The organism is Streptomyces xylophagus (assembly GCF_000716435.1).
GTDB lineage: Bacteria > Actinomycetota > Actinomycetes > Streptomycetales > Streptomycetaceae > Streptomyces > Streptomyces xylophagus.
This window is the reverse complement of sequence record NZ_JNWO01000001.1, coordinates 1-461,373: the sequence shown is the minus strand read 5'-3', so window position 1 is coordinate 461,373 and position 461,373 is coordinate 1. Positions and strand designations below refer to the sequence as shown.

Annotated in this window: 405 protein-coding genes, 8 pseudogenes and 1 riboswitch (1 of these 414 only partly in view); of the genes and pseudogenes, 205 read left to right on the top strand and 208 right to left on the bottom strand. The window is 70.2% G+C overall.

The genetic code is table 11. The features are described 5' to 3' along the window. The 5 genes from OO70_RS02060 to OO70_RS02040 form a co-directional block, all read left to right on the top strand. A protein-coding gene (locus OO70_RS02060; protein WP_043662866.1) for a carboxymuconolactone decarboxylase family protein crosses the window boundary here: on the top strand, positions 1-561 show its 3' portion. It extends 18 nt beyond the left edge of the window; 561 of the gene's 579 nt are visible here — the last part of the coding sequence; the start codon falls outside the window, past its left edge; the stop codon is at positions 559-561. Beyond that, positions 558-1,424 carry an RNA polymerase sigma-70 factor gene (locus OO70_RS02055; protein WP_043662865.1) on the top strand — a complete coding sequence of 289 codons (867 nt, stop codon included), beginning with the start codon at positions 558-560 and terminating at the stop codon, positions 1,422-1,424. Before OO70_RS02060 ends, OO70_RS02055 begins: the two co-directional genes overlap by 4 nt. A gap of 191 nt (positions 1,425-1,615) precedes the next feature. Beyond that, complete coding sequence (locus OO70_RS02050) at positions 1,616-2,455, top strand: hypothetical protein (RefSeq protein ID WP_158711394.1); 840 nt, start codon at positions 1,616-1,618, stop codon at positions 2,453-2,455. Further along, positions 2,455-4,602, top strand: coding sequence for a bifunctional serine/threonine-protein kinase/ABC transporter substrate-binding protein (locus OO70_RS02045; RefSeq protein ID WP_043662861.1), 2,148 nt, complete (start codon positions 2,455-2,457; stop codon positions 4,600-4,602). Before OO70_RS02050 ends, OO70_RS02045 begins: the two co-directional genes overlap by 1 nt. Positions 4,603-4,666: 64 nt before the next feature. Then, positions 4,667-6,952 (top strand): bifunctional serine/threonine-protein kinase/ABC transporter substrate-binding protein, encoded by a 2,286-nt coding sequence (locus OO70_RS02040; RefSeq protein WP_063749667.1) that lies wholly within the window; start codon positions 4,667-4,669, stop codon positions 6,950-6,952. Here OO70_RS02040 and OO70_RS51990 read toward each other — a convergent pair. From OO70_RS51990 to OO70_RS02010, 6 genes are all read right to left on the bottom strand, one after another. Then, positions 6,850-7,863, bottom strand: coding sequence for an ABC transporter substrate-binding protein (locus tag OO70_RS51990; protein WP_043662857.1), 1,014 nt, complete (start codon positions 7,861-7,863; stop codon positions 6,850-6,852). The two genes, OO70_RS02040 and OO70_RS51990, sit on opposite strands and share 103 nt — an antisense overlap. Positions 7,864-7,877: 14 nt before the next feature. After that, a complete protein-coding gene (locus tag OO70_RS02030) occupies positions 7,878-8,645 on the bottom strand; it encodes an ABC transporter ATP-binding protein (RefSeq protein ID WP_043662854.1) in 768 nt (255 codons plus the stop codon). Next, the gene (locus OO70_RS02025; RefSeq protein ID WP_043662852.1) at positions 8,645-9,682 is read right to left on the bottom strand and encodes a FecCD family ABC transporter permease; all 1,038 of its coding nucleotides are present in this window, start codon (positions 9,680-9,682) and stop codon (positions 8,645-8,647) included. The genes OO70_RS02030 and OO70_RS02025 overlap by 1 nt, the downstream gene beginning before the upstream one ends. A gap of 400 nt (positions 9,683-10,082) precedes the next feature. Then, positions 10,083-10,751: a dihydrofolate reductase family protein gene (locus OO70_RS02020; protein WP_043662851.1), complete on the bottom strand. Its 669-nt coding sequence runs from the start codon at positions 10,749-10,751 to the stop codon at positions 10,083-10,085. Continuing rightward, a complete protein-coding gene (locus OO70_RS02015) occupies positions 10,751-11,257 on the bottom strand; it encodes an SRPBCC family protein (RefSeq protein WP_043662849.1) in 507 nt (168 codons plus the stop codon). Before OO70_RS02015 ends, OO70_RS02020 begins: the two co-directional genes overlap by 1 nt. A gap of 3 nt (positions 11,258-11,260) precedes the next feature. Beyond that, a complete protein-coding gene (locus OO70_RS02010; RefSeq protein ID WP_043662847.1) occupies positions 11,261-11,602 on the bottom strand; it encodes an ArsR/SmtB family transcription factor in 342 nt (113 codons plus the stop codon). 105 nt (positions 11,603-11,707) lie between these two features. On the opposite strand from OO70_RS02010, the gene OO70_RS02005 reads away from it, so the two are divergent. After that, entirely contained in the window at positions 11,708-12,541 is an 834-nt protein-coding gene (locus OO70_RS02005; protein ID WP_078651196.1) for an aminoglycoside phosphotransferase family protein, read from the top strand. Here OO70_RS02005 and OO70_RS02000 read toward each other — a convergent pair. From OO70_RS02000 to OO70_RS01985, 4 genes are all read right to left on the bottom strand, one after another. Next, positions 12,492-13,535 carry a hypothetical protein gene (locus OO70_RS02000; protein ID WP_043662845.1) on the bottom strand — a complete coding sequence of 348 codons (1,044 nt, stop codon included), beginning with the start codon at positions 13,533-13,535 and terminating at the stop codon, positions 12,492-12,494. The genes OO70_RS02005 and OO70_RS02000 overlap by 50 nt on opposite strands. Positions 13,536-13,602: 67 nt before the next feature. Next, a complete protein-coding gene (locus OO70_RS01995) occupies positions 13,603-14,508 on the bottom strand; it encodes a helix-turn-helix transcriptional regulator (protein WP_043663568.1) in 906 nt (301 codons plus the stop codon). 100 nt (positions 14,509-14,608) lie between these two features. Beyond that, positions 14,609-15,553, bottom strand: coding sequence for an alpha/beta hydrolase (locus OO70_RS01990; RefSeq protein ID WP_043662844.1), 945 nt, complete (start codon positions 15,551-15,553; stop codon positions 14,609-14,611). Positions 15,554-15,617: 64 nt separating this feature from the next. Beyond that, positions 15,618-16,085 (bottom strand): cupin domain-containing protein, encoded by a 468-nt coding sequence (locus tag OO70_RS01985; protein WP_043662842.1) that lies wholly within the window; start codon positions 16,083-16,085, stop codon positions 15,618-15,620. Between the two features lie 236 nt (positions 16,086-16,321). Between OO70_RS01985 and OO70_RS01980 the strand changes: the two genes are divergently transcribed. Beyond that, complete coding sequence (locus OO70_RS01980) at positions 16,322-16,984, top strand: TMEM175 family protein (RefSeq protein ID WP_078651194.1); 663 nt, start codon at positions 16,322-16,324, stop codon at positions 16,982-16,984. Between the two features lie 118 nt (positions 16,985-17,102). Here OO70_RS01980 and OO70_RS01975 read toward each other — a convergent pair whose 3' ends face one another. Further along, positions 17,103-17,765, bottom strand: coding sequence for a ScbR family autoregulator-binding transcription factor (locus OO70_RS01975; RefSeq protein ID WP_043662841.1), 663 nt, complete (start codon positions 17,763-17,765; stop codon positions 17,103-17,105). Between the two features lie 109 nt (positions 17,766-17,874). Between OO70_RS01975 and OO70_RS01970 the strand changes: the two genes are divergently transcribed. After that, positions 17,875-18,810 carry a ScbA/BarX family gamma-butyrolactone biosynthesis protein gene (locus OO70_RS01970; protein WP_234336665.1) on the top strand — a complete coding sequence of 312 codons (936 nt, stop codon included), beginning with the start codon at positions 17,875-17,877 and terminating at the stop codon, positions 18,808-18,810. Between the two features lie 123 nt (positions 18,811-18,933). Here OO70_RS01970 and OO70_RS01965 read toward each other — a convergent pair whose 3' ends face one another. The 9 genes from OO70_RS01965 to OO70_RS01925 all read right to left on the bottom strand — a co-directional run bounded on the left by OO70_RS01965 (position 18,934) and on the right by OO70_RS01925 (position 29,039). Next, positions 18,934-20,193: a hypothetical protein gene (locus tag OO70_RS01965; protein WP_043662839.1), complete on the bottom strand. Its 1,260-nt coding sequence runs from the start codon at positions 20,191-20,193 to the stop codon at positions 18,934-18,936. A 170-nt stretch (positions 20,194-20,363) separates the two neighbouring features. Beyond that, the gene (locus OO70_RS01960; RefSeq protein WP_234336664.1) at positions 20,364-21,599 is read right to left on the bottom strand and encodes a beta-ketoacyl-[acyl-carrier-protein] synthase family protein; all 1,236 of its coding nucleotides are present in this window, start codon (positions 21,597-21,599) and stop codon (positions 20,364-20,366) included. Further along, the gene (locus OO70_RS01955; RefSeq protein ID WP_043662838.1) at positions 21,596-21,835 is read right to left on the bottom strand and encodes an acyl carrier protein; all 240 of its coding nucleotides are present in this window, start codon (positions 21,833-21,835) and stop codon (positions 21,596-21,598) included. The genes OO70_RS01960 and OO70_RS01955 overlap by 4 nt, the downstream gene beginning before the upstream one ends. Beyond that, positions 21,808-22,881, bottom strand: a complete 1,074-nt coding sequence (locus OO70_RS01950) for a beta-ketoacyl-ACP synthase III (RefSeq protein WP_043662836.1) — start codon at positions 22,879-22,881, stop codon at positions 21,808-21,810. The genes OO70_RS01955 and OO70_RS01950 overlap by 28 nt, the downstream gene beginning before the upstream one ends. Next, the gene (locus OO70_RS01945; RefSeq protein WP_043662834.1) at positions 22,878-24,749 is read right to left on the bottom strand and encodes an acyl-CoA dehydrogenase; all 1,872 of its coding nucleotides are present in this window, start codon (positions 24,747-24,749) and stop codon (positions 22,878-22,880) included. The genes OO70_RS01950 and OO70_RS01945 overlap by 4 nt, the downstream gene beginning before the upstream one ends. Beyond that, a complete protein-coding gene (locus tag OO70_RS01940; protein ID WP_043662832.1) occupies positions 24,746-25,519 on the bottom strand; it encodes an AfsA-related hotdog domain-containing protein in 774 nt (257 codons plus the stop codon). The genes OO70_RS01945 and OO70_RS01940 overlap by 4 nt, the downstream gene beginning before the upstream one ends. A gap of 52 nt (positions 25,520-25,571) precedes the next feature. Further along, the gene (locus OO70_RS01935; protein WP_043662830.1) at positions 25,572-26,450 is read right to left on the bottom strand and encodes an SDR family NAD(P)-dependent oxidoreductase; all 879 of its coding nucleotides are present in this window, start codon (positions 26,448-26,450) and stop codon (positions 25,572-25,574) included. Then, positions 26,447-27,523: a 3-oxoacyl-ACP synthase III family protein gene (locus OO70_RS01930; protein ID WP_043662829.1), complete on the bottom strand. Its 1,077-nt coding sequence runs from the start codon at positions 27,521-27,523 to the stop codon at positions 26,447-26,449. Before OO70_RS01930 ends, OO70_RS01935 begins: the two co-directional genes overlap by 4 nt. Before the next feature lie 397 nt (positions 27,524-27,920). After that, the gene (locus OO70_RS01925) at positions 27,921-29,039 is read right to left on the bottom strand and encodes an FAD-dependent oxidoreductase (RefSeq protein ID WP_043662827.1); all 1,119 of its coding nucleotides are present in this window, start codon (positions 29,037-29,039) and stop codon (positions 27,921-27,923) included. Between the two features lie 148 nt (positions 29,040-29,187). Between OO70_RS01925 and OO70_RS01920 the strand changes: the two genes are divergently transcribed. Both OO70_RS01920 and OO70_RS01915 read left to right on the top strand, forming a co-directional pair. Then, positions 29,188-29,886: a TetR/AcrR family transcriptional regulator gene (locus OO70_RS01920; protein ID WP_043662826.1), complete on the top strand. Its 699-nt coding sequence runs from the start codon at positions 29,188-29,190 to the stop codon at positions 29,884-29,886. 149 nt (positions 29,887-30,035) lie between these two features. After that, complete coding sequence (locus OO70_RS01915) at positions 30,036-30,476, top strand: DUF6086 family protein (protein ID WP_051740478.1); 441 nt, start codon at positions 30,036-30,038, stop codon at positions 30,474-30,476. Positions 30,477-30,750: 274 nt separating this feature from the next. On the opposite strand, the gene OO70_RS01910 is transcribed toward OO70_RS01915, so the two are convergent. Further along, positions 30,751-31,275, bottom strand: coding sequence for an OsmC family peroxiredoxin (locus OO70_RS01910; protein WP_199827225.1), 525 nt, complete (start codon positions 31,273-31,275; stop codon positions 30,751-30,753). Between the two features lie 100 nt (positions 31,276-31,375). Here OO70_RS01910 and OO70_RS01905 point away from each other — a divergent pair, with 100 nt between their 5' ends. From OO70_RS01905 to OO70_RS01895, 3 genes are all read left to right on the top strand, one after another. Beyond that, positions 31,376-32,788 (top strand): family 2B encapsulin nanocompartment shell protein, encoded by a 1,413-nt coding sequence (locus tag OO70_RS01905; protein WP_051740476.1) that lies wholly within the window; start codon positions 31,376-31,378, stop codon positions 32,786-32,788. After that, entirely contained in the window at positions 32,785-34,065 is a 1,281-nt protein-coding gene (locus OO70_RS01900; RefSeq protein WP_043662822.1) for a cysteine desulfurase, read from the top strand. The genes OO70_RS01905 and OO70_RS01900 overlap by 4 nt, the downstream gene beginning before the upstream one ends. A 249-nt stretch (positions 34,066-34,314) precedes the next feature. Continuing rightward, entirely contained in the window at positions 34,315-35,520 is a 1,206-nt protein-coding gene (locus OO70_RS01895) for a serine hydrolase domain-containing protein (protein ID WP_051740474.1), read from the top strand. Here OO70_RS01895 and OO70_RS51985 read toward each other — a convergent pair. Then, positions 35,507-35,632: pseudogene (locus OO70_RS51985) on the bottom strand (MerR family transcriptional regulator); the annotation flags it as partial. The gene OO70_RS01895 and the pseudogene OO70_RS51985 sit on opposite strands and share 14 nt — an antisense overlap. Before the next feature lie 296 nt (positions 35,633-35,928). Here OO70_RS51985 and OO70_RS01885 point away from each other — a divergent pair. Further along, the gene (locus tag OO70_RS01885; protein ID WP_043662818.1) at positions 35,929-37,329 is read left to right on the top strand and encodes a glutamate decarboxylase; all 1,401 of its coding nucleotides are present in this window, start codon (positions 35,929-35,931) and stop codon (positions 37,327-37,329) included. 47 nt (positions 37,330-37,376) lie between these two features. On the opposite strand, the gene OO70_RS01880 is transcribed toward OO70_RS01885, so the two are convergent. The 3 genes from OO70_RS01880 to OO70_RS01870 are packed head-to-tail and all read right to left on the bottom strand — an operon-like array spanning position 37,377 to position 39,794. After that, positions 37,377-38,441, bottom strand: coding sequence for a threonine aldolase family protein (locus OO70_RS01880; RefSeq protein ID WP_043662816.1), 1,065 nt, complete (start codon positions 38,439-38,441; stop codon positions 37,377-37,379). 55 nt (positions 38,442-38,496) lie between these two features. Continuing rightward, positions 38,497-39,072, bottom strand: a complete 576-nt coding sequence (locus OO70_RS01875; protein ID WP_043662814.1) for a helix-turn-helix domain-containing protein — start codon at positions 39,070-39,072, stop codon at positions 38,497-38,499. Then, on the bottom strand, positions 39,072-39,794 hold the full coding sequence (locus OO70_RS01870) for an alanyl-tRNA editing protein (protein ID WP_051740455.1): 723 nt from the start codon (positions 39,792-39,794) through the stop codon (positions 39,072-39,074). The genes OO70_RS01875 and OO70_RS01870 overlap by 1 nt, the downstream gene beginning before the upstream one ends. 402 nt (positions 39,795-40,196) lie before the next feature. Between OO70_RS01870 and OO70_RS01865 the strand changes: the two genes are divergently transcribed. Continuing rightward, positions 40,197-40,700, top strand: coding sequence for a hypothetical protein (locus OO70_RS01865; RefSeq protein WP_078651191.1), 504 nt, complete (start codon positions 40,197-40,199; stop codon positions 40,698-40,700). A 69-nt stretch (positions 40,701-40,769) separates the two neighbouring features. Here OO70_RS01865 and OO70_RS01860 read toward each other — a convergent pair whose 3' ends face one another. Beyond that, positions 40,770-41,807, bottom strand: coding sequence for a LacI family DNA-binding transcriptional regulator (locus tag OO70_RS01860; protein WP_043662811.1), 1,038 nt, complete (start codon positions 41,805-41,807; stop codon positions 40,770-40,772). Between the two features lie 196 nt (positions 41,808-42,003). Between OO70_RS01860 and OO70_RS01855 the strand changes: the two genes are divergently transcribed. The 14 genes from OO70_RS01855 (at position 42,004) to OO70_RS01790 (ending at position 53,705) form a co-directional block, all read left to right on the top strand. Further along, a complete protein-coding gene (locus OO70_RS01855) occupies positions 42,004-42,954 on the top strand; it encodes a dihydrodipicolinate synthase family protein (protein ID WP_043662808.1) in 951 nt (316 codons plus the stop codon). A 7-nt stretch (positions 42,955-42,961) separates the two neighbouring features. Next, complete coding sequence (locus OO70_RS01850; RefSeq protein WP_043662806.1) at positions 42,962-43,834, top strand: ABC transporter substrate-binding protein; 873 nt, start codon at positions 42,962-42,964, stop codon at positions 43,832-43,834. A gap of 19 nt (positions 43,835-43,853) precedes the next feature. Continuing rightward, positions 43,854-44,582 (top strand): amino acid ABC transporter permease, encoded by a 729-nt coding sequence (locus OO70_RS01845; protein WP_043662804.1) that lies wholly within the window; start codon positions 43,854-43,856, stop codon positions 44,580-44,582. Then, positions 44,579-45,334 carry an amino acid ABC transporter ATP-binding protein gene (locus OO70_RS01840; RefSeq protein ID WP_043662802.1) on the top strand — a complete coding sequence of 252 codons (756 nt, stop codon included), beginning with the start codon at positions 44,579-44,581 and terminating at the stop codon, positions 45,332-45,334. The genes OO70_RS01845 and OO70_RS01840 overlap by 4 nt, the downstream gene beginning before the upstream one ends. Before the next feature lie 35 nt (positions 45,335-45,369). Beyond that, positions 45,370-45,663, top strand: a complete 294-nt coding sequence (locus tag OO70_RS01835) for a (2Fe-2S)-binding protein (protein ID WP_043662801.1) — start codon at positions 45,370-45,372, stop codon at positions 45,661-45,663. Positions 45,664-45,667: 4 nt separating this feature from the next. Then, positions 45,668-47,032 carry an FAD-dependent oxidoreductase gene (locus OO70_RS01830; RefSeq protein WP_043663540.1) on the top strand — a complete coding sequence of 455 codons (1,365 nt, stop codon included), beginning with the start codon at positions 45,668-45,670 and terminating at the stop codon, positions 47,030-47,032. After that, positions 47,029-48,192 carry an NAD(P)/FAD-dependent oxidoreductase gene (locus OO70_RS01825; RefSeq protein ID WP_043662800.1) on the top strand — a complete coding sequence of 388 codons (1,164 nt, stop codon included), beginning with the start codon at positions 47,029-47,031 and terminating at the stop codon, positions 48,190-48,192. Before OO70_RS01830 ends, OO70_RS01825 begins: the two co-directional genes overlap by 4 nt. Before the next feature lie 13 nt (positions 48,193-48,205). Beyond that, on the top strand, positions 48,206-48,586 hold the full coding sequence (locus OO70_RS01820; RefSeq protein WP_043662798.1) for an allophanate hydrolase-related protein: 381 nt from the start codon (positions 48,206-48,208) through the stop codon (positions 48,584-48,586). Between the two features lie 26 nt (positions 48,587-48,612). Beyond that, entirely contained in the window at positions 48,613-50,055 is a 1,443-nt protein-coding gene (gene hydA / locus OO70_RS01815; RefSeq protein WP_051740452.1) for a dihydropyrimidinase, read from the top strand. Between the two features lie 121 nt (positions 50,056-50,176). Next, complete coding sequence (locus OO70_RS01810) at positions 50,177-50,581, top strand: nuclear transport factor 2 family protein (protein ID WP_043662795.1); 405 nt, start codon at positions 50,177-50,179, stop codon at positions 50,579-50,581. A 129-nt stretch (positions 50,582-50,710) separates the two neighbouring features. Beyond that, a complete protein-coding gene (locus OO70_RS01805; RefSeq protein ID WP_043662793.1) occupies positions 50,711-51,121 on the top strand; it encodes a winged helix-turn-helix transcriptional regulator in 411 nt (136 codons plus the stop codon). Between the two features lie 127 nt (positions 51,122-51,248). Continuing rightward, positions 51,249-52,172: a zinc-binding dehydrogenase gene (locus tag OO70_RS01800; RefSeq protein WP_043662792.1), complete on the top strand. Its 924-nt coding sequence runs from the start codon at positions 51,249-51,251 to the stop codon at positions 52,170-52,172. A gap of 35 nt (positions 52,173-52,207) precedes the next feature. After that, entirely contained in the window at positions 52,208-52,657 is a 450-nt protein-coding gene (locus tag OO70_RS01795) for an SRPBCC domain-containing protein (RefSeq protein WP_158711393.1), read from the top strand. 232 nt (positions 52,658-52,889) lie between these two features. Continuing rightward, positions 52,890-53,705, top strand: a complete 816-nt coding sequence (locus OO70_RS01790; RefSeq protein ID WP_043662789.1) for an inositol monophosphatase family protein — start codon at positions 52,890-52,892, stop codon at positions 53,703-53,705. A gap of 37 nt (positions 53,706-53,742) precedes the next feature. On the opposite strand, the gene OO70_RS01785 is transcribed toward OO70_RS01790, so the two are convergent. The 11 genes from OO70_RS01785 to OO70_RS01735 form a co-directional block, all read right to left on the bottom strand. Further along, entirely contained in the window at positions 53,743-54,156 is a 414-nt protein-coding gene (locus OO70_RS01785) for a DUF6069 family protein (RefSeq protein ID WP_043662787.1), read from the bottom strand. Positions 54,157-54,280: 124 nt separating this feature from the next. Further along, complete coding sequence (locus OO70_RS01780) at positions 54,281-56,914, bottom strand: alpha-L-rhamnosidase (protein WP_051740450.1); 2,634 nt, start codon at positions 56,912-56,914, stop codon at positions 54,281-54,283. 5 nt (positions 56,915-56,919) lie between these two features. Beyond that, positions 56,920-58,479 carry an apiosidase-like domain-containing protein gene (locus OO70_RS01775; protein ID WP_043662786.1) on the bottom strand — a complete coding sequence of 520 codons (1,560 nt, stop codon included), beginning with the start codon at positions 58,477-58,479 and terminating at the stop codon, positions 56,920-56,922. After that, positions 58,476-60,995 carry a beta-glucosidase family protein gene (locus tag OO70_RS01770; protein WP_043662784.1) on the bottom strand — a complete coding sequence of 840 codons (2,520 nt, stop codon included), beginning with the start codon at positions 60,993-60,995 and terminating at the stop codon, positions 58,476-58,478. Before OO70_RS01770 ends, OO70_RS01775 begins: the two co-directional genes overlap by 4 nt. Beyond that, positions 60,992-63,154 carry a beta-galactosidase gene (locus tag OO70_RS01765; protein ID WP_043662783.1) on the bottom strand — a complete coding sequence of 721 codons (2,163 nt, stop codon included), beginning with the start codon at positions 63,152-63,154 and terminating at the stop codon, positions 60,992-60,994. The genes OO70_RS01770 and OO70_RS01765 overlap by 4 nt, the downstream gene beginning before the upstream one ends. Before the next feature lie 56 nt (positions 63,155-63,210). Then, entirely contained in the window at positions 63,211-64,722 is a 1,512-nt protein-coding gene (locus tag OO70_RS01760) for a glycoside hydrolase family 43 protein (RefSeq protein ID WP_043662782.1), read from the bottom strand. Then, the gene (locus OO70_RS01755) at positions 64,719-65,645 is read right to left on the bottom strand and encodes an ATP-binding cassette domain-containing protein (RefSeq protein WP_051740449.1); all 927 of its coding nucleotides are present in this window, start codon (positions 65,643-65,645) and stop codon (positions 64,719-64,721) included. Before OO70_RS01755 ends, OO70_RS01760 begins: the two co-directional genes overlap by 4 nt. Then, positions 65,642-67,483 carry a dipeptide/oligopeptide/nickel ABC transporter permease/ATP-binding protein gene (locus tag OO70_RS01750; protein ID WP_043662781.1) on the bottom strand — a complete coding sequence of 614 codons (1,842 nt, stop codon included), beginning with the start codon at positions 67,481-67,483 and terminating at the stop codon, positions 65,642-65,644. Before OO70_RS01750 ends, OO70_RS01755 begins: the two co-directional genes overlap by 4 nt. After that, positions 67,480-68,421 carry an ABC transporter permease gene (locus tag OO70_RS01745; RefSeq protein ID WP_043662780.1) on the bottom strand — a complete coding sequence of 314 codons (942 nt, stop codon included), beginning with the start codon at positions 68,419-68,421 and terminating at the stop codon, positions 67,480-67,482. Before OO70_RS01745 ends, OO70_RS01750 begins: the two co-directional genes overlap by 4 nt. An 87-nt stretch (positions 68,422-68,508) precedes the next feature. Then, entirely contained in the window at positions 68,509-70,038 is a 1,530-nt protein-coding gene (locus OO70_RS01740) for an ABC transporter substrate-binding protein (RefSeq protein ID WP_043662779.1), read from the bottom strand. A gap of 346 nt (positions 70,039-70,384) precedes the next feature. Continuing rightward, entirely contained in the window at positions 70,385-71,380 is a 996-nt protein-coding gene (locus OO70_RS01735) for a LacI family DNA-binding transcriptional regulator (protein ID WP_043662778.1), read from the bottom strand. Positions 71,381-71,643: 263 nt separating this feature from the next. On the opposite strand from OO70_RS01735, the gene OO70_RS01730 reads away from it, so the two are divergent. After that, positions 71,644-72,420 carry an SDR family oxidoreductase gene (locus tag OO70_RS01730; RefSeq protein WP_043662777.1) on the top strand — a complete coding sequence of 259 codons (777 nt, stop codon included), beginning with the start codon at positions 71,644-71,646 and terminating at the stop codon, positions 72,418-72,420. A 187-nt stretch (positions 72,421-72,607) separates the two neighbouring features. On the opposite strand, the gene OO70_RS01725 is transcribed toward OO70_RS01730, so the two are convergent. After that, positions 72,608-74,008, bottom strand: a complete 1,401-nt coding sequence (locus OO70_RS01725) for a nucleobase:cation symporter-2 family protein (RefSeq protein ID WP_234336663.1) — start codon at positions 74,006-74,008, stop codon at positions 72,608-72,610. A 192-nt stretch (positions 74,009-74,200) separates the two neighbouring features. Continuing rightward, positions 74,201-75,067 carry a winged helix-turn-helix transcriptional regulator gene (locus OO70_RS01720; protein WP_043662776.1) on the bottom strand — a complete coding sequence of 289 codons (867 nt, stop codon included), beginning with the start codon at positions 75,065-75,067 and terminating at the stop codon, positions 74,201-74,203. Positions 75,068-75,167: 100 nt separating this feature from the next. Here OO70_RS01720 and eno point away from each other — a divergent pair, with 100 nt between their 5' ends. Then, positions 75,168-76,451 (top strand): phosphopyruvate hydratase, encoded by a 1,284-nt coding sequence (eno, locus tag OO70_RS01715; RefSeq protein WP_043662775.1) that lies wholly within the window; start codon positions 75,168-75,170, stop codon positions 76,449-76,451. 24 nt (positions 76,452-76,475) lie between these two features. On the opposite strand, the gene OO70_RS01710 is transcribed toward eno, so the two are convergent. From OO70_RS01710 to OO70_RS01700, 3 genes are all read right to left on the bottom strand, one after another. Beyond that, entirely contained in the window at positions 76,476-77,504 is a 1,029-nt protein-coding gene (locus OO70_RS01710) for a methyltransferase (RefSeq protein ID WP_043662774.1), read from the bottom strand. Positions 77,505-77,567: 63 nt separating this feature from the next. Beyond that, the gene (locus OO70_RS01705; protein WP_043663522.1) at positions 77,568-77,984 is read right to left on the bottom strand and encodes an organic hydroperoxide resistance protein; all 417 of its coding nucleotides are present in this window, start codon (positions 77,982-77,984) and stop codon (positions 77,568-77,570) included. 68 nt (positions 77,985-78,052) lie between these two features. Next, positions 78,053-78,349 carry a putative quinol monooxygenase gene (locus OO70_RS01700; protein ID WP_043662773.1) on the bottom strand — a complete coding sequence of 99 codons (297 nt, stop codon included), beginning with the start codon at positions 78,347-78,349 and terminating at the stop codon, positions 78,053-78,055. 112 nt (positions 78,350-78,461) lie between these two features. Between OO70_RS01700 and OO70_RS01695 the strand changes: the two genes are divergently transcribed. Continuing rightward, the gene (locus tag OO70_RS01695) at positions 78,462-79,424 is read left to right on the top strand and encodes a GlxA family transcriptional regulator (RefSeq protein WP_043662772.1); all 963 of its coding nucleotides are present in this window, start codon (positions 78,462-78,464) and stop codon (positions 79,422-79,424) included. Between the two features lie 18 nt (positions 79,425-79,442). Here the strand turns inward: OO70_RS01695 and OO70_RS01690 are convergent, their stop codons facing one another. From OO70_RS01690 to OO70_RS01680, 3 genes are read right to left on the bottom strand one after another with little or no spacing between them, the layout of a single operon-like run. Then, positions 79,443-80,375 (bottom strand): NADP-dependent oxidoreductase, encoded by a 933-nt coding sequence (locus OO70_RS01690; protein WP_043662771.1) that lies wholly within the window; start codon positions 80,373-80,375, stop codon positions 79,443-79,445. Positions 80,376-80,388: 13 nt separating this feature from the next. Then, positions 80,389-80,838, bottom strand: a complete 450-nt coding sequence (locus OO70_RS01685; protein WP_234336662.1) for a MarR family winged helix-turn-helix transcriptional regulator — start codon at positions 80,836-80,838, stop codon at positions 80,389-80,391. 47 nt (positions 80,839-80,885) lie between these two features. Then, a complete protein-coding gene (locus OO70_RS01680; RefSeq protein ID WP_043662769.1) occupies positions 80,886-83,099 on the bottom strand; it encodes an MMPL family transporter in 2,214 nt (737 codons plus the stop codon). A gap of 184 nt (positions 83,100-83,283) precedes the next feature. On the opposite strand from OO70_RS01680, the gene OO70_RS01675 reads away from it, so the two are divergent. Then, positions 83,284-84,009 (top strand): TetR/AcrR family transcriptional regulator, encoded by a 726-nt coding sequence (locus OO70_RS01675; protein ID WP_043662767.1) that lies wholly within the window; start codon positions 83,284-83,286, stop codon positions 84,007-84,009. A 62-nt stretch (positions 84,010-84,071) separates the two neighbouring features. Continuing rightward, on the top strand, positions 84,072-84,728 hold the full coding sequence (locus OO70_RS01670) for a maleylpyruvate isomerase N-terminal domain-containing protein (RefSeq protein ID WP_043662765.1): 657 nt from the start codon (positions 84,072-84,074) through the stop codon (positions 84,726-84,728). A gap of 55 nt (positions 84,729-84,783) precedes the next feature. Here OO70_RS01670 and OO70_RS01665 read toward each other — a convergent pair whose 3' ends face one another. Next, the gene (locus OO70_RS01665; RefSeq protein WP_043662764.1) at positions 84,784-86,565 is read right to left on the bottom strand and encodes an FAD-binding dehydrogenase; all 1,782 of its coding nucleotides are present in this window, start codon (positions 86,563-86,565) and stop codon (positions 84,784-84,786) included. Between the two features lie 137 nt (positions 86,566-86,702). After that, entirely contained in the window at positions 86,703-87,401 is a 699-nt protein-coding gene (locus OO70_RS01660; protein ID WP_043662762.1) for an SDR family NAD(P)-dependent oxidoreductase, read from the bottom strand. Between the two features lie 88 nt (positions 87,402-87,489). Between OO70_RS01660 and OO70_RS01655 the strand changes: the two genes are divergently transcribed. After that, complete coding sequence (locus OO70_RS01655) at positions 87,490-88,374, top strand: helix-turn-helix transcriptional regulator (RefSeq protein WP_043662760.1); 885 nt, start codon at positions 87,490-87,492, stop codon at positions 88,372-88,374. Between the two features lie 17 nt (positions 88,375-88,391). Here the strand turns inward: OO70_RS01655 and OO70_RS01650 are convergent, their stop codons facing one another. The 4 genes from OO70_RS01650 to OO70_RS01635 form a co-directional block, all read right to left on the bottom strand. Then, on the bottom strand, positions 88,392-89,315 hold the full coding sequence (locus OO70_RS01650) for an expansin EXLX1 family cellulose-binding protein (protein ID WP_043662758.1): 924 nt from the start codon (positions 89,313-89,315) through the stop codon (positions 88,392-88,394). 207 nt (positions 89,316-89,522) lie between these two features. Next, the gene (locus OO70_RS01645) at positions 89,523-90,131 is read right to left on the bottom strand and encodes a hypothetical protein (protein WP_234336661.1); all 609 of its coding nucleotides are present in this window, start codon (positions 90,129-90,131) and stop codon (positions 89,523-89,525) included. 94 nt (positions 90,132-90,225) lie between these two features. Next, positions 90,226-91,662: a carboxylesterase/lipase family protein gene (locus tag OO70_RS01640; protein ID WP_043662756.1), complete on the bottom strand. Its 1,437-nt coding sequence runs from the start codon at positions 91,660-91,662 to the stop codon at positions 90,226-90,228. A 63-nt stretch (positions 91,663-91,725) separates the two neighbouring features. Then, complete coding sequence (locus OO70_RS01635) at positions 91,726-93,012, bottom strand: MFS transporter (protein WP_234336660.1); 1,287 nt, start codon at positions 93,010-93,012, stop codon at positions 91,726-91,728. Positions 93,013-93,151: 139 nt separating this feature from the next. Here OO70_RS01635 and OO70_RS01630 point away from each other — a divergent pair, with 139 nt between their 5' ends. The 11 genes from OO70_RS01630 to OO70_RS01580 all read left to right on the top strand — a co-directional run bounded on the left by OO70_RS01630 (position 93,152) and on the right by OO70_RS01580 (position 108,224). Then, positions 93,152-94,405, top strand: coding sequence for an ROK family transcriptional regulator (locus tag OO70_RS01630; protein WP_043662752.1), 1,254 nt, complete (start codon positions 93,152-93,154; stop codon positions 94,403-94,405). A 131-nt stretch (positions 94,406-94,536) separates the two neighbouring features. After that, positions 94,537-95,544, top strand: a complete 1,008-nt coding sequence (locus tag OO70_RS01625) for a LacI family DNA-binding transcriptional regulator (RefSeq protein WP_106971591.1) — start codon at positions 94,537-94,539, stop codon at positions 95,542-95,544. Between the two features lie 258 nt (positions 95,545-95,802). Further along, positions 95,803-97,137, top strand: coding sequence for an ABC transporter substrate-binding protein (locus tag OO70_RS01620; RefSeq protein WP_043662751.1), 1,335 nt, complete (start codon positions 95,803-95,805; stop codon positions 97,135-97,137). Between the two features lie 7 nt (positions 97,138-97,144). Then, the gene (locus tag OO70_RS01615) at positions 97,145-98,092 is read left to right on the top strand and encodes a carbohydrate ABC transporter permease (protein ID WP_043662750.1); all 948 of its coding nucleotides are present in this window, start codon (positions 97,145-97,147) and stop codon (positions 98,090-98,092) included. 47 nt (positions 98,093-98,139) lie between these two features. Next, on the top strand, positions 98,140-98,946 hold the full coding sequence (locus OO70_RS01610; RefSeq protein WP_407702735.1) for a carbohydrate ABC transporter permease: 807 nt from the start codon (positions 98,140-98,142) through the stop codon (positions 98,944-98,946). A 29-nt stretch (positions 98,947-98,975) separates the two neighbouring features. Next, positions 98,976-101,708 carry a glycoside hydrolase family 38 N-terminal domain-containing protein gene (locus tag OO70_RS01605; RefSeq protein WP_043662746.1) on the top strand — a complete coding sequence of 911 codons (2,733 nt, stop codon included), beginning with the start codon at positions 98,976-98,978 and terminating at the stop codon, positions 101,706-101,708. A 57-nt stretch (positions 101,709-101,765) separates the two neighbouring features. Then, complete coding sequence (locus OO70_RS01600; RefSeq protein WP_043662744.1) at positions 101,766-104,747, top strand: glycoside hydrolase family 2 TIM barrel-domain containing protein; 2,982 nt, start codon at positions 101,766-101,768, stop codon at positions 104,745-104,747. A 132-nt stretch (positions 104,748-104,879) separates the two neighbouring features. After that, positions 104,880-106,598 (top strand): MOSC and FAD-binding oxidoreductase domain-containing protein, encoded by a 1,719-nt coding sequence (locus tag OO70_RS01595; RefSeq protein ID WP_043662742.1) that lies wholly within the window; start codon positions 104,880-104,882, stop codon positions 106,596-106,598. A 166-nt stretch (positions 106,599-106,764) separates the two neighbouring features. Then, complete coding sequence (locus OO70_RS01590) at positions 106,765-107,097, top strand: hypothetical protein (protein ID WP_043662741.1); 333 nt, start codon at positions 106,765-106,767, stop codon at positions 107,095-107,097. A gap of 102 nt (positions 107,098-107,199) precedes the next feature. Continuing rightward, positions 107,200-107,877, top strand: a complete 678-nt coding sequence (locus OO70_RS01585; RefSeq protein ID WP_043662739.1) for a SigE family RNA polymerase sigma factor — start codon at positions 107,200-107,202, stop codon at positions 107,875-107,877. Next, positions 107,874-108,224 carry a hypothetical protein gene (locus tag OO70_RS01580; RefSeq protein ID WP_043662737.1) on the top strand — a complete coding sequence of 117 codons (351 nt, stop codon included), beginning with the start codon at positions 107,874-107,876 and terminating at the stop codon, positions 108,222-108,224. The genes OO70_RS01585 and OO70_RS01580 overlap by 4 nt, the downstream gene beginning before the upstream one ends. 1 nt (position 108,225) lies before the next feature. On the opposite strand, the gene OO70_RS01575 is transcribed toward OO70_RS01580, so the two are convergent. The 11 genes from OO70_RS01575 to OO70_RS01525 form a co-directional block, all read right to left on the bottom strand. Beyond that, positions 108,226-109,218, bottom strand: a complete 993-nt coding sequence (locus OO70_RS01575) for a sugar kinase (RefSeq protein ID WP_043662735.1) — start codon at positions 109,216-109,218, stop codon at positions 108,226-108,228. After that, on the bottom strand, positions 109,215-109,862 hold the full coding sequence (locus OO70_RS01570; RefSeq protein ID WP_043662733.1) for a bifunctional 4-hydroxy-2-oxoglutarate aldolase/2-dehydro-3-deoxy-phosphogluconate aldolase: 648 nt from the start codon (positions 109,860-109,862) through the stop codon (positions 109,215-109,217). The genes OO70_RS01575 and OO70_RS01570 overlap by 4 nt, the downstream gene beginning before the upstream one ends. Before the next feature lie 30 nt (positions 109,863-109,892). Beyond that, positions 109,893-110,711, bottom strand: a complete 819-nt coding sequence (locus OO70_RS01565) for a hypothetical protein (protein ID WP_043662732.1) — start codon at positions 110,709-110,711, stop codon at positions 109,893-109,895. Then, entirely contained in the window at positions 110,708-111,853 is a 1,146-nt protein-coding gene (dgoD, locus tag OO70_RS01560; RefSeq protein ID WP_043662730.1) for a galactonate dehydratase, read from the bottom strand. Before dgoD ends, OO70_RS01565 begins: the two co-directional genes overlap by 4 nt. Further along, entirely contained in the window at positions 111,850-112,611 is a 762-nt protein-coding gene (locus tag OO70_RS01555; RefSeq protein WP_043662729.1) for a FadR/GntR family transcriptional regulator, read from the bottom strand. The genes dgoD and OO70_RS01555 overlap by 4 nt, the downstream gene beginning before the upstream one ends. Positions 112,612-112,645: 34 nt before the next feature. Then, positions 112,646-113,419 (bottom strand): SDR family NAD(P)-dependent oxidoreductase, encoded by a 774-nt coding sequence (locus OO70_RS01550; RefSeq protein WP_043662727.1) that lies wholly within the window; start codon positions 113,417-113,419, stop codon positions 112,646-112,648. A gap of 85 nt (positions 113,420-113,504) precedes the next feature. Beyond that, complete coding sequence (locus OO70_RS01545) at positions 113,505-115,568, bottom strand: alpha-galactosidase (RefSeq protein WP_043662726.1); 2,064 nt, start codon at positions 115,566-115,568, stop codon at positions 113,505-113,507. Next, positions 115,565-116,413 (bottom strand): carbohydrate ABC transporter permease, encoded by an 849-nt coding sequence (locus tag OO70_RS01540; protein WP_043662724.1) that lies wholly within the window; start codon positions 116,411-116,413, stop codon positions 115,565-115,567. The genes OO70_RS01545 and OO70_RS01540 overlap by 4 nt, the downstream gene beginning before the upstream one ends. Then, positions 116,413-117,348 (bottom strand): carbohydrate ABC transporter permease, encoded by a 936-nt coding sequence (locus tag OO70_RS01535; RefSeq protein WP_043662722.1) that lies wholly within the window; start codon positions 117,346-117,348, stop codon positions 116,413-116,415. The genes OO70_RS01540 and OO70_RS01535 overlap by 1 nt, the downstream gene beginning before the upstream one ends. Position 117,349: 1 nt before the next feature. Beyond that, complete coding sequence (locus OO70_RS01530; RefSeq protein WP_043662719.1) at positions 117,350-118,642, bottom strand: ABC transporter substrate-binding protein; 1,293 nt, start codon at positions 118,640-118,642, stop codon at positions 117,350-117,352. Positions 118,643-118,716: 74 nt separating this feature from the next. Next, on the bottom strand, positions 118,717-120,846 hold the full coding sequence (locus tag OO70_RS01525; RefSeq protein WP_043662717.1) for a glycoside hydrolase family 27 protein: 2,130 nt from the start codon (positions 120,844-120,846) through the stop codon (positions 118,717-118,719). Positions 120,847-121,069: 223 nt separating this feature from the next. On the opposite strand from OO70_RS01525, the gene OO70_RS01520 reads away from it, so the two are divergent. Further along, a complete protein-coding gene (locus tag OO70_RS01520; protein ID WP_043662715.1) occupies positions 121,070-125,122 on the top strand; it encodes a discoidin domain-containing protein in 4,053 nt (1,350 codons plus the stop codon). Between the two features lie 27 nt (positions 125,123-125,149). On the opposite strand, the gene OO70_RS01515 is transcribed toward OO70_RS01520, so the two are convergent. Next, on the bottom strand, positions 125,150-125,596 hold the full coding sequence (locus tag OO70_RS01515; RefSeq protein ID WP_043662713.1) for an SRPBCC family protein: 447 nt from the start codon (positions 125,594-125,596) through the stop codon (positions 125,150-125,152). A 92-nt stretch (positions 125,597-125,688) separates the two neighbouring features. Further along, a complete protein-coding gene (locus tag OO70_RS01510) occupies positions 125,689-126,717 on the bottom strand; it encodes an alpha/beta hydrolase family esterase (protein WP_051740445.1) in 1,029 nt (342 codons plus the stop codon). A gap of 110 nt (positions 126,718-126,827) precedes the next feature. Between OO70_RS01510 and OO70_RS01505 the strand changes: the two genes are divergently transcribed. The 3 genes from OO70_RS01505 (at position 126,828) to OO70_RS01495 (ending at position 129,507) form a co-directional block, all read left to right on the top strand. After that, the gene (locus tag OO70_RS01505; protein ID WP_043663510.1) at positions 126,828-127,673 is read left to right on the top strand and encodes a helix-turn-helix transcriptional regulator; all 846 of its coding nucleotides are present in this window, start codon (positions 126,828-126,830) and stop codon (positions 127,671-127,673) included. 83 nt (positions 127,674-127,756) lie between these two features. Then, positions 127,757-128,725: an ATP-binding cassette domain-containing protein gene (locus OO70_RS01500; protein ID WP_043662711.1), complete on the top strand. Its 969-nt coding sequence runs from the start codon at positions 127,757-127,759 to the stop codon at positions 128,723-128,725. Then, positions 128,722-129,507, top strand: coding sequence for an ABC transporter permease (locus tag OO70_RS01495; RefSeq protein ID WP_043662709.1), 786 nt, complete (start codon positions 128,722-128,724; stop codon positions 129,505-129,507). Before OO70_RS01500 ends, OO70_RS01495 begins: the two co-directional genes overlap by 4 nt. Here the strand turns inward: OO70_RS01495 and OO70_RS01490 are convergent. Both OO70_RS01490 and OO70_RS01485 read right to left on the bottom strand, forming a co-directional pair. Further along, a complete protein-coding gene (locus OO70_RS01490) occupies positions 129,488-132,610 on the bottom strand; it encodes an ATP-binding protein (protein WP_043662707.1) in 3,123 nt (1,040 codons plus the stop codon). The two genes, OO70_RS01495 and OO70_RS01490, sit on opposite strands and share 20 nt — an antisense overlap. A gap of 9 nt (positions 132,611-132,619) precedes the next feature. After that, complete coding sequence (locus OO70_RS01485) at positions 132,620-133,846, bottom strand: MFS transporter (protein ID WP_078651188.1); 1,227 nt, start codon at positions 133,844-133,846, stop codon at positions 132,620-132,622. A 326-nt stretch (positions 133,847-134,172) separates the two neighbouring features. Here OO70_RS01485 and OO70_RS01480 point away from each other — a divergent pair, with 326 nt between their 5' ends. The 4 genes from OO70_RS01480 (at position 134,173) to OO70_RS01465 (ending at position 137,602) form a co-directional block, all read left to right on the top strand. After that, positions 134,173-134,613 (top strand): MarR family winged helix-turn-helix transcriptional regulator, encoded by a 441-nt coding sequence (locus OO70_RS01480; RefSeq protein WP_043662702.1) that lies wholly within the window; start codon positions 134,173-134,175, stop codon positions 134,611-134,613. A gap of 29 nt (positions 134,614-134,642) precedes the next feature. Further along, positions 134,643-136,400 carry an MFS transporter gene (locus OO70_RS01475; RefSeq protein ID WP_043662700.1) on the top strand — a complete coding sequence of 586 codons (1,758 nt, stop codon included), beginning with the start codon at positions 134,643-134,645 and terminating at the stop codon, positions 136,398-136,400. Positions 136,401-136,466: 66 nt separating this feature from the next. Continuing rightward, positions 136,467-137,033, top strand: coding sequence for an isochorismatase family cysteine hydrolase (locus tag OO70_RS01470; protein ID WP_043662698.1), 567 nt, complete (start codon positions 136,467-136,469; stop codon positions 137,031-137,033). Further along, complete coding sequence (locus OO70_RS01465) at positions 137,030-137,602, top strand: YbhB/YbcL family Raf kinase inhibitor-like protein (RefSeq protein ID WP_043662696.1); 573 nt, start codon at positions 137,030-137,032, stop codon at positions 137,600-137,602. Before OO70_RS01470 ends, OO70_RS01465 begins: the two co-directional genes overlap by 4 nt. A 28-nt stretch (positions 137,603-137,630) precedes the next feature. Here the strand turns inward: OO70_RS01465 and OO70_RS01460 are convergent, their stop codons facing one another. Further along, the gene (locus tag OO70_RS01460) at positions 137,631-138,677 is read right to left on the bottom strand and encodes a LacI family DNA-binding transcriptional regulator (protein WP_043662694.1); all 1,047 of its coding nucleotides are present in this window, start codon (positions 138,675-138,677) and stop codon (positions 137,631-137,633) included. Positions 138,678-138,785: 108 nt separating this feature from the next. Between OO70_RS01460 and OO70_RS01455 the strand changes: the two genes are divergently transcribed. The 4 genes and pseudogenes from OO70_RS01455 to OO70_RS01440 all read left to right on the top strand — a co-directional run bounded on the left by OO70_RS01455 (position 138,786) and on the right by OO70_RS01440 (position 141,964). After that, on the top strand, positions 138,786-139,964 hold the full coding sequence (locus OO70_RS01455) for a phytanoyl-CoA dioxygenase family protein (RefSeq protein ID WP_043662692.1): 1,179 nt from the start codon (positions 138,786-138,788) through the stop codon (positions 139,962-139,964). 18 nt (positions 139,965-139,982) lie between these two features. Continuing rightward, positions 139,983-140,744: an SDR family oxidoreductase gene (locus OO70_RS01450; protein ID WP_043662691.1), complete on the top strand. Its 762-nt coding sequence runs from the start codon at positions 139,983-139,985 to the stop codon at positions 140,742-140,744. 103 nt (positions 140,745-140,847) lie between these two features. After that, positions 140,848-141,033, top strand: a pseudogene (locus OO70_RS01445) (dehydrogenase); the annotation flags it as partial. Beyond that, positions 141,030-141,964 (top strand): annotated as a pseudogene (locus OO70_RS01440) (Gfo/Idh/MocA family protein). The pseudogenes OO70_RS01445 and OO70_RS01440, both read left to right, overlap by 4 nt. 30 nt (positions 141,965-141,994) lie before the next feature. On the opposite strand, the pseudogene OO70_RS01435 reads toward OO70_RS01440, so the two are convergent. The 4 genes and pseudogenes from OO70_RS01435 to OO70_RS01420 all read right to left on the bottom strand — a co-directional run. Continuing rightward, positions 141,995-142,312 (bottom strand): annotated as a pseudogene (locus OO70_RS01435) (ABC transporter permease subunit); the annotation flags it as partial. A 5-nt stretch (positions 142,313-142,317) separates the two neighbouring features. Beyond that, complete coding sequence (locus OO70_RS01430; RefSeq protein ID WP_043662685.1) at positions 142,318-143,337, bottom strand: sugar ABC transporter substrate-binding protein; 1,020 nt, start codon at positions 143,335-143,337, stop codon at positions 142,318-142,320. Between the two features lie 281 nt (positions 143,338-143,618). Then, positions 143,619-144,467 carry a sugar phosphate isomerase/epimerase family protein gene (locus OO70_RS01425; RefSeq protein ID WP_043662683.1) on the bottom strand — a complete coding sequence of 283 codons (849 nt, stop codon included), beginning with the start codon at positions 144,465-144,467 and terminating at the stop codon, positions 143,619-143,621. 127 nt (positions 144,468-144,594) lie between these two features. Next, positions 144,595-145,482: a sugar phosphate isomerase/epimerase family protein gene (locus OO70_RS01420; protein WP_043662682.1), complete on the bottom strand. Its 888-nt coding sequence runs from the start codon at positions 145,480-145,482 to the stop codon at positions 144,595-144,597. Between the two features lie 350 nt (positions 145,483-145,832). Here OO70_RS01420 and OO70_RS01415 point away from each other — a divergent pair, with 350 nt between their 5' ends. Next, positions 145,833-146,408, top strand: a complete 576-nt coding sequence (locus tag OO70_RS01415) for an O-methyltransferase (protein WP_043662680.1) — start codon at positions 145,833-145,835, stop codon at positions 146,406-146,408. Here OO70_RS01415 and OO70_RS01410 read toward each other — a convergent pair. The 3 genes from OO70_RS01410 to OO70_RS01400 form a co-directional block, all read right to left on the bottom strand. Then, entirely contained in the window at positions 146,399-147,628 is a 1,230-nt protein-coding gene (locus tag OO70_RS01410; protein WP_043663504.1) for a cysteine desulfurase-like protein, read from the bottom strand. The two genes, OO70_RS01415 and OO70_RS01410, sit on opposite strands and share 10 nt — an antisense overlap. A 192-nt stretch (positions 147,629-147,820) precedes the next feature. Then, complete coding sequence (locus OO70_RS01405; RefSeq protein ID WP_043662678.1) at positions 147,821-148,624, bottom strand: helix-turn-helix transcriptional regulator; 804 nt, start codon at positions 148,622-148,624, stop codon at positions 147,821-147,823. A 191-nt stretch (positions 148,625-148,815) separates the two neighbouring features. Next, positions 148,816-149,310, bottom strand: a complete 495-nt coding sequence (locus OO70_RS01400) for a PaaI family thioesterase (RefSeq protein WP_043662677.1) — start codon at positions 149,308-149,310, stop codon at positions 148,816-148,818. Positions 149,311-149,402: 92 nt separating this feature from the next. Between OO70_RS01400 and OO70_RS01395 the strand changes: the two genes are divergently transcribed. Next, positions 149,403-149,885, top strand: a complete 483-nt coding sequence (locus OO70_RS01395) for a winged helix-turn-helix transcriptional regulator (RefSeq protein ID WP_043662675.1) — start codon at positions 149,403-149,405, stop codon at positions 149,883-149,885. Here the strand turns inward: OO70_RS01395 and OO70_RS01390 are convergent. After that, positions 149,874-151,931: a GH92 family glycosyl hydrolase gene (locus OO70_RS01390; protein WP_043662674.1), complete on the bottom strand. Its 2,058-nt coding sequence runs from the start codon at positions 151,929-151,931 to the stop codon at positions 149,874-149,876. The two genes, OO70_RS01395 and OO70_RS01390, sit on opposite strands and share 12 nt — an antisense overlap. Positions 151,932-152,151: 220 nt before the next feature. Here OO70_RS01390 and OO70_RS01385 point away from each other — a divergent pair, with 220 nt between their 5' ends. Next, positions 152,152-153,114 carry a phosphotransferase family protein gene (locus tag OO70_RS01385; RefSeq protein WP_043662672.1) on the top strand — a complete coding sequence of 321 codons (963 nt, stop codon included), beginning with the start codon at positions 152,152-152,154 and terminating at the stop codon, positions 153,112-153,114. A 343-nt stretch (positions 153,115-153,457) separates the two neighbouring features. After that, positions 153,458-154,042, top strand: a complete 585-nt coding sequence (locus OO70_RS01380; RefSeq protein ID WP_043662670.1) for a hypothetical protein — start codon at positions 153,458-153,460, stop codon at positions 154,040-154,042. Between the two features lie 20 nt (positions 154,043-154,062). On the opposite strand, the gene OO70_RS01375 is transcribed toward OO70_RS01380, so the two are convergent. After that, on the bottom strand, positions 154,063-154,710 hold the full coding sequence (locus tag OO70_RS01375; RefSeq protein WP_043662668.1) for a TetR/AcrR family transcriptional regulator: 648 nt from the start codon (positions 154,708-154,710) through the stop codon (positions 154,063-154,065). Positions 154,711-154,871: 161 nt separating this feature from the next. On the opposite strand from OO70_RS01375, the gene OO70_RS01370 reads away from it, so the two are divergent. Both OO70_RS01370 and OO70_RS01365 read left to right on the top strand, forming a co-directional pair. After that, positions 154,872-155,927: a medium chain dehydrogenase/reductase family protein gene (locus OO70_RS01370; protein WP_051740443.1), complete on the top strand. Its 1,056-nt coding sequence runs from the start codon at positions 154,872-154,874 to the stop codon at positions 155,925-155,927. A gap of 49 nt (positions 155,928-155,976) precedes the next feature. After that, positions 155,977-156,555 carry an ester cyclase gene (locus tag OO70_RS01365; protein WP_199827224.1) on the top strand — a complete coding sequence of 193 codons (579 nt, stop codon included), beginning with the start codon at positions 155,977-155,979 and terminating at the stop codon, positions 156,553-156,555. Positions 156,556-156,569: 14 nt separating this feature from the next. Here the strand turns inward: OO70_RS01365 and OO70_RS01360 are convergent, their stop codons facing one another. The 7 genes from OO70_RS01360 to OO70_RS01330 all read right to left on the bottom strand — a co-directional run bounded on the left by OO70_RS01360 (position 156,570) and on the right by OO70_RS01330 (position 165,467). Next, positions 156,570-157,004 (bottom strand): NUDIX domain-containing protein, encoded by a 435-nt coding sequence (locus OO70_RS01360; RefSeq protein WP_043662666.1) that lies wholly within the window; start codon positions 157,002-157,004, stop codon positions 156,570-156,572. A 10-nt stretch (positions 157,005-157,014) separates the two neighbouring features. Then, a complete protein-coding gene (locus OO70_RS01355) occupies positions 157,015-158,805 on the bottom strand; it encodes an RICIN domain-containing protein (RefSeq protein ID WP_043662664.1) in 1,791 nt (596 codons plus the stop codon). Between the two features lie 20 nt (positions 158,806-158,825). Then, positions 158,826-160,982, bottom strand: coding sequence for a beta-galactosidase (locus tag OO70_RS01350; RefSeq protein WP_043662662.1), 2,157 nt, complete (start codon positions 160,980-160,982; stop codon positions 158,826-158,828). Between the two features lie 49 nt (positions 160,983-161,031). Further along, the gene (locus tag OO70_RS01345; protein WP_043662660.1) at positions 161,032-161,967 is read right to left on the bottom strand and encodes a carbohydrate ABC transporter permease; all 936 of its coding nucleotides are present in this window, start codon (positions 161,965-161,967) and stop codon (positions 161,032-161,034) included. After that, on the bottom strand, positions 161,964-162,881 hold the full coding sequence (locus tag OO70_RS01340; protein ID WP_043662658.1) for a carbohydrate ABC transporter permease: 918 nt from the start codon (positions 162,879-162,881) through the stop codon (positions 161,964-161,966). Before OO70_RS01340 ends, OO70_RS01345 begins: the two co-directional genes overlap by 4 nt. Before the next feature lie 2 nt (positions 162,882-162,883). Then, a complete protein-coding gene (locus tag OO70_RS01335) occupies positions 162,884-164,275 on the bottom strand; it encodes an ABC transporter substrate-binding protein (RefSeq protein ID WP_043662656.1) in 1,392 nt (463 codons plus the stop codon). Positions 164,276-164,429: 154 nt separating this feature from the next. Then, complete coding sequence (locus OO70_RS01330; RefSeq protein WP_051740441.1) at positions 164,430-165,467, bottom strand: LacI family DNA-binding transcriptional regulator; 1,038 nt, start codon at positions 165,465-165,467, stop codon at positions 164,430-164,432. A gap of 339 nt (positions 165,468-165,806) precedes the next feature. On the opposite strand from OO70_RS01330, the gene OO70_RS01325 reads away from it, so the two are divergent. Together OO70_RS01325 and OO70_RS01320 are read left to right on the top strand one after the other, a co-directional pair. Further along, the gene (locus OO70_RS01325) at positions 165,807-166,661 is read left to right on the top strand and encodes a chitosanase (RefSeq protein WP_043662652.1); all 855 of its coding nucleotides are present in this window, start codon (positions 165,807-165,809) and stop codon (positions 166,659-166,661) included. 224 nt (positions 166,662-166,885) lie between these two features. After that, the gene (locus OO70_RS01320) at positions 166,886-167,809 is read left to right on the top strand and encodes an SDR family oxidoreductase (protein ID WP_043662650.1); all 924 of its coding nucleotides are present in this window, start codon (positions 166,886-166,888) and stop codon (positions 167,807-167,809) included. Between the two features lie 34 nt (positions 167,810-167,843). Here OO70_RS01320 and OO70_RS01315 read toward each other — a convergent pair whose 3' ends face one another. From OO70_RS01315 to OO70_RS01305, 3 genes are all read right to left on the bottom strand, one after another. Next, the gene (locus tag OO70_RS01315; protein ID WP_324604826.1) at positions 167,844-168,485 is read right to left on the bottom strand and encodes an RNA polymerase sigma factor; all 642 of its coding nucleotides are present in this window, start codon (positions 168,483-168,485) and stop codon (positions 167,844-167,846) included. A 164-nt stretch (positions 168,486-168,649) separates the two neighbouring features. Beyond that, the gene (locus OO70_RS01310) at positions 168,650-170,017 is read right to left on the bottom strand and encodes a carotenoid oxygenase family protein (protein ID WP_043662648.1); all 1,368 of its coding nucleotides are present in this window, start codon (positions 170,015-170,017) and stop codon (positions 168,650-168,652) included. Between the two features lie 23 nt (positions 170,018-170,040). Further along, on the bottom strand, positions 170,041-170,631 hold the full coding sequence (locus OO70_RS01305; protein WP_234336659.1) for a hypothetical protein: 591 nt from the start codon (positions 170,629-170,631) through the stop codon (positions 170,041-170,043). A 240-nt stretch (positions 170,632-170,871) separates the two neighbouring features. Between OO70_RS01305 and OO70_RS01300 the strand changes: the two genes are divergently transcribed. Then, positions 170,872-171,489, top strand: a complete 618-nt coding sequence (locus OO70_RS01300) for a PadR family transcriptional regulator (protein WP_043662646.1) — start codon at positions 170,872-170,874, stop codon at positions 171,487-171,489. Here OO70_RS01300 and OO70_RS55700 read toward each other — a convergent pair whose 3' ends face one another. Further along, complete coding sequence (locus OO70_RS55700; RefSeq protein WP_051740438.1) at positions 171,490-171,723, bottom strand: TetR/AcrR family transcriptional regulator C-terminal domain-containing protein; 234 nt, start codon at positions 171,721-171,723, stop codon at positions 171,490-171,492. A gap of 318 nt (positions 171,724-172,041) precedes the next feature. Here OO70_RS55700 and OO70_RS54380 point away from each other — a divergent pair, with 318 nt between their 5' ends. The 7 genes and pseudogenes from OO70_RS54380 (at position 172,042) to OO70_RS01265 (ending at position 178,976) form a co-directional block, all read left to right on the top strand. Beyond that, positions 172,042-172,290 carry a hypothetical protein gene (locus OO70_RS54380; RefSeq protein WP_158711392.1) on the top strand — a complete coding sequence of 83 codons (249 nt, stop codon included), beginning with the start codon at positions 172,042-172,044 and terminating at the stop codon, positions 172,288-172,290. Positions 172,291-172,403: 113 nt separating this feature from the next. Beyond that, positions 172,404-173,615, top strand: coding sequence for an FAD-dependent monooxygenase (locus OO70_RS01290; protein ID WP_051740436.1), 1,212 nt, complete (start codon positions 172,404-172,406; stop codon positions 173,613-173,615). 74 nt (positions 173,616-173,689) lie between these two features. Continuing rightward, the gene (locus OO70_RS01285) at positions 173,690-174,091 is read left to right on the top strand and encodes a RidA family protein (RefSeq protein WP_043662644.1); all 402 of its coding nucleotides are present in this window, start codon (positions 173,690-173,692) and stop codon (positions 174,089-174,091) included. A gap of 131 nt (positions 174,092-174,222) precedes the next feature. After that, positions 174,223-175,207, top strand: a pseudogene (locus OO70_RS01280) (alpha/beta hydrolase). A 129-nt stretch (positions 175,208-175,336) separates the two neighbouring features. Next, the gene (locus OO70_RS01275; protein ID WP_234336658.1) at positions 175,337-176,008 is read left to right on the top strand and encodes a TetR/AcrR family transcriptional regulator C-terminal domain-containing protein; all 672 of its coding nucleotides are present in this window, start codon (positions 175,337-175,339) and stop codon (positions 176,006-176,008) included. 410 nt (positions 176,009-176,418) lie between these two features. Continuing rightward, complete coding sequence (locus OO70_RS01270) at positions 176,419-177,150, top strand: acetate uptake transporter (RefSeq protein WP_043662640.1); 732 nt, start codon at positions 176,419-176,421, stop codon at positions 177,148-177,150. Positions 177,151-177,182: 32 nt separating this feature from the next. Beyond that, the gene (locus tag OO70_RS01265; RefSeq protein ID WP_043662638.1) at positions 177,183-178,976 is read left to right on the top strand and encodes a CocE/NonD family hydrolase; all 1,794 of its coding nucleotides are present in this window, start codon (positions 177,183-177,185) and stop codon (positions 178,974-178,976) included. 36 nt (positions 178,977-179,012) lie between these two features. Here the strand turns inward: OO70_RS01265 and OO70_RS01260 are convergent, their stop codons facing one another. Continuing rightward, positions 179,013-179,699 (bottom strand): TetR/AcrR family transcriptional regulator, encoded by a 687-nt coding sequence (locus tag OO70_RS01260; RefSeq protein WP_043662637.1) that lies wholly within the window; start codon positions 179,697-179,699, stop codon positions 179,013-179,015. A gap of 158 nt (positions 179,700-179,857) precedes the next feature. On the opposite strand from OO70_RS01260, the gene OO70_RS01255 reads away from it, so the two are divergent. After that, complete coding sequence (locus OO70_RS01255) at positions 179,858-180,883, top strand: LacI family DNA-binding transcriptional regulator (RefSeq protein ID WP_043662635.1); 1,026 nt, start codon at positions 179,858-179,860, stop codon at positions 180,881-180,883. Here OO70_RS01255 and OO70_RS01250 read toward each other — a convergent pair. Beyond that, the gene (locus OO70_RS01250) at positions 180,866-184,804 is read right to left on the bottom strand and encodes a glycosyl hydrolase (protein WP_043662632.1); all 3,939 of its coding nucleotides are present in this window, start codon (positions 184,802-184,804) and stop codon (positions 180,866-180,868) included. The two genes, OO70_RS01255 and OO70_RS01250, sit on opposite strands and share 18 nt — an antisense overlap. A gap of 230 nt (positions 184,805-185,034) precedes the next feature. Here OO70_RS01250 and OO70_RS01245 point away from each other — a divergent pair, with 230 nt between their 5' ends. Continuing rightward, the gene (locus OO70_RS01245; protein ID WP_043662631.1) at positions 185,035-186,324 is read left to right on the top strand and encodes an MFS transporter; all 1,290 of its coding nucleotides are present in this window, start codon (positions 185,035-185,037) and stop codon (positions 186,322-186,324) included. 45 nt (positions 186,325-186,369) lie between these two features. After that, the gene (locus OO70_RS01240) at positions 186,370-187,860 is read left to right on the top strand and encodes an L-fucose/L-arabinose isomerase family protein (RefSeq protein ID WP_043662629.1); all 1,491 of its coding nucleotides are present in this window, start codon (positions 186,370-186,372) and stop codon (positions 187,858-187,860) included. Between the two features lie 69 nt (positions 187,861-187,929). On the opposite strand, the gene OO70_RS01235 is transcribed toward OO70_RS01240, so the two are convergent. From OO70_RS01235 to OO70_RS01225, 3 genes are all read right to left on the bottom strand, one after another. Continuing rightward, the gene (locus OO70_RS01235; RefSeq protein ID WP_043662627.1) at positions 187,930-188,946 is read right to left on the bottom strand and encodes a carbon-nitrogen hydrolase family protein; all 1,017 of its coding nucleotides are present in this window, start codon (positions 188,944-188,946) and stop codon (positions 187,930-187,932) included. Positions 188,947-189,184: 238 nt separating this feature from the next. Next, positions 189,185-189,451 (bottom strand): DUF6959 family protein, encoded by a 267-nt coding sequence (locus tag OO70_RS01230; RefSeq protein WP_043662625.1) that lies wholly within the window; start codon positions 189,449-189,451, stop codon positions 189,185-189,187. 106 nt (positions 189,452-189,557) lie between these two features. Then, complete coding sequence (locus OO70_RS01225) at positions 189,558-190,220, bottom strand: DUF6629 family protein (RefSeq protein WP_043662623.1); 663 nt, start codon at positions 190,218-190,220, stop codon at positions 189,558-189,560. Positions 190,221-190,494: 274 nt separating this feature from the next. Here OO70_RS01225 and OO70_RS01220 point away from each other — a divergent pair, with 274 nt between their 5' ends. After that, positions 190,495-190,710: a DUF4177 domain-containing protein gene (locus OO70_RS01220; RefSeq protein ID WP_019056094.1), complete on the top strand. Its 216-nt coding sequence runs from the start codon at positions 190,495-190,497 to the stop codon at positions 190,708-190,710. A 37-nt stretch (positions 190,711-190,747) separates the two neighbouring features. Here OO70_RS01220 and OO70_RS01215 read toward each other — a convergent pair whose 3' ends face one another. Then, positions 190,748-191,773 (bottom strand): LacI family DNA-binding transcriptional regulator, encoded by a 1,026-nt coding sequence (locus OO70_RS01215; RefSeq protein ID WP_324604825.1) that lies wholly within the window; start codon positions 191,771-191,773, stop codon positions 190,748-190,750. 163 nt (positions 191,774-191,936) lie between these two features. Between OO70_RS01215 and OO70_RS01210 the strand changes: the two genes are divergently transcribed. The 6 genes from OO70_RS01210 to OO70_RS01185 all read left to right on the top strand — a co-directional run bounded on the left by OO70_RS01210 (position 191,937) and on the right by OO70_RS01185 (position 198,360). Further along, the gene (locus OO70_RS01210) at positions 191,937-192,755 is read left to right on the top strand and encodes an ATP-binding cassette domain-containing protein (protein ID WP_051740435.1); all 819 of its coding nucleotides are present in this window, start codon (positions 191,937-191,939) and stop codon (positions 192,753-192,755) included. Then, on the top strand, positions 192,752-193,813 hold the full coding sequence (locus OO70_RS01205) for an ABC transporter permease (RefSeq protein WP_043662618.1): 1,062 nt from the start codon (positions 192,752-192,754) through the stop codon (positions 193,811-193,813). Before OO70_RS01210 ends, OO70_RS01205 begins: the two co-directional genes overlap by 4 nt. Before the next feature lie 76 nt (positions 193,814-193,889). Next, complete coding sequence (locus OO70_RS01200; protein WP_043662616.1) at positions 193,890-194,891, top strand: ABC transporter substrate-binding protein; 1,002 nt, start codon at positions 193,890-193,892, stop codon at positions 194,889-194,891. 145 nt (positions 194,892-195,036) lie between these two features. Beyond that, positions 195,037-196,482 (top strand): argininosuccinate synthase, encoded by a 1,446-nt coding sequence (argG, locus tag OO70_RS01195; protein ID WP_019056089.1) that lies wholly within the window; start codon positions 195,037-195,039, stop codon positions 196,480-196,482. Positions 196,483-196,657: 175 nt separating this feature from the next. After that, positions 196,658-197,719, top strand: a complete 1,062-nt coding sequence (locus tag OO70_RS01190) for a M20 family metallopeptidase (RefSeq protein WP_106971606.1) — start codon at positions 196,658-196,660, stop codon at positions 197,717-197,719. A 107-nt stretch (positions 197,720-197,826) separates the two neighbouring features. Further along, complete coding sequence (locus OO70_RS01185) at positions 197,827-198,360, top strand: TerD family protein (RefSeq protein WP_043662612.1); 534 nt, start codon at positions 197,827-197,829, stop codon at positions 198,358-198,360. Here the strand turns inward: OO70_RS01185 and OO70_RS01180 are convergent. Next, positions 198,326-199,054, bottom strand: coding sequence for a hypothetical protein (locus tag OO70_RS01180; protein WP_043662610.1), 729 nt, complete (start codon positions 199,052-199,054; stop codon positions 198,326-198,328). The genes OO70_RS01185 and OO70_RS01180 overlap by 35 nt on opposite strands. Before the next feature lie 188 nt (positions 199,055-199,242). Here OO70_RS01180 and OO70_RS01175 point away from each other — a divergent pair, with 188 nt between their 5' ends. Next, entirely contained in the window at positions 199,243-200,379 is a 1,137-nt protein-coding gene (locus OO70_RS01175; protein WP_043662608.1) for a PP2C family protein-serine/threonine phosphatase, read from the top strand. A 4-nt stretch (positions 200,380-200,383) separates the two neighbouring features. On the opposite strand, the gene OO70_RS01170 is transcribed toward OO70_RS01175, so the two are convergent. From OO70_RS01170 to OO70_RS01135, 8 genes are all read right to left on the bottom strand, one after another. Further along, positions 200,384-201,349: an MASE1 domain-containing protein gene (locus tag OO70_RS01170; protein WP_043663489.1), complete on the bottom strand. Its 966-nt coding sequence runs from the start codon at positions 201,347-201,349 to the stop codon at positions 200,384-200,386. 218 nt (positions 201,350-201,567) lie between these two features. Then, the gene (locus tag OO70_RS01165; protein ID WP_043662606.1) at positions 201,568-202,398 is read right to left on the bottom strand and encodes a PP2C family protein-serine/threonine phosphatase; all 831 of its coding nucleotides are present in this window, start codon (positions 202,396-202,398) and stop codon (positions 201,568-201,570) included. Between the two features lie 131 nt (positions 202,399-202,529). After that, positions 202,530-202,652, bottom strand: coding sequence for a type B 50S ribosomal protein L36 (ykgO, locus tag OO70_RS01160; protein WP_043662604.1), 123 nt, complete (start codon positions 202,650-202,652; stop codon positions 202,530-202,532). Next, positions 202,649-202,897 carry a type B 50S ribosomal protein L31 gene (locus OO70_RS01155; protein WP_043662602.1) on the bottom strand — a complete coding sequence of 83 codons (249 nt, stop codon included), beginning with the start codon at positions 202,895-202,897 and terminating at the stop codon, positions 202,649-202,651. The genes ykgO and OO70_RS01155 overlap by 4 nt, the downstream gene beginning before the upstream one ends. Positions 202,898-202,972: 75 nt before the next feature. Beyond that, positions 202,973-203,137 (bottom strand): 50S ribosomal protein L33, encoded by a 165-nt coding sequence (gene rpmG, locus OO70_RS01150; protein ID WP_043662600.1) that lies wholly within the window; start codon positions 203,135-203,137, stop codon positions 202,973-202,975. 94 nt (positions 203,138-203,231) lie between these two features. Continuing rightward, positions 203,232-205,115 carry a Na+/H+ antiporter NhaA gene (nhaA, locus tag OO70_RS01145; RefSeq protein WP_043662598.1) on the bottom strand — a complete coding sequence of 628 codons (1,884 nt, stop codon included), beginning with the start codon at positions 205,113-205,115 and terminating at the stop codon, positions 203,232-203,234. Between the two features lie 99 nt (positions 205,116-205,214). Further along, positions 205,215-206,855 (bottom strand): phosphoglucomutase (alpha-D-glucose-1,6-bisphosphate-dependent), encoded by a 1,641-nt coding sequence (pgm, locus tag OO70_RS01140; RefSeq protein ID WP_043663486.1) that lies wholly within the window; start codon positions 206,853-206,855, stop codon positions 205,215-205,217. A gap of 117 nt (positions 206,856-206,972) precedes the next feature. Next, entirely contained in the window at positions 206,973-207,899 is a 927-nt protein-coding gene (locus tag OO70_RS01135) for an SGNH/GDSL hydrolase family protein (protein ID WP_051740433.1), read from the bottom strand. A gap of 266 nt (positions 207,900-208,165) precedes the next feature. Between OO70_RS01135 and OO70_RS01130 the strand changes: the two genes are divergently transcribed. Continuing rightward, positions 208,166-208,840, top strand: a complete 675-nt coding sequence (locus OO70_RS01130) for a hypothetical protein (RefSeq protein ID WP_043662596.1) — start codon at positions 208,166-208,168, stop codon at positions 208,838-208,840. Between the two features lie 69 nt (positions 208,841-208,909). Here OO70_RS01130 and OO70_RS01125 read toward each other — a convergent pair whose 3' ends face one another. The 8 genes from OO70_RS01125 to OO70_RS01090 form a co-directional block, all read right to left on the bottom strand. After that, the gene (locus OO70_RS01125) at positions 208,910-209,140 is read right to left on the bottom strand and encodes a chaplin (protein ID WP_043662595.1); all 231 of its coding nucleotides are present in this window, start codon (positions 209,138-209,140) and stop codon (positions 208,910-208,912) included. Between the two features lie 100 nt (positions 209,141-209,240). Then, positions 209,241-209,693, bottom strand: a complete 453-nt coding sequence (locus tag OO70_RS01120; protein WP_043662593.1) for a flavodoxin family protein — start codon at positions 209,691-209,693, stop codon at positions 209,241-209,243. Positions 209,694-209,702: 9 nt separating this feature from the next. After that, the gene (locus OO70_RS01115; protein ID WP_043662591.1) at positions 209,703-211,304 is read right to left on the bottom strand and encodes a serine/threonine-protein kinase; all 1,602 of its coding nucleotides are present in this window, start codon (positions 211,302-211,304) and stop codon (positions 209,703-209,705) included. A gap of 122 nt (positions 211,305-211,426) precedes the next feature. Further along, positions 211,427-213,637: a catalase/peroxidase HPI gene (gene katG / locus OO70_RS01110; RefSeq protein ID WP_043662589.1), complete on the bottom strand. Its 2,211-nt coding sequence runs from the start codon at positions 213,635-213,637 to the stop codon at positions 211,427-211,429. Positions 213,638-213,671: 34 nt separating this feature from the next. Then, on the bottom strand, positions 213,672-214,109 hold the full coding sequence (locus OO70_RS01105) for a Fur family transcriptional regulator (RefSeq protein ID WP_043662587.1): 438 nt from the start codon (positions 214,107-214,109) through the stop codon (positions 213,672-213,674). Positions 214,110-214,159: 50 nt separating this feature from the next. Then, entirely contained in the window at positions 214,160-215,677 is a 1,518-nt protein-coding gene (locus tag OO70_RS01100) for a crotonobetainyl-CoA--carnitine CoA-transferase (protein WP_043662586.1), read from the bottom strand. Next, positions 215,674-218,001, bottom strand: a complete 2,328-nt coding sequence (locus OO70_RS01095; protein WP_043662585.1) for a CaiB/BaiF CoA-transferase family protein — start codon at positions 217,999-218,001, stop codon at positions 215,674-215,676. Before OO70_RS01095 ends, OO70_RS01100 begins: the two co-directional genes overlap by 4 nt. A gap of 31 nt (positions 218,002-218,032) precedes the next feature. Next, positions 218,033-218,911, bottom strand: coding sequence for an alpha/beta fold hydrolase (locus OO70_RS01090; protein ID WP_199827223.1), 879 nt, complete (start codon positions 218,909-218,911; stop codon positions 218,033-218,035). Positions 218,912-219,041: 130 nt separating this feature from the next. On the opposite strand from OO70_RS01090, the gene OO70_RS01085 reads away from it, so the two are divergent. Both OO70_RS01085 and OO70_RS01080 read left to right on the top strand, forming a co-directional pair. Beyond that, the gene (locus OO70_RS01085; protein ID WP_078651187.1) at positions 219,042-219,527 is read left to right on the top strand and encodes an FAS1-like dehydratase domain-containing protein; all 486 of its coding nucleotides are present in this window, start codon (positions 219,042-219,044) and stop codon (positions 219,525-219,527) included. Further along, on the top strand, positions 219,524-219,937 hold the full coding sequence (locus OO70_RS01080) for a hotdog family protein (RefSeq protein ID WP_078651186.1): 414 nt from the start codon (positions 219,524-219,526) through the stop codon (positions 219,935-219,937). The genes OO70_RS01085 and OO70_RS01080 overlap by 4 nt, the downstream gene beginning before the upstream one ends. Here the strand turns inward: OO70_RS01080 and OO70_RS01075 are convergent. Both OO70_RS01075 and OO70_RS01070 read right to left on the bottom strand, forming a co-directional pair. Then, complete coding sequence (locus OO70_RS01075) at positions 219,924-220,562, bottom strand: HAD family hydrolase (protein ID WP_043662583.1); 639 nt, start codon at positions 220,560-220,562, stop codon at positions 219,924-219,926. The genes OO70_RS01080 and OO70_RS01075 overlap by 14 nt on opposite strands. Before the next feature lie 81 nt (positions 220,563-220,643). Further along, positions 220,644-221,834 (bottom strand): MFS transporter, encoded by a 1,191-nt coding sequence (locus tag OO70_RS01070; RefSeq protein WP_043663472.1) that lies wholly within the window; start codon positions 221,832-221,834, stop codon positions 220,644-220,646. An 89-nt stretch (positions 221,835-221,923) separates the two neighbouring features. On the opposite strand from OO70_RS01070, the gene OO70_RS01065 reads away from it, so the two are divergent. After that, on the top strand, positions 221,924-222,685 hold the full coding sequence (locus tag OO70_RS01065) for a DeoR/GlpR family DNA-binding transcription regulator (protein ID WP_043662582.1): 762 nt from the start codon (positions 221,924-221,926) through the stop codon (positions 222,683-222,685). A 102-nt stretch (positions 222,686-222,787) separates the two neighbouring features. On the opposite strand, the gene OO70_RS01060 is transcribed toward OO70_RS01065, so the two are convergent. Genes OO70_RS01060 through OO70_RS01045 form a run of 4 tightly spaced genes read right to left on the bottom strand, consistent with a single transcriptional unit; the run spans position 222,788 to position 226,429 of the window. Then, positions 222,788-223,741 carry a quinone oxidoreductase family protein gene (locus tag OO70_RS01060; RefSeq protein ID WP_051740428.1) on the bottom strand — a complete coding sequence of 318 codons (954 nt, stop codon included), beginning with the start codon at positions 223,739-223,741 and terminating at the stop codon, positions 222,788-222,790. Beyond that, on the bottom strand, positions 223,738-224,559 hold the full coding sequence (locus tag OO70_RS01055) for an ABC transporter permease (RefSeq protein WP_043662581.1): 822 nt from the start codon (positions 224,557-224,559) through the stop codon (positions 223,738-223,740). The genes OO70_RS01060 and OO70_RS01055 overlap by 4 nt, the downstream gene beginning before the upstream one ends. Beyond that, complete coding sequence (locus tag OO70_RS01050) at positions 224,556-225,425, bottom strand: ABC transporter ATP-binding protein (protein WP_051740427.1); 870 nt, start codon at positions 225,423-225,425, stop codon at positions 224,556-224,558. Before OO70_RS01050 ends, OO70_RS01055 begins: the two co-directional genes overlap by 4 nt. Beyond that, positions 225,422-226,429 (bottom strand): ABC transporter substrate-binding protein, encoded by a 1,008-nt coding sequence (locus OO70_RS01045; RefSeq protein ID WP_043662579.1) that lies wholly within the window; start codon positions 226,427-226,429, stop codon positions 225,422-225,424. Before OO70_RS01045 ends, OO70_RS01050 begins: the two co-directional genes overlap by 4 nt. Before the next feature lie 279 nt (positions 226,430-226,708). Between OO70_RS01045 and OO70_RS01040 the strand changes: the two genes are divergently transcribed. The 17 genes from OO70_RS01040 (at position 226,709) to OO70_RS00960 (ending at position 242,991) form a co-directional block, all read left to right on the top strand. Beyond that, positions 226,709-227,917, top strand: a complete 1,209-nt coding sequence (locus OO70_RS01040; RefSeq protein WP_043662577.1) for an aromatic ring-hydroxylating oxygenase subunit alpha — start codon at positions 226,709-226,711, stop codon at positions 227,915-227,917. Between the two features lie 115 nt (positions 227,918-228,032). Then, a complete protein-coding gene (locus OO70_RS01035) occupies positions 228,033-229,379 on the top strand; it encodes a M20 family metallopeptidase (protein WP_043662575.1) in 1,347 nt (448 codons plus the stop codon). Further along, the gene (locus tag OO70_RS01030) at positions 229,376-230,335 is read left to right on the top strand and encodes a DODA-type extradiol aromatic ring-opening family dioxygenase (RefSeq protein WP_043662573.1); all 960 of its coding nucleotides are present in this window, start codon (positions 229,376-229,378) and stop codon (positions 230,333-230,335) included. Before OO70_RS01035 ends, OO70_RS01030 begins: the two co-directional genes overlap by 4 nt. Beyond that, the gene (locus OO70_RS01025) at positions 230,332-231,201 is read left to right on the top strand and encodes an alpha/beta fold hydrolase (protein WP_043662571.1); all 870 of its coding nucleotides are present in this window, start codon (positions 230,332-230,334) and stop codon (positions 231,199-231,201) included. The genes OO70_RS01030 and OO70_RS01025 overlap by 4 nt, the downstream gene beginning before the upstream one ends. 57 nt (positions 231,202-231,258) lie before the next feature. Continuing rightward, the gene (locus OO70_RS01020) at positions 231,259-232,080 is read left to right on the top strand and encodes an IclR family transcriptional regulator (RefSeq protein ID WP_043662569.1); all 822 of its coding nucleotides are present in this window, start codon (positions 231,259-231,261) and stop codon (positions 232,078-232,080) included. Then, the gene (locus tag OO70_RS01015) at positions 232,077-232,598 is read left to right on the top strand and encodes an FAS1-like dehydratase domain-containing protein (RefSeq protein ID WP_043662567.1); all 522 of its coding nucleotides are present in this window, start codon (positions 232,077-232,079) and stop codon (positions 232,596-232,598) included. The genes OO70_RS01020 and OO70_RS01015 overlap by 4 nt, the downstream gene beginning before the upstream one ends. Continuing rightward, positions 232,595-232,987: a hotdog family protein gene (locus OO70_RS01010; protein WP_043662566.1), complete on the top strand. Its 393-nt coding sequence runs from the start codon at positions 232,595-232,597 to the stop codon at positions 232,985-232,987. The genes OO70_RS01015 and OO70_RS01010 overlap by 4 nt, the downstream gene beginning before the upstream one ends. Positions 232,988-233,053: 66 nt before the next feature. After that, a complete protein-coding gene (locus OO70_RS01005; RefSeq protein ID WP_043662564.1) occupies positions 233,054-234,067 on the top strand; it encodes an NAD(P)/FAD-dependent oxidoreductase in 1,014 nt (337 codons plus the stop codon). A 1-nt stretch (position 234,068) separates the two neighbouring features. Beyond that, positions 234,069-234,389 carry a ferredoxin gene (fdxA, locus tag OO70_RS01000; protein ID WP_043662562.1) on the top strand — a complete coding sequence of 107 codons (321 nt, stop codon included), beginning with the start codon at positions 234,069-234,071 and terminating at the stop codon, positions 234,387-234,389. Between the two features lie 157 nt (positions 234,390-234,546). Next, entirely contained in the window at positions 234,547-235,881 is a 1,335-nt protein-coding gene (locus tag OO70_RS00995) for a metal-dependent hydrolase family protein (protein WP_234336657.1), read from the top strand. A 13-nt stretch (positions 235,882-235,894) separates the two neighbouring features. Next, positions 235,895-236,857, top strand: coding sequence for an ABC transporter permease (locus tag OO70_RS00990; RefSeq protein WP_043662560.1), 963 nt, complete (start codon positions 235,895-235,897; stop codon positions 236,855-236,857). Next, positions 236,847-237,725 (top strand): ABC transporter permease, encoded by an 879-nt coding sequence (locus tag OO70_RS00985; protein ID WP_043662558.1) that lies wholly within the window; start codon positions 236,847-236,849, stop codon positions 237,723-237,725. Before OO70_RS00990 ends, OO70_RS00985 begins: the two co-directional genes overlap by 11 nt. 54 nt (positions 237,726-237,779) lie before the next feature. Beyond that, on the top strand, positions 237,780-239,363 hold the full coding sequence (locus OO70_RS00980; RefSeq protein WP_043662556.1) for an ABC transporter substrate-binding protein: 1,584 nt from the start codon (positions 237,780-237,782) through the stop codon (positions 239,361-239,363). After that, on the top strand, positions 239,348-240,397 hold the full coding sequence (locus OO70_RS00975; protein WP_234336656.1) for an ABC transporter ATP-binding protein: 1,050 nt from the start codon (positions 239,348-239,350) through the stop codon (positions 240,395-240,397). The genes OO70_RS00980 and OO70_RS00975 overlap by 16 nt, the downstream gene beginning before the upstream one ends. Then, on the top strand, positions 240,390-241,418 hold the full coding sequence (locus tag OO70_RS00970; protein WP_078651185.1) for an ABC transporter ATP-binding protein: 1,029 nt from the start codon (positions 240,390-240,392) through the stop codon (positions 241,416-241,418). Before OO70_RS00975 ends, OO70_RS00970 begins: the two co-directional genes overlap by 8 nt. Continuing rightward, the gene (locus OO70_RS00965; RefSeq protein WP_043662554.1) at positions 241,415-242,206 is read left to right on the top strand and encodes an alpha/beta fold hydrolase; all 792 of its coding nucleotides are present in this window, start codon (positions 241,415-241,417) and stop codon (positions 242,204-242,206) included. Before OO70_RS00970 ends, OO70_RS00965 begins: the two co-directional genes overlap by 4 nt. Then, entirely contained in the window at positions 242,203-242,991 is a 789-nt protein-coding gene (locus OO70_RS00960; protein ID WP_043663456.1) for an IclR family transcriptional regulator, read from the top strand. The genes OO70_RS00965 and OO70_RS00960 overlap by 4 nt, the downstream gene beginning before the upstream one ends. Here OO70_RS00960 and OO70_RS00955 read toward each other — a convergent pair. Beyond that, positions 242,945-243,751: an alpha/beta fold hydrolase gene (locus OO70_RS00955; RefSeq protein ID WP_043662552.1), complete on the bottom strand. Its 807-nt coding sequence runs from the start codon at positions 243,749-243,751 to the stop codon at positions 242,945-242,947. The two genes, OO70_RS00960 and OO70_RS00955, sit on opposite strands and share 47 nt — an antisense overlap. Before the next feature lie 50 nt (positions 243,752-243,801). Next, positions 243,802-244,977 carry an Lrp/AsnC family transcriptional regulator gene (locus tag OO70_RS00950; protein WP_043662551.1) on the bottom strand — a complete coding sequence of 392 codons (1,176 nt, stop codon included), beginning with the start codon at positions 244,975-244,977 and terminating at the stop codon, positions 243,802-243,804. An 83-nt stretch (positions 244,978-245,060) separates the two neighbouring features. Between OO70_RS00950 and OO70_RS00945 the strand changes: the two genes are divergently transcribed. Beyond that, complete coding sequence (locus OO70_RS00945) at positions 245,061-246,341, top strand: metal-dependent hydrolase family protein (RefSeq protein ID WP_199827222.1); 1,281 nt, start codon at positions 245,061-245,063, stop codon at positions 246,339-246,341. Between the two features lie 5 nt (positions 246,342-246,346). Here the strand turns inward: OO70_RS00945 and OO70_RS00940 are convergent, their stop codons facing one another. After that, positions 246,347-247,402 (bottom strand): LLM class flavin-dependent oxidoreductase, encoded by a 1,056-nt coding sequence (locus OO70_RS00940; RefSeq protein ID WP_043663453.1) that lies wholly within the window; start codon positions 247,400-247,402, stop codon positions 246,347-246,349. 137 nt (positions 247,403-247,539) lie between these two features. Then, the gene (locus OO70_RS00935; protein ID WP_234336655.1) at positions 247,540-248,931 is read right to left on the bottom strand and encodes a cytochrome P450; all 1,392 of its coding nucleotides are present in this window, start codon (positions 248,929-248,931) and stop codon (positions 247,540-247,542) included. Positions 248,932-249,172: 241 nt separating this feature from the next. Here OO70_RS00935 and mgrA point away from each other — a divergent pair, with 241 nt between their 5' ends. The 9 genes from mgrA (at position 249,173) to OO70_RS00890 (ending at position 258,874) form a co-directional block, all read left to right on the top strand. Further along, positions 249,173-250,216 (top strand): L-glyceraldehyde 3-phosphate reductase, encoded by a 1,044-nt coding sequence (mgrA, locus tag OO70_RS00930; RefSeq protein ID WP_043662548.1) that lies wholly within the window; start codon positions 249,173-249,175, stop codon positions 250,214-250,216. Between the two features lie 61 nt (positions 250,217-250,277). Further along, on the top strand, positions 250,278-251,273 hold the full coding sequence (locus OO70_RS00925; RefSeq protein WP_407702734.1) for a Dyp-type peroxidase: 996 nt from the start codon (positions 250,278-250,280) through the stop codon (positions 251,271-251,273). Between the two features lie 110 nt (positions 251,274-251,383). After that, entirely contained in the window at positions 251,384-252,265 is an 882-nt protein-coding gene (locus OO70_RS00920; RefSeq protein ID WP_043662546.1) for an FAD binding domain-containing protein, read from the top strand. Then, positions 252,262-252,777, top strand: coding sequence for a (2Fe-2S)-binding protein (locus tag OO70_RS00915; protein WP_407702721.1), 516 nt, complete (start codon positions 252,262-252,264; stop codon positions 252,775-252,777). The genes OO70_RS00920 and OO70_RS00915 overlap by 4 nt, the downstream gene beginning before the upstream one ends. Continuing rightward, the gene (locus OO70_RS00910; RefSeq protein ID WP_043662544.1) at positions 252,774-255,170 is read left to right on the top strand and encodes an aerobic carbon-monoxide dehydrogenase large subunit; all 2,397 of its coding nucleotides are present in this window, start codon (positions 252,774-252,776) and stop codon (positions 255,168-255,170) included. Before OO70_RS00915 ends, OO70_RS00910 begins: the two co-directional genes overlap by 4 nt. Positions 255,171-255,181: 11 nt before the next feature. Beyond that, complete coding sequence (locus OO70_RS00905; protein WP_043662542.1) at positions 255,182-256,063, top strand: XdhC family protein; 882 nt, start codon at positions 255,182-255,184, stop codon at positions 256,061-256,063. Then, the gene (locus OO70_RS00900) at positions 256,060-256,953 is read left to right on the top strand and encodes an AAA family ATPase (protein WP_043662540.1); all 894 of its coding nucleotides are present in this window, start codon (positions 256,060-256,062) and stop codon (positions 256,951-256,953) included. The genes OO70_RS00905 and OO70_RS00900 overlap by 4 nt, the downstream gene beginning before the upstream one ends. Continuing rightward, positions 256,950-257,573: an SRPBCC family protein gene (locus OO70_RS00895; protein WP_043662538.1), complete on the top strand. Its 624-nt coding sequence runs from the start codon at positions 256,950-256,952 to the stop codon at positions 257,571-257,573. Before OO70_RS00900 ends, OO70_RS00895 begins: the two co-directional genes overlap by 4 nt. Beyond that, complete coding sequence (locus OO70_RS00890) at positions 257,570-258,874, top strand: vWA domain-containing protein (protein WP_043662536.1); 1,305 nt, start codon at positions 257,570-257,572, stop codon at positions 258,872-258,874. Before OO70_RS00895 ends, OO70_RS00890 begins: the two co-directional genes overlap by 4 nt. Here OO70_RS00890 and OO70_RS00885 read toward each other — a convergent pair. After that, positions 258,849-259,814, bottom strand: a complete 966-nt coding sequence (locus OO70_RS00885) for a LysR family transcriptional regulator (protein WP_043662534.1) — start codon at positions 259,812-259,814, stop codon at positions 258,849-258,851. The genes OO70_RS00890 and OO70_RS00885 overlap by 26 nt on opposite strands. Positions 259,815-260,125: 311 nt before the next feature. Here OO70_RS00885 and OO70_RS00880 point away from each other — a divergent pair, with 311 nt between their 5' ends. After that, complete coding sequence (locus OO70_RS00880; RefSeq protein ID WP_043663445.1) at positions 260,126-260,878, top strand: NPP1 family protein; 753 nt, start codon at positions 260,126-260,128, stop codon at positions 260,876-260,878. A gap of 25 nt (positions 260,879-260,903) precedes the next feature. Here OO70_RS00880 and OO70_RS00875 read toward each other — a convergent pair whose 3' ends face one another. After that, positions 260,904-262,319: an FAD-binding oxidoreductase gene (locus tag OO70_RS00875; protein ID WP_043662532.1), complete on the bottom strand. Its 1,416-nt coding sequence runs from the start codon at positions 262,317-262,319 to the stop codon at positions 260,904-260,906. Positions 262,320-262,421: 102 nt separating this feature from the next. Next, entirely contained in the window at positions 262,422-265,022 is a 2,601-nt protein-coding gene (locus tag OO70_RS00870; RefSeq protein ID WP_043662531.1) for an ATP-binding protein, read from the bottom strand. A gap of 95 nt (positions 265,023-265,117) precedes the next feature. On the opposite strand from OO70_RS00870, the gene OO70_RS54375 reads away from it, so the two are divergent. Further along, on the top strand, positions 265,118-265,255 hold the full coding sequence (locus OO70_RS54375; protein WP_158711391.1) for a hypothetical protein: 138 nt from the start codon (positions 265,118-265,120) through the stop codon (positions 265,253-265,255). Here the strand turns inward: OO70_RS54375 and OO70_RS00865 are convergent. After that, the gene (locus OO70_RS00865) at positions 265,209-265,718 is read right to left on the bottom strand and encodes a hypothetical protein (RefSeq protein ID WP_043662529.1); all 510 of its coding nucleotides are present in this window, start codon (positions 265,716-265,718) and stop codon (positions 265,209-265,211) included. The two genes, OO70_RS54375 and OO70_RS00865, sit on opposite strands and share 47 nt — an antisense overlap. A 307-nt stretch (positions 265,719-266,025) precedes the next feature. Here OO70_RS00865 and OO70_RS00860 point away from each other — a divergent pair, with 307 nt between their 5' ends. The 7 genes from OO70_RS00860 to OO70_RS00830 all read left to right on the top strand — a co-directional run bounded on the left by OO70_RS00860 (position 266,026) and on the right by OO70_RS00830 (position 274,408). Beyond that, a complete protein-coding gene (locus OO70_RS00860) occupies positions 266,026-267,396 on the top strand; it encodes a chitinase (protein ID WP_043662527.1) in 1,371 nt (456 codons plus the stop codon). 53 nt (positions 267,397-267,449) lie between these two features. Further along, on the top strand, positions 267,450-269,675 hold the full coding sequence (locus OO70_RS00855) for an RICIN domain-containing protein (protein ID WP_407702720.1): 2,226 nt from the start codon (positions 267,450-267,452) through the stop codon (positions 269,673-269,675). A 27-nt stretch (positions 269,676-269,702) separates the two neighbouring features. Continuing rightward, entirely contained in the window at positions 269,703-271,001 is a 1,299-nt protein-coding gene (locus tag OO70_RS00850) for a ThuA domain-containing protein (RefSeq protein ID WP_043662525.1), read from the top strand. A 120-nt stretch (positions 271,002-271,121) separates the two neighbouring features. Beyond that, positions 271,122-271,829: a TetR/AcrR family transcriptional regulator gene (locus OO70_RS00845; RefSeq protein ID WP_043662521.1), complete on the top strand. Its 708-nt coding sequence runs from the start codon at positions 271,122-271,124 to the stop codon at positions 271,827-271,829. Beyond that, on the top strand, positions 271,822-272,565 hold the full coding sequence (locus tag OO70_RS00840; protein WP_043662519.1) for an SDR family oxidoreductase: 744 nt from the start codon (positions 271,822-271,824) through the stop codon (positions 272,563-272,565). The genes OO70_RS00845 and OO70_RS00840 overlap by 8 nt, the downstream gene beginning before the upstream one ends. A gap of 27 nt (positions 272,566-272,592) precedes the next feature. Further along, a complete protein-coding gene (locus OO70_RS00835; RefSeq protein ID WP_043662517.1) occupies positions 272,593-273,492 on the top strand; it encodes an SDR family oxidoreductase in 900 nt (299 codons plus the stop codon). A 94-nt stretch (positions 273,493-273,586) separates the two neighbouring features. Then, positions 273,587-274,408, top strand: a complete 822-nt coding sequence (locus OO70_RS00830; RefSeq protein WP_051740422.1) for an SDR family NAD(P)-dependent oxidoreductase — start codon at positions 273,587-273,589, stop codon at positions 274,406-274,408. A 17-nt stretch (positions 274,409-274,425) separates the two neighbouring features. Here OO70_RS00830 and OO70_RS00825 read toward each other — a convergent pair whose 3' ends face one another. Continuing rightward, on the bottom strand, positions 274,426-275,169 hold the full coding sequence (locus OO70_RS00825) for a GntR family transcriptional regulator (RefSeq protein ID WP_051740421.1): 744 nt from the start codon (positions 275,167-275,169) through the stop codon (positions 274,426-274,428). Positions 275,170-275,318: 149 nt separating this feature from the next. Here OO70_RS00825 and OO70_RS00820 point away from each other — a divergent pair, with 149 nt between their 5' ends. Then, positions 275,319-276,272 carry an alpha/beta fold hydrolase gene (locus OO70_RS00820; protein WP_063749666.1) on the top strand — a complete coding sequence of 318 codons (954 nt, stop codon included), beginning with the start codon at positions 275,319-275,321 and terminating at the stop codon, positions 276,270-276,272. On the opposite strand, the gene OO70_RS00815 is transcribed toward OO70_RS00820, so the two are convergent. Genes OO70_RS00815 through OO70_RS00795 form a run of 5 tightly spaced genes read right to left on the bottom strand, consistent with a single transcriptional unit; the run spans position 276,216 to position 281,186 of the window. Beyond that, on the bottom strand, positions 276,216-276,770 hold the full coding sequence (locus tag OO70_RS00815) for a carboxymuconolactone decarboxylase family protein (RefSeq protein WP_043662515.1): 555 nt from the start codon (positions 276,768-276,770) through the stop codon (positions 276,216-276,218). The genes OO70_RS00820 and OO70_RS00815 overlap by 57 nt on opposite strands. A gap of 29 nt (positions 276,771-276,799) precedes the next feature. Next, a complete protein-coding gene (locus OO70_RS00810) occupies positions 276,800-278,263 on the bottom strand; it encodes a carboxylesterase/lipase family protein (RefSeq protein ID WP_051740420.1) in 1,464 nt (487 codons plus the stop codon). Further along, positions 278,260-279,480, bottom strand: coding sequence for an amidohydrolase family protein (locus OO70_RS00805; RefSeq protein WP_043662513.1), 1,221 nt, complete (start codon positions 279,478-279,480; stop codon positions 278,260-278,262). Before OO70_RS00805 ends, OO70_RS00810 begins: the two co-directional genes overlap by 4 nt. After that, positions 279,477-280,295: a fumarylacetoacetate hydrolase family protein gene (locus OO70_RS00800; protein ID WP_043662511.1), complete on the bottom strand. Its 819-nt coding sequence runs from the start codon at positions 280,293-280,295 to the stop codon at positions 279,477-279,479. The genes OO70_RS00805 and OO70_RS00800 overlap by 4 nt, the downstream gene beginning before the upstream one ends. 6 nt (positions 280,296-280,301) lie before the next feature. After that, positions 280,302-281,186 (bottom strand): fumarylacetoacetate hydrolase family protein, encoded by an 885-nt coding sequence (locus OO70_RS00795; protein ID WP_043662509.1) that lies wholly within the window; start codon positions 281,184-281,186, stop codon positions 280,302-280,304. A gap of 106 nt (positions 281,187-281,292) precedes the next feature. Here OO70_RS00795 and OO70_RS00790 point away from each other — a divergent pair, with 106 nt between their 5' ends. Together OO70_RS00790 and OO70_RS00785 are read left to right on the top strand one after the other, a co-directional pair. After that, complete coding sequence (locus tag OO70_RS00790) at positions 281,293-282,039, top strand: SDR family NAD(P)-dependent oxidoreductase (RefSeq protein WP_043662507.1); 747 nt, start codon at positions 281,293-281,295, stop codon at positions 282,037-282,039. A gap of 80 nt (positions 282,040-282,119) precedes the next feature. Continuing rightward, positions 282,120-282,899, top strand: a complete 780-nt coding sequence (locus OO70_RS00785; RefSeq protein ID WP_043662505.1) for an SDR family NAD(P)-dependent oxidoreductase — start codon at positions 282,120-282,122, stop codon at positions 282,897-282,899. A 152-nt stretch (positions 282,900-283,051) separates the two neighbouring features. Here the strand turns inward: OO70_RS00785 and OO70_RS00780 are convergent, their stop codons facing one another. From OO70_RS00780 to OO70_RS00740, 9 genes are all read right to left on the bottom strand, one after another. Continuing rightward, positions 283,052-285,025 carry a hypothetical protein gene (locus OO70_RS00780; RefSeq protein ID WP_043662504.1) on the bottom strand — a complete coding sequence of 658 codons (1,974 nt, stop codon included), beginning with the start codon at positions 285,023-285,025 and terminating at the stop codon, positions 283,052-283,054. A 113-nt stretch (positions 285,026-285,138) separates the two neighbouring features. Beyond that, positions 285,139-285,552 (bottom strand): VOC family protein, encoded by a 414-nt coding sequence (locus tag OO70_RS00775; protein ID WP_043662502.1) that lies wholly within the window; start codon positions 285,550-285,552, stop codon positions 285,139-285,141. After that, complete coding sequence (locus tag OO70_RS00770) at positions 285,549-286,355, bottom strand: ABC transporter ATP-binding protein (RefSeq protein WP_043662500.1); 807 nt, start codon at positions 286,353-286,355, stop codon at positions 285,549-285,551. The genes OO70_RS00775 and OO70_RS00770 overlap by 4 nt, the downstream gene beginning before the upstream one ends. Continuing rightward, positions 286,352-287,176 (bottom strand): ABC transporter permease, encoded by an 825-nt coding sequence (locus tag OO70_RS00765; protein ID WP_043662498.1) that lies wholly within the window; start codon positions 287,174-287,176, stop codon positions 286,352-286,354. Before OO70_RS00765 ends, OO70_RS00770 begins: the two co-directional genes overlap by 4 nt. Positions 287,177-287,180: 4 nt before the next feature. Then, positions 287,181-287,948, bottom strand: a complete 768-nt coding sequence (locus OO70_RS00760; protein ID WP_051740418.1) for an ABC transporter permease — start codon at positions 287,946-287,948, stop codon at positions 287,181-287,183. Between the two features lie 2 nt (positions 287,949-287,950). Beyond that, a complete protein-coding gene (locus OO70_RS00755; RefSeq protein ID WP_043662495.1) occupies positions 287,951-288,961 on the bottom strand; it encodes an ABC transporter substrate-binding protein in 1,011 nt (336 codons plus the stop codon). Positions 288,962-288,987: 26 nt separating this feature from the next. Next, positions 288,988-290,355: an FAD-binding oxidoreductase gene (locus tag OO70_RS00750; RefSeq protein WP_051740417.1), complete on the bottom strand. Its 1,368-nt coding sequence runs from the start codon at positions 290,353-290,355 to the stop codon at positions 288,988-288,990. Positions 290,356-290,454: 99 nt separating this feature from the next. Next, positions 290,455-291,402, bottom strand: coding sequence for an amidohydrolase family protein (locus OO70_RS00745; RefSeq protein ID WP_078651183.1), 948 nt, complete (start codon positions 291,400-291,402; stop codon positions 290,455-290,457). Further along, the gene (locus OO70_RS00740; protein ID WP_078651182.1) at positions 291,395-292,219 is read right to left on the bottom strand and encodes an SDR family NAD(P)-dependent oxidoreductase; all 825 of its coding nucleotides are present in this window, start codon (positions 292,217-292,219) and stop codon (positions 291,395-291,397) included. The genes OO70_RS00745 and OO70_RS00740 overlap by 8 nt, the downstream gene beginning before the upstream one ends. Before the next feature lie 127 nt (positions 292,220-292,346). Here OO70_RS00740 and OO70_RS00735 point away from each other — a divergent pair, with 127 nt between their 5' ends. Beyond that, positions 292,347-293,672, top strand: coding sequence for a hypothetical protein (locus OO70_RS00735; RefSeq protein ID WP_158711390.1), 1,326 nt, complete (start codon positions 292,347-292,349; stop codon positions 293,670-293,672). Next, on the top strand, positions 293,669-294,244 hold the full coding sequence (locus tag OO70_RS00730; protein ID WP_043662492.1) for a carboxymuconolactone decarboxylase family protein: 576 nt from the start codon (positions 293,669-293,671) through the stop codon (positions 294,242-294,244). Before OO70_RS00735 ends, OO70_RS00730 begins: the two co-directional genes overlap by 4 nt. Positions 294,245-294,264: 20 nt before the next feature. On the opposite strand, the gene OO70_RS00725 is transcribed toward OO70_RS00730, so the two are convergent. From OO70_RS00725 to OO70_RS00715, 3 genes are all read right to left on the bottom strand, one after another. Then, positions 294,265-294,774: a DoxX family membrane protein gene (locus OO70_RS00725; RefSeq protein WP_043662491.1), complete on the bottom strand. Its 510-nt coding sequence runs from the start codon at positions 294,772-294,774 to the stop codon at positions 294,265-294,267. Then, entirely contained in the window at positions 294,771-295,103 is a 333-nt protein-coding gene (locus OO70_RS00720) for a DM13 domain-containing protein (RefSeq protein ID WP_234336654.1), read from the bottom strand. Before OO70_RS00720 ends, OO70_RS00725 begins: the two co-directional genes overlap by 4 nt. 240 nt (positions 295,104-295,343) lie before the next feature. Then, positions 295,344-296,030, bottom strand: coding sequence for a TetR/AcrR family transcriptional regulator (locus tag OO70_RS00715; protein WP_234336653.1), 687 nt, complete (start codon positions 296,028-296,030; stop codon positions 295,344-295,346). A 205-nt stretch (positions 296,031-296,235) separates the two neighbouring features. On the opposite strand from OO70_RS00715, the gene OO70_RS00710 reads away from it, so the two are divergent. Then, positions 296,236-297,441 carry an alpha/beta hydrolase gene (locus OO70_RS00710; protein WP_234336652.1) on the top strand — a complete coding sequence of 402 codons (1,206 nt, stop codon included), beginning with the start codon at positions 296,236-296,238 and terminating at the stop codon, positions 297,439-297,441. A 142-nt stretch (positions 297,442-297,583) separates the two neighbouring features. Then, on the top strand, positions 297,584-298,276 hold the full coding sequence (locus OO70_RS00700; protein ID WP_407702717.1) for a PASTA domain-containing protein: 693 nt from the start codon (positions 297,584-297,586) through the stop codon (positions 298,274-298,276). A 79-nt stretch (positions 298,277-298,355) separates the two neighbouring features. Here the strand turns inward: OO70_RS00700 and OO70_RS00695 are convergent, their stop codons facing one another. Next, positions 298,356-299,756 carry a hypothetical protein gene (locus tag OO70_RS00695; protein WP_043662487.1) on the bottom strand — a complete coding sequence of 467 codons (1,401 nt, stop codon included), beginning with the start codon at positions 299,754-299,756 and terminating at the stop codon, positions 298,356-298,358. Positions 299,757-299,968: 212 nt separating this feature from the next. After that, the gene (locus tag OO70_RS00690; protein WP_043662486.1) at positions 299,969-300,394 is read right to left on the bottom strand and encodes a hypothetical protein; all 426 of its coding nucleotides are present in this window, start codon (positions 300,392-300,394) and stop codon (positions 299,969-299,971) included. Positions 300,395-300,518: 124 nt separating this feature from the next. Between OO70_RS00690 and OO70_RS00685 the strand changes: the two genes are divergently transcribed. The 3 genes from OO70_RS00685 to OO70_RS51975 are packed head-to-tail and all read left to right on the top strand — an operon-like array spanning position 300,519 to position 306,070. Next, complete coding sequence (locus OO70_RS00685) at positions 300,519-301,910, top strand: hypothetical protein (RefSeq protein ID WP_051740415.1); 1,392 nt, start codon at positions 300,519-300,521, stop codon at positions 301,908-301,910. Next, the gene (locus OO70_RS00680) at positions 301,910-303,160 is read left to right on the top strand and encodes a hypothetical protein (protein WP_043662484.1); all 1,251 of its coding nucleotides are present in this window, start codon (positions 301,910-301,912) and stop codon (positions 303,158-303,160) included. Before OO70_RS00685 ends, OO70_RS00680 begins: the two co-directional genes overlap by 1 nt. Positions 303,161-303,163: 3 nt before the next feature. Then, a complete protein-coding gene (locus OO70_RS51975; RefSeq protein ID WP_078651180.1) occupies positions 303,164-306,070 on the top strand; it encodes a CHAT domain-containing protein in 2,907 nt (968 codons plus the stop codon). A 4-nt stretch (positions 306,071-306,074) separates the two neighbouring features. Here the strand turns inward: OO70_RS51975 and OO70_RS00665 are convergent, their stop codons facing one another. After that, complete coding sequence (locus tag OO70_RS00665; protein ID WP_043662483.1) at positions 306,075-307,307, bottom strand: PP2C family protein-serine/threonine phosphatase; 1,233 nt, start codon at positions 307,305-307,307, stop codon at positions 306,075-306,077. 124 nt (positions 307,308-307,431) lie between these two features. Between OO70_RS00665 and OO70_RS00660 the strand changes: the two genes are divergently transcribed. Then, positions 307,432-307,965, top strand: a complete 534-nt coding sequence (locus OO70_RS00660; RefSeq protein WP_043662482.1) for an AAA family ATPase — start codon at positions 307,432-307,434, stop codon at positions 307,963-307,965. A 19-nt stretch (positions 307,966-307,984) separates the two neighbouring features. Next, positions 307,985-308,848, top strand: a complete 864-nt coding sequence (locus OO70_RS00655) for a fructosamine kinase family protein (protein WP_043662481.1) — start codon at positions 307,985-307,987, stop codon at positions 308,846-308,848. A 384-nt stretch (positions 308,849-309,232) separates the two neighbouring features. On the opposite strand, the gene OO70_RS00650 is transcribed toward OO70_RS00655, so the two are convergent. The 4 genes from OO70_RS00650 to OO70_RS00635 all read right to left on the bottom strand — a co-directional run bounded on the left by OO70_RS00650 (position 309,233) and on the right by OO70_RS00635 (position 313,961). Next, positions 309,233-310,660 (bottom strand): alkaline phosphatase family protein, encoded by a 1,428-nt coding sequence (locus OO70_RS00650; protein ID WP_043662480.1) that lies wholly within the window; start codon positions 310,658-310,660, stop codon positions 309,233-309,235. Positions 310,661-310,855: 195 nt separating this feature from the next. Continuing rightward, positions 310,856-311,770 carry a LysR family transcriptional regulator gene (locus OO70_RS00645; protein WP_043662479.1) on the bottom strand — a complete coding sequence of 305 codons (915 nt, stop codon included), beginning with the start codon at positions 311,768-311,770 and terminating at the stop codon, positions 310,856-310,858. Next, on the bottom strand, positions 311,763-312,677 hold the full coding sequence (locus tag OO70_RS00640; protein WP_051740414.1) for a DMT family transporter: 915 nt from the start codon (positions 312,675-312,677) through the stop codon (positions 311,763-311,765). The genes OO70_RS00645 and OO70_RS00640 overlap by 8 nt, the downstream gene beginning before the upstream one ends. A gap of 57 nt (positions 312,678-312,734) precedes the next feature. Continuing rightward, a complete protein-coding gene (locus tag OO70_RS00635; protein ID WP_407702715.1) occupies positions 312,735-313,961 on the bottom strand; it encodes a PP2C family protein-serine/threonine phosphatase in 1,227 nt (408 codons plus the stop codon). Positions 313,962-314,147: 186 nt separating this feature from the next. Between OO70_RS00635 and OO70_RS00630 the strand changes: the two genes are divergently transcribed. Beyond that, complete coding sequence (locus OO70_RS00630) at positions 314,148-314,501, top strand: hypothetical protein (protein ID WP_043662477.1); 354 nt, start codon at positions 314,148-314,150, stop codon at positions 314,499-314,501. A gap of 536 nt (positions 314,502-315,037) precedes the next feature. Here OO70_RS00630 and OO70_RS00625 read toward each other — a convergent pair. The 3 genes from OO70_RS00625 to OO70_RS00615 form a co-directional block, all read right to left on the bottom strand. Beyond that, on the bottom strand, positions 315,038-317,170 hold the full coding sequence (locus tag OO70_RS00625; protein ID WP_324604822.1) for an RICIN domain-containing protein: 2,133 nt from the start codon (positions 317,168-317,170) through the stop codon (positions 315,038-315,040). Between the two features lie 162 nt (positions 317,171-317,332). Beyond that, positions 317,333-318,418, bottom strand: coding sequence for a substrate-binding domain-containing protein (locus OO70_RS00620; protein WP_234336651.1), 1,086 nt, complete (start codon positions 318,416-318,418; stop codon positions 317,333-317,335). 108 nt (positions 318,419-318,526) lie between these two features. Continuing rightward, complete coding sequence (locus OO70_RS00615; RefSeq protein ID WP_043662474.1) at positions 318,527-319,411, bottom strand: LysR family transcriptional regulator; 885 nt, start codon at positions 319,409-319,411, stop codon at positions 318,527-318,529. A gap of 115 nt (positions 319,412-319,526) precedes the next feature. Here OO70_RS00615 and OO70_RS00610 point away from each other — a divergent pair, with 115 nt between their 5' ends. Then, positions 319,527-320,420, top strand: a complete 894-nt coding sequence (locus tag OO70_RS00610) for an MBL fold metallo-hydrolase (RefSeq protein ID WP_043662472.1) — start codon at positions 319,527-319,529, stop codon at positions 320,418-320,420. Between the two features lie 41 nt (positions 320,421-320,461). Here the strand turns inward: OO70_RS00610 and OO70_RS00605 are convergent, their stop codons facing one another. Then, the gene (locus OO70_RS00605) at positions 320,462-321,055 is read right to left on the bottom strand and encodes a hypothetical protein (protein WP_043662470.1); all 594 of its coding nucleotides are present in this window, start codon (positions 321,053-321,055) and stop codon (positions 320,462-320,464) included. After that, positions 321,045-321,557, bottom strand: coding sequence for a SigE family RNA polymerase sigma factor (locus OO70_RS00600; protein ID WP_043662468.1), 513 nt, complete (start codon positions 321,555-321,557; stop codon positions 321,045-321,047). The genes OO70_RS00605 and OO70_RS00600 overlap by 11 nt, the downstream gene beginning before the upstream one ends. Before the next feature lie 230 nt (positions 321,558-321,787). Between OO70_RS00600 and OO70_RS00595 the strand changes: the two genes are divergently transcribed. Then, positions 321,788-322,120 (top strand): hypothetical protein, encoded by a 333-nt coding sequence (locus OO70_RS00595; protein ID WP_043662466.1) that lies wholly within the window; start codon positions 321,788-321,790, stop codon positions 322,118-322,120. 146 nt (positions 322,121-322,266) lie between these two features. On the opposite strand, the gene OO70_RS00590 is transcribed toward OO70_RS00595, so the two are convergent. Beyond that, on the bottom strand, positions 322,267-323,766 hold the full coding sequence (locus tag OO70_RS00590) for a serine/threonine-protein kinase (protein WP_043662463.1): 1,500 nt from the start codon (positions 323,764-323,766) through the stop codon (positions 322,267-322,269). A gap of 271 nt (positions 323,767-324,037) precedes the next feature. Here OO70_RS00590 and OO70_RS00585 point away from each other — a divergent pair, with 271 nt between their 5' ends. The 3 genes from OO70_RS00585 to OO70_RS00575 all read left to right on the top strand — a co-directional run bounded on the left by OO70_RS00585 (position 324,038) and on the right by OO70_RS00575 (position 328,388). Further along, complete coding sequence (locus OO70_RS00585) at positions 324,038-326,275, top strand: MMPL family transporter (RefSeq protein ID WP_043662461.1); 2,238 nt, start codon at positions 324,038-324,040, stop codon at positions 326,273-326,275. Between the two features lie 158 nt (positions 326,276-326,433). Then, positions 326,434-327,735: a sensor histidine kinase gene (locus OO70_RS00580; RefSeq protein WP_051740412.1), complete on the top strand. Its 1,302-nt coding sequence runs from the start codon at positions 326,434-326,436 to the stop codon at positions 327,733-327,735. Then, the gene (locus tag OO70_RS00575; protein WP_043662459.1) at positions 327,732-328,388 is read left to right on the top strand and encodes a response regulator; all 657 of its coding nucleotides are present in this window, start codon (positions 327,732-327,734) and stop codon (positions 328,386-328,388) included. Before OO70_RS00580 ends, OO70_RS00575 begins: the two co-directional genes overlap by 4 nt. 11 nt (positions 328,389-328,399) lie before the next feature. Here the strand turns inward: OO70_RS00575 and OO70_RS00570 are convergent, their stop codons facing one another. Continuing rightward, a complete protein-coding gene (locus OO70_RS00570; RefSeq protein WP_043662457.1) occupies positions 328,400-329,182 on the bottom strand; it encodes an alpha/beta fold hydrolase in 783 nt (260 codons plus the stop codon). Positions 329,183-329,303: 121 nt separating this feature from the next. Here OO70_RS00570 and OO70_RS00565 point away from each other — a divergent pair, with 121 nt between their 5' ends. After that, a complete protein-coding gene (locus tag OO70_RS00565; protein WP_234336649.1) occupies positions 329,304-330,209 on the top strand; it encodes an aminoglycoside phosphotransferase family protein in 906 nt (301 codons plus the stop codon). 9 nt (positions 330,210-330,218) lie between these two features. Here OO70_RS00565 and OO70_RS00560 read toward each other — a convergent pair whose 3' ends face one another. After that, complete coding sequence (locus tag OO70_RS00560) at positions 330,219-330,986, bottom strand: maleylpyruvate isomerase family mycothiol-dependent enzyme (protein WP_043662455.1); 768 nt, start codon at positions 330,984-330,986, stop codon at positions 330,219-330,221. Between the two features lie 76 nt (positions 330,987-331,062). Further along, complete coding sequence (locus OO70_RS00555) at positions 331,063-332,340, bottom strand: multidrug effflux MFS transporter (RefSeq protein ID WP_043663395.1); 1,278 nt, start codon at positions 332,338-332,340, stop codon at positions 331,063-331,065. Positions 332,341-332,456: 116 nt separating this feature from the next. Between OO70_RS00555 and OO70_RS00550 the strand changes: the two genes are divergently transcribed. Next, entirely contained in the window at positions 332,457-332,951 is a 495-nt protein-coding gene (locus OO70_RS00550) for a MarR family winged helix-turn-helix transcriptional regulator (RefSeq protein WP_043662453.1), read from the top strand. Between the two features lie 60 nt (positions 332,952-333,011). Here OO70_RS00550 and OO70_RS00545 read toward each other — a convergent pair whose 3' ends face one another. Next, a complete protein-coding gene (locus OO70_RS00545; RefSeq protein WP_043662451.1) occupies positions 333,012-334,196 on the bottom strand; it encodes a cytochrome P450 in 1,185 nt (394 codons plus the stop codon). A gap of 501 nt (positions 334,197-334,697) precedes the next feature. Here OO70_RS00545 and OO70_RS51030 point away from each other — a divergent pair. From OO70_RS51030 to OO70_RS00525, 4 genes are all read left to right on the top strand, one after another. Then, on the top strand, positions 334,698-335,189 hold the full coding sequence (locus OO70_RS51030) for a hypothetical protein (protein WP_199827221.1): 492 nt from the start codon (positions 334,698-334,700) through the stop codon (positions 335,187-335,189). A 115-nt stretch (positions 335,190-335,304) separates the two neighbouring features. Further along, positions 335,305-336,234 carry an N-acetylmuramoyl-L-alanine amidase gene (locus tag OO70_RS00535; protein ID WP_043662449.1) on the top strand — a complete coding sequence of 310 codons (930 nt, stop codon included), beginning with the start codon at positions 335,305-335,307 and terminating at the stop codon, positions 336,232-336,234. Between the two features lie 242 nt (positions 336,235-336,476). Next, the gene (locus OO70_RS00530; protein ID WP_043662447.1) at positions 336,477-339,020 is read left to right on the top strand and encodes a SpoIIE family protein phosphatase; all 2,544 of its coding nucleotides are present in this window, start codon (positions 336,477-336,479) and stop codon (positions 339,018-339,020) included. Positions 339,021-339,096: 76 nt separating this feature from the next. Beyond that, entirely contained in the window at positions 339,097-341,835 is a 2,739-nt protein-coding gene (locus tag OO70_RS00525) for a SpoIIE family protein phosphatase (RefSeq protein WP_078651178.1), read from the top strand. A gap of 48 nt (positions 341,836-341,883) precedes the next feature. Here OO70_RS00525 and OO70_RS00520 read toward each other — a convergent pair whose 3' ends face one another. Together OO70_RS00520 and OO70_RS00515 are read right to left on the bottom strand one after the other, a co-directional pair. Next, positions 341,884-343,371 carry an FG-GAP-like repeat-containing protein gene (locus OO70_RS00520; protein WP_043662445.1) on the bottom strand — a complete coding sequence of 496 codons (1,488 nt, stop codon included), beginning with the start codon at positions 343,369-343,371 and terminating at the stop codon, positions 341,884-341,886. Between the two features lie 137 nt (positions 343,372-343,508). Beyond that, positions 343,509-345,344: a glycoside hydrolase family 15 protein gene (locus OO70_RS00515; protein ID WP_051740406.1), complete on the bottom strand. Its 1,836-nt coding sequence runs from the start codon at positions 345,342-345,344 to the stop codon at positions 343,509-343,511. A gap of 154 nt (positions 345,345-345,498) precedes the next feature. On the opposite strand from OO70_RS00515, the gene OO70_RS00510 reads away from it, so the two are divergent. The 4 genes from OO70_RS00510 to OO70_RS00495 all read left to right on the top strand — a co-directional run bounded on the left by OO70_RS00510 (position 345,499) and on the right by OO70_RS00495 (position 349,840). Continuing rightward, positions 345,499-345,696 (top strand): hypothetical protein, encoded by a 198-nt coding sequence (locus OO70_RS00510; protein ID WP_043662443.1) that lies wholly within the window; start codon positions 345,499-345,501, stop codon positions 345,694-345,696. A gap of 69 nt (positions 345,697-345,765) precedes the next feature. Further along, positions 345,766-347,169 carry a Si-specific NAD(P)(+) transhydrogenase gene (gene sthA, locus OO70_RS00505; RefSeq protein WP_043662440.1) on the top strand — a complete coding sequence of 468 codons (1,404 nt, stop codon included), beginning with the start codon at positions 345,766-345,768 and terminating at the stop codon, positions 347,167-347,169. A 224-nt stretch (positions 347,170-347,393) separates the two neighbouring features. Then, positions 347,394-348,866 (top strand): APC family permease, encoded by a 1,473-nt coding sequence (locus tag OO70_RS00500; RefSeq protein WP_043662437.1) that lies wholly within the window; start codon positions 347,394-347,396, stop codon positions 348,864-348,866. 14 nt (positions 348,867-348,880) lie between these two features. Continuing rightward, positions 348,881-349,840 (top strand): hypothetical protein, encoded by a 960-nt coding sequence (locus OO70_RS00495; RefSeq protein ID WP_043662435.1) that lies wholly within the window; start codon positions 348,881-348,883, stop codon positions 349,838-349,840. 5 nt (positions 349,841-349,845) lie between these two features. Here OO70_RS00495 and nicT read toward each other — a convergent pair whose 3' ends face one another. The 3 genes from nicT to efeU all read right to left on the bottom strand — a co-directional run bounded on the left by nicT (position 349,846) and on the right by efeU (position 354,488). Beyond that, entirely contained in the window at positions 349,846-351,006 is a 1,161-nt protein-coding gene (nicT, locus tag OO70_RS00490) for a Nickel transporter NicT (RefSeq protein ID WP_199827220.1), read from the bottom strand. 135 nt (positions 351,007-351,141) lie between these two features. Next, positions 351,142-352,413 carry an iron uptake transporter deferrochelatase/peroxidase subunit gene (efeB, locus tag OO70_RS00485; protein ID WP_043662434.1) on the bottom strand — a complete coding sequence of 424 codons (1,272 nt, stop codon included), beginning with the start codon at positions 352,411-352,413 and terminating at the stop codon, positions 351,142-351,144. Positions 352,414-352,463: 50 nt separating this feature from the next. Beyond that, a complete protein-coding gene (efeU, locus tag OO70_RS00480) occupies positions 352,464-354,488 on the bottom strand; it encodes an iron uptake transporter permease EfeU (RefSeq protein WP_043662432.1) in 2,025 nt (674 codons plus the stop codon). Positions 354,489-354,710: 222 nt separating this feature from the next. On the opposite strand from efeU, the gene OO70_RS00475 reads away from it, so the two are divergent. From OO70_RS00475 to OO70_RS00465, 3 genes are read left to right on the top strand one after another with little or no spacing between them, the layout of a single operon-like run. Then, complete coding sequence (locus tag OO70_RS00475) at positions 354,711-355,388, top strand: DedA family protein (RefSeq protein ID WP_043662429.1); 678 nt, start codon at positions 354,711-354,713, stop codon at positions 355,386-355,388. Next, positions 355,385-355,990, top strand: coding sequence for a phosphatase PAP2 family protein (locus OO70_RS00470; RefSeq protein ID WP_106971588.1), 606 nt, complete (start codon positions 355,385-355,387; stop codon positions 355,988-355,990). Before OO70_RS00475 ends, OO70_RS00470 begins: the two co-directional genes overlap by 4 nt. After that, positions 355,987-356,697, top strand: a complete 711-nt coding sequence (locus OO70_RS00465) for a phosphatase PAP2 family protein (RefSeq protein WP_043662427.1) — start codon at positions 355,987-355,989, stop codon at positions 356,695-356,697. The genes OO70_RS00470 and OO70_RS00465 overlap by 4 nt, the downstream gene beginning before the upstream one ends. A gap of 212 nt (positions 356,698-356,909) precedes the next feature. On the opposite strand, the pseudogene OO70_RS51970 reads toward OO70_RS00465, so the two are convergent. From OO70_RS51970 to OO70_RS00450, 4 genes and pseudogenes are all read right to left on the bottom strand, one after another. Continuing rightward, positions 356,910-357,323, bottom strand: a pseudogene (locus OO70_RS51970) (ATP-binding protein); the annotation flags it as partial. 143 nt (positions 357,324-357,466) lie between these two features. Then, positions 357,467-358,435: an MEDS domain-containing protein gene (locus OO70_RS00460; protein WP_051740404.1), complete on the bottom strand. Its 969-nt coding sequence runs from the start codon at positions 358,433-358,435 to the stop codon at positions 357,467-357,469. Positions 358,436-358,496: 61 nt separating this feature from the next. Continuing rightward, positions 358,497-360,821 (bottom strand): ATP-binding protein, encoded by a 2,325-nt coding sequence (locus tag OO70_RS00455; protein WP_043662425.1) that lies wholly within the window; start codon positions 360,819-360,821, stop codon positions 358,497-358,499. Positions 360,822-361,045: 224 nt separating this feature from the next. Continuing rightward, positions 361,046-363,163, bottom strand: a complete 2,118-nt coding sequence (locus OO70_RS00450; protein WP_043662422.1) for an alpha-galactosidase — start codon at positions 363,161-363,163, stop codon at positions 361,046-361,048. 169 nt (positions 363,164-363,332) lie between these two features. Here OO70_RS00450 and OO70_RS00445 point away from each other — a divergent pair, with 169 nt between their 5' ends. From OO70_RS00445 to OO70_RS51025, 11 genes are all read left to right on the top strand, one after another. Continuing rightward, on the top strand, positions 363,333-364,403 hold the full coding sequence (locus OO70_RS00445) for a LacI family DNA-binding transcriptional regulator (RefSeq protein ID WP_063749665.1): 1,071 nt from the start codon (positions 363,333-363,335) through the stop codon (positions 364,401-364,403). A gap of 142 nt (positions 364,404-364,545) precedes the next feature. Beyond that, entirely contained in the window at positions 364,546-365,859 is a 1,314-nt protein-coding gene (locus OO70_RS00440; RefSeq protein WP_043662416.1) for an ABC transporter substrate-binding protein, read from the top strand. Between the two features lie 76 nt (positions 365,860-365,935). After that, positions 365,936-366,901, top strand: a complete 966-nt coding sequence (locus OO70_RS00435; protein ID WP_199827219.1) for a carbohydrate ABC transporter permease — start codon at positions 365,936-365,938, stop codon at positions 366,899-366,901. Continuing rightward, the gene (locus tag OO70_RS00430) at positions 366,898-367,752 is read left to right on the top strand and encodes a carbohydrate ABC transporter permease (RefSeq protein ID WP_043662415.1); all 855 of its coding nucleotides are present in this window, start codon (positions 366,898-366,900) and stop codon (positions 367,750-367,752) included. Before OO70_RS00435 ends, OO70_RS00430 begins: the two co-directional genes overlap by 4 nt. A gap of 97 nt (positions 367,753-367,849) precedes the next feature. After that, a complete protein-coding gene (locus OO70_RS00425) occupies positions 367,850-370,414 on the top strand; it encodes a CBM35 domain-containing protein (protein ID WP_234336648.1) in 2,565 nt (854 codons plus the stop codon). A 129-nt stretch (positions 370,415-370,543) separates the two neighbouring features. After that, positions 370,544-372,226, top strand: a complete 1,683-nt coding sequence (araB, locus tag OO70_RS00420; protein WP_106971587.1) for a ribulokinase — start codon at positions 370,544-370,546, stop codon at positions 372,224-372,226. 45 nt (positions 372,227-372,271) lie between these two features. Beyond that, positions 372,272-373,789 carry an L-arabinose isomerase gene (gene araA / locus OO70_RS00415; protein WP_043662413.1) on the top strand — a complete coding sequence of 506 codons (1,518 nt, stop codon included), beginning with the start codon at positions 372,272-372,274 and terminating at the stop codon, positions 373,787-373,789. A 37-nt stretch (positions 373,790-373,826) separates the two neighbouring features. Then, complete coding sequence (araD, locus tag OO70_RS00410) at positions 373,827-374,546, top strand: L-ribulose-5-phosphate 4-epimerase AraD (RefSeq protein ID WP_043662411.1); 720 nt, start codon at positions 373,827-373,829, stop codon at positions 374,544-374,546. A 508-nt stretch (positions 374,547-375,054) separates the two neighbouring features. Continuing rightward, positions 375,055-375,555, top strand: a complete 501-nt coding sequence (locus OO70_RS00405; protein ID WP_234336647.1) for a hypothetical protein — start codon at positions 375,055-375,057, stop codon at positions 375,553-375,555. 405 nt (positions 375,556-375,960) lie between these two features. Next, entirely contained in the window at positions 375,961-376,632 is a 672-nt protein-coding gene (locus tag OO70_RS55245) for a hypothetical protein (RefSeq protein ID WP_199827218.1), read from the top strand. Further along, on the top strand, positions 376,629-378,308 hold the full coding sequence (locus OO70_RS51025; RefSeq protein ID WP_051740401.1) for a hypothetical protein: 1,680 nt from the start codon (positions 376,629-376,631) through the stop codon (positions 378,306-378,308). Before OO70_RS55245 ends, OO70_RS51025 begins: the two co-directional genes overlap by 4 nt. A gap of 53 nt (positions 378,309-378,361) precedes the next feature. On the opposite strand, the gene OO70_RS51020 is transcribed toward OO70_RS51025, so the two are convergent. The 6 genes from OO70_RS51020 to OO70_RS00365 all read right to left on the bottom strand — a co-directional run bounded on the left by OO70_RS51020 (position 378,362) and on the right by OO70_RS00365 (position 384,203). Beyond that, a complete protein-coding gene (locus OO70_RS51020; RefSeq protein ID WP_158711389.1) occupies positions 378,362-378,943 on the bottom strand; it encodes an SMI1/KNR4 family protein in 582 nt (193 codons plus the stop codon). Positions 378,944-378,961: 18 nt separating this feature from the next. Beyond that, positions 378,962-379,816, bottom strand: a complete 855-nt coding sequence (gene prcB, locus OO70_RS00385; RefSeq protein WP_043662405.1) for a proteasome subunit beta — start codon at positions 379,814-379,816, stop codon at positions 378,962-378,964. 73 nt (positions 379,817-379,889) lie between these two features. After that, positions 379,890-380,849, bottom strand: coding sequence for a lysylphosphatidylglycerol synthase transmembrane domain-containing protein (locus OO70_RS00380; RefSeq protein WP_043663357.1), 960 nt, complete (start codon positions 380,847-380,849; stop codon positions 379,890-379,892). Between the two features lie 85 nt (positions 380,850-380,934). Next, complete coding sequence (locus tag OO70_RS00375; protein ID WP_043662403.1) at positions 380,935-382,416, bottom strand: hypothetical protein; 1,482 nt, start codon at positions 382,414-382,416, stop codon at positions 380,935-380,937. Positions 382,417-382,540: 124 nt separating this feature from the next. Beyond that, positions 382,541-382,975: an NlpC/P60 family protein gene (locus tag OO70_RS00370; RefSeq protein WP_043662401.1), complete on the bottom strand. Its 435-nt coding sequence runs from the start codon at positions 382,973-382,975 to the stop codon at positions 382,541-382,543. Between the two features lie 64 nt (positions 382,976-383,039). Next, the gene (locus OO70_RS00365) at positions 383,040-384,203 is read right to left on the bottom strand and encodes a hypothetical protein (protein WP_234336646.1); all 1,164 of its coding nucleotides are present in this window, start codon (positions 384,201-384,203) and stop codon (positions 383,040-383,042) included. Positions 384,204-384,553: 350 nt separating this feature from the next. Between OO70_RS00365 and OO70_RS00360 the strand changes: the two genes are divergently transcribed. The 4 genes and pseudogenes from OO70_RS00360 to OO70_RS00345 all read left to right on the top strand — a co-directional run bounded on the left by OO70_RS00360 (position 384,554) and on the right by OO70_RS00345 (position 390,386). Continuing rightward, positions 384,554-385,993 (top strand): hypothetical protein, encoded by a 1,440-nt coding sequence (locus OO70_RS00360; RefSeq protein WP_043662398.1) that lies wholly within the window; start codon positions 384,554-384,556, stop codon positions 385,991-385,993. Next, positions 385,990-387,132 carry an ARPP-2 domain-containing protein gene (locus OO70_RS00355; RefSeq protein ID WP_043662396.1) on the top strand — a complete coding sequence of 381 codons (1,143 nt, stop codon included), beginning with the start codon at positions 385,990-385,992 and terminating at the stop codon, positions 387,130-387,132. The genes OO70_RS00360 and OO70_RS00355 overlap by 4 nt, the downstream gene beginning before the upstream one ends. Before the next feature lie 147 nt (positions 387,133-387,279). Beyond that, a pseudogene (locus OO70_RS00350) lies at positions 387,280-387,806 on the top strand (glycoside hydrolase family 3 N-terminal domain-containing protein); the annotation flags it as partial. A 279-nt stretch (positions 387,807-388,085) separates the two neighbouring features. Further along, the gene (locus tag OO70_RS00345) at positions 388,086-390,386 is read left to right on the top strand and encodes a glycoside hydrolase family 3 N-terminal domain-containing protein (RefSeq protein ID WP_078651176.1); all 2,301 of its coding nucleotides are present in this window, start codon (positions 388,086-388,088) and stop codon (positions 390,384-390,386) included. Positions 390,387-390,486: 100 nt separating this feature from the next. Here OO70_RS00345 and OO70_RS00340 read toward each other — a convergent pair whose 3' ends face one another. The 5 genes from OO70_RS00340 to OO70_RS00320 form a co-directional block, all read right to left on the bottom strand. Then, the gene (locus OO70_RS00340) at positions 390,487-391,383 is read right to left on the bottom strand and encodes an aminoglycoside phosphotransferase family protein (RefSeq protein WP_043662391.1); all 897 of its coding nucleotides are present in this window, start codon (positions 391,381-391,383) and stop codon (positions 390,487-390,489) included. A gap of 461 nt (positions 391,384-391,844) precedes the next feature. Beyond that, entirely contained in the window at positions 391,845-393,494 is a 1,650-nt protein-coding gene (locus OO70_RS00335) for an alkaline phosphatase family protein (RefSeq protein ID WP_043662389.1), read from the bottom strand. Between the two features lie 309 nt (positions 393,495-393,803). Then, positions 393,804-394,685: a COG4705 family protein gene (locus tag OO70_RS00330; RefSeq protein ID WP_043662387.1), complete on the bottom strand. Its 882-nt coding sequence runs from the start codon at positions 394,683-394,685 to the stop codon at positions 393,804-393,806. Between the two features lie 164 nt (positions 394,686-394,849). Then, entirely contained in the window at positions 394,850-395,689 is an 840-nt protein-coding gene (locus tag OO70_RS00325) for a COG4705 family protein (RefSeq protein ID WP_043662385.1), read from the bottom strand. A gap of 80 nt (positions 395,690-395,769) precedes the next feature. Beyond that, positions 395,770-397,092 (bottom strand): sensor histidine kinase, encoded by a 1,323-nt coding sequence (locus OO70_RS00320; protein WP_043662383.1) that lies wholly within the window; start codon positions 397,090-397,092, stop codon positions 395,770-395,772. Positions 397,093-397,246: 154 nt separating this feature from the next. Between OO70_RS00320 and OO70_RS00315 the strand changes: the two genes are divergently transcribed. The 6 genes from OO70_RS00315 to OO70_RS00290 are packed head-to-tail and all read left to right on the top strand — an operon-like array spanning position 397,247 to position 402,987. Continuing rightward, entirely contained in the window at positions 397,247-397,909 is a 663-nt protein-coding gene (locus tag OO70_RS00315) for a hypothetical protein (RefSeq protein ID WP_043662380.1), read from the top strand. 5 nt (positions 397,910-397,914) lie between these two features. After that, complete coding sequence (locus tag OO70_RS00310; RefSeq protein ID WP_043663351.1) at positions 397,915-398,619, top strand: ABC transporter ATP-binding protein; 705 nt, start codon at positions 397,915-397,917, stop codon at positions 398,617-398,619. After that, a complete protein-coding gene (locus OO70_RS55240) occupies positions 398,606-398,908 on the top strand; it encodes an ATP-binding cassette domain-containing protein (RefSeq protein WP_199827217.1) in 303 nt (100 codons plus the stop codon). Before OO70_RS00310 ends, OO70_RS55240 begins: the two co-directional genes overlap by 14 nt. Next, positions 398,895-399,557, top strand: coding sequence for an ABC transporter ATP-binding protein (locus OO70_RS00300; RefSeq protein ID WP_043662376.1), 663 nt, complete (start codon positions 398,895-398,897; stop codon positions 399,555-399,557). Before OO70_RS55240 ends, OO70_RS00300 begins: the two co-directional genes overlap by 14 nt. Then, positions 399,554-402,202, top strand: coding sequence for an ABC transporter permease (locus OO70_RS00295; RefSeq protein WP_043662374.1), 2,649 nt, complete (start codon positions 399,554-399,556; stop codon positions 402,200-402,202). Before OO70_RS00300 ends, OO70_RS00295 begins: the two co-directional genes overlap by 4 nt. Before the next feature lie 56 nt (positions 402,203-402,258). Further along, positions 402,259-402,987: a response regulator transcription factor gene (locus OO70_RS00290; protein WP_043662372.1), complete on the top strand. Its 729-nt coding sequence runs from the start codon at positions 402,259-402,261 to the stop codon at positions 402,985-402,987. Positions 402,988-402,994: 7 nt separating this feature from the next. Here OO70_RS00290 and OO70_RS00285 read toward each other — a convergent pair whose 3' ends face one another. After that, entirely contained in the window at positions 402,995-403,795 is an 801-nt protein-coding gene (locus tag OO70_RS00285) for a COG4705 family protein (protein WP_043662371.1), read from the bottom strand. Positions 403,796-403,912: 117 nt separating this feature from the next. Between OO70_RS00285 and OO70_RS00280 the strand changes: the two genes are divergently transcribed. The 4 genes from OO70_RS00280 (at position 403,913) to OO70_RS00265 (ending at position 407,297) form a co-directional block, all read left to right on the top strand. After that, positions 403,913-405,076 (top strand): sensor histidine kinase, encoded by a 1,164-nt coding sequence (locus OO70_RS00280; RefSeq protein ID WP_051740399.1) that lies wholly within the window; start codon positions 403,913-403,915, stop codon positions 405,074-405,076. After that, positions 405,073-405,732, top strand: coding sequence for a response regulator (locus tag OO70_RS00275; protein WP_043662369.1), 660 nt, complete (start codon positions 405,073-405,075; stop codon positions 405,730-405,732). The genes OO70_RS00280 and OO70_RS00275 overlap by 4 nt, the downstream gene beginning before the upstream one ends. A gap of 291 nt (positions 405,733-406,023) precedes the next feature. Then, entirely contained in the window at positions 406,024-406,407 is a 384-nt protein-coding gene (locus OO70_RS00270) for a BlaI/MecI/CopY family transcriptional regulator (protein ID WP_043662368.1), read from the top strand. After that, positions 406,404-407,297 carry a M56 family metallopeptidase gene (locus OO70_RS00265; RefSeq protein WP_043662366.1) on the top strand — a complete coding sequence of 298 codons (894 nt, stop codon included), beginning with the start codon at positions 406,404-406,406 and terminating at the stop codon, positions 407,295-407,297. The genes OO70_RS00270 and OO70_RS00265 overlap by 4 nt, the downstream gene beginning before the upstream one ends. Before the next feature lie 41 nt (positions 407,298-407,338). On the opposite strand, the gene OO70_RS00260 is transcribed toward OO70_RS00265, so the two are convergent. After that, positions 407,339-408,118: a LysR family transcriptional regulator substrate-binding protein gene (locus OO70_RS00260; RefSeq protein WP_043662364.1), complete on the bottom strand. Its 780-nt coding sequence runs from the start codon at positions 408,116-408,118 to the stop codon at positions 407,339-407,341. Between the two features lie 58 nt (positions 408,119-408,176). Here OO70_RS00260 and OO70_RS00255 point away from each other — a divergent pair, with 58 nt between their 5' ends. Both OO70_RS00255 and OO70_RS00250 read left to right on the top strand, forming a co-directional pair. Then, entirely contained in the window at positions 408,177-408,563 is a 387-nt protein-coding gene (locus OO70_RS00255; protein ID WP_043662362.1) for a DUF5997 family protein, read from the top strand. A gap of 29 nt (positions 408,564-408,592) precedes the next feature. Then, entirely contained in the window at positions 408,593-409,366 is a 774-nt protein-coding gene (locus OO70_RS00250; protein ID WP_234336645.1) for a GntR family transcriptional regulator, read from the top strand. A gap of 25 nt (positions 409,367-409,391) precedes the next feature. Here OO70_RS00250 and tmpA read toward each other — a convergent pair whose 3' ends face one another. Next, complete coding sequence (gene tmpA, locus OO70_RS00245; RefSeq protein ID WP_234336644.1) at positions 409,392-411,029, bottom strand: 2-trimethylaminoethylphosphonate dioxygenase; 1,638 nt, start codon at positions 411,027-411,029, stop codon at positions 409,392-409,394. A gap of 114 nt (positions 411,030-411,143) precedes the next feature. Further along, complete coding sequence (locus tag OO70_RS00240; RefSeq protein ID WP_043662356.1) at positions 411,144-411,728, bottom strand: TetR/AcrR family transcriptional regulator; 585 nt, start codon at positions 411,726-411,728, stop codon at positions 411,144-411,146. A gap of 152 nt (positions 411,729-411,880) precedes the next feature. Here OO70_RS00240 and OO70_RS00235 point away from each other — a divergent pair, with 152 nt between their 5' ends. Beyond that, positions 411,881-412,756, top strand: coding sequence for an LLM class flavin-dependent oxidoreductase (locus OO70_RS00235; RefSeq protein ID WP_043662354.1), 876 nt, complete (start codon positions 411,881-411,883; stop codon positions 412,754-412,756). Between the two features lie 14 nt (positions 412,757-412,770). Here OO70_RS00235 and OO70_RS00230 read toward each other — a convergent pair whose 3' ends face one another. Further along, positions 412,771-413,166 (bottom strand): YybH family protein, encoded by a 396-nt coding sequence (locus OO70_RS00230; protein ID WP_043662353.1) that lies wholly within the window; start codon positions 413,164-413,166, stop codon positions 412,771-412,773. A 114-nt stretch (positions 413,167-413,280) separates the two neighbouring features. Here OO70_RS00230 and OO70_RS00225 point away from each other — a divergent pair, with 114 nt between their 5' ends. Further along, the gene (locus OO70_RS00225) at positions 413,281-413,946 is read left to right on the top strand and encodes a nucleoside/nucleotide kinase family protein (RefSeq protein WP_043662351.1); all 666 of its coding nucleotides are present in this window, start codon (positions 413,281-413,283) and stop codon (positions 413,944-413,946) included. Between the two features lie 4 nt (positions 413,947-413,950). Here OO70_RS00225 and OO70_RS00220 read toward each other — a convergent pair whose 3' ends face one another. The 6 genes from OO70_RS00220 to OO70_RS00195 form a co-directional block, all read right to left on the bottom strand. Then, a complete protein-coding gene (locus OO70_RS00220) occupies positions 413,951-415,786 on the bottom strand; it encodes a hypothetical protein (RefSeq protein ID WP_043662349.1) in 1,836 nt (611 codons plus the stop codon). 51 nt (positions 415,787-415,837) lie between these two features. Beyond that, positions 415,838-417,556 (bottom strand): hypothetical protein, encoded by a 1,719-nt coding sequence (locus OO70_RS00215; protein WP_043662347.1) that lies wholly within the window; start codon positions 417,554-417,556, stop codon positions 415,838-415,840. A 2-nt stretch (positions 417,557-417,558) separates the two neighbouring features. After that, complete coding sequence (locus OO70_RS00210) at positions 417,559-418,461, bottom strand: carbohydrate ABC transporter permease (RefSeq protein WP_043662344.1); 903 nt, start codon at positions 418,459-418,461, stop codon at positions 417,559-417,561. Further along, the gene (locus OO70_RS00205; protein WP_043662342.1) at positions 418,458-419,372 is read right to left on the bottom strand and encodes a carbohydrate ABC transporter permease; all 915 of its coding nucleotides are present in this window, start codon (positions 419,370-419,372) and stop codon (positions 418,458-418,460) included. The genes OO70_RS00210 and OO70_RS00205 overlap by 4 nt, the downstream gene beginning before the upstream one ends. A gap of 122 nt (positions 419,373-419,494) precedes the next feature. Further along, positions 419,495-420,817, bottom strand: coding sequence for an ABC transporter substrate-binding protein (locus OO70_RS00200; RefSeq protein ID WP_043662340.1), 1,323 nt, complete (start codon positions 420,815-420,817; stop codon positions 419,495-419,497). A 276-nt stretch (positions 420,818-421,093) separates the two neighbouring features. Continuing rightward, positions 421,094-422,236 carry an ROK family protein gene (locus OO70_RS00195; protein WP_234336643.1) on the bottom strand — a complete coding sequence of 381 codons (1,143 nt, stop codon included), beginning with the start codon at positions 422,234-422,236 and terminating at the stop codon, positions 421,094-421,096. A gap of 293 nt (positions 422,237-422,529) precedes the next feature. On the opposite strand from OO70_RS00195, the gene OO70_RS00190 reads away from it, so the two are divergent. The 5 genes from OO70_RS00190 (at position 422,530) to OO70_RS00170 (ending at position 429,155) form a co-directional block, all read left to right on the top strand. Next, positions 422,530-423,429, top strand: a complete 900-nt coding sequence (locus OO70_RS00190; RefSeq protein WP_043662335.1) for an N-acetylglucosamine kinase — start codon at positions 422,530-422,532, stop codon at positions 423,427-423,429. A 202-nt stretch (positions 423,430-423,631) separates the two neighbouring features. After that, positions 423,632-425,560: a phosphatase PAP2 family protein gene (locus tag OO70_RS00185; protein WP_043662333.1), complete on the top strand. Its 1,929-nt coding sequence runs from the start codon at positions 423,632-423,634 to the stop codon at positions 425,558-425,560. A 93-nt stretch (positions 425,561-425,653) separates the two neighbouring features. Continuing rightward, the gene (locus tag OO70_RS00180; protein ID WP_043662331.1) at positions 425,654-427,378 is read left to right on the top strand and encodes an ArnT family glycosyltransferase; all 1,725 of its coding nucleotides are present in this window, start codon (positions 425,654-425,656) and stop codon (positions 427,376-427,378) included. Between the two features lie 67 nt (positions 427,379-427,445). Further along, positions 427,446-428,366, top strand: a complete 921-nt coding sequence (locus OO70_RS00175) for a MurR/RpiR family transcriptional regulator (RefSeq protein WP_043662329.1) — start codon at positions 427,446-427,448, stop codon at positions 428,364-428,366. Between the two features lie 414 nt (positions 428,367-428,780). Further along, on the top strand, positions 428,781-429,155 hold the full coding sequence (locus tag OO70_RS00170) for a hypothetical protein (protein WP_019064417.1): 375 nt from the start codon (positions 428,781-428,783) through the stop codon (positions 429,153-429,155). Between the two features lie 30 nt (positions 429,156-429,185). Here OO70_RS00170 and OO70_RS00165 read toward each other — a convergent pair whose 3' ends face one another. The 3 genes from OO70_RS00165 to OO70_RS00155 all read right to left on the bottom strand — a co-directional run bounded on the left by OO70_RS00165 (position 429,186) and on the right by OO70_RS00155 (position 431,922). Next, positions 429,186-429,839, bottom strand: a complete 654-nt coding sequence (locus tag OO70_RS00165) for a peptidoglycan-binding domain-containing protein (protein ID WP_043663342.1) — start codon at positions 429,837-429,839, stop codon at positions 429,186-429,188. An 87-nt stretch (positions 429,840-429,926) separates the two neighbouring features. Beyond that, positions 429,927-430,763, bottom strand: a complete 837-nt coding sequence (locus OO70_RS00160; protein ID WP_043662323.1) for an ATP-grasp domain-containing protein — start codon at positions 430,761-430,763, stop codon at positions 429,927-429,929. Between the two features lie 67 nt (positions 430,764-430,830). After that, complete coding sequence (locus OO70_RS00155) at positions 430,831-431,922, bottom strand: substrate-binding domain-containing protein (protein WP_043662321.1); 1,092 nt, start codon at positions 431,920-431,922, stop codon at positions 430,831-430,833. A gap of 224 nt (positions 431,923-432,146) precedes the next feature. Here OO70_RS00155 and OO70_RS00150 point away from each other — a divergent pair, with 224 nt between their 5' ends. The 3 genes from OO70_RS00150 (at position 432,147) to OO70_RS00140 (ending at position 436,418) form a co-directional block, all read left to right on the top strand. Next, the gene (locus OO70_RS00150; protein WP_051740398.1) at positions 432,147-432,824 is read left to right on the top strand and encodes a TetR family transcriptional regulator; all 678 of its coding nucleotides are present in this window, start codon (positions 432,147-432,149) and stop codon (positions 432,822-432,824) included. 196 nt (positions 432,825-433,020) lie between these two features. Then, positions 433,021-433,434: a Zn-ribbon domain-containing OB-fold protein gene (locus tag OO70_RS00145; RefSeq protein ID WP_043662318.1), complete on the top strand. Its 414-nt coding sequence runs from the start codon at positions 433,021-433,023 to the stop codon at positions 433,432-433,434. 257 nt (positions 433,435-433,691) lie between these two features. Further along, positions 433,692-436,418 carry an alpha/beta hydrolase family protein gene (locus OO70_RS00140; protein ID WP_407702733.1) on the top strand — a complete coding sequence of 909 codons (2,727 nt, stop codon included), beginning with the start codon at positions 433,692-433,694 and terminating at the stop codon, positions 436,416-436,418. A gap of 69 nt (positions 436,419-436,487) precedes the next feature. Here the strand turns inward: OO70_RS00140 and OO70_RS00135 are convergent, their stop codons facing one another. The 4 genes from OO70_RS00135 to OO70_RS00120 all read right to left on the bottom strand — a co-directional run bounded on the left by OO70_RS00135 (position 436,488) and on the right by OO70_RS00120 (position 440,045). Beyond that, on the bottom strand, positions 436,488-436,958 hold the full coding sequence (locus OO70_RS00135) for a DUF1003 domain-containing protein (RefSeq protein WP_043662314.1): 471 nt from the start codon (positions 436,956-436,958) through the stop codon (positions 436,488-436,490). Between the two features lie 38 nt (positions 436,959-436,996). Continuing rightward, positions 436,997-437,383, bottom strand: coding sequence for a PPOX class F420-dependent oxidoreductase (locus tag OO70_RS00130; protein ID WP_043662310.1), 387 nt, complete (start codon positions 437,381-437,383; stop codon positions 436,997-436,999). A gap of 10 nt (positions 437,384-437,393) precedes the next feature. Next, complete coding sequence (locus OO70_RS00125) at positions 437,394-438,152, bottom strand: type 1 glutamine amidotransferase domain-containing protein (RefSeq protein ID WP_043662308.1); 759 nt, start codon at positions 438,150-438,152, stop codon at positions 437,394-437,396. 714 nt (positions 438,153-438,866) lie between these two features. After that, a complete protein-coding gene (locus OO70_RS00120) occupies positions 438,867-440,045 on the bottom strand; it encodes a MalY/PatB family protein (protein ID WP_043662307.1) in 1,179 nt (392 codons plus the stop codon). A 237-nt stretch (positions 440,046-440,282) separates the two neighbouring features. On the opposite strand from OO70_RS00120, the gene OO70_RS00115 reads away from it, so the two are divergent. Then, the gene (locus OO70_RS00115; protein ID WP_043662306.1) at positions 440,283-441,650 is read left to right on the top strand and encodes a S1 family peptidase; all 1,368 of its coding nucleotides are present in this window, start codon (positions 440,283-440,285) and stop codon (positions 441,648-441,650) included. A 141-nt stretch (positions 441,651-441,791) separates the two neighbouring features. Here the strand turns inward: OO70_RS00115 and OO70_RS00110 are convergent, their stop codons facing one another. Continuing rightward, positions 441,792-441,977 (bottom strand): hypothetical protein, encoded by a 186-nt coding sequence (locus OO70_RS00110; protein ID WP_043662304.1) that lies wholly within the window; start codon positions 441,975-441,977, stop codon positions 441,792-441,794. 100 nt (positions 441,978-442,077) lie between these two features. Then, complete coding sequence (locus OO70_RS00105) at positions 442,078-443,238, bottom strand: ROK family transcriptional regulator (RefSeq protein ID WP_043662302.1); 1,161 nt, start codon at positions 443,236-443,238, stop codon at positions 442,078-442,080. A 170-nt stretch (positions 443,239-443,408) separates the two neighbouring features. Here OO70_RS00105 and OO70_RS00100 point away from each other — a divergent pair, with 170 nt between their 5' ends. From OO70_RS00100 to OO70_RS00085, 4 genes are read left to right on the top strand one after another with little or no spacing between them, the layout of a single operon-like run. Further along, complete coding sequence (locus OO70_RS00100) at positions 443,409-444,326, top strand: carbohydrate ABC transporter permease (RefSeq protein WP_043662300.1); 918 nt, start codon at positions 443,409-443,411, stop codon at positions 444,324-444,326. Between the two features lie 15 nt (positions 444,327-444,341). Beyond that, complete coding sequence (locus tag OO70_RS00095; protein WP_051740397.1) at positions 444,342-445,298, top strand: carbohydrate ABC transporter permease; 957 nt, start codon at positions 444,342-444,344, stop codon at positions 445,296-445,298. 10 nt (positions 445,299-445,308) lie between these two features. Further along, positions 445,309-446,652: an ABC transporter substrate-binding protein gene (locus OO70_RS00090; protein ID WP_234336642.1), complete on the top strand. Its 1,344-nt coding sequence runs from the start codon at positions 445,309-445,311 to the stop codon at positions 446,650-446,652. Between the two features lie 58 nt (positions 446,653-446,710). After that, positions 446,711-447,910, top strand: a complete 1,200-nt coding sequence (locus tag OO70_RS00085) for a Gfo/Idh/MocA family protein (protein WP_043662296.1) — start codon at positions 446,711-446,713, stop codon at positions 447,908-447,910. A 32-nt stretch (positions 447,911-447,942) separates the two neighbouring features. Here OO70_RS00085 and OO70_RS00080 read toward each other — a convergent pair whose 3' ends face one another. Beyond that, complete coding sequence (locus tag OO70_RS00080) at positions 447,943-448,638, bottom strand: L,D-transpeptidase (RefSeq protein WP_043662294.1); 696 nt, start codon at positions 448,636-448,638, stop codon at positions 447,943-447,945. Between the two features lie 213 nt (positions 448,639-448,851). Here OO70_RS00080 and OO70_RS00075 point away from each other — a divergent pair, with 213 nt between their 5' ends. Then, complete coding sequence (locus OO70_RS00075; protein WP_043662293.1) at positions 448,852-450,252, top strand: pyridoxal phosphate-dependent decarboxylase family protein; 1,401 nt, start codon at positions 448,852-448,854, stop codon at positions 450,250-450,252. Here the strand turns inward: OO70_RS00075 and OO70_RS00070 are convergent. Further along, complete coding sequence (locus OO70_RS00070; protein WP_043662292.1) at positions 450,226-451,029, bottom strand: SDR family NAD(P)-dependent oxidoreductase; 804 nt, start codon at positions 451,027-451,029, stop codon at positions 450,226-450,228. The two genes, OO70_RS00075 and OO70_RS00070, sit on opposite strands and share 27 nt — an antisense overlap. A gap of 50 nt (positions 451,030-451,079) precedes the next feature. On the opposite strand from OO70_RS00070, the gene OO70_RS00065 reads away from it, so the two are divergent. Further along, on the top strand, positions 451,080-451,607 hold the full coding sequence (locus tag OO70_RS00065) for a hypothetical protein (RefSeq protein ID WP_043662291.1): 528 nt from the start codon (positions 451,080-451,082) through the stop codon (positions 451,605-451,607). 9 nt (positions 451,608-451,616) lie between these two features. Here OO70_RS00065 and OO70_RS00060 read toward each other — a convergent pair whose 3' ends face one another. The 3 genes and pseudogenes from OO70_RS00060 to OO70_RS00050 form a co-directional block, all read right to left on the bottom strand. After that, on the bottom strand, positions 451,617-452,531 hold the full coding sequence (locus OO70_RS00060; protein ID WP_043662288.1) for an SDR family oxidoreductase: 915 nt from the start codon (positions 452,529-452,531) through the stop codon (positions 451,617-451,619). Positions 452,532-452,617: 86 nt separating this feature from the next. Beyond that, positions 452,618-453,022 (bottom strand): annotated as a pseudogene (locus OO70_RS00055) (MBL fold metallo-hydrolase); the annotation flags it as partial. Between the two features lie 49 nt (positions 453,023-453,071). After that, complete coding sequence (locus tag OO70_RS00050) at positions 453,072-454,160, bottom strand: S-(hydroxymethyl)mycothiol dehydrogenase (RefSeq protein ID WP_043662286.1); 1,089 nt, start codon at positions 454,158-454,160, stop codon at positions 453,072-453,074. A 146-nt stretch (positions 454,161-454,306) separates the two neighbouring features. On the opposite strand from OO70_RS00050, the gene OO70_RS00045 reads away from it, so the two are divergent. Then, entirely contained in the window at positions 454,307-456,061 is a 1,755-nt protein-coding gene (locus OO70_RS00045) for an ABC transporter ATP-binding protein (RefSeq protein ID WP_043662284.1), read from the top strand. A 78-nt stretch (positions 456,062-456,139) separates the two neighbouring features. Here OO70_RS00045 and OO70_RS00040 read toward each other — a convergent pair whose 3' ends face one another. Then, entirely contained in the window at positions 456,140-456,436 is a 297-nt protein-coding gene (locus OO70_RS00040; protein WP_043662282.1) for a hypothetical protein, read from the bottom strand. Between the two features lie 170 nt (positions 456,437-456,606). Between OO70_RS00040 and OO70_RS00035 the strand changes: the two genes are divergently transcribed. Then, on the top strand, positions 456,607-456,972 hold the full coding sequence (locus tag OO70_RS00035; protein WP_043662281.1) for a nuclear transport factor 2 family protein: 366 nt from the start codon (positions 456,607-456,609) through the stop codon (positions 456,970-456,972). 78 nt (positions 456,973-457,050) lie between these two features. Here OO70_RS00035 and OO70_RS00030 read toward each other — a convergent pair whose 3' ends face one another. Next, positions 457,051-457,539, bottom strand: coding sequence for a MarR family winged helix-turn-helix transcriptional regulator (locus OO70_RS00030; RefSeq protein ID WP_043662280.1), 489 nt, complete (start codon positions 457,537-457,539; stop codon positions 457,051-457,053). Between the two features lie 59 nt (positions 457,540-457,598). On the opposite strand from OO70_RS00030, the gene OO70_RS00025 reads away from it, so the two are divergent. Together OO70_RS00025 and OO70_RS00020 are read left to right on the top strand one after the other, a co-directional pair. Further along, complete coding sequence (locus OO70_RS00025; RefSeq protein WP_043662278.1) at positions 457,599-458,438, top strand: hypothetical protein; 840 nt, start codon at positions 457,599-457,601, stop codon at positions 458,436-458,438. A 27-nt stretch (positions 458,439-458,465) separates the two neighbouring features. Next, positions 458,466-458,550: riboswitch (ZMP/ZTP riboswitch) on the top strand. A 21-nt stretch (positions 458,551-458,571) separates the two neighbouring features. After that, the gene (locus OO70_RS00020; protein WP_043662276.1) at positions 458,572-459,420 is read left to right on the top strand and encodes a bifunctional 5,10-methylenetetrahydrofolate dehydrogenase/5,10-methenyltetrahydrofolate cyclohydrolase; all 849 of its coding nucleotides are present in this window, start codon (positions 458,572-458,574) and stop codon (positions 459,418-459,420) included. Here OO70_RS00020 and OO70_RS00015 read toward each other — a convergent pair whose 3' ends face one another. Further along, entirely contained in the window at positions 459,421-460,311 is an 891-nt protein-coding gene (locus OO70_RS00015) for a CU044_5270 family protein (RefSeq protein ID WP_043662274.1), read from the bottom strand. It abuts the gene before it with no gap. Between the two features lie 117 nt (positions 460,312-460,428). Further along, positions 460,429-460,947, bottom strand: coding sequence for an RNA polymerase sigma factor (locus OO70_RS00010; protein ID WP_043662272.1), 519 nt, complete (start codon positions 460,945-460,947; stop codon positions 460,429-460,431). A gap of 9 nt (positions 460,948-460,956) precedes the next feature. Here OO70_RS00010 and OO70_RS00005 point away from each other — a divergent pair. Then, on the top strand, positions 460,957-461,373 hold a 417-nt coding region (locus OO70_RS00005; RefSeq protein ID WP_043662270.1), incomplete at its 3' end, for a cbb3-type cytochrome c oxidase subunit I.

Here is a 461,373-nt window from a genome sequence, read left to right as displayed (position 1 = left end):
AAGGCCGAGCTTCCCGCCGAGCTCCGCGAGAACATGATGAAGCAGCTCGGGGTCGTGCCCGAGCCCGTCGAGGTGCTGTGGAACAATCCCGAACTCGCCGCGGCCAACCAGGAGTTCACGGCGAGGGTGAGCACGTGGGACGCGGTCGACGCGAGTCTGAAGACGTTCGCGCACATGGCTGTCGCGGCGCAGGTCGGGTGCAGTTGGTGCCTCGACATCAACTACTTCCTCGCGCTGAACCAGAACCTGGACCTGTCGAAGGCGAGCCAGGTGCCGCGCTGGCGGCAGGCGGAGGTGTTCACGCCGCTGGAGCGGGACGTGCTCGAGTACGCCGAGGCCATGACGAACACGCCGCCGACCGTCACCGACGCGTTGTCGAAGAGCCTGCTCGACCGGCTCGGCCCGGCCGCGCTGGTCGAACTCACCGTGTTCATCGGCTTCGCCAACATGGCGGCCAGGTGCAACACCGCGCACGGGATCACCTCACAGGGCTACTCCGATTCCTGCGCGGTGCCCCTGGCCGCACGCCCGGCGGACTCCGACGTAGCGTCGACCGTATGACCCAGGACCCCTTCGTCGCCCACCGCAGCCTGCTGTTCACGGTCGCCTACGAGATGCTCGGGTCGGCCGCCGACGCGGAGGACGTGGTGCAGGAGTCCTGGCTGCGGTGGGCCGACGTGGACCGGTCACTGGTGCGGGACCCGCGGTCGTACCTCATCCGGATCGTCACCCGGCAGGCGCTCAACCGGCTGCGCACGTTGTCCCGCCGCCGTGAGGAGTACGTGGGCGAGTGGCTGCCGGAACCGTTGCTGACCAGTCCGGATGTCGCCGAGGACGTCGAGCTGGCGGAGAGCGTCTCGCTCGCGATGCTGACCGTGCTGGAGACGCTCGGGCCCACCGAGCGGGCGGTGTTCGTGCTCCGCGAGGTCTTCGAGATGCCGTACGGCGAGATCGCCGAGGTCGTCGGGAAGCCCGCGGCGACGGTGCGGCAGGTCGCGCGGCGGGCGCGGGAGCATGTGGCGGCCCGGCGCCCGCGGGTGCGGGTGAGCCGGTCGGAGCAGCAGGCCGTGGTGGAACGGTTCCTGAGCGCCCTGCGCACCGGGCAGTTGCAGGAGTTGATGGAGGTGATGGCGCCGGACGTGGTCCTGGTGACCGACGGCGGAGGTGTCGTCGCCGCCGCGCTCGCGCCGATCCACGGGGTCGACCTGGTGGCGCCGATCCTCGCCCGCGCGCACCGGTTGGTGGCCGCGTTCGACACCACGCCCGTGTGGCTCAACGGCGAGTCCGCGGGCCGGATCGAGATCGACGGCGAACCGTCCGCGATCAGCTTCGTGGTGGAGGACGGCCGGGTCACCCGCATCCACGTGGTGCGCTATCCGCGGAAGCTGACGCAGTTGGACGAGCCGACGGAACTTGTCAGGTGAGTCCGTCGATGCTCCGAACTTCCCTCTCCACAAGGTGAGTTGAGGAAGCCGAACACTACGATCGTCTCGACTGTACGCATCCTGTGCGAAGCCGGAAACAGAAGCGGAGGGCGGGGAACCGTCCCCGTGACCGAGCGCATCGGTACTGGCATGGGGTCGGCCACGCGGCAGGCCGTAGAGGGGGCGACGTCGTGGCGTATGCCGGAGCACTGCGTGTCAGCGAGGTGGTGGCGGTCTGCGGGGCGCTGGTGTTGGGGTGCACGGGCGGCGACGGAGGTTCCGCGTCGGCTCCCACCCCGTCCGGGGCGACCCGGAGCGGTACCGCCACCACCGACGCGCAGCCGGCCGCGTCCGCGACCCCCGAGACGGACCCCGGCAAGGAGCCGAAGACGACGACACAGGCTCAGGGACTCGTCCAACAGGTCATCTCTGGACCGGAATTGTTCGGGACTGGGGTGGTGCGGGCGACGCCGTACGAGAGTGATCCCGGGCAGTGGGCGGTGCTGGGTGACGACTGTCTGTGGCGGCTGGAGCCGTTGCCCGAGGACGCGCTGGCCACCCTGACCCGGCACTTCGAGGTGCCCGCGGCCGGCGGGAAGGGCGCCGTGCGGCTGTCGGCCACGGTCACCGTGCACCGCACGGCGCTGGACGCGTCGTGGGAGCAGGCACGGATGCTGGAGGAGGACCTCGACTGCACCGAGCAGACCCAACGCCCGGGTGAACGCCTCACGGGGCTGCAGTCGTTGTCGTTCGCTCGCGGCGAGGGCGGCAACACCAGCGGCGACGATCTGCTCCTGGAGACCGGACAGTGCGTCAGCGACACGCGCGGGGGCCCGTATCCGTACTGGTGGCAACAGGCCGTGCTGGGCTCGGTGGTGGCCGGCACGTCCGTGTGCGGAGGGCGGGGGCGTACCGAGCAGGAGCTCAACTCCCTTGTGGCGGAGGTGCTTCCGAGGATGCTGCTGCGGGTGGAGCAGGAGATCGGACGCTCCGGCGGGTCGGCGTCGGGCACGAAGGGTGGTGGGTCGTGATGGAGCGGCTGCTTCCCTCGGATCCGTCCCGGCTCGGCGGATACCGGCTGTTGGGCCGTCTGGGCGCGGGCGGTATGGGCGTCGTCTACCTGGCGCGTGGTGAGGCCGGGGAACTCGCCGCGGTGAAGGTGATCCAGCCCGAGTTCGCCGAACAGGCGGAGTTCCGGGCGCGGTTCAGACGCGAGGCGGACTCCGCGCGCGGGGTGGACAGCCCGTGGGTGGTGCCGGTGCTGGGCGCGGACACGGAGGGCACGGCGCCGTGGCTCGCGACCGCGTTCGTGCCGGGGCCGTCGCTGGCCGAGGCCCTGGCGGAGTGCGGGCCGTTGCCTGCGCGGGTGGTGCGGGTGCTGGGCAAGGTGTTGGCGCGGGCGCTGGATGCCGTACACCGAGCGGGACTTGTGCACCGGGATGTCAAACCGGGCAACGTGCTCCTCGCATTGGACGGACCCCGGCTGATCGACTTCGGTATCGCCCGGCCAACGGCGGCCGAGGAGACGGAGTTGACCTCGGATACCATGGTGGTGGGGACGCCCGGGTTCCTCTCTCCGGAACAGGCGCGGGCGTTGCCGGTGGGTCCGGCGAGCGATGTGTTCTCGCTGGGCTGTGTGCTGGCGTACACGGCGACCGGGCGGTTGCCGTTCGGCAGCGGTACGGCGGACGCGTTGCTGTACCGGACCGTGCACGACACGCCGGATCTGGACGGGGTCGAGGACGTCGAGCTGCGGGACCTATTGGAGCGCTGCCTCGCCAAGGAGCCCGAGGATCGGCCCCAAGTCGCCGAGGTGGACGCGGAGTTGGTGGAGGACGCTCCAGCCGGTTCCATCGGCTGGCTGCCGGACCCGGTGGTCCGGATGGTCGCCGACCGGTCGGCGCAGATGCTGGCGCTGCCCGGTATCGAGCCGACCGAGGTCTCCGGCGAGCCCGATGCCCCGGGGCCGGGCCGTCGTCGGGTGCTGGCCCTCGCGGGCGGTACGGCGCTGCTCGCGGCCGGTGGCGGTGCTGCGCTGTGGGCGGTGCTGCGGAGCAACGACCAGAAGACACCGGCGAGTTCGGCCGCCGACCGTGCCTGGATCATCGGTGTCCAGGCCGACTTGAGCGGCCCGCTGAAGGCGGCGGGAACCGCACAGGAGCGGGCCGCGCGGCTGGCCGTGGAGCAGTTCAACGCGAACGAGGACAAGCCGTTCCCGCTCACCCTGAAGGTGATGGACGACCGGGGCGACCCGGCCCGGGCCCAGGCCGTGGCCCGTCAACTGACCGGCGACCGCGACGTGTTCGCCGTGCTCGGCCCCACCGGTTACGCCTCGGCGCAGAGCGCCGTGGAGGTGTACGAGAGCGCCGGGCTGCCCTTGGTCACCGTGTCCGAACTCTCGGTCTCCGCCGTCCAGTCGGCCCTCCTGACCAAGCCCCGACGATACTTCCGGGCCGCTCCGCTGGCCGCGTACTCCGCGTTCGCCACCGTCACCGCGACCACGGCACAGGGCTCCCGCCGCCCGGGGCTGCTGGTCGACCGGGCGGGCGGGATCACCGGCATGGAGTCCGTCAACGTCGTCCACAGCGCGACCCGCGCGGGCGGCGTGGCCCTGTACGCCCGTGTCGTGCCCGCCCTGGCACCCGATGTGTCGACCGTCGTCGCCGACATGCTCGCCCACGGCATCGACAGCGTCTACTACACCGGCACCGCCGAACGTGCCGCCCCGCTGGCCCGCGCCCTGGCCACACGGGACTTCACCGGACCGCGTTTCCTCGACATTCTGTCGGCCACGCCCGCGTTCATCGAGGCGGCGGGCCCGGCGAGCGAGGGCTGGCAGGTCCTGGCGCCGTACATCGACCCGGGCGCAGCGGCCGTACGACCGTTCGCCACCGCTTACCGCAATCGATACGGCGATGCGCCGGGCGACTGGGCGGCCGAGGCGTACGACGTCACCCGCCTGCTGGCCGACCGGCTCACCGCACTCGCCGGCACCGGCAAGCGGCGCCCCAGCCGCACCCAGGTCGCCGACGCGCTCGCCAAGGCCAAGTACAAGGGGCTGGTCACCACGTACGCGTTCGACGCCGACCACCAGCTCGTCACCGCTCAGGTCCAGCACTACCAGGTCAAGGACGGCCGCTTCGCCTACACCGGCCCGGTGGGAGTGTCCGCCGCCTGACCGGCGACGGGAGCATCGCCGACCGACGACGGGGACATCCCCGAGCAGCAATGGGAGCCGCAGGATGCAGGCATTGCGGGCCGAGGACCCGGAGAACCTCGGCGGGCACCGGCTGCTCGCCCGGCTCGGCGCGGGCGGCATGGGCGTGGTGTACCTGGCCCGCACCGCCGACGGGACGCCGGTCGCGCTGAAGGTGATCCGGGCCGAGTACGCGGCCGCCCCCGCGTTCCGTGCCCGGTTCCGGCGCGAGGTGCGGCTGGCCACCGGGCTCACCGGCCGCTGGGTGGTCGCGGTAACGGCCGCGGACACCGAGGCGCGTGAGCCGTGGCTGGCCACCGCGTTCGTCCCCGGCCCGTCGCTGGCCGAGGCGGTGGACGGACTCGGACCGCTTCCCTCGGACACCGTCGTCTCGCTCGGTGCCCGACTGGCCGAAGCTCTGGGCGAGTTGCACGCGGTGGACCTGGTCCACCGGGACGTCAAGCCCGGCAACATCCTCCTGGTCCCCGACGGCCCCCGACTCATCGACTTCGGCATCGCCAAGGGCGCGGGCGCGACCGCGCTCACCGCTCCCGACGCGGTCATCGGCACCCCCGGCTACCTCTCCCCCGAGCAGACCCGGACCCGCGGCGGCGAGGTCGGTCCGGCCAGCGACCTGTTCTCTCTGGGCTGCGTCCTGTCCTACGCGGCCACCGGCCGCCGCCCGTTCGGCACCGGCGAGGCGCCTGCGGTCCTGTACCGCACCGTCCACGAACCCGCCGACCGCACCGGCCTCGACCAACTCCCGCCCCCGCTACGCTCGGTGATCGACGGCTGCCTCGCCAAGAACCCCGCGCTACGGCCGACGGCTGCGGCGGTCCACTCCGCACTGACGGACGACAAGCACAGGGACAACACCCTGTCCACAGGGACCGATTGGCTACCGCCCGCCGTCCTACGCCTTGTCGCCGAGCGCTCGGCCCGCGCCCTGGACCCACCGCCTCGTACAGAAGGGCCAGAACCGCTCAACACCCCTACGGCACAAGGCCTTTCGCGCCGCCGCCTCCTGACGATCGGCAGCTCGACAGCCGCTGTACTGGCCGCGTCCGGCACGGGTGCGGCCGTCCTGCTCACCCGGGGCCACACCACGACAGGGGGCAGTTCGCGCAGCAACACACCCACGCACACCGTCGCCCTCCACGCAGATCTGACGGGCACTCAAAGAGCCCTGGGCAAGGCGCAGGAGCGCGGAGCACTCCTCGCCGTCGCCGCCCACAACGCCCGCAAGGACGTCGCCTACCGCCTCGCCCTGACCTCGTACGACGACGGAGGGGACACCGCCCGAGCGCGAGCGACGGCTCGCCGCGTACTCGCCACACCGTCCATCAGCGCGGTCATCGGCCCCAGCACGACAGCGGGCGCCCGCGCCGCCGCTCCGCTCTATGCCGCCGCGTCCATGCCGGTGGTCCTGGTGTCGGCCGACGACGAGGCCGCAGGACTCTCCACCACAACCCTGCGCACCCTGTGCGTGACCAGGACGTCCGACAGCTCACAGACCCTGCCGATCCTCTTCTACCTGACCAAAGCACGCGCCACCCGCCGTACAGCGATCATTCAGGACCGAGCGGCGGGCGAGACGGCCGTCGAGATCAGCCGGAACCTGGTCGAGACACCGCCCAGTGGCGGCACCGTCAGCGTCCACCAAGTAGCCGCTGGTACAAGCGACTTCGGCGCGGCTGTCTCCCAGGCTCTGGCCGCCCATCCGCAGGCGGTCGTCTACGCCGGTACGTCACCGCGCCGAGCGGCGGCCTGCGCCCGCGCCCTGGCCACGGCAGGGTTCACCGGGGCGGTGGCCGGCTTCGAGTCGGTCATGCGCGCCGACTTCCTCACGGCGGCGGGACAGGCGGCCGAGGGCTGGGTCTTCGGGGCCCCGTACACCGAACCGCAGTCGGCCCGCACCACCCCCGCGAAGGCGTTCACCGCGGCCTACCGGGCACGCTACGGCGCACCGCCCGGCCGATGGTCCGCCGAGGCGTACGACGCCGTCGGTCTGATCGCCCGAGCCCTCGACGCGCTCGGGACCACCACCGCGATCGAACCCGCGCAGGTCGCCGAACGCCTCTTCCACATCTCCTACGAAGGGGTGGCCAAGCCGATCCGCTTCGTCCAGGGCACCACGCACACGATGGACACGGAGAACACGAGCTTTCTGTACCAGGTCGAGGACGGCGCGTTCCGTTTCCTGGGCCGCTACGACCAAGTCCTCTCAGCTCAGCCCGAGTTGGCCTGCTGTGCTGCGGCGACCATCCGCAGATACGTGCCGAGTCGGGCGATGGCCGACGGGTTGCGGGGGCTCTCGACGAGGTCGACGTAGTCGAGGACGAAGATCCGCCGGTGCTTGACGGCGGAGACGTTGCGCAGCGGGGCGTAAGAGAGGAGGAACCTCTTCTTCTGTTCGGCGCTCACGTCGCCGTAGTTGCAGATCACGATGACGTCGGGGTTCCGCTGCACGACGGTCTCCCAACCGACCGTGGTCCACGAGTCGTTGACGTCGTGCATGACGTTGACTCCGCCGGCCTCGCTGATGATCTGGTCGGGGGCGGCGTAGCGGCCCGAGGTGAACGGGGCGTCCTGGCCGCTGTCGTAGAGGAAGACCTTGGGGCTCTTCGCGGGTGCCTTGCTCTGGACGGTGGCGATCTGCTTCTTGAAGTCGGCGATCAGGGTGGTTGCGCGCTTCTCGACGCCGAAGAGCTTTCCGAGGTTGGTGAGGTCGGTGTAGAGGGCGTCCAGGGGCGGCATGATGCCGCGCGAGGTGTCCGTGCGGCCGTTGCGGCAGGACTCGGTGAGGATGTACGAGGGGATGCCGAGCTTCTTCAGGGCGTCGGGGGTGAAGCCGCTGTCGTCGCGGAAGCCGTAGTTCCAACCGGCGAAGACCAGGTCGGCGCGGGCGTCGAGGACGTTCTCCTTGGTGAGTTGGTCCTTGGACAGCCACTTCACCTTCTTGTAGCCGTCCTTCCAGGGCACGTCGGTCAGGTCACCCTTGTCGTCGGGCATGGCGAATCCGGCCATGCGGTTCTCCAGTCCGAGGGCGAACATCAGCTCGGTGATGCCGACGTCGTTGGTGACGACTCGCTTCGGGACGGTCTTGTACGTCACCTTCTGACCGCAGTTGGTGAGGGTGACCGCCGGGGTGGACCGGAGGCCCTCTCCCGACTCGACGGTCGCGCCGCAGCCGGCGGTGGCGGTCGCGGCGAGGCAGAGGGCGGCGGCAAGCAGCTTGCGCATGGGGGTGGTTGTCCTTATGGGGTGGGAGGGAGCAGGTCGAACAGGAGCTGGACGGCGCCGGTCTCCGGGTGCCGTACCGGATGCGCGCGGACCCCGAACACCTCGGCGAGCAGGGCGGGATGGAGGACGTCGTGCGGCGGTCCCGAGGCGACGATCCGGCCGCCGGCGATCACGTACAGCAGGTCGCAGTGCGCGGCGGCGAGGTTGAGGTCGTGCAGAGCGGCCAGCACGGTCAGGCCGCTGCTGCGGACCAACGACAGGACGTCCAACTGGTGGGCGATGTCGAGGTGGTTGGTGGGTTCGTCGAGGACCAGCACGCGGGGGCGTTGGGCGAGCGCGCGGGCGATCAGGACGCGTTGCCTCTCGCCGCCGGACAGGGCGAGGAACCCGCGGTCGGCGAGGTGGGCGACACCCGTGCGTTCCATGGCGCCGGCGCAGATCTCCCGGTCGGAGGCGGCGGTCCGGTCCCGGTGCGGGAGCCGTCCCATGCCGACCACTTCGGCGACGGTGAAGTCGAACTCGGCCGACGACTCCTGCGGCAGCGCGGCCAACACCTTTGCTGCGGCCCGCGGTTCCATGGCCTGTACGTCGTCCCCGTCGAGCCGGACCACACCGTCGGCCGGTCGCAGCGCCCGGTACACGCACCTCAACAGGGTTGATTTCCCACTGCCGTTGGGGCCGACGAGCCCGACGAAGGCCCCGCTGTCCACGACGAGCCGGATGTCGTCCACCAGCCGCACCGCGCCCGCGTCGACCGACAGCCCCTCGATGTCGAGCCTCATCAACGCCCCCCGAACGCATAGCCGCCGCGCCGCATCAGCAGCAGGAACGCGGGCACTCCCACGACCGCGGTGATCACCCCGACCGGTAGTTCGGCCGGCGCGAGCAGCAGCCGGGACAGCACGTCCGCCCACACCAGCAGCACGGCCCCGGCCAGGGGTGCGACCGCGAGGACCCTGCGGTGATCGGCGCCGACGAGCATGCGTACGAGGTGGGGCACCATCAGTCCGACGAAGCCGATGGCGCCGCTGACGGCGACCACGGTTCCGGTGACGGCGGCTGTCACGAGGAACAACTCCCGCCGTAGTCGGCCCGGTTGGACGCCGAGCGCGGCGGAGGTCTCGTCCCCCATGGCGAGGGCGTTGAGGGACTCGGCCCGCCATCGCAGCCACGCCCAGCCGACCGCCACGGTGACGGCGGCCAACGGCACCTGCGGCCAGGTCGCCCCGCCCAGGCTCCCCAGCAGCCACATCATCGCCGAGCGGGCCGCCTCGCCCCGGGCCGCGCTGAACACCATCACGGTGGTGACTGCTTCGAAGCCGTACGCCAGCGCGGTTCCCGTCAGGATCAGCCGCAGCGGGGTGAGACCGTGCGGCGAGCGTGCCACGGCGTACACCAGCACCATGGCCGCGAGCGCCGAGGCGAACGCCGACACCGACAGTGCCCACACGCCGAGGCCTGCGAACGCGCCCAGCAGGATGACGGCGTTGGCGCCCACGGCCGCGCCCGAGGAGATGCCGAGCACGAACGGATCGGCGAGCGCGTTGCGGACCATGGCCTGCACGGCCACGCCGACGGCGGAGAGTCCCGCTCCCACGACGGCCGCGAGTACGACCCTGGGCAGCCGGATCTCCCACACGATGGTGTAGGCGGCGGCGTCGCCGGCGTGCACGGTCCCGCCGGTGACTCCGGCCCACAGGAACCGGAACACGTCCGCCGTGCCGATCCCCGCCGCGCCCATTCCGACACCGCACACGAGGGACACGCCCAGCAGGAGGACCAGCCCAACTACCAACAATGGCTGGGGTATTCGGCGCACGGTCGGCGGTCCTTCACCTGGGGCCGCCTGGTGAGCCTCGATCGAGGAGGCAGCCCGTACGACCGTGCCGGCCGCTCGGTCCCCTCTCGCAGTCCACGGCGAGCAGTCAACGGGTCGCACCACCCACGGGCGATCGGACTCGCGCGACGACCAGGGATCGCCACGCACACCGTTGCGGGTCAGCGCCGGATTCTCACCGGACTTTCCCCGCGGGAGGCTCGGGGAGCGTAACAAACGGGGGCGAGCGGGTCGGCGGCGCCCGCCCCGAGCACCGGTCGTTGGGCGGGTCCGCCGGCAGTCAGCAGGGCGTCGAAGCCACCGCGCGTGCCGTTGCGGCGGAATTCTGTCACCGCCCGCTCCCCGACACCGGCAACCACCCCGCAGCCGACCTGCTGCGCCTCTACCGTCGGCGCACTGCGTAGGTCAGGTGCGTCACCCGCGACGACGGCTCCGAGCGGACCGGCTCCAGCGCGATCCTGGACGCGTCCACGCCGTCGAACAGGCGGGTGCCGGCGCCGAAGAGCACCGGTGACAGCGTGATCGAGAACTCGTCGACCAGACCGGCGTTCAGGTACTCCAGGATCGTCGTACCGCCGCCGGCGATGCGGACGTCGCGGTCGCCGGCAGCCTCGCGGGCCTGGTCGAGGGCGTGCTCGATGCCGTCGTCGACGAAGTGGAACGTGGTGCCGCCGAGCCGCTCCCACGGGTCGCGCTTGGTGTGCGTCACGACGAAGACCGGGGTGTGGAAGGGCGCGTCCTCCGGCCATGACTGCTCGCCGAGGTCGAACATGCGCCTGCCCATGACGCTCGCGCCGGTGCGCTCGAACGTCTCCCGCGCCATGTCGTTGTCGCGGCCCTCCTCGCCGCCCTCGCCCAGGTTCGAGTTCTCCCGGAAGAACCGCAGCGGGAACACCCACTGCTGCAGCTCCGTCCACTGCGCCAGCCAGCGCCGGACGTCCGGGTCGTCCTGCCTGTGGGGCGCGAAGAGCTCGTCCTCCACGGGCACGGACTCGGGCGCGACGAAGCCGTCCAGCGACATCGTCACGCTGAAGAACACCTTTCCGGCCATCAGTCCTCAACTCCCTTTCGTGCGCGCTCGGTCACGTAGGCCGCCAGGTTGCTCAGGGTCTGCCGGCCGCCCTCGATCGCGTGGTACTTCTCGACCGCCTCGTCGCGCAGCTCCTTGGTGGGGAACACCGTGCGCATGACGAGCCGGGTCGCCGCGCCGTCCTGCGCGAAGGTCAGGACCGACTCGAAGGCGTTCGGGTCGTCGCGGGACTCACCGTGCAGCAGCGTGATCAGCTCCGGCGGGACGATCCGCAGCCAGCGGATCCACTCGGAGTAGTCGGTGCCGTCCGGCCCGTGCAGCACGAAGACCCACTCCCCGCCCTCGCGGAACTCGAAGGACCGCGTGGTGGTGGTGAACCCCTCCGGACCCCACCACCGCGACAGGTGCCGGACCTCGGCGAACGCCTCGAACACCAGCTCCCGCGGGGCGTCGATGACCCGGGAGATCACGATCTCCCGGTCGGCCGTCGCCGGCTCCGCCCGCGTTTCCCGTCTTGTCCCTGCCATCGGTCATTCCTCCTGACGTGTCTGCTTGAGGTCCTGCACGTAGGTGTCCAGCCGGTCGAAACTCTCGTTCCAGAACCGCTCGAATCCACCGGCCCACTCGTGCACCGGCCGCAACCCGCGCGCGTCCAGGCCGTACAGGCGCTGCTTGCCCACCCCGCGAACCCGCACCAGCCCCACCTCTCGGAGCACCCGCAGATGCTTGGACGCCCCCGGCTGGCTCATCCCCAGCTCCTGGGCCAGGTCGGTCACCGGCCGCTCCCCCGCCCGCAGCAGGACCAGGATCTCCCGGCGCTGCGGCTCGGCGATCGCGTTGAAGACGTCCGACGTCGTCGCTGCTCGTGCCATGCCAGCCATCGTATTCCCATATCGGCATACGTCAAGCCGGTGGGATTCGGCGAGTCCTGGGCGAGGCCTGTCGAAGACTTCAGCACCAGAGGAAGGGACCGATGAATGGACCAGTCTCACGAGTCCGCACGCGACGGCGAGGTCCCGCTCTCCGGAGGCCGCATCACCCCTGGTGTCGTACGAGTCGGCGACACGGTCCGCCGCCCCACCACGAGAGCCTCGCCCTTCGTCGCGCGACTCCTCCGCCACCTCGAACAACGCGGCTTCACCGGAGCCCCACGCCACCTCGGCCTCGACGAAGCCGGACGCGACACGTTCAGCTACCTGCCCGGTCATGTGCCGGCCAAGTTCCGGTACTGGACGGACGCACAGGTCGCCGCGGCCGGCGCCCTGCTCCGTTCGTTCCACGACGCCACCCGCCGGAGCGGGCTCACCGGGCCGCACCCCGTCGTCTGCCACCACGACCCCGGACCGAACAACACCGTGTTCCGCGACGGCCTGCCGGTCGCCTTCATCGACTTCGACACCGCCGCTCCCGGCGACCCGCTCGAAGACGTCGGCTACGCGGTCTGGACCTGGTGCGTCTCCTCGCGTCCCACCGCTCCGCCCGCGGTGGCGCAGGCCGCACAGGTGCGGATCTTCGCCGATGCCTACGGCCTCGGTACGTCCGCCCGCGGCCGGCTGGTCGACGCGATGCTCGATCGGCAGCTACGCAACGCGAGTTGGTGGCGGGAACGGCTCACCGGACCCGAACACCGGCCCGGTGACGCCGAGTTGATCCGCGCCCGCATTGCGTGGTCCGAGCGGGAGCATGCCTACACGTCCGGTCATCGGTCCGTGTTCGAGCAGGCGCAAGGGGCCCCGACGAGTTCACGGGGCACTCGACGGCCTATTGGAGGCTCCAGCGGTGCGGGTGGTCAGGATCAGTGGGGCAGGTGAAGACGTTGAGTTCGCCGTCGCGGCCCATCCGGATCTTGGTGGGTGTGGCGAACGGGTGCGGGGGCAGGTCCCGGTCCTCGGTCGGCTTCCAACTGCCGCTGCCGCCGTCCCACTCGGAACTGTCGATGGTCAGAAGGAGCTCCAACGGGGTCGCACAGGCAAGGCAGTTCATCGGGGACGGGTCCGTCGCGTGCCAGGACGCGAATCCGCCGACGCGCCAGCCGGGCGGGATGGACAGGTCGTACTGGTAGCCGACCGGCTCGGCCCCGTCCCTCTCCTCGTCCGACTGCTCGGCCTGCCCCTCCAAGACCTCCAACGCCTCCTCCCAGGCATCGATCCGGGCACACAACTCCTCGGGAAGGAGGCCCGCGAAGGGGTAGGTGGCCACCTGCTCCGGGTGCAGGACGCAGGGCTCGGGCACGTACCCGCCGTAGCCGACGACCTGTGGCTGCGGCGGCACGGCGAGCACCGCACCGACCTCCGCCGACCTGCGCCAGCGCAGGTGGAGCAGCAGGTCGTAGCGGCCCGTTCCGTGTGCGTCGAAGGGGCAGCAGAACACCTGGAGCAGGTCGCTGCCGTCCGGGCCGGGCGGCAGGTCGGGAATGTCCCGCCGGTACAGCTGGGCGAGGGCGATCAGCGGCAGCGGGTCGGTCTCGGACAGTTCCGTGAGCCGATGCGCGCGACGCAGCTCGTCCACGAGTTGCCGTTCATCGTCTGTGAGCCCTGTCCACGGATCGCGGGCCTGGGCGGCGGCCAGGATCGCCCGCTCCCGGTGGATGTCGTCGGGGCGCCGCCCACGCCCACGGCCATGGGCTTCTGTGCACACCGGCCACGGTTCGTCCCTCGGCCACAGCAGCGGACCGCCCACCGAACTCGCCGACACGTCCGGACTGCCCGGCCGCGGGTGGAGCCGGGTTGTCGTGCCCCGGTACGCGGCCAGTTCCGGGAAGAGCGCCTCGACATCGAGTGGCCGCGGTGGTGTGGTCCTCGTCATGGAGGCGACCCTAGACACCCGCCCGCGAGGAGGGACAACTCCCCCGGAGTCCACCGCCTCCGCATGCTCAACTCGGCCCGCCGGTCCCCGACATGACACGGACCGGACCATCGCCCGACCCCGCACAGGTGGCGCGCAGAGCATCCATCTTCTCCGCGTCGGTCGTCCCGGCCTCCGCCGTGTACGTGACGATCCGGAGGTCGGTGCCCGCGGCCATCATGACGTCGAGGTCGAGGGCGATGTCTCCCACGCGGGGGTGTTCGACGGTCTTGCGGTCTCCGACGTGGGTGCGGGCGGTGCCGTTGGACCAGAGGCGGGCGAAGCGGGGGCTGTCGCGCAGCATGCGGTCGACGAAGGCGGCGAGCCGTGCGTCATGGGGATGGGCTGCCGCCGTCACGCGTAGATCGGCAACGAGGTCCTCCTCCTCGACCTCGTCGCCCTCCCAGGACCGGACCGGCCAGGCCGCGATCGGTTCCCGCCCCCGTGCGCCGCTCGACCGGAACATGCCGGCGACGAGGTTGCGCTCGTCCCAGCCGTAGGTGCGGGGATCGCCGACCACGGCGGACCACATCTCGTTCCAGCTGACGAGGGTCCAGTCGGCCGCGAACACCGCGGTGGGGTTGCCTTCCAACTGGCCGACCAGTCGGTGCACTCGCGCGGGCACGTGCCGGGAGACGTTCCCGGCCGGGGGCGGTGCGAGGTGGGCGCAGCGGAACAGATGGTCGCGCTCGGACGGTTCGAGACGCAGCGCTCTGGCCAGCGCGGTGACGACCTGGGCGGAGGGATGACGCGCGCGGCCCTGTTCGAGCCGGACCACGTAGTCGACCGACAGGCCCGCCAGCCGGGCCAGTTCCTCCCGGCGCAGCCCGGGGATGCGCCGGTCTCCGCCCGCCTCCAGCCCGCTGTCCTGCGGTGACACCCGCTCGCGCCACCCCCGCAGTGCGATGCCGAAGAGGTTCGTCGTAACTGCCATGAACAACATCGTCGTTCACTTGCGCGCCGAGCACACAAAAGATCAGCCCGCGCACTACGGAGTCTTTACTCGACCGCTCGTCCCGCCCGCCCTCTCCGCACTACGACGTCGCCCCGGCCGACACTGCCTCGCCGGACGCGTCGGCGTCGGCGCCGTCGGCCCACCGGGCCCGGATGAACGCGCCGGCGGCGTCGAGCGCGGCGGCGCCCTCGTCGAGCATCGCGGCGAACGCCTGGAAGACGTGCGGCACTTGGGGCCAGACCTGCAGTTCGACATGGACGTCGTGCTCGGCGGCACGCGCCGCCAGCCGTACGGCGTCGTCCAGCAGGATCTCGTAGGAGCCGACCTGGATGAACAGGGGCGCGAGGCCGGTCAGGTCGGCGAAGACGGGGCTGGCGTGCGGGGTGGTCGGATCGGTGTCGCCGAGGTAGTCGCGGGCGCGGGTGCGCAGGCCTTCCGAGGTCAGTGAGGCGTCGACGGCCGCCTTGCTCACCGCGCTGTCGCCGGACAGGCTCAGGTCGGCCCACGGGGAGAACACCGCGGCCGACGACGGCTGGGGCAGCCCCGCGTCCTTCGCGGCGACCAGTGCCGCGGCGACGAGCCCGCCACCCGCGGACTCACCGACGAAGGCGATGGCGGAACTGGGAACCCCGTCGTCGAGCAGGGCCCGGTACACGGCCAGGGCGTCGTCGACCGCCGCGGGGAACGGGTGCTCGGGGGCCAGCCGGTACTCGACGCACACGGCGCGCGCACCGGTCCGTCGGGAGACTTCGGCGGCGAGACCCGCGGCGTCGGCCGCCGAGCCGATGGCGTACGCACCACCGTGCAGGTACAGCAGCACGGTCTCCGGATCGTTCCCCGGTGTCTCCACGGTGACGACCGGTACGCCGCCCAGTTCGCCCTCCATGGTCGAGACGTCGGGGGGCAGCGGGATGGACGTCATCATGCCGTGGAAGAGGACACGCTGTTCGGCGACGTCCCCTCCGAGGTCGAGCGGGCCGTGCCGCAGCATCTCGTCGAGGGCCTGGCGCTGTTGCCGGGACATGGCTGTGCCTTTCGTGGTGCTGGTCGATGCGGTGTGACGTGGGAATCGGGGGCTCTGCCGCCGGTCAGCGCGGCGGCCCCACGATGACCTGGCCGTACATGTCGGCGGCCTCCGCCAGGAGATCCCGCGAGATCTCGAAGCCCTCGGGGCGAGGGGTCGTGAGGTCACGTCCCGCGTGCCGGAACATGCCCTCGATGCCGCCGGGTGTGCAGATCATCAGCAGGTCTGCCGTGTCGGAGGTGATCCGGTACCCGTGCGGGACGTTCCGCGGCAGGAAGACGATGCCACCCTCCGACAGCTCCATCTCCTCGTCGTCGCACCACAGCAGCGCACTGCCCTTGATCAGCATGAAGACCTCGTCCTCACGGGTGTGCTTGTGATACGGCGGCGCCTCGCCCTTCGCCACGGAGAACCGCCCCACGGTCAACTGGCCACCGGTAGCGGCCGCGTCGAGGAGTACGGCGAACTCACCACCGTCGAGCCATTCGAGTTTCTGCTGCTGCTCGGGCTGAGCCAGGTAGGCCATGGTCATGTGGCTGTCCGTTCTGCGCGATCGGCGAACTCGGCGCTTTTGTCACGGAGACCGACAGGGTCGAGGTGAGGCAGGGCACCCCTGGTCGGGGCCGTGCCCCGCCTGTCCGATGATCCTCTTCAGGGCACGGCGCCCGCCACCCGTACGGGTAGGACCAGCAGTACCACTCCCCCGGCCCGACCCCCGCTGCCACGCGCGTCCGGGACGCCCGGCGGCTTGTGGCATTCTCTGCTGCCATGGATGTCTCGACTGATCAAGAACTGCCGTCCGAGGACCAGGACATGGAGATCCAGGCGGTCTCCGCCGATCGACTCACGTTCTTCGGAGACGCGGTGGTAGCCATCGCACTCACGTTGCTGGCTCTGGAGCTGCCGGTACCGGAGGGGTCGACCAACTCCGAACTGTGGCACTCGGCCACCTCGCACCGTGAGAGCTACCTGGCGTTCATGATCAGCTTCGTGGTGATCGCCGCGCACTGGCGCTCCCACCACCGGGTGTTCCGCTATGTCACGGCGACGAACCGCCGGTTGACGCCCCTCACCATGTACTGGCTCCTCACGCTGGTCATCACCCCGTTCGCGACCGATGTGATCGGCGGCCACGGAGCGTTCCAGGCCCGGTTCATCTTCTACGCCACCGTGCAGTTCGCGGCCTGCCTGCTGTTCATCCTGATGGTCCGTGAAGTACGGCAGGACCGCCTGTACCGCGTCGGTACTCCGCCCGAGGTGTTCTCCCGGGCGATCCGCCGGATCGGCATGGTGGCCCTGGGCTTCCTGGTCTCGATCCCGGTCTCGCTCGTCACCGGCTGGGCGTACCTGTGCTGGATCGTGGTACCGGTCTTCGACTCGATCGTCGACTCCCGCCGGAGCCGGTCGGCGCAAGAGGCCATAAAGCCATAGGCGCGCTTCCCAAGGGGGAAATTCCCGCGGGAGCCCTTTCCTGAATTACCGTCGTCGAGAACACAATGAAAACCGCATCACCTCGGTCGGAAAACGGCTTTCTGAAATACACGCCCTTTCATTTCACACTCGGCGCCGGCCGCCCCCGCGACTCCGCCAGCAACCTCCCCGCCCCGTCCAGACACTTCGCCGGATCGACGGGCGCCGCCTGCAACCCCGGCAGCAGCAGCATCCACAGGTCGCTCACCGCCTCCTCGATGTTGCGGCGGTCGTTCAGCGCGTCGGAGACGGTGTGAGTGCCGAAGAAACAGGAGACGAGGACGCGCGCGGTGCGCTCGACATCCGTGCCGGGGGCCAGTTCGCCCACTTCCTCGGCGCAGGTCAGCATGCGGGCAGCCGCGTCGATCCACCCCACGAAGGGGCGAGGCAGGGACACCGGGATGGTTCTGCGCTCGCTCCAGAGCCTGTTGCCCGCGCGGACGATCACGTTGTCGCGGAATTCCCGGGCCACGGCGAGGCTCAGGCCCACCAGTCGGTCGAGAACGGGAGCATCCAGCGATTCCCAGCGTTCGACATAGCGCGGCCATTCGGCGAAATGGGCTTCCAGAACGCCTCGGGCCAGCCCCTCCTTGCTGCCGAAATGGAAATAGATCGCACCGCTGGTGTACCCGCTCGTACGTGCCACGTCGCTGATGCTCGTACCGACGTACCCGTGCTGTTCGAACAGCACCGCGGCCGTCGCCAGAACGGCCCGCCGGGTGACTTCCGCACGTTCCTGCATATTCTCGGTCGCCCCTGTCCTGCGTGCCGGATCGTCTTTTCCGGTGAATCTAGCCGACAGGCCGCCGTTTCCTGCACGGATGCCAAAGAACCATAGCTTCTATTATTTTATGACTGAATCACGCCTCGCCGCACCTTCCGAAACCGGCCCGGAGCAGCTGACGCTGAGCTGGGACAGCTGCGTGTCCCGGGCCCTCGTGCACCGCAACGCGGTCGCCGAAGTCCTGCTCACCGACGCCCGCGCGCTGCCCGACGGCCGTTTCCTCCTCGCCGCGCAGTGGCCACGCTCGTATGCCACGTCCGCTGCCGGGTCCGCCGAGCGGCACGATCCGATGCTGGCCGCCGAGACCATCCGGCAGGTCGGCCTCTACATCTGTCAGCGTTTCCTGGGCGCCCCCGGCACCAGCAGGCCCGTCATCAGGAGCGTCGGCTTCCGGCTCGACAACAGCGCGGAGCCGGTGGTCGGTTACGGGGCAACCGACGTGCTGTGCCGGGCGGAGGTGTACGACATGCGCCACGTGGATGACGTGCCGTGGCCGGTCGCGCTGAGTGTCCGGATGGAATTCTCCGCCGCCGGGCGGGAGTTCGGCTCCGCCTTCGGACGCATGCGGGTCCTGTCCGAGGAGGAGTACGGGACGTTCCGCGGCCCTCATGCCGATGCCGGTCCCGTGCCGGACGAGGTGCACTGGCGGCCGTCGCCCACCGAGGTGTCGGTCCCGTCCCCCGGCGATGTGATGCTGGTGCGGAACCCCTCCGGGGCTTTGCTGGTGGCACCCGCCGACCTGCGCCATCCGCGGTTCTTCGACCACCCCAGCGACCACGTGCCCGGCATGGTGCTGCTGGAGGCGGCCCGGCAGGCGGCATGCCTGGCGGGAGCCTCCCCCGGCCGACTGAACGGCTGTCACATGGAGGCCCTGCGTTTCACCGAATGGAACGCGCCGGTCCATGTCGAGTGCGGGCCGGCCGAGGACGGCTGGGCCTTCCGGGTCACACAGGGCGGTGATACGACCGCCTCGGGCACGCTGTCGTTCGCCACGCAGGGCTAATTCACCCTCCCGGTCGAGGACGGACGTTCACGCCGTTCACCCCACCCGCGCCTTCTCACCCCTGGTCGACCTGCGACTGACGCCTGTCCCCGCCCGAAGGACAGGCGTCCGTCGCCACCGCGTTCACGAGGCGCGCGGTCCACCACTGAACCGCGACAGCGAGCGCCGCAGGTCCTGCTTCCGTTGCGTGACCGCCGCCGATCGCAGGTCGTCGCCGTCGTTGGCCAACTCCCGTTCCAGGGCACGCGTTTCGTCCACGCGTCCGAGCGGCAGGAGTACGTCCGCCAGGCGCAGCCGGGTCAGTGCCGCACCCCGGCGGTCGTCCGGGGTGCGGGCGGCCAGGGCGTACTCGAAGGCGGGTACCGCTTCCGCGGCCTCGCGCAGCGCCATCAGGGCCTCGCCGCGCTGGAATTCGAAGTCGGCGCGGGCGTAGGACTCGAAGGGATGCCGCCCCGCTTCCTCCGGGCCTACCGGACCTACGCCGCTCTCGGCCTCGGAGAGCGCGCGCAACGCGTCCTTGCGCTCGCCGCGGCCGGCCGCCGTCACCGCCAACTGGGCCTGGGCGAAGGCCCGTACGGCGCGCGGGGCGTCGCGCGCGGTTCTGACCGCCGCCCGGGCGACCTCGTCGGCGATCCGCAGATGCCCGAGTCCGTACGCCTGCGAGCTCAGGGTCCGCAGGGCGATCACCGTCAACTCCCGGTTCCCGGCGGTCACCGCCAACTCCCGTGCCCTCAGGTAACAGTGCTGCGCCTCGCCGTTGCGCAGGTCGTCCGCGTACATACGGCCGAGGACGAGGGCGAGTTGTGATGCCTCGGCGTACCGCTCCTGCCGTGCCTGGCCCCGCGCGCCGCGCAGTTGGCCGGCCACCGCTTCGGCCAGGTAGGTGCGCAGGGTGCCGCGGGCGAATCCGCCACCCTGTGATTGCAGGGTCCGGGTGAAGAACAAGGACGCCGAGTTCCGCGTGCTCGGTGTCCGTGCGGCCCCGGACGGCGGTCCGGTGGCCGGGGCCCGGCTCGCCGGCCGGGTCCGTGCGGGCCGGTAGGGAACCGAGCCGGACAGTTCGTGCAGCAGCCCTACGAGGCCGTCGGCGTCCCGAGACGCCAACTGGGCGAAGGCAACAGAGTCTTGACTCACGAAGCCCGCCTCCTCGGCGGTGATGACACGGCCGCAGCGCCGGCTGAGCGCCTCACAGGCCAGCGGCTGCACGCGCGGCATCGGATGACTGCCCGCCAGCCAGTGGGCCACCGTCGTCCGGTCGTACCGCAGGACCGTCCCCGCCTCGGCCGCCACCGCGTTCACCGCGCGTGCGAGGCCTCCCTGGGTCCAGTCCGTCTCCTCGATCAGCGCACGCAGCCGGGTATTGGGAACGCGTATCCGCGCCATCCGCCTCTCCTAGCCCATTCGGCGGCTTCACGCCGCGCCTCTAACTATCCAAAACATATCGATCATTATTCTTCTCTCCATTGCCAATTCACTGTTTCCAGACTGTTCTTCCCAGACCGTTGAGAGGCGTGATCACGATGATTGATCCGTTCGACCTCCGCTACGCCCGCTCAGGCCGGCCTGAAGGCCAGCACCGCGTTGTGACCGCCGAAGCCGAACGAGTTGCTGAGGGCCAAGGAGACCTTGCCGGCTCTGGCACCTCCGCTCACCAGGTCCAACTCGGCTTCATTCAGGGGGAGTCGGAGATTCGCCGTGGGCGGGGTGGTCGCGTGGAAGACGGTCAGGGCGGTGAGCGCGGCCTCGATCGCTCCGGCCGCGCCCATGGTGTGACCGGTGACGCCTTTCGCCCCGGTGACGGAGGGGCGACCGCTCAACACCCGTTCGATGACCGTGGCTTCGATCCGGTCGTTCATCGGAGTGCTGGTTCCATGGGCGTTGACGTGATCCACGTCGGCGGGTGAGGCGTCGGCGTCGGCCAGGGACCGGCGCATAGCGAGTTCGGCGCCCGCTCCGTGCGGGTGGGGCGCCGTCTGGTGGTGGGCGTCGGCGGACGCGCCGTGGCCCGCGAGCGCGGCGTAGCGCCGGACACGGCGGGCGACGGCGTCGGGCGCGCGTTCGAGGACGAGGACGCCCGCACCCTCGGCCAGGACGAATCCGTCCCGGCCCGCGTCGAAGGGACGGGAGGCTCCGGACGGGTCCTCGACGCGCCGCGACAGTGCTCCCGTACGGAACAGGGCGGCCGAACAGAGGCGGGTCACCATGGCGTCCGTGCCTCCGGCGAGCGCGAGGTCGCAGGCGCCCGAGCGGAGCAGGTCGACGGCGATGCCGATCGCGGTGGCGCCCGAGGCGCAGGCGGTGCCGGTCTGCAGGACCGGCCCGCGTGCGCGCAGATCGATGGCGATCTGGCCGGCCGCCATGTTGGGCAGGAACATCGGCAGCGTGAGCGGTGAGACCAGGGCCGGTCCGTGCTCCCGCAGCCGGTCCTGCTGCTGTTCGAGCGTGGCGATCCCGCCTGCGCTCGATCCGACGACCACGGCGACGCGGTCCCCGTCCCAGTCTCTCGGCTCCAGTCCGGCGTCACCGACCGCTTCCCGGGCGGCGGCGAGGGCGAGAAGTGTGCAGCGGTCCACGCGCCACTGCTGCACCCCCGGTACGTGGATGCCCGGGTCGAAGTCGGGAATCCGGCAGGAGAAACCGACCGGCATTCCGTCCAGTTCCGGGTCGTCCGTGGCCGTCGGACGGCCGGCGCAGACACGCTCCCAGGTCTGTTCCCGTCCGATTCCCGCCGGGGTGACGAGACCGATCCCGGTCACCACCACCTCCGGCCTTCCGCCCACGGCGGTCACGCCCCCGTCTTCAACTTCTCGACGAGGCCGACGGTCTCCCCCACGGTGAGGGTGCCCGTCGCCTCGGAGTCGTCGAGCGGTACCGCCCACTCCTCCTGGAGGGTTAAGAACAGTTCCACCACGGCGAGGGAGTCGAGACCGAGGTCGTCGTAGGAGGCCTCCGGTCGGACGGTGTCGGCGGGGACCTCGAACTTGCCGGTGAGTGTGGTCACGAGGTGGTCGTAGACGGCAGACATGAATCGGTCTCCTTGTGTGCGGGGTGGAGTTCGGGGGTGTGTCGGACGGGCTTCGCCTGGGGCCATGTCATGGCGATCGAGCCCCAGGTCAGGCCGCCGCCGAAGGCGGTGAGCAGGGTGCGTGCGCCTGGTGGTACGGCGCCTCGGGCGGCGGTGTCGGCGAGGGCGAGGGGAAGGGAGGCCGCCGCGGTGTTGCCGACATCGCGCAGGTTTCCGTGGCAGCGGTCCGGCGGAATGCCCAGCCGGTCGGCCACGGAGTCGAGGATGCGCTGGTTGGCCTGGTGCGCGACGAAGGCGGTGATGGAGTCGGTGGACCAGCCCGCCCGGCCGAGGACCGTCCGGGAGGAAGCGGCCATCTGCCGTACGGCCCGGCCGTACACCTCCCGCCCGCGCATGCGGAAGTAACGCTCCTCTCGCGGTGGCAGTGCGTCCGCGTACGGCCGACTGGAGCCACCCGCGGGGATCGTGATCAGGTCGCCGCCCGTGCCGTCGCTGCCGAGGTCGAAGTGGACCAGGGCTCCGGGGTCCCGTCGGTGTCCTCGTGTCAGGTACGCGGCGCCCGCGCCGTCGCCGAAGATGACGGCGGTCTCCCGGTCGTGCGGGTCCACGATCGTCGAGTAGGTCTCGGCCGCGACGAGCAGCACACTGTCGTACGCGCCCGCCATGAGCAGCGCCGAGGCGACGGCGGCCGCGTAGACGAAGCCGGAGCAGACGGCCGCGAGGTCGAAGGCCGGAGTACCGGTCATGCCGAGCCGGGCAGCCAACTCGGGTGCGGTGGCCGGGCATCGGCGGTCGGGAGTCGTGGTCGCCAGGATCAGCAGACCGGCGTCGTGCGCGCCGGCCGACTCGAGTGCGCCGCGGGCTGCGGCCACCGCCAGATCGCCTGTCGTGGTGCCGGGGCGGACACGATGGCGGCTGCGGATCCCGGTGCGGCTGCGGATCCACGCGTCCGAGGTGTCCAGGCCTTCACGGACCAGCTGCTCGTTGGTGATCCGGTCCGGTGGCAGGGCGGCCCCCAACCCCGTGATCACCGCGGCGGCGCTCACGGCGTCGGCCCGCCGCTCGCGAACAGGGCCGCCACGACGTCCTGTTCGGCCATCGGAGCCCTCAACCGCGCGTCCGGCAGCGCGAATCCGTCGAGGAGGACGGCCAGATGAGGGTGTACGGCGTCCAGGGCGCGGTCGCGTTCCCGGTGCACGCGGGTGGCGTCCGAGGAGGTGAGCGATCCGCTCTCCAGGTGCCAACTCAAGCTCTGTTCCAGTGAGTTCAGGGCATACAGGGCGTAGAGGGCATGCAGGGCGGTGAGGTGCGGCGTCCCTTCGGTACCGGTGGAGGCGGAGTCGGCTTCCGCGACCGCTTCCGCGAACGCCTCCAGGAGCAGGCGTTGTTGATGTGCGTCGGCGAGGGTGACGAGGTCGGGGAGCAGGGGGTTCCAGGTCTCGAAGGCGGTCTTCTCCTCCACCGGGGCGCCATCGACTCGGCCGCGCAGTTCGGTGAGGAGCCCGCGCTCGCGGAGGAGCGCCAGCGCCAGCACCCCGTCGGGGGAGGTCAGGTCGTCCACGGTTGTCGGGACCGGGACGGTGTGCGTGAGGTCCTCGACGAGCTGCTTTCCTGCGTCCAGCCTGATGAGGAGGTTGTCGCCCGCCGCGGCCTGGAACACCTGCGCCAGGCCCTCGTACTCGAGGAGCCGGTTGACGGTCAACAGGCCCTGGGCGCCCGCTCGTTCGCGGCACACTCCGGCCGCGTTCTGCAGGACGCGGGTCGCGGCGGCCTTGGTCAGCGCCTGTTCGCGGCTGACCGAGGCCCAGGGTGCCCACACCGGGCGCTGGGACTCGGGCAGGTCCGTGCGCGCGCTTCGCTGTCGGACGTACTGCGCTTTGACGCGGGTGACGAGGAAGCTGCACGCGTACACCTCGGCGAGGACGCCGTAGAGGGCTTCTTGCTGGGTGCGGTAGTGCAGCACAGGGAGGTTGGCGCGCAACCGGCCCATCGTGAGGCGCTGTTGGCTGTGGCGGATGCCGATGGTGACGGCGGCGCGTGCTGCCGCGGTGAGGGCGGACGCGGCGCCGGTGGAGGCGTTGGAGGAGACCGAGAGGGAGCGCACCAGGCGGCGGTCCGGGTCACCGAGGGGGTCGGAGAACTCGCCGTCGGGCGTGATGGAGGCGTCGTCGTGGAGCCAACCGTCGTAGGGCACGCGGGTGTTGTCGAAGGTGACGAGGGCGTAGTTGAGCGGTACCGAGGTGGTCTCGGGGAGTTCGGTGATGTGCACGCCCTCCGTGACACGGTCGCCGTCGCGGATGCGGACCGCGAAGGGGAACACCCCGCACTCCTGGCTGCCGAGAAGCAGCCGGGCGTAGACGATGGCCATGTGGGCGCGGCCCGTGCCGGCGACGTGGGCCATGAACTTGGCCGCGCCGGGGTCGGGGGTGCGTAAGGTGAACTCCCTTGTGGCGGGGTCGAATCGGGCTTCGGTGCGGGTGGCGAGGTGGCTGTTGCCGCGGCCGATCTCGGTGATCATGATGGATCCGAAGGTCTCGTGCCGGTCCACTTCGTCCATCAACGGTCCCAAGTACGGTCCCGGCCTGCCGAGTTCGGTGATGGCCGAGACGCACACCGCGTACTGCACGGTGCCGGCGAGGAACAGCGCCGGGTCGACGATGGCGGACCACTCCAGTACCGCGAGCAGTTTGGCGGGGTCTTGCTGCAGCGCTTTCACTCCGCCCACCCATTCGCCCAGGGCGCGCAGCCGGTCGTAGGTCCGTGTGTGCCGGTCGGGGCCGTAGGGCGGTGCCGAGCGGGTGAACGGCGGGGTGTCGAGCAGGCCGTCCAGGGCGTCGACGTCCGGCCGGGTCTCGCCGTGGAGGAGTCGCCGGAGCGGCTGCGCGGCCTCGGTGGCCGCCTGGTCGGCGGTCATGCGGCGGGGGCGGCGCGCAGCAGGGTGCGCCGGGCCTGGCCGTCTTCGATGGCGAAGACGAGGGACGGCCGGAAGGCGTGCAGGTCGATGCGGACGCGGCTGCAGTCCTGGCCGGCCTGGTGCACGCGCACCTCGGCGCTCAGCGGGATCTTGTCGTCCTCGGCCGGGCCGGTGCGGGTGAACGTGCCGCTCAGGAGGGTGGGCAGCGGGAACACGAACCGGGTGAACTCGAAGGTGCTGGCGTGCATGACGGCGTAGTAGGGGGGATGACCGGCGGGTGGGAGCCAGATCTCCGAGACCGCCCAGGTGACGAGTTGGATGGACGCCTCGATGAGGAGCATGCCGGGTACGTGCTGCTGGTCGGCGGTGTGGTCCCTGAGCATCTCGGTGTCGTTGACGACGGCCAACTGCGCCTGAAACGCGTCCCCTTCGACGTGTGCGTCGCCGATGAGAACGTTGTCGCGACTGTGCTTGAGGACGCTGTGCCGGGGCACGGCGTTCGGCGGCCGGCCTTCGGGGAGTACGGCCGCGCCGTACGCCTTGAGCAGTTCGGAGGTCAGGTCGCTCCACTCGGTGTCGTCGACGCCGAGTCCGGGCCGGATGCGCAACGGACCGTTCTCGTCGGGGAGTCGGCGGCGTAAGCGGTCGCGGAGTTGGGCCGCCGTGGTGAAGTCCAGCTGGACAGTGGCGCGTTGGAAGGACTCCCCCACCACCCACTGGTGGAGGGACTCGTCGTCGTTCGTCTCCGGACTGTGCGTCTGGTCCGTCATCTGTCGCTCCTGCTGGGGCAGTCGGTGCCTCGGGACGGGGTGCGTACGGTGTTCAGGCCGCGAAGGGCGAGGCGGGCTTGGGAATGCCGGCGAGTCCGCCGTCCGGGACCGACACCCCGCCGTCGCAGACCAGGGCGTGTCCGGTGACGGACGAGGCCGCGGGCGCGGCCAGGAAGAGCGCGGCGGCGGCGACTTCCGTGGACGTCAGCCACCTGCCTTGCGGTACATGGCTCATGAGCCAGTCCGACAGGGGCGCGTGCTGCTGCATCGGTTCGGTCATGTCGGTGCGCACCCAGCCGGGGCACAGGGCGTTGACCCGGATGCCCTGCCGGGCCCAGCCCACGGACAGCGAGCGCATCAGCGAGAGCTGGGCGGCCTTGGTGACCGCGTACGCCTCCATCGCCGGGGTGGCGATGAGCCCGGCCACGGACGACACCAGGACGACAGCCGCCTTCGGTGACGCGGCGAGGTGGGGGTGGGCGGCACGGCACAGGTCGACGGTGGCCCCGATGTTCACGGCGAGCAGCGGGTCCCACTCGGCGGCACCGCTCTCGGTGAAGGGGACCAGATGCGAGGTGCCGGAGCCGTCGGCCGGGAAGACGCTCGCGTTGTGGACAAGGACGTCGAGACCGCCCAGCCCGGCGACCGCCTCGTCGACGACGCGTGCGGCCGTCCCGGAGTCGGCGAGATCACCGCACACGATCACGGCCTGACGTCCGAGCTTGCGCACCTCCTGCTCGGCGTCGTGCAGCGCGTCGGCGCTGCGGGCCGCCAGGGCGACATCCGCCCCGGCCTCCGCGCAGGCGACCGCGATGGCGCGGCCGATGCCTCGGGAAGCGCCGGTCACCAGCACGCGGGCGCCGTCGAGCCGGAAGAGGGAGGCGAGGGGGTCAGTGGTGTCGACGACGCTGGACGTGCGGGGCTCGGTCACAACTGGGCTCCTTCGAAGCGGGAGTTGTCGGTGCGGGGGGTCTCCGTACGGGGTGGGGGGACGGTGCCGTGAGGTGCTCTGGTCCAGGTGAGGACCGTGCTCCCCCAGGTGAGGCCGGCGCCGAACGCGGTGACGAGCACCCGGCTGCCGCTCCGCAGACGTCCGTCGCGGTCCGCACTGGCGAGGGCGTACGGGATGGAGGCGGCGCCGATGTTTCCGACCTCGTGCCCGACGATGACCACCCGGTCCTCGGGCAGCCCCGCGTCGACCGCGGCGCGGCGCAGCAGCAGGGGGTTGGGCTGGTGGGAGACCAGCAGATCGACGTCCGCCAGCCGCAGACCGTTGCGGTCGAGGGCGTCGCCGAGGACCTCCGGGAAGATCCGCAGGATGAAGTCCCGAACGGCCCGTCCGTCCATGTGGACCTTGTGCCGCCGGGCGGCGAGGGTCTGGGGGGAGGCGGGGAGTCGGCTGCCGCCGGCCGGGATGAGGACGTCGCCCGCGCCGGTGCCGTCGGACCCCAGCCGGATCTGGGCGAATCCCCCGTCACCCGGGACGGGTCCGAGGATGGTCGCCGCCGCTCCGTCGGCGAAGAGCACCGCCGTGGCCCGGTCGGCCGGGTCGACGAAGCGGGAGTAGACCTCGACGCCGACCACTGCGGCATAGCGTTCGCCGGTGCCGGAGCGGAGCCAGTCATGGGCGACACGGGCGGCGAACAGCCAGCCCGAGCAGGCGGCCGCCACGTCGAACGCAACCGCCCGGTCCGCGCCCACCAGGGCCTGGACCCGGCACGCGGTCGACGGGCCCAGTTCGTCGGGGGTAGAGGTGGCGAGGACGAGCAGACCGAGCGACGATGCGGGCAGGCCTGCGGCGGCGAGCGCCTTGCGCACGGCTTCGGCGGCGAGATCGGAAGCGGCCTGATCGGGCTCCGCGACATGCCGGCGCAGCACACCGGTGCGCTGGACGATCCAGCCGGGGTCCACGCCGGCTGCCTCGGCCACCTCGTCGTTGGTCAGGATGCGCTCGGGTAAGCACGTGCCGGTGGCGAGGACGCCGATGCTCGGCGCTGGGGACACCGTGTACCTCCAAAAGGCAGGCGGGGTTGGCCAGTTCGCCGGTTTCCGCATTCACGGTCGGCTTCCGCCAGATTGCCCGTCGCGCGCGGCATCCAGCAGGGCGCAAAGCAAGGTGTCGGAGCACTCGGCGCATTCGCTTTACACCCCTCGCGATTCCGAACACTCCAATTCACGCTGATCCACGCCGATTCACCACAGGATGCTGGGCAGGAAAAAGAAATGTTGAGCGTGTTGAATCCGAATTGCGCGAGCCCGGAATTTGTGTCATGCCGAGGGCGGTGCCGAATTCACGAACCCTCTCGATCGAGGTGTGACCTTCGAACCGGCCGCCGCCTCCGCCCCGTCGACCCGTCGCGTCACAAGGTGCACGGGGCCGTCGTAGCACGCGAATTCCGCTCTACACGTGCCCGGTGAACATGTCGACCAGGCTGTGGGGTGCGTTGTCGCCGAACATGAGCTCATGGAGGTGGATGCCATCGGCGGCGGCCGTGGCGCTCCGCGGGAACAGGGCTTGCTCATATTCGGTGAGCGCGGTCTCGACGTCGTCCGGGTGCGCGGCGAGGGCCTTGGCGAGTTCGGCGCCGTCGTACATCGCCAGGTTGGCGCCGTCGCCGTTCGGGGCCGAGAGGTGGGCGGCGTCGCCGAGCAGGGTCACGCCCGGTATCCGGTCCCACCGGTGTGCGATCGGCAGGGTGTGGAGGGTGCGCAGGACCGGTGCGGTGTCGCCGTCGGTGATCAGTGCGGTGAGTTCCGGCGCCCAGCCGTCGAACTCCTCGGCGATGCGTGCGGTGGCCGCGCCGGAATCGGTGAAGTCGATACCGGCGAACCAGGCCTGCGGCTTGGAGAGCGCCACGTAGGTGTGGAGGGTCCCGCCGCGCTCCCGGTGGGCCAGGATTCCCTTTCCCGGTTCAAGGACCATCAGCCCTCCGCCGCCGACCGCCTTCGCGCCGGCCGGGTGCCGGGTGTCGCCGTCGTACAGGTAGGTCTCGATGAACGACCTGCCGATGTACTTGGGTGTGGCGTCGGAGAGCACCGGCCGGACGCGTGACCAGGCGCCGTCCGCACCGACCAACAGGGTCGTGACGAGGGTGGCCCCGTCGGCAAAGGTCACCTCGTGACGGCTGTCGCCGAGGGCACGGACACCGCTGACCTTGTGCCCCCAGCGGACGGTACCGGGCGGGAGCGAGTCGAGCAGGAGCTGTCGCAACTCGCCGCGCTGCACCTCGGGGCGTCCGCTCTCGCTGTCGTCGTCGAACAGCACGGTCCCGTCCGGGGCGAGGACGCGTGTCGCCTCCCGGCCTTCCAGGACGAGGCCGCGGAATGCTTCGGTCAGACCCGCCGCTTCCAGAGAGCGTTGGCCGTCGCCCTCGTGGATGTCGAGCATCCCGCCCTGTGCGCGCGCCGTCGGTGAGGACTCCGCCTCGTAGACCGTGGCCGGGATTCCGTGGACGTGCAGGACGCGGGCCAGGGTGAGCCCGCCGAGTCCTGCGCCGATGATGGTGACTTCAGTGGTCATGGTGGTTCCTTACGTGTCACAGGCCGGCCTGCCGACCGAACATCCGGCAGGACCACTCTGGAACGGCGTTCCAGAGCAGCCAGACTGGAACAGCGTTCCAGGGATGTCAAGCTGGAACGCCGTTCCAGGCATGTGCCAGGATGTACGCATGGCAACCAGGACCACCCGCCGCCCGGAGCGACGAGAAGAACCGCTCTCCCGGGAACGCGTCGTCGAGTCGGCGATCGAACTCCTCGACACGGCGGGCGAGAGCGGACTCACGTTCCGCGCACTGGCCGCGCGTCTCGCCACCGGACCCGGCGCGATCTACTGGCATGTCACGGGCAAGGACGAACTCCTCAGCGCCGCCACCGAGGCCGTCGTCTCCCGCACCACGGCTTCCGGCACCGCCGATCCCACGCCGCAGGAGGCGATCCGCGCCCTCGCGCTCGGGGTGTTCGACGCGATCGAGGCCCACCCGTGGGTCGGCGCGCAACTCGCCAGTGCGCCGGCGCGGTCACCGATGCTGCGCGTCTTCGAACACATCGGACGCCAGGTCCAGACGCTGGGCGTACCCCATACCGCCCAGTTCACCGCCGCGTCCGCGCTGCTGAGCTACATCCTCGGAGTGGCCGGACAGAACGCGGCCAACGCCCGCGGCTGCCCGCCGAACACGAACCGGACCGAGTTCCTCGCCACCGTCTCGGCCGCATGGGCAGACCTCGACCCCGACGAGTACGCGTTCACCCGCGACGTCGCAGACCAACTACGCGTCCACGACGACCGAGCCGAGTTCCTCGCGGGCATCGACCTCATCCTCACCGGAATCACCACCCACCGAGAACCGACCGACCCGGCACCGTCGTAGCCCCTCGCTCGTGGTCCAGGACGCCAGGAGCGGTAACGGGCGAGCGGAGTGGGCGCGAACGCGGCGGCCCCGAGCGCTGACTTACCCAAGTGCCCGTCACCCACCCGATCTTCTACCCTGGCCAGGGCTGTTGAGGAGGGGGATCAACGATGAGCATGTACTTCGACGTCGGTGACGAGACGCTGTGGAACCCGTCGAACGGTGCCGGGCGCCTCTTCCTACGGCAGGTGGAGGTCTTCGCGGCGGAGCTCGACCTGCCCTCGGGCATCGGCCAGGGCAGGCATGGGAGCGACCCGGACACACTCGAGGTCGACCCGGCCGCGTACGCGGACTTCGTACGTGAACTGGTCGCCTGGCACTGCCGGACAGGGCACTCCGTGATCCTCGCGCTCTCCGAGGGGTTCGTGGCGACGGCGGTCGCACTCGCGCGGCGCGCGGGAATCGAGGTGGAGATGCCCGGGTCCGGCCACGTGAGCGGTGGCGTCCAACGCGACGTGCAGGTTCCCGGCAATCCCCGGACCGCGCCGGTCGCCGTCGTCACCGCGCTGGACACGCGGGCGCGGCACTTGGACCAGTGGATGGCCCGCTGAACGGGCCGACTCATCGAGCGCACCGTCACCTGGCTCCACGACCACCTCACAACTCGGCTTGCCGCGCTGTCCGTTGCCGTCAAAGTCAACCAACCCCCTTTGCCTGCGCCGGAGGAGCGCCCAGCGCACTCGAGAGACAAGGCGTGCTCCCGTCCGCCCTCCCCGATCGGGCGAGGAGCCGGTGCCGGACAACCGCCGCGCCGATTCCGCCGAGTGCCCGGCTCGGCCCGGGCACTCGAGGCCGCACGTCGTCACGGCCTGTTCGCGTTCGCGATCAGACCAACACCGTCTCTACGTTCGACGGAATCGCGCTCAACGCCTTGCTGACCGGGCAGCGTTGCTCGGCTGTGGCGGCGGCCCGGCGCAGTTCCTCGTCGGTGATGCCGGGCACGGCGGCCTGGACCCTGATGTTGATGAGGGTGAATCCGGTGCCGACGCTCAGGGTCGCGTCGCACTCCGTGGTGACACTGCTCGGCGGATGGCCTGCCTCCGTGAGGACGTGGGACAGCATCATCGTGAAGCAGGCTCCCTGAGCTGCGGCGATCAGTTCCTCGGGGGACGTCTGCCGTTGGGGCGGGATGGGGCTGAGGGGGTAGCGCAGATCCGGGGAGGCCGCGCCCGAGCCGAAACTCATACGACCGACGCCCTCGCTCAAGGGGCCTTCCCAGTGGGTTCGGGTATTTCCGGTGATCTCCATCGAGTCTCCTGAGGTCGTGCGGACGATGCCGCCCACAAAGCGCGTACGCGCCTTCGAACGGCCCGACGAATAGCGGCAGTTGAAGCATTTGCCAGTGCTCATCGTGAGCATAACGATCGTTTCGGTCAAGTCCCTAAATTGAGTAATTTAAGAGGCTACGGATCGGGGAATTCACGGTGTGAGAATCCAGGAGGGGATCACCGTGACCGAACGGACCGTCGAGGACGGCACCCAGCCCGCCACCCCAGCCGCTACCAGCCTCGGAACCCGCGCCGCCCGCTCCATCGCGACCACCACCAAGACACCGGCGCAGCTCTCGCTGACCACCCCGCGCTGGCTGCTCAGGCTGCTGCCCTGGGTCGAGGTGGAAGCCGGCACCTACCGGGTCAACCGCTGTGTGGCGTACGCCGTCGGCGACGGCCGGATCACCTTGCTGGCGAGCGGCGACGGCAGCCGGATCATGGCGGAGGACATGCGTGAACTCCTCGCTCTGCGGGACGTGTTGGACCTGCGCCTGCTGGAGGAGGTCGCGGGTGCGTTCCGTACGAAGCACGTGGTCGCCGGGACGGTCCTGGCCGAGGCGGGCAGGCCGGCCGACGGGCTGTACGTCGTCGCGCACGGGCAGTTGGAGCGGCGCGGCACCGGGCACTACGGCGAGCCGACGGTGCTGGGGATCATGGGCGAGGAGGAGTTCTTCGACGAGGAGGCGGCGCTGCGCGGCGGCGACTGGCCGTACACGGTGGTCGCGCTGACCAACAGCACCCTGCTGGTCCTGGACCCGGACCGGCTACGACAGTTGGAGGACGAGCATCCTGAACTCGCCCGCGCTTTCGGTCAGTTCAGGGACGACGGGGAGTCCGGCGGCACGGGGACACCGGCCGTGGCCTCGGGGCATCACGGCGAGGCGGAGCTGCCCGAGACCTTCGTCGACTACGACCCGCAGCCGCGCGAGCACGAACTCGCCGTGGCCCAGACCGTGTTGAGGATGCACTCCCGCGTCTCCGACCTCTACAACGTGCCGCTGAACCAGCACGAGGAACAGCTGCGCCTGACCGTCGAGTTGATCCTGGAGCAGCAGGAGCGGGAGCTGCTGAACGACCCGGAGTTCGGACTCCTCAACAACGTCGCCCCCGCCTTCCGCGTCCGTCCCCGCACCGGCCCGCCTACCCCCGACGACCTGGACGAACTCCTCACCGTCGTCTGGAAACAGCCCGCGTTCTTCCTCGCCCATCCACGTGCGATCGGCGCCTTCGGCCGGGAGTGTACGCGCCGGGGTGTGCCCCCGGTGATCTTCGAGATGTACGGCAGCCCGTTCCTCAGCTGGCGCGGTGTACCCCTCGTGCCCACCGACAAGATCCCGGTGGACCCGGTGGAGTCCACCTCCAGCATCCTGCTGCTGCGGGTCGGCGAGGAGAACCGTGGTGTGGTGGGCCTGCGCCCGGACCGGCTGCCCCACGAACACGCCCCCGGCATCGCGGTGGAGCCGATGGGCCTGGACCGGCGGGCGGTTGCCTCGCATCTGGTCAGCTCCTACTTCTCGACCGCCGTACTCGTCGACGACGCGCTCGGCATGCTGGAACAGGTCCAGGTCGCGCACTACCACCAGTACGCATGAGCGCCGCCGCGTCGAACACCGCCAGGTACTGGCTGGACGAGGCCGGAGCGGTCGCCTCCTCCCGCCCACCGGTCTTCCCCGTGCACGCCGTACGCGCCGACTTCCCGGCCCTCTCCCGCACCGTCCACGGCCGCCCGCTCGTCTGGCTCGACAGCGCCGCCACCGCCCACAAACCCCGTCAAGTCATCGACGCCGTAAGCGACTTCTACGCCCGCCACAACTCCAACGTGCACCGGGGCGCGCACACCCTCGCCCGTGAGGCCACCGATCTGATGGAGAGCGCGCGGAGCCGCATCGCACGCTTCATCGGGGCCGGGCGGCCCGAGGAGATCGTCTTCGTGCGGGGCGCCACCGAGGGCATCAACCTGGTCGCCCAGACCTGGGGCCGCAGCCGACTGTCCGCCGGCGACGAGATCGTCCTCACCACCCTCGAACACCACGCCAACATCGTCCCCTGGCAGATGCTCTGCGCCGAGAAGGGTGCCCTCCTGCGCATCGCCCCGCTCCACGACGACGGGACCCTGGACCTGCCCGCCTACCAGTCCCTCCTCGGCCCCCGCACCCGGATCGTCGCCCTCGCCCACGTCTCCAACGTCCTCGGCACTGTCCTCCCCGTCCGCGCGATGGCCGACGCCGCGCACGCCCACGGCTCGGTCGTGCTCGTCGACGGCGCCCAGGCAGTCCCCCATCTCCGCGTGGACGTAAGGGAGTTGGGTGCCGACTTCTACGCCCTGTCCGGCCACAAGCTGTTCGGCCCGACCGGAATCGGCGTCCTGTACGGCCGTTCGGAACTGCTGGAGGAGATGCCGCCCTGGCAGGGCGGCGGCTCGATGATCACCTCCGTCAGCTTCGAGCACACCCAATACGCCCCGCCACCACAGAAGTTCGAGGCGGGCACCGGCCCCATCGCCGGCGCGATCGGGCTCGGCGCCGCCGTCGACTATCTCGAATCCATCGGCCCGGACGCGGCCCACGCCCACGAGACGGCACTCGTCGCCTACGCCCGACACCGACTCGCCGACGACGTGCCGGGCCTACGCCTGCTCGGCCCCTCGACCGGAGTCGGCGTCACGGCCTTCACCATCGCCGGCACCGACCCCGCCCACATCGCCGAGGCCCTCGACACCGCCGGCATCGCGGTCCGCGCCGGCCACCACTGCGCCCAGCCCGCCCTACGACGCTACGGCCTCACCGCCGCCGTCCGCCCCTCCTTCGCCTTCTACAACACCCACCACGAAATCGACCAGCTCGTACGGGAGTTGGCCTCTGCCCGATGAGGCCGCAGACCGATCCCACGCGGACGCTTCGAGAAGGGTCGACGAGGCCGGTCATACGTCACCGAAACGACTCGTGGTCCATGGCGTCAGGAGCGCGAGGACGAAGGCCCGGCAGACGATGCCCTGACCCGCGATCGGGCCAAGCACCTCTCCGGCTGGTGAAGGCCAGTGTTCCGGGGGATATCCCCCACCCCGATCCTGGGGTGCGCCGGATCGCACCCTGTCGGCGGGCAAAACTAGCGTTCAGCCATGATTCCGACCTTGCGGAAGCACCTCGCCATGGCACTCGGTCTCGCTGCGCTGCTCGCCGCCGAGGTGACCACCGCCGTCGCACAGCCCGCCCGTCCCTTACCCGTGGAACGGCTGCGCCAGGACACCGAGGCCATCCACGCGCTCGGTGTCAGCGGTGCGCAGGCCCGCATGATCGCGCCTGACGGTCGGCAGTCGGTCGCCACCAGCGGAACGGCCGACGTGCGCACCGGCCGCCCGGTCCCCTCCGACGGCTACTTCCGCATGGCCAGCACGTCCAAGACGCTGATCGCCACGGTCGTCCTTCAACTGGAGGCCGAGGGCAGACTGTCCCTGGACGACACGGTCGACCATTGGCTGCCGGGAGTCGTCCGGGGCAACGGGAACGACGGCAGCCGGATCACCCTCCGCCAACTGCTCCGGCACACCAGCGGCATCCACGACGACCTGCCCGGATACACCACACCGGAGGAGTACTACCAGCAGCGCTACGACGTCCACAGCCCCGAGGAGTTGGTCGCCCGCGCCCTTTCCCACCCGCCGGACTTCCCGCCAGGCGAGGGCTGGGAGTACTCCAACACCGGGTACGTCCTGCTCAGCACCATCATCGAGAAGGCCACCGGCCGAACCGCCCACCAGGAGATCGAGGACCGCATCCTGCGCCCACTCGGCCTGGACCACACGCGGTGGACAGGCACCTCCCCCACCCTGCCCCGTCCGCACGCCAAGGCCTACCAACTCTTCGGCCCCGGCGCGCTGGTGGACGTCACCGACCAGATACCGGTGGACCACGAGAACCTGTCGTTCGTCACGACCACACGGGACGAGAACGTCTTCCTCCGCGCGCTGCTCGCCGGCCGCCTGCTGCCGCCCCGGCAACTGGCGGAGATGAAGCGGACCGTCCCCGTGAGCGCGGAGGTCCAACAGCTGTGGCCCGGCGGCCGGTACGGACTCGGCCTGGCCGAACGCCCCTTGAGCTGCGGAGGAACCTACTGGAGTCACGAGGGCGGGGACGGCGGTTACATCACCCTCAACGGCGTCACCGACGACGGCACCCGAAGCGCCGTGGTCTCCATGTCCGAGGCACGCGGCGACACCGCGGAGCACATCCTGGCCCAGGAGAACGCGGCCAGCACCTTGATCGACCACGCCCTGTGCGCCGAAGGCACCTCCCCGACCTCGAAGACGCAGGTCAGGCCTCAGTAGGTCCGCGCGCACGGAGGTACGCCTCCAACTCGGCGGCACCGCCCAGCATCACGCGCCCACGAGCGGACAACCGACCGTTCCAGTCTCGCAGTGCGGCCTCCAGCGGCTCGATGAAGGTGGCGCCCGGCCCGAGCTTCTCGGTCGGCCCGGGCCGGGCCACCGCCCTCGGTGACACGCGCCCCGCGCCCCGGGTGTCCCCCTGGTTCGGCAACACCCCGCTCCGAGCCGTCCCGCCGACCACGGAAATCACCTCAAAAAGTAATGGCCAGTATGTACAAGGGAAAATCCAGTTCATCAGTCCGCAAATCGATCACTGGATCGGTGTAATCGGCACATACGCCGCGCCGCCTGGCGATCTAGCGTCGGAGTGCACGGGGCCGCACGGACCAGAAAGGCATTCAGACACTCATGCCCATCCCGCATACCGACGTCATGCCCGAAGCCGAGTTCGACACCCTGACCGTTTCCCGCGGCGTCGGGCAGCCGCCCGCCGTCGACCTGCTGCTGCCGGTCGACGAGCTGCCCGAGTCGTCGTCATCGCCCGACCTGGTCTGCCGTCGGGTACGCGACGAGCTGATGCTCGACGGCAACGCCCGTCTCAACCTCGCCACCTTCGTGACGACCTGGATGGAGCCGCAGGCAAGGGAGTTGATGGCGGAGACCGCCGAGAAGAACCTCGCCGACCGCGCCGAGTACCCGCAGATCACGGCGATGGAGGAGCGCTGCGTACGGATGCTCGCCCGGTTGTGGCACGCGCCGCACCCGGAGCAGGTCCGCGGCTGCTCCACGACCGGTTCGAGCGAGGCCGCCATGCTCGGCGGACTCGCGCTCAAGCGCCGCTGGCAGGAGCGCCGGCGCGCACAGGGCAAGGACACCGCGCGCCCGAACATCGTGATGGGCGCGAACGTCCAGGTGTGCTGGAAGAAGTTCGCCAACTACTTCGAGGTGGAGCCGCGTTACGTCCCGATGGAACCGGGCCGCTACCACCTCACCGCCGACGCGCTCACCGCCTACTGCGACGACAACACCATCGGCGTCGTGACCATCCTCGGGTCCACGTTCGACGGCTCCTACGAGCCCGTCGCGGACATCTGCATGGCCCTGGACGGATACCAGGCCGCCACCGGCACCGACATCCCCGTGCACGTCGACGGCGCGTCCGGCGCCATGGTCGCGCCGTTCCTCGACCCGGACCTCATGTGGGACTTCCAGCTCGAACGCGTCGCCTCCATCAACACCTCGGGACACAAGTACGGTCACGTCTTCCCGGGCCTGGGCTGGGCGTTGTGGCGCGACGCCGAAGCCCTCCCCGACGACCTGGTGTTCGAGGTCGACTACCTCGGCGGCAGCTCCCCCAGCTTCACCCTCAACTTCTCCCGCCCGGGCGCGCACGTCGTCGCGCAGTACTACAGCTTCCTTCGCTACGGCTTCGAAGGGCTGCGGAACCTCGCGGCGCAGAGCCGCAGCACGGCCCGCGCACTCGCCGCGCGCATCCGGACGATCGGCCCCTACGAGTTGATCACCGACGGCTCCGAACTCCCGGCGTTCGCCTTCCGGTTGACACCCGGCACGCAGGGCTGCACGGTGTTCGACGTCTCCCACGCCATGCGCGCCCGGGGCTGGCATCTGCCCGCCTACAGCTTCCCCGCGCCCTGCCAGGACGTCTCCGTCCTGCGTCTGGTGGTGCGCACCGGGTTCACCGCCGAACTCGCGGGCATGTTCATCGCCGACCTGACCGAAGTCACCAGGAACCTCCACACCACCCTGCCGACGCTCGCGCCACCGCACCAGCCGCTCGTCACCGCCTGACGACACTGCCCTTCTGTCTCCCTCGCGCCGGTCCGCGACAACACCTGTCAGACGGTGTGACGGCGGACCGCGTCGAGGAGTTGGTCGATATCGTCGGCGCTGTGGGAGAAGGCGGTGACGAAGCGGACGATGCCCGGTTCCCAGCGGTCGTGGTAGAAGGCGTAGCCCTCGGCGAGGAGCCCTTCGGTGACGTGCTGGGGCAGGCGGCAGAAGAGGATGTTGGCCTGGGGAGCGGCCAACAGGCCCGCGGCGGCGATGGACTTGAGGCCGTCGCCGAGGCGGGTCGCCATCTCGTTGGCCTGGCGGGCATTGCGCAGCCACAGGTCGTCGGTGAGGTACGCGTCGATCTGGGCCGTATGGAAGCGCATCTTGGAGGCGAGCTGACCGGCACGCTTGGCACGGAAGGCGAGTTCGGTGGCGAGTGCCGGGTCGAAGGAGACGATGGCGTCGGCGGTCATCGCGCCGTTCTTGGTGGCGCCGAAGGACAGCACGTCGACGCCGGCCTTCCAGGTCATCTCGGCCGGGGTGGCGCCGAGTTGGACCAGCGCGTTGGCGAAGCGCGCCCCGTCCATGTGGACGCGCAGCCCCGCGTCCTTGGCAATGGCGGACAGTTCGCGGATCTCCTCCAGGGTGTAGACGCTGCCGCTCTCGGTGGCCTGGCTGATGCTCACCACCGACGGCTGCACGCTGTGCACGTCACCGGCCCGTCGGCGCACCGCAGTGCGCAACGCGTCGGGGTCGATCTTGCTGTCGGCGCCCGGGACGCCGACGAGCTTGGCCCCGTTGGTGAAGAACTCCGGAGCCCCGCATTCGTCGGTGTTGATGTGGCTGTCGGGGTGCGAGAGCACGCTGCCCCACGGCGGGGTGAGGGCGGCCAGGCTCAGGCCGTTGGCGGCGGACCCGGTGGAGACCGGGAAGACGTCGACGTCCCGCTCGAAGATCTCGCCGAGCCTGCGGCGGGCGCGCTCGGTGAAGGGGTCGTTGCCGTACGGCAGGACCTGGCCGGTGGCCGCGTCGGCGACGGCACGGGCTATCTGCGGGGAGGCCCCGGCCATGTTGTCACTGATGAAGGCCCGGCTTGAGGGAGTGGTGGCGATGGCGGAAGTGCTCATGAGCGGGGGTTCCTCGATCTCAAGTACTGCCGAGGTCACGGCTGTTGACGGCGTCTCAGGTGCTGATGGGAGAGGCGAAGACGACGGTGATGTCGACTTCGTCGGCGCCGGTGCGGTAGAAGTGCGGGGCGTCTCCGGCGAACGCGAGCATGTCGCCCGGGCCCAGATCCTCCGGGGCGTCGACAGGTCCTGCGGTGACGTGCCCGGTGGCGATGAGCAGGTGCTCGATCGTGCCGGTGGCGTGCGGCACGCCGGCCAGCTCCGTCTCCGGCGGAATACGCAGCCGCCAGATCTCCAGGCTGTTGCCGCTGCTGATCCGCCGTAGCAACTCCCTTGATACCTCGCCCGGTTCGATGTCCGTGCCCGGTCGGAAGACCGGCCCGGTGTCGGCGTCACGCGCCAGCAGGTCGGCGATCGGGATGCGCAGGGCGATCGCGATCGCGTCCAGGGTGTCGATCGTGGGATTGCCGTTGCCGGCCTCCAACTGCGACAGGGTGGCCTTGCTCAGCCCGGCGCGCCGGGCCATCTCCGCGGCGCTCATGCCGCGCTGCTGACGGCGCAGCCGGATCTTCGCGCCGACGGCGGCGGCGGTACTGCTTACCGGCCGACGGCCGGACGGCGGGGGCGTCATCAACAGCTCCGGTGAGTCGCGGTGTAGGACACGCGGATACGGCCCTTCTTGACCTTCAGCGTCGGCAGCACCACGTCGGCCAGGTCCCCGAGGCTGCGCACATGGGTACCCCCGCACGGCGCGGAGTGCAGCGCGTCGAGACGCACCACGCGCCGACCGTCGGGGAGGTACCGCGCAGAGACCGGCAGATCGTCGGCGACCGCGGCCGCCACGGCGGCACGCAGTGCGACGGTCACCTCCTCCCGTCCGTCCGGGTCGGCCAGCCGCGCGCCCGCGGGCGGTGCCTGGAACTCGATCCGGGCCTGACCGGGGAAGTGGATGCTGCCGACCATCTCCCACCCCTGCGCCCGCCCGACCGCCTCGACGAGATGTCCGGCCGTGTGCAGCGCGGCGTGCCGCATCCGGGTCGGGAGGTCGATCCGGGCTCGCACCCGCTCCCCAACGGCGAGGGACGGAAGGCTGCCGTCCTCAGCAGCCGTCGCGACGACCAGTCCCGACTCGCGGTCCCGGACGGGAACGATCTCCGCGTCCTCCAACCACCCTCGGTCGGCGGGCTGGCCCCCGCCCTGCGGATGGAACAGACAGTGCTCTACGGCCGCCCACGGCGTCCCGTCCGTCTCGCCGAGCGCGATCACCCGCGTGTCGACCTGCTCCAGGTAGGTGTCGTCGAGGTAGGCGCTGTTCTGCGCGCCCTCTCGAGCAGCCGCGATTGAATGAACCATGCGTTCACTATACCGAACTCCGGAGGCATGTCGAACGAATCGTTCGTTTTAATTAACGACACAGCTCACTGAACGCCCGCCCCGGCACGCGTCGAGGCCAGAAATCGACGAATGCCCGAGAACATGCGCACCGCGTGAGGCCGCGCGACATCCGCCGCGTCAGCTATCACGCCAATGTCGGCATCCGCCGCCCCGCGGCCGACAGCCTCGCCCCCACCCCTGCGCGCCCCGCGCACCCTCCCCATGCCGTGCGCCTATGCAACCCGGGTCATCACTTCACACACTCGCCGCACTGCTGTCACACCAGAAGCACATCCAGCCGATCCGGGCCGGGGCACTGTCCGCGGGGCAGACGGCGCGCGAGTGGCCCGCCTAGCCTCCCGGGCCATGCGATCACCACGTATGAGACTCCTGGGTTTCGCCACCGCCCTCGGTCTTCTCCTCGCCGTCTTCGGCCTGGCCCCGAGTGCGAGCGCGGCGGACGCCGACCTGACCTTCGCCACCGACACCGCGACCACGACGCCCGGCGGCGCGGTGAAACTCTCGATGACGCTGACCAACAACAAGACCTACGACATCTTGTTCATCTACCAGACGCTCGAGCCCACCTGGCTGACCACCCAGCGGCCGGACCTCAAGTACAGCTTCACGGACTGCACCCTGACCACGGACACCGGCAGCACCCCCTGCACCGGCGTCGGACCCACCGACCTCGGCCCGGACTACGGCGCCACCGTCCCGCCCGGTCAGAGCCGGACCGTGACGCTGACGCTGCAGGTCGCCACCGACTCGGGGTGCAACGGCAACATCGGCTTCTACTCGTACTACTACTCCGAGTTCAGCGACTCGACGAACGTCAGCGGCGGCCCGGTCTACACACCGGAGACACGCGTCCTCTGCGCCTGACACCGGCGCCCCTCTTCAACTCCCGGAAGCGCTCGGCCAGTTCATCCCGGCCGAGCCTCTTCCGTCGCATCACTCCGGCCGACGCGGCGCCGTAGTCGAGTCGCGCACCACCAGCCGGGAGCCGACGCGGATGAGCCGGCCGACACCCCCCTCGCCGGGGTCGCCGTTGTCGGGGCGGCTGTCGATACGACGCAGCAGTTGCTCGGCGGCGAGTTCGCCGAGGTCGCGGGCTCCGTTGTCGACGACGGTGATCGGCGGGTGCCAGTACGGGAACCAGGGCGCTTCCTCGTGGCACACGAGGGAGAGCTGCTCCGGCACCCGGACCCCCAGCTGCACCAGGGCTCCGAGCACCCCGAAAGTCGCTTCGTGGTTGGCGCTGTACAGCGCGGTGGGCGGGTTGTCCGCAGCCATCAGCCGCATGGCCGCCTCCGCACCGAACGGCACGGTGAACGGACCCCGCGCGCACAGGGCGGGATCGGGTTCGAGTCCGGCGGTGGCCAGCGCCGCGGTGAATCCCGCGTAACGGTCGCGCCCGGAGTCGACGCCCGCCGGGCCGCCGATGAAGGCGACGCTCCGGTGCCCGAGGTCGAGCAGATGGCGGACGGCCAGTTCGGCGCCGTCCCGGTCGGCGGCCATCACGGAGTCGCCGGGGGCGCCGTCGGGGGTGCGCATCAGGTTGACCACGGGGATACCGGCCGCGCTCACCTCCCGCACCGTCGCGGTGTTGTCGCCCGTGCCCACGATGATCAGACCGTCGACGCGGTGGTCCAACAGCATGTCCAGGTAACGGCGTTCGCGTGCCGGGTCCGAGTCGGTGACGCACAGCAGCACTTGGTAGCCGCGTTCGTCGAGCCGTTGCTGGAGCACCTCGGTGATGCGGTGGAACGAGGCGTTCACCAGGTTGGTTATCACCAGCCCGACGAGGTTGCTGCGCCGGGTGCGCAGTCCGCTGGCGATCCGGTTGGGGCGGTAGCCGAGGCGTTCCGCCGCTGACTGCACCGCGCGCTTCGTCTGTGCGCTGACCCGGCTGGAGCCGCTGAGCACCCTTGATGCCGTGCTCTTGGAGACCCCCGCGGCCTCGGCCACCTCGTCCAAGGTGACTGCCACCGGCCCACCCCCGATCATGAAATCGATCCCATACAACCCGTTCCCATACGCCGGGTCGTGATCGCCATGATGGCAGATTCCGTGAAGTCGGTGGCGTAAACAATGCGTTTCACGAGCAATTTCCGGCCAGAACGACATTGACCTCCACCCCACACCGCTGCCACCGTGCTGTGCAATCGATCCCACGGAGCACAGCATGACCACTTCGAGTGCCGCACCCTGGCGCGGCTACTGGCCGGCCGCACCCACCCCCTTCACCGCCGACGGCTCCCTCGACGAGGACGCCTGGCGCGCACTGCTCGGGCTGTACGCGGAGCACGGCGTGCACGGGGTTCTGGTGAACGGCACGACCGGCGAGTGGTTCTCCCAGACCCCCGAGGAGCGCCGCCGGGTCGCCGAGATCGCGGTCACCGAACTCTCCGGACAGCTACCGGTGGTGATCGGCTGCGGCGCGTACACCGCCGCCGAGTCCGCCCGCTACGGCGAACACGCCCGCTCGATCGGCGCGGACGGCATCCTCACCACCCCGCCGCCCTACGTCCACCCGAGCCAGGACGAGATCCACGCCTTCTACGCCACTCTCGCCGGGGCGGTCGACCTGCCGCTCATGGTCTACAACTGGCCGCGCGGCACCGCCGTGGACATCACGGTCGACACCCTGGCCAGGCTCGCCGAACTCGACACCGTGGTCGCCGTCAAGGACAGCTCAGGCGACGAGCTGAAGGTCGCGGACACCTGCGCCGCCCTGGCCGGGAAGGTCCAGGTCTTCGGGCGCTTCATCCACCGCAGGGGCATGGCCGTCATGGCCGAGTTCGGCGGCGCCGGAAACATCGACGGCGGCGGCCTCGGCGCCCCCTTCGCCGTCCCCTTCTACGAGGCCTACTGGGCAGGCGACTTGGCCCTCGCCCGGAAATGGTCCGCACGCTACGAACGGCTTGTGAACCTGCTCGTCAACGACGACTACAGCTCACGGTTCGCCTCACCCACCTCGCAGCTCAAAGCCGCCATGCGGCTGCTCGGGCAGCCCGGAGGGCATGTACGCCCCCCGCTGCTTCCCCTGGAGGACCCGTCCGCGCTGCTCGGCCTGTCCGAGGCGCTCGACGAGGCCGGGCTGCACCCCTGTTCCACCAGCACCGGAAAAAGGTGAACCGACCGTGCGCAGACTTCTCATCGCGGCCTCCTCCGCCGCCGCCCTGCTCCTGACCGTGGCGGCCTGCGGCAACGACTCGTCCTCGTCGTCCGCCGCCGCGGCCCCGACCGGCTGCACGCCCAAGGTGGGCGGCTCGGACCTGGTCAAGGCGGGCACGTTGACGATCTCGACCAACGCGACCCTGCCGCCCATGCAGTATCTGGACGCCTCCAACAAGATCGTCGGCATGCGGGTGGACCTCGGCAACGAGATAGCCAAACTCCTCTGTCTCACCCCGAAGTTCGTCAACATCCCCTTCGACGCACAGATCCCCGGCGTGCAGTCCGGACGCTGGGACATGATCGACACCGGCATGTTCTACACACCCGAGCGTGCCAAGACCGTCAAGCTCGTCCCGTACGAGGTCCAGGGCGTCTCGATCTCCGTCGCCAAGGGCAACCCGAAGAAGATCACCTCCGAGGACGGCCTCTCCGGCAAGACCATCGCCGTGGAAGCGCCCGGCTACGAGTTCGACACCCTCACCGCGCTCAACAAGGAACTCAAGGCGGCCGGCAAGAAGCAGGTCACCGTCCGCACCTTCACCACCACCGCCGACGCCTACCAGGCACTGTCCGCGGGCCAGGTCGAAGGCGTCGCCATCGTCGAGGCGGTCACCAGCTACTACCAGAAGGACGGCCGCTTCGAGACGGCGGTCAAGGGCATGAACCCCGCCCCGCTCGCCCTCGGCTTCGGCAAGCAGAAGCCCGCCGACGCGGTCGCGACCGCGCTCAACACCCTTCGCAGCAACGGGTACTTGGCCACGTTGTTCAAGAAGTACGGCGTCACGGCCTACACCGGCGACCTCAAGGTGACCACCGGCGCGATCAGCGCGAAGTAGCGATCGAAGGGCGAGAGCCATGTGGTCCTGGGATGCCTTCTTCTCCTTCCTCACCAATCCCCAGCTCGTTCAGGGAGCTTGGACGACGATCTGGCTGACCACGGTCAGCATGGCGCTCGCCCTTCCGCTCGCCGTACTCGTGGCGCTCGGCCGGGCGTCCCGCTTCAGGCCGGTCCGGCTGGTCACGGGTTTCTACGTGTGGCTGATGCGCGGCACCCCTCTCCTGGTCCAACTGGTCATCATCTACACGGGGTTGCCCCAGCTGGGCCTGCGCCTCGGCGTGATCAGCGCGGCCCTGACCGGCCTGGTCCTCAACGAGGCGGCGTACCTCTCGGAGATCGTCCGCGCCGGGGTCCTCTCGGTCCCGCGCGGCCAGTCCGAGGCCGCCCGCGCACTCGGCATGCCGCCCTGGAAGGTGTTCCGGGTGGTGGTCATGCCGCAGGCGCTGCGGGTGATGGTCCCGCCGCTCGGCAACAGCTTCAACGGCCTCCTCAAGACGACCACGCTCGTCTCGGTGATCTCGGTCGAGGAGCTGCTGCGCCGCACCCAGTTCGCCGTCCAGACCAACTTCCGTGTCCTGGAAGGCCTTACAGCGGCGGCTCTGTACTACCTGGCGATGACCACCCTGTGGGGCCTGGTCCAGCGGTGGCTGGAGATCCGGGTCGGCCGCGGCCACCAGACCGGGCCGAGCAAAGGCCGCCGCATCAAGAGCGCCGCCGTACCGGCACTCGAAATGGAGATCCGATGACCACCGAGACGGTCGTTGAAGCGCGCCAAGTACGCAAGTCGTACGGCGGAGTTGAAGTTCTCAAGGGCATCGACCTGACCGTCCGGCAAGGGGAAGTCGTCCTCGTCCTGGGCCCTTCGGGCGGCGGCAAGAGCACCTTCCTGCGCACCCTCAACCACCTGGAGACCCCCGACTCGGGCACCGTCAGCATCTGCGGCGAGCGGATCGGCTACGGCGAGCGGGGCGCCCTGCGGGAGAGCCGGATCGCCGTTCAGCGTCGGCGTACCGGCATGGTGTTCCAGCAGTTCAACCTGTTCCCGAACATGACCGCGCTGGACAACGTGGCGTCCGGTCCGGTTCATGTGAACGGCGTGTCCAAGGCCCAAGCACGCGTAGCGGCGGGCGAGTTGCTGGCCATGGTGGGTCTGGCGGACAAGACCCGCTCCTATCCGTCCCAGCTCTCCGGCGGCCAGCAGCAGCGGGTGGCCATCGCCCGTGCCCTGGCGATGCGCCCGGAGCTGCTGCTCTTCGACGAACCCACCTCGGCGCTCGACCCGGAGATGGTGGGCGAGGTCCTCGACGTCATGGTCCGGCTCCGCGAGGAGGGCATGACCATGATCGTCGTCAGCCATGAGATGGGGTTCGCCCGGGCGGCGGCCGACCGGGTCGTGTTCATCGCCGACGGAACGGTGGTGGAGGACAAGTCCCCTGACCTCTTCTTCTCCGCGCCGGAACACGAACGCACCCGGCAGTTCCTGGACCGCATCCTGTGAACCCCCCACCCCTCTTGATCCCTGTGAGCACAGCCATGAGCACCAACTCCCTTCCGCAGACGGTCACCGTGACCATCGACGGCACCCCGGGCCAGGCCTGGGCGGGCCAGTCCGTGACCGCCGCCCTCGTCTCGGCCGGCATCTGGCCGCTGCGTCGCAACCCGGTCAACGGCCAACTGCGCGGCCCCTTTTGCGGGATGGGCGTCTGCCTGGAGTGCGAGGTGACCATCAACGGCCGCCCCGGCAGCCGTAGTTGCACCGCGCACGTCACCGACGGCATGGACATCCGCACCCACACCGAGCCACTGCAGACGGCCGCACATGGCTGACGTCATGACGGAGTCCGAAGCGGATGTCGCGGTAGTCGGCGGCGGGCCGGCGGGACTGCACGCGGCGCTGGTCCTGGCTCGGGGCGGGCTGAGCGTCGTACTGCTCGACGAGTCCGACACGCTGGGCGGTCAGTACTACAAGCGCCGTGCCGAGCAACTCACCGCCGCCTTCGGCGATTTCCGCCCGCGCGGCACCGAACTCATCCGCCAGGTACGGGACTCCGGCGTCGACTGCCGCACCGGCACCCTGGTCTGGGGCGCCGAGGACGGAGGCCGCACCCTCTTCACCTCCGACGTCCGCACGGGTGCCCTCGGTCGTATCAACACCCGGGCCACACTCGTCGCCACCGGCGCGTACGAGCGCTCCCTGCCCTTCCCTGGCTGGACGTTGCCGGGTGTGGTCACCCCTGGGTTCGCCCTGCACCTGGCCACCATGGACCGGGTGCCCGTGGGCCAGCGGGTGGTGCTCGCCGGGACCGGCCCGTTCCTGCTCCCGGTCGCCTGCGCGCTTCTGGAAGTGGGCGCCCGGATCGAGGCACTGGTCGAGCTGAACCACCCGTACCGGCCCGGGATTTCCTCGATCGGCGGCGCGCTGCGGCAGCCCGCCCGGCTCGCGGAGGCGGCGCGCTATCTGCTCACCCTCGCCCGGCACGGCGTACGCGTCGAACAGGGCTCACGTGTGCTGGCCGCGCACGGCGACACCCAGGTCACCGCCGTGGACATCGGCCACGAGGACGGCGGCGTATGGCAGTTGGAGACCGACGCGCTGTGCGTGGGATTCGGGTTCCGCCCCAGCACCGAACTGCCCCGGCTGCTGGGCTGCGACACCGAGCTGGATCCGACAGGGACGGAGCAACTCCCGGTCGTGGACGCGGACGGCGCGACCTCGGTCGACGGCTTGTACGTCGCCGGAGACTGCGCCGGTATCGCGGGCGTGCACGCGGCCGGCGTACGGGGACAGCTCGCCGCCCATGCGATCCTGCGCCGCCTGGCCCCCGAACGAGCCCGCGTGCGAGTGGCCGACCTCCGCCGCCGCCGGGCCCGCGCCCTCGACCGTTTCGCCGAACTGGCCGACCGCCTCTACCCGTTGCCGACCACGGCCGACATTCCCGACGCCACCCAGGTCTGCCGCTGCGAGGGCGTCAGCGCCGGTGAGATCCGGGAGGCCGCCGCGACCGGCTGGAACGACCTGCACGGCACCAAGGCCGCCACCCGCGCCGGCATGGGCCCCTGCCAGGGACGCGAATGCGGCCACATCGTCGCGGCGTTGGCCGGGCGGGGCGAAGGTACGGCGGAGTGCTTCGCGGCCCGGATGCCGATACGGCCGCTGCCCATGGCCGCGACGATCGAAGGGCAGGAAGTCCAGTGACCCAGCCCGACGTCGTCGTCATCGGCGCCGGCATCCTCGGCGCCAGTGCCGCCTTCCACCTCGCCGAACGCGGTTACCGGGTCGTGGTGTTGGAGCGCGGCGCGCCGAACAGGGAAGGCTCTGGCACCACCGCCGGCAACCTGCACATCCAGGCCATCCACACCCGCCGCCCCGGTCAGGAAGTCCCGGTCGACAGCGCACGGCTGCTGCCGCTCCAGCGCCGGGCGTCCGACCACTGGTCGCAGATCGAGGAACGGCTCGGCGCGGACGTGGAGTTGCGGCGAGGCGGCGGTTTCATGGTCGCCGAAACAGCAGACCAGGAAGAGGAGTTGCGGGAGAAGCACGAGTGGGAGCGGCGGGCGGGCATACCCACCGAGGTACTCACCGGCGACGAGGCCCGCAAGCAACTGCCACTGCTCTCCGACCGTGTGCGCGCGGCGAGTTGGTGCTCGCTCGACGGCTACGCCAACCCGCTGCTGATCACGCCCGCCTATCTGGCCGCGGCCCGCCGTCTCGGCGTCGAGGTGCACGCCTTCACCCCGGTGACCGGTATCCAGCAGGTCGGCGACGACTACAAAGTGCTGTCGGGCGACCGGAGTTGGACGGCTCCCGTGGTCGTCAACGTGGCCGGGCCGTGGATCACCGAGATCTCCGCACTCGCCGGAATCCAGATCCGGATGTCCCCGGTCGCGATCCAGATGCATGTGACCGTGCGGGTCCCGCCGGTCATGCACCATCTGGTCCAGCACATCGGCGAGGGCATGTCGGTCAAGCAGGTCAGCGCGGGCAACCTGTTGATCGGCGGCGGCTGGCCGGCCGCCGCACTGGACATGGCGGGCCGCAGCACCGTCAGCGTGCCCAGCATGGCAGGCAACCTCGCCCAGGCCGGGCGCATCCTGCCGTTCCTCGGCGAGCTGCGGCTGCTGCGCATGTGGGCCGGACCGCTGGCCGCGACCCCGGACGAGATGCCGGTGATCGGTGAAGTCCCGGGCCACCCGGGCTTCTTCGTCGCGGGCGGCACCTACGCCTTCACCCTCGCCCCGGTGTGGGGCGACACGCTGGCCCGCCAGATCGCCGGGGAGGCTCCTGCCGACCCGGTGGACGACCTAGGTCCCGGCCGCCTGTTGCACGACGACGCCACCACTCCCGTATCGCCCTGAAAGGCACTCCCCCATGACCCTGAGAATGTTCGTCAACGGCCAGGCGATGTCCGGAGGCACCCTCAACCACGCACTGAGCGAGGCCCGCTTCCTCGGGCCCGCCCGCACGGCACCGACGTACCGCTTCTTCTCCGTACGCGACGAGTTCCCCGGCCTGCACCCGGTCGCGGAGGGCGGCGCGTCGATCAACGGCGAGGTGTACGAGGTGAGTTACGAGGTGCTGCGCGAGCGGCTGCTGCCCGAGGAGCCCTCGGAACTCGAACTGGGCGTGATCGCGCTGGCGGACGGCTCGGGTTCCTTCTCGATGCGGATGCGCGCGTCCGCGCTGACGGCCCCCGGTGTCGTCGACATCACCGCCCACGGCGGCTGGCACGCCTACCTCGCCACTCTCTGACACCTCGTCCTCGCTGGAGGTCTGCCATGTCCCACCGCCCCTCATCGATCGAAACCGTCGCACCCTTCCAACCCGTCGACCTTGTCGTCCGAGGCGGCACCGTGGTCAACGCCGACTGGCAGGGCACCGCGGACGTCCTGGTGGGCGGCGGCAAGGTGCTCGGGGTGGTGGAGCCGGGCGCGTACCGCGCCGCGCAGGCCCCCGGCACCACCGAGATCGACGCCTCCGGACGCCTCGTGCTGCCCGGCGGCGTGGACCCGCACTGCCATGTCGGCTTCACTTCGGGGGACTTCACCTCCCTCGACGACTACCGCCAGGCCACCACGGCGGCCGTCTTCGGCGGTACGACGACGATCGTGGACTTCGCCATCCCGCGCCCCGGCGAGAACCCCGCCGACGTCGCCGCCGCCCAACGCGCCAAGGCGGCACAGGGGTTGTGCGACAGCGCGCTGCACGGGTGCGTGGTCGAGTGGGACGGCACCGTGCCGGAACAACTGCGGTCGCTGGCCTCCGACGGCATCGTCACGGTGAAGATGTTCACCACGTACCGCGGCGAGACCATGGCCGACGAGAAGACCATCCTCAACGTGATGACCACGCTGCGGGACCTGGGCGGGATGGTGGTCATCCACTGCGAGGCCGACCACATCATCGCGGACACGCAGGAGCGCGGCGAGGCGGCCGGGGCGATCAGCGCGGGCCATCACGCCGGTACGCGGCCGGAGTTGGCCGAGAACGCGTCGGTCGCCGAGATCCTCGCCATCGCGGAGTCGGTGTCGGCCCCGGTGTACTTCGTCCACCAGTCGACGCCCGAGGCGGTCGACCTGGTGGCCCGCGCCCGGGGCAGAGGGGTGCGCGCCTTCACCGAGACCGTCGCCCACCATCTCGTCCTGGACGACACGGCGTACGCGGGCCCGCACCCCGAACGCTTCGTGTGCTGCCCGCCGTTGCGGGACGCCGGCACGGTAGCCGGGCTGCGCTCACGGCTGCTCATGGGCCAGGTGGCGACGATCGGCAGCGACCACTGCTGCTACGACACGGCCCAGAAGGAGTCGGTGAGCCACGACGTGCGGGCAATGCCCAACGGCCTGCCGGGAGTTGAGACCCGCATGCCGGTGATATTCAGCGAGCTGGTGGTCAAGGGCGGCCTGCCGGTGGGCCGCTTCGTCGAGTTGATGTGTGCCAACCCGGCGAGGCTCAACGGCCTCTACCCCCGCAAGGGAGTCATCGCCCCCGGCTCGGACGCGGACCTGGTGATCTGGGACCCCACCACCACCCGTACCGTCCGCAGCGCCGGTCTGCACATGGCCACGGACTACACGCCGTACGAGGGCATGCCGGTCACCGGCTGGCCTGAGACCGTCGTGGTGGGCGGCCGTCCCGTCGTCGAGTCCGGCCGGCTGACGGACGCCGAACCCCGGGGGCGCCACCTGCGCTCGGGCCCACTGAGCCGGTCGCTGGTCTGCTGATCGCGCGGCTCCCGTCTAACCTGATTTCTGTCGTACGACCCGGCCGGCACCCCGGAACCAGCAGCCCCGGAGTGCTGCCGGGCCCCGGATCGCTTCGCCCGCCCGCAGAAGGGACCGTCTCGTGGACCCTGATATCCGAACCCGTGCCGCGATCGAGGAACACTGGCGGGCATCCGAGCGGGGAGACACCAAAACCGAGCACGCGATCTACGCGCCGGACGCGATCCTCGACTATCCCCAATCAGGAGAACGCTTCCGGAGCCGCGCGACGATCGCGGCCCAACGCGGCGGTCACCCTGCGGACCGGCACTTCACCGTCCTCAGGATCACCGGCAGCGGGGAACTGTGGGTCAGTGAGTGCGTGATCACGTACGACGGGGTGCCCAGCTACTCGGTGGGCGTCATGGAGTTCGCCCACGGGCATGTGGTGCACGAGACGCAGTACTTCACGGACACCTTCGGCGCGCCCGAGTGGCGGACCGCGCTCGCGGAGCCGATGCCGGGCAGGGACATCACCAGAGCCTGAGAGTCTGACCGCGTCCGGCTCTTCCATCTTCCGTTTACACATTCGAACACGCCTCGAACGAGGGGCGGGTTACGATCGATTCGAATGTAAGCCCCTCAAAGTGAGTGGCCCTCCTGACGGGAGACACGGATGACCACCAAGGCGAAGCCGGCGCGCCGGATCGAGCCCGGCACGTACGAGGCGTACATGCATGACTGCCCCGCGGTGGCCCTGCTCTCGACGATCAGCAACCGGTGGGTCAGCCTGACGATGTGCACCCTGGGGTCCTATGGCGAGGCGATGCGATACAGCCACGTCAGCCGCGAGATCCCCGGCGTCAGCCAGAAGATGCTCACCCAGACCCTGCGCATGCTGGAGCGCGACGGCATGGTGAAGCGGACGGTCACACCGACTGTGCCCGTGCGCGTCGACTATGAGCTGACCCCGCTCGGGCAGGGCCTCTACGGTCTGCTGTCCCAGGTGCGCGACTGGGCCGCCGAGAAGACCGACGAGGTCGACGAGGCGCGGGCGCACTACGACGCCCGGCAGACCGACCAGTGACTCCGAGCGGCGGCTCGTCCGCGGGGGCGTAACGCACTTTTTAGTGCCTACTTACCATTCGATCGTTACCCCCCTAGCGTTTGTGGTGTTCGTAGCGTTCGAATTCGCAAACGGAAGAGCACCCATCATGCGCGCAGCAGTCGTCAAGAAGATCGGTGGACCCGAGGCGGTCGAGGTCGTGGAGGTCCCGCTCCCGGAACCGGGTCCCCTGGAGGTCCGCGTCAAGGTCGCGGCCGCGGCGCTCAATCCCGCCGACGCCGCTGTGTGGGCCGGGTTCTTCGGGCCGGTGAAGGACGTCGAGTACACCGGTCTCGGTCTGGACGCCGCCGGGACCATCGACGCGGTCGGCCCCGGTGTCCTGCTCAAGGTCGGAACCCCGGTGATCGTGTTCGACGCCCCTGTGGTGCGCCCCACGAAAGCCCAGGCCGAATACCTGGTGACCGACCTCAACTCCCTCGCCCCCGCCCCCGAGGGCATGGACCTGACGCTCGCGGCGACGATCCCACTCAACGCGATGACCGCCTCGCAGGCCCTGGACCATCTCCCGCTACGGCCCCGCGACACCCTGCTCGTCACGGGCGCCGCCGGAGCCGTGGGCGGCTACGCCGTCGAGCTGGCCCGGACGCGAGGCGTGCGGATCGTCGCGCAAGGGCGGCCCGAGGACGAGGAGTTCCTCCGCGATCGTGGCGCCACCTGGTTCGTGTCGCGCGACGAGGAACTGAGCGAGGCGGTGCGCCGGTTCGTGCCGGATGGCGTGGACGGCGTGCTCGACGCGGCGGCACTGGGCGCCCCCGCGCTGGCGGCCGTCCGCGACGGCGGCATCTACGTGAGCGTGCGGCTCGACCTACTGCCGACCCCAGAGCGAGGCGTGGTGATACGCCACACCGCCGCCGGCCCCGAACCGACCCGCCTCTCCTACCTCTCCGCACTCGCCGAGGTCGGCGTACTGACACCCCGAGTGGCGCAGGTCTACCCCCTGTCGCAGGCGACCGAAGCCCACATTCAGCTCGCCCGGGGCGGCCAGCGGGGCCGGATCGTTCTGGTGCCGTGAGCACCGGGACCGACACACGAATCCGGGAGGAGTCGATGGCGAAGCAAGCCCCTGTTGTCACCGCGGTGACCAGCATCTCCGCACCGATTGAGGACGTGTGGCGCGTGCTCGTGGCCTTCGACCAGTACGCGCAGTGGCATCCGGTTCTGTCCCTCGACGCGAAGCCCGAGCAGGTGGTGGTCGGCGCAGAGGTTCCCGGCCGGGTCTCGGACGGGGACAGCGCCGCGCAGGACGTGACGATGAGGATCGTCGACGTGGAGGCTCCCCGCCGGCTGGTCTGGGAAGGCGGATCGCTCGACGCCGTCCTCGGCAGGCACTCGTTCGTACTCACCCAACAGCCGGACGGCACCGCCGAGTTGACGGACTCCGAGGAGTTTCACGGCGCCGACGCCGCCGAACTCGTCGCGATACTCGACCAGCTCAGGGAGAACTACCCCCGGTACGGCGCCGCCTTGCGAGCACGCGTGGAGGGTCCGTCCGGCTGACGGGGCCGGGTGAGGACCCACTGCCGTCACCGAGCGCGGCACGAGCTGAACGTGCGGCCCGCCCAGGTCCAGGTGAGCCAAGTCCACCGCCTCCCGCTGAAGTGTCGTTCTGAAGAAAGTCCACGTTCACCAGGTCGTTCCCGGACCGAACCCGCACGCCTGCATATCGTGCGACGGAACGTGGCCGCCCGAAGGCGGTCGCCATGTTCTGTGAACGGAGTGGTGAAGAGCTGTGGCGAACGGACATGACCTGGACGGTGCCCTGCGGGTGGCCGTGGAACTGGCCGCGTGGGCGTCGGAGGCGATCCGTGGCGGGAACCGCGGGGGCGCGGGTCCGGTCCGGCAGAAGGCGAGCCCGGCCGACATCGTGACGGACACCGACGAAGCGGTGGAGCGGCACGTACGGGCGGTGCTGCGGCGGGAGTTCCCCGACTGGGGACTCGACGGCGAGGAGTACGGCGTGGAGAAGGGCACGTCGGAAGACGCACCGCACTGGGTGATCGACCCCGTGGACGGAACGACCAACTACGCCCACGGACTTGGCTGGTGCTCCTTCTCCCTGGGCCTGGCGGAGCCGGACGGTACTCCGCTGCTAGGCCTGGTGGCGGACCCGTGGCGGGGCGAGATCTTCACAGCGGTGCGAGGCAAGGGCGCGCACCTGAACGGAACCCCGATCCACGCTGCGGACCACACGACACTCACGGGTCATGTGTTCCTGACGGAGTGGGCGGCACACGCGCACTGGCCCGGCCTGGACGCGCTCCTCGCCCAACTGGCCGCCCGGCATTGCACGGCCCGCGTCATGGGCTCGACCGCACTGTCCCTGGTCCAAGTGGCGGCGGGCCGGGCAACGGCCGCCGCGATCGGCGAGTTCCACCCGGTCGACGGTCTACCGGCCCTCCTCATCGCGACCGAGGCCGGCGCGGTGGCCATGCCCCAACTCCCCTCGTACGGTGAGCCGTTGCTGCTCGTGGCTCCGGACGCGGCGGCGGAGGCCGGGGAGTTGTGGCGTACGACGGTCAAGGCCGCAGGAACTCAGACCCGCTGACCTTTGTGGTCCGGACGGCCCATCCGCAGTGGACGCCCTACTGCAGGGGCATGACCTTGCGGTACGTGAACACCGCGGTTGTCGCGACCGCCACGTGCATCAGGAGCAGCGCCCCGACGCCGGTCGCACCGCCGTCGCCGTAGAGCAGGAAGTCGGGCACGAAGGACACCACGACAAGGGTCGGCACCAGCCAGCGCACCAACGCCTGCGGGTCCTGCGACACCTTGCGCAGGATGGCCCAGCCGACGGCGCCCGCCACCACACCGACCGCCGTCAGGAAGATGTACGACGGCGCCTTCAGCGGCTGAAAGTCATCGGGCGCGCCCGCGGCCAGGGCGAGGAGAGCGAGCACGGTGTCTGCCGCGGAGGCCACCACGATCGCCGCGAGTACACCTCCCGCCACGACGAGGGGACCACGGCGGACGGTGACTGCATCTGTGGCGACAGACATGGCATCTCCAGGGAGGGCGACTGTGGGGAGAGCCCTCAAAGCCCCGCGACGGGACGCTTGAAGTCTCAAACGAGAGTCTGACCGACATCGTTTGAAACTTCAAGCGCGGGCTGAGTGACGGGCGTCATGGGTAGGAGATCGCGGTCGGCGGCCAGGCCGGGAGTGCGTAGGGGCATCGGAACGTATGACGTCCCGAACCGACCTCGAACGGGTCGCTGCCGTCCGGCAGTTGGACCTCGGCCCGGGTGTTGGGGGGTAGCAGCGCCTCGACAACGAGGATGTCCCCCTCGGCTCCCTCGATGCGCCAGCCCGCCTCCGCTCTGCCGTACGGGGTGTCGTGGGTCGCCTTCGCCCATGTCAGGTCGCCGCCCGGGATCGGGGCGACGCGCAGCCTGCGCCAGCCGGGTTCGGCGGCGGCGAGGCCTGCGACCGTGCGGTGCAGCCAGTCGGCGACGGCGCCGAGGGCGTAGTGGTTGAAGGAGGTCATCTCGCCGGGGTTGACGGTGCCGTCGGGGAGCATCGAGTCCCAGCGTTCCCAGATGGTGGTGGCGTCCATCGTTACCGGGTACAGCCAGGACGGGCAGGACTTCTCCAGGAGCATGCGGTAGGCGAGTTGGGGTTCGCCCGCCGCGCACAGGGCGTCGCAGATCAGCGGTGTGCCCGTGAAGCCGGTGGCGATACGGAAGGACGCGCGGCGCACGATGTTCGCCAACCGCTCGGCGGCGCCCCGGCGTTGGCGTTCCGTCGGCAGGAGCGAGAAGGCGATGGCCAGGGCATAGGCGGTCTGGGTGTCCGAGGACAGTCGGCCGTCCGGGGTGACGAAATGGTCGGCGAATCGCTCGCGTACCGCCTGTGCGTGCGCGCGGAAACGGGCGGCTTCGTCCTTGTCGTCGAGGAGTTCGGCGACTTCGGCCAGCACCTCCGCGGAGCGGATGACGTACGCGTTGGCGACGAGGTCTCCGTCCGTCCGCGCCTCCCCCGGACGGTCCGGCGGGGCCTGCGGGTCGAGCCAGTCCCCGAGTTGGAAGTCCTGCCGCCACAACCCCTCGCCCTCGGCGGCGAGTCGGATCGTGGCCTCGCCCCAGGCCCGCATGCTCGGGTACTGGGTGCGCAGCACTTCGAGGTCACCGAACCGCTGGTACAGGGTCCAGGGCAGGAGCACCGCGACATCCGCCCACACCGCCTGGGCACCCGCCTCCTGGAACGCGGCCGGCAGTACGTCGGGGACGACGAGGGGCGGCACTCCGTCCGGGCGCGCCAGCTGCTCGGCGGACAGGTCACGCAGCCAGCCGGTCAGCATGCCGGAGCAGTCGTGGAGGAAGGACGCGGTGGGCGCGAAGACCTGGATGTCGCCGGTCCAGCCCATGCGTTCGTCGCGCTGGGGGCAGTCCGTGGGGACGTCGAGGAAATTGCCGCGCATGCCCTGCACGACGTTCTCGTGCAGCCGGTTCACCAGGGGGTCGGAGCACTCGAACCACCCGGTGCGCGCCATGTCCGTGTGCAGCACCACCGCTTCGATGTCGGCGGGGTCGAGCGGGCCCGGCCAGTTCCCGATCTCGGCGTATCGGAAGCCGTGGAAGGTGAAGACGGGCTCGTACACCTCCACACCTTCGCCACGCAGGACGTAGGTATCGGTGGCGGCGGCGAAGCGCAGCGGGCGAGTGCTCAACTCGCCGTGCTCCAGCACCTCCGCGTGGCGCAGCGTGACCTCGTGGCCGGCGGCACCCGAAACGCGGAGACGCAAGCGGCCGACCAGGTTCTGTCCGAAGTCCAGGACGGTCTTCCCGGACGGCGTCGTGATGACCGCGACAGGGGCGACGGTCTGGGTGCGTCGCACGGGCGGCCCCGTCGGCGCGACCAACTCGGCGCCAGGCGGCGGGAGTTCGCGGACAGGCGCCCAGCCCGATGTGTCGTGCCCCGGCGCGGACCAACCCGGCCGCTCCTTCCGTGCGTCGTAGGCCTCGCCGTCGTAGATCTCCGAACGCAGTACGGGACCCACCGCCGTGCGCCAGTGCTCGTCGGTCACGACCGTCTGTGTCGTGCCGTCGGCGTACGTGATCTCCAACTGGGCCAGGAGCGCGCGGTGTTCACCGTAGATGTTGCGTCTGCCGCCGTGGAATCCGAGGCGCCCGGTGTACCAGCCTTCGCCGAGCAGCGCTCCGATGGTGTTCCCGCCGGGCCGTAGGAGGGAGGTGACGTCGAAGGTCTGGTAACGCAGGCGGTGTTGGTAGGAGGTCCAGCCGGGGGCCAGGACGTGGTCACCGACGGGCTCGCCGTTGAGCTCGGCCGCGTAGACGCCGTACGCGGTGATGTGGAGCCGGGCCGAGGTCACGGGACCGGTGAGGGTGAAGTCGCGGCGGAGCAGCGCGACGGGTAGTGGTTCGTCGGCGGGGGCATGGTCCGGGGTGACGGGGCGGGCCGTCCAGTCTGTCGGCTCCAGGAGTCCGGTCTCGGCGTACGCGGTCTCCGACCAGGGCGACGGTTCGTCCTCGCCCTCGCCCCAGACTCGTACGCGTACGCCGACGCGTTCCCGGGAAGCGAGGCGCGGTCCCGGCCAGGGGACGAGGACGGACTCGGCGGACTCCACGCGCCCGGTGTCGGTGACGACCGTGCCGTCGGCGGCGGTGATCTCCAACTGGTGCGCGGACTGGCGCCAGTTGGTGGCGTCGGTGACGGTTCGCCAGCTCAGGCGGGGAGTGGACTCGCCGATGCCCAGGGGCTCGCGGTGATGATCGAAGGTGAGGGGTGTGACATGCACGGGCGTCAACTCCGGCTCGGGTCATGGCAGATGTACACCCGGGGAGCGCCGCCCTCGTCGGGCACGGGCTCCTCGGCGGTGGCGCGCACGCCTTCGCGCACGGTCTCGCCGGTCCGGGGGTCGACCACTCGGTACGGGAGCGGGACGTTCTCCGGATCGGTGATGAACAGCGGGCCGCCCTCCTCCGCGTAGCAGAGATACAGGACGCCGGGGACGGACAGGCCGCGGGGGGCCAGGGCGGAGCGCCAGTCGGGCCGCATGTCCGTCAGCGGAAGGCCGTCGAGGATGCGGGAGATCAGCCCGACGTGGCGTGAGCCCTCGAAGTCCAGCGCCTCCCGCCAGCCCGCCTCCTTGGCCAGGAAGAACTCCTCGTGCCCGGGTTCGGCGGCGTGCAGTCGCCACTGCCACAGGCTCGCCGCGCCGTAGACCACGCCCATGGTGCCGCCGGCGCAGAGGTTGCTCCAGGCCTCGTGTCCCTGCCACCAGCCCGCCGCGCGGCCGGGGCGGCCGGTGTTCTCGTACGTCGGCTCGCCATTGGCGACCGCCTTGGCGGGGGTGTTGCGCCACATGTCCGCGACGCGCTCCTGGACGTGGCCGCCCATGTGGCCGGTCTGGCACCACTGGAAGTGCAGCCAACTCTCGCTCTGGTGGGCGCTGTTGTCGGAGTGCGGGCGGTAGTGGATGCCGCGGGGCTGGCGGTAGCCGTCCCAGCGACCGACCTCCGCGCCGCCCGCCGCGATCTGCGGTTCGTGGCCCTCGCCGTCGGCGCCGACCAGATAGACGGCGGGTGCGGCGCCGTAACGGGCGACCAGATAACGGCAGTAGCGCGCGTACTCCTGCGGCGGAACCACCGGACCCGCCACGCGCAGGCCCTTCCAGCCGAACCCGTGGAACAGCGGCTGGAGTACGGGGACGATCCCGTGGTCGCGAAGGATGCCGGTCAGCCGGTCGAGGTACTGGAAGTACTCGGGGTTGAGCACATTGACGTGTCCGGTGGGCAGGTCCTCGAAGCCGACGTCGAACCCCTCGTCGGCGGTGCGGTCGCGCGGGCCGCGCGCGTCCATGTCGGGCTGCACGCTCATCAGCAGGGCTGCGTTGAAACCCTTGGCCCGGCGGTCGGCGGCGTACTCGGTGACCTGCTCCTCGGTGGCCCGCCAGGGCAGCGCCCAGGCGGTGTCGCCGACCAGCAGCGCGGGCGTCCCGTCGGCGTGCACCAGGCTGCGTCCGCCGGGCGACATCCGCCAGAAGCCGTGCCGGTGGAAGGCATTGCTGTCGTCCGGGGCGGGGCGCACGACGAGCGCCCCGCTCTGCCCGGACAGGCCTTCGTCCGCTACGGAACTGCCGCTGCGCCAGGTCCAGTTGCCGTCCGCCTCCGGGGAGGCGAACCGGACCTTCCAGACCCGGCCGCCGTCCCAGAAGGCGGGGCGGCGCACTACGGTCCCGGACTCGTGGGTGAACTCGGCCCAGACGTCGACGTCCGTGTACGGGTTGGCGTAGTCGCGTGCCCCGGTCAGGGTGATCTCGGTCTGCCGCCAGGGGGCGGCCTCCGCTCGCGTACCGCTCATGACCGGCCGACGGCGACATCCGCCGTGAGCGGCAGGGTCGTCGACGACGGGCCTGCCTCCAGCCTGAAGGTCCCCGGCTCTACGGCCCAGCCGCCCGCCTCGGTGTCCCAGTGCTCGAACGCCCGCGCGTCCACGGTCACCGTCGCGACGACCTCCTCGCCGGCCGCCGCCTCGACCACGGCGAACCCGGCGAGCCAGCGGACCGGACGCTCCACGGCACCGCCCGGCAGGCCGCCGTAGATCTGCACGACCTCCTTGCCGTGCCGTGTGCCGGTGTTCCGTATCCGCACTTCCACGGTGCAGCCGGCACCGGACGGCACCTCGCCGGGGGTGTCGATCGAGACGTATTCCCAGGTGGTGTAGCCGAGTCCGTGACCGAAGCCGTAGCGGGGCGGCTGCCATCCGGTACGGCCGTCGCCCCGGTAGCCGATGAACAGGTCCTCGTCGTAGGCGAGGACGCCGTCGACCGGTTCGGTGGCGGGCAGTCCCCGCTCGGTCGCGGGCCAGACCGTCGGGAGTCGTCCGCCGGGCTCCGTCACGCCGAGCAGGACGTCGGCGAGCGCGTTGCCGAACTCCTGCCCGGGGAACCAGGCGAGCAGTACCGCCGCCACGTCCTCCGCCCACGGGAGCAGCACGGGGGCACCGGAGTTGACCACCACGACGGTACGGGGGTTGGCCTCCGCGACCCGGCGGACGAGTTCGTCCTGACGGCCGGGCAGGGCGAGGCTGCCGCGGTCGAAGCCCTCGCTCTCGACCTCCTCGGTGGTGCCGACCACGACCACGGCGACATCGGCCTCGCGGGCGAGTGCCACGGCCCGCTCGATCTCCTCGTCGTCGCTGCCGTGCGGGGGTTGGAGGTTGAGCTGGAAGAGGGTGACCGCGTCGCCGATGGCCTCGTCCCCGGAGACGATGTCGTGGGTGAGGACGACCTCGGTCTCCTCGCCCTCCGCCAGATCGGCGGAGTGAAGCTGCTGCGGCGGGGTCATCAGCGCCTCCACCAGGTCGGCGCCCGGCGGGAGTTGAAGGCGTACGTCGAACACCTCCGCCCCCGCGACGGACAGCCGGAAGCGCCCGATGCCCGAGCCGCCGATGGCGTAACTGCCCGCGTCTGTCGCGCGGATGACGGTGCGCACCTCCACCCGGGCGACCTGGCCGGTGGGTACTCCGGGACCGTAGGACCCCATCCACGTGTACGCGGCCCCGGCGCGGCGCTCGGAGCCGAGCAGTTCTCCGTCCTCGGACAGGAAGCGCACCTCGACGCCCTCGCCGGAGCCGTCGGGGTGGCGGAGGTAGGACAGCGCCGCAGCGGGTGTGCGGGTCTGCGGGGTGACGCCGACTCCGTGGGTGATCTCCACGTCGTCGCCCAGGGCGGCGCGGATGCCGTCGAGCGGGGAGACGGTGTAGGGCGGGAAGACGGTGGCGCTGCCGCCACCGAGGGTACGGGCCACGGCGGCGTTGGGGCCCAGGACCGCGACCCGGCTCAACGCCGCGCGGTCCAGGGGCAGTACGGCGTCCTCGTTGCGCGCCAGTACGAAGCCGGCGGCGGCGGTCTCGCGCAGCCGGGCCGCCACCGACGCGGCGTCGTACTGCGCCGGCCGGAGGGTGGTGGGCACCTCGCTCAGCGCGCCGACCCGGGCGGCGAGGCGCAGCAGTCGTAGCACCTTGTCGTCGACGACCGACTCGTCGACCTTGCCCTTGCGTACGGCGGCGACCAGGGCGTCGCCCCACGGGCCGATCGGGCCGGGCATCACCAGGTCGAGCGCGGCGCGTGCGGACGGTTCTGTGGTGCGGGCGGCGAACCAGTCCGACATCACCAGCCCGTCGAAGTCCCAGTCGTCGTGCAGGACTTCGCGCAGCAGCGGGCTCTCGGTCATCGGGTGCCCGTTGACCCCGTTGTACGCGGCCATGACCGCCCAGACCCGGCCTTCGCCGACGATCCGCTCGAAGGGCGTCAAGTACAGCTCCCGCAGGGCGCGTTCGCCGATCCGCGCGTCGAGCGTCATGCGCTGGGTCTCGGAGTCGTTGCCGACGAAGTGCTTGACTGTGGCCGCGACGCCGCCGCCCTGGACACCTCGGACGTAGGCGACGCCGATGCGGGCGGTGAGCAGCGGGTCCTCACTGAAGCACTCGAAGTGCCGTCCGCCGTAAGGGGTTCGGTGCAGATTGACGGTGGGCGCGAGGAGGACGTCCACGCCCTTGCCGCGCGCCTCGTGGGCGAGCAGCCCGCCGAGCCGTTCGACCAGCGGCTCGTCCCAGGTGGCGGCCAGCGCGGTGGGCGAGGGCACGTTGGCGGAGGGGCTGCGCTCGTCCCACAGTTCGCCGCGGACTCCGGCGGGGCCGTCCGAGACGACCAACCGGCGCAGCCCTACGGCGGGTTCGGGATGGAGCGACCAGAAGTCCGCGCCGGTCAGCAGCCTCACCTTCTGCTCCAGGGTGAGCGCGCCGAGGCGCCTGGCGAGATCGGCTTCGTCAGTCGCGGACGGGGCGTCGGTGGCGGTGGTGGGCTGCCGGGTCACGGCGTCCTCCTCGGTGAGGTGTGGTGGGTGGGGGCGTCGCCTGTGCTCTCGACGAGCACCCGTACGTCCCAGGGCCCGAGTTCGAGCGTGGTCCCGGCGGCGAGGCGCTCACCGGTGAACAGGTCGTGGGTGTCGCCCGGCAGGCGGTAACCGACCGGATCCCAGGCCCAGTTGTGGACGAAGCGCAGGACGGCGCCGTCCGTGGTGGTGGCCGATGTACAGGTGACGGTTGCCGGCCGGACCGCGCGCCAGGCGTCGGCGGGGAGCGAGACCGCGGTGATCCAGTCCGCAAGGCTGTGCGAGAGTTCACGGTCCGGGACCGTGCCGATGTACGTCACCCGGCCGTCGCCGTGCTCGTGGGTGGTGACGGCGGCGAACTGGCCCAGGTGCGGATGCTCGTATCCGGCCAGGACGGTGGCGCCTTCCGGGATCAGTCCATCGGCCCATGCGGTGGCGTGTCCGTGTAGCGCGGGGCCATTCGACGTGCCGTCCCCCTGGGTGACCGTGACGGGGGTCAGCACATTGGTGAACTCCTGGTAGCGCACGCCTGTGGCGAGGCGCAGCACTCCGGGCATGACCGTGTGCCGGACGACTGCCTCCTCGTCGGCATAGCCGGTGCGGGGAGTAAGGACAAGGTGGCCGCCGGCTTCGGCGTACCGGCGCAGCAGATCGAGGGTCGCGTCGTCCGCGGTGTACAGCGCCGGGACCACCAGTACTGGCCAGCGGTCCACCAACTCCTCCGGACTGGAGGGCAGTTGCTCGGGGGAAACGATGTCGACGGACAGCCCGGCGTCGAACAGACCTCGGTAGAAGGCGGCGACGATACGGTCGTAGGACTGCGGATCGCCGAACCAGGCAGGGGTGTTGCCCCGGAGCGGTGCCATGAACTCCATGGCCCGGCGACTGTCGGCGGACAGCAGCATCGCTACGTCGCTCCGGGGGCGCAGGCCCTCGATCGCACTGCCGGCCTGCTTCAACTCCTCGGCGATCAGCGAGAGTTCCTCGTAGGTGCGGCCGGGCTCCAGGCTGTGGCCGAGGATGCCGCCCCAGTAGGTCTCGGCGCCGTAGTGCAGGGAGTGCCAGTGCCAGTACTCGATCATCGCCGCGCCGCGCGCGACCATGCTCCACACGGCCTGGCGGGCCTGGCCCCGGTAGAGGGGGAAGTTGTCGGCGGAGCCGCCGATGGAGGTGGCGTTGGTCTCCATGACGAGGAAGGGTTCCTGGCGGATGCCGCGCGCCATGTCGTTCTGGAGGTAGAGCCAGGCGGGGCCGGACCAGGCGACGAAGAACGGATACAGGCCGCCCTCCGGCTCGTCGGGACCCGGCAGGGCAAGCCCGTCCTGGGTGGCGTAGTAGATGTTCGCCCCTGCGATGTCGAGGGGCTTCCCGATGGCCGAGATGTCCAGGCCCTGTTGGCCGAGGGCGACGCAGGTGGTGACGAAGTGGTGCTCCGGTACGAGGCCGCGGACCAGCTCGGCGTGCCAGGTGATGTATTCCTGCGTCAGCTGCGACTGGTAGCGGCGCCAGGCGAGGTCGTACGACGGGGTGGAGTTGCCGTCGGGGGTCCACAGGTCCGCCCAGTCCTGCAGCCGATGGGACCAATAGGTCAGTCCCCAGCGGCGGTTGAGGGTCTCGACGTCGCCGTAGCGTTCGCGGAGGTGGTCGAGGAAGCCCTGGAACACCGAGTCGTTGTGGAAGATGCGCAGGCCGGGCTCGTTGTCGACCTGCCAGCCGATGACCGCCGGGTGGTCGGCGTAGCGCCCGACGATCTTGCGGACCAGGCGCTCGGCGAGATGCCGGAAGGCGGGATGCGAGTAGTCCGCGTCCTGCCGCATGCCGTACGGGATCGGCTCGCCGGTGCGTGAACGGGCAGCCGTTTCCGGGTACTTGCGGCGCAACCACGGCGGGACGGCGTAGGTCGGGGTGCCCACGATCGCCTTGATGCCGCGGTCGTGGGCGGCGTCGAGCACCGGTTGCAGCCAGTCGAGTGCGAAATGGCCCTCGCGGGGTTCCCAGGTCGACCAGACCGACTCGCCGACCCGGATGACGCTGAACCCGGCCTCGGCCATCAGATCGAGGTCCTGTGCGAGCCGCTCGTACGGCTGGTACTCGGTGTAGTAGGCGGCTCCGAAGAGCATGCGCGGGGAGGAAGTGCCCATGCGGTACTGGTGACTTTCTGTCGGTGGTGCGGAGGAGGCCTTGTGCGTGAAGGGGCCTAGTCCTCGCCCCGGTAGCTGAACTGCTCGAAGGCGACGGAGCCTTCGGCGGCGTACATGCCGACGACTCGGCCCGTGAAGGACGCGGCGGTCTCGGCGGAGACGTAGCGGCCGTCCAGCGCGGCGAGTTCGACCGGACCGGTGCCGGAGTCCGTGCCTGTTCCTGTGTCGGATTCGACGGACAGCCGGACCAGGTCCGGGCCGAGGGCGTCGAGGCCCATACCGACCACGGGCTCGGTCTCGATGCGTACGGTCGCCGGGCCCGCGGGAATCGGCTGCTCCCAGGTCTGGCAGAGGCCGCCCACCCGGGCGCGGGCACGGGCGATGCCGGCGCCGACCTCGATGTCGTAGTGGTGGTGTTCGTCGATCCGCAGGCTCAGCCCGCCGATCCCGTCGGTGCTGTCGACGCGGACCGAGAAGACGGCCGACTGGTGCTGCTGGCGGCGGCCGACGAACCGTGGCCGCGGGTCGTCCATGGTGGAGCCGTCGGCGTGTACGACGAGGTGGCCCGGTCGCTCGGTGAGCGAGGACCAGTCGGCGGCCGGTGTCCGTATCGAGAGCCATTCCGGGCCGAGTTCGGCGCCGGTGAAGTCCTCATGGTGCTCAACTGGTGCGGTGGGCGTGGTCAGTTGGACCGGTTGCACCACCGGCCAGCCGTCGATCCACTCCAGTGTGGTGCTGAAGGTCTCCCGTCCCATGGGAGAGAAGGCCCTCGTCAGGCCGCCAGGACGCATGCCCAGCAGGAACAGTGCCCAGCCTCCGTCGGGGGTGCGCACCAGGTCGGCGTGGCCGGTGTTCTGGATCGGGCGGTCGGTGCTGCGGGCGCTGAGCACCGGGTTGGCCGGGCCGCCCTCGAAGGGGCCGTCCGGACGGGTGCCGCGGGCGATGCTCACGGAGTGCCCGCGCTCGGTGCCGCCCTCGGCGATCAGGAGGTACCAGGTGCCGTCGATCTCGTAGAGGTGCGGCGCCTCGGGGAACATCAGGCCCGTGCCCGACCACAACGACCGTGGCTCTTCGAGGGCTTGGCCGGTTTCGAGGTCCATGCGGACCTGCTGGATGCCCAGGTGCCGGCCTGCCTGGTCGCCGTCGAGCTGGAGACCCGAGTACGTGACGAAACAGGTGCCGTCGCTGTCCCAGGCGAGGTCCGGGTCGATGCCGGGCACGCCTTGCATGACGATGCCGTCGGACCAGGGGCCTTCGGCGCGGTCGGCGGTGAAGATGAGGCTGCCGCGCCCCATCGCGTCGGTGACGACCAGCCAGAAGCGGCCGTCGTGGAACCGGATGGTGGGTGCCCAGGCGCCGCCGAGCGTGGGGACCTTCTCCACCGCCAACTGACCGGGCCGGGTTACCACGTTGCCGATCTGCTCCCAGTGCACGAGGTCGCGGCTGTGGAACAGCGGTATGCCGGGGAGGTACTCGAAGCTGGAACAGGCGAGGTAGTAGTCGTCGCCGACGCGGGTGATGCTGGGGTCCGGGTGGAAGCCGGGGAGGGTGGGGTTGGGAAGGGTCATGCTCGGTCTCCCGACATCGAGGCGTTGGTGGGAACTTCCGTGGAGGTGTCGGCAGCCAGGGCCGCCGCCAGCCGTCGTCGCTCTGCTCGGCGCTCCGCCTGCCGTTGCGGGTCCGGCACGGGCGCGGCGAGCAACAGGCGCTGCGTGTAGGGGTGTTGGGGCACGGTAGTGACGGTCGCCGCGTCGCCGGTCTCGATGATTTCGCCGCCCTGCATGACCGCCACCCGGTGGCTGATGTGCCGGACCACGGACAGGTCGTGCGTGACGAAGAGGTAGGCGACGCCGGTGCGTTCCTGGATCTCGACGAACAGGTCCAGTACCCGGGCCTGCGTCGACAGGTCCAATGCGCTGACCGGTTCGTCGCAGACGATGACCCGCGGGTCGCGCGACAACGCCCGTGCGATGGCGATGCGTTGACGCTGGCCGCCGGAGAACTCGCGTGGCAGCCGCTCCCCTGCGTCGGCGGGCAGCCGAACCTGGTCGAGCAGGTCCCGCACGCGCTTCTCGGCCTCCGCGCGCGGGGTACCGGCGACCCTCAGCGGCTCGCTGAGGATGTCGTTCACCGTCATCGCGGGGTTGAGGGAGGTGTACGGGTCCTGGAACACCACCTGGATGTCACTGCTGAGCGCCCGGCGTTCCTTCGCGCCCAGGCCCGAGATGACCTTGCCGTCGTAGCGGACGGTGCCGGAGGTGATGGGGGCCAGTCCGAGGACGGCTCGGCCCAGGGTGGTCTTGCCCGATCCCGACTCGCCGACCAGCCCGAGCGTCTCGCCCGCGGCGATGGTGATCGACACGCCCTTGAGCACCCGGAACGGCGGCTTGCGCCAGCCCTTCGACGGGTACTCCACGACCAGGTCGTCGGCGACGAGCAGGGGTTCGGCCGGGAGTTCCTTGCGCGGTGTCCCGTTCATGGTCCCGGTCATGCCGGACCCTCCTGACGTCCGGTGTTCGTGATGCCGGCGGTGCTCACCGGCACAGTGCCGCTCAGCGCGGACCGCGGCTCGGCGTCCTCCAACGTGGAGGACAGGAGCATGCGGGTGTACGGGTGCTGGGGATCGGCGAACAACTGCCCCACGGGCGCGGACTCCACGACGGCGCCGGTCTGCATCACCGTCACGCGGTCGCAGATGTCGGCGACCACACCGAAGTCGTGGGTCACGAGGATCATGCCCATGTTCCGCTCGCGCTGAAGGGACCGCATCAGGTCGAGCACCTCAGCCTGCACGGTCACGTCGAGGGCCGTGGTCGGTTCGTCGGCGATCAGCAGGTCCGGTTCGCAGGACACGGCGCCGGCGATGAGGACGCGCTGCGCCATCCCGCCGGAGATCTGGTGCGGATAGGAGCGGAAGACCCGTTCCGGGTCGGAGATGCCGACGCGTTCGAGCAGGCCGAGGGTCTTCGCCTTCGCCTCGGCGGCCGACAGCCCGAGGTGTCGGCGTACCGGTTCGACCAGTTGGGCGCCGATACGGAAGGAGGGGTCGAGGTTGGACATGGGTTCCTGCGGGACGTAGGCGATCCGGTGGCCGCGGTAGCGGTTCATCTCGGCGCGGCCGAGCCGTCCCAGCTCCGTGCCGTCGAACACGAGCCGGGTGGTGGCGACTTGGGCCTCGCGAGGAAGCAACCCGAGGACGGCGAAGGCGGTTTGGCTCTTGCCGGAGCCCGACTCCCCCACGAGTCCGAGGACTTCGCCCCGGCGTACCGTCAGGGAGACGCCGTCGACGACGGTCTTCTCGCCCTGGGCCGTCGGATAGGAGACCGTCAGGCCTTCGAGGACGAGCAGGGCGTCGTCCGTGTCCCCCGCGTCAAGCACGACGGTCGGCGTCTTCTTCGCCGCCGCCTGCTTGCGGCCGGCGGTGCCGCGTGGCTTCCGCCCGTTCGCCGCGCTGCCGTCCAGCGCGTCCCGCAGGGCGTTGCCCAGGAGGCCGAACGCGGCGACGGTCACGGCGAGCGCCAGTCCGGGCCAGACCATCAGTTCCGGCTTGGTGTAGATGTTCGCGAAGGCGTCGTTGAGCATGGCGCCCCAGCTCGCCTGGGTCGCCGAGCCCAGGCCGAGGAACTCGAGCCCGGACTGGATGACGATGCCGAGGCCGAGCATCTGGGAGGCCTGGATGATGGTCGGCGCCTGCACGACGGGCAGGATGTGTCGGCGGATGATCCGGGAGTCCGTCAGGCCGGACACCCGGGCCGCGTCCACGTACAGCTCTTCGCGTACGGAGATCACCGAGGCGCGGATCAGCCGGAAGACGCCCGGCGACATCAGCAGGCCGAAGACCGCCATGGCGATGTAGGTGTTCTGCCCCACCGCCGACATCACGACGAGCAGCACGATGATCGCCGGTACGGCCATCAGCAGGTTGGACACCCAACTGCTCACGGCGTCGAACCACTTGCGGTAGTAGCCGGCCACCAGACCGGCGGGTACGCCGATCACCACGGCGACGGCCACCGCGAGCAGGGCTCCCAGCAGGCTGGTGCGGCCGCCGTAGAGCAGTCGGGCCAGGACGTCACGGCCGACGCCGTCACCGCCCAGCGGGTGTTTGCCGCTGATCGGGGCGAGGCTGTCGGTCAGTGAGGAGTGGGCGGGGTCCTGGCTGGTCAGCAGGGGTGCGAAGAGGCTGGCCAGGGAGATGAGCGCGAGGAGGACCAGACAGGTCACGGCCACCGGGTTGCGCAGCAGTCGGCGCAGGAGTCCCGCCCGGCCGTGCGCGGCGACGTCCGTGGCGACCGCGCCCGTCGTCTCTTCGGACTGGGGAAGTTTCATCCCACACGCACCTTCGGGTTGAGCCAGCCGTATGCGAGGTCCATCAGGATGTTGACCACCACGACGAGGGCGACCATGACCACGACGACGCCCATGACCACCGGGGTGTCGCCCTGCGAGCCGGCGCTGGTCGCCTGACTGCCGATCCCGTTGAGGCCGAAGACCTTCTCGACGACCACCGCGCCGCCTACCAGGCCGATGAACTGCAGGGCCAGCACGGTCAGCGCGGCCGGGGCCGCGTTGCGCAGAGCGTGCCGGAACAGCAGGCTCCGTTCGCTGATGCCACGGCTGCGGAGGGTGCGTACGTAGTCCGCGCGCAGGACGTCGACCATGGAGCCGCGCACCTGTTGGGCGGTGGCGGCGATCGCTCCGACGGAGAGCGACAGCGCGGGGAGGGTGATCGACTTGAGCCAGCCGCCCGCCGAGTCCGCCAACGGCACGTAGCCGGTCGCGGGCAGCCAGCCCAGGTCGACACCGATCACGACGGCGAACACCAGGGCGACCAGGAAGCTGGGTACGGCGAACCCCAACACCGCGAGTAGTTGCACCACTTGGTCCAGGGCGCCCCGGCGGACCGCGGCGGCCACGCCCAGCACCGTGCTCAGTACGGCCGACACCAGGAGCGCGGCCAGCACGATCGACAGGGTCACCGGCAGCTTGTTCTCGAGTGAGCTCGTCACGGACTCACCGCTGAACCACGAGCTGCCGAGGTTGCCGTGCACCGCGTCCGCGAGCCAGTGGCCGTAGCGGACCACGAAGGGCTGGTCGAGTCCGAGTTCGGCGGACTTGGCCGACACCTGCTGCTGGGTCGCGGTCTGTCCCACGATCTGGCGCACCGGGTCGGAACCGGTGAGGCCCATCAGCGCGAAGGTCGTGGTCGCGATCACCAGGACCAGGACCAGCCCGGCGGCGATGCGCCGGACCAAGAAAACGATCATTAGTCTCTCCACCTTGCCTTTCCCTGACCGGTGTTGATCGGCGGCCGGGCGGGAGGTGATGTCATCCCGCCCGGCCCGCCGTCCGGGTCAGCCAGTGGGCTTGAAGTTGTAGATCGGGGGAACCGCGGCGAACGTCTGCGGGGTGAAGGTGATGCCCTTGGTCGTCGCGTAGGTGTTCTCGACGGAGTCCCAGGGCGCGTTCCACGCCTGGTCGACGAGGTAGGTGTTGAGCTGCTTGAACAGGGCGTCCTGGGCGGCGCCGGTCGCGGACTGCGCCTTGGTGACGAGGTCGGTGACCTTCGGGTCCGAGCTGTGCAGCGGGTTCCACAGCGCGCTCTTCTCCACCTCGATCTGGATGGTGTCCCAGGGGCGGAAGGAGGCCAACGTCATGTACGACAGCGGGTACTTGCCCGCGAGGAGGGCGCTGATGAACTGGGTGACCGGGATCTTGTCGACCTTGACCTTGATCCCGATGTCCTCCAACTGCTGGACCATGGCGGCCTGTTGGTCCGGGAAGACCGACGACACGTCCGGCACGGTGACGGAGAAGCCGTTCGGATAGCCCGCCTCGGCCAGCAACTGCTTGGCTTTCGCCGGGTCGTAGGAGTACTTCGAGTCGAGCGAGCTGTCGAAGGCCGAGCCGGCCGGGTTGAAGATCTGGGTCGTCGCCTTGCCGAGCCCCTGCTTCGCCGTCTTGACGATCGTGGAACGGTCGAAGGCGTAGTTCAGGGCCTGGCGGACCCGGACGTCGCCGAGCGCCTTGACGATCTTTCCTTCGCGGTCCCAGATGTACACGCCCTCGACGTCGCCGGAGGTGTACTTGGTGACGTTGAGCCCGCTGCTCTTGGCCGGCGCGACGTTCTTGGCACTGGCCAGCAGCGCGCCGTTGACCTGTCCCGAGCGGAGCGCGTTGAGCACGGCGGTCGGGTCGGTCAGCGGCTTGAGGACGATCTTGTCGAAGGGGAAGGCGGCCTTGTTCCAGTAGCCCTGGTTGCGCACGAAGGTGTACGTACTGCCGTCCGTGGTCGCGGACTTGTCCAGGGCGTACGGGCCGGAACCCACCGGGGTGGTCTTGATCGTCCCCGCGGCGATGGCCTTGGGGCTGGCGATCATGCCGGCCACGTTCCCGAGGTTCGGCACCAACGACGGGTCGGGGGCGGAGAGTTTGATCGCGACCGTGGTGGCGTTGACGACGTCGACACCGCTGATGCCCTTGAGCTGGCCCGCCGCCTCGCTGGTGCCCTTCTCGGTGTGCAGCAGGTTGGTCTTGACCGCCGCCGCGTCCAGGGCGGTGCCGTCGGTGAACTTGACGCCGGAGCGCAGGGTCAGCGTGAGTACCGTGCGGGCCGCGTTGTAGGACCACTTGGTCGCCAGGTTGGGCTTGACGTCGGCCGTCGGGGACAGCCGGAGCAGTGAGTCGTATACGGGCTGGTAGTACTGCGCGTTGTTGCCGAGACCGGCGTCGGCCAGATCCCACGGCTGGGCGGCGACCAGGGGGGCCAGGGTGAGGGTGCCGCCGGTGGCCGCCTTGCCCGAACCGGAACCCGATCCCGAGCCGCACGCGGCCGCGGACAACATCAGGACAGCCGATACGGCGGTCAGCGCGATTCTTCGCATGGGTACTCCGCTGATAAGTGGATGACCGGGCGGCGTCGGACAGCGAGCCGCCCTCAAGGGCCTCGGAGGGAGTGGGAAACCAGGTCCTGACGCGGCCTGGACCGTTCTTGGCGGTCAGCCGTTCCTGGCGGAAGGGGCTTCGCATCCACCGTTTTCGGTGGGTCCGAAATCAGCCACTGATACGTACAAGTGAAACGTATGCGTAACGTAGCCCCGCCCTTGGTGGACCACAAGAGGCGTGCATCAGCTTTTTGAGAGGCGGCAATCCGGACGCGCGGCACCAAGGCGCGCGGAAGAGACCCTTCCGCGCAATCGGCCCGAAGAGGTCCCCGTCAGCGGCCCGGCGTCAGGCCGACTCGCGCACGACCAGTGTCAGCGGGTTCACCTGGGGTGATGCCGGCTGGGACTTGCCTGTCACGCCGTTGACGATCATCCGGGCCGCGCGGCCCACAGCGACGTCGAGGTTGTTGTCGATCGTGGTCAGCGGCGGTACGGCGAAAGGCGCCAACTTGTCGTTGTCCACGCCGATCACGGCCAGGTCGCCGGGGGCGGTGAGCCCCACCCGGCGCATGCCGGCGAGCAGGGCGAAGGCCGTCTCGTCGTTGTAGGCGCACACTCCCGTGACGGCGGGGACGGCCGAGTGCCACTGTTCGGCCGCAGCGGCGGCGGCCGAGATGTCGAGGGGCACGTCCAGCACGACCGGCGGCTCAAGACCGCGCTCGGCGCAGGCGGCGCGGACGCCTTCGAGCCGCAGGTCCAGAAATCCCCGGAGCCGGGGATCCCCAGGAGCGGCATAGCCGATGCGCGTGTGTCCCGTCGCCGCCAGTCGCTCGACCTGCATCGCGCCGATCTGGCTCTGCGGAACGATCAGGACCCCCGGGGCGACCGCGGGGCCCATGCCGGTGATGACCACGTGGATGCCGGCCGCCCGCATGCTGGCCACGTCGTCCTCGCCGACGTCGAACGTCGTCATCACCGCCGCCGGCATGAGCTCACGCCACAGCGACTTGAGCGGGGCGTGCCGCTCCCGCCGTGTGACGAGGTTCAGGCCGTGCCGCTCCAGCTCGTCGCCGAGCAGCTCGACCAGGGCGGTCAGTGTGCCGCCGACGGGAACATCCGGAAGGAACAGCAGCACCAGATCGCTGCGGCCCAGGCGCAGGGCGCGTGCGGCGGCCGAGGGTTCGTAGCCCAGCTTCGCCACCGCGTCCAGCACCTTGCGCCGGGTCTGCTCGGAGATCTTCTGGTGCGACACGTCGTTCAGCACATAGCTGACCGTGGTCTGCGAAACCCCTGCCTCCTTGGCGACGTCGGTCGCCGTCACGCGGCCGGTCCTGCGCGCCATGGGAGCCTCCTGTGGAAGATCTTGGACAAGCCTGTACGGGGGCGTCCGACTGAGTAGCGGGCTTCACTGAATCGTAACAGTGGACATGCGGGGTGTCCGATACTCCGGACGGCCTGAGCTGTGAAATTCCGGTGTGCGCGGCTGCGGGTGCGGTGTCGGACCTGGCTCGGCACAGGGATGCTTCGGCGCGTCTCGCACAGCCACGACGCCCCGCAGAAAAGGCAGTTGCCCGATCCGGCCCCCGTCATGGACGATCCCGGACCATGACGACGAGCGCCGCCCACCCGCCTGCCCGCCCCCTCGCGCTGATCACCGGAACTGGACGGACCGTCGGCATCGGTGCGGGTATCGCCCGGCGGTTGGCGGCCTCCGGCTGGGACATCGCCCTCACCTACTGGACGCCCTACGACGAGCGCATGGCCTGGGGCCCCGAGCCCGGCGCGACCGCCGCGATCACCGACGCCCTCACGGAACACGGCGCCGCCACCCAGGCGATCGAAGCGGACCTCGCCGACCCGGACACTCCTGCCCGTGTCTTCGACGAGGTCGAACACGGCCTGGGCAACGTCACCGCCCTCGTGATGTGCCACTGCGAGTCGGTCGACTCGGGCCTGCTCGACACCACACTCGAAAGCTTCGACCGGCACTTCGCGGTCAACGCGCGCGCCACCTGGCTGCTGATCCGCGAGTACGGCCGACGGTTCGCCGCCACCCCGGGCAGCGGCCGGATCATCGCCCTCACCAGCGACCACACCGTCGACAACCTCCCCTACGGCGCGAGCAAGGGCGCCCTGGACCGCATCACCCTGGCCGCCGCCCACGAGTTCGCCCACCTCGGCGTCACCGCCAACGTCATCAACCCTGGCCCGGTGGACACCGGTTGGATGACCGACGACGGTCGAGCGCAGGTACTCCGCCGGACCCCGCTCAACCGCCTCGGCACCCCGCAGGACACCGCGCACCTGGTCGACTTCCTCTGCTCGCCGGAAGGTCAGTGGATCAACGGCCAACTCCTCATGAGCAACGGGGGATTCGAGTAGCGGCCGCCTCTTCAGAGGTCCGCGCCGCGGGACGGGACGCCCGGTCGTGCACGTCGTGCTCCTGCACGAGGAGGGCGGGGGCAACGCAGATCTGGTGCGACGGTGTTGGAGTCCGGGGTACCAATCACCGCACCGGGGAAAGGGGCGCGTTCGCGGGGCACCTGCGCACCGGTCCGCCGCAGCGGTCTCAGTTCGCGGGCTCGGACTCAGGAACGGCCGCCCCCACAGGTTCCGCCCCCGACTCCGCCTTCTTCCTCCCCGGCGTGTGATTGAACAGCAGGTTCAGCAGGAACGCGGCGACGGTCGCGCTGGTGATGGCGCTGCCGCCGATGATCTGCACCCAGGTCGGGAAGGCGTGGTAGATCGTCGGGGCCGCGACCGGCAGCATGCCGACGCCGATGGACACGGCGACGATGAGCAGGTTGTTGGTGCCGTCGAACTCCACCTTGCGCAGGGTGTTGATGCCGACGGCGGTAACGGTGGCGAACATGACCAGTCCGGCCGCGCCGATCACCGGTCCCGGCAGGGACGCGACGATCTCGCCGAGCTTGGGGATGAGGGCGAGGGCCACGAGGATGCCTCCGGCGACTGCGGCGACGTAGCGGCTGCGGACCTTGGTCATGCCGACCAGGCCTACGTTCTGGGCGAAGACGGTGTCCAGGAAGCCGTTCATGATGCCGGCGAGGATGCCGGAGATGCCGTCGACGGCCAGGCCGCGCGCCAAGTCGTTCTTGCTGAGCGGGCGTCCGGTCATCTCACCGACGGCGAGCATGTCGGCGGTCGACTCGGTGAACGTCACCAGCATGACGACGCACATGGAGATGACGGCGGCGACCGGGAAGTGCGGGGCGCCGAAGTGGAAGGGCGAGGCGAGGCCGAACCAGTCGGCGCCCTTCGCCGAGGAGAAGTCCGTCAGACCCATGGGGACCGCGATCAGCGTACCGACCACCAGGCCGAGCAGGACGCCCAGTTGGGCGACGAAGCCACTCGTGAAGCGGTTGACGAGGACGATGAGCAGCACGATGCCGCCGGCGAGCGCGAGGTGGCTGGGGGCCGCGTAGTCCTTGGCGGTGGCGTCCTGTCCGGCGATCAGCCCGGCCGCGACACCGATGAGGGACAGCCCGATGACGGTGATGACCGAGCCGCTCACCAACGGCGGGAAGAACCGCACCGCCCGCGCGAACGGCACCGCGACGAGCAGTCCGAAGACACCGGCGGCGATCATCGAGCCGTAGACCGCCTGCATGCCGTACTCGCCCGCGATGAGGATCATCGGGGTGACGGCGGTGAAGGTGGCGCCCGCGACGACCGGGAGGCGTACGCCCAACAGCTTGCCGATGCCGAGGGCCTGAAGGAGTGTCACCAGGCCGGCGACCAGCAGGTCGGCGTTGATGAGCAGGCCGATGGTGGAGGTGTCGAGCTTGGCCGCCGCTCCGAAGACGAGCGGGACGGTGACGCAGCCGGTGTACATGACCAGCACGTGCTGGAGACCGAGGAGTCCCAGCCGGGCGGGTGGCAGGACCTCGTCGACCGGGTGCCGGGTGGGGGCCACGGTTTCGGGCTCGGGGGGTTCGGCGGGCTGGGACAACTGGGGCCTCCGGAGCGGGGCGGGGACGGGGGCGCGGCAGTATTCGGTGTGCAGTATTCGGTGTGGGGACTGGATACCCATCCGCAATGGCGGCGGAACGGTCGCGATACCACGGTCCACCAGTCGCCCAGACCCCGCCAGCATCCCCCCATCACGCAGCAGGCCGTGTACGACTTCCACTGCGGGCACGCCTCAAGCGGTACGGGCGCAGTCCACAGCCAGGCGCAGGCTCTGGGTGACGGCGTGCGGGATGTCGTCGATCGGGAACAGGGCGTGTCGTACGGCCCGTTCGGCGTCGACGATCAGGATCAGGCGTTTGTGGCGCAGGCGGCCGGCGCCGCGGAAGGTCGGCAGCCGTAGGGCCGCGCCCAGTTGGTGGTGGGCGTCGGAGAGGAGGGGGTACGGGATGTCCTCGGCGCGGGCGAACTCCGCTTGTTCGTGCGGGAGTTGGGTGCTGATGCCGCGTACGTCCACGCCCGCCCGCTGGAAATCGGGCCAGGCGTCACGGAAGAGCCGGTTCTCCAGGGTGCAGCCGGTGACGCCGGGGATCCGTTCGTCCCAGTCGATGCCCGTGCCGGGGTAGGTGAACAGCACGGTCGCGGCGGCGTCCGGCGAGACGACGGGGAGGTCCGCGCCCTGGGTACCGGGGAGTTGAAGATCGGCGGGCAGTCGGGTGCCGGGCAGGGCGTGCACGCGGGTGTGTTCGGCACTGTCCTCGGCCACAGTCGCCGTGAGGCTGCCGTCACCCAGCATCCACCGGTCGCCCCAGTCCTGCATCGCAGCGAGCAGGGGCAGCAGCGCGAGCCCGGCATCGGTGAGCACGTACTCGTAACGCACCGGACGTCGCTGGTAGAGGCTGCGGCGCAGGACGCCCTGGGCGACGAGTCGGCCCAGGCGCTCGGTGAGGACGTTGCGGGACAGGCCGATCTCGGCGGCCAGCGCGTCGAAGCGGACCTTTCCGCGGGCGATCTCCCGTAGCACCAGAACGTTCCACCAGTCCCCCAGAACCACGGCGGCCTGGGCGATACCGCAGGTCTCGTCGGCGTTGTGCATCCTCATGCGCCCATAGTAGGTTCTCTTTCAGGACTCACTTTGTTTCTGAGTGGAACTTACCGCCCGCCGATGTCCGAGACGCGGGCCCTGCGTGAGGAGTTGCACCGTGACCGTCATCAGCCGGGTCGTCGCACGGGAGATCATCGACAGCCGGGGCAATCCGACCGTCGAGGTGGACGTGGAGCTCAAGGACGGCTCGCTCGGTCGGGCCGCCGTACCTTCGGGCGCCTCCACCGGCGCCCGGGAGGCCGTGGAACTGCGCGACGGCGACCCGACCCGCTTCCACGGCAAGGGAGTTCGGCGCGCCGTCGACGCCGTCAACGAGAGCATCGCGGACGCCGTGATCGGGCTCGACGCCGAGAACCAGGCGACCGTGGACCGGACCATGATCGACCTGGACGGCACGGACACCAAGTCACGCCTCGGCGCCAACGCCCTGCTCGGCGTCTCCCTGGCGACCGCCAAGGCCGCCGCGGCCGCCCATCGACTGCCGCTGTACCGCTACATCGGCGGCGTCGACGCCCGGCTGCTGCCGGTGCCGATGATGAACATCGTCAACGGCGGCGCGCACGCCGACAACCCGTTGGACTTCCAGGAGTTCATGATCGCGCCGATCGGCGCGGCCACCTTCGCGGAGGCCGTCCGCATGGGCTCCGAGGTCTTCCACACCCTGCGCCGCGATCTGATCGCCGCCGGCCACAGCGCGAACGTAGGCGACGAGGGCGGCTTCGCCCCCGACCTGCGCACCGCCGACGAGGCCCTCGACTTCGTCCTCCACGCCATCGAACGGACCGGCTACAAGCCCGGCACCGACATCACCCTCGTCATGGACCCCGCCACGTCGGAGTTCTTCCGCGACGGGGTCTACGACTACACGGGCGAGGGCGTCCGCCGTACCCCCGCCGAACACGCCGACTACTTGGCGGAGTTGGTCGACCGCTACCCCGTCGCGTCGATCGAGGACCCGATGGCCGAGGACGACCACGGCGGCTGGCAGGACCTGACCGCCCGGCTCGGCGGACGCTGCCAGCTCACCGGTGACGACGTCTTCTGCACCAACGAGACGCTGTTGAGCGCCGGGATCCGGGACGGGATCGCCAACTCGATCCTGGTGAAGGTCAATCAGATCGGCACGCTCACCGAGACCCTGGCCACCGTCGCGACGGCCCACCGTGCCGGCTACACGGTCGTCATGTCCCACCGCTCCGGCGAGACCGAGGACACCACCATCGCCGACCTCGCCGTCGCCACCGGCTGCGGCCAGATCAAGACCGGGTCACTGTCACGCGCCGACCGCACCGCCAAGTACAACCAACTCATCCGTATCGAGGAGGACTTGGGCGACCAGGCGCGGTACGCGGGGCGTGACGCGCTGGGGCTGCGCCGCTGACACGCCAAGTCGCCCCATCGGGGGTCAGGTTGCGGGCTGTGCCTCGATGACGGCGAAGGCGCCGGCCTCGGACACGTTGACGCGGCGCAGGCCGGCTGCCGTGAACAGAGCGTCGAACTCGGCGAGTTGGCGCTCCCTGCCGCCTGTCATGCCGAGCATGTTCATATCCATCAAGGGGGCGAGTCCGGGTTGGCCGGGCTCGCCGACTAGGTGATCGACGACGGCGATGCGGCCGCCCTCGACCAGTTGTGCCCGGCAGTTCCGCAGGATGCGGACGCAGTTGGCGTCGTCCCAGTCGTGCAGGATGTACTTGAGGACGTAGAGGTCCGCCGGTGGAACCGACTCGAAAAAGTCGCCGCCGATGGTGGTGAACCGTCCGTCCAACCCTTCGGCCTTGGCGGCTTCGGTCGCGGCGGGGACGATGTGGGGCAGGTCGAAGACCCCGCCGTCGAGTTCGGGGTTGGCCCGCATCATCGCCCGGACGACGTCGCCGCCCGCTCCGCCGATGTCCAGGGCGAGGGTGACGCCCTTGGTGTCCAGCACGGCGGCGATGTCACGGGCGGAGTCGCGTGACAGGTTGCTCATGGACTCGGTGAACGAGGACGCCTCGTCGAGGTGTTGGGCGAAGTACTCGAAGATGTTCGCCTCGCCATGGGCCGCGGTGACCTGGTGCCGGCCCGTTCGGACGGCCTCGGGGAACCTGCCCCACGGCAGCCAGTGGCCCGGTGCGGACTGGGAGATGGCGAAGTGCCGTAGCGAGTGGGGGTCGTCCTGCCGCAGGGTGCTCAGCAGGGATGTGCAGGTGAAGTGCCGTCCGTCCTCGGAGGTCATCAGGCCGAGGGAGGCGCAGGTGCGCAGCAGGCGGCGGGTCGCGTCCGGGTCGGTGGATTCCGCCTCGGCGATCGCTTCGGCGGTGTCGGTTCCGGCCGCGAGATGGTCCGCGAGGTTGTACAACGCGGCGGCCCGGACCGTCTGGGTGACCCAGAAGCCCGTGACCATGCCCATCATGCGCTCGTAGTCCTGAGCCGCCGCCGGCTCTCTTGCAGTGTTCAATTCGATCTCCTCAGGTGGACGGCGGCCCTCCGGCCGCCGTCACCTCATGTGTCCGAACGGCTGTTATTCCACGACGAGTTCGACGGGGATGTTGCCGCGGGTGGCCTTGGAGTACGGGCAGCCCGCGTGTGCCTGCTCGACGAGCTTGCGGCCGGTGTCGTTGCGCAGGCTCTCGGGGAGTTTCACACGCAGCAGCGCGGTGAGGGCGAAGCCGCCGTCCGTGTCGTCCTTGGCGAGGCCGATCTCGGCGGTCACCGAGATCTCACCGGTGGCAACCTTCGCCGCTCGGCCCGCCACGCCGAGCGTGCTGGTGAAGCAGGCCGCGTAGCCGGCCGCGAAGAGCTGCTCGGGGTTGGTGCCCTGGCCGTCGCCGCCGAGCGCCGGCGGGAACGCCAGGCGCACATCGAGGTGTCCGTCGCTGCTGGCGGCGCGGCCGTCCCGGCCGTTGGCGGTGACGACGGCGGTGTAGACAGCGTTCATGATTCCGACCACTTCCCTAGACGTTCAACTGCTGTTCTGACGTGCCGAGTTCAGGGGGAGGACGGGGCTCAGGGGACCTTGATCCCCAGCAGGTCCACCGGGGCGATCACCGGCGGTGCGCTGAGCTTCGTCTGCGCGGCTTCCCCGAGTGCGGCGGCGATCCGGCCCGTCAGGTGCGCCTGGCGTCCCTGCTCGTCCTCGAAGGTGTCGAACACTCCGAAGGTGGTGGCGTTCTCACGGAACGCGAACCACGTCACCGTGCCCTCTTCCTGTTCGGCCAACTCCTGTGCGCCGCGCAGCATGGCCTCCACCTCGTCGGCGTATTCCGGCTTGGCCTCGATGCGTACCAACAGACCGACCTTCACTGTGACCACTCCTTGCGTACGAACCGCCGGGTTCCCGGCGCACAACGAACCTATGGCGGCGGCTGGTGATCACATCAGCGGCAGAAACGACACGGTTGATAGTGTTCCCGCCATGCGAGTAGCGGTCGTCGTCTACGACGGGGTGTTCGACTCGGGGCTCTCGGCGGTCCTCGACGTGCTGAGCAACGCCAACGCCCTGGGCGGGCAGCTCCATGAGTCGTCGCCCACCTGGAACGTGACGATGGTCGGCCCTGCCCCGCAGGTGCGGACCGGGGCGGGGCTCGTCGTGGCGCCCGAGCCGCTCGAGGCCGCCGAGACGGCGGACCTCCTGGTCGTACCGGCGCTCGCGGGGAGCGACCCTTCCGAGCTGCTCGACCATGTCGGCGGCGACGCGTCCCGTCCACTCCGCGACCTCGTCGCCCGAACTCGCGCCCGGGGTACGCCCATTGCCTCGGCGTGCGCGGGGACATTCCTCCTGGCCGAGGCGGGGGTGCTGGACGGGGTGCGCGCCACGACGACGTGGTGGCTGTCGCCGGTGTTCCGGAACAGATATCCGAAAGTCCCGCTGGATCACAGCCAGATGGTCATCAGCTGCGAGGGCATCACCACCGCCGGCGCGGCGTTCGGCCATGTCGATCTCGCGCTGGCGATCGTCCGGGCGGGCAGCCCCGCGCTCGCCGACCTGGTCGCCCGCTATCTCGTGGTCGACGAACGCCCGTCGCAGGCCGCGTACGCGATTCCCAGTGCGCTGGCCCAGAACGATCCCACCGTCGCGGCCTTCGAACTCTGGACCCGCGAGCATCTGGCCGAGCCCATCAGCATCCCCGAGGCGGCGAAGGCCATCGGCGTCAGCGAGCGGACCCTCCAGCGTGCCGTGCAGCGCACGGTCGGGACGTCACCCATCCGGTTCGTCCAGGACCTGAGAATCGAACGCGCCTCCCATCTGCTGCGCACCACCGGCCTGTCCCTGGAGACCATCGCCAGGAAGGTCGGCTACGAACACCCCAACACCCTGCGGGTGCTCCTCCGCGAGCGCACCGGGAAGACCACGTCGGCCCTCCGCGGCAGCAAGTGATGCCGGGTCGCTTCGGGTTCAGGGGATGAGCACGATCTTCCCGCGCGTGTGCCGCTGCTCGAGTTCGGCGAACGCGTCGCGGACGCGGTCGAGCGGGTAGCTGGCGGCGATGGGGATCTCGATACGGCCGGAGGCCACGAGGTCGGCCATCTCGGTGAGGACCTCGCGGGTGGAGGCGTCACCGCTGCCCGCGCTCTTCGTACCGAGCTCCTGCGCCTTCTGGAACGAGATGATCGTCTCGATCCGGTCCGGGGGAATGCCCAGATCCACGGCGAGTTGGACGTACTCGGGGCCGAAGAGGTCGATGAAGGCGTCGATCCCGCCGGGCGCCGACGCGGTGAGCGCCTCGGCGAGGTGGTCGCCGTACGGAACCGGCGTCGCGCCATGGGCGGTGAGCCAGTCGGCATTGGCGGGCGAGGCGATGCCGAGCACGTGCGCGCCCCGTACGGCGAGGAGTTGGACGGCGACGGTGCCCACACCGCCCGCTGCGGCCGAGACGGCGACGGTCTCGCCGGGCTTGGGGGCGACCGCGTCGACGGCGGCCCACGCGGTGCAGCCCACGACGTAGAGGGAGCCGGCCACCTCCCAACTCAGGGCGTCCGGCTTGGGGATCAGCTGCGATGCCGGTACGGCGACGTGGGTGGCCTGGCTGGACCGTCCCCAGGAGAAGCCGAGGACCTCGTCGCCAACACCGAAGTCCGTGACGTCCTCGCCGAGGGCGGTGACGACGCCGGCGAGGTCGCTGCCCTGGCCGGACGGGAAGGTCGCGGGGAACCGCTCGTGCAGCGCGCCCGCGCGGATGGCCGCCTCTCCGGGGTTGATGCCGGCCGCTCGGACCTCCACGAGGACTTCCCCCTCGGTGGGTTGGGGCATCGGCACCTCGGTGACATGGAGGACGTCGCGGTCGCCGTACTGGTCGAAGCGCACTGCGCGTGCGGATGCGGGGCTCATCTGGTCTCCTTCGTCAGGGGTGTTGGCCCGGGTTCTGGGCGTGCGGGGTGGCGGCACGGAGTACGGCGAGTGCGGCGGCGAGGTTGCCGAGCGCCGTGTCCGGGAGTGGGGCGGCCAGCCGGTTCGCGAGTTCGCTGTCGAACACGGGACCGGCCTCGGCCACCAAGTCCCGCCCGTCCGCCGTGAGTTCGACGAGCGAGGAGCGGCGGTCGGTGCGGTGGGGGCGCCGGGCGCAGAGGCCCAGTTTCTCCAGCCGGTCGACGGCCTGGCTCGCGCCGCCGACCGTGATGGAGAGGGCGGCGGCGATGTCGTTCACCCGGCAGGACCCCGCGCGTTCGACGACGAGCATCACGTTCAGGCCGCCCAGGGTCACGCCGCAGTCCTGCCGGAGCCGGGCGTCGATCCCGTTCCACAGGTCCGTCTCGAAGCGCACCAGGTCGTCGAAGAGTTGCCGCAGGTCCACGCGCGGGGCCCCTCCCGCTAGATGCATTAGCTCTAATCATATTAGAGCTAATGCACTTGGGACGCATCCCTCTCCCTCAGCCCGGGCACGGGCCCGCCTTCACTGAGGCCGAACCGCTCGTGGAACCTGCGCAGGAAGCCGGGCGCGTACCAGGCCGACCGGCCGAGCAGGCGCATCGCGGCGGGGACGAGGATGCCGCGTACGGCGACGGCGTCGATGAGGATGGCCAGTCCGCTGCCCAGGCCGAACAGCTGCATGAAGCTGAGCTCGGCCGTCCCGAAGGCGAAGAAGCTCACCGCGAGCAGACAGGCCGCCGCGGTGACGATGCGTCCCGTGTGCCCGAGGCCGTTGGTCACGGCGGACTCGTTGTCCTCGCCCAGGTCGTGGAGTTCCTTGATCCGGCTGGTGACGAAGACCTCGTAGTCCATCGAGAGCCCGAAGGCGATACAGAACATCAGCACGGTCATCGACACGTCCATCGGCTGTGCGGTGAAGCCGAGCACGGAGGAGAGGTGGCCGTCCTGGAAGATCCAGGTCATGACGCCGAGGGTCGCTCCCAGGCTGATCATGTTGAGGAGCAGTGCGCGCAACGGTTGCACGACGCTGCCGGTGAACAGGAAGAGCAGGAGGAAGGTGGTGAGGGCGACCAGGGCCACGGCGAGCGGGAGCCGGCTGCCGACTGAGTGCTTGGAGTCGACCAGTACGGCGTCAACTCCGCCCACCAGAGGGTGTGTTCCGGCGGGCGGGGCGACCGCTCGCACTTCCCGTACCAGGTTCTGGGCCGCGTCGGACTTCGGTGTCAGGGTGCTGACCACGTTGAGCTGCTGCGCGTCGGGGCGACCTAGGGCGGTGCTGCCCGGGTCGGTCGCTGCGGACTGTCCGTCGGCGTAGGTTCCCGTGCTGGTCTCGACGCGGACGACGCCGTCGAGGTCGGACAGTTCGGTCGCGTACGACTCCAGGGGGTTCTTGCTCACGGATGTGTCGATGACGATGTGCAGGGCGGAGGAGTCGTCGCCGTTGAACTTCTCGCTCAGCACGGAGGAGACCTGCCGGCTCTCGGCGTCCTCGGGCAGCACGCGTTCGTCCGGCGTGCCGAAGGTGATGCCGAGGAGCGGGCTCGCCGCGACCAGCAGGACCGCGAGGACGGGCAGCGCGGTGAGCGCGGGCCGCCGCATCACGGTGCCGGCCAGCCGTCCCCACAGCGGTGCCCCGGTGCCGGAACGCTCGCGATTCATCCACGGCAGCCGCCCGCCGTTGACCCGGTGGCCCAGGACGACGAACAGGGCCGGCATGACGAACAGGGTGCTGACGGCCGCGATGACGACGACACCGACACCGGCGTAGCCGAACGAGCGCAGGAAGTACTGCGGGAACACCAGGAGTGCGGCGAGCGCCGCTGCCACGGTCGCGGCGGAGAACGCGACCGTACGACCCGCCGTGCTCACCGTGCGCCGGACGGCGTCGTCCACGCTCGCCCCGGTCGCGAGCTGTTCCCGGAACCGGCTGACCATCAGCAGGGCGTAGTCGATGCCGAGGCCGAGGCCCAGTGCCGTGGTCAGGTTGACGGCGAAGACGGAGACATCGGTGACGCTGCCGAGGACGTACAGCTCGGCGAACGTGCCCGCGATGGCGATGGTTCCGATGGCCAGCGGCAGCAAGGCCGCGACCATGTTGCCGAAGACCAGCAGGAGCAGGAGCAGGGTGAGCGGCACGGCGATGGACTCGGCCAGGACGAGATCCTTGGCGGACTGGGTACCCATCTCGCTGGTCACGGCGGCGCCGCCGCCCGCCTGGACCGTGAGTGTGTCCTTGTACGGTCCGGCGTAGGCGTCGATGACGCTCTTGGCGTTCTCGTCCCGCTCGGTGTCGTTGCCCTTCACATGCGCGAGCACCATGGCCTCGCGGCCGTCCTTGGAACGGAGGTCGGGGCTCGCCGTGTCCCAGTACGAGATCACGTTCTCGAGGTGCTGTTCCTTCTTGAGGTCGGCCACCAACGCCCGGCCGTTCCGCTCTGCGGCCGGAGCGTCGACGCGGCCTTGGTCGGCACGGACCAGCAGGACCAGGTTGGTCTCCCCGCCGAACTTCCCGTCGATGACCTTCGCTGCCCGGCTGGACAGGGAGGCCGGGTCGTCGTAGCCGCCTCCCAGCATCTTGCCGAACGCGCCTGCGCCCAGGGCACCCATGAGGGCCAGGGCCACGACGGCGACGACAAGTACCAACCGGGACCGGCGGATCGCCAGTTCGGCTATGCGTTCAAACACGCCCGATCTCCTTTGATGTCCATACGGCGAAAGCGACGCGAAACAGACGGAGTTGACCAATACGCAACTCTTCGTCGCCGCGCACGACGTTAGTGAGGAGCAAGAAGATTTGGCAGTGTTAGATTTTCCTCACACCTAGCAACTTCGGGGCGCAAAGTGGGAGTTGCCGTCGTACCGTCGCCCCATGCCCGTCGACGAAGACACGACCGCCCCGCCCTCGCTGCGTCAGCGACGCCGGGCCGCCGCCACCCAGGAGATCGTGGACGCGGCCGAGCGCCACCTCACCGAACACGGACCCGCGGCCCTGTCCCTGCGAGCGGTCGCCCGCAGTCTCGGCATGACCGTGCAGGCGCTCTACCACTACTTCCCGAGCCGGGACGCCCTCGTCACCGCGCTCGTCACCAAGGCGTACGACGACCTGGCCGACGCCGTACAGGCCGCCGTCGACACCCCGTCGGACGACCCGGACCTGCCCCGCCTGGTGACCGCGGCCGAGGGCTACCGTCGATGGGCCATCGCCCATCCCGAGCGCTTCCAACTCCTCTACGGCACACCGCTGCGCGACTACGCGGCACCGACCGACGGCCCGACCACCCAGGCGACGCGCCGGATGAGCGTGATCTTCGAGCGCGAGATGTTCGACGGGTTCACCGCGGAACAACTCGCCGCGACCGACACCCCCGTGCTCTCGCCCGCGCTCCGGACCTACTTCGAGCAGCTGCCGCACTACGGTCACGGTCATCTGCCGGCACCCGCGACCGCTCTCCTCATGAGCGCGTGGGGTCATCTGCACGGTCTCGTCGCCCTTGAGGTGTTCGGGCACACCTCTTTCCTCGGTGGCCACGAGGCCGAGATCTTCCGCATGGCGATGCGGAACCTGGTGGCGGACATCCACCGCAGGATCCGGTGACACGGTCGGCCGGGGAGCACCGACGCTTGCAGCCTGTGACGACGTCGCACTAGCTTGCCGAGGTGGATCTCTTCGCACGCTCCTGGACGGCCCTGCTCACAGCGGTCGCCGAACTCTCGGACGGGGATTTCGATCAGCCGTCGGGCTGTGCCGGCTGGCTGGTACGGGACCTGGTCTGTCATCTGGTCATCGACGCCCAGGACGTGCTGATCACCCTCGTGACTCCCGCCGACACGGAACCCACCCGCGACGCCGTGACCTACTGGACCGTCACACAGACACCGCCCACCGGCGACGACCCGCTCGACGCGCTGATCGTCCGGCTGGCCGCCGCGTACGAGGAACCCTGGCTGCTCAAGTTCCATCTGGACGACGTCGGTTCGGCCGCGGGCCGTGCCGCCCGACTCGCCGACCCCGGCCTGCGGGTCAGCACCCAGGACGAGGTGCTCACCGCGGGCGACTACCTCTCCGCGTACGTCCTGGAGTGGACCCTGCACCACCTCGACCTGGTCGCACACATCCCGGACGCGGCGGGGCCGCCCGCTGAAGCGCTCGCCGGGGCCCGCGAGTTGCTGGAGAGGATCGCCGGGACCGCGTTCCCTACCTCGTTCTCCGACCGGGAGGCGCTGCTCGTCGGCACCGGGCGACGGACGCCGACGGATGGCGAGAGAGCCCAATTGGGCGCGCTGGACGCGAGGTTGCCGCTCGTCCTCGGGTGACTCGTCGGCAACTCGGTTTGAATACAACCGAGTTGCCGACGAGTGGCCGTGCTGCTCAGATCGCGGCAGCCGCCGCGCGTCCCGCCTGGCGGCCGGAGAACAGGCAGCCGCCGAGGAAGGTGCCCTCCATCGAGCGGTAGCCGTGCACTCCCCCGCCGCCGAACCCGGACACCTCACCGGCCGCGTACAGACCGGGAATCGGCGTTCCGGACGAGTCCAGGACGCGGCCGGAGAGGTCGGTCTGCAGGCCGCCGAGGGTCTTGCGGGTGAGGATGTTGAGCCGGACGGCGATCAGCGGTCCGGCGCTGGGGTCGAGGATCTTGTGGATCGCGGCGGTGCGGCTGAGTGAATCCCCGGGATAGGAAAGGGCGTTGCGGATGCCCATCACCTGGGCGTCCTTCGAGTACGCGTTGTCGATCTCCCGGTCCCGGGCCTCGATCTGCCGCTGGAGATCGGCCAGTTGGATCAGGCCGTCGCCGGTCAGCTTGTTCATGCCGAGGACCAGTTCGGAGAGCGTGGTGGCGGTGATGAAGTCGACGCCGTTCTTCCTGAACTTCTCGATCGGCTCCGGCGTCTGCCAGATGCGCGAGAGGAGCATCAGGATGTCCTTGTTGGTGAGGTCGGGGTTCTGTTCGGACCCGGAGAGCGCGAACTCCTTCGCGATGATCTTGCTCGTGGTAACGAACCAGGAGTAGTCGTAGCCGCTGGCGGTGATCGAACCCAGGGTGTGGAGCGTGTCGTAGCCCGGCATGTCGGGGGCGGAGAACCGCTTTCCCTTGGCGTCGAACCACATCGAGGACGGTCCCGGGAGGATGCGGATGCCGTGGTTGGGCCAGATCGGGTCGTAGTTCCTGAGGCCCTCGGTGTAGTACCACATCCGGTCGGGGTTGACGATACGGCCGCCCGCCGACGCGGTGATCCCCAGCATCCGGCCGTCCACGTAGGCCGGTACACCGGTGATCATGGTCTTGGGCGCGGGGCCTAGCCGGGCCGGCCAGTTCTGCCGTACGAGATCGTGGTTGGCGCCTATGCCGCCCGAAGTGACGATCACGACCGGGGCCTTGAGGTCGAAGTCGCCCACCACGGTGCGGGAGGTGGCCTTGCCGCGCTGGGCCGTGCTGGGTTCGAGGACCGCGCCGCGTACACCGGTCACGACTCCGTTGGTGCGGACGATCTCGTCGACGCGGTGCCGGAACTTGAAGGTCACCTTGCCGTTCGCGACGCCGGCCCGCACCTGCTTCTCGAACGGCTCGACCACGGCCGGGCCGGTGCCCCAGGTGACGTGGAAGCGGGGCACCGAGTTGCCGTGTCCGTCGGCGAGGCCGCCGCCGCGCTCGGCCCAGCCGACGATCGGGAACCAGCGGATGCCGAGGCCGTAGAGCCAGGACCGTTTCTCGTTGGCCGCGAAGTCCACATACGCTTCGGCCCACTTGTGGGCCCAGTAGTCCTGACCGGTCGGGTCGTCGATGCCGCGGTCGAAGCCGGCCGTGCCCAACCAGTCCTGCCAGGCCAGCTCTTGGGAGTCCTTGATGCCCATGAGCCGCTGCTCGTCGGAGTCGATCAGGAACAGGCCACCGAAGGACCAGAACGCCTGGCCGCCCAGGTTGGACTCGGGTTCCTGGTCCAGGAGCAGCACTTTCTTTCCTGCGGCGACCAGTTCGGCCGTCGCGACCAGTCCGGCGAGGCCGTGGCCGACGACGATGGCGTCGGCGTCCGAGGTGCCGGCCGCGAACGCCGGTACCGCGTGCGCCGCGAGGGCGGCGCCGGCGGCGACACCGCCGGCCACCGTCAGGGCTCTTCGTCTGCTGATCGCTGTGGGGGACGCCGAGTTCTCCATGGGGGTGCCTTCCGAATGGGGTACGGGAGGTGCGGGAGGTGTGACGGACACGTGGCGCGCGCCCGTGACACCCCTGTTGTTACCGCCGGTAGCACCCAGGGAGACCAAGCTGTGTCAGGCGTGTTGCGGAGTCGGGTTCAGGACGGGTCGAGCGGGCCGTCGCGGTCGATGAAGCGGCCCGAACCGGCGCCGGGTCCTTCGGTCGCGAGCCGGACGATCGCGTCGGTGCCTTCGGTGACGGTCTGGGGTCCGGTGTGGCCGTTGAGATCGGTCGCCGTGTAGCCGGGGTCGGCGGCGTTGACGCGCATGTCCTTCAGGCCCTTGGCGTACTGCGTGGTCAGCATGGTGAGGGCCGCCTTGGAGGCGGTGTAGAGCGGCGCGACGACGGAGGACTCGATCCGCGACGGGTCGTGCGTGATGGCGAGCGACCCCATGCCGCTGCTGACGTTCACGATGACCGGGTCCGACGACCGGCGCAGCAGCGGGAGGAACGCGGTGGTCGTCCGGACCACACCGAAGACGTTGACGTCGAAGACACCGAGCGCGTCCGCGCCGGTCAGGTCGGAGGGGTCGCCGTGCGGACCGTGCACACCGGCGTTGTTGATCAGGACGTCGAGGACACCTTCGTGCGCGGCTACGTCGGCTGCCGCGGCGGCGACGGAGGCTTCGTCGGTGACGTCGATCCGGACGAAACGGGCGCCGAGTGCGTCAGCGGCCTCCGCGCCCCGCTCCGTGTCACGGGCTCCGACGATCACGGTGTGGCCGAGGGCGACGAGGCGGCGGGCGGTCTCGTGGCCGAGGCCCTTGTTGGCTCCGGTGATGAACGTGGTGGTCATGCCTCGATCGTCCCCACCGCGCGGGTGCTGTGCCAGGGACGCCACGACCGTAGGAACGGCATTACCAGGATCGGGAGGGTGGGGCAGGATGGAAGACATGGCGACGAACGAGGGGCTCGGACTGGGCGCGACGATCCGTGCCTGGCGGGAGCGGCTGCCCCCGTCGGCGGCGGGGCTGCCGTCCGGCCGGTCCCGGCGTACGACCGGCCTGCGCCGCGAGGAGCTCGCCGAGCTGGCCGGTCTGTCGGTCGACTACGTGGTGCGCCTGGAGCAGGGACGGTCCACGGCGCCCTCGGCCCAGGTCGTCGCCGCGCTGGCGCGTGCCCTGCGCCTGACCGGCGTCGAGCGGGACCACCTCTACCGCATGGCCGGGCTGGTCCCGCCGCACGACGAGCCGATCCCCGACCGCATCCCGCCGGGCGTGCACCGCGTGCTGAACCGGCTCGGGGACGTGGCGGTCGCCGTGTTCGCCGCCGACTGGCAGCTGATCTGGTGGAACCCCGGGTGGGCGGCCCTGCTCGGCGACCCGTCGACCAAGCCGCCCGGACTCCGCAACTTCGCCCGCGAACGATTCCCGATCGGCTCCGGTGACGACGTACGCATCGCGTCATGGCCGGTGCTCGTGCAGAACGGCGACACCTCGGACCTCGCCATCGTCTCCGACCTGCGCCGCGCCACGGGCCGCTTCCCGCACGACGCTCGCCTGGCCGAGCTGATCCGCCAACTCACCGCCGGCAACGCCACGTTCGCCCGACTGTGGGCGAGCGGCACGGTGGCAGCACACCGCGAGGACCGCAAGACGGTCGACCATCCCGAGGTCGGGCCCGTGGACGTGGACTGCGACGTCCTGACGGACGGCGATTCCGACCTCAAGATCGTCATCTTGACGGCGGCACCGGGCAGTTCGGACGAGGGCAAGTTGCGGCGAGTGATGGCTGACGACAGCGACAGCACGCCCGCGCCCGCCATCTGACCGGATCGGTGCAGGCCTCAATGCTTGGCGAACTGGACCTTCGTGGCCTGTGTGACGTTCGGTCGCACCGCGAGTGGGGCGATGGTGAGTTGTTCGCCGTAGATGTCGGTGAGTCTGATCGCGCCGCCGCAGCCGGTGCCGTCCTCGGAGAGGAAGTAGTTGTAGTCGGCGCGGGCCAACTGCCGCCAGCCGCTGCCCGCGTGGACCTCCAGGCGGGCCAGCGGATTGCGGTGGCCGATCGCCTGGATGCCGCACCAGTAGCGGCTGGAACCGGTCTTGTAGCGGATCGAGATCGTGTCGGAGGTGGTGGGGCTCGCCAGGTTCCAGGTGATCGGGATCCGGCCGGCCGAGGGGCTGGCGAGTTTGGCGAAGGCCTGGGCACTGAGGTCGATCTGGCCGGGTGCGCAGTCTCCCGGGCACTCGTTGGTGATGCGGACCGTGACGGTGGCGCCGCCTGCCGCGTGGACGGTCACGTACGCCCCGCACGCCTTGGACGACTCGTAGTCGGCGGTGTTCATCGCGCCGGTCATGACATCGCCGCTCGGGTCGTACATGCAGGCGCCGCCACCGTCCGCGTCGTAGAAGGTCGCCACTCCTCGGTAGGTGACGCCAGGCCGGATGCGTCCCGCCAACGAAGCGGTGCTGGACGCCTGTTGCCGGGTCTTCGTGGCGGACGGTGCGGCGGAAGCGGTGGTCGCGCGGGCGGACGGTGTCGCCGACGGCTTCTTCGATGCGCCGGTCGGCTTCGCGGAGGCGGTCGAAGTGCTGGTCGCTGACGGCGAGTTCGACGCGGAACCGGTGGCGGAGGGCTCGCTCGCGGCGCGTCCCGCTTCGGACTTCACGTCCTCGGCGCTGCTCTTGTGGCCGGGCAGCAATACCACGGCCAGCGACACGACGATGAGTACCGCGGCCGCCGACAGGAACAGCCACCGCTTCGACACCAGACCTCCTCGACGGCCGCCACCCGTTGCTCGGGGTGATGGGAGCAGCGATCGTGTCAGGCTCGGGGACAGGGCGGCAAGCCCTTTCCAGGAAGGCGCAGTTGGGGACGGGGTCGCGTCCTCGGGCTGATGTGCTTCCTGATGCGCGCCGACCGCTCGAAAAGGCGGGCCTCAACTCCACCTCTGCGGTGTCCGGTTGCCCTCGGGTCAGGACGGGGGGCTGCCGGCGGGGACGAAGCCGTCGGCCCGACTCCAACGCAGCGTGGTATCCCTGCCGAAGACGACCTGTTGGCCGTCATCGGAGACGGTGGCCCGCTCCCAACCGTCGAAGTCCTTCGTGACGTTGACGCTCCACTCGGCCAGGCTGCCGGTGCCGACGGCCGCGAGGGACTCGGTCGGAGGCTCGCCGTCGTAGCAGTAGGAGCCGAAGTCCGCGATCACGGCGACGGTCCCGTTCTTGGTGCGCAGCGTGATGCCCTGGCATGCGTCGGTCCTGGTCCGGTAGACGACCGCCGGTGCGGTCCAGGCCTTCGCCCGGGGGCTGTAGTGCTGCTCGACGAGCCCCTTGCCCCGGCGGTAGTGCAGGGCCACGCGCCGACCGTCGTCGAGTGTCGCCTCGGCGTTGTAGGGGCTTGGGCTGCCGCTCCAGGGGAGGTCGCTCTTCTGCAGCGGGGAGGTGTACACGGAGGAATCCGGGGAGGCGCCGGCGGACGGGGCTTTCGTCACCGAGTGCTGATGACCGCATGCCGCTGCGGTCATCGTCACCAGCGCTGCCGCAGTCGCCCTGGCCAGCACCTGGGTGCCGGGGTTGTGCATACGCGCCTCCCGTCGCTCTACCGCAGCGCAGCATAAGCGCGGTCCAGCCGTCCGCGGGCGCGCACCAGCAGCGAGGTCGCCAGTGCGCAGCGGTTCACGGACCGGCCGGTGGCGTGGTCCAGATACGGCGTTCGGCACTCAGGGGATCGTCGAGGGTCTGCGGAGTGGTGTCCCAAGTCATCGTCGTTCGGCGCTTGTTGGTGTAGCGGGGCCACTGGGGGCCGGGATCGAGGTCGCGGACGAAGGCGACCCAGGCGGCGTGCATCGCGTCGGCGAGGGACTGCGGTGGATGTGGGCCCGTCGCCGCCGTGACGCGTTCCGCGTCCAAGAGGTCGAAGGCGAAGGGGATCTCGATGCAGTGGGCGGCACTGCCCCAGGTGAAGTGGTAGAGCCAGGTGGGGAGTTCGTGGTGGGCGCGGGACTCGGCGAGGGCGAGTGAGGGGCCGCGGAAGATGGCGTCGGTGAGGGCCTGGCCCATGCGTTGGGCCGGGTCCGACTCTGCGTGCAGGGCCGTGTACTCGGTCACGGCGTCGGGGCCGAGGCCGTGACCGGCCAGCACGGCGCGTACGGCCTCGACCGGTGCGGGTGTCGGGGTGCTGCCGGGCGGAGGGTTGAACTCCCCTCGGGTGAAACCGAGGAGCAACGGCACGTCGGCCGCGCTGCCGTCGGCGAAGGCGTCCGGGACGGGGACGGGTATCAGCTCCCCGTCGGCGAAAGGCGCGAGCGTCAGCCCGGCCTCGGGAGTGGCGAGGGCGTCCTGGAGAGCGAGCAGTTCGTCGGCGGTGAGGTCACGGAGTGCCGAGGCGAGGGCGGGGACTCCGGTGCGTTCGGTCAGGCGGGCCGAGTCGGCGAGCGCGTCGCGGCGGTGCTGGGAGGACTTGACCGCGCCGGACTCGGAGATCGCGGCGCGGAAGAGCCCGTGCGCGGAGGGAGTGGCCATCAGGGTCTGCGTCGCGCCGCCGCCCGCCGACTGACCGGCGACGGTGACTTTCGCGGGGTCGCCGCCGAACGCGTCGATGTTGTCGCGTACCCAGGTCAGCGCGGCGATCCAGTCGAGCACACCCCGATTGTCGGGGGCGTCGTCGAGATGCAAGAAGCCCTCGATGCCGAGCCGGTAGCCGATGGACACGAGGACGATTCCGTCGCGGGCGAAGGCGGAGCCGTCGTACCAGGGACTGGCGGCGGATCCGGCGACGTAGCCGCCGCCGTGGATCCAGACGAGGACCGGCAGGTCGGCACCCGGTTGCGGGACCGGGGTGAAGACGTTGAGGTTCAGCACCGCGTCGCCCGGGATCGACGGCTCGGGGATGGTGGTGGGGCCGTCGACGATGAAGGGGCGGCGTTGCGCGGTGGGCCCGTACCGGGTGGCGTCGAGCGGTTCGGTCCACGGCTCGACCGGGACGGGGGCTGCGAAGCGGAGGTCGCCGACGGGGGCCTCGGCGTAGGGGATGCCGAGGAAGCGGGCGGTGGTGTGCTGCCACGTCCCGAGGACGGGTCCCTGGGACGTGACAGCGAGTACGGACTGGGGCACAGATCAACTTCCTTGTGGAGGTGGGGGGTTGTGGGTGGTGGACGAAGTCTCCTGCCCGGCCCGCTACTTGACGCCCTTGATCGGCCGAATCGCGAGCGCACTGATCAGTACGACGGCCATGGCGAAGGCGAACAGGACGCGGTAGCCGGGGAGTTTGTCGGCCCCCGCGGCGAACGAGGTGATGAGCACGGAGGCGATGATCGGTCCCAGCGCCTGCGGGACGTTGGTGGCGATGTTGAGGATGCCCAGGTCCTTCCCTGCCGCCGCACCCTTCGGCAGGACCTCGGTCATCAGAGCCATGTCCAGCGACATGTACGTGCCGAATCCCATGCCGCTGACCAGCGCGTAGGCGTACATCGCGGGCAGGGTGGGGCTGGCCAGCGGGATGGCCATGGACAGGGCGAGCAGCACCGACGCGCCGATCACGAAGATCTTGCGGCGGCCGGTGCGGTCGGAGATCTTCGCCGCGGGTATCGCACCGGCGAGGGTGCCGACGAGGGCGAGCACGGACATCAACTGCTGGGCGCTGTCCACCGCGTCGGCGTCGAGGCCGACGTAGTCCTGGAGGGCGTAGCGCTGGTAGGTGGCGACGCCCCAGTAGCCGAGGATGAACGTCATGCGGGCCACGAACGCCCAGGCGAAGTCGGGGTGTTGACGGGGCGAGACCCAGAAGCCGGTGAGGAACTCCCGCCAGGAGAACGGCTCCGGAGCCTCGGGGCGGGTCCGGTCGCGGTTGAGCAGGACGAACGCGAGCACGACCACCAGGACGATCGCGGCGATGACGCCGTAGCCCAGGCCGAGTCGTCCGGCGTAGCGGGCGGCGAGGACGACACCGAGCGTGGCGCCGAGGTTGGAGCCGAGGCCGACGAAGGCGGAGACCATGCCGAAGCGGCGGGGGGCGACACGGTCGGCCATGACGGCGGTGAGCGGGGCCTGGACGACGTTCAGCAGTACCTGGACGGCGACCCACATCAGCGTGAGCCAGAGCAGGGTGGTCGCGTGCGAGATGGCCAGCAGGGCGAGGGTCGCGCCGACGGCGCCGAACAGCATCCAGGGGGTGCGGCGGCCCAGGCGGCCCCGGGTGCGGTCCGAGAGGGCGCCGATGATCGGCTGGGCGAAGAGCGTGACGATCGACGAGGTCATCGTCACCAGCGCGAGGTTCGATTCCTTCGCGGCGGCGTCTAGGTTCTGGATCTGAGCGGGGAGCAGAACCACGACGAGACCGGCGTAAGCGGTGTAGAGAGCGGCGAATCCCGCACCCATCGACCACATCAGGACGTTGACCTGGGAGCGGCCCAGGGTGTCGTCCGTACGGGAGGTGGGAGGGGCGGAAGAGGTCGAAGCGGACAAGGACGCCTCCACGGGGACGGACCGGCTTCGTTGCCGGTGCCGGGAGTATGGCCACGCCCATTTATTTATTTCAAGGCTCGAAAAATAATAAGTCGGCCACCTTGACCCGATCCCGTCGCACCGGGGCACAATCGTCCGCGTGAACGCCCCCGCCGACTCGGCCGACGTACGACGCCGCAACCTGGCCCTCGTGCTGCGGTATCTCGACGCCCACGGCCCGTGCGCCCGCACCGAGGTGGCCGTCGGCACCGGGCTGGTGCACGCCACCGTCACCGCGCTGGTCGCGGAACTCATCGACCGCGGCCTGGTCCGCGAGGCGGGTTCCGTGACGTCCGGCGGGCGGGGCCGCCCCCGGCGACTGCTGCGGCTCGTGCCCGAGCGCGTGGTCGTCCTCGCCGCCCAGGTGAGCCTGGAGTCCGTCCACGTCATGGCGGCGGACTTCCGGGGCCGCGTCCTGCACCGCGAGTCGGCGCCCCACCACGCGCCGTACGGCGATCCGCGCGCTCTCGCCGCGGTCATCGGCTGCGTGGTGCGGACGGCCGAGGCGGCGGTTCGGGACGCGGCGCCGCACGCGCATCTCGCCCAACTGGCCGTCGCCATGGCCGGACCGGTCGTCGGGCCCTCCCAACTCGTCGCCGCCGCCATCGACTTCGGCTGGCACAGCACCGACCTGCGCGCCCTGGTGGTCGCTGAACTCCCCCGCCTTCACTGCCCTGTTGACGTGGTCAACGACGCCAACATGGCGGCGCTGGCCGAGTACCACGCCCTCGCAGCCGACGGCGTGCGGCACCCCGACACCGTCGCCTACATCAAGGCCGACACCGGAGTGGGCGGCGGGCTGCTCGTCAACGGCCGTGTGCACAGCGGGAGTCACGGCATGGCCGGCGAGATCGGGCATCTGCCGATCGCCCTCGACGGTCCCGAATGCCGTTGCGGCACACGGGGTTGCCTCGCCACGTTCATCGGTCCCGAACCCCTCGTCCACGCGGCCGGGTTGGACGCGGTCGCCGCGACACAGGGCGCCGAAGCGGCGCTCGCCGAGCTGGACCGTCGCCTGCGCGCGGGCGATCCGGACGCGACCGCCGCGCTCGGCGCGGCCGGGGACGCGCTGGGAGCGGCCGTCCTCGGCGTGTCCGGAGTCACCGACGCCGGCGAGATCATCCTCGGCGGATACCTCGCCACCTGGGCCTCCTGGCTCATGCCCGGCCTGGAGGCACGGCTGGCCGGACGCCGCGCCCTCGCACCCGACATGCAGCCGGTCATCACCTTCGGCGTCCTCGGCGGCGAGGCGACCCTGCGCGGCGCGTTCCAGACCTGCCGCGACGCCCTCCTCGACGACCCCACCAGCGTTCCGGCACTCCCCCGGGCGCCGGTCGCCGCGCCGTTGCCGTAACGGAACGCGTCGGGTTCCTACGGCCGCCCACGTGCCGGGATCCTGGGACGAGGCTTCGTGTGTCCGCCTCGCTCCATGCATACTCGGGCTCTGCGCGCGCACCGGCGTTCGCGAGAAGCAGGAGGTGGGCGATGGTGCTGCCGTCGGCAGCGGGGACGGAGCCCCGGAAAATCACGATCAACGACGTCGCCAAGTCGGCCGGGGTGTCCCGGCAGACCGTGTCACGGGCGCTCAACGACAAGGACGAGATCGACAGCGACACCAAACAGCGGGTGCTCGACGCCGCGCGTGCGCTCGGCTACCGACCGAGCAGGTTCGCCCGCGGGCTGGTCCGCCAGGACACGATGACGATCGGGCTGGTCATTCCCGATCTGCTCAACCCGTTCTTCACCGAGGTCGCTGCCGCCGCGCTGGAGGCGGCCAGGACCCGGGGCTGGCAGGTCGTCGTGTACGACACCGGGGACCGGGCGGAGGAGGAACTCGGCACGCTCCAGGTGATCAGCTCCCAAGTGGACGCGGTCATCGGCTACTTCAGCTGTCCCGAGGGCGAGCTGGAGAAGTTCACCCGCGGCATGCCGGTCGTGCTCATCGGCCGGGAGCAGCGGACGCGGTTCAGCGCGATCCGGATCGACGGCGCGGCAGGGGTCCACGCCGCGGTCGCGCACCTGGTCGCACAGGGGCACACCCGGATCGGCATGCTCGACCACCACACCCGCGCCGAGCCGAGCGTCCGGCACGAGTGGTTCACGACGGCCGCGGCGGCACACGGGATCGAGGCCGGCATGGTGGTCGGCGCGGACCAGACGGCCGACGGCGGCGGCGCGGCGCTCAGGACCCTGCTCGGCGAGCACCCCGACGTCACCGCGGTCTTCACGTTCAACGACATCATCGCGATCGGCGCGCTGCGTGAAGCACGCCGGCTGGGCAGGAACGTCCCGCGGGATCTGGCGGTCATCGGCTTCGACGGTCTGCAGCTCGGGGCACTCGTCGAACCCCCGCTCACCAGCGTCGCCCTGGACACGCGACAGCTCGGCGCACTCGCCATCGAGCAGGTCGCGCGCCTGCTCTCGGGAGGGGAAGCGCTTGCGGCCGACGACCTGGTCGTACGGGGCGAACTGCGCCTGAGCGGCTCCGCCTGACCCCCACCCGTGCGCATCCGGTCCGAATGTCTTGACACTCCCCGGCGCCGAAGCGCAAACTTCCGACCATTCGCAACACACTTCAAGAGGTCTATCTGCAGGCAGTCCCGTGAGCGCTCACGGGAGCGCTCACGGGACGCTCTTAGACCCCGTAACAAATGGTGTGCCCACGTCCCTTCCACCCAGAAGGCATCCCGCCCGAGGGATCAGCATCGAGCCGCCTAGCACCGCCGCTAGTCGTTGTCTGGAACGGAAACCATGAGCAGCACAGTCACGCGCATCCGCCTCGGCGTCGTCGCCGCGGCCGCCAGTGTCGCCGTACTCGCCGGATGCTCGTCATCCACGCCGTCGGCGAAGACATCCACCGCCTCCTGCGCGCCCGCGAAGGGCAAGGTCACCCTCCAGTACTGGAACACCGTTCCGGGCATGGACAAGGTCGTGGCCCTGTGGAACAAGAAGAACCCGAACATCCAGGTCGAGACGAAGAACATCTCCAACGACCAGTACGGCACCCTCAGCAACGCCCTCAAGGCCGGGAAGGCGCCCGACCTCTCGCAGGTCGGCTATGACGAGCTGCCCAACCTGCGCACCCAGAACGCCTTCGTGGACGCCTCCGCCTGCTCGGCCGCCACCGCCGCCAAGTCGAAGTTCGTGCCGTGGACCTGGTCGCAGACCAGCTTCGGCGGCACCGGCGTGTTCGCCCTGCCGCAGGACACCGGCCCGATGGCCCTCTACGTACGCAGCGACATCTTCAAGAAGTACGACATCGCGATCCCCACGACCTGGGACGAGTACGCGGCCGCCGCCGCCAAGCTGCACAAGGCGGACTCCAAGCTCGACATCACGTTCTTCGACCCGAACAACGCCGAGTGGTTCAACGGGCTCCTGTGGCAGAACAACGCCCAGATGTACAGCTACTCCGGCGACAAGTGGCAGGTCACGGTCGCGTCGGACCAGAGCAAGCAGGTCGCCGACTACTGGCAGAAGCTGATCTCCGGCAAGCTCGTGCGCACCGACCTCGCCCACGGTTCGACGCAGATGTACGCGGCCTACCAGCAGAACCAGATCGCCAGCTACATCGGCGCCGCCTGGGGCTACAGCATGTTCCGCGACAACCTGCCCAAGCAGGCCGGGAAGTGGACCATCGTCCCGATGCCGACGTGGGGTTCGAACGGCGCCTCCGGTGACTGGGGCGGTTCGACCGTCGCGTTCATGAAGGGCAGCAAGCACCTCTACGAGTCGGTCAAGTTCAACACCTGGCTCAACACCGACCCCGAAGCCCTCGCGCTGGAGAACCAGTTGGGCGGCCTGTACCCGGCGGCCAACGCCGGGCTCCAACTCCCCGCCCTCTCCAAGGGAGTTCCGTACTACAACAACGAGAAGATCTTCGACGTCTTCGCCGACTCGTCCAAGAAGATCAACACCAGCTTCGCCTGGGGTCCCACCCAGAAGACGGTGAACCTCGCGCTGCAGGACGCGATGGCCAAGGCGGCGGCCGGGAACGGCACGCTCTCCGACGCCCTGTCGGCAGCTCAGGCGTCCGCGCTGAAGTCGATGAAGGACCAGGCGATCCCGGCCGCGGCGGGCAAGTGACCGCGAAATGACCGACATCGCAACCCGCGCGTCGCGCGTGGTGGCATCGCCCGGGGGCCGTCGCCGTCTCAACGGCGGCGGCCCCCGGGCCGGCACCATCGTCGCGTTCGTGATCCCGTTCTTCCTCCCGTTCGTGCTGTTCTACCTGGTGCCGGTCGGCTACGCGCTGTGGCAGAGCGTCCGTGTCGTCCGCCGCACCGGCGGCCAGTACGGCACCTCGTACACGACGTTCGGCGGCTTCGAGCAGTACGGAAAGGTCTTCCAGAACGACGAGTTCTGGTCCAGCGTCGGCCGCATCGGACTCTTCGGCATCGTGCAGGTACCGGTGATGCTGTTCGTGGCGCTGACGATCGCGCTGCTCCTCGACACTCCCCTGCTGCGGCTCAAGTCGGTCTTCCGCATCACCGCGTTCATGCCGTACGCCGTGCCCGGTGTCATCGCCGCGATCATGTGGTCGTACCTCTACTCGCCCCAACTCAGCCCCGTCGTCGACCTGTTGAACGGCATCGGGCTCCACCCCGACTTCCTCGGCCCGGGTGCCGTGCTGTGGTCGGCGGCGAACATCTCCACGTGGCTGTGGACCGGCTACAACATGCTGATCATGTTCTCGGCACTGCAGTCGATCCCGCAGGAGCTGTACGAGGCGGCCAAGCTCGACGGCGCCAGCAACTGGACCATCGCGTGGCAGATCAAGGTCCCGATCATCGCCCCGTCGATCGTCCTCACCACGGTGTTCTCGATCATCGGCACGCTCCAGCTCTACGCCGAGCCGGCCGTGCTGCGGCAGATCTCCTCGAACATCTCCAGCACGTTCACGCCGAACATGCTCGCCTACGCGGTGGCCTCCGGGAACAACTACCAGCAGGCCGCGGCGATCTCCGTGGTCATCGCCGTCATCACCTTCGTCCTGAGCTTCGGGTTCATGCGACTGACGTCGAAGAGGGCCGGCCTGTGAGCAACCCATCCATCAACCGCGAGAGCCAGGTCAGCCGTACGGCCGCCATGGCCCTGATGCTCCTCCTCGCGATCTACTTCCTGCTGCCGATCTACTTCCTGATCGTCGCCGCCACCAAGCCGCAGGGAGACCTCGCCGCCACCAACGGCCTGACGTTCTCGCACTTCAACCTGTTCGAGAACCTGCGCGTCCTGTTCACCCGCAGCGACGGCATCTTCGGCCGCTGGGCCCTCAACACCGTGATCTACGCGGTGCTCGGCGCGGCCGTGGGCACGCTGATCTCCGCGCTGTGCGGCTACGCGCTCGCCAAGTTCCGTTTCCGGGGCCGGGAGTTCCTGTTCTCCGTCATCCTCGGCGGCGTCCTGGTCCCCACCACCGCGCTCGCCCTCCCGCTGTTCCTGCTCTTCTCGGCGACGGGCATCGTCAACACGTACTTCGCGGTGTTCCTGCCGAGCATCGTCAGCCCCTTCGGCGTCTATCTCGCCCGGATCTTCGCCAACGCGGCTGTCCCGCAGGAGCTGTTGGAGTCGGCGCGGCTGGACGGCGCGGGTGAGTTCCGCACGTTCTTCTCGGTGGCGTTCAAGCTGATGACGCCGTCGCTGGTGACGATCTTCCTGTTCCAGTTCGTCGCCATCTGGAACAACTTCTTCCTGCCGATGGTGATGCTCCAGAAGGAGTCCCTCTTCCCGATCACGCTCGGCCTCTACGAGTGGAACGGCCAGACCGCCCGCGCCCCGCTCCTCCAGGAGTCCGTGATCACCGGCTCGCTGGTGTCGATCGTGCCCGTGATCATCCTGTTCATCCTGCTCCAGCGGTTCTGGCGCACCGGACTCGCCGCCGGTTCCCTCAAGTGACCGCCCCCGCACAGAAGGTGCCGCACGCCATGACCGACTCCGCTGTCTTCGTGCCCCATTTCCACTGGGACCGGGAGTGGTACGAGCCCTTCCAGGTGTTCCGGCACCGGCTCGTCGCCGCTCTCGACACCGTGCTGGAGACGGCCGAGTCGGACCCGGACTTCCGGTTCACCGTCGACGGACAGATGGCCGCGATCGAGGACTACTTGGAGATGCGGCCGGAGAACCGCGACCGGGTCGCGGCCCTCGTCGCCGAGGGCCGCCTCGCCGTCGGACCGTGGCTGATCCTGCTCGACGAGTTCCTCTGCTCGGGCGAGACCATCGTGCGCAATCTGCAGATGGGTTGGGCGGCAGCGGCCGAGCTGGGTGGCGCGATGCCGATCGGCTATCTGCCGGACATGTTCGGCCACATCGCACAGATGCCGCAGATCCTCGCGCGCGCCGGCATCGATCACGCGGCGCTGTGGCGCGGGGTGCCCGGCTCCGTCGACGGTCACGCCTTCAACTGGCGTGCGCCGGACGGCTCCCAGGTCCGCACCGAGTTCCTCTTCGACGGCTACGACAACGGCCTCGACGTCCTGCTGGTACCCGACCGGATCGGCCGCGCCCTCGGCGACTACGCCGAGATGACGGCCGAACGGTGGGGCGGCGACCCGGTGTTGGCGATGGCGGGCACCGATCACAACGCGCCCGATCCACAGCTCGCTTCCTGGCTGCGGCGGGCCTCGGGCGAGGGGCGGGCCATCACCATCGCCACTCTCGACGAGTACCTCCGCAAGCACGTCCGCGACGAGGTGTCCGCCGTCGTCACGGGTGAGCTGCGCAGCCATGTGCGCGGCAACATCCTCCCGGGCGTGCTCTCCGTCCGGCTCGGCCTCAAGCAGCGGATGGCGCTCGCGGAGCGCATGGTCGACCACGCCGAGCGCGTGAACGCCCTGTGGTCCCGGCGCGACGACTCACCGTTCCTCGACCTCGCCTGGCACAAGATCATCGAGTCGACCGCGCACGACTCGGTCGTGGGCTCCGGCACCGACGAGACCTGCGACCAGGTCGCCGCCCGCCTCGCCGAGGCCACGCAGACGGCCCGCGCCGTACGGGACGCGGCGCTCGCCGAACCCGCCGCCCTGGTGCCGAGCGACGGTCATCTGGTCGCCAACCCGCTGCCGTTCGACCGCTCGGTGCTGGTCGAGGTGGACGTCGTGGCCCCGCCCGAGGGAACCGCGCTGGTCGCGACCGCGGCCGACGGCTCGACGGCCCCCGTGCAGTTGATCTCCCAGGCCCCGACCGTCCTCAGCGACGAGCGCATGGACGCCTCGCAGCTCGAACGCGTCCTGCGCCGCATCCACCGCCGCGAACTCTTCGGCCGCCTGATCGACCACTACGAACTCGCCGCGGGTGAACTCGTCTTCCACCTCGCCGAGGTGCCGGCGAGCGGTCCCTTCGATCTGCTGATCCTGCGCCGCGAGGTCGCCGAAGCAGCAGCTGCGCATCCCGGTGAGTGGCGCGTCCTGACGCTGGAGGAAGCCCGGGCCACCGCGCTCGTACCCGTGAACGTTCCCGCCTCCGGGCTGGCAAGCTTCCGGGTCGAGCCCAGCAACACCACTGCGTCGACCTCGTACTCATCCGCCACGGCGACGGACCGCACCCTCTCCAACGGCCTGGTCGAGGTCACTGTCGCCGCCGACGGCACCCTGGACGTGACCGGGCCCGACGGCACTGTGCTGTACGGCGTCGGCCGGCTCGTCGACGGCGGTGACCGGGGCGACAGCTACAACTACGCTCCCCCGGCGCAGGACGTACTCGTGTCGGAGCCCACGGAGATCACGGTCGAGGTCCTGGAAACCGGCCCCCTGCGTTCACGACTCCGGGTGACCCGTGTCTACGAGTGGCCGGCCTCCCTCTCCGCCGACCGCGATGTCCGCAGCGACCAGGCCGTGCCGACACCGGTGGACACGCTCGTGGAAGTGCGCACGGGCGAACCCTTCGTGCGGGTCTCCACGTCCTTCCTCAACCAGTCCGCCGATCACCGGCTGCGCTTCCACGTGCCGCTGCCCGAGCCGGTGACGACATCCGCTTCGGCGGGTCAATTCGCCGTCACCGAGCGCGGGTTGACCGCCGAGGGCGGCTGGGGCGAGTACCCGCTGCCGACCTTCCCGGCCGGTTCGTTCGTGTCGGCCGGTGCCGCCAACGTCCTGCTCGACCACTCCAGCGAGTACGAACTCGTCGGCGACGGCGCCGAACTCGCGGTCACGCTGCTGCGCGCGATCGGCTCGATCAGTGTCAACATCCACCCCCTGCGTGATGAACCGGCGGCGAGCGAGATCCCCGTACCCGGTGCGCAGGATCTCGGTATGCGTATCGAGAACCGGTTCGCGATCGTCCCCTCGGCGAGAGCGACCGGTTGGCAGGGCGCGAACGCGGTCGCTCTCGCCGAGGAATTCCGCAACGACGTACTGGTCACGCGCGGAACCGCGCCTGCCGGTCACCAACTGCCGCCCGACACAGCTGGGTTGCGGGTCGACGGGAAGGACGTCCTCGTCTCCGCCGTCCGCCGTGTCACCGGCGACGCGTCCGGGTCCGGCACCGAGGTGCGGCTGACCGCGATGCGCGACACCGCGTCGACGGTTCACGTGACGGGGGCGTTCACCGAGGCCGTCACCGTCGATCTGCTGGGCCGGCCGATCTCCCGCACCCAGGTCCAGGACGGCCGGCTCGACCTCGTCCTCGGTCCATGGGAGATCCACACCGTCGTGCTCCGGTAGGCCGCCATGATCGAATGCAATGCCCCCGTTCTGCTCTCACGAAAGAGTTGTGACCTCTTGCTCCCCGAGTTCTCCCCCCATGTTTCCGACCTCGCACCCGGACGTGGCGCACTGCGCCCGGCCCGCTCGTGGCTGCACTCCGACGCGAAGTCCCTTTCCCTGAACGGGTCCTGGCGCTTCCGCCTGTCCCCCACGGCGTCGGTGGCAGAGGACTTCGCGGCCGAGGGCTTCGACGCTCAGGGCTGGGACAACATCCCCGTGCCCTCCCACTGGGTGCTCGAGGGTGATGGGGCTTACGGGCGCCCGATCTACACGAACATCCAGTTCCCGTTCCCGATCGACCCGCCGTACGTACCGGACGAGAACCCCACCGGGGACTATCGCCGCGCCTTCGACATCCCCGCCGACTGGTCGGACGCCGAGCGTGTCGTACTGCGCTTCGACGGTGTCGAGTCCCTCTTCCGCGTGTGGGTCAACGGCGTCGAGATCGGCAGCGCGAGCGGCAGCCGGCTCGCCCACGAGTTTGACGTGACGTCCGCCGTACGGCCGGGCGAGAACGTCGTGGCCGTGCGGGTGCACCAGTGGTCGGCGGCCAGCTATGTCGAGGACCAGGACCAGTGGTGGCTGCCGGGGATATTCCGCGATGTCACCCTCGTGGCCCGCCCGGCCGGGGGCATCGAGGACGTCTGGCTGCGGACCGGTTTCGACGACGGGCGCGGGAAAGTCGAGGCGGAGATCACCGCCGCCGCCACGGCGTTCCCGGTCACCCTGCGCATCCCGGAACTCGCCGTCGAGCGGGTCTGGGCCGCGCCGGACGACGTGGTCCCCTTCGACATCGCCGACGTGGAGCCCTGGTCGGCCGAGCGGCCCCGCCTGTACGACGCCACCGTGTCGACGGCCGCGGAGACCGTCACCCTGCGGGTGGGATTCCGTACCGTCGAGATCCGTGGGGACCAGTTCCTCGTCAACGGGCGCCGTGTCGTCTTCCACGGGGTGAACCGGCACGAGGCCCATCCCGAGCGCGGCCGTGTCTTCGACGAGGAGCACGCGCGCGAGGACCTGGCCCGGATGAAGCGGTTCAACGTGAACGCGATCCGCACCAGCCACTACCCGCCGCATCCCCGGCTGTTGGACCTCGCCGACGAGCTCGGGTTCTGGGTGATCCTCGAATGCGATCTGGAGACGCACGGCTTCGACAAGGTCGGCTGGGTCGGCAATCCCAGTGACGATCCGGCCTGGCGCGAGGCGTACCTCGACCGCATCGAGCGCACCGTCGAACGGGACAAGAACCATCCCAGCATCGTGATCTGGTCGCTCGGCAACGAGGCGGGCACCGGCAGCAACCTCGCCGCGATGTCGGCGTGGGTCCACGCCCGCGACGCCGAACGCCCCGTGCACTACGAGGGCGACTACACCGGCGAATACACCGACGTCTACTCGCGCATGTACGCGTCCGTGCTGGAGACCGAGCAGATCGGCACCGACGGCTCGCGCGCCCCGCTCCTCAACTGCACGCCCTCGCAGGGCGCCAGGCAGCGCACCAAGCCGTTCCTGCTGTGCGAGTACGCGCACGCGATGGGCAACGGACCGGGCGCGTTCGACCAGTACGAGGCGCTGGTGCACGAGTATCCGCGCCTGCACGGCGGCTTCGTCTGGGAGTGGCGCGACCACGGCATCCTGGCCACCACCCCGGACGGAACGCCGTACTACGCGTACGGCGGCGACTTCGGAGAGGTCCTCCACGACGGCAACTTCGTGATGGACGGCATGCTGTTGAGCGACGACGTCCCGACTCCCAGCCTGTACGAGTTCAAGGCCGTCGTGGCGCCGGTGCAGTTCGTCTTCGAGGGCGACAAGGTCGCGATCACCAACCTCCGTCATACGACCGACACGTCCGACCTGCGTTTCCGCTGGCGGGTCGAGCACGACGGAGTGCCGGTGGATTCGGGGGAGTTGGAGGTCCCGCGCGTCGCGGCGGGCGACTCGGGCCGGGTGTCGCTGCGGCCGGTCCCGGTGTCGCCGGACGCCGAGACGTGGCTGACGATCGACGCGGAGTTGGCGACCGGAACCGCTTGGGCGCCCGAGGGCCACGTGCTCGCAACTGCCCAGCTGGACAGGTCACTTCGCCGTCCTGTTCCCGGGGCCCGGCACCGAAGCGGCTGGGAGCCCGGCGACGGGACGGTCACGATCGGCATCGCCGAGTTCGTCGGCGGGTCTCTCGTCAAGCTGGGCGAACGAGCCGTGGCCGGGCCGCGGTTGGAGCTGTTCCGGGCGCCGACCGACAACGACAAGGGCGCGTGGGGCGAGGTCGACGAGAGCGACGCGAGCGTCTCCGGGGTGTCCAACGCCGAGCTGTGGCGTCGCGACGGGCTGGACCGGCTGACCTCGCGACGGGTGTCCGTGGAGCAGACCGCGGACGCGCTGCGCACGGTCGACAAGGTCTCGGCCGCCGACTCGGGCCTGTCGGTGATGGTCGAGTCCGTCTGGTCGCGGGAGAGCGGCGGCGATCTGGAACTGCGCGTCGAGATCCAGCCCTCGCACGGCTGGCGGACGGTGTGGCCGCGGATCGGGGTGCGTTTCGACCTGCCCGACGGCACGGCTCCCGTGGACGGCGCCGAGTGGTTCGGCCTCGGCCCGCTGGAGTCCTACCCCGACAGTGTGCGCGCGGCCCGCACCGGCCGTTTCGCCGCCTCCGTCGGCGACCTCTCGGTCGACTACGCGCGCCCACAGGAGACCGGTCACCGCTCCGAACTGCGTCGCCTGGCCCTGACCAGCGGCGACACCGAAGTGCTGCGTGTCGAGGCACTCCCCGACACGCACGGACGACGCCCCGGATTCACGCTCAGCCGTCACACCCCACAGGAGATCGCGAAGGCCGGGCACCCCTTCGAGCTGCCGGAATCGACGACGAGCCGGCTTATCGTCGACGCCGCCCAGCACGGGCTCGGATCGAGGGCCTGCGGTCCGGACGTGTGGCCCGAGTTCGCGCTGCGCCCGGAATCCCGGACGATCAGGCTCCGTATTGCGGCACCGCGCTAGACGGGCGCGGCTGAGGGCGCGGTCTCGCACGGCGGCGACCGCGCCCTCAGTATGGGAGGGGACGACCGTCGTCCAGGCGCGACCGTACCGGTCGTCCCCGTGGGAAAAGTTCCCCGTGGGAAGGAGTTCCCCGTGCCCACGCTCCTGTCTGTGAATGTCGGTATGCCGAAGGACGTTCCCTGGCAGGGCAGGAACGTCCGCACCGGTGTGTGGAAGTACCCGGTGCAGGGTCCGGCGATGGTCCGCCGCCTCAACATCGACGGCGACGGCCAGGGCGACACCGCGGGCCACGGCGGCGAGCAGCGGGCCGTGCTCGTCTACCAGCTCCAGTCGTACCGGCACTGGCAGCGGCATTTCGGCCGGGACGACCTCGGCTACGGCCAGTTCGGCGAGAACCTCACCGTGGACGGGCTGCTCGACGACGAGGTCTGCATCGGCGACCGGTACCGCATCGGCGAGGCCGAGTTCGAGGTCACCCAGCCGCGCGTCACCTGCTATCGCGTCGGTATGCGCTTCGGCGAACCCGAGCTGGCCGCCCTGCTGGTGAGCCATCACCGTCCGGGCTTCTACATGCGGGTCGTCCGGGAGGGGCACATCCAGGCGGGCGACCGGATCGTACGGACCAGGACCGGTCCCGGCGCGCTGAGCGTGGCCGCCACCGACGCGCTGCTCTACCTCCCCGGCCGCGACCCCGCCAAGCTGCGCCTCGCCCTGGACGTGCCCGCGCTGAGTCCCGGCTGGCAGGGATCGTTCCGTGAACTGCTCGCCGCCGGTTCGGAACCGGCCCCCCGCCCGGCCTGGGACGGTTTCCGCACGCTGCGGGTGACGGACGTGATCGCGGAGAACACGACGGTCAGCTCGATCCGGCTCACCGCCCCGGACGGCTCCCCGCTCCCGGCCGCCCGCGCCGGCCAGTACCTGACACTGCGCGTGCCCGTGCCGACTGACCCCGCCCCCGTACGCAGCTACTCACTGTCCGCCGCACCCGACGCCGGCAGCTACCGGATCAGCGTCAAACACGAGCCCCACGGCACGGCGAGCGGCTACCTGACCACGCGGCTACGACCAGGTGCCGAGCTCCAAGTCGCCGCGCCCCGGGGCGACTTCGTGTACGCCGAGGGCAGCGGGCCGGTCCTCCTCGTCTCCGCCGGTATCGGCCTCACGCCGGTGCTGTCCATGCTGCACGAGTTGGTCGCGCAGGGCAGCAAGCGTGAGGTCTGGTGGATCCACGGTGCCCGCGGTCCTCGCGAACACCCCTTCGCCGCCGAGGCACACGACCTGATCGCTTCGCTGCCGGACGCGCACGAGCACCTGTTCTACAGCGCGGCCACACCCGAGGAACGGCAGCGCGCCCACGCCACGTCGGGGCGCCTCACGAAGGACAGGCTGATCGCACTGTCCGTCCCGGCCGACGCGACCGCCTACATCTGCGGCCCCGCCTCCTTCATGGCCGACATGCAGCAGGCTCTCGCCGAGGCCGGTATCGACCCGACCCACATCCACACTGAGCTGTTCGGAGCGCTGGCCGCGATCAACCCCGGCCTCACCGGTCAGACCGTCCGGGCACCCCACAAGCCCCCGGGCCCGCCCGGAACCGGCCCGCTGGTGACCTTCGCCCGCAGCGGCATCGCCGTACCGTTCGACGACAGCAGCCGCAGTGTGCTCGAACTCGCCGACGCCTGCGACGTACCCACCCGCTGGAGCTGCCGCACCGGCGTCTGCCACACCTGCGTCACACCCCTGCTGTCCGGCACGGTCACCTACTCCCCCGATCCCCTCGAACCACCGCCCGCCGGCGAGGTCCTCATCTGCTGCGCCAGGCCCGGAGCGGACATCGTCCTGGACATGTAGGACCGACGCGGAACCCCCGTAGAAAAGATTCTTCCGACCTGCAACCTCGATGCCGTCGGAACGTCTGTCCGGGTGGAGGCGCCTCCGAGCCAGGGCCTTCGCCACGGGAAGCCACCTGTGGCGGCGGCCCGCCAGTCCCGTCACCATCGACGATTCGAGGAATCACATGTCCGCAGGTCAGGCTGTCCGTAGCAGCCTCCGCTCGGGCCGGGTGCGGCTCGCGCTGGGAGTCGCCGTCGCCGCCTCCGCGCTCGCCGTCGGCAGCACCCTCACCGCCCATGCCGACACCGCTCGGCCCGCCCCTCAGCACAACGTCCAGTACGTGGACGTCGACCTGTGCGACGAGACCCCGGACCCAAACCCGGTCGACGCGGTACCGGGCGGGAAGGACGACCTCCCGAAGCCCACGTCCACCGAGAACGCCTCCGTCCTCGACTGCTCGGTGGACGTTCCGGGCGGCGGGGACCCGGTCGACGCGGTGCCCGTCCCCGGGAAGTAGCGAGCGGCCGAGGTGGAGCCGCCGGGTCCCCGCCCGGCGGCTCCACCGTCCGTCCGGTCGTTCCGGACGATGAGTACGAAGACCATGAAGTCCGGGAGATCCATGAACGCAGCGACGACCCTGGCCGCCCCGGCCCAGGCCCACGGCATGCCCGCGGGCGCCTACAGACCCCTGTGTGGTCCGGCTCGTACCTGGGCGGACGCGCTGCGACGGGCGGCACGGCGCCTGGTGCGCGAGGCGACCTCGCGAGGCCGACCGCCCACGGACTCACCGGCTGTCCCCACCGACCTCGGTGAACCCGGCATCGACGAGCTCTACTCCCACCGCCGCCTCGAACTGGTCCGGCTAGCCCTGCTCCTGGTGGACGACCTCCCCACGGCGGAGGACGTGGTGCAGGACGTCTTCGCGGCGCTCTACCGCCGGTACGGCAAGCGACTGGTCGGCCTGGACAACCCCGACGCGTATCTGCGGACCAGCGTGGTCAACACCTCACGCTCGGTGCTGCGCCGCCGCCGTACGGTACGCGCCCACGTCCCCGAACGCGAAGGACACGCACCCTCGGCCGAGGAGCCCGTGCTGCTGCGCGAGGAGCACGGTGAGGTGATCGCCGCTCTGCACCGCCTGACCCGGCGGCAACGTGAAGTGCTGGTCCTGCGGTACTGGTCCCATCTCAGCGAGGCCCAGATCGCCGACACGCTGGGCCTGTCCTGCGGGACGGTCAAGTCCACCGCGAGCCGCGCGCTGGTCGCCCTGCGCCGACAGTTGGAGGCTCCCCGATGATCGAGCACGACCTCGGCTCCGGTGGTCGTACTCCGGATCACCTCGAACAGCGGCTGCGCGACGCCCTGCGAGCCCGGGCCGACTCCGTCGACCTGCCCGCGCTGCGGCCCGCCGTCCCGCCGACCGGGCAGGTCCGGTTCCGACTGCCGGTCGTGCACCCCGTCCGCCGCACCGCGCTGGCGTTGCTCGTGCTGGCCGCCGCCGTGATCGGTGTCCTGTTCGTGGCGCACCAAGGCCGGGAGGCGCCGGTCAGGCCCGCGAACATCCCGTCGGTGTCGCCCTCGCCCGATGTCACCACCGCCGTACCGGAGGGGACCGGAGCGGTCGACGCGGTGCCTTTCCCCTGACCTAGCAGGCCAACTGCCCTGCCCCTGCTGCCCATTCATGCGTCGGGAGGTCGAGGAGCCGTTCGATCCGGGCGCTGTCCGGCAGAGGACCGTGATCGGCCGTCACCTTGAGCGCGGACGATGCCGTGATGTGCCCCAGCCGTAGCGCGCGCTCCATGCCCTCGCCGCGCAGCAGGCCGGTCAGAACTCCGGCCGCGAACGCGTCACCGGCCCCGACGGGCTCGACCACATCCGTCCCCAGAGCGGGCACGGTCCACGTCCCCTCGTCGCTGAAGGCGATGGCCGCATGGCCGCCGTCCTTGACGACGAGGAGGCACGGGTGCGGCAACAGCCTTCGTACGTCGGCGGGTTCGAGGTCCGCGTCCCAGAGATCCCGCGCCTCGTCGAGGCCGACGAAGGTGATGTCGGCCCGGTCGGCGAGGTCGCGCAGCACGGTGGCAGCCGTACCGGGCGGCCACAGCGCGGGGCGGTGATTGACGTCGAAGCTGATGGCGTACGGCCGTTCGCCGGCCGGGACGGTGAGCGCGGTGGTCACCAGTTTCCGGCAGGACGGGGACAGTGCCGGGGTCACGCCCGTGAGGTGCACCACGGAGGCCGATCGCAGCTTGGCGTCGTCGAGTACGTCGGGGCCCATCGCCGAGGCCGCCGAGTTGCCGCGGTAGTAGTGGACGCGGGTCCGCGAACCGGACGGCTCCTTCACGAGCAGGCCCGTGGGCCGCTCCGGGTCGCAGCGCACGCCGCTGACATCGACGCCGGCCGCACCGACCTCGGCAAGCACTCGCCGTCCCAACGCGTCGTCGCCCACTGCCGAGAGCCAGGAGACGGGTATCCCCAGGTCCGCCAGGTACATGGCCACGTTCGACTCCGCGCCGGCCACCGACACCCGCAGGTCATCGGCGCTCTCCAGGGACGCGGACGGGGCGGGAGCCAGCGCCGCCATGGTCTCCCCGATGCAGACCACCGCTCCTCCGGCCGACCGCCAGTCGTCCTTCATGACGCCTCCCCGGCGAACGACGCGTTCCGTACGACGGCGAGAAAGGCACGGGCTCGGGCGCGCAGCGCGGTGAGGCTGCCGCCGTCGGCCGCGTCGCCGACCAGGGGCGAGCCGACTCCGACGGCGGTCGCTCCGGCGTCCAGATATGCCCGGGCGGCTGCCTCGTCGACGCCGCCCACCGGCACGAACGCCTCGTGCGGGAACGGTCCCCGCAACGCCTTCAGATAGGCGGGGCCGCCCGCCTCGGCGGCCGGGAAGATCTTCAGCGCGGCAACACCGAGGGGACGCGCGGCCAGGATCTCGGTGGGGGTCATCACCCCGGCCAGCACCGGCAGTTCGAGCCGGTGCGCCTCGCGGATGCCGTCCCCGAGCGCGGGGGTGACGGCGAAGGTCGCGCCGGCCCGCCGGGTGGCGCGGGCATCCTCGACGGTCAGGACGGTACCGGCGCCGAGGGGCCGGTCGGGGCCGAGTTCCTTGCGTGCCCGCTCGATGACGGACAGGGCGTCCGCACCGGTCAGGGACACCTCGATCAGCTCGACGCCCTCCTCGGCCAGGGTCAGCACGGTGCGTACCGCGGCCTCGGGATCGGTGCCCCGGACGATCGCGAGCAGGCGGTGGGCGGCAAGGGCCGCTCGAAGATCCATGTGACGAATTCCCTTCCTGTACAGGTCGGTTCAGGCACAACGGCAGTTCGTGGTCAGCATCAGCCGCCACCGCACTTCGCCCGAGCCGGGTACCCGGGCGGCGTCACCGGGGCCCGCCTGAGTGAGGTCGAAGACGCGGCCGAGCATCGGTTCGACGCCGGTGCTGCGGTAGGGGTGTTGGGCGGGGAAGCCGCCCAGGTTGCGCCACAGGGCGATGGACAAGGGCTGTCCGTCCGCTTCGAGGGCGAAGGCGAGACGGTCGTTCTGGTCGTGGACGCAGCAGTGGGAAGCGTCGACGACTGCTCCTACGGCGGTGCCGTCGTCCGGGCCGAACCGGTCCAGGCGCAGTCCGCAGGGTGCGGGCCAGTTGCCCTCCACCCATGAGGCGCCGTCCGGCCACGCCCGGTCCAACAGCGGTGCGGATTCCGGGAAGAGCCGGGTGTCCGCTCCGTCGCGGGTGTGCAGACCCGCATGCTCGGAGAGGTCGAGCAGGGCATGAGCGGCCCATACGAAGCGGAAGCCCGCGTCGGCTTTCAGGACGTAGTCGACCTCGGCTCCGTCGCCGACGCCGCGTATCTCCCGCGTCAGGGTGAAACGGTCGCAGCGGAGGACGTCCGTCTCCCCTTCCCGCGTCCAGGGCCGTGACCAGGCATCCCCGTGGTCGGGGATGCCCCGGACGGTGGGGACGCACTCCTCCAGTCCGCCCGCGTCCACGAAGGCGTCACCGGGTGACACCTTCTCCCGCTCGGGCGCGTCCCGCCGCCACAGCCATTCGCGCCCCGCTCCCCGCAGCGAGGTCCAACGGCCGCCGTGGGCACGGTCGATAACGATGTCGAACGGCACGGTCACCACTCCGCGAAGGAGCCGTCGGGGTGTCGCCACACGGGGTTGCGCCAGGCGTGACCGGTGCGGTCGGCGGCGCGTACGGCTGCCTCGTCGACGGTGATGCCGAGGCCGGGGACGTCCCCGCGCAGTGCGTGGCCGTCGACGAAGCGAAAGGGCGCGGGGTCGACGAGGTAGGAGAGCAGGTCGGCGTCCTTGTTGTAGTGGATACCGCGACTCTGTTCCTGGATTAGGAAGTTGGGGGTGGCGAAGGCGACTTGGAGACTGGCCGCCAGCGCGATCGGGCCGAGCGGGCAGTGCGGGGCGAGTTGGGCGCCGTAGGCCTCCGCGAGGGAGGCGATGCGGTGGACCTCCGAGATGCCGCCGGCGTGGGACAGGTCGGGCTGGGCGACGGCGATGCCCGCGGTGAGCGGGGGCAGGAACTCGGCGCGTCCGTAAAGGCGTTCACCGGTGGCGAGCGGTACCGGGCTCGACTCGACCAGGCCCGCCAGCAGGTGGCCGTGCTCGGGCAGGACGGGTTCCTCCACGAACAGCGGGTGCAGCGGGGCGAGTTCGGCGAGGACGCGACGGGCGGCGGCCGCGGTGAAGCGGCCGTGGAAGTCGACGGCGACATCGCGGTCGGGGCCGAGTGCCTCGCGGGCGGCGGCCACGCGGGCGACGATCGCGGCGGTCTCGGCGGGGGTGGGGATCGCCGAGGTGGCTCCGGCGGCGTTCATCTTCACCGCGGTGAAACCCGCTTCGACCTGGGCGGCTATCTGCTCGCTCAGCTGGGCGGGTTCGTCGCCGCCGACCCAGGCGTAGACCCGGACACGGTCGCGCACCGGGCCGCCGAGCAGGGCGTGCACGGGAGCGCCGTACGTCTTCCCGGCGATGTCCCACAACGCCTGGTCGAGGCCGGCGACGGCGCTGGAGAGGATCGGGCCGCCCCGGTAGAAGCCGCCCTTGGACATCACCTGCCAGTGGTCCTGGATGCGCAACGGGTCCTGGCCCACTAGGTGTTCGGCCAGGACGTCGACGGCGGCACGCACGACTTCGGCGCGCCCTTCGACGACCGGTTCGCCCCAGCCGACCACGCCCTCGTCGGTCTCGACGCGGCAGAACAGCCAGCGGGGCGGGACCAGGAAGGTTTCGACACGGGTGATCTTCACTGAGACCGGGAGCCTTCCGTTTCTTCGAAGTCCGCTTCGGGGTCTTCTTCGGAGTCGCCGAGGCGGTCCAGGTCGCGGCCCGCCTGGTCGAGCAGCGCGCGCATCGCGGCCTCGGCGGCCTGCGGGTCCTGGTCGCGTACGGCGTCCAGTACGGCGCGGTGGGCCGGGACCGGGTCCTCGCTGTGGGGGGCGCTGTGCACGATGCGGTCGCGGTGTGCCAGGCCGGACTCGATCACCATCTCCATGCGTTCGAGGAGTTCGTTGTGGGTGGCGGCGAGCAGGGCGCGGTGGAAGGCGAGGTCGGCCTCGACGGCGTGGGCGGCGTCGGTGCCCCGCTCCCCCATCGCGTCGAGGGCGCCGTCCAGCGCGGCCAGGTCGGCGTCGGTACGGCGCAGGGCGGCCAGGCGGACGGCGGCGGGTTCGATGATGGCGCGCACTTCGCCGAGGTTGTGCAGCAGCGCCCGGTCGGACTCGGTGGTGGAGGCGCCCTCGAACTGCCAGCGCAGCACGTCGGCGTCGAGCAGGTTCCACTCGGCACGGGGGCGCACGAAGGTGCCGCGCCGCTGCCGGGCGTCGACCATCCCCTTGGCGGCGAGCACCTTCAGCGACTCGCGCAGGGCGGTCAGACTCACGTCCAACTCGCTCTGCAGCGCCACCAGATCGAGTGTGGCCCCTTCGGCGATCTCGCCGCCCAGGATGCGGCGGGCGAGGACTTCCACGGTCTGGCCGTGGACGCCGCGTCGGGCATAGGGCGTCATGTCGTACAGCCTTTCTGCTGATGAGGGAGCGTGGTCATGCGGAGGCCTTGACGACGCTCCAGCCGCCGTCCACCACGAGACTCGTACCGGTGATGTAGGAAGCTTCGTCCGCGCTGAGGAACGCTATGGCCGCGGCCACCTCCTCGGCCGTGCCGAAGCGGCGCGCCGCCGTCTCGGCGATGCTGCGTTCCCGTTCCTCGGGCGGCACCCTGTCCCAGGCGGCGGTCAGTATCGGTCCCGGCAGGACGGCGTTGACACGCACAACAGGGCCGTATTCGACGGCGAGTTGGCCGCACAGGGAGAGCAGGGCGCCCTTGGCGGCGGCGTAGGCGGGATGCCCGGGAATGCCCTTGTGGGCGTGCACGGACGAGGTGAGCACCACCGCGCCCCGCCGGTCCTCCAGATCGGGCAGGACCGCCCGGAACCCGAGAAAGCTGCCGGTCAGATTGACGTCGAGCTGCCGCTGCCAGGACGCCAGGGACATCTGGTGAGCCGGCGTGACATCGACCGTGAAGGCGTTGCTGACGAGGACGTCGACGGGCCCGAACCCGTGCGCGGCGCCGACGATCCGCACCCAGTCGTCCTCGACCGCGACATCGGCGGCCACGAACCGGGCCCGCCCACCGTCCTTGCCGATCCGCGCCACCACCGCCTCGCCCCGCTCCTCCGCGATGTCGACGAGCACGACGGCGGCTCCTTCCTCGGCGAGGCGTACGGCCGTGGCGGCTCCGATGCCGGAGGCCGCTCCGGTGACCACGGCCGTACGCCCGGTGAAACGGGCGCCGTGCCGTCGTACGGACTGGTCCATCGAGGTTCGACTCCTTCGCGACCTTCGGGTCCTTCGGGTCCTTCGCGTCTTTCACGAGCAAGGGCTTGCTGGAAACATAAGGGGCTCACTCGCGCATCAGCACGACCAGGTCGGCATCATGATCAGCGCTCCAGGCGAACGGCAGCCCGTAGTGCAGCAGATGCGCTCCGCTGTACGACGTCCCGGTCGCCGTGTCCCGGTAGCGCGTCGCCGGTTCGAGTCCCCGCAGCCGGAGCCGGTCCGGACGCCCCGGCACGAGCGGGGCGCCGTCGAGCCGCCCGGTGCTCAGCGCGGCGACGACTGTCCGGTCCCCCGCGTCGTACTGCACGCCACAACTCGGCTCCTCCGGCGTGCCGAGGAGCCGCGCCTCACCGAGGTGGATCACGTCCCGCACCTCCTTGTACCGGGCGATCCAGCCGGCGGCCTCGGCCCGCTGGTCCGGGGTCCAGGTGCGCAGGTCGGCGCCGACGCCCAGTACCCCGCACATGGCGTTGACGAAGCGGAAGGCGAGACTGCGCGGACGCGGATCGAAGACGCCGGGCGCGTCGGTGACCCACGAGCTCATGACGTGCGGGGCGTGCGCGTGCAGGAAGCCGTACTGGACGGAGAGCCGGTCCAGCGGAGCGGTGTTGTCACTGGGCCACACCACGTCGGTGCGCGCGATGGTCGCGTGCTCGATGCGTCCGCCGCCGCCCGCGCATCCCTCGACGGTGACGTGGGGGTGGGCGGCCCGGAGGTGATCCAGAACCCGCAGGTACCCGGCGACATGCTCGGCGTCGAGGTCGACGCGACCGGCACCGGGGCGACCGCGTTCGGTGGGCGGGCGGTTCATGTCCCACTTGAGATAGCTGATGGCGTACGCGCCGAGCAGCCGGTCGAGCGTCCCGATCACGAAGTCCTGGACGTCGGTCCGGCCCAGGTCGAGGAGGAGCTCGTTGCGGACGAGCCGGCCGGGGCGACCCTCGATCCGGTACACCCACTCGGGGTGTTCGGCGTGCAGACGGCTCCCCGGGCTGACGGCCTCGGGCTCGATCCACAGCCCGAAGTCCAGGCCCAACGCCCTTACGTCCGACACGAATTGACCGAAGCCCTCCGGGAAGGCCACCGGGTCCGGCCACCAGTCACCCAGTCCCCCGGTGTCGTCCGCGCGCCCGGTGAACCAGCCGTCGTCCACGACGAACAGCTCGGCCCCGATGTCGGCGGCCGTCTTCGCCAGCTCCAACTGCCCGGCGGCGTCGACGTCGAAGCCGGTGGCTTCCCAGGAGTTGTAGAGGACCTTGCGGGGGCGGTGGAGGCGTTCGCCGGAGAGGTGTCGTTCGTAGCGGTGCCAGACGCGGGAGAGTCCGTCGAGCCCGTCCGGGCTGAAGGCGCAGGCGAGTTGGGGCGTGGCGAGGGTTTCGCCGGGGGCGAGCACCACCGCTCCCTCGTGCGGCACCCGGCCCGCCCGCACCCGCAGCGCTCCACCGGGTTCGGCCTCGGCGGTGATGTGCCAGTTGCCGGGCCAGGCAAGGGCGATGCCGTACGCGGCCGGCGCCTCGCCGTCCTGCACCGCGAGCCAGGGTGCGTACGCGTGTCCCGGTACGCCTTGCAGGCTGCCGATGGTGAACGTGCCTCTGGGCAGGTCGAGTTGGGTGCGCTGGAACTCCTGCGACCACTGGCCTGTGAGGTACGTCAGGCGGGCAACGCCGGAGACGGGGATGTTCACGGCGGCCGAGTCGAGCCGTTCCAGACGGAGTTCGTCCGTGGCGGTGAACTCGGTCCAGCGAAGGATCACGTCCGTGCCGGGGACGACCTCGTAGCAGAGGACGGTACGCAGACCCAGCAGCCCATCATGGAAGGCGAGCCGCAGCGCGCCCTCGTTCGCTTCGGCCCCCGCGAACTCCCACCACACTCCCCGGTCTTCGCCGTCCGGGCGGGACGCCACCAGCTCGGATCCGGTGAACGGCCGTAGCCCGTACGGCAGATACTCGCCGGGCGCCGCGTCGGCGGGCGTGATGAAGTGCGTGCGCCTCGACCAGTCCAGGGCGGACGGGCCGTCCTCGACGCCGAGCGGTCCCCATGCGTCGAGTTCGGCCCACGGGCCGTCCGGGGACAGACGGACGGTGTAGCTGGTGTTCTCCGTGCGCAAGGTCCAGCGCTGGTAGGTCACTTCACCGCCCCGAGGTTGAGTCCGGCCACGAAGTGCCGCTGGAAGCGCAGGAAGACGGCGACCGTGGGTGCGGCGGCGATGACGGAACCGGCCGCGATGACGTTCCACATCGACACGTACTGGCCCTGAAGTCCGATAAGGGCTGCGGTAATTGGCATCTTGGTGTCGCTGCGCAGCACGGTGATCGCCCAGAGCAGGTCGTTGAAGATCCAGGTGAAGGAGAGGGCGCTGAGCGCGGCGAGGGCGGGGCGGGTCAGCGGGAGGATGATCCGCCAGAAAATCTGCCAGGGGCCGGCGCCGTCGACGACCGCCGCCTGTTGGATCTCCGCCGGGATCGACCGCATGAATCCGTGCAGGACGAAGACGTAGAACCCGACGCCGAAGCCGATCTGCACGCCGATGAGCGCGGGCAGGGTGTCGAAGATGCCGATCACTTCGCTGAGCTTGGACACCGGGATGAGCAGGATCTGCGGCGGGAGGAGGTTGCCGCCGAGCATGAGGAGCAACAGGGCGCGGCGGAAACGGAGTTCGTAGCGGCTGAGGGCGAACGCGGCCATCGCGGCGAGGGCGAGGGTCACCAGGACGCAGGGAATGGTGACGACCAGGCTGTTGATGAGGGCGCGTTGCTGACCGCCGTCGACCCAGGCCTGGCGGAAGTTGCCGAGGGTGAAGGAGTGCGGCCAGCTGCCCAGGCCGTTCGCCGCGATGTCGTCGAAGGAGCGCAGGCTGGTCACCAGGACCAGGGCGATGGGCAGCAGCCACAGGATCGCCAACGCCCCGGCGCCCAGGTGGAATCCGGCTGTCGCGGCCCGCTTGCGGCGCAGGGCCGTGGAGTTGGCGGACATCAGTCGGCCTCCCTGAACGCCCGGACGAGGTAGGAGCAGATGACGCCGAAGGCCAGCACGAAGATGACGACGGCGAGTGCGGAGCCGTAGCCGAGTCGCAGTGACTGGAAGGCGGTTGAGTACATGTAGGTGCTCAGCAGCTCGGAGGAGTGGTAGGGGCCGCCGCGGGTCAGGGACCACACGACGTCGAAGGAGCGCAGTGAGTCGATGACGATGACCGACAGAACCACCGCGTTGACGCTGCGGAGTTGGGGCAGAGTGACGTGCCTCAGGCGCTGCCAGGCGCTCGCGCCGTCGACCTTGGCGGCCTCGTACAGGGCAGGATCGATGCCCTTGAGGCCGGCCAGGTAGAGGACCATGACGTAGCCGATCTGGCGCCACAGCGCGGGCACGATCACGGCGTAGAGGGCGGTGTCCTGGTCGGCGAGCCAGGCGTGGCGGAGGCTGCCGAGGCCGACGGACTGCAGGAGTTGGTTGAGGACGCCGTCGGGCTGGTAGATCGCCTGCCAGACGAGGGCGGTGGCGACCAGGGAGAAGACGACCGGCAGGAACAGGGCCGCTCGGTAGAAACCCACGCCACGGCGCTCCTGTTGGAGCAGGAGGGCGGCGGCGAGGCCGAGGAAGGCGGACAGGCCGCCGAAGAGGACGAGCCAGAGGACGGTGTGGCCGGCCGCGCTGCGGAAGACGTCGTCGTGGGCCATCTCCCGGAAGTTGCCCAGGCCGACGAACTGCGGTGGAGAGACGCCGTCCCATTTGGTCAGGGCGAGGTAGAAGCCCTGGGCAGCGGGCCAGAACACCCACACGGCCTCGACGAGAAGCGGGACCAGGACGAAGGCAAGCACCAGTGGGGGTGTGCGCCGGGGTCCCCGGACCCGCTTGCCCTTGGCGGGCGGGCGGGCCGGGGACTTCCGTTCGGGCGCGGTCAGGACTGCCATGTCACGCGTTCCAGATCTTCTCGGCATCGCGCTGCCAGTCGGTGAGGATGCTCCCGATCGACTTCGGCTTGGCCAGGAACTTCGTCAACGCGTTGTCCGCGGTGGGCTGGAGGGCGTCACTGGAGTCCCGGTTGAAGAACTGGGTGATCTCGACGGCCGAATCGACGTGCGCGCGGCCCTTCTTGACCAGCGCGGTGCCGGCGTCCTTCGCGTCGGGGTTGCAGGGCAGGACGGTGCCGGAGGACCCCTTGATGTAGATCTCCTGGGCCTCGGCGGTGGCGAGGTACTTCATCAGGTCGATGACCTGGTCGTAGCGGCCGGTGCGGGCGCTCGCGAAGTAGCCGTCGACAGGTGCCTCTTCGGCGAGCGGGATCTTGGAGTCGATGATCGGGAAGCGGAAGAAGTCGATGTCGTCGAGGGCGTTCTTGGGCGCCGCGTCGGCGAAGAAGGTGCCGATGAGCATCATGCCGCTGCGGCCGTTGAGCAGGGAGGTCGACGCGTCCTGGAAGGCGACGGCGGCGCCGTTCGGGTCGAAGTACGGCAGCACCTCCTGCCAGCGGTCGAAGACCTTGCGCACCTCGGGGTCGTCGAACCGGTGCTTCCCGGCGAGGAGTTCGCGGTGGTACTGGGCTCCGTTGATACGGATGTCGAGGTAGTCGAACCACGCCGAGGCCACCCACGCCGTGCCACCGCCGGCTCCCAGCCCGATCGGGGTGACACCCTTGCTCTTGAGCTTGTCGCACAGGTCGAGGAACTCGTCCCAGCTCTTGGGCTCGCTCACGCCCCACTTGGCGAAGTTGGACTTCCGGTAGAACATGCCCCACCAGTAGTAGGTGGTGGGGACGAAGACCTTCTTGCCCGAACTCGTCGACGTGCACAGGGAGTTGAGCGCCTTGGAGTAGCGCTTGAGGTCGGGCGACGAGGTCCACGCCTGGTCGAGGTCGAGCAGGAGGTTCTTCTTGGCGTAGGCGTCCGCGACCGAGCCGGGGTACCAGGTGTACACGTCCGGCGGGTTGGCCGAGGTGAGGTACGTCGGCAGCTGGGTGCGGAAGGTCTCCGCGGCGACCGTGTTGAGGCTCGCGCGCTCGGAGCCCTTCTTGGCGTAGGCGGCGACGAGATCCTGCATCGCGGCCTTGGCCTGCGGGGCGGAGAGGTTGGACTGGAGGGTCACCGCACCCTTCGAGGAACTCTTGCCGGAGGAGGTGGAGGTGACACAGCCGCTGAGCAGCGCCGCCGCCCCCGCGGCGCCGAGTCCGGCGAGGAACCGGCGTCGGTCTGGCTGATGGTTCGTCATGGATGGCTCCTTGTGGATCCCGCGCGGATCCAGATTCACGTGGCGTCCCCACCACGTCAAGAATAATTACTAATTTATTTGAACTGGGTCAGGTGAACGTAGCCGTCGACTCCGCGGAACACCGCGTCGACCACCCCTTCCGGCCCGGCCACCGCACCGAGCGCACCGTCGAACGCCGCGCTGGGGAACGCCTGCTGCTTGGTCCAGCCCTGCCAGGCCCCGTTCTCGTACCGCTGCTGCCAGAGCGTGTAGTCGGCGGCCCGCGCGTACAGCACCACGGCATCCCCTACGGCGACCAGCGTCGGACTCCCGCTGACGGTCCCGCCGAGCGACGACCACGGTGACCACTCCCCCGACGCCTCGCGGGTCCGGGTCCACACGTCGTCGGCCGCGCCGCGCACGGCCACATGCACCCGCCCCTGCGCGTCCACGACCGCCGACGGACGCCCGTACACCGACCGGCCACCGGGTGCGCCGAGCGAGGTCCAGCCGGACGACGGACCGCGCTGCACGACCTGCCCGTCCGAGCCGGTGGCGAACAGCGTCCAGTTCCCGGGATCGGTGAAGGCCACCGACGGCGCGTCGGCCACCCGGCCGCCCAGGCTCTGCCATCCGCCCCAGCGACCTCCGGCGAACACCCGCCGGTAGACCCGCGAGTCGTCGCCCCGCACGAAGACGTCGATCCGTCCGCCGACCGAGGCGTACGCGGCGGGCTGGCCGAGAATCGTGCCCTTCGTGGGACCACCGAGGTCCCTCGCCTTGCCGTCGGTCTGCTGGACGAGCGAGCCGTGCGGGCCGCGCAGGAAGGTGGTGAGCGTGTCGCCGTCGCGGACGACGGCCGGGCTGGCCGTGGCCTTCGCGCCCAGATTCGTACCGGGCAGGGCGTCCGCACCGGTCAGCTTCAGGAACGCGGTGCCGTGCGCGGGGACTTCGACGGTGTACGACCCCGTGTGCGCACCCCGGTCCGCGCGTGCCCGCAGATCGCGGACCTGGACCGCTCCGCCGAGCCCGGCGTCCGCGAACTGCACGGTGCGCAGGGCGGGTTGGTCGGACCGGTTGAGCAGGACGACCGCGCGCCGACCGTGGCCTTCCAGCACCTTGCTGTACACGTCGCCGACCGAGTCCGAGGCCACCCGCACACCCTGGATCGCGAGCGGGTCCTGGTCGACGGCGATGATCTCCGGGTTGCGCAGGGTGGCGAGCATCGAGTCGGACAGGGTGCGCGGGTCGGAGCCGAGGACCAGCGGCGAGCCCATCTCGGCCCACATCACGTACTGCGAGGTGGACTCCTCCTGAGTCAACTCCAGGGTGCCGTCTGTCATTTGGCGCATCGGGATGAGGTAGTCCGGGTCGTTGTAGTGCCCGGGCCCCTGCGCCTCGGGATGCCAGGCGTTCGCGTCCATGTTGCGCAGGATGTTGGGCCACTGGCCGGGGCTCGGGGTGCCCCAGGCGATGTCCGTGCCGGTGCGCCAGGAGTCGGCGGTCGTCGGACCGTAGACGTACGTGTTGTGCGCGTCCTGCTCGGGCGTGTGCGGCAGGCCCCAGTCGTCGGTGAGCGGGTTGCACAGGTTCAGCAGCATCTTGCGGCCGGACTTGGCCACCGCGTCGCTGAACTCCTTGAACGCGGGGCCCGGATCGAGTTTGGCGCCGATGCCGCACAGGAAGTCGACCTTGACCGCGTCGATCTTCCAGCCGGCGAACTGCCGTGCGTCCTGGTCGTAGTAGCCGCGGCTGCCGAGTCCGCAGCTCTTGCCGCCGTCGTAGGCGCCGGCGTCGGTGTAGATGCCCGCCTTGAGGCCGCGTTTGTGGAGGTAGGAGACGAGCGCGGGGATGCCGGAGGGGAAGCGGGTCGGGTTGGCGACCAACCGGCCGTTCGTGTCACGCGGGTTGTCGGCCTGCCAGCCGCCGTCGAGCCACACGATGTCGTAACCGCTGTCCCGCAGCCCGCTGCTGACCAACTTGTCGGCGACGGCGCGTACTTGCTGTTCGGTGGGTGCGCCAAGGCCGTAGTAGGTGTTCCAGCCCATGTAGGGCGTCGACGCGAGGCCGCTGTCGTAGTAGTCGGGCGCGCCCTGGTCGACGCCGGTCTGTGCCGTGGCCACCGGGGCGGCGGTCGCCGCCAGTACGGTCGCGATGGCGACGACGGTGGCGCGGCGCGTCCGTCTCGAAGCCGCGGGTGTGCGGACCTGCGGATGTGAAGTCACTTGCCTCTCCCGAGGGTTGGGAAGCAGGAGGACGTGACCCGGGCCGCACTGCGACAGGGGGCTTCCGGCGTCACGGCGACGACTGTGGCGCGCGGCCGAAACCCTGTCAATATTAATTCCTAATTTATTAGAAGGCTGCATCAGGGGTTGACACAGCTTCCCTCGCGTCCCAGCCTTTGGCAACGTTGTCAGTGCCGCCGGTTTTTGATGGGACATCACGCTCATGACTGATCAGCCGAGTTCACCACACGTGTCGCGCCGCTCCTTCGTCACCACCGGTTCCACCCTCCTGGCGGGGTTCGGCCTCGGTCTCCGCCTGCCCACGTCGGCCGCCGCGGCCTCCTCCCCGGGTGAACTCGCGCTCTACCGCCCCGTGTCGGTCTCCTCGACGGCCTACGCGCCCACCCCGGGTTCGTTCGTGGTGGACAGGCTCGGCTCGCCGGGCGTGCGCGGCAGCGGGTGGCGTGCCGGGGCGGGTGATCCGCAGTGGATCTCGATCGATCTGCAGGCCGCGTGCGAGGTCACGTCGATCCGGCTCACCTTCGAGGCCGACGCGAGCGACCCGGTGTTCACGCCCCCGACCTCGGGCAATCCGGCCGACGGCACAACAGGCAAGGAGATCCAGTCGAGTTACGCGACCGAGTTCGTCGTCGAGACGTCGACCGACCACAAGACCTGGACGAACCTCTACCGCACCACGGCCGGCACCGGCGGAGTCGTGACCGTCCAGCCGCCTCGCCCGGTCACCGCACGCTGGGTCCGGATGACCTCGCTCCGACGCTCCAACCCCAACCCCCTCGGCCTGAACGGCTTCGAGGTTTACGGCACCGCCAAGGGACACCGCCCGGCGGCCACGGGCTGGACGGACTGGGGCACCCACACTGGGCCGGTGCCCAAGCTGGCGGTGGCCGAGGACGGCACGGTTCCCGTGGAATCCGGCTGGCGGCTGACGCTCGACGACTGGGCCGGTGCCGACGGCACGACGTTGTCCAAGGCGTCCGTCGACACGAGCGGTTGGCTGCCGGCCACCGTTCCCGGCACAGTGCTGGGCTCGCTCGTGGACCAGGGCAAGCTGCCCGACCCCGTCGTCGGACTGAACAACCTCCACATCCCCGAGGCCCTGTCACGTCACTCCTGGTGGTACAGGCGGGAGTTCGAGCTGCCGCGCGGTCTCCGCACCGGGGCCGGGCGGCGGACCTGGCTCGAGTTCGACGGAATCAACCACACCGCCGACATCTGGCTCAACGGCCACCAGGTGGGCGGCCTGACCTACCCCTTCGCCCGCTCGGCCCACGACGTGACCGAACTGCTCGCAACGGGCGGTGCGAACGCGCTCGCGGTGCGGATCACGCCCATGCCGGTACCCGGCAGCCCGGGCGACAAGGGCCCCGCCGGCGAGTCCTGGGTGGACGCGGGCGCCAACCAGATGAACCTCAACTCCCCCACCTACCTGGCCTCTTCGGGCTGGGACTGGATGCCGGCGGTACGCGACCGGGCCGCCGGCATCTGGAACCACGTCCGGCTGAGAACGACCGGCCACATCGTGATCGGCGATCCACGCGTCGACACCGTGCTGCCGAACCTCCCCGACGCGTCGGTCGCGGAACTGACCGTCGTCGTCCCGGTCCGCAACGCCGACACCGCCGACCACAGGACGACGGTGTCCGCGGCCTTCGGTGACGTACGGGTCAGCAAGGTCGTCACGGTGCCGGCGGGCGAGAGCGCAGACGTCGCCTTCACTCCCGACTCCTTCGCTCAACTCCGCGTCGGGAAACCCGAGTTGTGGTGGCCCAACGGACTGGGTGACCCCACCCTCCACAAGCTCACCCTGGTCGCGTCGGTCGACGGTTCCGAGAGCGACCGCCGCACCACCCGGTTCGGCATCCGTCAGTTCGGCTACGCGTACGAGGTGCCGCTGCCGTTCGCCAACTCCGGCGACGCCTATACCCAGTCGGTGCCCTTCGACCGGCAACAGGCCCGGTACGTCCGCGTCAAGTGCCTCACCAGGGCGACCAGTTGGGGCACCTCCCTGTGGACCCTGGCCGTACGCGACAGCAACCGGCCCTCCACCGACCTCGCCCTGCACGCGCAGGCCGACGCTTCGAGCACGGACGGGGACGACCACGGTCCGGCCAATGTGACCGACGGCGATCCCGGTACCCGCTGGTCCTCGGCCTACGAGGACGACCAGTGGATCCGGATCGACCTGGGGTCCGCGCAGTCCTTCGACGGGGTCGACCTGGTCTGGGAACAGGCGTACGCGAAGACGTTCGTGGTGCAGGTCTCCGCCGACAACGCCACCTGGACCGATGCCGCGTCGGTGGACAACAGCGCGGTTCCGCTGCCCTTCAACAACGGCAGCGCGAGCCTGCAAGTGGAGGACTTCGCCGCCCGGACCGCCCGCTACGTCCGTATCAACTGCGGTCTGCGCAACACCAGTTGGGGGAACTCCCTGTGGTCCCTCGGCGTCGTCGACAGCACCGCGCCCGGAACCGACCTGGCCCTGCACCAGAAGACGACCGCGTCCACCGAGGACCCCGACCACCCGGCCGCGCACGCCACCGACGGCGATACGAGCACCCGTTGGTCCTCGCAGTACGAGGACCACCAGTGGATCCAGGTCGACCTCGGAGCCTCGAAGCGTTTCGACCGGGTCGCCCTCCTCTGGGAGTCGGCCTACCCGAAGACCTATGTGATCCAGGTGTCGGACGACGCGGACACCTGGACCGACGTGAAGTCGGTGTCCAACACACCCGACCCGTTGAAGATCAGCGTGAACGGGGTGCGGGTGCTCGCCCGCGGCGGCAACTGGGGCTGGGACGAGTTGCTGCGCCGGATGCCGCCGGAGCGGATGGACGCGGCCGTGCGGATGCACCGCGACATGAACTTCACCATGATCCGCAACTGGGTCGGCACGTCCGACAGGGAGGAGTTCTTCGCGGCCTGCGACGAGCACGGCATCCTGGTGTGGAACGATTTTCCCAACGCGTGGGGCATGGACCCGCCGGACCACGACGCCTTCAACGCGATCGCACGGGACACCGTCCTGCGCTACCGCATCCACCCCAGCGTGGTGATCTGGTGCGGCGCCAACGAGGGCAACCCGCCGGCCGCCATCGACCAGGGCATGCGCAAGGCCGTGGAGGAGCAGGTCCCCGGCATCCTCTACCAGAACAACTCGGCCGGCGGCATCATCACCGGCGGCGGACCCTACGGCTGGGCCGAGCCGGAGAAGTACTTCGACCCCACCACGTACGGCAGCAAGGACTTCGGCTTCCACACCGAGATCGGCATGCCCGTCGTCTCCACCGCCGCCAGCATGCGCAACATGACGGGCGACGAGCCCGAGTGGCCGATCCGCGGCGCGTGGTACTACCACGACTGGAGCGAGCGCGGAAATCAGGCACCGCAGACGTACAAGGCGGCCGTAGAAACGCGTCTCGGAGCAGCCACCGGGCTGGACGACTTCGCGCGCAAGGCTCAATTCGTCAACTACGAGAACACGCGCGCCATGTTCGAGGCGTGGAACGCGAACCTCTGGGACAACGCCAGCGGTCTCATGCTGTGGATGTCCCATCCGGCGTGGCACAGCACGGTCTGGCAGACGTACGACTACGACTTCGACGTCAACGGCACTTACTACGGCGCCCGTTCGGCCTGCGAACCGTTGCACGTCCAGACCGATCCCGAGGGACAGGTCATCGCGGTCAATCACACGCGCGACCGTCTGCGGGACGCCGTCGTCTCCGCGCAGTCGCTCGATCTGTCGGGTCGTCAGCTCGGTGCGAGCAAGCGAGTCCGACTGGACGTGGCGCCGGCCGCGACCGCGAAGGCGTTCAGCGCCGCCTGGACCGACGACCTGCCCGATCTGCACCTCCTGCGTCTGACGCTGGAGGGCGGTGACGGCCGCGTCCTGTCGCGCAACACCTACTGGCGCTATCGCACACCGGCCGCCATGCGGGCATTGAGCGGGATGGCGTCGACGAAGGTCTCCGCGACGATCGGGCGCCTGTCCCGTTCCGGAGACCGTGCCGGGCTGACCGCCACCGTCCGCAATCACGGTCCGGCTGTCGCCACCATGGTCCGGCTCTCGCTGACGGACGGTGCGACCGGGCAGCGCGTGCTCCCGACGCTGTACAGCCACAACTACCTGTGGCTGCTTCCCGACGAGACACAGACCGTCACGTTGTCGTGGCCGGCCCGGGCCCTGGTCTCAGGTCATCCGCTGCTGACGGTGGAGGCGTACAACAGCCGCCCCTCGACGGCGCGTTCGTAGATTCGTAGAGGAGACGGTCGCAGCGGATCAGGACGCCTCCACCGCCGTCTTGATCCGCTGGCCGAACGCGGGAGCGTCCTTGCGTGCCGCGCCCAGGGCGAAGCCGACGAGCAGCTTTCCGAGGCCGTGGCCTTCGAGGACGTTGTAGATCCGCACCTTGGTGCTGTCCGGACCGGTGGATTCCAGGTCGTAGCCGCCCTCGTCCGCCGTGACGACGTTCTTCGACGTCTCCGTCCAGCGGATGCGGTGGGGTGCGTCGAGTTCGGTGATCCGGAATTTCCGGCCCGTCTTCATCCCGGCGTCCTTGACCGTGCTCGTGAAGACCGTTCCTACGGCCGTCGGGCCCTCCGGAGCCTTGGTGATCTCCTGGACCCTCGGGCTGAACTTGGGGTCGTTCGTGCCCTCGGAAAGGAAGGCGAAAACCTCCTCGATGGGGCGGTTGATCTCGGCTGTAGCCTCAAACTGACCGGCCACGATTCCTCCTGCGCTGCGGTTGGAGTTCCGGCTGGGTACACGCTGATCCGCCGAGCACTCTCAGCCTATCGGCGTGGCTCCGGCCGTGCTCCTCATGGGCGTGGGGGAACGTCCGCGCGCAGCGTCTCGCTGAAGAAACCCCAGATGGCGGCCGGTGCGTCGAGGGTGTGGTCGGTCCTGCCCATGAGGCGGGGGAAGCGGTAGTCGGGGTTGGGGATCGTGTGGCCGCCGCCGGTGACCGTGAACGCCACGACGGGCGGCTTGCCGGGCTGGGTGTAGCGGGTCTCGATCACCGACGGGCCGTCCGCGTCCCCCTTTCCGCCGAAGGGCGTGGGCGGCCAGCTGGTCGGAGGGTGGGTGATCCCGTTGACCTCGGCGAAGACACGGGCGGTGGCCTCGGCGGACAGGACGGTGCCGCGTTTCTGGAAGCCGAAGATGCTGGCCTCGCCGCCGTCGTACGGCATGATCGGGTCGCTCGTGCCGGCGATGAGCAGGACGGGCAGCGGGGACTTCAGCTCCGTGACGGCCCACTGGTCCGGCGTGGGCAGGCCCGCCCCGATCACCGCGATGGCGGCGATGCGTTCCGGCGTCCGGGCGGCGAGGCGGAAGGCCATCTGGCCGCCGTTGGAGAAGCCGGTGACGAGGACCCGGGCGGGGTCGATGCCGTGCCGCTGCCGGAATCGTTCGACGAGCGCGGCGATCAGGCCCTCGTCGTCGATGTCCTCCTTGCGGGCGGGGGTGACCGCGGCGGTCCGGCCGTCGTTCCAGCCGCGCTTGTAGCCGTCCGGATAGACCACCGCGAACTTGTGCCGCTCGGCCAGCTTGTCGAAGCCGTACCCGGTGGCCGTACGAATGGTTTTCCCGTCCTGCTGCGATCCGTGCAGGACGAACAGGAGGGGAGCGCCGGGCGGCAGGTCCGCGGGCACGAAGGCCCGGTACGTCCGCGTCCGGTCGGCCACGGTGATCGTGTCCGCCGTCACCGGGGCACTGAGCCGGGGCTCGACGGGTTTGGGGCTGTGCACGAGGTATCCGTACGCGGCGCCGCACACCAGCACCACTCCTCCGACCGCGACCAATGCCGTGATGAGCACCTGCATGTCCTCGCCCTCGCTTCGTTCCACGTATTCCCAGGTCGTCCTGCCTGGGCTTTCACCCTGCGCCGGTGGCCCGGCGCCATCCAGGGACCGAGAGTCCGTGGCTGGCCGGTGTGCCCCGCCGTACCGTGGTGACCATGGACAAGCAGGCCTTCGCGGCGTTCCTGCGCGGCAGACGGGAACGCGTACGCCCCGAGGACGTCGGCCTGCCGCACGGGCCCAGGCGTCGCACCCCCGGGCTGCGCCGCGAGGAGGTCGCCCAGCTCGCGCACATCTCCGTGGACCACTACAGCCGACTGGAACAGGCCCGGGGACGTCATCCCTCACACGCGGTCCTGACCGGCATCGCCCGCGCGCTGCGCCTGTCCGACCAGGAGCGCACCCACCTCTTCCGGCTCGCCGGTGAGGCGGCGCCCGAGCCGGTCCAGGGGCCCTCCCGTGACGTCGATCCCGGCACACTGAACCTGTTGGAGCGCCTGACCGACGCCGGCGCTCTCGTACTCGACAACACCTGCCGGGTCCTGGCCTGGAATCCGCTCGCGGCAGCCCTCTTCGAGGACTTCTCCGCCCTGACCGGCTCGGACCGCAACGTCATTCGCCGCTACTTCCTGCACCCCGAGCGGCGTGGCTACGGCCTGACCGAGCCCCACCGGTTCGTGACCGCCGCCGTCAGCTATCTGCGCGTCGCCACCGCCCGCTACCCGGACAACGTCGAACTCCACGCACTCGTAGAGGAGTTGCTCGCCGGCAGCGAGGACTTCGCCCGGCTGTGGAACTCCCATGAGCTGCGCATCGAACACCACGACCACCAGGAGATCCGGCATCCCCAAGTCGGGCCGATCGAGCTGGACTTCGACGTCCTGACGGTGCCGGGCCAGGACCAGCAGCTGATCATCTTCACCGCCGAACCCGACTCCCGCGCGTACCGGACGCTGCAACTGCTCAAGGTCATCGGCACCCAGCGCATGGACATCGCCACCTGATCCGGGCTCCGTCGCCCCCGGTTCCAGGGCGCTGAAACCGTCGTGAAACCGCGCTGAATGCGCCCTGCCGCACGCTCTGCGGCATGACGACAACGACCGACGCACTCGCGATCTCAGCCACCGGGCTGCGCAAGGCCTACGGGGACAAGACGGTCCTCGACGGCATCGACCTGGCGGTGCCGACCGGCACCATCTTCTCCCTGCTCGGCCCGAACGGTGCCGGCAAGACCACCGCCGTGAAGATCCTCTCCACCCTCGTCACGGCCGACGCCGGCGAGCTGCGGGTCGGCGGTCACGACCTGGCCGTCGATCCGCAGTCCGTGCGGGCCGAGATCGGTGTCACCGGGCAGTTCTCCGCCGTGGACGGACTGATCACCGGTGAGGAGAACATGCTCCTCATGGCGGACCTGCACCACCTGTCCAAGCAGGAGGGCCGCCGTACCGCCGCCGAACTCCTGGAGCGCTTCGACCTCGCCGAGGCCGCCAAGAAGCCTGCCTCCACCTACTCCGGCGGCATGAAGCGGCGCCTCGACCTCGCCATGACGCTGGTCGGCGGCCCGCGGATCATCTTCCTCGACGAGCCGACCACCGGTCTCGACCCGCGCTCCCGGCACACCATGTGGGGCATCATCCGCGAGCTGGTCTCCGGCGGTGTCTCCGTCTTCCTCACCACCCAGTACCTGGACGAGGCCGACGAACTCGCCGACCGTATCGCGGTGTTGAACGACGGCCGGATCGCCGCCGAGGGTAGCGCCGAGGAGTTGAAGCGGCTCGTCCCGGGCGGACACGTGCGGCTGCGCTTCACCGACCCGGCCGCCTATCAGTCCGCCGCCGTCGCCCTGCGCGAGGTCACTCGCGACGACGACGCGCTCTCGCTCCAGATCCCCAGCGGCGGCAGTCAGCGCGAACTGCGTTCCATCCTCGACTGGTTGGACGCGACCGGCATCGAGGCGGACGAGCTGACCGTGCACACCCCGGACCTCGACGACGTGTTCTTCGCCCTGACCGGCGGCGCCGCCGTCCCCAACCAGCCCAAGGAGAACGTCCGATGAGCACCCTCTCCCTCGCCGTACGCGACTCGTCCACGATGCTGCGCCGCAACCTGCTGCACGCGCGCCGCTATCCGTCCCTCACCCTGAACCTGCTGCTCACCCCGATCATGCTGTTGCTGCTCTTCGTCTACATCTTCGGCGATGTGCTGAGCACGGGCATCGGCGGCGCGGACCGCTCCGACTACGTCGCGTACCTCGTCCCGGGCATCCTGATGATGACCATCGGCGGCACCGTGATCGGGACCGCGGTGTCCGTCGCCACCGACATGAACGAGGGCATCATCGCCCGCTTCCGGACGATGGCGATCCACCGCGGGTCCGTGCTCGTCGGGCACGTCGTCGGCAGCGTGATCCAGTGCGTCGCCAGCGTGGTCCTCGTCGGTGCCGTCGCCGTGGCCATCGGCTTCCGGTCCACGGACGCCACCGCCCTGGAGTGGCTGGCGGCGCTCGGACTCCTCGCGCTGTTCTCCCTGGCGCTCACCTGGATCGCCGTCGGGATGGGCATGGTCAGCCCGAGCGCCGAGGCGGCCGCCAACAGCGCACAGCCGCTGATCCTCCTCCCGCTCATCTCCAGCGCCTTCATCCCGGCCGACACGATGCCGGGCTGGTTCCAGCCGATCGCCGAGTACCAGCCCTTCACCCCGGCCATCGAGACCCTGCGCGGCCTGCTGCTCGGCACCGAGATCGGCAACAACTGGTGGATCGCGCTCGCCTGGTGCGTCGGCCTGACCGTGCTCGGCTACCGCTGGTCGACGGCGTCCTTCAACCGCGACCCGAAGTAACCGCCATGACGGCGCGGGCCGCCTCCCGCAACTCATCGCGCCCCAGGGCGGCGTACTCCGACACCGCGTCGGCGTACGCCGCCCTGTCGGCGTCCTCGGCGGCCTCCCTGGCGCTGTCCGCCGACATCGTGGGCTGGAACTCCCGCATCACCCGCAGCCGTTCGGCCAGCGCGAGCATCCGTACGGCACCGGTGTCGCCGGACGCGAGCCCCGCCATGCCGAGGGCGTGCAACATCGTCCCGAACAAGGGGAGTTCGGCGGGCGAGCCGACCGGTTCGGCGAGCATCGTCCGCAGCCGCGCGCGCAGTCGATCGGCCACATCCGGGACCAACTCGAGTCGCCCGGCACGCGCGTGGGCCGTCACCGCCACCGCCTGGATCATGTACGCCCACGGGTCGAGCCCGGCATCGGCTCCGCGCAGCGGGCCGGCCGCGAGCATGCGCTCCACGGCGCCGCGCCACAGACCGAGTCCGACCTCCGTCAGTCCGCGGGCGAGCGCGATCTCGGCGCGCCCGCCGAGGTCGGGCCGGTAGAAGTCGTCCTCCGGCGGGGTGTTGTAGATCTCCGCCTGCCGCAGCCAGTACTCGGCCTCGTCCGCGTCGCCGCGTTGCAGACAGGCGAGGACGAGGAGCGACCGGATGCCGATGTGGTCGTGCCCGTCGCCCAGCCGCGGCAGCACGTCGAGCGACGCCCGGAGATGCTCGTACGCCTCCTCGCCCCGCCCTGTCCGCAGGCACAGTTCGCTCAACCGGGAATGCACCATCATCCGCACGGACGGGTTGTCGACCGGCGCCAGACCTTCGACCGTCCGACGGGCCGACACGAGCGCGCGGTCGAGATCGTGCTCGAACTCCCAGACGTAGCAGGCGACGCACTCGGCGATGCCGGAGAGCAGCGGCTGCTCGCTGTCGCAGAGCCGCCGCAGCACGTCGTAGTCGGGGGGCCGTATCCCGGGGATCGCGCTCAGCACGACCGCGGTGGCGCGCATCAGCGTGTCCGGCGGTGCCGGGGGCAACCGCCGGAGGGTGACGAGCTGGCGTACGGCGCGTGGGCCGGGGCCCATGAACACGGTCGCCGTGCCCAACACCGCGGCGGTGCGGGCGACTTCGACGTATGCGGGCTCGGGACGGTAGTGCGACAGCGGCGGACCGGTGTCCGTGACCAGGGCGGCGAGGCGGGGAAAGTTGGTGCCGGTGGACCACAGCGCGCCGAGGACGGCGGCGAGGGCGGCGGTGGCCGGCTGGTCCGCACGGGCCAGGGCGTGCCGCAGGGCCGCCGCGAGGTTGTCCTGCTCGGCCTTGATCCGCTCCCAGGCGGCCTGCGAGTCCGAGCCGAAGAGCACGTCGTGGTGCCCGACCCCGAAGTCCCGTGCCCAGACGAGGAATTGGTCCACGGCCGTCTCGTCCTCGCCCGCCTCGGCACGCCGGGCCGCACTGAACTCCCGTACGGTCTCCAGCATGTGGAACCGCACGCCGGCCGTGGTGTCGGTGACGGTGAGCAGCGACTGATCGGCCAACTGCTCCAGCAGGAACAGCGCGTCCTCGCCGAGCACTTGCTCCGCCGCGTCTCCGGAGAAGCCGCCGGGGAAAACGGACAGGGTGCGCAGCGCCGCCCTCGCGTCCTCGGCGAGCAGGTTCCAGCTCCACTCGACGACCGCGTGCAGGGTGCGGTGGCGTTCCGGTACGTCCCGTGCCCCGCCGCGCAGCAGCGCGAACCGGTCGCCGAGGCGACGGGCTATGTCCGGAACCGACAGGACCCGCACCCGCGCCGCCGCCAACTCCACGGCGAGGGGCAGCCCGTCGAGGTGGCGGCACAGCTCGGCCACGGCGTCCGGCGGCAGTTCCACGCCGCTTCTGGCGGCCCTGGCCCGCTGGGTGAACAGCTCGACCGAGGTGGCGAGACCGAGTTCGGGCAGGGCGTACACCGCCTCCGAGGTGAGGCCCAGCGGGGACCGGCTGGTGGCGAGGACCCGCAGGTCCTTCGAGGACGAGACGAGGGCCTGTACGAGGTCGGCGGCGCCCCGGACGACCTGCTCGCAGTTGTCGAGGACCAGCAGCACGGGCCCCGAGCCGAGCACGCCGAGGATCCCGGTCACCGGGTCTCCCGAGGCATGCCCGCCCAGGGCACCGGCGCCGAGCGCGGAGGCGACCTCGGCGGCCACGTCCGTGTCCACGGTGACGCCGGCGAGCGGCACGAAATACACCACGCGCTGCTCGGCCCGCCGGCTCACGGCGTGCCCGAGCCGGGTCTTCCCGAGACCGCCGGGGCCCACGACGGTGACGGCGCGGGAGACGCGCAACAGCCGTTCCACCGACGCGATGTCCTCGTCCCGGCCGAGCAACGGGTTCGGCTCGTGCGGCACACCGTGCCTGGCCACGGGCGCCTCGCCGCGCAGCAACTCCTGCTGTACGGCCTTGAGTCCGGCGCCCGGGTCCGTGCCGAGGTCGTCGCGCAGCTCACGGCGGTACGCCTCGTACCGGGTCAGCGCGGCGGACGGGCCCGCCGTCGCCGCCTCGCCGCGCAGCAGTTCGGCGAGCACCTCCTCGTCGCGCGGATGCGCCACGGCGGCCAGGGCCAGCGGCCCGGCGGCCTCCGCGTGCCGCCCGAGGCGGGCGAGCGCGAGCGCCTGTGCGCGGACGAGCACGTCGCGGACGGGGGCGCGCTCGGCGCGCAACGCGGCCACGGGGTCGTCGGTGTCACCGCCCTCGTCAGGAGTGCCCTCCCACAGGGCGAGGCCGGCCTCGGCGGCGGCCAGCGATCCCGCGCGGTCCCCGGCCCTGGCCCGCTCCGCGCTCGCGGCGGCGTGCAGCAGCAGGGCGGAGCTGTCGACCTGGTCCTCGGCGAGAGCGAGCCGGTATCCGGTCGGTGTGCTGACGATGAGGTCCGCGCCCAGCTGCGCGCGCGCCCTGGACACGAGGACCTGGAGCGCCTTTCCCGGCCGCTCCGGCAGCTCGTCCGGCCACAGCCCCGCGACCAGCCGCTCGGTGCCGCAGCCCGTGCGCAGGTCTCCCGCGAGCAGCGCGAGGAGTCCGCGCAGCCGAGGAGCGGTGACCTCCTGGCTTCGATGGGCGACTCGCGGCAGCAGGGTCAGGTCAATGGTCACCGGTGCAGATTAACCAAGGTCCCGCCCCAGGCGCGCGAGCGGAGACAGCGCGATCACCGCCGGGGACAGCATCATGCCTGCCGCAGTCGCCAGGAGGCTGGTGCGCAGCCCCAACTCCTGGGCGAGGAAGCCGCCGAGCAGAGATCCCAGCGGGCTCAGTCCCATGCCGACGAACGTGATCGTCGCGGCCGCACGACCCTGCATCCCGTGCGGGGTCACGGCCTGCCGGACGGCCATGACGGTGACGTTCACCAACTGCCCGCCGATCCCGAACACGAAGTTGACCGCGAGGAGTACGGGAAGCGTCGTCGCGGACGACCCGTGCAGCGCGGGCACCCACAGGAAAACGCCGTCGCCGAGTGCCGCCGCGACGACCAGCACCGTGCCGTGGCCGAAGCGCCTCGGCAGCCGGGCTGCCAGCATCGCGCCGACGAGCGCCCCCGGACCGGTCGCCGCGAGCGCCAGGCCTACGGCGGTGCCCGACAGGTGCAGTTCGCGCGGGAGGAAGAGCAGATAGACGGTCATCGTCGCCGCGAAGAAGAACTGGAAGGGGGCGGCGGCGAGGCACACGGTACGCAGCGAGGGGTCGCCGACGACGAAGCGCAGGCCCTCATGAATCCGCCGCCACACCCGAGGGGGACACTCCAGGCGTGCCGGGACGGATTCGGTCCGCCGGATCCGGCGGACCGACAGGAACGACAGCGCGAAGAAGAGCGCTCCGGAGGCGACAGCGATCGGCGCCGACAGCAGGGTCACCAACGCGCCGCCGAGAGCGGGGCCGCCGATCTGGGCCGCCGACCGGCTGCCCTCCAACACACTGTTGGCACGCACCAGTTGATCGTGCGTCACCAGCCGAACGACAGAGGCCTGGTAGGCCACGTCGAAGTACACGGACAGGGCCCCGGAGGCGGCGACCACCACGAACAACGCGGGCAGGCCGAGCCAGTTGAGCAGTGCGGCCGCCGCTGCGGCCCACAGAACCATCGTCCGGCCGAGGTCCGCCACCAACATCACCGTGCGCGTCCGCCACCTGTCCACCCAGGCACCGACGAAGAGCGAGAGCAACAGAATCGGCGCCTCTCCCGTCGCGCGCAGGGCGCCCAACTCGCCGGAACCGACGTCGAGTGCCAGTACGGCGAAGAGCGGGAGCACCACCAGGCTTGTCTGTTCGCCGAGTTGGGAGGCTGTCTGACCCAGCCAGAGCCGACGGAAGTCATTGTTCGAAGTGGACGGCACAGAGACCCTTTGCGTTGCCGACAACGAGACCCGCGACCCGGCGCGCGAAGGCGCGCCACGGTTCGGGCGGGGAAAGGCTCGCTGTGCCGCAGCATCAAGGGCGGCACGCGATGACGGGCCGATCAAGGCCTACGACGTCAACGCGCGCCCGGACGACCGGGCATCTCTCGGCTCCAACTCCTCGTCGATCACTCGCTGTTCGGACAGTAGCTCGCGGGGCCTGGTACGAAAAGCGATTACTGCTCTCCTCGGAGCCCGCGCACACGCGGCGCCAGCGCAGGCGCCGACGAATTTACTAAGGCAGGTTTATAAAGTAGCCTTAGTACATGAACGACGACCTGGACCCGAACGCGGTCGCCTCGGCGCTGCTGGCGAGCATCGGCGTGCTGGTGCGACGGGCCCGCCAGCAGCCGCTCGAGGGCGGGCTCACGATGCCCGAGCGGACCGCACTGTCGCAGCTGGACCGCGCGGGCCCCACGACCTCCTCGGCGCTGGCCCGGGACGCGCAGATCACCGCGCAGGCCATGGGGGCGACGCTCAGCGCGCTGCGGACCCGCGGCCTGGTGGAACGCCGCCCGGACCCGGACGACGGCCGGCGCGTGGTGCTGTCCGTGACCGACGCGGGCCGGCAGGCGCTGAAGAACAAGCGCAACGCACGGGCCGAACTCCTCGCGCGGGCCCTGACCGGCGGCGCGTTCACCCCGGCGGAGCTGGAGCAACTCGCGGCGGCGGCACCGCTGTTGGAGCGACTGGCCCAGAACATCTGACGTCGACGGAGCCACGAGGAAGCAGACCGATGACAGACCCTTCCAAGACGCGCGCCCCGCGCCGCCCGGCCGCCGACGACCGGTACAAGTGGACGGCGCTGACGAACACGACCGCCGCGGTCTTCATGTCCGCGCTGGACGGCTCCATCGTGCTGATCGCCCTGCCCACGATCTTCCGGGGCATCCACCTGGACCCACTCGCGCCGGGCAACATCGCCTATCTCCTGTGGATGATCATGGGGTACCGGCTGGTCCAGGCCGTACTGGTGGTCACGGTGGGCCGCCTGGGCGACATGTACGGCCGGGTCCGGATCTACAACTCCGGGTTCGCGGTCTTCACCTTCGCCTCGGTCCTGCTGTCCTTCGACCCCGTCGACGGCGGCCACGGAGCGATGTGGCTGATCGCCTGGCGGGTGCTGCAGGCCGTCGGCGGCTCGATGCTGACCGCGAACTCGGCCGCGATCCTGACCGACGCCTTCCCCGAGGAGCAGCGCGGCTTCGCCCTGGGCATCAACCAAGTCGCCGGCCTGGGCGGGATGTTCATCGGCCTGGTCGCCGGCGGGCTGCTGTCGGCCTGGGACTGGCGGGCGGTGTTCTGGGTGAACGTGCCCATTGGCGTGTTCTTCACGGTGTGGGCCTACCGCACCCTGCGCGAGACCGCCAAGCACGACGGCGGCCGCGTCGACTGGTGGGGCAACATCACCTTCGCGGTGGGCCTCAGCGCCACCCTGATCGCGATCACCTTCGGCCTCCAGCCCTACGGCGGCCACACCATGGGCTGGACCAACCCGCTGGTCGACGTGCTCATAGCCGGCGGACTGCTGCTCCTCGCGGCCTTCGTCGTCATCGAGAACCGCGTCTCCGCGCCGATGATCCAGCTGAGCCTCTTCCGCCAACGGGCCTTCACCTTCGGCAACTTGGCGGGCCTGGCCATCTCGATCGGCCGGGGCGGGATGCAGTTCGTGCTGATCATCTGGCTGCAGGGGATCTGGCTCCCGCTGCACGGCTACGACTACGGCGACACCCCGCTGTGGGCCGGCATCTTCATGCTGCCGCTGACGGCGGGCTTCCTCGCGGCGGGCCCGGTGTCCGGCTATCTGTCCGACCGGCTCGGCTCCCGGGGGCTGGCCACCGGCGGCGCTGCGCTGTTCGGCGCCACCTTCCTCGGCCTGATGTGCCTGCCGATCGACTTCGGCTACTGGATCTTCGCGCTGCTGATCGCGCTCAACGGGATAGCCAGCGGGATGTTCGCCTCCCCCAACTCCTCCTCGATCATGGGCAGTGTGCCCGCCCGCTTGCGCGGTGTCGCGTCCGGCATGCGCGCCACCTTCCAGAACTCCGGCACCGCCGTCTCCATCGGCGTGTTCTTCTCCCTCATGATCGCCGGGCTGGCCAGGAGCCTCCCGCACACGCTCACCACCGGACTCCAACAGCAAGGCGTACCGGCCCACTTGGCCGCCCAGGTCGGCGGCCTGCCCCCGGTCTCCTCCCTGTTCGCCGCGCAGTTGGGCGTCAACCCGATCCAACACCTGCTCCAGCCCAGCGGTGTCCTGACCCATCTGACGGCGGCACAGCAACACACCCTCACCGGCAGCGAGTTCTTCCCAACCCTGATATCCGGGCCCTTCCACTCCGGCCTGGTCATCGTGTTCGCCTTCGGCGCCACCCTCGCCTTCCTCGCCGCGCTCGCCTCCCTGCTGCGCGGCGCCGGCACCGGCCCTACGGCCAAGGCTCCAGGGCCGCGCAAGGCCGCCACCGGCGACACCCTGGCACGACCGGACAGGTGAGCCGACGGCCATGCCCCTTCCCCCACCCCCGCAAAGCGGCCGACACCCACAGGAGAAGCAACTCCCATGCCACTGACAACGATCGACCCCGCGCCCGCGCTCGTCGTGGTCGACCTGCAGAAGGGCATCGTCCGGGCCCTCACCGACGATCCGGTCACCGACGCCGTCAAGCAGGCGACCCACCTGACCACCGAGTTCCGGCGGCACGGTCTTCCCGTGGTCCTGGTCAACGTCACGGGACGCGCCCCGGGACGTACAGACACCGGACGGTCCGCGAACACGGCTGCCCCGCCGACCGGTTGGGCCGACCTCATCGACGAACTCGACGTACAGCCGACCGATCACCTGATCACCAAGCGGCGTCGTAGCGCGTTCCACGACACCGGACTCGACACGCTCCTGCGGGACTTGGGCGTCACGCAGGTCGTGCTGTGCGGCATCGCGACGAGCTCGGGCGTCGAGTCGACCGCGCGCTCGGCCTCCGACCACGCCTACCACGTCGTCCTGGCCACCGACGCCATGGGCGATCCCGATCCCGAGGCCCATCGCCACAGCGTCGAGCGCGTCTTCCCCAAGCTCGGCGAGACCGCGACCACCGCCGAGGTCGTCGACATGGTGGAGGCGACGCGATGACCTTGCTCGGCCGCATCCTCCGCAACCGCAGAGCAGGCGAGACCCACACGGCATGGAACCTGCCCACCCTGCAGGGCCCTGAACAACTGACCCTCACCAGCCAGGACTTCGGCGACGGCGACACGATGCCGCTGAAGCACTGCGCGAAGCAGATCGGCGGCGCCGACCTGTCACCCCACCTGGCCTGGACCCCACCCCCACCCGGCACCGCACAACTCCTCCTGGTCGTGGAGGACATCGACGTCCCCATTCCCAGGCCCGCCGTGCACTGCCTCGCCCTGATCGACCCGGCAACCGGGCACCTGGAGCCCGGCGCCCTGGCCGCACGACAGCCCGGCTCCGGGGTGCGGGTGCTCCGTTCCACCATCGGACGGGGCTACCACGGCCCCGCGCCCATCAAGGGCCACGGCCCACACCGCTATGTCTTCCAGCTGTTCGCTCTCGCGGCCGCCGTGGACAGCGGCCCCGGCACCACGCCGGTGGACCGGGCACGGCCCCGCGCCCTGCTGCCCGCGATCACCGCACCCGTCCTCGCACGCGACCGACTGACCGGCGTCTACGAGCGTTGACCCCAACACCCCTCAGCGTGCGACCGGTTCAGTCGACGACCGGTACGGACGGTGCCCCCGGCGGCAGGTTGAACGGTGTGACGACCTGGATCGCCGAGGGCAGCGCCGGACCGTCGTCGGGGAGTGCCTTGTGGGCGCGCATGACGATCTGGCAGGCGCGGCGCATGTCCTGGCGCAGGTCGTGGTGGAGGACCGCGGACAGTCGCCGCTCGCGCAGCAGGCGGGTGTTGTCGTGGTCGAGGTCGTGGGCGATGAACACCGCGCACTCCCGGCCGAGCGTGTCGAAGGCGTCGAGGGTGGCGACGTTGCCGCCGCCCGCCGAGTAGACGGCGACGATGTCCTCGTCCCGTTTCAGTGCCTCCAGGACGAGTTCGTGCTGGGTGGCGTCCAGGCCGTCGCTGTCGGTGACCTCGACCAGGGACCGCCTGGGGTCGGCCAGGCGCATCGCGCTGCGGAAGCCCATCTCGCGTTCCTCCTCGCCGCGGAAGGAACCCCGGCTGATGGTGGTGAGCACGTTGCCGGGCCGCTTGCCCAGCCACTGTCCGAGGAGGTAGGCGGCGGTGGCGCCGGCCGCGCGGTTGTCGATGCCGACGTAGGCCAGGCGGGCGCTGTGCGGCAGGTCGGTCACCAGGGTGACGACGGGGATGCCCGCCGCGACCAGCCGGCCGACGGCGGCGACGATCTCCGGCTCGTCGGGGGCCTTGAGAATCACGCCCTGCGTGCCGCCCTTCGCGATCTTGTCGAGGGTTCCGATCAGTTCGGCGGGCGGGCACGTCTCTCGGAAGTGGAAACGCGAGCGTACGAGAGCGGGGTGCAGGGAGGGCAGTTCGGCTTCGAGTGCCTCCCGTACGGCGGTGGAGAACCGCTCCGGGGTCTGCATCACGATGTCGATCATGAAGGTGCGGCCCCCGAGCCGGACCTGGCTCTGCTGGCGGTCCAGGTCCTTGATGGCTTCCTGGACCTCCCTGATGGTGCTCTCCGTGACGTTGCCCCGCTGATTGAGGACACGGTCGACAGTGGCCGTACTCAACCCGGCCTGGCGGGCGATTTCCCTGATCGGGTACGGATGTCGCATGAGTGATCTCCCGGACCGATGATGCACTTTTGATGTAGCGGTAGGCATTGAATGATGGGTTTGGGTTCTCAAGACTGGCAGAAACGCACCGACAGCGAAAGGACCCCCATGTCTCCCATAACCGCAGGGACGCGGACTTGGTTGACCGAGGCGGACTGCGATCTCGACACGTTCCGCTCGCTCGTGGAGCAGCGCACCGACCCCGCCGACCACCCCTCGGCCGAGCGGATCGAACAGAACGTCCCGCTCTACGACAGCGGCCGGCTCCGTGGTCTCGCGGCCACCGCCGAGGGCCGTCGGGACGTACAGAGCGAACTGGTGCGGGCGCTGCTCGACGGGCCGGGCATCGTGGTCCTCAAGGGCGCCTTCCCGGACGCGACGATCGTCGACCGGGCGTCCGAGGCCTTCCGCGCCCTGATCGCGGAGGAGCGCGCGAGCGGCACGGCCCGCGGCGACCACTTCGCCAAGCCCGGCGCGAACGACCGGGTCTGGAACGCCCTGGACAAGGTGGCCGTACGGGCGCCCGAGGCGTTCGCCGACTACTACGCGAACGACATCCTGGAGCTGATCTCGGAGGCCTGGCTGGGCCCCGCCTACCAGGTCACCTCGCAGGTCAACGTGGTCAACCCGGGCGGCGCGGCGCAGAACGTGCACCGCGACTACCATCTCGGTTTCCTCTCCCAGGAGCAGGCGGCGGCCTATCCCGCGCACGTCCACCGGCTCTCGCCGGTACTGACCCTGCAGGGCGCGGTGGCCCACTGCGACATGCCCGTCGAGTCCGGCCCGACCCTTTACCTGCCGCACTCGCAGAAGTTCGAGCCGGGCTATCTCGCCTGGCGACTCCCGCAGTTCGTCGAGTACTTCGGCGCGAACCACGTCCAACTCCCCCTGGAGAAGGGCGACGCGGTGTTCTTCAACCCCGCGCTCTTCCACGCCGCCGGGCACAACCGCTCCGCCGACATCAAGCGCATGGCCAATCTGTTGCAGATCTCCTCCGCCTTCGGGCGTGCCATGGAGACGGTGGACCGTGAGGCGATGGCGAACGCCCTGTTCCCGGTGCTGCTGAGCCGCAAGGCCGAGGGTGTCTCGGAGGACTGGCTGCGGCGCGTGATCGCCGCCACCGCCGAGGGCTACCCCTTCCCCACCAACCTCGACCTCGACCCGCCGGTCGAGGGTCTCGCCCCGCCCTCGCAGGCGGACACCCTCCGGCAGGCCGTCGCGGAGGACTGGGACCCAGAGCGGCTGCGCCACGAACTGCAGGCCGCCGCCAAGCGCCGCCAGAGCTGAAAAGGACACATCACATTCATGGGACTGCTTGAGGACAGAGTCGTCCTCGTCAACGGGGGCAGCCAGGGCGTGGGCGCCGCGATCGCGCGGGCGACGGTGCGCGAGGGCGCGGTGGTGGTGATCACCGGCCGCCGCACGGAGGTGGGCGAGAAGTTCGCCGCGGACACCGGCACGCACTTCGTCCGGGCCGACCTCGCCGATCCGGTCCAGGCGCGCGACAGCGTCGTACGCACCGTCGAAGCCCACGGCCGCGTCGACTGCCTCGTCAACGCGGCGGGACTGACGTCACGCGGCTCACTGCTGGACACCACCCCGGAACTGTTCGACCAGCACATGGCGATCAACCTGAAGGCCCCCTTCTTCGCCATGCAGGCGGCAGTCGCCGACATGACCACCCGCGAGGCACCCGGAACCATCGTCAACATCGGCTCCAACTGCGCCCACGGCGGACCGCCCTTCCTCGCCCCGTACTCCGCGGCCAAGGCCGGCCTCGCGGGCCTCACCCGCAACGCCGCCCACGCCCACCGCTACGACCGCATCCGCATCAACACCGTCAACATCGGCTGGACCGACACCGAGGGCGAGGACGTCGTCCAGCGGACCTTCCACGGCGCTGGCGACGACTGGCGTGAGAAGGCCGCGCGATCACAGCCGATGGGCAAGCTCGGCCAGCCGGACGAGATCGCCGACTTCGTGGTGTTCCTGCTGTCCGACCGCAGCGGTGTGGTGACCGGCTCGGTGATCGACTGGGACCAGAACGTCCTCGGCGGCCAGGACTGAGCCGGGCGCCGGCAGAAGGAGCACGATTCTCATGCGCACAGGCGCCATGGGACTCGGCCGCATCGACGCCTTCCACGCGGAGACCCTGGCCGGCCTGGACACGGTGGAGTCCATGAAGGACAGCATCGCGGTCGGTCCGGAGGACAAGGTGCCGCTGCGGTCCGTCGAGCCGGGCACGATCTTCCCGGCCGGCACGCAGCACACCTTCTTCATGGACCGGTTCACCGACGCGTGCACTCTGCCCCTCCACGAACACCGCCCGGTACGACGCGAAGAAGTACGCGCATGACGACGGACGAGCCACTGCGGATCGGTGTGCTGGGCGCGGCCCGGATCGCGGAGTTGTCCATCGTGGGGCCGGCCCGGGCGACCGGCCACCGCCTCGTCGCGATGGCCGCACGCGACCGGTCCCGGGCCGAGGCCTTCGCCGCTGCCCACGGCGTGGAGCGGGCGGTCGACTCCTACGCCGACCTCGTCGCCGATCCGGAAGTCGAGGTCGTCTACAACCCGTTGGCCAACAGCCTGCACGGGCCCTGGAACCTGGCCGCGCTCACCGTGTTCATGGAGGGCTTCCACTACCACTACCTGTTCCACCCGGTCGTCCTGCGTCTCCACGAGCTGCTGGACAGCGGGGAGTTGGGCGATCTCCGGCACGTAGACACCATGGTCGCCATGCCCGCACCGCCGGACAGCGACGTACGGTGGTCGCTCCCCTGGCGGGCGGCGCGCTGATGGATCTCGGGTGCTACAGCCTGCACGCCCAGCGGATGCTCGCCCGCTGGGCGGGCGGGGCGCCCCGGCTGGCCGCCGCGCCCGGCGGCGAGAAGGCCGATGCGCCGGGAATCGACGAATGGCTGGACGCGGACCTGGAGTTCCCCAGCGGAGCCACCGGCAGCGCCCGGTGCCACATGGCGCACGACAGCTGGCAGATGAGCTGCCGCGTCGTGGGTTCACGCGGCGAGGCCACGGTAGTGAACTTCGTGCAGCCCCACCTGGACGACCGTGTCGTCGTGCGTACGGCGGCCGGTGAGCGCACCGAGGAACTGGGGCGCCGGTCGTCGTACACCTACCAACTGGAAGCCTTCGCCGCCCACTTGAGGCGCGGTCAGCCGCTAGTGCTGGACGCCGAGGACGCGCTGACCACGATGCGGCTCATCGACGACTGCTACCGAGCGGCGGAGTTCCCGGTCCGACCGAGTACGTCGCTTCCGGAAGTCTGAGGAGAGACACCAGTTGGTGGCGGCACCGGTCCGGTCGAAGCCGTCCATGTTGCTGATGTCGTCGGTCGCCACGTTGCCGGTGACCAGCTTCGTCACCGCGAGGTTCACGCCCTGCAGGGTCAGGAAGCTGCCCAAAGTGACCAGGAAGCTCGGCAGCCCCGTCTTGACGACCATCCATCCGTTGAGGAGACCGATCCCCAGCGACACCAGCAGCGCGACGAACACACCGACCTCGGGCCGGGCCAACAGCCGTATCGCCAGGGGCCGTTCAGAGGTCCGGCCGTCCTGTTCAGGGACCGGCGGCTCCGGCGACGGGAAGTCCGTCGCCGGAGCCGTGATCTGGGACATGGGCGTCACCGCGTTCCCTTCGCGGCGAACTCCGCGACCTTGGCGACGTTGGTCTTGTCGACGAAGGCCGGCCCGGTCAGCACGGGGGCCTGACCGCCGCCGCTGTAGTTGCCGTTCGTCTTGTACAGCCACAGCGAGTCGACCGCCAAGTAGCCCTGGAGGTACGGCTGCTGGTCGATGGCCCACTGGATCTTGCCGGACTTGATGGCGCCGACCGCGTCCTTGTTGAGGTCGAACGTGGCGAGCTTGGCCTTGCTCCCGGCGTCGGCGATGGACTGGATGGCGGTCATCGCGAACGGGGCGCCGAGTGTCGTCACGTAGTCGATGGTCTTGTCCTGCTGGAGCTTGGCCGTGATCGTCGACTTCACCGACGGCATGTCCGTGCCGTTGACGTTGAGGATGTCGGTCTTGCCGGTGAAGGTCTTCTTCACGCCGGCGCAGCGGGCCTCCAGGGCCACCTGTCCCTGTTCCATGATCACGCAGATGGTGTGCTTGGCGCCGGCCTCGTTGAGCCTGCGGCCGAACGCCTCGCCTGCGATGCTCTCGTCCTGGCCGAAGTACTCGAGCAGACCCTGTTTCTTCCAGTCCTGCACCCCGGTGTTGAAGCCGACGACGGGGATGCCTGCCTTCTCCGCCGTGCCCACCACGGACTTCATGGCGTCGGGCTTGGCGAGGGTGACCGCGATGCCGTCGACCTTCTGGTCGATCGCGTTCTGCACCAGGTTCGACTGGTTGGGGCCGTTGGGGTCGCTGGAGTAGACGAGCTTGACGTTGTCCTTCGCGGCGGCGGCCTGGGCGCCCTTGCGGATCGTGTCCCAGAACGTGTCACCGGGGGCCGCATGGGTGATCATCGCGATCGTCATGCGGGGCGTGGTGGCCTTCCCGGCCGAGACACCGGAGGTGTCCTCCGTGGACTGCTTGCCTCCGGAGCTGCTGGAGCAGCCGGCCACAAGCAGTGCGGCGGCTGCGGCCGCCGCGACGACGGGGACGATTCTGCGGGAGCGGGGGTGGGATGTACGGTCCATCTTTCCGGCACCTCACTGTGCTGCGGGGGAAACGGATAAGCGGCTGGCCGAGCGAGGGCTGCGAAATACCTGCCGTTAACACGGCTGTTGCTTATGACGAGATAGAACCGTCACGCCACCCTGGGGTCAACGCTTGTCATGACATCATTTATCCATCACGACAAGGCGTCTGAAATAATTCCTCAACGGCCACCAAAACGTGTCTCGTACATATATATGGAAATGAAAACAGGGGTGGCGGGAGCGACCGTGGTTTCGCTCCCGCCACCCCTGTGGCTTTTCTAGTTCACGAGTGCCGCGGCACTCCGATACGCCGCGGCAGCGGCCTCCCGCACCGGCAGCACGCGGTGCGCGTCGGAGAGGATCTCCACGCCCCAAGGGCCGCGGAAGCCCGCCGTACGGAGCGCGGCGATGATCCCCGGCAGGTCGAACGAGCCCTCTCCGCACAGGCGTCGCCGGTGGACGGTGTCCTCGAAGAGCGTGCCGACGACCTGGCTGTCGGCGTCGTTGAGCTCCACGCCCACGATCCGCGAACCCGGTACGTCCGCCAGTTCGGCCGGTGGCGTATGGGCGCGCTCGGTGTGCCAGACGTCGATGACGATGCCGCCCGCCGGGTGACCGGCGGCCTCGACGAGCCGTAGTCCGTCGTGCACGGTCCTGAGGTTGGACCAGGGCAGCGGCTCCACGCCGAGCCGCGCGCCCACCCCGTCGGCCTGCGCCGCCAGCACCGCGAACTCCTTGGCCCAGACGTCGAGTTCCCAGGGTTCGTCCGCCACGTCGGGGCCGATCTTGAAAGTGCGTGCGCCGAGCGACTCGATGGCTCTCAGCATGCCGACGCGGACGGTGTCCGACGCGACCCGCCGAGGTCCGTCCGCCCACCAGTCCGTCAGCAGCTCCAACTCGACGTGACTGATCCCGTTGTCGGCGAAGAGCGACCTGATCCCGGCCATTCCGTACTCGCGCTCGGCCTCGACCAGGTCCGCGTACAGCAGTCCGAAAGCAGTGAACCCCGCGTCGCGCGCCGCTTCCACCCGGTCCCGCAGATTCAGCGGACTGCGCTGGTCCGCCTCGTCGGGAGCCGCGTCGCCCGCCGTGGTCCAACAAGTGGCCAGAAATTCGTCAGCGGTCATTTCTGTTTCCTGAATTCCTCATGTTCGGAAAAGACGCGGCAGCTGATCACTCCGGCATTCTGAGGTGGCTTTCACACATCGGTCAATCCCTCGGAACACATCAAAAGCACATCAGGCCCGTATGCGGCTACGCGACCCCGCGCAACACCGAGCGCAGATGCTCGGCGCTCGCCCACACGTCCTCGACCGGGCCCTTCGCCTTGGGTTCCTCGGTCAGGATGGTGTCCTGTTCGAGGACGTACCAGCCGTCGTAGCCGCGGGCGCTGAGGTGAGTGACGATGGCCTGGACGTCCACGTCGCCCGCGCCCAGCGGGCGGTACATGCCCTTGCGCACGGCGTCCGTGTAGCTGAGCTGTCCGTCCTGGACCTTGGCGGCGAGGGAGGCGTCCACGTCCTTCATGTGGGTGTGGGCGATGCGCTCGGGCGCCTGGCGGGTGAGTTCGGCGGGGTCGGTGCCGCCGATGAGCAGGTGGCCTGTGTCGAGGCAGAGGGAGATCGCCGAGTGCTCCAGGACGCGTCGGACCTCGTCGCCGTTCTCGATCATCGTGCCGACATGCGGGTGCAGGACGGCGCGTACGCCGCGTTCGGCGGCCAGCGAGGCGAGCCGGTCGAGGTTGGAGAGCAGCAACTTCCAGCCGTCGGCGTCGAGTTCGGGGCGGGAGTCGTAGCCGTCCTGGCCGGTGACGGCCGACAGGACCAGCACTTCCGCCTTCGAGGCGTCGTAGCCCGCCAGGAGCTGTTCGGCCTCGGGCAGCGGGTCGTGGCCGGGCACGTGCAGCAGCAGCGGGGTGAACCCGCCGACGGCGTGCAGGTCGTGGTCGGCGAGCGTCCGGGCCATGGCGTCCGGCTCGGCGGGCAGGAAGCCCTCGGGGCCGAACTCGGTGGCGGCCAGGCCGACCTCGCGCATCTCGTTCAGCACCCGCTCGGGCGTCAACTGGTAACCCCAGCCGGGTACTTCGCACACACCCCAGGAGATGGGAGCGCCGGCGATCCTGTTCAGGGGTGAGGTGGTCATGCTGTGGCCTTTCCGGGGTTCAGTGGGGTTTGGGGGGCCGAGGTCGAGGTCAAGGTCATCGCCCGGCGCGTCATACCCATCAGCTGAGATGCCTGCCATCGGCTTCCGATGAGCAGTTCCGCAGGCGCCATTGCCTTCTCCCTCCAGAAGCCGTCAAGGCCGACCCAGTACTGATCAGCCGACGGCCAGGCCGTTCACACGGGCGCAACGGTAGAGGGAGTGCGGGGCAATGTTGAAGAGCGGAATCCATCATTATCCCGTCATTGCATACATCTTTTTTCCCGCATCCGTACGGATGCGGCTCTGTCGACGGATAGCCTCGCGGCCATGGAGAAGGGGGATTCGGACTCATGGCAGATCGTGTGGTCCCGCCTCGCGTGGTGGCCGCGGAGCGCATCGCCTCCGAGCTGGGCTTCGGGCTGAGCTGCATCCCCGAGGTGGGCAGGTTGCTCCAGGTGACCGCCGCCTCGAAACCTCACGGAGTCGTCGCGGAGAGCGGCACCGGCTCGGGCGTGGGTACCGCCTGGTTGCACAGTGGACTCGGCGCCGGTGCCCGTCTGGTCACCGTGGAACGGGACGAGGAGTTGGCCCGTCGGGCGGCCGGTGTCTTCGCGGACGACGACAGGGTCACCGTACTCACCGGGGACTGGCGGCTGCTCGAGCAGCACGCCCCCTTCGACGTCTTCTTCTGCGACGGCGGAGGCAAGCGCGACGACCCCGAGAGAGTCGTCTCGCTGCTTGCTCCCGGTGGCCTCCTCGTCCTGGACGACTTCACCCCGTCGCCCCACTGGCCGCCCCGGTTCGGCGACGAGGTGGACGAGCTGCGCCTGTTCTACCTCACTCATCCCGCCCTCGATGCCACCGAGATCCTCACCACACCGGCCAGTTCAGCGGTGGTTGCGGCACGCCACCTTCATCAGGGCTGACGCGGCTGCTTCAGGAACAGCGCCAGTCCGGCCAGGAGACGGTCGACGTCCTCGGCGCTGGTGTAGGGGGCAAGGCCGATACGCAGTCCGCCGGAGTCGCCCAGGCCGAGTCGGCGGGAGGCTTCGATGGCGTAGAAGGCGCCTGCCGGCGCGTGCACGTTGCGTTCGGCCAGGAAGCGGGAGGCGTCCTGTGTGCCGTGCGTACCGAAGGACTCGTCGACGGTGAGCAGCACGGTGGGCGTGCGGTCGGCCGCCTTCGAGTGGACGGTGATCCCGTCCAGGCCGGCGAGTCCCTGGTCGATGCGCGTCCGCAGCGTTTCCTCGTGCCGGTGAAGTGCGGCGAGACCGGCACTCAGGCGCTCGCGGCGGCTGCCGGTGGCGTCCGTGTCGAGGCCGGCGAGGACGTCGACGGCGGCGCTGGTGCCCGCGAGCAACTCGTAGGGCAGGGTGCCGAGTTCGAAGCGTTCGGGCACCTCGTCGGAGGACGGCAGGATTTTGTCCGGCCGCAGGGTGGCGAGCAGTTCGGGCCGGGCGGCGAGGACGCCGTGGTGCGGGCCGAGGAACTTGTACGGCGAGCAGACGTAGAAGTCCGCGCCGAGTTGCCCGATGTCGACCAGGGCGTGCGCCGTGTAGTGGACGCCGTCGACGTGGACCAGGGCACCGGCTTCGTGGGCCAGGCGGGACATCTCGGTGATCGCGGGCCGGGTGCCGATCAGGTTGGAGGCGGCGGTGACGGCGACGAGCCGGGTGCGGTCTGACAGGGCGGCGCGGAGGTGGTCGAGGGTGAGTTCGCCGGTCGCGGGGTCGAAGTCCGCCCAGCGGACAGTGGCGCCGACCCGCTCGACGGCCTGGATCCAAGGGCGGATGTTGGCGTCGTGGTCGAGGCGGGTGACGACGACCTCGTCTCCGGGCGACCAGGTCGAGGCGAGGGTGCGGGCGAAGTCGTAGGTGAGCTGGGTGGCACTGCGGCCGAAGACGATCCCCGAGGGCTGCGCGCCCAGGAGGTCGGCCATGGCCGCGCGGGCTCCGGTGACGATGGTGTCGGCGTTGCGCTCCCCCGCGGTCACCTGGCCGCGGTTGGACAAGGGGTTCGCCAGCGCCTGTGTGACGGCCTCGATCACCGGTCGGGGGGTCTGGGTGCCGCCGGGACCGTCGAAGTGGGCGGTCCCGGCGCTCAGGGCGGGGAACAGGGCGCGCAGGGCGGTGATGTCGTAGACCACGGAAGTGAGCTCCTGTCGGTGCCGTGTGCGGGCCGTGGGGCCCCGGGTGTCCAGGACGATCATCGGACATCGAGGGGGTTCGGGGCAGTGGGCGGCGGTCGGTGTCCCGTGCGACGCGGATATCGGCGGGCGCCGGACAGGGCTCAGGCGCCTCGGCATCCCGTCCGACACGGGCTGCACCTCACCGGGACCTCACCGTCCCGCCCGCCGCGGCAACAGTCCGATCTCTTGCGCCCGCAGCACCGTGCTCACGCGATCACGCGTCCCCAGCTTCCGGTACAGGCTCTCGACGTGCTTGTGCACCGTGCGTACGGAGATGCCCAGGCGGTGGGCGATGGCGGCAGCCGTGAGGGCGTCGGCGAGCAGGAGGAGGACGGTGATCTGGCGCGGTGTGAGCCGGGAGTCCGCCGTCGCCTCGGCCGCCTCAGGTGGTGCCGTGGTCGCGCGCCACTGTTCGAGGAGTTGCCGCTGCTGTTCCACGCCGGCCAGCAGGGGCTGCATCTGCTCGGCGACCCGGACGTGGTCCTCGGTGAAGTCGGCGCCCGCTCGGTAGACCATGCAGCCGGTGACCGGGGTGGTCGTGCCCGGCAGCGGGATCGCCAGGACGTGGTCGGCGTCCAGCAACCGGCTGATCGTGCCCGCCGTCCTGCTGCGCGCCCATCCCTTCCCGGCCATCCGGTGCGCGGTCCCGGGGCGGCGGACGGCACCGGCCGTGGCGTAGTGGTCGGCGAAGGGATAGCCCCGGCGCAGCACCGTCATCGTCTCGTCCCCGATGCCGTCGGTCCGCCCGAAGTGCGCCGCGGCGGCGGGCGAGAGACCCATCGCGCCGGTCCGGTCCGTCCATTCGCCGAGCTTGTAGATCAGCGCCTCTCCCCCGCACAGGCCGGGCAGGGCCGCTGCGACCATCGGCCACAGCCGCTCGGGGTCCCGTTCGTGCAGCGCCGCCACCGCAACCGCCAGCATGCGTTCGTACGCCCCGGCCGGCCCGCCCGCCATGCGCCCTCACGATCCCCGCGTGTGTCACTTTCACTTACGCACCTGCGTACGTACTTCTCCCCATACCACCACGGTCACGACACCCGGCAAACTTCACAGCGTTCCGTCGACGCCTTCGACCGTGAGGATCAAGGGAGTTGACGGTACGGATCCGCCTGCGCGGGGGACAGGCGGATTTCGGACGTCGTGGGTCAGACACCCGGGACGGGAAACAGCAGGCAGCTGCTCGTGGCGTGCGCGAGCAGCCGGTCCTTCTCGTCGAACAGTTCGGCCTGGGCGAGCGCGGTGCGCCGTCCGCCGTTGAGGACGCTGCCGACGGCGCGGATCCGGCCAGTGTCGGCGGTGACCGGGCGCAGGAACTTCACGTTCAGGTCGAGCGACGTGTACCCCATGCCCTGCGGCAGCGTGGACTGCACCGCGCAGCCGGCCGCCGAGTCGAGCAGGGTGGCGAAGACTCCGCCGTGCACGCTGCCGATGGGGTTGTAGTGCTCCTCCCCCGGTATCAGGGAGAACACCGCGCGCCCGAACTCCACCTCGTCGACGGTGAAGTTCAGCGTGGCGCCGATGGGCGCTGCGGGGAGCCGGCCACCGAGCACTTCCCGGAGGAATTCCAGCCCCGTGGTCCGTCCTACGGCGGCTGCCGAGATCCCCGGGTCCTCCCACTCGTACGTGCGTGACCGTCCCATGCTGCGCTACCTCCTGGCTGGCTTCTTCCATGAAAGCTAGATGGGGCGACAGCTGACTGTCAATGACAGAGCCAGGTGGCTATGGTGGCGGCATGGAATGGCTCGACGTGAGCACGGAGAACTGTCCGGTCCAGAGCACGCTCGATCTCGTCGGCGAGAAATGGACGCTGCTGATCCTGCGGGACGCCTTCATCAGGGTCCGCCGTTTCGACGACTTCCGGCGCCATATCGGGCTCTCGGACGCGGTGCTCGCCGACCGGCTCCGCAAGCTGGTCGCGGCCGGCATCCTGACGACCGTGCCCTACCAGCAGGCGGGAAGCCGGACCCGGCACGAGTACCGGCTCACCGGCAAGGGCCGCGATCTGTGGCCCATCCTCATGGCCCTGCGGCAGTGGGGCGAGGCGTATGCCGGCGACCCCGACGGTCAGGTCCTGGACGTCCGGCACACCGCGTGCGGTGCGCCGGTCCGTGTGGTGGTGGAGTGCGACGGGCCGCACGGCGCACTCGCACCGACCGAGGTGACGGCCGTACCCGGTCCCGCGGCCCGTCCCGTACGAAGTCCGCTACCGGACTGAGTGCTTGGGCGACGCGGAGCCGACCGTGAGCGAGGTGCCGTCGCCCCGATGGACGGTGGCGGTGGGGAACAGCGGTGCGCTGCGCGCGAGTTGGGCGGTGCCGGGGACCTCTGGGTACAGGCCGAGGCTCGCCCACACCGCCCAGGACGACATGGCGCCGAGGTCGTCGTTGCCGACGAGTCCGCCCGGGGCGTCGCTGAACAGCGTGGACAGGGCGCGTTGGGCCACGGCCCCGGCGCGGTCCGTGTGGCCGACGTGGGTGTACGCCCAAGGGGTGCCGAAGGAGGGTTCGTTGCCGAGGTAGGCGTAGGGCTCTCCGGCGCCGGCGTTGAGGCTGGAGAAGAACGTGTCGAGGCGGGCGGTGACGGCGGCGTCGCCGCCCATCGCGGTGAACAGCCCGGGCAGGTCCTGCGGCACCATCCAGGTGTACTGGGCGGCGTTGCCCTCCACGTACTCCGTCTTCTGGGCCGGGGTGAAGGCCGGCCAGGTGCCGTCGGCGGCGCGCGGCTGGAGGTAGCCGGTGGCGGGGTTGAAGAGGTTGCGCCAGTTCCCGGAGGCGCGCAGCAGCGTGGCGTACGCGGCCGAATCGCCCAGCCTGTGGGCGAGTTGGGCGAGCGCGTAGTCGGCGACGGCGTATTCGAGGGTGGTGGAGACCGAACCCCAGACGCCCTTGGTGCCGGCGGGGACGTAGCCGAGGGTGTCGTACTGCTGGTGTCCGGGGCGCTGGCGGTCGTCCTGGCGGTCCGCGAGGGCCGTGCGCAGCAGGGTGGCGGCGTCGAAGTCGGTGCCGCCGAAGGCGTGGATCGCGGACGCGATGGCGGGCAGCGGGTCGCCGACCATGACGCTGCTGCCGCCGTTCGCGAGGGTCCAGCGGTCGAAGTAGCCTGCCTGGAGGCCCTGGTTGAGGACGGACTGCGCGATGTCGGAGGCCTCGCGCGGGGCGAGCAGCGCCAGGAGCTGGACCTGGCAGCGGTAGACGTCCCAGCCGGAGAAGTCGGCGTACTGGACGTGCCCGGCGCGGGTGCGGTGGACGAGCCCGTCCATGCCGGTGTAGCGGCCGTCGGTGTCACTGAAGACGCTGGGGTGCAGGAGGGCGTGGTAAAGGGCGGTGTAGAAGACACGGCGCTGGGCGTCCGTGCCGCCCCCGACGGTGATGCGGTTGAGCCACTGGTTCCAGTCGGCGCGCACGGCCTGCTGGATCGTGTCGTACGACCGTGCTTCCTGCTCGGTGAGCGCGTTGCGGCGGGCGCCCTCGACGTCGACGAAGGACACGCCGACCCGGGCGGTCACCGTGCGCACGTCGGGGGCGAAGGTGACCATGGCCGCGCCCGCCTTGCCGTCGGGGTGGGAGCTCTGGGCGAAGGGCTGGTCGAAGGTGGCGTGGAAGTAGAGCCGGTACCGGTTCTTGGACTTGCAGAAGGCACCGCTGTCGCTGTACCCGGACAGCGTGTCGGTACCGATGTCGACCGATCCGGTGGCCGCCGTGAACGCCTTGGCGGCGTCGATGCTCAGCGCGGCGGGGCGGGTGTCGGTCGCCGGGTAGGTGAAGCGGGCGATGCCCGAGCGCTGGGTGGTGGTCAGGTCGGTGCCGATGCCGTTGTCGAAGGTGACCTGGTAACTGCCGGGCGCCGCCTGCTCGTTGGCGTGCGAGAACGTCGCGTACGCCGGCGGTGCGGTCTCCTGCGTGGGCATGAAGGGCACGTTGCCGTATGCGGCGCAGCCGGCTCCGGAGATGTGCGTGAGGCTGAAGCCGCGGATGCGGTTGTCGCCGTAGGAGTATCCGCCGTGCTGGTACGTCACGGTGTCGGGGCTCCACTGCACCCCGCCGAGCGGCGCCGAGGCCCCGGGGAACGTGTTGCCCGCGCCGCCGCCGTGCCCGAAGTCGGGGCCGCCGGGGGCGGTGCCGACGAACGGGTTTACGTACCGCGCGAGGTCGTCGACGGCCCGGGGCCGGGGCGTCCCGTCCGCCCGGACCGGGGCGGCGGCCACTCCGGTCGCCACGAGCACCGAGGCCGCCAGCACGGCCCGAACCAGGGGAAGTCGCACCACGTTTCTCCAGCCAGACAGGGAACCCGCCGCCCGCGCGACGCCGGACCGCGAGTGTCCCCAACGCGGCCTCCGCTCCCGTGCCGCCACACCGTCCGGGCGCGAGGACCAGCCGGTCGGGTCAGCACTCCCCCGCGTGTCGCAGTCGGTGACGGGGGCGGGCGTGGGCCCGCAGAGAAAGCAGGTGAGGACCAGGAGCGGAAGATGATGAGGTGGCACGGTGACAGACCACGACGAGGCAAGGACACTCCGACCGTTGACCCTGGCCTGGGTGAGCCGGCAGTTGAGCTCGGGCGAACGGATCGTCAGGACCGAGCCGCTGCACGGCGGCATCACCGCCGAGATGCGGCGACTGACTGTTGGTACAGGGGACGGAGGCGCCCGCGCCCTGGTCCTGCGAAGCTTCGTCCAGCCGTACTTCGTGAAGCGCGGCGAGGGCATGCTGACCCGCGAGGCCGACGCCCTCGCTCTGCTCGCGCGGACCGATGTACCGGCTCTCGGACCGGTCGCGGTGGATCCGACCGCCGCGCACTGTGAGTTCCCCTCGCTCCTGATGACCCATCTGCCAGGCCGCACGGTCCTCGACGACGAGGGGCTGGAGGCACGTGTCCCCCTCCTAGCCCGTCAACTCGTGGCGATCCACGCGCTCCGCCCCGCCGACCGGCCCCCGCAGTACCAGGCATGGACGACCGCCGACGCCGTCGTCCCTCCCCACGGCGCCGACGCGGCGGCATGGACCGCGGCGACCGACGTGATCCGCAAACACGCGCCGGCCTTCGAAGGCCGGTTCCTGCACCGGGACTTCCACCCCGGCAACGTGCTGTTCGACCTGTCGCCCCACAGCGCGGCGAGCCCCCGGATCACCGGGGTCGTCGACTGGGTGCAGACCTCCTGGGGCCCGGCGGACCTCGATGTGGCGCACTGCTCCACCAACCTCGCACTGCTGCACGGCCCGGCCTGGGGCCTGCGGTTCGCCGAGGCGTACGAGGAGGCCGGCGGGGTCCTGGCGTCGGCGGCGAGCGAGCGGTTGTACTGGCGGCTGTTGGACGCGCTGGCATTCGCGGGAGGTGTGGCGCCCGTGGTCCGGCCGTGGCAGGAGGCGGGGAGGGTGGAGCTGACGACGCAGACCGTGGAGAAGCGGCTGGACGCCTACGTCATCTCCCTGTTGGACGCGTTGAGTTGAGTGGGCGTACGCGCTGACACAGTGCGCCGGCGCCCCGCAGCGGTGACGGCGTACCTGGGGAGGATCGGGTTCCTGGAAAGCCGTCGGACTTCGGTGACATCGCGCCACGCACAGACCGTTTCCCGGCCGACGCCGTCTGTCTCGACCATGCCGCCCTCGTAGATGCCCCTCAGCTCACCGAGCCCGGCCTACGACGGGTACGCGGCAGGCGAGTTGTCGGTGGAGGCGCCACGCGACTTTGCGGGGCGCCGATGTGCGCACCAGGGATGCGGATCGGACAGGTCCTCGGTCACAGTGGACGTACTCGGTCGAGGGGGAAGCCGTGGCGGGGGAAGAAAGACCGATGTCGCAATCCGGTCCGTTCGAGCTGGAAACCGTCGTGGTGGGGCAGCCGAAGCGTTCGTGGTGGCGCAGATACAGGGGTCCCGCGCTGGCCGTGTCCACCGTGGAAGGGACTCAGCTCGCCCTGGTGACGCACACCGACGACACGGACTCCCTCCTCACGGATACGTCCGGCAGGTCCCTCGTCCGCATCGAGAGGCATGCCCGGTACGGGCAGTTGGGGCCGGTGCGGTTCCGCTTCACCGATGTCACGGACCGGGAGATCGGCACCGCCGGTACCCGTGGACTCGTCAAGAGCCGGCAACTGAGCCTCCGGACGGAGCGGGGACGCCAACTCCTCCTCACAAAGGGGGGTTACACCTCCATCGAATGGCAACTCACGGAGACCGACCCGGAGCAGAGCCCTGCGCCTGAAATTCTCGGCCGGGTCACGGTGAGCACCATCGACGCGTGGATGGGCTTGCAGCAGTACGTCGTCGAGACCGACGCCCGCCTGGACGCCTCCGAACGGCGCACCCTCGTCGCCTCGGTCGTCTGCCTGCACCTGGTCCGCCGGCCTCCGGGCGACAGTTCCGCGCCCGCGTGAGATGTGCCGTGGTGCTGTGCCTACTGTTCCGCCAACCCGGCCAGTTCCGAGTCGAACAGCATCGCCGGGTCGAACCCCATGCCCGTGAAGTGGCCCGCCAGTTCCAGGGACAGGACGCCGTGAAGGCGGGTCCAGAAGGTCAGGGCGCGGTGGAGGGCCGCGGGTGGGGCGGGGTGGTCGCCCGCCCAGTGCCGGTGGGCTCCCAGGTCGACTTCGAACGGTGTCGTAGGACCGTCCGTGGGCAGACCCGTGCTGGCGTCCAGCAGGATCGTCATGATCTCGGACGCGATCCCGGTGATGTCTTCGGGCGCGTGATAGCCGGGCACGGGTGTCCCGTAGATGAGGAAGTAGCGCTGAGGATCGTCGAGGGCCCAGCCGCGCAGGGCGTGGGCCAGGCCGGGTAGGTCGGTGCCGGACTCGGCGGTCGTGCGGAAGGTGTCGGCGAGGCTTCGGTACGCGTCCCGGATGAGCTCGGTGATCAGGTCGTCGCGGCTGGCGAAGTACCGGTAGAGGGCGGGCCCGCTCATGCCCATGCGCTTGGCGATCGCGTTGAGGGAGAGCGCGGAGGCGCCCGCTGTCGCGATCTGCTCGCGCGCGTGTTCCTTGACCTCCGTGCGCACCTGGTCGCGGTAGCGCTCACGTGGGGTCTTCGTGCCCGTTTCCGTCATGACCAGCCGCCTTCCACCCACACAGGACTACATACTCAAGCTTCAGTTAGAAGCTATCACGATTGCACTTGACGACCCCTTCTAGCGTGAGTTACAACTTATAACGAACGCGAAAGCACATAGCTCACCGCGGATCGCAGCGGACACCAGCGGAGGTCGCCATGAACACCACGGACAGCACCGACAACACCACCGACGCACTCGTCGAGGTCGTCCTGCCGGGCAAGGTCGAGCCGGAGGGCCTGGAGGTCCGGCACGGAGCCGTCCCCGTCGCGGGCCTCGGCCAGGTCGTGATCCGGATGGAGGCGACCGGCATCTCCTTCGCCGAGCAGCAGATGCGGCGCGGCAAGTACTACGACCAGCCGCCCTTCCCCTTCGTCCCCGGCTACGACCTGGTCGGCACCGTCCTCACCACCGGCGCGGGCGTGGAGCCCGGCCTGGTCGGCACCCGGGTGGCCGCGCTGGTCAAGGTCGGCGGCTGGGCCAGCCATGTGCTCGTCGACGCGGCCGACGTGGTGCCGGTGCCCGAGGGCATCGGCGCGGCCGAGGCCGAGACCGTGGTCGTCAACGGCATCACCGCCTGGCAGATGCTGCACCGCAAGGCCCGCATCCGCGCCGGCCAGACGATCCTGGTGCACGGCGCGAACGGCGGCGTCGGCACCGTCCTGGTCCAACTCGCCCACGCGGCGGGCGTGCACGTGATCGGCACCGCCTCGCCGCGCCACCACGACACGCTGCGCGACCAGGGCGTCGAGCCCATCGACTACCGCACCCCGGACCTCACCGCACAGGTCCGCGCACTCGCCCCTCGCGGGGTGGACGCCGTCTTCGACCACGTCGGCGGCCCCGGCATCGTCCAGTCCTGGCACCTCCTCGCACCGGGCGGCACGCTCGTCTCCTACGGCAGCGCCTCCACCCGCGACGACGAGGGCTCGAAGCAGCTGCCCGTACTCAAGCTGCTGGGCCGCGTCTGGACGTGGAACGCGCTGCCCAACGGCCGCCACGCCTACTTCTTCAACGTCTGGGCCGGCCGCGCCCTGAGCAAGAACCGGTTCCGCGCCCAGTTGCGCGCCGACCTCACCCAGGTCTTCGCGGCCCTCCAGCGCGACGAGGTCAAGCCCCAGATCGCCGCCCGACTGCCGCTCGCCCGCGTCGCCGACGCCATGCGCCTGGCCGAGTCGGGCACGGTCGCCGGCAAGGTCGTGCTGACGCCGTAGTCACGACCGCTCCCCCTTTCTCCCTCTCCACGAATCGCGAGGACCCACCATGATCACCGCCCCTCCCGTCCGGCGTCACCGCGCGCGGCTGCTCGTCCCTGCGGCGCTCGTCCTCCTGGCCTGTACGGCCACGACCGCCACCGCTTCGGACGCCTCACCGAAGACCACTGCGGCAACGACCACGACCGACCGGAATCACCAGCAGGGCAAGCAGCAGCCCAAGGCCATGCTCGACAACTGGCTCCGCCTATGGAACGGCGACTACGACCGGGCGCCCGGCATCATCTCCCCCGCCTTCCGCGTCCACGCCGCCCTGCTCGACGGCGGTGACGGCAGCGCCATCCGGGGTGTCGACGGACTGGTCGCATGGATAGCCCAGACACGCGCCGCGTTCCCGGACCTCCGGTTCACCGAGCAGGTGGCTCCACTGATCGACGGCCACTACGCCTCCGTGCGCTGGACGGCCACCGGCACCTACGCCGGCGGCTTCCCCGGTGCCAAGGCCGAGCCCGGGACCCTGATCACGTTCACCGGCACCGACACACTCCGGATGCGCGACGGCAGGTTCGTGGAGTACTGGGTCAACACCGACACCCTCCAACTGCTCACCCAGCTCAAGGTGTTGTGACGACCGCGCCGCCGTCAGGCGCCCCACGCCTCGACATGCGCGAGCACATAGTCGGCCAGCTCGGCCGGTTGCAGGTTGAGCGCCGCCACGGCCGGCCGGCTCAGCTCGACCCTGACCGGTTCGAAGTCCCCCGTGTCGGGGTCGTCGAGTTCCGGACCGTGGCGGCGTTCCAGGTCCATGTCCAGCAGGTCGGCGAGGAAGTAGTGCTGTACGACGGTGGTCGTCCCGCGCGGCTCGGTCAGGGTGAGGAACTCGGTGGCGGGGCCGATCGTGGCACCGATCTCCTCCATGGCCTCGCGGCGCAGCGCCGCTTCGAGGTCCGCGTCCTCGGGCTCGACGCTCCCGCCGACGGTCGTGCAGTAAGGGTCACCGCCCGGCCAGCCCCGCCTCAGAAACACCAGATGACCGTCGTCGAGCAGCACGACACGCGCCTTGTGACGAACCCTCATGGGCCCGAGCCTAGGGGACGAGCCTCCAGTCCTGCGAGCCGTCCGTCGCCGCGTTCTGCAGGGTCAGCGGTGCCCCGTCGGCCGTACCGGTCAGAAACAGACCGGTGTTCTTGACCGACTGGAACTCGTAGAACCCGTCGCCGGTCTTGATCAGGTTCCAGCTGCCGGTGGAGCTGTTGTCGACCCACTGGCCGATCCGCTGCCCGGCCGTCGCGTTACCCGTCCAGATCGCCGCCGCCCGGCCGCCCGACTTGTTCAACAGGGTCACTCCCCCGTTCGGCTCGGTCACCACGTGCCAGTACTGGGTGTCCGGATCCGAGGCGGAGCCGCGGTCCTCCAGGACGACATCGGGAACGTCCCCGTTGCCGATGTTCGCGTCGTTCGTCCTGCCACCGGTGCCGATCACCTGGCCGGTCTTCCGGTTCACCAACTGACGGTAGGCGCCGCTCGATTGGCCGAGGTCGACCTCGGCGTAGGCGATCGTCGAGGTGCCCTGGTTATTGAGGATCGCGATCCGTCCGGTGCCGTCGACGTACTGCAGGTCGCGGCTGTAGCCGGCCCGCGAGGTCGTCTGGTACTCCTTCCAGACTCCGTCGCTACGACCGCTCTGGTTGACCCAGACGTTGCCGCTGCCCGCCGCGTTGTAGACCAGGCGTCCCCCGGGCAGCCGGACGACGACCGGACTGCCGCCCGTCGCGAGCGCGTGGGAGCCGGTGTCGACGGGCAGCAAGGTGACGGCGTCGCCGGTGGTGGAACTCCGGTAGAACGTCAGCGGGTTGTCGGCGAGCACGTACCGGACGTTGGCTCCGCCGCCCCAATACTCGTATGTGAGAAGCCACTTGCCGTCCGTGGTCCGGACGACGTTCGTCATGCCCGGCCGCCCGCCCCCGATCTCCGTCTTGCCGTCCCCCATGTTCTGGGTCAGCCCCGCGATGTCGACGACGGGTTCGCTCCACTGGGCACTACGCCCGTCCCAGGTCCGGTGGGCGAGGATCTGGCCGTGCGAGTCCGTCGCGGTGTCGTTGGCGGGGTCGAGCGTCGCGACATCCGTGGTCGCGTCGAAGCCGGTGTAGTCGTTCTCGTCGGAGTAGTAGCAGACCAGTTGGCCCTTGTAGACCATCAGGTACGGCTCCCAGACGGGGTCCACCTGCCGGTCCGTGTTCGCGCTGGCGACGTTCTGGCCGATCGCGCCCGCGCTGCCGCCCTGCCAACCGCCCGTCGCGATGACGTTGACGACCTTCCACGACGCGCCCTGGTCGGTGCTGGAGTACAGCGCGATGGCGAGGTCACTGCGGTCACCGTCGTTGGAGGGCGTCCAGTTCGGGTCCGCCGCCTTGTGCTCCTTGTAGTACTGGTCGTCGCCCGACACGACGCTCGCCAGGAGTAGGGTGCCCCGCTTCAGTTTCCCGACGTTCTGCGGCAGCGTGTAGAGGTAGGGGTTGGTCCAATTGCTCGTGTACTTGGCGTACTTGGGATCCTTGGAGAGGTACGCGGGAGCCTTGACCTCGGACAGCGGCTGCCAGCTCGTTCCGTGGTCGTCGCTCTTGTAGACCGGGAGCGTCTGCCCGTCGGCGCTGCCTGTCGCCGACACAACGGTGGACTTCTCGAACGACGCGACCAGGCGTCCGCTCGGCAACTGCGCGGACTTCGGGTAGACGGCGCAGTTGCCCCGACCCTTCAAGCACGGTTCGCTGCCGAGCTGATAGAGGATTCCGCCCGTCGGGTTGTACGCCTGCGCGCTGGTCGCCATGGGTATCGCCAGCATCGCGGCGGCCCCGACGAACGTGCCCAACGCCTGCATTGCTCTGCTTCTTTGCACAGCTACTCCTTCGAGTCCTTCGGGGCGACGAGTACGCGGACATCCCACGGGCCGAGATCAAGCACCGTGCCGGCGGGGAGGGACGTACCGTCCAGGGCGTCGGTGAGGTCGACCGGCACCGCCGAACGGGCGGGCTCCCAGCTCCAGTTGTGGACGATGTGCACCCGACGCCCGTCGGGCGAGGTACCGGTCGTCGCCGTGACGGACGCCGGCAGATCGCCCCACCCGCTGCGGGCGGCCGGCGCCAGCCACTCGGCCAGTGCGCGGGCGAGGCCGCGACCGGGGACGGTACCGACGTACGTGACCCGGCCCTCCCCGTGACGGCGGGTCGTCACGGCGGGCCAGCGGCCGAAGTGCGGGTGCTCGTACGTCGCGAGGATCTCGGCGTCGGTGACCGTCAGGCCGTCCGCCCAGTGCGTCGCCGTCGCGGTCTCCGGCAACGGGAGAGGACTGCCGGGCACGGGCCGGACGGGCACGGCGCCGGTGAGGTTGCTGAATTCGTCGTACGACACTCCCGCGGCGTCGGTGAGACGGGCGGGCGCCGACTCCTGCCGGGCCCGTGCCTCGAGGTCGGCGTAGCCGGTGCGGGGGCCGAGGACCAGGTGGCCGCCGGCCTGCGCGTAGGCGGCGAACCAGTCGAGTGTGGTGTCGTCGGCGAGGTACAGGGCGGGGACCACGAGGACGGGGTGGCGGCGGGCGGCCTCTTCGGGGGCCATGCCGTCGCGTTCGCCACTCGGGTCGTGCAGTTGGCGGGCGTGGACGACGCGGACCTGCCGTCCCGCGTCGAACGCGCCGCGGTAGAACGGGTCGAGGATGCGGTGGTAGGCGGCCTGGTCCGGTTCGCCGTCCGGGGTGGCGAGGGGCGGGTGCTTCTGCATCAGCCACTTGCTGGGAGTGGAGTAGACGAGGGTGATGTCCGCGTCCGGTTCGAGTCCCGCGACGAGCGGTCCCGCTGCCTCGAACTCCGCTCCCAGCCGGGCGAGTTCGGCGTAGGTACGGCCCGGTCGGCCGCTGTGCGGGAGGACTCCGCCCCAGTAGGTCTCCGCGCCGAAACGCAGGGTCTGCCACTGCCAGTACTCGATCATGCGGGCCCCGCGGCCGACGAGAGCCCAGGCGGCCTGGCGCCACTGGCCGTCGTAGGCGGGGCGGTTGTCCCAGGCGAAGCCGATGGAGGAGGCGTTGGTCTCGGTGACCAGGAACGGCTCCTGCCGGGAGGAGAACATCCAGTCGGCGGTCTGGTAGAGCGACCAGACGCCGGTGGTCTTCCACTTCTGCTCGTGGGTGTCCGGGGTCGGGTCGGGCAGGAGCAGGCCGTCCTGCATGTCGTAGTACGGGTTGCCGGTGGCGATGTCGAGGCGGTCGGTCAGCTCGTCGTCCTCGACCGCCGGGCGGGTGTAGGAGATACAGGTGGTGACGAAGTGCTCGGGGCGGGCGTACTCGCGGACGATGTCGGCCTGCCAGCCGATGAACTCGGTGCACTGGCGGGCCTGGAACTCCCGCCAGGCGACGTCGTACTGGGGCTGGACGTTGCCGTCGGGCGTCCACAGGTCGGCCCAGGTGGACAGGCGGTGGGACCAATAGACCAGGCCCCATTCGCGGTTGAGGGTCTCGACGTCCCCGTACGTGGCGCGCAGGTGATCCGTGAAGCGCTGGAAGACGCCGTGGTTGTGGAAGAGCTCCAGGCCCGGTTCGTTGTCGACCTGGAAGCCGATGACCGCTGGGTGGTCGGCGTACCGCGCGACGATCCTGCGGATGATCCGCTCGGCGTGGAAGCGGAACGCGGGGTGGGTGAAGTCGACTTCCTGCCGGGCGCCCCAGCCGATGCGCTCGCCGGTGCGCCGCTCGCCGGTGATCTCCGGGTACTGGCGGGCCAGCCACGGCGGTACGGCGTAGGTGGGGGTGCCGAGGATGACGGAGATGCCGCGTTCGTGCGCGCCGTCCAACACCGGTCGCAGCCAGTCGAGTTCGAAGCGGCCGTTCTCGGGTTCCCAGGTCGACCAGACCGACTCGCCGATCCGGATCACGGTGAAGTGCGCCTCGGCCATCAGGTCGAGGTCGGTCTTGAGCTGCTCGTCGGACCGTACGTCCGGGCCGTAGGCGGGGTGGTACTCGTGATAGTAGGCGGCGCCGAACAGAACGCGGGCGGGCAGATCCGCCATGGACAAACCTCCGGAACGCAGGCGGTGTTGGGGGGATGCGGGGTGGGGGTCACTGCTTGACGCCGCCGGTCGCCAGGCCGCTCTGCCAGTACCGCTGAAGCAGCAGGAAGGCGATGACGAGCGGAATGATCGAGATCATGGACCCGGTGACGACGAGGGCGAGCATGTCGCTGCTGGCTCCGGCGCCACCGTTCTGCGCCTGGGCGGCCCAGGAGGAGAGCCCGACCGTAATGGGGTACAGGTTCGGGTCGTTGAGCATGATCAGCGGCAGGAAGTAGTTGTTCCAGGTGGCGACGAGCGTGAAGAGGACGACGGTCACCAGGCCGGGCGCGAGGAGCCGCAGCGCGATCGTGGTGAAGATCCGGAGTTCTCCTGCGCCGTCCATACGCGCGGCCTCGATGAGGCTGTCGGGGACGGCGTCCTCGGCGTAGATCCGCATGAGATAGAGGCCGAAGGGGCTGATCAGGGAGGGCAGGATGACCGCCCAAGGGGTGTTCACCAGCCCCGCCTTGGCGAAGAGCAGGTAGGTCGGGATCGCCAAGGCCGTGGTCGGGATCATGATGGCGCCGAGGACGAGGTTGAAGGCCGCGCCGTGTCCGCGGAAGCGGTACTTGGCGAAGCCGTAGCCGGCCGCCGCCGCGAGCAGTGCGGCGCCGAGGGCGCTGACTCCGGCGTAGAGGACCGTGTTGAGCAGCCAGCGGCCGTAGACGCCGTCGTCCTGGGTGAAGGTGGCCTTGATGTTCGACAGCAGTTGAGGGGCGTGCGAGAACCACAGGCCGAAGCTGTTGAACAGGTCCTGGGTGCTCTTGGTCGAGGCGATCAGCAGCCAGAAGAGGGGCAGCAGGAAGTACGCCAGGACGGCCAGCATGACGATGGTCAGCGGGGTGCTGCGGCGATGCGCCGACGAGCGTCGCAGCGCGCGGGACTCGGGCTCAACTCGCTTTGCTGTCCCGGCGGTTGAGGCGGTGGGCGTCACGGTGGTCATGCGGTCCTCCTGCGGTTCGCCGTGAGCAGGAAGGCGTACGACACGATCACGATGACAAGACCGAGGATGAAGGAAACCGTGGCCGCGTAGTTGGTCTGCTGGCTGATGAAGGCGACGGAGTAGGCGTAGAGGTTGGCGGTGTAGGAGCTGTCGATGACGTCGGGGGCGACCTTCATCAACAGGCTCGGCTCGTTGAAGAGTTGGAAGCTGCCGATCACCGAGAACAGCAGGGTGAGGGTCAACGCCGGGCGCAGCGCGGGCAGTTTGATGGACCAGGCGATACGCCAGGCGCCGGCGCCGTCCATGGCGGCCGCCTCGTACAGCTCGGCGGGGATGGTGCGCAGCGCGGCGTACAGGATGATCATGTTGTAGCCGACGAACTCCCAGGTCACGATGTTCGCGAGGCTGCCGAGCATCCAGCTGCCGGAGAGGAAGTGTGGGGCCGGCAGATGGAGGTCGTGGCTGATCTGGGCGAAGGGGCCGAAGTCGGGGCCGTAGAGGTAGCCCCACATGAGGGTCGCGATCACGCTGGGGACGGCGTACGGGACGAAGATGCCGAGGCGGATCACCCGGGCGAGGCGCAGCAGGCCGCTGTCCAGAGCGAGTGCGAAGCACAGGGCCAGCAGGAGCATCACAGGAACCTGGATGACGAAGAACAGGGCCACGCGGCCTATGCCCTTGAGGAGTTGGGGGTCCTTGAGGGCGGTCACGTAGTTGTCCAGGCCGACGAACGTCGAGCCGCCGATGAGCTTCTCCTGGAAGAGGCTCAGATAGGCCGCGTAGCCGAGCGGGGCGAGGAAGAGCAGCAGGAACAGCACCATGAACGGGGCGATGAACAGGGCTCCTGCGGTGCCGTGCCGGCGGCGACGGGGTGAGGCTTTGGGACGGGCTACGGCCGTAGTGATGGTGGCCATGATCAGCCTCCCTTGACCGTGAAGCCCTGGCTCTTGGCGAAGGTCGTGATGCGCGATTGCCACGAACCGAGCGCGCGGACGGTGTCGGTCTTGTCGGCGAGGGACTTGCCGACGGTCTCGGTCCAGTCGGTGGCCACGCGGTCGAGGAACGGCGGCCACTGGAAGGCGGGGTCGACCTGGGCGCTGATGTCGGCGAAGACCTGGTTGACCTTCTGGCCGCCGTAGAAGGCGGGCGCGTCGCCGAGGAAACTCGCCTCGCCGAGCAGGGTCTTGGTGGCCGGGAAGAAGAACTGCTCGGTGGCGAACATCTTGGCGCTGGCGGGGTCGCTGTTGAGGAACTGCGCGAACACCGCTGCCTGGATGGGGTTCTTGGTTGAGCGGATGACGGCGGTCGTCGAGCCGCCCCAGTTGCCGGAGCTGGGCTTCGCGGCATCCCACTGCGGCAGCGGGGCGGCGCGCCACTTGCCGGAGGTGGCCTTGGCGGAGCCGGAGAGGAAGGCCGGGCCCCAGGCTCCGGTGAGCCAGGTCGCGTACTTGCCCTTGTTGAGGGCCGCGTACCAGGCGTCGGTGAAGTCCGGCTCCACGCCGATCACACCGTCCTTGGCGAGGGTGCCCCAGTACTCCCCGAGCTTCTTGGAGACCGCGTCGTCCACGCTGACGGTGATGTCGCTCTTGCCGGAGGTGACGTACGGCTTGGCGCCCGCCTGCCACAACAGGCCGTGCCAGGCTGCGACTTGGTTGGCGGCGAGGTTGGTGAGGTAGACGTCCGGGTCGGCCTTGTGCAGCTTGCGGGCCGCGGCTTCGAACTCGTCCCAGGTGGTGGGGACTTGGATGCCGTGCTGGTCGAAGATGTCCTTGCGGTACAACATGCCCATCGGTCCGGTGTCCTGCGGTATCGCCCACACCTCGCCCTTGCTGCCGCTGACCTGGCCCCAAGTCCAGTCCACGAACGTCGACTTGAGCGCGGATGCGCCGTAGGGACGCAGGTCCAGCAGGCTGTCGGTGATGGTGAACGTCGGGATCGCCTGGAACTCGATCTGCACCATGTCCGGCGCGCCACTGTTCGCCTTCAGCGCGGTGCGCAGCTTGGTGTACTGAGGCGTGCCCTGACCGGCGTTGACGACCTTGACCTTCACTGCCGGGTACTTCTTCTCGAAGAGCGCGACCTCCTTGTCGATGTTCGGGACCCAGGTCCAGAAGGTGAGTTGGGTCGGCGTCTTCATCGCCTTGTCGATGTCGGCCTGACTGACCGGCTTACTACTGGACGAACCGCTCGTGCCGCCGTTGTCACCGCCGCAGGCGGACAGGGTGGCGGCCAGCGACACAGCGCCGGTGGCGGCGAGAAAACCCCGACGGCTAAGGGACGAGGAGGAGTTGGAGAAGGGTCCGGACATGGTGAACTCCCGCGTGAGGGTATGAGGGACCGGCACACCGACCGACGGCGTGCTGAAACTTCCAGTGAGGTGAGCGCCCCTTCAGGGGCGCGGGGAACTGCGCGACCAGCCCCCACAGGCCCGCAGACAAAAACCCGCAGACCCAGCAGGGCAACTAGCGGGGCGCCGCCGTCGACGCGCGAACAATGAGTTCGACCGGCGGATCAGCCATCGGCAACGGTTCCGACTGAGGGTTCTCGATGGCATGAACCAAGAGCTTGAGGCCGTCCTGCGCCATCGCATCGAACGGCTGACGCACAGTCGTCAACGGCGGCGTCACATACGCGGCAACCGGCGTGTCGTCGAAACCGACCACACTGACGTCCTCCGGAACACGCCGACCGGCTTCAGCAAGAGCCCGCATCAACCCGATCGCCATGTCGTCGTTGGCGGCGAACACCGCGGTCACCTCGGGGTCGGCAACCAGTTCACGACCGCCCGCATAGCCGGACGCCGCCGACCAGTCGCCCTGCACGACCGCCGGTTCCGCCCGCCCGTGCGCGGCGAGCGCGGCACTCCAGCCTTCGAGACGGTCACGGGCGGAGTACCAGCGTTGGGGGCCCGCCAGGTGATGGACCGTGGTGTGGCCCAGTTCCAGCAGGTGTTCGGTGGCCGCGCGCGCCATCTGGTGGGAGACGATGCCGGCCGTCACGACATGGGGAGCGGCGAAGGGCGGGGGTGCGCCGAGGACGAGGACCGGTACGTCGAGCCGGGCGGAGAGAACCGCGCCACCCGCCTCGTCGATCGGCTCGGAAATGACGATGCCGTCCACGCCCTGGTCCAGGAGCGAGTCGACGGCTCCGGCGATGCCCGCGGACTCGCCCTCCATCGTGTTGACGACACGGAGGGCGTAACCGGTGTCCCGTACGGCCCGCTCGATGCCCATGAGCAGCGACGCCGGACCATACAGGGCGGTGCCTAGCGTCACGACGCCGATGGACCTGGTACGGCCGGAGGCCAGCGCGCGGGCCGCGTTGTTCGAGCGGTAGCCGAGTTCCTCGGCCGCCGCCAGGACACGACGGCGTACGTCCTCCGAGACGTACGGCTCGTCGTTCATGACCCGGGACACCGTCTTCTGCGACACGCCCGCCAGGCGCGCCACGTCCACACTGCGCGGCGCGGCTCCCGCGCCGCGTCCTGCCACTGGTGTCATGGTGTCTCCCGATCTCCGGCAGCCGAATCCTAGTGCCGGTCCGGTGTATGACTGCGCTGTCATGACTGCGCAGTCATATCTACGCAACGAGGCGGGGCGCGTCAAGACTTCGCGCAACATCCGCGAAATACGACGGCATCCGCGTGACATCGGGCGTCGCGAGCGACAAGAGCGGGCAAACCGTCAAGCATCGCCATCGCACAGGCGCGCGACTCTCGTTCATATCTACGAACTTGGCTCCGGGTGGGTGCCGCCCGCGCCGAACCTCTGATAGTTAAGTTTCCTATCAGTTCGGCGGTACGACCAACTCCCCACCCCCCACCACAATTTGGAGTCCCCGTGGTCCACCCGTTCCACGAATCTGCGACCTCCGAGTCGGCGAGCCCCTCTCGCCGCACCCTCCTCGCGCTCCTCGGCGTGTCGGTCGCGGCAGCACCTCTGCTGCGCACTCCGCGGGCCTCGGCAGCCACGAAGGCAGCCGCGGCGATCGGCCTCGACGACCCGGCGAAGAAGGAGATCGCCATGAAGCTGGTGTCGAGCGCGGAGAACTCCTCGCTCGACTGGAAGGCCCAGTACAAGTACATCGAGGACATAGGCGACGGCCGGGGCTACACCGCCGGCATCATCGGCTTCTGTTCCGGCACCGGCGACATGCTCGACCTCGTCCAGCTCTACACGGACCGCAAGCCCGGCAACGTCCTCGCCAAGTACCTGCCCGCGCTGCGCAACGTCAACGGCACCGACTCGCACTCCGGCCTCGACCCGAACTTCCCCAAGGACTGGCGCACGGCGGCAGGCGACACGGCGTTCCAGCAGGCGCAGAACGACGAACGCGACCGCGTGTACTTCAACCCGGCCGTCAGCCAGGGCAAGACCGACGGACTGCGCGTCCTGGGCCAGTTCACGTACTACGACGCCATCGTCATGCACGGCGACGGCGACGACCCCACCAGCTTCCGCAACATCCGCGCCCGCGCCCTGCGTTCGGCCAAGCCGCCGGCCCAGGGCGGCAACGAGACGACGTACCTCAACGCCTTCCTCGACGCACGCGTGTGGGCCATGCAGCAGGAGGAGGCCCACAGCGACACCACCCGCGTCGACACCGAACAGCGCGTCTTCCTCCGCAACGGCAACTTCGACCTCAACACGCCGCTGTCCTGGAAGGTCTACGGGGACAGTTACAAGATCAACTGAGCTGTCCTGTAGGCGCGTTGGACGGCCCTGCCCGTCATGACAGCCTGGTGCCAGGACTCGTGCGCACGGGTCCTGGCACCACGCCGTCCGGGGTGATGCCTCCGGCGTATCGCCTTATGCGACACAGGCGTTGGACACCCGCACGTGCCCCTTCCTAGCGTGGTTCACGAGCCCGTCGCCCTCTGCCGCCGGGTCGACTCGAACCGACCTGGGGGATCTCCACTGTGCGTGTTTTCGTTACGGGCGCGACCGGTTACATCGGATCGGCGGTCGTCCGCGAACTTCTCGAAGCGGGGCATCAGGTCCTCGGTCTCGCCCGCTCGGACGCGGCCGCCGACACGTTGACGCGATCCGGCGTCGACGTGCATCGCGGTGACATCGACGACGGCGACAGCCTGCGCGCCGGAGCCGCAGCGGCGGACGGCGTGATCTACACCGCGAACCAGCACATCACGGAAACCACCGACTCGGCCGCACGAGCGAAGGCCGAGCTGACCGCCGTGGAGGCGATCGGCGCGGAGTTGACGGGCACCGGCAAGCCCTTTGTCGTCACCTCCGGGGTCCTCGGCCGCACACCGGGACACCTGCTCACCGAGGACACCCCCGCCAATCCCAACCTCGTCACAGCGCTACGGCTCCCGGTCGAGCTGTCCGTCCTCGCTCTGGGCGAGCGCGGGGTGCGGTCGTCCTCGGTACGGCTGGCGCCCACCGTGCATGGCCGAGGGGATGCCCGCGGGTTCATCTCCACTCTCATCGGCGTCGCTCGTACGACGGGTGTGTCCGCCTTCGTCGGCGACGGGTCGAACCGATGGCCGTCGGTGCACCGCCTCGACGCGGCGACCCTGTACCGACTGGCCCTTGAATCCGCCCCGGCCGGTACGCCCCTGCACGCGGTCGCCGAGGAGGGGGTGCCGTTCCGGGACATCGCACAGGCCATCGGCCGCCAGTTGAAGGTCCCCACCGTCAGTCTGACTCCTGAGGAGGCGGGCCGGCACTTCGTCGGTTTCCTCGCCCCGTTGGTCGCCCTCGACAACCCGGTGTCGAGCGCGCTGACCCAGCAGCGCATGGGGTGGCGACCGACGCAACCCGCACTGGTTCCGGACATCGAAGAGGGCCATTACTTCGGGGAGTTCAGCGCGGAAGTCTGATCCGGCCCCTCCATGATCGGGTGAGCCACAGACCTCAGGAGGCCAACGTGCGGTCGGCTACCTGCCGAACCGACCGCTGCCGGGCGGCAGTCAGCAGTTGGCGCGCTTCAACTCGCGTGGCACGCAACCGCAGTTCGGCATCTCCGTGCGGACCGTCCGCCGTGGCGGCAAGGGCGGCCGCCATCCGGTCCCGGCCCCGGCTCAGCCGGCTGCGCACCGTACCGACCGGAACCCCGCAAATGTCCGCGATCCGTTCGTACGAGGTGACCTCGGTGGCGAAGTAGCGCAGCACCAGCGGCATACGCAACGCCGGGGGCAGCTCCTCCAGAGCCTCCCAGACCCAGTCGCGCAACGCGTTCCGCTCCAGCCACTGCTCCGGGCCCAAGTGCGTTGACTGCGACGGCAGATTACTCACCGGCCGAACCACGACCGCTTGCCGCAGCACCAGCCGGCTGCCGTTGCGCACAATCATCCGCAGCCAAGCGCCGACCGCTTCCGGTTCGCGGACGTCACCGATCCGGAGCAGCGCCGTGAGCGCCGCGTCCTGCATCACGTCGTCGGCATCCGGGCCCGACCCCAGCACGCTCAACGCCACGGCGCGCATCCCCGCCCGGTGTCGCTCCAACAGCAGCCCCAGCGCGGCGAGTTCACCCGACTGCGCCGCACGCGTCAGCACCGCGTCCTCCATATGTGCCGCCCCCGCGACTTCCCTCATCATGAGTCCCTTTCGGCACCTGTGTCCGGCTGTTCAGGGCACCCTGGCGAGCGCCGTCCTCCGAGCCGGAAGGCCCGGGCTCGGAGGACGGCGCACCGTTCACCGGTTCGGCAGGGTGCGGTGTGTCAGGCGTCCGCGAGCCAGCTGCCGTGGAATCCGGCGGGGACACGCCGGGGCAGGTGGATGGTGGCCACCGGCTCCTGGGTGAGGTTGTCGGCGTCGAGGACGACCAGGTCGCTGCGGTCCGTCGAGGCGTCGTAGACGTAGGTCATGAGCCAGCCGGGGCCGCCGGGCCGATCGTCGGCGGGGGCGAAGGCCGCCTCGCCGGGGAAGCGTCCCGGAGCGAAGTAGTGGCTGGCGACGCTCGCCTTGCGGAGGTCGTACCGGTGGATCGCGGCACGTGACTCGTTCGGGTCGTACTGCGGGAGTTCCGGGACGGGCGCCGCGGTGGCGTGGCCGAAGTCGGCGGGCAGGCCAGCGAGTCGGTCGTCGATGCGGGGGAACTCCCCCGGGTGGTCGTCGAGTTGCTCCTCGGCGACGGCCCCGGTGGTGAGATCAATGGTCCACCGCCACAGGTGCGCCGCGGTCGCTACGGTGACGCCGTCCCGCAGGGACGGGTACCGCATGCCGAGCAGGACGAGTCGCCGACCGTCGTTCTCCTCATGGGAGTTGAGGGTGTGGAAGACGTAGCAGGGGTCGATGTCAAACCAGCGGATGTCTCCGTACGGGTCGTCCCTGCGCAGCACCCCGAGCCTGGCTCCGTAGGTGTCGGACCAGACGTAGGGCATGCCGCCGTCCGGGTCCATGGCCCGCTCGATGCTGAACACGGCGGGCAGGTCCATGAAGACGACGTGGTTCCTGGTCAGGTAGAAGTCGTGCATCATCGTGTGCGCCGGTACGTCGATCGGCCGGCTGACGGTCAACTCGCCGCTGGCGTCGGCCCGGTGGTAGGTGAGGTAGGGCGCCGACAGCCCGCCGTACCCGTAGAAGTGCAACTCGCCGGTGACCGGGCAGGTCTTGGGGTGGGCGGTCATCGGAGTGCGCAGGCGGCCGTCGAAGTCGTAGGTCCCCAGCGTGTCGAGTTCGCGCCCGGCCTCGCAGCTCAACTCCTGTGGGAAGGACGTCTCGACGAGGGCGAGGGTGCGGCCCGCGTGCCGTATGACGTGGGTGTTGGCGACGCCCGCGGCGAGGTTCATCTCGCCGTCGCGGCCGTAGACCTGGGCGCCGGTCGCGAGGGTGGGGGTGCGGACCCAGCGGTTGCGGTACGAGGTGGCCTTGCCGCCGTCGAGGCGGACGCCGTGCACCATCCCGTCGCCGGTGAACCAGTGGGCGGAGGCCGCCTCGTGCGGGTTGGGGCCGTTGCGCAGGTACCAGCCGGTGAGTTCCGGCGGTATGGCTCCGGTGACCGCCAGTTCGGTGACCGTGATCTCGTCGGGGACCGGGGCGAAGTTGCCGGCCAGGTGCGGAGACGGTGGGGTCTTGTCCGTACTCATGGGGAAGTCCTTGGGATAGCCGGTCAGGCGGACGCTGCTTGCATGGCTTCGAGGCGCGCCTGGACACGCTTGGGATAGACCGAGGTGAAGACCGCGGGGGCGACCAGGCCGACGACATGGGCGGTGATGCCGACCCAGGCGGGAGCGTCGGTCGCGTTGCCGATGGCCAGCACGACGGCGATGAACGTGAACCCGGCTCCCCAGGCGGCCGTGATGGCGTTGTTGACGGAGAGGAAGCCCGGGGTGTCCCAGTACTCCTCGGGCGTCTGGCGGCGGGCGATCCCGAGGGTGAAGGGGCTTCGGAGCGCCATGCTGCCCCAGGCCGTACCGGCGAGCCAGACGAAGGACAGGACGTCGCTGTGGTCCTGGACCGACGAGTCGGGCGAGTTGAAGGCGATCGCCCCGATGATGACGAAGTAGATGATGGTGCTGATCTCCAGGATCATCGCGTCCATCGCCACTCCCCTGCGCCGGTCCTGCAGAAGCAGCAGAAGGCCGACGACGCAGCCGGCCACCGCACCCCAGCGCCAGTCGAAGGCGGAGACGAAGCCCGCCGCGATCCATGGGGTGAACCCACGCAAGTAGCCCATGATGCCCACGTTGATGTTCCTCACAGCTCGATGTTCCAACTTTGACAGGTGGAAGCTAGATGCTCCGCAATCAACATGTCAAGAATGGAATATTGAACGAAAGTCCGCCGCGCGACCACCCCCTCAGACCCGAACAGGCCCTACCTGTGCAAACCCCCACGGCGGCGTCCGACCTCCACGCGGCCTCCCTCCCGGACGCACAGAATCCGCATGGGTAGTTTTCGACCTGTCAATATTGGAGTGACCCGCGTTAGGGTTGTGGGCATGAGCCTTCGCAACGCCCTCTTGGGACTCCTCGTCTTCCGCCCCGGCAGCGGCTACGACCTGCTGAAAATGTTCAACACCTCGCTCGGCTACGTCTGGCCGGCCAAGCAGAGCCAGATCTACGGCGAGCTGACCAAGCTGGACGCGACGGGCCTGATTAAGGTCACGGAGGAGGGCCCCCGGGGACGCAAGCAGTACTCGCTCACCCCTGAAGGGCACGCGGAGACGGTGCGCTGGCTCACCGAGAACCGGGAGAGCAGGCCGCAGCGCAACCCGATGCTCCTGCAGACCTTCTTCCTCGGACTCCTCCCGCGCGAGGAAGCGGTACAGCGACTCCTCGACCACGCGGAGGCCTCGGCCAAGGAGCACGACACCCTCGTCGCCCTGCGCGACACCGAGGAGTGGGACAAGGACATGCTCACCGTGTGCGGCAGGCTCGTCCTCGAACACGGCATTCGGCAGCGGGTGTTGGAGCAGGAGTGGGCCCATTGGGCCGCCGAGCAGCTTCGGACCGGGCACATCGCGGGGCCCGTAGCGGAGGTGGCTGTACCGGACGCGGACGAATCGCGTGCCGGCGGTGTCGCCGATCAGGCGCACTCGGACAAGGACGCCTCCTGATCACGCCCGCACGCGTAACTGGCGCACGGCGTACGCCCGGATGAACGCACAGGCCCCGTCGATCATGGCCTGACGGACCCTTTCCGGATCGGGGTTGGCGGGCACCGGTTGACGGTCGTAGGCCAACAGGACGGCCAGGGCGAAGAAGTGATCCCCCGTCAGCCGCGGGTCGTCCGTGTCCAGGAGCCCGGCGCCGGCGAAGTGGGCCAGGCGTTCCGCGAACACCTCCTCCACCGCCCCCCCGTCGCGATGTGGTCCCGGGTCGTCGGAGTCCGCAGATGCTCCTGGGCAACGAGGGCGAACCCGGCGGCGTAGTCAGCCGAGCACCGCCGATCGACGTGCCGAGATCGATCGCCAACTCCGTGAGTGACCGCTCCAGTTGGGGCACCGCCGCGACCCGTGCATCCTCCGGGAGGTGCTCGTCGAGGGCGCGACGCACCGTGTCCAGCAGGGACTGAGACACATCGGAGAGTCTCCCTCTTCTACCAGCAGGTTCGTGACGAGACGGTCCTGCTGCTCATCACGCAGGGGCGCGGCACAATCTTCTTCGTCGTGGCCGTCCGCAAGGTCGCGGCACGGCTCGACAGCCGCATCGTCTTCGCCGCCGGAGTGGTGCTGCCCATGATCGGGACCGTGCCGTTCGCCCTCGCGGACGCACACGGCGGTGCGCGCCGTCCCGCTCACCCTCGCCTTCTCCGTTCCGCCGGAGCAGAGCACCGGGCCCGTGCCCGCCGAGGCCGCGGGCCCGGTCCAGTAGACGGGCGTCCGCACCTCAACACACCCGTCGCGTCCGCGCCGTAGCGCTCCCCCAAGGATGATCTCGCTCCGTTGACACGGTAACAACGTTAACGCTACCGTCGGCGATAACGCTGTTAACACATGTGGGCGACACCTCCAGTGAAGCGAGGCAGCCGATGGGGAAACTCAAGGTTCTGATCTCCGGTGCGAGCATCGCCGGACCCGCACTGGCACTGTGGCTCGCCAGGTACGGTGCGGACGTCACGGTGGTGGAGCGGTGGCCCGAACTCCGCACCGGCGGCCAACTGGTCGACCTCCGCGGAGTGTCACGAGAGGTTCTTCGCCGGATGGGCGTCGACACCGAGGTCCGGGCCGAGCGCGACAGCAACTCCGGCCTCTCCTTCGTCGACAGCCGAGGCCGTACGAAGGGAGCACTCCGCGCCGATCAGTTCGGTGGCGACGGCCCGGTCGCCGAGATCGAGATTCTGCGCGGCACCCTGTCGCGGGTGCTGTACGAGCAGTCCCGGGACCGGGTCCACTACCTGTTCGGCGATCGCATCACCTCGGCACACGACGACGGCACGAAGGTGCACGTCGAGTTCGAGTCCGCACCCGCCGAATCGTTCGACGTGGTCGTCGGAGCCGACGGCCTCCACTCCGAACTGCGCGAGACGCTGTTCGGCCCGGAAGCCGACCACCTGCGTCACCTGGGGACCTACATCTCCTTCTGGACGGCCCGGAACCACACCGGCCTGAAGGACTGGACCGTCGCGTACAGCGAACCCGGCAGAACCATCGGGATGCGATCCATCCTCGGCAACACGAAGGTCATGGCCTTCTTCAGCTTCCGCGCCGGCCAACCGTCCTACGACTGGCGCGACGTCGACGCCCAGATGCGCATCGTCAAGGCCCGGGCGTCCGGCATGGGTTGGGAGGCGGCCGCCCTCCTGTCGCAACTCGACACGGCACCCGACTTCTACTTCGACACCTGCAGCCAGGTCACGCTGCCCAAGTGGTCGGCCGGACGTGTCGGCCTGCTGGGGGACGCCGCGTACTGCGCCTCGCCCCTCTCGGGCCACGGCGCCACGATCGCCATGGTCGGCGCATACGTCCTCGCCGGCGAACTGGCGGGCACGCCCGACGACATCACCGGGGCGTTCACTCGGTACGAGCGCAAACTGCGCCCCTGGATCAGCCAGATCCAGCAGTCGGCCCCGGACTCGGGGAAGACGATGACGCCCCGGACCGCGCACGGCATCGCCTTCCGCAACCACCTTGTCCGCCTGGCAAGTCACGTTCCCGGCAAGGGACTTCTGATCCGGAGCCAGATCAACAGGTCGAACGCGTTCACGCTCGACGACTACTCACGGCACCTGGTGGCGGCCTAGCCCCGTGCTCAAGCGGCCCGGCCCCGCGCTCAACACGCGATACGCACATCCACAAAGACCCGAAAGGAACAACCATGTCGGTCAGTTGCATCAATCCCCCTGAGCTTCCCCCGCTGCCGGGCGTCCTCTCCCACGCCGTGGCCGTGCCTGAACTCGGACTCGTCTACACCTCGGGCCAGGTGGCCTGGGACAAGAACGGCGAACTCGTCGGCGGCGACGATCTCGCCGCACAGTTCGAGAAGGCCTACGACAACGTCGAGTTGGCACTCCGCGCGGCCGGCTCCTCCCGCGAGAGGATCATCAAGGAGACGATCTACATCGCAGGTTACACAACCGACCGCGCCGCCGAACTGGTCGGAATGATCACCGCGGCGCGCAAGGGCACCCCAACTCCTCCCGCGAGCACCGCCGTTGGCGTCGCCTCCCTCTACACGGACGGCTTCCTGGTCGAGATCGAAGTCGTAGCCACGCTCTAAGTCGTAGCCACGCTCTAAGTCGCAGCGGCATTCCAAGTCGTAGCGACGGCCTGAAGCGACGGTCCAATCCACCACCGATTCAGACCATCCCCCGACAGCCTCCCCTTCACCCACACCCGCACGGAGAACCCATGCCCCTGGCACCGCCCCCGTTCGACCCCGAACTCGCCGCCGTCCTCGAGTCGTTGAAGGAGGTACTCACTCCCGGCCTGACGCTGGGCGAGATCGACGACCTCCGCAACGGACCGGCGATGGCCGCGCTGGCCGAGATCGACCTGACGATGGACGGCGCCTTCGACGTCGAGGACCGGACGGCGCCCGGGCCCGAAAGGCAGCCCAGACATCCCTCTCCTCATCTGCCGCCCCACCGGGCCTGCCCCCGCGGACCCTCGCCCGGTCCTCTACTTCGTGCACGGCGGCGGCATGGTGGTCGGCAACAACAGGGCCGGTGTCACTGTGCCGTTGGCCTTGGCGAAGGAGTTGGACGCGGTCGTCGTGTCCGTGGAGTACCGACTGGCTCCGGAGCATCGGCATCCGGCGCAGATCGAGGACGTGTACGCCGGACTCGTCTGGACGGCCGATCACGCCGCCGAACTCGGCGCCGACGCCGAGCGGATCGTGGTCTCGGGCACCAGCGCGGGCGGTGGACTCGCCGCGGCGCTCGCCCTGCTCACCCGCGACCGCCAAGGCCCACGACCCATCGGCCAGTTGCTGATGTGCCCCATGCTGGACGACCGCAACGACACCCCGTCCGCCCACCAGATGACCGGCGTCGGTATCTGGGACCGTACTGCCAACGAGACCGGTTGGACGGCGCTGCTCGGCGCCTCGCGCGGCGGCCCGGACGTGTCCCCGTACGCCGCGCCCACCCGAGCCGATGACCTCACGAACCTCCCGCCGGCCTTCCTGGACGTCGGCAGCGCGGAGACCTTCCGTGACGAGATCGTCACCTATGCCAACCGGATCTGGCAGGCAGGCGGCGCGGCCGAACTGCACGTCTGGCCCGGCGGTTTCCACAGTTTCGCCGGCTTCGCTCCGGAGGCACGGCTGTCCCGATCGGCCCTCGCCGCCCATCTGGACTGGCTGCGCAGGCTCTTGGGAGAGGAGCGGGGCTGATCTCGTCGCGTCGTTCGGCGTCTCACGCCCGCCGGAGCAGAACCCCTCCGGTCTCCTCCCCCGCCTCTCATCAGTTATCGTCTGCACCTGTCATCGCGGCTCCCCACCGTTGGCGATAACATCGTTAACATGCCCAAGGGTCACGAAGGTTCCGCATCCGCGCAGGCGAGCCCCCCGCCGCCCGCGATCCGCGCCAGAGCACTGGTGACCACTGCTCTACGGATCGTCGACGACGGCGGACTGGAAGCGCTGACCATGCGGCGGCTGGCGGATGCGAACAAGCTCCAACTGCCCGCCATCTACCGCGTGTTCAGCAACAAGCAGGCCCTCCTGGACGAGATGGCGGAGGCGATCCTGGCCAAGGCCCTGCCGGACAGCCGCGAGAGCGACTGGGACGCCGAGGTCACCCTCCTCACCAGACACCTCAGGCAAGCCCTGCTCGCACAGCGGGAGGGCGCCAGGATCGTCGGCGGAAGCTACGCCGCGAAGCGGCACAGCCTAACGCTCGCGGAGCGGCTCGTCGGTGTCATGCAGCGGGCCGGCTTCAACGGGGTCGCCGCACTCTGGGCCACGTCCACTGTCTTCTGCTACGTCCTCGGGGAGGTCCTGGAACAGCAGGGCCTGACCGACGACGCCCGCGACAGGCTCACGTTCCCCGGCGCGCGCGAGACCTACCCTCAACTGTTCTCCACCCCCGTCGAGGAGATCCTCAACTTCGACGACCGCTTCGAGTTCGGACTCGGCCTGATTCTCGGCGGCCTCCGCGCGCAGCTCCCCCAGAAGGACCTCCCCGGCAGGTGATCGTTCGCCGCGCCCGGTAGCGGTGGGCAGGTGTCCACGGCGGCTGCCGAGGACACCCCCACCCCCGTTTCGGAGAATATATCTCCACTTTCTTCGGCCCGGGAAGCCCCGCGACTCGACTCTCCCGGACGATCACTCGCCGTCCAGCCGGTCACCTCGAACCGAACGACAGGCACCCATCCCCACCAGGCAAGATGCCCGAGATCGGCGTACCGAAGGCGCGCGGCTGAAGCCGCCCGCGCCCTGTCGCCGACCCGCCATCAGGCGCCGCCGAAGCGACACCGAGGGCGTTTTCCACTTCGGTTCGATCCCTTGACAGCCCCAACCGGCCGTTCCCAAACTACCGACCATTCGGTTGACGGCTCGGGTCGAACGCCCCCGCTGTCGACATTCCAGAAGGGTTGATCACTATGGCTGAAGTGGCGCTTCACGATGCCCAGAGCCCGCCGGTCCCGACAGTCACCGCCTCCCACATCGGTCACGCGACAGCCGTGGGGGCGGCCGGGTTCGCGTGGTGCTCGCTCATCCTGGGCCTGCACACCGCCGGCGTCATCGACGCGGCCGACGGCACGATCGTGCTGGCGGGAACGTTCTTCTACGGCGGCATCGTCCAGCTCGTCGCGGGCTTCTTCGCCCTGGCCTCGGGTGCGACGTTCGCGGCTTCGTTCCTGACGGCGTACGGGGCGTTCTGGCTCGGCTACACCGTCATCGAGTTCTGGGCGGCACCCCACATCGCGGGAGCGGCGGCCGCCGCTGCGAAGGCCGGCGGAGCGTCGGCGGAGGCTTCGGCAGCCGCGGGCGGTCACGCGGTGATGCAGTCGCTGGGCCTGTTCCTGATCGCCTGGCTCGTCGTCACGCTGGTCTTCGCCGTGGCCAGTCTGGGCACGAACGCGGTGATCGTGAGCGCGTTCTCCCTGCTGACGCTGACGATCGTGCTGCTGGTGATCGCCTACCTGGGCGCGTCGAGCGCGGGTGTGCCGAGCGAAGGGGTGCTGCACACCGCCGGCTACGTCGAGATCGTGCTGGCCGCCGTCGCCTTCTACCTGGTCATGGCGGAGCTGACCAACGACATCCGCGGACGCACGGTGTTCCCGCTCTTCGCCCTGAGCCGCGACCCGCAGGCCGTCGCGCAGACGGCGTGATGCGGAACCCCCCACCCACCTCAAGGAGCCGCATGAAAAAGCCCGAGGCAAGAGACCGCCTCAAACCGCCCCGCAGAGTCTCCGTACTGAGCAGCGCCTCCGCGGTGCTCCTCTTCGTGGCCGCAGGCCAGACGACAGCCACCGCACTCCCCGCGCACGCGGCCAACTGGCAGCCGCCCGCAGCCAGTTACGCGGCGAGCGCGCCCGTCCACACCACCGTGACCATGGACGACGGGGTGAAGATCGCCGTCGAGGTCGTCTATCCGACCGACCCGAGCACCGGCGCACGCGCGTCCGGCCCGTTCCCCGTGCTCCTGACGCAGAATCCCTACGGCGCACAGCGCTCCGATCCCACGGACAGCGGCACCTACTTCGTGCAGCGGGGCTACATCTACGTGGCCTCCGCCATACGTGGTACCGGCGAATCCGGTGGACAGGTCGACTGGTTCGGGGACCGGCAGGGCAAGGACGGAGCCGACCTCGTCGACTGGGCGGCCCACACGCTGTCGGGGTCCAACGGCAAGGTGGGGCTCGACGGTTGTTCCTACCTCGGGGTCGACCAGTGGTTCACCGCGGCGGCCGTGGGCAAGAACTCCGCGCTCAAGGCCATCACCCCGTTCTGCACCGACTCGGACTTCTACAACGACCTCACCGCCAACGGCGGTATCCCGACCCCCTTCGTGGCCGGCATCGCCCGGGCCGAGCCGCGCGGCCCCGAGGACGATCCCGCCACCGACCCGCAGTCGGTGACCATCGCCCAACAGGCTTCGGGTGGTTCACGCTCGTACAACGACGCGTACTGGCAGGCCCTGAACGTCCAGAAGCTCATGCCGCGGATCGTCGGCAACAACATTCCGGCGCTGACCGAGGCCGGCTGGAACGACCTCTTCCCCGGCGGCAACCTCGGCGCTTATGTGTCCGCCCAGAACGCCTACTTCCACCGGCCGTTGACCGATCCGATCTCGTCGGACGACCCCGTCACCGGCCGTTACCAGGCGATCGTCGGCCCCTGGACCCACGGCGAGCACGTCAACGAGGCGACGCTGCAGGCCATCCGCCTGGAGTGGTTCGACACCTGGCTCAAGAACGCGCCCACCGGCATGGCCACCACCTCAACACCCCTGCACCTGTTCGAGAACGGCGCGAACACGTGGGTCGACAGCGCGGCATGGCCGCTGTCCTCCGACGCCCGGACCTACTACCTCGGCGACGGCTCCCTCACCACGGACAAGCCGACAAGTCAGGGCAGCGACACGCTCACTTGGAGCACGGCGACCGCGGCCAACACGCTGACCTACACCACCTCCCCGCTCACCAAGGCCGCCCTGCTCGACGGCCCGACCGACGTCACCCTCTACGCCAAGTCGACAACGCCGGAGACCGAGTTGACGGCCAAGCTGAGCATCGTCGCGCCGGACGGGACGGTGACCAAGCAGGCCGACGGAATTCTCCTGGGCAGCCAACGCGCAGTGGACGCCCAAGAGAGCTGGTACGGCGCGAACAACACCCTGCTCAAGCCCAGCCACCCGTTCACCGAAGCGTCGCAGCGCCCGGTGACACCCGGTCAGACCACGCGCTACGACATCTCGCTGCTGTCCAACTTCACCAGGATTCCGGCCGGTTACCGGATCCAGATCAGCATCAACAGCCAGCCACCGGCCGACTTCCACTTCCCCGTCGCCCCGACCCCGCAGGAACTGGCGAACCTCGCCGGTGGCGTCTACACCGTCGACCGCTCCCCACAGGCGGCATCCTCAGTCAACCTGCCGCTGACGACACCGAGTTCGGCCACTCCCAGCCGCGACGACTGGGGACCGTCCTCCTGACACACGGGTGGCAGGTCTGTACGTACGGCAGACCTGCTACTCCTCTGTGGAGGCGGGCCTGACCAAGCCCATCACCTGCTCCACCGTCTCGTTGCCCAGGCTCGGTGTCGACAGCGGAAGGTTGTCGGGACGCTGCCTGATGCCGTTGAGAAGGATCTCGAAATAGCGGCGCCAGATATCGGGCCGCTTGCCCTGGGTGAACTGGCTGGCGGCACTGAGCATCTGCACCACGACGGGGATGTCGGAAGGAGTGATCTCCGGACGCAGATCCCCGCTCTCCTGGGCCCGCCGGATCAGGGCTTCCAGGAAGGGGAGCATGCCACCCCGCACCGTCTCGATGGGCTCGGAACTGTGGCTCCCCAGCATGATCACTTCATGGAGGCCACGGTTCTCGGCGAGGTCCGCCCCCATCTCCATGAGGAAGTCCACGAACCCTTCCCACGCATCGGGATGGGCGAGCGCCCGCTCCGCAGACGCCTGCCGTATCCCTAGATCCTGCTCGAACAGGGCCCGCACAAGGGTCTCCTTGTCGGGGAAGCGCCGATACACGGTCCCGACCCCGACCCCCGCGTGCCGGGCCACGTCATCGAGCGTGACCCCCAGCCCGTGCTGGCCGAAAACCTCCCGCGCGGCACGCAGAATCTTCTCCCGGTTGAGGGCCGCATCGCGCCTCAGCGGACGGTCGCCCTCCGTCGGAGCATCAGCCCCGGAACCCTCAGCCATAACCCCATGCTAACCCTGCTGATCACTGGCCAATTGGGCCACCGCATGGTCCGCCCAGAGCCACCCGGCAGAAAACGTTCCAACGACCATCGGGGTACACTGACGCCGCCCATGAGAACCGCGTCGTGCCTGGTCGCACGGCTGTCACAGCGAGGGGGGTGGGCGCCATTCAGGTTCGCCCCGCCCGTATCCAGGATGTCGCGGCCGCCGCGGGGGTCTCGGTGTCCACGGTGTCGAATGTCCTGAACCGGCCCGAGCGGGTAAACGCCCGCACCGCCGAGCGGGTCCGCGACGCGGTCGCCGCGCTCGACTACGTGCCGCATCCGGGAGCCGCAGGTCTGCGTACCGGCCACTCGTCCTCGATCGGCCTGGTACTGCCGGATGTGGCCAACTCCTTCTACTCGCGCATCGCGCGCGGTGCAGCGGACGCGGCCTACGACCACGGCTACTCCCTCGTGCTCTGCGACAGCGGTGACACCCCCGAGCGGGAGCAGGGCTACTTCACGATGCTGATCGAGCAACGGGCGGTCGGGGCGGTGGTGGTACCGCTCGGCGCCGACCCCACCCGCCTCACCCGGCTGCGCGAACGCGGCATCCCTCTGGTCCTCGCGGACCGTGCGCTGTCGGCCCAGGACGGCTGTTCCGTCTCCGTCGACGACATCGCCGGCGGCCGCATCGCCGTACAGCACCTCCTGGACTGCGGAGCACGCGACATCCTCGTCGTCAACGGCGAACGCGGCATCGTGCAGTGCGCCGACCGCTACCAGGGCGCCCGCCAGGCCGTACGCACCCGCCGCGAGGCGCGCCTGCGCCAGGCCGTCGCCGACGAAATGACGGTGGCCTACGGCCTGGAGATCGCCCGCACTCTCGACGAACTTCCCGACGGGGTCTTCTGCACCAACGACTTCCTCGCCGCAGGTGTGTGCCGTGGACTCGGCGAGCGAGGGGTGCGCATACCCGAGGAGATCCAGGTGGTCGGCTACGGCGACCTCGACATCGCGAGCTTCGTGGGCACCACCCTGACGACGGTCCGGCAACCTGTCGAGGAGCTCGGCAAGGCCGCCGTGGGGATGCTGCTCGACGAGGTGGAGGCCCGCGCCGAACACGCCCACGAGACAAGGGTGTTCGCGCCCGACCTCGTCCTTCGCGACTCCACCCGGCCGCTGTCAGACGGGGATGCGTAGCGTCACGGGTCCCATCAGCCCCGACGAGAGCTGGGACGGGAACGCCCAGGCGGTGGGGGTGGCTTCGGCGAGATAGGGAGCCAGGGTGTTGTTGACGGTCACATCCAGGCGGACCAACCGCCCTGCGGCCCCCGGGAGTTCGAACCGGTACGGAGGACAGAACGCCTCCCCGACACACTCCCCGTCGAGATCGACCGACACGCTGCCACGCACCCGCCCGAGATCCAGCACCGGGTCCGGCCCGGCCGGCACCTCCACCTCCCGCGAGTACGTGACACCACCACTCCAGCCGCCCAACCCCAGCAACTGCCAGTCACCCAAAGGCAGTTGAGCCGGACCCGTCCGGACGCGCACCGGCCCGCTCCAAGCGGAGCCGCCCCGCAGTACGGCCGTCGGCGCGGTGACGATCTCGATCTCCGTGGGCTCCGGGAGGGGCTGATCCAGTGTCAGGACCCGGCCGTCGAGCCGCATCTCGTTGCCGTCACCAACCCTCACCCTCGCGGGCAACTCCACCGGCAGGTCCAGCGATACGGTGCCCGGCGGCACGGTGAAGCGGAAGCGCTGGGCGCGTTCGCGAACGGTGTCCATGGACCGCAGCGGCAGCACGGCGGTGCCCAGCACCGGTGCGCCGGTGAGCCACTCGGTGTCCGGCAACGGGTGCGGTCGTACGGCCGCGTAGCAGTGCTGCAACTCGCCCCACCGGCCCTCGTGTTCGACGGTACGACCGTGCCACTCCCCCGACTCGGCCTCCCAACCAGCCCCGCTCACCAAGGAGTTCGCTGCGGCCACGCAGTCGACGAACACCGCCTCGCGTGGGTGAACGGCGTCGGCCACCACCTCCAGTACGTGTTCGCCTTCGCCGAGGGTGAGTTGGTGGCGGAAGAACATCGGTACCGCGCCCCAGTCGGACTCGTAGTACTCCACCTTCTCCTGGCGCGCGACGACCGCCCCGTCGAGCAGGACGGTGACGCCCACCGCAGCGCCCACGACGAGTACCGCCTGGCCAGAGGCATGGAGACGCCCTCGATAGGTCACGCCGCCGGATGGTCGTACGTCCTCCGGCAGGCACATGAACTGCGGACGTGCCGCGAACCTGTCCGGACGGGCCAGACAGAAGTAACTACCCAGTGGGGTGTCGGCCGCGCCGGAGATCAGCAACGGCCGGTCCTGAGCCTCCCCCAGTTCGTACTCGAGCACGTTGCGCGACCGTCCGACCTCCACCCGAGCGGTGGCGAGATACCCGGTGCCGATGTTCAGTCGCTCACCGTTCCACCACACCCGCTTGGCTGCCGCAGCGCCGATGTGTAGATCGGCGGGTCCCCGGTGGTCCGTCTCCACGATCGAACGGACCCGGGCGATCGTTCCGGGCCCGGGCACGGGGACGCGTACGAACTCCTCGGTGACCAGCCCCTTGTTGCCGAGCAGGCCGTCCGGGTCCGGGATGCCGCGGCTCGACGAATACAGCGAGACGCCCCAGTTCGCGCCGGACGGGGTGAGGGGAAGTTCTCCGGCGAGGACTCGTTCAACACCGGGCGCGTCCAGCGGAACAGGGGCCTGCGCAGAGGAAGTTGGAGGCAGGACGCGGACCCGGTTGCCGTAAGTCGCCCGTGTCTTCGACCAGTTCGCGTCGGGTGGGTCGGCCTCGGTCCAGCTCATGGTCCAGATCTGCGGTTCGACGACGGACGAACCCGCGGGGAGCGCCAGGTCACCCCAGGTGTTGTCCATGGTGGGGACCAGGCGGCCCTCCCAACCGCTCGACAGGTCGATCGTCCGTTCCTGCTTCGGAGGTTGTGGTGCCGTCGGGGATGTCTGCCGGGTGCCTTCGCGCCATACGACGAGGGCGGCGGGGGCACCCTCCAGTGGCACAGCGATGGTCGAGAGGCCGTCGGCGACAGTGACGTGAGCCGGTCGGCGGGCGCCCGTTGCCGGGTTCCAGATCTCCGCCTCGGTCACCACGGCGTGCACGGTGACGGTCGAATGGTGGGCGTAACGCGCCGGGTCCGCCGCGTGGTCGGCATCGCCCGGCTGCGTGCGGGCGTCGGGGAAGGTCCCCGTCACCAGGGCCACTGCCTCAACTCCCTTGCGCCTGACCAGCAGTGGCACATCGCCCGTCGCGTGTCCGGCGGTGTCGGCCACCGCCGACGCTCCGGCTTCGGCGTCGTTCGCCCGCTCCAGCCGGGGATGCTTCAGCAGCGCCGCTACGACGGAGTCGTCACCGGACTGGCCGGCCGCCGTCGCGGGCGGACGGCCTACGACCACCACCCGGCCGCCGGCGTCGAGGAGTTGGGTCAGTCGGCGTGCCGTCTCCTCCTCCAGGACGCTCGCCGAAGGCAGCAGGACGGCGCGGTACGCCAGGTCCGTGACGCGCAGGGCTCCGTCGGTGGCCGTGGCGCGCTGCACGGAGGCGTCGTCGATGACGTCGAAGGCGATGCGGTGCCGGTCCAGTGAACCGATGTGCGGGGCAAGCCAGTTGTTGGTGCCGACCAGGTCCAGATAGTCGCGCTGCGTTGCGTCGACATCGGCATGGTCGTCGCCCAGGCGGCCGTCGCCGAAGTGCTTGACCGGTACGTCGAGCGGGATGAGGGCCTGCATGGTGGCGGTGGGGTGCAGGACCGCGACATCGGCGCTGTAGATGCCCCAGGACATGATCGAGCAGATCCGGGCGACGGCCCGGGAGAACGCCGGGTACTGCTGCCAGTAGGGCTGGCGCCAGTCGGTGGACGGGGGCGCCCACTCGAACCAGCCGCCCGCGGTGCCGAAGTAACTGGCGTGCGGGTTGTACAGGTTGGCGCCGCTGCGCAGGAACGGCAGGAGCCAGTCGTAAGTGTCCGCGAGGGTGCCGCCCCAGCCGGAGGAGTGGAACGCCTCGATCCAGACGCGCTCGTGGCCGTAGAGGTGGGCCATGGAGGAGTGCACCTTGGAGTCGCCGTGATGGTCGCTGCCTACGGCGCCGTACCAGCGGTGGGTGCGGAAGTAGTCGGTGTAGATCTGCGTCGACTGGGCCGGGTAACCCGCCCGCGCGGGGTTGCTCTGGTCAGCTCCGATCAGCATGCCTCGTTCGTCGTGCCAGGCCGCGAGCGGCTTGAAGAGGGCCTCTTCGGTGAGTTCGGCGCGGACGGCGTAGTAGTCGGCGCGGATCTTCGCCGCGCGGGCGGTCACCGGGCCGAACAGGGCGGGCAGCTGGTCGAGGAGGTCGTAGCCGCGGCGGGTGCGGAACTCGTCGGGGAAGCGGTGACTCCAGGAGTTCGTGCCGGGCAGTTCGTCCTGGAAGCTGCCCGCGATGACGTTGCCCAGGTACTCGGGGACGCGGCGGTCGTACTCGTGGTGGACGGCGTCCAGCAACAGCCCCACGGCGTACGGGTCGAGGTAGTCGAAGGCCGTGGGGACGGCTACGACGAGCTGCACGTCTGTCCGGTCGGGTGCCGGGACCCGGAGGGGGCCGGAGTCGAGGGCCACGGGCAGGCATCGGCCCTCCAAGTCGTAGGCGGCGACGAGGGTTTCGGCGCCGCGCAGTGCGACCGTGCCGTCGGCGACGGTGGCACTGCGGATGCGCAGTGCCCGGCCGGTGGCGTCCAAGTGCCGTCGGGTGATGCCGCCTTGGACGTTGGCGCCGGAGAACCCGATCTGGTCGTAGAACCACAGGCGGGTGCCGATGTCCCGGGCGATGCGGCAGGTGTCGGTGAAGCGGTCCCACCACTCCTCGCCGAACCACGGCGGGTCGTCGGTGCGGGCGCCGAAACTCGGGCCTGCCGGGGCGAGGTTGATGATCACGAGGTTGTGGATGCCGCCGTCCGCGAATCTGCGCAGCTGCCAGTCGAGGCGCTCGCGGGTGACCTTGGCGCCCGACCACCACCACAGCGGGGTGGGGCCGAAGTCCCGGGGCGGGGCGTCGAAGAGCTGCTGCAGCGCGGGAGAGATCACGACGGCGGTCCTTCCGAGTACGGCTCGGTCACCCTCATGGATCAAAAACGTTTTACATCGGCTCGGCTGTCAGCTCGATCGTCAGCCACCTGCAATGTTGGCACCGGTTCCCAGGGGCGGGAAGGAGTCCGGCCCTTCTTCCCACGGATGGGTGCACGAGGGCTTGTTGGAACGTTTTTTGAACCCTATATTCACTGCGACCCCGGCCCAGAGCCGCGAGGAGCCGCATCATGACCCGATTCTCACGTGCCACGGAACACACGGAACAACCCATTCCGAAGTACTTGTGGAAGGTCGCGGCCCTCTCGGGCATGGCCTCCTACCTCGACGCCGCGCTCATCGTCAGCATCGCCGTCAACCTGGCGATCTACCGCGACAGTTACGACATGGGCGTGTGGATGGCCGGGGCGATCAGCGCGATCGTCACCGGCTGCATCGCCGTCGGCTCCCTCGTCGGTGGACGGCTCGCCGACATGTTCGGGCGCCGCCGTGTCTACAACCTGGACATCCTCTGCTACGCGGTGGGCGCGGTCGTCATCACGCTGGCGCCGAACGACATCGTGCTCTTCGTCGGCGTGCTCGTCGCGGGACTGGCCGCCGGTGCCGATCTGCCGACGTCACTTGCCGTGGTCTCGGATGCCGCGCCCGCCGAGGCCCGGGCACGTCTGGTGTCCTTCACCCAGGTCATGTGGGTGCTGGGCATCGTCGTCGTCATCTTCCTCGGCTATCTCCTGTCGGACACGGGCCTGACCGGGGCACGGTTCATCACCGGCCATCTGATCGTCGCGGCGCTGGTCACCTGGCTGCTCCGCGCCCGGCTGAAGCTGGCCACCGAGCCGGCGGACACCGGCGTAGCCGAAGAGGCCGTCCCCCACGGCATCGAGCTCAAGAACGTGTGGAACCGTGCCGCGCTGCTGCCGATGGTCGCGACCTTCGTCTACTACGTCACCTGGGGCATCGGCGCCAACACCTTCGGCCAGTTCGGCACTTACCTGCTGGTCACGGTCAGCGGTGCCTCGCAGAGCCTGGCCACCGGGATCAACCTGGCGTTCCTGCCGATCGCGTTGGTGCTGACCTTCGTCTTCGTACGAATCGCCGACACCCCCTGGCGCGACCGGCTGTTCTACGTGTTCACGGTCGTGCAGGTCATCGCCTTCTGTATCGCCTCCCTCACGGCCGGCGCCCTGGTCGGCATGCTGGTCTTCTTCGTGCTGTACCAGATCTCCAACCCCTTTGCCGGGGAGGCCAGTTACAAGGTGTGGTCGCAGCTCACGCTGCCCCCTGACACCCGTGGCACCACCCAGGGCCTCACCTACGCCCTGTCGCGCGGGGTCTTCGCCGGCGTCGCGTTCGTCACGCCCGCCCTGATGGACTACAGCGCGTCGCTCCTGCTCTGGTTGATCACCCTGTGCATGGCGGCGTCGGGGGTCGCGGGCGTGTACGTCATCCATGTCCTCATCCGGCGTTCCCCGGGCACGGTCGCCGCCCCGGCGCCGGGTCTGGGCGTGGCCCGGACCTGAAGAACCACACCGGCCCGGCCCAGGCACTCGGAAGGAACACCGCCCATGGCAACGACCGAACCCACGACCGTGACCACCGGACCCACGACCGTGAGCGCGGAACGCGCCGCCGCCCTGCGCGAGTTGCTTCCCCCGGTGCCCCGCCGCCGTACCCGGATCGGACTCGTGGCGGGCGGGCTCGGCGCCTACTGGCCGCAATTCCCCGGGCTGCTCCCGCAGTTGAAGGAGTCGTCCGCGTATGTCGCCGAGCGCTTCCAGCAGATGGACGCGGAGGTGACCGACGTCGGCTTCATCTCCGACGCCCAGGAAGGAGCGGTCGCCGCGGAGCAACTCCGGCAGGCGGACTGCGACTTGATCGTCCTGTTCCTGACGACGTACCTGACCTCGTCGATGGTGCTGCCGATCGCCCAGCGCTCGCACACCCCCGTCCTGGTCATCGACCTCCAGCCGTCCGAGCGGATGGACCACGCGTCCTTCGACACGGGCGCCTGGCTCGCCTACTGCGGGCAGTGCCCGGTGCCGGAGGTCGGCAACGTGTTCCGGCGGGCCGGCATCCCGTTCCGGTCGGTGTCGGGCTGGCTGCGTCAGGAGTCGGCGTGGCGGCGCATCGAGCAGTGGATCCGGGCCGCCCGGGTGCGTGCCGCGCTCCGGCACGCCCGGCACGGTCTGATGGGGCATCTATATCCGGGCATGCTCGACGTGTCGACCGATCTGACGCTGCTTCCGGCGACGTTCGGCTCGCACGTCGAAGTGCTGGAGTTCGACGATCTGCGGCACCGGGTGGAGGAGGTGACCGAGGCCGAGACCCGTGAGCGCACGGCTCTCGCCCGGCGGATCTTCGCCGTGGACGACAGCGTGGTGGACGAGGACCTCGCGTGGGGGGCGACCGTGTCCGTCGCCCTCGACCGGCTCGTCGCGGACTTCGGCCTCGACACCCTCGCCTACTACCACCGCGGTCTCGACGGCGAACTGCACGAACGGCTCGGCGCCGGCATGATCCTGGGCGCCTCCCTCCTCACCGCCCGGGGCGTACCGGCCGCCGGTGAGTACGAACTCCGCACCAGCCTGGCCCAGTTGGCGACGCAGAGCATCGGTGCCGGGGGCTCCTTCACCGAGATCCAGGCCCTCGACTTCGAGGACGGCGTGGTGGAGATGGGCCACGACGGACCCGCCCACCTCGCCGTCAGCGCCCGTGACCCGCTGCTGCGCGGTCTGGGCGTCTACCACGGCAAGCGCGGCTGGGGCGTCAGCGTGGAGTTCGACGTCCAGCACGGCCCCGTCACCCTCCTCGGCCTCGGCCAGGACGCCGACGGCACCCTCTCGTTCATCACCTCCGAGGGCACCGTCGTACCCGGACCGCACCTCGCGATCGGTAACACCACCAGCCGTGTCGACTTCGGCCGGGACCCCGGCGAGTGGGTCGACGCGTGGAGTGCGACGGGTGTGGGCCACCACTGGTCCCTCGCCCTCGGCCACCACACCGCCGACTTCCGCGCCGCCGCGAGCCTGCTGGGCATCGAACACCGGGACGTGTGAGCGCGGTTGTTCGCCGCCGGCGGGTGCCGGGCGCACGCGTACACACGCGCCCGACACCTGAGCCGTAGATCAGAAGAGACTTCGGTCGTCGCTCCGCGGGTCCCGCACGACGTGCGGTTCATAGAGCCCGGCGCGGGCCGTGCGCCGCCAGGGCCGTGCCATGGACACGGCGACCTCCACGTCGCTCGATGCGGTGTCGAGGTCGACGACGGTCACCGAGGCCGTCCCGTCCCGTGGACCCTGGGCGAGCCACTCCCCGTCGGGGGCGACCACCCCTGACGGCACGAACTCGCTGAGCTGTGCGGGAGAGGCGAAGCTGACCCAATAGCTGTTGGCGGACGCGTGCCCTTGTGCCTCGGTCGCGAACAGTCGGGTGTCGTGGGGTGTCCCTGCGCCGGTCGTGGAGAAGAGGACACAGTCGACGTCGAGCCGCTCGTACTCGATGAACAGCTCGGGAAAGTGGACCTCCATACCGAGCGCGCACCCGAACCGCATGCCGTCGACCTCGAAGGTCACCGGCTTCGTGCCGGGGGCGTACATGTACGAGATCTTGGTGTGCGACAGCATGCGTTCGTCGTACCGGGTCGCCACCTCGCCCCGGTCGGAGATCACGTACAGGCTGTTGTGCGGACGGTGGGGCGCGGTGAGCCGGTGGACGGAGCCCAGCACGGTCCACAACTGCAGTTCCCGCGCCAATTCCGCCGTCGCGTTCAGTTCCTCCTGAAGCACGTTCCAATCGAACCGGTCCCAGTCGGCCGGCCCGACCTCGTCAGGGCCGTTGACGCTCATGATCCGCTTGTGCGGGAAGCAGGTGGCTCCTTCCGGGAAGTGCACGAGCCTGGCGCCGGCGCGATGCGCCTCGCGCATGAGGCTGCGCACGTCCGCCCCGCTGGCGCGCAACTCGGCGGCGTCGCGGGGGTCTTCGCGGACGACGGTCTGGACCACGGCCAACCGCAGCCGCTTCGCTTCCGATGCCGCCTCACCTGTGGGAGCCGGGCGGAAGTGCCGCCGTGAGGTCGTGTAGGACTCGCCCGTCTTGGCGGCACGAGCCCGCACCCTGCGCTTGAAGTTCCTTTTCGCTGTCATTCCTGGCCTTCCACGTCCCGCGCGAAATCCCCCAGCGACCACGCACAAGACGGCAGACCACGGAACGACCCGAGACAGTAAGCCCCTTTGCCTCCGATCAGGGCCGCGCTGGGGACGGCCGGAGGAGGTTGGGCGTTGGGCCACGCCACGCCCGATGATGCCGTGGCCGCGTTACACCGTCAACCAGCCGACCATGGTCGCGCCGCACGATGCCGTCTGCTGCCGAGAGTCCCGCCCCTCAGTACGGCGTCTGGATCCGGTGCTTCTCCAACGCCACGGAGTAACGGTTCAGCAGCGCGTCGAGGCCCGCCAGCAGAAGGCCCGCGGACTCCCCCGCGTCTTCCAGATCCCCGCGCTCGCAGGCCTCCACCACCTCGGCCACATCGCTGCGGAGGATGTGCAGGGAGTCGCCCTGGATCAGCACACCGGGGAACCGGCGACCGGGCAGCCGGACCACGGCGTCGTTCCCACCGTCAGTGAACAGTTCTGCGTCTATGCGCTCCATGACGCCATCCAACCCGACGTCACCGGCTGACATCAACGACGTTACGCAGAACCGAATTCGGCTCGACCCTCCGGGCAGACCCTCGCCGTCGCCACGAGCAGCGACCTCACCCTCTGGACCCGCCGCCGGACGCACTGACGTACCGTCGATTCCGGGGTTCACCACTGCGGCCACGCACCCAGAAGAACACCATCACCGAGGACACCGCGGCGACCGCGCACCAGGTCGAGGCGAACTCGAGCTGCCACAACGCCCAGCAGACGACCGCACCGACGCCGAACACGCTCCCCAGCAGCACCAGCCCCCGGTCACCGGACACCAGGAGTGAGCCGACCGTCGCCACGAGGTAGCCGGCGACGACCAGTTGGGGGTGGGGAAGGTCGACGACGTACCCGACGGTGTGGCCACGGATCTCGGAAGTCACCGGGCGCGCGGCGAGGGCGTACGCGAGTGTCGCGGCCGTCGCCACCCCGACCGCCAGCAGTACGCCGACCCGGGGCCGCGCGTGTGGTGGCGCGGCGCACCACACTCCCGCCGGGACCCACACCGCCAGCAACGGCAGGGCGATGACCGCCCAGGTGAGGGTGGCGGCGCCGGTGCCTCCGCCGGCGGCCCACACCAGCGACTCGACGATCTGATGGACACCGAGCACCCACGGCAGCGCGGCCAGCGGCAGATCGGCGGGCCTGCGGGTCCGGGCCACACAGGCCACTCCGACGGCGAGGATGCCCGCGCCCGCGACGAGATCGGCCTTCGCACTCCAGCACATCTCTCTCCCACGCGATCGGTCCGCATCCGCCTGCGCCAGCGTTCACGCTACGTCTCCGCTCCGCCGTGCGCCGGGTGACACCACCGCCGGGGCGTGCCGCGAGGGCATACCCGCGCGCACCCTTCAACCCCCGCTTCGCCCAACACGCCCCTCCCCCCGCCCAGTTGACGGCCCTGCCACGAAACCACCCCCGGCCTGCGCGAGAGCGTCCCCACATGATTGGCTGACCCCGCCCACCGCACACCGTGCGCACGCACAGGAGGACATCGCAGCCATGAGCAACGCCTACACGTTCGAGTACAAGGTCGTCAGCTTCCGGGAGTCGCTGATCGGCGACGCCCTGGACAGCGACAAGCTGGAGAAGGTCCTCAACAAGCATGCCGAGGACGGCTGGGGCCTGAAGGCCATCACCGCCGCCGACGTCAAGGGCCGCATAGGTCCCGGCGCGGTCGAGGGCCTGCTCCTCACCTTCGAGCGGCCTCGCGCGTAACCATCGATGCCGTGCGCGGGACGGGGGGCGGAAGTCGTCAGCGCCGATGCGTTGGGAACGGCGTACCGGGGCCCGGGATCTCCCCCGACCCGCGCGGGATCAGCTCGGTCGGCATGACGACCCTGCGCGGCGGTGACGTATCGCCGTGGATGCGGGCGAAGAGCAGATGCGCGGCGCTCGTCGCGAGGGCCACGGGGTCCTGGGCGATGACGGTGACCGGCGGGGTCAGCTGCGCGGCCAGGGCGAAGTCGTCGAAGGCGATGAACGCGACGGTGGCGGGCAGCACGGCCAGCACGCCGAACGCGAGGACTTCGTTGCCCGCGAGTACGGCCGTCGGCGGCTCGGGTGCGGCGAGGATCGCCGTGACGGCCCGGGCTGCGTCGGCGCCAGACCGTAAGCCGTGCCGGACGAGCGTCGGGTCGGCGTCGATGCCCGCGGCGCTCAGGGCCGCCAGATAGCCGCGGTGGCGTTCGGCGAAGGTCCAGATCTCCCGCTTGTCGCCGAGGTAGCCGATACGGCGGTGGCCGTGCGCGATCAGATGGCCCACAGCCCGCCGCACCGCGCCGAAGTTGTCCACCACCACGGTGTCCACGTCCAGGCCCGGCGCCGCCCGGTCCACGCACACGATCTTCGTGCCCTGGGCCTGCGCCGAGCGCAACAACCGGTGGTCGCCCGCGACCGGGGTGAGGATCAGACCGTCGACCCGGCGGGCGGTGAAGGCCGCGACGACCTCGCGCTCGCGGTGCGGGTCGGCGCGGCTGGAGCCGATGAGCACCATGTTGCCGCGCCGGTGGGCGACGTCCTCGATGGCCGAGGCGACGGCCGCCATGAAGGGGTCGGCAACGTTGTCCACCATCAGTCCGACGGTCTGACTCAATCGGTTCGTGCGGCGCAACTGCCGTGCCACGTCGTCGCGTTGGTAGCCCAGCTTGCGGACGGCGGCCTCCACGCGGGCGGCGGTCCGCGGTGCGACTCCCGCCTCGCCGTTGACGACCCGGGACACCGTCATCACGCTCACGCCGGCTTCCGCGGCTACGTCCTTCATCCTGGGACGGCTGGCCACGCCGCGTCCTCCAGATCTCGTCCAGCGCGACCGGACCGGGGCCTGTCCGACGGACGGACGGACGGCGCCCGCCCAATTCCCCGTTCGTTCACGACCCTTGACGCCCACCCACGGGCCTCCCAGAATCGACGAGCTGTTAACGATACCAACCAGAAGGCACAACATGGCCTCTGCAAGAGAACCCCTTCTCGCGGCGCACGGTGTGGTCAAGCGTTTCGGCCATGTCCAGGCGCTCTCGGGCGCCGACTTCACGGCGCACGCCGGTGAGGTCGTCGCACTGATCGGTGACAACGGTGCCGGCAAGTCGACTTTGGTGAACGTACTTTCCGGCGTGCTCACCCCGGACGAGGGCGAGGTGCGCCTGGACGGGGTGCCGATCCGGTTCACGGGGCCGATGGACGCGCAACGGCACGGAGTCGAGACCGTCTACCAGGATCTTTCGCTGGCGCCCGACCTGGACGCGGCGGCCAATCTCTATCTCGGCAGAGAACTTGTGCGCGGGGGCTTTCTCGGCCGCCTGGGCGTGCTCGACCGGCCCACGATGCGCCGTGAGGCAGTTGCGGCCTTCGGTGAGCTGGGCGTCGAACTGAAAGATGTGACGGCTCCTGTGACAACGTTGTCGGGAGGGCAACGGCAGTCCGTGGCCGTAGCGCGCGCCGTCGCCTTCGCCAACAAGGTCATCTTCATGGACGAGCCGACCGCCGCCCTGGGCGTCGTCCAGCGCGCCCGTGTCCTGGAGACCGTCCGCAGGGTGGCCGACCGGGGCATCTGTGTCGTCCTCATCAGCCACAACATGCCCGAGGTGCTGTCGGTCGCGGACCGGGTCGAAGTGCTGCGGCTGGGGCGCCGGGTCGCCTCGTTCACCGCGGCCGACACCACGATCGAGGAACTCGTCGGAGCCATGACCGGATCGCTGGACGAACCCGCGCACAACGGGAACCACGCCCCGGTCGGCACGACGGAAGCGGAGGACGGGCGATGAGCGCCAACAGCCAGGACATCAAGCCGACGGCCAAGGCGCCGGACGCGCCCGAGTCCGACGGCGGACGGTTCGCCGTACCTCCGTGGCTTCGACGGGCCGCCGGCGTCAGCGAGTTGTGGACATTCGTGATCCTCGTCGCGCTGGTCGCGTTCTTCACGATCGCGGCGCCGGGCAAGTTCTTCACCACGTACGACATCACGCAGATCGCGGTGAACGCGTCGATCTATCTGGTGCTCGGCGTCGGCATGACGTTCGTGATCATCACCGCGGGCATCGACCTGTCGATCGGCTCGGTGCTGGTCCTGGCGGCGGTGTCGGCGGGCGAGTACAACGTCCACCACGGCGGGCCCACCGCCGGCTGGGGCACGGTCGTCGTCTGCGTCGTCATCGCCCTTGCGGTGGGGACGGGTTGGGGTGCGTTGCAAGGAGCGGTGGTGGCGACCGGGAAGGTGCCCCCGCTGATCGTGACCCTGGGTGGTCTCGGCGCGGCACTGGGCATCGCCGAACTCGCCACCGGCGGCCAGGACCCGGCCGGCGCCGCGGCGACCCATCTCCAAAACAGCCTGGGATTCGGCAAGTTGCTCGGCATCCCCTGGATGGTGATCCTCGCCGCCGTGGTCACCGCCCTGTTCGGCGCGGTCCTCGGCGCCACGAGGTTCGGCAGCCACACCCTGGCCATCGGCTCGAACCCGACCGCCGTACGCCGCGCGGGCATCCCGGTCGGCCGCCACCTGATCAAGGTCTACGGCCTGATGGGGCTGCTCGCCGGTCTGGGCGCGGTGATGTGGCTGGCCTCGTACGGCACGACGTCCATCGCCGGGCACTCCACCGACAACCTGAAGGTGATCACCGCGGTGGTCCTGGGCGGCACCAGCCTGTTCGGCGGGCGGGGTTCCGTACTCGGCACGGTGATCGGCGTGTTCATCCCCGCCGTGCTGACGACCGGACTGATCGTCATCGGCGTCCAGCAGTACTGGCAGGACGTCGCCGTGGGCGTCGTCCTGGTCGTGGCCGTCTACATCGACCAGATGCGCAGGAAGACCCGAGAGCGCGCATGACCCCCGACCTGCTCTCTGCCCCTGTCCCCGCCCAGACCTTCGCCCCAACCCTCGCATGACCCAGGAGGACATCCTTATGTCGAGCACTCGCATCACGCGCAAAGTACTGGTCGCCGCGGGCACCGTGCTGGCCCTCACCGGCGCCGCCGCCTGCAGTTCGTCGAGCGACAGCGGCGGTTCGGGATCGAAGGGAGGCGCCTCCGGCAAGAAGGTCCGGCTGATCACCGGCGTGAAGAGCGACCCCTTCTACATCACCATGACCTGCGCGGCGCAGACCGAGGCCAAGGCCAAGGGCATGGACTTCTCCGCGGACGGTTCCGCGCAGTGGGACGTGTCGGTGCAGCGTCCGCTCATCGACTCGGTGGCGGCGACCCGGCCGGACGGGCTGCTGATCTCGCCGGTCGACGTCAGCGCGCTCACCCCCTCGCTCAAGCAGATCCAGTCGTCCGGGACCAAGGTCGCGCTCGTCGACACCACGGTCACCGACACCTCCATCGGCATCACCCGGATCTCGTCCGACAACGAGAAGGGCGGCCGGGTGGCGGCCGACGCGCTCGCCAAGCTGATGGACGAGAAGGGCTCGGCGATCGTCATCAGCGTCAAGCCCGGCGTCTCCACGACCGACGCCCGCATCAAGGGCTTCACCGAGGAGATGGGGAAGTACCCGAACATCAAGTTGCTGCCGACCCTCTACGACAACGACCTGCCGGCCACCGCGGCCTCCCAGATCCAGTCGACGCTGGCGGCCCACCCCGACCTCGGCGGCGTCTTCGCGGGCAACACCAACACCGGCACGGGCATCGCCACCGGTCTCAAGCAGGCCGGCAAGCAGGGCACGGTGAAGGTCGCCGCGTTCGACGCCGAACCGGACGAGGTCGCCTCGCTCAAGGCGGGCACCCTCCAGGTCCTGGTCGCCCAGGACCCGGGGGCGATCGGCAAGGAGGCCGTCGACCAGCTCGCCGCCGCCTTCGAGGGCAAGACCGTCCAGAAGTCGATCGGCACCAACATGGTGGCCATCACCAAGGCGAACATGAACCAGCCCGAGATCAGCAAGTACTTCTACAAGGCGGGCTGTTGACGGACCCCGACCGGCGGTCCTGCCGGGTGGCTTCCCTTTCCGGAGGCCACCCGGCAGGACCGGTCAGGGTTCCTGAGGCATCCGGCGGGACCGGTCCAAGAGGGGGGACTTTGCATGACCATGCGCGAGGGTGCATAATCTTCCCATGTCTAAGGTCCTCACCTCCCTCCCCACCGGCGAGCGCGTCGGCATCGCCTTCTCGGGCGGACTCGACACCTCCGTCGCGGTCGCCTGGATGCGCGACAAGGGTGCCGTCCCCTGCACCTACACCGCCGACATCGGCCAGTACGACGAGCCCGACATCGCCTCGGTGCCCGGCCGCGCGCAGGCCTACGGCGCCGAGATCGCGCGTCTGGTCGACTGCCGTGCGGCGCTGGTCGAGGAGGGCCTGGCCGCGCTGACCTGCGGGGCGTTCCACATCCGCTCCGGCGGGCGCGCCTATTTCAACACCACCCCGCTGGGCCGTGCCGTCACCGGCACCCTGCTGGTCCGGGCGATGCTCGAGGACGACGTCCAGATCTGGGGCGACGGCTCGACCTTCAAGGGCAACGACATCGAGCGGTTCTACCGCTACGGCCTGCTCGCCAACCCGCACCTGCGGATCTACAAGCCCTGGCTGGACGCGGACTTCGTGACCGAGCTGGGCGGCCGCAAGGAGATGTCGGAGTGGCTGCTCGCCCATGAGCTGCCCTACCGCGACAGCACGGAGAAGGCGTACTCCACCGACGCCAACATCTGGGGTGCCACCCACGAGGCCAAGACGCTGGAGCACCTGGACACGGGCGTCGAGACCGTCGAGCCGATCATGGGCGTCCGCTTCTGGGACCCGTCGGTCGAGATCGTCACCGAGGACGTGACGATCGGCTTCGACCAGGGCCGCCCGGTGACGATCAACGGCAAGGAGTTCTCCTCCCCAGTCGACCTGGTCATGGAGGCCAACGCCATCGGTGGCCGCCACGGCCTGGGCATGTCGGACCAGATCGAGAACCGGATCATCGAGGCGAAGAGCCGCGGCATCTACGAGGCCCCCGGCATGGCTCTGCTGCACGCGGCCTACGAGCGCCTCGTGAACGCGATCCACAACGAGGACACCGTCGCCCAGTACCACAACGAGGGCCGGCGCCTGGGCCGCCTGATGTACGAGGGCCGCTGGCTGGACCCGCAGGCCCTGATGGTCCGGGAGTCCCTGCAGCGCTGGGTCGGCTCGGCGATCACCGGTGAGGTCACCCTGCGGCTGCGGCGCGGTGAGGACTACTCGCTGCTCGACACGGCGGGCCCGGCGTTCAGCTACCACCCGGACAAGCTGTCCATGGAGCGCACCGAGGACTCGGCCTTCGGCCCGGTCGACCGCATCGGCCAGCTCACCATGCGCAACCTCGACATCGCCGACTCCCGCGCCAAGCTGGAGCAGTACGCCGGCCTCGGCCTGATCGGCACCGGCAACACCGCGATCGGCGCCGCGCAGGCCGCCGCGACCGGCCTCATCGGCAGCATGCCCGAGGGCGGCGCCGAGGCCATCGCCTCCCGCGGCGAGGTCTCCGAGGACGACGCGCTGCTGGACCGCGCGGCGATGGAGTCCGGCACGGACTGACCGACTCCGGGGAACAGCGACGCCGTAGGGCCGGTTCGACGCGTTGGGCGTCGGGCCGGCCTTCCGTCGATTGGGGAGCTGGGGCGCACGGCAGCCGACCACAAGCCGCCCACGCCTCCCCGCGTAGCCTTCTCCCGTGACCACACCCAAGATCGTCGATGTGAGTGTCGACGCGATGATCGAAGACCTGCGCGCCCTCGTCGAGATCGAGTCCCCCTCCCGCGACCTGGGCGCCCTGCGGACATCGGCCGAGACCGTCGCCGGTGTCATCGAGGGGCGGCTCGGCGGGCGGGCCGAGCTGGTGGAGAGCGAGGGCGGGCCGCACGTCCACTGGTCCGGCGGTGGCACACCCCGCGTGCTGATCCTCGGTCACCACGACACCGTGTTTCCGCTCGGCACCCTTGCGCGTCGCCCGTTCAGGATCGAGGACGGGCGCGTGACCGGCCCCGGTGTCTTCGACATGCTCGGCGGCTTGGTGCAGGCGATCCATGGACTGGCGGCGCTGGACGACCGGTCCGGTGTCGAAATCCTGGTGACTGCGGATGAAGAGGTCGGCTCCCTCTTCTCCCGAGCGCTGATCGAGGAACGCGCCCTCGCCTGTGGTGCCGTCCTCGTGGTCGAGGGTGCCGCCGACGGCGGGGCCGTGAAGACCGGCCGCAAGGGGTGTGGCACTTTCGAGGTCTCCGTCGCCGGGCGGGCCTCACACGCGGAGCTGGAGCCCGCCGCCGGGGTCAACGCGCTGGTCGAGGCGGCGCACCAGGTGCTGGACATCGTGGCGTTGGCGCGGCCCGAGTTCGGCACGACCGTGACCCCGACCGTCGCGTCGGCGGGGACGCTGGACAACGTAGTGCCGGCGGAGGCGACCGTCGTCGTGGACGTCCGGGTCGAGTCGGCAGAGGAGAAGGAGCGGATCGAGTCCGCGTTCGCCGCCCTCGCTCCTCATCTCGACGAGGCCGTGATCACCGTACGAGGAAGTGTCGGACGGCCGCCGATGCCCGAGTCCGCGGCGGCCGAACTGTTCGCGGTCGCCCAGCAGTTGCTGCCCGGGCTCGAAGGCCGGGCCGTCGGCGGTGGGAGCGACGGAAACTTCACGGCCGCGCTCGGGGTGCCGACGCTCGACGGTCTGGGTGCCGTCGGGGGCGGGGCCCATGCCGACCACGAGTATCTGCTCGTCGCGTCGATGGCCGAGCGGGCGAACCTGGTCGCCGGGCTCGTGGACGCGATCCGGAACGCCTGACCCCGGCAGGTCAGGCACGCTCGGACGGCATCAACAGGCGGTCGAAGAGCCATACTTGACCATGCGGGGGATCGTCCCGTGATGGCCTGATACGGGAGCGGCAATCAGTGAGCAGCATCAGCAAGGTAGTGGGGAAGGTCGAAGTCCGGCTCCGCTGGGATCCCAGTCCCTGGGGGCAGCAGCCGCGCCATCTGGACATCGTCGCGGCGACCTACTCCGCCGACGCCCCGCACGGACGCCCGGTGTACGTCGTCAACTCCGAGAGCCGCTCGCCGGACGGCACCATCAACATGAGCCGGCACAGCGAGAGCGGCCAGGGGTACGGGTACATGGAGGTGATGGTCCTCGAACTCGACCGCCTCGCCTCGTCGTTCGCGCGGGTGGTCGTGGGCGTGGCGATCCATCAGAACGGCGGGACAAGGACCTTCGGTGATCTGTCGCACGCCAGGGCGCTGGTCGTGGAGGGCTACAAGGAGTTGCTGTCGGACGACTTCGCGGGGGTGGCCGGGTCCACCGCCGCGACGGTCGGGGAGTTCACCAAGGACGCCTCCGGGGACTGGGAGTTCCGCCCGATGGTGCGGGGGTTCGACAGTGAGCCGGTGGGGTTCACCGCGGAGATGGGCAGTGTGTCTCAGCCCTGACCGGTGCGTTCGTCTTGAAGTGCGGAAGCAGCGTCGTGACGCTCGGGCGCCTGTGGCGCAGCTCGTGGACCAGCCCCATGACGATGGCGGCGCCCACCGCGACCAGGTGCTCGCGGCCCGCCAGGTTGGGTTTGACGATCGACTCCCACACCATCGATCCGCCGGTGAGGAGGAACACGATGGGCGCACGCCGGACGACGGCCAGATAGGTGAACAGTCCTACGACCGCCGCGGACGGCCCCGTGTCGAGGACGTGCCCGATCTCGGGCCGTAGCCCGAGCCCCCCGCAGCCGGGCCCGATCAGCAGCATCACGCGCACCGTGAGGGTGCCGGCCAGCGTGGTCGCGTAGGCGACGACCAGGGTCCGGGCCCGGCCGAGTGCCAGCTCGGCCAGCGCGAACGCCAGGAACAGCTGGGTGATGCCGGCCCATACCGGAAGGTCGAGGGCGGGCACGTACAGCGAGATGGGGGTACGCAGCAGGGCCAGCCACAGCGGCAGGTCGCCCTGGACGCCGCCGAGGTGCCGGACGATCTCCGCGCCGGTCGGGTCCTGAGCCAGCGCGTGGAAGAAGATGACGCCGAAGGCGGCGACGAACGCCAGGGACAGGCCCGGCAGTCCCCGCCGCAGCAACTGCCGTACAGGATCGACGACGATGCCCTGCCATTCACCCCGCAATGTGCGCCAGATGAACACGCTCCCCCAACTCCCCCATCATCGGACAAACATACGGATCGGAATCTAGCCCCCTGAACGGGTCAGGCCCATCCCGGGGCGGGTCGGACCTGTCGTCGCAGCTCGCGTACGGTACGCGTGGGGCTGATATTGAAGAGTGGGAAGCGTTCCCGACGGTTGTCCGACGAATGAAGGCAGCGGGAGGGCCGGTGCGTACCTCGAGAGATCCGGCCGGTTCCACCGTGGCCGACGCCGGGCACCGGGTCACGCCTCCGCTCCGCTGGGCCGTGGTGGTGTTCTGGCTCGTCAGCGTCACCCTGCTGGTGGCGTTGACCGGTATCGCGCTGGGCCGGGACACCCGGCCGGCTCCCTTTCTGGTCGTACTGCCCGCGCTGATCGCGGGGCGCGGCACCGTACGGCAGACCACCGTCGCCTCCGTGTGGGTGACGCTCGTGATCGTCGGCTCCCTCATCGACAGTCCGCTGGGCACGGCGGGCGCGGACGCGGCGGTCGTCGCCTTCACCCTGGTGTTCAACGGCCTCAGCGTGGCGCGGGCGGCGCAGCGGATCCGCTGGGAGGGCGAGATCGCGCGCCTGCGTTCCGCGGCGGCTGCCCTGCAACGGCAGATCCTGCGCCCGTTCCCCCTGATGACCGACCAGCTCCTGGTCCACGGCCTCTACCGGCCGGTGGAGGAGGACAGCCGGGTGGGCGGCGACGTCTACGAGGTCGTCGCCTCCCCGTACGGCACCCGTGTCTTCATCGCCGACGTCCAGGGCAAGGGTCTCCAGGCGATCAGCGCGGCCTTCGCCGTTCTGAGTGCCTTCCGGGAGGCGGCCGTTGCCGAGCCCACGCTCACCGCCGTGGTCGACGCCCTGGAGGAGGCGGTGCTGCGGCACAACTCCTTCGCGGCGCAGACCGGCGAGCGGGAAAGGTTCGTGACGGCGCTCGTCCTGGGCGTCGACGGCGAGCAGGAGGTCCAGGCGATCAACTGCGGCCATGTGGCGCCGCTGCTGCTGCGCGAGGAGCGGGCCGAGCCGGTGCTCAGGCAGGAGCCCTGCGTTCCGCTGGGCCTCGACGCGCTGGCCCCTGAGCCTCGTACCGTCGAATGGTTCGTGTTCCCTTCGGACGGCACGCTTCTGCTCTGCACGGACGGGGTCACCGAGGCGCGCGATCCGTCCGGCACGTTCTATCCCCTCGAAGAGCGTGCGGCGGCCTGGGGCGATGTCCCCCCGAAGGACGTCCCGGCGACCGTCTACGGCGACCTGCGCCGGCACACGGCGGGCACGCCCCGCGACGACACCGCGCTGCTGGTGCTGCGCAGGAGGGGCGACGCGGGCCTCTCGTGACGGGTCACGGGCGGCCGCCCTGGCGCGGGTCCCCCGCGGTGAGGTGTTCGAGGACCTCGGCCAGTTCCTGGCAGGCGCGTTCCACCGACAGTCTGGTGTTGCGCTGCTCGGTGATGACGGAGGACAGCAGCAGGGCGGTGAGTGCCATCGTGCCGTTGAAGGCCTGGAGTTTCATCATCACCTCGACGTGGGTCAGCTGGGCGAACGGGCCGGACTCGTGGGTCGCGGCGATGGTGGCCATGACGGAGGCGAACAGGGCGCACAGCATGCTGCCCGCGAAGCGGAACCGCAGTGCCGCCCAGATCAGCAGCGGATAGACCAGGAACAGCAGACTGACGTGGCTGTGGGTGACCAGGGGGACGATCACGCCGATGGTGGCCGCCAGTCCCAGGGCCTCCTTCCAGCGGTGCAGGTCCAGGGGCAGGCGGACCGTGCGCAGGACGAGCAGCAGCGGGGTGACGATCAGCACCCCCATCGCGTCGCCCACCCACCAGCCCAGCCAGACCGGCCAGAAGGAGTGCTCCGCCAGCTTGTCGGTGACGACGAGCAGGCCGACCCCGCAGGTCGCGCTGATCAGCATGGCGGTCAGGGCACCCAGGAACACCAGGGCGAGGCCGTCCCGGAGTCGGCCGAGGTCGGTGCGGAAGCCGACCCGGCGCAGCATGAGGTAGGCGCAGGCGGGGGCCACGGTGTTGCCCAGCAGGACGACGAGCGCGGTCAGGTGGAGCGAGGTGAGGGACATGATCACGAAGAGCACGCCGAGGGCGATCCCGGGCAGCACCCGCAGCCCGAAGATCAGCAGGCAGGCCACCGCGACGCCGGTGGGGGGCCAGATGGGTGTGAACACCGCGCCCTCGACCACCAGCTGCCGCAGCAGGCCGAGCCGTCCCGCCACGAAGTAGCTGCCGGCGACGGCCAGCGTCAGGAGGGCGTACCCGGCCGGTCGCCGCAGATCCTCGAAACCCACCACAGCTGCCATCAGACACTGCCCGGGCCGTGTCGGCGAGGCGAGGAGCGGTGCGGGGGCGCGCTGGGTGCATTGTCCGGAGACGCTGTTGGTGAGCCGGCTGGAGCGGTCGCGCATGTCGGCCCCGCCCAGCGTCCGGCGGTGGTGCGGCTGCCCTGGAAGCCTGCGGCAGTACGGGGCAGCGGCCGGTCGGTCTTCGTCAGCACCTGCCGGGACAAGCCCTACGGCCCGGTGTCGGGCGCGTCGTGGCCTACGACCAGTACGGCCGCGTCGTCCTCGTGCCCCACGCGTTCCGCCCCCTTGATCACGGCGGCGGCGAGGGAGCCCGCCTCCATGCCCGCCACGGCGGCGATGCCCGCGAGGCGCATCACCTGGTCGAGGCCTTCGTCGACGCTCATCGAGGGGCCCTCCACCACGCCGTCGGTGACCAGGACGAGGACTCCGCCGGTGGTGAGCCGGTGCTCGGTCACCGGGTACCGCTGCCCGGCGACGATGCCGAGGGGCGGTCCGCCCTCGTCGTCGGTGATGCCGCACCGGCCGTCCGCCGTGGCCCAGACGGAGGGTATGTGTCCCGCCCGCGCGCTCTCCACCACTCCGGTGATCGGGTCGAGCCGCAGGAAGGTGCAGGTCGCGAAGAGTTCGGTGCCGAGGGACAGGAGCAGGTCGTTCGTCAGGGCGAGGAGTTCGCCGGGCTCGCTGGTGACGGACGCGAGCGCGCGCAGGCCGACCCGGACCTGGCCCATGAACGCGGCCGCCTCGATGTTGTGGCCCTGGACGTCGCCGATGGACAGGCCTATGCGTCCGTCGGGCATCGTGAAGGCGTCGTACCAGTCGCCGCCCACGTTGAGGCCGTGATTGGCGGGCGAGTACTGGACCGCAAGGTGGAAGCGAGGGGTGACGGGCATGTCTCCGGGAAGCATGCCGCGCTGCAGGGCGACGGCCAGTTCGAGCAGGGAGCGCTGCAGCTCCGCCCGCTCGCGTGCCTGGGCGGTCAGCGTCCCGAGCCTGGCCAGCAGTTCGTCACCGTCGTCCATGGGGCGCTTGCGGGACATTGACCACTCCAGAGGGTTAGTAACCCTTTAAGCATAAAGAACGGTTTTGCCCCGACAGGTTCCGCCCAGGAACGACGTCGGCCCGGCCACCGCGAAAAGCGGGGCCGGGCCGACCTGTCGTACGCGCCGCGTCAGCCCTGGCGGGCCTTGAAGCGCGGGTCCTTCTTGTTGATCACGAACGTCACACCGCGGCGGCGTACCACCTGCGCGCCGGGCTTCGACTTCAGTGAGCGAAGGGAATTACGGACCTTCATGACTTCCTCCCGTAGCGGCGCTCGAAGCGCTCCACACGGCCCGCGGTGTCCACGACCCGCGTGTTCCCGGTGTAGAACGGGTGGCTGGCCGACGAGATCTCGACGTCGATCAGCGGGTAGGTGTTCCCGTCCTCCCACTCGATCGTGCGCGCCGACTGCGCGGTCGAGGTGGTGAGGAACGCGGTGTCCGCCGCGCCGTCGCGGAAGACGACCGGACGGGACACGGGGTGGATGCCAGACCTCATGGTGCTTCCTTCCTCAGGCCGTCCACGGTGGGACGGCCGCTCTGCTTGGTTCGTGGCGCGGTCGATGCGCCTGGTTCAGCGCTCTTCGCGGAATGCGACGTGCTCCCCCGCCACCGGGTCGTACTTGCGCAGGACCAGCCGGTCGGGGTCGTTGCGACGGCTCTTGCGCGTCACGTAGGTGACGCCGGTCCCGGCCGTCGACTTCAGGGTGACGACCGGACGGTTCGTGGTGCGTGCCATGAGGACCTCCTTCCGCCCACATCCCGGGATCTTGTCCCGAGCATGTCAGCTACGTACGTCTCAACACGGGCACCCGGCAATCCATTCCCGCCCGCTAGGCCGCCACCGCGGCCCGTTCACGAGCCGCCCGTACGGCCTGGGACAGCCCGTCGATGTCGTACGCGCCATGGTGGCGGCGGCCGTTGACGAAGAAGGTCGGGGTGCCCGCGACGCCGCTGAGGTCGGCCGACTCGACATCCTCGGCGACATGGCCCGCACCGGCGTGAGCCCGCATGTCGCGCTCGAAGCGGGCGGTGTCCAGGCCGATCTGTTCGGCATAGCCCCGCAGGTCCTTCAAGCGCAGGGCGCCCTGATGGCTGAGCAGCAGGTCGTGCATCTCCCAGTAGCCGCCCTGCAGCGCGGCGGCCTCAGCGGCCTCGGCGGCGAGCTGGGCGTGGGAGTGCACGTCGGTGAGCGGGAGGTGCCGCCACACGTACCGCACCTCGTCCCCGAAGGAGCCGAGCAGTTCGCGGACGACGGGCTCGGCCTGCCCGCAGTAGGGGCACTCGTAGTCGCCGTACTCCACGACGGTCACCGGAGCGTGCCGAGGTCCGCGCAGGTGGTCGCGGTCGGGGTCCACGGGGACGGACAGGTCGACGATGGTCTCCGCCCTGCCGAACAGCACCCTGGGCCTCACCTGCGGCGGCAGCAGTCCGATCACCCCGGTGACCAGCCGGCCGACGAGGAACGAGTAGATGACTGCGGTGAGGATGCCCGTCTTCGCGTCCTCCAGGGTGGTCCCGTCGAAGGCGAGGGTCGCGATCAGCAGGGAGACCGTGAAGCCGACGCCCGCGAGGGTGCCGCCCGCGGTCACGGCGCCCCAGCCGACCGGCGGTCTGATCCGGCCCCGGGACAGCAGCCTGGTCAGTGCCGTCGAGGAGACGATGCCGAGCGGCTTGCCGACGACGTACCCGATGAGGATGCCCAGCGCGACGGGCGAGGTGAACGCCCGGGCCAGCTGCTCCCCGCTGATCTGGAGCCCGGCGTTGGCCAGTGCGAACAGCGGGACCACGGCGTAGCTCGCCCACGGGTGGTACATGCGCTGCAGCCGGTCATTCGGGGAGATCGACGCGGCGATGCCGGCCCGTACGTCGCGTTCCAGCTCGGGAGTGGGTTGCTCACGGAAGAGCCGGAACAGGCCGGTCGCGCGTTCCAGGTCGTCGCGCCCCGCCGGATAGGCATACGTGATCAGTCCCATGGCGAGTCCGATGACGACAGGGTCCACGCCCGATTTCAGCAGGGCGACCCAGGCGATGAGCCCGAGCACCGCGTACACCGGACCCCGGCGCACCCTGAACCGCCGGAGCAGCATGATGACGGCGAACGTGCCCACGGCGACCAGGAGCGCCGGTACGGCGATGTGGTCGCTGTAGAAGACGGCGATCACCACGAGCGCCAGGAAGTCGTCCACGACCGTGATCGTGAGGAGGAAGACCCGCAGCCCGGGCGGCATGTGGCGGCCCACGACGGCCAGCATGCCCAGCGCGAACGCCGTGTCGGTGGACATCACCGCGCCCCAGCCGTTCGCCGTCCCGTGCCCGCTGTTGATCGCCAGGTAGATGGCGATCGGCACGAGCATGCCGCTGGCCCCCGCGACGAGCGGCAGCGTCAGCCGCCTGCGTTCGCGCAGCTCACCCATGTCGAACTCGCGGCGCGCCTCCAGGCCGACGACAAGGAAGAACAGGGTCATGAGCCCGCTGTTGACCCACTCGCGCAGATCGAGCGACACCCCGTGCGAGCCGAGCCGGACGGAGAGGTGGGTCTGCCAGAACGACTCGTACGCCGACGGTGTGACATTGGCCCACACGAGCGCAACGAGCGCCGCCGCCACCAGGACGGCCGCGCTGCCGGTCTCGGTCCGAAGGAAGTCACGCAGCGGCGTGCGGGCTTCGTCGCCGCACGTGGTCTGCCCCGTGTAGTCGGTCGTTTCGAAGGACATCCGGGGTTCACTTCCACCTAGCGTCATGACTCACGTGTCGCCCCAACACCGGCCGCCACACCGTTCATTCCTACGGCAGCCCGCACCACGGCCTCCGGGTCAGCCGCCGAGTGCCGCCCCGACCACGGCCTTCGCCTCCTCCTGCACCTGGCCGAGGTGGTCAGGGCCGAGGAAGGACTCGGCGTAGATCTTGTACACATCCTCGGTGCCGGAGGGCCGCGCCGCGAACCAGGCGTTGGCGGTCGTCACCTTGATGCCGCCGAGGGCTGCGCCGTTGCCGGGTGCCTCGGTGAGGACGCCGGTGACCGGCTCGCCGGCCAGGGTGTCGGCGGTGACCTGCGCGGGTGAGAGCTTGCCGAGCAGCGCCTTCTCCTCACGCGACGCCGGGGCGTCGATGCGAGCGTAGGCGGGCGCGCCGAACCGGTCCGTAAGCGCCGCGTAGTGCTGCGACGGCGTCTTTCCGGTGACCGCGGTGATCTCGCTGGCGAGCAGCGCCAGGATGATGCCGTCCTTGTCGGTGGTCCACACCGAGCCGTCACGGCGCAGGAAGGAGGCGCCGGCGGACTCCTCACCGCCGAAGCCGAGCGAGCCATCGACCAGTCCGTCCACGAACCACTTGAAGCCGACGGGCACCTCGACGAGCCGGCGCCCGAGGTCGGCGGCGACCCGGTCGATCATCGAGGAGGACACCAGCGTCTTGCCGACACCCGCGTCGGCGGGCCACTGACCGCGGTGGGCGTAGAGGTAGGAGATGGCCACGGCCAGATAGTGGTTGGGGTTCATCAGGCCCGCGTCCGGCGTGACGATGCCGTGCCGGTCGGAGTCCGCGTCGTTGCCGGTGGCGATGTCGAACCGGTCACGCTGCTGGATCAGCGAGGCCATCGCGTACGGCGACGAGCAGTCCATGCGGATCTTGCCGTCCCAGTCCAGCGTCATGAACCGCCAGGTCGGGTCCGTGAGCGGATTGACGACGGTCAGGTCGAGCCGGTGTTCCTCGGCGATCCGGCCCCAGTAGGCGACGGACGCCCCGCCCAGCGGGTCGGCGCCGATGCGCACCCCGGCCGATCGGATCGCGTCCAGGTCGAGCACGTTCGGCAGGTCGGCGACGTAGGTGCCGAGGAAGTCGTAGCGGCCCGTGCCGGGGGCGGCGAGCGCGCGGGTGTACGGGATGCGGCGGACGTCCTTCATGCCGCTCGTGATGATCTCGTTGGCGCGGTCCTGGATCCAGGAGGTGATCTCGGAGCCGGCCGGGCCGCCGTTCGGCGGGTTGTACTTGAAGCCGCCGTCGGCGGGCGGGTTGTGGGACGGGGTGACCACGACGCCGTCCGCGAGGCCCGAGGTACGGCCGCGGTTGTGGGCGAGGATCGCGTGGGACACCGCCGGGGTGGGCGTGTAGCCGTCCGCGCTGTCGATGAGGACCGTGACCTCGTTGGCGGCGAACACCTCCAGCGCGGTGACCTTCGCGGGCTCGGACAGCGCGTGCGTGTCGGCGCCGAGGAAGAGCGGGCCGTCGGTGCCCTGGTCGGCCCGGTACTCGCAGATGGCCTGGCTGGTGGCGGCGATGTGGTCCTCGTTGAACGCGGTCGCCAGAGACGAGCCCCGATGCCCGGAGGTGCCGAACGCGACGCGCTGCCCCGGCTCGGCGGGGTCCGGGTGCAGCGCGTAGTAGGCGGTGACCAGTCGGGCCACGTCGACGAGATCCTCTGCGCGGGCCTGTTCGCCCGCTCGCTCGTGTGGCATGTTGGCCCGCTCCTCTGTGTCGACCGACTTCGCGTACGGCCCCATCTTTCCTCGTCAGGGGCGCGTTTAGCGAGTACACCCCCTCCGCCTGTGGAAAACCCGGGCCGCCGCTGTCGGTCAGTACCGGTGGCGCCTGTCCAGTTGCTTCAGCACCGCGCCCGCCATGGCCGCCTCGCCCTTCGCGTTGGGGTGCGCCGGAGCCGCCGGGGAGGCGGGCTGCAGCGGCTCTATCCAACGGTCCGCGGGTGCCTTGCACATGTCGTGTCCGACGGTCGGACCGTAGGTGTCGACGTACTCGGCCCCGTTCAGCGCGGCCACCACACGGAGCATCAGGTTGAGGCGCTTGCCGGTGTCGCGCAGATAGGGGAAGTCCTTGGCGGCGAACGGCACTTGGGGGTAGCAGCCGCTGCCGTCGTCGGGCAGGAGGTCCGGGTAGCCGACGACGACCACGCGCGCGTGCGGTGCCTGCTTGTGGACCGCCCTCAGCACCTTGGTCACCTTCGGCGCGGTGTTGAGGACGGCCAGCGCCAACTGGTCGACGCCGGTGGAGTTGTAGTAGCGCTGGCACGGGTTGCCCGTCAGGTCCGTGGCGCTGAGCTTGACGCAGGTGCCGATGATCGTGCTGAACCCGATGTCGTTGCCGCCGATCTGCACGGTCACCAGGTCCGTGTCCCGCTGCACGGCGTCCAGTTGGGGCGGGTTGGTGCCCTGCGCCTTCCACATCTCCTCGGTCGTCGCCCCGCTGCAGCTCACGTCGTCGAGCACGGTCCCTCTGCGGTCGGCCGCGACCAGCGAGGGGTAATTGTGGTCGGAGCGGGCGCAGTTGGCGTCCACCTGGGTCGGTATGTACGGGCCCGAGGTGTAGGAGTCCCCGAGCGCCACGTACTGCGTGGTGCGGCCGTTTCCGTGCCCCTGCCCGGAGTTGTGCGCCGCCGCGGGTGTCGCGGACGCCATGACGAGGGCACAGCCGCTGACCGCCGCCGCGACCGCCACGGCCCTGCCGCGGTGGTGTGCCGTCGCGGCCGGATGCGTCTCACGGTTCATGAAGTTCCTCCCCCAGGTACGAGACGGTGCGAAGGGGCGGGCCCGACGCGGTCGTCTCTCGTTCAACTGGCCTTGTATACCGGTCGGTAAGTCCTGGGGGCCAGAGGTTGGCAGGTATGAGTTCGCCGCCCGAAGGCGCAGGGCAGCCCCCGAAACAGTTCGGCCGGTTTGGTGGCCGGTTCCCTTCCCTGCGCGCATGGACCCCCTCTCGCGGGTATCCCTACCGCAGACGCCAACGCGCTTGGGGGTGGGGGGAGTTGGCTCTGGTGACGCAGAGACAACAGGGGCAACAGAAGGGCGCCTCGCGCCGTGCGCGACGCCGCGAGGCGATCCGTGCGCTGCGCGCCCAAGGACGCTACGGCCCCGTACTCCACGAGGTGCTGCCCGCCCTCGTCGTCGTAGCCCTCGTTGTGTGCGGGATCGTGGCCGGTCTCGCCGTGGCGTACCGCACCTACGGCACCGGCGCGCTCGTCGCCGGGCTGGCGCTGCTCGCCCTGATCACGGCGGGCATGGTCCGGCACCACCGCCCGCTGGCCCGTCGCCGTCTGGGCTTCTACACGGCCGAGGAGATCGCCGACCTGGATGTGGAGGGGCTCGCCCTGGCCGTGTCCCGGATGCTGCGCCGTGACGGCTGGCGGGCGCTCGCCCGGCCCGACGCGCAGGGCCAACCCCGGGTCCGGGCACGCAACCGGCTCGGTCACCGTCTGGAGGTGGCCTTCCGGCCGGTCGCCGAGCCACTGCCCGACGAGGAGACTCCGACGCGATCCGCGCGCTCGGCCAGCTCCGGGCCGCACCTACGCCTCGTCGTCCACCGGGGGACCTTCAGCCGCCGTGACGTGCAGTGGGCGCGACGGCAGGGCGGCGTCCAGCTCATCGACGGCACGCGATTACGGCGCTGGGCCCACGGCACGCCCCTGGACCGGCTGACCGACGTTCCCTGACACGACGTCCCCCGACACGCGGAACGAGCCGCAGGCACAGAGCCCACGGCTCGTTCACGGTACGGCCGGTCAGCCCTCGCAGTGGTTGCCCGCCGCCGGGTTCAGCAGACCGACGACGTTGATCGAGTTGCCGCACACGTTGAGGTCCAGGTCGACGGGGATCTGGACGACGTTTCCGGAGAGCACGCCCGGGCTGTCGACGGCGACACCGGCCGGGTCGGGGTCCGCGCTCGCCGTACCGGCACACAGCAGCAACGCCGCACCCGCCAGACCCACCGCGGCCGTCAGACGCTTCCTCATGAAGAACTCCTGTCACTCGGAGGGGCATGTCCCTCCAAGCTGAGGGTGCTCCCCGGGGTCACGACATTCTTCGGCGCCCGAACGGGTGGCGGCCGCCCGCTCAGGCCGTGAGACCGGCCGCGACCGTGGCCCCGAGTTCCCAGCAGGCTTCGATGCCCTTCTTGTCCGGCTCGCCGGTGAGCGTCACCGGGTCCGCCGCGCGCCGCCAGCCCAGCCCGGTCGTGATCGACTCAATGCCCCGCACGGCCCCCGTCACGTCGTTGCCGCCGTGCACGTAGTACCCGAAGTGCCTGCCGCGCGTCTCGTCCAGGCACGGGTAGTAGACCTGGTCGAAGAAGTGCTTGAGCGCGCCGGACATGTAGCCGAGGTTCGCGGGTGTGCCCAGGAGATAGCCGTCGGCGGCAAGTACGTCCGACACGGTCGCGGACAGGGCGGCACGCCGTACGACCCGCACGTCCTCGATCTCCGGGGTCGTCGCTCCGGCGAGGACGGCTTCGAACATCGCCTGGCAGTGGGGCGAGGGGGTGTGATGGACGATCAGCAGGGTGGGCACGTGCTGAAACTACCCGTCGGCCGGCTCCACCCTGGTCACCTTGCCCTGCGGGGTTGCCTCCATGAAACCGCTGGAGCCGTAGTCGTCGCTCAGATAGATCGCCATGCCCACCGCCTCGCCGTCGACAGTGTTCGGCACCCGGAGCAGCAGGTAACGGCTCGTCGGCTTCTCGACCTTCAGGTCCTTGTTCGCGCGCTTCAGCAAGGTGGGAACGACGTCCCAGTCGAAGTCGTCCAGCTTCACCGGCTGGTCTCCGCCCGGCAGCGTGCCCTTGTCGTCGAAGAGGTCGTCGAAACCGGTGCCGGAGCGGTAGGTGTAGCTGTCGTACTTGGTCTTGCTGCCCTTGACCATCACATCCGCGATGACATACCCCGGGTAGACGGAGAGGCTGGCGAACCGGTCACTGCCCGTCTTGTCCTTGAAGGCCTTGATCGCGGTGCGGATACCGTCCGGGGTGAGCATGTCCTGGGTCTTCACGGCGGCACTGCTCTTGCTCGCCGAGACGGTGGGCGTCGTCTGCTGCTGCGTCTGACCGGCGGCGCCCGCGGACGACGACCCCGTGTTGTTCTTGGCGTTCCCGTTCGGCAGCACCTTCCAGGCGAGCGTGCCGATCAGCAGTACGGCCACGACGCTGGAGGCAACCGTGACGCCCCGGTTCCGCTTCGCCGGGCGTCGCCGACTCGTCGTCTGCATGCCACTGGTAGGCGGCAGCGACGGAGGCGCCGGGGGTGCGAGCCGGTACGAGGTGGTCTCCGGGCGCCGGTCCTCGGGCTGTGTCGCAGCGACGTCCAGCATCCGGCCCACCGTCCCCGCGTCCGGCCGTGCCTCGGGATCACGGACCAGCACGCACGACAGCACCGGCGTCAGTGATCCGGCCCGCACCGGTGGCGGAACATCCTCCTGGAGTACGGCGGCCAGCGTGGCCAGGGTCGTACCGCGCTGGAGCGGGTGGTAGCCCTCAACCGCGACGTAGAGCATCATCGCCAGCGACCACAGGTCGGCGGACGGTCCGCCGCTGTGGCCGGAGACCCGTTCCGGGGCCATGTAGTCGGGCGTGCCGATGATGGAGCCGGTGGCGGTGAGGGCGGTGGCGTCGCGGATGGCGGCGATGCCGAAGTCCGTGAGGACGGGGCGGCCGTCGGTGCGCAGCAGGACGTTGGCGGGTTTCACGTCGCGGTGCTGGACGCCCGCCTCGTGCGCCGCGTTCAGGGCGTCGAGCACTCCGCGTCCGAGCCGGGCGGCCTCCGCGGGGGCCATCGGTCCGCGGGCCAACCTGTCGGCGAGGGAGCCGCCTTGGACGAGTTCCATGACGAGCCAGGGGTAGGTGCCCTCGCCGCCGTCGACGATGTGATGGATCGTCACCACGTTCGGGTGCTCGACCCTGGCCAGGGCGCGCGCCTCGCGCAGGACCCGCTGGCGGAGCATCTCCGCGGCGGCGGGGTCGTACTCGGCGAGGTCGATGTCCGGCGGCCGGACCTCCTTGACCGCGACATAGCGGTGCAGCAGCAGATCCTGGGCGCGCCACACCGTGCCCATGCCACCGCCGCCGAGCCGGGACTCCAGCTCGAAGCGGCCGTCGACGACCCGTCTGTCGGGTTCCCCCTCGTTCATGCGGAGGAGCTTATGTGACGAACGTGCACGCCTGTGCGTCGAGTTCAGAGGTTGAGAAACGTCCGGGCCGACCCGTGAGGGCCGACCCGGACGTCAGTGGTGCGTTCCCGTAGGACTCAAGCTCAGACGAGGTCGAAGCGGTCCAGGTCGGAGACCTTGACCCACGCGTCGACGAAGTCCTTCACGAACTTCTCCTTCGCGTCGTCGCTCGCGTAGACCTCGGCGAGCGCGCGCAGCTCGGAGTTCGAGCCGAAGACCAGGTCGGCACGCGTGCCGGTCCACTTGACCGCGCCGGAGGCGTCACGGGCCTCGAAGGTCTGCTGGTCCGAGGAGGTCGACGACCAAGTGGTGCCCAGGTCGAGCAGGTTGACGAAGAAGTCGTTCGTCAGCGTGCCGACCTTGTCGGTGAGGACACCGTGCGTGGACTGGCCCTGGTTGGCGCCCAGGACGCGCAGGCCGCCGACGAGGACGGTCAGCTCGGGGGCGGTCAGCGTGAGCAGGTTCGCGCGGTCGAGCAGCAGGTACTCGGCGGGAAGGCGGTTGCCCTTGCCGAGGTAGTTGCGGAAGCCGTCGGAGGTCGGCTCCAGCGCGGCGAACGACTCGACGTCGGTGTGCTCCTCGGTCGCGTCGACACGGCCCGGCGTGAAGGGGACCTCCACGTCGACGCCGCCGTCCTTGGCGGCCTTCTCGACCGCGGCGGCACCGCCGAGGACGATCAGGTCGGCCAGGGAGACCTTCTTGGCGCCGGAGTTGAACTCCTGCTGGATGCCTTCGAGGACCCGCAGCACCTGAGCGAGCTGGTCGGGGTCGTTGGCCTCCCAGCCGCGCTGCGGCTCCAGGCGGATGCGGGCACCGTTGGCGCCGCCGCGCTTGTCGCTGCCCCGGTGGGTGGAGGCGGACGCCCACGCGGTGGACACGAGCTGCGAGACGGTCAGGTCCGAGGCGAGGATCTTCGCCTTGAGGGCCGTGACGTCGGCGGCGTCGATGGTCTCGCCGTCGGCCTGCGGCAGCGGGTCCTGCCACAGCAGGGTCTCGGAGGGGACCTCCGGGCCGAGGTACAGGGACTTCGGGCCCAGGTCGCGGTGGGTCAGCTTGTACCAGGCGCGGGCGAAGGCGTCCGCGAACTGCGCCGGGTTCTCGTGGAAGCGCTTCGAGATCTCACCGTAGATCGGGTCGAAGCGCAGCGAGAGGTCGGTGGTGAGCATCGTGGGGAGCTTCTTGGCGTCGCTGTGGGCGTCCGGGATGATCGCCTCGGCGTCCTTGGCCACCCACTGGTTGGCGCCGGCGGGGCTCTGGGTGAGCTCCCACTCGTAGCCGAAGAGGATGTCGAAGAAGTCGTTGCTCCACTGGGTGGGCTTGGTGGTCCAGGTGACCTCAAGACCGGAGGTGATGGCGTCGCCGCCCTTGCCGGTGCCGTAGGTGGACTTCCAGCCCAGGCCCTGCTGCTCAAGCGGGGCGGCCTCGGGGTCGTCGCCGACCGATTCGGCCGGGCCCGCGCCGTGGGTCTTGCCGAAGGTGTGGCCGCCGGCGATGAGGGCGACGGTCTCCTCGTCGTTCATCGCCATCCGGCGGAAGGTCTCACGGATGTCGCGGGCCGCGGCCAGCGGGTCCGGGTTGCCGTTCGGGCCCTCGGGGTTGACGTAGATGAGGCCCATCTGGACGGCGCCGAGCGGGTTCTCCAGCTCACGGTCGCCGGTGTAGCGCTGGTCGTCGAGCCAGGTGGTCTCGGGACCCCAGTACACGTCCTCGTCGGCCTCCCAGACGTCGGCGCGGCCGCCGCCGAAGCCGAAGGTCGTAAAGCCCATGGTCTCCAGCGCGACGTTGCCGGTGAGGATCATGAGGTCGGCCCAGGAGATGGACTGGCCGTACTTCTTCTTGACCGGCCACAGCAGACGGCGGGCCTTGTCCAGGTTGCCGTTGTCCGGCCAGCTGTTCAGCGGCGCGAAGCGCTGCTGACCGCGGCCGCCACCGCCGCGGCCGTCGCTGATGCGGTAGGTGCCGGCGCTGTGCCAGGCCATGCGGATCATCAGCGGGCCGTAGTTGCCGAAGTCGGCCGGCCACCAGTCCTGCGAGGTGGTCAGTACCTCGGCGATGTCCTGTTTGACGGCCGCGAGGTCGAGACCCTGGAACGCCTCGGCGTAGTCGAAGTCCGCGCCGAGCGGGTTCGCGACGACCGGGTCCTTGGCGAGGATCTTCAGGTTGAGCCGCTCCGGCCACCACTGACGGTTGCCGCCGCCCTGGGTCGGGTGCGGGGCGCGCCCGTGCGCGACGGGGCAGCCCCCGGCGTCCTCCGACTTCGCGTCCGTGACGATTGCGTCGTGGTTCTCAGACATGGGAATCCTTCCAAAACGGGGTGGAACACGTGGCTCAGGAACTGGGGGCTGCGGTACAGGCGGGGCACAGGCCCCAGTAGATGACCTCGGCCTCGTCGATCGAGAAGCCTTGGTCGTCGGCGGCGGTCAGGCAGGGTGCCTCGCCGACCGCGCAGTCGACGTCGGCGACGACACCGCACGACCTGCACATGAGGTGGTGGTGGTTGTCGCCGACACGTCCTTCGAAGCGGGCGGGGCTGCCTGCCGGTTCGATACGGCGTATGAGTCCGGCCGAGGTCAGCGCGTGGAGGGCGTCGTAGACGGCCTGAAGCGATATGTGTCCTACGCGGTCACGGACCCCGGACGCGACCGCCTCGACATCGAGGTGGTCACCGTGCCGGACGGTCTCGAGCAGCGCGACGCGGGCTGCCGTCACCCGCAGGCCGGCACCGCGCAGCTCCTCGGCGGTGGTCGGATGCTGGGATGCGGTCATGGCGCTCAACCTACAGCCATAAACACGAGTGATTCAAGAAAACAAACAGTTCAAGTTAGATGTCGTGCCGGTGTGGCCGGTATGGAGCGGTCCCAGGTGGTGGCGGTGACTCCACGTTCCCGCAGTACGCCCTTGCGAACTTTGCCGGTCTCGGTGAGCGGAAGCTCACGGACGGTGTCGATGTACCGGGGCACGGCGAAGGGCGGCAGTTCGTCCGCACAGTGCCGTACGAGGTCGGCGGGGTCCAGCACATGCCCGGGCGCGAGGACGACCGCGACCATGACCTCGTCCTCGGCCAGCTCCGAGGGCACCGGGAAGGCCGCCGCGTCGGCGACCGCCGGGTGTGAGCGGACGGCGGACTCCACCTCCTGCGAGGAGATGTTCTCGCCGCGCCGCCGGATGACGTCCTTGATCCGGTCGACGAACCGGAACCACCCGTCGGCCTCACGCACCACCCGGTCCCCGGTCCGCCGCCATGCGGTGGGTCCGGGCACCGGCTCCCCCAAGTAGCCGGTGCAGAAGGCGAATTCGAGTCCGCTACGGACCACCAGTTCACCGGCGACCCCGTCCGGAACGGGATCGAGCCGCTCGTCGACCACCCGCGCGGAGAAGCCGTCGCGCACGGTACCGAGGTAACCGGGCCGTTGCTCCCCGGGCGTCGACCCGATGACGAGGTTCGTCTCCGTCGACCCGAACCCGTCGACGAGCGCGACTCCGAACCGCTCCCGGAAGGGCTCCCACGCGGAACCGGGGGTGGCCGGGGAAAGCCCGCGCCAGGCCCGGTGCGCACGGTCGGCGGAGCTCGGCGCCTGGGCCAGCAGCATGGGCACCATCGCGCCCAGCAGATAGACGGCGGTGGCACCGGCCTCGGCCACCCGCTCCCAGTACCGCGTGGCGGAGAACCGCTCGCCGATCACACAGCTCGCGCCCACGGACATCGCGTGCGCGAGGGTGTTCAGCGCGTTGGTGTGGAAGAGCGGCAGGCACGTGTACAGCACGTCGTCGGCGGTGAGTTGGAGCGAGTCCGAGACGGTACGACCCCACCACACGGTCTGCGCGTGCGGACAGCGCACACCGCGTGCCGCTCCCGTGGTTCCCGAGGTGAACAGCACGAAGGCGGTGTCGTCCGGGCGCACTTGGGCCGACGGTACGGCGGGGGCCGCACCCGGCGCCGGTACGCCGTCCCCGCCCACGACCCACAACTCCCCCTGAAATCCGGCCGCTACGACACGCTCCGCCAACTCCTCCTCCACCAACAGGAATCGCGGTTCCGCAGCACGCAGCACCTGCCGGAGCCCGCCACCCCGCAGACCGGTGTTGAGCGGGACAAGCACCGCTCCCAGCCAGGCGCAGCCGAGGACGAGGTCGACGATCTCGATCCGGTTGCCGGCCATGACGGCGACGCGGTCGCCCGGCCGGCACCCGTGCTCCGCGAGCGCTCCCGCCATCGTGGCAGCGGCCGTACGGGCCTCCGCGTACGTCCGCGTCACCTCCCCCACCCGCAGGAAGGGCCGCTCGCCGAACTCCCCGGCCGCCGCGTCGAGGAGGCCGGGGATGGTGTCGATCACCGCAGGACTCCGGCCTCCCGGAGTGCCTGGATGCGCTCCGTCGAGACTCCCGCCACCTCCTTCAGTACGGCGTCGGTGTCGGCGCCGAGTACGGGCGCGGCCTCGCGGATTGCGCCGGGTGTGCGGGTGAGGCGGATCGGGACGCCCTCGTGGAGGAAGGCTCCCGCTACCGGATGTTCCTTGCGCACATAGAAGCCACGGGCTCTCAACTGCGGGTCGTGCTCGACGAGTTCACGACCGTCCTGCACGGCTCCGGCCGGGATGCCACGGGCCTGGAGCGACTCGGCGGCGAGGTCGGCGGGCAGCGTGCGGGTCCACTCCCCCAGCACGGCGTCGACCAAGTGCGTCGCGTGTCTGCGCGCCTCGGCCGTCCTGGTCCGCTCGTCGGTGGCGAGTTCCGGGCGGTCGATCACCTCGCACAGCGCCGCCCATTCGGTGTCGTCGCGCACGCTCACCGCCAGCCAGCGGTCGATGCCGAGGCAGCGGTAGACGCCCTGCGGGCTCCAGTTCGGGTGGGTGTTGCCGCTCGGTGTCACCGCCGGTCCACCGAGGAGGCTGGTGCCCATGTGGGCGGCTATTGCCTCGAGTTGGGACAGGTCGACGTGCTGACCGCGTCCGGTGGCGGCGCGGTGCTCCAGCGCGGCGACCGTGGCGAGGGCGGCTTGCAGTCCCGCGACGATGTCGCCGTGGCCGTAGATCACCCCGACCACGTCGTCCGGCCCCCAGCCGGTCAGGCCGGTCAGGCCCGCGCTCGCCGAGACCGTGTCGGCGTACGACACCCAGCCGTTGCGCGGTCCGGTGTGGCCCATGCCCGACATGCTGACGTAGACGAGGTCCGGGTTGATGCGACACAACTCCTCGTAGCCCAGGCCGAGTTTGCGCATGACCGTGGAGCTGAAGTTCTCCACGAGGACATCGGAGTGGGCGATGAGGTCGCGCAGCACCGCGATGCCGTCCTCGGTCCGGGTGTCGAGCGCGATGCTGCGTTTGTTGCGGTTGACCTCGTTGAAGTAGCCGTTGGTGTTCGGGTCCGTGTGGGGGCCGCGCGAGAGGTGCATGAAGGGGGCGAAGCGGGTGGGGTCGGGGCGGCCCATGGACTCGACCTTGATGACGTCGGCGCCGTGGTCGGCCAGGACCTTGGTGCAGTACGGGCCGGCGAGGACCCAGGTCAGGTCGAGGACGCGGATGCCGTGCAGGGCGGGGAGCGCGGGGGCCCGCTCGGCCGGGGTCGCGCGCGGGGGGCGAGGTCCCGCATCTTCGGCGTCGAGGAGATCCTGGTCCGCGCCCACGCCCCGAACGTCCAACTCCCGTACCCGGTGGCCTTCCGGGAACGCGAAGGGAAACCCGAGGTCGTTCCGCTCACCCTCCGGTGTCCGTACCCGGGTGAAGAAGTCGCGGGCGGTGAGCTGGGGGTTGTCGGGGAGTTCGTGGGGCAGGTCGACGGCGGCCCAGGGCAGCTTCCTGGCCTGGGCCTGTTCCGCGAACTCCGCCTTCGGCCACATGCCCACGAAGTCCTGGACGACCTTGAACACGTGCTCCTGGTGCTTCTTGCGTTCGACCGGGTCCTGCCAGCGCGGTTCGGTGAGGTCGGCCGCCGCGTTCTCCTCGCGGAGCCAGTCGAGCAGCGCGTCCCACATGCGGGGGCTGCCGCCGAGTCCGCCGCCCAGGTAGCCGTCGGCGGCGCGGAACAGCCCGTGTGGGACGAGGGGATGGACGCTGCCGGGGCGTGGCGGAACCCGGTCCTCGTGCAGGTAGGCGAGCGTTCCGGCCTCCAGTGCGGCCGCCACGCACGCCTGCGCGGAAACGTCGACGAGTTGCCCCCGGCCGCCACGTCGGGCGCGCAGGCCGAGCAGGGCGGCGATGGCCGCGTTGACGCCCGCGAGCTGCTCGGCCTGCTGCTCGGGAAGTCGCAGCGGCGGGCCGTCGGGGTCGCCGACCTGGGCGAGCATGCCGCCCAGCGCGGCCACCACGAGGTCGGTGCCCTGCCAGTCGCTGCGCGGGCCGAGCAGGCCGAAGGGGGTGACGCGCACGTGCACGAGGTCGTCGAGCCCTTCGACGAGCGCCTCGGCGCCGCCCGGACTCCCGTCGAGCAGCACGTCGGCGCCGGCCAGCAGACCGCGCAGTTCTTCGGGCGAGGCGGGGACGACCGATCGTTTGCCCGCGTGCCAGTGGACGAACGCGTCGCCGTCGAGTTCGCGTCGGGTCTCGTCGCCTTCCGGTGGCTCGACGAGCACGACCTCGTAGCCGAGTCCGACCAGCAGCCGGCCGGCGAACCGGGTGAAGGGGCTGGACAGTTCGACGACGCGCGGCACGGTCTCGCTCACGTCTCCTCCCCGGAGAGTCGGTGGTGCGGGGTCAGCTGTGCTGCTGGTTCAGGAAGCCCGAGACGACGCTGTGGTAGTCGTACGGCCGTTCCTCCTGCGGGTGGTGGGAGGCCTCGCTCATCACGTGCAGGTTGCCCTTCGGGATCATGCGGGCCAGCATCAACGGGTAGTCCGGGGTCAGGAACGCGTCCTGCATGCCCCACAGGAAGAGCGTCGGCGCGGCGATCCGGCCGAGTTCGGCGGTGAGGTCCTGCCAGTCGCCGCGCGGGTTGTCGGAGGCGCCGGCGAGGGCGGTCTCCTCGGGGTCGAGGCTCTGTTCGTAGCGCAGGGTCACGGTGCCGTCGGGGATGGCATCCGGGTCGAACCACTCGAGCCGCGCGATGAGTTCACGCATCTTCTGCCACGAGGGGCCGGTGCCGCCGTAGTAGACATCGCGGGCGTTGCGGCCACGGCGGCCACCCTCTGGGAGGGGCGCGAGAGGGCCGTAGAAGACGGGCATGCTGCCGGTGATCACCAACGAGCGTACGCGCTCGGGGTATTTGGCGGCGAGGTTGAGGGCGATGGTGCCGCCCCACGAGTTGCAGACGAAGTCGGCGCGGTCGATGGCGAGTTCGTCGAGGAGCGCGACTGTCTTGGCCGCGTGGTAGTCCCACATGGGGCCCTCGATGACGGGCTTGGCGGACTTGCCGTACTGGAGGATGTCGACGAGCAGGCAGCGGCGGTCACTCGCGAACAGGGGTGCCACCTGCCCGAAGTCCGACCAGCCGGTGCAGCCGGGGCCGCCGCCGTGCAGGAAGACCGTGGGACTGACCGAGGGACTGCCCTCCCCCAGTTCGACGTAGTGGTACTTGACGCCGTCCGCTTCCGCGTAGGCGCCTTCCGGGGGCGCCTGGATGTCCATGAGGTCCATGTCCCGATGGTGGGACGGCGGCGCACCCCGCCCAAGCGGAACGGTCCGCTGAGCGGGCCGGTTCCGTGGCGGCCGGGGGCGGGTGGTCTCTACCGTCCGGGCACCGGACGGAAGGGAGGGAGGGCAACTCGTGGTCGGGAACGCCGTGTTGGAGCTGGCCGAGGAGCGGGCCCTGGCGTCGGTGGGGAGGTGGGAGCGGCGGTCGTTGGGGGTCGTACGGGCCGAGGACGCGGCGGAGTTCGCGCGCGCGGCCGGAGAGCACGCGCAGCAGCTCGTCGATCCCGCTCGCGACGACTTCGTCGTCCATCCGATGTACGTGGTGAGTCTGCTGCGCGGGGCACCCGGGGCCGACGCGTCGGAGTTCCGGCCGGACGGCATGTATCGCGACGAGGTGCCCGGCACCGACGGGCTCGACGTCCGGCTGATGGCGGGTGGTCAGGACGTGCGCTGGGTCGGGGAGGTGCGGGCGGGTGACCTGATCGACCTGCGGCGTGCGCTGACTGCCGTGGAACGCAAGGGTGTTGGGGAGGGTTTCCTGCTGCTCACCGTGGAGAAGGTGTACGGCTCGGCACGGGGGACGTTGGTGGAGGTCACGGAGAGGTTCATCGTCCGGTGACGGGCCTTGTGCGCGAAGTCGTCGTGGGACAGGCGGTGTTGCCCGTCGAGCTGACACCCGACGCGATCACCTTGCTGCGGTTCGGCGCGGTCACCCGCAATGCCCATCGCATCCACTACGACACCGAGTTCGCGCGGTCGGAGGGGCTGGACGGGCCGGTCGTCATGGCTCAGTTGCACGGCTGTCTGTTCCACCGTGCCGCCGCGGAGTTCGCGGGCGAGGGTGGGCGGGTGCGGGAGGTCGCGTGGCGGAACCGGGCGCCGGCGTACGTCGGTGACCGGCTGGTGGTGACGGGCACCGTGCAGTCGGTGGACGTGAGCAGTGGTGCGGTCACTCTGGATCTGGTCGAGCGGTGCGGTGCCGGTGGGGTGGTGTGCTGCCGGGGGCGGGCGGTGGTCATCCCGGGGTGAGCCGGGCCGAAGGCTTCGGCAGCCAGGCGTTGATGAAGGTTGCCAGTTCGTCGGGGTCGGTGAAGACGTGTCCGTTCATGCCCATGGCCTGCGCGGCGCGTACGTTCTCCTCGCGGTCGTCGACGAAGAGGAAGTCGGCCGGGGCGGCCCGCATGGCGGTGACGCAGTGCTGGAAGGCCGCCGGGTCCGGTTTCGCCGCTCTGATCTTTCCGGAGAACGCCAGGTGGTCCAGGTGGTGCAGCCAGGGCTGCGCGGCGAGGAAGGCGTCCGCGTGGTCCGAGGGGATGTTGGACAGCAGGGCGACTTCGGCGACGTCGCGGAGGGACTGGACGTAGGCGACCATCCGGTCGTCGACGCGTGACCAGCTGTCGATGTCGGTGAGGCGCAGTTCCTCGATGGTGTCGGCGTCGGCGGGCCGGGACAGCTGTCGCAGCACGGCGGTCCAGTACTCGGGCGCGGACTGCTGACCGGCGTCGTAGGGCGGGCGGCAGGACCAGTAGGCCGCGGTGAAGGCGTCGGTGGGTGTGTGGCAACGGGCGGCCATCTTGCCCTGGGCGCCCGGGCGTTGGTGGTGGGCGATGACCCCGAAGAGGTCGAACAGCACGATGTTGCGGTCGGTGGGCATGGTGGGGGTTCCTCCGATTCTGGCGGCCGGGGCGGGCGGAGAAGCCTGTGCGGCACGGAGTGAGCCGTGCCGCACAGGCGGTCAGCTGCCGCTTGCCGCCATCTCGCGCGGGCGGTCGGATCCGGTCCGCAGGACCCCGGCGGCCACGGCGGTGATCGCGCACAGCAGGATCAGCAGGACGAAGGCGTGGTTCAGGGCGACGAGGTGGGTCAGCCAGCCGATGGCGGCGGGGCCGGCGAGCATGCCGACGTAGCCGAGACCGGCGACGCGGGAGACATTGGCCCCTGCGGCGGCGGGGTCAGCGTGCCCGGCCGCGCTGAACAGCTGCGGTACACAGCCTGACAACCCCAGACCGAACAACGCCCATCCCGCGAACGCGGCCCATATCCACGGTGAGACGGTCACGATCGCGATGCCGACGGCGGCCGTCGCAGCGCCATATCTGAGGATCGCCATGGACCCGAACCGGGCGACGAGGCGGTCGGCGAGCAGCCGGCCGATGGTCATGGTCGCTGCGAAGGTGCCGTACGCGAAGGCGGCGATGCTCGCGGGGGCGCCGAGGACGTCCTTCAGGTGCAGCGCGCTCCAGTCGTTGGCGGCTCCCTCGCACAGCATGACCATCAGGGCGAGGGCGGCGAGGATCCAGATGCGTCTGCCGACGCCGCGCCGCTCGGCGGCCGGCGCGTGCTCGACCTGCCCCGCAGGGGCGGTGGGTGCGATCGGCAGCAGGGCGCGTGCCGACACCAGGGCGATCACGATGCCGAGGGCTCCCATGGTGGCCATGCCCGCGGCCGGGCTCAGACCGGCGCTCGCCGCAGCCGCTCCGACCAGCGCGGCGAGGACACCGCCGACGGAGAACGTGGCGTGGAAGGCCGACATGACGGGCCTGCCGTACGCCTTCTCCACGTGCACGGCGTGGGCGTTCATGCTCACGTCCAGGCAACCGTTCCAGAACCCGAAGACCAGCAGGGCGGCTGCCAGCGCCCACGGCTCCCTGGGCAGGCCGGGCAGCACCAGGGCCGCGCTGCACAGCACGGCGGTGGCGGGGACGACCGTGCGCGCCCCGAGACGGTCGGTCAGCCGCCCGGCCACCTGCATTCCGATGAAGGCTCCCAGCCCCAGCAGCACCAGCAGCCCCCCGAGCGTCGCGTGGCTGATGCCCACGCGCTCCTCGATGGCGGGGATGTTCACCACCCAGGTGCCCATCAGGGTGCCGCACAGACTGAAGTAGACGAAGGTCGCTATTCGGGCGGCTCGGAGCGAATGACTCATGCTGACGATCGTAACGAACATTCGGTGTGATTGAATACTGTCGCTTCGCACACATTGCATGTTCGTTTCGTGAGGTGTTCAATCGCGGTATGAGCAACGCAGACCGGCACGGGACGATCGCGCAGGCCGTCAGGGAGTCGGGACGGATCACGGTCCAGGAACTGGTCGAACTGACCGGCGCCTCCGAGATGACCATCCGGCGCGACCTCGACGCGCTCGCCGCGCAGGGTGTCCTGGAGCGCGTCCGCGGCGGGGCGCGCACCCTGCTGCTCAGGGGCGAGGAGCCGCCCTTCGCGCTGCGCGCTCACGAGGCCGTCGACGCCAAGCGCCGTATCGCGGCCGAGGTGTCCTCACTCATCGCCGACGGCGAGACCGTCCTCCTCGACAGCGGCACCACCTGCCTGGAGGTCGCCCACCTGCTGCGCCGGCGGCCGGTCACGGTGATGCCCATGTCGTTGCAGGCCATCCATGTGTTCGGCGAGGGCCCGGGCCCGGCCACGCTGATGGTGCCCGGCGGGCAGCCCCGGGCCGCCGAGGGAGCCCTCACCGGACCCCTCACCCTCGCGTCCCTGGCGGCACTCCGCTTCGACACCGCCGTCATGGGCTGCTGCGGTCTGAGCGCGGCCGAGGGCCTGACCGCCTACGACCTCGACGACGCGGCCGTGAAGAAGGCCGGCATCGCCGCCACGCGCCGCATCATCGTGGCCGCCGACGGCAGCAAGCTCGGCCACACCGCGTACGCCTACGTCGGCCCCTCCACGCTCCTGCACACCCTGGTCACCGACACCACGGCGCCCTCCGACGAGGTTGCTTCCCTCGAAGGCACCGGGACCGTCGTCAAGGCCGTCTGACAAGGCCGTTCCCCACTGAAGGACCTGGGAGCCGAGCAGGCTCCCTACAGTCCAAGGGGTCACAGCAAGCCGAGAAAGCCTCCCCGAAAGGGGTCGAGGACCTCAGCCCAGCTCCAGAACCACCTTGCCGATCGCCTCCCCGGTCCGCAGCCGCTCCGTGGCCTCCGCCAGCCCGTCGATCCCATGCCGCTCGATCTCCAGCGTCAGCGCCCCCGTCCGCAACTCCGCCAGCAGCGCCTCCGCGTCCGCCGCGACCTCCTTGCCCCGCGTCATCAGGTTCACCGGCAGCAGGGACACGTCGGCGAGCAGGAAGTCCGCGAGATCTACGGTGAGTTCTCGTCCGGCGGTGTAGCCGACGAGCGCGACACGGCCACGCGGACGGACGAGCGGGAGGACGTCGCGCAGGACCGGACCGCCGACCGTGTCGATGACCACGTCGACCGGGCCGCCCACCGACTCCGCGGACAGTTCGGAGGCTAGGACGGGCTTGGCGGGAGCCGGGACGTGCGCGAGCTTGGCGGTTCGGCCCACGACCCCGATCACCTCGGCCCCGGCCCGCGCCGCGACCTGCACGGTCATCGCCCCGACCGCGCCCGCCGCGCCCGTCACCAGCACCCGCTCCCCCGGCTGTACGTCCGCGACCGAGTGCACCGCAGCCCACGCCGTGCCCGCCGGTGAGAACCAACTGCACGCCAGGGCAGGGTCCGTGCCCTCTTCTACGACCTCCACGGCGGCGTCCGGCACCAGTGCGTGCTCGGCCCAGCAGCCGTCGCGGCGCAGGCCGAGGCCCTTGCCACCGAGGCGGACGAGGGTGCCCTCGGGGTGGGTGTCCGAGGCCAGGACGACCCCGCATCCGGTGGTGCCCGGTACGGCGGGCAGGTCGGGGAGGATGCCGAACCTGCCGTCCACGACGTTCAGATCGAGGTGACCCACCTGGGCCACCCGCATCCGCACGAGAGTGTGGCCGGGGCGGGGCTCCGGCACGGGACGCTCCACCAGGCGGGGCAGCGAACCGAAGCTCTCCAGGATCAGGGCACGGGACTTGGCGGTCGTCACAACTTCACTCCGTATCGACGCAGAACGCGGGACGCCACGATCCGCAGGACGCGGTCGAAGACGAACCCGAGGATTCCCAGGGTGATGATTCCGACGAAGACCCAGTCGATCCGCCCGTAGTTGCGGGAGGTCCAGATCAGCGAGCCGAGGCCGACCTGGGAGGCGACGATCTCGGCGGAGACGATGGTCAGGAAGCTGTTGCCCATGGCGAGGCGTGCTCCGGTGACGATGTGCGGCACGGTCGAGGGCAGCACGATGCCCTGGAGGATCTGGCGGCGGTTCGCGCCCAGGTTCCGGGCCGCGCGCAGCTTGGACTCGCTCACCGCCAGCACGCCGGCGCTGGTGTTCACCGTGACGATGAAGACGGCCGTGTAGAAGATCAGGACGACCTTCGAGGACTCGCCGATGCCGAGCCACACCACCGCCAGGGTCACGAAGGCGACCGGCGGGATGAAGCGGAAGAACTCGATGTAGGGCTCCAGGAGTTGGCGCACCACCGGAACCTGTCCGACGAGCAGGCCCACCGGTGCGCCCACGAGGACGCCGAGTCCCCAACCGATCAGGATGCGACGGCTGGACGCGATGATCGAGTTGGTCAGTGTGCCGTCCGACGCCAACTGCCGTGCGGCGCTGAGGGTTTCGCTCGGGGAGGCGACCAGCGAGGAGCCGTAGGCCATCGCCAGCAGTTGCCAGACGGCGAGGCCGACGAGGACGGACAGGGTGTACATGCCGAGCGTGCGCAGTCGGCGTACGCTCGCCCAAGCCAGGTGCTTCCGCGTCTCGGTGCTGCCGGTGGCGGCGGCCGTCGCGACGGTCATCGGGTGTCCTCCTCCGTGTTGCGCGACTCCTCGTCGAGTCCCTGGTCGCGCAGCGCCTTGCGGACCTCTTCGCCGATGTCCTCCCGGAGTTGGCGGCGCAGTGCGACGGCGGCCGGGTCGTCCTCGTCGCGGGGCCTGGGGAGGTCGACGGGGTAGACGGACTTCACCGAGGCCGCCGGGCCCGCGGTCATGACGGCGATCCGGTCGGCCAGCAGGATCGCCTCGTCGATGTCGTGGGTGACGAAGACGACGGTGCAGCCGGAGGCATGCCAGATGCGGTCGGTCTCCTCCTGCATGACCTGCCGGGTCTGCGCGTCGAGCGCCCCGAACGGCTCGTCCATCAGGACGACACCGGGTTCGTTCGCCAACACACGGGCGATCTGCACCCGTTGGCGCATGCCGCCGCTGAGCTGGCCCGGGAAGCGGTCGGCGCAGTGCCGTAGTCCCACCAATCCGAGGTATTCGTCGGCCAGTTTGGCCTGCTCGGCACGTGAGGCGCCGCGCATGCGCGGGCCGAAGGCCACGTTCTGACGGACCGTCATCCAGTCGAAGAGTGCCTCGCTGCTCTGGAAGACCATGCCCAACTCCGGGTCGGGGCCGGTGATCGGGGCTCCGCCGACGGTCAGGCTGCCCTCGTCCACGGTCACGAAGCCGGCCATGGCGGACAGCAGGGTGGACTTGCCGCAGCCGCTCGGGCCGAGCAGGCACAGGAACTCGCCGGCGGCGATGTCGAGGGAGATGTTCCGTACGGCCTGGAAGGAGTCGAAGCGGATGCCGACGCCGTCCGCGCTCAGGGCCGCGCCACGGATCTTCGAGGGGGCTGTTTTCACGGCCCCCTTCACTGCCCCTTTCACGGTCTCGGTCATGACGATCCCTTCAAGTGCTGGGTGAACCAACCGCGTTGGACGGCGGTCGTCACATCCGGCTGCGCCTTGACCTTGCCGGTGTCCACGAAGAACCGGGCCGTGTTCGCGTACCCCTTGAGGTCCTCGGCCGTGAAGTCGCGGGTACCGAAGTCGATTTCCTTGATGGCGGTCAGGGTCTGGGCCGCCGGGACCTTCACGGCCTTCTCGGTCGCCTCCGCCGCGGCCTTCGGGTCGCTCTCGGTCAGCCGGGCCGCCTCCTCCAGGGTCTGCGCGACCTTGGTGGCGGTGTCGGGGTTGGCCTTCAGCCAGGCGGCGCCGGTGAGCAGCCACTGGGAGTAACTCAGGCCGTAGGCACCGGTGTTCTCCAGGATGCGGCCGCCCTGCGCGACGCCCTTGGTGGGCCAGGGTTCCCACAGGACGTACGCGTCGACGTCGCCCTTCTGCATCAGGGCCGGGATCTCGGGCGGGTCCGCGGTGATGAACTTGACCGACTTCGGGTCGATGTTCCTCGACTCCAGGAAGCGGGTGGCCGCGAGTTCGGAGAGTCCGGGAGCCACGGCCATCTTGCGGATGTTCGCGGGGGACTTCACCTTCGGGCCGAGGACGACCTTGAGGTACTTGCCGGACTGCTCGTAGACCAACAGGGAACGCAGGTCGGGGTCTTGGGGCAGCATGCTGATCGTGGTGGTGTCCGAGTTCCCGGACATCTGGACCTGGCCGGCGACGAGGTTGTTCACGCCCTCGCTGCCCTGCCCGAACTGGACCAGTTGGACGTTGACACCGTGCTTGGCCCACAGGCCTTTCGCGTCGGCGAGGAAGAAGGGCGCGTACGAGGCGTCGATGCCGACGCCGATGCGGATCGTGGGGCCCGCGGCGTTCTTGCCGGAGCCGGAGCCCGCGGCCGAGTCGGTGGTGCCCGCGCCGCACGCGGTGAGCGTGAGGAGTGCGACGGCGAGGGCGGCAGGGCCTGCGAGGCGGTGGCGTGTCGTGGACCGTGTCTCCATGAGTACCTCGGGGGTTCGATGGGAGACCGCCGGCTTCGGCTGGTCGGTGGGGGGGGCGGCACGGGAACTGGCGCACCGTAGAACGGGGGGTGTCGCTCGCGCATCGACGAGGGTCCGCTGAACGGGACGTGCAGGTGAGCGCGGGTCTCGCGGCCCGTCCGTGCGGGGCGGTCTGCTCAGCGGGACGGGTCCCTTGGGCGGATCCACCGGTCCGCCGCATGCTCGCCTCACAGTTCACCCGGCACCCGACAGTTCACCGGCAGCAGGAGGACCCGCACGATGACGGTCGACGACTCTCCCGACTCCCAGCCCCCGGTCCGGAGCCGCCGCAGACCAACAGGTGAGCCCGGCCGCCAGGACTGGAAGTCGTGGCCGCACTACGACGCGGCCGGCTCGGGCTTCCGCGGCTACTGGTACCCGGTCACCTGGTCCAGCCAGATCACCGCCGATCCGCTCCCGTTCACGATCTGCGGCGAGAAAATCACGCTGATCCGGGACGGCGGCACAGCCTACGCACTCCACAACCGCTGCCCACACCGCGGCGTCCCGCTGTCCGAGGGCAACCAGCAGTTCCCCGGCACCCTCAGCTGCCCGTACCACGGCTGGACCTTCGACCTGCCCACCGGCAAGCTCGCCGCGGTCATCACCGACGGCCCCGGCTGCCGGCTGACCGGCAAGGTCTCGGTGCGGACGTACCCGGTCGAGGAGCGCCTCGGCATGGTGTGGGTGTACATCCCCCTCACCGACGAGGAACCGCACCCCATCGACGAGCAGTTGCCCGAGGAACTCGTCTCCAACGCCTTCGTGATGGGCGGCCGGATCGACCCGCGCAGCGGCAACTGGCGCTTCGCCTGCGAGAACGGCTTCGACGAGGGCCACGCCAAGTACCTGCACCGCACGGCACTTTGGCGACTCTTCAAGCCGATGCCGACCTGGAACATCACCCGGATCGTGCCCAAGGGCCGCTGGATCTTCCGGGTCCAGGACGAGGTCTACTGGGAGGCGGACTTCCCCGGGGTCGGCCATTGGACCAACAAGCGCTGGTGGAAGGCCCAGCCGCCGAAGGAGACCTTCAACATCGGCAACACGGGCAAGCCCGACAAGGTGAACCCGACGATCGAGGCCCAGGAGTTCCCCGGCTTCGCGTCCCTGTCGATGCCCGGCGTGCTGCGCATCGCGTATCCGAACTTCATCCACTACGAGTTCTACGTCCCCGTCGACCAGGACAACCACCGCTATGTCGGCGTGATGGTCAACTTCACCGAGGGCTGGGACACCCTGCGCTTCTACGCCAAGTACCTCGGTGCGATCCGCTGGTTGTTCCACGGCCAGTTCTCCGGCCAGGACGCGTGGATGGTCGACATCACCGACGCGCCCCCGGAGAAGCTCTACCGCCCCGACATCTCGCTGACCGCCTGGCGGAACCTCAGCGAGCAGGAGTACGGCAAGAAGCTGGCCGCGACGGGCACCGAAGGCAAGGAGGCCTGACCATGGGTCGCACACTGCTCACTCTGTTGATCGGAGCCGGGATCGCGATCGGGCTCCCCCTCGCGAAGAAGCGCTTCGCGCGCACGACGATGACCCAGGTCCACAGGATCAACCAGTGAGCCCGGCAAGCGAGTTGGCGGGGCTCGACACCACAAGGCGCGGCTGGGTGCGGGACGCCTGGCGACACGTCACCGCCGACCGGCTGCGCGATCTGATCACCGGGCTCGTCGACATCCCGTCCCCGACCGGCGACGAGGCCCCGCTCGCCGCGCACATCGCCGCCAGCCTCACGGCCGCCGGCTGCCCGGCCCGGGTCCAGCCACTGGACGACCGGCAGGCCAACGCCTGGGCCCGGCTCTCCGGCGACGGAACCGGCCCCGACCTCATGCTGTACGCGCCGATCGACACCCTGACGGTCGGCGAGGAGAGCGAGGATCTCCCGTGGATCGGGCCGGAGTTGCGCGACGACATGCGCCCGCGCGCCACCGTCCACGACGACCTCGTCGTCGGCCTCGGCGCCTCCAACCCGAAGGGCCACGCCGCCTGCGTGATGATGGCCGCCGAGGCGATCGCACTGGCCGGCATCCCCCTCACCGGCGACCTCGTCGCCGCCTTCGGCGCGGGCGGCATGCCCACCAACGCCCGGCCCGGCGGCACCCGCCTCAACACCGGCCAGGGCGTGGGCTGTTCGTTCCTCCTGGAGCAGGGCGTCTGGACCGACTACGCCCTCATTGCCAAGCCCGGCTGGACGGTGTCCTGGGACGAGGCCGGACTCGTCTGGTTCCAGGTGACGGTCCACGGCACCCACACCTACGTCGGCTCCCGCCACCGCCTCCCCTACGACAACCCCGTCGCCCGGGCCGGTGAGGTCACCCGGCACCTGGAGGAGTGGTTCGCCGAGTACGCCGACCGGCACACCTCCGGCACGGTCGCACCGCAGGGCATCGTCGCCTCGATCCAAGGGGGTTGGCCCCGGATGGCGGCGGTGACACCGGCGTCCTGCACCCTCATGGTGGACCTGCGCATCGGCCCGGACACGACACCGATGCAGGCCAAGCGGGAGTTCATGGCGGCCGTCGACGCCCTCCGCGACAAGAACATCGACGTCACCGCCGACATGGTCCTGGCCGTCCCCGGGACACGCACCGACCCCGACAGCTGGATCTGCCGTAGCGCGACGGCGAGTTGGGCGGCGTTCGAGGGCCGTGAGCACGAGGTGATCCGGGGCAACAGCGGGGCCACCGACGCCAACATCCTGCGCGGGCGCGGCATCCCCACCGTGCGGGTCGGCATGCCGAAGGTCACGAGCTCCCTCTTCGACATCGACTTCGCGCGCGGGATGAACACGGTCTCCGTGCAGGCCATGGAGAAGCTGACGCGCCATCTGATCCGTACGGCCGTCGACACCGTGACCCGCTCCCGCGCCGAGGTGGCAGCCCTGTCGGAAGGAACGACGGCATGACCGAGATCGTCCTGGGTGTCGGCGCCTCGCACAGCACGCTGATGAACACCCACTGGGAGGAGACCTTCCACAAGGACCGCGCCGAGCGGTTCCGCGACGCGCTCGGCGAGGCGCGGGAGGCACTCCTCGCGGCCCGCCCCGACACGGTGATCCTCATCGGCTCCAACCACTTCCGGGGCTTCTGGCTGGACCTGATCCCCAGCTTCACGATCGGTGTCGGCGAGTGCGTCGCGAGCGGCGAGTCCGGCACCCCGAAGGGCCCGCAGCCGGTGGACTTCCCGCTGGCCCGGCACCTCGCCAACTCCCTTGTGGAGAGCGGCGGTTTCGACCCCGCGTTCTCCGCCAGACTCCAGATCGACCACGGTCAGTCGCACGCGATCCAGTACCTCTTCGAGGGCCTGGACGTGGAGATCGTGCCGATCGTCGTGAACGTCTTCGCCCCGCCGCTGCCCACCCTCACCCGCTGCGAGGAACTGGGACGCGCGATCCGGGAGGCCGTCCTCTCCTTCCCCGGCGACCGGCGTGTCGCCGTGGTCGGCTCGGGCGGGCTCTCGCACCGGCTGCCCTGGCCGGACTGGCGCGAACCGCACGGCGACGACGAGGAGTTCATGGTCGGCGCCTGGCTGAACGGCCGGGAGAACTGGCAGGACTACGACGTCCGGCGCCGCGAGATCATCCGCGCCGCCGAGGCCGCGCTGAACCCGGAGTTCGACGACGAGTTCCTTTCCCTCGTCGAGCGGGGCGAGATCCGGCGGATCACGGCGTACAGCACCGAGGAATTGGAGAAGGTCGCCGGCAACGGGGCGCAGGAGCTGCGCACCTGGCTGCTGATGTCGGCCGTGCTCGACCACGTACCCGGCCGCCGGCTGGCGTACGAACCGATGCCCGAGTGGCTCACCGGGATGGCCGTCGCCGTCCTCGATCCCCAACAAGCAGACAGCGAAAGGCAGTCATGAGCATCTGGACCGAACTCTCGGGCATCGACTACCGGCACGCGTACGTCGAGACCGGCGACGTCACCACCCGCGCCCTGCAGGCCGGGCCGGAGGACGGCGAGCACGTCGTGTTCCTGCACGGCACGACCGGCCATCTGGAGGCGTTCGTCCGCAACATCCCGGCGCACGCCGAGGCCGGCTACCGCTGCCACGCCATCGACATGCTCGGCCACGGCTACACCGGCAAGCCCGATCGCCCGGGTGAGATCCCCGCGTACGTCGACCACTTGATGGCCTACCTCGACGCGGTCGGTGCCGAACGCGCGCACCTGGTGGGCGAATCGCTGGGCGGCTGGGTGGGGTCCTGGGCCGCGAGCGAGTACCCGGACCGGGTCGCCTCCCTCCAACTCCTCTGCATGGGCGGCACGAAGATCAACCCGGCGGTGATGGAACGCCTCAAGACCTCGACGCGCGCCGCCGCCATGGAGCCGGAGATCTCGTACACCCGTGACCGGCTGGCGCTGCTGTGGGCCGAGTGGGACGAGGACCTGGGCGAGGAGTTGACCCAGGTGCGCTACGACATCTACCACCACCCGGACTTCCAGCAGAACCTGCACAATCTGCTGGCGCTCCAGGAGGTAGAGGCGCGTGAGCGCAATCTGCTCCGCCCCGACCGCATGGCACGCATCAAGGCCCCGACGCTGGTGGTGTGGGGCAACAAGAACCCGCTCGGGGACGTTCCGGAGGCCGAGGCGATCGCCGCCGCGATTCCGGGGGCCCGGCTGGAGATCTTCACCGAGTGCGGACACTGGCCGCAACATGAGAAGGCCACGCGGTACAACCCGCTGAGTCTCGCGTTCCTCGCCGAGACGTCGTACACCGACTGATACCCGCCAACCGATATTGGGATCCCCGCCGTAATCCTTGATCGTGAGGTGTCCGCCATGACCGTCGTCCCGATCGCCCGCGCCGCGGCCTGCTCTCCCCCGCCTCCCGTGACCGGTGCGGCCCCGTCGGCGTCGCCCGACTCGATGAACTCCGTCCTCGGCAAGGTGCGGCCCATCCTGGAGGCGTTCACCGTCGACGACGAGTCGCTCTCCCTCGCGGATCTCGTGCGTCGTACGGGAGTTGCGAAGGCCACCGTGCACCGGCTCTGCCAAGAGCTGGTGGTCTGGGGGCTGTTGGAGCGGGCGGGGTGCGACTACCGGCTCGGGCTGCGGCTGTTCGAGATCGGTCAGCGGGTGCACCGGCAGCGGATCCTGCGCGAGGTGGCGCAGCCGTACATGGAGGATCTGCTGCTGGCCACGCAGGAGACCATCCACTTCGCGATCCACGACGGCCTCGACGTCGTCTACTTGGAGAAGATCCTGCCGCACCGGGGCCTGAGCGAGGAGTCCCGGGTGGCGGGGCGGCTCCCCCTCTACTGCACTGCCACCGGCAAGGCGATCCTGGCCTTCTCCCCCGCCCCCCTCTTCGGCGACGTGGTCAGGAACGGGCTGAAACCGTTCACCCGGCACACGATCACCTCTCCCGGGCGGCTGCGCGGCCAGGTGGAGCGCATCCGCGAGGAGGGCATCGCGACCGAGGCGGAGGAGGTCAGACTCGGCTACATGAGCATGGCCGTGCCCGTCTTCGGCCGGCAGAACACCCTGGCCGGAGCCCTCTCGATCACCGCCCCGACCTATCGCGTGGACGCCGCCGCGCACGCGAGCGCGCTGCGCACCGCGGGTCTGGGCATCGGCCGGGCGCTGCGGTCGGCCCTGTGAACGCCCTGGACGAGGTGCTCGCCCGGGCACGGAGTCTCGTCGGTCGCTGGGAGGACGAGGACTGCGGCACGGTCACCGTCAAGGACTTCTGCCGGTACGCCGCCGCGCTGAACGACGCCGACTACATCGAGCGGGCCCGGAAGCAGGAAGCGGCGGGCGCGGTGGTCGAGGCCCCCGCCCTCTTCCTCGCGGCCACCATGAGCTGGGAAGACGGGCCGCCCGAACGGGAGTTGAGGCCGGACGGACTGGCCACCCGCGAGTCACCGTGCACCGAGGGTCTGCCCGTCCGCCAGGTGCACGGCGGCCAGACCGTACGTCTGCTCCGGGCTCCTGTCGCGGGCGACCGTGTCACTGCCTCCCGCGCGGTCGTCTCCGCCGAGCGCAAACAGGGCCGCTCCGGCGCCTTCGTGCTGCTCGGCCTCACCACCCGCTTCACCTCGGCGGACGGCACCGAACTGACGGCCGTGGACGAGACAATCGTAGTGAGGGAAGCAATCGACTCCCCTGGGGCCACATGAACCCGCCCGTCGCCGGTGACGTCTGCCCTGCGCAGCACTACACGCACAGCACGGTCCAGCTGTTCCGCTTCAGTGCCGTGTCGTGGAACTCCCACCGCATCCACTACGACGCCGAGTTCGCGGCCTCGGAGGGCTTCCCGGACGTGGTCGTACAGTCCACGCTGCACGGCGAGACCCTCACCCGCTACGCGTTGGCGTGGGCCGGGCCCGACTCCCGTCTGGAGACGGTGAGTTGGCGCAACCGTACGACCGCCGTGGCCGGTGAACCCCTCACCTGGACCGCGACCGTGCGGGAGGTCGAGGGCGCCCGGGTGTCCCTGGACGTGGCCGTCGTCAAGGCCGACGGCACCCCGTGTGTGACGGGAACCGTCGAACTCGCCCTCGTCTGACCGCCGTCCCGTCAGCCGGACCGGTTCCATTGGGCGGGGAGTCACCCGTTCCTACGCTCCTGAACCATGAGCGTTCACATTGACGATCCGGTCGAGTCGCCGGTGATCGAGACCGACATCCTGATCATCGGCGCCGGCCCGTCCGGCCTCTACGGCGCCTACTACGCCGGCTTCCGCGGACTGCGCGTCACCGTCATGGACGTACTCCCGCAGTGCGGCGGCCAGATCAGCGCGATGTACCCGGAGAAGCCCATCTTCGACATCGCCGGATTCCCGTCGGTGCGCGGTCGCGACCTCGTCGACAGCCTGGTCGCGCAGGCCGCGCCGTACGACGTCCAATACCTCCTCGGTGAGCGGGCGGTCGACCTGGCCCACGGGCCCGACCTTCGACCCGAGGTCCGCACCGACGGCGGAACTGTCGTACGGGCGGGGGCAGTTGTGATCACCGGTGGGGTGGGGACGTTCACGCCCAGGCCGCTTCCGGCGGGCGAGGGGTATCTCGGGCGCGGGCAGGTGTACTTCGTACCCGATCGGGCCGCCCACACCGGTCACGACGTGGTGGTCGTCGGCGGTGGGGACAGCGCCTTCGACTGGGCGGCGCTGCTCGCCCCGATCGCCCGGTCCGTCACGCTCGTCCATCGCAGTGCGCGGTTCCGGGCGCACGCGGCGAGCGTGGAGAAGGTGCGCGCCCTCGGCATCGAGATCATCACCGACTCCGAAGTGAGCGCGCTGCACGGCGACTTGGGAGTCGAGCGGGTCGAGGTCCGGCACCGGGTCGAGAAGACCGTCCGACAGCTGCCCGCCCGTACCGTCGTCGCCGCGCTCGGATTCATGGCCGATCTCGGGCCGCTCCAGACCTGGGGACTGGAACTCCAGGCGCGCCGGATCGCCGTCGACACCCGGATGGCCACCAATCTGCCCCGAGTGTTCGCGGCCGGCGACATCACCGACTACCCGGGCAAGGTGCGGCTGATCTCCGTCGGTTTCGGCGAGGCCGCCACCGCCGTGAACAACGCGGCCACCGTCATCGACCCCGAGGCGGCACTGTTCCCCGGGCATTCCACCGAGAAGGAGAACTGACATGGCCTACGTCATCGGATCGGCCTGCGTCGACATCATGGACCGGTCCTGCATGGAGGAGTGCCCGGTCGACTGCATCTACGAGGGCGAGCGCAAGCTCTACATCAACCCCGTGGAGTGCATCGACTGCGGTGCCTGCGAGACGGCCTGCCCCGAGCAGGCGATCACCGTCGACCGGCTCGCCGACCCGGAGTTCCGCGCCGACAACCGCCGCTTCTTCGAGGAGCCGCTTTCCGGCCGTACGACCCCTCTCGGCACCCCTGGCGGGGCGACCGCCCTGGGGCCGGTGGGGGCCGACACGGCGTTCGTGAGTTCCCTGTGATCTACGGCGAGTGGCGCAAATCTGCACTTCCAGGGGTGGCGCAATCCTGCGCGCCCCGAGGGAATTCCAAGCGAAAGCTGCACCGCAACACAGGCCAATCATCGCCCGCTCACACTCCTCCTTACCAGTTCCAGCGGAGAGGAGTGAACACGGTCCTATGACGGAGCGAACGGTCCTGGCCGGAATGACGTTGGTCGACGGCACCGGAGGTGCCGCACGGACGAACGCGACCGTGGTGATCGACGGTTCCGTGATCGCCGAGGTGGGCGACGCGGACACGGTGGCGACGACCCCGTCGGACAAGGTGTACGACCTGCGGGGGATGACCCTGCTGCCCGGTCTCATCGACTGCCATGTGCACCTGCGGTCCAACGCGGGCACCCGGCCGCAGGACGTGCAGCTGTGGAACATGCTGACGTCGGCCGAGGAGCAGACCCTGCATGCGGCGGCCAACGCCCGTGAGGCGCTGCGGTCCGGTTTCACCACGGTCCGGGACACGGCGGGCTCGCTGCCCGAGGTGGCCGTCAAGCACGTCATGGACGAGCACGTCCTGGACGGGGCGCGGGTGGTGGCCTCCGGGCTCGTGGGGATGACGGCGGGGCACGGCGACATGTTCTGTCCGGCGACGCTCGACGAGAAGCGGATGTGGCCGCCGGCCGACGGCGTCGACGAGTGCCGCAAGCGGGTGCGGCAGTACGCCCGCATGGGCGTGGACCTGATCAAGATCTGTACGAGCGGCGGCACGCTCTCCCTCGGCGACAAGACCGAGTGGCGCAACTACACGGACGCCGAGATCGAGGCGATCGTCGACGAGGCACACGCGCTGGACCTGCGGGTCGCGGCTCACGCGCACACCCGGGCCGGGATCACGGCGGCGCTCGTCGCCGGGGTGGACACGCTGGAGCACGGCTCCGACCTCGACGAGGACCTCGTCGAGCTGATGCTCGGGCAGGGCACGTTCCTGTGCCCGACCCTCTCGATCAGCGAGTTCATGACGGAGCACGGGAGCATGCGCGGCCTGGTGACCGAGCAGCTCGACAAGGCGGAGCAGCTCCGCGAGCGCCGGCTCACCTCCGTACGGCGGGCCTACCGGGCGGGAGTGCGGATCATCGCGGGCAGTGACTCCTCCAACACGATGCGGTTCGGGAACCACGCCCGCGAACTGGAGCTGCTGCACGAGCAGATCGGCATGTCGCCCGCGGAGGTTCTGGTCGCGGCGACCTCGGCCGCCGCGGACGCCCTCGGCATCGGTGCCAGGACGGGGACGGTCGCCCCCGGCATGTGGGCGGACCTGCTGCTGGTCGACGGTGACCCGCTCGCGGATCTGAGTGTGCTCGCCGACCGGCGCCGCCTGCGCGCGGTGTTCCGCGAGGGGCGCGTGACGGACCCGAACGCGGCCGAGTCCGTCCCCGGCGCGCTGGCCGCGCGACGCCGTCCCTCCGACCCGGCCCGTACGACGCCCCGGGCGTCGGCGCAGGCCGCCGCGATATAAGGGGAGAGATCCAGTGCTGCGTTATCTGTCGATCCGTCTGGTCCGCTCGCTCGCGGTGGTCCTCTGTCTCAGCGCCATCGTGTTCGCCCTGGCGCATCTGGTCCCCGGTGATCCGGCGGCCCTGATCGCCGGTGAGAACTCGACTCCTCAGCTGCGCGCCCAGATCACCCACCAGCTGGGGCTCGACCAGCCCGTGTGGTCGCAGTACCTGAGCTGGATCGGGCACGCCGTCCGGGGCGACCTCGGCTCGTCCCTGCTGGACGGGCAGAGCGTCGGCGCACAGGTCGCCACCCGGCTTCCGGTGAGCCTTGAACTCGCCGTCTACGCGGCGGTGGTCGCGGTCCTGTGGGGCATTCCGGCGGGGATCTGGTCGGCCATGCACCAGGGTCACGCCAAGGACCGGGTGGTCAACAGCGCGGCCTTCATGGGGCTCGCCGTCCCGCCGTTCGTGGTCGGCACGGTCATGGTCCTCCTGGTGAGCACGCTGGCACCGGCCTGGCCGCTGTTCTCCTTCGTGCCGTTCTCGCAGGACCCGCTCCTCAACCTCCAGGTGCTGCTGCTGCCCGCCATCGCCCTGGGCATCCCGTTCGGCGCGACCCTCTGCCGCTACATGCGGGCCGCCGTCCTCGATGTCGAGGGCCAGGACTTCATGCGCACGGCGGCGGCGAAGGGCGCGGGGCGACGGCGGCTGATGCTGCGGCACGCGCTGCGCAACGCGCTGGTGCCGGTGGTCACCGCGGGCGGTCTCCAGCTCGGGGTGCTGGTCGGCGGCACCGTCATCATCGAGCAGGTCTTCGCGCTCCCCGGGCTCGGCTCGCTGATCGTCAACTCCATCACGCAGCACGACTTCACGGTGATCCAGGGCGCGATCCTCGCGCTGGGCGCCTCCTACGTGCTGATCAACCTGGTGACCGACCTGGTCTACCCCCTCATCGACCCTCGCATCCGGACGACTGGAGCTCGCCGTGACGGTTGAATCCACCGCGCCCGCCGTCACCGTGACCACGGCGCGACGGCGCAGGCCGCGCCTCGGCTGGAACCCGACCCTGACCACCGGTGTCTGTGTGCTCGGCGGGATGGTCGCGCTGGCCCTGCTCATCGGTGCCTTCGGCCGCTACGCGGCGACGGACGTCAGCGACTCGCTGCTCACCGGACCGTCGGGAAGCCACTGGCTGGGCACCGACAACCTCGGCCGTGACCTGTTCACCCGCACGTTCGGCGCGGCCCGGCAGTCACTGCTGGTGGCCTTCGGGGCGACCACGCTGGCCGCGCTCATCGGGGTCCCGATCGGGCTCGTCGCCGGCTACAACGCCCGCCGGCTGGACGCGGTCCTGATGGCGGCGATGGACACGGCGATGTCGATTCCCTCGGTGCTGCTGGCACTCGTGCTGGTGTCGGTGTTCACCCCGGGCATGTGGGTCCTGATCGGGGGCATGGGCCTGATCTTCGTGCCGTACTTCGCGCGGATCGTGCGGGCTCCGGCGCTCACCGTGCGCGAGCGCGACTTCGTCTCGGCTGCGCGCATCGCCGGCGTACGGTCCCCGGTGATCATCGTTCGGCATGTGCTGCCGAACGTGCTGTCCTCCGCGCTCGTCCAGTACGCGAACACGGCGGCGACCTGCGTCCTGGTCGAGGCGTCCCTGAGCTATCTGGGCCTCGGCATCCAGCCGCCGACGCCCAGTTGGGGCCGGATGATCTTCGAGGGTCAGCGCTACATGAAGGACGACCCGCTGCTGGTGATCGTCCCCGGCATCACCCTCGCCGTCGCCACGGCGGCCTTCGGCCTGATCTCCGACGGCCTGCAGGAACAGCTCAACCCGCGCGGCAAGCGCCGTACGCCCTGAACGGGCGCCCGCACCACGTCACTTCACCCTCACGTTCTTGAGAAACAGGCGGTCATGATGACGAATCACACCTTCACGCGCAGAAACGCGCTGGCACTCGGCGGCAGCACGCTGGCCGGTCTGATGCTGGCGGCCTGCGGCGGTACGGCCACCACGGCCTCCAGGACCTCCGGGAAGCCGGTCAGCGGGGGAACCCTCACCATCGGGCTCGACGGGGAGCCCACGGTCGGCTTCGACCCGCAGGTGGCCCAGGCGTACTTCGACCAGCAGATCGTCGCCCAGTTCTACGAGGGCCTGCTGAGCCTGGACAGCAAGGGCCAGATCAAGCCCGGCCTGGCCAAGAGCTACCAGCAGGTCGACTCCACCACCTACCGCTTCACACTCCGCGACGGCGTCACCTTCCACGACGGCACCAAGCTCACCACCGACGACGTGATCTTCAGCCTGGAGCGGCTGATGGATCCCGCGATCAAGTCGCCGTACACCCAGCAGTACAAGATAAAAACGGTGACGGCCGTGGACGCGAGCACCGTGGAGATCAAGCTCAGCACCCCGCAGCCGTCGCTCTACAACTTCCTGGCCCGCCCGTGGAGCGGCGCCATCATGAGCAAGAAGTGGACGACGTCCCGCACCGGGAACGAGCTCAAGCAGACGGAGAACGGCACCGGCCCCTTCGCCCTGAAGAAGTGGTCGAAGGGCATCTCCATCACGCTCTCCGGCTACAAGGGCTACTGGGAGAAGCCGAAGCCGTACCTCGACACTGTGATCTACCGGCTCATCCCCGACGAGACCTCGCGGGTGGCCTCGCTGCGGTCCAACTCGGTGCAGCTGCTGTCGTTCCGCGATCTGCGCATGGTGAGCGACGTCAAGACCACGAGCGGTGTCACCGAGGCGAACGGGCCCCTCGTCTCCAGCGTCTGGCTCAACATGAACACCCTGAGCGGACCGCTCGCCGACAAGCGGGTCCGGCAGGCGTTCAACCTCGCCATCGACCGCAAGACCCTGATCAAGACGCTGGGCAGCGGCTCCGCGTCCTTCGGCTACGTCATCCCGCCGCAGGACCCGTACGGCACCACACCCACCACCGCCGACCCGATGTACACGCAGAACCAGGCGAAGGCCAAGGCGCTGCTCAAGGCCGCGGGCAGGAGCACGGTCAGCATCGAACTGACCGCCCCGAGCGATTCCGCCTACGGCCCCGACATCTCCGCCCTGGAGCTGATGAAGGCGCAGCTGTCCAAGGTCGGCATCACCCTCAACCTCAAGCTCGTGCCGTTCGCGAGTGTCGTGCCGAAGGTGCTGGGCGGCGACTACACCGACATGATCATGCTGACCAGCGTCCTGAACGCCGACCCGAGTCAGTACCTCGACTTGTGGTTCGCCAAGGGCAGCCCGGCGACCAAGGTCAAGGACCAGCACCTGTGGGACCTGATGGCCGCCGCGAAGAGCGAGCAGGACAACGCCAAGCGGGTCACGCTCTACCACCAGCTCGCCCAGTACATCGCCGACGAGGCCTACCTGCTGGTGCCGTACGCCAAGGCCGTGCGGGGCGAGGCGTGGAGCGACAAGGTGCACGGCTACCAGCCGGACGCCACGGCGACCCGCCTCAACCTGAAGAACGCGTGGCTGGCACCGTGAAACCCGACACCCTGACTCCCGCTCGGGCCGGTGCCGAGGCCGACGGCACCGACCCGGTCCTCGACGTCTCCGGACTGCGCATCGGGTTCGGCGGCTCGGACGTCGTCTCCGGTGTGGATCTCCGTGTCGAACAGGGCGAAGTGGTGGGCCTGATCGGCGAGAGCGGCTGCGGCAAGTCCAGCGTCGCCCTCGCCGCCATGGGCCTGCTGGGCTCTGGCGCCGACGTCCGCGCCGACCGGCTGGTGGCCTGCGGTACGGATCTGCTGGGCAGCGCACCCGCCGAGCTGGAGAAGCTGCGCGGCGACCGGGTGGCGATGGTCTTCCAGGAGCCCATGACCTCCCTCAACCCGTGCATGCGGGTCGGCGCGCAGGTCGCCGAGGTGCTCCGCATCCACGGCAAGGCCGGCCGGAAGGAAGCACAGGAGCGGGCCGTCGACCTGCTGCGGCTGGTGGAGATCCCCTCCCCCGAGCGCCGGGCCAGGCAGTTCCCGCACGAACTGTCCGGCGGCATGCGCCAGCGCGTCGTCATCGCCATCGCGATGGCGGGCAACCCGCGCCTGCTGCTGGCCGACGAACCGACGACCGCCCTCGACGTCACCGTGCAGGCCGAGGTCCTCCGACTGCTGCGCTCGCTCCAGGAGGAGCACGGCATGGGCATGCTGCTCATCTCGCACGACCTGGGTGTCATCACCGCGATGTGCAGCCGGGTGCAGGTGATGTACGCGGGGCAGGCCGTGGAGTCCGGCACGGTCGACCAGGTGCTGAACGCGCCCCGGCATCCGTACACGCGGGCGCTGCTCGCGGCGGTGCCGCGGATGCGCGAGGGCGACGGCACTCCGTTGACCGCGATCCGCGGCCAACTCACCGACGACGCACGCCGGTTGCCCGGGTGCCGCTTCGCACCGCGCTGCCCGCTGGCCGCCGAAGCCTGCGCCGAGCCCCAGCCGTTGCGGCCGGTCGGTGACGGGTGGGTGTCGCGTTGCTGGCGCGACCTGGAGGAAGCCCCGACGGCGGCCGGAGGAAAAGATGAGTGAATCGCAGCTGGACCTGTCAGTGGGCGAACCGACGGATCGGCCCCGCACGGCGGACACAGAGGTGCCGCTGCTCGAACTCGCCGGTATCGGGCACGAGTTCGGACGCCGCCCGGGCCGTTCCGGTGTCCGGGCCGTGGACGACATCTCGCTGACCCTGAACCCCGGTGAGACGGTCGGCCTGGTCGGCGAGTCCGGGTGCGGCAAGAGCACGCTGGGCCGGATCGCCACCAGGCTGTACCGGCCCACGCGCGGCTCGGTGCGTTTCGAGGGCAAGGACATGACGCACAAGCCGCAGAGCGCCGATCTCAAGGCGTTCCGGCGTGCGGTGCAGATGGTGTTCCAGGATCCCAACGGCTCGCTGAACCCCCGGCTGCCGGTGGGCGCCAGCATCGAGGAACCGCTGCGCGCCCGAGGCGTGGCGCGCGCCGACCGGCGTGACCGGCTGGCGCAGGTCCTGGAGGAGGTCGGCCTCGACGCGTCCGCGGCCACCCGCTTTCCGCACGAGTTCTCCGGCGGCCAGCGTCAACGCCTCGCGCTCGCCCGGGCGTTGGCTCCGCAACCGTCCGTCATCGTCCTCGACGAGCCGACGTCGGCGCTCGACGTCTCCATCCAGGCGCAGATCCTCAATCTGCTCCAGGAGATCCAACAGCGCGACCGCATCGCCTACTTGTTCATCTCGCACAACCTCGGTGTGGTCCGGCACCTCAGCCAGAGGGTGGCCGTGATGTATCTCGGGTCGATCGTGGAGATCGCGCCGGCCCAGCAGTTGTTCGAGGCGCCGCAGCACCCGTACTCCATGGCACTGCTCTCCTCCGTCCTGGAACCGGGCGACGACACCGCGCCTGGCGAGCAGATCGTCCTCAAAGGTGAACTGCCCTCGCCCTCGGACATCCCGACCGGCTGCCCCTTCTCCTCGCGCTGCTGGCTGGCCGACGACCACTGCCGCAGCGAACGCCCCGCACTCACCGAACGGACACCCGGCCATCTGACGGCATGCCACAAACCAGGGGGTCACTCATGACGGACACACTGCGCCGCGGCTATGTACCCAGCCGCTTCGGGCAGTTGCACTATGCCGAATGCGGCACGGGCGAACCGGTGCTGATGCTCCATCAGACGCCCCGGTCCTGGACCGAGTACCTGGAGGTGCTCCCCCGCGTCGGGGCCACGCACCGGGCCATCGCCATGGACACCCTGGGTTTCGGCGCCTCCGCGAAACCCGAAGAGCCGCACACGATCGAACGGTTCGCCGACGCGGCCGACGACTTGATCGAGGAACTCGGCCTGGAACGCTTCCATCTCGTGGGCCATCACACCGGCGGGGTGATCGCGGTGGAACTCGCCGCACGCCACCAGAAACGGGTGGCGAGCCTGTTCCTGTCCGCGACCCCCTTCATCGACGAGGAGAAGCGGCGCTCGGCCGACCGGCGCAAGGCCGTCGACCACGTCGTCCCCCAGCCGGACGGCTCGCATCTGCTCGAACTCTGGAACCGCAGGCGGGAGTTCTACGAGCCCGGTGAGGAGGCCGCCCTCAACCGGTTCATGATCGACGCACTGACCGTGCTGGACCGGGTCGAGGAAGGGCATGTGGCGGTACGGGGCTCGATGATGGACCAGCGGCTCCCCCTCGTCACCGCCCGCACCCTCGCCGTCTGCGCCTCCGGGGACCACTTCTCGATGCCGGGCCTGGAGAAGTTCGCGGACGCCGGCTGCGAGACCCGGGTCATTCCCGGCGGCCACGTCCCCGTACCGGAGCAACTCCCCGAGGAGTTCTCGCGGCACATCCTGGAATGGGTGGCGGCGGGATGACCACCGCCGGCGAGACGCGGGAGACCGACGAGCGGCCCAACTCGGTACTCGCCAAGGTGAGCCTCATCCTGTCGGCCTTCGGCGACGACGACTTCTCGCTCGGCCTCGCCGAGCTGAGGTCCCGCACCGGCATCGCGAAGGCCACCGTCCACCGACTCTGCCAAGAACTCGTCGCCACCGACTTCCTGGAGCGCGACGGCTGCAACTACCGCCTGGGTGTACGGCTTTACACGATGGGCCTGCGCTCACCCCAGCAACGCACCCTGCGCGAGGCGGCGAAGCCGGTCATCGAGAGCCTCGCCCAGAGCCTGGACAACGCCGTCATCCTGGCGATACCGCACAACTCCGAGCTGCTGTGCGTCGAGAACCTCGGCACGCACCGCAACCACGCCCGCTCCACCGCCGACGGCCGACGCCTCCAGCTGCACAGCACCGCCGCGGGCAAGCTCACCCTGGCTCTTCTCCCCGAGCAGTATCCGCTCGCGAGCGTCCTCCCCCTGATGGTCCGCTGCACCCCGCACACGCTCGGCCCGGCCCAACTGCCCGGGGAACTCAAGCGCGTTCGGGAGCAGGGCTACGCCGTCGAGGTGGAGGAGCGGCGCCTCGGCTACCTCGCCGTCGCGGTGCCCGTACGCGGCGCCGGCGGCGCCTATCTGGGCGCGCTGTCGGTCATCGCGCCCACGGCGGGCAGCAGGATCACCCGCCTGCTCACCGCCCTGACGCAGGCGTCGAACGTCATCACGACCCGACTCGCTCGCTACGACTCCCTCCGCGCTCCCCACTGACCACGGGCCCCGCACCACTCTCGACCAGGGCCGCCACGAACCCCTCGGGGTTGTCGCGCATCATGTGGTGGCCCGCGTCGGGGACTTCGACGACCGGGATGCCGGCCTGCCGGACAGCGGGCTCGTCCGCGTAGGGGCGGCTGCGGGTGCCGATGAGCATCACCTTCGGCTGGGGAAGGCCGTAGAAGAGTTCCGCCGTGCCCGGGGTGGTTCCGCGCACCAGGCTCACGGCGCTGCGGTGCAGGATCGCGGGGTCCGCTGCTCTGAACCGGGCCGCGTAGTCGGGTTCCAGTGTCTCCAGGACCGTACGGAATCCGTGGCTGACGAAGTCGTCCTCGCGGTAGGCGGCGATGGCTCCGCTGTAAAGTCCGCCGCCGGCACGGAGGTTGGGCTCGGCCACGACGAGCCGGGAGACGAGGTCCGGGCGGGTCGCGGCGAGGACTATCGCGAGGGCGCCGCCCATGGAGTGTCCGATGAGGACGGCGTCGGCGATCCCGCAGTCGTCGAGGACGGCGGCGACCGTCTCCGCGTGGGCCTCCAGGGTGCCCGGGAAGTCCTTCGGGCGGTCGCTGAAGCCGTGGCCGAGGAGGTCGACGACGAGCGAGCGTCCGCCGTAGAGGCCGGGATGGGCGGCGATCTCCGCGAAGTCGGCGGAGCCGGCGCAGCCCAGGCCGTGGAGGTACACGCGTGCGGGACCCTCGCCCGGGATGTCGATCCGGCGCAGGTGGCCGCCGGCCGCGGGGAGGTGGGTGGATTGCATCTGTGGTCCTCAACAGCCTTATGGGAGAGGGGTGTTGGCGAGTTTCGTCGTCATCGCCAGAGGCGTTTGTCGTCCGGGACCGCGAGGGCGCGGTCGTCCTGGTGGTGGGTTCCCTGGGGTTCGCGCAGGGGGACGACGCCGACGCAGCGGCCGTCGCGGTCCAGGATGCGGCCCATGTGTTTCACCGTGCGCAGGACCACCGAGCGGTCGTCGATCACGAGGCGTGGGAGGCGGCGCGACAGGTGTGCTTCGAAGGTGTGCACGTCGGCGAGGGCGCGCAGCCATACGTCGATGACGAGGTTGTGCGGGCCCGCGGTGATCGCGCAGGAGCGGACCTCTCGTACGCCGGACAGGACGCGGCTGGTCTCTTCCAGGTACTGGGCGGGCACGGACGCGAAGTAGACCGCCGACAGCGGCCAGCCGGACAGGGGTCTGGCCAGGTCGCAGCGCAGGCTCACCCGTGAGGCCAGCAGCGACTGGAGTCTGCGGCGCACGGTGGTGAGGCCGACGCCGGTGGCGGTCGCGAGGGCGCGGATCGACATCCGGCCGTCGGAGCTGAGCAGTTCGAGGATCTGCGCGTCCAGGGAGTCCCAGAGCGCGGGGGTCCCGGTGCCGGTGTCGGGCGGTACGTCCGAGGCGTGGCTCGCCTCGATGCGGGCGCACTGGGCCGCGTCCAGACTGCGCAGCCGCCAGCGGCTGCCCTCGGTGGGGACACCGGTGGAGACATGGGTGCGGGTCGCCCGCACGCCGGGCGTCTGCTGGAAGAGCCGGGTGGTGAGGTGGGCGAGTTCGTCGAGGTCCCGGGTCTGTACGGCGGTCACGACATCGCGGCCACCGGCGGTGATCTTGACGTTCGCGACGGCGTGTTCGGCGGCGAGGGCGCGTGCCACGTCCTCGGCGACGCCCGGTTCGGTGTCGACCTCGACGATGCCCGTCACCACGATCCGGAAGTCCGACAGCCGCGGATAGGCGGTCACCCAGGCCAGCCCTGCCTCCTCCAGCCGCTGCCAGCGCCGGGCGACCGTCACCGGATTCACGCCCAGGACGTCGCCCACCAGGGTCCACGGGGCCCGGGGGTGAATCTGCAGCGCGTGCACGACACCGCGGTCCAGTTCGTCGAGTTCGGCGGCAGCGAAATCCTGCGCCTCCTGGGACGGCGTATTCCTGCGCGCCCGACTGAAATCAGGATCGGAAGCTGCACCGTAGCGCGGGGTTATCTCGTCCATTGCAGACTCCCTTTCGCCTGTTCCTGATACCGAGGTTCCCCGATACCGCGGTTCCTGATACCGAGGAGTGATTCGGCCCCACCATGACGGATGCCATGACGCAAGAGACCTTTCGGACCATTTTGCGCGTCGAGAACGCCCGCCTCATCGACGGTACCGGTGCTCTCCCGGTGACCGACGCCGTCGTCGTCGCGGACGCTGAGGGAACGCTCACCTACGCCGGACCGGCGGCCACGGCCCCACCCGTGCCCGGCGACGCGTCCGCGGTCCGGATCATCGACGCCGGTGGCCGGACCGTGCTCCCCGGGTTCTTCGACTGCCACACCCACCTCGCGTACGCGCAGGGCTCGCCGCCCGGGCGGCGCGGCGAACTGGACCCGGTCCTGGTGACCTACGACACGGCGACGCGGCTGCGGCAGACCCTGGACGCGGGTATCACCACCGCCCGTGACCTGGGCGGACTGTCGACCGGGTTCCGTACGGCCGTGGAGACCGGCCGGATCGTCGGCCCCCGGCTGCACACCGCCGTACGGATCATCAGCCACACCGGCGGCCACGGCGACTTCCGTCTCCTCGACGGCACCGACCTCAGCGGCGGCGAGATGGCCGAACTGGCCGACACCGTGGACGAGTCGCGGCTCGCCGTGCGCAGGATGATCCGCGCGGGCGCCGACGTGATCAAGATCTGCGCGACCGGTGGCATGGCCAGCCCCTACGACCAGCCCGAGGACGAGGGCCTGATGGAGGAGGAGATCCGGGCCGTGGTCGACGAGTGCCGGCGCCACGGCGGCAAGCCGGTCGCCGCGCACGCGCAGGGCACCGCAGGCATCCTCAACGCCATCCGCGGCGGCGTCACCAGCATCGAGCACGGCTACGGCCTGGACGAGCGGGCGCTGGACCTGGCGGGCGAGCGCGGGACCTATGTCGTACCGACCCTGTCCACAGTGTTCGCGGGCATCGACAAGGACCTGATGCCGGAGCACCACTACCAGAAGAAGGTCCGCTGGTCGGGCATCACCAAGGAGAACATCGCCCGCGCCATCGACCAGGGCGCCCGCATCGCGCTCGGCACCGACGCGGCCGTCTGCCCGCACGGCCAGAACCTGCTGGAACTCCGCTACCTCGTCGACCTGGGCATGGACCCGATGGCCGCGATCGTCGCCGGCACCCGTGTCTCCGCCGAACTCCTCGGCCTGTCCGAGCAGTTGGGCACCCTGACCGTGGGCAAGACCGCCGACCTGGTCCTGTGCGACGGCGACCCGCTCGCGGACATCGGCGTGCTCGGCGATCCCGGCAACATCGTGTGTGTCGTCCAGGACGGCGTCGTACGCAAGGATCTGCTGCCCGCGGCCGGGGCGCGCTGACCGTCTCACCGTCGGAGGGCCGGCAGGACCGAGGCGCCGATGGTCTCGATCAGGTCGGTGGGCGGGTCGTAGGAGCCGACGTGCTGGAGGAACACGTCGGTCACGCCCGAGGCGCGCAGGGTGCGGAGCCGTTCGGTGATCTGTGCGGCCGTACCGAAGAGGCAGAACTCCTGGGCGAAGCGGACGGCCGTCTCGTCGCTGATCCAGGCCGAGCAGATCCTGACGGCCTCGTCCCAGTCCTCGGCGTGCACGAGATCCGGATAGACGCCGTCGACCGTCGCCGGGACGTCCACCTCGATGCCCGCGAGTGCGAGGAACGACGCGCCGCCGTTCTGCGCGATCGAGGCGCAGATCGGTTTGATCAGACGGGCCTCGGCCTCGATGTCGTCGGTCACCGCGCAGAACGCGGACACGGTCACCGGTAGCGCGTCGGCATTCCGGCCGGCCGCTTCGGCGCCTTCCCTCACCCGGGCGGTGGCTGCGGCGAGGGTGCGCGGTGAGACACCGCTGAGCAGGATGACGCCGTCGGCGATCTCGCCGGCGAGGCGCAGGTTGCGCGGCCCGCTCGCCGCCAGGTGCAGCGGTACGGAGGGCTGGGGATCGCGGAGCCGGGAGCGGACCTTGCCCTCGAAGTCCCAGTCGCGCCCGTCCAGCAGGGCCCGCAGCATGCTCAGCCCCTCACGCAGTTCCGCCGAGCCGGTCTGGCGCAGGCCGACGGGTGCGACGGAGCTGTTGCCCACGCCGAGGCCGAGGGTGAACCTGCCGGGCGCGAGTTCGGCGACGCTGCGCGCGGCCGACGCGACGACGGACGGGTGCCGGGTCGCGAGGTTGGTGACGGCGGTGCCGAGGCCGATCCGCTCGGTGGCGAGGGCGGCGGCGGTCAGCGTGGTGAAGACGTCCCGCCACAGCAGTTGCGAGTCGGGGAACCACACCTGGTCGAAGCCGAGTTCCTCGGCGCGGCGCACGGTCCGGGCCAACCGGTCCGCCCTGTCGCACGGCGGAATGCGCACGCCTATCCGCAGCGGGCCCTCGTCGGTGCTCGTGTCGCGAAGAACGCTCATGGCGACGACCCTAAGGACGGGTGAGACGCCGCCAAACGTCAGCGGTCCGTTGAGCGATCCGTCCGCGCGGTACGGCCGGAAGCCGATGCGGGTGTCCGCGCCCCGGAAGGGCACGGGCACCCGCATCCCGGTTGTGGCTATGCCCGGGCGGTCGGCGGCAGGAACGTCATGGTCATCGTGTCGGGCTTGACGGTGACGACGGCCTGGGCGCGTGGCGGACGTGAGGTCAGTGCGAAGCGGGGCCAGGTCTGCAGGACGGTCGCGAGGATGATCTGGAGTTCGGCCCAGGCGAAGTTCTCGCCGATGCACTTGCGGCGGCCGTCGCCGAAGGCGAGGAAGGAGCCTCGGGTGTCCGGGGTGCGCCCGGGTGTCCAGCGGTCCGGGTCGAAGGTGTCGGGGTCGGGGAAATGGTCCGGGTCGTGCTGGTGCAGATAGGGGCTCCAGACCACGTCCGCGCCCCGGGGGATGCGGTGGCCACCCAGGTCGACGTCACGGGCGGCGGTCCTGGTCACCATCCAGGCCGGCCCGTATTTTCGGATGGCTTCCTGCAACACCCGGCGGGAGTAAGGGAGTTGGTCGAGGTCGTCGTAGCGCAGGGGTCGGTCGCCGCACACCGACTCCAGTTCCTCGCGCAGCCGTCGCTCGATGCCAGGGTTGCGTGTGATCTCGTACAGGGTCCAGGCCAGGGTGGTGCCGGTGGTCTCGATCGCTCCGGTCAGCAGGGTGATGGCCTCGTCCTGGAGCTGCTGCCGGCCCAGCGACTCCTCCGCGGCCAGCAGGGTCGCGAACAGGCCGGGCTTCTCCTCGCTCCGGGCGGTGTCCGCGTGCGGGCAGCCCGTCGTCTCGGCGGAGGTCGCGCGTGCGGCGCCGTGGTGGTCGATGGCCTGGTCGATCAGCGTGCGCAGCCGGGCGACGCGCTCGGCGTGGGCGCGGTTCATGGGCAGCGGGAGGCGGGTCACCCAGGCCGGGAGGATGGTCTGCCGGATCGTTCCTTCCATGATGGCCGGCATGAGTGCGGTGAACTCGCCCGCCAGATGTCCGGGCAGATCGGCGCCGAAGAGGGCGACCAGGAAGGCGGCCAGGGTGATCGCGTTCATGTCCGCGTACACCTCACGCGGTTGCGCCCCGGGCCAGGCACCGACGATCTCCCGCACCTGTTCGATCATGGCGTCGCCGCGTTCGGCGATGTGCGCCTTGTTGAACATCGGCTGCATCAGACGCCGGTTGCGCAGATGCGTGTCCCCGTCGGCGACGGTGGCCAGCCCGTCGCCGAAGAAGACCCGGAGCGCGTCGATGATCTTTCCGCCCTTGGTGAAGTCCGCGGCGTCGGTCACCAGGACCCGCCGGGTCAGGGCGGGGTCGGTGACCACATAGGCCGGGGTGGGGCCGATGCGTATGCGAACGACACTGCCGTGCTCGCGCAGCGAGGTGATGAAGGGCAGCGGGTCGCGGGCCAGCCGGTGCCCGTGTCCGATCAGGGGCAGGGCACCGGGAGCGGACGGGGCACGGACGCCGGTGGATGAGGTCATGGGAGCGCTCAACGGATCTCCTCTTGGGGGAGGCAACCACAAACGCCCGCATGACTGCCCAAGATCAGCTTCCGGAATGCAATCCGGAAATGATCCTTCCGTCACACTCCCTGATTCAACGACGACACTGCTGAATCCCATGAGGAGGAACTGTTGGACTCGCCCCGCGCACGGAGGCACAGTAGGCACGTCGATCACCCCGACGGCACCACCCCCGAATGCACCTCGCGGAGACCCCCCGATGAACCACGTCGCAGATCCTGAGCGCTACAACGGCACCATGCGCTACCGCCGCACCGGCCGCTCGGGGCTCGACCTGCCCCTGCTGTCCCTGGGCTACTGGCACAACTTCGGTGACGACCGCCCGTTCGAGACACAGCGCGAGATCGCGCTGCGCGCCTTCGACCTCGGCATCACCCACCACGACCTGGCGAACAACTACGGCCCGCCCTACGGCGCCGCCGAGATCAACTTCGGCCGGCTGCTCAAGCAGGACCTCGCGCCGTACCGGGACGAGCTGGTCGTCTCCACCAAGGCCGGCTGGGACATGTGGCCCGGCCCCTACGGCCAGGGCGGCGGCTCCCGCAAGTACGTCCTGGCCTCGCTCGACCAGTCGCTGAAGCGCACCGGCCTCGACTACGTGGACATCTTCTACTCCCACCGTCTCGACGCGGGCACCCCGCTCGAAGAGACGATGGGCGCACTGGACACCGCCGTCCGCCAGGGCAAGGCCCTCTACGTCGGCATCTCCTCCTACGACGCCGAGCGCTCCCGTGAGGCCGCCGCGATCCTGCGTGAGCTGGGCACGCCGCTGCTCATCCATCAGCCGTCGTACAACATGCTCAACCGCTGGATCGAGAACGACGGCCTCCTGGACGCCGCGCAGGACGAGGGCTTCGGGGTCATCGGATTCACGGCACTGTCGCAGGGGCTGCTGACCGGGCGGTACCTGGACGGGATTCCGGAGGGGTCGCGGGCCGCGCAGGGCACGTCGTTCGACGCGGGCTGGCTGACGGAGGACATGGTGCGCCGGCTGCGCGCGCTGAACGACATGGCGGCCAAGCGCGGGCAGACCCTGGCGCAGATGGCGCTCGCCTGGGCGCTGCGCGACGAGCGGGTCACCTCGCTCGTCATCGGCGCGTCCCGCACGGAGCAGCTCGAACAGAACGTGGCGGCGCTGGACAACCTCGCCTTCAGCGACGAGGAGCTGACCGAGATCGACTCGTACGCCGTCGACGGCGGCGTCGACCTGTGGCAGGACGCGCGGACTGGGAAACTCGGCTGAGTCGCAAGGTGCCGGCCGTCATGGCCGGCACCTCCCAGGACACCGCGGAGGCATGACGTACATGACAGTTGACGGCTCGGTCGAGCATCTGGACGGCACCAGCGGCGGCGAGAGCGCCCCCACGACGCAGGCGGTGCTGGAGACGCTGACGCCCAGCGCGACCTTCCTCGTCGTCACCGTGGAGCCGGGCGGCGAGGAGAAGACACGCCAACTCCTCGAAGATCTGGGCGGGTTGATCCGATCCATCGGGTTCCGCGCGCCGGACGGGCGGCTCAGCTGTGTGACCGGTGTCGGATCGGAGGTGTGGGACCGGCTGTTCGAGGGCCCGCGTCCCGCCGAGCTGCATCCGTTCCGCGAACTCGCCGGCGACCGCCACACGGCCGTCTCCACCCCGGGCGACCTGCTGTTCCACATCAAGGCCGTACGGGCCGACCTCTGCTTCGAGTTGGCCACCGAGATCATGGGCCGGCTGGGCGGCGCGGTCGTGGTGCGCGACGAGGTGTCCGGGTTCCAGTACTTCGACGTACGCGATCTGCTGGGCTTCGTCGACGGCACGGAGAACCCCGTCGGGGAGGTGGCCCGCCAGGCGGTGGTGGTCGGCGGCGAGGACCCTGAGTTCGCGGGCGGCAGCTACGTGATCGTGCAGAAGTACGTGCACGACATGGCCGCCTGGAACGCGCTCCCCGTGGAACAGCAGGAACGGGCCATCGGGCGCACGAAGTTGACCAACATGGAGATGGACGACGACGTCAAACCGGCCGACTCGCACATCGCGCTCAACGTCATCACCGGCCCCGACGGCACCGAGCGGAAGATCCTGCGCGACAACATGCCGTTCGGCAGCGCGGGACAGGGCGAGTTCGGCACCTACTTCATCGGGTACGCCCGTACGCCCTCGGTCACCGAACAGATGCTGCGCAACATGTTCCTTGGCACCGACTCCGCGTCCCACGACCGCATCCTGGACTTCTCCACGGCCGTCACCGGAAGCCTCTTCTTCGTCCCCTCGGCGGACTTCCTGGACGACCTGCCGGCCTCCCCGGGGCGAGCAACTTAAGTGAACGGTTAACCAGCCGTTGACACCCCTGTCCGCCGGGCGCCCAATGAGGCCCGGACGCGGCACCCGGCCGACCGGCCGACTGCCGTGCGAGACAGGGGGATTGCGGTATGCAGGTTCCCGCTCCGTTCGAGTACCAGCGGGTCGGCAGCGTGAGCGAGGCGGTCGCGCTGCTCGACCGGCTGGGCGACACGGCACGGCTGGTGGCCGGCGGGCACAGTCTGATCCCGATGATGAAGTTGCGGCTGGCCAACTTCGAGTACCTGATCGACATCAACGACCTGCACGACGAACTGGGTTACGTCCGCGTCGAACCCGGGCTGATCCGCATCGGCGCGATGACCCGCCACCGCGAGCTCCTGGAGTCCGACGAACTCGCCGCCGCCTTCCCGGTGTTCCGCGACGCCGAGCGCGTCATCGCCGACCCGGTGGTGCGCAACCGGGGCACGCTCGGCGGCTCCCTCTGCCAGGCCGACCCGTCCGAGGATCTCTCCGCGGTGTGCACGACGCTCGACGCGAGCTGCGTGATCCAGGGCATGGACGGCGAACGGGTGGTGTCCATGGAGGACTTCCACCGCGGACCGTACGAGACCGCCGTGGGCGACGCGGAGATCCTCACCGAGGTCCGCATCCCGGTCCGCCCGAACGGGTCCAGCGCGTACGAGAAGGTCGAACGGCGGGCCGGTGACTGGGCGGTGGTGTCTGCCGGTGCCGCGGTCTGGCTGGACGGCGACGGACTGATCGCCGACGCCCGGGTGGGACTCGCCGCCGTGGGCCCGAACACCGCGGGCATCCCCGGCATCGCCGACGCCCTGCGCGGCCGGCACCCGACCGAGGAACTGTACGGACGGGCCGGGGACATCGCCGCCGAGGCCTGCTCCCCCGTGACCGACCGGCGCGGCAGCGCCGAGTACAAGCGCCATCTGGCACGGGAGTTGACCGTGCGCGTGCTGCGCCGGGCCGTGGCCCGCATCGACGGACAGGAGGTGTGATCGTGCAGGTCAGCATGACGGTCAACGGCGAAGAGGTCACCCGGGAGATAGAGGGGCGGCTGCTGCTGGTCCACTTCCTGCGCGACCACCTCCGGCTCACCGGCACCCACTGGGGATGCGACACCAGCAACTGCGGTACGTGCGTGGTGTGGTTGGACGGCGAACCGGTCAAGTCCTGCACGGTCCTTGCCGCGATGGCGGGCGGGCACGAGGTACGCACGGTCGAGGGACTCGAACAGAACGGTGAACTCGACCCGGTACAGCGCGGATTCGTCGAGTGCCACGGTCTGCAGTGCGGCTTCTGCACACCCGGCATGATGATGACCGCGCGTGCGCTGCTGGACCGCAACCCCGACCCCTCCGACACGGAGATCCGGGAGGCGATCTCCGGGCAGATCTGCCGCTGCACCGGCTACGCGACCATCGTCCGCTCCGTCCGGTGGGCGGCGGCGGAGGAGGCCGGGACCCGAACGTCCCTGGAAACCCAGGCCACTTCGGGGAGCGCGTCATGACCGCCGTCTCCGAGAACGGCCACCGCACCGCGTTCGTCGACAACGACAAGAAGCCCTGCGGGCACGGTCGCATGCTCCGCAAGGAGGACCCGCGCTTCGTCCGCGGCAAGGGCCGCTACGTCGACGACCTCGACCTGCCCGGCATGCTCCATCTGGCCATCCTGCGCTCGCCGTTCGCGCACGCCCGCGTCCTCTCCGTCGACACCACTCTCGCCGAGGCCCACCCGAAGGTCCGCCTGGTCGTCACCGGCGCCATGCTCGCCGAGAAGGGCCTGGCGTGGATGCCGACCCTCTCGAACGACGTGCAGGCGGTCCTGGCCACCGACAAGGTCCGCTTCCAGGGCCAGGAGGTCGCCTTCGTCGTAGCGGAAGACCGCTACGCGGCCCGGGACGCCCTGGAGTTGATCGACGTCGAGTACGAGCCGCTGGACCCGGTGATCGACGTCCGCACCGCCCTCTCCCCCGACGCGCCCGTCATCCGCGACGACCTGGAGGGCAAGGCCGACAACCACTGCTTCGACTGGGAGACCGGCGACGAGGCCGAGACCGAGGCCGTCTTCGCCCGCGCGGACGTCGTGGTCACCGAGGACATCGTCTACCCGCGCGTGCACCCGGCACCGATGGAGACATGCGGCGCGGTCGCGGACTTCGACCAGGTCGACGGCCGACTGACCCTCTGGTCCACCACCCAGGCCCCACACGCCCACCGCACCCTCTACGCGATCGTCGCCGGGCTGCCCGAGCACAAGATCCGGGTGATCTCCCCCGACATCGGCGGCGGCTTCGGCAACAAGGTGCCGATCTACCCGGGTTACGTGTGCGCGATCGTCGGCTCGCTGCTGACCGGCAAACCGGTGAAGTGGATGGAGGACCGCGCGGAGAACCTCATCAGCACCGGCTTCGCCCGCGACTACGTGATGCGCGGCGAGATCGCGGCCACCCGCGACGGCCGCATCCTCGCCGTCCGCACCCAAGTCCTCGCCGACCACGGCGCGTTCAACGGCACGGCCGCCCCCGTGAAGTACCCGGCCGGCTTCTTCGGTGTCTTCACCGGCAGCTACGACATCGAGGCCGCCCACTGCAAGATGACCGCCGTCTACACCAACAAGGCGCCGGGCGGGGTCGCTTACGCCTGCTCGTTCCGCATCACCGAGGCCGTGTACCTCATCGAGCGGATCGTGGACTGTCTCGCGTACGAACTCGCCATGGACCCGGTCGAGTTGAGGATGAAGAACTTCATCCGGCCCGAACAGTTCCCCTTCCGCACCAAGACGGGCTGGGTCTACGACTCCGGCAACTACGCGCCCACCATGGAACTGGCCAAGGAACTCGCCGGCTACGACGCGCTGCGTGCCGAGCAGGCCGAGAAGCGGGCCCGCGGTGAACTCATGGGCATCGGCGTCTCGTTCTTCACCGAGGCGGTCGGTGCCGGGCCCCGCAAGGACATGGACATCCTCGGCCTCGGCATGGCCGACGGCTGCGAACTGCGGGTGCATCCGACCGGTAAGGCGGTCGTACGGCTCTCGGTGCAGTCGCAGGGGCAGGGGCACGAGACGACGTTCGCGCAGATCGTCGCCGAGGAACTCGGCATCCCGCCGCAGGACATCGACGTCGTACACGGCGACACCGACCAGACGCCCTTCGGTCTCGGCACCTACGGCAGCCGCTCCACCCCCGTCTCGGGCGCCGCCGCCGCGCTGGTCGCCCGCAAGGTGCGGGACAAGGCACGGCTGATCGCCTCCGGGATGCTGGAGGTGTCGGTCGCCGACCTGGAGTGGGAGAAGGGTTCCTTCCATGTCGCGGGCGACCCGGAGGCCTCGGTCACCATCCAGGCCATCGCGATGCGGGCACACGGCGCGGGCGACCTGCCCGAGGGAGTGGAGGGCGGGCTGGAAGCGCAGATCTGCTACAACCCGGAGAACCTCACCTATCCGCACGGCGCCTACATCTGCGTCGTCGACATCGATCCGGGTACCGCGAAGGTGACCGTCCGCCGCTTCGTCGCGGTCGACGACTGCGGCACCCGCATCAACCCGATGATCATCGAGGGGCAGGTGCACGGCGGGCTCACGGACGGGGTCGGCATGGCGCTGATGGAGATGATCTCCTTCGACGAGGACGGCAACTGTCTCAGCGGTTCGCTGATGGACTATCTGATCCCGACCTCGCTCGAAGTCCCCGACTGGGAGACCGGGTTCACCGTCACACCCTCCCCGCACCACCCCATCGGCGCCAAGGGGGTCGGCGAGTCCGCGACGGTCGGCTCGCCGCCCGCGATCGTCAACGCGGTGGTCGACGCCCTGAAGCCGTACGGCATCCGGCACGCGGACATGCCCCTCACGCCCTCGCGGGTGTGGGAGGCGATGCAGGGCCGACCGACTCCGCCGATCTGAAGGTGGCTGTGATGACCGGCAAGTTGAGTGCCCGCGCGCTCGAACTCACCGAGCGGCGCGTGCCGTTCGTCCACGCACGCGTGGTCCGCGCCCAGGCGCCCGCCTCGGCACACCCCGGCGACGAGGCCATCGTGCACGGCGACGGCACCATCGACGGCTTCGTCGGCGGCCAGTGCGCCGAGGGGTCGGTGCGTACGGCCGCGCTGGGCGCCCTGCACGACGGCGGACCGCTGCTGCTGCGCGTCCTGCCGCAGGGGGACGCCGAGTTCCCGGAGACACCCGGGGCGCGGGTCGTGGTCAACCCCTGCCTGTCCGGCGGGGCGTTGGAGATCTTCCTGGAGCCGGTGCTGCCGCCGCCGCTGATCGAGATCGTCGGGACCACGCCCGTCGCGGAGGCCTGCGTCGCGTTCGCCGGCCTGCTCGGCTACGCCACGGCCCGCTCGCTGCCCGAAGGACCGCCCAGCGAGCACACCGCCGCCGTGATCGTGGCCGGGCAGGGTCACGGCGACGCGGAGTCCCTGCGCGCCGCCCTCGACGCGGGCGTCGGGCACATCGCGCTGGTCGCCAGTCATCGCCGCGCCGCCGCCCTCCTCGACGAACTCGGCCTGACCGACGCGGAACGGGCCCGTGTGCAGGCTCCGGCCGGGCTGGACATCGGCGCCCGTACGCCGGCCGAGATCGCGCTGTCGATCCTCGCGGACGTGGTGCGGGTCGTACACACGTCGAAGGCACCCGTGCCCGAGCGCCCTTCTCAGGCCGTGGACCCGGTGTGCGGGATGACCGTCACCGTGCGCGCCGACACACCCCATCTCGCCACTGGGGAGGGCGAGTTCTGGTTCTGCGGGACGGGCTGCCGGGACCACTGGTCCGCGGGTGGGCGGGCCACCGGGTGAGCGGACTGTTCACGGACGCCGATGACGTACGGCGGCGGCTCGACGAGGCCGGCCACTTCGTCGACGACGGCACGGCGACCGCCCTCCTCCTCGCCACCCTGCTCGACCGGCCGCTGCTGTTGGAGGGCGAGCCCGGCGTGGGCAAGACGAGTGCCGCGAAGGCCCTCGCCAAGGCACTGGACACCTCGTTGATCCGGCTGCAGTGCTACGAGGGGCTGACGGCGGGCGAGGCGCTGTACGAGTGGAACTACCAGCGCCAACTGCTCGCCGTCCGGCTCACCGAGGCGCACGGGCGGGAGCTGTCCGACGCCGACCTGTTCACCGAGGACTTCCTGCTCGACCGGCCCCTCTTGCGGGCGGTACGCCATCAAGGTCCGCAGCCGCCCGTGCTGTTGATCGACGAGATCGACCGGGCCGACGACGAGTTCGAGGCGCTGCTCTTCGAGTTCCTGGGCGAACGGTCCATCAGCATCCCGGAGTTGGGCACCTTCACCGCCATACGGCCGCCCGTCGTGGTGCTGACCTCGAACCGCAGCCGGGAGCTCCACGACGCGCTGCGCCGGCGCTGCCTCTACCACTGGATCGACTTCCCCACGCCCGAACGCACGGCGGAGATCCTGCGCCGCACGGTACCGGCCGCGAACGAGCCGCTGATCGCGTCGACGACCCAATTCATCGGCCGGGTACGGGAGTTGGACCTCGACAAGCCACCAGGCATGGCGGAGGCGATCGACTGGGTCTCCGCCCTCGCGGCCCTGCGGGTCGCACGGCTGGCCCGCGACGACATCGTCCGCACGCTCAGCACGGTCGCCAAGAGCCCCGACGACCGCACAGCCGTGGTCGGGGCCCTCGACGCACTCGGCTATCCCGAAGAAGCGAGGAGACCATGAAGATCGACAACGAGTTCAGCGTCGGCGTGCCGGTCGACCGGGCGTGGCAGGCGCTCACCGATCTGGAGGCCCTCGCCCCGTGCATGCCCGGCGCCGAACTCACCGGCGTCGACGGCGAAGTCCACCGGGGAAAGGTCAAAGTCAAAGTCGGGCCCATGGTCAGCCAGTTCGCGGGCACCGCACGCTTCGTGGAACGGGACGAGGCCGCCCACCACGCCGTGATCAGCGCGGCCGGCAAGGACATGCGCGGGGGCGGCAACGCGTCCGCGACGGTCGACGCCCGGCTGCGCGGCGAGGGCGCGGGCACGGTCGTGACGGTCAGCACCGACCTCAACATCAGCGGCAGGCTGGCCCAGTTCGGCAGCGGCATGATCAAGGAGATCTCGGAGAAGCTGTTCGCCCAGTTCGTGGCGAACGTGGAGACGCAGTTGCTGGCGACGCAGGAACCGGAGGCGGAACCGGAAGCGCAGGCGGTCCCGACGGCACCCGTGGCGCAGTCGGCGCCGACTGCGCCGCTGGACCTGATGCAGGTGGCCGGTGCGTCGGTGTACAAGCGGCTGATCCCCGCAGTCGTCGCGGCCGTCGTCATCGCAGTGGTGGTCTATCTGCTGGTCCGATGACACCAACTGGCCCGCTGCTGCCCGCCGTCGACCGGGCCGCCTTCGCCACCGCGCTGGCCGCCCGGCTCAGGGAGCACGGCGTGCCGGTGGGCCTGACCGCCACCCGGGACTTCGTGCACGCGCTCGCCGCGGCCCCGCCCGGGACACGGACGGCGCTGTACTGGACGGCTCGCGTCACCCTAGTACGCGACCATCCCGAACTGGCCCGCTTCGACCAGGTCTTCGACGCGGTCTTCGGACAGTCCGTGCTCGCTCTCGACCCGAACGCGCGCCGCAACGGGCACGGCGCGGGGGCCGACGGACGGGACCGGACTCCTGCCGGTGCTCCTCCCGGGGCCCCTGTCGGCGGTGCCGGTCTGCCGTGGGTGACCCTGCCGCCCGCCGTGGACGCTGCCGACCACCGTGCGGACCGCGCCCTGACCGTGCCCGAGCGCCTGCCGAGCGAGCTGGCGGCCTCGGTGGACACACCGTTCGGGGAACTCAGCCCCGAGGAGGCCGAGTTGCTCGGTCGCTGGCTCGAAGCGCGGCTGCGGGAGTGGCCGGTGCGTCGTACGCGGCGCCACTCCGTGCGGGCGGGCGGTCATCGGGTGGCGCTGCGGGAGACGGTGGCCCGGGCCCGGCGCACCGGCTGGGAGCCGGTACGGCTGGTCCGGGCGGGACCGGTGGACCGGCCGCGCCGTGTCGTCGTGCTGTGTGACGTGAGCCGGTCGATGCAGGCGCAGGCGGTGGCGTATCTGCATCTGATGCGGGCCCTCGCGCTGACGACGCATGCCGAGGTCTTCGCATTCGCCACGTCCTTGACCCGGCTCACCACGGTGCTCGCGCGCCGCTCGGCGCAGGAGGCGTTCGGCGAGGCGACGGAGCGGGTCACCGACCGGTTCGGCGGCACCCGCATCGCCCACTGCCTGGGCACACTCCTCACCTCGCACCACGGCGGCGCCCTGCGCGGCGCGGTCGTACTGATCGCCTCGGACGGCTGGGACGGCGATCCGCCGGACAAACTGGCCAGAGTCATGGCCAGGCTACGACGCCGCGCCCACACCGTGATCTGGCTCAACCCCCGGGCCGCGGCCCCCGGTTTCGCCCCCCGCACGACGACGATGACGGCAGCCCTCCCGCACATCGACCTACTCCTGCCGGCAGACAGTTTCGGCGCGCTGTTACGGGTACCGGCCGAGATCGCAAAGCTCGGGAGGCCGCGCGAAGCGCGCCTCCCAGGGGCGCGGGGAACTGCGCGACAAGCCCCCACCGGCCCGCAGGCGAAGAACTACGCCCTCAACTCCACAACGTCACATGAATAGCCGGCCGGAACCGCCCCGCCGTAACCCCCGCCCCACGCAGCATCGCCTGCGTGGCCCGCGGCGTAGTGACAAACCGCCGCAACTCCGCGGCAGCGGCCGGCGCTTCACGATCGGGAAGGGTGAGCAGGTTCCACGAACCACGCGCGGGCAGTTGGGGCCCGTTCAGCCGACGGAGATCCCCCTCGGCCAGATCCTTGGTCACAGCGAAGGCGACCGCGAGAGCAACTCCCTTGCCCCGCTTGGCCTCGTCGACCGACGCGGCATGACTCTGAAAGATCCGCTGGTTGTGTTCCGGGATTCCCAGCCGCCGCAGCACCGACGGCACCATCCCCGTCCGCCCGACCGCCGAGGGCCCCAACAGCCAGGTCTGCCCCCGCAGTTCAGCCGCGCCCGCACTCGCCCCGGCCCCCGTCGCGAGCGGATGATCGGGCCCTACGACGGCGATGACCTGGTAGTTGAGGAAGTGCGTGCAGGTCATCGTCTCGTCGAGGGTGGCGGGGCGGGGCCCGATCGCCACATCGACGGAGCGGTTGAGCAGCAGGGAGGGGAAGTTCTGCGGGCTGTGCACACTGAGTTCGACGTCGAGGTCGTCCGCGCGCCCCGCGAACAGTTCGATCAGGCCGGGTGCGGCGTGTTCGGCGAAGAGGCTCGACGCGGCGACCCGCAGCAGTCGCCGGCCGGAGCCGGCCTGCTTCACCTCGAGGATCGTCTGGTCCTGCAGTCCCAGCATCTCGGCGGCCCGGCTGGCCAGCCGCAGCCCGCCGGGGGTGAAAGCCAGCCCGTTGACCGTGCGGGCGAAGAGCTTGTCGCCGAGTTCCCTGCGCAGATGCGCGATGTGGATCGACACGGCCGACTCCGTCACGGCGAGATCGGCCGCGGCGGCCTTCACGGAACCGAGGCGGACGGTCGCCGCGAAGGCCCGAAGCTGTGCCGGGGTCAACCAGAACCTCCCGCACTCACCACGGGTGCCCATTCACCTGTGCCGTGGACCTCAAATTAGCGCACCTGTTCGCCGAGGGCCATGGTCGCGCCGAGAGCCACAGGGACACAGGAAAAACACAGGTGGGAGAGTTCAGCGGTCCGCCAAAGCCCGTACACCGCAAGGGTGTTGACGTGCACACACCGGCCTGCGATGGTCTGGACCTGGCGCAGCCAGTAGCGCCCCCACCGCCAAGAACTGGAGTCGGCGTGCCCGAACTGACACCCCCCACCGACAGCCCGACAAGAGCCCCGAAGTCCCGCGGCCGGCGCCTGCGCCGCTCCGCCGTCGTCACCGTCCTCGGTGCGCTGGCCCTCGTCGTCGGGCAGGCAACAGCCGCCCAGGCCAACGTACTTACTCTGCTTCCGCAGAACGCCGACGGCCTGGAGCAGACGTTCTCCCCGGCCTACGACTACGACGGCGACGGCTGCTACGCCACGGCCGCCATCGGTCTGGACGGCACCATCAACCCCGGGCTGAAGCTCGGTGGTGACGTCAACGGGCACTGCCACGACATGGCCCAGCTGAACAACGCCAACACGTACTCGCGGACGAAGTGCAACAACGACTGGTGCGCGGTCATGTACGCCAGCTACTTCGAGAAGGACCAGGTCACCCTGGGTCCGGCGGCGATCGGGCACACCCACGACTGGGAGCACGTCGTGGTGTGGATCAAGGACAACACGGTCCAGTACGTGTCGGTGTCGCAGCACTCCGCCTACCAGGTGTCGGCGGCCTCGGGGGTGCGCTTCGACGGCACGCACCCCAAGATCGTCTACCACAAGGACGGCATCGGCTCGCACGACTTCCGCTTCGCCAACACCAACGACGAGCCCGCGGAGAACGCCACCGGCAACTGGTTCTACCCGCGCCTGGTGGGCTGGAACGGCTACCCGGCCGGCCTCAAGGACAAGCTCCTGGCCGCCGACTTCGGTTCGGCCACGCTGAAGATCAGGGACAGCGACTTCAACTACGCCCTGTCCATCGCGGAGCCGTCCGGCATCTCGTTCGACCCGAACGCGTGATGCCGGCCCGGCCTCGGAACTGGTCTTACGGGCGAGTCTCGTAGCGCGGTTTCGGGGCCGGGTGGATGTTCTGGTTGAGGCGGAAGACGTTGTCCGGGTCACGGTCGGCCTTGATGCGGGCCAGGCGCTCGTAGTTGCCGCGGTAGCTGGCCCGGACGCGTTCCTGTCCCTCGTCCATCATCATGTTCACGTAGGCGCCGCCCGCCGAGTACGGGTGCAGGGCCTCCTGGTAGTCGATGGTCCACCTCTTGATGAGGTCGGCGTTGGCTGGGTCCCTGTCGACGCCGGCGAAGACGGACGCCCAGCGTGCGTCGCGATAGGCCCACGGGGTCTCGTCGTTGCCGACGTCGTGGGCGGCGCCGTCGATCGGATAGAGGTGCATCGTCGACTGCGGGGTCGGCACCTCCGCCCCGAACTTGGCGTGGAGTTCCACCGCGTCGTCGGGGATGTCGTTGACGAAGTCGGCGCGCCAGTACCACTGGTCACCCGGCGGGTAGAGCCCGTCGAACATGCCCTGCATGTCCGGGTGTTGCATCGGTCCGGCCGCGTGCAGCAGCGGTGCGGGCAGTGCGTCGAGCAGCGGGGCCATCTCCCGCGCGGCGGCCTCGGTGTCGCCGCCGGTGTAGCACCACACGACGCCGGCCGTCTTGCGCAGCTGGATCTCCTCGGGGAACGGCGGGGCGGGCGGCACGCTGCCGTAGAGGAAGAAAGCGGTCAGTTCACGGGGGGCGTTGGGCAGGAACTCCCGGTAGGCGGTGAGGACTTCGGCGCTGATCTCGACCGGCCAGAAGGTGGGTCCGGCGACGACCGTGCTGATCTCGTGCAGCCGGAACAGGAACGAGGTGACGACACCGAAGTTTCCGCCGCCGCCCCTCACCGCCCAGAACAGGTCGCTGTTCTCGTCGGCGCTCGCCCGCACCCGGCTGCCGTCGGCCAGTACGAGGTCGGCCTCCAGCAGGTTGTCGATGGTCAGGCCGCACTTGCGGGTGAGGTGGCCGAGCCCGCCGCCGGTGGCGATGCCGCCGACGCCGGTGGTGGAGATGATGCCGCTGGGGGTGGCGAGTCCGTGCGCGTTGGTGGCGCGGTCCACCTCGCCCCAGACGCAGCCGCCGCCGACCTGGACGGTACGGGCCTCGGGGTCGACGTGGATGTCCTTCAGCGGGGAGAGATCGGCGACCACTCCCTCGTCGACGGTGCCGAGTCCGGCTCCGTGGTGGCCGCCGCCGCGTATCGCGAGGGGCAGGTCGTGGGCACGGGCGAAGGCGATCACGCGGGCCACGGCGTCGGGATCGGCGCAGCGCGCGATCAGCGCGGGCCGTTTGTCGATCATCGCGTTGTAGACGGCGCGGGCCTCCGGATAGGCGGCGTCGTCCGGGCCGATCAACTCCCCTGTGAAGTCGGTCAGTTCACGGCGAGCGGCCTGGGCGGGTGTGCTGGACATGCGGTCCCCGTTTCGTGGTGCTCTGGATGACCTGCTTGTTCTATTTCGACCGGATCGGCGCGGTCATCCGTGCGCGTCACCCACCTCGGCGCCTACGGGTACCTACGTTTCGCCGCCCGGGAGCAGGCCCAGCTCCGTGGCGCGGGCCGCTGCCTGCCGTCGGGTGGGCGCGTCCAGCTTCTCCAGTACGGCTCGCACGTGGTTGTCGACGGTACGGACGGACACGACAAGGCGGTCGGCGATCTCCGGGTTGGTCAGGCCGTCCACCAGCAGGCGTACGACCTGGAGTTGGCGTTCCGTGAGACCGGCCGGGTTGCCCCGGGTCGCCGCGTGCGGGCCGCGCGGGATGTGGCGGACGCCGAGGTCGCGCAGTTCGGCGCGGAGGAGGCGGGCGAGGGGTTCGGCGCCGAGTGCGTCGAGTCGGATGAGCGCGGTGAGTTTGTCGGCGGGGTCGGGGCTCTCCGCGAGCGCGGCGGCGTGTTCGTAGGGGCAGCCGGCCTGCTGCCACAGGTCCGCGGCCCGTTTCCACTCCCCGGCTGCCTGCAACGCGTACGGGTGATCACTGTCGTCGACGGGCACGGACTGCCCCACCTTGCCGAGCCAGTAGCCGAGTTCGGCCCGGTACGGCCCGTAGGCGAGGCGGCCCGCCTGCGCGTGCACCGGACCGGCCGCCTCGGCCGCCGCCGCGTGGTCGCCCCGCAGCCAGGCCGCCTCCGCCCGTACGGCCGCGACCGGGCCCGTGCGCTGCAACTCCCCGGCCCGTACGGCGATCTCCCAGGCCTGTGCGAGGAGTTCGTCAGCGCCCGGCCTGCCGCACCGGACGCGCACGCGGGCCAGGACGGTCAGCGCGGGACAGCGGGCCGGTACGAAGTCGTGCATCCCGTACTCGGCGTGCCGCTCGGCGTCCTCCCAGTCGGCGGCGGCGAGCCGGCGCATGGCCTGCTCGACGTGGAGGTAGTTGAGGAACCCCAAGTGCTCGGCGCGGTCGGCGAGTTCCATGGCCGGGGGCAGGAAGAGGTCGGCCTCGGTGTACTGGAGGTTGTCGAGGAGGGACCAGATGATGTTGGCGTAGGACCGGCAGGCGTGTTCGACCTCCCCTGCGGCGAGCGCCACGGCGAGGCTCTCCTCCAACTGCCGTCGCCCGTCCGGGTCTCCGCCGCGCCAGCGGGCGGCACCCACGTTGTTGAGGGCGTGGGCCAGGATCGCGGCGTCGTCCGCGCGCCGGGCCAGGGCGATGGCGCGCTCGCCGTGCGCGATGGCCTCGGCGTACCGGTCGGACAGCATGCGCAGCTGGGCGGTGTTGCTGAGGGCGAGGGCCAACAGCCGGTCGTCTCCGGCGTGTTCGAGGACGGCGATGGCCTCTTTTGCCGCGTCCTGTGCCTCCTTCGCATGCCCCGCCCACCAGTGGATGCGGGACAGCCAGCGCAGATCGGCGCCGAGGGCGAGGGTGTCGCCGAGGGAGCGGCGCAGGGCCACGGCGTCACGTTGCGCGGTGACGGCCTCGACTGAGTCGGCGAGGGTGTAGCACTCGACGGCGTAGCGTTCGAGCAGGTCGGCGAGTTCGGCGGGGGCGTAGCGGTGCCGCTGCCGCAGCACGAGCCGTAGATGGGCGGCGGCCTCGCGGTGGGCACCGGCCTCCGTGGCGTCCCGGGCCGCGTCGGGGCCGTAGCGGGCGATGGCGTCCTGGTCGCCGGCCTGCGCGGCGTGGTGGACGATACGGGCCGGGTCGGAGCCGGGCCGGGCCACGAGCGCGGCGAGGACGGCGCGGTTGAGGTCGATACGGCGGGCCGCGGGTAGAGAGTCGACGACGGCGCGGCGGATCAACTCGTGGCGGAACGCAACCCGTTCGGGGGCCACCGTGAGCAGTCCGCGCTGCTCGGCGGCGGCGAGCCCTGCGACGCCGTCGGCCAACAGCGTGTCGACGAGGGGCCGTTCGACGGCCGAGGGGACGACGGCGAGTTGCTCCAGCGCGTCCACAGTCCGGGCGTCGAGTCCGCGCAGTCGGGCGAGCACCGCGTCGACGACCGTCGGGGGCACTCCCCCGGTGCCGCCGGCCGCGAGGACCTCGGCGACGAAGAAGGGGTTGCCCGAGGTCACCTCGTACACCTGCGCCGGATCGAGCCTGCTGGCCGAACTGAGCGTGTGGACTGCGGACTTGGAGAGGCGTGCCAGCGGCAGCCGGTGCACGCGGTCCGCCTGGGACACCTGACCGAGAAGGTGCCGCAGCGGGTGCTCGCGGCTCAGCTCGTCGTCCCGGTAGGTGAGGACGAGTACGGCGGGCAGCCGCTCCATCCGCCGGACCAGAAAGCGCAGGGCGTCCAGCGAGGCCTCGTCGGCCCAGTGGACGTCCTCCACCACGAGTACCGACGGATGCGGTACCCCGGCCAACTCACCTTGCAGGGCTTCGTAGACGCGGTTGCGGTCGCCGCCCTCCATGACGGCCTGGGCGAGTTCGGCGCCGACGCTGCCGATGAGGTCGCGGAACGGGCCGAGGGGACGGCGGGTGGCGAGATCATCGCACTGCCCCAGGAGGATGCGTGTGCGGTCGGGCAGTCGGTCCGGCATGGCCTTCACCAGGCTCGACTTGCCGATGCCGGCCTCACCGAAGACGAGCGCCACGGAACCGGCCCCGTCCGCCGCCTCACGTGCGGCCGAAGCCAATCGCGCCAGCTCGGGCTCGCGCTCGAGGATCCCCCAATCCACGCGGTCGATTGTGCCACTCGCGGGGAACTCGTGTGCGGATGTCACACTTCGGCCCGCCGCCGCCTCTTGAGTGCGGACACTCACGGGAGGCGTACATGACCACGGCAGCACAGCAGTTGATCGAGCTCTCCGCCGGGACCGTGGCGTACGACGTCACCCTGGACCGGCCCGCCGAACTCGCCCGGCTCATCGGGGAGTTCGCGGCCCCCGTTTCACCACCCGCACCGGCCTGATCTGGTGCCTGCGGCGCGGCTTGGGGGCGTCGAGCATGCTGACGCCGTTGTAGTTGCGGCCGTGGACGTAGAACGTGGGCGCGGCGACGAAGGTGACGAAGATGGCGACGACGCTGACGGGGAAGAGGACCGGCAGCGACTGCCCCTCGGGGAGGGTCTTGCCGCCCTCGTGGATGGCGTAGGCAAACGCGGTGACGAAGGCGATCAGACACAGCACCCCGACGACGCGCATGATGGTCGCGAGCGTGCGGGTGGAGGACTGGTCGCGCACCTCGGCCAGCAGGGACGCCGAGCACTCGGTGCAGGTCAGTTCCACGGTGTGCTTGCCCGACGGGGGTCGCTTGACCACGTAGTGGGCGGAGGTCCAGGTGATCGTGCGTGTCTTCGGTTTGAGGACGCCTCCCGTGACCTTGTCGCTGAGGATGTGCCGCACCGCGACCTCCGCGGTCCCCGTTGTGTTCATGGTTCCTCCGACACGCGCACCCTGACGATCATCGCAAAGTCTGCACAGTGTGACCTGTGAGAACCGGCCACTCAATGGTCCTGGTGATTTCTTTTCCTTCGCCTACAACTTCTCAACTCACCCCTGCCCTGCAGGACTTCTCCGGTCGCACCTCTTGACGCCTTTGGTGCAGACCTTTAGGTTCACCAGCCAACAGACCTCCCATGAATGCATTCCACGCTCACATATGTGAACACGCGTGTTCACCTCTCACCGCCCTCACGCCGGCGGCGTCCACCCCCCACCCCAGGACGAAAGGCCCCTCGTCATGCAACGCCTCGCCCTGCGCTGCGCCCTCGCACTCTCCCTCGGCCTCACCGCCGTCGGCACCCTCGGAGCACCCTCCGCCTCGGCCGCGACCGGCACCATCACCGGCCTCGGCGGCAAGTGTCTCGACGTCGCCGGCGCCAGCTCGGCCGACGGCACGGCCGTACAGATCTACGACTGCAACGGCACCGCCGCCCAGCAGTGGACGGTCGGTTCCGACGGAACCATCAGAGCCCTCGGCAAGTGCCTTGACATCACCGGCAATTCGACGGCCAACGGCGCCCAGCTCCAGCTGTGGACGTGCGGCGGCAGCGCCAACCAGCAGTGGACGGTGAGCGCCGCGCGCGACATCGTGAACCCGGCCGCCAACAAGTGCCTGGACGTCACCGGCAACACCTCGGCCAACGGCACCCGCACCCAGATCTGGACCTGCTCCGGCGCCGCCAACCAGAAGTGGACCGCGCCCGCCGCCGGCGGCACGACCCCGCCCACGACCGCCCCGATGGCCGTAGCCCCGTATCTCTACAACGGCTGGGGAAACCCGCCCAGCCCCACGACTGTCATGAACGCGACCGGCGTGAAGTGGTTCACGCTGGCGTTCGTGCTGAGCAACGGCTACTGCAACCCGCAGTGGGACGGCGGCCGGGCGCTGACCGGCGGGGTCGACCAGTCGACCATCAACACCGTGCGGGCCAACGGCGGTGACGTCGTCCCGTCCTTCGGCGGCTACAGCGGCAACAAGCTGGAGAGTTCCTGCTCCAGCGCGAGCGAGCTGGCGGCGGCGTACCAGAAGGTCATCAGCGCCTACTCGCTGAAGGCCATCGACATCGACATCGAGGCCGACGCGTACAGCAACGCAACCGTGCAGCAGCGGACCGTGGACGCGCTCAAGACCGTCAAGGCCAACAACCCGGGCATCAAGGTGTACGTCACCATCGGCACCGGGCAGAGCGGTCCCGACACGAGTCTCATCAACCGGGCCGCTTCCTCCGGACTGACCGTGGACGCCTGGACGATCATGCCGTTCGACTTCGGCGGCGCGGGCCAGAACATGGGCACGCTCACCCAGCGGGCCGCGGAGGGCCTCAAGACCGCGCTGAAGAACGCGTACGGCTACAGCGACGACGCGGCCTACCGGGACATGGGCATCTCCTCCATGAACGGCATCACCGACAACAACGAGACCGTCACCACCGCCGACTTCCAGACCATCCTCGGCTACGCGCAGACGCACCACCTCGCGCGGCTGACGTTCTGGTCCGCCAACCGTGACCGTCCCTGCCCGGGCGCCTACCCGAACGACGACACCTGCTCGGGCGTGAGCCAGAGCAACTGGCAGTTCACCAGCATCTTCGCCCAGTACACCGGCTGACGGACACGCTCCACACCTTTTCACCCCACCCCCCATCACCACAGGAGACATCCGTGCCCGGATCCGTGTTCCGACGGAAGAGACTGACCGGCCGCCATGCCGTACCGAGAGCGCTCACGGCGGTAGCGCTCGTGGCGACCACCGTGACCGGTATCGAGTTCGCCGCACAGGGCTCGGCGAGCGCGGCGGCCACCGCGATACCCACCGGCTACACCACCGTGGTCAACAAAGGCAGCGGCAAGTGCGTCGACGCCCGCTCGGCGGCGAGTGCCGACGGCACCGCCGTCCAGCAGTACACGTGCAACGGAAGCACCGCGCAGAACTGGCAGTTGGTCGCCACCGACAGCGGCTACTACCGCGTGAACAGCAACCTGAACGGCGCCGAGGCCTGGGACGTCACCAACGTCTCGACCGCCGACTCCGCGCCGATACAGCTGTGGACGTACTCCGGCGGCGCCAACCAGCAGTGGCTGCCCGTCCTCGAATCCGACGGCGCCTACCACTTCGTCAACCGCAACAGCGGCAAGTGCCTGGACGTGCCGAGCGCCTCCACCGCGGACAGCGTGCAGCTCGCGCAGTACACCTGCAACGGCACCGCCGCGCAGTCCTTCACACTCGGCGGCGCCACCACGAACCCGCCCGGCACCCCGGACTTCGGCCCCAACGTGACGGTGTTCGACCCGTCGATGTCGGCGTCCAGCATCCAGTCCAAGCTGGACTCGGTCTTCTCCCAGCAGGAGACCAACCAGTTCGGCTCGGCCCGCCAGGCCCTGCTGTTCAAGCCGGGTACCTACAGCGCGAACGCCAACGTCGGCTTCTACACGCAGGTCGCCGGCCTCGGCTTCTCGCCGGACGACGTGACCATCAACGGTTCCGTGCACGCGGAGGCCGACTGGTTCCAGGGCAACGCGACGCAGAACTTCTGGCGCGACGCCGAGAACCTGTCGGTCAACCCCACTGGTGGCACTGACCGTTGGGCCGTCTCGCAGGCCGCCCCGTACCGGCGCATGCACGTCCGCGGCAACCTGGCGCTGGACGACGGCGGTTGGTCCAGCGGCGGCTTCATCTCCGACACCAAGGTCGACGGCCAGATCCAGTCCGGCACCCAGCAGCAGTTCCTCACCAGGAACTCCACGATGGGCAGTTGGTCCGGCTCCAACTGGAACATGGTCTTCGTCGGCGACCAGGGCGCACCCGCCCAGTCCTTCCCGACGTACACCAACGTCGCCAGCTCCCCGACGATCCGCGAGAAGCCCTTCCTGTACGTCGACAGCGCGGGCGCCTACCAGGTGTTCGTGCCCGGACTGCAGTCCAACGCCGTCGGCACCACGTGGAGCGGGAAGACCCCGGCGGGCAAGTCCCTGCCGATCGACCAGTTCTACATCGTCAAGCCCGGCGCCACGGCGGCCGACATGAACACCGCGCTCGCGGCCGGCAAGAACCTGCTGGTCACCCCGGGCGTCTACCACCTCAACCAGACGATCAACATCACGCGCCCCGACACTGTCGTGCTGGGCATGGGCCTGGCCACCTTCGTGCCGGACGGCGGGATCACCGCGATCTCCACCGCCGACGTGGACGGCATCGAGCTGGCGGGCCTGCTGGTCGACGCGGGCACCACCAACTCCGCGACCCTGGTGCAGATCGGCCCGTCCGGTTCGACCGCCACCCACGCGTCCGACCCGACCCAGTTGTCCGATGTCTTCGTCCGGATCGGCGGCGCCACCGTCGGCAAGGCCACCAACTCCGTGGTGATCAACAGCGCCAACACGATCATCGACCACACCTGGATCTGGCGGGCCGACCACGGCAACTCGGGGACGGTCGGCTGGACCACCAACACGGCGGACACCGGGCTGATCGTCAACGGCGCCAACGTGACGGCGTACGGCCTGTTCGTCGAGCACTTCCAGAAGACCCAGGTCGTCTGGAACGGCAACGGCGGCCGGACGTACTTCTTCCAGAACGAGATGCCCTACGACCCGCCGAACCAGGCCTCCTGGATGAACGGCACCGGCAAGGGCTACCCCGCCTACAAGGTCGCCTCCAACGTAACCACCCATGAGGCATGGGGACTTGGCAGCTACTGCTACTTCAGCTCCAACTCCGCCGTGGTCGCCGATCACGCCTTCGAGGTGCCGAGCGTGTCCGGGGTCAAGTTCCACGACATGGTGACCGTCTCGCTGGGCGGTGTCGGCACGATCAGCCACATCATCAACAGCACCGGCGGTCCGTCCAACTCCAGCACCAACGTCGCCTACCTGACCAACTACCCGTAGACCGCACGGAAAGGATCGATCGCTTACATGAACACCAACAGATCCGGTTCCCCTCGCGCGCTCCTGCGGGTCCTCCTCCTGCTGGCGACGCTGCTGGGCCTCGCGTCCGTGCCGCCCGCCGCGCAGGCGAGCACCGCGGCAACACCGTTCAAGATCCTCGCGCTCTACAGCGGCACCTACGACGCGGCACACATCGACTTCGACAAGGAGGCGAACGTCTGGTTCCCTCAGCAGGCCGCGGCGAACGGCTACACCTACACGGCCAGCACCAACTGGGACCTGCTCGCCAACGGCGGGGTCAACGCGTACCAAGTCGTGCTGTTCCTCGACGACTTGCCGCAGACGTCCGCCCAACGCACCGGTTTCGAGGCGTACATGAGGGGTGGCGGCGGGTTCATGGGCTTCCATGTCTCCGCCTTCACGACCGATGCGGCGAGCTGGTCCTGGTACCACAACACGTTCCTCGGCTCGGGGAACTTCGTGTCCAACACCTGGGGTCCGACCGCGGTCACCCTGAAGGTGGAGGACCACACGATCCCGCCCACCGCCGCCCTGCCGGCCACGTTCACCTCGTCGGTCAGCGAGTGGTACAGCTGGTCCAACGATCTGCGGCAGAACCCGGACATCAAGATCCTGGCGTCGATCGACCCGAGCAGCTTCCCGGTCGGCACCGATCCCAACCAGTCCTGGTACAGCGGGTATTACCCGATCATCTGGACCAACACGAAGTACAAGATGCTGTACGCGAACTTCGGCCACAACGCGATGAACTACACGACCAACACGCGTCTGTCGTCGACGTTCGCGAGCGCCACCCAGAACCAGTTCCTGCTGAACGGGCTCAAGTGGCTGGGCGGGGGCGACACTTCGACGCCACCGACGGACACCCCGATCTCCGAGACCGCCTGGTACTCCGTGCAGAACGGCGGCAACGGCACGTGCGTCGACGCCCGTTCGGCGGCCACGGCCAACGGGACGGCGATCCAGCAGTACGCCTGCAACGGCACGACGGCGCAGCAGTACCAGTTCCGCTCCACCGACAGCGGGTACATGGAGATCACCGCGCGGGGCAACCCGGCACAGGTCATCGACGTGACCGACCGCTCGACAGCGGACAACGCGCCGTTGCAGCTGTGGGCCTACTCCGGCGGCACGAACCAGCAGTGGCAGCCGGTACGTGAGACGAGCGGGCGCTACCACTTCGTCGCCCGGCACAGCGGCAAGTGCCTGACCGCCGCCACGGCGGCGACCAACAGTGTCCAGCTCACCCAAAAGACCTGCGACGGCACGGCCACGCAGGCCTTCCAGCTCGCCGTGCAGTCCTGAGCCACCGCACGGCACCCCAAGGGCGCCTCCCACCGCACTGACGCGATGGGAGGCGCCCTTGTTTTCACCGATAACAGAAGACTGTTGTCAGCGCTACGAATCGCTGTTATCGTCGATTACATGAACACGAGATCGCTGATAATCGAAGCGGCGGCCGAGCTGATCGCCCAGTCGCCCAGTGGTGACGTGTCCACTCGCGCGGTGTGCGAGGCGGCCGGTGTGCAACAGCCGGTGCTGTACCGACTGTTCGGCGACAAGGACGGGCTGCTGGCGGCGACGGTCGACCACGTCTGGGACCAGTACCTGGAGACGAAGCGCGCCGCCGAGAAGTCCGAGGACCCGCTGCGCGACCTCCAGGCCGGCTGGGACAGCCACACGGCGTTCGCGCTGGCGCACCCCAACGCCTACAAGCTGATGTTCTCCCCGGCACTGCGTTCCGTGCCCGAGGCGGCGGCGGAGGCGATGCGCATCCTCCGCGGAGACCTGGAGCGGCTCGCCGCGCAGGGCCGCCTCCGTATCGCACCGGAGATCGCGGCACGCATGGTCATGTCGGCCAACACCGGTGTTTCGCTGGCGCTGATCACCCGTCCCACGCTGTATCCGGACGCCGGCCTGTCGAGGCTGGTCCGGGACGCGATCCACCAGGCGATCCTGCTCGACCCCACCGCGGACACCACGGCAGCAGACGCCCGCGCCGCAGCCGCGACCACGCTGCTCTCGTCCCTCGACGACCTCACGCCCGAACCGTTCACCCCCGCGGAGTCGGCCCTGCTCGGGCAGTGGCTCACGCAGATCCCCACCTCAGGGAAGGACCTCCACCATGACTGACACCGACACCCCCACCCGCGTCGCCCTGGTCACCGGCGGTTCCGGCGGCATCGGCCGCGCGGTCGCCGAGCGGCTGGCCAAGGACGGCATCGCGGTCGGCGTGCACTACGCCGGCAACAAGGACAGGGCCGACGAGACGGTCGCCGCGATCGTCGCGGCCGGCGGCCGGGCGATCCCGGTCGGCGGCGACGTGGCCGACGAACAGGAGATGGCCGCCGCCTTCGACGCGGTCGAGGCGGAGTTCGGTGGGCTCGACGTGGTCGTCAACACCGCCGGAATCATGGTCCTTTCGCCCATCGCGACCATGAACCTCGACGACCTCGACCGCGTGCACCGCACCAACATCCGCGGCACGTTCGTCGTCTCCCAGCAGGCGGCCCGCCGGGTGCGCGCGGGCGGCGCGATCATCAACTTCTCGACCTCCGTCACCCGCACCAAGTTCCCGACGTACGGCGCCTACGTGGCGAGCAAGGCCGCGGTCGAGGCGATGACCCTGGTGCTGGCCCGCGAACTGCGCGGCAAGGACATCACCGTCAACACGGTCGCCCCCGGCCCCACCGCGACGCCCCTCTTCCTCGACGGCAAGGACGAGGAGACGGTCCAGAACCTCGCGAAGGCCGCCCCGCTGGAGCGTCTGGGCACCCCGGACGACATCGCCGAGTCGGTCGCGTTCCTCGCCGGTCCGGCCCGCTGGATCAACGGCCAGGTGCTGTACGCCAACGGCGGACTGGCCTGAGCCTCCCCCCTGCAAGGAGTGAACCCCATGAGCAACATCGTCGTGATCACCGGCGCCTCCAGCGGTTTCGGCGCCCTCACCGCCCGCGCCCTCGCGGACAAGGGCAGCACCGTCTACGCCGGGATGCGCAACACCACCACCCGCAACGCGCCCCAGGTCCAGGCCGCCGCCGACTACGGCAAGGAACACGGCGTCGACCTGCGCTCCATAGAACTCGACGTCAACGCGCAGGACTCCGTCGACGCGGCGATCGACCGGGTCATCGCCGAGCATGGCCGTATCGACGTCCTGATCCACAACGCCGGCCACATGGTCACCGGACCGGCCGAGGCGTTCACGCCCGAGCAGCTCGCCGAGCTGTACGACGTGAATGTCCTCTCCACCCAGCGCGTCAACCGCGCCGCGCTGCCCCACCTGCGCAAGGCCGGCCGGGGTCTGGTGATCTGGGTGTCGAGTTCGAGCGTGAAGGGCGGCACTCCGCCGTATCTGGCGCCGTACTTCGCCGCGAAGGCCGCGATGGACTCGCTGGCCGTCAGTTACGCGGCCGAGCTGGCCCGCTGGGGTGTGGAGACCTCCATCGTGGTGCCGGGTTCGTTCACCAGCGGCACGAACCACTTCGCGCACGCCGGGCACCCGGCGGACGGTGCGGTCGCGGCGGAGTACGAGACGCGCTACGCGGACCTGATGACCCAAGTCGCCGAAAAGCTCGCCGCGTTGGCCCCGGAGGGAGCGGACGCCTCGCTGGTCTCCGACGAGATCGCCCGCATCGTCGCGCTCCCCGTCGGGCAGCGCCCGTACCGGGTGCACATCGACCCGGCCGACGACGGCTCCGAGGCGGTCTCCGTCGTGGCCGACCGCATCCGGCGCGACTTCCTGACCCGCGTCGCCCTGCCGGACCTGCTCATCGTGCATCCGACGGCGGCGTAACACGCCCAGGCGCCCCCGAAACTGTCGACAGAACAGGGATATAAGGGAGCCACACCCCTTGACCGCGACATTGTGTCGACACTAGGAAGGATGCGTGCACCGCGCTGCGGTCACGTACGGCTTCCTCGGGAAGGGGCTCCATGTGGCCGGCAGGCTCTCCGGAAAGGTCGCCCTCGTCACCGGCGCGGGCGCCGGGATCGGTCAGGGGTGTGCGCTGCTCTTCGCCGAACAGGGCGCGACCGTCGTCGGCTGCGACCTCGACCCGGCGGCAGCCGACCGCACCCGCAAGGCGGCGGCCGACCGCGGCCTCGCCGTCGAGATGGTCGCTCCGCTCGACATGACCGTCCCGGCCGACACCCGGCGCTTCGCGGACGACGCGTACGCGCGACACGGCCGGATCGACGTCCTGGTCACGGCGGGCGCGATCGCCCCGCACATGGCCCCGGCCGCGACGATGGACCACGACGAGCAGTGGACCCCGACACTGCGTGGCGAGATCGACGTCGTCTTCCTGCCCGTACAGGCCGCGTGGGCGCACATGGAGGCCTCAGGGGGCGGTTCGATCGTCAACTTCGCCTCGGTGAACGCCTTTCGGGGCAGCGGGACGTTCGGGATGGTCGCGCACTGCGCGGGCAAGTCGGCCGTGCTCGGCCTGACTCGCCAACTCGCGGTGGAGGGCGGGCCGTTGGGCATCCGTGCGAACACCATCTCGCCGGGCATGGTGCGCACCCCCGCCACCGAGTCGGCCGGAGCCCACGAGGGCGCGGCCCGGGAGGCGTTGCTGGCCCGCATCCCGCTGGGCCGCGTCGGAACCCCGGAGGACATCGCCTGGTGCGCGGTGTATCTGGCGTCGGACGAGTCTGCGTGGGTGACGGGCGGCAACTTCCCTGTGGACGGCGGGGTGTTGGCCAAGTGAGCGGCTTCCAGGGGGTGTTACGAAGACGCCCGGCGCCGCCGCGCGGGCTTGCGGCCGCGGACCTCGGCGTCCTGCTCCAGTTGTTCCTCCACCGCTCGCAGCGCCCGCACCGTCGCTCCCGCGATCAGGGCGGAGGCGAGTTCCCCGTCGCGCTCCTCGCAGGCCTGGAGCAGCCGCTCCTGGTCGTCGATGCTGTAGGCGAGGCGTCCGGTCCGGGTCAGGCTCAGGTGGCGCAGCATCAGGGTGCGCAGCGCGAGCGAGTCCAGGATCTGCTTCAGCGTGGTGTTGCCGACGATCTCGGTCATCCGCTCCTGGAGCAGCACATGGCTCCAGAAGTAGGCGTCCACGTCGCCGTCGTCGGCCAGCTTGCGCATCCGCTCGACGCGGGTGCGCAGTTCGGCCAGTTGCTCGTCGTCGGCGCGCTCGACCAGAAGTCCGGCGAGCATCGCCAGCAGCTGCCGCCGCACCTGGTAGATGTCCCGGATGTCCTGCAGGGAAGGGGCGGCGACGCGGGGGCGACGGCGCGCCTTCATCTCCACCAGCCCCTCCTGTTCGAGAAGCATCAGCGCCTCGCGGACCGGAGTGCGGCTGGTGTCGAACCGGCGTGACAGATCGACGCTGTTGAGGTCCTGCCCTGGCTCCAGGCGGCCTTCGATGATGCCGGCCCCGACCCATTCGGCGATCTGCGCGACCAACGGTTCACGCCGGTCCCGCAGCCGTAGGAGGCGCTCCAGCACGAAGTGCGTGTCCTGATCGGTCATGCGGCGATTCTCCCTGCCTGGTCCGCGCTCACAGCCAATGCCATGGTGTCGACACTACCGTATCTATTGATCAGTTACTGCGGGGATACCCCGCTTCCTGTCGACAGGTGCTGCCTCTCGACGGCTGACGAGAATCACGGGAGAAAAACATGAAGGTGAACCACACCGACGGAACGGGTCCCGGCAGACGTGCCGTGCTCGGCGGTGCCGCGCTGGCCGCGCTCGCCACGACCGGCCTCGCCCACGGCACGGCCGAGGCCGCGACCGGCGGGACACCTTGGGAGCCCGTGACGATACCCGAGCAGGTTCCGGTGACCGAGTACCAGGTGCCCGTCGCCGGGGGCGGCAGTCTGTGGTGCTGGGACACCGGCGGCACGGGGGAGGCCGTCGTCCTACTGCATCCCGGCTCCGGCAGCGGCGAGAGCTGGCCGTACCAGCAACCGGTGCTGGCCCACGCGGGTTTCCGCGTCGTCGGCTACTCGCGGCGCGGGGCATACGGCTCGGTGGCGGGCACCAAGGCGGAGGCGGATACAGCCTCGGGTGACCTCGGCACCCTCGCCGACCACCTCGGGCTCGGCACCTTCCACCTGTCCGCCTCGGCGGCCGGCGGCCCGGTGGCGATCGACTACGCGCTCTCGCACGAGGAGCGAGTACGCACTCTCACGGTCTCCGGCAGCGTCATGGGCATCCTGGATGCCGAATACCAGGCGCTGACCTCTGCTCTCCAGCCCGCCCCGTTCGGCGACATGCCCGTGGAGTTCAAGGAGATCGGCCCCTCGTACCGCGGTGGCGACCCGGACGGGGTGGCGGCCTGGCTGGAGATCGCCGCACGCGCCAGGACGGCCGACGCGTTCCCGCAGTCCCTCGCGCACGAGATTACGTGGGCGGCCCTGGAGACCCTTAGCCTCCCCGTCCAACTCATCACCGGGGACGCCGACTTGTACAGCCCGCCCTCCCTCATGCGCCTGAACGCCGGGCATCTACGGAACGTGGAGACCCATGTCGTGAACGAGGCGGGCCACAACCCGCACTGGGAGCAAACGGCCTCATGGAACCGGCTGTTGATCTCCTTCCTGCGGCGGCACCGCACCCGCAGGCCGTAGCGGCTCCCGGACGTCGAGGGCGACCAGGAAGCGGGACACCATGTTGTACGCCGCGACGGTCGCCGTCAGTTCGACGAGTTCGGCGTCGGTGAACTCCCCGCGCAGGGCGCCGAACACCTCGTCCGGCACCCGAATGTCGCGGGTCATCGCATCGGTGTAGGCGATGACCCGCCCACGGCGCCGACCGAGGTCCGGCACCGGGCGCCGCAACTCGGCGAGTTCGGCGTCATCAAGTCCGGCGCGCCTGGCTTCGGGTTCGTGCGCTGCCCATTCGTAGGCCGCGCCGTTGAGCACCGCGATCCGCAGGATCACCAACTCCCGGATGTCGGCGGGCAGTTCCATCCGGCTACGGACGGCGCCGAGCAGGCTGTTCCAGCCGTCGGCGAGTTGTGGGCTGTGCAACAGCATGCGGTCGAGGGGGCGCAGTGCTCCGCCCCGGCGTTCGCGGATACGGCGGGCGATCTCGCCGGTGCCGTCGGTGTCGGGGAGTCTTGCCACACGGGTCCTCTCGCGGGTTCTTTCGCGGGTCACAGGGGGCGGGGGCAGCAGGCCAACAGCCGCATCGCTTCAAGTCGTTCCACGGCGCCGGCTCGCACGGTGTCGCCGAAGACCATGGCCTCGGTGCCGTTGAAGGCGGGCCAGTTCGGCAGCGCTCCCCCGTTCGGGTCGGCCGTCTCGACGAAGCGTGCCCAGGAGTCGGCCATGGTGCATGCCAGTTCGCGGTCGGCCTCGGTCCAGGGCCAGGGACGTCGGTCCAAGTTGTCGAGGGCGTAAGGGAGTTCCGCGGTGTGGAAGACGCCGTAGCCGGGCAGTCCGTCCTTCGGGTCCGCCAGATCGAGGTCGGCCGGCAACGGGGGCGTGTGTTCGAAGCGGTACAGCCACGTGGGGCCCTTCCTCCGGTGTGCCAGGGCCCAGCGCCACACGGGGTAGGTGAACCGGCTCTCCCCCGTGAACCGCCGTGCCGTGCGCCGGGCTTCTGCCGGGCGGCGTACGGGATACAGCTCGGCCGTGCCCGGTTCCAGGGGCAGTTGACGCAGGGCGTCGAGGGAGGCGTACACGGATCCCTCGTCGCGGTTGGTTCCCACCAGGAGCGGTACGGCGTGCTGGCGGCCCGCGGCGAAGACGTCGTCGCTGGGTTCGGTGAGGACGCGTCCGTCGACGACCGGACCGAAGTGGCCCTTGAGGACCAGTTCCACGCCGTCGAGCCGGCGCAGTCCGTCGAGGTCGCGGTCGCCGAACTGTTCGGCCCACCGCAGCCCCTGCTTCCGCGCGACGGCCCGCTCCAGCAGGGGGCCTTCCGCCCGGCCGACGCCCGACGCGCTCTGTCCGATCGCCGCGCGGAACAGGGGCCGGGCCGCCGTCGCCGCCATGAGGTGGCAGATGTGGGCGGCTCCGGCGGAGTTCCCGGCGACGGTCACTCGGTCGGGGTCGCCGCCGAAGGCCGCGATGTTCTCCTGCACCCAGGTCAGGGCGGCGACGATGTCGAGCAGCCCGTAGTTGCCGGAGGCTCCGAGGCGGTCCTCGGCGGACAGGGCCGGATGGGCGAGGAAGCCGAGGGCGCCCAGCCGGTGGTTGAGGGTGACCACGACGAGGCCGCGGCGGGCCATCGCGCGGCCGTCGTGGATCTCCTGGCCGCCGTGCCCGTACCGGTTGCCGCCGCCGTGGATCCACACCATCGCCGGGAGCCCGGCCACGTTCGCCGGATCGGGGGTCCACACGTTGAGGTAGAGGCAGTCCTCGCTCATCACCAGCGCCCGCCGGTCGGCGAAGTTGGCGTGGTACATGAGGGAGTCACGGGGCGGCTGCGGTTGCAGGGGCGCGGGCCCGAAGTCGTACGCCCGCCGCTCGCCCTCCCAGGGCCTGGCGCGCCGTGGCGGCCGCCAGCGCAGGTCACCGACGGGCGGCTCGGCGAAGGGGATGCCCTTGAAGGCGGCCACGCCCGCGTCCCACTCCCCCACGAGCCGTCCGCCCGCGGTACGCACCCGGGTCACGCCGGGGCCTTGTGCAGCTTGCCGTCCTTCATGACCACCGTCAGCCGCTCGCGGTCCTGCAGCACCCCGATCTCCTCCAGCGGATCCCCGTCGACGAGGACGAGGTCGGCGAGGAACCCCTCGCGGATCAGGCCGAGTTGGTCACCCATGCCCATCACCTGACCGCCGTACTGCGTCGCGGCTCGCAGTGCCTCGGCCGGGGTGAAGCCGAACCAGTCGACGAAGAGTGCGAGGTCGCGCAGGTTGCGGCCGATGGGGTTCCAGGCGAAGCCGTAGTCGCCGCCGGGGACAACGCGGATGCCGCGCCGGACGAGTTCGGGCACCACCTCGCGTACGGCCTTCGCGGTCGCCTCGACCTCCATGCCGGGCTCGGGTTCGCTGCCGGCCTCGTGCAGGTTGGCGTGGATGATGCCCGGGGTCGGTGCGACGAACAGACGGTCGCGGGCGGCTTCGAGGAGGTCGAGGGCCTCTTCGTCGGCGAAGGTGCAGTGGTAGACCGCGCGGATGCCGTGGCGTACGGCCATCTTGACCGACTCGGCGGCGTGCGCGTGCGCGGTGAGCCAGACGCCGTGCTTCTCGGCGGCGGCTGCCGCGGCGGCCACCTCCTCGTCCGTGAACTGCACGATCCGCGAAGTGCCCTGTACAACCGCGCTCTCGCCGGACAGGGACAACTTGACGATGTCGACGCCGAGTTCGGCCATGTCGGTGACGAAGCGGGACACCGAGCCGGGGTCCGACGCCCGACCGTCGACACCGGGGAAGTCGTACACGCCCGGCTCGACCATGCCCGCACTGCCCTCCCACGAGGCGGCCTTCAGGCGCGGCCCGGGCATCCAGCCCTCGGCGAAGGCCTTGCGGGCCGCGGTCTCGGTACGCGGCAGCCGGTTACCGCCCGAGTACGCGCTGGTGATGCCGTGGTCGAGCAGGACGCGCCCGGCGTGCGCGACGAGCAGCGTCTTCTCCTCGTCGGGTTCGTCGCGGCGCGGGGACCGGTGCTCGACGGTGGAGCCGAAGCCCAAGTGCGCGTGCGCGTCGACGAGTCCGGGGAGCAGGGTGCCGCCGTGTCCGTCGATCACCCGGGCCTCGGACCGCAGATCGCGCGCGACCCGGGCGGCGACCGCGGTGATCCGGTCGCCCTCGACGAGGACCTGTGCCGGGAAGGGATCGCGTCCGGACCCGTCGAAGACCTGGACGTCGGTGAACAGGGTGCGGGTCATGACGTCACCTTCCTGAAGCGGTGCCGCATCTCGCCAACTCCATCGATGCGGCTGACCAGTTCGTCGTCGGGGGTGAGGAAGCGCTGCGGCACCCGACGGTTGCCGACGCCCGCGGGCGTGCCGGTGAAGACGAGGTCACCGGGCAGCAGGGTGCAGAACTCACTGAGATACGAGACCAGTTGAGGGATCGGGAAGATCATGTTGCCCGTGCGGTCGTGCTGCACCGGCTCGCCGTTGAGTTCACAGGTCAGTTCCAGGTCGTCGCGGTCGGGGACCTCGTCGAGGCTGACCAGCGCGGGGCCGATGGGGCCGAACCCCGGGTGTGACTTGGCCAGGGAGAACTGGGCCGGGCGGCCCGCGAGTTGGGCGACCCGCTCGGACAGGTCCTGGCCGACGGTGAGCGCCACGACCGGCTCCCACCCCTTCTCCACCGGCACCCGGCGGGCCTCTCGACCGATCACCACGACCAGTTCCAGCTCCCAGTCGACATGTCCGGGCGGCAGGTCGACGGTGGTGTACGGGCCGGTGAGGCAGGTCGGGAACTTGGTGAAGACGAGGGGCGCTTCGGGTTCTTCGTAACCCGCCTCGGCGGTGTGCGGGCGGTAGTTGAGAGCGACGGCGAAGATCTGCCGGGGCGCGGACACGGGCGGCTCGAGTTCGGACTCGTCGTAGGGACGCCCGCCGGTGGCACTCCTGGACCAGTCGAGCAGGCCGTCCCATCGCTCGAAGACGTGCCCCTCGAATTCGGCGGGGATGTCGACGGCACCCTTCGGAGTCAACAGCACTGTCCGGCCCGCGAGTTGTGCGATACGCATCGACCATCACACCCACTGCTCGGCGGGCGGTTCGTCCGTGCCGTACGCATCGCGCCAGGACACGACCGGGTTGCGCAGGATGCCCAGGCCCTCGATCTCGGCCTCGACGACGTCTCCGGGCTTGAGGTAGTTGGCGAAGGGGTCCTCGGTGCTCGCCGCGACGCCGGCGATGGTGCCGGTGGTGAGGAGATCGCCCGCGCTGTAGATCTGCGGGGAGTGGTAGGCGACGAGTTGGGGGATCGACACCGACATCCGGCCGGTGTTGGACTTCTGCCGGACGTCTCCGTTGACCCGCAGTTCCATGTCGAGGTCGTGCGGGTCGTCGATCTCGTCCGACGTCACGATGTACGGGCCGATCGGGCAGAAGGTGTCGATCGCCTTGGAGAACGAGAAGACTCCGGACTCCATCTCCCGGCGCTGGATGTCCCGGGCGGTGACGTCGTTGAAGACCAGGTAGCCGGCGATGTGCTCGGCGGCCTGCTCGGCCGAGAAGAACTTGCCGGGTTTGCCGATGACGACGGCGAGTTCGAGCTCGTAGTCCAGTTCCCGGGTGAGGTTCGCCGGGTAGACGATCGGCTCGTCGGGGCCGATGATCGCGTCGACGTTCTGGAAGAACACGATGCCCTTGTTGACGGGATGCGACCAGTCGACGCGGGCCAGGTCGTCGTGGTGCTCGCGGAAGTTGCCGGCCGTGTGGAAGAACTTCCGGGGCACGGTCGGGGCCCGCAGTCGGACGTCGGTGAGCGCGAACGTCCGCCCCGTCTCGCCCACTTGCCCCTCCCGCTCGAAGAACACCCGGGTCGAGGGCACGTCCAGCTCCACGACGATGTCCGCGTCGAGTCGCCCCACAAGTGCCCGGTCCGGGCCCGCGTCGAACGTCACCAGCTTCATCAAGCCTCCCTAACTGTCGACACTCAGCCTGACTATCGAGCCATTGGTCGTCAAGAGCTGCGTAAAGTGTGGACACAAATCCCGGCCGTGGCTTACGGTCCGGGGCATGCGGACAACATGGGACTTCGCGGGTACCCGTGCCCTGGTCGCCGGTGCCGGCGGGATCGGCGCGACGGTCGCCGGGGCGCTGGCTCGGGCGGGCGCGGGCGTCGTCGTACTCGACGTGGACAAGGGCCGGCTCGACGAGCTGGACCGTGCCACGGACGGGGTGACGGGCCTGGAGGCCGACCTCACGGACGCCGACGCCTGCCGCGCCGCTGTCGACAGCGGCGTCCAACTCCTCGGCGGGCTCGACGTGTTCGTACACGCGATGGGTGTCAACGACCGCAGACCTGTGCTGGAGACACCCGACGAGGTGTGGGAGCGGCTGCTCGCCGTCAACCTCTCCAGTGCGTTCTGGCTGGGCCGGGCCGTGGGGGGTGTGATGGTGCCGCGCGGCTACGGACGCATCGTGTACCTCTCCTCCGTCTCCGGTCTGCTCGCGCACAAGGACCATGCGCCGTACGCCTCGACCAAGGGCGGGGTGAACCAGCTGATGCGCGTCATGGCACGCGAGTGGGCGCCGAGCGGGGTCACCGTCAACGCGGTCGCCCCTGGCTATACGGAGACCGACCTCACCCGGGGCTATCTGGCCCGGCCGGGGATGCGCGCGTCGCTGGAGGCGCTGGTGCCGGCCGGGCGGTTGGGGCGACCCGAGGATCTCACCGGGCCCGTGCTCTTCCTCGCCTCCGCGGAGTCCGCGTTCGTCACCGGGCAGGTGCTGTATGCCGACGGCGGGCGGACGCTCGTGTGAACGCCAGTGCCTGCCGAGGGACTTCACGCCCCTCGGATCAACACCCGCGCACTTCAAGAGACTTCACGAACGGAGCCCGTATGAACGTCCCCGAACGCTTCACCGGCAAGACCGTCCTCGTCACCGGCGCGGGCACCGGATTCGGCGCCGAGATCGCCGTACGGGCCGCGCGGGAGGGTGCCGATGTCGCCGTCCACTACCGCGGCTCACGCGCGGGTGCCGAGGCTACCGCCGAGCGTGTCACCGCCCTCGGCCGCAAGGCCTTTGTCGTGCAGGCCGACATCTCCGAGCACGACCAGATCAAGCGCCTCGCCGACGAGGTGTGGACGCGGTTCGGACGGCTCGACGTGGCGGTCAACAACGTCGGGGACGTGGCCCGCGAGCAGATGTCCTGGCGGGACATCACCGAGGAGTCCATCGACCATGTCCTCGCGGTCGACATCAAGGGGACGTTGTTGTGTACGCATGAGTTCGGGGCGCGGATGCTGGAGCAGGAGGGGGGTGGGGCGATCGTCAACATCGGGTCCACGGTGGTCGTTCGGGGTAGTGCGCGGGCGCCGCAGTACGCTGCCGCGAAGTACGGGATCATCGGGCTTACCAAGTCTTATGCGCAGGCGTTTGCGCCGAGGGTGCGGGTGAATGTGTTCGCGCCGGGGTTCATTGAGACGGCGGCGACGTTGGGGCGCGAGGACTGGAAGAGCGGGCGGGGTGATGTGCTGCGAGCCGCTACGCCTATGGGGCGGATTCCTGGGCCTGAGGAACTGGCGGGGACTGCGTTGTTTCTGGCTACGGAGGATGCGCAGCACATCACCGGGGGGTTTCTTGTCGCTGACGGTGGCTACAACATGATCGGGGCGTGAGCGCTGCGCTGGCTTTGGCCATTTTTGGGTGCGGGTGCGTGGGGGCTGGTCGCGCAGTTCCCCGCGCCCCTTGGTTAGTTGACTGGTCGCGCCTCAAAAAGCTCCGGCCCTCGGGAGACGGTTCGCATCCCGAGGGCCGGTTCATGTGCTCGTTACGCCACTGTCAGTGTGAGTGCTCCCGTGTATGTGGTGCCCGGGGTGAGTGCCGTTGTCGTGCCGTCTACCGTCAGCGTCACCGTCTTGCCGTGTGGGGCCCTGACCTTCGCGTCCGCCGCCAAGGTCAGCGTGCTCAGGTACGACGTGCTCGTCACCGTCCAGGTGGAACCGGCGCCCAGCGTGACGATGACGCCGTTGTTGACCGCCGGGGCCGGGGTGTTGGTGACCTCGCTGATCTCTCGGTACTCCGTGACGGTGATGGTGGAGACGCGGTGCTTGGTGGTGCTGGCGGAGATGGTGCCCTCGATCCTGGAGTCGGTGAAGGACAGGACCAGGTTCTGGCCCTGGAGGTTCGCGTTGCCGCCGCCCCGGACGGAGTTGTAGAAGTCGCCCTTCAGGTCGATGTCCGTGAAGGATGCCTTCGCATCGGTGGACTGGGGTGAAGTGGTCACCCAGGTCGAGGATTTGGTCGGGGAACCAGTGGGCTCCGTGTACGTGCCGATCGTCTCCGTCTTCCACGGCTTGCCCGAGACCGTGACGCTACTCGGGCGGTCGGTGTCCATGAGTTGGAAGACGATGCCGTTGCCTGGCTTGATCCTGGCGCCCTGGGAGCCGTCGACGGTGAGGGTGGCGGGTACCGCCTTGGACACGAAGGCCGTCTCGCCGGTGGTGACTTGGGTGCCGCCGTCGATGGTGACGGACCCGGTGGCGTACCACAGGACCATGAAGCGGCCGGCGTGGATGCGCGACGGCTTCTCCGGGAGTCTCCTCAACTCGGTGCTGGTGAGGCCCAGTTCGAGGGACGTGTTGAGGGCGGCCACGGCGGCCCTGGTGCTGTCGCCGTAGTGGGCCGACGCGCCCCAGTGGATGAGGGCGTAGTCGCCGACGTCGAAGGTGCAGCCCAGGAAGTGCTCGGTCACGTTGCCGATGGCGTATGAACCGTAGCCCTGGCCACCTGTGTTGGCGATGGTGCTGTTGATGGCGGTGAGCGTGCAGTTGCTGCCGCCGTCGACCGAGAGTGCGCCCCATTTCTCCGAGGAGATACGGGAGTTGATGTAGGAGGCTCTGGTGCTTGCGCCTAGGAGGTTGGTGGCGCGGACGTTGCCCGAGAGGCCCAGCATCCAGGGGACGGTGATCATGTAGCGGGTGTCGCTGGTGCCGTCGGCCGGGTATTCGGCGGGGAGGGTGCTGTCCGCGCAGTGGATCGTGGAGTTCTTGACGACCACGTTGGCCGTGGCGTCGGCGATCACCGCGGTGCGGACCACGCCTTCGTTGCGGATCGTCGCGCCGTCCACGACGAGGGTGGTGCCCGCGCCGGTGCCGACGACGGAGGCGCCGTAGCCGATGAAGTCGCAGCGGCCGTTGCCTGTGTAGCCGATCCGCGGCCTCGAAAGGGTGTAGGTGCCGCCTCCGGTGACGTACACGCCGTTGAACGCCTCGCCGTCGGACAGGAGCCTGACGCCGGTCGCGGCGGTGTCGGTGACAGTGCCGCCCAGGACCGCGGAGGGAACCGACTTGGACTCGTCCACGCCGTTCGCGTCCACGTAGAGGGCCTGGCGGAAGGGGAAGGTGAGGTCGCTGAAGGCGACGTCGTTGGCCTCGGCGACAGTGAGGAGGACGGTGCCGCGGTAGGTGCCCGCCGCTATCGCGGTGGCTCCGCCGCCGTAGCCGTCGGTGAGGACGTCCAGTTGGCTGCCCGTCTCCACGCCGTTGACGGTGAGGGTCAGGCGGTATCCGTCGGGGACGGTGATGACGCCGCCCTCCTGGATCGTGAGGACGCTCGCTGTGGTGGTCTCGGTGAGGGTCAGGGTCTCGCCGGAGGCCACCGTTATGCGCTGGCCGGCCTTGGGCTCGGTGCCTCGGGCCGTCGTCGCCGCTTGGGCTACGGCCGGTGCCGCCAGGGTGGGGGCCATGGCGGCGGCTACCGCCACGAGGAGGGCGCGGGGGCGGGCCCGGTTGGTGACATCCACTGTGAACTCCCTTGTCTTCCAGTGTTTTTGGGCAGGCCTGACCGCGGTTCGGCGGTCAGAGGTTTCGGCTGTCAGAGGTTTGTCAGAGGTGAGGAGAGCCGGGACGGCGTTGTTCAGTCGACGCGGTCGATCAGCTCGATGAGGTTTCCGTACGGGTCGGACACGAATGCCATCCGGGCGCCGGGGCGCGGGGCGGGACGCGGGCTCATGCGTACGCCCGCGCCCGCGGCGACGAGCCGGGTGAACTCGGTGTCGACCTGTTCAGGTGTGTCGACGGCGAGGCAGAGGTGGCCGTAGCCGAGCGTGGCCGCCGCCTGGAGCGGGCCGTCGGCGACGAGGCCTGGTACGGAATCGGGTCTGTGCAGCAACTCGACGCGGTAGCCGGTGTGGTGACGGAGCGTCACTCCGCGCAGTGCGGTGTCCGGAACGGAGAAGGCGTGTTCCTCGGTGAGGTGCAGGGCTTCGCCGTACCAGGCGACGGCGGCCGCCAAGTCCGGTACGGATATGCCGACATGGTCGAACCTCACTGATGTGCCACCTCGGGTCCGGTCGGCAGCTTCTCGCCCCGGATCAGTGCCAGCACCCGTGTCCGCAGTTCGGCGAAGCGAGGGTCGGCCCGGGTCGACAACTGGTCGCGATCGGTGCCGAGCGGGACGGTGAGGGTCTCCAGGACGGCCGTCGGCCGGCCGCCAAGGACGATGACGCGGTCGCCGAGATAGACGGCCTCGTCGATGTCGTGGGTGACCACGACCACGGTGATGCCCAGTTGCCGGCGCAGCCGCAGGGTCAGGTCCTCCAGGTCGAAGCGGGACTGGGCGTCGACCGACCCGAACGGTTCGTCCATGAGCAACACCGGGGCGTCGTAGGCCAGTCCGCGCGCGATGGCAACCCGCTGCTGCATCCCGCCAGAGAGCTGCCAGGGGTATTTGTCGCCGACATCCTGGAGGCCGACCGCCTCCAGGCACTCCAGCGCCCGGCTCTTTCGTACGGCCTTCTTCACGCCCCGGCCCTGGAGCGGGAAGGCGACGTTGTCCCACACGCGCATCCACGGCAGCAGCGAGCCCCGGTAGTCCTGGGACACCACCGCGATGTCGTCGTGCGGCTCGATCAACGGCAGCTCCCCGTAACGGACTTGACCGGAGGTCGGGCGTGCGAGTCCGGCGAGGCAGCGCAGCAGTGTCGTCTTGCCCGCGCCGGACGGGCCGACCACGCACACCGCCTCCCCCGGGTCCACGCGCAGGGACAGACCGTCGAGCACCCGGTGCTCCTGCGGCCCCTGACCGAAGGCCATGCAGAGGTCCTCGACGTACAGGCTGGATCCGCGTGTCATACGACGACTCCGTTGCTCTCTTCGATCTCGCTCGGTGCGGCGCGCACCGGCCGCGGTGAGCGGACGCGGGGCGCGCGCTCGTGGTACCAGCCCAGGAGGCGGTGTTCGACCAGCAGGAGCAGCACGCTCAGGCCGTAGCCGACGATGCCGATCAGGATGGTGCCGGCCCAGGTCTCGGCGACGTGGAAGCTCGATCCGCTCTGCAGGATGAAGTTGCCGAGGCCCACGGGCGAGCCGTAGATCTCGCTGACGACCATGAGGACGACGGCGATCGACAGGGCGACCCGGATTCCGGCGAGGATCTGGGGCAGGGCGCCGGGAAGGATCACCCGGCGCAGTCTCAGCGGCCAGGGGATGCGGTAGCCGCGCGAGGTCTCGTACACGGCCGGGCCGATGGCGCGTACGCCGCTTATGGTGTTGAGCAGGATCGGCCATACGGAGCCCAGGAAGATCAGGAAGATCTTCGGTCCGGAGCCGATGCCCAGGGTGAGGATGATGACGGGCACGAAGCCGACGGTCGGGGTGGCGCGGGCGAAGTCGAGCAGCGGGCCGGTGGCCAGCCGCAGGGTCCGCACCTCCCCGATGGCGAGTCCGGCGCCTGTCCCCACGACCGTGGCCAGGGCGAGGCCGAGCAGGATGTTGCGCAGGCTGAACCAGAGGTCAGAGACGAGACCGCCGTGCAGCAACTCCCGCCAGAGGGTGGCCAGTACGTCGGTCAGGGGCGGGAAGTAGAAGCTGGTGCTGCCCGCGGTCGCGACGAGCAGGACGGCGAACACCAGGGCGGGCAGCCACAGTTGACGGAGTATCGGTTTCCACGGCATGCGGCTACTCCTCGTCCTGATGGGCGGGCGGGCGCCAGCGCAGCAGCCGGTGCTCGGCGAACTGGGCGAGCAGGGTGATCGTGTAGCCGATGCCGCCTGCAGTGAAGATGTAGGCGTACGCCCGTGCCGACGCCCCGGCCTGCTGCGACTCCATGATCATGTGGCCGATGCCGGGGAGCGTGGTGAGCACCTCGACGCCGATGGCCACCAGGACCGAGGTCGTCGCCGCCAGCCGCAGCCCCGTCATGATCGACGGAGCCGCGGCCGGCAGGACCACCCGGCGCAGCCGCAGCAACCGCGGGATGCGGTAACCGCGCACGGTCTCGTGCACGGCCTGACACACGCTGCGCGCCCCGTACTGGGCTTGGAGCAGCACCGGGAAGACGCAGGCGATGAAGACGACGGTCGCCTTCATGCCCGGGGTGGAGCCGAGAACCAGCAGGAACACCGGCAGCAGGGCGATCACCGGGAAGGACCGCAGGATCTCCATGAGCAGCCGGGAGGACTCCTCGGCGGCCGTGTACACCCCGGTCAGCAGGCCCAGCGGGATGCCCACGGCGATGGCGCACAGCAGTCCGGTGACCGCGCCGCGCAGGGTCTCCCCCACGGCCTGCCAGAAGGCCTCGCTCCCGAAGAGGCCGCCGAAGGCACCGGCCACGGCACGCGGTCCCGGCAGGGCGGTCGAACTGACCACCCCCATCGCGGCGATGGCCGCCCACAGCACCAACACCACGACAAGTGCGCCGAGTTGCAGCAGTCGGACCTTGGCCATCGCTACTCCCCGGCGGAGGTCGGCGCCTGGTCCCAGTACACGGCGTCGTCCTTCGGTTCCTTGTCGAGCAGCTTGAACTCGTGCATCTTCGTGATCACCGAGCGCATCACGGTCGTGTTCAGGTTCGTGTCGTAGTAGGCGGTGGCCTGCTTGTCGATGAACGCGGCGGGCAGTTGGGTGTACTTCTTGTCGATCGCCCGTACGGCGTCGGGGTGTTGGTTGGCGTAGGTGATCGCCTTGGCGACCGCCTCGATGAACTTCTTCGCCGTCGCGCCGTTGGAGGCCAGGTACTTCTGGCTGGAGAAGAGCAGTCCCTGGATCATGCCGGGGAGTTCGTTCATGCCCTTGCCGATGACCCGCAGCTTCGTATTCGTCTTGGCGGCGGCGAAGAAGGCGCCGAAGGAGTAGACGGCGTCCGTCTTGCCGGAGCTCACGGCGTCCGTGAGGGAAGTGGTGGGCAGGGCCACGAACTTGACCTTGGTGGGGTCGCCGCCGTCCTTCTGGACCAGGTACTCGACGATGAACTGGATGGTGCCGCCCAGCGCCGACAGTCCGACCGTCTTGCCCTCCAGGTCGGCGAACGAGCTTATGGAGCTGCCCTTTTGGACCAGGAGGCCGTCGGTCGGGTCGGTCTTCGTCGTCGCCGACTGGAGTCCGGTCACGACCCGGATGGGCATGTCCTGGGCCGCGCCCTTGAGGAAGCCGGAGCTGTCCGTCATCGCGAACTGGGCCTCGCCGTTCAGGATGGACGGCGCGTTCTGCGAGGTGTCCTGGGCGCCGGCCTTGATGGTGACGTCGAGGCCCGCGGCGGTGAAGTAGCCCTGTTGCTGGGCGATGTAGAGCGGCTCGAAGATGGCCCCGTTGGACCTGAGGACGGTGATCTTCGCCTTGCCGTCGGAGGTGGTGGCGGTGGCCGAGTCGCCTCCGCAGGCGGTGGCGGTGAGGGATGCGGTGACGGCCAGCGCGGTGAGCGCGAGGACGGTGCGACGCCGCGGGATTCTCGAAGTCTCCATGGAACGGCTCTCCTTCGGGTACGAACTCAGTGCGTCCGCGCGCGTCCCGCGGCGGCGTATGCGGTGGTGGATTCCTGCGGGGTCATATAGGTCCGGAAGGCGCCCTGGGGGTCGTACTCGGCCCGGATCTTGTCCAGGCGGGCGGCGTTGGCGGGGCTCAGTCCGTGGTCGAAGCGGTCGGCGAGGTTGTTGTCGGAGAACTGCAGGCCCTTCGACAGGTGCTGGAGGGCGGCGAGTTCACCGTGCGCCCAGCGTTCGTGGACCAGGTCCTCGGCGGGGTCGGTCCAGCCGGCGTTGGGCGAGAGGTACACCTTGGCCTGGCTGGACCAGCAGGCGTTGGCGCGCTCGGGGTGGCCGCCCCACAGCATCCACAGCACATGGCTGGTGGTGTCCGGGATGGAGTCGAACAGCGGCCGGGCCGCGTCCAGGATCTTCTCCACCGGCCCGTCGGCCCATATCCCGTCCAGCGCCCAGCGCATGCCCGGCGGGGTCATCTTGTCGGCGTAGTCGTACAGTTCGGCCATGTCGGTCGGCTGCGCGACCACGGCCCGGATCGCCCGCTCACGGAAGGGCGCGTCCTCCAGCGGGGCGAGGAGGTTCTCGTCCGTCTCGCAGAACGCGGTGGCCGTGACCGAGACCGTCTGCCGTTCCAGCCAGGGCGAGAAACCCACCTTCGCCGAGAACTCGACGGCGGGCGAGAGCTGTTCGAGGGTGTCGTACGACCAGGCCAGCACCTCGTCGCGCAGGTCGAGCGGGTAACTGTGCACGGTCCGCAGGAGCTTGCGCGGTCGGTCGTGCAGGGCGAGGTGGAAGCGGGTGACGACACCGAAGAAGCCGGGACCGCTGCCGCGCGCGGCCCACAGCAGGTCGGGGTGCGTGTCGTCGGTGGCGTGCACGAGGGTGCCGTCGGCGAGGACGACGTCGATCGCCTCGATGCTGAGGCAGGCGGGGCCGAGCCGGCGCGAGTTCCAGCCGTAGCCGCCGCCCAGGATGAACCCGCCGATGCCTACGGTGGGCGCGTGCCCGGTGGGGAAGAACAGGCCGTGCTCACCGAGCCGTTCGAGGAGGGCGGGCCCCTTGACGGCGGGCTGCACGGACGCCGTGTGGGACACCAGGTCGAGGGTGATGTCCTGCATCCGGGAGAGGTCGAGCAGCATGCCGCCGTCCCGCACTCCGTTGCCGACCCAGCTGTGTCCGCCGGAGCGGATACCGATGGCCAGCCCTTCGCGGCGGGCGAGCCGTACGGCGGCCACCACGTCCCGGTCGTGCTCGGCGAACACGATGAGGTCGGGATACCGGTCTGGCTTGCGCTCGTTCCACACGGCGTCGAGCCGTGCCTGTTCGTACGCCACGTCGCCGCGCCTCAGGACGCCGCGTCCGGACAACTGAACCATGGACGTTCTCCTCACAAGGGCTTCGAGTCGGGACACTACTGTCGACACTTTGCCCCTTCAAGAGATCTGACAGCGAAATACCTGGCATCTCTGCCGACACTAGTGAGCGGGCGGACTGTCGAAGGGGTCCGCACGGGTGGGCGGCGCGAAGTCGAAGAGCTCCACGGGGTTGTCGACCATCAGCCGCCGCAGGTGTGCCGGGTCGGGGGCGATGCGCTCGACGAGGTCGACCAGCAGACCGTCGTCCGGGGCCTCGCCGGTGATGTTGACGTGCGGATAGTCGGTCCCCCAGACCACGCGCTCCGGTGCGTACGCCACCAGGGACGCGGCGAGCGCCACCGCGTCGGCGTACGGCGGACCCTGCCGGGAGATCCGGTCGACCCCGCTGACCTTCACCCACACCTGCCCGCTGTCGAGCAGCGCGTACAGGCCGCGCAGGGCGGGGCTGTCGCGCCCCGCTGCGAGGTCGACCCGTCCGATGTGGTCGACGACCACCCTGCCGGGCAGCGCGGAGACGACGGGTCCGAGGGCGGGGATGTCCTCGCCCCTGACGTGGAGTTGGGCCGCCCAGCCGAGTCCGTCGACGCGTTCCAGGACCGAGTCGATCTCGGCGCGGGTGGGCGGGGTGCGCAGATGGGGAAGGAAGTTCAGCCGGAAGGCCCGCACTCCGGCGCGGTGCAGTTCCTCGATCTCGGACCGGGTCGTCGACTCGCCGACCAGCGCCACTCCGCGCAGCCGTCCGCCGCCGTGGGCCAGGGCGTCCAGGAGGACAGCGTGGTCGTGGCCGTAGCAGGAGGACTGCACGACCACGGCCCGGCTCAGGCCCAAGTGGGCGTGCAGGGCGCGGAGTTGGTCTTTGGGCGCATCCAAGGGCGTGAACGTGCGGTCCGCGGCGTAGGGGAAGACGTCGGCCGGGCCGAGGATGTGGCAGTGGGCGTCGCAGCTGTCCGGCGGGAGCACCAGGGTCGGGGTGCGCGGGGCGGGATGCGGGGGCGGGCAGCCGGGCGAGGGCACGAACTGCGGTTCGTGGACGGCGGGTTCAGTCACAGCGCGCCGTCATTCCGCCGTCGACGACGATCTCCGTACCGGTGACGAAGCGGGCTTCGTCGGAGGCGAGGAAGAGCGCCGCGTACGCCGTGTCGCGGCCGTCACCCATGAAGCCGAGCGGGATACGGGCCTGCCGTTGGGCGAGGAGTCCAGCCACGTCGCCGTCCGCGCGTTGGTGGGCGAGGCGGGCCTCGACCATCGGGGTGTGCAACTGGCCGGGCACGACGGTGTTCACGCGGATGCCGTCGGGCGCGTACTCGACGGCGGTGACGCGGGACAGCTGGATGACGGCCGCCTTGGCCGCCGCGTAGCCGACCTGGGCGGCCCCGGTCCAGCGCAACCCCGACGCCGAGGCGGTGTTGACGATGGCTCCCCCGCCGCCGCGCCGCATGATCGGGACGGCGTACTTGCAGGCGAGGAAGGCGCTGGTGAGGTTGGTGCGCAGTTGGCTCTCCCAGTCCTCGACACTCAGGTCGACCGCGCCACCCGGTCGCGACCCGCCGACGTTGTTGACGAGGACGTCGATGCGCCCGGCGAGCCGCTCGCACTCCGCGAAGTGGCCCTGGACGGCGGCGGGTTCGGTGACGTCCAGGACCGCCGTGTGCGCGGTGCCGCCCTCGTCCCGAATCTGCCGCGCGGTGATCTCCAGGGACTCCTTGTCCCGGTCGGCGAGGAACACGGTGGCCCCCTCCCGGGCGAAGATCACCGCGGCGGCACGGCCGTTGCCCCAGCCGGGGCCGACGCTGCCGGCGCCACCGATGACGGCGATCCGGCCCGCGAGTCGGCCACGCCGTTGGTCTGGCAGGTCTTGGGTCACGGGGTCTCCCTCGGTCGGATGGCGAAACTGTCGACAGTTCTAGCCATGTGTCGACAGAAAGTAAACATCCAGGCTCTTAATGCCGAGGTATTGCCAATACTGTCGACACACAGTTTGGATGGGCACCATGACCAAACCGCCCGTCTTCACCCCCGAGGAGATCGCCCGCTTCCGCGCCGAGCTGGCGACACGGCGAGCCCCCGGCGCCCACGAGCCCGGCCGCTGGTCGGTGAGCCCGCTCAACCGCCGTACGGACGTGGTGGGTTCACTGCCCCGGACGGTGCGCCTGCGGGACGCGACCCTGCGCTCGGTGGAGACACTCCCGGGCGTCGTCGCCCCACCGGAGGCCAAAGAGGCCTTCCTACGACGGCTGGTGGGCAGCGGAGTGCCCGAGGTCGTGACGGCGGGGCTCGGCGGCCGGGACGCCACCGCGCTGAAGGCCGAGGTCGAACTGGTCAAGGGCGAGAACCCGGACTGCCGGATCGTCTGTCCACTGATGCGCTCACCGGACGACATCGACCGCGCGGCGGCGGCCGGGTACGACGCCGTCCAGGTGTGGGTGCAGGGCTTCGGCGAGACCTCGCTCGTCTACCAACCCCCGGTCTACGGCCGGGCATGGCGGGGCGAGGAGTGGCGCACCCCCGACACCCCCCGCGACCGGGCCGCCGTACTGGCCCGCGCGGTACGGCTGGTCGAGCACGCGCGCGCTCGCGGCCTCGACGTGATCGTGCCGCTGCTGATGGTCTCCTACGCCACGGAGGAGACCCACGAGGAATCGGTCACCGTGCTCGCCGCGGCCGGGGCGCGTGAACTCACCCTGTTCGACGGGCCGGGCGCGATGAGCCCCGAGGCGTACGAGCACCTGGTCCGGCGCACCAAGGCCCTGGCCCCGGAGGTCGAGGTCGGGCTCCATCCGCACAACACCTTCGGCCTGGCCGTCGGTTGTGCCGTCGCCGCGGTCCGCGCGGGCGCGACCGCCGTCGAACTGTCGGTCAACGGCTACTGCGGTGGCCCCGGCAACGCCGACCTCGCGGCGACCGCGCTCGCCTTCGAGGCGCTGTACGGCGTCCACACCGGCATCCGGACCGAACGTCTCACCGAACTCGCCCGCGCCGGAGAGGAACTGACGGGCTATCACCCCTCCTGGAACCACCCGGTGACCGGTACCCACGCCTTCTGCTGGGGCGGCATGGACCTCATCACCCAGGAGACGGAGATCGACCCTCTCCTCCACAACTGCCTGGAGCCGGCCCTGGTCGGCAACGTCCGCGAGGTGCCCTTCACACCGGACAGCGGCCCCTACACGCTGACCGACAAGCTGACCGCGCTGGGTGTCGAACTCGCCCACGCGCAGGTCGACGATGTGCTCGACCGGGCACGGGAGTTGATGGCCCGCGAGGGCAGACTCCTCACCGACGCCGACCTGGCGACACTTGCGCGGGAGGTGCGGTGAGCGAGCGTCTGCGTCTCCTGAATCCGACCGAACTGGACGCCGAGCAGCGAGAGTTGTACGCGGAGATCACCGGTGGCCCGCGTGCGGCGGGTCCACGGCACTTCGACCTCACCGATGCCGACGGACATCTGCGGGGCCCGTTCAACGCGATGCTGCTGAGTCCGGCCCTCGGCGGCGCCCTTCAGGAGCTGGGCTCCGCCGTCCGCTATCGCACCCATCTCACCGATCGGACACGGGAGTTGGCGATCCTGGTCGTGGCCCACGCCTGGGACAGCGACTTCGAACGCCACGCACACGAACGTGTCGGCGCCGCCGCGGGCCTGACGCCGGACGAACTGCTGGCCCTGCGCGAGGGCCGCGACCCGAAACTCACCGACCTCGCAGAACAGGCGGCCTGGTCCTTCACTTACGCGCTGGCCAGCCAGCGTGGTGCCCTCAACGAGCACCAGTACGACAGCGCGCGCTCGGCCTTGGGCGAGCGCGCGCTCTTCGAACTGTCCACCCTGGTGGGCTATTACAGCGCGCTGGCTCTCCAGCTACGACTGTTCGACGTGACGGCGCGAACACCTTGACCGTCCGGGCCTTTTGAACGTCAGAGCCAGCGGCGGAACGGCTCCTGGAACACCACCAGGTTCGGGCGCTTTCGACCAACAACCGTTTCCGCGAGGGTCGTCACGGAGAAGCGCGAGGCCAGGAGCGGCCAGGCGATCACGACCGTCGCAAGGGCGACCATGATCGGGTACTCCGTGATGAGCTGGTCCGCGCTCCAGTACGTCAGCAGGGTGAAGACGGACGCCAGGGACGCGGGCAGCGAGAGAATCCCCAGGACGAGGACGACGCCCAGAGACGTCTCCAGAAGGGGCATCGCGAAGCCGAAGAAATGCGGCCATTCCGCGAGGACGGAATCCGAGAAGCTTTTGAAGAATCCCGGAACCCTGCTGTTCGACTTCGCGCTGTTCGCCACCAGCAGGATGTCCGCCGCGCCGAAATGCGCCCGGTATTTCAGCGTCCCCTCATGGAGCCACAGGACTCCCAGGGTGACTCTGAGCGCGCCGGCGAGGGCCGCCGCGCTCAGAGTCAGACGCGAGGCGGGCGTCTTCATGACAGTTTCGCGGCACCGAATACCGCCTTCGCCTTGTCGCAGTGGATGACCACGGTGCTGTAGGCGGACGTGTCGACGCCGTTGAGCGCGAACGTCTGGGACTTCTCGTCGTACTTGACGGCTCCGAGCTGCTTACCGGCGGACACGGCAGCTTCATCCGTGCCGTTCGTGAGGTATACATGCAGGTCAGGGCCCTCATCGGAGGAGAAGCCCGACAGCGTGACGGCCGAACCGCTCACCTGCGCGGAGCCGGACACCTTCTTGCCGTTGAGCCCCGCGAACATACCCGTCTTGTCCGCCGCCTGAGCCGCAGGCTGCGAGGCCGACATGGAGGCCGCCGCCTTCGAGGTGGAGTCGCTGTTGTCAGACCCGCCGCACGCCGTGAGCGTGAAGGAAATCGCAACGAGAGCCACGCCGGCAAACCCGATTTTCCGCATGCCAAATCTTCCTCTGCTTGGTTCCATTGGAATCGGCGGCAATATGAACGGGCCGCCGCCGACGGAACCAACCTACCTACGGAAAGCGGGAAGATACCCGGTCGCCAGGGGGACGTAATAAATGCATCACATTTACCGAGACGAACGGGGCGGTTCCTCCCCCACCGGATTCTCGCCAGGTCCTCCACCCAGTCCGCCGCGCCAGCGCAACGCCGGGCCGGCGGGCAGCGGCGGCGCCCCGTCCGGCTGAGTGCGCATACCGTCCAGTAGCAGTCGCAGGTAGCGCCGCCAGAGGTCGGGCTCTCCGGTCTGGTCGGTGACCGCGGCCACCATCAACTGGATCATCGGGAGATCCAGTTGCTCCACGTCGGGGCGCAGCGACCCCTGCTCCTTGGCGCGCGCGATCAGCGGATCGACCAGGGGCTTGATCCGCCGGGCGACGAGAGCGTGCCGCTGGGCGGCCTTGCCGGTGCCGAGCATGACCTCGCGCAACCCCCGGTCGTGCGCCTGGAGTTCGCACACCTTCTCCAGGCTGTACGCCAGTCCGTGCCACGGGTCGGGATCGGCGGCGGCCTCCCGGGCGGACGCCTCGACCTGGTCGATCATGTCCTCGAAGACCGCGTCGACCAGCTCTTCCTTGTTGGCGAAGTGCCGGTAGGCCGTCCCCACACCGAGCCCCGCGTGCCGGGCGACGTCGTCGAGGGTCGCGGCCAGGCCCCGGTCGCGGAACACCTCGCGGGCGGCGACCATCAGACGACGGCGGTTCAGCTCGGCATCGCGCCGCAGCGGCGGCCTGCCGGGTTCAGCGAGCTCCGCCATGCCAGTCGTCTCGCCTTCCGAATGATGCCGAATCGTGCAGCTCATCGTACTGCCGTCGACCACGCACCCCTTGATCAGGCTCGATCCCGGTGCGGCGCCCCGCCGGACCTAAACGGAGATGCAATCTCCGTTTCATGTTACGGTGGCCAGACGAACCGGAGATTGCATCTCCGTTTGCCACTTCGTATCAGCGGGAGAAGAAGACATGCACGGAGAGAACGCGGTATCCCAGGAGAAGGCACGGGCAGGCCGGCGGAGGGGCGGCGCCGCCGTCACGATCTCCCTCGTGGCGGGGCTGGCCCTGGTCGCCTGTTCCTCGGGCACCAACAGCTCGTCCACCGACGCATCCAGCACCAGCGCCCGCGCCAAGACGGCCGCCTGCCCGTCGGGCACCACCGCGGCCGGCGCCGGAACGCCCACCGCAATGCCGTCGGGCAACGCGGGCGGCATCCCCGTGGCCAAGACCATCAAGAAGACGGACACCAGCACCAGCACCGTGATCAACCCCACCGGTGCGCAGATCCAGTGCGCCACTTCCGGAATCACGACGACCCACGACATCACGTACTCCTCGCCGACCACCAACGGCAAGAAGAGCGACCTGAAGCTGGACATCCAGGTGCCCACGTCCACGTCGGGCAAGAAGCCGCTGGTCATCTACCTGACCGGCGGCGGCTTCGTCATGGCGGACCGCACGGCCAACCTGAGTCAGCGCACCTACGTGGCCGACCAGGGCTATGTCGTGGCCAGCCTCCAGTACCGGACCACCAAGGACGGCGCCACGTACAAGGACGCCGTCGCCGATGTGAAGTCCGCGATCCGCTACCTCCGCGCCAACGCGGACAAGTACTCCATCGACGCCGACCAGGTCGCCGTGTGGGGACAGTCCGCGGGCGGCTACCTGGCCGCGATGACCGGCACCACCAACGGGGAGAAGTCCTTCGACGTCGGCGACAACCTGGATCAGAGCAGTGAAGTACAGGGCGTCGTCGACGAGTTCGGCCCGGCCGACCTGTCCCAGCTGGCGGCCGACTACGACACGGCGGCACAGAAGGCCAACTACGCGGCGGGCAACAGCGCCGCCCAATGGGTCTACGGCCCCGGTACCAAGAAGTCGGTCGCGGACCGCACCAGCGAGGTCGCCGCCGCCGACCCCAGCACGCACATCAGCTCCAGGACCGCGCCCTTCGTCCTGTTCCACGGCAGTGCCGACAACCTGGTCTCACCGAGCGAGACCCTGAACCTGCACACAGCGCTGCGCGCCAAGGGAATCAGCAGCACCCGCTACGTCCTCACCGGCGCCGGCCACGGAGACCTGTCCTTCACCGGTGACACCTCGGCCGTCCTGCCCTGGTCCACGCAGGAGACGATGGGGCACGTCGTCGACTTCCTGCGCCAGCACCTCAAGTAGCCGTGCCAGCCCATGGGTTGGGCCGGGTCGGTCCGCCGTTTCCGAACCCTCTCCCGAAACCGGTCACGGTTCGTCACTCAGTGTGCGGACGGGCGGCCATATCTGACACAGTGGCCCTTCCTCCACAGATCAGGGGCGTACCGTGTCCAACTCCGTATTTACGCCACCAGGTCAGCCGTCGTGGGCCGCCGGACCACCGCCCAAGAAGAAGCGCAATTGGAAGCTCATCGGCGGAGTCACCGCGGGCATTCTCGTCATCGGCGGCATCGGATCCGCCTGCAAGAACAACACCACCGGAGGCAGCAGCACCTCAGCCACCGCCGGTGAGAGCAGCAACGCCAAGACCGGCAGCAAGAGCGGGACGGTCCCCGAATTCGTCGGCATGGGGCTTCAATCCGCCCAGGACGCCGCCCAGAAGCAAGGCTTCTACAGCCTCAAGTCCCACGACGCACTCGGCCGGGACCGCCACCAGATCCTCGACCGGGACTGGAAGGTCTGTTCCCAGAACGTGAAGGCCGGCACGACCGCGTCCACGGACACCGCACTCGACTTCGGCGCGGTGAAGCTCAAGGAGACCTGCCCGGCGAAGGACCAGTCCGCCCCCACACAGGCCGGCGGAACGATGCCGGACTTCAAGGGCAAGTCCGTGAACACCGCTCGCGACGCGCTCGACTCCGGTACGTCGATCACGGTCAAGGACGCATCGGGTAAAGGGCGTTACGTACTGGTGGAGTCGAACTGGCAGGTGTGTTCGCAGAAGCCGTCGGCCGGGACGAAGCTGAGCGGGCAGCCGGTGGAGTTCTCCGCGGTGAAGTTCGGGGAGTCCTGTCCGTAGCACCGGCCGACGCGGTCAACAAGCGAGTGCCGTCAACGTCCGCATACATCACGCAGAGGTACGCGGGTGGGCACGACCATCACGCGGAGGTACGCGGGTGGGCACGACCCTGCACCACATGCATCGCCATGCTCGCCAGCGTGCTCATCCGGCGCTTGCGGAGGTCCAGAACGGGTGTCGTGACCGAAACGCCTTGGGACGCCAGCAGGTTCATCAGCGCCCAGATGATGTCGGGGCGTCCCGTCACCGGGATCTCCCGCCCGTCCGGGGCGATGACCGTGGCCGTGGAGACGCCCGCGAGGAGGTTGGTGCGGGCCCAGTCGACCACGTAGGAGAGGCCGTTCGGGCTGACGGTGAGGACGACCTCCTTGGTGCGGTGCAGGACTGTCAGGTAGTTCATCGGTACCGTCAGTCGCCGTGCGCCGTCGAACGGGGGTGTGCCGTCCGCCGGTTGGATGCGCAGGACCGTGTCGAGGACGGGGCCGTGGTCCTGGAAGGTGGTCCTGGGGCGCATCTCCAGGAAGCGGGCGCGCACCAGCACTCCACCGCGGCGCGACCATCGGCGGCCGACCTCGCCGAACGCGGGCTTCTCGCCCGGGAGTTGGTCGGCGAGCCATCGGGCCTCCTCGCCCGGTTCGCTCACCGGTGCCTGTGCCTCGGGGAAGGTGCGGTCGCGGTCGGCCAGGGCGGCGTACCGTGCCGCCGTGTGCGGGTCCAGGTGCCGGAGGTCGATGGTGTCGCCGGTCATCTTGGTGCCTCCGATCTCCCGTGAGATCCGCATCTGTTGGAGCTGACGGCCCGGGCGCCGGGTCGCGTCGGACAGTCGGCCTTCGAGGTCGATCACCCGGCAGGTTCTCGTGCCCGCGAGCAGGGTGCTGCCTGACCACACGGGAGTGACCTTTCGCCCGGATCCCGGCGTGGCCGGATCGACGAGGACGGCCAGACGGCCCGCCGTGATCGCCGACAGGCACAGGGACGGCACCCGCCACTCGCCCGCGGCCTCGAACTCGGCGGCACCATCGGATTCGTCGTCGTGCACCCGCACCCTCAACCTGATCAGCGGCGTGAACTCGTCAGGGGTGTAGTCCCCGAAGTGGGTGGTGAAGGTCGCCTCGCCGTCGGGGCTGTAGCGGACCAACGACGCCTCCAGTACGTCTGCCCGCGCCAACTGCGCCTGCGCCGAACCTTGTCGGGACCCGGGCGTCCACATCACGAACGAGTCGTCCCCGTACGGGATCCGCTCGCCCTTGACGCGGTCCCTGCGTGTGATGCGGGGAAACTCCTGTCGCGTACTTGTGAATGCCACGACGGGAATCATGGCCGTGCCGACCAGCCCGAAGCCGATCAGCCCCGCCGGCCAGCCCCAGCCGGGATCCTCGCTCCAGGCGGAACACCCGACCAGGAGGAAGAACGGCGCCGCCGAGCAACAGAGCGCCGCGAACAGCAGATTGCCCACGAACACACCGGTATGGCTGCGCATTTGGTCCTCCTCCATGCACGTGATCACCTCTACAACTCGACGCGATACCGGCCGCCGGACAATCAGGCCGGTGATCTCCGCAGTGGCCGGGACCCCGACGGCGTCGAGCCGCCGGTTCCCCTTCCGGCCGGCATCCGAGACCGGCGGCCGACTCCGCTCCAACCGCTCCGCCGGGGCCTCCAGGCCGGCGCGGCGATACAGCGGAGCCCGCGTCACGGTGCCACGCCGTCCCCGGCGTAGAGGTAGGTGCCCGGGTGGGCGGGGTCGGCCACCAGCAGGACCTGGTCGCCGGTGCGGGGTATCCGCAGCTTGGAGACGATGGTGTGGAGGGTGATCCGGTCGGTGCTCCCGGTCGGCTGCACGACCAGGTCGACGACCGGGTCGTGGTTGACCAGTTGGCCGGTGTCGCTGATCGACACGACAACGGCGGTCGTGGTCGGCGCTCCGGCGGCGAGCAACTGCTGTACGCCGAGGCCCGAGTTGTACGCGCCGACCGACTGCTGGACTCTGGCGAAGTCCTCGTTGCCGAGGAACGCGCGGGTGGTTCGGCCGTAGAAGCCCTTGCCGCTGGCCACTTGGCCCGCGATCTCGGCGGCCCGCTCCTCGCGGCTCTTGCGTCGCTTCCCGAAGATTCCCATGACGGCTGCTCCTTCTGTTTTTCGTGCTGGGCCTTTCCGCCTCTCGGGGTGGACGCTAGGTGGCCCGGGTCGCCTACCGATCCCAGGTTCGCCCGCCCGAACTCGGACGACGTACGCTCCTGACATGCCGTTTCCGAGTCAGCCGACGGGCGAGCGCCGACCGCGCGCCATGGTCATCGACCATGCGTGGCGTGGCCTCGGGCCCGGGCTGGAATCGCTCAGCGGGCCCGGTGGCGCCCCGCTGACCCGGACGGTCAAACTGATCGTGCTGCCGCTGATCGTCAGGCCGACGTTGCACCCCGAACTCGCGGTGGACTTCCTCGGGCCGGAGCAGGCCGAGCAACTCGACGCACTCATACGGGAGTCCGGTGCGCGGCTCCAGGCCACGGCACAGTGGTTCACCCTGCTCAAACGGACCCGCCGCGCGCTGGGCATCGTGGCGGGCAACCCCCAGGACCTGTACTTCCAGCGGTGCTTCGAACTGGCCGCCGAACATGGAGCACCCTCGGCCGATACGGATTCGGTCGCGGGCGCGCTGGCCAGGGCCGTCGTCGAGGACGTGGCGGACGCGGACGGCGGCCGTACGGTGGACGCGCTGAAGCGGTATCTTGCCGATCCCGCCCAACAAGCCCTGCTCGACAGGGAGTTGAGCACCCTGTGGACCGGTCGTCAGTCGGCTCCGGCCTCCGATACAGCAGCCGCTGCGGTCGCGCTCGCGACCGAGGTACTGGAGGCCTACGGCGGGGCGGAGGGACCACGGAATGCATCGTCGTACGTGGACATGGTCGCGGCGGGACACGGTGATCTGCTCGGCCGGGTCCTGTGGGCGCACGCGAGCGGGGTGTGGGGCCGTGACGATCTACCGGCTCATCTCGGGCTGACGGAGCGGGAGTTGCCGCCGCGTCCGCAGGTCGGCCGGGGTGCTTCGACGGCCACGCTGCCCGCGCCGCTGGACCGGACGCTCTTCGAGCGGCTCTTCGTCGTGCTGCAGTCGTCGGCTCGGCGCGAGGAGTTGCCGACGGTGCCGGAACTCGTCGGGCGGGAGGTCGGCCGCAGTTGCGCTCCGCTCGGGCTGTACGACGAGAGCCTGCGCGTGGCCGTTGTGCTCGGTGGCCGACTCGCGGTCGGCCTCGACCCGTTGGGCACCGGGGACTCCGCACCGGGGCGGACTGCTGCCCACCGCGCGATCAACAGCCGTTGGCGACGGGAGGCTTCGGTCCTTCGCGCCCGCCGGATGACCGTCTCACCCCGTCCCGATCCGGACGGCGGTGTGCTGGGCGCCCTCGCCCAGGATCTCCGTACGCCGTGGGCCGCCTACATGCGACGGCTGTGGGTGCGGTTGCACGGGCGGGACGTGCGCGACGCGCCGCTGCCGGACGCCGCGTCGGCCTGGGCGGTGCTCGACGGGGTCGCCCGCTCGGTGATGATGGACCACCGGGCCAGGGTCCGGTCGGCGCTGCGCACGCTGTCGGCCGCACCTGCCGTGCCGGAAGCGGCCGAGTCGAGGAGCGCGTGATGGCGCCGGGCCCCATGGATGCCCATGTCGGGCGGGGCGACGACGGCACGATCCGAATCGCCGCCGGTCCTGCCGCCTCTCATGACTTCACCCGTGCGGTTCTCGAGGTCGCGGGAGCGGTGCTGGCCTGGAACGTCCTCGGGGCCCCGGGGCCGCCGGTCGCGGAGATACATGACGCGGCGCGGGCGCAGCAGTGGCTGTGGGCGGTCTACGGCGAACGCACCGCCGCTACCGTGCACGCCTGCGCGGCAGGCGAGTTGGCCGAGGTACGAGTACCGGCGGACATGACCGCGCTCGCGAGCAGCGCCGTCCGGCTCGGCTTCGGGCACTGGGCGGCGCGCTGGTGGCCGGCGTCGCACCTGGACGGGATACCCGCGCTCGAACCGGACGTGATCGGGCTGGAGTTGGCCGCGCTCACGCATGAGTGCCAGCAGTTGTTCGACGCCGAAGGTGATCAACCCGACGACTGCGTGGCCGAGTTGATCGAGGAGCACCAACTCGCCCTGGACCAGCTGATCCAGTGGTGGCACGCCACACCGCCGTCGACGGACACGGCACGGCGTCTGGAGAGCGTTCTGCGATCGGTCGACGACGCGGCGGACACAGCCGGGTTGGACGGGCAGGCACTGCGCCGCCTTCGGTCGTCCCTGGATCGGCCCCGGCCGGACGGCACTCCGGTCGATCCCGCCTCGCTGTTCGTACGAGACCGTGACTACGCCCTTGCCGCGGGCGAACCGCTCGTAGCGGGCGGCCGGGTGATCGCGCGGGGTTCGGGGACCAACGACTGGCGCCGCTACCCGCCCGGCTTCGTCGACGCCTCCGAGACCGCGGTGTCCTGGACCGCCCGCGCACTCGGCGCACGCCGACAGATCGAGGTCGAAGTCGTCGCGCACCTCGCGGCACCCGCCACCGGCGCGCCGCTTCTCGTCGCGGAGGTCGAGGTCGACGGCGGCCACCTGAGTCGGGTGCCCCTCGCCCGGCGGGACGACCTGTGGAGCGGCCGGGCGGACCTGGAATTGCCGGACGCCGGGAGGACGCAGCCGCGTATAGAGATTGGTGTGCTGCTGCCCGGCTTCGACCCGGGGCCGGGTCCCGAAGCCGGCGCCGACCGCGACGCGATACGCGCGCTGGTCCGACGACGACTCGCGACGGCGGCACAGCCATTCGCGCACAACACATCACCGTACGAAGGAACTTCGGGACCGTTCCTCGCCGAGCTCACCGCCTCCACCACCGACGAGGACTACTGACGGATGCAGGATGAGAACGGTGTGGTGACACCGCTGTACGGAGAGCCGTTCGACAGCGGTCTGGCTCTGGCCGAGGAACATCAACTGGCCGCCGACATCGGCGCCGCAGTCGCCGTCTACGAGGAGTTGCTCACCCTCGCCGAGTCCCTAGAGGACTCCCCCGACGTACGGTTCCTGCGCGCGCACCTGCTGGCGAACATCGCGAGTGTCCAGCTCGTCGCCACGGACCTGGCCGCCGCGGAGGACGCCAACCGGCATTCCCATGCCCTGCTCGACGGCATCGCGTCGGCGCCGATGGGGCCGCGCGGCCGTCAGCTGTGGCTGGAGATGGTGCTGCGGACGCTGATCGCCAGGGCCGATCTGCTACGCCGTACCGGACGTCTCGACGAGGCACTGGCTTGTCTGGACGAGGCGGCGGTCAGGCTGCCCGAGTTCGACGACCCCGACGGGCTGCGTGCCTCCGAACTCGGCCTGAACCGGGTGCATTTGCTCATGGACAGGAGTGAGTGGGGAGCCGCCGAGGAGCAGGCATCGGGGCTCCTGTCCACCACGCCGGAGACGGCGGTGGAGACCATCCCTCGGCTGCTGGTCGCTCTGGGTCTGATCTGCTCCTCGACCGGGCGGTTCGACGCGGCCGAGGACTACTTCGCCCGAGCGGAGGACCGCTTCAGGGCGACAGGTGACACCGGACAACAGCGATTGCTGCTCGCGCACCGGGCGTACACCGCGATGCACCGGGGTGAACTCGACCTGGCGGAGCGGTTGTTCGCGGAGGCGTCGGCGTTCTTCGAACAGCAGCGGCGGTTCGGCGACCTGGCGGTCTGCGAACAGGCCCGCGCCTTTCTCGCCGGTCGGCGCGGCGACGCCGCCGGCGCGGAGGATCTGGTGGCGGCGAGCCTGGCCCGCTTCGAGCGGCTCGGTGCCTCGATCGCCGCCGCCGACACGATGCTGCTGGGTGCCCAACACGCCTACGACCGGGGCGACATCGACGAGATGAAGCGGTTGGCCCAGGCGGCGCGGGACGTGTACCAGGAGCGGGAGGTGTACGAGCGGTGCGCGCAGGTCGATCTCATGCTCGCGCGCACCCTTGAGGACAACTTGAACCGGACGGACCACGGCGACCGCGAGCGGGAGTCCATCGACAACGCGCTCTCCCTCGCCCTGCCCTCCGCGCTGGCCCTGGAGGCTGCGCGCTTCGACTTCGCCACCGCCCACGCGCGCAGCCAGTGGCTGGAACTGGCGGACGACGCCATGCAGTTGGTCTTCCGCCTCGCGATCCGCCGGCAGGACCAGGGCCTTCTCTTCGAACTGGCCGAACACCGTTGCGCGGGCGCCTCGTTGGCCCTGGATCGCACCCCGCCCTCCAGGCCGGTCGAAGACCCGGACCCCGCGTCGGTCTTCCCCAGTGCGGCCATGAAGTCGCACGGGCACTACGAGAACACGGATGGCGCGCTGACGCTCGGCGGTGTCGCGGCGGAGGCCGCCGCCTCGGTCGGCCTGCGGGTCGCGCCACCGCCGAAGGTACGGATGTCCGCGCAGTCGGGTCCAGGCCGTGTCGCGCTCCAGGAGTACATCGCGGCGGCCGAGTTCCGCTATCACCGGCCGATCGTGCACGACGAGGAAGTGCCGTTCTGGATCACCGACGACCTGACGAGCCGCCCGGTGGTGCAGATCCGACTGGCCGACGCCGGCGACCTGTTCATGACCTGGACCTGGGCCGGCGGGGCTCGGGGCTTCGGCACCGGACAGGGGCCCGCCGCCGAAGTCGACCAGGCGGTACGGGCGTTGGCCGACGCGCTGCCGGGCGCGGGCGACGGGGCGGAGGGGATGCAGCGGGCGTTCGACTCGGGCGCGCTGGCCGAGCACGGGAGCGAGCGCCGGCTCGCGCGGCTGCTGGCCGAGGCGCTGTGGCCCGAAGGGCTGACGGCACAGATACGCCAGGTGTCGGAGCGGGCGGGCCGTCCGCTGGTACGGATCCAGCCGTCGCCCCGGGTCGCCCAAGTCCCCTGGGAACTCCTTGCAGTTGACGACGACGATGTCCGGCTCATCGACCTGGCGGACGTCGTGACCACCGCGCCGGCGTCACTGCGGCCACGAAACCCGGCGCCCGCGACAGCACAGGACACCGACACCGGCCCGGTCGTACTCGTCCTCGATCCCCGAGTCCCCGGATTCCGCGCCGACTCCCCCCTCGGCTCGGTCCTGGGACCGCCCGGCTCCGACCCGGAACTGCTCTCACTCGTCCGGCGCCGCCTCGACGCGGGCGCCGTCGTACCGTCCGTCGCCACCCCTGTGGAAGCCTTCCGCCGCACCGACCTGGACCGGGACTGGCTGAGTGGTGTGCTCCGCAAGGGCGCCCGCAGGCTGATGTACGTCGGGCATGTGAGCGGTGCGCCGGTCGAGGGCGGCCAGAGCGAGGACGGCACCCTGCACCTGAGCTGCGACGCAGGGACCGTGGGCCTGGCCGAGCCGCTCCGCACCCACCGCCCGCTGTCGGCCAAGGACCTCTTGCTGGGCTCGCTCCCGCTGCGCGCCGACGGCGAGCCGGGCGCGCGGATCTGGCCCGCGCCGGCCCGAGTCGCCCTCATCGGCTGCGAGAGCGGCGGCGATCTACGGTTCGCCGAGTCGTTCGGCCTGGCGACGGCGATGCTCCACAACGGTGCCGAGTTGGTCACCGCCACCCGCTGGGCGCTGCCGACCAGCTTCGCCTTCCACCGACTGGCCCAACTGCCCGAGTCCGTACGCCCGTTGACGGAGGCGATCATCGCCGTCGACACGGCTCACGAGGACGTCGACCCCGTGCGGAGCCTCGGCGGCTGGCAACGCGAGCAGCTCGACCGCTGGCGCGCGGACGGCCGTATCGAGCACTCACCCCTGTTGTGGGCCGCCATGACCTGCATCGTGGTGTGACGGGTCAGAGCCGCACGATGATCAGGGCGGTGTCGTCGGTGGCGCCCCCGTGTGGAAGCAGTTCGAGGAGTACGGCGTCCGCGAGGGCTTCGGGGTCGGTGTTCCGGTGGCGGACCAGGGAGTCGGCGAGGCGGGCCAGGCCCTTGTCGATGTCCTCGCGGCGGCGTTCGATCAGGCCGTCGGTGTAGAGGACCAGGGTGGAGCCGCGGGAGAAAGTGGTGTGGGCCTGTGGTCTGGGCATCGGGTCGGGACGGGCGTCGAGCGGTGGGTCGGTGGCCCGGTCAAGGAACTCCACGCGGCCGTCGGGATGGACCAGGACGGGCGGTGGGTGTCCGGCGCTGCTGTAGGTGATGGTGTGGTGATCGAAGTCGACGAAGGTCGTGACCACGGTGGCGGATTCGGCGCCGTCGACGACGTTGGCGTAGCGGCCGAGGACGTCGAGGGCCTGGGCCGGGCCGTCCGCGACCCGGGAGGTGGCGCTCAGAGCGCTGCGCAGCTGGCCCATGACGCCGGCGGCGGCCAGGCCGTGGCCGACGATGTCGCCGACGGAGACGCCGATACGGTTGCCGCCGACCAGGTCGACGACGTCGTACCAGTCGCCGCACACGTTCAGGGAGCCGACCGCGGGCCGGTAGCGCACGGCGATCCGGTGGTGGCTCGCACCCTGGCGGCGGGTCGGCAGCATCGCGTCCTGGAGGGCCAGGGCGACCTCGCGCTCGCGGGCGTGGGCGCTGCGCAGGCGTTCGTTGACCTCCTGCAGTTCGCGGGCGCGGGTGTACAGCTCGGCCTCCAGGACCCGGGTGCGGCTACCGCCGGAGGTGCCGCGGGCCCGGATGAGTTCGGTGACCTCCTCGACCCGGTGGACGAGGAGCACGACCTTGCCGTCCTCGTCGAGCACGGGGGCGTTGACCGGGCTCCAGTAGCGCTCGTCCCACTTTCCGGGGCAGGTCGTCGACTCGACGTCGTAGCGCTGGAGGGCCATGGTGTCGCGTTCGCCCGTGGCCACGACGCGCCGGAGTGAGGTCTCCAGGTTGCGCATGCCGGTGGCGGCGTGGTCGTTCGGGTTGTCGGGGAAGACGTCGAAGAGGAAACGGCCGACGACCTGCTCGCGGGTGCGGCCGGACATACGCAGGAATTCCTCGTTGGCGTCCGCGTACACCAGGTCGGGTGTCAGCAGGGCCACCATGCCGGGCAGCCCCTGGAACACCGCCGCGTAGTCGATCGCCGTGTCCGTCATGGCCCTGCCACCAATCACCGCTATCACACCATTTTCCCACGATATAAGCAGACCGGGTGGGCCTCAGGAGGCACTTTGTGTTCCCCCGGTCACTCAGTGGCACCGGGTGGATAAGGTGCCCCGGGTGACAACGCCCTCCTCCCCCACCCGGCTGATCGTGCTGCGCGGCAACAGCGCCTCCGGCAAGAGCTCGGTGGCCACCGGTCTGCGTGAGCGGTACGGCCGCGGTATCGCGCTGGTCCGCCAGGACGTCCTGCGCCGCGAGGTGCTGCGCGAGCGCGACATCCCCGGCGGCGCGAACATCGGCCTGATCGACCTGACCGTCCGGCACGCGATGGCGCACGGCTTCCACACCGTGCTAGAAGGTCTCCTCTACGTCGCCCATTACGGCGAGATGCTGGCCGGTCTGCTCGCCGACTTCCCTGGCCGCACACACTGCTACTACCTCGACGTGCCGTTCGAGGAGACCCTGGCCCGGCACGCCACGAAGCCCATCGCGGACGAGGTTACGGAGGACCAACTCCGGGACTGGTACCGGCCGTTGGACGTGCTGCCCGGCGGTGTCGAGACCGTGGTCCCGGCGACGAGCCCGCTGGAGGAGACGGTCGAGCGTGTGCTGCGCGAGTCCGGCCTGTGTCCTTCGGTCAGGGCTCGTTGACCAGTCGTACGATGGTCCCGTGATCGAGAGCGAGACTCCGGGTGCGGCGGTGGCCCGGCTCACCGGGTGCGCGGTGACCGGTGAGCGTCCGCTGTCCGGGGCGGTCACCGAAGTCGCGCTCGACGGTGGGCAGTTGGTGATCGTCAAGGGCGATGCGGCGCCCGGCGCGGTGCGGGCCGAGGCGGCGGGGCTGCGCTGGCTGTCCGACGCCGGTACGGTCCGCGTACCCGCCGTGCGCGGGGTGGACGAACGCTGGCTGGTCACCGATCACGTCCGCACCGGCGCGCCGAGTGCGCGAGCGGCGGTGCGGTTCGGCCGTGACCTGGCCGCCCTCCACGCCTCCGGCGCACCGGCGTTCGGTGCTCCCCCGCCCGGCGGTCCCCCGGACGCGTACATCGGGCTCGCCCCGATGCGCAACGTGCCCGGCACCGACTGGCCCAACTGGTATGCCGACCAACGGGTGTTGCCGTATCTGCGCCGTGCGGTCGACGCGGGCACGGTGCGCGCCGACGAGGCGACGGTGGTGGAACAGGTCTGCGAGCGGCTGCCCGAACTGGCCGGGCCCGCCGAGCCACCCGCCCGGCTGCACGGCGATCTGTGGAACGGCAACGTGCTGTGGAGCACCGACGGACACGTGTGGCTCATCGACCCGGCCGCGCACGGCGGCCACCGGGAGACCGACCTGGCCATGCTGCACCTCTTCGGCTGCCCGCACCTGTCCGAGGTACTGGACGGCTACCGGGAGGCCGCACCGCTCGCCCCCGGCTGGGCCGACCGCATCGGGCTGCACCAGTTGTTTCCGCTGCTGGTGCACGTGGTGCTGTTCGGGCGTGGCTATGTCGAGCAGGCGTTGTCGGTGGCGCGGGCGGCCCTGGCCGAGTGACACCGGGCGAGGCCGCCCGTCACGACAGTCCAGGTCAGACGCTGCCGGCCCACGCGGTGCCGTTCGGCCGCGACCATGCCGAGCAGACACTGTCGGTGACGCGGGCCATCCTCGCCGAGTGGCACCGGGCGAGGCCGCCCGTCACCACGGTCCAGGTCGGATGCCGCCGGCCCACGTGGTGCCGTTCGGCCCGGCTTCGCCGAACAGACCATCTCAGCCGCGCGGACGGCCCCCGCCGAATGACATCGACCGGGGCTGCCTATCACGGCGGTCCCGGTCCGGCGCCGCTGGTACACATGGTGGTGTTCCGAGCGGACCATCTCGGCCGCGCAGGCGGCCCCGGCCGGATGACACCGGCCAGGGCCGCCCGTCACGACCGTCCGGTCAGACGTGCGGCCTACGGCCCCGCTCCTGGTGCGGGAACTTCTGGTCCGCGCCCGGCAGCGTGGGCTTCGGCAGCGTTGCCACTTCCTCCTTCGCCTTCTCCAGCTGCTGCGCCGTGTCGTCGGGCAGCCTGGGCGAGCGCGGGCGGGCGTCGCGGAAGCGGAACGCGGTGGTGAAGTCGCCGAAGGTCTCACGGCGCCAGTCGCTGACGTTCGGCTCCTCGACCCCGGTGAAGCGCTCCAGGAACTGCAGCGCCGAGGTGTGGTCGAAGGCCTCCGAGGCGACCCAACCGCCTACGGTCCAGGGCGAGATGATGATGGCGGGGACGCGGAAGCCGCCGCCGATCGGCAGGCCCTGAATGAACTCGTCCTTCGTGCCGGCGGGCGGGGTCGGCGGTACGACGTGGTCGAACAGGCCGTCGTTCTCGTCGTAGTTGAGGATGAACGCGGTCTTGCGCCACACCTTCGGGTTGGACGCGATCGCCTCGATCTTCGACGCCACGTAGTCGGCACCGGCGGCCGGGAGGTAGTCCGGGTGCTCCGACTGGTAGCTCGTGGGGCAGATCCACGACACCGTCGGCAGCCGGTCGTTGCGGGCGTCGTCCTCGAACGTGCCGTGCGGCTGCGGGCGTACGCCCCGCTCGTACAGGTCGGAGCCGGGCTGGGCGTTCTTGAACGAGGCGAACTGCTCCAGCATGTTGGTGCCGTAGTCGTCCTCCTCCTGGTACACCTTCCAGCTGACGCCGGCGTTCTGGAGGCGTTCCGCGTACGTCGTCCAGCGGTACGGCGTCGGTGCGACGTTGCTGATGATCGGGCCGCCCTGGGTGCCGCCCGGGTCGATCGAACCGGTCATCCACATCAGCCGGTTGGGCCAGGTCGGCCCGAAGACCGAACAGAAGTAGTTGTCGCAGATGGTGAAGGTCTCGGCGAGCGCGAACTGGAACGGGATGTCCTCGCGCGTGTAATAGCCCATGACGTAGGGGCCGTTGACGCCGTCGGCCTTGCGGTGGGCGGGCAGCCACTGATCCATCTTGCCGTTGTTCCAGGCCTGGTGCTGCACCGACCAGGCGTGGCTGGTGGACGGGATGGCCTGCGCGCTGGAGGTGTGGGTGTCGAGGTGGAACGGGAGGAGGTAGCCCTTCGGGTTCACGGCGTCCGGCTGGTAGAAGACGCTGCGCCCGGTGTCGAGTTTGCGTGCGTGCGGGTCGGCGAAGCCGCGGACTCCGGAGAGGGTGCCGAAGTAGTGGTCGAACGACCGGTTCTCCTGCATCAGCATGACGACGTGTTCGATGTCGCGCAGCGAGCCGTTCTTCGGCGGCTCGGCGGCGACGGCTTTCTGGACGCTCGGCGGGAGGAGGGAGAGTGCCGCGGCACCGCCCAGTGCGCCCGCGGCCGAACCCAGGAGTCTACGACGTGTCAACTCGGCCATGATTGCCCCTTCTTGAAGGCTCTTCGAGTGATCTCGTGGACCAGACCTCGGATCACTCTCCGCCCGTCCCGGTAGGGGGCGTCAGGGGCATGCGGTGAATTTGCGGCCAACGTGCGGAAAGGGGTTGGCCAAGCCGTGACCGGCAACAGCCGTGCGTTGCCGGGGTGTTGCCAAAGCTTGATCGCCGGATGGCTGTTACATGAGTCGCGCGGCGGCCGTCTCGTGCAGCAGGTCCAGCACGCCACGGAGATCCGGATGCCTGGCGGTGCCCGCCCGGCTGACGGTGAACACGGTGCGGGTCACGGGCTGCAGCAGGGGGTGCGGGCTGAGCGGCGCGGAGGTCTCCCCGAGGGCCATGCGAGGCACGAGCGCCGCGCCCGCACCGGCCCCGACCAGGGCGGTGAGCACGGCGAAGTCACTGCTGCGGGCGCGGATGTCGGGCACGAACCCGGCCGCGCCGCAGGCCCGTTGGATCATCTCGTAGCAGGAGGTCTCCTGGCCCGGGGTCAGCCACGGCAGATGCGCGAGCCGTGACAGATCGGCGGGCTGTCCGGCCGCGAGACCGAGTCGGTCCGCCTCGTCGGGGTGCAGGACGAGCAGCACCGGTTCCTCCAGGAGGACGGCCTGCTCGAAGGTGGCGGGGAAGCTGCGCGGCAGCACGGTGTAGCTGTGCACGAGCGCCAGATCCGTTTCCCGTTTGCGAAGTTCGTCGAGGGCGTCGTCCGGCTCGCGCACGAAGAGTCGTACCGAAAGATCGGGTGCGTCGGCGAGGCGCTGCCACAGGGGCGGAAGGAGGGTGCGGGCGGCGGAGGCGAAGGCGGTGACGCGCACGATGCCGCGCCGGCCGCTGCGCAGGGCGGCCAGGCCCGACTCCGCTGCGGCGAGTTCCGCCAGGATGATCTCGGCGTGAGCGACCAGGAGTTCACCGGCGACGGTCAGCCGCAGGGTGCGACCGTGTTTCTCCACGACCGGGGTGCCCGCCTCGCGTTCCAGGGCCGCAAGGTGCTGGGAGACGGCCGGTGCCGTCAGGTGCAGGGCCTCGGCGGTGGCGGCGACGGTTCCGTACGCGGCCAGGTGCTGAAGGATGCGCAGACGGCGGACGTCAAGCACGAACGGCTCCTTGCGGGAGGGGAGTTGGGCTTTCGGCGGGGTGGGCGGGCCGCCGGTTGATGAGGATCACGCCGATGATGCCGACCGCGCCGCCGACGAGCGCGAGGGGGTGGGGTGTCTCGCCGAGCCACAGGAAGGAGACGACGAGGGCGACCGGCGGTACGAGGTACAGAGCTGCGGTGGAGGTTGCCAGGGGCAGTCGGGCGACGGCGTAGGCCCAGATCACGAAGCCGAGTGCCGAGGGCAACAGGCCCAGATAGACCGCCGACAGCAGGGCGCCGGCCGGTGCGTCGGCGGCGGCCCGGCAGGCGGCGGGGAGCAGCGGCAGGGCGAAGAGGGTGCCCGCGGTCATGGCGTACGTGGCGACTTCGAGGCCGGTGTAGCGGCGCAGCAGTGGCTTGCTCGCGAAGTGGTAGACGCCCTGGACGACGGCGGCGGCGAGCACGACCAGCGCGGAGCCGGTAAATCCGCCGGTGCCTTCGGCGAGGCTGACGACGGCCGCGCCCGCCAGCGCGATCAGGCTGCCGACGACGGTGGTGCGGCGCAGCCGCTCGTGGAGGAACAGGGTGCCGAGGAGGACGCTGAAGACGGGGGCGATCGAGATCAGCAGGCTGGCGGTGCCCGCGTCGACGTGGACCTCGCCCCAGTTGAGGAGGAGTTGGTAGGCGGTCATGCCGGTGGCTCCGCACAGCGCGATCAGGGGCAGGTCGGCGCGCCGGGGCAACCGTACGTGCACCCAGGGAGCGACCAGGGCCAGCGCGACGGCCGCGATCACCAGGCGCAGGAACGACAGCGCCGCCACCCCCAGCCCGTCGAGGCCGACTCGGATGGCGGGGAACGCCGAGGCCCACAGCACGACCGTGCCGACCAGGGCGAGGAAACGGGGGGACGCGCTGCGCGGGACCATGCCTCCAGCCTGTTCCCCACCAACCGAAAGGTCCAGTTAGCTTTTACGACCGAACACTTAAGTCGCACTTCTGGGTCGCAGCCGCGCGGCGATCGCGGCCACGTCGTCCTCCGCGTCCTGCACATGGAGCCGCAGCACGATGTCGTCGAGGAGGCGGGAGACGCCCTGACCGGGATGCAGGCGGAGCCGGGCCAGGCGGGCGAGGGAGACGTCGATGTCCTCGCCGCGCCGCTCGACCAGCCCGTCCGTGAACATGACCAGGGTGTCCTCGGGGGTGAGGGTGAGCGTGGTCATCTCGTAGTCGGCGAAGCCGGTGCCGAGGGGTGGGCCGACGGGGACGGGGATCAGTTCGCCGGCGCCGTCGCGGTGGAAGACGGCGGGCGACAGATGGCCCGCGCTGGCGAACGCGGCCGTGCCCCGCTCCGGGTCCAGGAGGGCGAGCAGGCAGGTCGCCGGGCGGCGGTTGTGCTCCTCGGACATGGCCGTGTCCATCTGGCGCAGGATGCGGTGGGGCGGCAGGTCGGTGGAGGCGACGTAGCGCAGCATCGAGCGGTACGCGTTCATGTCGACCGCCGCGTCCAGGCCGTGCCCCATGACGTCGCCGATGACGAGGAGGGTGCGGCCGTAGTGCAGTCGTACGGCCTCGAACCAGTCGCCGCCGACGAGGGTGCCGCTGCCCGCGGGCAGGTAGCGGGTGGCCATCTCGACGTTGGGGTGGGGGCGGCTGGGCTCGGTGAGCAGGACCTGTTGCAGGTTCAGGGCGGTGGTGCGCAGGCGGTGGTGTTCGACGGCGTGGTGCAGGTGGGCCGCGGTGAGCCGGGCCGCGTAGTGCACGGCGGCGGCCTCGTCGTCACCGAACGACTGCCCGGCACGGATCGCGAGGAGCGCGCCGTAGGCCCTGCCCCAGGCCGTCAACGGCACGGACAGGGCGGCCAGTACGCCGTGGTCGTTCGTGGTGAACGACGTGGTGATCGGGTGGCCGGCGTCCAGGGCCCGGACCATGACGTCCTCACGTGGCGCGGTGCGCAGACTGTCCAGCAGTTCCTTGCGGCCCGCGGCCGCCATCGGGTGCAGCATGCCGTGCGGCGCCGGGCGCGCCTCGTCCTGCGCGAACAGGTCCACGGCCGCGGCGTCGCACAACTCGTCCACCAGGAACTTCGCGCACTCCGCCGCCGTCCTGCGCTCATCGAGCGTCGACCCGACGGCGGAGACGGCCCGCTGCGCGAGCGCGAACCGATCCGTCGAGCCCTTCTCGGACCCGGTAACCCCGTCGCCGTCCACCACGACCCCTTTCTGCCACCCCCATCCCAACACCCGCGCGGGCGTTCGGGCGGTAGCGACCCGTGGTGCGGTGCGATCGGATCGGGGCGAGGGGCTGATCACCGGGGACGAAACTCCGTGGCCGCGCTGTCCGGGCCGCCGCTATCGTCCCCTCCGACCCCTTGATCCCCGAAGCAGAGAGCACCTCCGATGACGAGCAAGCGACCGACCACCACCCTCTGGCGCCCCACCGGCCCCAAGGAGTTGGACCTGGTCAGGGCGCTCGACTGGCACGCCTGGCCGCCCCGGCTGCCCGAGCAGCCGATCTTCTACCCGGTCCTCAACGAGGACTACGCGATCAGAATCGCGCGGGACTGGAACGTCAAGCACGACGGCGCCGGTTTCGTGACGCGCTTCGAGATGGAGTCGGAGTTCCTGACCCGGTATCCCGTCCAGCAGGCGGGCGGCCGGACGATTCTGGAGCTGTGGGTGCCGGCCGAGGAGCTGGACGAGTTCAACGCCCACATCGTCGGCGAGATCCGCGTGGTGCACGAGTTCCGGTGACTCTCCGGGGCGAGGAGTCGGTTGTCGGGGTACGACGCCCCACCGGTCCAAAAACCTGAACCTGGTCGGGGGGTTCAACTGACGTGCCCGGCCACCCCAGTTGCCCGAGCGGGTGCCGGGCCAGGAACCCGACGCGCCCACTGCCCGCGCCGTCGCCCGGAGGCGGAGTTCCGGTGTGCCGTGGAAGCGATGGTTCCCGGACGGCGACTCCCGGCCACCGGACGTACGGGGCGCCGTACGACCACCGTCCCGAGCGGCGTACGAAAGTGTTTCGCCACCGAGGAATTTCCCGCGCCAGTCCTGGGTGTGAATTCCGCGTCAGTGTCCCGGTCAGCAGGCAGGCGACCCGCGGTGAAGCACTCCTCCAGCCTGGGAACACCGGTGCGGGAGACGATCCGACTCGTCGGTGAGGAGCGGGACGCGACAGTGCTGCGGCACCACGCGGTGCCGGTGAGCGTCGAGCGCGAGTAGCGGCAGGGAGAGCAACGAGAAGCGGCGCCACCGTGTCGGACGGTGGCGCCGCTTCTGTTCTCGGGCTAGCTGCGGGTCCATTGCTGGGTGGCGTTGCCCAGCCCGGTCCACAGTTCGACCTTCGAGCCGTTGGCCGTACCCCAGTTGGTCACGTCGATGACGAGGCCGTTGGAGCGGTTGACGATGGTGCCGTCCACGCGGAAGGCCCACTTCTGGCTGGTCTTTCCGTTGCAGGCCCACAGGATGAGCGTGGTGCCCGCGGTGGTGCCGTCACCGTTCGCCGCCAAGCAGCTGCCGTTGACGCGGAGTTCGCCGGCCGTGGTCTGCGTGATGGTCTGGTAGGCGTTGCCCGAGCAGTCGTAGATCTGGACCTGAACGCCCGTCGCACCGTTCGGGACGTCCAAGCACCGGCCGGAGTTCGTGCCCTTCAGGGTGAAGGTCGAGGCGGTGGGGAGCGGGTCCTGGACCAACTGCCAGTCCTGTGAGCCGTCGGTGGTGGCCGCCGCCACGGTGACGGAGCCGCCCGCGGTCGAACCGGTCATATAGAGGCCGGTGTTGAGGACCGAGCGGAGCTTGTAGTAGCCGCTGGTCGACGACGCGACCTCGGTCCACTGCTTGTCGGTGGCTCCGTCGTCGACCCACTGGGCCAGCTTCTGCCCGGCCGTCGCCGTGCCGGTCCAGATGGCGACCGAGCGGCCCCCGGCCTTGTTGAGCAGCGTGATGTTGCTGCCCTTGGCGGTCAGGTGCCAGCGCTGGGTGGTGGCCGCGGTGTCCGCCGCCAGGACGAGGTCGGGGGTGTTCCCGGTGAGGTTCGCGTCCTGGGTCTTGCCGGACGCGGTGCTCAGCACCTGTCCGGTGAGCCGGTTGACGAGGCTGTAGTAGGCGCCGTCGGAGCGGCCGAGGTCGACCTCGGCGTACTTCACGGGGCCGACGCTGGTGCCGCTCCAGGACGCCTGGAGGACGAGGACGCGTCCCGTGCCGTCGACGGACTGGAGCATGCGGCTGTACCCGGCCGCGATCGACGTCTTGTACTCCTTCCAGGTGCCGGTGCTGAGCCCGGACTCGTTCACCCAGACGTCGCCGCTGCCGGCCGCGTTGTAGACGATCCGGCCGTCCGGCAGCGGGAGCAGGACCGGGCTGCCGCCGGTGGACAGGGTGGCTCCGCCCGAGGGCACGGGCAGTGCGGTGATCGCGGCGTCCGTGGCCGAGAAGAACTTCGTCGGGTCGTCGGATATCCGGTAGCGGACGTTGGTGCCGCCGCCCCAGTACTCGTATGTCAGAAGCCACTTGCCGTCGGTCGTCGGGGCGATGGTCGTCATGCCGGGTCGGCCGCCGCCGATCTCCGTCTTGCCGTTGCCCATGCTCACCGTGGAGCCGGGGACGTCAACTACCGGAGAACTCCAGGCAGTTGTGCTGCCGCCGTCCCAGGTGCGGTGGAGGAGGACCTGGCCGCCGGAGTCCGTCGCCGTGTCGTTGTCCGGGTCGAGGGTCGGGGCACCGGTGGTGGTGTTGTAGCCGGTGTAGTCGTCCTCGTCGGAGTAGTAGGCGATCAACGTGCCGTTGTGCGCGAGGAGATGGGGTTCCCAGACGGGGTCGACCTGGGCGTAGGTGTTGGCGGTGGAGACCCGGCCGACGCTGCCCGCGCTGCCGCCCTGCCAGCCGCCGGCGGCGATGATGTTCAGGATGTTCCAGGTGGCGCCGTCGTCGGTGCTGGAGTAGAGGGCGAGCGCCACGTCCTTGCGGTCGCCGTCACTGGTGGGCGTCCAGCTGGAGTTGGCGGCCTTCTGCTCCTGGTAGTAGTAGTCGTCACCGGAGACGATGCTCGCCAGCAGCAGTGTGCCGGCGCTCAGGCTGCCGACGTTCTGCGGGAGCACATAGAGATACGGGTTGGTCCAATTGCTCGTGTATTTCGCGTACTTGGAGTCGCTGGAGAGATAGGCGGGCGCCTTGACGTCGGCGAGTTTCGCCCAAGTGGTGCCGCTGTCGTCGCTCTTGTACACGGGCAGTGTCTGGCCGACGGGAGCGGTCTGGTCGTTCTCGAAGGTGGCCACGATCCGGCCGTCCGGCAACTGGGCCGACTTCGGATAGAGAACACAAGGGCTCTTGCTGCACGCGGCGGTGTTGGTCGCCGTATACAGATTCGCGGGACTCGGCTGATAGGCCGACGCACTTGTCGCGGAGGCGATGGCGAATGCCACGCCTGTGCCGAAGGCTGTCGCCCACGCGAAAGCCTTTCGCACCCAGGATCTTGTCAACGGCTTTCCTTTCACCGGGAGGGGAGTCCGGGCAGGAAGCCAGTATTCGTATCGGGCGGGGCAATGTCACCGGCCCGTTTCGAAAGTGTTTCGCGTAATTCCGAGTTACGCGCTATTGACGCGGCGGCGCACAGACGTCGAAGTGCGCAGCACGAGTTGCGTGGCCAGCTCGATGCGCGGGGACACGGGCGGCCGGCCCTGGGCGAGTTCGAGGAGCACCCGGGTCGCCTCCCGCCCCAGTTCCTCGAAGGGCTGGCGTACGGCGCTCAGCGGCGGGCAGGCCATCGCCGCGACGAGGGTGTCGTCGAAGGACATGACCGCCAGGTCGTCCGGTACGGCGAGCCCATGCTGACGGGCCGCCTCCAGCACGCCGAGCGCCTGTGCGTCGCTGGCCGCGAAGACGGCCGTGGGCGGGTCGTCGGCCCGCAGGATCTGGGCGCCGGTGGCGAGCGCCTCGGCGTAGTCGAAGTCGGTCGAGCGGACGATCGCCGGATCGTAGGCGATCCCGGCCTCCTCCAGCGCGGCCCGGTAGCCGTGCACCCGTGCCGCCCCGGCCAGGGAGTGGGAGCGGCCCGCGACCATGCCGATCCTGGTGTGTCCGAGCTCCAGCAGGTGCTGTACGGCGTCGCGGGCGCCGCTCCAGTTCGTGACGCCGATGCTGGGGATGTCCTCGGAGGGTGCGCTGAGGGGGTCGATCAGGACGACCGGGAGCCGTTGCTCGACGATGCGGCGCTGGTCCTCCTCGGACAGCATCGAGATCACGATGACGATCCCGGCGGCGCCGAGCGCGACGCACTGCTCCAGCCAGCCGGAGATCGAGCGTCGGCTGGTCGTCCCGGTGACCACGTCGATACCGAGCGCGCCGGCCGCGTCCACGATGCCGCGGACCACTTCGAGGGTGTACGGCCCGGACAGGTCCCGGAACACGGCGATGATCTGCCGGGGTGTCGCGGGGTCGCGCTCCCAGGGCCGTACGAAGCCGTGCCGGGCGAGGAGTTCCTCGACGCGCTCGCGGGTCCGCGCGCCGACGTCCCGGCGCCGGTGCACCACCTTGGACACCGTGCTGAGCGAGACACCCGCCTCCGTGGCGATGCTCGTCAGGAGGCCGTACTGCGCCTCCAGTTGTCCCTTGCCGCGACCTGTCACCCGATGCCCGTTCCGCTCGCCGAACACCGATGCGCCGGACCGCATCGCGTACCTGGCCTGTAACTTTGGCGCAAGGTAACGGGGCGCGGGCCGCGGAGGCAAGACCGGTGCACGCCCTCTCACACGGTTCGACCTGCGGGGAACGCGCGGCCCTCATCCCACGCGAGTCGGATCAGCTGTGCGCTGCACGGTCTCGGCGATCCGCACGAAGGACCGGATCAGTGGAGTGGTGCCGTCGGCCCGCCAGGCGATGACGAACCTGCTCGGCGGCATGTCGGTCAACGGCACCACCGTCAGCCCCTCCGGCAGGGCGTGCCCGAGCGGCATCAGCCCCACGGTGCCGTTCCACAGGACGGATTGCAGGCACTCCCGAGCCGTCCGTACGACGAGCCTGTCACGGCGCCGGCCGTCTTCCACCGACCCCGTCCAGTAGGCCTGCCACACCGGGTCCGTGCCGTCCGGGAAGCGGAACCAGCGACGCTCGGCGAGGTCGGCCAGGCGCAGGCTCTCGCGGTGGGCGAGCGGGTCGTCCGTACGGAGGACCACGCCGACCCTTTCCAAGCGCAGGGTGCGGGTGGTGATGCCGGTGTCGTCGAAGGGTGCCCTGGTCAGCGCCACGTCGACGAGTCCGGACCGTAGTCCCGCGGTCGGATCGGTCAGGTCCGACTCGCGGATGAGGATGCGGGCGGCGGGGTGGTGCTCCCGATAGGCGGCGGCGAGCCGGGTGCCGAACTGCTCCGCGCTGTCGGCGAGGGTCCCCACGGTCAGGGTGACCGGTCCGGCCAGTTCGGTCACGTGGGCCCGCACCCGGTCGGCCTGAGCCAGCAGGGCGCACGCCTCCTCGTGGAGCAGAGCGCCGGCCGGGGTGAGCGCCACCCCCGTGGGCGAGCGGAGCAGGAGGACACAGCCGAGCTCGGTCTCCAGCTGTTTGATCGCGCGGCTCAGCGGCGGCTGGGTCATCCGCAGACGCGCGGCGGCCCGGCCGAAGTGGAGTTCCTCGGCGACCGCCACGAAGTAGCGCAGCGTGCGTAGCTCCATGACCGGTGATGATACCGAGGCGGTATCGGCCGTACAGGATCGGTCTTGGACACCGGTCGGGGACCGGCGGTGGAGTGGAGGGCGAACGAGATCGCCGTACCGCTGAGGAGTCACCATGGCCGACCGTGTGTCGCACGACCCCGTCGTGCACATCGCCGAAGTGCGGGAACTGGGGCGCGACTTGGTGGTCGTGCCCGACGGGCGGGTGCAGTTGGTGCCCAACATCGGTGTCATCGGCGGCCGGGACGCGGTGCTCGTCGTGGAGACGGGTCTGGGGCCGCGCAACGCCGAGAAGGTGCTGGAGTTCGCGTCCGAGTACGCCAGGGGACGCAGGCTGTATCTGACGACGACCCACTTCCACCCTGAACACGCCTTCGGGGCGCAGACGTTCGCGGGCGCGGCGACGTTCCTGGTGAACCGCGCGCAGGCCGAGGACCTGAAGGTGAAAGGCGCGGGCTATCTCGACATGTTCCGGGGGCTCGGCGAGCCGGTCGCCCGGCAGCTCGAAGGTGTCGTGCTGCCGGAGCCCGACCTCGTCTACGACGAGGCGTACGACCTCGAACTGGGCGGCCGGGTCGTGCAGTTGAGGGCCACGGGCCGGGCGCACACCAGGGGCGACCAGGTGATCCGGGTGCCGGACGCGGGTGTGCTGTTCACGGGGGATCTGGTGGAGGCGGGGCAGTTCGCCATCTTCCCGTGGTTCCCGCCCTACGACACCGATGTCTCCGGCACTCGCTGGCTGGCGGTCATGGAGCGGCTCGCGGGCGAGGGGGCACGGGTCGTGGTGCCCGGTCACGGGGCCGTGGGCGGACCGGAGTTGCTCGCCGACGTCCGCGACTATCTCCGGCTGTTGCGGGACGAGACGTGGGTCCGCCGCGACTCCGCGATGAGCGAGGAGACGATCGTCGAAGAGGTCAGGGCGCTCATGATCCAGCGGCACCCGGAGTGGACCGAGCGGGACTGGATCGACAAGGGGGTCGGGTGCCTGTGCGCCGAACACCCGGCGTAGGAAGGGGAATTGACCTCCCGAGGAGACAAGGGCGCACGCGGTCAGGAATCGTCGAGGCAGGACCACCTGGAAATTCTCATGGTGCGGAGATCGAGCTCGACCTCGATCGATTCCGGAGCGCTGTCGCTCGTCACGCGGGCGCGGACGGTGTCGGGTCCGGCGCTGCGGGGGTCGCCGACGGTGAAGGTGGTGGTGGGTTCCACCTGTCCGCACGTGGCCGCCAAGTCGTCGGCTCCGCCGCTTTCGAGAACGGCTTCTCGCTTCAGTGCCCTCTCTGTGAAGTGCGCGGTCATCAGCTTCCACAGCTTCGCTGTCGAGTCCCGCGTGGCGAAGGCGTCCGGCAGAGCCGAGTAATAGGCCCGCAGTTCCTCCTGTGCCGCCGACATCCGGGAAGCCTCTCCGTGGCGGGAGGGATTGTCCGCCGACAGGTCCGCGCCCATGGAATTCCAGTAGGCACCCGCGCCGAGCACCGACACGGCGATCGCGGCGCCGACCGCGGAACGGGTACGCCGTCGACGGCGTCGGACGCTTCGGCGGCGCAACTCCTGTGCGGACACCGGCCGTTCCACGCGGACACTCGCCAACTCGGCGATGCTCTCGGTGAGCCAGCCAGGACGCTCGTACTCATCCGACATGGTCCACCTCCTGTTCCGGCAGGGCGGCGAAGTGGCGGGCGAGTGACAGCCGCCCACGGACCAGCCACACCCTGATGCTGCCGGCCGGCCAGCCCGTCTCGGCGCTTATCTGCTCGACGCTGAGGTCGCACAGGTGGTGGAGGACGACGACACTTCTGTGCTTCTTCGGAAGGGTGCGGAGTGCCTCGACGAGGGCGACGCGCTCAGGGGACGGGCCTTCGGTGTGGCGCTGTTCGTGATGACGCTGCATGAGCTGCGCACCGCGCCGCAGCCGCCGGAAGCGGGATACGGCGAGCCGCCAGGCCGTGGTACGGATCCATGCCTCCTGGGAACCGTCGCTCGTGAATGCCCCCCGTCGACCCCAGGCCCGGATGAACGCCTCCTGCACGACGTCCTGGGCCTCCGCCAGATCTCCGGTCATCGCGTAGAGCTGCCGGACGAGCCTGGGATAGGCCTGTGCGTAGAACGCGTCGAACTCCTCTTCCGCCGTGCCTCTCGCCACTCTTCCGCCACTCTTCCGCCATTCGTATCCGTCCACTGAACGGCCGGGGGTCCTCTGTCACAGGGAGTACGCACGGGCGCCGATCCCCCGCTACAGCGATTCCCTGTGACCTGGATCACCGCGTCCGGGTGTCGCGTCCGGGCCCCCGCGCTGCGTAGTCCGGCTGTCCACGTCGCACCGACAGCAGAGGAACTCCCATGCGCCATGCCGCCCCCCGTAAGCCGAGCAGGATGAGTACGTCGTTCAGGACCGCCGCGGTCAGCGCTCTCGCGCTCGGCGGTCTGACGGTGGCGGCGGGGTCGCAGGTCCACGCGGCCACGACCGCCTCGCACTCCGCGACGGACGACTCCGCGCGCACCCAGAAGCAGAAGGCCGAAGCGGTCGCCGCCGCGGCCCAGGAGAAGGGTTCCCACTCCGCGCCGAGCCCCAAAGCCGAGAAGGCCCTGAAGGCGAAGATCGCCGCCGAGGCCAAGGAGCGGGTCTCCCGGCCGGTGACGGATCCCGCGGCGATACGCGCCCTGAAGATGAAGACGATCGCGCTGGCTCACGCGCCCAAGGGCTGATCAGACTCACGTCCTTCACGAGCGCGCCCGTGCCTGCCTTGATCACAGGGGCGGAGAGCGCTTCCGACCCGCGCCGACGGGACTTCTCCCAAGTCCCGTCGGCCGCGCGGGAAGGAGCACTCTCTGGGCCGCCGGGTGCATCGGGGCTAGGACGCGCTCGTCACGAAGCCGTCCCTGACCTTGTCGAAGACGGGACGGTAGGTGTCCCATTTCGCGTCCGGCGCCGAGAGGTAGATGTCGTACTCGCGGTCGCCCTCCTTGCCGAAGCCGAGGTCGATGGCGCGGAAGACCCGGACCCGGCCCTGGAAGGTGAACTCCCATACTGCGGCGGGCTGTTGACGGAAGGTGGTCTGCTGCATGCGGAGCCTGCGATACGTGGGGTAGTTGACCTTGGTGTTGGTCTCGATGTCCGCGAAGTGCGTGCTGGGGTTGGGTCCCGCCGGGTCCACGACGCCGATGGTGAGCCCGGCCAGGCCCGTCCCGTCGGTGTAGGTGACCCCCTCCGCCGTCCGCTTCCCGGCCGTCCAGCCGTCCGGCACTGGGAAGGACACGCCGAGCTGCCGGTCCCGGACGAGGTGATAACCCTCCGGCACGGGCGATGCGGACGCGACGGTCGTGGGCTGGTTGGCCGCATGGCCGGGTGCGGATTTCGAGGTCCTGTGCAGCACGAACGCCGTGGCCGCCAGAGCCGCGACCACGGCGACCACTCCGAGGACGAGGCCCTTGCGGCCCCGCCGCCGCCCTCGACGGCTGGAGTCCGCGGCCGGCTTCGGCTCCGGCCCTACGGCGGTCAAGTCGGGGGCGGGCGGGGGCAGTTCGGCCGTCGAGTCGCCCCACCACGCGGCCTGCAGAGCCCGCTCCGTCTGTTCCGCCGTCGGCCGCTCGCCGGGCTCCTTGATCAGGAGTGCCTCGATGAGAGGCTCCAGCGGACCGGCCTGCTTCATGGGTTCGAGAGGGTCTACGGCGATGGCGTACGCGGTCTCCATCGCGGTGGGCCGGCGGAACGGCGGGCGTCCCTCGACGGCCTGGTAGAGCGTGGCGCCCAGGGCCCACAGGTCGGAGGCCGTTCCGGGGGTGAGCCCGCGGATCCGCTCCGGGGCCATGTAGTGGATGGAGCCGACCATCTCGCCGGTCTTGGTCAGCGTCGACGTCCCGTCCGTCATGGCGATCCCGAAGTCGGTGAGGACGATGCGGTCGCCGGCGCCGAGCAGGACGTTGCCGGGCTTGACGTCACGGTGCAGCACACCGGCGGCGTGGGCCGCGCGCAGGGCGGCGACCATGTCCAGGCCCATGCGGGCCGCCTCCTGGTACGGGAGGGTCCGGCCGTCCTTGAGGAGTTCGGCGAGCGTGGGGCCCGGGACGTACTCCATGACGATGCAGGGGCGGCCGTCGTCGTCCACGACGTCATGGACGACGATGACGTTCGGGTGCGCGATACGGGCGGCGCTGCGGGCTTCGCGTCGGGTGCGCTCGTACAGGGTGGCGAGTTCGTCGGCGGACAGTTCCGGGCGCGCGTGGAGTCGTTTGATCGCGACCTGGCGGCCGAGCACCTCGTCGTCGGCCCGCCAGACGGTGCCCATGCCACCGCGGCCGATCTGCTCGGTCAGCGTGTAGCGCCCGGCGATGCGACGCCCTTCGTCCGACACGGTGTCCTCCGCCGGTTCTGTCCATGTTCGATTCGCCTGGTCACTTTAACCGCCACTTGTCACAGATCATGTGGGGCGGATCACGGTGCCCGTCCCGGCCGACGGGTCGACCCTCTCGACTGGAGGGTGGAGAGGGTCTAGTACCCCGGTACTAGTCACCCCGGCCGTTTTCACTTCCCCGGTGCCGCGGATGCGAGGAAGGACGCTCCTAGCGTGAAGGAGTGGGTCGCGCTGACCCTCCTCTTTCTATCGAACCTGGTGGGAGTACTCCGTGGCCACCTTCCTCTACCGACTGGGCCGGTTCTCGTTCCGGCAACGACGGCTCGTCCTGATGCTCTGGATCGCCGCCCTGGCAGTCGTCGGCATCGGCGCGGCGAGCGTCTCGTCGAACACGTCCGACAGCTTCACCCTGCCCGGCACGCAGTCGCAGAAGGCGATCGACCTGCTGGGCAAGGAGTTTCCGCAGGCATCCGCCGCCGGTGCCACCGCCCGCGTGGTGTTCGAGGCACCGGACGGGCAGCAGCTGAAGTCCGGGGCCAACAAGACCGAGGTCGAGTCGCTGATCGCCGACCTGCAGAAGGCGCCCCAGGTCGCGAACGTCAGCGATCCGTACCAGAGCGGCCTGATCAGCAAGTCGGGCACCATCACCTACGCCCAGGTCACCTACAAGGTCGGCCAGGCCGACGTCACGAGCGCCGCCCGCGACGCCCTGCACTCCGTGGCCGACAAGGGCGAGAAGGCCGGCCTCGCGGTGAGCCTGGGCGGCAACGCCGTACAGGAGAAGGCGGGCAGCAGCAGCACCGAGCTGATCGGCCTGCTGATCGCGGCCGTGGCGCTCGTCATCACGTTCGGGTCGCTGCTCGCGGCCGGGCTGCCGCTGCTGACGGCGATCTTCGGGGTCGGGACGGCGGTCGCCGCCATCACGGTCGCGAGCGCGTTCTTCAACCTCAGCTCGGCCGCCTCGACGCTGGCGCTGATGCTGGGCCTGGCGGTGTCCATCGACTACGCCCTGTTCATCGTCTCCCGGTACCGGGGCGAGATCCGGGACGGCCACGAACCGGAGGAAGCGGCGGGCCGCGCCCTGGGCACCGCCGGTTCCGCGGTGGTCTTCGCCGGTCTCACCGTCGTCATCGCCCTGGCCGGTCTGAGCATCATCGGCATCAGCATGCTGACGACCATGGGCCTGGGCGCCGCCTTCGCTGTCGTCGTCGCCGTACTGATCGCGCTGACCCTGCTGCCCGCGGTGCTGGGCTTCGCCGGGACGCGGATCATGGGCAGCCGGTTCACCAGTCGCCGGATGCGCGTCTACCAGGAGCGTGGCGAGGGCGAGACGACGGGCGTGCGCTGGGCCCGGTTCGTGACCCGCAACCCGGTGAAGATGCTGGTCGTCTCGGCCGTCGGGCTCGGCGTCCTGGCCCTCCCCGCGCTGTCGATGCGCCTGTCCCTGCCCGACGACAGCATGTCCGCGCCGGGCACCAGCGAGCGCATCGCCTACGACACGATCACCAAGGGCTTCGGCGACGGCTACAACGGCCCGCTCACCGTGGTCGTCGACGGCCGCGCCGGCAGCGACGCCAAGACCGCCGCGCAGGACGCGGTCGCCCAGCTCGGCAAGTTGTCCGACGTGGCCGCCGTACGGCCCGCGGTGTTCAACCAGAACGGCGACGTGGCCCTGATCTCCGTCGTGCCGAAGAGCGCCCCCACCAGCCAGGCCACCGTCGACCTGGTCTCCCAGATCCGCGACCGGGGACCGGCGCTGAAGTCCGACACCGGCTCCGAGCTGATGGTCACCGGCACGACCGCGCTGAACATCGACGTGTCCAACAAGCTCAGCGACGCCCTGATCCCGTACCTGGGCGTGGTCGTCGGCCTGGCCCTGGTCCTGCTGCTCCTGGTGTTCCGCTCGATCCTGGTCCCGCTCAAGGCCGCCCTCGGCTTCCTGCTCAGCGTGCTCGCCACGCTCGGTGTGGTGGTCGCGGTGTTCCAGTGGGGCTGGCTGGCGGACCTGTTCGGCGTCGACGGGACCTCGCCGATCGTGAGCGTCCTGCCGATCTTCATGATCGGCGTGGTGTTCGGGCTCGCCATGGACTACGAGGTGTTCCTGGTGACCCGGATGCGCGAGGAGTACGTCCACGGTGCCGAACCCACGGAGGCGGTGATCGCGGGCTTCCGGTACAGCGCCCGGGTGGTCACGGCCGCCGCGGTCATCATGATCTCCGTGTTCGCCGGATTCCTGCTGGACGACGTGGCGCTGATCAAGTCGATCGGCCTGGGCCTCGCCTCCGCCGTCCTCTTCGACGCGTTCGTCGTCCGCATGACGATCGTGCCCGCGGTCATGACCCTGCTGGGCCGCCGCGCGTGGGCGCTGCCCGGGTGGCTCGACCGGGTGCTGCCCAACGTGGACGTCGAGGGCGAACGACTGCGCCACCTGCTGGCCGAGGAGCAGGACGGCGACACCGGCGGCGCGGGCCGGGCGCCCGTGTCGTCCGGCGCCACCGGCAAGAGCTGAGGCGGCGGCCGTACGATCCACACCAGGACGCCGACCAGGACCGTACGGCTCCCGCCCCTCTCGACCACACCGTCCCCGCCCGCCGGTCCCCCTTCCCCCCGGGACCGGCGGGCGGTCCGCCTGCACCATGGAGGGTGTATCCCGTGACCTCACCACCGATGACGGCCCGGTCCTTCATGCCCGAGAGCCTGATGGGAGGGGCCCGGCTGGGCGACTCCGAGTACCGCGCGGTCGTCGGGCTGCTCACCTGGCTGGGGCGGGTGCGGCAGGCCGACACCGCCCATCCGCGGGTCAGGCTGTGGGGGGTGCCCGCCTGTTACGCGCTGGCCGGGATTCCGGGACTGGTACGCGCGTCCCACGACTCCGTCTCCGCCTTCGTGCTGATGCTGGCGGTGACCGCGGGGTTCACCGTGCCGTTGCTGTGGCGGAGGCAGCGGCCGGTGCTGGTGTTCGCCGCCCTGGTCGTCCTCTCCGAGGTGTGCCTCGCCCTGGGCGTGGACTCGGGTTCGAGCGCCACCCAGCTGGTGGCGCTGCTCAACCTGGGGCGCTTCGGGGCTCCGAGCCAGCTGGCCGTAGGCGTCGTGTACAACCTCCTTCAGACGTTTGTGTCGATCGCCTTCTTCAACGGCCTCAAGGGGTCGGACCGAGGGACCAGTACGCCGGTGCTGGCGTTCCTGGCCGTGGTCGCCATCCTGTCGATGGCCGCGCTGGGGCTGGCCGGAAAGCTCGTGAACGCCTACATCGAGGCACTCAAGGAGCACGCCGTCCGTCTTGAGGTGGAGCGCGACCAGCGGGCCCGGCTGGCCGCCGCCGGTGAACGCGCGCGTGTGGCACGGGAGATGCACGACATCCTCGGTCACACCCTCGCCGTGATCGTCGGTCTGGCGAGCGGTGCCGCGGGGCTCGCCGAGAGCAAACCCAAGCGGGGCGCGGACACGCTGCGGATCATCGCGGAGAGCGGGCGCGGCGCCCTGGCCGAACTGCGCAGACTGCTCGCCGTCATCCACGACGACGAGCCCGGCGACACCCCGCTCGCGCCCCAGCCCGGACTGGCCGATCTGGGCGCCCTGATGGAGCGGGTCCGGGCGGCGGGCCCCGCCGCCACCCTGCAGCTCAAGGGCGAACTCACCGGTCTCCCCCAGGGACTTCAGCTCGCCGTCTACCGCATCGTGCAGGAAGCCCTCACCAATACGCTCAAGCACGCGGCACCGAGCACGACCGTCGGGGTCACGGTCACCTCCGGTCCCGAGGCCGTGCTCGTCACGGTCGAGGACACCGGCCCGCACCGGTCGCCCGGCGCCGGCGACCCCGGCAAGGGCCTGGTCGGCATGCGCGAGCGGGCCGCGCTCTACGGCGGGCAGGTCGTCGCGGGCCCCAACTCCCGTGGCGGCTGGACCGTCCGCGCCCTCCTCCACCCCACCTCGACCGCCCCCGACCTCACGGAGAAGCACCCGGCATGACCACCGTCCTCATCGTCGACGACCAGGCCCTGCAACGCCTGGGCTTCAGCATGCTCCTGGAGCAGTACTCCGACCTGAGCCTGGCCGGCGAGGCCACGCACGGTGTCGAGGCGGTCCGGCTGGCGGCCGAACTCCGCCCCGACGTCGTCCTGATGGACGTCCGCATGCCCGGCATGGACGGCATCGAGGCCACCCGCCGGATCGTGCAGTCCGGCGGCCGCTCCCGCGTCCTGGTCCTCACCACCTTCGACCTCGACGAGTACGCGTACGCCGCGCTGCGCGCCGGGGCCAGCGGCTTCCTCCTCAAGGACGCCCTGCCCGAGGAACTCGTCGCGGGCATCCGCGCGGTGGCCGCCGGGGACGCCGTCATCTCCCCCGGCCTGACCCGCAAACTCATCGACGCCTTCGCCGACCGGATGCCCGGCCGCACCCCCGAGCAGGACGGCCGACTCGAGGCTCTCACCGACCGGGAGCGCGAGGTGCTCACGGTCATGGCGGCCGGCTGGAGCAACACCGAGATCGCCGAACGCCTCTGCCTCGCCGAGTCCACCGTCAAATCCCACGTCAGCCGCATCCTCGCCAAGATCGGCGCCCGCGACCGCGTCCAGGCGGTGATCTTCGCCTACGACGCCGGGCTGGTACGGCCGGCTTGAGGTCCCGCTCCTCAGGCGGTCGGCGCGGTCACGAAGTCGCCGATCAGCGCGGTGAGTTCGGCCGTTTTCTCCACGGGCAATTCGTGCCCGGAGTCGACGATCCGCACGACCGCGTCCGGGTAGGCGTTCGCCATTCGCAGCATCTGCGAGAGGGGCAACTGGATGTCGTGGTAGCCGTGCACGATGAGCGTGGGCGCGGTGATCTCGTGGACCCGGTCCAGGACGTCGAAGGCACGCATCGCGCCGTAGCAGGTCATGACGACCTCGCGCGGTGTGGCGGCGGAGGCGGCGATGTACTCGCGGATCTTCTCCTTGGGGTAGCCGGGGGCGAAGGCGCGCTGGATGTTGACGGCGACGAACAGCTTGAACGGCAGCAGCGTGGACACCGCCAGCAGCAGACCGCGCGCCCAGCTGTACGTCATCCGGCTGATCGAGTCGACCAGCACCATCCGCCGGACCCGGTCGGGATGGGCGAGGGCCAGGGTCTGGGCGATCATCCCGCCCATGGAGTGCCCGACCGGCACGAACCGCTCGACCTGGAGATGGTCGAGCAACGCGACGACGTCCAGGGCCAGTTCGTCGACGGTCCGCGATCCCGCCCCGGTGCTCTCGCCGTGCCCGCGCAAGTCGAGCCGTATGACCCGCCGTTCGGACGAGAAGTGGGCGAACTGGTCTTCCCAGCGGTGCCGGTTGGCCGTCCACCCGTGGATGAACACGAGGGGTACGGCGTCTGCGTCACGGGGGCCTTCGTCGTCGTAGACGAGTACCGCGCCGTCGACTTCGAGTTGCGGCATGGATGTCTCCTGGGGTGCGGTGGACGGGGTTTCTGGCGGGTGCGGCAACCCTCCGCCGGGTAATGTCACGGCCGTTGACCGAACCGATCGCGATCTTGCCCTGAACGCCGAGGAGTTGCCGTTGTCGACCGGGATCCGCAACGAGATCGAGATCGACGAGAGCCTGGTGCGCGCTCTTCTGCGGGGGCAGCATCCGGACCTCGCCGGACTCGCCCTCCGCCCGGTGGCCTCCGGCTGGGACAACCAACTGTGGCGCCTCGGCGACGAGTTGGCGGTACGTCTGCCGCGCACGCCACGTGCCCCGGCCCTGCTGCGCAAGGAGTGGGACTGGCTGCCACGTCTCGCGCCCCTGCTGCCGCTCCCGGTGCCGACTCCCGTACGGCAGGGCGCACCCACGGAACGCTTCCCGCTCCCCTGGACCGTCGTGACCTGGGTCCCCGGCGAACCGTGCGACCGCGCCCCGATCACCCGTGGCCGGCACGCTGCCGAGACCCTCGCCCGGTTCCTCCGGGCACTGCACCACGAGGCGCCCGCCGAGGCACCGGCCAACGCGGATCGCGGGGTTCCGCTCGCCGTGCTCCCGCAGGGGTTCGACGAGGGGTCCCCCGTCGTGGCGTCCACCGGTGTCGCCGCCGAGGTGCGGCGCGTCTGGGAGGAGGCCGTCGCGGCGCCGGCCTGGGCGGGTCCGCCCGTGTGGCTGCACGGTGACCTGCACCCCGCGAATGTCGTCACCTCGGACGGGACGCTCACGGGCGTCGTCGACTTCGGTGAACTCTGCGCGGGCGACCCGGCGACCGACCTCGCGGCCGCGTGGCTGCTGCTGCCCGAGGGTGCCGACGCCCACTTCTTCGAGGCCTACGCGGATGCCGACGAGGCGACGATCCGCCGTGCCCGGGGGTGGGCCGTCCGCAGTTCCCTCGGCCTCATCTCCATCGGCCTGGCCTGGGAACGCGGCCTCCCGGGCGGCCGGCCGACGTGGGGGAAGGCGGGGCGGGCGGCGCTCGCTCGCGTACTGGTGTCTCCCTGACCTTCTCGTCTACGGCGCCGTGAAGAGCCCGGGGAAGCGCGGGCCCAGCCACGGCTTGCGGCCCCAGACGACGACCTTGGCGCGGGCCATGGTGCCGGGGGCGGTCCAGCGGCCGAGGGCGAGGAGGAGGAAGGCGACAGGGTCGATGGCGATCGTGCAGTCGGGGCGCCGGGGCGGGGCGTCGGTGACCGCGGGGACGCCGTCCGCGAAGGTGACGGCGAACCGGGCGCGGCCGGTGCGCACCATGTAACACGCCTGGTGTCCGGCCGCGTTGCCGTTCACGACGCGCGGCATGGCGAGTCGTATGAAGGGCAGCGTGAACGGAACCACGTCGCGGTCGACCATGTGCGGTCGGCGCAGCGCGACCGCGATGTCGTAGCCGTGCCCGAGCAGGTGCGTGAGCAGGTAGGAGCCCAGAGTGGCCAGGTCCATCGGCCCCATCGGTGTCAGTACGGGCTCCTGCGGAGAGCGGCCGGCGGCGACGAAGGCCCGGGCCTGGTCCGCGATCACCGTGCCGAGGACCACTGGATCCCGCTCCGGGAAGGCGGCCAGTGACGCGCTGTTGGCCGCCGCGAGCCCGCCGGGCGTTCCATCCCCGTACGGACGGACCTTGCCCGCCGCGATGTCCGTCATCAACTTCCCTGCGAGCGCGAGGTGCGCCGCCGCCTCCCCCACCGTCCACTCGGCGCCCGGGAGCGGCGTCCGCGGGTCGGTCCCCGCCGGGAGCAGCGCGGCGATCCGGGTGGCGGTGACGGTGATGGCGTCCTCGGGTGTCATGAACCGGATCGTGTAGGGCTCCGGCCGCCGTGTCCAGTGTCGTACCGGTGCGGATCGTCGGGCCAGGAGTACCGGCCTACGCAGTCGCCGCCGGCTCCCCCCGCCCTTCCCAGGGCCTGGCCAACCCCACCAACGCAACTCCCGCCGCAGCCACGGCGATCAGCATGATCACCGCCATGGGCAGGGAGCTGTCCTCCCCGAACAAACCCACCAGCGGCGCCGCGAGCGCGCCGAACAGGAACTGCAGGCCGCCGAGGAGGGCGGAGGCCGCGCCCGGTGCGCTGCGGCCGAGGGTCTGGCCGATGCTCATCGTCGACGGGAAGACCATGCCGATGCCGCCGGCCGTGACGAACAGGGAGATCCACGTGCCCGCGAGGGTCTCCCCCACGGTCAGCACCAGCAGCACCTGGAGCAGCGCGCCGACCGCCGCGATGCCGACTCCGGCCACGAGGAGGTTGTTCAGCCGCGTACGTCCGGCCAGTCGGGAGAAGGCCGCGCCCGCGATCAGCATGGCGAAGGCGATGGTCGCGAAGATGAGGGAGTAGGTCGTGGCCGAGACACCGTGCAGGTTCTCGAAGACGAAGCTGGAGCCGCTGATGTAGGTGAAGAGTGCCGCCGAGATGAAGGCGAGGACAAGGACGTATCCCATGAAGGTACGACGGCCCAGCAGCGCCCCCATCGCCCGGAACGTGCTCGCGATCCCGCCGGTGTGCCGTCGCTCGGGCGGCAGGGACTCGGGCACCTTGCGGAGCACGGCCAGCAGCAACAGCCCGCCCATCACGGACAGGACGACGAACACCGCGCGCCAGGTCGACAAGGCCAGGATCGCTCCGCCGAGCACCGGCGCCGCGACGGGCGCGACGCCCATGATCTGCGAGAGGACCGCGAAGTAGCGCGGCAGTTCCGGCCCGTGGAAGCGGTCGGTCAGTACGGCGCGGGCCAGCACCATGCCGGCCGCGCCGGTCACGCCCTGGAGGAACCGGCCGCCGGTGAGCACCCCGATATTGGGGGCGACGGCGCAGACGAGGGAGAAGAACACGAACCCGGCCGTTCCGGCCAGCAGCAGCCGGCGCCGGCCGAGGCCGTCGCTGAGCGGACCGATCAGCAGCTGTCCGACGACGAGCCCGGCCAGGAACGCGGTCATCGTCAGCTGTACGGCCGAACTGCTCGCCCCGAGCGTGTGCCCGAGGGCCGGGAACCCGGGGACATACATGTCGGTCGCGAGCGGGGCGACCGCGGTCAGCGCGGCGAGGACGGCGACCAGGGCGACGGCGGCACGTCGGGAGGGGGCGGTGGAGTCGGCTGCGGCGGAGGCGCCCACGGCAGCGGAACGGGAGGGGGACGGCGATACCATGACCATAACGGTAACCGATGGTTCACCGGTTAACAATGACGGACAGGTGAAGGCTTGTGACAGCCCGACCCGGACGCCCTTGAAGGCCGGGCCCAGGAAGCGAGAAGACGAGCCGCATGTCGCCCTCACCCGCCGACGTCCGCGCACAGTGGACCGAGCACAACCCCGGCCTCGACACCTCCCCCATGGAGCTGATCGGCCTGCTCAAGCACGCCACCGGCCTCCTGAACCGGGCGGTCGAACCCCTCTACGCGGGCGCCGCGCTCACCGCCCCCGAGGTCGACATGCTGATCCCCCTGCGCCACGCCACCGACCCGGTGATCGCCCGCCGCCTCGCCGAATGGCTCGGTCTGTCCCGCGCAGGCGTCAGCAAGGCACTGGGCAAACTGGAGAAGCGGGGCTTCATCGCCCGCACCCCCAACCCGGCCGACCGACGTGCCGCCCTGGTGACCATCACGCCGGCCGGAGCCAAGGCGGTGGACGATCTCTTCCCGCGCCAACTCGCCGCCGAGGTGCAGCTGTTGGCGGGGCTGGGTGAGGACCGGGATCAGGTGCTGAGCGCGCTGGGGCGTCTGGTGGAGGTCATGGAGCGCCAAGTGGGCCGTGAATGAACGCCCTGACCACGCCGCCCCTGTCCACCGACTCCTGACAACTCGTCACAGCCCCTCACCTCAGGTCGACTTGGCGTCCCACAGCACATCGAGTGTCGGCGGCTTGCGGAAGACCAGTCCGTGCGGTGCCGTCGGGTGGGACGGGTCGAGGCGCAGGGCCGGCAGGCGTTCGAGGAGGTGCTGGAGGGCGATGCGGGTCTCCAGTCGGGCGAGGTGCGCGGCGAGGCAGTAGTGCGGACCGTGGGCGAAGGCCAGTTGCAGGCGTGCGTTCTCTCGGCGGACGTCGAAGCGGTCGGGGTCGGGGAAGACGGCGGGGTCGCGGTTGGCGCCGGTGAGGGAGACGCTGACCAGGTCGCCTGCACGGATCGTGGCCGGGCCGAGGACGGTGTCCCGGGTGGCGTACCGGTCCACGACCGCGGCACCCGGTTCGAGGCGCAGGGATTCCTCGATCGCGCCGTCCAGCAGGCCCATGTCGGCCCGGACGAGGGCGAGTTGGTCGGGGTGCAGGAGCAGATGCAGCAGCGCGTTGGTGATCATCGCCTCGGTGGTCTCGATGCCGCCGAACATCAACACCGCGGCGTTGGAGGCCACTTCGGGCACGGTCAGTTGTCCGGCGGCGGAGACGAGGAGTGAGGCTCCGCCCCGGTCGGCGACGGTGGCTTCGACGGACGCGCGCAGTTCCGCGTACGCCTTGGTTCCGTCCGCTCCCGCCTCGTGCCCCGCGGTGATGTCCGAGACGGACCGCACGATCGCGTCGTACCAGGAGAGGACCGTGTCCGGCGTGGTGCCGGTCAGCCCGAGCGCCTCGGTGACGACGGCGACCGCGAGCGGGCCCGCGAAGGTGCGTCGCAGTTCGGCGGCGCCTGTCGGTCGTAGCGCGGTGACGAGCCGGTCGGTCTCCCGCTCGATGAACGAGGCGAAGCCGTCCCGTACTTCGCGCGGGCGGAACGGTGCGGTGAAGGATTCACGGTGACGGGCGTGCCGCTCCCCGTCGAGGGACAGCATGCTCGGGCCGACGACCTGGGCGGTGGAGAAGCGCGGGTCGTCCACGGTGAACGTGGCCGCGTCCCGCATCACGCTCAGCGCGAGGTCGCGCCGGGTCACCAGCCAGCCGTCCAACTCGGGCAGCCAGGACACGGGTTCACGCTCACGAAGCCGCGCCAGCCGCGCATGCGGGTCCTGAGCGAGTTCGGCGAGCGTCGTCCCGGCACCGAGCGGGAAGGAGGCGGCGGCGACCGTACTCATCGCGATCCATGACGGGGCAGGGGGAAACTGGCCATGACCGAGGCTAACAATCGCGGCGCGGGCGGGGTTGGCGGGGGGCGCCGATATTGCCTTGCGGGCGCACAGGGCCTACGGCGCGCAGACGAACCCGAGCGACATCGAGCACGGCGAGCGCCGGATGCCGCTGGATCTGACCCGCACGCCGATCGGGTGCCGGGTACCGGCCGGCCCCGCCGAGCGAGGCGCCGGGGGGCTCCGGTGTTCCGGGCTTGAGCCGGTCACGCGCGCAGCGGCTGCGGGCGCACGGTCCGGCACCGCTCAGCCACGCACCGCAGTCTCCGCCGTCCCGCGCCGGAATCAATCGCGCTCACAGCCACCCCGCCCCGCGCGCGGCCTCCCCCGACGCCCCGACGCTCTTGAGTGAGTTCCCCACCCCAACTGAGTACTCATACCCGCGCCCACTCCCGAACCTGAGTACCCACGCTCATGCCCCCACCCACCCCCCGACGCCACCATCAACCCATGACACCGCGAGCAACTCATCTGTCGGCCGCCACCGCCCTGGTCGCCGCCGTACCGGTCGCCGTATGGGGACTGCTGGGTCGGCAGGACGTCGACGGTTTCTCGGCCTCCGAACTCGACTACGCCTACCGGCCGTTGGACATCTCGGACGGGACGGCCGCCGTGATCGGCGTGATCGCCCTGCTGCTGGCGGGAGTCGGTGGCGCGCTGCTCGTACGGGCCACGCGCCAGGGCGAGTTGGACCGGCGTTGGTGGGAGGTGCTGGCGCCGCTGATGGTGGCCGGGGTGATCGTCGGTGTGGGCTGGCGGGTGCTGACGGCCGGAGTGCTCGGCGTCAACATCGGGGCCGGACTCACGATGTTGTTCGGTGGGCCGGTGGTGGCCGGGCTGTCGATATGGGCGCTGGTCCGCGGGGTGCGGCTGGCGACCCGGCGGCCCGGCGGTCACTTCCGGCCAGGGCAACAGATCGAATTGGCCCCGCGCGGGGCGTAGTTTGCGCCATCCTGAACGCCACGAGACGCGGACCCGGTCACAGAAGCACGTCGGGCCTCAACTCCCCTGTCCTGACCGACCACTTAACGCGCTGATCCGAAAGGGCACAGCTCCCATGGCCACACCGTTGTCCGCCGAGAAGACACTCGCCGCACTGAAGGCCGAGGGCCTCGCCGTGCACGAGCACACCGGCTGGAAGACGCACAACCGCGACTCGGAGACCGGCAAGACCTTCGGCCCCGTGATCGGCGTACTGATCCATCACACGGCCGGGCACGGCGACAAGGAGATCTGCTACAACGGCAGGTCGGACCTGCCCGGCCCGCTCTGCCACTCCTGGCTGGGCAAGACGGACGGGCTCTGGATGATCGGCCACGGGCGCGCCAACCACGCCGGGGCCGTCGACCTGGACGTACTGAACGCGCTGCGCGAGGAGAAGTCGCTCCCGCACGACAACCAGGCCAACGCCGACGGCAACGACTGCCTGTACGGCCTGGAGATCGAGAACCTCGGCAACGGCAAGGACCCCTACCCGGACGCGCAGTACCGTCAGGCCGTGCTGTGGGCGGCGGCGCTGTGCCGGGCGCACGGCTGGTCCGAGAAGTCGGTCGCGGGGCACAAGGAAGTGCAGCCCGGCAAGATCGACCCCAGCTTCGACATGGACGACTTCCGGGCCGACGTGAAGAAGCAGCTCGCGGTCACCAAGACGGCACCGTCCAAGCCGTCCAAGCCCTCCGGCTCGGCGAGCAAGCCCCGGGTCGACCTCTCCCGGCTGATCGCCGCGGCGAAGTCCGATCCCGGCCGCAAGCAGGGCCACGTCAGCTACATGGCGGGCACGAACCTCACCGAGGCCGCGCTGGTCAAACTCGGCTATCTCGCGAAGACGTACGCGGGTGACGGTTCCTTCGGTTCCACCACCGTCGCCGCCTACGCCAAGTGGCAGCATCACCTGGGCTACACCGGCACCGACGCCAACGGCATCCCCGGCAAGATCTCCCTCAGCAGACTCGGCGACCGCAGCGGTCTGTTCACCGTCGTCGCCTGACCCACAGGAAGCCCCTCGGCACCCGCGCCGAGGGGCCTTCGGCATGAGCCGACGGCACCGGACCGTATCCGGCATCCGACATCGACACTTGAGTCACTCTTGATCACTTCATCAGACACCGACGGACCGGCGATACCCGTGCCTCTCCAGCCCATCCCGTCCGCCCAGGTGACCCCGGCCGCGTCCTGGCGCATTCTTGCTGTGTCACCCACCCGGCGCCACAGGGACGAGGTAGGGCCCCAATGACTGGGAGTGCCGAGCGCGAGAAGGGGACGCCCGGACGGCTCGCCGAGCTGCTCATCGATGCCTCGACGGAGGCGATCGACGCGGCCGGCGGCCACTCGGGGGGCGTCTATCTGCGGTCGAGCACGCCCGGAATGCTGCGCCTCGCCGTGCTGGCGGGACTGCCCGGGCCGCTGTTCCGCCCCTGGGGCCGGCTGCACGCCGACAGCAAGTTCCCCGTCGCGGACGCCTACCGGCTCGGCGTCCGGGTGGTCCTGCCGAACGCCGCGGAGTGCATGCGCCGCTACCCCCAGTTCGCCGCCAGCCTGCCCTTCCAGTTCGGGTCCCTGTACGTCCCTGTCATGAGCGGATCGACGACGTACGGCGTGCTGACCGTGCTGCGCCCCGACGCCACGGACGCCACCGAGGTGCTGTCGGGCGTCGACCGCATGACGCGGCTGGCGGAGGAGCTGGGTGCGGCGCTGCGGGAGCTGGAGGACGAGCACAAGGACGAGGACGGGCCGGTCGTCGCCTGGGACGGCGAGCCCGTGTGCGTCCAGGCGGCGGCCACGCACCGCCCCGAGCGTCGTATGGCACGGTTCGTGTGGGATCCGGCGACGGCCGTCGTGACCGGGGACGGTTCCCTGCACACGCTGCTGGGGGTGGAGCCCGACGCGTTCTCCGGTACCGCGCAGGAGATCGCGGACGTCCTGGCTCCGGGCGACACGTACCAGGTCATGGCCGCGCTTCGGGCCACGGCCGCCGGGAAACCCCCGCCGCTCCCCCTGCGGGTGCGGGCGGCGGACGGCTCGGCCCGGTTGCTGGACCTGTGGACGCCCGCCACCGGGCCCGTCCCGTCGGGCGGCGGACATCCGGTCAGCGGTGTCGTCATCGACCCGGGCCCCGACCCGATGGCGGACAGCGCTGCCGATCTGCTCCCGGACGGCGTGTTCTGCCTGGACCGGCTCGGCCTGGTCACCTATGCCAATCCACGCGCCGCCCAGCTGTTGGGCCGGCCGCGCGAGGAGCTGCTGGGCCGCCCGCTGTGGGAGGGCGTGCCCTGGCTGAACCAGATCGGCTGCGAGGACCAGCTGCGCGGCGCCCTCCTGTCGCTGGGGCCGGTGCACTTCCACGTCCGGCGCCCGGAAACACAGGAGCCACGGCAGGAACCGTACGAGAACGACTGGCTCGCGATGGCCGTCCATCCCGGCCGGGACGGCCTGACGTGCACGGTCGCGCCGTCGACCCGGGTGGCGGGCACGCCGCTCCCGCTGGTGCCCGTGCACCCCGAAGGGGCCGACGCCCCGGGGAACGGCGTCACCTCGCTGGCTCCGCTGTACCGGCCGATCGTGCTCGCCATCGCGCTGACGGAGGCGGTCACCGCCCGCCAGGTGTCCGCGGTCGTGATGAAGGAACTGCTGCCCGCGTTCGGCGGCCGCCGCCTCGCGATCTATCTGCTCCAGGAGCGCCATCTGACGCTGGCCTGGGAGACCGGCTTCCCGCAGGGCTTCCTCGCCCCCTTCGACGGCGTAGCACTCGACACCCGGCTGCCCGGAGTGGAGACCCTCACCAGCGGACGCCCCCTCTTCTTCGACTCCATGCAACAGCTGGCGGACGCCTACCCGGGCATACCCCTGGACGCGGAGGTGGGCGCCCGCGCGTTCCTGCCGCTCATCGCGTCCGGCCGACCGGTCGGCTCCTGCATCCTGGGATTCGACCGGAACCGCAGCTTCAGCAGCGAGGAGCGCGCGGTCCTGACCGCCCTCGCCGGGCTGATCGCCCACGCGATGGAGAAGGCCCAGCGCTACGACTCCGAGGCCGCCCTCGCCCGCGGCCTCCAGCAGGCCCTCCTCCCGCGCAGGCTGTCGGACCACCCGCAGGTGGAGACCGCCGGGCGGTATCTGCCCGGCACCCAGGGCATGGAGGTGGGCGGCGACTGGTACGACGTCGTCGAGGCCGGGGACGGGCTGGCCCTGGTGATCGGCGACGTCCAGGGGCACGGTGTCCAGGCGGCCGCCACGATGGGTCAACTCCGCAGCGCGGTAAGGGCGTTCGCGCTCGGCGACCGGCCGCCCGACGAGGTGATGAGCGGCACCAACCATCTCCTCATCGACCTCGACCCCGGCCAGTTCGCGAGCTGCTGCTATCTCCGCCTCGACCCTGCGAGCGGGCTGGTCCGGGTCGCCCGGGCGGGGCATCCGCCGCCGCTGATACGTACCCCGGACGGCCGCACCCGCGTCTGGGACATACCCGGGGGCGTCGTACTCGGGGTGGACCCGCACGCCCAGTACCCGGTGGCGGAGCTCCAGCTGGAGCCCGACTCCATCCTGGCGCTCTACACCGACGGTCTGGTCGAGCGGCCCGGTGTCGACATCGACGTCGGCATCGCCGCCCTGCGCGTCGCCCTCGCGAAGGCGGGCGGGTCCGCCGCACGGCCGGGGGGCCGTTCCCTGGCCGGTGTCGCCGACCGGCTCACCACGGCGGCCCGGCACACGGCCGACCGTCCCGACGACATCGCGCTGCTGCTCGCGGCCCGGCGCGCCAAGCCCGGCAGGCACCCCTGATCCCGCGTCGGCCCCGGCCTGTCACCCGGTGTGACGCCCCTCGCCTCCTGAGGTCAGGCAGTGTAGACATGGGCACATGGTCCGCCTGACGGGTCGACCCGGGGCCCGGTCGACCCACCGCCCCGACGGTCTGCGCGCACAGAGCACGTACGACCGTGCCCGTCGGGCGCGCGAACACCGGCACCGGCGCTCCCCGGCGGGGGGACGGCTGGGCGGCCGTAGCGTCGCCGGGCAGGTGTTCATGCTGCAGGTGGTGATCGTGCTGCTGCTGGTCGTGTCGGCCGTGGTGGCACAGGTCCTCCAGGTGCGGCACGACAGCACGCAGGAGGCCCGCAACCGGTCGGTGGCCGTCGCCGAGACCTTCGCCAACGCGCCGGGCACGGTCGCGGCCCTGAAGAGCGCCGACCCGACGGCGATCCTCCAGCCGCGCGCCGAGGCCGCGCGCAAGGCGTCCAAGGTCGACTTCATCGTCGTGATGAACACCGACGGGATCCGCTACACCCACCCCAAACCGGACCGCATCGGCAAGAAGTTCGTCGGGGACATCGCCCCCGCGCTGGCCGGGCACGTCGTCACCGAGGAGATCACCGGCACCATCGGGCCGCTGGTGCAGGCCGTGGTCCCGGTCCGGGGCACCGGCGGCACCGTCGTGGGCCTGGTGTCGGCCGGGGTGACGAAGGCGAACGTGGGCGGCGCCGCCGACCAGCAGCTGCCGCTCCTGCTGATCGCCGCGGGTGTGGCGCTCGTCCTCGCCCTCGGGGGCACCGCCCTCGTCACCAGACGCCTGCAGCACCAGACCCACGGCCTGGGCCCGCACGAGATGACCCGGATGTACGAGCACCACGACGCGGTGCTGCACGCCGTACGGGAGGGCGTGATCATCGTCGGCGGCGAGGGCCGGCTGCTGCTCGCCAACGACGAGGCACGCCATCTGCTCGACCTGCCCGAGAACGCCGAGGGACACCTGGTCCTCGACCTCGGACTCGACGCCGAGATGACCGCCCTGCTGGCCTCCGCGCGGGTCGCGACGGACGAGGTGCACCGGGTCGGCGGCCGGCTCCTCGCCGTCAACCAACGCCCCACCGACCTGGAGGGCGGCCCGCCCGGCAGCGTCACCACGCTCCGCGACTCCACGGAACTGCGCGCCGTCTCCGGCCGAGCCGAGATCGCCCGCGAACGCCTCAACATGCTCTACGACGCCGGAGTGGGCATCGGCACCAGCCTGGACGTGACCCGCACCGCCGAGGAACTCGCCGAACTGGCCGTCCCCCGCTTCGCGGACTTCGTCACGGTCGACCTCTACGACGCCGTACTGAGCGGCGAGGAACCGCAGCCCGGGACCGAGCTGCGGCGCACGGCGTACAGCGGGGTCCGGGACGACGCCCCGCTCTACCCGGTCGGCAAACAGATCCAGTTCATCGCGTCCTCCCCGCAGGCGCGCAGCCTCGACACCGGCGAGGCCGTCGTCGAGGCCCGGCTGAGCGACGCCCCCGGCTGGCTCACCCAGGACCCGGCGCGCACCGCGCAGGTCGTCGAGTACGGCATCCACTCCCTGATCACCGTGCCGCTGCGGGCCGGCGCCCTCATCCTCGGCGTGGTCAACTTCTGGCGCTCCGACAAGCCCGAGCCCTTCGACGAGGAGGAGCTGGCCCTCGCCGAGGAACTGGTCGCCCGCGCCGCCGTGTCCATAGACAACTCCCGCCGCTACACCCGCGAGCACGGCATGGCGGTGACCCTCCAGCGCAGCCTGCTGCCCCGCCGCCTCCCCGAGCAGACCGCGCTGGACGTCGCCTACCGCTATCTGCCGGCGAAGGCCGGGGTCGGCGGCGACTGGTTCGACGTCCTGCCCTTGTCCGGTGCCCGGGTCGCCCTGGTCGTGGGCGATGTCGTGGGCCACGGTCTGCACGCCGCGGCCACGATGGGACGACTGCGCACGGCCGTCCTCAACTTCTCCGCGCTGGATCTGCCGCCGGACGAACTCCTCGGCCTGCTGGACGAGTTGGTCAGCCGGATCGACCAGGACGAGACGACCGAGGACAGCAACGCCCCGGTCACCGGGGCCACTTGCCTGTACGCGATCTACGACCCGGTGACCCTGCGCTGCACCGTGGCCCGCGCCGGCCACCCACCGCCGGCGCTGATCCTCCCGGACGGCACCGTCGAGTTCCCCGACGTCCCCGCCGGACCCCCGCTCGGCCTCGGCGGACTCCCTTTCGAGACGGCCGAGTTGGAGCTGGCCGAGGGCAGCCGGCTGGTCCTCTACACGGACGGACTGGTCGAGGACCGGGAGCGGGACATCGACGTGGGCCTGGAAATGCTCCGCACCGCACTCACCGACTCCGGCGACTCCCCCGAGGACACCTGCCGGGCCGTCCTCGACTCGGAGCTGTCGGTACGCCCGAGCGACGACATCGCCCTGATCGTCGCCCGCACCCGCGCCCTCGGCGCCGACCGGATCGCCGAATGGCGCGTCCCGTCCGACCCGGCCGCCGTCGCCGACATGCGCGCCTCGGTCACCCGCCAACTCACCCACTGGGGCCTGGACGAGCTGACGTTCACCACCGAACTCATCCTCAGCGAACTGGTCACCAACGCCATCCGCTACGGCAACGACCCCGTCCGCGTCCGCCTGTTGCGCGACCGCACCCTGATCTGTGAGGTCTACGACGGCAGCACCACGTCACCGCACCTGCGGTACGCGGCGATGACGGACGAGGGCGGCCGGGGCCTGTTCCTGGTGGCCCAACTCTCCGAGCGCTGGGGCACGCGGTACACACCTGCGGGGAAGGTCATCTGGGCCGAACAGGCGTTGTGACCACGGGCCCAGGGTGAACTCCCGCCCTGAGCCCGGCCCTTCACCCGCCTACTCGTCGATCGCCGCCCCGAACCCCGCGCCCTTCGCCGCACCACCGAGGTCCGCCGCGCCGTACAGCGAAGAGCCGTCCGCGAGCAGGCCGTTCGGGCCCGCAGGCAGCAACCACACATAGCCGTCACCGGAGTTCTCGCCCGGGGCGGAGGCGACCAGTTCGGTGCGGCCGTCCCGGTTCGTGTCCGCGAGGCGGACCTGGGAGCCCCAGGCGTCGTCGGCCTCGGCGGTGCCGGGGATGTCGGCCGTGTTCTGGTCGAAGGACTGGGCGCCGATCGCGGTCACGCCGGTGCGCGAACCGCGCAACAGCCATACGGCGCCCGCGTCCCGGACGGTGCCGATGTCCTCGCCGGGCGCGCCGACGGCGACGTCCGCGTAGCCGTCGCCGTTCACGTCGCCGATGGAGAGGTCGTTGCCCCAGGCGTCGCCGCGCTCCGAAGTGCCGGGCACGCCCGGGGAGTTTTGCGACCACCAGTCCGCGGGGCCGGCGGGGCCTTCCGAACTGCCGTAGTAGACACCGATCTTGCCGCCGGCGTCGCCCTCCGCCTCGTCGTCGGCGCTGCTGAGCTGTCCCACCACCAGGTCGTCGTAGCCGTCGCCGTTGATGTCGCCCGACGCGCTGCCGAGGCCTCCGTTGAGATCCTGACGGTATGTCAGCGAGGTCTCGCCGCCCGCGTAGAGGGCCGACCAGCCCTGCCGGTAGTCGTCGTCGGGGCTGTAGCCGGAGACGACCAGGTCGGCGAAGCCGTTGCTGTCGTAGTCGCCGGTGGTGAGGTAGGCGGGCTGGATGCGGTGGCCGCCGGGGGCGGTGGTCGTGTTCAGGGCGCCCATCGAGTGCAGGATGCCGGTGTGGTAGGTGAAGATCTGGGCGCCGTTGTCGTCGAGTACGGCCATCTCGTCGGCGTCGGTCGCCCCGGTGAAGCGGGCCGCCGCCACGGACTGGCCGAACCGGGCGCCCGCGGCGGGCTTGGTGGAGGTGAAGGAGGCGTTCGCCTCGGCACCCAGGCCGGCCTTGGAGCCGTACAGGACGGTGACGCGGCCGGCGTTCTCGAGGCTGCCCTCGTCCTCGCCCGGCGCGCCGATGAGCGCGTCGTCGTAGCCGTCGCCGTCCACATCGCCGGTGGCGATCGCCTGGCCGAAGGAGTCATAGGTCTCCGAGGTGCCGGGGACGCCGGGCGTGGACTGGCTGATGACGGCCGTACGGCCCCTGGGGACCGTGTTGTTGGTGGCGATGCCGTTCGGGGCGCCGTACTGGACGGTGACGTAACCCGCGCCCTCCTTGCCGTCGACGGTGCCCGACGGGGCGCCGATCAGGACGTCGTCGTAGCCGTCCCCGTTGAAGTCGCTGTTGCGGTCGACGGCGCTGGTGCCGCCGGGGACGCCCGCGTAGCTGGCCGGTGCGGCGACGATGCCGGCGCCGGCCAGGAGCAGGAAGGTCGCGGACGCGACAGCGGCGGAGACCTTCTTGCGTGACACGTTCGTCATGGTGTGTTCCCCCGTGAGTCAAATCTGTTGCGGTCAGCGGGTTCGACACGAGACATGACGCGGGAGTTGTGGTGCCTGGGCGTGCTGTGACACCCCGGTGACAGTTGTTGCGCGACCTGGACGAGGGGGGCCGGAGGTCAGCCGAGGGCCTTGTCCAGGTTGAACGCGGCGCTGATCAGGGCGAGATGGGTGAACGCCTGGGGGAAATTGCCCTGTTGCTCGCCGGTGCGGCCGATCTCCTCGGCGTACAGGCCGAGATGGTTGGCGTAGGTGAGCATCTTCTCGAAGGCGAGGCGGGCCTCGTCGACGCGGCCGGCGCGGACCAGGGCCTCGACGTACCAGAAGGAGCAGATCGAGAACGTGCCCTCGTCGCCCCGGAGTCCGTCGGGGCTGGCCTGCGGGTTGTAGCGGTAGACGAGGGAGTCGGAGACGAGTTCCTCGGTCAACGCGTCCAGTGTGGAGAGCCACTTGGGGTCGGTGGGTGCGATGAACTTCGCCAGCGGCATCATCAGCAGGGCGGCGTCGAGTACGTCGCTGCCCTCGTACTGGACGAAGGCTTGACGGGTTTCCGACCAGCCGCGGTCCATGATGCGGCGGTAGATCTTGTCGCGGCACCCGCCCCAGTACGGCAGGTTGGCGGGCAGCCCGCGGCGGTTGGCGAGGCGGATCGCGCGTTCGATCGCCACCCAGCACATCAGCCGTGAGTACAGGAAGTTCTTGCGGCCGCCGCGGGTCTCCCAGACGCCCTCGTCGGGCTGGTCCCAGTTCTCGCAGACCCAGTCGACGAGGGCGCACACGTCGTCCCACTGGGCGCTGGAGATGGGCTCGGCCCACTTGTCGTAGAGGTAGATGGAGTCGATCAGGGCGCCGTAGATGTCGAGTTGGAGCTGGTCGGCGGCGGCGTTGCCGACCCGGACCGGGGCGGATTTCTGGTGGCCTTCGAGGTGGGGGAGTTCGTGTTCGGTGAGTTCGGTGCGGCCGTCGATGCCGTACATGATCTGGAGCGGGCCGGAGGGGTTGCCGTCGCCGGGGCTGATGTAGCGGGTCACGAACTGCATGAACGCCTTCGCCTCGCCGGTGAACCCGAGGCGCAGCAGCGCGTAGACGCAGAAGGCGGCGTCGCGGATCCAGACGTAGCGGTAGTCCCAGTTGCGCTCGCCGCCGATCTGTTCGGGGAGGCTGGTGGTGGGGGCGGCGACGATCGCGCCGGTGGGGGCGTAGGTCAGCAGTTTCAGGGTGAGCGCGGAGCGGTGCACCATCTCGCGCCAGCGGCCCCGGTAGCGGGACTGGGACAGCCAGCGCCGCCAGTAGGCGACCGTCGTGACGAACTCGTCCTCGGCCTCCTGCCGCGCGCACGGGCGGGAGGTCACCTCGCCGTCGACCTGGTCGAGGGCGAACACCTCGGACTCGCCCTCGTCGAGCTTGAAGTCGGCCCACACGTCGACGCCGTCGCACTCCAGTGGCGCGGTGGCGGTCAGCGCGAGGGACTTCTCGGCGGACTCGAAGAGAGCCACGTCGCCGACCATCCGCGCGGTGTGCGGGCTGGCGCCGTAGTCGAACCTGGGGGCGACGCGGATGCGGAACGGGACGGTGCCGCGTACGCACAGCACGCGCCGGATCAGGCGGTGCCGGGCGGACTCGTCCGTCTCACTGGTCACCGGCATGAAGTCCTGGACCTCGCCGACGCCGTCCTCGGTGAAGAACCGGGTGATCAGGACGTTGGTGTCGGGGAAGTAGAACTGCTTGGTGCGCGCGGGCACGGAGGCGGCCAGCTCGAAGGAGCCGCCCCGCTCCGCGTCCAGGATCGCGGCGAAGACGCTGGGGGCGTCGAAGGACGGGCAGCAGTACCAGTCGATCGTGCCGTTCGTACCCACCAGGGCCACGCTCCGCAGATCACCGATCAGTCCGTGCTCGGCGATGGGCAGATATCCGGGTCCGGTGGGGGCATCCTGGTGGGGCGGGGTCTCGACCATCGCGGCAGCCTCCCTGGTTCGGGCCCGCGCGGGCCGGTTCCAAGCTTAGGTTCAGGTTCTCGTTCGGCCACTCTTCCGGATGCACACTGGGGTCGGGCGCGGAATCGTGGGAGTGGGACGCACGGCACGTGCCCGGTCCCGAGAAGGAGAGACCATGTCGACAGCACAACCCGATGAAGGCGCCGACCGCGCCACACCGGACGCCCTGCTGCACACCCGCACCGGTACCGAGGTGGCTCCGGAGGACGTGGTCCTGGCGGCGGGCCGGGACATCACCCCGAAGAATCTGGAGTGGGCCCGGCGGAAGATCGAGGCGGAGGGGGCTGCCGCGCTGGACAAACTGCTCCCCTAGCCGTCTCGCCGGCACCTGGTTACCCGTTCACCCTTTCGGAGAAGGCGCTCCGGCTGACAGACTCCGGAGGTGCCCGACTTCGACATGCTTGTCATCGGTTCAGGACCGGGTGGCCAGAAGGCCGCCATCGCCGCGGCCAAGCTCGGCCGCCGGGTCGCCGTCGTCGACCGCCCCGACATGGTCGGCGGGGTCTCCATCCACACCGGGACCATCCCCTCCAAGACTCTCCGCGAGGCGGTGCTGTATCTCACCGGCCTCACCCAGCGCGATCTGTACGGGCAGAGCTACCGCCTGAAGGACGACATCACCGTCGGCGACCTCACCGCGCGCACTCAGCACGTGGTCAGTCGTGAAGTCGACGTCATCCGCAACCAGTTGTCCCGCAACCAGGTCTCCCTGTTCGCCGGCACGGGCCGCTTCGTCGACCCGCACACCATCGCCCTGACCGATGTCACCGGCCACGAACGGCTGTTGACCGCGGAGCACATCATCATCGCCACCGGTACCCGCCCCGCGCGGCCGGACACCGTCGAGTTCGACGGGCAGACCATCATGGACTCGGACAACGTGCTGGACCTGCCCAAGGTCCCGCGGTCCATGGTCATCGTGGGCGCCGGTGTGATCGGCATGGAGTACGCCTCCATGTTCGCCGCGCTCGGCAGCAAGATCACCGTGGTGGAGAAGCGCGCCGGCATGCTCGACTTCTGTGACCTGGAGGTCATCGAGTCGCTCAAGTACCACCTGCGGGACCTCGCCGTCACCTTCCGCTTCGGGGAGACCGTCGCCGCCGTCGAGCGGCACACGAACGGCACGCTGACCGTCCTGGAGAGCGGCAAGAAGATCCCGGCCGACGCCGTGATGTACTCCGCAGGGCGGCAGGGCCTCACCGACGAACTCGACCTGGACAAGGCCGGGTTGTCCGCCGACCGGCGCGGCCGGATCGACGTCGACGAGAACTTCCGCACCACGGTGCCGCACATCTACGCCGTCGGCGACGTCATCGGCTTCCCGGCGCTCGCGGCGACCTCGATGGAGCAGGGCCGTACGGCGGCGTACCACGCCTGCGGTGAGCCGGTGCACCGGATCGACGACCGGCAGCCGATCGGCATCTACACCATTCCGGAGATCAGCTTCATCGGGAAGACGGAGGACCAACTCACCGAGGAGTGCGTGCCGTTCGAGGTCGGGATCTCCCGCTACCGCGAGCTCGCGCGCGGCCAGATCATCGGCGACTCGCACGGCATGCTCAAGCTGCTGGTCTCCCCCACGGACCGCACCCTGCTCGGCGTGCACTGCTTCGGTACGGGCGCCACGGAGCTCATTCACATCGGCCAGTCGGTGATGGGCTGCGGCGGAACGGTCGACTATCTCGTGGACGCGGTCTTCAACTACCCGACCCTCGCGGAGTCCTACAAGGTCGCCGCCCTCGACGCGACGAACAAACTGCGGCAGATCGACCGACTCGGCGACTGACCGTTCACAGGAGATTACTCGCTGGTCAATCTTGAAAGGTCAAGAGGTACGGCTATCATCACACCCACACACGGTGTGACCGTCCGCCGACGCAGCGGTTAAGCGGTATCCGCCATTCTCTTTTCGTTGTCCCGACCGGCCACTGACCCGAGGCCACCCCTCTCCGGGTCCGGGGCCGGTTCGCGCAACCCCCCACGTCGTGCAAGACGGAAAGCAGCGCATCCATGAGCAACAACAGGGGCAGAGGGCTGCAGGCCAACGCCCTCGGCACGTTCGACACCGTGGTGATGGCCGTGGCGGGCAGCGCCCCGGCGTACTCGATCGCGGCGACCACCGCGGTCCTGGTCGGCGCGGTGGGACTGGCCAGTCCGGCAGCCCTCCTGTACTGCGCGATACCGATGCTGGGCATCGCGCTGGCGTTCAGCTATCTCGGCCGTATCGACGTGAACGCGGGCGCCAGTTACTCCTGGGTGGGGCGCACCCTGCATCCCTTTCTGGGCTTCATCAGCGGCTGGGCCCTGGTGGTCTCCGCGACCATCTTCATGGTCGCCGGGTCACTGCCCGCCGGGTCGATGACGCTGGCCCTGTTCGATCAAAGCCTCGCGGACAACACCGCGTTGTCGACGGTGGTCGGCGCCGTCTGGTTCGTGATCATGCTGCTCGTGGTGCTCGGCGGCGCCCGTCTCACGGTCCGCGCCCAACTCGTCATGTCCGGCGTGGAACTGGGCATCCTGGCGCTGTTCGCGGCACTGGCCGTCATCCACTCCGACACCGCCCGCGCCTTCGACTGGTCCTGGCTGGGCTTCAGCCACTTCGACGGGGTGTCGGGCTTCGCGTCGGGCGCGCTCATCGCCGCGTTCTACTACTGGGGTTGGGACGTCACCAGCAACCTCAGCGAGGAGACCCGCAACAGCCGTCGTACGACCGGACTCGCGGGCCTGATCGGCGTCGGCATCGTCTTCCTGCTCTTCGAGGTGTTCACGATCGCGGTGAACGTCATCCTGACCTCGCGGCAGATCGAGAACAACGACGCCAACGTGCTGGCCGTGCTCGGCGACGAGGTCTGGCCGGGCTGGGGCGGAAAGTTGCTGATCGTGGCGGTGATGCTGTCCACCATCGCCACTCTGGAGACCACCCTCATCCAGGTCACGCGCTCGCTGTTCGCGATGGGCCGCGACCGTACGATGCCGGCCGCGCTGGGCCGCGTGCACCGCACCTGGAACACACCCTGGGTGGCGATCACCGTGGTCGGCGGGGTGGCGCTGGTGATGTTCATCGCCTCCAACGCGCTCGGCTCGGTGGGCGAGATCCTCGCCGACGCGATCTCGGCGATCGGTCTGCAGATCGCCGTGTACTACGGCCTGGCGGGCCTCGCGGTGGTCGTCGCCTACCGCAAGATGCTGTTCAAGTCGGCGGCCAACTTCCTCTTCGGCGGGCTGTGGCCGCTGTTCGGCGCCCTGTTCATGTTCTGGATCTTCGTCGAGTCCCTCGGCAGCCTGAGCGACGCGGCGATCAGTATCGGTATCGGCGGCCTTGCGGTGGGCGTGATCCCGATGCTCTGGTACTGGCGGCAGGGCAGCGACTACTACCGGCCCGCGCCGCTCGACGCCACCCACACCGTCGAGACGGACTACGTCCCCGACGACTTCGTGCCCGAACAGTCCCGGGTCCATCAGGGTCTCCCGACCGACTTCTGAGGGGGCACCACCCGATGGCGCGAGACCGCTTCTCCCCCGACTTCGACCCCGACTGCGGGGACGCGCCCCTCAGTTCGGCCCGCCACGACATCGTCATCGGCCGCTGGCAGGGCCTGCGGGAGCTGCTGCGGATCACCGGCGCGCACTGGCTCAGCCGGGGCCACCGCATCCGGACGCTCGCCCAGGCCTGCGCAAGCAGTTCGACGGTCGAGTCATGGCTGGCCGCCGAACCCCACAGCGGCGACGCGCTCACCCTGCGCGCGGCGACGGAGACGGCCCGGGCGTTCAACCTGGCCATCGCGGCGGGCCGGGGCGTGCCGATCGACCGGAACCGTATCGACGGCGCCGTCATGGCGTGCCTGCAAGCTTCGGAGTCGTACCCGGACGACCCCACCCCGTGGATCTCCCTGATCTCCGTCGCCCGCCTCTATCCGTCGGGCGTACGGCGCCAGGAACTCGCCCGCTGGTGGGACGAGTTGCACCGCCGCGACCCCTACAGCGTGGAGGGTCATCTCCAGGTCCTCCACTACTACTCCTCCCGCTGGCACGGCAGCCACGGCCTCATGTACGACTTCGCCCGCGACGCGGCGGGCGTGGCACCGCCCGGCTGCGCACTGCCGGTGCTGGTGCAGTACGCCCGCGTCGAGGAGTACCGCTACGTCCTCGACGCGGCGAAGGGCCAGCAGGCCGCGGTCGGGCTCGGCCAGCACTGGACCCACGACGGCGCCGTCAGCGACGTACGCCGCACCTGGCAGCGCTGGATGGCCGCACGCGAGGACGGCACGATCCCGCCGGGCGAACTCCGGGACCTCAACTACCTCGCGCACGCGGCCTGTTACGCGGGGACAGTGGATGTCTCGGCCGCCGTGCTGGGCATGATGGGCCGCCGGGCGACGACGACTCCGTGGTCGTACACGGGGGACGCGGAGAAGCAGATCGTGAAGTGGCGGAAGGAGGTGGGGGTGCGGTCCTGAAGAACCTATTCGGCGGGCTGTTCCGCCGGCTGGGCCAGGCTCGCCGTCCACTTGTCCTCGATGCGGCCGAACTTCCACACCAGCAGGGCGACGACCCAGGTCCCGAAGAACAGGCCGACGATGAGGAAGCCGATAACGTTGAGGTCGAGGCCGGCGACCCAGTCCCAGAAGAAGCCGTGCAGGTCGAGCTTCTCGGCGAACAGGCCCAGGAGTTCGACCGTGCCGATGATGAGGGCGACCGCGACGGACAGGCCGGTGATCGTGAGGTTGTAGTAGACCTTGCGGACCGGCTTGGAGAAGGCCCAGCCGTAGGCGAAGTTCATGAATGTGCCGTCGATCGTGTCGAGCAGCGACATACCGGCGGCGAACAGGACCGGCAGGCACAGGATCGCGTACCAGGGCAGGCCGGACGCGGCGCCCGAGCCGGCGAGCACCAGCAGCGCGATCTCCGTCGCCGTGTCGAAGCCGAGGCCGAACAGCAGGCCCAGCGGGTACATCTGCCAGGACTTGGTGATCGACTTCATGAAGCGGCCGAGGATGCGGTTCATGAAGCCGCGGTTGTTGAGCTGCTCCTCCAGCGCGGCCTCGTCGTAGTGGCCGGAGCGCATCTGGCGGAACACCTTCCAGATGCCGACCAGGATGACGAGGTTGATGCCGGCGATGACGTAGAGGAAGGTGCCCGACACCGTCGTACCGATGAGGCCGGTGACGTCGTGGAGTTGGGAGTTGTCGTCGCGGACCGGTCCTGCCAGTGCCTTGACGCCGAGGGAGAGCAGGAGCGTCAGGCCGAAGACGATGCTGGAGTGGCCGAGCGAGAACCAGAAGCCGACCGACAGCGGTCGCTGCCCCTCGCTCATCAGCTTGCGGGTCGTGTTGTCGATCGCCGCGATGTGGTCCGCGTCGAACGCGTGCCGCATGCCGAGGGTGTACGCGGTCACGCCCATGCCGATGCCGAAGGACTTCTCGCCGACGCTGTAGTGCCCCGGCGCCACGATCCACACGAGCGTGAACCAGCCGATCACATGCAGCCCGAGGATGAACGCGGCCATGCCGCCGACCCTGGTCCACTCCTGCCGCGTCATGGACGTCCGCACGCGGTACCAGACCGAGGGCAGCACCCCGGCCGTGGCAGGGAGGGTCGAAGTGGACTCGGGGGCGGCCGTCATCGAGGAGGGTCTTTCTTCCGGGTACGCGGTCGCGGACTGCAACCTGGTGCCATCCTCCCGTACCTGCAATCCATTCGCAGTAACGCTCGGCAAAGACCACGGCAGGTCTTCCCCAATGGAAGGAAAAATCCCTGGTCAGGTCGCCAGCAGACCCCGCCCGAGCCAGTCCTTGGCGTCCTTCACGCCGGGCAGTGCGTAGAAGTAGCCGCCGCCCGTCGGGGAGATGTAGTCGACCAGGGGCTCGTCGATCAGCCGGGTCTGGGTCGCCTCGAACTGCCGCTTCACGTCCTGCTGGTAGCAGCAGAAGACCAGGCCCATGTCGAGGTTGCCGACGTCGTCGATGCCCCGGTCGTAGTTGTAGCCGCGGCGCAGGATGCGCGAGGTGTCGGTCGCCGCGGTACGCGGGTTGGCGAGGCGGATATGGGCGTCGAGCGGGATCGCCGTGCCCTTGGGGTCCTTGGCGTAGTGCGGGATGTCCGTCTCCTTGGCGCCGTCCAGCGGGGCGCCGGTGTCCTTGCGGCGGCCGAACATCAGCTCCTGCTCACCGAGCGAGACCCGGTCCCAGAACTCGACCAGCATGCGGATGATCCGGATCACCTGGTAGCTGCCGCCGCTCGCCCAGGCCGGTTCGCCCTGGCCGTCGCCGACCCAGATCAGGCGGTCGGTCTCGCGGGCGGACTTCACGTCCGGGTTGGCTATGCCGTCCTTGAAGCCGAGCAGGTTGCGCTGGGCGCCCGTGGGACGCGGGGTGTTCTGGAAGCCGTCGACGCGCCACTTGATCTGCATGCCGCCCCGGGTGTGCCGGGCGATGTCGCGCAGCGCGTGCAGCACCGTGTCCTGGCGGGCGCCGCACACCTGGAGCGACAGGTCGCCGTGGCACTCCGCTGCACGCAGGTTGTCGTTCGGGAACGTCTTCATGGGGGTCAGCCGGCGCGGCTTGGCCTTGGCCAGTCCGTAGCGGTCGTCGAACAGGGAGGCGCCCGCACCGACGGTGACCGTGAGGGCGTCGGCGGGGACGTCCGGTCCGAGGATGCCGTTGTCGGCGGGCGGCGCGCCGACGCCGAGGTCGGCGGGGGTACCGCCGGAGGTCAGGAAGCGGGCCCGTTCGGTGATCGTGCGCAGCAGTTCGGCCAGTTCGGCACGGTTGTCGGCGATCACGTCGAGGGAGACGAAGGTCGCGGCGGCCGGGGCGGGGGTGAGGATGCCCGCCTGGTGGGTGCCGTGGAAAGGCACCTTGGCGGCGTTCGTGGTGTCCGCGGCCTGCGCCACGGTCGTGCCGCCGGTCTCGGCGAGCGCGAACGCCCCGCCGGCCAGCACCGCGCCCGCGGCCCCGGCACCGAGCGCCGTCCGGACGAAGGAGCGACGGCCGGCTCCGGCCGGGCAGCCCGGGGTTTCGGCAGTGGACATCGGACGGTTCCCTTCACTACGGCCAGTGCTGTTCGTGTTCTCGGCGCTCATCAGGCGGACTTCCTGATCTCCAGCAGGTCCGGCACCGGCGCCAGGTCCTCCAGCAACTGCCCGGTGGCGCCGTTGATTTGGGCCCGGGTCGTCTGGTCGAGCTGCTCGACGGGCGTCCAACTGGCGCCGTGGTGCGCCGAGTCGAGCAGCTTCTGCAGCCGGGCGATGTCGGCGTCGACCGTGGGGAGCAGCTTCGGGGATTCCTTGGTGAGCAACGGCGTGAGTACGGTGAGCAGCTCGCGCGTGCCGGCGAGGTTGCTGTCGACGGTGGCGAGGTTGGTGCCGCTGCCCTCGTCGGTGTCACCGGTCAGCTCGAACTGGAGGGCGTTCTCCAGGATTTCGTGGGCCCGCAGCGGCAGGTCACCGGGGTCGAAGTCCTGGGCGGGGAACGCCTTCCGCAACCCCACGACCGCGGCGGCGAGTTGCTGCGCGGGAACCTTCAACTCGCCGGCCGACTGCCCGTGCCAGAGCCCGTACTCGATGCGATGGAAGCCCGCGAAGTCCTTGTTGTCGACTCCCCCGGCCAGCCCGTCGGCCCTGCCGTTGATCTTCTGGTCGAAGTCCTCGAAGGTTCCGTAGGCGGCACCGAGCGAGGAGTAGGTGCGGTGCGCGGTCAGCCAGTCGGTGCGCGCCTTGCCGAGGTGGTTGCCCGCGATGTCGGCACTGAGCTGCCGGGTCTGGGTTTCGAGGGTGGCCAGGCCCTGGTCGACGTACACCTTGTAGGCCTTCAGGGGCGCGGCGAGGTCGTTCTCGGAGACGGGGACGACCGCCTTCACCGCTCCTCCCGCGCCGCTGACGTGGACCGTGGCGGAGGTGACGGCCTTCGCGCCGGTGGGCACGCAGCGCCAGGCGTACGAGCCGCCCGCGACGGTCGCGACCAGATCCCGGGTGGTGCCGGGAGCGAGGCCCTCGACCTCGCCGTAGACCGCGCTGGTGACCGGGTCGATCAGATAGACCTCGGCGGTCTTGTCGCCGGTGTTGTGCATCTGGAAGGTCTGCCGACCGGTGTCGGGCGCGGTGAAACCCTTGCCGCACTCGGTCTCGGAGACGGCCACCGTCTGGGCACTCGCGGGCTTGGGCCGGGCGAAGGCGACGACGAGACCAGCCACGACCGCGGGTACGGCGACCACGGCGACGGGGACGACCCAGACGGGGCGGCGACGCAAGGACACCTCGGTTTCGCGCACTTCGGCGGGCTCGGGCGCGGGTGTCCTGGTCCGTACGCCACGCACGAACAGGGGCAGCACGACGGCGAGATAGCCGACGTAACCCACCACCTGGAGCCAGGTCATCGTGGGCATCAGGTTGAACACGCCCTGGATGAGGGTGCTGTACCAGGAGCCGGCGTCGACGCTGCCGCTGAGGTCGAAGGCGTAGGCGGTCAGACCGGGCAGGACGCCGCCCTCTTGGAGGTCGCGCAGGCCGTAGCCGAGGACGCCGGCCGCGATGACGACGAGGACGACTCCGGTGGCGGTGAAGAACTTCGTCAGGTTGATCCTGAGGACCCGGCGGTACAGGCCCCAGCACAGGGCCGCCGCGAGGACCAACCCGATGGCGGCGCCCGTCAGGGGGCCGACGGACTCACCGGCCGCGCGAGCCGTGGTCCACAGGAACAGGGCCGTCTCCAGGCCCTCGCGGCCCACCGCGAGGAACGAGGTGAGCATCAGCACGCCCGCGCCCATGCCGAGCGCGCCGGTGACCTTCTCCCTGATCTCGCCGGAGAAGGTACGGGCCGAGCGGCGCATCCAGAACACCATCGCGGTGACGAACGCGACGGCGATCACGCTGAGGACGCCGCCGAACGCTTCCTGGGCCGTGGCGGAGAGGTTCGCCGCGGTGAAGGTGAGCACCGCGCCGAAGCTCATCGCGAGGGCGACGGCCGCCAGGACGCCCGTCCACACCTGCGGCAGGCGGGACTTGGCATCGGCGCGGACGAGGGTGGCGACCAGGATCGAGACGATGAGCCCGGCCTCCAGTCCCTCCCTCAGCCCGATCAGAAAGCTCGGAAACGCGTCGTCCCACATCGGGTGCGACTCCTCCTGGGTTAGTGAAGGCATGCCTTACTTCGCGGACCATCATGACTACATGCATGTAGTCAGTCGGTCACGAAGCGGCAATGTCCGGGCAAAAGAGCGGAACTTCTCGCCCGCCGGGATCGTCTACAGTTGAGTAGACCGTCTACAGATTTGTAGTCAGAGATGGATGTCGTACGGGGCATCCGCTGACCGGCGAAGGGGCTCGCGACGATGACCACACCCTTGGACCTGGCGTCCCAGCTCGCCGTCAACGTGCTGGATGCCAAGTCGCTGCTGGCCGCCTTCGGTGTGCTGGGCGTCGGTGCGGTGATGTTCGCCGAGACGGGGCTGCTGATCGGGTTCTTCCTGCCCGGCGATTCACTGCTGTTCACGGCGGGCCTGCTGTGCACCGGAGGCGCCGACAGAGCCGTGAAGCTGTCGCTGCCGCCGCTGCTGGTCGCGGCGGCGGTGGGCGCGCTCGCCGGAGCGCAGTGCGGGTATCTGCTGGGCCGAAAGGCCGGCGGCGCGCTGCTCGCCCGCAGCCGCTCGACCCGCCTGCACGAAGGGGCCCGGCGCGCCGAGGAGTTGCTGGAGCGGTACGGCTATGCGAAGGCGATCGTGCTGGCCCGCTTCGTGCCCGTGGTGCGGACGGTCCTGAACCCGATGGCTGGCGCCCTCGGAGTGCCCGTGCGGACGTTCACCGTGTGGCAGGTGGCCGGCGGTCTCGTGTGGAGCCTGGGGCTGACACTCGCCGGGTACGCGCTCGGTTCCTCGATCCCGAACGTCGACAAGTACCTGCTGCCCATGGTCGCCGTGATCGTGATCGTGTCGCTGCTCCCCCTCGCGGTCGAGGTGCACCGCTCCCGCAAGGCCACCCGTGCCGCCAAGGCCGGGGAGGTACGCGGATGATCCTCGTCGCGTTCCAGGGTTCGTCGATCGACGGCGAGGAATACACGGATGTGGTCAACTCCGCCCAGCACGCGCCGAGTTGGCTGGACACCACGGTCTCGGCCTGGTCGACGTACGGGCTCGCGGTGTTCGCCATGCTGATGGTCGTCGGCTGGTGGCGGGCCCGCCGGGTCGGTGCCGAGTCGGCGGTGACGGCGCTGGCCGTGCCATTGGTCGTGGTGGCCGCGTACGGCATCGACTCCCTGCTCAAGCTGGCGGTGCGGGAGAACCGGCCCTGTCAGACCCTGCGGGTGGTCACGCTGGAGGCGTGTCCGGTGCGGGGCGACTGGTCCTTCCCGAGCAACCACGCGACCATCGCCGCGGCGGCTGCCGTCGCCCTGTTCTTCGTCTCCCGCCGGCTCGGTGCCGTCGCGGTCGTGGCGGCGCTCGCGATGGCGGTCTCCCGGGTCTGGGTCGGGGTCCACTATCCGCACGACGTCGTGGCGGGCGTAGTGGTCGGCGCGCTCCTCGCACTGGGCGCCATGGTGCTGCTGAAGCGGTGGCCGGAGTCCCTGACAAACCGGATCACGGCCACCCGGCTGCGACCGCTGCTGATGTCATGAACCGCAAGGACATCGCCGAGTTGGCGGGCAGCACGGGCCTCGGCGCCTGGACCGCGTTCGGCGTGCTGAGCCTGGTCGTGATCGGGCACGAGGGCGCTCCGCTGTTCACGGACGAGGACGCGCTGTCCTGGTCCGTCGCACACCGCCCGGACATGGCACTGGCGGTGGCCCGCGGACTGACCGCGACCGGCACGGGCGTCATCCCGTACGCGCTCGTCGTCCTCGCCGCACTCCTCACCGGCCGCACCGCACGCCAACGCCTGCTCGCCGCGACCCTGGCCCCGGCCTGCCTCGCCTCAGGCCAGGGCCTGCGCTACGGCGTGATGGAACTGATCGCGCGCCCCCGCCCGTCGCTGGGCGACTGGGCCGGACACGCCTCGGGCTGGGCCTTCCCCTCCGGCCACACCACCACGGCCGCGCTCACCGCCGGACTGGTGATCCTCGCGATACGCGTGCGCGCCCCGCACGGGAGAACGGCGCTCTGCCTGGCCGTCGGCTGCTGGGGCGCGCTGGTCGGACTGACCCGCGTGTATCTGGGCGTGCACTGGTTCACCGATGTGCTCGGCGGCTGGCTCTTCGCCGCCGGCTGGCTCGGCGTGTGCGTGTGCGCGGCGGCCTGGTGGCTGCCGACGCGACTGGTCACGGACGGAGCGGACGGGGCCGTACCGCCACGGGACGAGCATGCGCCCCGGGGACCGGTGCTGTAGGGCTCGGTCGGCTGGTGTCGTCGGTGGCACCTGCCGATCAGTCCGAGGTCGTCGGTGCGATCACCGTCGGGGCTGTAGCGGTGGTCCACTCGCTCGTGGTGCGGCTCGGTGCGATCGGTGGACTGCTCCGGTCGCGGCCGGGCTTGTGCGGGGGTGCGCGCGTCCGCCTCGACCGAGTCGTCCGTGCCGTCCGCTGCGTCGAGTTCCAGCTCGAACCAGACTTCCTTGCCCTCCTCGACGAGGCGGCTGCCCCAGCGGTGGGCGAGTGCGTCGACCAGGAAGAGGCCGCGGCCGTTCTCGCTGTCGGCGTCGGGGTTCTGGTCGCTGTCGAGCTGCCGGTGCGGCGGTCGGGGAAGGTGGCGCCGCTCGTCCGCCACCTCGCAGCGCAGTACGCCGACGTCCAGGGACAGGGTGAGCCGGTAGCGGCCGCCGGCGTGCACGACCGCGTTGGTGGCGAGTTCGCTGACCAGCAGTTCGGCGACGTCCACCAGGCTCTGGAGGCCGTACTCGGCAAGCCGCTTGCGGACGAGTTCCCTGGCCTGGCGGACCGAGGACTTTCCCGGGCCCAGGATCGTGGTGCAGCCGTCGCCCACGGTCGGCAGGCCGCGTGGACGGTCGTTCGGCATGGTCGTTTCCCTTCGGCCCCTGAGGCGTTCGGTTCGTGCGGTCCGAGGCCGGGTCCGCCAAGGGTCCCGGCCTCGTATCCACCATGCGTCCGCGGTGCCCTTCGGGGCGCGGGGGGAACTACCCGAATCCGCGGGCCGGTTCGTCAACCTGCCGTGACGAGGTCCGTCTCCATACGGATGGTCCAGCCTTCCTGTGCCTCGTCGCCGGACCTCATGTCCACGAACTCGCAGACCTGGCGGGTGTGCCAGAGCCCGTCCTCCGGCCGCAGTTCGGGGCCTGGCGGCCGGAAGCCGAGGAAGGGGTCGGTGATACGGCCACGCGGGGTGCGCAGTTCGCAGACGATGCGTTGCCGGGTCGACCACAGCCGCAGGTGTGCGCGGTCGCAGCCCTGGGATGCCGCGTAGCGCGTGGCGCCCGACACGGCCTGCCCGAAGCGGGCCGCCGCGCCCGGTGCCATGCCGCGGGCCCGCGCCTGGTCCGCCGCGAACCGGTGTCCGGCGGTCAGGTCTCCGTCGAGGCCGACCCCGACCGCGTCCTGCGGCGGCGCGGGCAGCGGGCCGAGGCCCCGGGTGGCGTAGACGGCGGGTTCCGTGAAGAGGGGGCTGGGTCGGATGCCGTGCCGGTTCAGTTCCGTGGGGTGGGTGTGCCGGGCGGCGTCGACGACGTCGGGCGGTGCGGTCCGGGTGTCGTAGAGGCACATCAGGTCGGGCGGGGCGCCGGTGAAGAGTTCGGTGGCGAGGGCCTCGTAGCGCTTCCACTCGGGGATCTGGCGTGGCGAGCGGCCGTCCCAGACGGGCTCGCCCGTCATGTGGAGGCGGCCCTCGGGGTTCGCGTGGGTGACGTAGTAGTCGAGGGCGGTGGCCATGCTGTTCGCGGGGCTTCCGCGGTACCACCGCGCGGAGTCGCGGAAGTCGACCTGGCGGGCGTCCGGGCCGAGCGCGTCCCGCAGCAGGTCGAGTTTGCGCGCGGTGGTGATGGCCACCGGGTCCGGTTCATCGGCGTCGGCGATGGCCTCCCTGAGGAACGGCACCACCACCGCCAGGAACTCCTCGTCGGACGAGTGGATGCCGGCGTGATGCTTGACCGGTGGGACGGGGGCTCGTTGGTCCATCTGTCTGCCTTTCCCTTCGTTCGTTGTACGCGGCTCGTTCGTTGTGCGCGGTTCCACGGCGTCAGGGGCGCATGGCCCGACGCGCCTCGGCCCAGACGGCGACCTGGCTGCGGGAGGTGAAGCCCAACTTGCTGAGGATGCGCTCGACATGGCCCTCCGCCGTCCGCAGCGCGACCACCAGCCGGTCGGCGATCTGCTGGTTGGTGAGCCCTTCCGCGATCAGTTCGGCGACCTCCGTCTCGCGGCGGGTGAGCGGGCTGTCGAGCACCTGGCGGGCGGGCGACTCGCGCTCGCCCAGCGCGTAGCCCACCGCGTCGTCCAGGCTGAGTTCGAGGCCTTCGCGGTAGGCGTTCTTGAACGCGTCGCCCAGCAGCGCGCGGGCGCCTTCCTCGGCCTCGGTGCGCACCGGGCCGTGGGACGGAGTGCGGTCCAGGGCGACGTGGGCGTCCTGCCAGATCCGTTTGGCGGCGCCCAGCAGCACCGCGGCGGACCGGCCCTCGCCGTCGCGCGCGTGGACGGCGGCGAGGAGTTCCAGCGTCATACCGGTGCCGAACACGTCGCCGACGGCCCGCTTGAGCCGCAGGCACTCCCGGGCGTGGATCCTGGCCGACACCTGGTCACCCTTGGCCCACTCGGCGAAGGCTAGGATGCGCAACAGGTAGGAGTGGACCCACTGTTCGCCGTGGGCCACGCAGATCTGCCGGAACTCCTCGCACAGGGCCATGGCGCGGTCGTACTCGCCCTGGATGGCGAGGACATGGGCCAGTTCGACGTGCTTGAAGCCGACCAGGCTCATCGACTCGCCCTCGCGCGGCGGCCGGGAGAGCGCCTCCTCGTACACCTCGCGGGCCCGGTCGTAGTCTCCGCTGATCAGACGGGCGCCGCCCCGGCCGAAGAAGCTGTGCGCCACTTCGGCCTCGGCGCCGAGCCGCAGGGCCAGTTCGCGGGCCTCCTCGGCGAGGGGTGCCCCTCTGACGGCGTTGCCCTGGCTCAGCAGCATCAGGGCCAGGGCCCACAGTGCCCGCGCCCGTGCGACGGACGGCTCGGGAGCGGCGGCGAGGAGTCGCTCCAGCCAGTACCTGCCCTCGACCAGGGCACCGGTCGCGAACCAGAAGAACCACAGATGCCCGGCGATCTTCAGCCCGGCCCGCAGTTCGCCCGGGGTGTGCAGGCAGAACTCGAACGCCGAGCGGATAAGGTCCGACTCCGCGTGCAGCCGCCGTACCAACTCCGGCTGGTCGGGGCCGAACCAGCGGCGCTCGCACTCCTCGACGAAGTCCAGGCACCAGTCCCGCACCCGGCGCCGGGCCGTCTCCTCCGCGTCGGCGCCGTCCTCGCGGAGCCGGTCGAGCCCGTACTGCCGGATCGACTCCAGCATCCGGTACCGGGCGTGGACGGCGTCGCCGTCCCGGACCAGCAGCGACTTGTCCACCAGGCCGGCGACGGCGTCCACCAGCTCGTCACGGTCGAGGCCGGGCCCGGCACAGACCTCCTCCGCCGCGCCCAGGTCGAAGCTCCCGGCGAAGACGGAGGCACGCGCCCACACCGACTGTTCCTCGGGGGTGCACAGGTCATGGCTCCAGTCGACGGCCGCGCGCAGGGTGCGGTGCCGGGGCAGGGCGTCCTCACTGCCGTCGTTGTCCGCTCTGTCGGCCAGCAACCGGTAGCGGCGGTCGAGCCGTTCGAGCAGCTGCTGCACTCCGAGGGCGCGCATCCGTACCGCCGCCAGTTCGATCGCGAGCGGCAGTCCGTCCAGCCGCTGGCACAGGGCGGCCACCGCGTCCTGGTTGGCCGCGGTGAGCGAGAACCCGGGCAGCACGGCCGCGGCCCGGTCGGCGAACAGGGCCAGTGCCGGGTACTCCAGCGCGGGTTTCGGGGGGAGCGGCTCGCCCGGGGTGGGAGTCGCCAACGGCTGTACTTCCAGGACGTGTTGGGCGGGCACGACCAGCGGATGTCTGCTGGTGGCCAGCACGCGCACCCCCGCGGCCTCCGCGAGCAGCACCTCGACGAGCCGTGCGCACGCGTCCGCCAGGTGTTCGCAGTTGTCCAGGACCAGGAGCAACTCCCGGTCCTGGAGATGGTCGACGAGGACCCGCACCGGCGAACGGCCCGACACGTCACGGATGTTGAACGCCTCGATCAGGGCGAACGGCACCAGCGAGGCGTCCCGCACACCGGCCAGCTGGACGATGTGCACCCCGTCGACGAACCCCCGCGCCAGCCGGGGCACGGCGTGCAGCACCAGCCTGGTCTTGCCCACACCGGCCGTCCCGGTCAGACTCACCAACCGGTGGGCGGACACCAGGCGTTTGACTTCGGCGGTCTCCTGACGCCGACCGACGAAGGAAGACGTCCTGACGGGTGGGCCGGTGTGCGCCCTTGTCACGGATACCTGCCCAATCGGTCCCGCCTCCGAAAGTGGTACGCCCGCTGCCCGCCATGGCCTCGCCGCGCATGGACTTCAAGAACTCTATGGGCGGGACGCGGACGAAACACCTTTAGCCCGGCATTGCCAGGTGAAGGAGCATATCTGACGGAATATGCGCAGAGTCTGCCTCCTGACGATCACCCGTGGATCAGCCGTGCACCGCGAGGACGACGAGCCAGGGCTCAGCCGGCGCTCAACCGGACAAGGACCGCGGTGTCGGCCCGGGGCAGCGACACACGGAGCCGCCCCTCGCCCGCGTCCCACTCGGCACCGGCATCCGCGGTCGCCGGATACACCACCGTGGGGTGGACATGGGCGCCGCGCAGGTGGGGGACAGTCAGCGTGCGGTCGGTGTCCGCGAGGCCAAGGGCGTCCGACTCCCGCCTCCAGACCATGACATACGAGGCCTTCGAGCCCCGCAGTCCATGGGCGATCCACTCGTCGTCCCAGCCGGGAAGGCCCAGCGGCCAGAAGGGGTGCGCGGTGGCGATCTCCGGCCGGAGATCCTTGTAGACGGAGATCGCCGAGCGGACGAGGTCGAACTGCTCGTCGCTCATGAGGTTGAGGAAGCCCGAGAGGTGGATCCGGCCGAGGAGCGGGCCGGTGAGGGTGAAGGCGATCTCGTCGAGGCCCTGGTCCGGCTGGGGGTACGCCCACACGGCGGCCTGTTCGGGTGTCGCGCCGGTGGCGGCCGCGGCGGCGATGGGCGGGTAGCGCAGCGGGTCCTGCTGGTCACTGGTGGACTGGAGCTGGGCCACGGCCAGTTGGGCGTAGTCCATGCGCAGGCCGCCCGATCCGCAGTTCTCCAGGACGAGTTGGGGATGCCTGGCGAGGAGTCCGCCCATCCAGTCGAGGTGGGCCCGGTGGTGGCCGAGCAGTCCCGCGCCCGCGCTCTCGGTCCCGTTCTCCGTGCCGGGGCCGATGTTGATGTTGTAGTCGAGCTTCAGATAGCCGACGCCCCACTCGCCGACCAGCCGGTCCACCACGTCGTCGAGGTGGGCGCGGGCGGCCGGGTGGCGCAGGTCCAGGTGGTGGCGACCGTGTTCCGTGACGCGGACGCCGCCGCGCCGGAAGAACGCCTCGGGCGGCAGGCTCTGCGCCAACGGGCTGCGTACGCCCACGACTTCGGGTTCGAGCCAGAGGCCCGGGGTCATACCGTGCTTCCTGATGGCGTCCAGGACTTCCTGGATGCCGCCCGGGAAGCGGTTGGGGGCGGCCTCCCACGCGCCGACGGAGTCCCACCAGCCCTGGGCGTCGTCGTCGTACCAGCCCGCGTCGATGACGAACACCTCGGCGCCGGCGGTCGCCGCCGACTCGATCAGCGGCAGGAGCCGTTCGGTGGTGGGGTCGCCCATCAGGGTGTTCATGTAGTCGTTGTAGATCACCGGGAGTTCGCGGTGGTCGGGGTGGTCGCGGCGGATGCCCCGGCGGTAGTCCGTGAGGGTCGCGAACGCGGTGTCCAGACCGCCGGAATCCGTGCGGACGAGGACGGCGGGGACGGTGTGGAACTCCTCGCCGGGGGCGAGGTTCTGGTGCCACTGGTGGTGGGCGTCGTCGGGTCCGAACAGGGCGACGTAGGCGGCCCCTTCGCGTTCGCCGGTCTCGAAGCGCCAGCCCGCGCTGGACTCGATCTGCCAGAGCCAGGCGTTGCCGTCGCGGTCGGAGAGCGCGGCGACCGGGAGGTGCCGGCCGGTCGACCAACTCCCTTGCGAATAGCGCTCGAAGCACCCGCGCCCTTCGTGCCCGTGGGCGAACCGGCTCAACGGGACGACCTGGTCCCGGAATTCGGCCTGCCGCCAACGGCATTCGGCGAGCCAGTCGTTGTCCGCCCAGTGCAGGGTCAGTCCGTCAAGGCCGGCGCCGGCGTCCGAGATCCCGCCGAGGGTCAGCGTCGTCACGCTCTCCAACCGGAGTGGACCGACGCCCTCGTTGACCAGCCGTACCCGTGAGCGCAGGAAGGTCGCGCCGGGGCTCGCCTCCAGGGTGACCTCGGCGGCCAGCCCGGTCACCGGGTCCGCGAGCCGGATCGTCGTACGCTCCAGGCCGCCGTCCCGCAAGGTCTGCGTGTCATGGCCGCGATAGGCCAGGCGCTCGCCGATGGCCGTCTCGATGAAACGCTCCCCCGACCACAGGCGCCCGTGGCCGGTCGCGGTGACCTCGACGAGGGGTACCAGACGGTCCCAGTCCTGGCCGGGATTCCCCAGTCTCACCGACCCGTTGGCGTCCAGAACGGCGTGCAACCCGAGCTCCGGGTGCGACCAGATACGGGACCTCTCGGCTGTTTCGACGACACTGGTCAACACAATTTCCCCTTCTGGGACAGTTCGGTCCTGCGGCTCTCGTACAGGCGCTGAACTGGGGCTTCTCACTCGGCGGACGGGATCTCCCCGCTCCGGCCGACGTGTTCGAAAGGTAAATCCCCAGTTACGGTCTCTTGACGCCCACGTTGTGACCGCTCACAATCCTCGCATGGATGTGACCGGTCACACAAGCTCCGGCGGCCACGGCGACCCCCCTCAGGGGCCGCAGAAAGCCGCCAGTATCCGCGACGTAGCGGCTGCCGCAGGCGTCTCCTACCAGACCGTTTCGCGGGTCATCAACGGCCACCCGAACGTCAAGGAGGAGACCCGCAAGCGCGTCGACGCCGCCATCCAGGCCCTGGGCTTCCGGCGCAACGCCACCGCGTTCGCCCTGGCCAGCGGGGTCACCCGATCGGTCACGGTCATCACCTCGAACACCGTCCTCTACGGCTACGCGGCCACCCTGCAGGGCCTGGAGGAGGCGTCCCGCGCCGCCGGATACGCGCTCGGCGTACGGGTCGTGACCCCCGAGGACGATCTGGACCGTACGATCGCCGCGGCCGCCGACACGGGTGGCGGCGTGGTGGTCATCGGCTTCGACGCGATCGGTGCCGCGGCCCTGGACCGCGTACCGGCGCATGTACCGTGCGCGGCGCTGGTCGAAGCGCCACGGCCGGGCCGGACACCAAGTCGCCCTGCGGTGTGGGCCGACGACCGCGAGGCGGCCCGTGCCGCCACCGAGCACCTGCTGTCGCTCGGGCACAAGACCGTCCACTACGTAGCGATCCCCGCCTCGACCGGAACCCGGCGCCTGGCGGGCCCCCGAGCCGAGGGCTGGCGCCAGGCCCTGGAAGCCGCCGGTGTCGCCCCTCCCCCGACCTCCGGCAAGGGCTGGGACGCCCAGGCCGGATACGAGGCCGGGAAGAAGCTGGCCCGGAACAAGGACGTCACCGCGATCCTGTGCGGCAACGACGACCTGGCCCTGGGTGTGCTGCGGGCCCTGCATCACGCGGGCCGGCGGGTCCCGGAGGACGTCAGCGTCATCGGCTTCGACGACGCCCCGCACTCCGGTTTCGTCACCCCGTCGCTCACCACCGTCCGCATGGACTTCCACGGGCTGGGCCGCGCCGCGTTCGGGCTGCTGCGCGCCCAACTCGACACCGATCAGCAGGAAATCGCGCCGGTACCGGCCGAACCCACCCTCGTCCTCCGGGAGAGCTCGGGACCACGGGACGCGTGAGCCGGACCGGACGTCCGTCATCGCCCCATCCGTTACGTCCGCCGCACTCGCCGTATCCGCCGGCCGCCCTCCCCGCAGCCGTCGCACATCTTCACAGCACAGCCCTGCCTTCGTCCCTTCCGCGTACGAACAAGGATCCGCCATGAGAAGAGCCGTCTCCGTCCTTGCCACCGCCTGTGTCCTCGGGCTGACCGCCACCGCGTGCAGTGACAGCACCGGTGCCACCACGGCCGCCGCGCCCGAGGGTTCGGTCAACCCGACCGCCTCCCTCAAGGGCGTCAAGCTCACCATGTGGGTCGCCCAGAACAGCGTCTCGGAACCCAAGCAGGCCATCGAGGCGTTCGAGAAGGCCACCGGGGCCAAGATCACTACCGAGGTCATACCCGACCCGTACGAGTCGAACGTCCCGACCAAGCTCGCCTCGGGCGTCAAGCCGGACCTGATGTTCTGGCAGCCCACGGGCAGCACCCTGCCGTTCGTGCAGCCCTCGAAGAACCTGCTGACGCTCGACAACGAGGACTGGGTCTCCAAGCTCGGCACGACCGAGAAGACCCTCGGCCAGGTCGACGGCCACCGCTACGCGGCCATCGTCACCAGCCCCGCGGTCCTCGGCGTCTACTACAACAAGGACGTCTTCGCGAAGGCCGGCATCACCACCATGCCGGCCAGCTACGACGAGCTGCTCGCCGACGCCGCGAAGATCAAGTCGAAGGTGTCGGGCGTGGCGCCGTTCTTCGAGGTCGGCGGCGACAAGTGGCCGCTGCAGTGGCAGGTGCAGGCCCAGATGACGGATCTGCCGCAGTCCTTCTGGGACAACCTCAACAAGAACAAGGACAGTTGGACCAACAAGACCATCGTCGACGCGATCACCAAGTACAAGACGAAGGTCCTCGACGGCGGCCTGGCGCAGAAGAACTACAAGACGGCGACCTTCGTCGACCAGGGCAAGGCGATCATGGACGGCACCGCCGCGATGGCCGTGAACGTCACCGCGCTCCAGTCCGAGATCCAGGCCACCGCCAGCACGGCGGACATCGACAAGAAGCTCGGCTGGTTCCCCATCGCCAACAGCGCCGCGAAGGCCGAGTACTCGCCGGACCAGACGAACGGCGTCGTCGCCTTCAACACCGGTGACAGCAAGCGGCAGAACGCGGCCCGGCAGTTCATGTCCTTCTGGCTCGGCCCGGACTACCCGGCCTACATCAAGGCCAACAAGCTCGTGTCGGTGGAGCCTTCGGTGCCCAACCCCGACGGCCTGCCGCAGACCGCGATCGCCCAGGCCAAGGCCCTGTCCAGCGCCTCCGGCGTCTTCCAGGTCAAGGCGCTGACCGCCCCGGACATGCACCTCGCCCTCGCCGACATGATCTACGGCAAGAAGACCCCGCTCCAGGTCGCCCAGGCTGCCGAGGACCAGTTCAAGCAGGTCCTCAAGGCACGCGGCGTCTCCGGTTTCTGACCGGCGCCACTGAGCCCAGCCCCTCCCCCGGGCCGCCCGTCGGCGGCGGACCCGGGGCCGTACCGGAGGTAAGAAAGTGGTGGACACCGCCACGATGGACGCTCTCGACGCCACGCGTGCGAAGCACCGAGACCAGGACGCCGCCCAGGACCGGCCGTCCCGTCGCAAGCGGCTCCGCAGCAAGGCCAACCAGCCGTGGTGGTTCGCCCTGCCCGCGCTCGCCGTGTTCGGCGTGTTCTTCCTGCTGCCGAACCTGCTGAACTTCGTCTACCCGTTCACCGACTGGTCGGCGTTCCACTCGCAGATCGGCTTCGTGGGACTGTCGAACTTCAGCACCATCCTGCACGACGGGTCGATGGCCCGTGACATCCGCATCACCCTGGAGTACGCGGTCCTCGTGGCCGTCTTCCAGAACGGCTTCGGTCTCGCCCTGGCCCTGCTGCTGGAGCGCGACACCCGCTTCAACCGCTTCTTCCGCGCGGTCTTCTTCCTCCCGGTACTCATCTCCGCGCTCGCCGTCGGCTACATCTTCCGCGCCCTGCTCGCCCAGGACGGTGCCCTCAACAGCGTGTTGTCCTCGCTCGCGGGACACCACGTCGACACTCCCTGGCTCGGCTCGACCACCTGGACGCTGGTCGTGGTGACCCTCATCCACGGCTGGAAGTGGATGGGCCTGGCCATGCTGATCTACCTGGCGGGCCTGAAGAGCATGCCGGGTGACGTCCTGGAGGCGGCCCGGATCGACGGGGCCGGCTGGTGGCGCACCTTCTGGTCGGTCAGGTTCCCGCTCCTCGCGCCCGCCGTCACCTTCAACGTGACCACCGCGTTGATCGGCTCCATGAACACCTTCGACATCGTGCAGGCGACCACCGGAGGCGGTCCCGGCAGCGAGACCGAGGTCTTCAACATCTACATGTTCCGCATCTTCGGCCAGGGCCTGTACGCGCAGGCGTCCGCGATGAGCCTCGTGCTCTTCCTCATCGTCGTCGTCCTCGCCGTGCCCGTCATCGTCGGCCTGCGCCGCAGGGAGAACAACCAGTGACCACCGTTACCGCGTTCGCCCCTGCGCACCGGCGCCCGCTGCGCTGGGTCCAGCCTCTCGTCGTCCTGATCGTCGCCGGCGTCACCATCGGCATCCCGCTGTGGCTGGTCGCGGTCACCTCGTTCAAGCCGCAGGCCGAGGCGATCAAGCCCAACCTGTCCCTGCCCCACCACGTCCAGGCCGCCGCGAACTACAAGCAGAGCTTCGACGAGGGCAAGATCGTCCAGGGCTTCGTCAACAGCCTCCTGGTCGTCGCCCCGTCCGTCGTCCTCGTCCTGCTCCTCGGGGCGGGCGCCGCCTGGGTGTTCGCCCGCCGCAAGGGCCGCCTGGTCAACACCCTGTACGCGCTGAGCATCAGCGGACTGCTGCTCCCGCCCGCGGTCATCACCATCGTCATGGAACTGCGCCAACTCGGCCTGGCCGGCACCCGACCCGGCATGATCGGCGTCTACGCCGGGATGTACTTGTCCACGTCGATCTTCTTCATGACCGGGTTCATCCGCGCTCTCCCCGAGGAGCTGGAGGAGGCCGCCCGCATGGACGGCGCGGGCCCGGTCCGGGTCTTCTTCCGCATCATCCTGCCGCTGCTGCGCCCGGTCATCGCCACCGCCACGATCATGGTGATGCTCTACGCCTGGAGCGACATCTTCTACGCCTTCTTCGTCCTCGGCGGCGGCGACAAGGCCACCCTCCCGCTCAACCTCTACCAGGTCGCCAACGCGCAGTTGTACCTCAACAACTGGCACCTGATCTTCGCCTACGTCGTGATGATGAGCCTCCCCATGGTCCTCGTCTTCGTCATAGCGCAGCGCCGCATCGTCTCCGGCATCACGAGCGGCGCCGTCAAGTAGGCCAAGCAGCCCCGGGGTTCGGCCAGTTGAGCCGCCCCGGTCACCCGCGAAGTACCCCGACAGCCTCCCGCAACGCCGCGGGAGGAGGAGGACAGCCATGCCTCGAACAACCCGTAGACCCCGCTCCGTCCGTGCCCTCATGGGAGCGACCGTGGTGACCGCCGCCCTCCTGGGCACCGCGCTCGCCGTCCCCGCCGCGCAGGCGGCCACCCCGCAACTGACCGTCGACCTCGGCACCACCACCAGCGCGGTCATGCACGGAGCCAACGGCGCCCTGTACGGCCTCAGCGACGACGGCGTGCCCGGCGACAACATCGTCACGCCCCTGCACATGACGTCCATTGCCCAGAAGGCACCCGACGGCGCCCAGCACCCGAACGGTGACGCGCTGGTCGTCCAGCCGGAGTTCGCCCGCGGTGGCGGCGGCGACAACCTCATCTACATGCAGGACATCTACGCCAGCTGGCCGTACGAGAACCTCGGGTTGACCGACTACCTGTCCAAGGTCACCACGATGGTCACCAAGGTCGCGGCCCGCTCCGACGCGAGCACGTTCGTGTGGGTGCCGTTCAACGAGCCGGACGGCAACTGGTACACGGGACTGGGCAGTTCGACCACGTCGACGTACAACAGCGCGCTCGCCAGCTTCGAGAGCGACTGGACGACGGTCTACAACAAGATCCGCTCGATCATCCCGAACGCGCGGATCGCCGGCCCCAACGAGACCCACTACGACGCCCGCCTGATGGGCGACTTCTACCCCTGGGCCAAGGCCAACAACGTCCTTCCGGACATGACCACTTGGCACGAACTGGACCCCACCTCCCTCTCCAACTTCGAGGGCAACCTCGCCGCCTACCGCACCATCGAGACCAACGCCGGCATCAGCCCGCGCCCGGTCAACATCAACGAGTACGGTGACCGCCGCGACCTCTCGGTGCCGGGCCAGATGGTCCAGTGGATGTCCATGTTCGAGCGGAACAACGTCTACGCCGACCAGGCGTACTGGGACATCGCGGGGAACCTGGACGGCAACGTCAGCCAGACCAACATCCCCAACGGCGACTGGTGGCTGCTGCGTTGGTACGCAGGCCTGACCGGCCAGACCACCAAGGTGACCCCGCCGCAGGCCAACGTCATCGACACGCTCCAGGGCATCGCGTCCCTCGACACCGGCCGCAAGCAGGCCCAGGTCCTCCTCGGCGGCGGTACCTCCGGCTCGGCGAACACGGTCGTCCAGCACATACCGTCGTCGTTCGGCAGCACCGTCAACGTCTCGGTGGAGCGCACCGCTTGGAGCGGCTACGAGGGCGCAGGACCCGCGCCGACGGTCCTGGCCCGCAGCACCTACACGGTCGCCTCCGACGGCAGCATCACCGTCCCGCTGACCAACCTCGACCCCATGTCGGCCTACCGGATCGTCGTCAACCCGGCCGGTACCGGCACGCCCACCGCCGCGAGCACCCCGACGACGGCGTCGTACGAGGCCGAGAACGCGACCATCACCGACGGCACCGTCTACACCCAGGGCAGCGTCACCAACGCCTACGGGTACGCCACTTCGGGCACCAAGGACGTCGGCAGCCTCAACCAGTCGGACAGCAAGGTCGCCTTCACCGTCACCGCCCCGACCACGGGCACGTACAACCTGAACGTCTTCTACGGCAACCAGTCCGGCGGCCCGGCCACCCAGACCCTGACCGTCGACGGCGGCTCGTCCCAGACGGTGACCTACTCGCCGACGCTGAACTGGCTCTACCGCTCCACGGCCAGTGCCTCCGTGTCCCTGACAGCGGGCACGCACACGATCACCCTGGCCAAGGGCACCAACGAAGTCACCCTCGACAAGATCGACCTCACCGCGGCCTCCACGGCTGACACCTCCTACCCGGCGACGTACGCGGACATCACCGGTTCGCCGACCTACATCTACACGGCCTCCGGCACGACCGGCGCCGGCGCCCTGGCCCTGACCTCGGGCACCTCCGCCGCCTTCGACGTCTACGCGCCGACCGACGGCTACTACACCGTCCACACGGACTACTCCTCCAACGGCTCCGGCACCCTCGCCCTGGACGGCGCCAGCGCCGTCACCCTGGCGTCCACGAGCGGCACGCTCACCGACAAGAGCTCGCGGCTGTACCTGTCGGCGGGCAACAACCGCATCACGGCGGCGACTTCGGGCTCGACCACGCTGACCGTGCGCGACCTGCGCGTGTCCGCGAGCGCCGACACCACGGGCGTCTCCGCGTACGAGGCCGAGAGCGCCACCCTCGCGGGGACCGCCGTCGCCACCTCGGACACCTGGGCCTCCGGCGGCAAGTACGTCGGCTACATCGGCAACGCGTCGGCCAACACCCTCACCTTCCAGGTGACCGCCGCCAGTGCCGGGCGGTACGTCATGAACGTCCGCTACGCCAACAACCAGGTCTCCGGCTCCGGGAACTACAACACCAACGTCGTCTCCCGGGCAGCCCAGATCTCCGTCAACGGCGGCACCGCGCAGACGGTCATGTTCCGCAACAACTACAGCTGGTCCAGCTACTGGGACCTGCCCGTCCCGGTGACGCTCACCGCCGGCACCAACACCATCAGCTTCGCCAACGCGAGCGCCTACGCACCCAACATCGACAGGATCACCGTCGCGCCGGTCTCCGGCTGACAGCCAACTCCGGTCGGGGCCCGGGCACTTGCGCCGGGCCCCGACCGGAGGTTCCATCCCCGAGATCTACCCTCCACCTCATTCGCCACATCGAACAACGACTGAAATACCGAACAGAAGGGCGGCCCGGTGGTGAACGCCGAGAACAGCGAACACACCCATCCCGACACCTACGTCATCGGAGTCGACTACGGAACGCTGTCCGGGCGGGCCGTGGTGGTCCGTGTCGCCGACGGCGCCGAACTGGCCGCCGCCGAGCACCCGTACGCCCACGCCGTCCTCGACCGCGCCCTCCCCGACGGCACCCCGCTGCCACCCGACTGGGCCCTCCAGGTGCCCTCGGACTACATCGACGTCCTGCGCATCGCCGTACCGGAAGCACTCGCCCGTTCCGGCGTGCGCCCCGACCAAGTCGTCGGTATCGGCACGGACTTCACCGCCTGCACGGTCCTGCCGGTTCTCGCCGACGGCACGCCTCTGTGCGAACTTCCCGACCTCACCGGCCGTCCGCACGCCTACGTCAAGCTCTGGCGCCACCACGCCGCCCAGGCCCAGGCCGACCGCATCACGGAACTCGCCGACGCCCGCAAGGAGCCCTGGCTCAAGCGGTACGGCGGGAAGATCTCCTCGGAGTGGGAGTTCGCCAAGGCCCTGCAACTCCTCGAAGAGGACCCCGAACTCTACGAGTTGACCGACCGCTGGATCGAGGCCGCCGACTGGATCGTCTGGCGCCTGTCCGGCACCTACGTCCGCAATGCCTGCACCGCCGGTTACAAGGGCCAGCTCCAGGACGGCAGTTACCCCTCCCCCGACTACCTCGCCGCACTCAACCCCGGTTTCGCCGACTTCGTGACCGACAAGCTGGAGCAGCCGATCGGTCAACTCGGCGACCGGGCAGGTGGATTGACTGCTGAGGCCGCGGCCTGGACCGGCCTGCCCGAAGGCATCGCCGTGTGCGTCGGGAACGTCGACGCCCATGTGACCGCACCCGCGGCCACAGCCGTCGAACCCGGCCGGATGGTCGCCATCATGGGCACCTCCACCTGCCACGTCATGAGCAGCGACCAGTGGGCCGAAGTGCCGGGCATGTGCGGGGTCGTCGACGGCGGCATCCTGCCAGGGCTGTGGGGATACGAGGCCGGACAGAGCGGCGTCGGCGACATCTTCGGCTGGTTCGTGCGCACCGGGTTCCCCGCGTCGTACGCCGAGGAGGCCGCCGCGCTCGGACGCGATCCGCACGAACACCTCACCGCACTCGCCGCCGAACAGCGGGTGGGCCAGCACGGGTTGATCGCCTTGGACTGGCAGAGCGGCAACCGTTCCGTGCTCGTCGACCACGACCTGAGCGGCGTCTTGGTGGGCCTGACTCTGTCCACCCGCCCCGAGGACGTGTACCGCGCCCTGCTGGAGGCCACCGCCCTCGGTACCCGCACCATCATCGAGGCGTTCGAGACCTCCGGCGTCCCGGTCCGCGAACTGATCATCGCGGGCGGCCTGATGAAGAACCCGCTGCTGATGCAGATCTATGCCGATGTCACCCGCCTCCCCCTCGGTGTCATCGACTCGGCACAGGGCCCCGCGCTCGGTGCGGCGATGCACGCGGCGGTCGCGGCCGGGGTGTACCCAGACATCCGGGCCGCCGCCCAGGCCATGGCCAAGGCCCGCCCGGCCGTGTACCAGCCGGACCCCGAGCGGGCCGCCGCCTACGACCGGCTGTACGCCGAATACCGGCTCCTGCACGACTACTTCGGCCGCGGCGCCAACGAGGTCATGCACCGTCTGCGCCACCTCCGCGCCGAGGCCTCCGCCTGAGCGGCACCCCTGCTCGGTGGTCAACTCCCTTTGAAAGGAACCCTCATGGACACCAACGCCACGCCCTACCCCGACCAGGAGATCTGGTTTCTCACCGGCAGCCAGGGCCTGTACGGCGACGACATCCTGCACCAGGTCGCCGAACAGTCCCGGAGCATCGCCGAGATCCTCGGCGGCCCCGGAAAGATCCCGGTCCGGATCGTGTGGAAGCCGGTGCTCACCGACGCCGACGCGATCCGCCGGCTGTGCCAGGAGGCGAGCGCCTCCGACACCTGTGTGGGCGTGATCGTGTGGATGCACACGTTCTCGCCGGCCAAGATGTGGATCGCCGGACTCAGCGCCCTGGACCGGCCGTTGCTGCACCTGCACACCCAGTACAACCTGTCACTGCCCTGGCCCAGCATCGACATGGACTTCATGAACCTCAACCAAGCCGCCCACGGCGACCGGGAGTTCGGGCACATCGAGTCCCGCCTCGGCATCGACCGCAAGGTCGTCGCCGGTCACGCCACCGATCCGAGGGTCGTGCGACGGGTCGCGGCCTGGGCCCGGGCCGCCGTCGGCCGGCACGCCTCACGCACCCTGCGCCTCGCCCGCTTCGGCGACAACATGCGCGACGTCGCGGTGACGGAGGGCGACAAGGTCGAGGCCCAACTGCGGTTCGGCTACTCGGTGAACACGTACGCGGTCAACGACCTGGTGGCCGTCGTCGACGAGGTCGAGGACAAGGAGGCCGCCCAACTGGCCACCGAATACGTCGAGTTGTACGACGTGGTCCCGGCGCTGCGCCCCGGCGGTATCCGCCACGACTCCCTCGTGTACGCGGCCCGCCAGGAGATCGGACTGCGCACCTTCCTCACCGAGGGCGGCTTCACCGCCTTCACCACCAACTTCGAAGACCTGGGCGGGCTGCGCCAGTTGCCCGGTCTCGCCGTGCAGCGCCTGATGGCCGACGGCTACGGCTTCGGCGGTGAGGGCGACTGGAAGACCTCGGCGCTGCTGCGCACGTTGAAGGTCATGGGTACCGGCCGCCCCGGCGGCACCTCCTTCATGGAGGATTACACCTACCACCTCGGCCCGGGCACCCCGCGCATTCTGGGCGCCCACATGCTGGAGGTCTGCCCCTCGATCGCGGCCGACCGCCCGAGTTGCGAGATCCACCCCCTGTCCATCGGCGGCCGTGAGGACCCGGTCCGCCTCGTCTTCAACGCGGCCCCGGGCCCCGCCGTGGTCGTCGGCCTCTCCGACCTCGGCGACCGCTTCCGGCTCACCGCCAACATCGTCGACGTCGTCACGCCCAGCGAGCCCCTGCACCGCCTCCCGGTGGCAAGGGCCGTATGGAAGCCGCGCCCCTCTCTCGCGGAGTCCGCCGAGAGCTGGCTGCTCGCGGGTGCCCCGCACCACACCGTGCTCAGCTCCGCCGTCGACACCGAGACCCTGACCGACTACGCGGCCATGGCCGGCGTGGAGCTGCTCACCATCGACGAGACCACCAGCACCGGGCAGTTCACCAAGGAGATCCGCTGGAACGCCGCCTACCACCGGCTCGCCCAGGCCCTGTGACACCCGTGATCCTGATCGATCCGCAAGGAGAGCACCGATGACCGCGCGAGTCCGTGACGGCCTGCGGCAAGAGGTACTGGACGCCAACCTGACCATCCCCCAGGTCGGTCTGGCGACGCTGACCTGGGGCAATGTGAGCGGAGTCGACCGCGAGGCGGGGGTCTTCGTCATCAAGCCCTCAGGGGTGCCCTACGAGGATCTCGCCCTCGACCACCTGGTGACGGTCCGGCTGTCCGACGGCAAGGTCGTCGGCGGCGACCTGCGCCCGTCCACCGACACCGAGACCCACCGCTGCCTCTACCTGGCGTTCCCGTCCATCGGCGGCGTCACCCACACCCACTCCACCCACGCCGTGGCCTTCGCGCAGGCCCGCCGCGACATACCGGTCCTGGGCACCACCCACGCCGACACCTTCAACGGGCCGGTCCCCTGCACCCCCGACCTCACGGCCGACCAGTGCGCGAAGGACTACGAGTACAACACCGGCCGCGTGATCGTCGACCTGCTGGAGAGCGACGACCGGCGGGCGTCCGAGGTCCCGGCCGCCCTGGTCGCCAACCACGGCCCCTTCACCTGGGGCAGCACGGCCCGCAAGTCCCTGGAACACGCCATCATCTGCGAGGCCGTGGCCGAGATGGCCATCAACACCCTGGCACTGTCCCCCACGGCCCCACCGCCCCCGCACCTGCTGGCCCGCCACTACACCCGGAAACACGGCCCGGACGCTTACTACGGCAACCCGGCTCCCGCCTGCTGACCGATGCCGCGGTCACCGGTCTCGCACAGGGAAGGAGTAGTCGTCCTGTTCACGGAGCTGGTGAGGCACGCCTTCTGAACCGGGCGGCCGGCTCGGACCCACAAGGGCCAATGGTGCACCCACCGCGCTACACCCTCCCCGCCCCCCGGAGACCCGCCGCCGCACAAGGGGCAGGGCCCGGGGGGCGATTCAGCTCCGGCCGCAGGCCCATGGCCGACGATCACTGAAAATAGGCCATTCCGGCGCGCTGCCCGGTCTCTCATCAGTGCTTCCGTTTCACCGCATCCGCACCGCGCCTCCTGCGCCCCTGTGGCCTCGCCTCTCTCGCGTCCACCCTTCCGCTTGAGAGCGCTTCCGGGCCGGTCATTTGAGTCATACCTCGCCCGCACCCCTCACCCCTGTTCACAACGCAACTACCGTGATCAGGCGCTTGAGGAAATCGCCTCACTTCATGACCACTCTTTCCAGCCCCCCACGAAAGCGACCACTTGACATGACCATGCTACGAATGGCTGTGCGCGTCTCCGCCTCGGCCACCGCGCTGATCGCCGCCGTCCTCGCCGCGCCCCAAGCCGTCGCCGCGGACGGCACGTCCGTACCGATCTCGGCGAGCGCCGACGCCGAAACGGTCGCCCTCGCCCGAGCGGACCCGTCGGCCGCCGTGGCCGCCGCCAACGTCTGCGGAACCGGCTACACGCTGGCCAAGGGGATTCCCCTGCCCGTGGGTGTCGACCCCAGCGAGCGCCTGGCAACGCTGTTCTCCTACGAGAACAGCGGCAAGGGCTGCGCCATCCTCGACAACAACGTCGGCTCCTCGCAGTACATGTATCTCCGGGTCTGCAAAGTCGACGGCACCGCCTGCGACACGGATTCGGGCAAATTCAGCGAGTACGCGGGCCCGGTGTACGTCTCCAGCTTCGCCTGCGCCCCCGTGACCGCGAAGATGGGGGCGACCTCGTCCAGCCTCTACATCAACTACAAGTCCAGCTACGTCTTCCCCTGCGACTGACGGGCCTTCCGGAGAGTTCCCGAAGGCGCCGGAAGACATCCACCCGGTCGGTGGCTCCTGTTGAGAGGCGGTCTCGCGCCCGTTCCCCGGTGCGTCGAGGCCGCTCACCCGCGCCCTTCGGGCGTCCAGGAATTCTGCTCAACCGCCGCGGCGTAGAGGTCCGTTGGACGTGCCCATCGGGATGCCCTTCCGCACGGCCGACGCACCATCGGGCAAGGACCGTCCGCGGACCTGCGCTCGCGCCCGACGCCGTACGACACCGCGATCATCTCGGGTGACGAGCCGCCTCCCCTCCCCCGGACCGCGATCACGCCGAAGCCGGCTTCGAGAGCCCGAGCGCCGTCCCTTCCAGCGACAACGATGTCCGTTCGTACCGCCCGTGCAGAGAAGAGATGAGGAATACAGGTGGCATCCGGTTCCAGAAGAACCGCGGTGACGGTCCTCGCCGTCACCGCGGCCCTTGCGGGGCTCATATCCGCCCAACCCGCAACCGCCCAGCCCTCTCCCGAGCCCGCCTCGACACCGTCCAGCAGCACCCCCGGGGAAGGCGTCAAGAACCCTGACCAGACCCTCGGCCACGGGTGGAAGACCGCCGACGACCGGGCCGTGACCGCCGTCGCCGACAGCGACGGCCTGCACCTCCTCGTCGCCGACAGCAAGAACGCCTATGTCTGGAGGACGGCCGCCGTCCTGAGTGAGCCTCAGCTTCCGGCCGACACCTGGATCGGCAACAGCTGTGTCATGGACGACCATCACGCGGCCGTCGCCTACGCTCCCCGCACCTTCACCAACAAGCCCGACCTGATGATGGGCGGCGCGTTCACCGCGATCGTGAACCTGGACGACGGAAGCGTCACCAAACTGCCGTTCACCGCGTCCCTCGCCTACTTCGACCCCACGTGCAGTCCGGCGACGCACACCGCCGTCTTCACCGCGCTGAGCGACACCAAGACGCACCTGGTCACGGTGGGCACCAAGGGCACGACGGTAGCCGACACCACCGCCAAGGGTGAGATCACCTCCGCCGTCCCCACCGAGGACGGGGTGATCGCCGCCGCCGGAAACCCTGGTCGTTGAACGGGCCGGTCTCCCAGAAACAGGCGGAGATCTTCGTCCACGTCCCCGACACCGGGGCACAGACCAGGCAGGGCATCTACGAGATCGGCACCGCTTACGGCACGGTGAGGAAGACGATCAACCAGTACGCCCATGAACACAACGAGTGGGTCTCTCTCGGTGCCTATCGTTTCAACGACAAGACACCGCAGGTCAGCCTCACCAACTCGAACAACATCGGGACGGCGGACAACGACGTCGCCTACGACGCCGTCGCGTTCGTGCCCGGCGACTACGATCTGCCCGACGGTCCGTCCGTCGACCTCAAGTTGCCGGACGCGGACTCCACGAACCCCAATCCCGACCAGGTGAACCAGGTGCCGAGGGAGCTGGTGACACCTCCTCTCGCGACCGACACCGGCTCGGCCGCACGCGCGACCGCGAAGGCGGAGACCACGTCGCACTGTGGGCCCGAGCAGGACGGCCGGCAGGTCTGCTGGGGTCCGGCGCTGTCCGAGTATCCCGCCGGCACGGAGAGGGAACTCTCGCCGCGCTACCTCGGCGACTGGTGTGACGACTACGCGCTGGTCGCGCGGGCCACCCGGTTCACGGAATGCGAGAACCGAGTCGTTCCCGCGTATCTCCGAGTGGACGGGCAGACACGGGCGACGGCGACCTTCCGGTTCCAACGGGAGATAGCGCTGGACGGTGTCAACAGCTTCACCGAACACCTCACGATCAAGCCGCTGTCGATCCCGCTGGACTTCGCACGGATCCAGCTCGGCATCTACAAGCACCTGTGCGCCAGCCCGTGCCGCCCGGTCGAGGCCGATCCCAGTGCCTGGCACGGAGCACCCGACTGGGGGCCTGGCGACACCCACGAGGCGTCGATCACCACGGGCTACCTGTGGGACGACTCCGTCGCGGACAAGTCCTACACGTTCAAGCCCGACGTACAGATCAACGCCATCCTGGACCCCGCCGACGGCAGTATCAACATCCAGACCGTCGGCTACCAGTGGAGCCTGGACAATCCCTCCGACCTCGACCAGGTCCGCTGCGACACCGTCTTCAGCACCACCGGAGGCTGCGTCTTCGTCAACTACGCGCCGACCTACACGTTCAACGCGGGCAGATATCCGCAGGCCGCCGCGCACGCCTGGCTGCTCCAGCACAAGGCGCCGAACCACCCGGGGCTCAGGTCCGCGAACAAACCGCTCTACTACCTGCCCGGCGGCAAGTCGGACGAGGACGACGAGAACCGGGACGTGATCTGCGACGAGAAGGGCTGGGCTGCCACCAACGGCGACTCCAGCGCGTTGAACAGTGCGACGGACCGACTGAACTGCGACGAGTTCGCCTTCAACGCCACGTACAACAGCGGCGGGCTTGCCGCGTCCTCGGGCGGACTCAACCCGGTGTACTCCGGCAGCGAGTGCTTGCAGACCTACGCGACGAAGGCGGGCGATGGTGCGATCCACCTGTACAACATCGGAGGCTACGCCCCGTTGTGGACGGAGGTGTGCGGGCGTTCGTCGATCTCCGGACAGCAGAACAGCGGGTCGATGAGCCAGTTCGGCGGATTCATAAAGAACATGAGGCTCATGGGCAAGGACGCGTACTGGCTCGACACCGGCCTTTCCGGTCAGTGCACGGAAGGGGTCAGGTCGGTCAAGTGCACCATGGCCACGAACTGACGGTGAGCTGACACGGGCTGCGGATCCCCTCCGTACTCGCGGAGGGGATCCGGTCACCCGGGAAAGTGATGACGTCCCTCGTTCCAGGTCAGCCACCCGTCAATGACGCCGGGATGCTGCCCTGATCCTGCTGGTCCCCTCTCCAGCTCGGCCGCGATGCCCTCCAGCCAGCCGACGAACGTGTCACCGGACTCGTCCGGTTCCGTGAACGCCCCCGCGTGGACGTTCCAGCCGAGGCGGCCGGTTGTGGTGTCGACGAAATTCCACAGATGCGGTTCATCCGTTTCCGTGGCGCATGCGGGGATCCACGGACGGGTGCCCATGTCGTTGGCGTCGAGCAGCACCGCCAGTACGCTCTCGTGGCACCAGACGGCGTCGGCGACCGGGAACACGTCGTAGTCCTTCAGGATTCTGAGGCGGCCCGGGCCGTCCCAGTCGGTTCCGTTGTGCAGGCCCCACAGCGCGCGCAGCTCCGGCGGCAGAGGCCCCATGGCCTCCTCCGCGGCCTCGATGACGGAACGTTCGGCGGGGCCCGGGAGTGCGGCATGGGACCGCGGCGCATGACTGAGCAGCCATGTCTCGATGCGTTCCCACGCGGCCAGCGTCCGGTCGAAGCGGATCTGCTCGTCGGTCACGGCGGTCAATTCTACCGCTCAGGGGGCGACGGTAGGCCCGTCCGGGTGGTTGTGGCGCTGTTCGACCATCTCGCGGGTCAGGGACTCGGTCTCCGGCTCCGGCAACCGCTCGAATCCGTCCTCGGTGATCACCGACACGATGGGGAAGATACGGCGGTTGATGTCCGGGCCGCCGGTCGCCGAGTCGTCGTCGGCCGCGTCGTACAGGGCCTGAAGTGCGGCAAGGGCGGCGTCACGCCGGGACATGCCCTTGTGGAACAGCTTCTTGAGCGAACCTCTGGCGTACGGGGAGCCGGAGCCCTCGGCGTGGAAGTCCGGCTTCTCGTAGGTGCCACCGACGACGTCGAAGGTGAAGATACGGCCCTTGGCGCCTTCGGGGGCGGCGGGGTCGTAGCCGACGAGCAGCGGTACGACGGCGAGGCCCTGCATGGCCTGGCCGAGGTTCTGCCGGATGAGGCCGGCGAGGCGGGTGGCCTTCGCGTTGAGGGTCATCGGGATGCCCTCGATCTTCTCGAAGTGCGTCAGCTCGACCTGGTACAGCTTCACCATGTCCACCGCGAGCCCGACCGTGCCGGCGAAGGCGACCGCGGTGTAGTCGTCCGCGGGGTGCACCTTCTCCAGGTCGCGTTGCGCGATGACGTTGCCCATCGTGGCCCTGCGGTCGCCGGCGATCAACACGCCGTCTCGGTAGGAGAGGGCCAACACCGTTGTGCCGTGCGGGAATTGGTCAGCGCCGGCCCGGACACCCTCCGGGAAGGGGCGGCGGGTGGGCAGCAGCGCGGGTCGGTGTGCCGTCAGGAACTCGGTGAAGGACGAGTTGCCGGGAGTGAAGAACTCCTCACCCAACCGGCCGTCGGTCTCGTTCCACGCCATGCAACTCCCCCTCGCCCGTGGGTCAACAACGGAGTCCTACCTGAACCGGCCGGGCGGGAAACACCGGTTGAGGTCAGAGGTCCCTACGACGGACCAGCACCCCGAGCACCAACAGCCCTGGAATCAGCGGCAGCCACATGGTGAGCAGCCGGTATCCGAGGACGACGGAGGCCGCGGCCACCGCCGTGGTTCCGGAGGCGGTGAGGGCGAAGACCAGGGCGGCGTCGAGAGAACCGATGCCGCCCGGGGTGGGCAGCAGGGCGGCGGCGCTGCTGGCGGCGAGGTACAGCAGCGCCACCCGGGCCGGGGACAGCGGCAGTTCGACGGCCTGGGTGACACAGATCAGCACGAGGGAGTGCAGCGCGGCGAAGGCGAGCGAGCCTCCCCACAGGGCCGCCGCCCGGTGCGGGCGGGCATGCACGGCCCGGATATCGGTCAGCACCGCCGCGAGGGCACGCCGACACCGGGGCCACAGGGGGCAGTTGAGCAGTACGGCCACGAGCACGACGACCGCGAGTACGACGCCCAGCACGCCCACGGAGATGTGCGGGACGCGCAGCACGCCCGGGCAGACCGAGGCGAGGACGCCGATGAGCACGACCCGGACGACCACGCCGGCGGTCGCCTTGACGGCGAGGGCGCTGGCCGAGCGGCCGACCGGCAGCCCGCAGCGCATCAGAAAGCGCAGGTTGACGGCACCGGCGCCGAGCCCGGCGGGCAGCACATGGTTGGCGGCGGACGCGGCGAGCTGCGCGGCCACCAGCCGTCTGCCGGGCAGCCGTTGAGGCACCGCCCCCTGCTGTGCGAGCGCCGAGCACACCCATGTCCCGAGCGCGGCCGTCGCGGCCACCATCAGCCAGCCCTGGTCGGCGACGGCAAGCCGCCCGGCGCCGGTCGCGAGCACAGGCCAGTGCCGCCGAACCAGACAGGCCACGGCCACGAGTACGCCGACCGTCAGCGCGGTCTGCCAGTAGGCACGTCGGCGGCGGGTGGTGGTGGGCGTCGTCGCGGTGAGGTCGGGCGGTGCTGTCATGCGTTGCCGCCCTTGCCCGTCGCCGGGGTCCACCCACATGCTCGACGACTGCACATGGCGTCCGTGGCAAAGACGAACCGTGCCGTCATGCGCCACCCCCCTTCCCCGCATCCGGCGCCACGCGCAGGTCCAGCGCGCCGTAGCGGTGAACGGGCCAGTCGTGGGCGTACGCGGGTGGACGGCTGCCGGCCGGAGTGATGTCGGCGACCGGCATCCGGCTTGCCGTGCGGTCGATGATCGTGCGGGACGAGTTGGCATTGTGGCCCTGGGTCGCGGCGGAGGCGCAGCCGGTGTAGAAGGCGATCGGGATGGCGTCCTGGCCGGTGAGCAGGCAGGGCTTGCTGACGCCGAGGCGGTGGAGTTCGGCGGCGGTGCGGGACCAGTCGTCGTGCTGGACGTTCGTACGGCTCACCGTGCGTTCCAGGACGGTGAGTTGGACCGCCAGATGCCCGGCGAGGCCGACCGCGAGCAGGGTCACCGCGACCCGCCGCCATGCCCCGGTCGGTCTGGTGACCAGGTGGAGCAGTCCGCCGGCGACCGGGATCGCGACCAGCGCGTAGGCGGGCAGCAGGAAGCGCGGAGCCGCGTATCCGATCATGAACAGGTACGGGAACGCGGCCGTCGCAGCGCAGGCGAACGGGACGAGGGTGGGCGTCGTGCGCCGTGCGCGGACCGCGACGACCAGTCCGACCACGGCGAGCACGGGCAGGACCAGCCACCAGACGTCGACCGCCGGGTTGGGCATCGCTCCGGTGCAGGGGCGGCACAGCGCGCGTCCGCCCTGGCTGCGCAGCTGGTCGAAGACCGCGACGTGCCAGCCCAGGCCGCCCTCGATGGCCGAGGCGGCGTGCAGCCGCTGTGTCAGGCCGCCGTAGCTGACGTATGCCTCGATCACCCACTCCACGGCGCCGGACGCGAGCCCGGCGAGGAGGACGGCGAGCAGGCGCCAGCGGCGGGCAGCCATCAGGAGGACGAGCAGGGGCAGCGTCACCCACACCGCGTCCGTGGGGCGCATCCACGCCATCAGGGACGCGCTCGCCGCCAGGCCCCACAGCGCCGCCCGGTCGGAGTGGTCGGCTCGGGCGCGCAGGAAGCAGCCCACGGCGGCCAGGGCGCCCACGGCGACCCAGTAGTTGGGCATGGCCTGCGGGCCGTAGAAGAGCGTCACCCAGAGGGACGCGAAAAGGGCGCCTGCCAGGGCGAGGACGCGGGCGGGGAACAGGGCGCGCCAGGTGCGGAGGGCGAGGAAGAGGGCCAGGCCGGACAGGGCGGCGAGGTAGACGCGCAGCAGGGTGGTGGACGAGGACCAGGAGGTGATGGGGGCGACCAGGAGGGAGATGCCACGGGCCCGGGGTGCGCTGAAGAAGGCCGCGGGGGCGTGCGCGCTGAGCTGGCTGACGTACACGGTCTCGTCCCAGCCGAGGCCCAACCCTGGTCGTACGAGGACCAGTTGGGCCAGGGTGAAGACTCCCGCCACGACCGCGAGGAGGTACTCCGAGCGGCGGGACGCGGTCGGCGTTCCCGGCCGTCGTGTCCCGGCGAGTGTGGCGTACGCGCTGCCGGACATGTCCCACCTTCCCCCCTACAGTTTGTAGGGTTACCGGAACCCTACAGCCTGTAGGACCGAAGGCGGGAGCCGGGCGAAAACATGGACAAATTACCGCGTGACGGGCGTGGCCGCGCACTGTGATTCAGCCAGGCGGCTGACGAGCGATCACCCGCTTGATGCCGATCAAGACCCGGTAGCGCTCCCGTGTCGCGAAGTCCGCCATCTCCCAGACGGCCGGGCGTCCTGCCTCCGCACACAGGTGCAGCACTCGTCCCTCGTCCACCCACACCCCTACGTGGGCGCCGTAGGCATCGTCAGCCGCGTTGAACAGCAGCAGGTCGAGCGGCTGGGCAACCGATACGCGGACCGTGGACCGCGTATCGGTCCACAGCTCACTCGAACGCAGAGCAGGCGGAGCCAGATCGAAGTGCCGAAGCACCTCGAAGGCGAACAGTTGGCAGTTCGCGCCCAGCGCGAGGCCGGGACGATCGGCCACCGCGCGGGACCCCGGAAACCGGGCGCCGACGTACGGGACGGTCCAGAACGTGGCCGGTAGTTGCTGGAGGATCTGATCCATGAACCCATCCTGGAGGAGTGGGCAACGGCCTTTGCCGACCGTCAGGGTTGGGCGAACGCGGCGGTCAATTGCCCTGATCGCGTGCAGTGTTGATCGCTGCTTGGAGTCGCAGCCAGGTCGGGTCCGCTGCCGTCGCGGTGGTCACTGTCGCCAGATCGTCCGAGTCCCAGGTGCGGGTCCCGTCGGTCACGACGAGGTGGTTCTCCAGGTCGTCGCCATCAGGCACCTCCGGAACCTCGGAGGTGGCGTCCAGGAACGCTGCGACCGCAGCCTTCGCCGTATCGGGGTCCGGGCCCTGGGTCTTCGGGGAGTCGCCGCGCACGGACAGGAGGACAAGGTCGCCTCCCGCGCCGGCGACGACGAGTTCGCCCGCCGCCGTGGTGCCCAGCCCGGACACCGGGGAGCCGGCCGGCACGTCGTGCACGGCCGCGGCCTCCGTTTCGAGGTCGACCTCGATGAGCGTCCCGGTGGGCGTTCCGACCCAGAGCACGCCGGGCTGGGCTCCGAACGCGATGTTCTGTCGTGACCAGGCGCGCATCCGGTCGAGCCACTCCTGCGGGTAGGGGTAACCCGGGCTGGGCTCGCCGAGAGTCGTCGCCAGCACGCGGCGCAGCGAAGGAAACGCGAACACCTCCAGCGAGTTGTCGTACGCGTTGCCCCGAACGGCGAAGTGGCGTCCGTCCGCGCTGAAGACCGGCGGCTCGTACCCGTCGACGTCCAGGATCAACGCCCGGCGCAGTACCCGCATCACGGCGCCGGGCGCGGCTTCGTGATCGACCTGTGCGAAGAGTACGTAGGTCGCGCCCTGATCGCTGCGGAGCGTGGCCACCAGTCCGCCGCCGGGATGCTCCACGATCCCGGTGTCCCAGCGCGGGCCGGAACTGACCGTCCCCGAAAGCAGATTGAGGACGTCGGAGCTGTCCCACGGGCTGTCCTCGTCGCCCGACGACGGCGTCGCCCACAACGTCCGACCGTCCGGACTGAACGCCAGACTGCGGTAACAGGCAGTAGGGGGAGGCCCGTTCAGTTCGGCGGGCCCGGCCGGGGACCACTGCACCACCCTGCCCTCGCCCGCCACCATGAGCTGCGGCTCGTGCGGATGCCATGCCACAGCCGGACTCTCCGGCGACCCGTCCTGGCCGACGGCTTCGTCGTATCCACTCGACTCGACGGCGACAGAGGCGAGTTCGCGCAACCCGCCCGCGCCGCAGTCCCAGATGTGGACCACCGGACGTTCCGACTCCAGGCCGGCGACGAGAGGAAGCCGCGGATGGCAGACCAACCGCCCGACACTCCGCCCGACACCGACTCGTACATGTGCCACAGCTTCAACAACAGTCACCAGGACACCCTAGTTTCGACGGCTTGTGCGGCGAGCTGCCGACCGGCAATGTGGACGCGCCGACGCGCGCGCAAAGTCGGTGGAGGGCTTGTGGCCTGCTCTGTTACGGTCCTGGGGCCGGCCGCGGGACTCCGGTGCGACTTCCGGAACCTGCCTATGAAGCAATGATTCGCAGCTCGTGCCCCCATTCCCCGGCCGGCGTCCACATCTACGGGGGACGACGGGGGAGGAGTCGGATGGATTCGTACGGGGACCTCATCGCGGCCGACGACGTCCTGCTCTTCGTCAACGCGGCGATCACCTCCACCGGCCAGCGCGAGTTCCACAGCGACGCGGGCGAGCAGCGACTGTCGTTGGACTTCCTCCACGCGTACATGCTGGGGAACTACCGTGACCTGTACGCCGGGGTGCTCGCGCTCGACATCAACGACCACAACGCGGTCCTCGTCATCCGGCACCTGCTGGAGACCAGCGGTGAGGCCACCGCCGAACAGCGGCGCAGCGAGGGCCGGTTGATCGCAGCCCGGCTGGCGACACTGCCGCCGCAGCGTGTGTACGGGCTGTTCGACGCCCTGCGCCGGGCCCGGGTGAACAACCGTCGCACCCGCGCGATCATGCGCGACTGGCTGTCCGCCCGCCCGGATGCGGCGTTCGACGCCGTGAAGTACCGCGGCGGCCTCAAGCGAGCCCTTCGCCACGCCCATCTCGCTCCCGCCACCAAGGAGTTGGGGGCGTTCGTGTTCGCGCCGCTGACCCGCAAGCGCTACGAGACACCCCTCCTGGAGACCTGGCGGCGCGCGCACTACGAGCAGGCCGCACTGTACGAGCTGCCGTACACGGCCGCCGAGGGCTTCGCCGCCAAGCACGGCATTTCCCGGAAGGTGTTCCTGGAGCGCATCGCCCCGCGGATGACCCGCCTGGAGACCCTGCGGCTGCGGGACTCCGCGCACCGGATCGGCGCCACCGGGACACCGGCGGACCTGACCAGGATGCCGCTGACCCGGTTGGCGACCTATGTGCTCTCCCTGCCGGTCGAGGAACGTGTGCGCCGACGCGCCGAGTTGACCCACGCCCTGGAATCGGCCGCCGGCCGGGTCGCCGGACCGCACCGGGGAAGCTGGGGCAAGGTCACCGCCGTACTGGACGACAGCTTCTCCACCTTCGGTTCGGTGCACAAGCGACGTCGGCCACTGGCCGTCGCCCTGGCCTGCCACCATCTCCTCGCGGCCCTCGCCGACGACTACACCGGGCTGTGGACGTCCGGGCGGACCGACGCGCTACTGGCCCGTCCGTACGGGCCGACGCCGTTGGGCCGCCGCATCCTTGACGCGCTGGACACCGCGCCGTCCCGACTGGTGATCGTCTCCGACGGCTGGGACAACGCACCTCCCGGCCTGGCCGGTGAGGTGCTGCGCGTCTTCAGGACCCGGCTCGACCCCGAGCGCCGCACCAGCATCGTGCACCTCAACCCGGTCTACGACGCTGCCGACTTCGACGTACGCCGACTGTCCCCGACGGTGCCCACCGCCGGTGTCCGCGACGCCGAGGACCTTCCCGCGCTGGTGGAACTCGCCCAGTTCGCGGAAGGCCGGACCGGGCTCGCCGAACTCATCACCTACATGGACACCCGGGCGACCCGCATGCTCGACGCCACCCACCAGGAGCGGTCGCGATGACCACACTCGACCTCACCGGCCTGACCACCCGCCCCTCCCAGATCTGGGGCGGCGTCCGCCTCGTACCGCTCGTACGCGACGAGCCCGTAGTCGACCTCCGCCTGAACGCACGGCTCTACGAGGACACGCTCGGCCTCGTCGAGATCGCACCGCGGCACGCCTACATCTCCTACGTCCCGCACGGCTTCGTCGCCACCTGGACCGGCGACGGCACACCGGCAGCGGCGTACGGCACCCAACTCTCCGCCGACGTCGACTCGTTGCCGACCGCCACGATGGGCCTGCGCATCCACCGCAGAATGGCCCGCCGCGAGGCCAAGCACCGCTTGCGGTTCCTCCCCATGCACCTCGCGCTGGAGGGCTACCTGGCACTGCACTTCGGCGGCCCCACGATCGCCTGGGAGGAATGGTCCCAGCGCGCGATCCGCCAAGGCCTCTCCCCGCGCGTCGAGGAGGCCTACGCGGGCGCCGAAGTGCGCGGCCTCGCCGACGCGTTGCGCGTCTTCGAGATCCACCCCGGTCAGTGCGGCGTGATGGTCTACGTCTCGGACGCGTTGGCCGCCGCGTTCATAGTCCCGCATCCCGACGACTACCGGGCGCTGCACGCGTCGCTCCTTCAGGACCTGTACGGCGAACTCATCCACCACTACGCCCTGTTGATGCCACCGGTACAGGATTTCCGAGCCCGCGTCCCCGACACGGAGATCCGCTCCCTGGCCCAGCTGCGCACGGCGGTCACCGAACAGGAGCGCACCTGGGCGCAGTTCCACGACACCACCATGGCGACCGAACTGCTGGAGCAGGAGCACACCTGGCAGTCGGTCCACCGGATGGGGCGTTTCACCCTCTCCCGCTTCCTTCCGCGGTTCCGCCCCAAGCAGGGCAACCACATCGGCGAGGCCATCACCGACGACTTGGGCCGGATCGCCTACCTCAAGACGTTTCGCCTGTCGGAGAGCCAGGTCCGCCGCGGCCACCTCCTCAGCAGGCTCGCCGCCCACGACTGGCACCTGGCGGACACCGCAGCCGAACTCGGCCTCAGCGACGATCAGTTGGGGCTACGGCTGGACTCCGCCGGTTTCGGCTTCCTGCTCCGCCAGGACGTCCTGGACGGATACCGAAAGCAGCGCCGAACCTGAGGCCACGGAGGGCGAGCTCGGGTGCGGGAGTACCTGGTGTCGGTGTACGCCGGATCAGGGCGATGGCCTGCACCGTGTCGCTCATGTGCTCGCGGCGGCGTCGTCCGGGAGGCCGGACCCATACCGCCCCGCAACGACGGCGCCCCGATAGTGGCTGGCTACCAGGGCGACGGCCTGACCGACCCCGCCTGCGCCTAACACTTCGCCGGTTACTCCGAGACCCAGGGCGGACGGGACGCGAGCGAGGCCGACCTGACCCCGTGCAAGCTCCGCTCCTGGTTCCTGCCGCACTTCGAACGGGCCGCCCGGGCCGGCTGCTCGGCTACCGGTCCATCGACGGCGTGCCGATCACGGCCAGCAAGCGGTTGCTCAACGACGTCCTCAAGGGCGAATGGGGCTTCACCGGAACCCTGGTGACCGACTGGGACAACGTCGGCCGGATGGTCTGGGAACAGAAGGTCTGCGCCGACGACGTCGAGGCCGCCGCCCGCGCCATCGACGCCGGCAACGACCTCGTCATGACCACCCCGGAGTTCTTCGAGGCGGCCCAGACGGCGGTCGCCCGCGGCCTGACCGACGAGAAGCAGATCGACGAGGCCGTACGACGGGTCCTGCGCCTCAAGTTTGAACTCGGCCTCTTCGAGAACCCCCGTGCCCCCGACGTCGAGCGGCAACCAACACCAGTGACCGCCCCGCCCTGGAGACCGTCCAGGCGTACATCAGCGACCTGACGACCGGCGTCACCTGGGCCGAGCAGGGACTGAAGGCGTTCGTCCAGACCGAGATCCCCCCGGGCGAGTTCGGATTGCGCGTCGGCACCAGCTCACGGCACGAGCAGCATCTGATGGGCACGATTCTGGGTAATTGACATGCACGCAACCAATTCGTAACCTGCTGCATCCGTTGACGGCGGCAGGCCCAGGATTCGCCCCTCCTATTCAAAGGACGAAGGCATGGGTGTGGTACGCAGGCGCACGGTCATCACGGCACTCGGCGGTACGGTCGCCGCAGCAGCCACCACGGGGACCGCACGGGCCGGGGAGCCCGGTTCGGTCGCGGACGCACAGCGCGAGGCCGGTCCGTACGAAGCCGGTCCGTACGAGACAAGGATCAAGGCCCTGTTGGGCCGGATGACCCTCGAGGAGAAGCTGGGGCAGTTGCAGCAAATGTCCTGGACGGGCGACTCAGGTCCCGGTGGCGGGCAGACAGAAGAGGCGGAGAAAGCCGCCCGCACGGGCCGGCTCGGGTCCGTGTTCAACATCTACGGGGCGAAGCACACCAACGACCTTCAGCGCCTCGCCGTCGAGGAATCGCGGTTGGGCATTCCGCTGCTGTTCGGCCTGGACGTCATCCACGGCTTCTGGACCACATTCCCCATCCCACTCGCCCAGGCATCCAGCTTCGACCCGGCGGTGCCCCGCACGGACGCCGAGGTCGCGGCCACGGAGGCGCGCTCCAACGGGGTGCGCTGGACATTCGCCCCGATGATGGACGTCACCCACGAGCCACGATGGGGCCGTATCGCGGAGGGCAACGGCGAAGACCCCTACCTCGCGGCGACCTTCGCCGCGGCCAAGACCCGCGGCTACCAGGGCGACGGCACCCACCTGGACGCCCACGACCGGCTCGCGGCCTGCGCCAAGCACTTCGTCGCCTACGGAGGCGCGGAGGGCGGCCGCGACTACAACACCGTGGACACCTCCGAGGCCCACCTGCGCAACCATTACCTCCCGCCCTTCAAGGCGGCCGTGGATGCCGGGGTGGCCACCGTCATGGCCTCCTTCAACACCGTCAGCGGCGTCCCCGCCCACGGCAACCGGCACACGCTGACCGACATCCTCAAGGGCGAATGGGGCTTCGACGGGTTCGTCGTCAGCGACTACACCGGCATCCAGGAACTGATCCTCCACGGCTTCGCCGCCGACGGAGCCGACGCCGGCCGACTCGCCCTGAACTCCGGGGTGGACATGGAGATGGTCAGCACCAACCTCGCCGACCACGGCAGACAGCTGCTCAAGAGCGGGCGGATCACGACCCGCCGACTGGACGACGCGGTTACCCGCATCCTGCGCCTGAAGTTCCGGCTCGGACTCTTCGACAACCCCTACGTCGACGAGGACGCGGCGGTCACGAGGCCGACGGAGCAGGCCCGTGCCGCGGCGCGGGCGACCGCCGCGCGTTCCATGGTGCTGCTGAAGAACGACGAGGGCGCCTTACCCCTGCAGCCAGGCGTCGGTTCTGTCGCCGTGGTCGGCCCGTTCGCGAACTCCACGGATCTGCAAGGGACTTGGGCCGGACCCGGGGCGGGGAACTTCCCCGCGGTCACCGTGCTGGCGGGCATCAAGGCCGCAGCACCCCAGGCCGAGGTCACCTCCGTCACGGGGGTGAACGCGGACGGTACGGACACCTCGGGAATCAAGGACGCGGCAGCGGCGGCCCGGGCAGCCGACGTCACCGTCGTCGTGGTCGGCGAGCCCCCGGCCATGAGCGGCGAGGCCAGTTCGCGCAGCGACATCACCCTGCCCGGGGCGCAGGAGGACCTGATCACCGCGATCGCCGCCACGGGCAAGCCGTTCGTCGTCGTCCTGGTCAACGGGCGCCCCCTCACCATCGGCGAATGGCTGGACTCCGCCCCCGCCGTCCTGGAGGCGTGGCACCCCGGCATGGAAGCGGGCAACGCCGTCGCGGACGTGCTGTTCGGCACCGTCAACCCCGGCGGCAAGCTCCCGGTGTCCTTCCCCCGCACCGTCGGACAGGTCCCGATCTACTACAACCACGAGAACACCGGCCGCCCCTACGACGCCGACAACAAATACACCTCCAAGTACCTGGACCTGCCCGACGGACCGCAGTTCCCCTTCGGACACGGCCTGAGCTACACGACGTTCACGATCAGCGAGCCCGTCCTGAGCACCCGACGGATCTCGTCCCGAGCCCTGCGCAAGGGCGACACCGTCGAGGTGACGGTCACCGTCGGCAACACCGGCGAGCGGGCGGGCGACGAGGTCGTCCAGCTCTACCTCCACGATCCGGTGGCGAGCATCGTCCAACCGGTGCGCAGGCTGCGCGGCTTCCGGCGGGTGAGTCTGGCTCCGGGCAGGAGCACCACCGTCCGCTTCCGGCTCGCCGCCGAGGATCTCGGCTTCTGGACACACGACACCGGCGGGCAGTTCGAGCTCGAAGCGGGTGACATCGACATCTACGTGGGCAACAGCTCACTCGCGACGGGCAGGACGACGCTGACGATCGACTGACCGCCCTGGTCAACTCTTGCGGCGGACTATGCGTTGACTCCAGTCCCTGCTCGGGGCTGGAGTTGAGCGCACCAGCGGGTCTCGTGCTCGCGGGGCGGCATCACTCCATCGACTCCAGAATGCGGTCGAGTGTCCGGCGCCCCATTCCGCTCATCGCCGGATTGCTCTCGACGTAGTACCAGACAACGCCCATCGCCTGTTGGAACGCCCAGGCCTTGCCGCGCTCCCACTCCAGATCGTCACAGGCCAGTGCACGCCGGAGCACTTCGCGCGGCCCCGGCTGCAACAGGTGCCACGCACTGACCAGATCCAGCGCGGGATCGGCCGGGCCGAAGCCGCCGGTGTCGAGTACGCCGCCGAGCCGGTCTCCCGCGACCAGTACGTTGCCGGGAATCAGGTCACCATGGCTCATCACGTCGGCACCCACGCGTGGCAACTCCCGAAAGTGGCTCCACACCTGGCGCAGCCGGGGCACATCGAGCAGCCCCTCACTCTCCTCGAAGCACTTCGCCATCCAATCGTCGTGGTGAGCGAGAACGCCGCCACGACCCTCGCCGCTGAAAAGCCGCCCCCACGTCTCGGCGCCCCGCAGGGCTGCGATGAAGGCCGCAAGGTCCTCGGCAAAAACGTCCGACCCACTCGGGTCGGCATCAGAGGCGACCGTTCCCGGCAGCCACGTCTGGACCGACCACGGCATGGGGTAACCCGCGCCAGGCTCTCCCAAGGCGACGGGTTCCGGAACGGGGAACCGGGACACCTGCGCCAACTCCGCGCTCGCCCGGGCTTCCTGTTCCAGAACCGCCAGCACCTCGGCGGCATCGGCCGGACGCAGGGGGAAACGCGCCGAAAGGTCGTTCCCGATGCGGAAGATGGCGTTAACCGTCCCGGTCGACGACAGGGGTCGGATCGCCTTGCCGCTCCACTGAGGGAACTGTTCCTGGATCAAGGTCGCAACGATTTCGATGGTCACGTCCACCTGGTCGTCGTGCATGGTCATCTCTCGTAAGCCCTTCCCCTGGCCCCATGCGAAACGCCGGAAGCATCGATCGACCCCGACCAGGCAACAGAGCGCCAACGGTAGGCACGTTAGGGGTTCATGGTCACGGTCAGGTCTGTTCGGGGTCGAGGGCGACGCCGAGAGAGCAGGTCGGCGGCGTGCACGGCGACGTAGGCGCGAGTGGCCTCCCAGGCGATCTGTCCTGTCGTGGTCGGGGTGGTTCATCGGTTCTACAGCCGTCAGGCCGTGCGGTATCCGGTAAAGGTGTTCCGAGCCACGGCGGGGCAGCGCGCTGGGGCGCTGCCTGAGGGCTCGACGCCCAGGTGACACCCGCAGAGCTGAGACGGGTGCCCGGTGCGGGGCTGCATCACACGGCCGGCCTGGGTCGCAGGGCGCGTGGGGTGTCGTGCAGGAGGCCACCCGGCACTCGGGCGGCCTCCCGCGTCGCTGTGGGCGCCGGTTCAGCGGACCGGCAGCACGGTGGTGTGTTCCTCGCGTACGGCCTGCAGGGAGCGGGGGTCGAGGCCCAGCAGCCTCAGGATCGTCGGTGCGATCTGCTTGGTCTGCACGCGCGCGGAGTCGCGCACGCCGGCCGGTACGGAGGCCCCGGACACGACGAGCGGAACCGCGAGGTCGTCGGAGTGGCCGCCACCGTGCTCGGCGATCTTCTTGGTGCCGCCGGTGTAGACGACGCCGTACTGCGCGACACCGAAGAGGTCAGGTACCCGGGCGTCGCCAGCCTTCACGTGGAAGTAGTCGGCCGCGGCCCGGCCGGCGTAGACCTTGCTGAGGCCGCTGCTGGTGTAGGGCTTGGGCTTGGCGTTGATGTCGGTGCCGGTGCCGTTCTGCGCGAGCAGGTACTTCTTGGCGAAGGCGGTGGCCGCAGCGGAACGGTCGGAGAGCCACAGCAGCATGGCGTCGTCGTCCACCGCGTGCGTCACCAGGTCGGCGGCGCCGGGGTGGAGCTTCTTCCAGGCGGCGTTGAGGCCGTCCAGCAGCGGGCCGTCGGCGACGCGGGTGAGCGCGGCGGGGTCGGTGGGCGACTGGCCGTGCTTGGCGGAGAGGATGACGGTGGTGCTGTCGGCAAGGTGCCGCTTGTCGATCTCGGCGGTCAGCGCCCCGATCTCGCTGTTGACGAAGTCCAGGTTCTTCACCAGCAGCGGGCCCGGGATGTTCTTGGCGGTGTATCCGCCGGTGAGGCCGTCGGAGGCGGGCAGCTTCTGGGCGGTGGAGACCGACTGGAAGTTGAGGCCGAAGATCGCCGGGGTGCCGACCTTGTGGGTGCGGCTGTGGTCGTAGCCGTCGATCTCGTTGAGGACGGCCTTCACCTTGTAGCCGTCGTACTGCTCGGTGGCCTTGTTGTCCGTGGTCCAGTCGTTGCCGGCGGCGTAGCCGAGGGCGTCGCTGTTGATCTCCGGGGTGAACAGGTCCTGGACGCCGGTGCCCGAGGGACCGTTGAGGATCTCGTAGGCGGCGTGCTTGTCCGACCACGCGGTGCGCAGACCGGCCTGGCGGGCCACCTCGAAGATGGTGTTCACCTTGAGGTAGGAGTGCGGGTAGACGGGCTTGCACGTCTTCGGGTCGACGGGCAGCTTCGACGCGTTGATGAGGCTCTCCGGGTGGCCGGTCATCGACAGGATGCTGTCGGGCAGGCCCGCGAGGCCCTGGCCGGCGTCGATGGACGCCTGGTTCTTGTCCAGGTCCTCGGTGAGGTCCACCTCGACCCCGGGCTTGACGCCCTTGCAGCTGGTGGTACCGGCCGGGAGGAGCGCGGCGTTGTAGGTGTCGTCATAGTAGACGCCCGTGGTGCCGGGGCTGCCGCCGGTCGCCTGGGCGACCATGCCGGGGAAGGAGTCGGACGGCGTGGTGGTGCTCGCGTGGGTGTACTCCACGCCGCCGCCGACCAGTTGGGCCAGCGCGGACTTCGGGTGTCCTGCGATGTACCAGGCCAGGTCCGACTGGTGCAGTCCGTCGACGGAGATCAGCAGGACGTGCCGGGTGGCGGCCGGGTGGTGGGAGGCGGCGAACGCTGCGGGCTGGGCGGCGGTCACCCCGGTGAGAACTCCGGTCGCGGCGAGGAGGGCTGCGGGCCTGACGTAGCGTCTGGACATCTGGTTTCTCCCGGGTGTTCGGGGCGGGCTGCGGGTGCCGCGCCCATCAGAGTCGCGCCTTGTGTACCGGATGCGGCGCATGTGTGAACCCGCTCGGAATGAGCGGTCGGGTCTTCGCCAAGCAGGAATGGGTTTCGCCAAGTAGGCGAGTCGGCGGGGGCGCCCGGCCAGGAGAGCAGGTGAAGGGCAGCCGAACGGGGAACTCGGCGCCGGCCGGAGGACACGAAAGCCGGAGTCGATCCGCCGGGCGGGACACCTTCGCACTGCTCACGACGACCGGCCGATGGTGCCCTCCGGCCGGGCGACGTCCTACGAAGGTCGCGTGGCGGGGCGCCGGCGCTCCTGGACGTGGGCGTACGTCATCAGTCCGACCAGGACCGTCAGAAGCACGGCCGACGAACCCGCCGTACCGAGGTCGAGGCCGCCCTTGGCGACCGGCTTGGTGAGGAAGTCGCCTGCGGTGGCGCCGAGGGGGCGGGTGAGTACGAAGGCGATCCAGAACAGCAGGACGTTCGGCACCGCGGGCGCCTTCATCAGGGCCAGCAGCACCAGCAGGGCGCCGGTGACGAGCTCTGCCCCGCCGGCGTAGCCGAGGCCCGAGCTGTCGGAGAGGAAGTCGCCCATGGAGGTGCCGAGGGTGTTGGAGACGAGGATCGCCGACCAGAACAGCGCCTCTCCGCGGAAACTGACGATGTCCCGGATGACGAACGTCATCCCGGTCAGTTTCCACACGGCGAAGATGATGACCAGGATCGAGATCAGGATCGCCGCGCCGGTCGGGTAGCCGAGGCCGAGGCCCTGCGGTCCCCACCCCAGTGAAGTGGCGCCGTTCGAGAGGTACTTGGTGCTGGCGTCGCGGTTCATGAAGTCGGACATCGTGGTGCCGGCCGTGCTGGTGGACAGGATGACCGTCCAGTAGAAGAACGGGTTGTAGCGCCTGGAGCGCAGTTGCACGACGAGGGTGACCACGAAGATCGCGAACAGTGCGAGGGTGGTGAGGAAGTAGCCGAGTTTCAGGGTCTGGGCGAAGAGGTCGCCGGCCGTCTCGCCCAGCGTCGTCGCCGCGACCTTCATGATCCAGAAGGCGAGGGTGACCTCGGGCAGCTTCTTGATCACCGACTTGGCGGTGGCCACGGTCCGCTGGTGCGTACCGGCGACGTCGGTGTCGGTGAGGGCTTCCGGAATCTCCAAGGTGTCGGACACTCCTTTTTTTCTGTGGGGGGGGTGTGGAAGGGCGCCCGTTCCCATGAAGGAAACAGGCGCCCTGTAACGCGTGGTCCGGCCGTAGAAAACGGCCGTGGTGTCCGACTCTGTCGATCAATTCCTGAACGCTTCCTGAACGCCTCCCGCGCTGTTCAGGCCGCCTGTCCCGCGACGGGCTCGCGGTCGATGACGTCCTTGCGGGTCACCGTCAGGAACACCACCATGCCGAGGATGACCGCCAGGAAGAGGACGCTCGTGACGACGGTGCCGAGGCCGAGGCCGCCGTCGCCGGTCGGCTGGGAGAGGTAGTCGCCGATCGAGGCGCCCAGCGGGCGGGTGAGGATGTAGGCGATCCAGAAGCTCCACACGGCGTCCAGGCCGAGGGCGAAGTGGGCGATGCCGACGGCGGCGATGGCCAGGGCGAACAGGACGGCCGAGAGCCAGTAGCCGAGGTTCATACGCTCCGAGACCAGGTCGCCGGCCGCCGTGCCGAGGGCGAAGGTGAACAGCACGGCGAGCCAGTAGAAGGCCTCACGGCTGGTGGTGTCGATGCTGTGGATCGACAGGGTGCGCTCCCGCCGGTACCAGACGACGAACACGACCGCGAGGATGATCCCGAACACCGTGGTGGTGGTCTCCAGGGCGACACCCATGTTGTCGGTCAGGTTGTCGCTGATCAGCGTGCCGACCACGCTGATCAGGGCGACGGCGAGCCAGTACACACCCGCGCGGTAGGCGGTCGTACGGAACTGGACGACCAGGACGACCGCGAGCAGCGCGCTCATCAGCACGGACACGCCGGTCAGGCCGAGCCCGGCCTTCTCGTTCAGCAGGTCGGCCGCGGTCTCGCCGACCGTCGTGCACAGCACCTTGATCACCCAGAAGTACAGGGTGATCTCGGGAACCTTGTTGAGGCGGAGGCGGTGAGGGTGCCGGCCGGGACCGTTGGCGTCCCGTGCGGCTTCCGGTGTGTCGGACAGTTCGTAGGTCATGAGGCCCGACCGTGCCACCGGTTGCCTGAACGCATCCTGACTGCGCGTGCTGCTCACCTGCCCCACACGTACCGGGGTCCTCAGCCGTCACCGTTCTCTGCCGCGTCTCCGGTCCCGTCCTGACGTACCGGCACCAGCACGGTGAACGTCGTGGGACGGCGGCCGGTCAGGGAGAGTCTGCCGCCGAGGGTGACGGTGAGGTCCCGGGCAAGGGCGAGGCCGATGCCCTCCCCCTCTCCGTCACCGGTGTGTCCGCGCTCGAAGGGCCGGGTCGTCTCGATGGCGCCCTCGTCGGCGACGTCGAAGGCGAGGGCGTCACCGAGGTCGCGGACCGTGAGGCGGACGGTGCCTCGGCCGTGCACACGGGCGTTGTCCAGCAGCACGCCGAGGATCTCGGCGACCGGCGCACCGGGGACGCGGGCGTCGTCCGGTGCGTCGGCCGTCGCGCACAGCAGTCGTCTGCCGTCGTGGGCGAACAACCCGTGCCAGTGGTCCTCGATCTCCGCCAGCAGCGTTACGACCGGCACGGACGGTGCCGGAGTGCCGGGCGGACCAGGGGAACGGGAGAGCCGTAGCACCTCCTCCACGGTGCCGTGGAGCCGACGGGTGGTCGCCAGCGCCTCCTCCAGGGCGGGGCGCAGCAAGGCGTAGTCGTCCTGGGCGAGGCCCGCCTCCAGGGTGAGCTGCAGTCCGGTCAGCGGGGTGCGCAGTTGGTGCGAGGCGTTGGCGGTGAAGTCCCGTTCGTGGCGCAGGAGTTCGGTGAGGCTGTGCAGCATCTCGTTGTGCGTGCGGGCCACTTGGTCGATCTCGGCGACGCTGCTGGGCGCGGCGCGTGCGCTCAGGTCGCCGGCGGTGACGGCTCGGCTGTGGCGGGAGAGGTCCTCCAACGGGGCGGCCAGCACCCGCGCCTGGCGGCGGGCGATCAGGACGGCCGCGGTCAGGGCGAGGGCGCAGGCGCCGGCCAGCACGGCCCACACGGCGAGGACCCGGTCGCGTACGGCGGCGCTGGGCGAGGAGGCGCGGACGACGCCGATGACCTGCTCGGCGTGCGACACCGGCACGGTGACGGTGAGGTCACCGCCCGAGTGACCGCGCACCACTGTCGCGCCGAGGGCCCGCCGCACCGCCGCGTCACCGGTTTCGGGGCCACTGCCCGCCCGCAGGCGCAGGTGGGTGTCGTACAGGCCGAGGTGCCCTCCCGCGGGCGGCGCCGGCAGTTCGACCGGATCGCCGGTCGTGTAGTCCGGGCTGACCCGCACGGCACCCGACAGGGCCGCCCGCTCCAGGGTGTCCCGCTGGTCGGCGTACAGCGACGACCTGATGACCAGCGCCAGCGGGACGGCGAGGAGGACCACGGCGACCAGGGCGGCGGTGAGGGCGACGCGCACGACACGCTGTCTCATGCCCTCATCCTGCGGGCCGCCTGCCTGCCCGGGGGTGATGCGCCACGCGCTTTTGCCGTCGTCTAACCGTCGGCGTGCCGGGCGTTAACCGGCCACTTCCTAGCGTCGGTGCCATGACCGAACTCCGGCCGCAGTTTCCGGGAGGGCAGTGACCATGGCACCTGTACGCACATCCGCCGCCGTAGGACTGGCGCTGGTCGCGGCGGTGATCACCGGCTGCTCGAGCTCCGGCTCGCACTCGGGGTCCGGCTCGCACACGGGGTCCGCTACGTCCGCCGCCCCGGCCGGTGCGGGAAACTCCGGTGTGGGAAACGCCGGTGCGACGCCCGCGCCCACCGAGTCGAATCCGCCCGGCGACATCCCCGACAACCAGGTGTACGTGGCCTACCGGCCCGCCGGCGGCTTCACCGGCTTCACGGTGAAGGTGCCCGAGGGCTGGGCCCGCACCGGGCAGGGGGCCACGACCGTGTTCACGGACAAGCTGAACACCGTCCGCGTCACCACGGCAACCGCCTCCACCGCGCCCACGGTCGGATCCGTCACGAACACCGTCGTGCCCCAACTCCGTTCGCAGGTACCGAAGTTCGCGACGCCGAAGGCGACCGAGGTGACCCGGCACGCCGGCCCCGTCGTCCGCCTGACCTATCAGGGCGACTCCGCCAAGGACCCGGTCACCGGCAAGGTGGTGCGGGACGCGTTCGAACGGTACGCCTTCTACCGGCAGGGGCACGAGGTCGACCTGACGTTGTCCGGGCCGGTCAACGCCGACAACGTCGACCCGTGGCGGATCGTCAGCGACTCCTTCGCGTGGCGGTGACCGACATGCCCACCCGGTCGTACGACGACGCGCTCACCGCCCGCGAGTTGTACCGCTTCTACCGCGCGGGCGAGGAGGAGACCCTGGCCCTGCGCGGGGTGTCGCTGACGGTGCGGCGCGGCGAGACGGTCGCCGTCGTCGGCCCCTCGGGAGCGGGCAAGTCCACCCTGCTGGCGTGTCTGGCCGGACTCGACGAGCCCTCCGGCGGCGACGTCCATGTGGACGGTGTCCGCATCAGCCACCGGCCGGAGACCGAGCGGGCCCGGCTGCGCGCCCGCCACATCGGCGTCCTGCTCCAGAGCCGCAACCTGCTGCCGCACCTGACCGTGCGGGACAACATCCGCCTCGCCCAGCGGGCCGTCCGCGGCCGCCCCTCCGTCTCCGCCGAGGCGCTGCTGGACCAGGTGGGGCTCGGCCGACGGACCCGCTCCCTGCCGCGCCAACTCTCCGGCGGTGAACTGGCGCGCGCCGGGCTGGCCGTGGCCCTCGCGAACTCTCCCGCCGTACTGCTGGCCGACGAACCGACCGGCGAACTCGACGGCGGCACCGAGCAGTTGGTGCTGCGGATGGTGCGAGAGCGGGCCGCGGACGGCTGCGCGGTGCTGATCGTCACGCACAGCGCGGAGGCCGTCCGCATCGCCGACCGCGTGATCGCCCTGACCGACGGACGAGCACGGGAGACACGGGAGGTGAATGGTGTCCGGCACTGACCCGCTCGCGACACTGACCTTCGGACACGGCACAACGGCAGTGGTGGCCGTGCACGGAACCGACCTGAGCATCCGATCCGCCGACCGGCCGACCGACGAACCCACCGGTGAACTCGACGGCACCACCCAGCAGTTGGTGCTGCGGACGGTCCGGCAGCGGGCTGCGGACGGCTGCGCGGTACTGATCGTCACCCGAAGCACGGAGGCCGTCCGGACCGCCGACCGCGCGATCACCCCGACCGACCAACAGGCCCAGCAGACACCGGAGATGAACGATGTCCCGCACTGACATCCTCGCCCTCTGCGAGAACGCGGCACTGACCTTCGGACACGGCACGACGGCAGTGGTGGCCGTGCACGGGACCGACCTGAGCATCCGCACCGGCGACCGGCTGGCGATCGTAGGGCCGTCCGGGTCGGGGAAGTCGTCCCTGCTGCATCTGCTGGCCGGGCTCGAACGGCCCACCAGCGGTGCCGTCTCGTGGCCCGGGCTCGGCGGGAGTACCGACATCGGGCTGGTGTTCCAGGCCGACAGCCTCGTCCCCGCCCTGGACGTCGCGGAGAACACCGCGCTTCCTCTCGTTCTCGCCGGGCGAACGGAGGAGTGGACGCGTCGGCCGGTCACCGAGGCGCTCGGTCTGGTCGGGGCGGCCGACCTCGCCGACCGGCTGCCCGAGGAGATCTCCGGGGGTCAGGCCCAGCGAGTCGCCGTGGCCCGTGTTCTCGCCCAGGAACCCCGGCTGATCCTCGCCGACGAGCCGACCGGCCGCCTCGACCACGCCACCGGCGCCCGTGTCCTGGACGCCCTGCTGACGGCGGCCGACCGCACGGGCGCCGCGCTCGTCGTCACCACCCACGACCCCGCCGTCGCCGCCCGGCTCACCGTCCGGCGGGCCATGCACGACGGACGGCTGCTCGCACCGGAGGACACGTCATGATCACCTCGTGGGCCAGGAGTCTGGCCCGCCATCGCGCCGGACGACTGCTGGCGGCCATGACCGGCATCGCGCTCGCCGTCGCCCTGGTCGCTGCCCTCGGTTCCTTCCTCACCGCCTCGAAGGCGACCATGACGCAGCGCGCCGTCCGTTCGGTCGCCGTGGACTGGCAGGTCGAGGTACAGCCCGGCGCGGACGCCAACTCCGTTCTGCGGCAGGTCCGCAGCGACCCCGGCACCAGGGCCGCCCTCCCGGTCGGATACGCCCGAACCACCGGCTTCACCGCCCGGGCACAGGGCAGCACCCAGGCCACAGGCCCCGGCATGGCCCTCGGTCTCCCGCCCGGCTACCGCCAGTTGCTCCCCGACGAGATCCGCACCCTCGCCGGCTCACCCACCGGCGTCCTCCTCGCCCAGCAGACCGCGTCCAACCTGCACGCCGCCCCCGGCGACACCGTCAGCATCCAACTGCCGGGCACCGGACCGCGCCAGGTGCGCGTGGACGGCGTGGTCGACCTGCCCCAGGCCGACTCCCTGTTCCAGAAGGTCGGCGCCCCCACCCAGTCCCAGCCGACCGCACCCCCCGACAACGTCATCCTCCTGCCCGCCGCCCGGTTCGCCTCCCTCACCCACGGCGCCACCGCCCTCACCACCCAGATCCACGTCGCCCGCAGCGCCGGGCTGCCCGCAGACCCGGCCGCCGCCTTCAGCGCCGTCACCGGCGCCGCCAACCACCTCGAAGCCAAGACCGCGGGGGGCGCCCTGGTCGGCGACAACCTCGGCGCCGCCCTCGACTCCGCCCGCCAGGACGCCCTCTACGCCCAGATCCTCTTCCTCTTCCTCGGCGTCCCCGGCGCTGTGCTGGCCGCCGCGCTGACCGCCTCCGTCGCCTCCGCGGGCGGCCAACGGCGCCGCCAGGAACAGGGGTTGCTGCGGCTGCGCGGGCTGCGTCCCGGTCAGATCACCACGCTCGCAAGCCTGGAAGCCGCACTCGTGGGCGGCGTGGGCGGACTCGCCGGTCTGGGCATCGCCGCACTGACCGGACGCCTCGCCTTCGGCGCTGCCTCCTTCGGCGCGAGCGCGGCCAGTTGGGTCACCTGGTACGTCATCGCCTTCGTCCTCGGCGCCGCCGTGGCCGCCTGCGCCGTCCTCGTCCCCGCGCTGCGCGACCTGCGCTCGGTGACCGTTGCCGACACCCGTAAGGAGAGCGGCGCCCGCGCCACCCGCTCCCCCTGGTGGCTGCGCTACGGCCTCGACTTCGCGCTTCTCATCGGCTCCTGGCTGGTCTTCCGTGCCTCCTCCGACAACCAGTACGCCCTCGTCCTCGCCCCCGAGGGCGTGCCCACCCTCTCCGTCTCCTACTGGGCCTTCCTCGGCCCGGCCCTGCTGTGGATCGGCGCCGCCCTGCTGCTGTGGCGCCTGACGCTGCTCGCCCTCACCCACGGCCGCCCGGCCCTGACCCGCCTCGCCCGCCCGCTGACCGCCACCCTCGCCGGCACCACGGCCGCCGTACTGTCCCGGCGCCGCCGCCCGCTGGCCCGCTCCGTGGTGCTGCTCGCCCTCGCGGTGTCCTTCGCGATCTCCACCGCCGTCTTCAACTCCACCTTCCACCAACAGGCCGAGGCCGACGCCCGGTTGACCAACGGCGCCGACGTCACGGTCACCGAACCACCCGGCGCCCACGTCCCGCCCGGCGCCGCCAACACGCTGAAGGTCTCCGGCGTACGGCACGTCGAGCCCGTCCAGCACCGCTTCGCCTACGTCGGCTCCGACCTCCAGGATCTCTACGGCGTCCGCCCCGACACCATCGCCCACGCCACCTCGCTCCAGGACGCCTACTTCTCCGGCGGCACCGCCCACCAGCTCATGCGGCGCCTGGCCCAACGCCCCGACAACCTCCTGGTCAGCGTGGAGACCGTCCACGACTTCCAGCTCTCCCCCGGCGACACCGTCAACCTCCGTGTCCAGGACGCCCGTTCCAAAGCCCTGCGCACCGTCCCCTTCCACTACGCCGGAATCGTCAAGGAGTTCCCCACCGCCCCCAAGGACAGCTTCTTCGTCGCCAACGCCGCCTACGTGGCCAAGGCGACCGGCAGCGACGCGGTCGGCGCGTTCCTGCTCGACACCGGCGGCAGCCACCAGCCGCAGATCGCCGCCCATCTGCGGAAGCAGCTCGGCACCGGCGCCACCGTCACCGACCTCACCCAGGCCCGCGGCACGGTGGGCACCAGCCTCACGTCCGTCGACCTGGCCGGCCTGACCCGGATCGAACTCGCCTTCGCCGTCCTCCTGTCGGCGGGAGCAGGCGGACTGGTCCTCGCCCTCGGCCTCGCCGAACGCCGCCGTACCTTCGCCATCGCCACCGTGCTCGGCGCGAAACCCGCCCAACTGCGCGGCATGGTCCTCACCGAGGCCCTGCTGCTGACCACCGGCGGGCTGGCGGGCGGCGCGCTCATCGGCTGGGCGCTGTCCGAGATGCTGGTCAAGGTCCTCACCGGCGTCTTCGACCCACCTCCGGCGAGCCTGTCCGTGCCGTCCGGCTACCTGCTCCTGACCGCGGGCGCCGCGGTGGCCGCCGTACTGGCCGCCGCCCTCAACGGCATCCGCGGCGCCGGACGCCCGGCCGTCGAGGAACTGCGCGACCTGTGACCGCGCCGGACCGGACCGGCGAGCGGCCCGCTCCGCCCGCTTCTAGGCTGTCGCCCATGCGCCTGCCCGTCACCGCCGACCACGGCCGACCCCGCGTCCTGGTCGTCGAGGACGACGACACCATCGGCCGCCATCTTCGGGACGGCCTGCGCGGCAACGGCTACGCGCCCACCTGGAGCCGCACCGGCTCCGCCGCCCTGACCGAGGCCACCCAGTCTTCGTACGACGTCCTGCTGCTCGACCTCGGCCTGCCCGACATGGACGGCCTCGACGTCGCCCGCGCCCTGCGCACCCGCCGACCCGACCTGCTGATCATCGTCCTCACCGCCCGCACCGACGACATCGACGTAATCGCCGGGCTGGACGCCGGAGCCGACGACTACCTCGTCAAACCGTTCAGCCTCTCCGTGCTGCTCGCCCGGCTCCGGGCCCACTTGCGCCGCCGTACCGTCACCGCGCCGCCGCGGGAACCCGTCCGCCTGGCCGACCTCGTCCTCGACGTCTCGGCTCGCCGCTGCATGCTCCACGGCGAGGAAGTCCCGCTCCGGCCCAAGGAGTTCGACCTGCTCGCCGTCCTCGCCCAGCATCCCGGGGAGGCCGTCTCCCGGGAGACCCTGATGGCCGAGGTCTGGGACGAGAACTGGTTCGGCTCCACCAAGACCCTCGACGTCACCATGGCCGGCCTGCGCCGGCGCCTCGCCGAGGCCGCCGACACCTCGGCTCGCGCCGGCAGCCTGCCCCGCATCACCACCCTGCGGGGGCACGGCTACCGCCTGGAGCTCTGAGACGTGGTCAACGGACCTCGGCGGCTGTCTCCGGAGGTGCGGCTTCCAGGGAGTCGGAGCGGCGGTGTCGTGATCCGATCAGCACGATGACTCCCGCGAGGAGAATCCCGAGGACCAGACTGATGGGTCCGGTACCCAATTGAATTCCGTCCCCATAAGGGGCGGGTACCGAAAGCCAGTCCGCGACGGAGGCGCCCAGGGGACGGGTGATGGTGTAGGCGAACCAGAAAGCCAGGACTTCGTTGAGCCGGAACCACCGATAGCCGGCCGCCGGAATCAGAATGATCCCCAGAAAGACGAAGGACGAGGCCAAGGTCCCGAGCCCCAGGGTCACGGCCGCGAAATCACCCGCGGCTGTTCCCAGTGCGAAAGTGCACAGGACGGTCAGCCAGTAGAACAGCTCCCGCAGACGGTTGTTGATGCTGTGCACGTCCAGCGTCCGTTGTGACGCGTACCAGGCGGCGAAGACAGCGATCTGCAAGGTCACCAGCATCAGCGTGGAGGCGTAGAGCGGCATTCCCAGATCCTTGTTCAGGAAGTCTGCCGACATCGTCCCGAAGATACTGACGGCCGTCACCGCCAGCCAATAGACCCACGGAATGTATTTCCTCGTCGTGATCTGCGCGGCCAGGCACACGAGAAGCAGGCCGAGGCCCATGAGCATGGCAGTGTGCTGTCCGATGTAGTCGTTGAAGAAGACGTAGTCCGAGAAGGACTCACCGAATCCGGTGGTGCACAGTTTCGCGATCCAGAATATGAGGGTGATTTCCGGCACCTTCATGGCCATGGTCGCTGGTCGTTTTTCCATGGCGTGACGGTAAAAGCGCGACCGGGACCGGCACATCCGACGATGGTGGTCACTTTCCGGCGGATGTAAGACCTTCGATTGACGCCGCCGGGGCCGGCCTTCCGTAATGTCGGCAGGGTGAAGCACCTCCAGCCGACGCGCCGACCGGCGCGGGCCCGCCCGTCGCTGTCGCTCGTCCTGCTCCTCGGGCCGCCCGTCCTGTGCGCCGTCGCCGCGTCGCACGAGTTGCTCTACAACCGGTCCGGGGTGCTGGACTGGGTGCTGGCGATCACCGTGATCTGCCCCCTCCTGCTGCGCCGCCGGGCTCCGGTCGCCGTGTTCTGGTTCTGCTGGGGCGTGGCGATGGCGACCTGGGCGCTCGGCACGGTCTCGTTCTCCGAGTTCGCGGTGCTCGTCGCGCTCTACGCCGTAGCCGCGCACCGCGGTCTGCGGCACTCGCTCACCGCCGCGGTGGCCGTCGAGCTCGGCGTCGTCCTGGTCGCGGTGCGGTTCGCCCCGGCCGCGAGCGTCAACGACGCGTTCGTCATCCTCAGCGGGCTGGGCGCCGCGGCGTTCTTCCTCGGCACCACCGTGCGGGCCCAGCGCCGCTATCTCGCCTCCATCGAGGACCGCGCGGAGCGTCTGGAACAGGAGCGCGCCCAGCAGGCGCAGCTCGCCGCGGCGGCCGAACGCACCCGAATCGCACGGGAGATGCACGACATCGTCGCCCACGGCCTGGTCGTCGTCGTAGCCCTCTCCGAGGCCGCCGCCGCGACCACCGCGACCGATCCGGACGGCGCCCGCGAGAAGATGCTCCAGGCGGCGTCGACCGGTCGGCAGTCGCTCGCCGGAATGCGCCGGCTCCTCGGCGTCCTGCGGGCCGACGACGGTGGCGAACGGGCCCCGCAGCCGGACCTCGGCTCACTCAAGGCCCTGGTGGACGAGACTCGCGGCACCGGCCTGGACGTCCGGCTGACCCGGACCGGCAGCCCGGAGACCCTGAGCGCGGAGGCGCAGACGACGGTGTACCGCATCCTGCAGGAGTCACTCACGAACGTCGTCAAGCACGCCCGGAACGCGTCGACGGTGGACGTCGTCCTGCACTGCGACGGTGACCTGGTCGGCTTCAGCGTCACCGACGACGGCAGACCGGCCCCTGGAACCGGCGCCGAGAGACGTGCCGGCAACGGGCTGACAGGCATGCGGGAACGGGTCGCGATGTTCGACGGTGCCCTCCGGGCGGGACCCACCGGCTCCGGATGGGCCGTCTCCGGTGAACTGAAGCTGGGGGAACCGCGATGACCATCTCGGTCCTGCTCGCCGACGACCAGGCCCTCGTCCGCATGGCCTTCCGCAGCCTCCTCGACACGATGCCGGGCATCACCGTCGTCGGCGAAGCCGCCAACGGTGACGAAGCCGTCGAACTCGCGCGACGCGCCCTGCCGGACGTGGTCCTCATGGACGTACGCATGCCGGTCATGGACGGCATCGAGGCGACCCGGCGCATCACCTCCGGCACAGCCTCGCGCGTTCTCATCCTCACCACCTTCGACCTCGACGAATACGCCTTCGAAGGCCTCCGTGCCGGAGCCTGCGGATTCCTCCTCAAGGACGTCGTCCCGGCCGTGCTGCAGGCGGCGATCCGGGCCGTGGCCTCCGGCGACGCCGTCCTCACCCCGCGCATCACCCGCGGTCTCGTCGACCGCTTCGCCCAGATCGCGCCCTGGCCCCACGCCGACGACGCGGGCGCGCGCTTCGCCCAACTCACCGCCCGCGAAAGGGAGGTGTTCCACCTCATCGCCGCAGGCCTCTCGAACGCCGAGATCGCGGAACGCCTCTTCCTCACCGAGGCCACCGTCAAGACCCACATCACCCGCATCCTCACCAAACTGCGGCTCCGAGACCGGGTGCAGGTCGTGATCTTCGCGTACGAGCATCAGCTGCGCACGCAGACCTGACAGCGGGTGCGGAGTACGGGCGGCGGGCGCAGAGCGAGTCGGTGGTGAGCGGCGAGTTCCGTGGGCAGCCACTCCGAGCAGCTTGACCAGTGCGATCGGGGCCGGACCGGATCCGGACGTCAGGATCAAAGCCACGGCTGGTGGCCTCGTCCTCCTCCTGCTCCGTGACGGCACTCATCAAGCCCACCGCCCAGCCCCCAGACGCATCGATCGACCCCGACCAGGCAGAAGAGCCAGGTCAGAGCGTCAACGGTAGGCACACCGCGCCCTACACGCTGTAAGGTGGCGGCCATGGCTGGCACAGACCCGCAGGCGCGGGCCGAACGGCGCAGTGCCGGTGAGCTGGAGAGCGAGGTCCTCGCCGCGTTGTGGGCGACCGACCGGCCCCTGACACCGGCCGAGATCCAGGCCGAGATCGACGGGCCCCTCGCCTACAACACCGTGCACACGATCCTCAAGCGGCTCTACGACAAGGGGCTCGTCCTGCGTGACGCGGACGGGCGGCGCGGCGCCTACCGGCCGGCGAAGAACGCGGCCGAGTTGACCGCCGAGGCGATGCGCGAGGCGCTGGACCGGGGCCCGGACCCGATCGCGGCGCTGCAGCAGTTCGTGACAGGTCTGCGCCCCGAGGAGGAGAGGGCCCTGCGCGACCTGCTGGCCGGGGGCGCGGGATGAGGTTCGACGTCTACACCCCGTTGCTGCTGTCGGTGCTGCTCGCCGCGATCAGCCCGGCGATCGGCAGGCGGGTCGCCCCGGCGCTGGCCGCCCGGGTGCTGACGACCGCCGCCGTGGTGACCGCCGCGGCCACTTGCTGGTCCCTGTTCCTGCTGGCCGCGACGCTCGTCGGCGATGCTCCGCCGGTCGTCGCCGAGGCCCGGCAGGACGGACACCGGCTGGCCGAACCGGTGCCCGAGGTCATCGGGGTCGCGGCCGGTATCGCCCTCGCCGTGCTCGTCGTGTCCGTCCAGGGAGCCGTGGGCGCCGACCGCCGTACGCGGCGCGCACTGCGGCGGTTGTGCGAGGGGCACCCGGCGGACACCGAGTTGATCGTCGCCGCCTCCCCCGAGCCGCAGGCGTTCGCCATTCCCGGTCGGCCGGGCCGGATTCTGGTCACCGCCGGCATGCTGAGCGCCCTCGAACCGGCGGAACGCCGCGTCCTGCTCGCCCACGAACGCGCCCATCTCGCCCACCGGCACGCGCTGTTGGTGACCTCGGCGACACTCGCCGCCGCGGCCAACCCACTGCTCCGGCCCGTCCGCTCCACGGTCGCGTTCCTCGTCGAACGGTGGGCGGACGAACAGGCCGCGGACGCGGTCGGCGACCGTGCGACCACCGCCCGCGCCCTGGCCCGCGCCGCTCTCAGCACCGAACGCGCCCGCCCCGCCTGCGCGTTGAACTTCACCGACCGTGCCGTCACCCGCCGGATCGCGGCGTTGCAGACAACCCCGCCCCCACGTCTGTGGCCCCTCGCGGCGGCCGTCCTCGCCCTGGGTGCGCTGCCCGCGCTCGGCGCGGCCGACGCGACCGGCGATCTGTTCCGAATGCTGGCGGGAGTACTCGTGTAGGCGGAGGCGCCGAGGTCGGCCTGAGCGGACCGCGTCGGCTGTCAGCGGCCCCGGGGCTTGCCGCGCTTGGTTCCCTTGGCGCCGCCGGAGGAGCCGCGAGGGTTCTTGCCGGTGTTTCCTGTTCTGCCGGTCCCCTTTCCGGCGGCGGGCTTGCGGCGCGCGGGGGCTTCGGCGCGCTTCGCCTTCGTCTTCGGCTGGGCGGGGGTCGGGGTGCGGCCCCGGGTGCTGTTGACCGTGCGGCCTCGGACGATGCCGATGAAGTCCTCGACCAGCTCGGTGGTCGCGTCCTCGGGCCAGGACAGGGCTACGTCCGACTGCGGGGCGTCCACGACCGTCCGGTAGGTGAGGTCCTTGCGGTGGTGCAGCCGGGCCAGGGACTGAGGGACGTAGAGGATGCCGATGCCCGACGCCACGTGCTCGATGGCGTCCTCGGTGGTCGCGGGACGCTCGAACGCGGGCTCCCCCGGCGGCTGCTCCCAGTCGAGGACGTCGTCGAGGGGGTGGAGGACCACCTCGTCGGCGAGTTCGTCGAGGGACACCTCTTCGGCCGCCGTCACGACGTGGTCCTTGGGGGCCACGACCACGGTCGCCTCGGTGTAGAGGGGGATCGCGCTGAGCACCGTACGGTCGACCGGCAGCCGTACGAGTCCGGCGTCGGCCTCGCCGCGCCGCAACACATCGGATGCCTCGGCGGCCGGGACCGGGATGAGGGTCAGGGGGACGTCGGGCAGGCGCTCGTTCCAGATCCGCACCCACTTGGCGGGCGTCACCCCGGGGACGTACGCGAGCCGGAACGTGGGGGTTGCTTCCGAGCCTGTCACCCCGCAAGGTTACCCGCCGTGGTCGGAGGTCTCGTACGCGGTCGATACTCTTGACGGTATGAGTTCGCACCAGACCACCCAGACGATGAAGGCCGCCACGGCGGCGAAGAAGCTGGGTGTGTACCTTGAGGCCACCCCCGCCGAGTTCCAGAAGGGTGATGTCTCCCGCGCCGAGCTGAACGAGCTGCAGGCCAGTCCGCCCGAGTGGCTGCGCGAGCTGCGCGCCAACGGCCCGCACCCGCGCCCGGTCGTCGCGGCCAGGCTCGGCGTGTCCATCGCCGGTCTCGCACGCGGCGGGGTCACCGAACCCCTCACCACCGAGCAGATCGAAACCCTGAAGAAGGACAGTCCCGAGTGGCTGGAGAAGGAGCGCGCCACCCAGGCCGAGGTCCGCAAGGAAGCCGAGCGGATCAAGAACAACAAGAAGAACGCCGAGCGCGACTGACGATCGATGGACCTGGGGAGACGCGCACGGTGACCGACGGCCCGGCCGGGGCGGGCAGGCCCACGGCGATGTACCGGAAGGTCGCGGCGGACCTGGGTCGCGAGATCGGCGAGGGCCGCTACGGCTCCGGCGGACGACTGCCCGCCGAGGGCGAGCTCGCCGAACGGTACGGAGTCTCCCGTGGCACGGTCCGCCAGGCGATGGCCCTGCTGCGCACCGAGGGCCTGATCGCCTCGCGGCGCGGCACCCGACGGGTCGTGATCGGAACACCCCGGCCGCAGAGCTTCGGCGAACTTCTCAGCTTCACCCGCTGGGCCCGCTCGACCGGCGAGGAGCCGGGCGGCCGGATCGTCGCCGCGGAGACCCGGCCCGCCGACCCGACCGAGCGCGAGCACCTGCGACTGCCCGCAGGCGCCGAGATCTACGAGGTACGGCGGCTGCGCACGCTCGCGGGGCGACCGGTGATGGTCGAGCGCACCGTATATCCGTCCGCCGTGGGCGAGTTGATCGCCGCGCTGCCCCCGGACACCGTGTCGCACACCGTGGCCCTGGAGGAGTCGGGCGTGCTGTTCGCGGACGCCCAGCACACCATCGATCTGTGCCGGGCCGACGACGAGGACGCCCGGCTGCTCGGCTGTCGGCCGGGCGACCCGCTGCTGCGCGAGCGGCGGTGCAGCACCGATCCGGCGGGCACTCCCATCGAGTGGTCGGAGGACCGGTACCTTCCGGAGACCGTGGCCTTCACGGTCCACAGTTCGGCCGCGTCCGGCTCGCTGGCCCGCCGCCCGGCCGGCGACACCTGAGTCGGACCTGCCGGTCAGTCGCTGGTCAGTCCTTCCGCAGCAAAGCCGTGAGGAGCGGCCGGAAGTGCGCGAAGTCCGGGGTCGGCGCCCCGGGGTCCTTGCCCTCGTCGTCCCAGCGGCGCACCGCGACCCCGTCGGCCGCGTGGGGATTCGCCTCGTACGCGCAGACCTCGGCCGGAGACATCGGACCACCCTGCACCTCCAGTGTGTACACCGACGCCTGCGACAGCCGGTCGAAGTAGCCCGGCTCGACCGCGCACAGGTACCGCTTGGCGGCCACGTGCAGCCGGATCGGCTCGGTGACCTCGGGACCGAACCACTCGGCCAGCCGGTCCGCCCCGGTGTGGCTGTGCCGGTTGTCGATGCCCTCCTCCATCAACTCCGCGCCGCTGACCGGTCCGTGGAAGTGGCCAAGGTCGTGCAGCAGCGCGGCGGCGATCAGTGCATCAGGCGCCCCCGCCTCCTCGGCCCGGGACGCGGCCTGGAGCATGTGCTGTGCCATGGTCACCTGCTCGCCGAGGTAGGCACCCGCGCCCTCCCCCTCGAAGAGTTCGGCCAGCCCGTCCATGAACTCCTCACCCGCTACGGCCCGTTGGCGGCGCAGTACGGCCAACGTGCCGGCCAGCGCGTCGAGGTCGGCGTAGGTGCCCTGGAGGTGGCGGGCGCCGCTCTCCTCGAAGGCGGTACGCGCGTGCAGCAGCCGGACGTTGTCGAAGATCAGGCAGTCGCCGGGCAACAGCCGGAACTCCAGCTGGAGTTCGGGGCGCAGGGTGATCTCGGCGAAGGCGCGGTAGGCCCGGTAGAAGGCCTCCAGGTCGTCGGCGGGCAGCAACAGGGTGCCGATGGAACGGTTGTTGAAGCGCACCTCGCGGATGCGGCCGCGGCCGTCCACGTCGATCAGCGGTCGGTCGGCGGCCAGTACGGTGTGCGCGTCACTGAAGCGGAACGGCACGGGGGTGCGGGTCAGTACCGCGAACGCCTCCGGGTCCTCGGCCCGCAGCAGCGCGGCGGCCTTGAACCCGTCCACCAGACCGGAGTCTCCGCCGGCCGCCGCGTTGGACAGGCAGTGCAGGAGTTGGAGGGTGGGCACCGGGTCGCGGTACGGGTTGTCGGTGTGCGGGGTGATCCGGGCGCCGGTGAAGGCGAGGTTGTTGGGGTCCGGTTCGACGCGTACGTCGAAGAGCCGCCCGTAGTTGGTCTCGCGGACGTAGCCGAAGGTCTCCGCCACCTCCAGCACCTGACCCTCGCGGCACGGCACATCGCGCAGCAACGCGAAGCCGAGCCCGAGAACCGACTCCAGCATCCGCGCCTTGGTCACGGGGTCGGTCAGGTACTCCGCCCAACTCGCCTCGGGGAGACGGCCGTTCAGGTCGGCGGCGGCCCACAGGGTCTTGCCCGTCTCGCCGCGCCGGTCGCCGGGACCGTCCCCGGCGTCGGGCCGGTTGGCTGTCAGCCACCGCGTGGAGTACGCGGACCGGTGTCCGTCGGGTGCCCAGTCGACCTCGACGCCGTCGGCGGTGTGCCGTACGGCGTCGAGCGCCAGGTCGGCCGGCAACTCGGTGATCTGGAACAGCTTCTGCCCGTTGCGGGGGTCGCGGCAGCGGGGGCACGGGCAGTTGTCCCGCAGCCATGTGAGCGGCAGCTCTTCTACGGACTGTGACATCTCCATCACTCTCTCGCCAAGTTGTATAGCCAACTTTTCCGACGGAGCGAACGTCTCAGCGCCGGATGAGCAAGAAGTGACGTACCGGTCACCCGCACATGAACGAGGCCGGGATCAGCGCCGCAGGCCCGCGACGAGGACATCGACCAGCCGGAGCGCGTCGTAGCGGTCGTCGCCCTCCGCACCGGCGCAGAGGTTGCCGACGCCGCGCATCACCTCGTAGGCCGAAAGGTCGGACCGGACCTCGCCGGCGGCGACGGCCGCGTCGAACAGTTCGGTGCACACGGGCAGGAGGCGGTCGAGGAAGTAGGTGTGCAGCGTTTCGAAACCGGCACTGTCGGACCGCAGGACCGCGGCGAGTCCGTGCTTGGTGACCAGGAAGTCGACGAAGAGGTCGATCCACTCCCGCAGCGCTACGTACGGACTGGCGTTGCTCGCCAGCAGTGCCGGGCCGGCTTCCGCGCAGGCTTCGACCTGGTGCCGGTAGACGGCGATGACGAGGTCCGCGCGCGTCGGGAAGTGGCGGTAGATCGTGCCCAGCCCGACGCCCGCCTCGCGCGCGATGTCCCGCACCGGCGCATCGACACCGGAAGCGACGAAGACCTTGGCGGCGGCGTCGAGCAGGGTCTCCTTGTTGCGTCGGGCGTCGGCCCGCTTGGACTGGACCGCGCCGCCCGCGTCCGCCTGGTTGTCGCTCACCGCGCAGTTCCTCCACCACTCGAGCTTGCTAAACGGAACGGCGTTCCGTATCGTTTTCCGGAACGACGTTCCGCTTGCTCATGATGCCAGAGCCGAAGCCGGACGACCAAGCCATGCCTGCCACCACGCGTTGCCGAAGGACGGAAGGCGCCATGCCCCGTACATCCCGGACCAGCTTCGGAATCATGACCGCACCCATGCAGGTCGACTACTCCGACATCCTCCGTGTCTGGCAGGAAGCCGACACCGTCCCGGAGATCGAGCACGCCTGGCTGTTCGATCACCTCATGCCGATCGGCGGCGACCCGGACGGACCGGCCTTCGAGGGCTGGACACTGCTCTCGGCCCTCGCCACGCAGACCCGCCGGCTGCGGCTCGGCGTGATGGTGACCAGCAACCGGTTCCGACCGCCCGCGCTGCTGGCCAAGATCGCCACGACCGTGGACATCGTCTCCGGCGGACGCCTCGACTTCGGCATCGGTGTCGGCTCACGCCCGGACCATCCGCTGGCCCGGCGCGAGTACGAGGCCCACGGCCTGCCCTTCCACGACACCGCGCACGCGGTGGGAAGCCTCGCCGAGGCCTGCACGGTGATCCGACGGCTGTGGACCGAGGAGAAGCCCTTCGACTTCCACGGCACCCACCACCAGCTCACCGGAGCGTTCGGCAGCCCCAAGCCCGTCCAGCGCCCCCACCCGCCGATCCTCATCGGCGGACGCTCGGCCGCGACGCTGCGCGTGGTCGCCGAGCACGCCGACCTGTGGAACATCCCGGGCGGCGACATCGAGGACGTCATCAGCCGCAGCGCGCTTCTCGACCGCTACTGCGCCGAGATCGGCCGCGACCCCGCCTCCGTCACGCGCTCGATCCACCTGTCCGCGTCGTACGACAGGCCCGAGGCCACCCGGGACGCGATCCGCGAGGCGATCGACGCGGGCTTCCACCACATCGTGCTCGGGCTGCCCGCGCCCTACCCCGCCGAGGTCGCGCACTGGGTCGCCGACGAGCTGATCAGCAAGGCGTCCTGAGCACCCTGTCGATGTCAGTCGTGCGGGAACGAGTGGTGTTCATGCGCGACCAGCCACCGGCCCCGCTCCTTGCGCAGGCCGAAAGTGAGCCGTAGGCGCAGTGCCGGGTCTGCGGCGAAGTCCTCAGGGGTGCCGCAGCGGAGCAGGGCGTGGGCGTAGGCGACATCCGTGCCGGCCGTGATGTCGAGGGAGTCGATGTCGAAGCGGGCTCCCCGGGCCTGCCACGCGAAGAACGGCGGCCAGGTGGCCCGGTAGGCGGCGAGGCCGTGGATGCCCGTGTGGGGCGGCGGGACGTCGTACATGACGAGGTCCTCGGTGTGGTCCGCCAACACGCCCTCGATGTCCCCGCGATGGACGGCCTCGGCCCACCCGATGATCAGGGCGCGGATCTGTGTCGCGTCGTCGGGCATGGACGGCTCCTGTTCCTGTCCCCCACTCCATGGTCTCTCTGCTGACCCGACTCCCCGATCTTCGGCACATCATCGCCCCGGCACGGCATCCGAGACGGATGGCACACTCTCCGTGTGCCGCTGACTTTCGACGACCTCCTCACCCGTGCCACCGCTCTCGCCACCCCCGGCCGACGTGCTGTCCTCGGTATCGCCGGCAGTCCGGGCGCGGGCAAGACGACCCTCGCCGAGCATCTGGTCCGGGCATTGAACGGCACCGGCGAACCGTGGGTCGCGCACGTCCCCATGGACGGCTTCCACCTCGCCGACGTCGAACTGGAGCGGCTCGGCCGCCGCGACCGCAAGGGCGCCCCCGACACCTTCGACGCGGCCGGTTACGCGGCACTGCTGCGACGCGTGCGCGAGGAGCCCGACGAGGTGGTGTACGCGCCGGGCTTCGAGCGGGTGCTGGAGCAGCCGATCGCCGGTGCGATCCCGGTGCTGCCCACAGATCGGTTGGTGGTGACGGAGGGCAACTACCTGCTGCTGGAGGCGGGTTCATGGGCGCGGGTACGACCGTGCCTGGACGAGGTGTGGTTCTGCGCGACCGACGAGGACGAACGCGTACGGCGACTCGTCGCCCGGCACGAGGAGTTCGGCAAGGACCACGAGACCGCCGTGGCCTGGGTGTCGGGCACGGACCAGCGCAACGCCGAGCTCGTCGCGACGACGCGCGGCCGGGCGGATCTGGTGATCCCCCCTGCCGCGCTGCCTGCGCCGTACGACGTGCCCCGCGTCTGAGGGCTCACGCGTGGAGCGTCAGCCCCGGTTCCCCGTGGGCGTCGCCCGTCGCGTGCCCGATCACCGCGGTGAACGCCTCGGTGCGGACGGTGAGTTCACCGTTCTCGCCACTCTCGAACTCGGCGGTGAGCGGCCCGGCTCCGGGTCCGTACCGGACCGCGAACACGTGCAGGTGCTCCGGCGCACCCGGTGCCGGATCGGCCTCCAGTGCCGTCGACGTGACCAGGTGACTCCAACCCTCGTCGGGATTGCCGTAGCCGCGCGGGTCGGCGGCGAGTACGAACGCCGCCTCCTGCTGGGAGAGTTCGGAGCGGGCGTCGAAGTGGTCGGCACCCTCGCCGGACGGGTGGGTGAGGCGCAGGGCGCCCGCCGAAGCGACGTCACCCTCGGCCGTCCTGCGCACCCGGTCGCCGTCGTCCGCCGCGTAGGGCAGCCCGGCCAGCAAGTACGGTGCTCCGTCGAGCCGTTCGACGGCCACCGTCGTCCACAGGCGCGTGCCGTCGGTGACGTACAGGGACTGGATGTGCCGCAGGACGTGGTCGCGGCCGACGACCGGCTTGGTGACCAGCTTGGCGGTCAGTCCGTCGGCGCGGACGTCCCGGACCCGTACCTCGCCCATCGGGCGGCAGAACAGGAAGCCGTCGAGAACCGGGCCGAAACCGTGCTGACGGTTCACGGCCGCGGGCAGGTAGTAGGTGCCGTCGGCCTCGGCCACTGACGGGGTCATCTTGCTGTCGAAGGCCACCGACACTGTCCCGGCCCGGAGTTGATGGCGGGTCGGCTCCGTCGACGGTGTGCGGTGCCAGCGCGTGCTGTCCTGGATCTGCCAGACGAGCATCCAGGCGAAGTGACCGTCCACTCCCCCGTCGGGCTTGACCGCGTGCCGGGCCCAGCGGCTGTCGCCCCGGTAGCGGCCGATGTCGGAGCCGATACGGCTGCCGAAGTAGCGCAGACCGAGGACGGATTCGAAGGCGGAGTGCTGCTCGCTGTAGCGCGGACCGCCGTTGTCGAAGCCGCCGTTCGTGAGGCGTGCGTCGATGTAGCGGGCCAGCGCCTCCCCGTCCTCGGCGAAGACGTCCTCGCCGCTGACGATGTGGGCCTGCGCGAGGAAGGAGAGGGAGATCGGGCCGTAGTTGTTGTCGTACGCGCCGCCGTGCTCGGGGGGCAGCAGGGCGCCCCGGTCGCTCACGCGGTGGGCGCGGATCTCGTCGCCGTACACGGCGAGCGCGCGCTCGCGCACCAACTCCCCTTCTCCCGAAGGGAGATGGCGGGCCAGCATCAGCCCGCCGACGACGCAGCCGATCGCCTGGTTGCCGGCCTCCTGCGGGTTGAAGAAGGTCGCCTCGGTGAGCCAGCGCCAGTAGCCGTGCGCCAACTCGACGACCGCGGTGCGCTGTTCGTCGTCGACGAGTCCGTCCGCCGCATCGAGGATGTTGACCGCCTGGAGCAGCGCCCACACCGTGCTCGGCCAGTCACCGATGGGGTGCGCGCCCGCCTCCAGGACGTAACGGGCGTACGGGAGACCGGAGTTGCGCACCTTCAGGTTCGGGTAGCCGGGGTTGTCGTCCGTGTAGACGCGCTCCCGGAGGAAGAAGGCGAGGCTGTGCCGCACCGCGTCCGGCAGGCGTGGGTCCTTGGCGCGCTGCCAGGCGAAGGCCAGCAGCGACGTGATCCCGAGCGAGGTGTCCCCGATGTCGTCGTAGCAGTCGGGGTGTTCGAGGTTGCCGTCCGGTGTGATGCGGCGCAGGGCCTGCTCGACGACGTCGGCGAGGACCGCGTCGTAGGCCTCCGGGGTGTCGGGGAGGTGGTGCAGCGGGCCGCGCTGGTGGAGGAGGTGCACGGGTGGATCAGCCCTTCATGCCTGAGGTGGCCATGGCGTGGGTCGTCGGGGTCAGAAGGCAGGTGCGGTGCGGTGGGCGCGCAGTGCGACGCTCAGTGTCTGGGGGCCGAGTCCACCGAGGTAGACGCGGTTCCCGGTCGTCGCGTCGGTGCCGCCCACCACCGTGTAGTCCTGCCCCGGGTCGTACCGTAGTACGTCGCTGCGGTCCGGTCCGGCGAGGGGTTCGCCTGCTTCGACGGCGACCTCGACGTGGATCTCGTCGTCACCGGCCCGGTAGGTCATCGGTCCGGTCGTCAGGCACCAGCGTCCGTCGCCGATGGGTATGGCGCCGTCTGTAACTCCCCCCGGCCGGAAGGTCAGTTCGAGGGCCCAGGGCACCTGTGGTCCGCTGATGTCGATCCGCAGGTCGGCACCGTCGTCCCGCAGGTCGACCTCGACCCGGGTCGTGTGGGAGACCTCGTCCTCAGGGCGGTCGGGGAAGGCCATCGCCGCGGAGAAGCGGCCCTCGTCCACCAGGCGGTAGGCGCCGTCGTCGCGCCTCCGGTCCTTCGGGAGCGGCTGGTAGTAGGCGGTTGTGAGGGTTTGGGTGAGCCGGTACCGGTTGTCGGCGAGCTGTTCCATGTCGGCGGCACGGAACGGGCCCAGGTCGAAGAACACCCGCGAGAGGCGGACCGCGTCAAGGACGGCGGCACCCGCGAACAGGCGCAGGAAGGTGGGGTTGCAGGCGAGGCCCGAGCGGATGCGCCGGTGCTCGGGCACGTCGGAGCCGCCGTACACCACGGTGTGCGCGGTGGCCGAGACGTGTGCGGCGAGGCGTGCGGTGGGGAGGTACCGGTCGCGCGGGAGCTTCTCCGCGTCCGGGGCCGGCAGGGCGCGGCACAGATCCGGGGTGAGGAGGGTCTGGGCGAGCAGGTCGGGGTCCTCGATGCCGTCGGCGGCCGCCAGACGGGCCGCGCGGGCGAAGTCGCCCCGGCCGGTGCGGATCGCGAGCAGCCGGTAGTGCGGCAGGTAGGGCCACAGCGCGAACGAAAGCCTCTGGTCCTGGCGCCGCGAGTGGACAGTCTCCACCGTGCCGTCCGGTGTGATGAGGTCCAGGGTCGCGGCGAGGTTGCGTTCGACGGCGTCCAGCAGGTCGGTACGCCCGAGCACCTCGGCCAGCAACAGCAGCGACGGGTTGGTCACGATGGACGCGTAGACGGCGCTGCGCTCCGAGTACAGGCCCTCCGCGTCGATGTCGACGCCCTCGGCGAGCCACTGTTCGACGCGGTCGAGCAGCCGGCCGTCGGGGAACGACCGGTGCAGGCGGGCCAGCGCCGCGGACAGTTCCCAGCGGTGGTTCGGGGTGTGCACCCCGCCGGTGAGGAGACTGGCGGAGGCGGCGCCGGCGATCTCGGCGAGCACGGCCGTGACGTCGCGCAGTTCCGGACCCGCGCCCGCCGCGAGGACGTACGCGTCGCACACGTCGTTGACGGTGAACGCGGAGTCCGGCGGTGACTGCACGTTGTCGCCGCCCGCGAAGAGGCCCGTGGCGGTCTGCGCGGCCCAGAGAGCGCCGAGGTGGGCCGTCGCGGCGACCACGGCATGCCCGCTGCCGTGCAGCGACGAGTCCGGGGAGCGGTATGCCGCGACCAGAGTCTTCACCCGGCGGGCCAGGGCACGGTGGGTGACACCGGCGAGTTGCCCGTCGGGGTCGGCCGCCAGCGGGGCGGCCGACCGGTCGGCGGCGTCGGCCACCGCGCGGACGAACTCGTGGTCGAGCGGGGTGGACAAGGTCAGTCCTTCAGGCCGGCGTTGATGTCGGCGCCCATGACGTAGCGCTGGAACACCAGGAAGATGACGATCAGCGGGATCATCGAGATGACCGAAGCGCCCAGCAGCACCGACCAGTTGATGTTCTGCGCGCCGACGATGCTCTGGATGCCGATCTGCACGGTGAACTTGTTCGGGTCGTTCAGCATCAGCAGCGGCCAGATGTAGTCGTTCCAACGCCACTGGAAGGACAGGATCGCGAGGGTCAGCATGATCGGCCGGGAGAGCGGCACCATGATCCGCAGGAAGATCGACAGTTCGCGGGCACCGTCGATGCGTGCGGCTTCCACGAGTTCGTCGGGGACCGTGATGAAGAACTGGCGGAACATGAAGCAGCCGGTCGCGGTGAGCACGGCCGGGAGGATGATGCCGGCGAACGAGTTGTAGAGACCGAGGTTGCGGACCACCAGGAACTCGGGGGCGAGCATGACCTCGGACGGCAGCATCGTGGTGGCCAGGATGCAGATGAAGAACGCCTTGAGCCACTTGTTGTCGTACTTGGCCAGCGCGTACCCGGTGCAGCAGCTGACGCCCACCGTGAGGATCGTCGTGATCACGCACACGAGGGCCGTGTTGATGAAGTACTGGGAGAAGTTGGCGCTGCGCCACGCCGCGGTGTAACCCGACAGGGTGGGGTTGTGCGGAATGAAGGTCAGCGGATAGGAGAACAGGTCGCTGGCCGGCTTGAGGGAGCTGAGGACGAACCACAGCACCGGCAGCCCGTAGAGGCACGCCAGGACCCACAGCAACGTCGTCGCGGGTACGGCCCGTCGGAGCCCACCACTGCTCGCACCACGGGGTCGCTTCTTGGAAACGGCCCGTCCGGAACCGGCGTCGACCTTGCGCGGCATGTCTGTGGTTGTCATCGGTTCTCCACCCGCCGGTTGACGATCAGCTGGATGATCGCGACGGCCATCAGGATGAGCATGAGCACGAACGATGCGGCGCTCGCGTAGCCGATCTGGCCCCGTTGGAAGCCGGTCTGATAGATGTACTGGACAAGCAGGTTGTTCGACGTTCCGGGTCCGCCGTTGTTGAGGGAGACGAACACCGGGTATTCCTTCATCGCGTTGATCGTGTTGAGCAGGATCACGATGAACGAGGTGGGCGCGATGCTCGGCAGCGTGATGCTGATGAACTGGCGCCAGGGGCCGGCGCCGTCGAGCGAGGCCGCCTCGTAGTACGACACCGGCACGTTCTTGATCGCGGCGATGAACAGCAGCATCGAGAAGCCCGTCCAGGCCCAGGACGCCGCGAACACCACCACGATCAGCGACAGGTCCGCGTTCGACTGCCACGGAACGGCCGACCCGCCGAACTTCTCGATGACGTAGTTGACCAGTCCGAAGTTCTCGCCGAACAGCCACCGCCACAGGACACCCACGACGATGGGCGACAGCAGCCACGGGATGAAGAAGATGACACGGGCGACGGACGCACCCTTGGCGTTCTTGCTCACCACCAGGTTGGCGGCGAGCAGCGAGAGCGCGAAGTTCAGCGGCACGAAGAGCACGGCGTACAGCAGCGTCCGGGTCAGCGCGTCGTAGAAGGTGGAGTCCCCGAACAGGTTGTGGTAGTTGTCCAGTCCGATGAACTGGAACGCCCCCACACCGGTGTAGTTCGTGAAGGAGTAGACGAGCCCGATCACCGCCGGCCACACGAAGAACAACGCGAAGAGCACGACGTTGGCCGCGATGAGGACGAGCGGCGCGAGGGTGTAGGTGCTGCGTCGTTTCCTGGGCGGCCTCACGGACACGTCCGCGGCGCTTTTTGTCATCTTCCTGACTTCCGTGCTGGTGGATGGATTGCTGTGGGCTCACGCCGTGAGCCCGGCATCACGTGGGCGGCCAGGGCCGGGCGGCGGTGTCTCGACCGCCGCCCGGGCCCTTGGGCCTACGATCAGCCGCCGACCGCCGTGTTGTAGCCGTCCACGATGTTGGTCAGGGCCTTGTCGACCGACTGCTGGCCGTTGATCGCCTTGCCGAGCTCCGTCTTGGTCGGGTCGGTGGCGAGGCTCTTGCCCTTCAGCACCCAGGCCGTCTGCGCGCCGTTGAAGTAGCCCGAGATCGGGGCGTACAGCGGGATCTCCTGGTTGTACAGCTTGAACGCCGCCTGCGCCGCCGCCGACTTGAAGGGGTACTTCGGGTTCAGGCCGCTCTCGACCGGGAGGAACCCGGAGGCCTGGACCAGCTCGGTGTACTGCTTGGGCGTGTACACCCAGGCCAGGAACTTCTGCGCGGCGGTGGACGCGGCGCCGTTGTTGTTGAAGCCCACCATCATGCCGCCGCTGTTGACGTCACTGGCCTGCACCGGCTGGGCGGGGGTCGGGACGCTCGCCCACTCGAACTTCTTGATGCTGTCCGCGAAGGAGGCGACCTGCCAGACACCGGACCAGTAGGCGACGACGTCACCGCTCTGGAACATGGCGGACGGGTCGGCGCCGCTGGTCCACACCGACTTCGGCATGGTCTTGTCGTCGTTGAGTCCGACGAAGTACTTCACGGCCTTCTTGGTCGCGTCGTCCACCGAGAACTTGCCGGAGGAGTCCGCGTGGACGTACTTCCCGCCCATCTCGTACACCATGGCGCGGAGCCGGGACGGCGACTGGTCGAAGGTCAGGGAGTACTTGGCGCCGGTCTTCTCGCGGACCTTGTTGGCCGCCGCGATGAACTCGGTCCAGGTCCAGGTGTCCGAGGGCGAGGCCGGGACGGCGACGCCGGCCTTCTCGAACAGCGACTTGTTGATGAAGAGACCGGACGCGGTGACGTCCGAGGGGATGGCCAGCACCTTGCCGGACGAGTCCTTGGCGAGGAAGTTGGCGTTGATGTTGTTCGCCTTGTTGTTGGCGATGGACTTGAGGTCGATCAGCTTGCTCGACCAGATCGGGTCCAGCGCCGGCACGTCGGCCACGTCGGGCAGGGAGTTGGCCTGCGCGGCATTGTGCAGCTTCGTCGGGTACCCGTCGTAGGGGATGTTGACGAGCTTGACGCTGACGCCGGTTTCCTTCTTGTACTGCGCCACCAGCTTCTTCCAGCCCGCGTCCTGCCCCGGAACCGTGGAGATCCAGAAGGTCAGCGACTTGGAGGTCCCGCCGGAGCCGGACCCCGACCCACAGGCCGAGAGCAACAGGGCTCCTGCCGCGGTCGCGGCAGCGAGGGGAACCAGGCGGCGCATGCCGCCGCGGCCGAGTCGGCTAGAGCGCCGCACACCCACAGTGGTCATCTTCGATCCCTTTTTCGTCGTAGGAGACGGAGCACGGCGCCGACCGATGCGGCACGGGTGCATTTTGCAAGAAAGTTCGCTTTCCGGGGCGCGGCCTCGCCCGGCCACGTCGTCCACGCGGGGCTGGATCCCCGGCCGTCCTGGCCGTCACCGCACGGGCACGCCCTCGTGCGGTTGCCGTACTTCGCGTACGGGCTGGGAGGCTCACCCCAAGCCGGTGTCCCGACCGACTTAGAAAGCGCTTGTCCGGACATTGGCAGACTGAGTCGGAGGCCGTCAATCCTTCGCCCCCGCACCATCGGTCACGGTTTGGACTCCTCTGGCGACGGCGAGCCGCGCGGCGCCCACCACGGTGCCGAGATCGCCGACCGTGCTGCTGACCACCTCGGTGGGCCAGCTCAGCCGCCCCAGCTCGGTCCGCACTCCGGGCAGGAGCTGCGGGTCCGCGCCCGTACTGCCCCCCAGGACGATCAGTCCCGGGTCCAGTACGGCGGCCACGGCCGCGGCGAGTCTGCCCACGTCGGCGGCGTGCCGGCCGACCAGGGCACCCGCCGTGCCGTGCCCCTGCCGGGCGAGGGCGAAGAGCTGGTCCGCGGTGCCGGGGCACGGCCCGTCCGCGTTCTTGTCGGCCCGCCAGGCCGCGGCGGCCCGACGCAGCAGCGAGCGCGCGCCGACGTACTCCTCCAGGGCCTCACGGCGCGGTTCCACGGCGTCGTCCCAGGGGTAGGGCAGCCGGGCGAGCTCACCGGCCGCGCCGTTCGCGCCGCGCAGCACATGGCCGCCGACGACGATGCCGAGACCGATACCGACGCCGATCCGCAGATAGCCGAAGGTGTGGCGGCCCCGGGCGGCGCCCTCGTGCAGCTCGGCGAGGGCGGCGCAGTTGACGTTGTTCTCCAGGTGGACGGGCACGCCCGGCGGCAGGGCGACCGTCATGGCGTCGAACACCGGGCCCGCCTTGGCGGTCGCGGGGCGCATCCCGGCGCCCGCCCGGTCCCGCGCGGCGACATCACCGACGGCCACGACGACCGTGCGCAGCGGGGTGCCGGCAGGGAGCGCGTCCAGGGCCTCGCGCACGGCGTCGGCGGCGTCCTCCCGGGATTCGGTGGCCTCCGCCAGCAGGGTGCCGTCAAGGGCGCAGCCGCGCACCCGGGTGAGGGCGGGGCCGAGGTCGACGGCGAGTACGGCGCCGGCGGCCGGGCCGAGACGGTATACGGCGGCGTTGCGTCCCGTGCCGCCGGAGGCGGTGCCGGAGTGGGCGGCGAGCCGGACGTTCTCCAGTTCCACGACGGCGGCGGACACCGTCGGCTTGGACAGGCCCGCGAGGGTCGCGAGCTGCGGCCGGGTCGCGCTGCCGGCTCTGGCCAGCACCTCGAACACCGCGCTCGCGCTCTCGGTCAGCCGAGACGCCTGCGCCACGACGTGTTCCACACTTCCCCCAGTTCACAGGCCGCGTCCCTGAGGGTGTCCGTGGGATGCGGCGACGGGATGTCCTGACGTCACGCGGGCCCGGACAGTGGTCCCCGTGGCCGAGTGCGCGATGACTCTTGACGCACTGTACTTCGTTAGTTAACTTCCTAACGAACGTCACGGTACTCGCCTGCCGTGGTCCGTCAGAAGCCCGTCCCGGGGCTTCCCTAGTGCGTCAACTTCCGTTCCCCGGACACGGTTCGCCCACCGTCGCAGCACAGCGCAACGACGAAAGAGGTTCCGTGCAGGACTTCACGCCCCTCGTGGTCGGCATCGACGTGGGTGGCACCAAGACACATCTGCGCGCCTGCGCGGGCGCGGATGTCGTCGCCGACCACATCCGTGCGAGCAGCGGCTGGCGGCCGCACGACCCCGCGACCGCCGCCGACTGGCTGACCGCACTCGTCCATGACGCCCTGCCCGCACACGCGCGCCCCTCCGCGGTCGCCGTGGGCGGGCACGCGTGCGAGACCCCCCGCCAGTGCGCCGAGATCCGGGCCGCCCTGGAAGAACGTCTCGGAGTGCCCGCACTCGTCGTGGGGGACGCCGAACTGCTCGTCCCCGCCGTCGGACTGGACAAGGGGGTCGGCCTGGTCGCCGGCACCGGCTCCGTCGCGGTGGGCCTGCTCTCCGACGGCAGCCGCCTCCAAGTCGGCGGCTGGGGCGCCGTACTCGGCGACGAGGGCGGCGCCGCCGGACTCGTCCGCGAGGCGGCCCGCGCCGCCTGGGCCGCACACGACCGCGGCGAGGCTCCGGACCCACTCGCCCTGGGACTCGTCGAGGCCTTCGGTGTGTCCGAAGTGCCCGCGCTCGGCGCCGCGTTGGAAAGCGCTTCCGACGTCTCCGCCGACTGGGGGCGCCACGCCCGCGTCGTCTTCACCGCGGCAGACGCGGGATCGCTCCTCGCGCGCGAGGTGATAGCCGAGGCCGGACAGTCCCTCGCCTCGCTCGTCGTACGGCTCGCCGAACGCGGCGTCCCCGTCGACGACGTGGTGGTCTCGGGCGGCACCGTCCTCGCCCAGCCCCGCCTGTACGACGCCCTCACCGCAGCGCTCGCCGAGCGGGTGCCGGGGGCGCGGCCGTGGCCCATCCAAGTGCCGCCCGTCGAGGGCGCGGTGGCGCTGGCCCGATCGATCCTGTGAACCGCGCAACTCCCGTTCACCCGGGGGTCATGTGACGGACGCCGAACCCCCTCCGCCGGGACACGGCCCGCCGTAAACCTTCGCACGTACGCGTCAGTAGACGTATGCGCTTTCATACGTCACACGCGCACCCCGAACCACAGCAGATCGCACGACCTCACCGGCCCCCGTGGGCCGTAGAACTCAAGAGAGGCACACACCCATGCCGTCACCCGCCGGGCACCGCACTGACGCCGGTCGACTCGCCGTGAACAGACGTGGTTTCCTCAAGACCTCGCTCGGCGCCTCGGCCGGTGTGGTCGCCGCGCCGACGCTGGTCAGCTGGCTGGCCGCCGCGGACGCCAAGGCCGCCACGGTTCCGCTCGCGTTCGTGGACGACTACAAGACGAACGTCATCGCGAATCTGACGCCCGAGACCAACGCCGTGGTCCGGATCCTCGGCGGCATGGCCCAGATATGGAAGACCGGTTCCGCCTGGAACACCGGCACCCCGCTGCGGCCCGAGATCCTGCGCGCCAACGTCCGGTACTGCGTCGACCTCACCACCCACCGCACCGAGGTCCAGGCCAAGGAGGCGTTCCTCTACGACCGCCAGCACCAGAGCTACGCGATGATCGCGGGCCTGGGTCCGCTCGCCGACCTGTACAAGTCCGGCGCCCTGGCGGTCACTTCGATCACCAGCGCCCCGGACGGCACGCCCGCCACCACGATCAGCGACGCCGTACCGGCCGGCGCGCCCGCCGGTTCCGCGCTCGGCGCCGGCTCGCACGACTCCGCGCTCGGCAAGGTCGCCGAACTGGTCGACACCCTGCGCGGCAACTACGCCTCGGGCAACCCGGGCAAGTACGCCTACCAGTACCCGCGTCCGTGGCGGATGAACGAGAAGAGCGAGGTCGTCGACACCGGCACGGTCGACGCGCTCGGCTACCCGGTCTACGACTCGAAGGTGGTCGTCGCCCCTCAACTCCTGCGCCAGCGCAGCACGTCCCCGACGGACGACGCGGGCTTCCCGAGCGGCCACACCAACGCCTTCCACCTGGCGGGCCTCGCCTACGCCTACGCCGTACCGGAGCGCTTCCAGGAACTGGTCACCCGCACCCTGGAGTTGAGCCACACCCGGATCATGGCGGGCATGCACTCCCCCGTCGACGTCATGGGCGGCCGCATCATGGCCACCGCCCTGGCCGCCGCCACCCTCGCCGACCCGGCCAACGCCACGCTGAAGGCGGCGGCACGCGCCCAGGCCCTCGCCTACTTCGAGGCGAAGACCGGGACGACGGCGGACACCCTGTACGCCTACGCCCACTCGGCGACCACCGCGACCGACCCGTACGCGGACCGGACCGCCAACGCCCGTCTGGTGAAGCCCAAGTACACCTACGTCCTGACCCGCAGCGGCCGTGACAAGCCGCTGACCGTGCCCAAGGGCGCGGAGGTGCTGCTGGAGACCCGCCAGCCGTACCTCGACGCGGCCCAGCGACGCGAGGTGCTGCGCACCACCGCGCTGCCCTCCGGTTACCTTCTGCTCGACGGCTTCGAGCAGTGGGGGCGCATCGACCTCTTCGCGGCGGCGGACGGTTACGGCGCCTTCGACTCCGACGTCGTCGTCGCCCTCGACGCGGCGGCCGGGGGCTTCGGCGCCGCCGACGCCTGGCGCAACGACATCGACGGCTGCGGCGGCCTCACCAAGCAGGGCACCGGAACGCTCACCCTGACCGGCCACAACGCGTACACCGGCGGGACCGTGCTCAAGTCCGGTGCGCTGGTGGCCGGTTCGGCACACGCGCTCGGTCACGGTGACGTGAGTGTGCTCGGCGGCGCGCTGCGGGTGTCCGAGTCCGTGCAGATCCACGGCACGTACTCCCAGCAGTCCGCCACCCTGGAGGTCACCCTGCGCTCGGGCCACCAGCCCGCCGTCGAGGTCACGCGGCGCGCGACGCTCGGCAAGGGCAGCACGCTGTCCCTGCAGCTCGACGCCGAGCACCCGCCGGCCGCGGGCTCCACGGTGCGGGTCCTGGACGCGCCCACACTGCGCGGCCAGTTCGACGACATCACGCTGAACTCGGACAAGCTGCGGGCCGTACCGGTGTATACGGCGGAAGGTCTGTCGGTACGACTCCTGAAGCGGTGACGCCCCTGGTGGCGGGAGCGATGCGACAGTAGGGCCCATGACGCGGCCCCTGATCGTTCCCGCCACCGCGCGGCCGGCCTCACCGCAGGGCGGATGATGGCGCGCGAACAGCACTCGGTCCTCGACCCCGGCGCGCTCGACGACGGCGGCGGGCAGCCGCTGCCGCGCGCGACGGCCGGCCGGTCGGCACGTCTCTACGCCGGACTGCGGCGCCGTAAGAGGTGGCTGCTGCCGCTCCTCGTGGTGGTGCTCCTCGCGCAGATGGCCGCCGTGATGATCACTACCGCCGTACAGCAGACACCGACCATCGACGAGCCGGTGTACGTGGCGACGGCCACCGTCTATCTGCGCGAGCACAGCCTCGACTACAACCCCGAGCACCCGCCCCTCGGGAAGCTGGTGATCGCCGCCGGAATCGCCCTCGCCGACCCGCACTTCGACGCCGACTACCAGGGCGATCAAGGGGAGTTGGGCCGCCATCTGCTGTACGAGTCGGGCAACGACCCCTGGCGGCTGATGTTCTGGGCCAGGCTGCCGGTGATCGTGCTGACCCTGCTGTTCGGGCTGGTCGTGTTCGCCTTCGCCCGCGAACTCGTGGGCGCGGCACGGGGGTTGGTGGCCCTCGCCCTGTACGCGTTCTCGCCCGATGTCATCGCGCACGGCTCGCTGGCCACGCTCGACGTGCCGGAGGCCGGTTTTCTGCTGACGTCGGTGTGGCTGCTGTGGCGGGCCAGGCGGCGACCTCGGCTGTACGTCCCGCTCGCCGGGGTGGCGCTCGGTGCCGCCGTGGCGACGAAGATGAGCGCCCTGCCCGCCGTACCAGTACTGATGCTGCTGGCCGTCGTGTCGGTGTGGTCCGCCCGGCGCCCGGCCGACCGTGTCTCGCGGCGGCGGGCGTTGGCCCTCGGGGTCGTCGGCGCGGCCGTGGTGGCGCTGGTGACGGTCGCCGTGGTATGGGCGTCGTATCTCGTGGTCGATCCGCGGTTGCGGTTCACGTCCACGGAACCGGTGCCCGCCGTGCACGGGGTGCGCGGGCACGTGGTCGATCTGCTGCCGTTCCCGCGGGCGTTCCTCGACGGGATGCGCATCCAGTTCGCCATGGAGGACTACCCGTGGCAGGGCTTCCTGTTCGGGCATCTCTACACCGGGTCCCACTGGTACTACCTGCCTGCCGCGTTCCTGGTGAAGACACCGCTCGGCATGCTCGCGCTGTGGGCGGCGGGCGCCGTCGCGGTGGTGGCGGTACGGCGGTTGCGGCCTGCGGCGCCGTATCTGCTCGTCCCCACCGGCGTGCTGCTGGCCACGGCGATGGACGGTTCGCGGGACTTCGGTACGCGGTACGCGATCTTCGTGCCGATGTTCCTGGCGGTCGCGGCGGCCTGTGTGCCGGCGCTGCGGTGGCGCTGGGCCGCGCCGGCCACGGGAGTGTTGGTGGCGTTCGTCGCGGTGAGTTCGCTGCTGACGTTCCCCTTCTATCTGCCGTACTCCAACGAGGCGTTCGGCGGTCCGTCGAAGACCTATCTGCGGCTGCACGACTCCAACGTGGACTGGGGCCAGGACCTCGGCCGCCTCGCCGACCGGCTCCGCGAGCGGTACGCGGGTGAGCGGATCTGGCTCGTCTACAAGGGCAGTGGTGTGCCGTCGTACTACGGCATCGAGTCGTCCGATCCGCGCAAGGTAGGGGTGCGCGAGGTGCACGGGCTGTTGGTCGTTTCGGACACTTCGATCGACAAGGCGCGGGGAAAACTGGCCGAGTTGATCGACAGCAGCCGTCCGATCGATCAAGTCGGTCATTCGATCACGATTTACCGGCGCTGATCACCCCCTGGTCACAACGCTCTGTGAGCTATGTTGAGTGGCTGTGGGAGACAAAGGAGGCGCATCGGTGCCATCGCCGCAGCAGGCACGCGCCCAGGCATCCGCGATCACCTCGGGGAAAACCGACCCGGAAGTCGAGGCGTCACCGACGTCCCAGCTCAGGGAACTCTTCGACGGGCCAAGGCTGTCACCGGGCCAGCGGCGCATCGCCCAGTACCTGATCGAGCACATCACCGAGGCCGCGTTCCTCTCCATCACCGACCTCGCGGAGCGCGTCGGCGTCAGCCAGCCCTCGGTGACCCGGTTCGCCGCGGCGGTCGGCTTCAGCGGTTACCCGGCGCTACGGGAGCGGCTCCAGGCGATCGCCCTGAGCACCCTCGCGGGCGGCCCGACGCCCGAGGAGAACCGCAGCAACGAACTGCAGGCCGCGGTCGACGCCGAGATCGAGAACCTGGAGAACCTGCGCCGCGACTTCGCCGACCCCGACCGGCTGATCGACGTCGGCCGCGAACTGTCGGCGTCCACCCCGCTGACCGTCCTCGGGCTGCGCATCTCCGTCTCGCTGGCCGAGTACTTCGCGTACGCCGCGCGCCGTATCCACCCCGATGTCCGGCTGGTGACCCGGGGCGGCAGCGTCGCCTACGACGCGATCCTCCAGTCACGCGAGGCGGGCGGCACGTGGCTGCTGGCGTTCGACATGCCCCGGCACGCGCACGAGACGCTCACCACACTCCGGGTGGCGCGCAGCGCCGGGCTCAAAGTGGCCCTCGTGACCGACCTCGCACTCGGCGCGCTCGCCGACGAGGCCGACGTCACCTTCGCCACCGGCACCGGCTCCCGCCTGGTCTTCGACTCGTACGCGGCACCCGGCGTGATGGCCTCCGCGCTGCTCCAGGCCATGACGGACGCCGATCCCGAGCGCACCCAGGCCCGCCTCGAGGACTACGAGCAGATCGCCGAACAGCACCAGTTCTTCATGCGCGACTGACCCGCCACTGCCCCACCGAACAACTTCACACCGGGACGAATCCGCCTATTTCACGCATGAATGTTTTCATACGCCTTGCAAAGCGGACGGCATATATAAATACTGCTCACGGATCGCACCCGGCCCACTCCGGGCACGTTCCGCACCCGTGAGCTCATCGCTCGCACCCGCCCCGAGAAAGCACCGGTCCGCCCATGCGCACGCAGCTCCACCCGCCGCGCCGGCGACACCCGTCCTCCGGGGCTCCTGCACGAACACCCTCAGCCGCCGTCTCCTACCCGCGTCGGCGCCAGGGGTGTTCGGTCGGGCATCGCCTGCGCGAGCGCCCAGGGCGGCCCCGGTCATCCCCTAGGCCGGGGCCGCCACACACCGTCGAACCATCCCCCGCGACGCCGCACACCGGGAAGCGATGACATGCAACTGACCACCACGCGCATCAGCCAGGACTGGCCCTGTCAGGTCAAGACGCCCGGCAGCTACGACTGGGAGCGCTCGGCGGCCAAGTGGCTCCGCGAGCTGGTGCCGGCCCGCTACGCCAGCTACCCCGCGTTCATCCGCCACCCCGTGCTGCTCGCCCGCCACGCACAGATCCAGGTCCAGCACGAGATCCGCGTCGCCCGCACCGCCCTGCAGACCGCACGGGCCGACCTGCCCGGCATCGGCCTGCCCGAGTCGGTCATCGAGCACACCATCAAGCTGTACGCCGCCGAGGTCCTCCAGCTCCAGCACATCGCGCGCAGCGTGCGAGCGGTGACCGAGGCACTGGTCGGGCACAGCACGGGACGCTGACCGGCGTCGCACTTTTGGCGAACAGCCGTCCTACTGGCCGCCGTCGAGTGTCGTGCGTGACTCCAGGTCCTTGCGGGTGTCGTCGCCGTACACGCCGCTCTCGTCGCCCCGGATGCCGTACCAGAGCTGGAAGCGGGCGACCGCCTCCTTGAGGGTCGCGTCGTACCGGCCGCCGGTGGAGCCGTTCTCGTAGACGTTCGGGATGCGCAGGAGGCGTTGCTCCAGCTCCGTCACCTCGGAGCCGCTGTCACCCTCGCGGAGGGTGCCGGCGCCGTCGGGGTCGGCCGTGGTGGTGGGCGTGGCCGACGCCACCGGGGTGGGCGTACTGACCGGCTGGACCGTGCTCGCCTCCCCCTTGCCGGGCAACAGGAGGGCGCAGGCGAAGCCGACCAGCGCGGCGGCACTCACGCCGACCACGATCGCCGCCCGGCGCAGACCGGGGCCGAAGACACCGGTGTCCGGCAGCGGATGGCGCAACTCGCTGGGAACGGGCGGCAGTTCCTCTGTCTCGGCCTCGGAGCCGAAGAACGGCCGGGGCACCGGCACGGACTCGAAGACCGAGGAGTCCCGGCGTGTCTCCCGCAGCAGCTCCGCGAGGTTGTCGGAGCGGCGGCGGCGCAGCACTCGCGAGGGTTCCAGGACCGGGCCGCCGGGCGACGATCCCGGTTCGGACGGTGTAGACACACTGCTCTCCTTCCGTTCCGCGCGCACGGCTCTCCGCCATCCCCCTGGAGAAATACGCGCGCACGGCCGCCGGAGTTCAGCGCGGCGTCACGTTCGGACGAACCGGTGCAGGGACGTCTTCAGCGCGGCGACGAAGGCGTCCCGCCGCGTGTCGTCGAGCGCCTCCAGGGAGAGGTAGGGGTTCAGGTCCTCCAGCTCGACCAACAGCAGTTCACCGTCCGGGGCGCGGCAGGCGTCGACGCGCTGGATGCCGTGGTCGACACCATTCCAGTCGATGAACCGTTGTGCGAACTCCCGGTCCGCGGGCGTGGGTTCGTACGGTTCCAGCCGCCAGCGCTGCTCGGTGTCCGGGGCATAGAGGGCGTACTGGAAGGCGTGGTCGACGAAGTAGAAGGACACCTCGTACGCGAAGTCGACGCACGGCTGGACCAGGACGCTCCCGTCGGCCAGGGCGGGGAGCCGGTCCGCCGGAACGATCTCCAGGCCTATGGAGTCGGCGCCGAGTTTGGGCTTGACCACATAACGGTCCGTGCGCGGCAGCCGGTCCAGGTCCTCGACGCGGTCCACGGTCGGGATGACGGGGAACCCGGCGGCGCTCAGATCGAGGAGGTACTGCTTCCCCGCCATGTCCGCCCGGCCCGACAGCTGGTTGTAGACGCGGGCTCCGGTGCGGATCGCGCGCTCGCGGAATCCGTCGTACTCCGCCCGGTATCCGAGCACGGGCCCGCTGTTGCGGACCACGACCGCGTCGAAGCCGTCCATCAGGGCGGCCGCGGCCAGCGGATGGCACAGTGCCAGGTCGAAGTCCTCGCGCAGCCGGGAGGTCAGGTCGATGTCCTCGTCGCAGTAGCGGCGCCCGCGTGCCGGGTACGCCAGGTCGGTGACATAGAGGATGCGAGGTCGGGTCGGGGGCGTGGCGGGCATGCCGGTTCTCCTTGGCTGAGGGTGTCGAGAGCGTTCGCGCCTAATGATCAAAACGGTCGGCCCGTGTTCACCGGGTGAGCGTTTTGCCTCCGCAGGACGAGCGGATCCTCAACTCGGGGAGCAGTTCGACGTGTTGGCGAGGGGCCGGTGGCTGTCCGCTCGCGCGCTCGGCGAGCCGTTGCAGCAGGAGTTTCGCGGCCGACTCCCCCACCGAGCGCTTCGGCGGGGCCACGGCGGTGAGCGGGACGTCGGCGAGCGGGGCGACCTCGTCGTCGTAGGCGATCAGGGCCAGGTCGTCCGGCACGCGGATGCCGCGGGCCTGAAGTCGGGGCACGAGCACGATCGCGTCCTCGTCGCTGTGGACGAGGGCGGCGGTGACATCGCGCTCGCGTACCGCGTCGACCAGGTAGTCCACGCTCGACTCGTAGTCACCGTGTTCACGGACGGACGGGGCACCCCGGGCGCCGTCGAGGCCGAGGGAGCGTACGGCCGACTCGTAGCCCGCGATGATCTGCGCGGCGTGCGGGCCCTCCTGGACCACCGCGGTGACCCTGCGGTGGCCGAGGGCGGCGAAGTGGCCGACGGCGACGGCTGCTCCGTGGGCGCGGTCGGTGCGCACCCGGTCCAGGGCGGCCGCGGGGTTGCCGGGCGGAGCGGCGCGTTCGACCAGGACGGTCGGTACGTCACGGTCGAGGAGCCACTGTTCCTGGCCGCCGACGGGTACACCTCCGGACCAGCTGGGCGCCACGAGCAGCCCCACCGCGCCGCCGGCGACGAGATGCCCGGCCTGGACGGCGTCCTCGGTGTCGACGTACCCGGACACCCCGAGCACCAGCCGGCCGCCGTGCGCCCGTACGGCCTCGCGGGCGCCGCGCACGATGTCGGCGAAGATCGAGGCCGTGGTCGGCACGATCATTCCGATCACGACACCCTCCGACGGGTCGCGCGGCGCCGGTACCTCCACGACCGCCTCGCCCGCCCACACCACCGAGCCGTGCAGCCGCCGTACCCGGCCCTGGCCGGCCAGCGCCTCCACGTCACGTCTCAAGGTGACGGCGGAGACGCCGAGTTCGGCCGCGAGTTCGGCGACCCGCAGGCTGCCGTGCTCGCGGACGAGGGCGAGCACCCGCTCATGGCGCTGGTCGACGTGAAGTCGCATGGGTCCCCCTGAACGCACAACTGGTCGCGGTCACTCTATGCCGCGGATCGTATCGACCGTCTCGATCGTCTCGACCGCACCGGTCGTATCGATCGCTGCGGTACGGCTGGTACGGCCGAGCGCTCCGAAGTACTCCAGGGGACTCGGTTCCCCGTTGGAAGCGCACTGAGTGCCATCCGTGTCGGCCTGGTGCTACGTTCCCGTCCATGAGCTCCAAGCCGCCCATGCGGGACGCCCTGGTCGCGGCCGCCTTCCAGTTGTTCCTGGAGCGGGGCTACGAACAGACCACCATCGACGACATCGTGGCGCTGGCCGGGGTCGGGCGGCGGTCGTTCTTCCGCTACTTCCCGTCGAAGGAGGACGTGGTCTTCCCCGACCACGAGCGCTGCCTGGCCGACATGACGGCCTTCCTCTCGGTCAGCGGCGACGAGCACGAGCCCGTGCAACGGGTCTGCGACGCGGCGCGGCTCGTCCTGCGGATGTACAACGAGAACCCGACGTTCTCCGTGCAGCGCTACCGGCTCACCAAGAAGGTGCCGGGGCTGCGCGCGTACGAGCTGTCGGTGGTGTGGCGCTACGAGCGCGCCCTCGCCGCCTATCTGCGCGGGCGCTTCGCCGGGCGGCGCGACGGCACCCTACAGGCGGATGTGATCGCGGCCGCCGTGGTCGCCGCGCACAACAACGCGCTGCGTTCCTGGCTGCGTTCGGACGGGCAGCGCGACGCGGGCGCCGAGGTGGACCACGCCCTGGGCTATGTGCAGACCGCCTTCGGACACCCGCCGGCGCAGCCCGCCGTGGAGCAGCGGCAGGACCCCGAGGACGTCGTGGTGGTCGTCTCCCGGCGCGGGGCACCGATGTGGCGCGTCGTCCAGGAGATCGAGGCCGCGTTCGGCCGCGACTGAATCGCCGAACTGCTCGACCGCTGAACCGCCGAACCGAAAACCCAAGGGTACAAAACCCAAGGGTACGCAGTATCTTTACGCGTGGCACTGAGTGCCATACGCTGTGGCCGTGCACGGTGGCACGGCGAACCGCGCACATGCGTGCCCGGCTCGGCCGCGCACGCGGGATTCCGGCCGAGCGCAGGGAGTTGACAGCGTGTACCACCACTCAGGATTCGCGACCCGTCCGGCAGGCGGCTCCCCGGCGGGCGTACTCGATCCGCACGCCCCGGACGGGGACACCATCCTCTTCCAGCGCTGCACCTGGTGCGGCACCGCCATGTACCACCGGCTCCTGTGCCCGGTCTGCCAGGGCGGCGACCTGCGCACGGAGCGCAGCGAGGGCACCGGTACGGTCCGCCACTCCACGGTCGTGCACCGCAACACCCCGGCCGCCCGCAACGTGTCCTTGATAGAGATGGCCGAGGGCTTCGTGGTGCGCGGCCGGGTCATCGGCCCGCCCATCGGCATCCACAGCGGCGACCGCGTCCGGCTGTCCACGGCCAAGGACCCGGTGCGCGGCGAGCCCGTCTTCCAGCTCCTCGACGAGCCGTACCGCGCCTGGCACTGACGGCGGACCCGGTCGGCCGATCGCTGGGCGGTCCCTGAACCGCCGTAGCGCGAAGCCGAGTTCGTTCCCGGCCGACGAAGATCGGCCGAATCCTCCTCCACAGGCAACCCACAGGCTCTGCTTCCCGTCCTCCGGGGCGCGAGAGGCTCCCGGGACCGACGGGACGCCTGCGCCTGGGGTCAGAGGAGGGGAACACTTTGTTCCGTGCCCGGCGAATATGGGTCACGGCCGCGGCGGTGCTCGCGGTGGCGGGAGGGATGTCCGGTTCGGCACAGGCGGTGCCACCGTCGGATACCGGACCGTTGACAGCGACGGCGACGGCCGACGACGGTGGGCTTCCGCCGGGTTGGCGGATCACCGGGAAGGGTTCCGCGCAGCAGCTGGTCTGGCGCTCGGACACGCGGGTGCCCATGGGGGACGCGCGCGTGGAGTTCCATGCCGGTGGCCGGCTCCTCGGTGTACCGAGACCCGCGAAGGACGGACGGACGTTCCGGCTCGGCCTCGGTGCCGTCGTGCCCACAAAGCTGACGGACCTTCAAGTACTCGCCTCTGGGCGGCGGTTGGACGCCGCCGGGGACACTTCCGGTTCCGGCAAGGGGCGTTCGGAGGCCGCCGCTCAGCGCCCGGCCCCGCTCCCGGCGGGCGCGATCGACCCCGGCAAGCCGGGCTCGTACCGCACGACGACCGGTGAATACACGCTCAACTCGGTCCGTCTGCCCGGGTATCCCCAGCCGATCGAGATGCAGGCCGTCGTGGTCGCGCCGAAGGGCGCCACCGGCAAGCGGCCGCTCGCGCTGTTCCTGCACGGCCGTCACTACACCTGCTACACGCCGGGCACCGAGGACATCACCGGCGACTGGCCCTGTCCCGCCGGCACCAAGTCCGTCCCGAGCTACCGGGGTTACCTGCGCGACCAGCAACTCCTGGCCTCCCAGGGCTATGTGACGGTGTCGATCTCCGCGAACGGCATCAACGCCCAGGACGCCGGTGCCGAGGACGCCGGTGCGCAGGCCCGTTCCTCGCTGGTGCGGCTGCACCTGGCCCAGTGGGCCGGCTGGTCCGCCCACCCGGAGACGGCTCCCCCGGTCGTCCGGAACGCTCCCCCGGCCGACCTCTCCCGCGTCCTGCTGATCGGCCACTCGCGCGGTGGCGAGGGCGTCAACCGGGCGGCGATGGACAGCCTCTACCCGCCGCCGGCCACCCAGGACGGCTACCACGGCCCGGTGCGCTGGAAGATCCGCGGCACCGTCCTCATCGGCCCGACGATCTTCGGCCAGAACCCGGTGGCGGACGTGCCGTCGGTGACGATCCTGCCCGGCTGCGACGGTGACGTCTCGGACCTCCAGGGCGAGGTGTACGTCGACGGCACGCGTGGAGTCAGCCGGGGTGCCGCCCTGCACAGCGCGGTCTACGTCGAGGGCGCCGACCACAACTTCTTCAACACCGAGTGGACGCCGGGCCAGGCCCAGGCACCCGCCGAGGACGACTTCTACAACGACCCCGACCAGCGGGACGCGGTGTGCTCGCCGGGCGCCGCGACCCGGCTGACCGCCGACCAGCAGCACAAGGCCGGCTCGACCTACATCGCCACGGCGGCACGGCTGTTCGTCGCCGGGGACGACCGGGCCCGCGAGCTGCTCGACGGCTCGGGCCGCCGGGCGCCCTCGGCGGACCCCGCGCGGGTCCTCACCCACGCGGTGGGCGCGAACCGTGGCGCCGGGTTCCTGCCGGACGGTCAAGTCACCGTGTCCGGCGGCAAGTTGTGCTCCGCGGTGGACCCCGACCCGGCCGTCGCCTGCCTGGGTCCCGACACCAAGGGCGGCTCTCCGCACTTCGCGTTCTGGGAGACCGGCAAGGAAGCCGGTCGCCACGCGCTCGCGCTGCGCTGGTCCGCGGCCGGTTCCCCGGTGACGGTACGCCCGAACAAGCCGGTCTCCCTCAGCGGCGCCAAGAGCCTCGCCCTTCGGGTGATCGTGCCGCCGAACACCACCGACACCCAGCTCGACGTGTCCGTGACCGACACCTCCGGCCACCGCGCGACCCTCGGCCGGGTCCGCGTCGACGGCCTGCCCGGCACCGAGCGCACCGCCTCCTACTGGGCGCGCGAGGTCCGCGTACCGCTGGCCGCCGCCTCCCACGCCGGGCTCGATCTGCGCCGGATCAAGTCCCTTGAGCTGACCCCGCGTTCGCGCTCCGGCCAGGCCTGGCTGATGGACGCCTGGGCCTGGCGCCCGGGCACTCCCGCGGTCACCGCCGCCCCGCTGCCGCGCGTCGACATCGGCCGACTCACCGTCAAGGAAGGGGACTCGGGCGTCAAGACGTACCACGTGCCCGTCCAGGTCTCCGGCCGGGGCAGCGGCCAGGTGCGGCTCTACGTCGACGACCCGGCCACCGGCCAGGACACCTCACGGCTGGTGACGGTACGACCGGGCGGCAACAACATCGACGTACCGGTGAAGGTGGAGGGCAACACCCGCTTCGACTACGGCGTCCAGCACGACATCTTCGTGAAGGCGGTGCACGGTGCCGTGGTCGGCGCCCATCGCGGTGGGGTGACCGCCGAGAACGACGATCCGATGCCCACGTTCACCGTCACGCCGGTCGCCGACCGGGTCACCGAGGGACAGCCCCTCAAGTGGAAGGTGACGCTGTCCGCGCCCGCCGACGTGGAGATCAGCGCCGCGTTCCTCGTCCAACCGGTCGCCGCGGGCCCGGAGTTGTCCACCCTGGACGTCGACCCGCAGTGGCTCAGCGAGAACTCCGGAGAGGAGCCAGCGCCGGAGCGCGCCCTGTCCAAGGTGTCGGGCCTGTCTCTCTGGACGTCCGTCCCGGCGGGACAGCTCAGCACGGAGATCAGCGTGCCCACGATCACCGACCAGGTGACCGAACAACCCGAGTCCGTGCGCTTCGTGGCCACGGACGACAACGGCGAACCGCGGAGTGGTGGACCGGAACTGACCGGCACGGTGCTCGACGCGTCGTAGCCGAACGTCGTACGAAGTGAAGGGGCCGCAGCGCGAAGGCTGCGGCCCCTTCCTACGTCGTGCGGCGGCTCAACTCGCCTTGTCCGTGGCGCCGTTCATCTTGGCGCGGTTCTCGGTGAGGAGTTCCTGGACGCGTTGTTCGATCTCGTGGGGGTCGAGCCCCAGGGCCGCCCCTATGTGCGCGGACCACACCTCGGAGCGGAGGTTGGTCTCGAAGTCGAGGTCGGCGCGGACGTTCTCGCGGGTCGCCTGGCGGTTCTGGCTCACCATGACGAAGGTCGACAGGAAGATGGCCTCCAGGCTGACGATCATCGTGAGCAGCCCGTACGGGTACGGGTCGAAGATGCCGGCCTTCCCGAGGAGCCCTTCGTTCAGGGCGATCCAGACGGCGAACCACAGGGCGTGGAGGTAGACGAAGAGCATGGTGCCGGCGAAAGCGGTGATCGCGTCGGCGACCCTGTCCTGGGTGCCCCGCATCTTGGCGAAGACGACCCGCTCCTGCCGCAGCCGCAGGTCGGCCGGGTTCAGCGCGGGGTCCACGGGCGCTCCCTGGTGTCGGTGTGCAAGGGGGATCGTCCTCAGGGTGCGAGCGTCACGCGGATGCCGACGGTGCCCTTGAGCCCGCGGCGCAGACGGCTGCCCAGGAGCGTGATGCGTCCGGTCAGGCCGTACTTGCGCACGATGAGGGTGCGGTAGTGGGCGGTGGTCTCGGGGTCGCAGATCTCGGCGGTGCCGGGTACCTGGTTGCCGGTCGGGTTGCCGCGCAGGTCGCAGGGGCCCACGAGGACGTCGGCGCGGGCCCGGATGCGCTTCACCTTCCAGGAGTCGGCGGGCGTCCACACACCGAGGGTCTCGCCGTCGCGTACCACCCACGTCGGGGTGGCGACCGGGGAGCCGTTCTTGCGGTAGCTGGTGATCAGCAGGTACTGGCTCGCGCCTAGCCGGTCCAGCGGGGTCTCGTCCATGGTCGGCAGTCTAAGCACCCGACGCTTCTCGGAGGAGATCGAGATACCGGCGGGCGAAAAGGTATGCGTCGCCGGGCCAGCGCGCCGACAGATAGGTGCCGTCCCGCACGACGAACGCGTGCGTGTCGTCGCTCGCGGTGCCGCGCCGGGTGAGTTCCCTGGGGCCGCGCTCGAACTGGGTATCCGGATCGTTCAGAGCGGCCCGCACCTCGTCCTCCACGTAGGCGGGATAGGTCCGGTAGTAGCGCCCGAGTCGCCAGGCGGTGGTCAAGTAGGCGGTGCGTTCCATGTACTTGGGCAGACAGGTCGTACGGCGTCCGGCGAGAACGCTGCGGCCGGTGTCCGGGTCCCGGGTGCGGGCGAGCACGAGGACGCCGTGACAGATCGCGCCGACGGGGCGGCCCAGCTTCCACAACTCCCTGACCGAGGCGCGCAGTTCGGGCGCGCCCAGGTACTGACGCATGCCGGGCGCGTGGCCGCCCGGCAGCAGCAGTCCGTCGAAGGCGGTCGGGTCCACGTCCACCCAGGCAACTGTGGCGTTGAACTCTGGCGCCTCGGTGAGCTGTTGATAGAACCGCTTGGGTTCGTCCTCGGCGCCGAGCTGTCCGAAGAGGACGCCGGTCAGCAGCCGGGGGTCCGCCACCGGCCGGGTCCCGGCGCGCTCGGTCGCGAACACGACCTCGTGCCCGGCGTCGGTGAGCAGCCGCCAGGGCACGGCGACCTCGGTGACGTCGAAGTCGCGGTCGGGAACCGGCATCAGCACGCGCATGGGGTCATCATGGCAGCCGGGTCATGTGTCCATGACAGCCCGGCCACACTGGCTCGCTCGCTCCCATCCGGCCGCCCCGTCCCGCCTCGGCTCACCTCGGCCCGACCCGGCCGGCGCGCTCTCACCTGGCCGCACTGGCTCACTCCCAGCCGACCGCCCGGCTCACCCCAACCCGGGGTCCGGCTCACCCCAGCCCGACCAGCCTGCGCACTCCCACCCCGCCGCGCGGCCTACCCCAGCCCGACCGGCCGGCTCGCCCTCGCCCAGCCGCACGGCTCGCTCCCTCCCACCCGGGCGCGCGGCCTACTCCAGCCCGACCGGCCAACTCACGCCAAGCCAGGGCCCGGCGCACCGCAGCCCAACGAGCCTGCGCACTCCCACCCCGCCGCGCGGCCTACCCCAGCCCGACCCGGCTCGCCCTCGCCCAGCCTCGCGGCTCACCTCAACCCGACCGCCCAGCTCACCCCCACTCAGCCGCGTGGCTCACCCCCACCCAGTCGGCCCGGCTCACCCGAGCCCAACCAGTCGGCGCACTCTCACGCTGCTGCGCGGCTCACCCCGCCCCGAACGCCCGGCTCACTCCCAGCCGGCCGCGCTGCCCACCCCAGTCCGACCGGCCAGCTCGCCCTCGCCCAGCCGCACGGCTCATCCCAGCCCGACCGCCCAGCTCACCTCCCCCCAGCCGCTCAGCTCACCCCAACCCAGCCGCCCCGCTCACCCCAGCGCCACCACCATCCTCCGCACCGCTTCCGCGATCACCTCTGGAGACGTCGCGAGGTTGAGCCGTGCGTGTCCGGTGCCGCCGGTGCCGAAGTCGATGCCGGGGCTCAGGGCGACCCGGCCCCGCCGGAGGAAGGTGTCCGCCGGGTCGTCGCCGAGGCCGAGGGCGCGACAGTCGAGCCAGGCGAGGTAAGTGGCCTCGGCGGGGCGGTAAGCGATGGCGGGGAGGTGCTCGGACAGCAGGTCGGCGAGGAGGCGGCGGTTCTCGTCGAGGCCGGTCAGTAGGGCGTCCAACCAGGCCGTGCCGTCGCGCAGGGCCGCGGTGTGGGCGATGACGCCGACGTGGCTCGGACCGTGGCCGACCTCCTCGGGGAGACGGGCCAGGTCGGCGGCGGAGGCGGGGCCCGCGACGGCTAGGGCGGCCTTGAGCCCGGCCAGGTTCCAGGCCTTCGACGCCGACATCAACGACAGCCCGCTCTCCGCGCCCGGCACGCTCAGATAGGGCACGAAGGTCGCCCCGGCGGCCACGACCGGCGCGTGGATCTCGTCGGCGACGACCCGCACGCCGTACCGCTCGGCAAGGGCGGCGACGGCGGCCAGTTCGTCGGCGGTGTGCACGGTGCCGGTCGGGTTGTGCGGGCTGCACAGCAGATAGGCGGCACGGCGCCCGCCCGCAACCGCCCGCCGGAACGCGTCCTCCAGGGCGTCGGGGTCGATGCGAAGATCCGCCCCCAGCGGCGCCTCCACCACCTCCCGTTCCATGTGCGCGACGAACTGGAAGAACGGCGGATACACGGGCGGATTCACGACCACCGGATCGCCGTGCCCGGTCACCAGCCGGAGCATCTCCACGACCCCGAGCATCACGTCCGGCACGATCCGCGTGCGCTCCACGGCGAGCCCGTCCCAGCCCCACCGCTTCGCCGCGAACCCGGCCAGCGCCTCGGCGTAGGCCGTACCTGCGGGATAGCCGGTGTCCCCGAGGGCGAGCGCGGCCGTGACCGCGCGGACCACCGGTTCGGCCAGCGGCACGTCCATCTCGGCGACCCACACCGGCAGGACGTCCTCGGGGTAGGTGCGCCACTTCATGCTCGTACGACATCGCAGCCGGTCGAGGGTGAGCGCACGCAGGGGATTCGGTTCACCGGACGGGTCCTGCGGGATGCTGGCCATAGGGCACAAGATAGACGGATCGCCCGGATCAGGGCATCGACACCGCCGGGCGACGTCCGGCCGGGTGTCGCCCGGGCCAACTCGGCGGTGCGGGGCACCTGTTGACCACGTGAGCTGAAGCCGATCTTCCGTCAGGTGAACAGGACGGTGCCGGGCCACGTATGGAGGAAGGGCACCTCAACGACCGGAGGGCCTCGCGGTGTTCGGCACCGCACGTTCGGGGTTCGGGAGCCAGGCATGAGGCACGCACGACGACGGGTCATCCGGCGAGTTACACGGTTGGCGGCCGTCGGCGGACTCCTGCTGGGAGGTGCCATGGTCACCCAGGCGGCCATGGCCAGCGATTCCTCCGGCACCTCCGCCGCCACGCTCAGCGCACCACAGACGCCCGCGGACAAGGGTTCCGCCCTGGTGGCGAAGCTCGGTTCGGCCCGTACGGCGGGCAGTTGGGTCGACACCGGCGGCCGTACGGTCGTCGCGGTGACCGATGCGAAGACGGCGGCCGAGGTGACGAAGGCGGGCGCCGAGGCGAAGGTCGTGCGGTACAGCCTGAACGAGCTGAAGTCGGCCGCGACCACGCTGAGTTCGGCGCCCAAGGTGGCGGGCACCGCGTGGGCGATGGACTACCGGAACAACAAGGTGCTGGTGGAGGCCGACAGCAGCGTCTCCGCCGCCGCCTGGACCGCGATGACGAAGGTCGCGAGCAGTATCGGCGCCTCGGTGGAGATGCAGCGTACGCAGGGCAAGTTCACGACCCGGATCAACGGTGCGCAGCCGATCCTGTCGACCGGTGGTCGCTGCTCGGCGGGCTACAACGTGACCAACGGCCAGACCGACTTCATCCTCACGGCCGGGCACTGCGGTCCTGTCGGGTCGATCTGGTTCGCCGACAACCAGGGTGACCAGCAGTTGGGCAAGACGGTCTCCGACAACTTCCCCGGCAGCGACTTCTCATTGGTGCAGTACGCGAGCGGTTCGGCGGGCGAGGGCGCGGACGTGGTCGCGATCGGCAACGGCAGCGGCGTGACGATCACCGGCCTGGCCGATGCGGCCGTGGGCGAGAAGGTGTTCCGCAGCGGCAGCACCAGCGGGCTGCACGACGGTGAGGTGACCGCGCTCGACGCGACGGTGAACTACCCCGAGGGCACCGTCACGGGACTCATCCAGACCACGGTGTGTGCCGAACCGGGCGACAGCGGCGGCCCGTTGTTCGCCAACGGCATCGCGCTGGGCGTGACGTCGGGCGGCAGCGGTGACTGCACGGCGGGCGGTACGACGTTCTTCCAGCCGCTGACCAAGGCGCTGGCCGCGCTGAACGTGAAGCTGCTGGTGGCGCCGAAGACGGCTGCCTCGCCCGCGCCTTCCGCTTCGGCCGCCGGCAGCGCGGCAGCCGCTGGCTCGGCCACGCCCGGGACCTCGGCACCGGCGACGAACACCACGGCGGGGACGACGACATTGGCCTCCCGGCTCACGGACCCCAAGAATGTCGGGCCCGGCCTGCTGGTCATCGCGGGAAGTCTGATCGCGCTGGTGGCGACGCGCTGGATCCGCGCCGAACAGGACCGCAAGGCCTTTCAGCGGCACTATTCGGCGATGTGGGGCTGATCACTCAGCCGATCACTCAAGGGAGTTCGACGGGGGATCGGGTCAACGGATCGGGTCGACGGGGGCGACCGGCTGGACCGAGGGTCACGAGGAAGGCCGGGCGGCGGAATCCCAACGACGGCTGCGCCGACCGGGCGGCTCTCAGGCCGCCGTGGCCGACTGCGGAGCTGCGGCGGCCCACTCCATGACGAGCCGCCTGTACTCCTCGCGCTGTTGGGCGCTCAGTGTCCCGCCCGATCGGAGCCACAGGGCCCTGATCTCCTCGTTGACCTCGGCTGCCGATCGCTCGGTGGCTGATTCAACACTGGTGGACATGGTGTGAAGCATACGGCGCTACAGGTGAAGGCGATGTGAGTAATCGCGCGCTAACCGGACATATCGGACCGTGTTACTGATCACGTCCATCTGTCAACCCCTGTAACGCAATTCACACCTCGGCCACACCCAGCACCAGCACCTGGATCGCCAACACCGCTGCTCCACGCGCCCAGTCGTGGAAGTCGGAGACCTTGGTCTCGACGTCGAGCGGGGCGGCCAGCGGATGCCGGTGGGCGCGGAGCGTGTCCTCCACCGTCTTGCCGGCGACGTCGATCAGGCCGACACCCTCGCCGGCGAGCAGGATCTTCTGCGGCAGCACGAAGTTGGCGATCTGGGCGACCAACGCGCCCAGCGCGCGGGCCGCTTCGTCGATGACACGGGCGGGCATCGGCTCACCGGCGGCGGCGCGGGCGAGTATCTCCTCGTACGTCAGATCCTGGCCGGTGGCCGCCTGGATCTGGTAGCGGATGCTGGGGATGGTCAACAGCGAGACGGCGCTGCCCCGTTCACCGGCGGGGGTGAGCGGGCCGTTGGGGTTCAGGATCCAGTGACGGCCGAACCCGCGGTCCTCCTCGGCGTACGGCACGCGCTTGCCGCCGAGGACGAGGCCGTAGCCGATGCCCGCGCCGATGGTGAGGACGACGAAGCGGTCGAGGCCGCGCCCGGCGCCGAACCAGGTCTCGGCCTCGACGAGGGCGGCGACGTCGTTCTCGACGACGACCGGCAACCCGGTGCGCTCCTCGACGAGTTCGGCCAGCGGGACGTTGCTCCAGTGCAGGAAGGGCGACTCCCCCACCACGGCACGGTCCTGGACGAGACCGCCGACACCGATGCCTATGCCCGTGAGGGTGGGGAACCGCGCGGTGAGTTCGCCGGCCATCTCGGCGAGCAGGTCGGCGACTTCGGCCGGTTCGTGGGTGGTGAGCGGTCGGTCGAGACGGGCGACGATCTCGCTCCTGAGGGTGGTGACGACGCCGTAGACCATGTCCTCGGTGACCTTGAACCCGAGGAAGGTGCGGGACTCGGCGACCACGTCGAGGGGTTGCGAGGGGCGGCCCTGGCGGACCTCGGCCGGGCTGCCGCCGTCGGGGACCTCGACCAACAGGCCGGATTCGATCAGCGGCTTGGTGAGGCGGGTGAGGCTGCCCGCCGAGAGGTCGAGCCGGCGCGCGAGGTCGGTGCGCGACAGCGGGCCGTGGACGAGCACCTCGATCGCCACGGAGCGTTCACCGGGGCTCAGCGGCTGCCAGCTGGCGGCACGTGTGGTCATGAGGGTCACACTCCCACAAGGCTCTTTCTTTCATCATTGAAGTAACAGGATCACCATACGGTCAGAATCCCGTGCGGAAAAGATCCATGCGCGGCTATTGACGCCTGGATTGTTTCGAGACAAAAGTAAGTGCCGCGAGGACGAGCCGTCGCAGACAAGGGAGTCTCCAGATGACCATCGCCTCAAGCAGTCCCCCGACCCGTCGGCCGCGGGCCCGTGAAGGCGGGGGCGACGGACGGCTGGCGGCGGTCTTCATCGCCCCGGCCCTGCTGGGCTACCTGGTCTTCCTGCTCTGGCCGACCCTGCGGGGCATCTACCTGAGCTTCACCCGCTTCAACCTGCTGACACCGGCGAAGTGGGTCGGCCTCGACAACTACGACCGGATGGTCCACGACCCCATCTTCTGGTCGTCGTTGAAGGTCACCGTCGAGTACGTGTTCATCAACATCGGCGTCCAGACGGTGGCGGCCCTCGCCATCGCCGTCCTGCTCCAACGGCTCACCCAGTCCGCCCTGTTGCGCGGGATCGTGCTGACGCCGTACCTGATGTCGAACGTCGTCGCCGGCATCGTCTGGCTGTGGATCCTCGACACCCAGCTCGGCATCGGCAACGAGATCATCGGCGGGCTCGGCTTCGACCACATCCCCTTCCTCGCCGACAAGACGTGGGCGATCCCGACGATCGCCCTGATCAACGTGTGGCGGCACGTCGGCTACACCGCGCTCCTGCTGTTCGCCGGGCTGCAGGCCATCCCGAACGACATGTACGAGGCCGCGAAGGTGGACGGCGCGAGCGAGTGGCGCATGTTCTGGCGGATCACGATGCCGCTGCTGCGGCCGGTGTTGGCGGTCGTGCTGATCATGACGGTGATCGGTTCGTTCCAGGTGTTCGACACGGTCGCGGTGACCACCGCGGGCGGCCCGGCGAACGCGACGAACGTCCTCCAGTACTACATCTACGGCTCCGCCTTCGGACGCTTCCAGTTCGGCTACGCGTCCGCGATGTCCGTGGCCCTGCTGATCGTGCTGAGCGCCATCACGTTCCTCCAGTACCGGCTCACCCGTGCCGGCCAGACCGACCTCGGCTGACCGGAAGGAGTCGACATGGCCACCCTGACCACCACGCCCAATGTGCCCAACACCCCTACGACGACGACAAAGCAGGAGACCGTACGGCCGCCCCGGCGCCCGGTCTCCGTCGGCAGGGTCGCCGCCTGGATCGCGATGACCGCGATCATGCTGATCACTCTGCTGCCCTTCTTCTGGATCCTGCGCACCGCGCTCTCCACGAACACCGGGCTCGCCGCCCACCCCTCGGACCCGCTCCCGGTCGACTTCACCACCGGCGGCTTCGAACGCGCACTGGGCCTCCAGTCGACCAAGGAGGCGATCGCGCAGGGCGGTTCGGGCGGCGGCCTCACGTTCTGGCGCTATCTGCTCAACTCGGTGATCGTCTCGACCCTGGTCACCGTCTGCCAGGTGTTCTTCTCCGCGATGGCCGCCTACGCCTTCGCCCGGCTGCGCTGGCGGGGCCGGGACCGGATGTTCGGGCTGTTCCTGGCCGGGCTGATGGTGCCGGCCATCTTCACCCTGCTGCCGAACTTCGTGCTCATCAAGCAACTCGGGCTCGTGGACACCCTGTTGGGGATCGCGCTGCCGACGATGTTCATGACGCCGTTCGCGGTGTTCTTCCTCAAGCAGTTCTTCATGAACATCCCGCGCGAGGTCGAGGAGGCCGCCCTGCTCGACGGCGCGGGCAAGGTCCGCGTCTTCTTCCGGGTCCTGCTGCCGATGGCGTCCACGCCGATTCTGACGTTGGGCGTGCTGACGTACATCACGTCCTGGAACGACTACTTCTGGCCGCTGATGGTGTCCTACAGCGACAGTTCCCGCGTGCTGTCGGTGGCGCTGGCCATCTTCCGCTCGCAGACCCCGCAGACCGGCTACGACTGGTCGGGCCTGATGGCGGCGACCCTCATCGCCGCGCTGCCGATGCTGGTGCTGTTCTCGGTGTTCGCGCGCCGCATCGTCAGCTCCATCAGCTTCACCGGAATCAAGTAAGGGGCAGGGCATGCGATTTCGTACGGTCATGGCATTGACCGGGGCGCTCGCGCTGTCCCTGACGGCGGGCTGCGCGAAGGGCGACTCCGTGGGGTCGGCCTCGAACACGGTGACGTACTGGCTGTGGGACTCCAACCAACTCCCCGCCTACCAGGCCTGCGCGAAGGGCTTCGCGCAGCAGAACCCCGGACTCAAGGTGAAGATCACGCAGTTGGGCTGGGGCGACTACTGGACCAAGCTCACCGCGAGCTTCATCGCGGGCACGCAGCCGGACGTGTTCACCGACCACATCCAGAAGTTCGGCCAGTTCGCCGACCTGAAGGTGCTGGCGCCGCTCGACGACCTCGGCGTCGACGACTCCTCCTACCAGCCGGGGCTCGCCGCCAACTGGGTGGGCCAGGACGGCCATCGCTACGGCGCCCCGAAGGACTGGGACACGGTCGCCCTCTTCTACAACCAGAAAATGGCCAAGTCGGCGGGACTGAGCGCCGACCAGCTCAACAGCCTGTCCTGGAACCCGACGGACGGCGGCACCTTCGAGAAGGCCATCGCCCACCTCACCGTCGACAAGAACGGCAAGCGCGGCGACGAGCCGGGCTTCGACAGGAAGCACGTCAAGACGTACGGCCTCGCCAGCGGCGGCGCGGGCGACGCCGACGGGCAGACGACGTGGAGTCCCTTCACCGGCTCGGCCGGCTGGAACTACACGGACAAGAAGCGCTGGGGCACCGAGTACCAGTACGACAGCAAGACCTTCCAGTCCGTGATCAAGTGGTACTTCGGACTGGCGAAGAAGGGCTACCTGGCGCCGTACACGGACTACAGCGACGGCGCCAACCCGGCCAACGCGCAGATCGCGTCGGGCAAGGCGGCGACCTCCTTCGACGGCGCGTGGATGATCTCGACGTACTACGCGGCCAAGGGCGTCAAGGTCGGCACGGCGTTCACACCGACCGGCCCCACCGGTGATCACGCGACCATGATGAACGGTCTCGCCGACTCGATCACCAAGAAGGCGCACAACAAACCTGGCGCGGAGAAGTGGGTCAAGTACCTCTCCTCCGACGAATGCCAGAAAACGGTCGGCAGTTACGGAATCGTGTTCCCTGCGACCCCCGACGGCACGGCCACCGCCGTCGCCGCCTACAAGAAGAAAGGCATCGATGTCACGGCCTTCACCAGGCCGGTCGCCGACAAGAAGGACTTCACCACCTTCTCCTATCCGATCACCAACTACGCGGCGGACGTGTACGCGTTGATGCACCCCGCCATGCAGGACGTCTACGCCAACGACGCACCCGTCAGCGGCCTGGGCAAGACGAACAAACAGATCAACTTCATCCTCGGTCAGTGACGCGTCGGTCGACGACTGACGCGTCAGCGAAATTCTCGTCAGAGAAGGACACGCACCTATGACGTTCTCCCTCGGCATCGTCGGAGCAGGCCAGTTCTCGGGCCAGTTCGCCAGACTGTTCCAGGCCCACCCGGGCGTGAGCGAGGTCTATGTGACCGACCTCCTGCCGGAGCGGGCGGAGCAACTGGCCGCCGAACAAGGGCTGGCGGGCACCTTCCCCTCGTACGAGGCGATGCTGGAGTCGAAGGCCGTCGACGCCGTCGCGATCTTCACCCAGCGCTGGACGCACGGCCCCCTGGTCCTCCAGGGGCTCGGCGCCGGCAAGCACGTGTACTCCGCGGTGCCCATGGCGATCAGCACGGAGGAGATCGCGGCGATCATCGACGCGGTCAAGGCGACCGGGCTGACGTACATGATGGGCGAGACCAGCCAGTACAACCCGGCGACCGTGCACGCCCGCAACCAGATCGCGGAGGGCGCCTTCGGGCGGATCTTCTACGCCGAGGGCGACTACGTCCACGACATGGACCTGGGGTTCTACGAGGCGTACCAGTACAGCGGCGGCGACAACTGGAAGGCCACCGCCAGCTATCCGCCCCTGCTGTACCCGACGCACTCGGTGGGCGGGGTGCTCGGCGCCTGGCAGACGCACGCGGTGAGCGTGTCGGCGATCGGGGTCGTGGACGAGCGCGGGGACGGTGTCTTCGACAAGGAGGTCAGCCAGTTCGGCAACGACTTCTCCAACGCCACCGCGCTGTTCGAGGTGGCGGGCGGCGGCTCGTTCCGTACGAACGAGTTCCGGCGGGTGGGCTATCCCTCGCAGATCCGGGAGTCGCGTTTCCGGTTCTTCGGCACGGACGCGAGCATGGAGCAGCTCGCCACGGTGGCTTTCTGGCAGGACAAGAAGGGGGTGCAGGACATCAGCGAGCTGCTGGAGCCCAAGCCCACGATGTCTCCTGACGATCCGTCACTTCAGCACATCGCGCCGGACCTTCGGGCCGCCTTCACCTCGGGCTCGGCGCCGGTGCACGACCGGTCGCGCCTGCCGCGGGAGTTCGACAACCTCCACAACGGCCACGAGGGCAGCCACCACTTCCTCGCGGACGACTTCGTGACCGCGGTCAACTCCCGCACGCTGCCGCCCGTCAACGCGTGGGTCGCGGCCCGCTACACCCTGCCGGGCATCGTCGCGCACGACTCGGCACGGCAGGGCGGAGCGAGGCTGGAGATCCCGGACTTCGGGGACGCGCCTGAGTAACACGCTCGAAGCGCAAGCCGGGTGACTGACTGTCAGGTGCCCGGCTTGCGGCCGTACACGAAGACGTCGTCGCCCTTCTTCAGGAGCGACCAGTACTTCTTGGCGGTGGCCGGGGTCATGTTGACGCAGCCGTGCGAGCCCGGCGGGTTCCACATGCTGAGGCTGACCGAGTGGAAGGCCTGGCCGCCGTCGAAGAACTGGCTGTACGGCATGGGCACGTTGTAGATGTCCGAGACGTGGTCGATGTCCCGCCAGTAGATCTTCTTCAGACCGGTACGGGTCTCGTAGCCGTTGCGGCCGGTGCGCACCGGGACCGGGCCGTAGACGAGTCGGCTGCCGTCCTGGATCCAGCTGATCTGGAGCGTGAGGTTGACGCAGGCGATCCGGCCCTTGTTGGTCGGGCACTTGCCGGCCGCGTTGGGCTTGTTGCCCACGGCCTTCTGCTTGTTCATGAGGTCCATCACGCCCCAGGTGACGGAACCGGCGTAGCCGATGTTCGGGGTGATGCCATGCTTGGTCTGGAAGGCCCGGATGACCTTGCAGTCGGCGGCCGACTGCTTGCCGTCGACCGGCCGGCCGAGGAACTTCTCCACCTGCTTCTGATACGGCCCCGCCTGTGTCGTACAGCTCGCCGCCTGAGCCGGCGTGCTGCCCAGCGCGAGCGTGAGCGGTGCCACCAGCCCGGTGATCCCGAGCGCTATGGCACCTCGTCTGCGTATGTCCCCCATGTCGAACCCTCCCCCTCAGCCTGAACTGCGATCTCTGCCACCTAGACCGGAGTATGACGGTCGAGGTTGTAGTACTGGTCGCGCTGCGACGAAACGGTGACATTCCTCGCCTCACGGTCAACGTACGCACCCGTGGCCGTGCGCCACTCAGCAGTCCAGTTCCCCCGAAGTGGCCCGATACCCCACCCGCGACCTCGGCCTACGCTGCCGCTCATGCACCACACTCTCGCCGACGATCTCTCCCGGCTCCCCGCGCTCCTGCAGTCCGCCCGCGATGTCGCCGCCCGTGAGCTGGACGGGGTGGCCGAGCGGCCGGTCGTCCGGCTCGACACAGCGCCCGACCGGGAGCCGCTGCCGGTCGAGGGGGCCGGTGGCGAGGCGGCTCTCGCCTGGTTCGCCGAGCGGTGGGCACCCGGGCTCTCGGGATCGGCGGGCCCGCGCTACCTGGGTTTCGTGACCGGCGGTGCGACACCCGCGTCGGTCGCCGGGGACTGGCTGACCAGTGCCTACGACCAGAATGTGTCCGGCGCGGCCGGTTCCTGGGCGGCGGCCCTGGAGCGGGAGACGGTCGACTGGCTGCGCGAGATGTTCGGACTGGGCGAGGCGCACTCCGGGACCTTCGTCACCGGCGCGACCATGTCCAACACCGTGGGGCTCGCCGTCGCCCGCGAGTGGCTGGGCGAGCGCCTGGGCGTGGACGTCTCCCGTGACGGGGCAGCCGCGCTCGGCCCGGTCGACGTGCTCTCCGGCAGCCCGCACTCCAGTGTCACCAAGGCGCTGTCCGTGCTGGGCATCGGCCGGGACCGATTGCGCCACGTGCCCGTGCTCGCCGGCAACCGTGAGGCCGTCGACGTGGCCCAACTGGACGCCACCCTGGCCGAGTTGAACGGCCGCCCGGCAATCGTCGTCGCGAACGCCGGCACCGTGAACACCGTCGACTTCGACGACCTGCGGGCGATCGCCGCCCTCAAGGAACGGTACGACTTCTGGCTGCACGTGGACGCCGCGTTCGGCGGCTTCGCCGCGCTCTCCCCCACCTACGCGCATCTCGTGGACGGCCTCGACGCGGCCGACTCGGTCTGTGTCGACCTCCACAAGTGGCTCAACGTGCCCTACGACGCGGCCGTCCAGTTCACCCGCCGCCGCGACCTCCAGGTCAGGGTGTTCCACAACGCCTCCCCGTACCTCGGCCCGCCCACCGGCGACCCGGACTTCCTCCACCTCACCCCCGAGAACTCCCGGCGACTGCGCGCCCTCCCCGCCTGGTTCTCCCTCATGGCCTACGGCCGCGCCGGGCACCGCGAGATCGTCGAGCGCAACGTCGCCCTCGCCCACCGTCTCGGCGAGGGCATCGCCGCGCTCCCGGGCCTGCGGCTGTCGGCGCCGGTCCGGCTGAACGTCGTCTGCTTCACCCTGGCCGAGAACCCCACGCAGGAGCGGGTGACGGCCGTGGCGGAGGCCGTCGCCGCCACCGACGAGGCCTTCCTGACACCGACGGTCTACGACGGGACACCCGCGCTGCGTGCCGCGTTCAGCAACTGGCGTACGTCCGAGGCCGATACGGACCGGGTGCTGGCGGCGCTCGCCTCACTGCCCCTCGGCCGCCCGCTCTGAAAGGGCCCTGCGGAAGCCGGTGTTGACCGCGGTGACCCCTCCGTCGACGGCGAGGGTGGTCCCGGTGATCCAGGAGGCATCCCGCGAGGCGAGGAACGCGACGGCCGCGGCGATGTCCTCCGGCTCACCGACCCGGCCGAGCGGATACAGCCCGCTCAGCAGATCCAGGTCGGCGTCCCGGCCCTCCCACGCGGAGGTCCGTACCGTGCCCGGCATCACCAGATTGACGCGCACGCCCCGCCGACCGGCGTGCCCGGCGAGGGTGCGGGTCAGCGAGGTGAGTCCGGCCTTGGCGGCGCTGTAGGCATGGTTGCCGAAGTCCTGAGCGCCGTTCACCGAACCGATGTTGACGACGGCTCCGCGTCCCGAGGCGACCAGGTGCGGGAGTGCGGCGCGGCAGCACCGGTACGTCCCCGTCAGGGTGATGTCGAGGTCGCGGGCCCACTCGTCGTCGGGCTCGTCCTCGAAGAGCGGGAGGTCGGGCGTGCAGTGCGCGGCGCTGTTGACCAGGACGTCGAGCGCCCCGAAGGACTCGACGGCCCGGGCGACGGCTCGCTCCACCGCCTCCCGGTCTCCCACATCACAGCCAAACGCCTCGGTGGCCAGACCGAGTTCGCGCAGTCCCGCCGCCGTCTTCTCCGCCTCGGGCAGATCGACGTCGGTCATCAGCACCCGCGCCCCCTCCTCGGCGAGCCGCCGCGAGATGGCCGCGCCGATGCCGCGGGCCGCACCGGTGACGAGAACTCCGTACCCCTCGAAGCGCGTTGTGTCAGTCATGGTCCCGAACGTACTGCCGGAACGATCAACTCGGCAGATAGCGTGCGGACATGAACGCGTTCATACAGCAACTTCCCGCGCTGATCGGAGTCGTGATCGGCGCCCTCGGTTCGTACGTGGCGATCGTGCGGGGCGACCGGGCGAGGTTCCACCGTGAGCGGGAGGCCCGTTGGGAGGAGCGGCGGCTGGAGGTGTACGCCGAGTACGCCCGGACCCTCAAGAAGTCCGTGACGCTGACGTACCGGGTCGCGTCCCATCTCGGGAACGACCCGCATCCGCACCCCTTGCCCCTGGCCGAGGCGAAACCGCTGCTGGCCGAGGCGACCGTGGACCGCGATCCGTCCGGTGAGGCGCTGATCCTGCTGGGAAGTCCGGAGGTGGTGGAGAAGGCCCGGGCGTGGGTCAGCGCAGTGATGGAGATGGAGCGGTTCATGCGCACGGAGGCCCACGACCCGGGCTCCTGGCGAGAGTTGATGGAACGTCAGCGCGCCGGCCGCGAGGGCTACTACGCGGCCGTACGGGAGGATCTGGCACTCCCGCCCGGCCACTCGGGCCGCTGGCTGACGCCCCCGGAGTGATCTCACGCCTCACCGATACCCGGTCACGTCCGCCGGCTTCCCCACGTCCTGCACCTCCACCAGGTACCGCCACGCGTCCGGGCGGCTGCCGTCGAGGTCCGTGAAGCCGTACACCGGGGCGAGTCCGCCGCTGGACAGCGACTGCCCGTTCCAGCGGGCCACTTCGGGGTCGGCAGCGAGGGCGGTGACGGCGCGGCCGACGTAGCGCGGGGTCTCCGAGATGGCGAAGTGGGGGACACGTTCCAGGGCGTCGCGCCAGTTCTCCTCACGGACGCCGAACTGGTCGAGCATGATCTCCGAGCGCAGCCAGCCCGGGGTCAGCGCGACGGCGGTGGCGCCGCGTGGGCCGAGTTCGTGGCCGAGGGCGAAGGCCATGCGCAGGACGGACGACTTGGCGAGGTCGTAGAAGAAGGAGACGCGGTAGGTGTCGCGGTTGTACTCGGCGGTCCCGTCGGTCACTTCGACGACCAGGCCGCCTGCCCGGCGCAGCAGCAGGGGCAGCGCGTGGTGGCTGGTGATCGCGTGCGTCTCGACGGCCAGTCGGAGGAGGCGGAGGCCTTTGTCGAGGTCGTGTTCCCACACGGGGGTGTCCCAGGCGAAGAGGTGTTCGCCGCCCCAGATGTCGTTGACGAGGATGTCGAGGCGGCCCTGTTCGTCGTCGATCCGGTCGACGAGGGCCCGTACGGCCGACGGCTCGAGGTGGTCCGTGGGTACGGCGATGCCCTGGCCGCCGGCCGCGGTGACGAGGTCTGCGGTGTCCTCGATCGTCTCGGGCCGGTCGTACTCGGAGCGCTTGGCGCGGGTGGTGCGGCCGGTCACGTAGACGGTGGCGCCCGCCGCGCCCAGCTCCACGGCGATCCCGCGTCCCGCTCCGCGTGTCGCCCCCGCGACCAGCGCGACCTTGCCTTCCAGTGGGCCCGGCATGTCCGACCTCCCGTGCTCGTTCGACCTGTGCCACGTCGATCGTGCAGGAGAAGCCGGACACCTTCTGTCGGGTATTTACCGGTGCCTCAGTGGCCCCGCGCGATCCACTCCTCCAGGTGCCCGGCTTCCGCGCCGATCGTCGTCGAGTCGCCGTGTCCGGTGAGGACGTTCGTCTCGGGCGGGAGGGTCAGCAGGCGGTCGCGGATGGAGTCGATGATGGTCGGGAAGTGGGAGTACGACCGTCCCGTGGCGCCCGGGCCGCCGTGGAAGAGGGTGTCACCGGTGAAGACGGTGCCGAGCCCTGGGTCGTACAGGCACACCGCGCCGGGCGCGTGACCGGGCGTGTGCAGAACCTTCAGGTCGGCGCCCGCGGCCTCGATCACCTGGCCGTCGGCGAGGTGCGCGTCGGGGTCGCGGTCGGGGTGGGTCTGCTTCCACAGGGGCAGGTCGTCGGGGTGCAGCCAGATCGTGGCGCCGGTGCGGTCCGCGAGTCGAGCGTGAACTGCCCGGAGGTGACGAGGTGTTCGATGCGCGCGGCCATCAGAACACCACCACCGAACGCAGCACATCGCCGCCGTGCATCCGCTCGAACGCCTTCTCCACCTCGTCGAGTTGGACCGTCTCCGTCACGAACGCGGCGAGATCCAGGCGCCCTTGCTGGTGCAGGTCGATCAGCATCGGGAAGTCGCGGGAGGGCAGACAGTCCCCGTACCAGGACGACTTGAGGGAGCCACCGCGCCCGAACACGTCGAGCAGCGGGAGTTCGAGCTTCATCTCGGGGGTCGGTACGCCGACGAGGACGACCGTGCCCGCCAAGTCCCGTGCGTAGAAGGCCTGCTTGTACGTCTCCGGACGGCCGACGGCCTCGATGACGACATCCGCGCCGAAGCCACCGGTCAGCTCGCGGATCGCCTCGACGGGATCGCTCGTCTTCGAGTTGACGGTGTGCGTGGCCCCCATCGAGCGGGCCTTCTCCAGCTTGCGGTCGTCGATGTCCACGGCGATGATCCGCGCCGCCCCCGCGAGCCGGGACCCGGCGATCGCCGCGTCACCGACCCCACCACAACCGATCACGGCGACCGTGTCACCGCGCCCGACATTGCCGGTATTGATGGCCGCACCGATACCGGCCATGACCCCGCAGCCGAGCAGCCCGGCGACCGCCGGGGAGACGGCGGGGTCGACCTTGGTGCACTGTCCGGCGGCCACCAGGGTCTTGTCGGCGAAGGCGCCGATGCCCAGGGCCGGGGAGAGTTCCTGGCCGGTCGAGGCGAGGGTCATCTTCTGCTTGGCGTTGTGGGTGTTGAAGCAGTACCAGGGGCGACCCCGCAGACAGGCCCGGCAATTGCCGCACACGGCACGCCAGTTGAGGATCACGAAGTCACCGGGGGCCACGTCGGTGACACCCTCGCCGACCGATTCCACGATGCCGGAGGCCTCGTGGCCGAGCAGGAAGGGGAAGTCGTCGCTGATGCCGCCCTGTTTGTAGTGCAGGTCGGTATGACAGACCCCGCAGGCCTGTACCTTCACCACGGCCTCGCCGGGTCCGGGATCGGGTACGACGATCGTCTCGACCCGGACCGGCTCGTCCTTGCCCGGTGCGATCACGCCGCGTACTTCCTGCGCCATGGTCCTGAACCCTTTCGTCGGCCGTTGTCCCTGCCTACGACCCTACGCGTGACTGATCGGTAAGGCCCACGCGTACGACCCACGGTCGCCACCGCGGGCGGTGACCGACGTAACCTGAATGCTCCGAACGACTCCCGGGGAGCAGCGTGAGCATCGCAGTGACTCAGAGCGGTCCGCCGGCCTGGCGGCTGCTCCTCGACTACGTACGGCCGCACCGCTGGGCCCTGTTGGCGGGCGCGCTGCTCTCGCTGGTGACCGGAGGTACTGGGCTGCTGCTGCCGCTGGTGGCGCGGGGTCTCATCGACGACCTGTCGCACGACCGGACCATCACCGGGGCGCTGCTCGCGATGTCGGCACTCGTCGTCGCCAACGCGGCGGTGGGCGCGCTGGGTTCGTACGTCCTGCGGCGCACCGCCGAGTCCGTGGTGCTCGGCGCGCGGCGGGCCCTGTCGTCGTATCTGCTGCGGCTGCGGATCAGCGCGGTGGACCGCAGCGAGCCCGGCGACCTGATGGCCCGCATCACCTCCGACACCACACTCCTGCGCGAGGTCACCACCGACTCGCTGGTCGGTCTCGGCACCGAAGGGCTCATCCTCGTCGCGACGGTGGTGATGATGGGTCTTGTCGACCCCGTGCTGCTGGCCGTCACCCTCGGCGTGATCGTGGGCGCGGGCACCGTGCTCAGCGTGATCGTGCCGCGCATCAACCGGGCCAGCCGGCAGGCACAGGACGCGATCGGTGTGATGGGCGCCTCGCTGGAGCGGATCCTCGGCGCGCTGCGCACGGTGAAGGCGTCCGGCGCCGAGCACCGCGAGGAGCGAACCCTGCACGCGGCGGCCGAGGAGTCGTGGCGGCAGAGCATCCGCGCGGCCAAGTGGGCAGCGGCGGCGGGCAATACGGCCGGCCTGTCGATGCAGATCGCGTTCATCACCGTCCTCGCGGTGGGCGGCGCACGGGTGGCGACGGGCGCGATAAACGTCGGCACGCTGGTCGCGTTCCTCCTCTACGTCTTCTACCTGATGCAGCCGATCCAGCAGGTCGTCGGCGCGATCACGCAGTACCAGACGGGCGCCGCGGCCCTCTCCCGCATCCAGGAGGCGCTCCAACTCCCCGCCGAACCCCCGTCCCTGCCCGCCCAGTTGCCCTCCCCCGGCGCCGCACCCGCCGCCCTCGCCTTCGACGACGTCCGCTTCCGCTACGCCGACGACCTGCCCTACGTCCACCACGGCGTGACCTTCGAGATACCGGCCCAGGGCATGACGGCGTTCGTCGGCCCGTCCGGCGCGGGCAAGACCACGGTGTTCTCCCTCATCGAGCGGTTCTACGACCCCGAGTCCGGCGCCATCACCCTCGACGGCCGGGACCTCGCGGACTGGGAGCTGTCCGGGCTCCGCTCCGCCATCGGCTACGTGGAGCAGGACGCGCCGGTCCTGTCCGGCTCCCTGCGCGACAACCTGCTGCTCGGCAACCCGGACGCGGACGACGACGCCGTCACCCGCGTCCTGAAGACGACCCGCCTCGACGGCCTGGTCGCCCGGCTGCCCAAGGGCATCGACACCCTGGTCGGCCACCGCGGCACCCGCCTCTCCGGCGGTGAACGCCAGCGCGTCGCGATCGCCCGCGCCCTGCTGCGCCACCCCCGACTGCTGCTCCTGGACGAGGCGACCTCGCAGCTGGACGCGGTCAACGAGGCGGCGCTGCGCGACACCGTCGCCGATGTGGCCCGTTCGACGACGGTCCTGGTCGTCGCGCACCGGCTGTCCACGGTGACGATGGCCGACCGGATCGTCGTCATGGACGCGGGCCGCGTCCGCGCGGTGGGTACGCACCGGGAGCTGGTGAGCGCCGACCCGCTGTACGCGGAGCTCGCGGCGACCCAGTTCCTGGCCACGGCGGGCTGACCCGCGGCACGGCTGAGGGCCGCCCGTTTCCGGACGGCCCTCAAGGTCTGCGTGCTCCGCGGGATCAGTACTGCGGGCTCACGGCTCGATGCTGGGGAGGAGTCCCGTGACCGGCGCGGTCATGTCGGTGACCTGGTGCAGCTGCTGGAGGTCGTTCAGGTGGTTCAGCGCCTTCATCTGGTCGGCGACCTTCGGGATCTGCGCCTGGTGCTCGGCGGGGATCTCGCTCACCGCGAGCGAGTCCAGCAGGGCGACCGGGCTGACCTTGCCGTCCTTGAAGGCGGGCGCTTCGGCGGCGTTCGCCATCGGCGCGACGAGGCCGGTGACCCCGACGGCGAGACCAACGGCGGCGGCGATACGTCGTGTTGAGATCATGCTTGCAGCAACGCGGACGGCAGCCGCACGGTCACGGGCGCCGGGCGCCGCTCACCCGTCAGGAGGAGTGCGCCCCTGCGTTTGCCGACCCCGGCGCGGCGGAGGAGTCTCGTAGAAGAGGCCCGCGCGGCCCGCTCCTGTTCGGGTCGCGGCCCTCTGAGGAGGTCACCATGGGCACCGCGGCACGCCCCGGCTTCGACACCGAAGCCCTGCGCCGGGGCATCGAAGATCACACAGCGGCGACACTTCTGTCGCTCTACGCGGACGACGCCGAGATCCACGTCGTCGACCACCAGACCCAGCCCAGTCACCCCAAGGTTCTGCACGGCCGGGACGAGATCGGCGCGATGCTCGCCGACGTCTACAGCCGCGACATGACGCACAAGCTGGAGGAGTGCGTCGTGCAAGGGGACCGGGTCGCCTACAGCGAGTCCTGTCAGTACGCGGACGGGACCCGGGTCCTCGCCGAGTCGATGCTTGTGCTGGACGACGGCAAGATCACCCGGCAGACGATGATCCAGGCATGGGACGGATAGCGAGATTGGTGCCGAAGGTCCGGGTCACCACCCGGTTGACCTGGACCTTCTCGGCCAGCACGGTTCCCGCCGGTCCCGCTAGGACTCGACGGCGAGCACCAGTTTCCGCAGCAGGTCTGCGAGCGTCCGCCGCTCTGCTGGGTTCAGTGCTGCGAGCAGCGCGAGCTCGCCCGCTTCCTCCGCCGCCACATGCTCCTCGAGGACTGCGTATCCGGCGTCGGTGAGCCGTACCCGCACCCGCCGCCGGTCGCCCGTCTCATGGGTACGGGTGATCAGCCCCGCCTCCTCGACGGCCGCCAGTCGCGCGGAGAGCGCCCCACGCGTCAGTCCCAGCAGCTCCGCCAGCCGTGACGGGCTCGTCTCGTACGGCGGCCCGAGCCTGCGCAGCATGAGCAGCACCTTGAACTGCCACTGCTTGAGCCCGTCGGCGTCGAGCACGTCCCGCCGCGCCTGCCCGGCATGGCGGGCCAGGATCGCGAGCCGGAAGAAGATCTGCTCCTTCACCGGGTCCATCCAGGGGAGTTCCTTCGCCCAGAGCGCCACGTGCCGGTCTACCGAGTCCTCCACGTCTGCCTCCCACAGTGATTTTCTTGTGGATAGTTTTTCGCATAACTATCTTCCCCGTCATGACATCCACAGCGAACGCGGTCGTACCCGTCGACGAACTCATCGCCGCAGCCCACGAGTTGAGCGTCACGGGACGATGGGAGCGCGCCTCCCGCCTGCTGGACGCATGCACCACTGACGAATCCGACCCCCGGGCGCGGATCGCCCGCGCCGCTGCCCAAGTGGCCCTGGAACAGGACTGGTTCGCGGGTACGGACACCGCGACGGCACGTATCGAGGCGGCCGGGAAGGAGTTCCCGGGCGGCGACTGGGACGTGGACTTCGCGCGGCTGCGGAACACCTACCGACGGCTGCTCGTCGTGGACGGCCGGCTCCGGCTGGGACCGGACGGGAAGGACCCGGATGCCCTCAGCTCCCTGCTCCGCGAGGCGGAGGCGCTGCGGGACGGCGCCCCGGACGAGGGACGCCGGGGCTGGGCGGAGATGTACCTCGGGCTGATCACGGACAACCACTTCGCCGACCTGGCGGGCGCACCGCCCCACTACGCGTCCGCGCTGCGCGCCGCCGAGTCGGTCGACGACCCCTTGCTGGCCCGCGAGGCCCTGCGCCACCTCGGCGACCACGACCACGACGCCGGTGACCACGCCCGCGCCCTGGACCGCTGGCGCCGGGCGGCCACGCTGGGCGCCGGCGCGGGCACGGTCCCCGGCACCCTCTCCCAGCAACTGCTGCTCGCGGTGCTGGCCCGGGACTCCGGCGACGAGGCCGGGGCCAGGGCGCTCGCGACGGAGGTCGCCCGCTGGGCGGAAGCCATCGGAGCCGTACGCCTCGCGGCACAGGCCCGGGGATTCCTGGACGGCGTCGACCCGACGGCACCGCCCGCGGAGACCGGGCCCTGATGGCCGTAGAACCCGTCGGTTAGGCTGTTCGTGGGTCGTGACTGGCGCTGAGGTGGAGCACCACCGTGGAGCGGCCCACGCGGAGTCGATGCCGTGCGCCTGGGCGATTGGTCAACCAGCTCAGGAGTGGATCATGTCTCAGGCACGGCTCATGGACGGCACCGCGCTCGCCCGGCGCATCGTCGAGGACACCGCGAAGAAGGCCGCCGACCTGACGGAGCGCACCGGTACGGCGCCCTGTCTGGCGACGGTCCTGGTCGGCGCGGACCCGGCCTCCGTCACGTACGTCCGGATGAAGCAGAACCGCAGCCGCAAGGCCGGCATCGAGTCCCGGCACGTGGAACTGCCCGCGACCACGACCACCGCCGAACTGGTCGCCACCCTCACCGCGCTCTCCGCCGACCCCACCGTGCACGGCATCCTGCTCCAGCATCCGATGGGCGAACACATCGACGAGCGGGCCGCGTTCGAGGCGATCGCGGCGGAGAAGGACGTGGACGGTGTCACCTTCGCGTCGTTCGCGACGATGAGCTTCGGCCTGCCGGGCTTCGTGTCCTGCACGCCCGGCGGCATCATGCGCCTGCTCGACGAGTACGACGTCGACCCGTCCGGCAAGCGGGCCGTCGTCGTGGGCCGCAGCGCGATCCTCGGCAAGCCGACCGGCATGCTCCTCCTGGCCCGCGACGCGACGGTGACCTACTGCCACTCCCGCACCCGCGACCTGTCGACGGTGGTCCGCGAGGCGGACATCGTGGTCGCCGCCGTGGGACGCCCCCGGCTGATCCGCGGCGAGGACATCAAGCCCGGCGCGGTCGTCATCGACGCCGGCTACAACGCGGGCAACATCGGCGACGTCGACTTCGAATCCGCCGCCGAACGCGCCTCGCTGATCACGCCGGTGCCTGGCGGCGTCGGCCCGATGACGATCGCCACGCTCCTGGAACAGACGGTGACCGCCGCCGCCCGGCAGCTCGGGGTGTGATCACCGCGTCCACGCGCTGTACTCCATGACGTCCCCGGCCTTGACGCCGTACTCGGGCTGGTCCTTCGTGAAGGTGGCCTCCAGCCCGAGGACGGCGCCGGTGGCGGGGTCCATGATCAGCATCCGGCGAATGGCGGACTGCTGATAGACGTACGCCTGCCCGCGCCTCCCGAGCCGGTCGGTCACCTCCCCCACGGGCCGCAGCCCGTCCGCCCCCGCGAGCAGCCGCGCCAACGCGGCCGACTCACGCGCGCCGAGCGTCCAGTGGTTCAGCAACTCCTGTACGGCGTCGAGGAGTTCGGGTGTGGTGAGCGGTGCCCTGCTGTTCGCGGTCTCCTGCAGATACGAGCGCAGTCCTACGACGTCGCGCGGCGGCCGTGACGCGGGCGGGACGTCGCTCCAACTCGGCGGATACGTCACGTCCTTGAGGACGTGCCCGTCCTCGACGACACGTTCCGTGTGACTGTCGTCCGCGTTCCAGCGCACGATGCGTTCCTCGGGGATGGTGACCGGCGGCTTGTCGTCGGACATGCCGAGGCTCCACGACTGCACGTGAGTGCCCTTGCGTAGGGCGGGAGTTCCGTCGACGGCGGTCACGGCGGCGAGTGCGGCGAGCTGCTTCAGGGATACGGGCGTGGAGTGCGCCTGCACCACCAGCGGGCGGGGAGCTGCCACGGCAGGAGCACTGCTCGGTCCGCTCAGCAACAGCGTGAACGCGCTCGCCAAGACGGCGACTCCGGCCGTGAGACTCCAGAGCAGTCGGCGACGCCGTTCGTGCAGCAGCCGGTTGAGCCGACGCGAGGCGTGGTGGTCCAGCGGCCCATCGCCGTAGAGGGGGTCATCGACCGTGAACGGGTTGGCGCCACGCAGGAGTTCAAGCTCATCAGCCATCGCGGTGGCCTTTCGAGGGGGTGAGGAAAGCGCCCCAAAGGGGCGCGGGGAACTGCGCGACCAGCCACGACGCCGCCGCAGCCGAAAGACAACACATCGCGGCACTTTCAACGGTCATCACCCGGCCCCTCCAAGCACCGCGAGCCGATCGATCTCCGCTCTCAATCGACGCCGCGCACGATGCAACCGCATAGCCGCGGCACGCGTCCCGCACCCGAGAACAACGGCGACCTCCTCCACCCCCAGCTCCTCCCACGCAGTCAGCCGCAGCACCTCCTGATCGGCCGAAGACAAGCGCGCGAGCGCCTCGTGCACCCAGGCGCCGGGCGCCTCCGCGTCGGGCCCCGCCGCAACCTGCCGCCCATGCGCGCTCTCGTCATTACCCACCCGCTCGACGAGCCGACGCCGGCGCCCAAACCCCCGTACCGCATTGGCCAGGCAGTTGCGGGCAACGCCGTACAGCCAGGGCAACGAGGCCGGCGGCAGATCCGCACGGCGACGCCAGGCGACGGTGAAGACCTCCGCCACCACTTCCTCGACCTCGCTGCTCCGCCCGTCCAGTCGCCGTGCAACGTAGCGGCTGACCGCCCAGTAGTGCTCGCGATAGGCAGCGGCGAAGATCTCGTCGTTGCTCATGTTCCGTTCATGTCCGGCACCCGGGCGATCGTCACACCCGATTCCGTGATTCTCCTCGCACCCGTCGAGTGTGACGTGCGGGCGGGCCACGGACACAGGCGGGGCGTGAGAGACCTCAAGAGCATCAAGTGGCTGACGACCACGGATCACAAGACGATCGGGACGCTGTACCTGGTCACGTCGTTCGCGTTCTTCCTGATCGGCGGCGTCATGGCGCTCCTCATGCGCGCCGAACTCGCCAGACCCGGCCTGCAGATCATGTCGAACGAGCAGTTCAACCAGGCGTTCACGATGCACGGCACGATCATGTTGCTGATGTTCGCGACACCGCTGTTCGCCGGCTTCACGAACTGGATCATGCCGCTGCAGATCGGCGCGCCCGACGTGGCGTTCCCGCGGCTGAACATGTTCGCCTACTGGCTCTAC

What these genes read in the sequence shown, in the direction of transcription:
- OO70_RS02055 (WP_043662865.1), top strand. Translation starts at nt 558, where the DNA reads ATGACCCAGGACCCCTTCGTCGCCCACCGCAGCCTGCTGTTCACGGTC.
- OO70_RS02045 (WP_043662861.1), top strand. Translation starts at nt 2,455, where the DNA reads ATGGAGCGGCTGCTTCCCTCGGATCCGTCCCGGCTCGGCGGATACCGG.
- OO70_RS02040 (WP_063749667.1), top strand. Translation starts at nt 4,667, where the DNA reads ATGCAGGCATTGCGGGCCGAGGACCCGGAGAACCTCGGCGGGCACCGG.
- OO70_RS51990 (WP_043662857.1), bottom strand. Translation starts at nt 7,863, where the DNA reads ATGCGCAAGCTGCTTGCCGCCGCCCTCTGCCTCGCCGCGACCGCCACC.
- OO70_RS02030 (WP_043662854.1), bottom strand. Translation starts at nt 8,645, where the DNA reads ATGAGGCTCGACATCGAGGGGCTGTCGGTCGACGCGGGCGCGGTGCGG.
- OO70_RS02020 (WP_043662851.1), bottom strand. Translation starts at nt 10,751, where the DNA reads ATGGCCGGAAAGGTGTTCTTCAGCGTGACGATGTCGCTGGACGGCTTC.
- OO70_RS02015 (WP_043662849.1), bottom strand. Translation starts at nt 11,257, where the DNA reads ATGGCAGGGACAAGACGGGAAACGCGGGCGGAGCCGGCGACGGCCGAC.
- OO70_RS02010 (WP_043662847.1), bottom strand. Translation starts at nt 11,602, where the DNA reads ATGGCACGAGCAGCGACGACGTCGGACGTCTTCAACGCGATCGCCGAG.
- OO70_RS02005 (WP_078651196.1), top strand. Translation starts at nt 11,708, where the DNA reads ATGGACCAGTCTCACGAGTCCGCACGCGACGGCGAGGTCCCGCTCTCC.
- OO70_RS02000 (WP_043662845.1), bottom strand. Translation starts at nt 13,535, where the DNA reads ATGACGAGGACCACACCACCGCGGCCACTCGATGTCGAGGCGCTCTTC.
- OO70_RS01995 (WP_043663568.1), bottom strand. Translation starts at nt 14,508, where the DNA reads ATGGCAGTTACGACGAACCTCTTCGGCATCGCACTGCGGGGGTGGCGC.
- OO70_RS01990 (WP_043662844.1), bottom strand. Translation starts at nt 15,553, where the DNA reads ATGTCCCGGCAACAGCGCCAGGCCCTCGACGAGATGCTGCGGCACGGC.
- OO70_RS01985 (WP_043662842.1), bottom strand. Translation starts at nt 16,085, where the DNA reads ATGACCATGGCCTACCTGGCTCAGCCCGAGCAGCAGCAGAAACTCGAA.
- OO70_RS01980 (WP_078651194.1), top strand. Translation starts at nt 16,322, where the DNA reads ATGGATGTCTCGACTGATCAAGAACTGCCGTCCGAGGACCAGGACATG.
- OO70_RS01975 (WP_043662841.1), bottom strand. Translation starts at nt 17,765, where the DNA reads ATGCAGGAACGTGCGGAAGTCACCCGGCGGGCCGTTCTGGCGACGGCC.
- OO70_RS01970 (WP_234336665.1), top strand. Translation starts at nt 17,875, where the DNA reads ATGACTGAATCACGCCTCGCCGCACCTTCCGAAACCGGCCCGGAGCAG.
- OO70_RS01965 (WP_043662839.1), bottom strand. Translation starts at nt 20,193, where the DNA reads ATGGCGCGGATACGCGTTCCCAATACCCGGCTGCGTGCGCTGATCGAG.
- OO70_RS01955 (WP_043662838.1), bottom strand. Translation starts at nt 21,835, where the DNA reads ATGTCTGCCGTCTACGACCACCTCGTGACCACACTCACCGGCAAGTTC.
- OO70_RS01945 (WP_043662834.1), bottom strand. Translation starts at nt 24,749, where the DNA reads ATGACCGCCGACCAGGCGGCCACCGAGGCCGCGCAGCCGCTCCGGCGA.
- OO70_RS01940 (WP_043662832.1), bottom strand. Translation starts at nt 25,519, where the DNA reads ATGACGGACCAGACGCACAGTCCGGAGACGAACGACGACGAGTCCCTC.
- OO70_RS01925 (WP_043662827.1), bottom strand. Translation starts at nt 29,039, where the DNA reads ATGACCACTGAAGTCACCATCATCGGCGCAGGACTCGGCGGGCTCACC.
- OO70_RS01920 (WP_043662826.1), top strand. Translation starts at nt 29,188, where the DNA reads ATGGCAACCAGGACCACCCGCCGCCCGGAGCGACGAGAAGAACCGCTC.
- OO70_RS01915 (WP_051740478.1), top strand. Translation starts at nt 30,036, where the DNA reads ATGAGCATGTACTTCGACGTCGGTGACGAGACGCTGTGGAACCCGTCG.
- OO70_RS01910 (WP_199827225.1), bottom strand. Translation starts at nt 31,275, where the DNA reads ATGAGCACTGGCAAATGCTTCAACTGCCGCTATTCGTCGGGCCGTTCG.
- OO70_RS01900 (WP_043662822.1), top strand. Translation starts at nt 32,785, where the DNA reads ATGAGCGCCGCCGCGTCGAACACCGCCAGGTACTGGCTGGACGAGGCC.
- OO70_RS01895 (WP_051740474.1), top strand. Translation starts at nt 34,315, where the DNA reads ATGATTCCGACCTTGCGGAAGCACCTCGCCATGGCACTCGGTCTCGCT.
- OO70_RS01885 (WP_043662818.1), top strand. Translation starts at nt 35,929, where the DNA reads ATGCCCATCCCGCATACCGACGTCATGCCCGAAGCCGAGTTCGACACC.
- OO70_RS01880 (WP_043662816.1), bottom strand. Translation starts at nt 38,441, where the DNA reads ATGAGCACTTCCGCCATCGCCACCACTCCCTCAAGCCGGGCCTTCATC.
- OO70_RS01875 (WP_043662814.1), bottom strand. Translation starts at nt 39,072, where the DNA reads ATGACGCCCCCGCCGTCCGGCCGTCGGCCGGTAAGCAGTACCGCCGCC.
- OO70_RS01870 (WP_051740455.1), bottom strand. Translation starts at nt 39,794, where the DNA reads ATGGTTCATTCAATCGCGGCTGCTCGAGAGGGCGCGCAGAACAGCGCC.
- OO70_RS01865 (WP_078651191.1), top strand. Translation starts at nt 40,197, where the DNA reads ATGAGACTCCTGGGTTTCGCCACCGCCCTCGGTCTTCTCCTCGCCGTC.
- OO70_RS01855 (WP_043662808.1), top strand. Translation starts at nt 42,004, where the DNA reads ATGACCACTTCGAGTGCCGCACCCTGGCGCGGCTACTGGCCGGCCGCA.
- OO70_RS01845 (WP_043662804.1), top strand. Translation starts at nt 43,854, where the DNA reads ATGTGGTCCTGGGATGCCTTCTTCTCCTTCCTCACCAATCCCCAGCTC.
- OO70_RS01840 (WP_043662802.1), top strand. Translation starts at nt 44,579, where the DNA reads ATGACCACCGAGACGGTCGTTGAAGCGCGCCAAGTACGCAAGTCGTAC.
- OO70_RS01835 (WP_043662801.1), top strand. Translation starts at nt 45,370, where the DNA reads ATGAGCACCAACTCCCTTCCGCAGACGGTCACCGTGACCATCGACGGC.
- OO70_RS01830 (WP_043663540.1), top strand. Translation starts at nt 45,668, where the DNA reads ATGACGGAGTCCGAAGCGGATGTCGCGGTAGTCGGCGGCGGGCCGGCG.
- OO70_RS01820 (WP_043662798.1), top strand. Translation starts at nt 48,206, where the DNA reads ATGACCCTGAGAATGTTCGTCAACGGCCAGGCGATGTCCGGAGGCACC.
- hydA (WP_051740452.1), top strand. Translation starts at nt 48,613, where the DNA reads ATGTCCCACCGCCCCTCATCGATCGAAACCGTCGCACCCTTCCAACCC.
- OO70_RS01805 (WP_043662793.1), top strand. Translation starts at nt 50,711, where the DNA reads ATGACCACCAAGGCGAAGCCGGCGCGCCGGATCGAGCCCGGCACGTAC.
- OO70_RS01800 (WP_043662792.1), top strand. Translation starts at nt 51,249, where the DNA reads ATGCGCGCAGCAGTCGTCAAGAAGATCGGTGGACCCGAGGCGGTCGAG.
- OO70_RS01795 (WP_158711393.1), top strand. Translation starts at nt 52,208, where the DNA reads ATGGCGAAGCAAGCCCCTGTTGTCACCGCGGTGACCAGCATCTCCGCA.
- OO70_RS01785 (WP_043662787.1), bottom strand. Translation starts at nt 54,156, where the DNA reads ATGTCTGTCGCCACAGATGCAGTCACCGTCCGCCGTGGTCCCCTCGTC.
- OO70_RS01775 (WP_043662786.1), bottom strand. Translation starts at nt 58,479, where the DNA reads ATGAGCGGTACGCGAGCGGAGGCCGCCCCCTGGCGGCAGACCGAGATC.
- OO70_RS01765 (WP_043662783.1), bottom strand. Translation starts at nt 63,154, where the DNA reads ATGGGCACTTCCTCCCCGCGCATGCTCTTCGGAGCCGCCTACTACACC.
- OO70_RS01760 (WP_043662782.1), bottom strand. Translation starts at nt 64,722, where the DNA reads ATGACCCTTCCCAACCCCACCCTCCCCGGCTTCCACCCGGACCCCAGC.
- OO70_RS01755 (WP_051740449.1), bottom strand. Translation starts at nt 65,645, where the DNA reads ATGACCGGGACCATGAACGGGACACCGCGCAAGGAACTCCCGGCCGAA.
- OO70_RS01750 (WP_043662781.1), bottom strand. Translation starts at nt 67,483, where the DNA reads ATGAAACTTCCCCAGTCCGAAGAGACGACGGGCGCGGTCGCCACGGAC.
- OO70_RS01745 (WP_043662780.1), bottom strand. Translation starts at nt 68,421, where the DNA reads ATGATCGTTTTCTTGGTCCGGCGCATCGCCGCCGGGCTGGTCCTGGTC.
- OO70_RS01740 (WP_043662779.1), bottom strand. Translation starts at nt 70,038, where the DNA reads ATGCGAAGAATCGCGCTGACCGCCGTATCGGCTGTCCTGATGTTGTCC.
- OO70_RS01735 (WP_043662778.1), bottom strand. Translation starts at nt 71,380, where the DNA reads ATGGCGCGCAGGACCGGCCGCGTGACGGCGACCGACGTCGCCAAGGAG.
- OO70_RS01730 (WP_043662777.1), top strand. Translation starts at nt 71,644, where the DNA reads ATGACGACGAGCGCCGCCCACCCGCCTGCCCGCCCCCTCGCGCTGATC.
- OO70_RS01720 (WP_043662776.1), bottom strand. Translation starts at nt 75,067, where the DNA reads ATGAGGATGCACAACGCCGACGAGACCTGCGGTATCGCCCAGGCCGCC.
- OO70_RS01705 (WP_043663522.1), bottom strand. Translation starts at nt 77,984, where the DNA reads ATGAACGCTGTCTACACCGCCGTCGTCACCGCCAACGGCCGGGACGGC.
- OO70_RS01695 (WP_043662772.1), top strand. Translation starts at nt 78,462, where the DNA reads ATGCGAGTAGCGGTCGTCGTCTACGACGGGGTGTTCGACTCGGGGCTC.
- OO70_RS01690 (WP_043662771.1), bottom strand. Translation starts at nt 80,375, where the DNA reads ATGAGCCCCGCATCCGCACGCGCAGTGCGCTTCGACCAGTACGGCGAC.
- OO70_RS01675 (WP_043662767.1), top strand. Translation starts at nt 83,284, where the DNA reads ATGCCCGTCGACGAAGACACGACCGCCCCGCCCTCGCTGCGTCAGCGA.
- OO70_RS01665 (WP_043662764.1), bottom strand. Translation starts at nt 86,565, where the DNA reads ATGGAGAACTCGGCGTCCCCCACAGCGATCAGCAGACGAAGAGCCCTG.
- OO70_RS01660 (WP_043662762.1), bottom strand. Translation starts at nt 87,401, where the DNA reads ATGACCACCACGTTCATCACCGGAGCCAACAAGGGCCTCGGCCACGAG.
- OO70_RS01655 (WP_043662760.1), top strand. Translation starts at nt 87,490, where the DNA reads ATGGAAGACATGGCGACGAACGAGGGGCTCGGACTGGGCGCGACGATC.
- OO70_RS01645 (WP_234336661.1), bottom strand. Translation starts at nt 90,131, where the DNA reads ATGCACAACCCCGGCACCCAGGTGCTGGCCAGGGCGACTGCGGCAGCG.
- OO70_RS01625 (WP_106971591.1), top strand. Translation starts at nt 94,537, where the DNA reads ATGGTGCTGCCGTCGGCAGCGGGGACGGAGCCCCGGAAAATCACGATC.
- OO70_RS01620 (WP_043662751.1), top strand. Translation starts at nt 95,803, where the DNA reads ATGAGCAGCACAGTCACGCGCATCCGCCTCGGCGTCGTCGCCGCGGCC.
- OO70_RS01615 (WP_043662750.1), top strand. Translation starts at nt 97,145, where the DNA reads ATGACCGACATCGCAACCCGCGCGTCGCGCGTGGTGGCATCGCCCGGG.
- OO70_RS01610 (WP_407702735.1), top strand. Translation starts at nt 98,140, where the DNA reads ATGGCCCTGATGCTCCTCCTCGCGATCTACTTCCTGCTGCCGATCTAC.
- OO70_RS01605 (WP_043662746.1), top strand. Translation starts at nt 98,976, where the DNA reads ATGACCGACTCCGCTGTCTTCGTGCCCCATTTCCACTGGGACCGGGAG.
- OO70_RS01590 (WP_043662741.1), top strand. Translation starts at nt 106,765, where the DNA reads ATGTCCGCAGGTCAGGCTGTCCGTAGCAGCCTCCGCTCGGGCCGGGTG.
- OO70_RS01585 (WP_043662739.1), top strand. Translation starts at nt 107,200, where the DNA reads ATGAACGCAGCGACGACCCTGGCCGCCCCGGCCCAGGCCCACGGCATG.
- OO70_RS01580 (WP_043662737.1), top strand. Translation starts at nt 107,874, where the DNA reads ATGATCGAGCACGACCTCGGCTCCGGTGGTCGTACTCCGGATCACCTC.
- OO70_RS01575 (WP_043662735.1), bottom strand. Translation starts at nt 109,218, where the DNA reads ATGAAGGACGACTGGCGGTCGGCCGGAGGAGCGGTGGTCTGCATCGGG.
- OO70_RS01570 (WP_043662733.1), bottom strand. Translation starts at nt 109,862, where the DNA reads ATGGATCTTCGAGCGGCCCTTGCCGCCCACCGCCTGCTCGCGATCGTC.
- OO70_RS01555 (WP_043662729.1), bottom strand. Translation starts at nt 112,611, where the DNA reads ATGACGCCCTATGCCCGACGCGGCGTCCACGGCCAGACCGTGGAAGTC.
- OO70_RS01550 (WP_043662727.1), bottom strand. Translation starts at nt 113,419, where the DNA reads ATGGACCAGTCCGTACGACGGCACGGCGCCCGTTTCACCGGGCGTACG.
- OO70_RS01540 (WP_043662724.1), bottom strand. Translation starts at nt 116,413, where the DNA reads ATGTCCGCCAACTCCACGGCCCTGCGCCGCAAGCGGGCCGCGACAGCC.
- OO70_RS01535 (WP_043662722.1), bottom strand. Translation starts at nt 117,348, where the DNA reads ATGGCAGTCCTGACCGCGCCCGAACGGAAGTCCCCGGCCCGCCCGCCC.
- OO70_RS01530 (WP_043662719.1), bottom strand. Translation starts at nt 118,642, where the DNA reads ATGACGAACCATCAGCCAGACCGACGCCGGTTCCTCGCCGGACTCGGC.
- OO70_RS01520 (WP_043662715.1), top strand. Translation starts at nt 121,070, where the DNA reads ATGACTGATCAGCCGAGTTCACCACACGTGTCGCGCCGCTCCTTCGTC.
- OO70_RS01505 (WP_043663510.1), top strand. Translation starts at nt 126,828, where the DNA reads ATGGACAAGCAGGCCTTCGCGGCGTTCCTGCGCGGCAGACGGGAACGC.
- OO70_RS01500 (WP_043662711.1), top strand. Translation starts at nt 127,757, where the DNA reads ATGACGACAACGACCGACGCACTCGCGATCTCAGCCACCGGGCTGCGC.
- OO70_RS01495 (WP_043662709.1), top strand. Translation starts at nt 128,722, where the DNA reads ATGAGCACCCTCTCCCTCGCCGTACGCGACTCGTCCACGATGCTGCGC.
- OO70_RS01480 (WP_043662702.1), top strand. Translation starts at nt 134,173, where the DNA reads ATGAACGACGACCTGGACCCGAACGCGGTCGCCTCGGCGCTGCTGGCG.
- OO70_RS01475 (WP_043662700.1), top strand. Translation starts at nt 134,643, where the DNA reads ATGACAGACCCTTCCAAGACGCGCGCCCCGCGCCGCCCGGCCGCCGAC.
- OO70_RS01470 (WP_043662698.1), top strand. Translation starts at nt 136,467, where the DNA reads ATGCCACTGACAACGATCGACCCCGCGCCCGCGCTCGTCGTGGTCGAC.
- OO70_RS01465 (WP_043662696.1), top strand. Translation starts at nt 137,030, where the DNA reads ATGACCTTGCTCGGCCGCATCCTCCGCAACCGCAGAGCAGGCGAGACC.
- OO70_RS01460 (WP_043662694.1), bottom strand. Translation starts at nt 138,677, where the DNA reads ATGCGACATCCGTACCCGATCAGGGAAATCGCCCGCCAGGCCGGGTTG.
- OO70_RS01455 (WP_043662692.1), top strand. Translation starts at nt 138,786, where the DNA reads ATGTCTCCCATAACCGCAGGGACGCGGACTTGGTTGACCGAGGCGGAC.
- OO70_RS01450 (WP_043662691.1), top strand. Translation starts at nt 139,983, where the DNA reads ATGGGACTGCTTGAGGACAGAGTCGTCCTCGTCAACGGGGGCAGCCAG.
- OO70_RS01430 (WP_043662685.1), bottom strand. Translation starts at nt 143,337, where the DNA reads ATGGACCGTACATCCCACCCCCGCTCCCGCAGAATCGTCCCCGTCGTC.
- OO70_RS01425 (WP_043662683.1), bottom strand. Translation starts at nt 144,467, where the DNA reads ATGACCGCTGACGAATTTCTGGCCACTTGTTGGACCACGGCGGGCGAC.
- OO70_RS01420 (WP_043662682.1), bottom strand. Translation starts at nt 145,482, where the DNA reads ATGACCACCTCACCCCTGAACAGGATCGCCGGCGCTCCCATCTCCTGG.
- OO70_RS01415 (WP_043662680.1), top strand. Translation starts at nt 145,833, where the DNA reads ATGGCAGATCGTGTGGTCCCGCCTCGCGTGGTGGCCGCGGAGCGCATC.
- OO70_RS01405 (WP_043662678.1), bottom strand. Translation starts at nt 148,624, where the DNA reads ATGGCGGGCGGGCCGGCCGGGGCGTACGAACGCATGCTGGCGGTTGCG.
- OO70_RS01400 (WP_043662677.1), bottom strand. Translation starts at nt 149,310, where the DNA reads ATGGGACGGTCACGCACGTACGAGTGGGAGGACCCGGGGATCTCGGCA.
- OO70_RS01395 (WP_043662675.1), top strand. Translation starts at nt 149,403, where the DNA reads ATGGAATGGCTCGACGTGAGCACGGAGAACTGTCCGGTCCAGAGCACG.
- OO70_RS01380 (WP_043662670.1), top strand. Translation starts at nt 153,458, where the DNA reads ATGTCGCAATCCGGTCCGTTCGAGCTGGAAACCGTCGTGGTGGGGCAG.
- OO70_RS01375 (WP_043662668.1), bottom strand. Translation starts at nt 154,710, where the DNA reads ATGACGGAAACGGGCACGAAGACCCCACGTGAGCGCTACCGCGACCAG.
- OO70_RS01370 (WP_051740443.1), top strand. Translation starts at nt 154,872, where the DNA reads ATGAACACCACGGACAGCACCGACAACACCACCGACGCACTCGTCGAG.
- OO70_RS01365 (WP_199827224.1), top strand. Translation starts at nt 155,977, where the DNA reads ATGATCACCGCCCCTCCCGTCCGGCGTCACCGCGCGCGGCTGCTCGTC.
- OO70_RS01360 (WP_043662666.1), bottom strand. Translation starts at nt 157,004, where the DNA reads ATGAGGGTTCGTCACAAGGCGCGTGTCGTGCTGCTCGACGACGGTCAT.
- OO70_RS01355 (WP_043662664.1), bottom strand. Translation starts at nt 158,805, where the DNA reads ATGCAGGCGTTGGGCACGTTCGTCGGGGCCGCCGCGATGCTGGCGATA.
- OO70_RS01350 (WP_043662662.1), bottom strand. Translation starts at nt 160,982, where the DNA reads ATGGCGGATCTGCCCGCCCGCGTTCTGTTCGGCGCCGCCTACTATCAC.
- OO70_RS01345 (WP_043662660.1), bottom strand. Translation starts at nt 161,967, where the DNA reads ATGACCACCGTGACGCCCACCGCCTCAACCGCCGGGACAGCAAAGCGA.
- OO70_RS01340 (WP_043662658.1), bottom strand. Translation starts at nt 162,881, where the DNA reads ATGGCCACCATCACTACGGCCGTAGCCCGTCCCAAAGCCTCACCCCGT.
- OO70_RS01335 (WP_043662656.1), bottom strand. Translation starts at nt 164,275, where the DNA reads ATGTCCGGACCCTTCTCCAACTCCTCCTCGTCCCTTAGCCGTCGGGGT.
- OO70_RS01330 (WP_051740441.1), bottom strand. Translation starts at nt 165,467, where the DNA reads ATGACACCAGTGGCAGGACGCGGCGCGGGAGCCGCGCCGCGCAGTGTG.
- OO70_RS01310 (WP_043662648.1), bottom strand. Translation starts at nt 170,017, where the DNA reads ATGAGTACGGACAAGACCCCACCGTCTCCGCACCTGGCCGGCAACTTC.
- OO70_RS01300 (WP_043662646.1), top strand. Translation starts at nt 170,872, where the DNA reads ATGAGCCTTCGCAACGCCCTCTTGGGACTCCTCGTCTTCCGCCCCGGC.
- OO70_RS01290 (WP_051740436.1), top strand. Translation starts at nt 172,404, where the DNA reads ATGGGGAAACTCAAGGTTCTGATCTCCGGTGCGAGCATCGCCGGACCC.
- OO70_RS01285 (WP_043662644.1), top strand. Translation starts at nt 173,690, where the DNA reads ATGTCGGTCAGTTGCATCAATCCCCCTGAGCTTCCCCCGCTGCCGGGC.
- OO70_RS01275 (WP_234336658.1), top strand. Translation starts at nt 175,337, where the DNA reads ATGCCCAAGGGTCACGAAGGTTCCGCATCCGCGCAGGCGAGCCCCCCG.
- OO70_RS01270 (WP_043662640.1), top strand. Translation starts at nt 176,419, where the DNA reads ATGGCTGAAGTGGCGCTTCACGATGCCCAGAGCCCGCCGGTCCCGACA.
- OO70_RS01265 (WP_043662638.1), top strand. Translation starts at nt 177,183, where the DNA reads ATGAAAAAGCCCGAGGCAAGAGACCGCCTCAAACCGCCCCGCAGAGTC.
- OO70_RS01260 (WP_043662637.1), bottom strand. Translation starts at nt 179,699, where the DNA reads ATGGCTGAGGGTTCCGGGGCTGATGCTCCGACGGAGGGCGACCGTCCG.
- OO70_RS01245 (WP_043662631.1), top strand. Translation starts at nt 185,035, where the DNA reads ATGACCCGATTCTCACGTGCCACGGAACACACGGAACAACCCATTCCG.
- OO70_RS01240 (WP_043662629.1), top strand. Translation starts at nt 186,370, where the DNA reads ATGGCAACGACCGAACCCACGACCGTGACCACCGGACCCACGACCGTG.
- OO70_RS01235 (WP_043662627.1), bottom strand. Translation starts at nt 188,946, where the DNA reads ATGACAGCGAAAAGGAACTTCAAGCGCAGGGTGCGGGCTCGTGCCGCC.
- OO70_RS01230 (WP_043662625.1), bottom strand. Translation starts at nt 189,451, where the DNA reads ATGGAGCGCATAGACGCAGAACTGTTCACTGACGGTGGGAACGACGCC.
- OO70_RS01225 (WP_043662623.1), bottom strand. Translation starts at nt 190,220, where the DNA reads ATGTGCTGGAGTGCGAAGGCCGATCTCGTCGCGGGCGCGGGCATCCTC.
- OO70_RS01220 (WP_019056094.1), top strand. Translation starts at nt 190,495, where the DNA reads ATGAGCAACGCCTACACGTTCGAGTACAAGGTCGTCAGCTTCCGGGAG.
- OO70_RS01210 (WP_051740435.1), top strand. Translation starts at nt 191,937, where the DNA reads ATGGCCTCTGCAAGAGAACCCCTTCTCGCGGCGCACGGTGTGGTCAAG.
- OO70_RS01205 (WP_043662618.1), top strand. Translation starts at nt 192,752, where the DNA reads ATGAGCGCCAACAGCCAGGACATCAAGCCGACGGCCAAGGCGCCGGAC.
- OO70_RS01200 (WP_043662616.1), top strand. Translation starts at nt 193,890, where the DNA reads ATGTCGAGCACTCGCATCACGCGCAAAGTACTGGTCGCCGCGGGCACC.
- argG (WP_019056089.1), top strand. Translation starts at nt 195,037, where the DNA reads ATGTCTAAGGTCCTCACCTCCCTCCCCACCGGCGAGCGCGTCGGCATC.
- OO70_RS01190 (WP_106971606.1), top strand. Translation starts at nt 196,658, where the DNA reads ATGATCGAAGACCTGCGCGCCCTCGTCGAGATCGAGTCCCCCTCCCGC.
- OO70_RS01165 (WP_043662606.1), bottom strand. Translation starts at nt 202,398, where the DNA reads ATGTCCCGCAAGCGCCCCATGGACGACGGTGACGAACTGCTGGCCAGG.
- ykgO (WP_043662604.1), bottom strand. Translation starts at nt 202,652, where the DNA reads ATGAAGGTCCGTAATTCCCTTCGCTCACTGAAGTCGAAGCCCGGCGCG.
- OO70_RS01155 (WP_043662602.1), bottom strand. Translation starts at nt 202,897, where the DNA reads ATGAGGTCTGGCATCCACCCCGTGTCCCGTCCGGTCGTCTTCCGCGAC.
- rpmG (WP_043662600.1), bottom strand. Translation starts at nt 203,137, where the DNA reads ATGGCACGCACCACGAACCGTCCGGTCGTCACCCTGAAGTCGACGGCC.
- nhaA (WP_043662598.1), bottom strand. Translation starts at nt 205,115, where the DNA reads ATGTCCTTCGAAACGACCGACTACACGGGGCAGACCACGTGCGGCGAC.
- pgm (WP_043663486.1), bottom strand. Translation starts at nt 206,855, where the DNA reads ATGCCACACGAGCGAGCGGGCGAACAGGCCCGCGCAGAGGATCTCGTC.
- OO70_RS01135 (WP_051740433.1), bottom strand. Translation starts at nt 207,899, where the DNA reads ATGAACCGTGAGACGCATCCGGCCGCGACGGCACACCACCGCGGCAGG.
- OO70_RS01125 (WP_043662595.1), bottom strand. Translation starts at nt 209,140, where the DNA reads ATGAGGAAGCGTCTGACGGCCGCGGTGGGTCTGGCGGGTGCGGCGTTG.
- OO70_RS01115 (WP_043662591.1), bottom strand. Translation starts at nt 211,304, where the DNA reads ATGAACGAGGGGGAACCCGACAGACGGGTCGTCGACGGCCGCTTCGAG.
- katG (WP_043662589.1), bottom strand. Translation starts at nt 213,637, where the DNA reads ATGTCTGAGAACCACGACGCAATCGTCACGGACGCGAAGTCGGAGGAC.
- OO70_RS01105 (WP_043662587.1), bottom strand. Translation starts at nt 214,109, where the DNA reads ATGACCGCATCCCAGCATCCGACCACCGCCGAGGAGCTGCGCGGTGCC.
- OO70_RS01090 (WP_199827223.1), bottom strand. Translation starts at nt 218,911, where the DNA reads ATGGACCTCATGGACATCCAGGCGCCCCCGGAAGGCGCCTACGCGGAA.
- OO70_RS01075 (WP_043662583.1), bottom strand. Translation starts at nt 220,562, where the DNA reads ATGCCCACCGACCGCAACATCGTGCTGTTCGACCTCTTCGGGGTCATC.
- OO70_RS01070 (WP_043663472.1), bottom strand. Translation starts at nt 221,834, where the DNA reads ATGAGTCATTCGCTCCGAGCCGCCCGAATAGCGACCTTCGTCTACTTC.
- OO70_RS01065 (WP_043662582.1), top strand. Translation starts at nt 221,924, where the DNA reads ATGAGCAACGCAGACCGGCACGGGACGATCGCGCAGGCCGTCAGGGAG.
- OO70_RS01055 (WP_043662581.1), bottom strand. Translation starts at nt 224,559, where the DNA reads ATGACCGTCGCGACGGCCGCCGCCACCGGCAGCACCGAGACGCGGAAG.
- OO70_RS01050 (WP_051740427.1), bottom strand. Translation starts at nt 225,425, where the DNA reads ATGACCGAGACCGTGAAAGGGGCAGTGAAGGGGGCCGTGAAAACAGCC.
- OO70_RS01045 (WP_043662579.1), bottom strand. Translation starts at nt 226,429, where the DNA reads ATGGAGACACGGTCCACGACACGCCACCGCCTCGCAGGCCCTGCCGCC.
- OO70_RS01040 (WP_043662577.1), top strand. Translation starts at nt 226,709, where the DNA reads ATGACGGTCGACGACTCTCCCGACTCCCAGCCCCCGGTCCGGAGCCGC.
- OO70_RS01030 (WP_043662573.1), top strand. Translation starts at nt 229,376, where the DNA reads ATGACCGAGATCGTCCTGGGTGTCGGCGCCTCGCACAGCACGCTGATG.
- OO70_RS01025 (WP_043662571.1), top strand. Translation starts at nt 230,332, where the DNA reads ATGAGCATCTGGACCGAACTCTCGGGCATCGACTACCGGCACGCGTAC.
- OO70_RS01020 (WP_043662569.1), top strand. Translation starts at nt 231,259, where the DNA reads ATGACCGTCGTCCCGATCGCCCGCGCCGCGGCCTGCTCTCCCCCGCCT.
- OO70_RS01010 (WP_043662566.1), top strand. Translation starts at nt 232,595, where the DNA reads ATGAACCCGCCCGTCGCCGGTGACGTCTGCCCTGCGCAGCACTACACG.
- OO70_RS01005 (WP_043662564.1), top strand. Translation starts at nt 233,054, where the DNA reads ATGAGCGTTCACATTGACGATCCGGTCGAGTCGCCGGTGATCGAGACC.
- fdxA (WP_043662562.1), top strand. Translation starts at nt 234,069, where the DNA reads ATGGCCTACGTCATCGGATCGGCCTGCGTCGACATCATGGACCGGTCC.
- OO70_RS00995 (WP_234336657.1), top strand. Translation starts at nt 234,547, where the DNA reads ATGACGGAGCGAACGGTCCTGGCCGGAATGACGTTGGTCGACGGCACC.
- OO70_RS00980 (WP_043662556.1), top strand. Translation starts at nt 237,780, where the DNA reads ATGATGACGAATCACACCTTCACGCGCAGAAACGCGCTGGCACTCGGC.
- OO70_RS00970 (WP_078651185.1), top strand. Translation starts at nt 240,390, where the DNA reads ATGAGTGAATCGCAGCTGGACCTGTCAGTGGGCGAACCGACGGATCGG.
- OO70_RS00965 (WP_043662554.1), top strand. Translation starts at nt 241,415, where the DNA reads ATGACGGACACACTGCGCCGCGGCTATGTACCCAGCCGCTTCGGGCAG.
- OO70_RS00960 (WP_043663456.1), top strand. Translation starts at nt 242,203, where the DNA reads ATGACCACCGCCGGCGAGACGCGGGAGACCGACGAGCGGCCCAACTCG.
- OO70_RS00955 (WP_043662552.1), bottom strand. Translation starts at nt 243,751, where the DNA reads ATGCAATCCACCCACCTCCCCGCGGCCGGCGGCCACCTGCGCCGGATC.
- OO70_RS00950 (WP_043662551.1), bottom strand. Translation starts at nt 244,977, where the DNA reads ATGGACGAGATAACCCCGCGCTACGGTGCAGCTTCCGATCCTGATTTC.
- OO70_RS00945 (WP_199827222.1), top strand. Translation starts at nt 245,061, where the DNA reads ATGACGGATGCCATGACGCAAGAGACCTTTCGGACCATTTTGCGCGTC.
- OO70_RS00940 (WP_043663453.1), bottom strand. Translation starts at nt 247,402, where the DNA reads ATGAGCGTTCTTCGCGACACGAGCACCGACGAGGGCCCGCTGCGGATA.
- OO70_RS00935 (WP_234336655.1), bottom strand. Translation starts at nt 248,931, where the DNA reads ATGACCTCATCCACCGGCGTCCGTGCCCCGTCCGCTCCCGGTGCCCTG.
- mgrA (WP_043662548.1), top strand. Translation starts at nt 249,173, where the DNA reads ATGAACCACGTCGCAGATCCTGAGCGCTACAACGGCACCATGCGCTAC.
- OO70_RS00925 (WP_407702734.1), top strand. Translation starts at nt 250,278, where the DNA reads ATGACAGTTGACGGCTCGGTCGAGCATCTGGACGGCACCAGCGGCGGC.
- OO70_RS00920 (WP_043662546.1), top strand. Translation starts at nt 251,384, where the DNA reads ATGCAGGTTCCCGCTCCGTTCGAGTACCAGCGGGTCGGCAGCGTGAGC.
- OO70_RS00910 (WP_043662544.1), top strand. Translation starts at nt 252,774, where the DNA reads ATGACCGCCGTCTCCGAGAACGGCCACCGCACCGCGTTCGTCGACAAC.
- OO70_RS00905 (WP_043662542.1), top strand. Translation starts at nt 255,182, where the DNA reads ATGACCGGCAAGTTGAGTGCCCGCGCGCTCGAACTCACCGAGCGGCGC.
- OO70_RS00895 (WP_043662538.1), top strand. Translation starts at nt 256,950, where the DNA reads ATGAAGATCGACAACGAGTTCAGCGTCGGCGTGCCGGTCGACCGGGCG.
- OO70_RS00890 (WP_043662536.1), top strand. Translation starts at nt 257,570, where the DNA reads ATGACACCAACTGGCCCGCTGCTGCCCGCCGTCGACCGGGCCGCCTTC.
- OO70_RS00875 (WP_043662532.1), bottom strand. Translation starts at nt 262,319, where the DNA reads ATGTCCAGCACACCCGCCCAGGCCGCTCGCCGTGAACTGACCGACTTC.
- OO70_RS54375 (WP_158711391.1), top strand. Translation starts at nt 265,118, where the DNA reads ATGACCACGGCAGCACAGCAGTTGATCGAGCTCTCCGCCGGGACCGTG.
- OO70_RS00865 (WP_043662529.1), bottom strand. Translation starts at nt 265,718, where the DNA reads ATGAACACAACGGGGACCGCGGAGGTCGCGGTGCGGCACATCCTCAGC.
- OO70_RS00860 (WP_043662527.1), top strand. Translation starts at nt 266,026, where the DNA reads ATGCAACGCCTCGCCCTGCGCTGCGCCCTCGCACTCTCCCTCGGCCTC.
- OO70_RS00850 (WP_043662525.1), top strand. Translation starts at nt 269,703, where the DNA reads ATGAACACCAACAGATCCGGTTCCCCTCGCGCGCTCCTGCGGGTCCTC.
- OO70_RS00845 (WP_043662521.1), top strand. Translation starts at nt 271,122, where the DNA reads ATGAACACGAGATCGCTGATAATCGAAGCGGCGGCCGAGCTGATCGCC.
- OO70_RS00840 (WP_043662519.1), top strand. Translation starts at nt 271,822, where the DNA reads ATGACTGACACCGACACCCCCACCCGCGTCGCCCTGGTCACCGGCGGT.
- OO70_RS00835 (WP_043662517.1), top strand. Translation starts at nt 272,593, where the DNA reads ATGAGCAACATCGTCGTGATCACCGGCGCCTCCAGCGGTTTCGGCGCC.
- OO70_RS00825 (WP_051740421.1), bottom strand. Translation starts at nt 275,169, where the DNA reads ATGACCGATCAGGACACGCACTTCGTGCTGGAGCGCCTCCTACGGCTG.
- OO70_RS00820 (WP_063749666.1), top strand. Translation starts at nt 275,319, where the DNA reads ATGAAGGTGAACCACACCGACGGAACGGGTCCCGGCAGACGTGCCGTG.
- OO70_RS00805 (WP_043662513.1), bottom strand. Translation starts at nt 279,480, where the DNA reads ATGACCCGCACCCTGTTCACCGACGTCCAGGTCTTCGACGGGTCCGGA.
- OO70_RS00800 (WP_043662511.1), bottom strand. Translation starts at nt 280,295, where the DNA reads ATGCGTATCGCACAACTCGCGGGCCGGACAGTGCTGTTGACTCCGAAG.
- OO70_RS00795 (WP_043662509.1), bottom strand. Translation starts at nt 281,186, where the DNA reads ATGAAGCTGGTGACGTTCGACGCGGGCCCGGACCGGGCACTTGTGGGG.
- OO70_RS00790 (WP_043662507.1), top strand. Translation starts at nt 281,293, where the DNA reads ATGCGGACAACATGGGACTTCGCGGGTACCCGTGCCCTGGTCGCCGGT.
- OO70_RS00785 (WP_043662505.1), top strand. Translation starts at nt 282,120, where the DNA reads ATGAACGTCCCCGAACGCTTCACCGGCAAGACCGTCCTCGTCACCGGC.
- OO70_RS00770 (WP_043662500.1), bottom strand. Translation starts at nt 286,355, where the DNA reads ATGACACGCGGATCCAGCCTGTACGTCGAGGACCTCTGCATGGCCTTC.
- OO70_RS00765 (WP_043662498.1), bottom strand. Translation starts at nt 287,176, where the DNA reads ATGCCGTGGAAACCGATACTCCGTCAACTGTGGCTGCCCGCCCTGGTG.
- OO70_RS00760 (WP_051740418.1), bottom strand. Translation starts at nt 287,948, where the DNA reads ATGGCCAAGGTCCGACTGCTGCAACTCGGCGCACTTGTCGTGGTGTTG.
- OO70_RS00755 (WP_043662495.1), bottom strand. Translation starts at nt 288,961, where the DNA reads ATGGAGACTTCGAGAATCCCGCGGCGTCGCACCGTCCTCGCGCTCACC.
- OO70_RS00750 (WP_051740417.1), bottom strand. Translation starts at nt 290,355, where the DNA reads ATGGTTCAGTTGTCCGGACGCGGCGTCCTGAGGCGCGGCGACGTGGCG.
- OO70_RS00735 (WP_158711390.1), top strand. Translation starts at nt 292,347, where the DNA reads ATGACCAAACCGCCCGTCTTCACCCCCGAGGAGATCGCCCGCTTCCGC.
- OO70_RS00725 (WP_043662491.1), bottom strand. Translation starts at nt 294,774, where the DNA reads ATGAAGACGCCCGCCTCGCGTCTGACTCTGAGCGCGGCGGCCCTCGCC.
- OO70_RS00720 (WP_234336654.1), bottom strand. Translation starts at nt 295,103, where the DNA reads ATGTCGGCCTCGCAGCCTGCGGCTCAGGCGGCGGACAAGACGGGTATG.
- OO70_RS00715 (WP_234336653.1), bottom strand. Translation starts at nt 296,030, where the DNA reads ATGGCGGAGCTCGCTGAACCCGGCAGGCCGCCGCTGCGGCGCGATGCC.
- OO70_RS00710 (WP_234336652.1), top strand. Translation starts at nt 296,236, where the DNA reads ATGCACGGAGAGAACGCGGTATCCCAGGAGAAGGCACGGGCAGGCCGG.
- OO70_RS00695 (WP_043662487.1), bottom strand. Translation starts at nt 299,756, where the DNA reads ATGCGCAGCCATACCGGTGTGTTCGTGGGCAATCTGCTGTTCGCGGCG.
- OO70_RS00690 (WP_043662486.1), bottom strand. Translation starts at nt 300,394, where the DNA reads ATGGGAATCTTCGGGAAGCGACGCAAGAGCCGCGAGGAGCGGGCCGCC.
- OO70_RS00685 (WP_051740415.1), top strand. Translation starts at nt 300,519, where the DNA reads ATGCCGTTTCCGAGTCAGCCGACGGGCGAGCGCCGACCGCGCGCCATG.
- OO70_RS00680 (WP_043662484.1), top strand. Translation starts at nt 301,910, where the DNA reads ATGGCGCCGGGCCCCATGGATGCCCATGTCGGGCGGGGCGACGACGGC.
- OO70_RS51975 (WP_078651180.1), top strand. Translation starts at nt 303,164, where the DNA reads ATGCAGGATGAGAACGGTGTGGTGACACCGCTGTACGGAGAGCCGTTC.
- OO70_RS00665 (WP_043662483.1), bottom strand. Translation starts at nt 307,307, where the DNA reads ATGACGGACACGGCGATCGACTACGCGGCGGTGTTCCAGGGGCTGCCC.
- OO70_RS00650 (WP_043662480.1), bottom strand. Translation starts at nt 310,660, where the DNA reads ATGGCCGAGTTGACACGTCGTAGACTCCTGGGTTCGGCCGCGGGCGCA.
- OO70_RS00640 (WP_051740414.1), bottom strand. Translation starts at nt 312,677, where the DNA reads ATGGTCCCGCGCAGCGCGTCCCCCCGTTTCCTCGCCCTGGTCGGCACG.
- OO70_RS00630 (WP_043662477.1), top strand. Translation starts at nt 314,148, where the DNA reads ATGACGAGCAAGCGACCGACCACCACCCTCTGGCGCCCCACCGGCCCC.
- OO70_RS00620 (WP_234336651.1), bottom strand. Translation starts at nt 318,418, where the DNA reads ATGCGGTCCGGCGCATCGGTGTTCGGCGAGCGGAACGGGCATCGGGTG.
- OO70_RS00615 (WP_043662474.1), bottom strand. Translation starts at nt 319,411, where the DNA reads ATGGAGCTACGCACGCTGCGCTACTTCGTGGCGGTCGCCGAGGAACTC.
- OO70_RS00610 (WP_043662472.1), top strand. Translation starts at nt 319,527, where the DNA reads ATGGCCGACCGTGTGTCGCACGACCCCGTCGTGCACATCGCCGAAGTG.
- OO70_RS00605 (WP_043662470.1), bottom strand. Translation starts at nt 321,055, where the DNA reads ATGTCGGATGAGTACGAGCGTCCTGGCTGGCTCACCGAGAGCATCGCC.
- OO70_RS00595 (WP_043662466.1), top strand. Translation starts at nt 321,788, where the DNA reads ATGAGTACGTCGTTCAGGACCGCCGCGGTCAGCGCTCTCGCGCTCGGC.
- OO70_RS00580 (WP_051740412.1), top strand. Translation starts at nt 326,434, where the DNA reads ATGACGGCCCGGTCCTTCATGCCCGAGAGCCTGATGGGAGGGGCCCGG.
- OO70_RS00575 (WP_043662459.1), top strand. Translation starts at nt 327,732, where the DNA reads ATGACCACCGTCCTCATCGTCGACGACCAGGCCCTGCAACGCCTGGGC.
- OO70_RS00570 (WP_043662457.1), bottom strand. Translation starts at nt 329,182, where the DNA reads ATGCCGCAACTCGAAGTCGACGGCGCGGTACTCGTCTACGACGACGAA.
- OO70_RS00560 (WP_043662455.1), bottom strand. Translation starts at nt 330,986, where the DNA reads ATGACACCCGAGGACGCCATCACCGTCACCGCCACCCGGATCGCCGCG.
- OO70_RS00555 (WP_043663395.1), bottom strand. Translation starts at nt 332,340, where the DNA reads ATGGTATCGCCGTCCCCCTCCCGTTCCGCTGCCGTGGGCGCCTCCGCC.
- OO70_RS00550 (WP_043662453.1), top strand. Translation starts at nt 332,457, where the DNA reads ATGTCGCCCTCACCCGCCGACGTCCGCGCACAGTGGACCGAGCACAAC.
- OO70_RS00545 (WP_043662451.1), bottom strand. Translation starts at nt 334,196, where the DNA reads ATGAGTACGGTCGCCGCCGCCTCCTTCCCGCTCGGTGCCGGGACGACG.
- OO70_RS51030 (WP_199827221.1), top strand. Translation starts at nt 334,698, where the DNA reads ATGACACCGCGAGCAACTCATCTGTCGGCCGCCACCGCCCTGGTCGCC.
- OO70_RS00535 (WP_043662449.1), top strand. Translation starts at nt 335,305, where the DNA reads ATGGCCACACCGTTGTCCGCCGAGAAGACACTCGCCGCACTGAAGGCC.
- OO70_RS00530 (WP_043662447.1), top strand. Translation starts at nt 336,477, where the DNA reads ATGACTGGGAGTGCCGAGCGCGAGAAGGGGACGCCCGGACGGCTCGCC.
- OO70_RS00525 (WP_078651178.1), top strand. Translation starts at nt 339,097, where the DNA reads ATGGTCCGCCTGACGGGTCGACCCGGGGCCCGGTCGACCCACCGCCCC.
- OO70_RS00520 (WP_043662445.1), bottom strand. Translation starts at nt 343,371, where the DNA reads ATGACGAACGTGTCACGCAAGAAGGTCTCCGCCGCTGTCGCGTCCGCG.
- OO70_RS00515 (WP_051740406.1), bottom strand. Translation starts at nt 345,344, where the DNA reads ATGGTCGAGACCCCGCCCCACCAGGATGCCCCCACCGGACCCGGATAT.
- OO70_RS00510 (WP_043662443.1), top strand. Translation starts at nt 345,499, where the DNA reads ATGTCGACAGCACAACCCGATGAAGGCGCCGACCGCGCCACACCGGAC.
- OO70_RS00500 (WP_043662437.1), top strand. Translation starts at nt 347,394, where the DNA reads ATGAGCAACAACAGGGGCAGAGGGCTGCAGGCCAACGCCCTCGGCACG.
- OO70_RS00495 (WP_043662435.1), top strand. Translation starts at nt 348,881, where the DNA reads ATGGCGCGAGACCGCTTCTCCCCCGACTTCGACCCCGACTGCGGGGAC.
- nicT (WP_199827220.1), bottom strand. Translation starts at nt 351,006, where the DNA reads ATGACGGCCGCCCCCGAGTCCACTTCGACCCTCCCTGCCACGGCCGGG.
- efeB (WP_043662434.1), bottom strand. Translation starts at nt 352,413, where the DNA reads ATGTCCACTGCCGAAACCCCGGGCTGCCCGGCCGGAGCCGGCCGTCGC.
- efeU (WP_043662432.1), bottom strand. Translation starts at nt 354,488, where the DNA reads ATGTGGGACGACGCGTTTCCGAGCTTTCTGATCGGGCTGAGGGAGGGA.
- OO70_RS00475 (WP_043662429.1), top strand. Translation starts at nt 354,711, where the DNA reads ATGACCACACCCTTGGACCTGGCGTCCCAGCTCGCCGTCAACGTGCTG.
- OO70_RS00470 (WP_106971588.1), top strand. Translation starts at nt 355,385, where the DNA reads ATGATCCTCGTCGCGTTCCAGGGTTCGTCGATCGACGGCGAGGAATAC.
- OO70_RS00465 (WP_043662427.1), top strand. Translation starts at nt 355,987, where the DNA reads ATGAACCGCAAGGACATCGCCGAGTTGGCGGGCAGCACGGGCCTCGGC.
- OO70_RS00460 (WP_051740404.1), bottom strand. Translation starts at nt 358,435, where the DNA reads ATGGACCAACGAGCCCCCGTCCCACCGGTCAAGCATCACGCCGGCATC.
- OO70_RS00445 (WP_063749665.1), top strand. Translation starts at nt 363,333, where the DNA reads ATGGATGTGACCGGTCACACAAGCTCCGGCGGCCACGGCGACCCCCCT.
- OO70_RS00440 (WP_043662416.1), top strand. Translation starts at nt 364,546, where the DNA reads ATGAGAAGAGCCGTCTCCGTCCTTGCCACCGCCTGTGTCCTCGGGCTG.
- OO70_RS00425 (WP_234336648.1), top strand. Translation starts at nt 367,850, where the DNA reads ATGCCTCGAACAACCCGTAGACCCCGCTCCGTCCGTGCCCTCATGGGA.
- araA (WP_043662413.1), top strand. Translation starts at nt 372,272, where the DNA reads ATGGACACCAACGCCACGCCCTACCCCGACCAGGAGATCTGGTTTCTC.
- araD (WP_043662411.1), top strand. Translation starts at nt 373,827, where the DNA reads ATGACCGCGCGAGTCCGTGACGGCCTGCGGCAAGAGGTACTGGACGCC.
- OO70_RS00405 (WP_234336647.1), top strand. Translation starts at nt 375,055, where the DNA reads ATGGCTGTGCGCGTCTCCGCCTCGGCCACCGCGCTGATCGCCGCCGTC.
- prcB (WP_043662405.1), bottom strand. Translation starts at nt 379,816, where the DNA reads ATGGCGTGGAACGAGACCGACGGCCGGTTGGGTGAGGAGTTCTTCACT.
- OO70_RS00380 (WP_043663357.1), bottom strand. Translation starts at nt 380,849, where the DNA reads ATGACAGCACCGCCCGACCTCACCGCGACGACGCCCACCACCACCCGC.
- OO70_RS00375 (WP_043662403.1), bottom strand. Translation starts at nt 382,416, where the DNA reads ATGTCCGGCAGCGCGTACGCCACACTCGCCGGGACACGACGGCCGGGA.
- OO70_RS00370 (WP_043662401.1), bottom strand. Translation starts at nt 382,975, where the DNA reads ATGGATCAGATCCTCCAGCAACTACCGGCCACGTTCTGGACCGTCCCG.
- OO70_RS00360 (WP_043662398.1), top strand. Translation starts at nt 384,554, where the DNA reads ATGGATTCGTACGGGGACCTCATCGCGGCCGACGACGTCCTGCTCTTC.
- OO70_RS00355 (WP_043662396.1), top strand. Translation starts at nt 385,990, where the DNA reads ATGACCACACTCGACCTCACCGGCCTGACCACCCGCCCCTCCCAGATC.
- OO70_RS00345 (WP_078651176.1), top strand. Translation starts at nt 388,086, where the DNA reads ATGGGTGTGGTACGCAGGCGCACGGTCATCACGGCACTCGGCGGTACG.
- OO70_RS00340 (WP_043662391.1), bottom strand. Translation starts at nt 391,383, where the DNA reads ATGACCATGCACGACGACCAGGTGGACGTGACCATCGAAATCGTTGCG.
- OO70_RS00335 (WP_043662389.1), bottom strand. Translation starts at nt 393,494, where the DNA reads ATGTCCAGACGCTACGTCAGGCCCGCAGCCCTCCTCGCCGCGACCGGA.
- OO70_RS00325 (WP_043662385.1), bottom strand. Translation starts at nt 395,689, where the DNA reads ATGACCTACGAACTGTCCGACACACCGGAAGCCGCACGGGACGCCAAC.
- OO70_RS00320 (WP_043662383.1), bottom strand. Translation starts at nt 397,092, where the DNA reads ATGAGACAGCGTGTCGTGCGCGTCGCCCTCACCGCCGCCCTGGTCGCC.
- OO70_RS00315 (WP_043662380.1), top strand. Translation starts at nt 397,247, where the DNA reads ATGGCACCTGTACGCACATCCGCCGCCGTAGGACTGGCGCTGGTCGCG.
- OO70_RS00310 (WP_043663351.1), top strand. Translation starts at nt 397,915, where the DNA reads ATGCCCACCCGGTCGTACGACGACGCGCTCACCGCCCGCGAGTTGTAC.
- OO70_RS00300 (WP_043662376.1), top strand. Translation starts at nt 398,895, where the DNA reads ATGTCCCGCACTGACATCCTCGCCCTCTGCGAGAACGCGGCACTGACC.
- OO70_RS00295 (WP_043662374.1), top strand. Translation starts at nt 399,554, where the DNA reads ATGATCACCTCGTGGGCCAGGAGTCTGGCCCGCCATCGCGCCGGACGA.
- OO70_RS00290 (WP_043662372.1), top strand. Translation starts at nt 402,259, where the DNA reads ATGCGCCTGCCCGTCACCGCCGACCACGGCCGACCCCGCGTCCTGGTC.
- OO70_RS00285 (WP_043662371.1), bottom strand. Translation starts at nt 403,795, where the DNA reads ATGGAAAAACGACCAGCGACCATGGCCATGAAGGTGCCGGAAATCACC.
- OO70_RS00275 (WP_043662369.1), top strand. Translation starts at nt 405,073, where the DNA reads ATGACCATCTCGGTCCTGCTCGCCGACGACCAGGCCCTCGTCCGCATG.
- OO70_RS00270 (WP_043662368.1), top strand. Translation starts at nt 406,024, where the DNA reads ATGGCTGGCACAGACCCGCAGGCGCGGGCCGAACGGCGCAGTGCCGGT.
- OO70_RS00265 (WP_043662366.1), top strand. Translation starts at nt 406,404, where the DNA reads ATGAGGTTCGACGTCTACACCCCGTTGCTGCTGTCGGTGCTGCTCGCC.
- OO70_RS00255 (WP_043662362.1), top strand. Translation starts at nt 408,177, where the DNA reads ATGAGTTCGCACCAGACCACCCAGACGATGAAGGCCGCCACGGCGGCG.
- tmpA (WP_234336644.1), bottom strand. Translation starts at nt 411,029, where the DNA reads ATGTCACAGTCCGTAGAAGAGCTGCCGCTCACATGGCTGCGGGACAAC.
- OO70_RS00235 (WP_043662354.1), top strand. Translation starts at nt 411,881, where the DNA reads ATGCCCCGTACATCCCGGACCAGCTTCGGAATCATGACCGCACCCATG.
- OO70_RS00230 (WP_043662353.1), bottom strand. Translation starts at nt 413,166, where the DNA reads ATGCCCGACGACGCGACACAGATCCGCGCCCTGATCATCGGGTGGGCC.
- OO70_RS00210 (WP_043662344.1), bottom strand. Translation starts at nt 418,461, where the DNA reads ATGACAACCACAGACATGCCGCGCAAGGTCGACGCCGGTTCCGGACGG.
- OO70_RS00205 (WP_043662342.1), bottom strand. Translation starts at nt 419,372, where the DNA reads ATGACAAAAAGCGCCGCGGACGTGTCCGTGAGGCCGCCCAGGAAACGA.
- OO70_RS00200 (WP_043662340.1), bottom strand. Translation starts at nt 420,817, where the DNA reads ATGACCACTGTGGGTGTGCGGCGCTCTAGCCGACTCGGCCGCGGCGGC.
- OO70_RS00185 (WP_043662333.1), top strand. Translation starts at nt 423,632, where the DNA reads ATGCCGTCACCCGCCGGGCACCGCACTGACGCCGGTCGACTCGCCGTG.
- OO70_RS00180 (WP_043662331.1), top strand. Translation starts at nt 425,654, where the DNA reads ATGATGGCGCGCGAACAGCACTCGGTCCTCGACCCCGGCGCGCTCGAC.
- OO70_RS00170 (WP_019064417.1), top strand. Translation starts at nt 428,781, where the DNA reads ATGCAACTGACCACCACGCGCATCAGCCAGGACTGGCCCTGTCAGGTC.
- OO70_RS00160 (WP_043662323.1), bottom strand. Translation starts at nt 430,763, where the DNA reads ATGCCCGCCACGCCCCCGACCCGACCTCGCATCCTCTATGTCACCGAC.
- OO70_RS00155 (WP_043662321.1), bottom strand. Translation starts at nt 431,922, where the DNA reads ATGCGACTTCACGTCGACCAGCGCCATGAGCGGGTGCTCGCCCTCGTC.
- OO70_RS00150 (WP_051740398.1), top strand. Translation starts at nt 432,147, where the DNA reads ATGCGGGACGCCCTGGTCGCGGCCGCCTTCCAGTTGTTCCTGGAGCGG.
- OO70_RS00140 (WP_407702733.1), top strand. Translation starts at nt 433,692, where the DNA reads ATGTCCGGTTCGGCACAGGCGGTGCCACCGTCGGATACCGGACCGTTG.
- OO70_RS00130 (WP_043662310.1), bottom strand. Translation starts at nt 437,383, where the DNA reads ATGGACGAGACCCCGCTGGACCGGCTAGGCGCGAGCCAGTACCTGCTG.
- OO70_RS00125 (WP_043662308.1), bottom strand. Translation starts at nt 438,152, where the DNA reads ATGCGCGTGCTGATGCCGGTTCCCGACCGCGACTTCGACGTCACCGAG.
- OO70_RS00120 (WP_043662307.1), bottom strand. Translation starts at nt 440,045, where the DNA reads ATGGCCAGCATCCCGCAGGACCCGTCCGGTGAACCGAATCCCCTGCGT.
- OO70_RS00115 (WP_043662306.1), top strand. Translation starts at nt 440,283, where the DNA reads ATGAGGCACGCACGACGACGGGTCATCCGGCGAGTTACACGGTTGGCG.
- OO70_RS00110 (WP_043662304.1), bottom strand. Translation starts at nt 441,977, where the DNA reads ATGCTTCACACCATGTCCACCAGTGTTGAATCAGCCACCGAGCGATCG.
- OO70_RS00105 (WP_043662302.1), bottom strand. Translation starts at nt 443,238, where the DNA reads ATGACCACACGTGCCGCCAGCTGGCAGCCGCTGAGCCCCGGTGAACGC.
- OO70_RS00100 (WP_043662300.1), top strand. Translation starts at nt 443,409, where the DNA reads ATGACCATCGCCTCAAGCAGTCCCCCGACCCGTCGGCCGCGGGCCCGT.
- OO70_RS00095 (WP_051740397.1), top strand. Translation starts at nt 444,342, where the DNA reads ATGGCCACCCTGACCACCACGCCCAATGTGCCCAACACCCCTACGACG.
- OO70_RS00090 (WP_234336642.1), top strand. Translation starts at nt 445,309, where the DNA reads ATGCGATTTCGTACGGTCATGGCATTGACCGGGGCGCTCGCGCTGTCC.
- OO70_RS00085 (WP_043662296.1), top strand. Translation starts at nt 446,711, where the DNA reads ATGACGTTCTCCCTCGGCATCGTCGGAGCAGGCCAGTTCTCGGGCCAG.
- OO70_RS00080 (WP_043662294.1), bottom strand. Translation starts at nt 448,638, where the DNA reads ATGGGGGACATACGCAGACGAGGTGCCATAGCGCTCGGGATCACCGGG.
- OO70_RS00075 (WP_043662293.1), top strand. Translation starts at nt 448,852, where the DNA reads ATGCACCACACTCTCGCCGACGATCTCTCCCGGCTCCCCGCGCTCCTG.
- OO70_RS00070 (WP_043662292.1), bottom strand. Translation starts at nt 451,029, where the DNA reads ATGACTGACACAACGCGCTTCGAGGGGTACGGAGTTCTCGTCACCGGT.
- OO70_RS00065 (WP_043662291.1), top strand. Translation starts at nt 451,080, where the DNA reads ATGAACGCGTTCATACAGCAACTTCCCGCGCTGATCGGAGTCGTGATC.
- OO70_RS00060 (WP_043662288.1), bottom strand. Translation starts at nt 452,531, where the DNA reads ATGCCGGGCCCACTGGAAGGCAAGGTCGCGCTGGTCGCGGGGGCGACA.
- OO70_RS00050 (WP_043662286.1), bottom strand. Translation starts at nt 454,160, where the DNA reads ATGGCGCAGGAAGTACGCGGCGTGATCGCACCGGGCAAGGACGAGCCG.
- OO70_RS00040 (WP_043662282.1), bottom strand. Translation starts at nt 456,436, where the DNA reads ATGATCTCAACACGACGTATCGCCGCCGCCGTTGGTCTCGCCGTCGGG.
- OO70_RS00035 (WP_043662281.1), top strand. Translation starts at nt 456,607, where the DNA reads ATGGGCACCGCGGCACGCCCCGGCTTCGACACCGAAGCCCTGCGCCGG.
- OO70_RS00025 (WP_043662278.1), top strand. Translation starts at nt 457,599, where the DNA reads ATGACATCCACAGCGAACGCGGTCGTACCCGTCGACGAACTCATCGCC.
- OO70_RS00020 (WP_043662276.1), top strand. Translation starts at nt 458,572, where the DNA reads ATGTCTCAGGCACGGCTCATGGACGGCACCGCGCTCGCCCGGCGCATC.
- OO70_RS00015 (WP_043662274.1), bottom strand. Translation starts at nt 460,311, where the DNA reads ATGGCTGATGAGCTTGAACTCCTGCGTGGCGCCAACCCGTTCACGGTC.
- OO70_RS00010 (WP_043662272.1), bottom strand. Translation starts at nt 460,947, where the DNA reads ATGAGCAACGACGAGATCTTCGCCGCTGCCTATCGCGAGCACTACTGG.